407 protein-coding genes, 3 tRNA genes, 1 other RNA gene and 2 riboswitches (2 of these 413 only partly in view) are annotated in these 461,373 nt (G+C 61.7%); of the genes, 175 read left to right on the forward strand and 236 right to left on the reverse strand.

Annotated elements, in window-relative coordinates:
- Together FP2506_RS07065 and FP2506_RS07070 are read right to left on the reverse strand one after the other, a co-directional pair.
- Positions 1-414 carry the beginning of a molybdopterin oxidoreductase family protein gene (locus FP2506_RS07065; protein ID WP_040488998.1) on the reverse strand. Its footprint begins 1,698 nt before the window's first position, so 414 of the gene's 2,112 nt are visible here — the first part of the coding sequence; the start codon lies at positions 412-414; its stop codon lies beyond the left edge, outside the window.
- Between the two features lie 75 nt (positions 415-489).
- Entirely contained in the window at positions 490-1,602 is a 1,113-nt protein-coding gene (locus FP2506_RS07070) for an alkene reductase (RefSeq protein ID WP_007066738.1), read from the reverse strand.
- A 187-nt stretch (positions 1,603-1,789) separates the two neighbouring features.
- Here FP2506_RS07070 and FP2506_RS07075 point away from each other — a divergent pair, with 187 nt between their 5' ends.
- From FP2506_RS07075 to FP2506_RS07085, 3 genes are all read left to right on the forward strand, one after another.
- A complete protein-coding gene (locus FP2506_RS07075) occupies positions 1,790-2,623 on the forward strand; it encodes a 23S rRNA (adenine(2030)-N(6))-methyltransferase RlmJ (protein ID WP_040489512.1) in 834 nt (277 codons plus the stop codon).
- A gap of 66 nt (positions 2,624-2,689) precedes the next feature.
- Positions 2,690-3,244 (forward strand): hypothetical protein, encoded by a 555-nt coding sequence (locus tag FP2506_RS07080; RefSeq protein WP_007066740.1) that lies wholly within the window; start codon positions 2,690-2,692, stop codon positions 3,242-3,244.
- 121 nt (positions 3,245-3,365) lie between these two features.
- Positions 3,366-3,965 carry a glutathione S-transferase family protein gene (locus tag FP2506_RS07085; protein WP_040489000.1) on the forward strand — a complete coding sequence of 200 codons (600 nt, stop codon included), beginning with the start codon at positions 3,366-3,368 and terminating at the stop codon, positions 3,963-3,965.
- On the opposite strand, the gene lpxB is transcribed toward FP2506_RS07085, so the two are convergent.
- From lpxB to FP2506_RS07155, 14 genes are all read right to left on the reverse strand, one after another.
- Entirely contained in the window at positions 3,962-5,128 is a 1,167-nt protein-coding gene (gene lpxB / locus FP2506_RS07090; protein WP_007066742.1) for a lipid-A-disaccharide synthase, read from the reverse strand. The two genes, FP2506_RS07085 and lpxB, sit on opposite strands and share 4 nt — an antisense overlap.
- Complete coding sequence (locus FP2506_RS07095) at positions 5,125-5,988, reverse strand: LpxI family protein (RefSeq protein ID WP_007066743.1); 864 nt, start codon at positions 5,986-5,988, stop codon at positions 5,125-5,127. Before FP2506_RS07095 ends, lpxB begins: the two co-directional genes overlap by 4 nt.
- Before the next feature lie 7 nt (positions 5,989-5,995).
- Complete coding sequence (gene lpxA / locus FP2506_RS07100; RefSeq protein ID WP_007066744.1) at positions 5,996-6,820, reverse strand: acyl-ACP--UDP-N-acetylglucosamine O-acyltransferase; 825 nt, start codon at positions 6,818-6,820, stop codon at positions 5,996-5,998.
- Positions 6,817-7,287 (reverse strand): 3-hydroxyacyl-ACP dehydratase FabZ, encoded by a 471-nt coding sequence (gene fabZ / locus FP2506_RS07105; RefSeq protein ID WP_007066745.1) that lies wholly within the window; start codon positions 7,285-7,287, stop codon positions 6,817-6,819. The genes lpxA and fabZ overlap by 4 nt, the downstream gene beginning before the upstream one ends.
- Positions 7,280-8,341, reverse strand: a complete 1,062-nt coding sequence (gene lpxD, locus FP2506_RS07110; protein ID WP_007066746.1) for a UDP-3-O-(3-hydroxymyristoyl)glucosamine N-acyltransferase — start codon at positions 8,339-8,341, stop codon at positions 7,280-7,282. Before lpxD ends, fabZ begins: the two co-directional genes overlap by 8 nt.
- 95 nt (positions 8,342-8,436) lie before the next feature.
- The gene (bamA, locus tag FP2506_RS07115) at positions 8,437-10,923 is read right to left on the reverse strand and encodes an outer membrane protein assembly factor BamA (protein ID WP_007066747.1); all 2,487 of its coding nucleotides are present in this window, start codon (positions 10,921-10,923) and stop codon (positions 8,437-8,439) included.
- 193 nt (positions 10,924-11,116) lie between these two features.
- Complete coding sequence (gene rseP / locus FP2506_RS07120; RefSeq protein WP_007066748.1) at positions 11,117-12,256, reverse strand: RIP metalloprotease RseP; 1,140 nt, start codon at positions 12,254-12,256, stop codon at positions 11,117-11,119.
- Positions 12,257-12,505: 249 nt separating this feature from the next.
- Entirely contained in the window at positions 12,506-13,360 is an 855-nt protein-coding gene (locus FP2506_RS07125) for a phosphatidate cytidylyltransferase (protein ID WP_007066750.1), read from the reverse strand.
- Between the two features lie 10 nt (positions 13,361-13,370).
- Positions 13,371-14,138, reverse strand: coding sequence for an isoprenyl transferase (locus FP2506_RS07130; protein WP_050765016.1), 768 nt, complete (start codon positions 14,136-14,138; stop codon positions 13,371-13,373).
- A gap of 4 nt (positions 14,139-14,142) precedes the next feature.
- Complete coding sequence (frr, locus tag FP2506_RS07135; RefSeq protein WP_007066752.1) at positions 14,143-14,700, reverse strand: ribosome recycling factor; 558 nt, start codon at positions 14,698-14,700, stop codon at positions 14,143-14,145.
- 48 nt (positions 14,701-14,748) lie between these two features.
- Positions 14,749-15,468: a UMP kinase gene (pyrH, locus tag FP2506_RS07140; RefSeq protein WP_007066753.1), complete on the reverse strand. Its 720-nt coding sequence runs from the start codon at positions 15,466-15,468 to the stop codon at positions 14,749-14,751.
- A 201-nt stretch (positions 15,469-15,669) separates the two neighbouring features.
- Positions 15,670-16,593, reverse strand: coding sequence for a translation elongation factor Ts (tsf, locus tag FP2506_RS07145; protein ID WP_040489514.1), 924 nt, complete (start codon positions 16,591-16,593; stop codon positions 15,670-15,672).
- A 148-nt stretch (positions 16,594-16,741) separates the two neighbouring features.
- The gene (gene rpsB / locus FP2506_RS07150) at positions 16,742-17,596 is read right to left on the reverse strand and encodes a 30S ribosomal protein S2 (protein WP_007066755.1); all 855 of its coding nucleotides are present in this window, start codon (positions 17,594-17,596) and stop codon (positions 16,742-16,744) included.
- 192 nt (positions 17,597-17,788) lie between these two features.
- Positions 17,789-18,658 (reverse strand): EipB family protein, encoded by an 870-nt coding sequence (locus FP2506_RS07155; RefSeq protein WP_040489003.1) that lies wholly within the window; start codon positions 18,656-18,658, stop codon positions 17,789-17,791.
- Between the two features lie 118 nt (positions 18,659-18,776).
- On the opposite strand from FP2506_RS07155, the gene FP2506_RS07160 reads away from it, so the two are divergent.
- The 4 genes from FP2506_RS07160 to FP2506_RS07175 all read left to right on the forward strand — a co-directional run bounded on the left by FP2506_RS07160 (position 18,777) and on the right by FP2506_RS07175 (position 21,783).
- Positions 18,777-19,244: a RidA family protein gene (locus tag FP2506_RS07160; RefSeq protein ID WP_007066758.1), complete on the forward strand. Its 468-nt coding sequence runs from the start codon at positions 18,777-18,779 to the stop codon at positions 19,242-19,244.
- Entirely contained in the window at positions 19,241-19,990 is a 750-nt protein-coding gene (locus FP2506_RS07165) for a glycerophosphodiester phosphodiesterase family protein (protein ID WP_007066759.1), read from the forward strand. Before FP2506_RS07160 ends, FP2506_RS07165 begins: the two co-directional genes overlap by 4 nt.
- Positions 19,991-20,047: 57 nt before the next feature.
- Positions 20,048-21,250, forward strand: coding sequence for a GNAT family N-acetyltransferase (locus tag FP2506_RS07170; RefSeq protein WP_007066760.1), 1,203 nt, complete (start codon positions 20,048-20,050; stop codon positions 21,248-21,250).
- Positions 21,251-21,360: 110 nt separating this feature from the next.
- On the forward strand, positions 21,361-21,783 hold the full coding sequence (locus tag FP2506_RS07175) for an HIT domain-containing protein (protein WP_007066761.1): 423 nt from the start codon (positions 21,361-21,363) through the stop codon (positions 21,781-21,783).
- A 2-nt stretch (positions 21,784-21,785) separates the two neighbouring features.
- On the opposite strand, the gene FP2506_RS07180 is transcribed toward FP2506_RS07175, so the two are convergent.
- The 5 genes from FP2506_RS07180 to FP2506_RS07200 all read right to left on the reverse strand — a co-directional run bounded on the left by FP2506_RS07180 (position 21,786) and on the right by FP2506_RS07200 (position 26,674).
- A complete protein-coding gene (locus tag FP2506_RS07180) occupies positions 21,786-22,145 on the reverse strand; it encodes an AzlD domain-containing protein (protein ID WP_007066762.1) in 360 nt (119 codons plus the stop codon).
- Positions 22,142-22,915 carry an AzlC family ABC transporter permease gene (locus tag FP2506_RS07185; protein ID WP_007066763.1) on the reverse strand — a complete coding sequence of 258 codons (774 nt, stop codon included), beginning with the start codon at positions 22,913-22,915 and terminating at the stop codon, positions 22,142-22,144. Before FP2506_RS07185 ends, FP2506_RS07180 begins: the two co-directional genes overlap by 4 nt.
- 97 nt (positions 22,916-23,012) lie before the next feature.
- A complete protein-coding gene (gene clpA, locus FP2506_RS07190; RefSeq protein WP_007066764.1) occupies positions 23,013-25,511 on the reverse strand; it encodes an ATP-dependent Clp protease ATP-binding subunit ClpA in 2,499 nt (832 codons plus the stop codon).
- An 8-nt stretch (positions 25,512-25,519) separates the two neighbouring features.
- On the reverse strand, positions 25,520-25,846 hold the full coding sequence (gene clpS, locus FP2506_RS07195; protein WP_040489519.1) for an ATP-dependent Clp protease adapter ClpS: 327 nt from the start codon (positions 25,844-25,846) through the stop codon (positions 25,520-25,522).
- Between the two features lie 417 nt (positions 25,847-26,263).
- The gene (locus FP2506_RS07200) at positions 26,264-26,674 is read right to left on the reverse strand and encodes a phasin family protein (RefSeq protein WP_007066766.1); all 411 of its coding nucleotides are present in this window, start codon (positions 26,672-26,674) and stop codon (positions 26,264-26,266) included.
- 484 nt (positions 26,675-27,158) lie between these two features.
- Between FP2506_RS07200 and FP2506_RS07205 the strand changes: the two genes are divergently transcribed.
- Positions 27,159-28,607: a D-alanyl-D-alanine carboxypeptidase gene (locus FP2506_RS07205; protein WP_007066767.1), complete on the forward strand. Its 1,449-nt coding sequence runs from the start codon at positions 27,159-27,161 to the stop codon at positions 28,605-28,607.
- A 96-nt stretch (positions 28,608-28,703) separates the two neighbouring features.
- Positions 28,704-28,949: a hypothetical protein gene (locus tag FP2506_RS07210; RefSeq protein WP_148227499.1), complete on the forward strand. Its 246-nt coding sequence runs from the start codon at positions 28,704-28,706 to the stop codon at positions 28,947-28,949.
- A gap of 103 nt (positions 28,950-29,052) precedes the next feature.
- Here the strand turns inward: FP2506_RS07210 and FP2506_RS07215 are convergent, their stop codons facing one another.
- The gene (locus tag FP2506_RS07215) at positions 29,053-29,475 is read right to left on the reverse strand and encodes a DUF1489 family protein (RefSeq protein ID WP_007066769.1); all 423 of its coding nucleotides are present in this window, start codon (positions 29,473-29,475) and stop codon (positions 29,053-29,055) included.
- A 120-nt stretch (positions 29,476-29,595) separates the two neighbouring features.
- Positions 29,596-29,727: a hypothetical protein gene (locus FP2506_RS19345; RefSeq protein ID WP_007066770.1), complete on the reverse strand. Its 132-nt coding sequence runs from the start codon at positions 29,725-29,727 to the stop codon at positions 29,596-29,598.
- Positions 29,728-30,036: 309 nt separating this feature from the next.
- On the opposite strand from FP2506_RS19345, the gene FP2506_RS07220 reads away from it, so the two are divergent.
- Both FP2506_RS07220 and FP2506_RS07225 read left to right on the forward strand, forming a co-directional pair.
- Positions 30,037-30,744 carry a DUF599 domain-containing protein gene (locus tag FP2506_RS07220; RefSeq protein ID WP_007066771.1) on the forward strand — a complete coding sequence of 236 codons (708 nt, stop codon included), beginning with the start codon at positions 30,037-30,039 and terminating at the stop codon, positions 30,742-30,744.
- Positions 30,741-31,025, forward strand: a complete 285-nt coding sequence (locus tag FP2506_RS07225; protein WP_007066772.1) for a DUF3253 domain-containing protein — start codon at positions 30,741-30,743, stop codon at positions 31,023-31,025. Before FP2506_RS07220 ends, FP2506_RS07225 begins: the two co-directional genes overlap by 4 nt.
- Positions 31,026-31,033: 8 nt before the next feature.
- Here FP2506_RS07225 and FP2506_RS07230 read toward each other — a convergent pair whose 3' ends face one another.
- Genes FP2506_RS07230 through FP2506_RS07240 form a run of 3 tightly spaced genes read right to left on the reverse strand, consistent with a single transcriptional unit; the run spans position 31,034 to position 34,048 of the window.
- Positions 31,034-31,846 (reverse strand): YdcF family protein, encoded by an 813-nt coding sequence (locus tag FP2506_RS07230; protein ID WP_007066773.1) that lies wholly within the window; start codon positions 31,844-31,846, stop codon positions 31,034-31,036.
- A 7-nt stretch (positions 31,847-31,853) separates the two neighbouring features.
- Positions 31,854-33,218 (reverse strand): mechanosensitive ion channel family protein, encoded by a 1,365-nt coding sequence (locus FP2506_RS07235; protein WP_007066774.1) that lies wholly within the window; start codon positions 33,216-33,218, stop codon positions 31,854-31,856.
- Positions 33,218-34,048 (reverse strand): aldo/keto reductase, encoded by an 831-nt coding sequence (locus FP2506_RS07240; protein WP_007066775.1) that lies wholly within the window; start codon positions 34,046-34,048, stop codon positions 33,218-33,220. Before FP2506_RS07240 ends, FP2506_RS07235 begins: the two co-directional genes overlap by 1 nt.
- A 100-nt stretch (positions 34,049-34,148) precedes the next feature.
- Here FP2506_RS07240 and FP2506_RS07245 point away from each other — a divergent pair, with 100 nt between their 5' ends.
- Positions 34,149-35,165, forward strand: coding sequence for a heparan-alpha-glucosaminide N-acetyltransferase (locus FP2506_RS07245; protein ID WP_148227500.1), 1,017 nt, complete (start codon positions 34,149-34,151; stop codon positions 35,163-35,165).
- A 27-nt stretch (positions 35,166-35,192) separates the two neighbouring features.
- On the opposite strand, the gene FP2506_RS07250 is transcribed toward FP2506_RS07245, so the two are convergent.
- The 3 genes from FP2506_RS07250 to FP2506_RS07260 all read right to left on the reverse strand — a co-directional run bounded on the left by FP2506_RS07250 (position 35,193) and on the right by FP2506_RS07260 (position 37,497).
- Complete coding sequence (locus tag FP2506_RS07250) at positions 35,193-35,588, reverse strand: MerR family transcriptional regulator (RefSeq protein ID WP_007066777.1); 396 nt, start codon at positions 35,586-35,588, stop codon at positions 35,193-35,195.
- Between the two features lie 217 nt (positions 35,589-35,805).
- Complete coding sequence (mgtE, locus tag FP2506_RS07255; protein ID WP_007066778.1) at positions 35,806-37,218, reverse strand: magnesium transporter; 1,413 nt, start codon at positions 37,216-37,218, stop codon at positions 35,806-35,808.
- A 194-nt stretch (positions 37,219-37,412) separates the two neighbouring features.
- Positions 37,413-37,497, reverse strand: a tRNA-Leu gene (locus tag FP2506_RS07260).
- Positions 37,498-37,676: 179 nt separating this feature from the next.
- On the opposite strand from FP2506_RS07260, the gene lipB reads away from it, so the two are divergent.
- Positions 37,677-38,447 (forward strand): lipoyl(octanoyl) transferase LipB, encoded by a 771-nt coding sequence (gene lipB / locus FP2506_RS07265; protein ID WP_007066779.1) that lies wholly within the window; start codon positions 37,677-37,679, stop codon positions 38,445-38,447.
- 4 nt (positions 38,448-38,451) lie between these two features.
- Here the strand turns inward: lipB and FP2506_RS07270 are convergent, their stop codons facing one another.
- A complete protein-coding gene (locus tag FP2506_RS07270; protein ID WP_007066780.1) occupies positions 38,452-38,712 on the reverse strand; it encodes an acylphosphatase in 261 nt (86 codons plus the stop codon).
- A gap of 243 nt (positions 38,713-38,955) precedes the next feature.
- Between FP2506_RS07270 and FP2506_RS07275 the strand changes: the two genes are divergently transcribed.
- The gene (locus tag FP2506_RS07275) at positions 38,956-39,144 is read left to right on the forward strand and encodes a hypothetical protein (protein WP_007066781.1); all 189 of its coding nucleotides are present in this window, start codon (positions 38,956-38,958) and stop codon (positions 39,142-39,144) included.
- A gap of 182 nt (positions 39,145-39,326) precedes the next feature.
- Here the strand turns inward: FP2506_RS07275 and FP2506_RS17940 are convergent, their stop codons facing one another.
- A complete protein-coding gene (locus FP2506_RS17940; protein WP_007066782.1) occupies positions 39,327-41,405 on the reverse strand; it encodes a glycosyltransferase family 2 protein in 2,079 nt (692 codons plus the stop codon).
- 45 nt (positions 41,406-41,450) lie between these two features.
- Here FP2506_RS17940 and FP2506_RS07285 point away from each other — a divergent pair, with 45 nt between their 5' ends.
- Entirely contained in the window at positions 41,451-42,347 is an 897-nt protein-coding gene (locus FP2506_RS07285; RefSeq protein ID WP_007066783.1) for a transporter substrate-binding domain-containing protein, read from the forward strand.
- A gap of 26 nt (positions 42,348-42,373) precedes the next feature.
- On the opposite strand, the gene FP2506_RS07290 is transcribed toward FP2506_RS07285, so the two are convergent.
- Complete coding sequence (locus FP2506_RS07290; protein WP_007066784.1) at positions 42,374-42,787, reverse strand: tellurite resistance TerB family protein; 414 nt, start codon at positions 42,785-42,787, stop codon at positions 42,374-42,376.
- Between the two features lie 229 nt (positions 42,788-43,016).
- Here FP2506_RS07290 and FP2506_RS07295 point away from each other — a divergent pair, with 229 nt between their 5' ends.
- Positions 43,017-44,657, forward strand: a complete 1,641-nt coding sequence (locus tag FP2506_RS07295) for a lysine--tRNA ligase (RefSeq protein ID WP_007066786.1) — start codon at positions 43,017-43,019, stop codon at positions 44,655-44,657.
- A 12-nt stretch (positions 44,658-44,669) separates the two neighbouring features.
- Here FP2506_RS07295 and FP2506_RS17945 read toward each other — a convergent pair whose 3' ends face one another.
- Both FP2506_RS17945 and FP2506_RS07305 read right to left on the reverse strand, forming a co-directional pair.
- Positions 44,670-45,350, reverse strand: coding sequence for a thermonuclease family protein (locus FP2506_RS17945; protein WP_007066787.1), 681 nt, complete (start codon positions 45,348-45,350; stop codon positions 44,670-44,672).
- 12 nt (positions 45,351-45,362) lie between these two features.
- Positions 45,363-46,013 (reverse strand): LexA family transcriptional regulator, encoded by a 651-nt coding sequence (locus FP2506_RS07305; RefSeq protein WP_007066788.1) that lies wholly within the window; start codon positions 46,011-46,013, stop codon positions 45,363-45,365.
- A gap of 387 nt (positions 46,014-46,400) precedes the next feature.
- On the opposite strand from FP2506_RS07305, the gene FP2506_RS07310 reads away from it, so the two are divergent.
- Positions 46,401-47,444 carry a YihY/virulence factor BrkB family protein gene (locus FP2506_RS07310; protein ID WP_050765132.1) on the forward strand — a complete coding sequence of 348 codons (1,044 nt, stop codon included), beginning with the start codon at positions 46,401-46,403 and terminating at the stop codon, positions 47,442-47,444.
- Between the two features lie 105 nt (positions 47,445-47,549).
- Here the strand turns inward: FP2506_RS07310 and FP2506_RS07315 are convergent, their stop codons facing one another.
- Positions 47,550-48,632 (reverse strand): SH3 domain-containing protein, encoded by a 1,083-nt coding sequence (locus FP2506_RS07315; RefSeq protein ID WP_187289029.1) that lies wholly within the window; start codon positions 48,630-48,632, stop codon positions 47,550-47,552.
- Between the two features lie 891 nt (positions 48,633-49,523).
- Positions 49,524-49,997 (reverse strand): MerR family transcriptional regulator, encoded by a 474-nt coding sequence (locus FP2506_RS07320; protein ID WP_007066792.1) that lies wholly within the window; start codon positions 49,995-49,997, stop codon positions 49,524-49,526.
- Positions 49,998-50,311: 314 nt separating this feature from the next.
- On the opposite strand from FP2506_RS07320, the gene FP2506_RS07325 reads away from it, so the two are divergent.
- From FP2506_RS07325 to lepB, 5 genes are all read left to right on the forward strand, one after another.
- Positions 50,312-54,193: a peptidoglycan-binding protein gene (locus FP2506_RS07325; protein WP_007066793.1), complete on the forward strand. Its 3,882-nt coding sequence runs from the start codon at positions 50,312-50,314 to the stop codon at positions 54,191-54,193.
- 127 nt (positions 54,194-54,320) lie between these two features.
- The gene (locus FP2506_RS07330; protein WP_007066794.1) at positions 54,321-55,253 is read left to right on the forward strand and encodes a sulfite exporter TauE/SafE family protein; all 933 of its coding nucleotides are present in this window, start codon (positions 54,321-54,323) and stop codon (positions 55,251-55,253) included.
- Complete coding sequence (locus tag FP2506_RS07335) at positions 55,250-56,083, forward strand: TIGR02186 family protein (RefSeq protein WP_007066795.1); 834 nt, start codon at positions 55,250-55,252, stop codon at positions 56,081-56,083. Before FP2506_RS07330 ends, FP2506_RS07335 begins: the two co-directional genes overlap by 4 nt.
- A gap of 163 nt (positions 56,084-56,246) precedes the next feature.
- A complete protein-coding gene (cysE, locus tag FP2506_RS07340) occupies positions 56,247-57,065 on the forward strand; it encodes a serine O-acetyltransferase (RefSeq protein WP_007066796.1) in 819 nt (272 codons plus the stop codon).
- Positions 57,066-57,095: 30 nt separating this feature from the next.
- The gene (gene lepB / locus FP2506_RS07345; RefSeq protein ID WP_007066797.1) at positions 57,096-57,686 is read left to right on the forward strand and encodes a signal peptidase I; all 591 of its coding nucleotides are present in this window, start codon (positions 57,096-57,098) and stop codon (positions 57,684-57,686) included.
- A 51-nt stretch (positions 57,687-57,737) separates the two neighbouring features.
- Here the strand turns inward: lepB and murB are convergent, their stop codons facing one another.
- The 16 genes from murB to FP2506_RS07415 form a co-directional block, all read right to left on the reverse strand.
- On the reverse strand, positions 57,738-58,700 hold the full coding sequence (gene murB, locus FP2506_RS07350; RefSeq protein WP_007066798.1) for a UDP-N-acetylmuramate dehydrogenase: 963 nt from the start codon (positions 58,698-58,700) through the stop codon (positions 57,738-57,740).
- Between the two features lie 2 nt (positions 58,701-58,702).
- Positions 58,703-60,118 (reverse strand): UDP-N-acetylmuramate--L-alanine ligase, encoded by a 1,416-nt coding sequence (gene murC, locus FP2506_RS07355; RefSeq protein WP_007066799.1) that lies wholly within the window; start codon positions 60,116-60,118, stop codon positions 58,703-58,705.
- Positions 60,119-60,236: 118 nt separating this feature from the next.
- The gene (murG, locus tag FP2506_RS07360; protein ID WP_007066800.1) at positions 60,237-61,328 is read right to left on the reverse strand and encodes an undecaprenyldiphospho-muramoylpentapeptide beta-N-acetylglucosaminyltransferase; all 1,092 of its coding nucleotides are present in this window, start codon (positions 61,326-61,328) and stop codon (positions 60,237-60,239) included.
- A gap of 88 nt (positions 61,329-61,416) precedes the next feature.
- The gene (locus tag FP2506_RS18950; protein WP_007066801.1) at positions 61,417-61,563 is read right to left on the reverse strand and encodes a hypothetical protein; all 147 of its coding nucleotides are present in this window, start codon (positions 61,561-61,563) and stop codon (positions 61,417-61,419) included.
- Positions 61,564-61,834: 271 nt separating this feature from the next.
- Positions 61,835-62,992 (reverse strand): putative lipid II flippase FtsW, encoded by a 1,158-nt coding sequence (gene ftsW / locus FP2506_RS07365; protein ID WP_007066802.1) that lies wholly within the window; start codon positions 62,990-62,992, stop codon positions 61,835-61,837.
- Positions 62,989-64,380 carry a UDP-N-acetylmuramoyl-L-alanine--D-glutamate ligase gene (gene murD, locus FP2506_RS07370; protein WP_007066803.1) on the reverse strand — a complete coding sequence of 464 codons (1,392 nt, stop codon included), beginning with the start codon at positions 64,378-64,380 and terminating at the stop codon, positions 62,989-62,991. Before murD ends, ftsW begins: the two co-directional genes overlap by 4 nt.
- Before the next feature lie 4 nt (positions 64,381-64,384).
- Positions 64,385-65,467, reverse strand: coding sequence for a phospho-N-acetylmuramoyl-pentapeptide-transferase (gene mraY / locus FP2506_RS07375; protein ID WP_007066804.1), 1,083 nt, complete (start codon positions 65,465-65,467; stop codon positions 64,385-64,387).
- Positions 65,464-66,981 (reverse strand): UDP-N-acetylmuramoylalanyl-D-glutamyl-2,6-diaminopimelate--D-alanyl-D-alanine ligase, encoded by a 1,518-nt coding sequence (locus FP2506_RS07380; RefSeq protein WP_007066805.1) that lies wholly within the window; start codon positions 66,979-66,981, stop codon positions 65,464-65,466. The genes mraY and FP2506_RS07380 overlap by 4 nt, the downstream gene beginning before the upstream one ends.
- Entirely contained in the window at positions 66,978-68,429 is a 1,452-nt protein-coding gene (locus FP2506_RS07385) for a UDP-N-acetylmuramoyl-L-alanyl-D-glutamate--2,6-diaminopimelate ligase (protein WP_007066806.1), read from the reverse strand. The genes FP2506_RS07380 and FP2506_RS07385 overlap by 4 nt, the downstream gene beginning before the upstream one ends.
- A 147-nt stretch (positions 68,430-68,576) precedes the next feature.
- Entirely contained in the window at positions 68,577-70,304 is a 1,728-nt protein-coding gene (locus FP2506_RS07390; protein ID WP_007066807.1) for a peptidoglycan D,D-transpeptidase FtsI family protein, read from the reverse strand.
- Positions 70,304-70,660: a cell division protein FtsL gene (ftsL, locus tag FP2506_RS07395; protein ID WP_007066808.1), complete on the reverse strand. Its 357-nt coding sequence runs from the start codon at positions 70,658-70,660 to the stop codon at positions 70,304-70,306. Before ftsL ends, FP2506_RS07390 begins: the two co-directional genes overlap by 1 nt.
- Before the next feature lie 7 nt (positions 70,661-70,667).
- Complete coding sequence (gene rsmH, locus FP2506_RS07400) at positions 70,668-71,687, reverse strand: 16S rRNA (cytosine(1402)-N(4))-methyltransferase RsmH (RefSeq protein WP_007066809.1); 1,020 nt, start codon at positions 71,685-71,687, stop codon at positions 70,668-70,670.
- Entirely contained in the window at positions 71,684-72,148 is a 465-nt protein-coding gene (mraZ, locus tag FP2506_RS07405) for a division/cell wall cluster transcriptional repressor MraZ (RefSeq protein ID WP_007066810.1), read from the reverse strand. The genes rsmH and mraZ overlap by 4 nt, the downstream gene beginning before the upstream one ends.
- A 917-nt stretch (positions 72,149-73,065) precedes the next feature.
- An RNA gene (gene rnpB / locus FP2506_RS18200) (RNase P RNA component class A) lies at positions 73,066-73,515 on the reverse strand.
- A gap of 63 nt (positions 73,516-73,578) precedes the next feature.
- Positions 73,579-74,361 carry an N-acetylmuramoyl-L-alanine amidase gene (locus FP2506_RS07410; RefSeq protein ID WP_040489006.1) on the reverse strand — a complete coding sequence of 261 codons (783 nt, stop codon included), beginning with the start codon at positions 74,359-74,361 and terminating at the stop codon, positions 73,579-73,581.
- Complete coding sequence (locus FP2506_RS07415) at positions 74,358-75,071, reverse strand: J domain-containing protein (protein ID WP_007066813.1); 714 nt, start codon at positions 75,069-75,071, stop codon at positions 74,358-74,360. Before FP2506_RS07415 ends, FP2506_RS07410 begins: the two co-directional genes overlap by 4 nt.
- Positions 75,072-75,313: 242 nt before the next feature.
- Here FP2506_RS07415 and FP2506_RS07420 point away from each other — a divergent pair, with 242 nt between their 5' ends.
- Positions 75,314-76,150 carry a glycoside hydrolase family 25 protein gene (locus FP2506_RS07420; protein ID WP_244404142.1) on the forward strand — a complete coding sequence of 279 codons (837 nt, stop codon included), beginning with the start codon at positions 75,314-75,316 and terminating at the stop codon, positions 76,148-76,150.
- A gap of 95 nt (positions 76,151-76,245) precedes the next feature.
- Here FP2506_RS07420 and FP2506_RS07425 read toward each other — a convergent pair whose 3' ends face one another.
- Positions 76,246-77,649, reverse strand: a complete 1,404-nt coding sequence (locus FP2506_RS07425; protein ID WP_050765133.1) for a cation:proton antiporter — start codon at positions 77,647-77,649, stop codon at positions 76,246-76,248.
- Between the two features lie 220 nt (positions 77,650-77,869).
- On the opposite strand from FP2506_RS07425, the gene FP2506_RS07430 reads away from it, so the two are divergent.
- Positions 77,870-78,301: a DUF4112 domain-containing protein gene (locus tag FP2506_RS07430; RefSeq protein WP_007066816.1), complete on the forward strand. Its 432-nt coding sequence runs from the start codon at positions 77,870-77,872 to the stop codon at positions 78,299-78,301.
- A 117-nt stretch (positions 78,302-78,418) separates the two neighbouring features.
- Entirely contained in the window at positions 78,419-79,609 is a 1,191-nt protein-coding gene (chrA, locus tag FP2506_RS07435) for a chromate efflux transporter (RefSeq protein WP_007066817.1), read from the forward strand.
- Positions 79,610-79,615: 6 nt separating this feature from the next.
- Here chrA and FP2506_RS07440 read toward each other — a convergent pair whose 3' ends face one another.
- The gene (locus FP2506_RS07440) at positions 79,616-80,071 is read right to left on the reverse strand and encodes a methyltransferase family protein (RefSeq protein WP_007066818.1); all 456 of its coding nucleotides are present in this window, start codon (positions 80,069-80,071) and stop codon (positions 79,616-79,618) included.
- A 140-nt stretch (positions 80,072-80,211) separates the two neighbouring features.
- On the opposite strand from FP2506_RS07440, the gene FP2506_RS07445 reads away from it, so the two are divergent.
- On the forward strand, positions 80,212-82,290 hold the full coding sequence (locus FP2506_RS07445) for an NAD(+) synthase (protein WP_007066819.1): 2,079 nt from the start codon (positions 80,212-80,214) through the stop codon (positions 82,288-82,290).
- Positions 82,291-82,326: 36 nt separating this feature from the next.
- On the opposite strand, the gene FP2506_RS17950 is transcribed toward FP2506_RS07445, so the two are convergent.
- On the reverse strand, positions 82,327-84,312 hold the full coding sequence (locus tag FP2506_RS17950) for a hypothetical protein (RefSeq protein ID WP_007066820.1): 1,986 nt from the start codon (positions 84,310-84,312) through the stop codon (positions 82,327-82,329).
- Between the two features lie 50 nt (positions 84,313-84,362).
- The gene (locus FP2506_RS07455; protein WP_007066821.1) at positions 84,363-85,658 is read right to left on the reverse strand and encodes an adenylosuccinate synthase; all 1,296 of its coding nucleotides are present in this window, start codon (positions 85,656-85,658) and stop codon (positions 84,363-84,365) included.
- A 287-nt stretch (positions 85,659-85,945) separates the two neighbouring features.
- Here FP2506_RS07455 and FP2506_RS07460 point away from each other — a divergent pair, with 287 nt between their 5' ends.
- Positions 85,946-86,836, forward strand: coding sequence for a DMT family transporter (locus FP2506_RS07460; protein WP_007066822.1), 891 nt, complete (start codon positions 85,946-85,948; stop codon positions 86,834-86,836).
- Between the two features lie 234 nt (positions 86,837-87,070).
- Positions 87,071-88,174, forward strand: coding sequence for a GGDEF domain-containing protein (locus FP2506_RS07465; protein WP_007066823.1), 1,104 nt, complete (start codon positions 87,071-87,073; stop codon positions 88,172-88,174).
- Positions 88,175-88,992: 818 nt separating this feature from the next.
- On the opposite strand, the gene serA is transcribed toward FP2506_RS07465, so the two are convergent.
- The 3 genes from serA to FP2506_RS07480 form a co-directional block, all read right to left on the reverse strand.
- Entirely contained in the window at positions 88,993-90,591 is a 1,599-nt protein-coding gene (gene serA / locus FP2506_RS07470) for a phosphoglycerate dehydrogenase (RefSeq protein WP_007066824.1), read from the reverse strand.
- 207 nt (positions 90,592-90,798) lie between these two features.
- Entirely contained in the window at positions 90,799-91,974 is a 1,176-nt protein-coding gene (locus FP2506_RS07475) for a phosphoserine transaminase (RefSeq protein WP_007066826.1), read from the reverse strand.
- A gap of 110 nt (positions 91,975-92,084) precedes the next feature.
- Positions 92,085-92,987 carry an outer membrane beta-barrel protein gene (locus FP2506_RS07480; RefSeq protein ID WP_007066827.1) on the reverse strand — a complete coding sequence of 301 codons (903 nt, stop codon included), beginning with the start codon at positions 92,985-92,987 and terminating at the stop codon, positions 92,085-92,087.
- Positions 92,988-93,283: 296 nt separating this feature from the next.
- On the opposite strand from FP2506_RS07480, the gene metX reads away from it, so the two are divergent.
- The 10 genes from metX (at position 93,284) to FP2506_RS17955 (ending at position 102,630) form a co-directional block, all read left to right on the forward strand.
- Positions 93,284-94,471, forward strand: a complete 1,188-nt coding sequence (gene metX / locus FP2506_RS07485) for a homoserine O-acetyltransferase MetX (RefSeq protein ID WP_007066828.1) — start codon at positions 93,284-93,286, stop codon at positions 94,469-94,471.
- Positions 94,468-95,124, forward strand: a complete 657-nt coding sequence (gene metW, locus FP2506_RS07490; RefSeq protein ID WP_007066829.1) for a methionine biosynthesis protein MetW — start codon at positions 94,468-94,470, stop codon at positions 95,122-95,124. Before metX ends, metW begins: the two co-directional genes overlap by 4 nt.
- A gap of 465 nt (positions 95,125-95,589) precedes the next feature.
- Entirely contained in the window at positions 95,590-96,954 is a 1,365-nt protein-coding gene (locus FP2506_RS07500) for a sensor histidine kinase (protein ID WP_007066831.1), read from the forward strand.
- The gene (locus tag FP2506_RS07505; protein WP_007066832.1) at positions 96,951-97,592 is read left to right on the forward strand and encodes a response regulator transcription factor; all 642 of its coding nucleotides are present in this window, start codon (positions 96,951-96,953) and stop codon (positions 97,590-97,592) included. Before FP2506_RS07500 ends, FP2506_RS07505 begins: the two co-directional genes overlap by 4 nt.
- Positions 97,593-97,811: 219 nt before the next feature.
- On the forward strand, positions 97,812-98,084 hold the full coding sequence (locus FP2506_RS07510) for a PepSY domain-containing protein (protein ID WP_187289030.1): 273 nt from the start codon (positions 97,812-97,814) through the stop codon (positions 98,082-98,084).
- Between the two features lie 110 nt (positions 98,085-98,194).
- Positions 98,195-99,172 (forward strand): PQQ-dependent catabolism-associated beta-propeller protein, encoded by a 978-nt coding sequence (locus FP2506_RS07515; RefSeq protein WP_050765019.1) that lies wholly within the window; start codon positions 98,195-98,197, stop codon positions 99,170-99,172.
- A gap of 50 nt (positions 99,173-99,222) precedes the next feature.
- Entirely contained in the window at positions 99,223-99,921 is a 699-nt protein-coding gene (locus FP2506_RS07520) for a hypothetical protein (RefSeq protein ID WP_007066835.1), read from the forward strand.
- Between the two features lie 71 nt (positions 99,922-99,992).
- Positions 99,993-100,790: an ABC transporter ATP-binding protein gene (locus FP2506_RS07525; RefSeq protein WP_050765023.1), complete on the forward strand. Its 798-nt coding sequence runs from the start codon at positions 99,993-99,995 to the stop codon at positions 100,788-100,790.
- Entirely contained in the window at positions 100,787-101,656 is an 870-nt protein-coding gene (locus tag FP2506_RS07530; protein ID WP_007066837.1) for an ABC transporter permease, read from the forward strand. The genes FP2506_RS07525 and FP2506_RS07530 overlap by 4 nt, the downstream gene beginning before the upstream one ends.
- 65 nt (positions 101,657-101,721) lie before the next feature.
- Positions 101,722-102,630: a hypothetical protein gene (locus FP2506_RS17955; RefSeq protein ID WP_007066838.1), complete on the forward strand. Its 909-nt coding sequence runs from the start codon at positions 101,722-101,724 to the stop codon at positions 102,628-102,630.
- A gap of 27 nt (positions 102,631-102,657) precedes the next feature.
- Here the strand turns inward: FP2506_RS17955 and ruvA are convergent, their stop codons facing one another.
- From ruvA to FP2506_RS07585, 10 genes are all read right to left on the reverse strand, one after another.
- Positions 102,658-103,278 carry a Holliday junction branch migration protein RuvA gene (ruvA, locus tag FP2506_RS07540; protein WP_007066839.1) on the reverse strand — a complete coding sequence of 207 codons (621 nt, stop codon included), beginning with the start codon at positions 103,276-103,278 and terminating at the stop codon, positions 102,658-102,660.
- Positions 103,275-103,616 (reverse strand): type II toxin-antitoxin system VapC family toxin, encoded by a 342-nt coding sequence (locus FP2506_RS07545; protein ID WP_007066840.1) that lies wholly within the window; start codon positions 103,614-103,616, stop codon positions 103,275-103,277. Before FP2506_RS07545 ends, ruvA begins: the two co-directional genes overlap by 4 nt.
- A 51-nt stretch (positions 103,617-103,667) precedes the next feature.
- A complete protein-coding gene (locus tag FP2506_RS07550) occupies positions 103,668-103,907 on the reverse strand; it encodes an AbrB/MazE/SpoVT family DNA-binding domain-containing protein (RefSeq protein WP_244404143.1) in 240 nt (79 codons plus the stop codon).
- Positions 103,908-104,010: 103 nt separating this feature from the next.
- Positions 104,011-104,529: a crossover junction endodeoxyribonuclease RuvC gene (gene ruvC, locus FP2506_RS07555; protein ID WP_007066842.1), complete on the reverse strand. Its 519-nt coding sequence runs from the start codon at positions 104,527-104,529 to the stop codon at positions 104,011-104,013.
- 99 nt (positions 104,530-104,628) lie between these two features.
- Positions 104,629-106,050: an FAD-binding oxidoreductase gene (locus FP2506_RS07560; protein ID WP_007066843.1), complete on the reverse strand. Its 1,422-nt coding sequence runs from the start codon at positions 106,048-106,050 to the stop codon at positions 104,629-104,631.
- 92 nt (positions 106,051-106,142) lie between these two features.
- Positions 106,143-106,916, reverse strand: a complete 774-nt coding sequence (locus FP2506_RS07565; protein WP_040489009.1) for a VOC family protein — start codon at positions 106,914-106,916, stop codon at positions 106,143-106,145.
- Positions 106,917-106,958: 42 nt separating this feature from the next.
- Positions 106,959-107,669 carry a DUF1428 domain-containing protein gene (locus FP2506_RS07570; RefSeq protein WP_007066845.1) on the reverse strand — a complete coding sequence of 237 codons (711 nt, stop codon included), beginning with the start codon at positions 107,667-107,669 and terminating at the stop codon, positions 106,959-106,961.
- A 17-nt stretch (positions 107,670-107,686) separates the two neighbouring features.
- On the reverse strand, positions 107,687-108,292 hold the full coding sequence (locus FP2506_RS07575; RefSeq protein ID WP_007066846.1) for a dihydrofolate reductase family protein: 606 nt from the start codon (positions 108,290-108,292) through the stop codon (positions 107,687-107,689).
- A 310-nt stretch (positions 108,293-108,602) separates the two neighbouring features.
- Positions 108,603-108,986: a VOC family protein gene (locus FP2506_RS07580; RefSeq protein ID WP_007066847.1), complete on the reverse strand. Its 384-nt coding sequence runs from the start codon at positions 108,984-108,986 to the stop codon at positions 108,603-108,605.
- Positions 108,987-109,017: 31 nt separating this feature from the next.
- Complete coding sequence (locus FP2506_RS07585; RefSeq protein WP_040489011.1) at positions 109,018-109,494, reverse strand: VOC family protein; 477 nt, start codon at positions 109,492-109,494, stop codon at positions 109,018-109,020.
- A 53-nt stretch (positions 109,495-109,547) separates the two neighbouring features.
- Here FP2506_RS07585 and FP2506_RS07590 point away from each other — a divergent pair, with 53 nt between their 5' ends.
- Complete coding sequence (locus FP2506_RS07590; RefSeq protein ID WP_007066849.1) at positions 109,548-110,042, forward strand: MarR family winged helix-turn-helix transcriptional regulator; 495 nt, start codon at positions 109,548-109,550, stop codon at positions 110,040-110,042.
- Positions 110,043-110,054: 12 nt separating this feature from the next.
- Here the strand turns inward: FP2506_RS07590 and aroQ are convergent, their stop codons facing one another.
- The 5 genes from aroQ to FP2506_RS07615 all read right to left on the reverse strand — a co-directional run bounded on the left by aroQ (position 110,055) and on the right by FP2506_RS07615 (position 115,785).
- On the reverse strand, positions 110,055-110,492 hold the full coding sequence (gene aroQ, locus FP2506_RS07595; RefSeq protein WP_007066850.1) for a type II 3-dehydroquinate dehydratase: 438 nt from the start codon (positions 110,490-110,492) through the stop codon (positions 110,055-110,057).
- A 212-nt stretch (positions 110,493-110,704) separates the two neighbouring features.
- Positions 110,705-110,995, reverse strand: coding sequence for an HlyU family transcriptional regulator (locus FP2506_RS07600; RefSeq protein WP_007066852.1), 291 nt, complete (start codon positions 110,993-110,995; stop codon positions 110,705-110,707).
- A 110-nt stretch (positions 110,996-111,105) separates the two neighbouring features.
- Complete coding sequence (gene rpoD / locus FP2506_RS07605; protein ID WP_007066853.1) at positions 111,106-113,154, reverse strand: RNA polymerase sigma factor RpoD; 2,049 nt, start codon at positions 113,152-113,154, stop codon at positions 111,106-111,108.
- Positions 113,155-113,478: 324 nt separating this feature from the next.
- Positions 113,479-115,431: a DNA primase gene (gene dnaG, locus FP2506_RS07610; RefSeq protein WP_007066854.1), complete on the reverse strand. Its 1,953-nt coding sequence runs from the start codon at positions 115,429-115,431 to the stop codon at positions 113,479-113,481.
- Positions 115,432-115,506: 75 nt separating this feature from the next.
- Positions 115,507-115,785 (reverse strand): DUF1289 domain-containing protein, encoded by a 279-nt coding sequence (locus FP2506_RS07615; RefSeq protein WP_007066855.1) that lies wholly within the window; start codon positions 115,783-115,785, stop codon positions 115,507-115,509.
- Between the two features lie 234 nt (positions 115,786-116,019).
- Here FP2506_RS07615 and FP2506_RS18690 point away from each other — a divergent pair, with 234 nt between their 5' ends.
- The 3 genes from FP2506_RS18690 to FP2506_RS07630 all read left to right on the forward strand — a co-directional run bounded on the left by FP2506_RS18690 (position 116,020) and on the right by FP2506_RS07630 (position 117,708).
- Entirely contained in the window at positions 116,020-116,520 is a 501-nt protein-coding gene (locus tag FP2506_RS18690) for a hypothetical protein (protein ID WP_007066856.1), read from the forward strand.
- 104 nt (positions 116,521-116,624) lie between these two features.
- On the forward strand, positions 116,625-116,996 hold the full coding sequence (locus FP2506_RS07625; protein WP_007066857.1) for a CidA/LrgA family protein: 372 nt from the start codon (positions 116,625-116,627) through the stop codon (positions 116,994-116,996).
- Entirely contained in the window at positions 116,989-117,708 is a 720-nt protein-coding gene (locus FP2506_RS07630) for an LrgB family protein (protein WP_007066858.1), read from the forward strand. The genes FP2506_RS07625 and FP2506_RS07630 overlap by 8 nt, the downstream gene beginning before the upstream one ends.
- 27 nt (positions 117,709-117,735) lie before the next feature.
- On the opposite strand, the gene FP2506_RS07635 is transcribed toward FP2506_RS07630, so the two are convergent.
- Entirely contained in the window at positions 117,736-118,185 is a 450-nt protein-coding gene (locus FP2506_RS07635) for a GatB/YqeY domain-containing protein (RefSeq protein WP_007066859.1), read from the reverse strand.
- Positions 118,186-118,567: 382 nt separating this feature from the next.
- Between FP2506_RS07635 and carA the strand changes: the two genes are divergently transcribed.
- The 5 genes from carA (at position 118,568) to FP2506_RS07660 (ending at position 126,097) form a co-directional block, all read left to right on the forward strand.
- Complete coding sequence (gene carA, locus FP2506_RS07640; protein WP_007066860.1) at positions 118,568-119,755, forward strand: glutamine-hydrolyzing carbamoyl-phosphate synthase small subunit; 1,188 nt, start codon at positions 118,568-118,570, stop codon at positions 119,753-119,755.
- 471 nt (positions 119,756-120,226) lie between these two features.
- Positions 120,227-120,580: a helix-turn-helix domain-containing protein gene (locus tag FP2506_RS07645; RefSeq protein ID WP_007066862.1), complete on the forward strand. Its 354-nt coding sequence runs from the start codon at positions 120,227-120,229 to the stop codon at positions 120,578-120,580.
- Positions 120,581-120,786: 206 nt separating this feature from the next.
- Positions 120,787-124,221 carry a carbamoyl-phosphate synthase large subunit gene (carB, locus tag FP2506_RS07650; protein ID WP_007066863.1) on the forward strand — a complete coding sequence of 1,145 codons (3,435 nt, stop codon included), beginning with the start codon at positions 120,787-120,789 and terminating at the stop codon, positions 124,219-124,221.
- A 213-nt stretch (positions 124,222-124,434) separates the two neighbouring features.
- Positions 124,435-124,908, forward strand: a complete 474-nt coding sequence (gene greA / locus FP2506_RS07655; protein WP_007066864.1) for a transcription elongation factor GreA — start codon at positions 124,435-124,437, stop codon at positions 124,906-124,908.
- A gap of 91 nt (positions 124,909-124,999) precedes the next feature.
- Entirely contained in the window at positions 125,000-126,097 is a 1,098-nt protein-coding gene (locus FP2506_RS07660; protein ID WP_050765026.1) for a glycosyltransferase family 4 protein, read from the forward strand.
- Here the strand turns inward: FP2506_RS07660 and FP2506_RS07665 are convergent.
- From FP2506_RS07665 to FP2506_RS07675, 3 genes are all read right to left on the reverse strand, one after another.
- Positions 126,034-126,819 (reverse strand): glycosyltransferase family 25 protein, encoded by a 786-nt coding sequence (locus FP2506_RS07665; RefSeq protein WP_007066866.1) that lies wholly within the window; start codon positions 126,817-126,819, stop codon positions 126,034-126,036. The two genes, FP2506_RS07660 and FP2506_RS07665, sit on opposite strands and share 64 nt — an antisense overlap.
- Before the next feature lie 6 nt (positions 126,820-126,825).
- Complete coding sequence (locus tag FP2506_RS07670; RefSeq protein ID WP_040489545.1) at positions 126,826-128,211, reverse strand: TrkH family potassium uptake protein; 1,386 nt, start codon at positions 128,209-128,211, stop codon at positions 126,826-126,828.
- A 216-nt stretch (positions 128,212-128,427) separates the two neighbouring features.
- On the reverse strand, positions 128,428-129,813 hold the full coding sequence (locus FP2506_RS07675; protein WP_007066868.1) for a TrkH family potassium uptake protein: 1,386 nt from the start codon (positions 129,811-129,813) through the stop codon (positions 128,428-128,430).
- A gap of 268 nt (positions 129,814-130,081) precedes the next feature.
- Between FP2506_RS07675 and trxB the strand changes: the two genes are divergently transcribed.
- From trxB to FP2506_RS07690, 3 genes are all read left to right on the forward strand, one after another.
- Complete coding sequence (gene trxB / locus FP2506_RS07680; protein WP_007066869.1) at positions 130,082-131,053, forward strand: thioredoxin-disulfide reductase; 972 nt, start codon at positions 130,082-130,084, stop codon at positions 131,051-131,053.
- A gap of 79 nt (positions 131,054-131,132) precedes the next feature.
- Entirely contained in the window at positions 131,133-132,029 is an 897-nt protein-coding gene (locus FP2506_RS07685; RefSeq protein WP_007066870.1) for a LysR family transcriptional regulator, read from the forward strand.
- A 145-nt stretch (positions 132,030-132,174) separates the two neighbouring features.
- Positions 132,175-133,035, forward strand: coding sequence for a metallophosphoesterase (locus FP2506_RS07690; RefSeq protein WP_007066871.1), 861 nt, complete (start codon positions 132,175-132,177; stop codon positions 133,033-133,035).
- Positions 133,036-133,099: 64 nt separating this feature from the next.
- Here FP2506_RS07690 and FP2506_RS07695 read toward each other — a convergent pair whose 3' ends face one another.
- From FP2506_RS07695 to FP2506_RS07705, 3 genes are all read right to left on the reverse strand, one after another.
- Entirely contained in the window at positions 133,100-133,585 is a 486-nt protein-coding gene (locus FP2506_RS07695) for an SRPBCC family protein (RefSeq protein ID WP_040489017.1), read from the reverse strand.
- 211 nt (positions 133,586-133,796) lie between these two features.
- Positions 133,797-134,297: a hypothetical protein gene (locus tag FP2506_RS07700; protein WP_040489019.1), complete on the reverse strand. Its 501-nt coding sequence runs from the start codon at positions 134,295-134,297 to the stop codon at positions 133,797-133,799.
- 433 nt (positions 134,298-134,730) lie between these two features.
- Complete coding sequence (locus tag FP2506_RS07705) at positions 134,731-135,087, reverse strand: hypothetical protein (RefSeq protein ID WP_007066874.1); 357 nt, start codon at positions 135,085-135,087, stop codon at positions 134,731-134,733.
- A gap of 415 nt (positions 135,088-135,502) precedes the next feature.
- Here FP2506_RS07705 and FP2506_RS07710 point away from each other — a divergent pair, with 415 nt between their 5' ends.
- Complete coding sequence (locus FP2506_RS07710; protein ID WP_007066875.1) at positions 135,503-136,438, forward strand: DMT family transporter; 936 nt, start codon at positions 135,503-135,505, stop codon at positions 136,436-136,438.
- On the opposite strand, the gene FP2506_RS07715 is transcribed toward FP2506_RS07710, so the two are convergent.
- The 5 genes from FP2506_RS07715 to FP2506_RS18330 form a co-directional block, all read right to left on the reverse strand.
- The gene (locus FP2506_RS07715; RefSeq protein WP_148227504.1) at positions 136,435-136,767 is read right to left on the reverse strand and encodes a hypothetical protein; all 333 of its coding nucleotides are present in this window, start codon (positions 136,765-136,767) and stop codon (positions 136,435-136,437) included. The genes FP2506_RS07710 and FP2506_RS07715 overlap by 4 nt on opposite strands.
- A gap of 112 nt (positions 136,768-136,879) precedes the next feature.
- A complete protein-coding gene (locus FP2506_RS07720; protein ID WP_007066877.1) occupies positions 136,880-137,476 on the reverse strand; it encodes a hypothetical protein in 597 nt (198 codons plus the stop codon).
- A 287-nt stretch (positions 137,477-137,763) separates the two neighbouring features.
- On the reverse strand, positions 137,764-138,606 hold the full coding sequence (locus tag FP2506_RS07725; RefSeq protein ID WP_007066878.1) for a class I SAM-dependent methyltransferase: 843 nt from the start codon (positions 138,604-138,606) through the stop codon (positions 137,764-137,766).
- A 15-nt stretch (positions 138,607-138,621) separates the two neighbouring features.
- Positions 138,622-138,975 carry a hypothetical protein gene (locus FP2506_RS07730; protein WP_040489024.1) on the reverse strand — a complete coding sequence of 118 codons (354 nt, stop codon included), beginning with the start codon at positions 138,973-138,975 and terminating at the stop codon, positions 138,622-138,624.
- 102 nt (positions 138,976-139,077) lie between these two features.
- Positions 139,078-139,719 carry a pyroglutamyl-peptidase I gene (locus FP2506_RS18330; RefSeq protein ID WP_007066880.1) on the reverse strand — a complete coding sequence of 214 codons (642 nt, stop codon included), beginning with the start codon at positions 139,717-139,719 and terminating at the stop codon, positions 139,078-139,080.
- 276 nt (positions 139,720-139,995) lie between these two features.
- Between FP2506_RS18330 and FP2506_RS07745 the strand changes: the two genes are divergently transcribed.
- The 4 genes from FP2506_RS07745 to FP2506_RS07760 all read left to right on the forward strand — a co-directional run bounded on the left by FP2506_RS07745 (position 139,996) and on the right by FP2506_RS07760 (position 144,719).
- Positions 139,996-140,208: a cold-shock protein gene (locus FP2506_RS07745; RefSeq protein ID WP_007066881.1), complete on the forward strand. Its 213-nt coding sequence runs from the start codon at positions 139,996-139,998 to the stop codon at positions 140,206-140,208.
- A 321-nt stretch (positions 140,209-140,529) separates the two neighbouring features.
- The gene (locus FP2506_RS07750) at positions 140,530-142,035 is read left to right on the forward strand and encodes an AMP nucleosidase (protein ID WP_007066882.1); all 1,506 of its coding nucleotides are present in this window, start codon (positions 140,530-140,532) and stop codon (positions 142,033-142,035) included.
- A gap of 11 nt (positions 142,036-142,046) precedes the next feature.
- Positions 142,047-143,051: an endonuclease/exonuclease/phosphatase family protein gene (locus FP2506_RS07755; RefSeq protein ID WP_007066883.1), complete on the forward strand. Its 1,005-nt coding sequence runs from the start codon at positions 142,047-142,049 to the stop codon at positions 143,049-143,051.
- An 87-nt stretch (positions 143,052-143,138) separates the two neighbouring features.
- Complete coding sequence (locus FP2506_RS07760; RefSeq protein WP_007066884.1) at positions 143,139-144,719, forward strand: BCCT family transporter; 1,581 nt, start codon at positions 143,139-143,141, stop codon at positions 144,717-144,719.
- A 33-nt stretch (positions 144,720-144,752) separates the two neighbouring features.
- On the opposite strand, the gene FP2506_RS07765 is transcribed toward FP2506_RS07760, so the two are convergent.
- The 4 genes from FP2506_RS07765 to FP2506_RS07780 form a co-directional block, all read right to left on the reverse strand.
- Positions 144,753-145,088 carry a GlpM family protein gene (locus FP2506_RS07765; protein WP_007066885.1) on the reverse strand — a complete coding sequence of 112 codons (336 nt, stop codon included), beginning with the start codon at positions 145,086-145,088 and terminating at the stop codon, positions 144,753-144,755.
- 14 nt (positions 145,089-145,102) lie between these two features.
- The gene (locus FP2506_RS07770) at positions 145,103-146,731 is read right to left on the reverse strand and encodes an acyl-CoA synthetase (RefSeq protein WP_007066886.1); all 1,629 of its coding nucleotides are present in this window, start codon (positions 146,729-146,731) and stop codon (positions 145,103-145,105) included.
- Between the two features lie 44 nt (positions 146,732-146,775).
- Positions 146,776-148,386 (reverse strand): long-chain fatty acid--CoA ligase, encoded by a 1,611-nt coding sequence (locus tag FP2506_RS07775; protein WP_148227505.1) that lies wholly within the window; start codon positions 148,384-148,386, stop codon positions 146,776-146,778.
- Positions 148,387-148,510: 124 nt separating this feature from the next.
- Positions 148,511-150,172, reverse strand: a complete 1,662-nt coding sequence (locus FP2506_RS07780) for an electron transfer flavoprotein-ubiquinone oxidoreductase (RefSeq protein ID WP_007066888.1) — start codon at positions 150,170-150,172, stop codon at positions 148,511-148,513.
- Positions 150,173-150,347: 175 nt separating this feature from the next.
- On the opposite strand from FP2506_RS07780, the gene FP2506_RS07785 reads away from it, so the two are divergent.
- The 3 genes from FP2506_RS07785 (at position 150,348) to FP2506_RS07795 (ending at position 153,151) form a co-directional block, all read left to right on the forward strand.
- Positions 150,348-150,677 (forward strand): DMT family transporter, encoded by a 330-nt coding sequence (locus tag FP2506_RS07785; RefSeq protein ID WP_040489553.1) that lies wholly within the window; start codon positions 150,348-150,350, stop codon positions 150,675-150,677.
- Positions 150,678-150,727: 50 nt separating this feature from the next.
- On the forward strand, positions 150,728-151,654 hold the full coding sequence (locus FP2506_RS07790; RefSeq protein ID WP_007066890.1) for a uracil-DNA glycosylase: 927 nt from the start codon (positions 150,728-150,730) through the stop codon (positions 151,652-151,654).
- A 201-nt stretch (positions 151,655-151,855) separates the two neighbouring features.
- On the forward strand, positions 151,856-153,151 hold the full coding sequence (locus tag FP2506_RS07795; protein ID WP_007066891.1) for an MFS transporter: 1,296 nt from the start codon (positions 151,856-151,858) through the stop codon (positions 153,149-153,151).
- A gap of 27 nt (positions 153,152-153,178) precedes the next feature.
- Here FP2506_RS07795 and FP2506_RS07800 read toward each other — a convergent pair whose 3' ends face one another.
- Positions 153,179-154,564 carry a GntP family permease gene (locus FP2506_RS07800; protein WP_007066892.1) on the reverse strand — a complete coding sequence of 462 codons (1,386 nt, stop codon included), beginning with the start codon at positions 154,562-154,564 and terminating at the stop codon, positions 153,179-153,181.
- Positions 154,565-154,723: 159 nt separating this feature from the next.
- Between FP2506_RS07800 and FP2506_RS07805 the strand changes: the two genes are divergently transcribed.
- The 4 genes from FP2506_RS07805 to FP2506_RS07820 all read left to right on the forward strand — a co-directional run bounded on the left by FP2506_RS07805 (position 154,724) and on the right by FP2506_RS07820 (position 159,842).
- Entirely contained in the window at positions 154,724-155,866 is a 1,143-nt protein-coding gene (locus FP2506_RS07805) for an FAD-dependent oxidoreductase (protein WP_081448297.1), read from the forward strand.
- A gap of 81 nt (positions 155,867-155,947) precedes the next feature.
- Complete coding sequence (gene recG, locus FP2506_RS07810) at positions 155,948-158,050, forward strand: ATP-dependent DNA helicase RecG (protein WP_007066894.1); 2,103 nt, start codon at positions 155,948-155,950, stop codon at positions 158,048-158,050.
- A 106-nt stretch (positions 158,051-158,156) separates the two neighbouring features.
- Positions 158,157-158,711: a sugar O-acetyltransferase gene (locus FP2506_RS07815; RefSeq protein ID WP_007066895.1), complete on the forward strand. Its 555-nt coding sequence runs from the start codon at positions 158,157-158,159 to the stop codon at positions 158,709-158,711.
- A gap of 186 nt (positions 158,712-158,897) precedes the next feature.
- Positions 158,898-159,842 (forward strand): glutaminase, encoded by a 945-nt coding sequence (locus FP2506_RS07820; RefSeq protein WP_007066896.1) that lies wholly within the window; start codon positions 158,898-158,900, stop codon positions 159,840-159,842.
- A gap of 15 nt (positions 159,843-159,857) precedes the next feature.
- On the opposite strand, the gene FP2506_RS07825 is transcribed toward FP2506_RS07820, so the two are convergent.
- Both FP2506_RS07825 and cysK read right to left on the reverse strand, forming a co-directional pair.
- Positions 159,858-160,541, reverse strand: a complete 684-nt coding sequence (locus tag FP2506_RS07825; RefSeq protein WP_007066897.1) for a DUF502 domain-containing protein — start codon at positions 160,539-160,541, stop codon at positions 159,858-159,860.
- Between the two features lie 435 nt (positions 160,542-160,976).
- Entirely contained in the window at positions 160,977-162,005 is a 1,029-nt protein-coding gene (gene cysK, locus FP2506_RS07830) for a cysteine synthase A (RefSeq protein WP_007066898.1), read from the reverse strand.
- 293 nt (positions 162,006-162,298) lie between these two features.
- Between cysK and FP2506_RS07835 the strand changes: the two genes are divergently transcribed.
- Positions 162,299-163,102: a GGDEF domain-containing protein gene (locus FP2506_RS07835; RefSeq protein WP_081448298.1), complete on the forward strand. Its 804-nt coding sequence runs from the start codon at positions 162,299-162,301 to the stop codon at positions 163,100-163,102.
- 20 nt (positions 163,103-163,122) lie between these two features.
- On the opposite strand, the gene dut is transcribed toward FP2506_RS07835, so the two are convergent.
- The 4 genes from dut to ubiE form a co-directional block, all read right to left on the reverse strand.
- Positions 163,123-163,569 (reverse strand): dUTP diphosphatase, encoded by a 447-nt coding sequence (gene dut, locus FP2506_RS07840; RefSeq protein WP_007066900.1) that lies wholly within the window; start codon positions 163,567-163,569, stop codon positions 163,123-163,125.
- A 2-nt stretch (positions 163,570-163,571) separates the two neighbouring features.
- The gene (gene coaBC / locus FP2506_RS07845; protein WP_007066901.1) at positions 163,572-164,786 is read right to left on the reverse strand and encodes a bifunctional phosphopantothenoylcysteine decarboxylase/phosphopantothenate--cysteine ligase CoaBC; all 1,215 of its coding nucleotides are present in this window, start codon (positions 164,784-164,786) and stop codon (positions 163,572-163,574) included.
- 183 nt (positions 164,787-164,969) lie between these two features.
- Positions 164,970-166,559, reverse strand: coding sequence for a 2-polyprenylphenol 6-hydroxylase (gene ubiB / locus FP2506_RS07850; protein ID WP_007066903.1), 1,590 nt, complete (start codon positions 166,557-166,559; stop codon positions 164,970-164,972).
- A 44-nt stretch (positions 166,560-166,603) separates the two neighbouring features.
- Entirely contained in the window at positions 166,604-167,383 is a 780-nt protein-coding gene (gene ubiE / locus FP2506_RS07855) for a bifunctional demethylmenaquinone methyltransferase/2-methoxy-6-polyprenyl-1,4-benzoquinol methylase UbiE (RefSeq protein WP_007066904.1), read from the reverse strand.
- A gap of 154 nt (positions 167,384-167,537) precedes the next feature.
- Here ubiE and mutM point away from each other — a divergent pair, with 154 nt between their 5' ends.
- The 3 genes from mutM to FP2506_RS07870 all read left to right on the forward strand — a co-directional run bounded on the left by mutM (position 167,538) and on the right by FP2506_RS07870 (position 169,578).
- Positions 167,538-168,431 carry a bifunctional DNA-formamidopyrimidine glycosylase/DNA-(apurinic or apyrimidinic site) lyase gene (gene mutM, locus FP2506_RS07860; RefSeq protein ID WP_007066905.1) on the forward strand — a complete coding sequence of 298 codons (894 nt, stop codon included), beginning with the start codon at positions 167,538-167,540 and terminating at the stop codon, positions 168,429-168,431.
- A 130-nt stretch (positions 168,432-168,561) separates the two neighbouring features.
- On the forward strand, positions 168,562-169,335 hold the full coding sequence (locus FP2506_RS07865) for an enoyl-CoA hydratase (RefSeq protein WP_007066906.1): 774 nt from the start codon (positions 168,562-168,564) through the stop codon (positions 169,333-169,335).
- A 167-nt stretch (positions 169,336-169,502) separates the two neighbouring features.
- Positions 169,503-169,578, forward strand: a tRNA-Ala gene (locus FP2506_RS07870).
- A gap of 74 nt (positions 169,579-169,652) precedes the next feature.
- Here the strand turns inward: FP2506_RS07870 and FP2506_RS07875 are convergent.
- Positions 169,653-170,573, reverse strand: a complete 921-nt coding sequence (locus FP2506_RS07875) for a mechanosensitive ion channel family protein (RefSeq protein ID WP_007066908.1) — start codon at positions 170,571-170,573, stop codon at positions 169,653-169,655.
- Positions 170,574-170,720: 147 nt separating this feature from the next.
- On the reverse strand, positions 170,721-173,150 hold the full coding sequence (locus FP2506_RS07880; protein WP_007066909.1) for an EAL domain-containing protein: 2,430 nt from the start codon (positions 173,148-173,150) through the stop codon (positions 170,721-170,723).
- Between the two features lie 338 nt (positions 173,151-173,488).
- On the opposite strand from FP2506_RS07880, the gene FP2506_RS07885 reads away from it, so the two are divergent.
- The 6 genes from FP2506_RS07885 to FP2506_RS07910 all read left to right on the forward strand — a co-directional run bounded on the left by FP2506_RS07885 (position 173,489) and on the right by FP2506_RS07910 (position 179,663).
- Positions 173,489-175,324 (forward strand): ABC transporter ATP-binding protein, encoded by a 1,836-nt coding sequence (locus FP2506_RS07885; RefSeq protein ID WP_050765135.1) that lies wholly within the window; start codon positions 173,489-173,491, stop codon positions 175,322-175,324.
- Positions 175,325-175,364: 40 nt separating this feature from the next.
- Positions 175,365-176,180: a 4-hydroxy-tetrahydrodipicolinate reductase gene (gene dapB / locus FP2506_RS07890; RefSeq protein ID WP_007066911.1), complete on the forward strand. Its 816-nt coding sequence runs from the start codon at positions 175,365-175,367 to the stop codon at positions 176,178-176,180.
- Positions 176,181-176,223: 43 nt separating this feature from the next.
- On the forward strand, positions 176,224-176,844 hold the full coding sequence (locus tag FP2506_RS07895) for a 2,3-bisphosphoglycerate-dependent phosphoglycerate mutase (RefSeq protein ID WP_007066912.1): 621 nt from the start codon (positions 176,224-176,226) through the stop codon (positions 176,842-176,844).
- A 7-nt stretch (positions 176,845-176,851) separates the two neighbouring features.
- A complete protein-coding gene (locus FP2506_RS07900) occupies positions 176,852-177,355 on the forward strand; it encodes a GNAT family N-acetyltransferase (protein ID WP_007066913.1) in 504 nt (167 codons plus the stop codon).
- 162 nt (positions 177,356-177,517) lie between these two features.
- Positions 177,518-177,608: riboswitch (glycine riboswitch) on the forward strand.
- A gap of 153 nt (positions 177,609-177,761) precedes the next feature.
- Entirely contained in the window at positions 177,762-179,015 is a 1,254-nt protein-coding gene (locus FP2506_RS07905; RefSeq protein WP_040489560.1) for a D-amino acid dehydrogenase, read from the forward strand.
- A gap of 99 nt (positions 179,016-179,114) precedes the next feature.
- On the forward strand, positions 179,115-179,663 hold the full coding sequence (locus tag FP2506_RS07910) for a formaldehyde-activating enzyme (protein WP_007066915.1): 549 nt from the start codon (positions 179,115-179,117) through the stop codon (positions 179,661-179,663).
- Between the two features lie 84 nt (positions 179,664-179,747).
- Here FP2506_RS07910 and FP2506_RS07915 read toward each other — a convergent pair whose 3' ends face one another.
- The 3 genes from FP2506_RS07915 to FP2506_RS07925 form a co-directional block, all read right to left on the reverse strand.
- Entirely contained in the window at positions 179,748-180,713 is a 966-nt protein-coding gene (locus tag FP2506_RS07915; protein ID WP_007066916.1) for a YihY/virulence factor BrkB family protein, read from the reverse strand.
- Positions 180,714-181,048: 335 nt separating this feature from the next.
- Entirely contained in the window at positions 181,049-181,336 is a 288-nt protein-coding gene (locus FP2506_RS18695) for a hypothetical protein (RefSeq protein ID WP_148227506.1), read from the reverse strand.
- A gap of 11 nt (positions 181,337-181,347) precedes the next feature.
- Positions 181,348-182,130, reverse strand: coding sequence for an SIMPL domain-containing protein (locus tag FP2506_RS07925; RefSeq protein ID WP_187289031.1), 783 nt, complete (start codon positions 182,128-182,130; stop codon positions 181,348-181,350).
- A 208-nt stretch (positions 182,131-182,338) separates the two neighbouring features.
- Between FP2506_RS07925 and FP2506_RS07930 the strand changes: the two genes are divergently transcribed.
- The 4 genes from FP2506_RS07930 (at position 182,339) to FP2506_RS07945 (ending at position 186,115) form a co-directional block, all read left to right on the forward strand.
- The gene (locus FP2506_RS07930; protein ID WP_007066919.1) at positions 182,339-182,845 is read left to right on the forward strand and encodes a SixA phosphatase family protein; all 507 of its coding nucleotides are present in this window, start codon (positions 182,339-182,341) and stop codon (positions 182,843-182,845) included.
- A 94-nt stretch (positions 182,846-182,939) separates the two neighbouring features.
- A complete protein-coding gene (locus FP2506_RS07935; protein ID WP_007066920.1) occupies positions 182,940-184,397 on the forward strand; it encodes a YcjX family GTP-binding protein in 1,458 nt (485 codons plus the stop codon).
- A complete protein-coding gene (locus FP2506_RS07940) occupies positions 184,394-185,479 on the forward strand; it encodes a YcjF family protein (protein WP_007066921.1) in 1,086 nt (361 codons plus the stop codon). Before FP2506_RS07935 ends, FP2506_RS07940 begins: the two co-directional genes overlap by 4 nt.
- 102 nt (positions 185,480-185,581) lie before the next feature.
- Positions 185,582-186,115 carry a hypothetical protein gene (locus FP2506_RS07945; protein ID WP_007066922.1) on the forward strand — a complete coding sequence of 178 codons (534 nt, stop codon included), beginning with the start codon at positions 185,582-185,584 and terminating at the stop codon, positions 186,113-186,115.
- Positions 186,116-186,233: 118 nt separating this feature from the next.
- Here FP2506_RS07945 and mutS read toward each other — a convergent pair whose 3' ends face one another.
- Positions 186,234-188,924, reverse strand: coding sequence for a DNA mismatch repair protein MutS (gene mutS / locus FP2506_RS07950; RefSeq protein ID WP_007066923.1), 2,691 nt, complete (start codon positions 188,922-188,924; stop codon positions 186,234-186,236).
- Between the two features lie 297 nt (positions 188,925-189,221).
- On the opposite strand from mutS, the gene FP2506_RS07955 reads away from it, so the two are divergent.
- Positions 189,222-189,500, forward strand: a complete 279-nt coding sequence (locus tag FP2506_RS07955; protein ID WP_007066924.1) for a DUF1236 domain-containing protein — start codon at positions 189,222-189,224, stop codon at positions 189,498-189,500.
- 63 nt (positions 189,501-189,563) lie between these two features.
- Here FP2506_RS07955 and FP2506_RS07960 read toward each other — a convergent pair whose 3' ends face one another.
- Positions 189,564-190,088 carry a GNAT family N-acetyltransferase gene (locus FP2506_RS07960; protein WP_007066925.1) on the reverse strand — a complete coding sequence of 175 codons (525 nt, stop codon included), beginning with the start codon at positions 190,086-190,088 and terminating at the stop codon, positions 189,564-189,566.
- A 358-nt stretch (positions 190,089-190,446) separates the two neighbouring features.
- On the opposite strand from FP2506_RS07960, the gene FP2506_RS07965 reads away from it, so the two are divergent.
- Positions 190,447-191,448, forward strand: a complete 1,002-nt coding sequence (locus tag FP2506_RS07965; RefSeq protein ID WP_040489564.1) for a glutathione S-transferase family protein — start codon at positions 190,447-190,449, stop codon at positions 191,446-191,448.
- 18 nt (positions 191,449-191,466) lie between these two features.
- Here FP2506_RS07965 and FP2506_RS07970 read toward each other — a convergent pair whose 3' ends face one another.
- Positions 191,467-191,928 carry an NUDIX domain-containing protein gene (locus FP2506_RS07970; protein WP_007066927.1) on the reverse strand — a complete coding sequence of 154 codons (462 nt, stop codon included), beginning with the start codon at positions 191,926-191,928 and terminating at the stop codon, positions 191,467-191,469.
- A gap of 59 nt (positions 191,929-191,987) precedes the next feature.
- Here FP2506_RS07970 and FP2506_RS07975 point away from each other — a divergent pair, with 59 nt between their 5' ends.
- The gene (locus tag FP2506_RS07975; protein ID WP_007066928.1) at positions 191,988-192,923 is read left to right on the forward strand and encodes a metallophosphoesterase family protein; all 936 of its coding nucleotides are present in this window, start codon (positions 191,988-191,990) and stop codon (positions 192,921-192,923) included.
- 78 nt (positions 192,924-193,001) lie between these two features.
- Here FP2506_RS07975 and FP2506_RS17965 read toward each other — a convergent pair whose 3' ends face one another.
- The 6 genes from FP2506_RS17965 to FP2506_RS08005 form a co-directional block, all read right to left on the reverse strand.
- Positions 193,002-195,056, reverse strand: a complete 2,055-nt coding sequence (locus FP2506_RS17965; protein WP_007066929.1) for a putative bifunctional diguanylate cyclase/phosphodiesterase — start codon at positions 195,054-195,056, stop codon at positions 193,002-193,004.
- Positions 195,057-195,380: 324 nt separating this feature from the next.
- Entirely contained in the window at positions 195,381-196,013 is a 633-nt protein-coding gene (locus tag FP2506_RS07985; protein ID WP_040489569.1) for a hypothetical protein, read from the reverse strand.
- Positions 196,014-196,205: 192 nt separating this feature from the next.
- Complete coding sequence (gene leuA, locus FP2506_RS07990; protein WP_040489571.1) at positions 196,206-197,885, reverse strand: 2-isopropylmalate synthase; 1,680 nt, start codon at positions 197,883-197,885, stop codon at positions 196,206-196,208.
- Between the two features lie 527 nt (positions 197,886-198,412).
- Positions 198,413-199,129, reverse strand: a complete 717-nt coding sequence (locus tag FP2506_RS07995; protein WP_007066933.1) for a DUF1013 domain-containing protein — start codon at positions 199,127-199,129, stop codon at positions 198,413-198,415.
- 165 nt (positions 199,130-199,294) lie between these two features.
- A complete protein-coding gene (locus FP2506_RS08000; protein WP_007066934.1) occupies positions 199,295-200,326 on the reverse strand; it encodes a sodium:calcium antiporter in 1,032 nt (343 codons plus the stop codon).
- A gap of 112 nt (positions 200,327-200,438) precedes the next feature.
- Positions 200,439-201,458, reverse strand: a complete 1,020-nt coding sequence (locus FP2506_RS08005; protein ID WP_007066935.1) for an NAD(P)H-quinone oxidoreductase — start codon at positions 201,456-201,458, stop codon at positions 200,439-200,441.
- 407 nt (positions 201,459-201,865) lie between these two features.
- Between FP2506_RS08005 and rcdA the strand changes: the two genes are divergently transcribed.
- From rcdA to trxA, 4 genes are all read left to right on the forward strand, one after another.
- On the forward strand, positions 201,866-202,396 hold the full coding sequence (gene rcdA, locus FP2506_RS08010; protein ID WP_081448300.1) for a protease adaptor protein RcdA: 531 nt from the start codon (positions 201,866-201,868) through the stop codon (positions 202,394-202,396).
- A 79-nt stretch (positions 202,397-202,475) separates the two neighbouring features.
- Positions 202,476-205,625, forward strand: coding sequence for a double-strand break repair protein AddB (addB, locus tag FP2506_RS08015; protein WP_007066937.1), 3,150 nt, complete (start codon positions 202,476-202,478; stop codon positions 205,623-205,625).
- Positions 205,622-209,257, forward strand: coding sequence for a double-strand break repair helicase AddA (gene addA / locus FP2506_RS08020; protein ID WP_007066938.1), 3,636 nt, complete (start codon positions 205,622-205,624; stop codon positions 209,255-209,257). Before addB ends, addA begins: the two co-directional genes overlap by 4 nt.
- A gap of 56 nt (positions 209,258-209,313) precedes the next feature.
- Positions 209,314-209,631, forward strand: coding sequence for a thioredoxin (gene trxA, locus FP2506_RS08025; protein ID WP_007066939.1), 318 nt, complete (start codon positions 209,314-209,316; stop codon positions 209,629-209,631).
- Between the two features lie 252 nt (positions 209,632-209,883).
- Here the strand turns inward: trxA and FP2506_RS18960 are convergent, their stop codons facing one another.
- From FP2506_RS18960 to FP2506_RS08040, 4 genes are all read right to left on the reverse strand, one after another.
- The gene (locus FP2506_RS18960; RefSeq protein WP_007066940.1) at positions 209,884-210,021 is read right to left on the reverse strand and encodes a hypothetical protein; all 138 of its coding nucleotides are present in this window, start codon (positions 210,019-210,021) and stop codon (positions 209,884-209,886) included.
- 163 nt (positions 210,022-210,184) lie between these two features.
- Positions 210,185-210,856, reverse strand: a complete 672-nt coding sequence (gene gph / locus FP2506_RS08030) for a phosphoglycolate phosphatase (RefSeq protein WP_007066941.1) — start codon at positions 210,854-210,856, stop codon at positions 210,185-210,187.
- A complete protein-coding gene (locus FP2506_RS08035) occupies positions 210,853-211,410 on the reverse strand; it encodes a thioredoxin family protein (protein WP_007066942.1) in 558 nt (185 codons plus the stop codon). Before FP2506_RS08035 ends, gph begins: the two co-directional genes overlap by 4 nt.
- 69 nt (positions 211,411-211,479) lie before the next feature.
- The gene (locus FP2506_RS08040) at positions 211,480-211,995 is read right to left on the reverse strand and encodes a MaoC family dehydratase (protein ID WP_007066943.1); all 516 of its coding nucleotides are present in this window, start codon (positions 211,993-211,995) and stop codon (positions 211,480-211,482) included.
- A 186-nt stretch (positions 211,996-212,181) separates the two neighbouring features.
- On the opposite strand from FP2506_RS08040, the gene FP2506_RS08045 reads away from it, so the two are divergent.
- Complete coding sequence (locus FP2506_RS08045) at positions 212,182-213,222, forward strand: alcohol dehydrogenase catalytic domain-containing protein (protein WP_007066944.1); 1,041 nt, start codon at positions 212,182-212,184, stop codon at positions 213,220-213,222.
- A 75-nt stretch (positions 213,223-213,297) separates the two neighbouring features.
- On the opposite strand, the gene FP2506_RS08050 is transcribed toward FP2506_RS08045, so the two are convergent.
- Positions 213,298-213,783, reverse strand: coding sequence for an Lrp/AsnC family transcriptional regulator (locus tag FP2506_RS08050; RefSeq protein ID WP_007066945.1), 486 nt, complete (start codon positions 213,781-213,783; stop codon positions 213,298-213,300).
- A gap of 147 nt (positions 213,784-213,930) precedes the next feature.
- Positions 213,931-214,159: riboswitch (cobalamin riboswitch) on the forward strand.
- 35 nt (positions 214,160-214,194) lie between these two features.
- Here FP2506_RS08050 and FP2506_RS08055 point away from each other — a divergent pair.
- A complete protein-coding gene (locus FP2506_RS08055; protein WP_007066946.1) occupies positions 214,195-214,380 on the forward strand; it encodes a CbtB domain-containing protein in 186 nt (61 codons plus the stop codon).
- 13 nt (positions 214,381-214,393) lie between these two features.
- Complete coding sequence (locus FP2506_RS08060; RefSeq protein WP_007066947.1) at positions 214,394-215,095, forward strand: CbtA family protein; 702 nt, start codon at positions 214,394-214,396, stop codon at positions 215,093-215,095.
- On the opposite strand, the gene FP2506_RS19490 is transcribed toward FP2506_RS08060, so the two are convergent.
- From FP2506_RS19490 to ffh, 6 genes are all read right to left on the reverse strand, one after another.
- The gene (locus FP2506_RS19490) at positions 215,004-215,489 is read right to left on the reverse strand and encodes a DUF1636 family protein (RefSeq protein WP_148227508.1); all 486 of its coding nucleotides are present in this window, start codon (positions 215,487-215,489) and stop codon (positions 215,004-215,006) included. The two genes, FP2506_RS08060 and FP2506_RS19490, sit on opposite strands and share 92 nt — an antisense overlap.
- Positions 215,474-215,974 carry a 2-amino-4-hydroxy-6-hydroxymethyldihydropteridine diphosphokinase gene (gene folK / locus FP2506_RS08065; RefSeq protein WP_007066948.1) on the reverse strand — a complete coding sequence of 167 codons (501 nt, stop codon included), beginning with the start codon at positions 215,972-215,974 and terminating at the stop codon, positions 215,474-215,476. The genes FP2506_RS19490 and folK overlap by 16 nt, the downstream gene beginning before the upstream one ends.
- A 2-nt stretch (positions 215,975-215,976) precedes the next feature.
- Positions 215,977-216,837, reverse strand: a complete 861-nt coding sequence (gene folP, locus FP2506_RS08070; RefSeq protein ID WP_040489030.1) for a dihydropteroate synthase — start codon at positions 216,835-216,837, stop codon at positions 215,977-215,979.
- 201 nt (positions 216,838-217,038) lie between these two features.
- Positions 217,039-217,887, reverse strand: a complete 849-nt coding sequence (locus tag FP2506_RS08075) for a DUF1236 domain-containing protein (protein WP_007066950.1) — start codon at positions 217,885-217,887, stop codon at positions 217,039-217,041.
- A 182-nt stretch (positions 217,888-218,069) separates the two neighbouring features.
- Complete coding sequence (gene rpsP / locus FP2506_RS08080; RefSeq protein ID WP_007066951.1) at positions 218,070-218,507, reverse strand: 30S ribosomal protein S16; 438 nt, start codon at positions 218,505-218,507, stop codon at positions 218,070-218,072.
- 88 nt (positions 218,508-218,595) lie between these two features.
- Positions 218,596-220,179: a signal recognition particle protein gene (gene ffh / locus FP2506_RS08085; RefSeq protein ID WP_007066952.1), complete on the reverse strand. Its 1,584-nt coding sequence runs from the start codon at positions 220,177-220,179 to the stop codon at positions 218,596-218,598.
- Between the two features lie 381 nt (positions 220,180-220,560).
- Here ffh and FP2506_RS08090 point away from each other — a divergent pair, with 381 nt between their 5' ends.
- Together FP2506_RS08090 and FP2506_RS08095 are read left to right on the forward strand one after the other, a co-directional pair.
- A complete protein-coding gene (locus FP2506_RS08090; protein WP_040489573.1) occupies positions 220,561-221,649 on the forward strand; it encodes an endonuclease/exonuclease/phosphatase family protein in 1,089 nt (362 codons plus the stop codon).
- 94 nt (positions 221,650-221,743) lie between these two features.
- A complete protein-coding gene (locus tag FP2506_RS08095; RefSeq protein WP_007066954.1) occupies positions 221,744-222,076 on the forward strand; it encodes a TraR/DksA family transcriptional regulator in 333 nt (110 codons plus the stop codon).
- Positions 222,077-222,110: 34 nt separating this feature from the next.
- Here the strand turns inward: FP2506_RS08095 and FP2506_RS08100 are convergent, their stop codons facing one another.
- Positions 222,111-223,340, reverse strand: a complete 1,230-nt coding sequence (locus FP2506_RS08100) for an MFS transporter (protein ID WP_007066955.1) — start codon at positions 223,338-223,340, stop codon at positions 222,111-222,113.
- A gap of 245 nt (positions 223,341-223,585) precedes the next feature.
- Positions 223,586-224,599, reverse strand: a complete 1,014-nt coding sequence (locus FP2506_RS08105) for an LLM class flavin-dependent oxidoreductase (protein WP_040489031.1) — start codon at positions 224,597-224,599, stop codon at positions 223,586-223,588.
- A 151-nt stretch (positions 224,600-224,750) separates the two neighbouring features.
- Here FP2506_RS08105 and rph point away from each other — a divergent pair, with 151 nt between their 5' ends.
- The 6 genes from rph (at position 224,751) to FP2506_RS08135 (ending at position 229,169) form a co-directional block, all read left to right on the forward strand.
- Complete coding sequence (gene rph, locus FP2506_RS08110; protein WP_007066957.1) at positions 224,751-225,473, forward strand: ribonuclease PH; 723 nt, start codon at positions 224,751-224,753, stop codon at positions 225,471-225,473.
- Positions 225,470-226,120 (forward strand): RdgB/HAM1 family non-canonical purine NTP pyrophosphatase, encoded by a 651-nt coding sequence (rdgB, locus tag FP2506_RS08115; protein ID WP_007066958.1) that lies wholly within the window; start codon positions 225,470-225,472, stop codon positions 226,118-226,120. The genes rph and rdgB overlap by 4 nt, the downstream gene beginning before the upstream one ends.
- An 18-nt stretch (positions 226,121-226,138) precedes the next feature.
- A complete protein-coding gene (gene hemW / locus FP2506_RS08120; protein WP_007066959.1) occupies positions 226,139-227,341 on the forward strand; it encodes a radical SAM family heme chaperone HemW in 1,203 nt (400 codons plus the stop codon).
- Between the two features lie 170 nt (positions 227,342-227,511).
- Positions 227,512-227,790, forward strand: coding sequence for a DUF6894 family protein (locus tag FP2506_RS08125; protein ID WP_148227510.1), 279 nt, complete (start codon positions 227,512-227,514; stop codon positions 227,788-227,790).
- Between the two features lie 90 nt (positions 227,791-227,880).
- Positions 227,881-228,777 (forward strand): 16S rRNA (cytidine(1402)-2'-O)-methyltransferase, encoded by an 897-nt coding sequence (gene rsmI / locus FP2506_RS08130; RefSeq protein WP_007066961.1) that lies wholly within the window; start codon positions 227,881-227,883, stop codon positions 228,775-228,777.
- Entirely contained in the window at positions 228,774-229,169 is a 396-nt protein-coding gene (locus tag FP2506_RS08135) for a YraN family protein (RefSeq protein WP_007066962.1), read from the forward strand. Before rsmI ends, FP2506_RS08135 begins: the two co-directional genes overlap by 4 nt.
- A gap of 96 nt (positions 229,170-229,265) precedes the next feature.
- Here the strand turns inward: FP2506_RS08135 and FP2506_RS08140 are convergent, their stop codons facing one another.
- The 3 genes from FP2506_RS08140 to msrB all read right to left on the reverse strand — a co-directional run bounded on the left by FP2506_RS08140 (position 229,266) and on the right by msrB (position 230,684).
- Positions 229,266-229,520, reverse strand: coding sequence for a BQ00720 family protein (locus FP2506_RS08140; RefSeq protein WP_244404144.1), 255 nt, complete (start codon positions 229,518-229,520; stop codon positions 229,266-229,268).
- Positions 229,521-229,558: 38 nt separating this feature from the next.
- Positions 229,559-229,990 carry an Hsp20 family protein gene (locus tag FP2506_RS08145; RefSeq protein WP_007066964.1) on the reverse strand — a complete coding sequence of 144 codons (432 nt, stop codon included), beginning with the start codon at positions 229,988-229,990 and terminating at the stop codon, positions 229,559-229,561.
- A 190-nt stretch (positions 229,991-230,180) separates the two neighbouring features.
- Positions 230,181-230,684: a peptide-methionine (R)-S-oxide reductase MsrB gene (gene msrB / locus FP2506_RS08150; RefSeq protein WP_007066965.1), complete on the reverse strand. Its 504-nt coding sequence runs from the start codon at positions 230,682-230,684 to the stop codon at positions 230,181-230,183.
- Positions 230,685-230,692: 8 nt separating this feature from the next.
- On the opposite strand from msrB, the gene FP2506_RS18700 reads away from it, so the two are divergent.
- Positions 230,693-230,989 carry a hypothetical protein gene (locus FP2506_RS18700; protein WP_148227511.1) on the forward strand — a complete coding sequence of 99 codons (297 nt, stop codon included), beginning with the start codon at positions 230,693-230,695 and terminating at the stop codon, positions 230,987-230,989.
- On the opposite strand, the gene FP2506_RS19495 is transcribed toward FP2506_RS18700, so the two are convergent.
- From FP2506_RS19495 to FP2506_RS08170, 3 genes are all read right to left on the reverse strand, one after another.
- Positions 230,953-231,435 carry a fasciclin domain-containing protein gene (locus FP2506_RS19495; protein ID WP_202814186.1) on the reverse strand — a complete coding sequence of 161 codons (483 nt, stop codon included), beginning with the start codon at positions 231,433-231,435 and terminating at the stop codon, positions 230,953-230,955. The two genes, FP2506_RS18700 and FP2506_RS19495, sit on opposite strands and share 37 nt — an antisense overlap.
- Before the next feature lie 457 nt (positions 231,436-231,892).
- Positions 231,893-232,324 carry an alternative ribosome rescue aminoacyl-tRNA hydrolase ArfB gene (arfB, locus tag FP2506_RS08165; RefSeq protein ID WP_007066968.1) on the reverse strand — a complete coding sequence of 144 codons (432 nt, stop codon included), beginning with the start codon at positions 232,322-232,324 and terminating at the stop codon, positions 231,893-231,895.
- Positions 232,325-232,488: 164 nt separating this feature from the next.
- Positions 232,489-234,099: a phosphoenolpyruvate carboxykinase gene (locus FP2506_RS08170; RefSeq protein WP_007066969.1), complete on the reverse strand. Its 1,611-nt coding sequence runs from the start codon at positions 234,097-234,099 to the stop codon at positions 232,489-232,491.
- Between the two features lie 443 nt (positions 234,100-234,542).
- Between FP2506_RS08170 and FP2506_RS08175 the strand changes: the two genes are divergently transcribed.
- On the forward strand, positions 234,543-234,992 hold the full coding sequence (locus tag FP2506_RS08175) for a hypothetical protein (protein WP_007066970.1): 450 nt from the start codon (positions 234,543-234,545) through the stop codon (positions 234,990-234,992).
- Positions 234,993-235,001: 9 nt separating this feature from the next.
- Here FP2506_RS08175 and FP2506_RS08180 read toward each other — a convergent pair whose 3' ends face one another.
- The 4 genes from FP2506_RS08180 to FP2506_RS08195 form a co-directional block, all read right to left on the reverse strand.
- Positions 235,002-235,718 (reverse strand): GNAT family N-acetyltransferase, encoded by a 717-nt coding sequence (locus FP2506_RS08180; protein WP_007066971.1) that lies wholly within the window; start codon positions 235,716-235,718, stop codon positions 235,002-235,004.
- Positions 235,715-236,590 (reverse strand): alpha/beta hydrolase, encoded by an 876-nt coding sequence (locus FP2506_RS08185; protein WP_007066972.1) that lies wholly within the window; start codon positions 236,588-236,590, stop codon positions 235,715-235,717. The genes FP2506_RS08180 and FP2506_RS08185 overlap by 4 nt, the downstream gene beginning before the upstream one ends.
- A gap of 108 nt (positions 236,591-236,698) precedes the next feature.
- Complete coding sequence (locus FP2506_RS08190; RefSeq protein WP_007066973.1) at positions 236,699-237,052, reverse strand: cell division protein ZapA; 354 nt, start codon at positions 237,050-237,052, stop codon at positions 236,699-236,701.
- Positions 237,053-237,101: 49 nt separating this feature from the next.
- A complete protein-coding gene (locus FP2506_RS08195) occupies positions 237,102-237,383 on the reverse strand; it encodes a DUF4164 family protein (RefSeq protein WP_007066974.1) in 282 nt (93 codons plus the stop codon).
- Positions 237,384-237,591: 208 nt separating this feature from the next.
- Here FP2506_RS08195 and tkt point away from each other — a divergent pair, with 208 nt between their 5' ends.
- A complete protein-coding gene (gene tkt, locus FP2506_RS08200) occupies positions 237,592-239,610 on the forward strand; it encodes a transketolase (RefSeq protein ID WP_050765043.1) in 2,019 nt (672 codons plus the stop codon).
- A gap of 3 nt (positions 239,611-239,613) precedes the next feature.
- On the opposite strand, the gene FP2506_RS08205 is transcribed toward tkt, so the two are convergent.
- Complete coding sequence (locus FP2506_RS08205; RefSeq protein WP_007066976.1) at positions 239,614-240,474, reverse strand: YihY/virulence factor BrkB family protein; 861 nt, start codon at positions 240,472-240,474, stop codon at positions 239,614-239,616.
- A gap of 266 nt (positions 240,475-240,740) precedes the next feature.
- On the opposite strand from FP2506_RS08205, the gene gap reads away from it, so the two are divergent.
- The 6 genes from gap to FP2506_RS08235 all read left to right on the forward strand — a co-directional run bounded on the left by gap (position 240,741) and on the right by FP2506_RS08235 (position 247,534).
- Positions 240,741-241,748 (forward strand): type I glyceraldehyde-3-phosphate dehydrogenase, encoded by a 1,008-nt coding sequence (gap, locus tag FP2506_RS08210; RefSeq protein WP_007066977.1) that lies wholly within the window; start codon positions 240,741-240,743, stop codon positions 241,746-241,748.
- 208 nt (positions 241,749-241,956) lie between these two features.
- On the forward strand, positions 241,957-243,759 hold the full coding sequence (locus FP2506_RS08215; protein WP_007066978.1) for a potassium/proton antiporter: 1,803 nt from the start codon (positions 241,957-241,959) through the stop codon (positions 243,757-243,759).
- Between the two features lie 159 nt (positions 243,760-243,918).
- Positions 243,919-245,115: a phosphoglycerate kinase gene (locus tag FP2506_RS08220; protein WP_007066979.1), complete on the forward strand. Its 1,197-nt coding sequence runs from the start codon at positions 243,919-243,921 to the stop codon at positions 245,113-245,115.
- Complete coding sequence (locus FP2506_RS08225) at positions 245,112-245,903, forward strand: SGNH/GDSL hydrolase family protein (protein ID WP_007066980.1); 792 nt, start codon at positions 245,112-245,114, stop codon at positions 245,901-245,903. The genes FP2506_RS08220 and FP2506_RS08225 overlap by 4 nt, the downstream gene beginning before the upstream one ends.
- Before the next feature lie 288 nt (positions 245,904-246,191).
- Positions 246,192-247,037 (forward strand): DUF6030 family protein, encoded by an 846-nt coding sequence (locus FP2506_RS08230; protein ID WP_148227513.1) that lies wholly within the window; start codon positions 246,192-246,194, stop codon positions 247,035-247,037.
- A 230-nt stretch (positions 247,038-247,267) separates the two neighbouring features.
- On the forward strand, positions 247,268-247,534 hold the full coding sequence (locus tag FP2506_RS08235; protein ID WP_007066982.1) for a hypothetical protein: 267 nt from the start codon (positions 247,268-247,270) through the stop codon (positions 247,532-247,534).
- 27 nt (positions 247,535-247,561) lie between these two features.
- On the opposite strand, the gene FP2506_RS08240 is transcribed toward FP2506_RS08235, so the two are convergent.
- Positions 247,562-248,572 (reverse strand): ligase-associated DNA damage response exonuclease, encoded by a 1,011-nt coding sequence (locus tag FP2506_RS08240; RefSeq protein WP_007066983.1) that lies wholly within the window; start codon positions 248,570-248,572, stop codon positions 247,562-247,564.
- A gap of 171 nt (positions 248,573-248,743) precedes the next feature.
- Between FP2506_RS08240 and FP2506_RS08245 the strand changes: the two genes are divergently transcribed.
- Together FP2506_RS08245 and FP2506_RS08250 are read left to right on the forward strand one after the other, a co-directional pair.
- Positions 248,744-249,391: a YitT family protein gene (locus FP2506_RS08245; RefSeq protein ID WP_040489586.1), complete on the forward strand. Its 648-nt coding sequence runs from the start codon at positions 248,744-248,746 to the stop codon at positions 249,389-249,391.
- Between the two features lie 85 nt (positions 249,392-249,476).
- Positions 249,477-249,707, forward strand: coding sequence for a hypothetical protein (locus FP2506_RS08250; RefSeq protein WP_007066985.1), 231 nt, complete (start codon positions 249,477-249,479; stop codon positions 249,705-249,707).
- A gap of 115 nt (positions 249,708-249,822) precedes the next feature.
- Here the strand turns inward: FP2506_RS08250 and FP2506_RS08255 are convergent, their stop codons facing one another.
- Both FP2506_RS08255 and FP2506_RS08260 read right to left on the reverse strand, forming a co-directional pair.
- Positions 249,823-250,830 (reverse strand): zinc-dependent alcohol dehydrogenase family protein, encoded by a 1,008-nt coding sequence (locus tag FP2506_RS08255; RefSeq protein ID WP_040489588.1) that lies wholly within the window; start codon positions 250,828-250,830, stop codon positions 249,823-249,825.
- Between the two features lie 114 nt (positions 250,831-250,944).
- Positions 250,945-252,837: a mechanosensitive ion channel family protein gene (locus FP2506_RS08260; RefSeq protein ID WP_007066987.1), complete on the reverse strand. Its 1,893-nt coding sequence runs from the start codon at positions 252,835-252,837 to the stop codon at positions 250,945-250,947.
- Between the two features lie 11 nt (positions 252,838-252,848).
- Between FP2506_RS08260 and FP2506_RS08265 the strand changes: the two genes are divergently transcribed.
- The 6 genes from FP2506_RS08265 to FP2506_RS08295 all read left to right on the forward strand — a co-directional run bounded on the left by FP2506_RS08265 (position 252,849) and on the right by FP2506_RS08295 (position 261,326).
- Positions 252,849-255,407 (forward strand): ligase-associated DNA damage response DEXH box helicase, encoded by a 2,559-nt coding sequence (locus FP2506_RS08265; RefSeq protein ID WP_007066988.1) that lies wholly within the window; start codon positions 252,849-252,851, stop codon positions 255,405-255,407.
- Between the two features lie 70 nt (positions 255,408-255,477).
- Positions 255,478-256,551, forward strand: a complete 1,074-nt coding sequence (locus FP2506_RS18340; protein WP_040489032.1) for a ParA family protein — start codon at positions 255,478-255,480, stop codon at positions 256,549-256,551.
- 7 nt (positions 256,552-256,558) lie between these two features.
- The gene (locus FP2506_RS18705) at positions 256,559-257,164 is read left to right on the forward strand and encodes a HEPN domain-containing protein (RefSeq protein ID WP_148227514.1); all 606 of its coding nucleotides are present in this window, start codon (positions 256,559-256,561) and stop codon (positions 257,162-257,164) included.
- Between the two features lie 402 nt (positions 257,165-257,566).
- Positions 257,567-258,946, forward strand: a complete 1,380-nt coding sequence (locus tag FP2506_RS08280) for an acetamidase/formamidase family protein (protein ID WP_007066991.1) — start codon at positions 257,567-257,569, stop codon at positions 258,944-258,946.
- A gap of 158 nt (positions 258,947-259,104) precedes the next feature.
- On the forward strand, positions 259,105-259,392 hold the full coding sequence (locus FP2506_RS08285) for a GIY-YIG nuclease family protein (RefSeq protein ID WP_007066992.1): 288 nt from the start codon (positions 259,105-259,107) through the stop codon (positions 259,390-259,392).
- Positions 259,393-260,462: 1,070 nt separating this feature from the next.
- The gene (locus FP2506_RS08295) at positions 260,463-261,326 is read left to right on the forward strand and encodes a DUF1028 domain-containing protein (protein ID WP_007066994.1); all 864 of its coding nucleotides are present in this window, start codon (positions 260,463-260,465) and stop codon (positions 261,324-261,326) included.
- Between the two features lie 14 nt (positions 261,327-261,340).
- Here the strand turns inward: FP2506_RS08295 and FP2506_RS08300 are convergent, their stop codons facing one another.
- Positions 261,341-262,279, reverse strand: a complete 939-nt coding sequence (locus FP2506_RS08300; RefSeq protein ID WP_007066995.1) for a DMT family transporter — start codon at positions 262,277-262,279, stop codon at positions 261,341-261,343.
- A 133-nt stretch (positions 262,280-262,412) separates the two neighbouring features.
- On the opposite strand from FP2506_RS08300, the gene pepN reads away from it, so the two are divergent.
- The 4 genes from pepN to FP2506_RS08320 all read left to right on the forward strand — a co-directional run bounded on the left by pepN (position 262,413) and on the right by FP2506_RS08320 (position 269,837).
- Positions 262,413-265,061 carry an aminopeptidase N gene (pepN, locus tag FP2506_RS08305; RefSeq protein ID WP_007066996.1) on the forward strand — a complete coding sequence of 883 codons (2,649 nt, stop codon included), beginning with the start codon at positions 262,413-262,415 and terminating at the stop codon, positions 265,059-265,061.
- Positions 265,062-265,195: 134 nt separating this feature from the next.
- Positions 265,196-267,520: a PAS domain-containing sensor histidine kinase gene (locus FP2506_RS08310; RefSeq protein WP_007066997.1), complete on the forward strand. Its 2,325-nt coding sequence runs from the start codon at positions 265,196-265,198 to the stop codon at positions 267,518-267,520.
- Positions 267,521-267,663: 143 nt separating this feature from the next.
- Positions 267,664-269,211, forward strand: a complete 1,548-nt coding sequence (locus tag FP2506_RS08315) for an undecaprenyl-phosphate glucose phosphotransferase (protein ID WP_244404145.1) — start codon at positions 267,664-267,666, stop codon at positions 269,209-269,211.
- Positions 269,212-269,327: 116 nt separating this feature from the next.
- Entirely contained in the window at positions 269,328-269,837 is a 510-nt protein-coding gene (locus FP2506_RS08320) for a GNAT family N-acetyltransferase (RefSeq protein WP_007066999.1), read from the forward strand.
- A 107-nt stretch (positions 269,838-269,944) separates the two neighbouring features.
- On the opposite strand, the gene FP2506_RS08325 is transcribed toward FP2506_RS08320, so the two are convergent.
- A complete protein-coding gene (locus FP2506_RS08325) occupies positions 269,945-270,799 on the reverse strand; it encodes a DMT family transporter (RefSeq protein ID WP_007067000.1) in 855 nt (284 codons plus the stop codon).
- A gap of 131 nt (positions 270,800-270,930) precedes the next feature.
- Positions 270,931-271,941 carry an NADP-dependent oxidoreductase gene (locus tag FP2506_RS08330; protein WP_007067001.1) on the reverse strand — a complete coding sequence of 337 codons (1,011 nt, stop codon included), beginning with the start codon at positions 271,939-271,941 and terminating at the stop codon, positions 270,931-270,933.
- Between the two features lie 187 nt (positions 271,942-272,128).
- Between FP2506_RS08330 and FP2506_RS08335 the strand changes: the two genes are divergently transcribed.
- Positions 272,129-273,094: an AEC family transporter gene (locus tag FP2506_RS08335; protein WP_007067002.1), complete on the forward strand. Its 966-nt coding sequence runs from the start codon at positions 272,129-272,131 to the stop codon at positions 273,092-273,094.
- A 61-nt stretch (positions 273,095-273,155) separates the two neighbouring features.
- Here the strand turns inward: FP2506_RS08335 and FP2506_RS08340 are convergent, their stop codons facing one another.
- From FP2506_RS08340 to FP2506_RS08350, 3 genes are all read right to left on the reverse strand, one after another.
- Entirely contained in the window at positions 273,156-273,635 is a 480-nt protein-coding gene (locus FP2506_RS08340) for a hypothetical protein (protein WP_007067003.1), read from the reverse strand.
- Between the two features lie 162 nt (positions 273,636-273,797).
- On the reverse strand, positions 273,798-275,564 hold the full coding sequence (locus tag FP2506_RS08345; RefSeq protein WP_007067004.1) for a sodium:solute symporter family protein: 1,767 nt from the start codon (positions 275,562-275,564) through the stop codon (positions 273,798-273,800).
- A gap of 24 nt (positions 275,565-275,588) precedes the next feature.
- Positions 275,589-275,873: a DUF4212 domain-containing protein gene (locus tag FP2506_RS08350; RefSeq protein ID WP_050765049.1), complete on the reverse strand. Its 285-nt coding sequence runs from the start codon at positions 275,871-275,873 to the stop codon at positions 275,589-275,591.
- Positions 275,874-276,405: 532 nt separating this feature from the next.
- On the opposite strand from FP2506_RS08350, the gene FP2506_RS08355 reads away from it, so the two are divergent.
- Together FP2506_RS08355 and FP2506_RS08360 are read left to right on the forward strand one after the other, a co-directional pair.
- Positions 276,406-276,912, forward strand: coding sequence for a GNAT family N-acetyltransferase (locus FP2506_RS08355; RefSeq protein WP_007067006.1), 507 nt, complete (start codon positions 276,406-276,408; stop codon positions 276,910-276,912).
- A gap of 31 nt (positions 276,913-276,943) precedes the next feature.
- A complete protein-coding gene (locus tag FP2506_RS08360) occupies positions 276,944-277,876 on the forward strand; it encodes an alpha/beta fold hydrolase (protein ID WP_040489035.1) in 933 nt (310 codons plus the stop codon).
- 15 nt (positions 277,877-277,891) lie between these two features.
- Here FP2506_RS08360 and cobT read toward each other — a convergent pair whose 3' ends face one another.
- From cobT to choX, 10 genes are all read right to left on the reverse strand, one after another.
- A complete protein-coding gene (gene cobT / locus FP2506_RS08365; protein ID WP_007067008.1) occupies positions 277,892-278,911 on the reverse strand; it encodes a nicotinate-nucleotide--dimethylbenzimidazole phosphoribosyltransferase in 1,020 nt (339 codons plus the stop codon).
- 65 nt (positions 278,912-278,976) lie between these two features.
- Positions 278,977-280,035 carry a threonine-phosphate decarboxylase CobD gene (gene cobD, locus FP2506_RS08370; RefSeq protein WP_007067009.1) on the reverse strand — a complete coding sequence of 353 codons (1,059 nt, stop codon included), beginning with the start codon at positions 280,033-280,035 and terminating at the stop codon, positions 278,977-278,979.
- Positions 280,032-281,330 carry a cobyrinic acid a,c-diamide synthase CobB gene (locus tag FP2506_RS08375; protein WP_007067010.1) on the reverse strand — a complete coding sequence of 433 codons (1,299 nt, stop codon included), beginning with the start codon at positions 281,328-281,330 and terminating at the stop codon, positions 280,032-280,034. Before FP2506_RS08375 ends, cobD begins: the two co-directional genes overlap by 4 nt.
- Before the next feature lie 9 nt (positions 281,331-281,339).
- A complete protein-coding gene (gene cobM, locus FP2506_RS08380) occupies positions 281,340-282,116 on the reverse strand; it encodes a precorrin-4 C(11)-methyltransferase (RefSeq protein WP_007067011.1) in 777 nt (258 codons plus the stop codon).
- Entirely contained in the window at positions 282,113-283,966 is a 1,854-nt protein-coding gene (cobJ, locus tag FP2506_RS08385; RefSeq protein WP_007067012.1) for a precorrin-3B C(17)-methyltransferase, read from the reverse strand. The genes cobM and cobJ overlap by 4 nt, the downstream gene beginning before the upstream one ends.
- A complete protein-coding gene (gene cobI / locus FP2506_RS08390) occupies positions 283,963-284,739 on the reverse strand; it encodes a precorrin-2 C(20)-methyltransferase (RefSeq protein ID WP_007067013.1) in 777 nt (258 codons plus the stop codon). Before cobI ends, cobJ begins: the two co-directional genes overlap by 4 nt.
- A 12-nt stretch (positions 284,740-284,751) precedes the next feature.
- On the reverse strand, positions 284,752-285,900 hold the full coding sequence (locus FP2506_RS08395) for a sirohydrochlorin chelatase (RefSeq protein WP_007067014.1): 1,149 nt from the start codon (positions 285,898-285,900) through the stop codon (positions 284,752-284,754).
- 260 nt (positions 285,901-286,160) lie between these two features.
- Positions 286,161-287,210: a choline ABC transporter ATP-binding protein gene (gene choV / locus FP2506_RS08400; protein WP_007067015.1), complete on the reverse strand. Its 1,050-nt coding sequence runs from the start codon at positions 287,208-287,210 to the stop codon at positions 286,161-286,163.
- Positions 287,207-288,049 (reverse strand): choline ABC transporter permease subunit, encoded by an 843-nt coding sequence (choW, locus tag FP2506_RS08405; RefSeq protein ID WP_007067017.1) that lies wholly within the window; start codon positions 288,047-288,049, stop codon positions 287,207-287,209. The genes choV and choW overlap by 4 nt, the downstream gene beginning before the upstream one ends.
- 85 nt (positions 288,050-288,134) lie before the next feature.
- On the reverse strand, positions 288,135-289,073 hold the full coding sequence (gene choX / locus FP2506_RS08410; protein ID WP_007067018.1) for a choline ABC transporter substrate-binding protein: 939 nt from the start codon (positions 289,071-289,073) through the stop codon (positions 288,135-288,137).
- A 138-nt stretch (positions 289,074-289,211) separates the two neighbouring features.
- Between choX and betI the strand changes: the two genes are divergently transcribed.
- From betI to betA, 4 genes are all read left to right on the forward strand, one after another.
- A complete protein-coding gene (gene betI, locus FP2506_RS08415) occupies positions 289,212-289,802 on the forward strand; it encodes a transcriptional regulator BetI (RefSeq protein ID WP_007067019.1) in 591 nt (196 codons plus the stop codon).
- The gene (betC, locus tag FP2506_RS08420) at positions 289,799-291,316 is read left to right on the forward strand and encodes a choline-sulfatase (RefSeq protein WP_007067020.1); all 1,518 of its coding nucleotides are present in this window, start codon (positions 289,799-289,801) and stop codon (positions 291,314-291,316) included. The genes betI and betC overlap by 4 nt, the downstream gene beginning before the upstream one ends.
- A 156-nt stretch (positions 291,317-291,472) precedes the next feature.
- Positions 291,473-292,936: a betaine-aldehyde dehydrogenase gene (betB, locus tag FP2506_RS08425; RefSeq protein ID WP_007067021.1), complete on the forward strand. Its 1,464-nt coding sequence runs from the start codon at positions 291,473-291,475 to the stop codon at positions 292,934-292,936.
- A 3-nt stretch (positions 292,937-292,939) separates the two neighbouring features.
- Positions 292,940-294,622 carry a choline dehydrogenase gene (gene betA, locus FP2506_RS08430; RefSeq protein ID WP_007067022.1) on the forward strand — a complete coding sequence of 561 codons (1,683 nt, stop codon included), beginning with the start codon at positions 292,940-292,942 and terminating at the stop codon, positions 294,620-294,622.
- 21 nt (positions 294,623-294,643) lie between these two features.
- Here the strand turns inward: betA and FP2506_RS08435 are convergent, their stop codons facing one another.
- From FP2506_RS08435 to FP2506_RS08525, 19 genes are all read right to left on the reverse strand, one after another.
- On the reverse strand, positions 294,644-295,960 hold the full coding sequence (locus FP2506_RS08435; RefSeq protein WP_007067023.1) for a TRAP transporter large permease: 1,317 nt from the start codon (positions 295,958-295,960) through the stop codon (positions 294,644-294,646).
- Positions 295,953-296,555: a TRAP transporter small permease subunit gene (locus FP2506_RS08440; RefSeq protein WP_148227515.1), complete on the reverse strand. Its 603-nt coding sequence runs from the start codon at positions 296,553-296,555 to the stop codon at positions 295,953-295,955. Before FP2506_RS08440 ends, FP2506_RS08435 begins: the two co-directional genes overlap by 8 nt.
- Before the next feature lie 63 nt (positions 296,556-296,618).
- On the reverse strand, positions 296,619-297,632 hold the full coding sequence (locus FP2506_RS08445) for a TRAP transporter substrate-binding protein (protein WP_187289033.1): 1,014 nt from the start codon (positions 297,630-297,632) through the stop codon (positions 296,619-296,621).
- A gap of 145 nt (positions 297,633-297,777) precedes the next feature.
- Positions 297,778-299,292, reverse strand: coding sequence for an aldehyde dehydrogenase (NADP(+)) (locus tag FP2506_RS08450; protein WP_007067026.1), 1,515 nt, complete (start codon positions 299,290-299,292; stop codon positions 297,778-297,780).
- Positions 299,293-299,359: 67 nt separating this feature from the next.
- Positions 299,360-300,295: a dihydrodipicolinate synthase family protein gene (locus FP2506_RS08455; protein WP_007067027.1), complete on the reverse strand. Its 936-nt coding sequence runs from the start codon at positions 300,293-300,295 to the stop codon at positions 299,360-299,362.
- The gene (locus FP2506_RS08460) at positions 300,295-302,100 is read right to left on the reverse strand and encodes an IlvD/Edd family dehydratase (RefSeq protein ID WP_007067028.1); all 1,806 of its coding nucleotides are present in this window, start codon (positions 302,098-302,100) and stop codon (positions 300,295-300,297) included. The genes FP2506_RS08455 and FP2506_RS08460 overlap by 1 nt, the downstream gene beginning before the upstream one ends.
- Positions 302,101-302,187: 87 nt before the next feature.
- On the reverse strand, positions 302,188-303,123 hold the full coding sequence (locus FP2506_RS08465) for a Gfo/Idh/MocA family protein (protein WP_007067029.1): 936 nt from the start codon (positions 303,121-303,123) through the stop codon (positions 302,188-302,190).
- Entirely contained in the window at positions 303,120-304,331 is a 1,212-nt protein-coding gene (mmsB, locus tag FP2506_RS08470) for a multiple monosaccharide ABC transporter permease (protein ID WP_007067030.1), read from the reverse strand. The genes FP2506_RS08465 and mmsB overlap by 4 nt, the downstream gene beginning before the upstream one ends.
- A 50-nt stretch (positions 304,332-304,381) precedes the next feature.
- Positions 304,382-305,917: a multiple monosaccharide ABC transporter ATP-binding protein gene (mmsA, locus tag FP2506_RS08475; protein WP_007067031.1), complete on the reverse strand. Its 1,536-nt coding sequence runs from the start codon at positions 305,915-305,917 to the stop codon at positions 304,382-304,384.
- A 95-nt stretch (positions 305,918-306,012) separates the two neighbouring features.
- Complete coding sequence (gene chvE, locus FP2506_RS08480) at positions 306,013-307,089, reverse strand: multiple monosaccharide ABC transporter substrate-binding protein (protein WP_007067032.1); 1,077 nt, start codon at positions 307,087-307,089, stop codon at positions 306,013-306,015.
- 25 nt (positions 307,090-307,114) lie between these two features.
- Complete coding sequence (locus tag FP2506_RS08485; RefSeq protein ID WP_007067033.1) at positions 307,115-307,909, reverse strand: FadR/GntR family transcriptional regulator; 795 nt, start codon at positions 307,907-307,909, stop codon at positions 307,115-307,117.
- A 101-nt stretch (positions 307,910-308,010) separates the two neighbouring features.
- A complete protein-coding gene (locus FP2506_RS08490; RefSeq protein ID WP_007067034.1) occupies positions 308,011-308,616 on the reverse strand; it encodes a 2-dehydro-3-deoxy-6-phosphogalactonate aldolase in 606 nt (201 codons plus the stop codon).
- A gap of 11 nt (positions 308,617-308,627) precedes the next feature.
- On the reverse strand, positions 308,628-309,578 hold the full coding sequence (locus tag FP2506_RS08495; protein WP_050765136.1) for a 2-dehydro-3-deoxygalactonokinase: 951 nt from the start codon (positions 309,576-309,578) through the stop codon (positions 308,628-308,630).
- A gap of 112 nt (positions 309,579-309,690) precedes the next feature.
- On the reverse strand, positions 309,691-310,608 hold the full coding sequence (locus FP2506_RS08500; RefSeq protein WP_007067036.1) for a hydroxymethylglutaryl-CoA lyase: 918 nt from the start codon (positions 310,606-310,608) through the stop codon (positions 309,691-309,693).
- On the reverse strand, positions 310,605-312,560 hold the full coding sequence (locus FP2506_RS08505) for an aconitate hydratase (protein WP_187289034.1): 1,956 nt from the start codon (positions 312,558-312,560) through the stop codon (positions 310,605-310,607). Before FP2506_RS08505 ends, FP2506_RS08500 begins: the two co-directional genes overlap by 4 nt.
- Positions 312,553-313,062, reverse strand: a complete 510-nt coding sequence (locus FP2506_RS08510) for a TRAP transporter small permease (RefSeq protein ID WP_007067038.1) — start codon at positions 313,060-313,062, stop codon at positions 312,553-312,555. The genes FP2506_RS08505 and FP2506_RS08510 overlap by 8 nt, the downstream gene beginning before the upstream one ends.
- Positions 313,063-313,272: 210 nt before the next feature.
- A complete protein-coding gene (locus FP2506_RS08515; protein WP_007067039.1) occupies positions 313,273-314,310 on the reverse strand; it encodes a TRAP transporter substrate-binding protein in 1,038 nt (345 codons plus the stop codon).
- 21 nt (positions 314,311-314,331) lie between these two features.
- Complete coding sequence (locus tag FP2506_RS08520) at positions 314,332-315,630, reverse strand: TRAP transporter large permease (RefSeq protein ID WP_007067040.1); 1,299 nt, start codon at positions 315,628-315,630, stop codon at positions 314,332-314,334.
- A 51-nt stretch (positions 315,631-315,681) separates the two neighbouring features.
- Positions 315,682-316,887, reverse strand: coding sequence for a CaiB/BaiF CoA transferase family protein (locus tag FP2506_RS08525; RefSeq protein ID WP_007067041.1), 1,206 nt, complete (start codon positions 316,885-316,887; stop codon positions 315,682-315,684).
- A gap of 161 nt (positions 316,888-317,048) precedes the next feature.
- Between FP2506_RS08525 and FP2506_RS08530 the strand changes: the two genes are divergently transcribed.
- Positions 317,049-317,747, forward strand: coding sequence for a GntR family transcriptional regulator (locus FP2506_RS08530; protein WP_081448302.1), 699 nt, complete (start codon positions 317,049-317,051; stop codon positions 317,745-317,747).
- Between the two features lie 4 nt (positions 317,748-317,751).
- Here the strand turns inward: FP2506_RS08530 and FP2506_RS08535 are convergent, their stop codons facing one another.
- A complete protein-coding gene (locus FP2506_RS08535; RefSeq protein ID WP_007067043.1) occupies positions 317,752-319,809 on the reverse strand; it encodes a M3 family metallopeptidase in 2,058 nt (685 codons plus the stop codon).
- 165 nt (positions 319,810-319,974) lie between these two features.
- On the opposite strand from FP2506_RS08535, the gene FP2506_RS08540 reads away from it, so the two are divergent.
- From FP2506_RS08540 to FP2506_RS08550, 3 genes are all read left to right on the forward strand, one after another.
- Positions 319,975-320,463 (forward strand): MarR family winged helix-turn-helix transcriptional regulator, encoded by a 489-nt coding sequence (locus FP2506_RS08540; RefSeq protein ID WP_007067044.1) that lies wholly within the window; start codon positions 319,975-319,977, stop codon positions 320,461-320,463.
- Positions 320,464-321,544: 1,081 nt separating this feature from the next.
- The gene (locus FP2506_RS08545; protein ID WP_425277083.1) at positions 321,545-322,492 is read left to right on the forward strand and encodes a Ppx/GppA phosphatase family protein; all 948 of its coding nucleotides are present in this window, start codon (positions 321,545-321,547) and stop codon (positions 322,490-322,492) included.
- A complete protein-coding gene (locus tag FP2506_RS08550) occupies positions 322,492-323,226 on the forward strand; it encodes an RlmE family RNA methyltransferase (protein ID WP_007067046.1) in 735 nt (244 codons plus the stop codon). Before FP2506_RS08545 ends, FP2506_RS08550 begins: the two co-directional genes overlap by 1 nt.
- A gap of 12 nt (positions 323,227-323,238) precedes the next feature.
- On the opposite strand, the gene FP2506_RS08555 is transcribed toward FP2506_RS08550, so the two are convergent.
- On the reverse strand, positions 323,239-324,627 hold the full coding sequence (locus FP2506_RS08555; RefSeq protein ID WP_007067047.1) for an MFS transporter: 1,389 nt from the start codon (positions 324,625-324,627) through the stop codon (positions 323,239-323,241).
- Positions 324,628-324,884: 257 nt separating this feature from the next.
- On the opposite strand from FP2506_RS08555, the gene FP2506_RS08560 reads away from it, so the two are divergent.
- The 3 genes from FP2506_RS08560 to FP2506_RS08570 are packed head-to-tail and all read left to right on the forward strand — an operon-like array spanning position 324,885 to position 327,264.
- Positions 324,885-325,940: an MBL fold metallo-hydrolase gene (locus FP2506_RS08560; protein ID WP_007067048.1), complete on the forward strand. Its 1,056-nt coding sequence runs from the start codon at positions 324,885-324,887 to the stop codon at positions 325,938-325,940.
- Between the two features lie 38 nt (positions 325,941-325,978).
- Positions 325,979-326,461, forward strand: a complete 483-nt coding sequence (locus FP2506_RS08565) for a low molecular weight protein-tyrosine-phosphatase (RefSeq protein WP_007067049.1) — start codon at positions 325,979-325,981, stop codon at positions 326,459-326,461.
- On the forward strand, positions 326,458-327,264 hold the full coding sequence (locus tag FP2506_RS08570; RefSeq protein WP_007067050.1) for a fructosamine kinase family protein: 807 nt from the start codon (positions 326,458-326,460) through the stop codon (positions 327,262-327,264). Before FP2506_RS08565 ends, FP2506_RS08570 begins: the two co-directional genes overlap by 4 nt.
- Here the strand turns inward: FP2506_RS08570 and FP2506_RS08575 are convergent, their stop codons facing one another.
- The gene (locus FP2506_RS08575) at positions 327,265-327,858 is read right to left on the reverse strand and encodes a hypothetical protein (protein ID WP_007067051.1); all 594 of its coding nucleotides are present in this window, start codon (positions 327,856-327,858) and stop codon (positions 327,265-327,267) included.
- 450 nt (positions 327,859-328,308) lie between these two features.
- Between FP2506_RS08575 and FP2506_RS08585 the strand changes: the two genes are divergently transcribed.
- Entirely contained in the window at positions 328,309-329,190 is an 882-nt protein-coding gene (locus tag FP2506_RS08585; RefSeq protein WP_007067053.1) for a DMT family transporter, read from the forward strand.
- A gap of 21 nt (positions 329,191-329,211) precedes the next feature.
- Here the strand turns inward: FP2506_RS08585 and FP2506_RS08590 are convergent, their stop codons facing one another.
- Positions 329,212-330,777, reverse strand: a complete 1,566-nt coding sequence (locus tag FP2506_RS08590; protein ID WP_007067054.1) for a helicase HerA domain-containing protein — start codon at positions 330,775-330,777, stop codon at positions 329,212-329,214.
- Positions 330,778-331,317: 540 nt separating this feature from the next.
- Here FP2506_RS08590 and FP2506_RS08595 point away from each other — a divergent pair.
- From FP2506_RS08595 to FP2506_RS18710, 3 genes are read left to right on the forward strand one after another with little or no spacing between them, the layout of a single operon-like run.
- Complete coding sequence (locus FP2506_RS08595) at positions 331,318-332,751, forward strand: cytochrome ubiquinol oxidase subunit I (RefSeq protein WP_007067056.1); 1,434 nt, start codon at positions 331,318-331,320, stop codon at positions 332,749-332,751.
- 13 nt (positions 332,752-332,764) lie between these two features.
- Positions 332,765-333,772: a cytochrome d ubiquinol oxidase subunit II gene (cydB, locus tag FP2506_RS08600; protein ID WP_007067057.1), complete on the forward strand. Its 1,008-nt coding sequence runs from the start codon at positions 332,765-332,767 to the stop codon at positions 333,770-333,772.
- Positions 333,772-333,936 (forward strand): hypothetical protein, encoded by a 165-nt coding sequence (locus FP2506_RS18710; RefSeq protein WP_007067058.1) that lies wholly within the window; start codon positions 333,772-333,774, stop codon positions 333,934-333,936. Before cydB ends, FP2506_RS18710 begins: the two co-directional genes overlap by 1 nt.
- Before the next feature lie 4 nt (positions 333,937-333,940).
- On the opposite strand, the gene FP2506_RS08605 is transcribed toward FP2506_RS18710, so the two are convergent.
- The 3 genes from FP2506_RS08605 to FP2506_RS08615 form a co-directional block, all read right to left on the reverse strand.
- Positions 333,941-335,155: a bifunctional cobalt-precorrin-7 (C(5))-methyltransferase/cobalt-precorrin-6B (C(15))-methyltransferase gene (locus tag FP2506_RS08605; protein ID WP_007067059.1), complete on the reverse strand. Its 1,215-nt coding sequence runs from the start codon at positions 335,153-335,155 to the stop codon at positions 333,941-333,943.
- The gene (locus FP2506_RS18345) at positions 335,145-336,725 is read right to left on the reverse strand and encodes a precorrin-8X methylmutase (RefSeq protein WP_007067060.1); all 1,581 of its coding nucleotides are present in this window, start codon (positions 336,723-336,725) and stop codon (positions 335,145-335,147) included. Before FP2506_RS18345 ends, FP2506_RS08605 begins: the two co-directional genes overlap by 11 nt.
- A gap of 237 nt (positions 336,726-336,962) precedes the next feature.
- Positions 336,963-337,709 carry an SDR family NAD(P)-dependent oxidoreductase gene (locus tag FP2506_RS08615; protein ID WP_040489603.1) on the reverse strand — a complete coding sequence of 249 codons (747 nt, stop codon included), beginning with the start codon at positions 337,707-337,709 and terminating at the stop codon, positions 336,963-336,965.
- A gap of 267 nt (positions 337,710-337,976) precedes the next feature.
- Between FP2506_RS08615 and FP2506_RS08620 the strand changes: the two genes are divergently transcribed.
- The 4 genes from FP2506_RS08620 to FP2506_RS08635 all read left to right on the forward strand — a co-directional run bounded on the left by FP2506_RS08620 (position 337,977) and on the right by FP2506_RS08635 (position 343,248).
- Positions 337,977-339,191: an acyl-CoA dehydrogenase family protein gene (locus tag FP2506_RS08620; protein ID WP_040489039.1), complete on the forward strand. Its 1,215-nt coding sequence runs from the start codon at positions 337,977-337,979 to the stop codon at positions 339,189-339,191.
- The gene (locus FP2506_RS08625) at positions 339,184-340,794 is read left to right on the forward strand and encodes an AMP-binding protein (RefSeq protein ID WP_007067063.1); all 1,611 of its coding nucleotides are present in this window, start codon (positions 339,184-339,186) and stop codon (positions 340,792-340,794) included. Before FP2506_RS08620 ends, FP2506_RS08625 begins: the two co-directional genes overlap by 8 nt.
- Positions 340,791-341,819: a phosphotransferase family protein gene (locus FP2506_RS08630; protein ID WP_007067064.1), complete on the forward strand. Its 1,029-nt coding sequence runs from the start codon at positions 340,791-340,793 to the stop codon at positions 341,817-341,819. Before FP2506_RS08625 ends, FP2506_RS08630 begins: the two co-directional genes overlap by 4 nt.
- Positions 341,820-341,976: 157 nt before the next feature.
- Complete coding sequence (locus FP2506_RS08635) at positions 341,977-343,248, forward strand: ABC transporter substrate-binding protein (protein ID WP_148227666.1); 1,272 nt, start codon at positions 341,977-341,979, stop codon at positions 343,246-343,248.
- A gap of 13 nt (positions 343,249-343,261) precedes the next feature.
- Here FP2506_RS08635 and FP2506_RS08640 read toward each other — a convergent pair whose 3' ends face one another.
- The 4 genes from FP2506_RS08640 to FP2506_RS08655 form a co-directional block, all read right to left on the reverse strand.
- Positions 343,262-344,065 carry a Crp/Fnr family transcriptional regulator gene (locus FP2506_RS08640; RefSeq protein WP_007067066.1) on the reverse strand — a complete coding sequence of 268 codons (804 nt, stop codon included), beginning with the start codon at positions 344,063-344,065 and terminating at the stop codon, positions 343,262-343,264.
- Positions 344,066-344,315: 250 nt separating this feature from the next.
- A complete protein-coding gene (locus FP2506_RS08645) occupies positions 344,316-344,750 on the reverse strand; it encodes a BLUF domain-containing protein (protein ID WP_007067067.1) in 435 nt (144 codons plus the stop codon).
- Entirely contained in the window at positions 344,750-346,804 is a 2,055-nt protein-coding gene (locus FP2506_RS08650) for a putative bifunctional diguanylate cyclase/phosphodiesterase (RefSeq protein WP_007067068.1), read from the reverse strand. The genes FP2506_RS08645 and FP2506_RS08650 overlap by 1 nt, the downstream gene beginning before the upstream one ends.
- A 264-nt stretch (positions 346,805-347,068) precedes the next feature.
- Positions 347,069-347,683, reverse strand: coding sequence for a TetR family transcriptional regulator (locus FP2506_RS08655; protein WP_040489613.1), 615 nt, complete (start codon positions 347,681-347,683; stop codon positions 347,069-347,071).
- An 88-nt stretch (positions 347,684-347,771) separates the two neighbouring features.
- Between FP2506_RS08655 and FP2506_RS08660 the strand changes: the two genes are divergently transcribed.
- The 7 genes from FP2506_RS08660 (at position 347,772) to FP2506_RS08690 (ending at position 359,040) form a co-directional block, all read left to right on the forward strand.
- Positions 347,772-349,193, forward strand: a complete 1,422-nt coding sequence (locus FP2506_RS08660) for an efflux RND transporter periplasmic adaptor subunit (RefSeq protein WP_007067070.1) — start codon at positions 347,772-347,774, stop codon at positions 349,191-349,193.
- On the forward strand, positions 349,190-352,357 hold the full coding sequence (locus FP2506_RS08665) for an efflux RND transporter permease subunit (RefSeq protein WP_007067071.1): 3,168 nt from the start codon (positions 349,190-349,192) through the stop codon (positions 352,355-352,357). The genes FP2506_RS08660 and FP2506_RS08665 overlap by 4 nt, the downstream gene beginning before the upstream one ends.
- Positions 352,358-352,499: 142 nt before the next feature.
- Positions 352,500-353,276: an SDR family oxidoreductase gene (locus tag FP2506_RS08670; RefSeq protein WP_007067072.1), complete on the forward strand. Its 777-nt coding sequence runs from the start codon at positions 352,500-352,502 to the stop codon at positions 353,274-353,276.
- Between the two features lie 316 nt (positions 353,277-353,592).
- Positions 353,593-355,368, forward strand: coding sequence for an N-acetylglutaminylglutamine amidotransferase (locus tag FP2506_RS08675; protein WP_007067073.1), 1,776 nt, complete (start codon positions 353,593-353,595; stop codon positions 355,366-355,368).
- 15 nt (positions 355,369-355,383) lie between these two features.
- Positions 355,384-357,180, forward strand: a complete 1,797-nt coding sequence (ngg, locus tag FP2506_RS08680) for an N-acetylglutaminylglutamine synthetase (RefSeq protein WP_007067074.1) — start codon at positions 355,384-355,386, stop codon at positions 357,178-357,180.
- A 5-nt stretch (positions 357,181-357,185) separates the two neighbouring features.
- Entirely contained in the window at positions 357,186-358,340 is a 1,155-nt protein-coding gene (locus FP2506_RS08685) for an osmoprotectant NAGGN system M42 family peptidase (protein ID WP_007067075.1), read from the forward strand.
- A 121-nt stretch (positions 358,341-358,461) separates the two neighbouring features.
- Positions 358,462-359,040: a hypothetical protein gene (locus tag FP2506_RS08690; protein ID WP_007067076.1), complete on the forward strand. Its 579-nt coding sequence runs from the start codon at positions 358,462-358,464 to the stop codon at positions 359,038-359,040.
- Positions 359,041-359,084: 44 nt separating this feature from the next.
- On the opposite strand, the gene FP2506_RS08695 is transcribed toward FP2506_RS08690, so the two are convergent.
- From FP2506_RS08695 to FP2506_RS08745, 11 genes are all read right to left on the reverse strand, one after another.
- On the reverse strand, positions 359,085-360,401 hold the full coding sequence (locus tag FP2506_RS08695; protein WP_007067077.1) for a hemolysin family protein: 1,317 nt from the start codon (positions 360,399-360,401) through the stop codon (positions 359,085-359,087).
- On the reverse strand, positions 360,398-361,720 hold the full coding sequence (locus FP2506_RS08700; protein ID WP_007067078.1) for a hemolysin family protein: 1,323 nt from the start codon (positions 361,718-361,720) through the stop codon (positions 360,398-360,400). The genes FP2506_RS08695 and FP2506_RS08700 overlap by 4 nt, the downstream gene beginning before the upstream one ends.
- A 255-nt stretch (positions 361,721-361,975) precedes the next feature.
- Positions 361,976-362,224 (reverse strand): formate dehydrogenase subunit delta, encoded by a 249-nt coding sequence (locus tag FP2506_RS08705; protein WP_040489618.1) that lies wholly within the window; start codon positions 362,222-362,224, stop codon positions 361,976-361,978.
- A 26-nt stretch (positions 362,225-362,250) separates the two neighbouring features.
- Positions 362,251-363,096 (reverse strand): formate dehydrogenase accessory sulfurtransferase FdhD, encoded by an 846-nt coding sequence (fdhD, locus tag FP2506_RS08710; protein WP_007067080.1) that lies wholly within the window; start codon positions 363,094-363,096, stop codon positions 362,251-362,253.
- Positions 363,097-363,283: 187 nt separating this feature from the next.
- Positions 363,284-366,130 (reverse strand): formate dehydrogenase subunit alpha, encoded by a 2,847-nt coding sequence (gene fdhF / locus FP2506_RS08715; RefSeq protein ID WP_007067081.1) that lies wholly within the window; start codon positions 366,128-366,130, stop codon positions 363,284-363,286.
- Positions 366,131-366,358: 228 nt separating this feature from the next.
- The gene (locus FP2506_RS08720) at positions 366,359-367,912 is read right to left on the reverse strand and encodes a formate dehydrogenase beta subunit (protein WP_007067082.1); all 1,554 of its coding nucleotides are present in this window, start codon (positions 367,910-367,912) and stop codon (positions 366,359-366,361) included.
- Complete coding sequence (locus tag FP2506_RS08725; protein WP_007067083.1) at positions 367,909-368,382, reverse strand: formate dehydrogenase subunit gamma; 474 nt, start codon at positions 368,380-368,382, stop codon at positions 367,909-367,911. Before FP2506_RS08725 ends, FP2506_RS08720 begins: the two co-directional genes overlap by 4 nt.
- Positions 368,383-368,756: 374 nt before the next feature.
- Complete coding sequence (locus FP2506_RS08730) at positions 368,757-369,647, reverse strand: LysR family transcriptional regulator (protein WP_007067084.1); 891 nt, start codon at positions 369,645-369,647, stop codon at positions 368,757-368,759.
- Positions 369,648-369,741: 94 nt separating this feature from the next.
- Positions 369,742-370,248 carry a hypothetical protein gene (locus FP2506_RS08735; protein ID WP_007067085.1) on the reverse strand — a complete coding sequence of 169 codons (507 nt, stop codon included), beginning with the start codon at positions 370,246-370,248 and terminating at the stop codon, positions 369,742-369,744.
- 93 nt (positions 370,249-370,341) lie between these two features.
- Positions 370,342-371,715 (reverse strand): aspartate aminotransferase family protein, encoded by a 1,374-nt coding sequence (locus FP2506_RS08740; protein WP_007067086.1) that lies wholly within the window; start codon positions 371,713-371,715, stop codon positions 370,342-370,344.
- A gap of 193 nt (positions 371,716-371,908) precedes the next feature.
- Positions 371,909-373,114 carry a pyridoxal phosphate-dependent aminotransferase gene (locus FP2506_RS08745; RefSeq protein ID WP_007067087.1) on the reverse strand — a complete coding sequence of 402 codons (1,206 nt, stop codon included), beginning with the start codon at positions 373,112-373,114 and terminating at the stop codon, positions 371,909-371,911.
- Between the two features lie 580 nt (positions 373,115-373,694).
- On the opposite strand from FP2506_RS08745, the gene FP2506_RS08750 reads away from it, so the two are divergent.
- On the forward strand, positions 373,695-373,907 hold the full coding sequence (locus FP2506_RS08750; RefSeq protein ID WP_148227517.1) for a hypothetical protein: 213 nt from the start codon (positions 373,695-373,697) through the stop codon (positions 373,905-373,907).
- A gap of 74 nt (positions 373,908-373,981) precedes the next feature.
- On the opposite strand, the gene FP2506_RS08755 is transcribed toward FP2506_RS08750, so the two are convergent.
- Entirely contained in the window at positions 373,982-375,001 is a 1,020-nt protein-coding gene (locus FP2506_RS08755; protein ID WP_007067090.1) for a mechanosensitive ion channel family protein, read from the reverse strand.
- Between the two features lie 136 nt (positions 375,002-375,137).
- Positions 375,138-375,716, reverse strand: a complete 579-nt coding sequence (locus tag FP2506_RS08760) for a superoxide dismutase family protein (RefSeq protein ID WP_007067091.1) — start codon at positions 375,714-375,716, stop codon at positions 375,138-375,140.
- A 181-nt stretch (positions 375,717-375,897) separates the two neighbouring features.
- On the opposite strand from FP2506_RS08760, the gene FP2506_RS17980 reads away from it, so the two are divergent.
- Positions 375,898-376,425: a DUF1499 domain-containing protein gene (locus tag FP2506_RS17980; protein WP_007067092.1), complete on the forward strand. Its 528-nt coding sequence runs from the start codon at positions 375,898-375,900 to the stop codon at positions 376,423-376,425.
- On the opposite strand, the gene FP2506_RS08770 is transcribed toward FP2506_RS17980, so the two are convergent.
- The 3 genes from FP2506_RS08770 to FP2506_RS08780 all read right to left on the reverse strand — a co-directional run bounded on the left by FP2506_RS08770 (position 376,422) and on the right by FP2506_RS08780 (position 379,666).
- Entirely contained in the window at positions 376,422-377,306 is an 885-nt protein-coding gene (locus tag FP2506_RS08770) for an alpha/beta fold hydrolase (protein WP_007067093.1), read from the reverse strand. The genes FP2506_RS17980 and FP2506_RS08770 overlap by 4 nt on opposite strands.
- 91 nt (positions 377,307-377,397) lie before the next feature.
- Entirely contained in the window at positions 377,398-378,933 is a 1,536-nt protein-coding gene (locus FP2506_RS08775) for a cryptochrome/photolyase family protein (protein ID WP_007067094.1), read from the reverse strand.
- A gap of 4 nt (positions 378,934-378,937) precedes the next feature.
- Entirely contained in the window at positions 378,938-379,666 is a 729-nt protein-coding gene (locus FP2506_RS08780; RefSeq protein WP_007067095.1) for an SDR family NAD(P)-dependent oxidoreductase, read from the reverse strand.
- Between the two features lie 367 nt (positions 379,667-380,033).
- Between FP2506_RS08780 and FP2506_RS08785 the strand changes: the two genes are divergently transcribed.
- Together FP2506_RS08785 and FP2506_RS08790 are read left to right on the forward strand one after the other, a co-directional pair.
- Positions 380,034-381,146 (forward strand): GNAT family N-acetyltransferase, encoded by a 1,113-nt coding sequence (locus FP2506_RS08785; RefSeq protein ID WP_040489042.1) that lies wholly within the window; start codon positions 380,034-380,036, stop codon positions 381,144-381,146.
- Between the two features lie 46 nt (positions 381,147-381,192).
- Complete coding sequence (locus tag FP2506_RS08790; protein WP_007067097.1) at positions 381,193-382,089, forward strand: hypothetical protein; 897 nt, start codon at positions 381,193-381,195, stop codon at positions 382,087-382,089.
- Positions 382,090-382,186: 97 nt separating this feature from the next.
- On the opposite strand, the gene FP2506_RS08795 is transcribed toward FP2506_RS08790, so the two are convergent.
- The 7 genes from FP2506_RS08795 to rpsO all read right to left on the reverse strand — a co-directional run bounded on the left by FP2506_RS08795 (position 382,187) and on the right by rpsO (position 392,302).
- Entirely contained in the window at positions 382,187-384,277 is a 2,091-nt protein-coding gene (locus FP2506_RS08795; RefSeq protein WP_040489624.1) for a PhoX family protein, read from the reverse strand.
- Between the two features lie 461 nt (positions 384,278-384,738).
- The gene (locus tag FP2506_RS08800) at positions 384,739-385,026 is read right to left on the reverse strand and encodes a GIY-YIG nuclease family protein (RefSeq protein WP_007067099.1); all 288 of its coding nucleotides are present in this window, start codon (positions 385,024-385,026) and stop codon (positions 384,739-384,741) included.
- A 219-nt stretch (positions 385,027-385,245) separates the two neighbouring features.
- The gene (locus tag FP2506_RS08805; protein ID WP_148227518.1) at positions 385,246-385,785 is read right to left on the reverse strand and encodes a hypothetical protein; all 540 of its coding nucleotides are present in this window, start codon (positions 385,783-385,785) and stop codon (positions 385,246-385,248) included.
- A gap of 98 nt (positions 385,786-385,883) precedes the next feature.
- Positions 385,884-387,260: a hypothetical protein gene (locus FP2506_RS18715; protein ID WP_040489043.1), complete on the reverse strand. Its 1,377-nt coding sequence runs from the start codon at positions 387,258-387,260 to the stop codon at positions 385,884-385,886.
- A 1-nt stretch (position 387,261) separates the two neighbouring features.
- The gene (locus FP2506_RS08815; protein WP_007067102.1) at positions 387,262-389,181 is read right to left on the reverse strand and encodes a type IIL restriction-modification enzyme MmeI; all 1,920 of its coding nucleotides are present in this window, start codon (positions 389,179-389,181) and stop codon (positions 387,262-387,264) included.
- Between the two features lie 258 nt (positions 389,182-389,439).
- Positions 389,440-391,575 (reverse strand): polyribonucleotide nucleotidyltransferase, encoded by a 2,136-nt coding sequence (pnp, locus tag FP2506_RS08820; protein WP_007067103.1) that lies wholly within the window; start codon positions 391,573-391,575, stop codon positions 389,440-389,442.
- 457 nt (positions 391,576-392,032) lie between these two features.
- Positions 392,033-392,302 (reverse strand): 30S ribosomal protein S15, encoded by a 270-nt coding sequence (gene rpsO / locus FP2506_RS08825; RefSeq protein WP_007067104.1) that lies wholly within the window; start codon positions 392,300-392,302, stop codon positions 392,033-392,035.
- A 455-nt stretch (positions 392,303-392,757) separates the two neighbouring features.
- Between rpsO and FP2506_RS08830 the strand changes: the two genes are divergently transcribed.
- From FP2506_RS08830 to FP2506_RS08845, 4 genes are all read left to right on the forward strand, one after another.
- The gene (locus FP2506_RS08830; protein ID WP_007067105.1) at positions 392,758-394,146 is read left to right on the forward strand and encodes a serine/threonine protein kinase; all 1,389 of its coding nucleotides are present in this window, start codon (positions 392,758-392,760) and stop codon (positions 394,144-394,146) included.
- Positions 394,143-395,303 (forward strand): ATP-binding domain-containing protein, encoded by a 1,161-nt coding sequence (locus FP2506_RS08835; protein WP_007067106.1) that lies wholly within the window; start codon positions 394,143-394,145, stop codon positions 395,301-395,303. Before FP2506_RS08830 ends, FP2506_RS08835 begins: the two co-directional genes overlap by 4 nt.
- Positions 395,304-395,306: 3 nt before the next feature.
- Positions 395,307-396,674, forward strand: a complete 1,368-nt coding sequence (locus FP2506_RS08840) for a hypothetical protein (protein ID WP_007067107.1) — start codon at positions 395,307-395,309, stop codon at positions 396,672-396,674.
- A gap of 868 nt (positions 396,675-397,542) precedes the next feature.
- Positions 397,543-398,130 carry a hypothetical protein gene (locus FP2506_RS08845; protein ID WP_007067109.1) on the forward strand — a complete coding sequence of 196 codons (588 nt, stop codon included), beginning with the start codon at positions 397,543-397,545 and terminating at the stop codon, positions 398,128-398,130.
- Here the strand turns inward: FP2506_RS08845 and FP2506_RS08850 are convergent.
- Together FP2506_RS08850 and FP2506_RS08855 are read right to left on the reverse strand one after the other, a co-directional pair.
- Positions 398,096-399,406, reverse strand: a complete 1,311-nt coding sequence (locus FP2506_RS08850; RefSeq protein ID WP_007067110.1) for an O-antigen ligase family protein — start codon at positions 399,404-399,406, stop codon at positions 398,096-398,098. The two genes, FP2506_RS08845 and FP2506_RS08850, sit on opposite strands and share 35 nt — an antisense overlap.
- Positions 399,407-399,595: 189 nt before the next feature.
- Positions 399,596-400,027, reverse strand: a complete 432-nt coding sequence (locus FP2506_RS08855) for a L,D-transpeptidase (protein WP_007067111.1) — start codon at positions 400,025-400,027, stop codon at positions 399,596-399,598.
- Between the two features lie 324 nt (positions 400,028-400,351).
- Here FP2506_RS08855 and FP2506_RS08860 point away from each other — a divergent pair, with 324 nt between their 5' ends.
- A complete protein-coding gene (locus FP2506_RS08860; protein WP_244404147.1) occupies positions 400,352-402,343 on the forward strand; it encodes a putative bifunctional diguanylate cyclase/phosphodiesterase in 1,992 nt (663 codons plus the stop codon).
- Positions 402,344-402,397: 54 nt separating this feature from the next.
- Here FP2506_RS08860 and FP2506_RS08865 read toward each other — a convergent pair whose 3' ends face one another.
- Together FP2506_RS08865 and FP2506_RS08870 are read right to left on the reverse strand one after the other, a co-directional pair.
- The gene (locus FP2506_RS08865) at positions 402,398-403,903 is read right to left on the reverse strand and encodes a UdgX family uracil-DNA binding protein (RefSeq protein ID WP_007067113.1); all 1,506 of its coding nucleotides are present in this window, start codon (positions 403,901-403,903) and stop codon (positions 402,398-402,400) included.
- 77 nt (positions 403,904-403,980) lie between these two features.
- Positions 403,981-404,475 carry a nucleoside deaminase gene (locus tag FP2506_RS08870; protein WP_007067114.1) on the reverse strand — a complete coding sequence of 165 codons (495 nt, stop codon included), beginning with the start codon at positions 404,473-404,475 and terminating at the stop codon, positions 403,981-403,983.
- A gap of 459 nt (positions 404,476-404,934) precedes the next feature.
- Here FP2506_RS08870 and pabB point away from each other — a divergent pair, with 459 nt between their 5' ends.
- Genes pabB through FP2506_RS08885 form a run of 3 tightly spaced genes read left to right on the forward strand, consistent with a single transcriptional unit; the run spans position 404,935 to position 407,836 of the window.
- Positions 404,935-406,365 carry an aminodeoxychorismate synthase component I gene (pabB, locus tag FP2506_RS08875; protein ID WP_244404148.1) on the forward strand — a complete coding sequence of 477 codons (1,431 nt, stop codon included), beginning with the start codon at positions 404,935-404,937 and terminating at the stop codon, positions 406,363-406,365.
- Positions 406,362-406,955: an anthranilate synthase component II gene (locus FP2506_RS08880; protein ID WP_007067117.1), complete on the forward strand. Its 594-nt coding sequence runs from the start codon at positions 406,362-406,364 to the stop codon at positions 406,953-406,955. The genes pabB and FP2506_RS08880 overlap by 4 nt, the downstream gene beginning before the upstream one ends.
- Complete coding sequence (locus FP2506_RS08885) at positions 406,952-407,836, forward strand: aminotransferase class IV (protein WP_007067118.1); 885 nt, start codon at positions 406,952-406,954, stop codon at positions 407,834-407,836. Before FP2506_RS08880 ends, FP2506_RS08885 begins: the two co-directional genes overlap by 4 nt.
- Here FP2506_RS08885 and FP2506_RS08890 read toward each other — a convergent pair.
- On the reverse strand, positions 407,826-408,239 hold the full coding sequence (locus FP2506_RS08890) for a dihydrofolate reductase (protein ID WP_007067119.1): 414 nt from the start codon (positions 408,237-408,239) through the stop codon (positions 407,826-407,828). The genes FP2506_RS08885 and FP2506_RS08890 overlap by 11 nt on opposite strands.
- A gap of 124 nt (positions 408,240-408,363) precedes the next feature.
- Between FP2506_RS08890 and FP2506_RS08895 the strand changes: the two genes are divergently transcribed.
- The 6 genes from FP2506_RS08895 (at position 408,364) to FP2506_RS08920 (ending at position 414,348) form a co-directional block, all read left to right on the forward strand.
- Entirely contained in the window at positions 408,364-408,846 is a 483-nt protein-coding gene (locus FP2506_RS08895) for a MarR family winged helix-turn-helix transcriptional regulator (RefSeq protein WP_007067120.1), read from the forward strand.
- 112 nt (positions 408,847-408,958) lie between these two features.
- Complete coding sequence (locus FP2506_RS08900; protein ID WP_007067121.1) at positions 408,959-410,602, forward strand: OpgD/OpgG family glucan biosynthesis protein; 1,644 nt, start codon at positions 408,959-408,961, stop codon at positions 410,600-410,602.
- Complete coding sequence (locus FP2506_RS08905) at positions 410,599-410,925, forward strand: hypothetical protein (protein ID WP_148227519.1); 327 nt, start codon at positions 410,599-410,601, stop codon at positions 410,923-410,925. Before FP2506_RS08900 ends, FP2506_RS08905 begins: the two co-directional genes overlap by 4 nt.
- Positions 410,926-411,168: 243 nt before the next feature.
- Positions 411,169-413,001 (forward strand): glucans biosynthesis glucosyltransferase MdoH, encoded by a 1,833-nt coding sequence (mdoH, locus tag FP2506_RS08910; RefSeq protein WP_244404150.1) that lies wholly within the window; start codon positions 411,169-411,171, stop codon positions 412,999-413,001.
- Entirely contained in the window at positions 412,998-414,218 is a 1,221-nt protein-coding gene (locus FP2506_RS08915) for an OpgC family protein (RefSeq protein ID WP_007067124.1), read from the forward strand. Before mdoH ends, FP2506_RS08915 begins: the two co-directional genes overlap by 4 nt.
- A 53-nt stretch (positions 414,219-414,271) precedes the next feature.
- A tRNA-Ile gene (locus FP2506_RS08920) sits at positions 414,272-414,348 on the forward strand.
- A 33-nt stretch (positions 414,349-414,381) separates the two neighbouring features.
- Here the strand turns inward: FP2506_RS08920 and ribB are convergent.
- Complete coding sequence (gene ribB / locus FP2506_RS08925; RefSeq protein ID WP_007067125.1) at positions 414,382-415,509, reverse strand: 3,4-dihydroxy-2-butanone-4-phosphate synthase; 1,128 nt, start codon at positions 415,507-415,509, stop codon at positions 414,382-414,384.
- Positions 415,510-415,791: 282 nt separating this feature from the next.
- On the opposite strand from ribB, the gene FP2506_RS08930 reads away from it, so the two are divergent.
- Both FP2506_RS08930 and FP2506_RS08935 read left to right on the forward strand, forming a co-directional pair.
- Entirely contained in the window at positions 415,792-417,138 is a 1,347-nt protein-coding gene (locus FP2506_RS08930; protein WP_007067126.1) for an efflux RND transporter periplasmic adaptor subunit, read from the forward strand.
- A complete protein-coding gene (locus FP2506_RS08935; RefSeq protein ID WP_007067127.1) occupies positions 417,135-420,269 on the forward strand; it encodes an efflux RND transporter permease subunit in 3,135 nt (1,044 codons plus the stop codon). Before FP2506_RS08930 ends, FP2506_RS08935 begins: the two co-directional genes overlap by 4 nt.
- Before the next feature lie 457 nt (positions 420,270-420,726).
- Here the strand turns inward: FP2506_RS08935 and glgB are convergent, their stop codons facing one another.
- The 4 genes from glgB to FP2506_RS08955 form a co-directional block, all read right to left on the reverse strand.
- Complete coding sequence (glgB, locus tag FP2506_RS08940; RefSeq protein WP_007067129.1) at positions 420,727-422,946, reverse strand: 1,4-alpha-glucan branching protein GlgB; 2,220 nt, start codon at positions 422,944-422,946, stop codon at positions 420,727-420,729.
- A complete protein-coding gene (gene treS, locus FP2506_RS08945; RefSeq protein WP_007067130.1) occupies positions 422,943-426,272 on the reverse strand; it encodes a maltose alpha-D-glucosyltransferase in 3,330 nt (1,109 codons plus the stop codon). Before treS ends, glgB begins: the two co-directional genes overlap by 4 nt.
- A gap of 77 nt (positions 426,273-426,349) precedes the next feature.
- Positions 426,350-428,398, reverse strand: a complete 2,049-nt coding sequence (locus FP2506_RS08950) for an alpha-1,4-glucan--maltose-1-phosphate maltosyltransferase (protein WP_202814188.1) — start codon at positions 428,396-428,398, stop codon at positions 426,350-426,352.
- Between the two features lie 211 nt (positions 428,399-428,609).
- Entirely contained in the window at positions 428,610-429,461 is an 852-nt protein-coding gene (locus FP2506_RS08955; RefSeq protein WP_040489044.1) for a fumarylacetoacetate hydrolase family protein, read from the reverse strand.
- A gap of 270 nt (positions 429,462-429,731) precedes the next feature.
- Here FP2506_RS08955 and FP2506_RS08960 point away from each other — a divergent pair, with 270 nt between their 5' ends.
- A complete protein-coding gene (locus tag FP2506_RS08960) occupies positions 429,732-430,220 on the forward strand; it encodes a BA14K family protein (RefSeq protein ID WP_007067134.1) in 489 nt (162 codons plus the stop codon).
- 84 nt (positions 430,221-430,304) lie between these two features.
- Here FP2506_RS08960 and ligA read toward each other — a convergent pair whose 3' ends face one another.
- A complete protein-coding gene (gene ligA, locus FP2506_RS08965; protein WP_007067135.1) occupies positions 430,305-432,770 on the reverse strand; it encodes an NAD-dependent DNA ligase LigA in 2,466 nt (821 codons plus the stop codon).
- Between the two features lie 160 nt (positions 432,771-432,930).
- On the opposite strand from ligA, the gene FP2506_RS08970 reads away from it, so the two are divergent.
- Together FP2506_RS08970 and FP2506_RS08975 are read left to right on the forward strand one after the other, a co-directional pair.
- Positions 432,931-433,197, forward strand: coding sequence for a ribbon-helix-helix domain-containing protein (locus FP2506_RS08970; RefSeq protein WP_148227520.1), 267 nt, complete (start codon positions 432,931-432,933; stop codon positions 433,195-433,197).
- A gap of 3 nt (positions 433,198-433,200) precedes the next feature.
- Entirely contained in the window at positions 433,201-433,527 is a 327-nt protein-coding gene (locus FP2506_RS08975; RefSeq protein ID WP_007067137.1) for a type II toxin-antitoxin system RelE/ParE family toxin, read from the forward strand.
- Positions 433,528-433,537: 10 nt separating this feature from the next.
- Here the strand turns inward: FP2506_RS08975 and FP2506_RS08980 are convergent, their stop codons facing one another.
- From FP2506_RS08980 to FP2506_RS09050, 14 genes are all read right to left on the reverse strand, one after another.
- On the reverse strand, positions 433,538-434,644 hold the full coding sequence (locus FP2506_RS08980; RefSeq protein WP_007067138.1) for an FAD-dependent oxidoreductase: 1,107 nt from the start codon (positions 434,642-434,644) through the stop codon (positions 433,538-433,540).
- Positions 434,645-436,315, reverse strand: coding sequence for a DNA repair protein RecN (recN, locus tag FP2506_RS08985; protein WP_007067139.1), 1,671 nt, complete (start codon positions 436,313-436,315; stop codon positions 434,645-434,647).
- Positions 436,316-436,496: 181 nt separating this feature from the next.
- On the reverse strand, positions 436,497-437,294 hold the full coding sequence (locus FP2506_RS08990; protein WP_007067140.1) for an outer membrane protein assembly factor BamD: 798 nt from the start codon (positions 437,292-437,294) through the stop codon (positions 436,497-436,499).
- Positions 437,295-437,468: 174 nt separating this feature from the next.
- Positions 437,469-438,407 carry a UDP-3-O-acyl-N-acetylglucosamine deacetylase gene (gene lpxC, locus FP2506_RS08995; RefSeq protein ID WP_007067141.1) on the reverse strand — a complete coding sequence of 313 codons (939 nt, stop codon included), beginning with the start codon at positions 438,405-438,407 and terminating at the stop codon, positions 437,469-437,471.
- 306 nt (positions 438,408-438,713) lie between these two features.
- Complete coding sequence (gene ftsZ / locus FP2506_RS09000) at positions 438,714-440,267, reverse strand: cell division protein FtsZ (protein WP_007067142.1); 1,554 nt, start codon at positions 440,265-440,267, stop codon at positions 438,714-438,716.
- Between the two features lie 142 nt (positions 440,268-440,409).
- Entirely contained in the window at positions 440,410-441,735 is a 1,326-nt protein-coding gene (ftsA, locus tag FP2506_RS09005; protein ID WP_007067143.1) for a cell division protein FtsA, read from the reverse strand.
- Positions 441,736-441,740: 5 nt separating this feature from the next.
- Entirely contained in the window at positions 441,741-442,625 is an 885-nt protein-coding gene (locus FP2506_RS09010; protein WP_007067144.1) for a cell division protein FtsQ/DivIB, read from the reverse strand.
- Positions 442,613-443,536, reverse strand: coding sequence for a D-alanine--D-alanine ligase (locus tag FP2506_RS09015; protein ID WP_007067145.1), 924 nt, complete (start codon positions 443,534-443,536; stop codon positions 442,613-442,615). Before FP2506_RS09015 ends, FP2506_RS09010 begins: the two co-directional genes overlap by 13 nt.
- Positions 443,537-443,985: 449 nt before the next feature.
- Entirely contained in the window at positions 443,986-446,265 is a 2,280-nt protein-coding gene (gene glyS, locus FP2506_RS09020) for a glycine--tRNA ligase subunit beta (RefSeq protein WP_007067146.1), read from the reverse strand.
- Positions 446,266-446,403: 138 nt separating this feature from the next.
- Entirely contained in the window at positions 446,404-446,781 is a 378-nt protein-coding gene (locus FP2506_RS09025; protein ID WP_007067147.1) for an endonuclease domain-containing protein, read from the reverse strand.
- An 8-nt stretch (positions 446,782-446,789) separates the two neighbouring features.
- Complete coding sequence (gene ypfJ / locus FP2506_RS09030) at positions 446,790-447,695, reverse strand: KPN_02809 family neutral zinc metallopeptidase (RefSeq protein WP_007067148.1); 906 nt, start codon at positions 447,693-447,695, stop codon at positions 446,790-446,792.
- 142 nt (positions 447,696-447,837) lie between these two features.
- Complete coding sequence (locus FP2506_RS09035; RefSeq protein WP_007067149.1) at positions 447,838-448,821, reverse strand: glycine--tRNA ligase subunit alpha; 984 nt, start codon at positions 448,819-448,821, stop codon at positions 447,838-447,840.
- Between the two features lie 155 nt (positions 448,822-448,976).
- Positions 448,977-449,192 (reverse strand): hypothetical protein, encoded by a 216-nt coding sequence (locus tag FP2506_RS09045; RefSeq protein WP_244404151.1) that lies wholly within the window; start codon positions 449,190-449,192, stop codon positions 448,977-448,979.
- A gap of 95 nt (positions 449,193-449,287) precedes the next feature.
- The gene (locus tag FP2506_RS09050) at positions 449,288-450,184 is read right to left on the reverse strand and encodes a S49 family peptidase (protein ID WP_007067151.1); all 897 of its coding nucleotides are present in this window, start codon (positions 450,182-450,184) and stop codon (positions 449,288-449,290) included.
- Between the two features lie 628 nt (positions 450,185-450,812).
- On the opposite strand from FP2506_RS09050, the gene FP2506_RS09055 reads away from it, so the two are divergent.
- Both FP2506_RS09055 and FP2506_RS09060 read left to right on the forward strand, forming a co-directional pair.
- Positions 450,813-451,250, forward strand: a complete 438-nt coding sequence (locus FP2506_RS09055) for a universal stress protein (protein WP_040489052.1) — start codon at positions 450,813-450,815, stop codon at positions 451,248-451,250.
- Between the two features lie 12 nt (positions 451,251-451,262).
- Positions 451,263-452,852: an alanine/glycine:cation symporter family protein gene (locus FP2506_RS09060; protein ID WP_007067154.1), complete on the forward strand. Its 1,590-nt coding sequence runs from the start codon at positions 451,263-451,265 to the stop codon at positions 452,850-452,852.
- Between the two features lie 74 nt (positions 452,853-452,926).
- On the opposite strand, the gene FP2506_RS09065 is transcribed toward FP2506_RS09060, so the two are convergent.
- From FP2506_RS09065 to FP2506_RS09075, 3 genes are read right to left on the reverse strand one after another with little or no spacing between them, the layout of a single operon-like run.
- On the reverse strand, positions 452,927-453,235 hold the full coding sequence (locus FP2506_RS09065; protein ID WP_007067155.1) for a hypothetical protein: 309 nt from the start codon (positions 453,233-453,235) through the stop codon (positions 452,927-452,929).
- Complete coding sequence (locus tag FP2506_RS09070; protein WP_007067156.1) at positions 453,189-454,073, reverse strand: tRNA1(Val) (adenine(37)-N6)-methyltransferase; 885 nt, start codon at positions 454,071-454,073, stop codon at positions 453,189-453,191. The genes FP2506_RS09065 and FP2506_RS09070 overlap by 47 nt, the downstream gene beginning before the upstream one ends.
- The gene (locus FP2506_RS09075; protein ID WP_007067157.1) at positions 454,051-454,278 is read right to left on the reverse strand and encodes a putative signal transducing protein; all 228 of its coding nucleotides are present in this window, start codon (positions 454,276-454,278) and stop codon (positions 454,051-454,053) included. The genes FP2506_RS09070 and FP2506_RS09075 overlap by 23 nt, the downstream gene beginning before the upstream one ends.
- Positions 454,279-454,515: 237 nt before the next feature.
- On the opposite strand from FP2506_RS09075, the gene FP2506_RS09080 reads away from it, so the two are divergent.
- From FP2506_RS09080 to moaB, 4 genes are all read left to right on the forward strand, one after another.
- Positions 454,516-455,532: a polyprenyl synthetase family protein gene (locus tag FP2506_RS09080; protein WP_007067158.1), complete on the forward strand. Its 1,017-nt coding sequence runs from the start codon at positions 454,516-454,518 to the stop codon at positions 455,530-455,532.
- Positions 455,533-455,734: 202 nt separating this feature from the next.
- Positions 455,735-457,627 (forward strand): tetratricopeptide repeat protein, encoded by a 1,893-nt coding sequence (locus FP2506_RS09085; RefSeq protein WP_244404152.1) that lies wholly within the window; start codon positions 455,735-455,737, stop codon positions 457,625-457,627.
- 7 nt (positions 457,628-457,634) lie between these two features.
- The gene (locus FP2506_RS09090; protein WP_007067160.1) at positions 457,635-458,507 is read left to right on the forward strand and encodes a 4-(cytidine 5'-diphospho)-2-C-methyl-D-erythritol kinase; all 873 of its coding nucleotides are present in this window, start codon (positions 457,635-457,637) and stop codon (positions 458,505-458,507) included.
- A gap of 99 nt (positions 458,508-458,606) precedes the next feature.
- Entirely contained in the window at positions 458,607-459,173 is a 567-nt protein-coding gene (moaB, locus tag FP2506_RS09095) for a molybdenum cofactor biosynthesis protein B (RefSeq protein WP_007067161.1), read from the forward strand.
- Here the strand turns inward: moaB and FP2506_RS09100 are convergent.
- Positions 459,170-459,703, reverse strand: a complete 534-nt coding sequence (locus tag FP2506_RS09100) for a hypothetical protein (protein WP_007067162.1) — start codon at positions 459,701-459,703, stop codon at positions 459,170-459,172. The two genes, moaB and FP2506_RS09100, sit on opposite strands and share 4 nt — an antisense overlap.
- Positions 459,704-459,823: 120 nt before the next feature.
- Here FP2506_RS09100 and FP2506_RS09105 point away from each other — a divergent pair, with 120 nt between their 5' ends.
- On the forward strand, positions 459,824-460,981 hold the full coding sequence (locus FP2506_RS09105; protein WP_007067163.1) for a PA0069 family radical SAM protein: 1,158 nt from the start codon (positions 459,824-459,826) through the stop codon (positions 460,979-460,981).
- Between the two features lie 176 nt (positions 460,982-461,157).
- Positions 461,158-461,373: the 5' portion of a ribonuclease HII gene (locus tag FP2506_RS09110; RefSeq protein WP_007067164.1), read on the forward strand. 522 nt of this gene lie beyond the right edge of the window; only the first 216 of its 738 coding nucleotides appear in the window; the start codon lies at positions 461,158-461,160; its stop codon lies off the right edge, out of view.

The raw sequence follows: 461,373 nt of genomic DNA on the forward strand, positions 1-461,373 counted from the left end.
GTTGGAGTAGCGCTTGGCGTGCGTCAGCCGCTTGATGCCGTCGCGCTGGATGAGGCCCATGGTGCCTGCGTAGAAATACGGCCAGACCGTCTCCGACCCGTAGCGCTGCTCGGCGGCGACGAAACGCTCCGCAATCAGGTCGAGGGCCTGCGTCCAGTCGATCTCACGCCACCCTCCGCCACCCTTTTCGCCGACCCGCTGCAGAGGGTTCGTGAGACGCCCCGGATGGTAGAGCCGATCGGCATAGCGCGCGACCTTCGCGCAGATCACGCCGGCCGTATAGCTGTTCTCGCGCGCGCCGCGCACACGCCCGATCCGGCCGTCCGCACCGATCTCGACGTCGAGCGCACAGGTAGAAGGACAGTCATGCGGACAGGCGGAGTGACCGGTAGAAGCGAGGAGCGGCTTGTTCATGACCGCTTCTAGCATCCCATGAAGATGGCGGCCAATGCATCTCTGCAATGACCGCCATCGTCAATTTCAACCGGCTCAGGCCGCGTCCGCGAAGCGCGTTTTCTCCTCTTCGGAGAGGAAGGGATAGTCGATATACCCCTTCTCATCGCCCCCGTAGAAAGTGTCCTTATCGGGCTCGTTCAGCGGTGCGTCGAGCTTTAGCCGCTCCACGAGGTCGGGGTTGGCGATGAACGGCCGACCGAAGCAGGCAAGATCGACCTGTCCGATCTCCGCGCGTTCGATCGCGATCTCGCGGGTGTACTGATTATTACCCATGTACGTCCCACCAAAGGCATCTCGCAGCTTGTCGCTGGTCACATCCTCCTTGTCGCGATCCTGCCAGATAAGCCCCTCGATCACATGGAGATAGGCGAGCTTACGCTGGCCGAGTTCCTTGGCATAGGCGAGGAACAGCGCTTCGGGATCACTGTCGGCCATATCGTTGGCACCCGAGCCCGGCGAGACACGCACGCCAACCCGGTCGGCACCCCAGACCTTCACCACAGCGTCGATCACCTCCAGCGGAAAGCGCATGCGGTTCTCGATCGATCCGCCATAGGCGTCGGTCCGCTTGTTGGTGCTGTCCTGCAGGAACTGGTCGAGGAGATAGCCATTCGCCGAATGCACCTCGACGCCGTCGAACCCGGCGGCCTTGGCGTTTTCGGCTGCCTTTACGTAGTCCGCGATCACGCGCGGGAGTTCGTCCGTCTCCAGCGCGCGGGGCGTTGGGATTGGCTTGAAGCCGGTCTCGGTAAAGGCCTGCTGGTCGGGCTGTATCGCCGATGCCGAAACCGGTAGCCGGCCGCCATGCTGAAGGTCGGGATGCGAGATCCGCCCCACATGCCACAGCTGCATGAAGATCTTCCCGCCCTCGGCGTGGACGGCGTCCGTGACGCGCTTCCAGGCGGCGACCTGTTCATCGGAATAGATGCCGGGCGTCCAGGCGTAGCCCTTGCCTTCGTTGGAGATCTGCGTCGCCTCCGAGATGATCAGGCCGGCACTCGCACGCTGCCTGTAATGGACCACGTGCATATCCTTCGGCGTGTCGGTGTCGTCGGCGCGCGAGCGCGTGAGCGGCGCCATGACGATGCGGTTCGAGAGTGTATTCGGTCCGAGATTATACGGCTCGAAAAGCTTTTGAGTGGCCATTATAGCCTCCAGTGTATCAAGTTTTGTGCAGCGCAAAAGCGGCTCTGTCGGTGCGTCATGTGGGTTGATCGGAACAGTCGTGTAGTGTCTTGAACGCAGCGTATCCGTCGCGCAGATGAGGGAACCGATCGGCCCCTGTCGTTTCCCACTGCCGGTGGGCGCTCTCTTGGATGAGCCGGAGCCAGACTTGAACTACCGCCATGCCTTCCACGCCGGTAATTTCGCCGATGTCGTCAAGCACGCCCTGCTCACGCGTCTGATCGCCTATCTGAAGCGCAAGGAGAAACCGTTTCGGGTGTTCGACACCCATGCCGGCCGCGGCCGCTACGACCTCAACGCCAGCGAAGCGTCCCGCACTGGGGAGGCTCAGGCCGGGGTTCTGAAGATCGCACAAAGCACAACGCTGAGAGCCGAGCCGCTGCTCGCCGACTATTTCGCTGCGATCGATCCTGATCTTCGCGAGGGCTTTTATCCTGGCTCGCCACTGATCGCCCGCCGCTGCCTGCGCGAGACCGACCGACTTTCGGCTTACGAACTCCACCCGGAGGACGGCGGCGCACTCCGCGACCTCTTTGCCGGCGACGTCCAGGTCAAGGCGATCTCCCTCGACGGATGGCTCGCCCTCGGCGCTCATTTACCGCCGAAGGAAAAGCGCGGGCTTGTATTGATAGACTCGCCGTTCGAGAAACCCAGCGAAGTCGACGATATTCTCTCCGGCCTAGAGAAGGCACTCAGCCGTTGGCGCGGCGGTGTTTATGCCATCTGGTACCCGATCAAGCGAAGGGCGCTGGTCGAAAAGCTGCTGACGGCGATCGCCGGGATGGCAGCGGGCGAGGCCCTTGCCGTCGAGGTACGGATCGCTGCCGACGAAAGCGCGGAAGGGCTGTTTCTCGGGACTGGTTTTGCCGTGATAAATCCACCCTTCGTTTTTGCGGAAGAGGCAAAGGCGATCGTCGATCTCCTTCTACCAGCGCTCAAGCGCGACGGATCGGCAACAGCGCGAGTTTTTACGCTCACGTGAGCCCCCTTCATACCGCGTAATCGACTCTTCGCGTGCTATCGTCGTTCAACTATTGCGGACCAGCGAATGGACGAACCGATGCGTCAGATAACGACCGGATTTCTTGCAGCGGCTATAAGCCTGAGCGCGATTGCGGGCAGCGTAAATGCTGCCGATCTGCAAATGGCTCCAGCACCGCGCGTCGAGTCGCTTGTTCCCCATTGCGACAACCCGAAAGTGCTCGCAGAAATTGAGGATCAGTTTGAATACGGCGCACCACGAGTGCTGGAAGCTAACCTCGAAATCCTCGAATTCTCCAACATGCACGAAAAGGCTTATGCCCCGCAGGTGCTAGCAGACCAGATCCCCTCGCCGCAGCCGATCGAACGTCGCTGGTGCCAGGGTACGGCTCTGATCTCTGACCACCAGCCGCGCACGATCTATTACATCATCGAGCATCCGATGGGCTATGCCGCAGCTGGAGGCTGGCTCGGCATGTTCTCGCCAGTTAAATCCTGGCGCGCAGAAGGCTGCGTACTCGGCCTCGACGAGTGGCATGTCTACGGTGCGAACTGCCAGTCTTTACGTCGCTTCCCGCCCGAAGCACGCACCGGTTACGGTTTCGGTTACGTATCAAAATAGAGCAGAGCACCAGTTTTACCGATTGTAAGCGAAGCCTATCCTTCTGGACCTTGGGCGAAATGAACGATGGCCGGTCTGCCCGCCAAGCGTAAGCTGGCAGACGGCAGGAGGAAGATCACGCATGCAGCTCTTGGGGGGTACGGCTTCGCCATTCGTCGCGAAAGTCCGGATGGCGAGCGTCGTCTGCGGCATCGAACTCGACTTCGAGATCGTCGATTTCGTCGGAACCTCGGACACTCTCAACGCCGCAAACCCCATCGGCAAGGTACCGGTACTGATCCTTCCCAATGGCGAAGCCGTCTTCGACAGTTCGGTCATTTGCGAGGTCTTCGACCGAATGAGCGGCAATCAATTGATTCCGCAGACGCTCGATGGGTTCCGCAGAATCCGCACCTTCGACGCGGCGGTGACAGGCGTGACCGACGCTTTGGCACTTTGCATCTACGAAGTGCGCTACCGGCCAGACGACAAGCGGCATCCGGATTGGACCGACCGGCAGATGGGCAAGGCCGATCGGGGCCTTCGTTGGCTCGAGGAACACTTAGTTGACCTCGGCGAAAGTGTCGGCTTGGGCCACTGCGGGCTTGCCGCGCTTATCGGCTGGATGGATCTGCGCTTCGAAGGCAAGGCCGCGAAAGATGCACCTAAGCTCGTGGAATGGGCGGACGAATTCTTCTCTGACCATCCGAACATCGCGGCGATGAAGCCGTTTCTTCCTTAAGGATTTGGGATCGCCGCGCGCCGCCGCATCGTGTCCAGAACGATCTCCGCTGCAGCCTCGCCCGGCGCTCGGTCGATCGTCATCTTCTCCCGAATGTCCTTGAACCCCTCGATCTGGGCGCGGCGTTCGGGCGTGTCGGTGAGCAGGCGCTCAAGCCGTCTCGCCAGGTGTTCGGGCCGCACGATCTCGTGGAAGTGCTCGGGAACGAGCGGATGACCCGCGATAAAGTTCGGCAGCGCCGCCGTCCAGGCGGTGATCAGATGGCGGAATCGATAGCCGACGGGATCAAGCCGGTAGGCCAGCGCCATCGGCAGTCCCGCGAGCGCTAGCTCCAGCGAGACGGTGCCGGATGCCGCGAGCGCCGCATCGGCCGAGGCGAAGGCGGCCCAGCGTTCGTCATGTCCGGTCACGACGCGCGGCTGATGCCTCCACGTGAAAACCTCTGACTCAACCCGCGCGCGATGGCGCGGTAGGGTCGGAATGACGCCCTCGATGCCCGGCAGCGTCTCGTTCAGCCGCTCGAACGTCCTGCCGAAATCGGCGAGCAGCCGGTCGATCTCCCCGCGCCGCGACCCTGGCAGGATGACGAGCCGCGGCGGATTTGCAGGCGGCCGCTTTCCGAGCGGCGTTGCGAGAAGAGGTGCGAGATGCGGCTCCTTTAGGATCGGGTGGCCCACATAGGTCGCCGGCGGCCCGTTCAGCCGCTCGTAGAACTCCGGCTCGAACGGAAAGGTGCAGATCGCGTGGTCGATATAGGGGCGCATCTTTTCGGCGCGTTCCTCGCGCCAAGCCCAGACGGTTGGCGGGATATAGTTGATGATCGGGATGTGCGGCCTCGCCTTTCGTAGCCGCTTGGCGATCCGGTGCGAGAAGGTCGGGCTGTCGATGACGACGAGTGCGTCCGGCTCCGCTTCGATCACCGCCTTCGCCGTCTGCGAGACCCGGCGCATCAGTTGGGGCAGGCGCGAGACGATAGCTCCTATTCCGATGATCGAGAGCTCTTCGATGTCGAAGAGGCTGATTAGACCCTGCGCTTCCATCGCCTCGCCGCCGAGCCCAGACACCTCGAGGTCATCAGCGAGCTTTTTCCGAAGGTAAACGATCAGGTCTGCACCAATTCGGTCGCCGGAGGGCTCACCCACGATGAAGGCGATCTTCGTCACCGCGCCGTTCCCTGCTCACCGCCCAGCCCGCAAACCGCGAGCCCGGCCGTATTCGCGCGGTCGATGACGTCGTCGAAGCCCAGGATCAGGCTTTCGCCGGCCGAGACGCCGATCGCCGTAATGCCGGCCGCTTCCGCCTCGTCGATCGTCTGGACGCCGATGCTCGGCAGATCGAACCGACGATCTTGCCCGGGTTTCACCGCCTTTACGAGGGCAAGGCGCTCGCCGCGCCCGATCTTCCGCGCCGCGCGGTATTCGGCGACCCGCCGCATCATCGCTCGCGTGCCCTCGATCCCCTCCATGGCGATAATCCGCTCGTTCGACGCGATCACCGCCTGGCCTGCGTCGAGAACACCGAGGGCTGTGGCGGCGCGGTGGGCGAGATCGAGGGCTGCCGACTCTTCCGCGGTCGGGGTCCGGGCGGTTAATACGCCCTCCGGGGCAAGCAGCTCAGGCGCCACCGCCTGCACCGGCAGAAGGTCGAAGCCCTCGCTTTCCAGATAGCGTGAGAGGTTGCGCAACAGCCGGTCGTCCCCTCCCTTCACGATCCTAAGAGCACGCGGAAGGCGCTTCAGCGTCTTGAACGACGGCAGGATCGACCGGAAGTCGGGCCGGCTCGAGATCGTGCCACAAAAGACGAGTTTCTGAACGCCCTCGGCCTTCAGCCATTCGATAGCATCGCCCGTCCGTCCCCAGGCGAATGCGCGTGAGCGCCCAATGATCGAATCATTGGTCATTCCGTCCGAGAAGCGGGCGAAAACCGGCTCCATGCCCTTTTCGATCGCGGCGTTCGCGACAATCATCGGCAGACCGCCGCCGCCTGCGACGATCCCCAGGCGCTCGCGCCCGTCCTCCGCCATCGGCGCGTCAGGCGCCCGGCGCGTGGCGCGGGGTACAAAGCGAGCGGTCGCCGCCGGCCCGAATAAAGCCGACCAAGTCGTTGACCAGCGGGTCCTCCGGAAATTCCTGGGTCACCTCGTTCAGGTTCTCCTTGAAGGTCTGATCGAAGGAGAAGAGCATACGATAGGCACGGCGTACATTGCGAACCGCCTCCCGATTGAAACCGGCGCGCTTCATACCGATAACGTTTAGGCCGGAGAGATAGGCCCGGTTGCCGAGCACCATACCGAACGGGATGACGTCGCCCTCCACCGCTGCGAGACCGCCGATATAGGCGTGGTGGCCGACCCTGGTGAACTGATGGATGCCGGAACCGCCGGCGACGGTCGCAAAATCGCCCACGGTACAATGCCCAGCCAGCATGACATTGTTGATCAGCGTGACGTTATTGCCGACGACGCAGTCATGTGCGACGTGAGCCCCCGTAAAGAACGAGCAGTTCTCGCCGATCCGCGTTTCCGAATGGCCCTGAATCGTCCCCGGGTTCATGGTCACGTGTTCGCGGATCAGCGCGTTCTTGCCGATGACGAGCCGCGTGTCCTCGCCGCGATATTTAAGGTGTTGAGGCGCGTGGCCGATCGAGGCGAACGGCCAGATCTGCGCATTCTCGCCAATTTGAGTATTGCCCCAAAGGATCACGTGCGAGCGCAGTCGCGAACCTGCACCGAGCCGGACCTGCGGCCCGACATGACAGAAAGGGCCGATCTCGCAGCCGTCTCCGATTTCGGCACCCGCCTCGATGACTGCAGTCGGATGGATCGTCGTTTCGCCTGTCGCGGTCTGCTGGCTCATGCTGCCTCTTCCGGCGGCACCAGCATCGCGCTGACGGTCGCCTCGGCGACCTTCGCGCCGTCAACCTTCGCGACGCAGTCGAACTTCCAGATATTGCCGCGCTTCTTGGACTGCACGACGTGATATTCGAGCTTGTCGCCCGGCACGACCGGCTTGCGGAACTTGGCGTTGTCGATGGTCATGAAGTACACGATCGAAGGGCTGCGCTCTCCCTTGCTCATCGTGCAGATGGCGCCCGCCGTCTGCGCCATGCCCTCGATGATTAGGACGCCCGGCATCACCGGGTTGCCGGGAAAGTGCCCTAGGAAATGCGGCTCGTTCGCCGTTACGTTCTTGATGCCGACCGCTGAACGATCACCGTCGATCTCGACGATCCGGTCGACCATCAGGAATGGATAGCGGTGCGGCAGCACCTGCATGATTTTCAGAACATCGGCGCTTTCCAGCACCTTGGGCGCGTCATTCATCGCTGTTTCCTGCAGACCGTCTTTTCTTCGCCAGTTCCGAGAGTGTCATGATCTCGCGGAACCATTCCTTCACGGGCTTGGCCGGCGCGCCGCCCCACCGCACCCCGGGAGGCACGTCGTTCTGCACGGTGGATATGGCAGCGATCTGCGCGCCGTCCCCGACCTTCACGTGCCCATTGACACCGGACTGGCCACCGATCATCACGCCGTCGCCAAGCGTGCAACTGCCCGAAAGCCCCACTTGACCGACGATCACGCAATGCCGGCCGATGACCACGTTGTGGGCGACCTGGACCTGATTGTCGATTTTCGTGCCCTCGCCGATGACCGTGTCACGAATCGCGCCCCGGTCGATCGTCGTATTGGCTCCGATCTCGACATCGTCTTGAATAACGACTCGGCCGATCTGCACCGTCTTCATCAGACCCGATGGGCCAGCGACGTAGCCAAAACCGTCCTGCCCGGCCCGAACACCGGGATGGATGATGACCCTGTTCCCGATCAGCGTATGGGAAAGGGAGACATTCGCCCCGATCCGGCAATCGCGTCCGATCCGACACCCGCTAGCGACGGTCGCATTGGCGCCAATAATCGTGCCAGAACCGATTTCCACACCTGGACCGATCACCGCAAACGGTTCAACCGTCACGCCGGCCTCGAGCCGTGCAGAAGCATCTACGAAAGCCCGATCGGAAACGCCGGTCTCACCGGAGACGCACTGCGGCGCGAGCGCCATTGGGAAGAGCATGCGGCCGACGCTCGCAAAGGCTTGGTCGGCACGCTTCGTAACCAGCGCCGCCGTCCCTTCCGGCACGGGTCGCGAGCCGTAGCGCTCCGACAGAATCACGCAGCCGGCGCGAGTCGCCCCGAGGCTGTCGGCGTAGCGGACATTGTCGAAGAAGGCGACGTCGTTCGGGCGTGCCTCGTCCAGCGAAGCGACACCCGTCATTCGTCTGTCCCACTGGGGTGCGTTGCGAATCTCGGCGCCGATAAAGTCGGCAATCTCGGCGATCGTCTTGCCGTCGCTTCGAGGGAAGAATTCGGCTGCAGCCATGACGCCTTCCCAACCTCAATCGTAAATTTCACCAAACGAGAGCGGCCGCCTCGCAAAGCGAAGCGGCCGCGTTCGCATGCTGCGTCCTTAGCGCTTTAGAAGCGCGAGGAGAAGCCGAATGAGAATTCTTCAGTCTCGTCGAAGCTCTGCTTTTCAAGCGGCTCGGCGTAGTTCACCCGAAGCGGGCCGAAGGGCGAATCCCAGATCAGGCCGACACCGACAGAAGCGCGAAGCTCTGCATCAGTGCCGACGACACCTGCGCGATCCTCGAACTGGCTACCCCAGAGCGTACCGGCATCTGCGAAAAGTGCGCCGCGGAAGCCGAGGTCGCGCGACAGGAGCGGTAGCGGGAACGTCGCTTCGGCCTGTGCGCCAGCGAACTGCGTGCCGCCGATCGCGACGCCGTTCTGACGCGGGCCGATACCCTTGGACTCGAAGCCGCGGACGAGATCCTTGCCTTTGAAGAAGTTGTCGAAGACGCGCAGCTCGTCTCCGCTGATCTCCGTGACGTGGCCACCCGTTGCCGTCACCGAGCCGATCAGATCGTATTCTTCGCTGATCAGTGCGAAGGCGCTGGCCTTACCTGTGGTCTTCAAGAATTCCGCGTCGCCGCCGAGACCGGCATACTCCTGCCCCGCCTGGACAAAGAAGCCTTCGCGCGGCTGCGTCGCACTGTCGAGCGTGTTGTACACAAGCGAATAAGAAACGGACGAAGTCGTGTAAGGACTGTCGCAGATCGCTTCGTTGATGATCGGCGAATCGGTAAAAGCCGGCGCAGTCAAGCTGTTGAACCGTCGTGCCGCGTCAACGGGATCGCCGTCCCTATCAAACGCTCGGCTCGGGCCATTCGGCGAAGCGCAGGTGCTGCGCAGTTCGTCGCCATCGTCGTCGAAGAGGCGCCGGCCGTCGGTCGTGCGCAGATCGACGCCGATTTCGTCGCCGAACTCCTCTTCTTTGTAGTTATAGGCGACCTGAGCCGTGAAGTTTTCAGTGATAGGCGCCGCGACCCGGATGTCGCCACCGGTACGCACCGTGTCGTAGTCGCCGGCCGTCGATTCTGACCGATAGACGTCGAAACCGACAGCGAGGCGCTGACCGAGGAAGTAAGGCTCGGTGAACGAAAGATTGTAATTGCGGGAGTCGGTGCCGAAGCCAGCCGAGACCTTAATGAACTGGCCACGGCCGAGGAAGTTGCGCTCGGTAACCCCGATCTCGGCGACCGGACCCTCGCTGTCGCCACCGGTCGTATAGCCACCGCCGATCGAGAGTTCACCGGTCGCCTTCTCGACGACGTCGATGATGACGATAACGCGGTCTGGCTCGGCACCAGGCGCGGTGGAGACGTTCACAGTCTCGAAATAGCCAAGGTCTTCCAGGCGCTGTTTTGCACGCTGAATGAGGACCTGATTGAAGGCATCACCCTCGGAAACGTCGAACTCACGCCGGATCACGTAATCGCGTGTCTTGTCGTTGCCGCGAATCTCAATGCGCTCGACATAGGCGCGCGGGCCCTGGTCGATCACGTAATTGACGCCGATTGTGCGGCTCGCGAAATCACGGTCGCCACGTGGGGTTACCTGGGCGAACGCGAAGCCGGAGCCGGCAAGGCGATCCGTCAGGTTCACGATGGATTCTTCGACGTCCTCGGCGCTGTATATATCGCCGGGGGCCGTTTCGAGTTCACTGTAGAGTGCCTCGGAATCAACCTCGGCAATCGTTGAGTCGATCGTGACGTTGCCGAAGGTGTACCGCTCGCCCTCATCGACCGTGAAGGTGATGAAGTATGAGTTCTGCTCGGGGTCGAGCTGCGCATTGGAGGAAATGATGCGGAAGTCGGCGAAACCGCGATTGTAGTAGAAGCGGCGCAGCTTTTCTTCGTCGGAGCGCAGGCCCTCTTCAGAATAGATGTCGTTGCGCTGAAGCCAACTGAGAATGCCGGATTCGCGCAAGTCTATGACCTGCTTGAGGCGCGTATCTCCGTAGAAGTTGTTGCCGACGAAATTGATCTGAGCAACCTTCGTCCGATCACCTTCCTGCATCGTGTAGATGACGTTGACGCGACCCTGGCCGAGCCGCTGCACCTGCGCGCTCACAAGCGCGTCGCTCCGGCCGATGTTGGTGTATGCATCGCGGATGCGCTGCACGTCGGCATCGACCTGGCTTTGCGAAAAAGCGCCACTTGGATTGGTCTGAACAATGGCGTCGAGCTGCTCGTCCTTCAGCTTCGAGTTGCCTTGAAAGAGCACCTGGTTGACGACTGCGTTTTCGGAAACCTCGATGATGAGCGTTCCGCCGGACTGGCTGACGCGCACGTCGGAGAACATGCCGGTCGAGAACAGCCGCTGAAGGATCGCGTCCTGATCGGCCTCTGTCACATTCTGGCCGGGCTGCACCTGGCTGAAGCTGCGGATCGTCGAAGCCTCCACCCGCGAGTTGCCACGGACGTCGATTCGATTGACGACGGCCGCTTCGACGAGGCTGATAGACGCTGCCTGTAAACCACCGACTAAGGCCAGTGTGAGGGCTGCCGTCGAACACGCTGCCGAGAGCGAGGCTCGCAGTTTGGTTTCTCCAGCCTTCATAGACTCACACACCTTCCCGTCATCGACCATGGGTCATCACTCGCGGACGCTGCGCCTTTTGTATCCACTTCGTCATGCCACGCAAGCAAAGTCGCCGAAACGCATTGACGATTTGGAAATGGCGTTGCTCTCACAACACGCGTCGCCGGTTCATGGTGAACCACTCTTTAAGCGCTCCCCTTCGGGTCGTTTATCAGGTCAGTCCCGACAAATCGTTCCAGAATGCAAACACCATCAGCATCATGACAAGAGCGAGGCCGATCCTGAAACCGACCTCCTGTACGTTTTCGCTCAAAGGCTTACCTCGGATCGCCTCGAAGGCGTAGAAAAGGAGATGCCCCCCATCGAGCATGGGGATCGGCAGAAGATTGAGCAAACCGATCGAGACCGAGAGCAATGCGGCGAGATTGAGCAATGCACCGAGGCCCAGATTGGAAACCTCGCCTGAAACCTGCGCAATACGGATAGGCCCGCCGATCTGGTCGGCATTCTGCCGTCCCGTGATCACCTGGCCGATAAAGTCGACCGTCCGTGTTGTCACGAACCATGTCTGCTCGACGCCGTAGCCGAAGGCCTGAAGCGGTCCGAGTTCTTCGGTCCGGAAAGACGAGGCATCGCCGCTGGCGATGATACCAATCACGGGCACGTTGTAGGTCTTGCCGAAACCGTCGTCCCGTTCTTCGATTCGCGGAGTGACGTCGAGATCGAGCGTTCGCCCGCCCCGATCGACGGTCACCACGATCGGCTGTTCGCCGTGTCCGCTCACATAATTCTGCAAGTCCGAGAAATAGGTGATCGGATTGCCGTCTACCGCGTCGATTCGGTCACCCGCCTCGAAACCTGCAGCTTCTGCCGGCGAGCCGGCGACGACGTCGGCCACGATCGGATCTGCCACCGTCCGGCCGTTGACGAAGGCAACAGCCGCAAAGATCACGATAGCGAGAATGAAATTGGCGATCGGCCCCGCCGCCACTGTCGCCGCGCGCCGGCCGACGGAAGCGGTAGGAAAAGCCTCGCGGCGCTCGTCAGCGTTCATTGCGCTGACGGCTTCCCGGTCGGGCGTCGAAGCCGCCGACTCGTCGCCAAAGAACTTGACGTAGCCCCCAAGGGGAATCGCCGAGAGTTTCCAGCGCGTGCCGCGCTTGTCGGTTACGCCGAGGAGCTCTGGGCCAAAGCCGACCGAGAAGGCGAGCGAACGGATGCCACACCAGCGCCCGACGAGATAGTGACCGAGTTCGTGGAAGAAAACGATAACAGTCAGGACGAACAAAAACGGAATGATATACATGAGACCGCCATCCCAGAGCGTCCCCAACCCAATTCCGTTTTCCATCGCAACCTCCTTCTAATTTTCGTGAGCTGAAGAATTGGAGACCGATACGGCATCTCCTCCTCGCTTTTGTTCAATTCGCAGAACGAGCCTCGAAGATGAGTTTGCTCGCTCGGCCGCGCGTCGGCGTGAAAGCATGATCGCTCGCTGAGCGCACCATGCGCGTTCCGTCTACATTTACATCAAGATTGCGAAGATTTCGATTGCAGCAATCAGCCGCTTTCGATCGATACATGCAGCGCTCGGGTAGGCTTATTGGTCGAACAGGCCCACAGCCGGCTCGAAGAAGTCACCGTTGAGCGCACCGACCAAAAAGGCCGCCGCGGAGGCAACGATGAGCGCGTCCATTCTGTCCATTACCCCGCCATGGCCGGGGATGATGCGGCCTGCGTCCTTGACGCCGAACCGCCGTTTTATCCAGGACTCGAAGAGATCACCGCACTGCCCGAGGAACGAAAGGCCCGAGGCCAACGCGAGGAGCGCGAAACTCACCTCCGGCGCAAAGATCGCCAGATAGATCGCGGCGAAGAACACGCCCGCTGCAAGCCCACCGAGGGCCCCTGACACCGTCTTGTTCGGGGAGATCGAACGCATAAGCTTCGGCCCTCCGACGCTGCGCCCGGTGAAATAGGCGAAGATGTCGGTCGCCCAGACAATGACGGCGACGAAGCCGATCGCAACGAGCCCGGTAAGATCGTCCGATCTCAAAAGCCCGAGTGGGAGCGAAGCGAGCGAAGCGTAGACCAACCCGCCGAGCGTCCACATTGCGCGCCACTCGTACCGGTCCACAAAGGCGATGAAGGCTATGCCAGCGCCAAGAATCGCGAGTGCTATCCCATTCAGTCCGAACACGAAGAGGAGCAGTGTCAGGTAGAGACAGCGCTTGGCGAACGGATGGATCGGCCCGGCTCGCCGCGAAGATCCTATGATCCGTGACCACTCGTCGAAGATGATCACGCCGATAACAGCGCATAAGATCCGGAAGGGAAAGCCGCCGATCACCGTCAGGACGACAACCAAAACGATCAGTAGAATCGCCGACAGAACGCGAGATTTGAGATCGCCCCAGGTCTTTATCGCCTTGAGGCGGGTGATCAGCTCTGTCATTCGGGATCAACTAGGAGGCGATTTCGCGGGACAATCCCCCGTAACGCCTGTCGCGCGAGGCGTATTCGCCAATTGCTTCTTGCAAAGCGCCCTTGTCGAATTCCGGCCAGTTCATTGGCATGAAGACGAACTCCGAATAGGCGGCCTGCCACAGGAGGAAGTTCGACAGACGAATCTCACCGCTTGTACGGATGATGAGATCGGGGTCCGGAATGCCAGCCGTATCGAGGTGCGCGGTGACCGCCTCGTCATCGAGGGTAGCCACGTCGATCTCGCCGGCTGCCACCTTTCGAGCGATCGCTCTGACTGCGCGAGCAATCTCATCGCGGGCCCCATAATTGAAAGCGACCACAAGGGTTTGGCGTTCATTGTGCCGCGTAAGATTCTCGGCCTCTTCGAGCAGAGACAAGATGTCCGGCTGAAGGTTATCGCGCGCGCCGACAATACGCACCCTCACTCCCTCCTTGTGAAGGTCAGCGAGATCGCGCCGAATGAACATCTTGAGAAGTCCAAGAAGCTCATCGATCTCCTCCGAAGGACGGCTCCAATTCTCGGACGAGAAGGCGAACAGGGTCAGATACTCGATCCCAAGTTCGCCTGCGGCTCTCACCGTTGCGCGCACAGCCTCGACACCGCGGCGATGGCCGACGCTACGCGGCAGACCTCGAGCCCGCGCCCAGCGTCCATTGCCGTCCATAATGATGGCGATGTGTCGGGGATGTCGCACGCGGCTCGATCCTTCTCGGTTACGCTCAGGTCTCCTCTGGTCCCAACGGATCCGGTCAGACCTGCATGATCTCTTGTTCTTTCGTGGCGAGCGTCCTGTCGATCTCGCTCACCGCATCGTCGGTCATCTTCTGAACCCGCTCGGACATCTGCCGATTGTCGTCCTGCCCGATGTCGCCGTCCTTCTCCATCTTCTTCAAACTGTCCATGCCGTCGCGGCGCACGTGGCGCACCGCCACCTTCGCCTGTTCAGCATATTGCTGAGCAACCTTCACCAATTCCTTCCGGCGCTGTTCGTTCAGTTCGGGAAGGGGAATCCGAAGCGTGGTGCCGTCGGTCACCGGGTTAAGGCCAAGATTGCTTTCACGAATGGCGCGCTCGACCTTACCAACCATTTGCTTGTCCCAAACCGTCACGCTGACGAGGCGCGGTTCGGGCACGGAGATGTTTGCGACCTGGTTGACCGGCATCTGCGTGCCATAGGCGTCGACCATCACCGGGTCGAGGAGGTTCGGCGAGGCACGCCCGGTGCGCAGCCCGGCGAGATCGCCCTTGAAGGACTGGATCGCCCCGTCCATGCGTCGTTTCAGATCGTCGAAATCAAAATCGGCCATCGTGCCGCTCCCGTATCTGTTCTCTCTCGGAGATCGTCCGCCGCCATGTCAGTCGCTGACGATGGTGGAGCGTCCTCCCCCTGACAATATCCGCGCCAGTTCGCCCTTCTCGTGGATCGAAAAGACGACGATCGGTATCTTGTTTTCCCGCGTCAGCGCCACCGCTGCGACGTCCATGACCGCAAGCCCTTGATTGAGGACGTCGTCGTGGGTCAGATGATCGTAGCGTTCGGCATCCGGGTTTTTCTTCGGGTCGGCTGAGTAAATGCCGTCGACCTGCGTCGCCTTGAACAGCGCCGCCGCGCCCATCTCCGCTGCGCGGAGCGCCCCGGCGGAGTCGGTGGTGAAAAAGGGATTGCCGGTACCGCCGGCAAAGATCACGACGCGGCCCGCAGCCTGATGGGCGAGTGCCTTCAGTTGCGAGAAACTCTCGCAGATTTCCGGCATGGCGATCGCGGAGAGGACAACTGCGTCGACGCCCATCTTCACGAGCGACGTCCTCAGCGCCAGCGCATTGATGACGGTCGCCAGCATCCCCATGTGGTCGCCGGTGACCCGGTCGCCGCCCTTCGACGCCACCGCGACGCCTCGGAAGATGTTTCCGCCGCCGATGACGACCGAGATGTCGACGCCGAGTTCACGTGCTTCGCGTATGTCGGCAGCAATGCGGTCGGCGACGGAGACGTCGATCCCGAATCCCTGGTCACCCATCAAAGCTTCGCCGGATACCTTTACGAGGATCCGACGATATCTGATGCTTGAGGCCATGGTTCACTCACTCGACCTGGCCGCGCCCGTTCCGATCCGGCATGCCGCATCCGGGTCAAACGCCGCGCCCTGCAATGGAAGCCGCACTGATTTTTGCCGTTCCGCGCGGGCGCACCGCATGAAACGGCCTTTGCGATACAGGAAGGGCGCCCGCTTGTGAAGCGGACGCCCTCGTTGAATTCGTCGAATTCGGCGCCGTGATCAGCGGCCGGCGGCGGCAGCTACTTCGGCGGCGAAGTCGCTCTCTTCGCGCTCAATGCCTTCGCCAAGCGCGAAACGGACATAACCGGTGATCTTTGCCTTGCCGCCGGCGTCCTTCGCGGCTTCTTCTAGCGCCTTCTCGACGGTGGTGTCAGGATTGATCACGAAAGCCTGCTTCAGCAGCACGACCTCCTCGTAGAACTTGCGCATTCGGCCTTCGACCATCTTCTCGATGATGTTTTCGGGCTTGCCCGAAGCGCGAGCCTGGTCGGAGAAGATAGCCTTCTCGCGCTCGGCAACGTCCGCATCCACTTCATCGGGTGAAAGCGCGAGGGGGTTAGTCGCCGCGACATGCATCGCGACTTGGCGCCCGAAGGCGGCCATCTTTTCTTTGTCGCCATCGGTCTCGATCGCGACCAGAACGCCAAGCTTGCCGACACCATCGGCTACCTGATTGTGGATGTAGGTGGCGACCGCGCCCTCGGCGACGCTCAACTCGGCCGAACGGCGTAGCTGCATGTTCTCACCGATCGTACCGATCAGATCCTTGATGGTGTCGCCAACCGACTTGTCGGAACTCGGATAGCCCGCATTCGATACTGCCTCATTCGTCCCATCCGTCGTGAGTGCGACGGACGCGACGTCGCGCACGAGTGTCTGGAAGGCGTCGTTGCGCGCGACAAAATCCGTCTCGGAGTTCACCTCGACGACGACGGCCTTGCCGCCCTCGGAAGCAACACCGATCAGACCTTCGGCAGCCGTACGGGACGACTTCTTGTCGGCCTTGGCGATACCTTTCTTGCGCAGCCAGTCGATCGCGGCGTCCATGTCGCCGTTCGTCTCGTTCAGCGCGGTCTTGCAGTCCATCATGCCTGCGCCGGTCTTCTCGCGCAGCTCTTTCACCATGGAAGCGGTAATGGCCATCTCGTAGTCCTTCACGTCGATAAGAATGGCGCACCGCGTTTTGTCCAAACGGGTGCGCCGAAAGGGAAAGCCGGGGCAGGCCCGCTCGCTTTTCGACGCGAAACGGTCCGCCTCGGCTGAGAGCGAGCGCCTCAAAGGCGCCTGCAGGTTACGGCGTCGGGGTCGCCGCGGTCTGGGCGGCCTGACCGACCGGCTGCTCCTCGACCGGCGCTTCGCCCGGCTGGTCTCCCGGAACCTCGGCCTCGGTCTTGGCTTCCTCGATGACCTCTGCCGGAGCGTCTTCCATCTCGCCGATATCCATGCCCGAGTCGCCCTGTTGGCGGGCGATGCCATCGACGGCGGCGCGTGCGATCAGATCGCAGTAGAGCGCGATTGCGCGTGAGGCGTCGTCATTGCCCGGGATCGGATAGTCGACACGAGCCGGATCGCAGTTCGAATCGACGACTGCGACGACTGGAATGCCGAGGCGGCGCGCCTCGTCGATTGCGATCGACTCTTTATTGGTGTCGATGATGAACATCATGTCCGGCACACCGCCCATGTCACGGATGCCACCGAGTGCAGTCTCGAGCTTGTCGCGCTCGCGCGTCAGCGTCAGACGCTCCTTCTTCGTGAAGCCCTGAGCTTCGCCGGAAAGAAGCTCGTCGAGCTTGCGAAGGCGCTGGATCGAGTGGGAGATCGTCTTCCAGTTCGTCATCATGCCGCCGAGCCAGCGAGCATTGACATAGTACTGGGCCGAGCGCTGAGCTGCGTCCGCAATGATGTCGGAAGCTTGACGCTTGGTACCGACGAAGAGCACGCGTCCGCCGCGCGCAACCGTGTCGGACACGGCCTGCAGGGCGCGGTGCAGCAGCGGAACCGTCTGCGCCAGATCGAGAATGTGGATGTTGTTGCGCGCACCGAAGATGTACGGCGACATTTTCGGGTTCCAGCGATGCGTCTGGTGACCGAAGTGAACGCCCGCTTCAAGGAGCTGGCGCATGGAATAATCTGGAAGTGCCATTTCTCTGCCTTTTCCGGTTTGACCTGGCACGGGAGAAGCGAAAAAATCGCCACCGGTGGAGCTTTGCGGCCCTTCAGAAGAGCACGCGAAAATCCGTTCCCGTGTGTGGAATAAGCGCGCCGGTACCGCATCTTTGCCGATAAGGCAAGACGCCGATACGCTGCTGCGACCCCTAATATGACCCGTGGCCGCCTAGTTTTCAACCGACGTACCGGAACAGTCGACCGCTTGAAGGGGTGTGAACTCGCTGATTTGACCGCTCAGGCTGTAGCCCTCGAAGTTCATCGTCAGGGCGTCGGATACCCCGTTTTCATAGAGGGTATAGCTCGTCGAGAAATCCGGCTCGGCATCGGCTCCGCCCGTCGCATCGTAATAGGCCTCGCTGATCCGCCACCGCGTGAGCCCCGCCAGCACATCGGAGCCCGGCTTTTCCTCACTGCCGTCGCCTTCGGCTGCTGCTTCGCCGCTCATATCCGGCTCGTCGGGCGTATCGGCGATGATCGAGGTCGAGCGAGTCTGCTTTTCGGCCTCCGGATCGCCGTCGAAGATCTGAGCCTCGTAGACGAACTCCCCTCTCTTCGCCGCCTCGATCAGGTTGCGCGTGTGCGAGATCGGAAAAGAGGCCGCGGCGATCTCGACGATCTTGTCGGCGGGTTGATCGTAGCGGACCTCGGTCTTGCCGCCGCCCGTGGTCGCCTTGCCGATCGAGGCCTGGTCGCGCAGCCCGTCCACGGTCGACACGTTTGAGAACTCCAGCGTTTTGCCGTCGAGCGTCTCATCGAGTTCGATCTGCTGGTCGACCACGATCAGCTCCTGGTTGCCGACGAACCGGGCGACGAAGCGGTATTCCAGTTCGTAGGCGTCGCAGCTGTCGTGCTTCACCTCGACGACGATTCGCCCGTCGATCGAGTCGAACTCCGAGCTCGACTGGCCGCTCTGGACCAAGTCGTAGACCGCCCGATGGGGGAACAAGTCCATCGCGGACGCTCCGCCAGTGGCGGCAAGAATGCCGATCGAGATCAAGACGGCGAGCGAGGACGTGTTCGATCTCAGTCTTCTCATGCGTCTTGGCTCTTTCGCGTGATCGGCCGTTCGGATAGGCCTTTCGAGATATCGGCTTACCCCGGCGCCTTTCTTCTTATAGCGCGAGGCTTCCGGACAACAGATGGATGCTTGCGAAATGGCTCACAATATCGAAACGCGGCTGGAGGAAGCCGGGATTACACTGCCCGAGGCTGCAGCCCCCGCCGCGAACTATGTTTCATTCGTCACCTTCGGCTCGCTGCTTCAGACCTCTGGTCAGCTCCCGCTCGAGGGCGGCAAGCTGCCGATGCTCGGCAAGCTCGGCGCGCAGATTTCGCTCGAAGACGGCCAGAAGGCGGCAAAGCTCTGCGCGATCAACATTCTCGCCCAAGCCAAATCTGCCGTCGATGGCGAATGGGACCGGATCGGTCGGCTGCTCAAGCTTACAGTCTTCGTAGCCAGCGATCCGACCTTCATCGAACAGCACAAGGTTGCCAACGGGGCATCCGACTTCATGGTCCAAATACTTGGCGATATCGGTCGTCATTCGCGTTCGGCAGTGGGCGTACCGGCCCTGCCAATGGACGCGCCGGTTGAGATCGAAGCCCTGTTCGAACTGAAGTGAGCGGGACGGGTGACGGCGCGCCTCTTTGGCTAACGGCGCGTCCCTATGCCCATCGTGGCCTTCACGACGGCAACCACGCCGTACTGGAGAATTCGCGCGCTGCGGCGAAACTCGCGATCGACCACGACTTTGGTATCGAATGCGATCTTCAGCTATCACGTGACGGCGTGCCGGTCGTCTTCCACGACCATCATCTCGGGCGACTGACCGGTCGGGACATGGGGGTGGACGCGCTAGCCGCTGCCGAACTCTCGAGCCTCAATCTTTCCGGCACCGATGAGACGATCCCGACCCTTACCGAGCTTCTCGATCTTGTGGCCGGTCGCGTGCCGCTACTCGTCGAACTCAAGAGCCGGGCCGATGTCGATCCTGAGGTTCTTGCCGCATCGGTCGCTGCGCGTCTGTCGACCTACGACGGACCTCTGGCCCTCATGAGCTTCGACACCGAAGCGGTCGCGGCTTGTCGGCGGCATATCGCCTGTCGGCCCGTCGGCCTCACGGCCGAAGGCGTTCGTGCAGAATCACTTGCCACGCATGATGCGGTCGCGCGCACCGGCCTCGACTTTATTTCATACGATCACCGCCACCTACCCAACCGCCTCACCGAGGACCTGAGGAAACAGGGTATCCCGGTTCTTTGCTGGACGATCCGATCGGAAGTGGAGGCGCGAACCGCCCTCACCCACTGCGACCAGATTACCTTCGAGGGTTTTTTGCCGGGCCGCGACCTCTTCCCGGATAAGTGAGACCGAGGCCATTTGAAGCGGTTGTCGCATCAAAACCATCCGCATATCTCAGGCCTCATGACCGAAGCCGCACGTCAAGACGCCGTCTCCTTGAGCCTTCGGGTCGTAGACGACATTTATGCGATCGACTTGGACAGCTGGGACAGGCTGGCGGAGAACGACGCGAACCTCGCCGACGCGGTGCGCGGGCCCTCCAACCCGTTCCTTTCCCACGCTTTCCTGTCCTCCTTGGAAGACTCTGGCTGCGTCGGTGAACGGACTGGGTGGATCCCGCAGCATCTCATCCTTGAGGACAACCAAGGCGTGATCCGCGGCATCGCGCCGGCCTATGCCAAGACGCACAGCCAAGGCGAATACGTCTTCGACTACGGTTGGGCGGACGCATTCCAGCGCGCCGGTGGCCGGTACTATCCCAAGCTTCAGCTTTCCGTGCCCTTTACGCCTGCCGGCGGACCACGACTCCTCGTCGGCCACGGCGAAAACGCGAACATCTTTCGCGCAGGGCTGATCCAGGGCATCGAAGCCTATTGCGACCAGACCAACGTCTCCTCGGCCCATGCGACCTTCCTCCGTGAGGAGGACCGGACGGCTATGGAGAATGCCGACTGGCTGCATCGCACGGATCAGCAGTTCCATTTCTATAATCGCGGCTTCTCGACCTATCAGGACTTTCTCGACACCCTTGCCTCTCGCAAGCGCAAGGATTTGCGCAAGGAGCGCGCCAAGGCGGTGGAAAACGACATCGAGATTGTCTGGCTGACCGGCGCCGACCTGACCGAGGATGCCTGGGACGGCTTCTACCGGTTCTACATGGACACCGGTTCGCGCAAATGGGGACGGCCCTATCTGAACCGGCGCTTCTTCTCGCTGGTGACCGAGCGTATGGCGGATCGCACCCTGCTTGTCATGGCGAAACGCGAGGGCCGCTACATCGCCGGCGCGCTGAACTTCATCGGCGCCGACCGGCTCTACGGCCGAAACTGGGGTTGCATCGAGGACCACCCGTTCCTGCATTTCGAGGTCTGCTATCATCAGGCGATCGACTTTGCCATCGAACGCGGCCTGACCGTCGTCGAGGCTGGTGCGCAGGGCCAGCATAAGCTTGCCCGCGGCTACGAGCCCGTCACTACGCACTCGGCCCACTTCATCCGCCACTCCGGACTACGCGCCGCCATCGCTGACTATCTCGAAGCCGAACGTGACGAGGTCGAGCACATGAACGAACTCCTCGGCGGGCATACGCCGTTCAGGAAGGGCTGATGAAGCAGTTGGCTTAATCTCGTCCCGGAACGCCAATTTGCGCCAGGCTTCGTGGAAACCCGGACGCCTGCCGCTACACTCCTACCAGACCAACAGATCCGGGAGCTCCCATGACTGCCTATGACGACAGCAATATCTTCGCCCGGATGATGCGCGGCGAGATACCGGCGATCAAGGTTCACGAAGATGACGCCGCGATGGTCATCATGGACATCATGCCAGAATCGAAGGGTCATTGCCTGATCATTCCGAAAGCGCCGAGCCGCAACATCCTGGATGCGTCCGACGAGACGCTCGCCGTGACGATCCCGATTGTTGCGAAGATCGCGCGCGCGGCGAAGAAGGCGTTCAACGCCGATGGCGTGCAGGTGATTCAGTTCAATGAGGGAGCAGCCGGCCAGACCGTATATCACCTGCACTTCCACGTCATCCCGGTCTACGATGGCGTAGCTCGCAAGAAGCATGCAGCAGGCGAGGTCGACCAGGAAACGCTCAAATCCCACGCCGCAGCAATTAAGGGCGCGCTCGCGTAATCTCAGACCAGGGCGAACCAACCCAGGATCACCAGTTCCGCTGAGAGGATCGCCGCCCAAAGCCGGTATTGCGACACGAGATAGACGGCAAAGGCGGTCGCCAACGCACCAGCACGGATCGAAAAGGGGATCTCGGCAAGCGATCCCGACGGATAGAACACCAATTGTCCGATCACCGCGGAGACGAGCGCCGTCGCGACGGTCCGCGAGATCGATGCGACCGGCGAAGTCTCGTCGAGCTTGCCGGACGAGACGACGCCGAGAAAGCGCCAGACGTAGGTCGGCAGTGCGCCGGCGAGAAGAATGAATGCGAAGGGCCACCAGTCCGCGGCGATCCCGTAATAGCTCAAGTCGCCGCTCATCGAAGGCGCCTCCCCTCGATGAGGCGACCTGCGACATAGGCCGCCGCGCCTCCGCCAATCCCGGCAAAAAGAACCTCCAGGCCCGGCGCCAGAAGGTGCCCGAGCGGTAGCGCGGCCATTCCGGCAAAGAGCGCGATCCGTCCGGACAGCTCACGCGATGACCCGTAGAGCGAGCACAGGAAATAGGTCGGCGTCAGGAAGGCCAGCGCACCGGTCGCGAGCGCCGGCAGTTCGTCCATCAGGTTGAAGACGACCGCGACGAGAACGGTGTTGATCACGGTCAGCGGCACCGCGAATCCGGCGAAGAAGATGGTCCGGTATTCCCGCGGTACGTCCTTCAGCCGCTCCATGGCGAAGACCCAGCCGGTTACGGCGACGAAGTGCGACAGAAAGAGAAGCGATCCGGTGCCGGTCCTCGGACCTTTCATTTCCGGCGACCAGGCGACGATCATCGGCATCAGGCGCACCGAGGAAAGGGTAACGGCGAAGGCCGTCGCGACCAGCGAAGTCCCGGCCGTGCTAGCACCTAGAATGATGATCTGGGCCGGCAGCGCCCATATAGTCGCCGTCATGAAGGCGGACTCCAGCCAGGTCACGCCGGCCTCTCGGCACAACCCCGCAAAGCCGAGGAAGGCGCCGAACAGGATGAAAGCCGGTGGCGTCAGGTGCCTCAGACCCTGCCTGAACCAGTAGATCCGTCGACTTGCAGCGGTTTCGCCTCGCGCTTCAACCGTCATCTCGCGCTCGTTCGAGCCGTCGGCCTCAGTCACCCATTACCCCTCACTGCTCTTTCCGAGTGCGAGCATCCACGAAAAAGGGGCCGCCCTTCGGCAGCCCCTTTAGAAATTGCCTGAACGCGTACGAGGATCAGGAAGACTTCGGCGGAACCTTCGGTAGACCGCTGCGGCCTCCGCTGCGGCTTGCGGCCGAGGTTGAATCGCCCTCGGCTTCGCTGCTCACGGCAGTCTCGCCATCTTCCCCGTCTTCGTCCTCGTCTTCGTCGTCGAGATCGTCGACATCGGAACCATCGGCCGCAACGAGGTCACGTTTGCGTTTGGACTTCGGCTTGGGCGGCGTCTCGTCGGGGATCGATTCGAGTGCGATCGACTTCGCGCCGTTCTCGTCCTCTGTAATCGACACCTTCACCGTACCACCGCGCTTCAGCTTGCCGAACAGAACCTCGTCCGCGAGTGGCTTCTTTATGTGCTCCTGGATCACGCGGCCCAGCGGACGCGCACCCATCTGCTCGTCGTATCCCTTCTCGGCGAGCCAGGCGACTGCTTCAGGCGTAAGCTCGAAGATCACGTTGCGCTCGGAGAGTTGGGCTTCGAGCTGCATCACGAACTTTTCGACGACCTGATGGATAACCGGTGTTGGCAGCGAGCCGAACGGGATGATCGCGTCGAGCCGGTTGCGGAACTCGGGCGTGAACATCTTGTTGATCGCTTCCTCGTCGGCGCCTGTACGCTTGGAGGATCCGAACCCGATCGCGGCCTTCTGCATCTCCGAAGCGCCGGCATTCGTCGTCATGATTAGAATCACGTTCCGGAAGTCGATCTGCTTGCCGTTGTGATCCGTCAGCTTGCCGTGATCCATCACCTGCAGGAGGATGTTGAAGAGATCCGGATGGGCCTTCTCGATTTCGTCGAGCAGCAGAACGCAGTGTGGATGCTGATCGACGCCGTCGGTCAACAGGCCGCCTTGGTCGAAGCCGACATAGCCCGGAGGCGCACCGATGAGGCGCGAGACAGTGTGCCGCTCCATATATTCAGACATGTCGAAGCGCAGGATCTCGACGCCCAAGGTGGAGGCGAGCTGCTTGGCAACCTCTGTCTTGCCGACGCCGGTCGGACCGGAAAACAGGTAGGAGCCGATCGGCTTGTCGGGCTCGCGGAGGCCGGCCCGCGCGAGCTTGATCGCTGAGGCGAGCGCTTCGATCGCCTGATCCTGCCCGTAGACGACGCGCTTGAGTTGCGTGTCGAGATTGGCGAGCACCTCCTCGTCGTCCTTCGAGACGCTTTTCGGCGGAATGCGCGCCATCGTCGCGACAGTCGCCTCGATCTCCTTAACGCCGATCGACTTCTTCCGCTTGTTCTCGGCGAGCAGCATCTGGGACGCGCCCGTCTCGTCGATGACATCGATCGCTTTGTCGGGGAGCTTCCGGTCATTGATGTAGCGCGAGGAGAGTTCGACAGCCGACTTTATGGCGTCGTTGGTGAACTTCACCTTGTGGAAATCCTCGAAATACGGCTTCAGCCCCTTCAGGATCGAAATCGCATCCTCGACCGACGGTTCGTTGACGTCGATCTTCTGGAAGCGACGCACGAGTGCCCGGTCCTTTTCGAAGAACTGGCGGTACTCCTTGTAGGTGGTCGAGCCGATGCAACGGATCGCACCCGACGAGAGCGCCGGCTTCAGGAGGTTTGAGGCATCCATCGCCCCACCTGAAGTGGCGCCCGCGCCAATCACCGTGTGAATCTCATCGATGAAGAGAACCGCTCCCGGATACTCTTCCAACTCCTTGACGACCTGCTTCAGCCGCTCCTCGAAGTCGCCCCGATAACGGGTTCCGGCGAGCAGCGTACCCATGTCGAGCGAAAAGATCGTCGCGTCCTGCAGCACCTCCGGCACGTCGCCGTCGATGATGCGCTTGGCGAGCCCTTCTGCGATCGCCGTCTTGCCGACGCCGGGATCGCCAACATAAAGCGGGTTGTTCTTGGAGCGCCGGCAGAGCACCTGGATCGTGCGGTTGATCTCGTCGGCACGGCCGATGAGCGGATCGATCTTTCCGCCTCGCGCCTTCTCGTTGAGATTGATGCAATAGGCGCTCAGGGCATCCTGTCCCTTGCGCTTGCCGTCTTCCTCCTGGCCCACCGTCTGCTGATCCTCTTCGGCTCCGCGTACGGGCCGGCTCTCGGAACCGCCGGGCCGTTTCGCGATCCCGTGCGAGATGAAATTGACCGCGTCGTAGCGGGTCATCTCCTGCTCCTGCAGGAAATAGGCCGCATGACTTTCCCGTTCGGCGAAGATCGCAACGAGGACATTGGCGCCGGTCACCTCTTCGCGGCCCGAAGACTGCACATGAATGACCGCGCGCTGGATCACGCGATGGAACCCGGCCGTCGGCTTCGACTCCTCTCCGTGCCCCGTCACGAGGTTCGAGAGTTCATTGTCGATATAACTTATCAGATTGCTCTTCAGCGCTGTCAGGTCGACGTTACAGCCGCGCATGACGGCCGCTGCGTCGTTGTCCTCCACCAGCGCAAGCAGAAGATGTTCGAGAGTGGCAAATTCCTGATGGCGTTCGTTCGCAAGCGTCAACGCTTGGTGCAGCGACTTCTCAAGGCTTTCGGAAAATGTCGGCAAGCTTCACCTCAATTCTTTTCCATCACGCATTGCAGCGGATGTTGATGCTGACGAGCGAAATCCATCACCTGAGTAACCTTGGTCTCCGCGACCTCGTAGGTGAAAACACCGCATTCCCCGACACCGTGCCGATGCACGTGCAACATGATCTGCGTCGCAGCCTCGCGATCCTTCTGGAAGAACCTTTCCAAGACGTGGATCACGAACTCCATCGGAGTGTAATCGTCGTTCAGAAGCAGGACTCTGTAAAGGCTTGGCTTCTGTAATTTCGGTTTCGATCGCGTGATCACCGACGTTCCGGGGCCTCTCGTCTCCTCCTCGTCTTCGCCTTGCATGACAAGCGGAAAAGGAGGCGCCGATTTTGGAGCGAGCGCAGTGAGTTTGTGCGATTTCCTCATCAGCACGTATGTATGCATTGGAACGCTCGTTTGAAGTCTGACGCGGCGCTCGGCCTTTCGGCCTAAGCACGACATAATGGCTATTTGAACGCAAGTGCGGTGCGTGGCCATAAGTGCGCGAAAACTGCTGATTTTCCAGGCAGCCGACACGTCTCCGGGACCGTGCGCCCACGCTGGCAAGACTGCCTACGGGTTCCCAACGGCTCATAGCCGTTTCGGCGCGCGCTTTCGACGCGCAGGCTCAAGTGGCTCTGCGACAGCGACCTGAACGAAGAGTCACACAACAAAAAAGCCCGGCGCGGACGCCGGGCTTGTCTTACTATCGTTGGGCTGCGTTCGACGCAGCCAAAGCAATCAGTTGGTCTTTGCGGAGTTAGACGCCTTTTCCGCGGTCGCTTCGGCTTTCTTGACCGTCTTCTCTGCGACGTCCTTGCTGGTCGCAACTGCGCTGCTCGCTGTTGCCTCGAGCGGCTTGTATGCTTCCTTGGCCGTATCCGAATAGATCTCGCCCATCTTAGTCGCCTGTGCGACGAAATCCTGATACGCGGACTTGGCGTATTCCGTCTGAAGCTCGAGCGTCTTATCGAATGTCTTTGCCTGCATCAGGCTTTCAAAGAATGACGCCTGATGCTCGTAGGAGCGCTTGGTAAAATCCGTGGTTTCCGCGGCCATCTGCTGGAAACCCTTGGTGAGGGCAGCAAAAGACTTGAGCGAGTTGTCCATTGCTTCCTTGGTCATCTTGGTGGCGTCGTCATACATGTTCATAGCGAGGAGCCCTTTCTTGGTGATAACAATGGGTCAGGCCCATCAATTCAAATCGGCAGCTTAGGAAAGCTTACGCGGAAACTTGTCGCTTCCGCTGCCTGCTTGACCAACAAGCTATGCTGCACTGCACAAAAACGCAAGGGGCCTACCCAAATTTTTCTGCCTTTGCGTTAGACAACGATAGGCAGCCGCCCGCCGCACCCGCTTCCGTCCATGCTCACCATCGCCTTCACTCGGCCAGTCGGGTTTTCTCGGCGCGCTTGGCAAGCATTGTGCAGGAAATCTGCTTCCAGGGATACGCGCAATGGTCACGATGTCGGGAAGCTCTCAGCAACCATAAACGGATTGGTAAGCTCGAAATTCTAATCTCGCGCACAACAAGGGATCGTCCCGTCGTGCGGAATTGACAAATGTTTTCAACCCGCACGCCGAGGCCGTCCCGTCCATCGAGACCATGGGTTTCCGCGTGAGAGTAATTCCGAGTATGCGTCAGGTGTGGGGCCGGGCCCGAATCGTCGGCATCGTAGCGCTTGGTGCGGCCGCCGTTCTTGCTATGCCAATGCAGGCAAATGCCAACGCGAAATATGCAGGTTTCGTGATCGATGCCAATAACGGCAAGGTGCTCTATGAGGACCGAGCGGACGAATACCGTTATCCGGCGTCGCTCACGAAGATGATGACGCTCTATCTCACCTTCGACGCGCTTTCGAAGAAGCGGATATCTCTCACCGACAAGATGCCTGTCTCCCGCTATGCGGCTGGCCGACCGCCCACGAAGATCGGCGTTCCTGCTGGTAAGACGCTCCAGGTCGAGGAAGCGATCTATTCACTGGTCACGAAATCGGCCAACGATGCATCCGTGACACTCGCCGAATATCTCGCCGGGTCCGAAAGCTCCTTCGCAGAGATGATGACGCGGACGGCGCACAAGCTCGGCATGACCAAGACGACCTACAAGAACGCGAACGGCCTCCCGGACAGCGGACAGCGCACCACGGCTCGCGACCAGGCCAAGCTCGGAATCGCGCTTCGGGAGCACTTCCCGCAGTACTACAAGTACTTCTCTACCCGTTCGTACAGCTTTCGCGGCCGGCGGCTCGGCAATCACAATCGGGTGCTGGGCCGCATGACAGGCGTCGACGGCATCAAGACAGGCTACATCAATGCCTCCGGGTTCAACCTCGTCTCCTCAATCAAGCGCGACGGCAAGAGCCTTGTCGCCGTCGTCATGGGCGGTCGCTCCGGCCGTTCTCGTGACAACCACATGGTCGACCTCCTGCAGCGCACCCTGCCAAAAGCGAGCCGCAGTGACACAGGTGCGTTGATCGCTGCTCGTCCGAACACTGACGCCGGCCTCACGGTGGCATCCGTCGGCGTATTGCCGAAGACCGGCCCGATGCCGGATATGCGCCCGGCGCAGGTGCTTTCTGCCGATGAACGGATCGCTCTGGCCTACGAAACTTCGGCCGGCGAAGCAGGATCCCTGCCCCAACCTACCTCGCGACCGGTCCGCGGCCGCCAGGCACTCGCCAACGCTCTCGTCGGTGAGAATCGCTCCCAGAAGCTCCTGATCCCTGCCGCAAGTGCGGCGAACGCCCTCGCGGCGCCGGTTCCGAGCAACCGCGATATCGACCCGACCTATACCGGCTCGATTGGATCGCGCGCCGCGGCGCCGGCGTCACCGAATTCTGCTTGGGTCGTGCAGATCGCTGCCTCGCCGGACGTCGAGACCGCGACCGGGCTCTTGGCAGAGGCCAAGCGCAAGGTCGGATCCCCGCTGGCGTCGGCCCAGCCCTTCACCGAACCGGTCAGCAAAGGAACGCAGACGCTCCACCGCGCCCGCTTCGCCGGCTTCGAGACGAAGGATTCCGCTTGGGACGCCTGTGCAGCCCTGAAGCGCGCCGACTACGCCTGCTACGCGGTCGCCCGCTGACGGCAATCTGCGATTAGTCCCAAAGGCGTGAGACCGATGGTCCCGCGCTTTCTTTCCCAACCGCCCCGGTTCCTGCTTTCGGAAGGGATTTCATTCATGTCGCTCGAACAGATCAGCGCCCTCACCGGCCAGCCGCGCTCCAGCAATGTTCAGCCCTTTGGCGAACTCCGCGATATGCGGTCGCTTCGCTCGCGGCTCAATCCAAAGGAGCTGGTCGATCTTCTCCTGTCCCACGGCGCTCGGGCATGGCGAGCTTCCCAGCCGGTCTCGCGATCACGGCTCAAGGTGACCGGCATCGAAGGGCGGAGCGCAGTCCGCATCTCCTTCGGCCGCACGACTTGATAGGGTCGTCCACCTGACAAGATTCGGCTTCGACTTGAAGCAGAACGCGGGCGCTCCTCTGGGCGCCCGTTCTCTTTGGCGGGATGGTCGCGTTGGGAAGACCCTAAAAGATGCCGAGATCGTTGAGTTCGTCGCGCATCTCGGAAGGAAGCCCGTCGTCTTCCGAGCCGAAAGGGGCATCCGGCGGCGCTTCTTCCGACCGGAGGTAACGCCAGCCCTGGAACGGACGCTTCGGACGACGTTCGGTCCGCGCGAGCACCGGATCGAGCAGAAAGCGGCAACGCGAGATCCCGCTGTCGTCCGTGAAGGGAACGATATCGAGAAGCAGCTGCCGCGCCAGAATCTGGCCCTTGATCACCCAGTAGATCGAGCCCCCGTCGAGGAGCTCGTTTTGTCGTTTGGGAACCATGCGCGTCTGGTGCCAGGTATGATCCGTGCCGGCACTCTGCATGCGTCGTGCGACAAAGTCTTCGAGACTTTCGACCGACTCCGAACCAACGCTAAGCTTAAGGAGGTGAAGCGCCACTAAGGGACCCGCAGCCTTTTAGAGCGGGTTTCGAATGTCGAATGGTAGGAAGTCAAAACTCTTCGTTCGAAGCAGTCCGCGACTTGCCCAGTCGCGAAGCGTACGCTTCCAGTTCTTCGTTCAGCCAGCGGCGACAGCCACGGCGACAGGCTCACCACCCGCGAAGAGAAAACCGAGTGCGAGAAACGCTGCGAACACGGCAACCGTCCAAACGGTCACACCCCAGCGCGAGGTATTAACGCTATCGTCCATGAGTCCAGAAACCCCAGAAATTCTACCCCCAACCGGCGATCTACGTTTCCCCGCGCAGATCCGGCGAAGCCGTTAATTAGACGTTAATCCAGAGTGCTGCAAGAGCCTCAGGTTTGCGTGTCGCTAGAATCTAGGCGCAAGACCTTACCTCACTCTTGTGCGGCCGGCCTTCCCGGAATTAACCATGTTTGTCAATTGGTTGCAGCCAGAAGCCTTGCGCATACCCGCTATGCAAGTCGCAAGATCCGGCAGTGAAGCCTCGGCGTTTTCCGCCTAGCCGTCACCTTCCTGCATCGCTATTCAGGAACGATGTTTCCCGACTGGACCGACATCGCGGCGCTAGCCGTCTACCTCGCCATCTGGATCGGCTACAACTGGATCACCGACGCGATGGCGCGATCTGGAAGGAGCCTTTCCTCGCTGATGAACCGCGAGCGCGCCCGCTGGATCCGCACCGCCCTTTCCCGCGATCTGAGGATGATCGATACGGCCGTACTCTCCTCGCTTCAGCAGGGAACCGGTTTCTTCGCCTCCGCCTGCATCTTCGCAATCGGTGGCTGCTTTGCGCTGCTGGGATCTGCCGAGGTGATATCCGAGATCTCGGCCGACATCTCCATTGCGGGAACCGCAGACAGGGTGCTGGTCGAGATCAAGCTTCTCGGCCTCGTCGTGATCTTCGCCTACGGCTTCTTCAAGTTCGCCTGGTCCTATCGGCTGTTCAATTACTGCGCGATCCTGATCGGGGCGCTCCCCATGCGTTCCGACGCCGAGACCGAGCCCGAAGTCGCAAAGGACGCGCTCGACAGAGCCGTCGCCATGAACGTCGTCGCCGGTCACAATTTCAATGCCGGACTGCGGGCCATCTTCTTCGCACTGGCCTATCTCGGTTGGTTCCTCGGCCCCTACGTGCTTATCGCATCGACCGTGTTCGTCGTCGCCATTATCGCCAACCGGCAATTCCGGTCGCCTGCGGTCAAGGCGCTGCGCGATTTCAGTAGCCAGAAGCCGAACGAATGAGCGACGCGACACAGGCCGATATTACGCAGACGATCCTCGAACTTTGCGCCGAGCGCGGTACGAAGAAGACTGCTTGCCCAACCGAAGTCGCCCGCCTGCTGGCTGGTTCGAACGAGGCAGATTGGCGCAAGCTGATGCCCGCGATCCGGCAAGAGGCGATCAGGCTCGCCAAGGCAGACCGAATCGTCATCAAGCGGAAGGGCAAGCCGGTCGATCCGGACGACTTCAAGGGCATCTACCGCCTGGCGATTGCCCGAATGGAAGCGAAGGACGGCGGATAAAGGATCCGCTATCGCGGAACGCTGGGCTCAGGTCCCGGCACCAGACTGTCCGTCCGCCCCGCCGCCCAATATGCAGCTAGGCCGATATATTCGCGAATCGCGAAATGCACCTTTTCGAGATTGCGCGTCGTCGCCGTCGACGGTCGCCAGACGTCGGCGCCTTCGGGCGTCCGATAGTCCACCGGATACGGCACGACATCGAACCCTACGGTTCTGAAGCAGCCCATCGCGCGCGGCATGTGGTAGGCCGAGGTGACGAGCAGCCAGGTCTCGCCCGGCTGCGGGTCGGCCAGCGCCTTGGCGTAGACGGCGTTCTCAAACGTGTCGCGCGCCTTGCCGTCGAGTTTCAGCCGATTGGGATCGAGGCCAAGGCCCAGATAGAACTGTTCGGCCGATTGGGTCTCCGGAATATCTTCGCGAAAAGCCGCCGCGACACCGCCTGAAAACAGGACGTCTGCCCCCGGATAGGTCCGCGCCAGCGCCACCGACACGCTCGCACGATCCGCCGCCTCGTTGAGTTCGATGACCCCTCGCGTGCGGGCGACGCGCGTATCGAACGCACCGCCGAGGACGATGATGCCGTCCACCTCGGCCGGCATCGGCACCGGTCGTTCGAAGCGGTTCTCCAGATATGCCGTCATCGCGAGACCCAGCGGCGAGACGCTCACGATGGCGAGCGACAGCGCGGCGAGAACGAAGAAGCTCTTTCCGGTCCTGCGGAACCCGAACAGGAAGGCGATCCAACCCGCGAATGCGACGAGAATGATCGCGACCAGCGGCTGAAGGACGAACCAGCCGATCTTGGCAAGATAGAAGAACATGCCCTGGTTACTGGCCGCTCGACCCGTCCTCCGGCTCCCGACGCGATCGTCTGAGGAGTTCGAGATCGGCGTCGGAAACACCGAGGTCGACGGGCGTGCGCATGATGATCTCGCGGTGCGGGAATGGAATATTGATTCCGGCCTCTTTGAACGCGTCCCACAACGCGATCAAGACTTGTCCCTTCACGTTGACGATACCCGCCGGCGCATCCTTGATCCAGAAACGGATGATAAAATCGATCGATGAGGAGCCGAAGGCGGTCATCCAGCACACGACGCCGCGATGGGCGACGACCCGATCAACGGTGAGCGCGGCTTCTTTAGCGATCTCGATCACCTGATGCGGATCGGAATTGTAGGAAACGCCGAATTCCACGTCGACGCGGACGAGATCGTTCGAGAACGACCAGTTGATCACCTTGTTGGTGATGAAGTCCTCGTTCGGGATCAGGTATTCCTTCCCGTCGCGCGTGACGACGGAGACGAAGCGGGCTCGCAGTTCCCGGATCCAGCCGAAGGTGTTGTCGAGCGAGATCGTGTCGCCCGGTTTGATCGAGCGGTCGAGGAGAATGATGATGCCGGAGATGAAGTTCGAGACCACCTTCTGAAGACCGAAGCCCAGGCCGACGCCGATCGCACCGGATAAGACGGTCAGCGCGGTCAGGTCGACGCCGACGGCGGCGAGCGAGATCGCGAGCGAGAGGAGGATCAGCCCGATCTTCAGGAACTTGCCGATCAGCACCCTAAGTGTCGGCGTCAGTTCCTCCGATCTCTGCACCCGGCCGTCGAGATAGCGCCCCACGAGGCTCGCCACCCACAGCGTTATGGCAAGAACCAGAATCGTCTTGATGAAGACGAGCGCCGAGATTCGGTTCTCTCCGACGAAAATCGCCGCCGAATCGAGGACTCGGGTCAATGGCTGCAGAAGGCCGAGGATCGAAAGAGCGGCCGTGCCCCAGGCGATCCACGTGATCGACCGTGACAGGAGCCGGTTGCGCACCAGCCGCGAGGCGACCGAGATGACGAGTAGCGCCAGCGCGAGATTGAAGACGATCGTGACGATCTGGCTGCGTGGCCCGCCCGCGCTGACGTCGAGCAGCGTAGTCAGGAAAAGAAAGAGGACGAAGAAAACGAGGCGCATCCGCCGCCGAACGGCGACAACGATTCGCAGAACGCCAGGCGCCCCTTTGATCTTCCGTGCCTGGTCCTCAATCGGTTTGCGCGTCGCCCGGTCGGCGAGAAACGCAAGGATGTAGCAGACGATGACTGCCGCCACCTGTGCCAACTGGGACGGCTGGTAGAAGAAGGCGAGCGCGTTCTGACCTTCGTCGAGGACGTCCTGCCAGAGCCGCGCAAGCCGCTCCATCTCCATCAATCGCGATCCCAGACCGGCGCGAAGGAGGGATCGATCAGGCGCCCGTCCGGGCTCTGCAGAGCGGAGATCGCCTCGGTCTCCTCAGGCGTGAGCGCGATGTCGAAGACGTCGATGTTCTCACTAAGACGATTGGGATTCGAGGTGCGCGGGATCGCACCGACGCCGTCTTGGCTCATGTGCCAGGCGAGAACGATCTGCGCCGGCGATTTGCCATGCGCTTCAGCCGCCCGCAGGATCGGTTCCGCCTTCAGAAGGTCACCGCCCTTGCCGATCGGCGAATAGGCGATTATCGCCGCATCGTTAGCTCGGCATGCCTCGTGAACGCTGCGTTGGCTCAGGTGCGGGTGGTACTCGACTTGATTGCAGACAAGCGGCGCATTCGACATGGATGCCGCCTCACGAAACAGCGCACTCGGGAAATTCGCGACCCCGATGAACTTCGTGAGCCCTTCGGAGATCGTCTCGTTCAGGGCGTCGATGCTTTCCTCGAGCGCGATGTCCGGATTGGGCCAGTGGATAAGCATGAGATCGACGGCCCCGATGCCGAGATCGTCGATACTCCGGCGCGCAGAATCGAGCAACTTCTCGCGGGAAATATCGGTCCACCAGACCTTGGTCGTGACGAAGAGGTCGTTACGGGCGACTCCACTCTGGCGTATGCCCTCGCCGACCTCCCGTTCGTTGTCGTACATTTTAGCATCGTCGATGTGGCGATAGCCGACCTCGATCGCCTTTGCGACGATGTCGGTGCACGTTTGCCCCTTGAGCGTGTAGGTACCTAACCCGAGGGCGGGGATGGACGCGCCGTGCGCCTCGATCTTTTTCATGAAGTAGTCTCGTATCCGGTTGGTTTTCGCCGGGGCTTCCGGCTTCCTCGCAAAGAAGATAGGCAAAGGCCGGATCGGTCCAGAACGAGAACCAGGCGCTATGACGGACCTGAAGCGAAATTCTACGTCGAACGCCAGCAATATAGCCGCCGAATCGGCGCCAGCCGAACGCGGGCGTATCGACACAATCGACGTCGCGCGGGCGATCGCGCTCATCGCCATGGCGATCTACCACTTCGCCTGGGATCTCGACAATTTCGGCTACGTCACCCGAGGTATGGCGACCAGCGGTGGCTGGATGGTCTTCGCGCGCTGCATCGCCTCGAGCTTTCTCTTCCTCGTCGGCTTCAGCCTGATCCTCGCGCACGCCAAGGGCATCCGCTGGCGCCCGTTCGGCATACGCCTCGCACAGATTATCGCAAGCGCTCTCGCGATCACCGTCGTGACCATGGTCGTAACGCCGGACAGCTTCGTCTTCTTCGGCATTCTCCACCACATCGCTTTCGCATCTTTGGCCGGGCTTCTCTTCATCCGTATGCCGTGGCCGCTTACCCTGGCCCTCGGCATCGTCGTGATCGTGCTTCCGCTTTTCTTCCGGAGCGCGGCTCTCGATCCGGCCTATCTCGTCTGGATCGGGCTCAACGAGAAAGCACCCTTCTCGAACGACTTCGTGCCGGTCTTCCCGTTCTTCGGCGTGGCGCTTCTAGGGATTGCGGCGGGGCGGGCGACGGTCGACCATCAACTTCTGCGCTTTGTCCGGAGCACCGATACTTATCTCGGGCCGCTTCGCTGGACCGCAGTGCTCGGCCGTCATTCGCTCGCCTTCTACCTCCTCCACCAGCCGATCCTGTTTGGACTTGTGTTCCTGACGACGTTTGTCGCTCCGCCCGATCCTGAGGCGTCCTTCGCACGCGACTGTCGGCAGACCTGCCTTGCCACGCAGGACGAAGCGTTCTGCGCGCGCTACTGCGGCTGCGCGCGTGACGCTCTTGTCGCTGATGACTTACTCGCCGCATTGATGGCTGGAGGGCTCGACGAGACTCAGAGGCAAAGCGTCGGTCAGATCACCGAGCGCTGCTCGTTCGAATCGTTCATGGGCAGTCAGGAAGCTCAGTGAAGCTGGGACGCGTGAGTTCGACTGCGTTTACTGGCGCGTCGGCGGCTCCCCAATTTCGGAAAGGCGCTCCTGGCAAGCTTCCTCTGCGGCATCGAGATCGGTCAGCAGTTCGTCAATGTCGCGCCGTTTTAGTTCGAGTTCGGTCCGCCTCTCGCGCAGCTTGACGATGATCGAGTTCAGCTGACCCGCCTCACCGGGCGGCGCCTTGTACATGTCCACAATCTCTCGCAATTCAGCAATCGAGAAGCCGAGCCTTTTGCCCCTCAGAATGTTGCGAAGGAGAGTCCTGTCGGAGGCACGGAAGAGTCGCGTTCGCCCGCGCCGGACTGGATGGATCAACCCTTCGTCCTCGTAGAACCGAATAGTGCGCGTGGATATGTCGAATTCCCGCGTGAGCTCGGTAATTGAATAGAAATCGCTCATCGCCGCCACTCACGCTCCCGATCAAACCGCCGCATGATCGCAGGCTTACGTAAAAGTCAAACGCGCGGTTAAGTCAAATTCTGACTGCTTCGGCGAACGAATAGTTCAATTGCAAGAAGGACAATCTCGCGAATGAAGCGCTCGAATAAGCAGTGCATTTGACCGATCGAGCATTCGCCATACGAGCGGGAAGGGCTTTCCGAATATCGCCGGCGATCTATCCCAGCCCGAACCACCAGGCCGCTAGGCCGAGAAAGGCGAAGAAGCCCACGACGTCCGTAACTGTCGTCACGAAGGTGCCAGAAGCGAGCGCGGGATCGGCACCGAGATTGTCGAGCACCAGCGGGATGAGTATCCCGGCGAGCGCCGCAGCGATCATGTTGACGATCATTGCGATCGCGATCACTTGGCCGAGCCCCGGATTCTGAAACCAGACTGCCGCAACAATACCGATCACGATGGCAAACAGCACACCGTTGAGAAGGCCGATCAGGCTCTCGCGCCGGATGATCCGCCCCGCGTTTCGAAGGTCGATATCCCGCGAGGCGAGCGCCCGCACTGCCACGGTCATTGTCTGCGTCCCCGCATTACCGCCCATCGAAGCGACGATCGGCATCAGCACCGCGAGCGCCACCATCTGCTGGATCGTCGCGTCGAACAGCCCGATGACCAGCGAGGCAAGTATCGCCGTCGCGAGGTTCACCATCAGCCAGGTGAAGCGCGATCGAACCGCCGTCAGGACGGTATCGGAAATCTCTTCGTCGCCGACGCCGCCAAGACGCTTGATGTCCTCTTCGGCCTCGGCCTGAACGATGTCGATCACGTCGTCGATGGTCAGAACGCCGACGAGCCGCTCGCCCTGATCGACGACCGCCGCCGAGAGCAGGTCGTACTGTTCGATGATCTGAGCAGCCTCTTCCTGGTCCATCTCGGCCGGGATCGCGTGCCGCGTATCGTGCATGATGTCTTCGATCTTCTCGGGGCGTTTAGCCCGGAGAATGCGGTCGAGTTCCACAGCGCCGATCAGCTTCAGCATCGGATCGACAACAAAGATCTGCGCGAAGGAGGTCGGAAGGTCTTCGTCCTCGCGCATGTAGTCGATGGTCTGGCCCACCGACCAATAAGGCGGCACCGCGACGAACTCCGTCTGCATGCGCCGGCCTGCCGACTCTTCCGGATACTCGAGCGAACGCCGCAGCCGCATGCGCTCGCGGAAGGGGAGCGCCGCGAGAATCTCCTTGCGATCCTCCTCCTCGATGTCTTCCAGAATATAGACAGCATCGTCGGAATCGAGTTCGCCGAGAGCCGCCGCGATCTGCGGGTTGGGCATTGCCTCGACAATCGAGAGACGTATTGCCTCGTCGACCTCCGTCAGCGCCGCATAATCGAAATCCTCGCCGAGCAGACTCACCAACCCCTGGCGCGGCGTGGCATCGACAGTTTCGAGGATGTCGCCGAGTTCGGACTCGTGCAGCGGCTCGACGAGCGATTTTAGCGTCGCGGCGTCCTCGGCCTCGACCAGCGCCTCGATGCGCTTCAGAAAATCGCTATCGACGAAACCGTCCTCGTCGTAGATGCCGAGATCGCGTGCCTGATCGGACCTGCGCCGGGTCTCCAAAGTTTCAGCCATGGCACCCTCCCTGCCCGGCCGTGCGGCACTCGCCCGGCATTCGTAAAAGGCTCTAGAGGGATTCGCAGGTCAGGAAAAGGTTTGAGAAGGACGCGGCGCTACGCGGGACGGCTTTCTCACAAGGCCTCTCGAAGGCCTGCGCGAACCACGCTTTGCGCACGTGCGGACGTCTCTATTGATACTTCAAGGAATAATGGTGCGGTCGAGAAGACTCGAACTTCCACGGGTTGCCCCACAGCGACCTCAACGCTGCGCGTCTACCAATTCCGCCACGACCGCACGCCGTGTCCGAAGCGCTGGTTCGGCTTCGGTGAGCGGGCATGTAACAAGAGTTCTTGCCGCCCGCAAGTGCCATCGTCGCCGCTTTGCAATCGTTTCTCGGTCACCCTTGCGACCGCGTTTCGGCTAGGCCGCCGGTCCCCTGTCGGAGCCCGCGCAATCGGCCTATCTTGCGCCGCATGACCGTAACGACAGCCAACTTTGCGCCATCGCCCGCCCCGCGTCTCGCGACGTTGACAACGACGTTTTTCGCTGCAGAGGGCGCACCACCCGTCGGCTGGACAATTCTCGACGGTCTTACCGACTATGCCACAGCTCTGGCCTTGATGGACCGACGGGTCGCCGAGATCGACGCCGGAGCGGCCCCGGAGACTGTCTTCCTCGTCGAACATCCGCCGCTTTATACCGCCGGAACGAAGGCTAACGCCGCCGATCTGGTCGATGCGACACGCTTTCCCGTCTATGAAGCCGGGCGCGGCGGCGAATACACCTATCATGGGCCTGGCCAGCGGGTCGCCTATGTCTGTCTCGATCTGAAACGACGACGTCAGGATATCCGCGCCTTTGTCGCCGCTCTCGAAGCGTGGATCATTTCTACACTCAGGGAATTTCAGATCGTCGGAGAGCGCCGCGAGGATCGTGTCGGCGTCTGGGTTGAGCAGCCCGAACGGCCGCCGCTCATGGACGGATCGTCAGCCGAGGACAAGATCGCCGCCATCGGTATCCGGGTCCGCAAATGGGTGACCTTTCACGGCATCTCGCTCAACGTAGATCCGGACCTCACCCATTTTTCGGGTATCGTCCCCTGCGGCGTGCGTAATCACGGCGTCACGAGCCTCGCCGACCTCGGACATGTCGTCTCTATGCCGGAGGTCGACATCCTGCTGCGACGCCATTTCGAGACGATCTTCGGGGCAACGTCGAAACTTGGCCTACCCGACCCGGCATGACCGCTCAGGCGGTCGGCCGGATCTCGAAGGCGCCCGAATGCCGCTCTTCGGACTCGCTCGCCTCCACCCGTTCGACCTTGGCCATCGACGGGCCATTTTCGACTTCGTCCCGAAAGGCTTCGACGGCTTCGCGGTTTCCCGATACCGATATCTCGACCGTTTGATCGCGCCGGTTCCGGCACCAGCCTGACACCCCATGAGATTGGGCCATTCGCTGCGTCCAGTCGCGGAAGCCAACACCTTGGACCCGACCATGAACGATCATTCGGTAGCCAATGCTCGCCACTTTAATAGCCCCGCGCGCCTGTCGAACAGGTCTGGAAACATAGCGAGTCCAGCGGTGAAATCGATGGAAACGTCGATTGGCGAGGCGTGCGATAGCCCGAAGATGAACGATATTTATAGCACTGCAGCAAAGCTTTCGCTCGCGCGGACAGCGTTAATGTTGTAGGGTCGTTGGATCAGGCGACGAGGGGGACATCGTCGCCAGCGGCACGAGGCCTTCATCATGACGAATGAAGAAGTGACGACCTCCCGTGTGCAAGAGCCGGGTCTAGAATCTGTTGCGCTGGACCACGACGTCGCGACTATGATTTCGCGTCTGCGTGAAGACAACGAGGCGCTCCGAAAGCTGAACTCGGCCCTCCATCAGGATATGGCAAGGGCCGCCTGCCATTCCGTAGAGCATGCAGGCTGAAGTCGCCTCCATGGCATCACGGACTCGGGGCTTCCTTCGGTGCCCAACCTCGAGAGTTTCGCCGAAACCAGAGACTATTTACGGCGTCTGGCGATAACTCGCCGATCGCCTGACGCGTCATTTACGCGCTGGATTGGTCGATAAACTACAGCACACTTCACTGCTTGGCTTTCGCAGATGAACTAACGCTGCCCCGACCTAAGCTCACCCGGCACGGCGATGTCGAAGATCGGCTCCATTCGGTGCCGAGGGTCGAGTTTGTCGGCGCGCGATGCGAGACCATGCGCCGTCTTCTCCCAGGCATGCGGATTCTTGAACAGCTGGAATAGCCCGCGGTAGGCGGCGACTGACACACACAGCCAATAGATCGGAACGAACGGCAGCCACTTCACGCAAGGGCGTAGCTCGGAGGTGCCCATTCCCCGAAGTGTCAGCGCAAGAAAGCTGAGATACCCGCCGACGAAGATCGCAAGATCGAGAACGAGGAGCGCTGTTGCGGAGGTCCGCTCCCAACCTGTCGACCACTGCAGCCAGATCGTAAAACCGATCAGGCCGAACGCCAGCGGAAGCAGAAGCGCTGCAGTGATCATGCCATGGAAGAGCAACTGAAAAACGACGAAGCGTTTGACGCCGAGTTCCCGCATCAGAAGCATCGGATGGCGCATGTGTACGGCATAAGTCTGAACCCAGCCCTTGAGCCATCGTGTCCTTTGCGGCACCCAGACCGAAACGGTCTCGGGGGCGTCTTCGAGGGTTGGCGAGGAGATCGTCTCGATGTCGTAGCCCGCCCGTTTCAAGCGCATCCCGAGATCGGCGTCCTCGGTCACATTATGCGAGTCCCAACCGCCGACCTCGCGCAATACCGCGACCTTGAAATGATTGCTTGTGCCCCCGAGCGGGATGGGAAGACGGTGCCTGGCCAGCCAAGGCAGGAAAGCCCGAAACAGGCCTGCATATTCCATCGCGAAGATCGATGTCAGCCAGTTCCGGTCTCCGTTGCGAATGACAAGAGGCGCCTGAAGGCAGGCGAGCCTCGCGTCTGAGGCGCGATATCGGTCGTATGCTTCCTCCAACTGCCCGGGATGCGGCTCGTCTTCGGCATCATAGAGAACGAGAAAATCACCTGCCACGATGGGCAGAACATGATTGAGGGCTTTTGGCTTCGTTCTCGGATTGCCGGGCGGCACGAGGATCACCCGATACTGCAGCTTGCCCTCGGTATGCTTCCGGCAGAGTGCAACCGTCGCATGATCGTCCGCTTCGCAAACGAGGAAAACCTCGAGGCAGGATTTTGGCCATTTCAGATTGTCGAGTGCGGAAACCAGACGGGCTACAACCTCCGTTTCTTTGTGGAGCGCGACGACCACCGAGTAGATCGGCGCAGGTCGAGTTCCCCCACCTTTGTTCGGACCGCTTTTCAGCTCAGATGCGATCGTTCCATCCTGCCTTCCGAAGGCGGCAACGGAGCGTAGGCATATCCAGAGGATGAAGCAGAAGGCACTCAGCAGGTGAAAGGTCATCGCGACCTGCCAAAATGACGACATCACCCACCAGACAAGCACGAAGGCCATGGCACCCATTGCGAACCCCTGCCATCCAGTCAGGACTGCGCGGGCCGACTTTTCGGGGCTGGCAGCGGAGAGGCTCAACGTCGCTTTGGCGAAGCGGTCATCGTCACTCTTGGCCGCTTCAATATCGCGAATGGCAGAGAGTGTCGCAACGCGACAATTGCGAGCTAGCAACGGACGTTCTTGCAGCGCACGGACGATGGCCGACAGCTGTTCGATCTTCGGTCGAAGAAAGATCTTTGTCTCCAACCTCGAATCGCAGGTCCATAGTGCTCCGGTGAACGGCGGAGTGGCGTGTCCTGTTGCCGCGACGACTTCGTCGTTCTTCTGCGGAAGTTCGAAGCCGAGGCCCAGTTGCTCTGCAACACAATGGGCATAGTCACGTTCGGAAATGCGCCCGTTGAAAATCAGTTCACGGGCGATGTCCGTCCCGTTCCTACGCGCTACTGCCCATGCTTCCCGTGCCTCGTCATCCGAAAGGCCCAGACGCGAGATAAGCGCCTTGACGACCGGCTCGGAGAGCGGCTCGAAACTTTCAGCAACGGCGGGGCTGCCCGATATCTTCTGAAGATCAACGAGCCCGTCCGGACCGCGCCTTGGCCTCTCGCTTGAACCCGGTGAAATGATCTTGCGGCCTGTTGCAGCAAGAGACTCGACAACATCAACCGAATATACCACCGATGCCCCCACCATCGCGGTCTCATCGAAAAACGCCGAACAGACCGCTGAGGTTGAAGAATGCGCGGAATCAAAGAAAAGATGTACATCCAAATACGCGAGATTTGCGACCTTGCGTCGCGTATTCGCCTACTTTTCGTCTTATGTGTCGCAATTACGGCATCGGCCGGTCCGTCGAGAAGCCAGGACGTCAACCTCCCGAGCTTCATCGATCAGCGCCAGCGCCTCACTCAGCCCGAACTTCCGGATTTGTCACGCCTTCGGTTTCTCACGGCGACCGATTACCCGCCCTTCAATTTTCTCGATGCCCGTGGACGCCTCGTCGGTTTCAACATCGACCTCACCCGCGCAATATGCGTCGAGCTCGATGTCCTGCCGATCTGCCAAATCGAAGCTTTGCCCTTCGGCGAACTCCAGGAAGCGTTGCTCGAAAAACGCGGAGAGGCGATCATCGCCGGCATTGCCATTGACCCACAAAGCCGCAACCGGCTTTCATTTTCACAGTCCTATCTGCGCTTTCCGGCGCGCTTCGTCACGCGTAAGGAAGATCCGATCGCGGCCCCTATCGCAGCCAACCTTTCAGGTCGGGTGATCGGATTGGACGGTGGCAGCGCTCATGAAGCGATGTTTCGCGCCTTTTTTCCTGATGCCCAGGCCCGGGTCTTCGACGACCGCACGACCGCCCTCGATGCCGTAAAATCCGGCGAGGTGGACGCCTATTTCGGAGACGGGATCAGCCTCTCGTTCTGGCTCGAAAGCCCAAGAGCCGACGGTTGCTGCATGTTCTCCGACGGACCCTTCCTGTCGAACCAGTACCTCGGCGAAGGCCTCTCCGTAGCCGTGCGGGCAGAGGATTCCGAACTCGCCGAAGCCATCGACTACGCGCTCGTACAGATCGTCGAAAACGGTACGTTCTCCGAACTTCTCCTGCGCTATTTCCCGGTCAATCCCTGGTAGGCGGGTATGGCGACACTGTTCGAAACTCAGTTCAGCCGGCGATAGCGCACGCGAGCCGAATGCTCGATCGCCCCGGACGTCAGGCGGTCCATGTCGAAGGCATCGCGCAGAATTTCCAGTAGCCTCAATTCGGCCTGCGTAGCGTGGACATCCGCCGAGATCACTTCGACGGCGAGCGCATAGGCCGTTTCGTAGAGACGGGTCGGAACTTTCGCGATCAGGTTTTCGACAATCGCGTCGATGCCGTCGTCGGCAGAGAGCATCCTGGCGTTCTGATCGGCGATTTCGGGAAGCCGCTCGCGAGCGAAGCCCTCGAAGACCGGCAGGAAGGAGATCAGCTCATCGACTTCCCTCAACTCCTTGTCGCTGATTGCACCGTCTGCCGCCGCCGCAGCCAGCATCAGCTGGATCAGAGCATCCTGAGCATGTCCGTCGGACATCGGCTTCCCCTTCTTCCCGGCCGCCCTTGACGGCTCCAAGCTAGGGAACGAAGCTGAAGCGCACAAGGTCGCGTGCTGCCAGATCGCGCGGCAGCGGCTCTCCTGCCAGATTTGCTTCCCCGTTCGGTTTCTCATAAGCCCGTGCGCGAAGCACGGACCGGGCCGCCGTTTTCAACGGCTCTCTTCGGCGTTCGCGCTCTTCCAACGAAAACCGGACGAACAGACTGCCATGAATCCGCCCGTCACTTCGCACCTTGCCGAACTCGCGCTCCAGTCGAACGCCTGGCCCTTCGAAGAGGCCCGCAAGCTTCTGAAACGGTTCGAGGCGGAAGGAATGCCGGAAACGGTGCTGTTCGAAACTGGCTACGGCCCATCTGGCTTGCCGCATATAGGCACCTTCGGCGAGGTCGCCCGGACGACCATGGTGCGTCACGCGTTCTCCGTTTTGACCGAAGGCAAGGTCGCCACCAAACTCATTTGCTTTTCCGACGATATGGACGGTCTTCGCAAGGTGCCGGAGAACATTCCGAACCGGGAGATGATGCTCCAGCATCTCGGCAAGCCGCTGTCGCGCATTCCGGACCCGTTCTCGAACGAATACCCATCCTTCGCCGCGCATAACAATGCTCGGCTGCGCTCCTTCCTGGACACGTTCGGCTTCGAATACGAGTTCGCTTCCGCTACCGATTACTACGCCTCTGGCCGCCTCGATGATACTCTTCTCAAGATGCTTGCGGTCTACGACGACGTGATGGAGATCATCTTGCCGACGCTCGGCCCCGAGCGCCGGGAGACCTATTCACCCTTCCTGCCGGTCCATCCGGTCACCGGAGTGGTGCTTCAGGTACCGATGGTCGATCGGAACGTCGAGAAGGGCACAATCACATATCTGGATCCAGACACCCGCGAGCAGATGGAAACGCCTGTCACAGGCGGTGCGGTGAAGTGCCAGTGGAAGGCAGACTGGGCGCTGCGCTGGGCGGCCCTCGGGGTCGATTACGAGATGGCCGGCAAGGATCTCATCGACTCGGTGAACCTTTCCTCGAAGATCTGCCGCGCCCTCGGATGCCCGCCGCCGGAAGGCTTCAACTACGAGCTCTTCCTCGACGACGGCGGCCAGAAGATCTCCAAGTCGAAAGGCAACGGCCTGACAATCGACGAATGGCTCACCTACGCCTCGCCGAAGAGCCTGTCCTTCTACATGTTCAATAAGCCGAAGGCGGCCAAGAAGCTCTATTTCGACGTGATCCCGAAGGCGGTCGATGACTACTATCAGTTCGTCTCGGCCTATCAGCGGCAGGAGCCGAAGCAGCAGCTTCAAAACCCGGTCTGGCACATCCATTCGGGCAATCCGCCGACCGAGGGCATCAAGGTGCCCTTCGCGATGCTGCTCAATCTCGTCTCGGCTTCAAACGCCTCCAATGCGGAAACCCTGTGGGGCTTCATTTCGCGCTATTATCCGGGCGTGACGCCGGCGAGCGATCCCGAACTCGACCAAATCGTCAGTTATGCGATCCGCTACTACGACGACTTCGTCAAACCGACGAAGCGCTTCCGCGCGCCGGACGCCGTCGAGCGCGATGCCCTTCAAAAGTTCGACTCCAAGCTGGCCGACCTGCCGGCCGACGCCGATGCGGCGACGATCCAGAACGCCCTCCTCGACGTAGCTCGGCCGATCGAGCGCTATCAGGATGCAAAGAAAACGGGCCCCGACGGCGGACCGGGCGTTTCCGGCGAATGGTTTCAGGCGCTCTATCAGGTCCTACTCGGCCAGGAGAAGGGACCGCGGTTCGGCTCCTTCATCGCACTCTACGGGATTGCCGAGACCCGCAAGATGATCGCGGATGCCCTCGCCGGCAAATTTTCTTGACGCCGATCAAGACTAACGCCAGAGCCCCCGCTTCGCCTGACGCGCTTCGTTTTCGAGTTCGGCATAGGGTCCTTCCGCCATTGCGCGGGCCCAACCGTTTGCAACGATCCATCTGGCAACATCTTCGCCGGCAAGCGTACAGGTCGAGGTGACAGTCTCGTTGCGTTCACCGAAGTCGCTTGGCGTCATGCACTCCACAGAGCGGCCTCGCAAATAGGCGCGGAGGGCCGTCCGGGCCTGCGCGCCGCAAGGCCACGATCGGCCGCCGCTGTCGCAGCGCGCGTCGGCATCAGGTGCGTCTATGCCAGGCAGCACGACAGTTGCTTGTCCGATCTTCAAACGCCCCGCATCGACCGCGACCGGCCGCGGCAGAAGTCGACGCTTGATCGGATCGGGTTCGTTCTCTGGCGCCGCGAGATCTGAAAGCGGCTTGCGTGGCGCAACCCGGCGAAGCGGTTCCTCGTCTCTCTGTCGGCCATAGACGGTTCGTGCCTCCCTCACGGGCTGGGAAGTGCCGACTTCATTCCCGTCCTCCGTCGGGCTCGTCTCAATCTGTCCGTCTTTGGGATCGTCAGCACCTTGTTCGACGGTTTCCAGATGCACGGGCGGTGTGTCGGGAACGAGGAGCAAGAGCCCGGCGGCCAGAACGAGGAGGCCGATAGCGGTGATGAGGCTGGAGACGGCCTTTCGCATCGCGGCCGACGCTTATTGGGTAGCCCATACGATGCGCGCAAGCCAGTCGATCTCCTCGACGGCGAACTGGCGCAACGGGAAGTCAGGATTCAGCGAAGAGAGTTCGATCGTGCGCGCAGTCTGGCGCTGAAGAATTTTCGCCATCACCTCGCCCTCGCGCGTCTTCACGACAACCCGGTCGCCGCGCCGTACGGAAGCCGTCGGCGATACCACGATACGATCACCCTCCCGGTAGAGCGGCTCCATCGAACGGCCGGACACTTCGAGCGCATACATCGGTTCGTCCTTTCCATCGGGAAGCGTAATCTCGTCCCAGCCGTGACCGGCCGGAAATCCCGCATCGTCGAAGAACCCACCGCCTCCAGCTTCCGCCAAACCGAGCAGTGGAACCGAAACCGGTTTTGAGCGAACTTTCGAGTCCGATTCCGCATCGTCACCGGACACGAGCTGTGCGAAGTCGCCAAAGGACGAGTTCACCGCTTCGAAAATCTTGGAAAGCGATTCGGTGGAGGGCCAGCGGGGTCGCCCATCGGTGCTTTGCCGCTTGGACTTGTTGAACGTTGTCGGGTCGAGGCCAGCCTTTCTGGCGAGCCCGGATGGCGTAAGGCCGTTGCGCTTCGCCAAAGCGTCGATCGCCGACCAGATCTCGTCGTGTGAAAACATGGGCATCGTTGTCAGCGTCGCAAAAGGAAAATTATCCTTCTTTCATAGACTCTCGTACAGCTCTTGTCCACAAAATTAGCCTCAAAATGCCCTGTAGGCCGGCAAACCTAACTCGCCATCGTAAGGAAATTACATTCCGCAGTAGGAAACAGACCGAGGTTGCTCGTCGCAAACCAGACATCGCTCTGATCGTGCGAAAAGAACCAGCATCTCAAGAGAAGCCTCTATTACCGCGCGTCTTGTCTAAAGCCGTTTGTCGTCTGCGGCGTATCGGCTGTTCGAGACCTAGCAGGCACCTTTGCAGGGAACTTGCTTCCAAGGGAGGCATTCAAGGCGAAGACCCCGCCAGACATGAATTCGGCAGGAGAAGGGATATTCGGAAACGCGATGGTCGGACGGTTCAGCCCTTATACAAACGAAGAAACGCGAAGGCGTGCGAGTGAACCCGGCCGCGGCCGTGATGCGGAAGGACCACTCGATATTCCACTGAAAGGCTGGAAGGACATCGGCCTCAGACTCTACTCCTCCTTCTTCGAGGACCGGGTGATGCTGATCGCAGCTGGTGCGACTTTCTACCTGCTACTTGCTCTTTTTCCGGCCTTTGCCGTCTTCGTCTCGCTCTATGGCTTCGTCAGCGATCCCGCGACCATCTCCGATCATATCGCCTTCATCGGCCAATTCCTGCCACAGGCCGGAACAGAGCTTCTGGAAAGTCAACTCGACACACTTGCCCGCCAGGACCCAGCCTCTCTCTCCGTCGGTTTCCTGACCGGATTTCTCTTTGCGATGTGGAGCGCCAACAATGGCATCAAGACGCTGTTCGAGGCGATGAACGTCGCCTACGGCGAGACTGAGCAGCGCAGCTTCCTGAAGCTCAACGCCGTCGCATTCTGCTTTACCATCGGCATGATCATCGTGGGCATAGTGCTCATCACGGCGATCGGCGTCATTCCCGCGATCATGAAAATTCTCGGCCTGCAAACCTTCTCCGAGATCTTCATCGCTGCCCTGCGATGGCCGGTCGTCTTCCTCTTGATAGTGGCGGCGATTGCAGCGATCTATCGATACGGACCCAGCCGCAAGCGGGCTCGCTGGAAATGGGTGATCGGCGGTGCGTTCCTCACTGCCTTCGTCTGGCTCGTCGCTTCGATCAGCTTCTCTTGGTATCTCCAGAACTTCGCCAACTACAACGCGACATACGGCTCGCTCGGGGCGGTCATCGGCTTCATGATGTGGGTCTGGGTCTCTTCCGTCATCTTCATCATCGGCGCTGAAGTGAATGCCGAAATGGAGCATCAGACCGCCCACGATACGACTGCGTATCCACCCAGTCCTATCGGTGAGCGTGGCGCTCGCGTTGCCGACACACTAGGCCAAAGCGGGCGTAGGGTCGCCGAACCCACAGCCGAAAAGAAGGGTTTGTTCGGATAGACCGAGCGGCGCTGAGCACGCTTCCGGTCCCACACATTCAGCCTCGACCGGGAAGTCGAACACTCACGTAAATATAGGGGCGGCCGACATCAGGTTGCGGACCGTTCAGAGGGTGTCTGCGCCCACCTCTCCAGCCAAGGCATCCGCCGGTTCGCCGGTTCCGACATAGGTGCCATAGACATAACCTTCGCTTGCCTCGAACCGTACCTTGCACCACTCGCCACATTCCATGACCGTGAGCGGAGCGCCTTCGGACAGCACGGTCAGGATTCCAGCGTCCATCTCTGGCGCGTCGCGCATATTCACGTGCGTCTTCGCAAAGCCCGGCTGCCCGGCCTGAAATCTGCCGTCGGGAAGCTCGCCTATAGGCTTCGTACCGGCATCGGCAGTATCCGCATCTCGCGCAAGATCAGCTTTAAATGCCGGCACCGGAACCTGCATTCCGCGTTCGCGCATTGGGGGCGCGATCGCTGCGGTAATGCGCTCATCGAGGCGAAGTGCTTGGACCTCTTCCGCAAATCCAGCAAGAAGACCAGGCCAGACCGTTCCGGTTTTCGCTTCGATCGCCTTGGCGCGATCAAGCAACGAAAGGACACTCGTCTCGTCCGACGCTGGCTTTATGCCACCCGTCACGAGGTCACCGTCGACGCCCGGTTTGACGCTCGCCGACTTGTCCCCCGGCAGGGTGGTACTCAGTCGCTCGACCGCGATTTTCGTTTCCGGCCCTCCCGACCGACGTGTCACTGTGATTTCGGCCTGTGCGCTCTTCTGAACCTCGGCGACCCCGAGTTCCCTCTCCGCAGGGGGGTCGATCGGTGCTTCGTGCCGTGCTTCGACGGGTTTTGATTTAACTATATCTGCGTCATCGCGCGAAAGCCGCGCAATCAGCCCGGCCACATCCGCGCGCTCTTCGCCGGCCGCATGCTCGCTCGCCGCGATATCGACGACTGCGTGACCAGCTATCGACTGCCGTTCCAGACCGATAAGGCTCGCAATCTGCGACCAGTTCGTCGCCAGTACGGCGCCAACACCGATTATCGCAAACAGGCAGAACGCGCCGGCCATGAAACCGAAGATCGGATAGCGCTGCCAGATCGGTGCGGCCCGCGAAATATCTTCCGGCTCCTCGAAGAAGGATCGGCCCCACCGCTGATAGGACGGACCCGAGGTCCGTTGCAGTTCATACAAACTGCGACGGTTTCTCAGTCGATCCCGGATCATTTCCTCGTTCGGGCGGCTGTGCGCACCAGTCTTCGGCTCGTTCATCCTCTTCCCACCATGCCTACCCGGACACCCGCTTCTCGCATGCGCCTTCTCTGTCGGTCACAGCACTGACCGACCCAATCCGGCCTCACGGAAGTAAGGCACGTGAACTACTTACGGAAAACGCTACGATGCTACGGTTGCCTCAATATGGAACAGTCTTGATCTACCGTTGCCCCGAAGTTTGCCACGAGGCACAGCGAAAAAGCCACCCGTTTGAAGATGAACGGTTTAGCCTGAGGTCAGCTTGAGAGCCGTTCCGGCGGCTCCGACGCAGCTCCTCCCGCTGCCCGCATCACGCGGCGAGGCCTAGTGGACCGACCTTGCCTCATCCCTACCTGATGCCTGACGACGGAATAGCAGCGAAAACCGTTCCGCCCACCTTCGCGCAATCTTATAGATCGAGCGACCAAGCCTTGCAGTGGATCGGCGCGTGCGATCTGGTCGGAAGGTCTGAAAGGGTTCCCGCATGCGCCGGCCATCGCCTGTCGAACCGGCGGCGGGGCATACCATTCGCGCAGATCAAATTCCTACGGTTTTGTGAAGAATGGCCCTGCGATCCACCAAGCTGGCAGATTTAGCCACTGGGTGGCGGATGGGCGTTCCTTAGCCCTCGCCTCGATCTCGAACCAAGCCACAGGAAGCGGCCGCTGCCGGCTCCATGGATTTCGCCCTGAAGCTGCACAGCAAAAAAGCGGCCGCGCTTTACACGAGACCGCTGTATGTCATGATCAACTTCCGGTCGCTCTCTAAGGCTTAGGGACCGCCTGTCTGCGGGGGCCAGCTTGCACTTCGACCCCCCGCGCTTCCTCGGCATCAACTCTCCAGCTGGGAGAGTCGCTCGCGCGCCACCTTCATGGTCAGGTCCATGGCCGCGATCGATTCTTCGATTTCGCGCTTCTGCTCGTGGAGGATGATCTGCTGTTCCTCGAAACGTTCGAGTGCGAGCTCGAGCTGTTTCCGCTTGCCATCCGGCTGGTGATAGAGATCGATCAACTGCCGGGCTTCCGTCAGCGAAAACCCTAGCACTTTCGCAAGGAGAACGAGCCGAAGGCGGGCACGGTCCCTGCGGCTGTAGAGCCGGGTCGTACCCCTGCGTTCCGGACTCAGCAGACCCCGGTCTTCATAGAATCGCAACGTGCGTAACGTGACACCAAACTCCCGGGCCAAGTCACCAATCCGATAGACATCCCGCTCGGCGTCTTCGTGCTCTTCAATTCCAAGCAGGAAGTTTACGTCTGCGCCGGACTCGTCCTCGAGCGGCTGTTGAGTCTTTTGAGCTAGTGCCATTGTTAGGTCCGTCGGAAGTTATGGAGCCACGGCATACTTATGATTCACCCGTGATCTTTAGTCGCCCATATCGTTACGATACGTGCAAAAACAAGGCGGTAAAAAGTCGAAGCCTCGAGCTTTTTCAGATCAGGAAGAGTGGCCTGCTCCCATGAGAGGTCAAGGCTCACACCTGCCCGGCATCATAGGCATAAGGGAAGGCGCGACTGATTTAACGGTTCGTTAACCATGTTGACTGAAAGTCGGCCACACCCCCGAACGCTGCGATGCATGCGCTTTTCGTAACGTTCGAATAGACCGACCGGGATAGCGATATGGCTGAACTCATGGGACAGAAATCTGGCGGCCGGCAGCGCGGAAAGGGTCATGCGGCCCTGGCCGATCTAAGCCGCACGTTGGAGGCGCTAGAGGACCGGCTCGATCGCGTCGCCAGAGCGAGAGACGCTGGCGCCTCATCGAGCCCATCGCAGATCCAGGATCTTGTCGGACGTACGCAGCGGCGTATCGAAGACGGCCGCAGCATCGCTAGCCGACCCGAGCTTTCCGATGCAGTGTCTCAAATCGTCATGCGACAAAAAGTCCTCGACCAACAGGCCTTTGGCAATTCAGCTACACCTTCACGCTCACCGGATCGCGGGCCGATACAGCCCAGCCGAAGCAAGCCCGTCGGGTTCGCCGGCAACGAATCCCGCTTCGACCGTCGTGCTTCGAAGCACGACGGCGCTTCTGTAGGCGATCTGAAATCCGAATTGCAGCGACTGCGCGAGGAACTGACTCGCAACCTCTCGTCCGACGTCTCCCAACAGGTCGAGGAGATGCGCGACGCTCTCGCGGACCTTCAGAGTGCAATTACCCAGAACGCGCGTCCTTCGATCGTGCGCGAAGAGATAGCCCGCCTTCACCATCGTCTCGACCAGATGGGCCGAAGCGGCGTCGACCACAACATCGTTGCGGACATGCGGGCGCAACTCGACGACATCGACAGCTTCATGGAGCGCCGTCACCGCCAGCAGCGGTTTGAGCGCTTCGACGGCGCCATACCGGTCGCCAATGGGGATCCTCGCGAAGCCGACGAACGTGCCGAATTGAAAGCCGAAATCGAGCGCCTGCGCGAGTCGCTCTCGAAGCTTGCCAGCGAAGACCAGTTGAGAGCTGTCGAACAGCGTTGGGCGGACTTCGAGAAACGTTTCGTCGAGGAGGTCGGTGCCAAGGATCGTACTGCAGAGCTAACTGACCGAATGATGGCCGAGATGGAGAAGCTGCGCGAGCAGATGCGCAGCTTCGCGTCCGAGCATTCCGTCAATGCGGCCGAGTCGTTATGGAATGGTGTCGAGGCACGCTTCACGCCGCGCGAAGAGACGGAAGAGAATATCGCCAAAATCGGCGACCGGATCGCGCAACTCGAAGAGGCGCTGGCCGGCCTTCCCGACAAGCTACCCTTCGATGACCTCGACCGCCGCATCGAGTCGCTCTCTCAAGTCATTGGCTCGATTTCTGATCAGGTGGTTTCAAACAGCGGCGATAGCCAACGCTTCGCCAACATAGACACCCGACTCGATGAAATAAATCTGGCGATTGCCAATCTCGCCTCCAACCCGCCCAGCATCGATCTCGCGCCAATAGAGCGGATCGAAGCGCGGATGCACGCTCTCGCCGAACGCGTCGACGAGATCGCTTCGGACGGAACGGTTTCGATGCTCGCCGAGAAGCTTGCCGAGCTGACCGGACGCATCGATGCGATGGCCACCACTGAACCCGACGCTCAGTTCGTCGATCACATTGGCCGTCTGAATGAGCGGCTCGATGAACTCGCCGAGCAGAATCGCGTCTCACACAAGGACATGGCCGCCATCGAAGAGCGGCTGGCCGCACTCGCGGTCAGTATCGAGACACAGCTCTCCCAGCCCTATGAGGACGGCGAGGCGATTGCCAATCTGGAAAACCAGGTCGGCCGCCTCACCGATTTTCTCAACTCGGAGAGCTTCAACTCACCCGCTGAAATGGAACGGCGGCTCGATGAACTCGAACGGAAGGTCGACGAAAACGCCGAACAGATTTTCTTCGCCGCCAAAAGCGCGGCCGAGGAAGCCGTCCGACAAATGCTTGCACAGGGCGACTACAGCCAAAGCGAGCACGTTACGCGCCTTACCGAGGAGCTCGATCGGCTTCAGATTCTGTCAAACGACAACAATGTCCGTTCGACAGACTTCTATGAAGCTGTCAACGCCGCACTCAGCCGCCTCGTCGACCGGATCGACGCCATCGAGCGTGACTTCGAGAAACCGCAGACAAACGACGAACAGCACCCCGTTGATATGTCGGACACGGGCTACGCAGCCCGCGCAGTTTATGTGCAGCCCGAACCCGTGGACGTGGCAGACGACGCTGATGGCGATCAACCCGCAGGCGACCAGCACGAGTGCGACCAGCCGACCGGCGACCAGCCGGCAGGCGACCATAAGGAGCGCGAGGTAAGCGCTAGCCCCGGCGGGCTGCGGGCGCTTCTTTCTCGTAGATTTAAGAAGCGTGACGTTCAGAAGCCGGAGCAGCAAGCGACCAGTCCGAGCTGGTACGACGCCGAGGATAAACTCGACGACAGCGCGGCAAATCCCAATACAGACGATCTGCACGAGTCGCCGGCGCTTGATGCCGCCGATGCACTCGAAAGCGAGGAGGCGAACCGCCCGCTTGCAATCGGCTCCGGCGGACCGGACATCGCCGCGTTGCTCGAGCGCGTCCGCAACCAGAAGGCCGAGGCCAAGTCGAATGCGGCCGACGACAACACGAAGGCGGACTTTATCGCCGCTGCCCGGCGCGCTGCCTTGGCGGCCGCCGAGGAAGCCGAAGGCCTGAACGACGATCGCTCGGAAGACGGCCTCCTCGACGAGGCCTCCGAGGACACCTCACGCCGCCGCAGGCCGATCATGCTAGCCGCCAGCGCCGTTCTGTTGGCACTGCTCGCGCTTCCTGTCGGCAAGGTGATCGCCGAGAAGGCCAATTTCTTCTCCTCTCCTGAGCCCGTAACCGCTGAAGTTGCGCCCGCGAAAGTAAAATTGGCCGTCACCGAAAGTGCGGAGAAGCCCGACGTCGCTAAGACGAACGCAGAGCCGAAGGCTGCAGCGAAGGCGGAAGAGACGCCCGTCATTGGTGTTTCGAGCGCACCGAAACGGCAGATCGCCGACAGCAAGCCCGGTGTCGCCGCTCCCTCAACCGGGCAGGTTAAGGTCACTCCCGCGGTGAGTCCGGCCGCATTCAAGCCGAACACCGTTGCCCCTGACGCCAGCCCGACCACTGTAACGAGCAAAGACGTCGATCTCAGTGATCAGATCGCATCGTTGCCCGAAGGCATTGCGTCCGTTGCGCTTCTCGATGCCGCCAGGTCCGGTGATCCGAAAGCCCTTTTCGAACTTGGTCTTCGCCTCATGGAGGGCCGGATCGTCAGTTCCGACGCCGCGAAGGCAGCAGAATGGTTCGAGCGATCCGCCAAACTCGACTTCGCGCCGGCGCAGTACAGCCTCGGCACGCTCTACGAAAAGGGCAACGGCGTCGAGCGCGACACTGTCAAAGCGCGCGACTGGTATCTGAACGCCGCCAAAAACGGCAATGTCCGCGCCATGCATAATCTCGCCGTCCTCTTCGCCACCGGTGTCGATGGGAAGTCCGAGCCTGACCTTGCTGCCGATTGGTTCATCCAGGCCGCTAATCACGGCATGACGGACAGCCAGTACAATCTCGGCATCCTCTTCGCCCGCGGTGCTGGCGTCGAACAGAATTTGAGCGAGTCATACAAATGGTTCGCGATCGTCGGTCAAAGTGGCGACAACGATGCCCAGGAAAAACGCGACGAAGTCGCCGAGTCGCTCAGCCCGGAACAGCTTGAAGAGGCAAAAGCCTCGGTCGAGAGCTTCTCGGTCCTTGAACGCTCCGAGCAGGCGAACACGGTCGACATCCCGAAGGAGTGGGCGGCCGCCGCGCCGAAACCGACGACCACCGCATCGATCGACATGACGCGAGCGATCCGAAACATTCAGGCCATTCTCGGCAACCTCGGCTACGACGCCGGCCCACCCGACGGCGTCATTGGCGACCTGACACGTACCGCGATCAAGGATTTTCAGTCGGACGCAGGCCTCGCTTCGACAGGTGAGATCGACGAGGCGCTCATCCGAGCGCTTCTCGACCGCAAGGATAGCTGACGCCGACCGGTGTCAACCCTATCCGGAACCGACACGCGTAGAGATTTGACAATCTAGAGGGCTTCGCGCGAAGACGTGCGGAGCCCTTCGTTTGTCTGGCTTCGGCCTATAAGAGCCTGTACAGCCCGTGTTCCTGCACCTGCCGATCGCGGAGATCTCAGTCAACCTTTTCGTCATTGTCGGCATGGGAATGGCGGTCGGCTTTCTTTCGGGATTGTTTGGCGTCGGCGGCGGTTTCCTGATCACGCCGCTGCTCATTTTCTACAACATCCCGCCGGCCATCGCGGTCGCGACCGGCGCAAACCAGGTTGTCGCATCCTCATTCTCGGGTGCGCTTGCACACTATAAGCGCGGCACCGTCGACCTCAAACTCGGGAGCATGCTCCTTGCCGGCGGCGCTTTAGGATCTTTGGCCGGAGTTTGGCTGTTTGGTTTGCTCAGATCGATCGGACAGCTCGATCTCGCGGTCTCCCTCCTTTACGTCGTCTTTCTCGGAAGTATCGGCGGACTGATGCTTAACGAGAGCGTCCGGTCCATGCTGAGAAGTAGAAAGGGCACCACAGGTAGCGACCTGCGTAGGCCGGGCCAGCATAGCTGGGTTCTCGGCCTGCCGCTCAAGATGCGTTTTCCGAGATCTCGGCTCTATATCTCGATCATTCCGGTCATCACGCTCGGCTTCTTCATTGGCGTCCTCGCCGCGATCATGGGCGTCGGTGGCGGCTTCGTCATGGTGCCAGCCATGATCTACCTCCTGCGCGTCCCGACAAACGTCGTTATCGGTACTTCGCTCTACCAGATCATGTTCACCGCCGCCGTAACGACGGTACTGCAGGCGGCGACCAACCAGACGATCGATATCGTTCTTGCTTTCCTCCTCATGCTCGGCGGCGTCATCGGTGCCCAGTTCGGCGCAGAGGCCGGCCGCAAACTCCGCGGTGACCAACTTCGCGCCCTCCTTGCTCTCTTGGTCCTCGCGGTCGGCGTGCGGCTCGGCGTCGAGTTGGTACTGACGCCCGACTCGCTCTACTCACTCGCATCGCCGACGGGTAAGATCGAATGAGTTGTGCACGAACCATTGCCAAGAGCGCACTGGCGATCACCGTCCTCATCGGCGCGATGGCTTTTCAGCCAGAATGCTCCGGAGCTCAAGAGGTCATCGAGGACCCGCCGGAGAGTTTCGACATCGGCTTGTCCTCGTCGACGATCGGCATCACCTCCGAGTTCAACGGTGAGGATCTCACCATCTTCGGCGCGCTCGACAATGCAGACGCGCGGATTCAGCGACAGCAACGCTATGACATCGTCATTGCGCTTTTCGGTCCGCGCGAGCCCATAGTGGTGCGCGAAAAGGATCGCTTCTTCGGCATCTGGATCAATCGGGAATCTGCAACCATTCCGGCCGCTCCCGCCACATATTCCCTCGCCTCGACTCGGCCTCTACGTGACATCACCTCACGAGCGACACGTGAGCGGCTCAGCCTCGGCATCTCGACCCTGCGCCTCGACGGCACACTGCCACGGCTCGGCGAACCGCGGCCTCTTCTCCGGCCCAGACAGAAATTCGCGGAAGCCTTGCGTGAGATCAAGACGGGCCGAGGCCTCTATTCCGAGACGATCGGCGGCGTGCAGTTTCTCGGTCCCAGCCTGTTCCGGGCGGAACTGAGGCTCCCGGCAGATCTGCCGATCGGCCAACACATCGCCCGCGCCTACCTCTTTCGCGAAGGCAAGGTCATCCGCCACACATCGCGCACCCTGACCGTGGTCAAGGTCGGTTTTCAAGCTCAGATCGATGCCTTCGCAAGCAATTACGGCCTGATCTTTGGTTTCGTCGCGGTCCTCGTCGCAATCGTCACAGGCTGGCTCGGCCGCATCATCTTCAAGCGCGACTGACGGACTGGGCCCCGCAACGCGAGTGCTGCACCATCCCGTCTGCCCTGTTCCGATTTTTCCAGCGCGCCGTTGGACCGCGACGGCACTGTCACTATCTTGATTGACACGGTTATTATGGTCGGGTTCGCACGCCAGTTCAGAACTCCGAAGCGAGGCAAAACCCATGGTACAGCGTAACGCGTCAAAACTCACCGCAGTGCGCGATGTCGATCCGATCTGGAACAGCCTGCGCGAGGAGGCGGCGGCGATGGCAAAGGCCGAGCCTACGCTTGCCGGCTTCGTCTACGCCACGATCCTCAACCAGAACTCGTTCGAAGCGGCGCTCGCCCATCGTATCGCCCAGCGCATGGATCATGGCGACGTGCCGGCCTACATGATCACCCAGGCTTTCGAGCAGATGTTCGATGACGATCCGGAACTGTCGGAGATCATACGGACGGATATACAGGCTGTTCTCGACCGCGACGCCGCCTGCGACCGCTATATCGAGCCGCTTCTTTACTTCAAGGGGTTCCACGCCCTTCAGACGCATCGCCTCGCCCATTGGCTCTGGAAGCACGAGCGGCGCGACTTCGCGCTCTTCCTCCAGTCTAGGTCTTCCTCGGTCTTCCAGTGCGATATCAATCCCTGCGCCCGTTTCGGTCGCGGTATCTTCCTTGACCATTCGACCGGCATAGTCGTCGGGGAGACCGCCGTTGTTGCGGACGATGTTTCCATTCTTCAAGAGGTAACCCTCGGCGGTACGGGAAAGGAAGATGGCGACCGCCATCCGAAGGTCGGCAAGGGGGTTCTGATCGGGGCCGGCGCAAAAATCCTCGGCAATATCAAGATCGGTGACTGCTCGAAGGTCGCAGCGGGTTCAGTCGTGCTGAGAGACGTGCCGCAATATTCGACAGTCGCCGGCGTGCCGGCACGCGTCGTCGTCGTTCGCAAGGGCTGCGAGCCGCCGGCGCGGGTCATGGACCAGCGGATCGAACGCTAGCCGGCACCCGTTCGTGATCGAACGACATCCGTGAAGACCGCCATCCGTCTCGTCCTCGGCCTCGTCGTCATCGCCGTCGCCGGCACCGCGCTTGCCGCGACGATCCTCGGCCCCTACCGGATCGAGGCCAATTCCATGGCGCCCAACGTCGTCGACGGCACGGTCGTCTACACCGATCCGACCTTCGCGCGGCGGCCCTTCGGCGATCTCCTCGCGCGCCACGATCCCGAGCGCGGCGACATGATCATGTTCAAGCCCCGCGAGCCCGACGCGCCCTATATCAAGCGCGTGATCGGCCTACCGGGCGAGACGATCCAGCTGAAGGACGGAACCGTCCATATCGACGGCACCGCCGTCGCCCTCGAAGCCTCGAACGAGAGCGAAGCGCCCGAAGGCCTGGACGGCGAGCTGCTGACGGAGACCCTTCCGGAGGGCGTCAGTTACGACATTCTCGACACCATGCCCGGCACATCCGGCGACAATACTAGACCGTTCGACCTGCCCGAAGATCACTACTTCGTCCTTGGCGACAATCGCGACAACTCCGTCGACAGCCGGTCAGACAGCGTCGGTTTCGTGCCGCGCGACGCAATCATCGGTCGGGCCTGGAAGCTTTACTGACGGGTTTCTCGACTCACCTTGCCACTCGCCGAGCGTGTAAGTTCGCGCAGCTCAACGCCCGTCAAGGAACGGCTTGACCGTGCGGCCATCGATGAACTCGCCGATCCGCTTGATCTCCCATTCGAGCGTGATGCCGGAGGTTTTGCGCACGCGATCACGCACGGTCTCGCCAAGGGTTTCAAGATCGTATCCGGTCGCCTCCCCGGTATTGATCATGAAATTGCAGTGCATCTCCGACATCTGAGCTTCACCGACCTTCAGCCCTCGGCATCCGGCCTTGTCGACTTCCTTCCAGGCGGATGTGCCTTCCGGGTTCTTGAAGGTCGAGCCGCCGGTCTTTTCTTTCACCGGCTGAACGGTCTCGCGGTGGTGCTGAACCTCGTCCATCTTTCGCTGAATTTCGGCAGCGTCGCCGCGTGGTCCCTCGAAGAGCGCCCGCGTGAAGACAAGATCTTCGCTGGCCGATGAATGACGGTAGGCATAACCCATCTCGTCATTGGACAGCACATGCTTGCCGCCCCTCCTGTCGATGGCGTGAACCTCAACAACCCGCTCGCGGGTCTCGACGCCGTTCGCACCCGCGTTCATGCGCAGGGCACCGCCGATCGAGCCTGGAATGCCATGGTAAAAATGGAACCCGTCGAGACCAGCCTGTAGGGCCGTCGCAGCAACCCGCTTGTCGGGACAGGCCGTCCCAGCAATCAGCCGCGTCTCGGAGACCTGCTCGGCCATACCGAACCCTTTGGCCGAAAGGCGAATAACGACACCGGGGATGCCACCGTCACGCACAAGAAGATTGGAACCGATGCCGACGACGCGCACCGGAACCTCCGCCGGGATCGCGGCCATCAGCAACCCGAGGTCGTCCTCGTCGGCCGGCATCGCCAGCACTTCCGCCGGACCGCCGACCCGAAACCAGGTAACCTTGTCCATGCCGGCGTTCGCCGACAGCCGACCCCGGAAATTCTTCGCGCGACCACGCAGGTCTTCGAGCAGAGCTTCGCCGTCGATCATGGTCAGGCCGCCTGTCCGCGAACGTCTTCCAACTGTTTCGGCAGCGCATAGGCCCACTGGGTGATCGAGCCGGCGCCGAGCAGGATCACTATGTCTTCTGCCTCCGCGATCTGGTTTATGAGTGTCGGCAGTTCATCCGGCCCGTCGATCAGCCGCGCATCGCGATGTCCACCGAGCTTGATACGCTCGACCAACATTTCCGAATTGGCGAATTCGATGGGCTCTTCACCCGCGGCGTAGACCGGGGCGAGAATTACCGTATCGGCGTCGTTGAAGCAGGAAGCGAAATCGGGGAACAACGCTTGAAGCCGCGTGTAGCGATGGGGCTGGACCACCGCGATCACCCGGCCGTTTGCCGAAGCGCGCGCCGCTGCCAGGACCGAGCGAATTTCCACCGGGTGGTGGCCGTAGTCGTCATAGATCGCGATACCATCCACAACGCCCGTCAGAGTGAAGCGGCGCTTGACGCCCTCGAAGGTGGCGAGGCCCTTCTGGATTTGCTCCGGCGAAAGGCCCAGCCTGTCGGCGACGGCGATCGCGGCGGTCGCGTTGGAGACGTTGTGCTTGCCGGGCATCGGCAGCGTCAGTTCGCCGAGATTGGTTTCTGTACCCTTGACCCGGTCGCGCACCGTGACCGAAAAATGTGACTTGCCGGGCTCGAACGAAACGTTCTCGAACCGCACATCGGCCTGCGGATTCTCGCCATAGGTGATCACACGGCGATCTTCGATTTCCGAGACCACGCTCTGCACCACGGGATGGTCGATGCACATGACGGCAAAACCGTAGAACGGCACGTTCTCGACGAAGGAGCGGAAGGCCTCCTTCACCCTCTCGAAAGTGCCGTAATGATCGAGATGCTCTGGATCGATGTTGGTGACGACGGCGATGTCCGCCGGCAGTTTGAGGAACGTGCCGTCGGACTCGTCCGCCTCGACGACCATCCAGTCGCCCTCGCCCATGCGCGCATTCGTGCCATAGGCGTTGATGATACCGCCGTTGACCACCGTCGGATCGAGCCCGCCGGCATCGAGAAGAGTCGCGACCATCGAAGTCGTCGTCGTCTTGCCGTGGGTTCCACCGATTGCGATCGCCTGGCGGAAGCGCATCAGTTCCGCAAGCATCTCTGCGCGCCGGACGATCGGCAGCAGGCGTTCGCGCGCCGCCGCCAGTTCGGGGTTGGTCCGCTTGATCGCCGTCGATACGACGACCACCTCGGCATCGCCCAGATTGTCCGCCCGGTGGCCGATCGAGACCTTGACGCCCTTCTCGCGCAGCCGCGTGACGTTGGCGTTCTCGGCCTGGTCCGAGCCCTGCACCGTGTAGCCGAGATTGACCAGAACCTCGGCAATTCCGCTCATTCCGATGCCGCCGATCCCGATGAAATGGACCGGGCCGATATTGGGCGGCATCTTCATGATGGTGTCTCCTGTCCGGTTCTTTCCAGCCTGTCGGCGGGACCCGCAGACTTGGCCACTCGCAGCACGCCCTCAAGCGGCAGTCGGGCTCATCGCTGTGGTCTGATATGAGGCTTGTTCAAACGTCTCGCGGCATAGACTCAACGAGGTCCGCAAGCAAGCGAGCCGCATCGGCCACCCCGGTCCTCTTCGCCGCTGCCGCCATCGCCGCGGCGCGGTCGGGATTGTCTGCAAGATCGACAATAATGCCCGCAAGTTTATCCGGCGTCAGTTCCGCCTGCCTGATCACGATGGCGCCATCCTCTGCCTCAAGTCGCGCAGCATTCGCCGCTTGATCGTGATCGAGCGCATAGGGATAAGGAACAAGAATGGCCGGACGGCCGATCACCGAGATCTCCGAGACCGTCGACGCGCCCGAGCGGCTAATGACAAGATGCGCATCCCCGATACGCGCTGCCATGTCGTCGAAGAACATCGAAACTTCTGCCTCGATCCCCGCCGCTTGGTAGAAGGCCTCGACTGACCCCGCATCGTTCTCGCGCGCCTGCTGCGTGATCTTCAGACGATTCTTCAAAGCTTCGGGCAAGCGCTCGACCGTCTTGGGCAGGACTTCGGAGAAAAACTGAGCCCCCTGGCTTCCGCCGAAGACAACGAGCCGGAACGGTTCGTCGGTTCTCGGCGGTTCGTAGGGTTTCTCGGCGGCGGCCAGCACCGGCTTTCGCACCGGGTTGCCCGTTACGACGGTCTTCTTCGCGTGTCGTTCGTCGGCCTTCGTCTGTGGAATGCCCGCGGCGATCCGGTCCACCCGGTTCGCCAGGAACTTGTTCGCACGCCCCATCACCGCGTTCTGCTCGTGAATCGCCGTCGGGCGCCCGGCTCGGATCGCTGCCATAAGTGGTGGGACTGTTGGATAGCCGCCGAAACCGACCACCACGTCTGGCCGAATGCGCCGCACGAGAGCGCCCGCCTGCCGGAACCCTTGCCACAGCGTCCAAAGCGTCTTCGCCATTGCAAACGGGTTTTTCGAAGCGAAGGTCGCCGAGCGTATGGTATGGACGGCTTCGCCCGGAAATCTCTGCGTAAAGCGGCCGGCCCGATCATCCGTCGCAAGATGAACGCTATGCCCCCGTGCAATCAGTTCGTGGGCGAGTGCTTCGGCCGGAAAGAGATGGCCGCCGGTCCCCCCGGCGGAAAGAAGAATCGTGCTCATGCCGCTCCCGCTATCGCGCGATCATGTCGGCTTTGCGATGGGAACTGTCGTGTGGCAACGCAGGATGGGAACGGATTGTGGGGGCAGCTTACCGGCTCTTGCGGCGGCGTTCGCGGGCATCGCGGGCATTCGCTTGAGCCGTGATCTTCCTGGCGTCGTCAAAGACCCACCACGCGATGAGAAGCGCGGCAATCGGGGTCATCGACCCGAACAGAACGATTTCAAGCGTGCTCATCAGTCAAGTTCCCTCGAAGATCGCTTCGATAGGAAACGTAAGGCTGGACTTGCCAGAAAGCATAGGAGGGAAATGATCGCGGCTCAAAGCGTCGCCCGCTTTCGCTGAGCAGAATCGACGTCGGTATCGTCAGACCACCGACGATGAAGAGTCCGATAGCGATCGCGTTTCAATAAGCTGCCTGGAGCTTGATCACCTCGCGCTCGCTCTCCGTCTTCGCAGCGGGCTCCGTTCCGTTTTCCCCTCTCGGGTCCCTATCCCGTCGATCGGCTTAAACCCCGTGAACGAGCGCCGTCCTTTCCATCAGCCGATCCGTATAGCTGCGGTTCTCCGGCCGTCGTCGCGTCAACGCGAGCACGAAACCGGCGCTGATCGAGATCGCAATCATCGACGAGCCGCCATAGGAAATGAACGGCAGTGTCATGCCCTTGGCCGGCAGGAGCTGCAGGTTCACCGCCATGTTGATGATCGATTGGAGGCCGAACACGAAGACCAGCCCGGAGATCGAGAGCCGGACGAATGGGTCACGCTGCGCAAGCGCAACCGAGAGCCCGCGCATCACGATGAAGGCGAAGAGGAGCGCCAGAATCATGCAGGTGATGATGCCGAATTCCTCGGCGATGACTGCGAAGGCGAAGTCGGTGTGGCTGTCAGGGAGAAGCCGTTTTACCGTACCCTCGCCTGGTCCCTGGCCTAACCAGCCACCATTCAGAATTGCCTCGCGCGCCGTATCCGTCTGGTAGTTGTCGCCCTCTCCGGTGAAGAACCGGTCGATACGGCTCGCCACGTGGTCGAACACCTCGTAGGCAAAGAACGCGCCAACGAGACCGATGGCGGCGAGCACAGCGATCCAGAGCCAGGGCATGCCGGCCATGAAGAAAAGCCCGCCCCACGTCGCCGCGACAAGCATGGTCTGGCCGAGATCGGGCTGTGCGACCAGTAAAGCGACGGTGATCAGAAGCAGCACCAAAGCGCAGAGATTGCCTGGAATCTCAGTCCGCCGCGCATTCTCGGCGAAGAAGAAGGCGCAGACCACGACGAAGGCCGGCTTCATGAATTCGGACGGCTGAATGTTCATCAGGCCGAAATCCAGCCAGCGTCGTGCACCCTTGATTTCACTCCCAATGAAGAGAGTCAGGACCATCAACACCAACGAGGCCGCGAGGATGATGATCGCGGCCCGGCGGACGCCGCGCGGTGTCAAGAGCGATGTTGCGAAGAGAACCAAAGCCGACGGGATCAGAAAGAACAGGTGGCGCTCGACGAAATGGAATGGTTGGAGGCCTATGCGCTCGGCAACCGGCGGACTCGCGGCAAAGGAAAGCACCGCGCCACCGACGAGCAGCATGAGGAATGCCCCTACCAGCCAGTGATCGAGCCCGCGCCACCAGTCCGACACTTTGACGATCTTACTGCCCGACTCGCTCATCGACCCGCCTCGACCTCGATATCCTTCAGGGACCGAACCGAATCACGGAACGCGTCTCCTCGCACCTCAAAATTACGATACTGGTCGAAGCTGGCGCAGGCCGGGGACAACAGCACGGCCGCCGATTTTTCGTCTTCGGCGCTGTCGCGAGCAGCGCTTGCGACAGCATTGTCGAGCGTTGCGGAAATTTCGTAAGCCACATCCTCGCCAAGGGTCGCAGCGAACGCCGGCGCCGCCTCACCAATGAGATACGCTTTGACGATTTTCGGGAAGAAACGGGAGAGTTCGGCGATGCCGCCCTCTTTCGGCAACCCACCGGCGATCCAGTAGATCCGTTCGAAAGACGCGAGCGCCGTCGCAGCCGCATCTGCATTGGTTGCCTTGGAATCGTTGATAAAAAGCGTCTTACCGATCCGTCCGACTTCTTCCATTCTGTGAGCAAGGCCCGGGAAGCTCCTCAAACCTTTGAGGATTTGCGCTTCGCCAACATCACAAAGCGTTAGCGCCGCAACGGCCGCCGCCGCGTTCTGGCCGTTGTGCCGTCCCCTCAGCGAGCCTATGCCGGTGAGATCGAAGCTTGCCTCGCTGAAACCATCCAACGCCCGCACGACGATGCCGTCGGCATAGCCGACGCCGCCGGCCACTGCGCCCTGCCCACTGATACGAACGACTGGCCGCCCGGCAGCCTCGATCCGATCCGCGATCGCGCGGCACCAGATATCATCAGCACCAATTACAGCCCGGTCCGCACCTACCACGAGCCGCTCTTTCACCGAGGCGTAGTGCTCGATCGTGCCATGTCGATCGAGATGGTCTGCGGTGAGATTGAGAAGCAGGGCGACACTCGGCTTGAGCCCCGGCGCCAGATCGATCTGGTAGGACGAGCACTCGACGACGTAGTGCCGCTCCGGCGTCGGCTCCTGAAGCGTCAACACCGGCACGCCAATATTGCCGCCGAGTTGGGTGTCGCGCCCCGCTTCCTTCAGGCAATGTGCGATCAATGCTGTCGTCGTCGACTTGCCGTTGGTCCCGGTGATCGCGACGAAGCGAGCCTCCGGCGCTTTCGAAGCGCGCTCGCGCCCGAAGATCTCGACATCGCCGATGATCGGCACTCCGGCTGCATTGGCCAGATCGACCGACCAGTGCGGCCGCGGATGGGTCAGCGGCACGCCCGGCGAGAGCACGAATGCGGCAAGGCCGTTCCAGTCGATTTCGCGAAGGTTCTGCGTCGGGATGCCATGCGTTACAGCCTTCTCGACGCTCCCTGGGTTATCGTCGAACGCGATCAGGTTCGCTCCGCCCTCGATCAGCGCAGAAGCCGTCGCAAGCCCCGACCCTCCGAGGCCAAAAAGGGCGACACGAAGTCCGGCAAAAGTGTCGATCTTCATGGCGTCAGCGCAATTTCAGCGTGGAGAGCCCCACAAAGGCCAGCATGAAGGCAATGATCCAGAAACGGATCACGACCTGGCTCTCGGTCCATCCGAGTTTCTCGAAATGGTGATGGATCGGCGCCATCAGGAATACGCGTCTGCCGGTTATCTTGAACCAGCCGACCTGTATGATGACGGACAAGGCCTCGATCACGAAGAGACCGCCGATGATCGCGAGCACGATCTCGTGCTTGGTCGCGACGGCCACGGCACCCGTCATGCCGCCAAGCGCCAGCGAACCCGTATCGCCCATGAAGATCGCGGCAGGAGGCGCGTTGAACCACAGGAATCCGAGCCCGGCACCGATCACCGCCCCGCAGACGGGTGCCAATTCGCCGGTGCCCGCAACGTAGTGTATCTGCAAGTAGTTGGCGAAGTTCACATTGCCGGCGAGATAGGCGATCAGGCCGAGTGCGGCGACCGCGATCATGATCGGGACGATTGCCAGCCCGTCCAACCCGTCGGTGAGATTCACCGCATTGCCCGCTCCGACGATAACGAAAGCGGCAAATCCGACGTAAAACAGACCAAGATTGAACAGCAGCTCCTTCACGAAGGGGAACGCAAGCGAAGTCGCGAACGGCCCCTCTGTTCTCAACACGATGAGAAGCACTGCCATTGCCGCGATCAGAAACTCGAGCGCTAGGCGCGACTTGCCCGAAAATCCCTTGTCGCTCTGCTTCGTGACCTTGAGATAGTCGTCGTAGAAGCCGATCGCGCCGAAACCGACTGTGACCAGCAGCACGGTCCATACGTAGATATTGGTCAGATCCGCCCAGAACAGCGTCGATACCAGAACGCCGGAGAGGATCATCAGCCCGCCCATGGTCGGCGTTCCGGCCTTCTTGAAATGGGTCTGAGGGCCGTCGGCGCGGATCGGCTGACCTTTGCCCTGTCGTAGGCGTAGGGCTGAGATGATCGCTGGTCCGAATAGGAAGACGGTAATGAATCCAAAGATCATCGCCGCGCCGGTGCGAAAGGTGATGTACCGAAAGACGTTGAAGACCGCGATCTGGTCGGCAAACTGTCCGAGATAGGCGATCATTGGGATTGGGTCTCCGGTGCGAAATCGTGTGCCGACGTTTCTTCCGACGCGGCACGCGTTTCGCCCGCCATTCCGTTTGCGTCAAGTTGCGTAATGGGCGGATAACGGTCAACGAGGGCCGCCACGACCTTTTCCAGTCCGATGCTTCGGGACGCCTTTACCATGATCGCGTCGCCCGCCCGCATGTCGGAGAACAGCTGCTCTTCGGCCTCCGTTGGGGTCTTGTGCGTCGTGCATTCAATTTCCTCGTCGCCAAGCGCTTCCGCGAGCGGCTTGATCTCCTCGCCCACCAGAAGAACACGGGCGATACCGGCATCCTTCAGCGGCTCCGCAAGCTCCGCGTGGAGCGTCGGGCTGTGTCCGCCGAGCTCCTTCATGTCGCCGAGGACCGCGATCCGCCGGCCATTCTCGCTCAGTTTGGCATTGGCCAGCGTCTCGATTGCCGCTCGCATCGAGGCCGGGTTGGCGTTGTAGCTGTCGTCGAAGAGGATGATCTCGCCTCCGCCCGGCATCGGCAGTTGGAAGCGTTCGCCGCGGCCCTTCATCGCCCGCCATTCGGCGAGCGCTTCGGCAACCTTCGCGATATCGGCACCCGCGACATGCGCAGCCCCGAGAACGCAGAGCGTATTCTGCGCAAAATGTCTGCCCGGCATGGAAAGCCGAACATAGACTTCCTGACCTGCAATGTCGGCGATCAGCGCCGCACCTTCGGCGTCGGGATCGTATTCCGTCATCCGGAAGTCGGCACCCTCGGCTTCGCCGAAGGTAAGAACATTCGTTACGCCTGCGGCCTTTGCGGCGGCAGCAAGCCGCATGCACTTCGCATCGTCCGCGTTGATGATCGCCGAGCCACCGGGAACGATACCCTCGAAAATCTCGGCCTTGGCATCGGCGATCTCATCGAGATCACGGAAATGGCCGAGATGGGCCGCCGCGATCAGCGTGACGATTGCGGCGTGCGGGCGGACCAGTTTCACAAGCGGCCGGATCTCGCCAGGATGGTTCATGCCGATCTCGAAGATCGCGAAACGGCTGTCCGCGGGCAGTCGCGCGAGGCTGAGCGGCACGCCCCAGTGGTTGTTGAAGGAGGCGACACTCGCATGGACGGAGCCGCAGGCTGAGAGCCCCTGCCGCAGCGCCTCCTTCGTCGTCGTCTTGCCGACGCTTCCCGTCACCGCGATGATCTTCGCCTTCGAGCGGGCACGAGCCGCCTCGGCTAACCGGCCGAGTGCCGCCAGCACGTCGTCGACGACGAGCATCGGCGCCTGCATCCGTCCGAGCGCCGGCAGGCGCTTTTCCGAGACGACATGAAGCGCAGCGCCGGCCCGTCGCGCATTGGTGAGGAAATCATGGCCGTCGAACCGGTCGCCGGCGATCGCGAAGAAGGCATCGCCTTCCTTGAGCGATCGGCTATCGATGGAGATCCCCGTGATACCGCCCGGCAGATCCATTCCCACCGGTCGGGCGCGCATGGCCTCAATCAGTACACCGGTTTCCCAGAGAAAATCGGTCACGCCTTCGTCTCCGTGATGGCTCGTCGCACTTCTTCGTGGTCGCTGAAGGGATGGTTTATGCTGCCGACCATCTGGCCGGTCTCATGCCCCTTGCCGGCGACGATGACGGTATCGCCGGTCCGCGCCTCGCCGACAGCAGCGCGGATTGCCTCGCGTCGGTCGCCAATCTCGCGAGCTTCTCCTGCAGCTGCCATGATCTCGGACCGGATCACCGCCGGGTCCTCGCTTCGTGGATTGTCGTCGGTCACGATGACGACGTCCGCGAGCCTGTTCGCGATCTCGCCCATCATTGGGCGCTTTGTCTTGTCTCGGTCTCCGCCGCAGCCCATCACCAGGATAACCCTTCCGGTAGTGAACGGCCGGACCGCACGGAGCACGTGTTCGAGCGCTTCTGGCTTGTGTGCATAGTCGACGAAGACCGGAACGCCGCCCGCCGTCATACCCGCTTTCTCCAACCGCCCGGATGCGCCTTTCAGATTTTCCAAGGTTTCGAGCGCCGCCTTTACGGGTGTTCCCGTCACGATGGCGAGACCCGCAGCGACGAGCGCGTTCGACATCTGGAATTCACCTGCGAGCGGCAGCACGACGCGCTGGATTCCGTCCGGCGTCTTCACCTCGGCCACCTGCCGTTCGCGCTCGTGTTCAAGCCGTTTCAGCGCGAGAAGCGAACCGTTCCGCCCAACGGTCCGTACATCGCAACCGACACCGGTCGCGACCTCGATCGCCCGTCCCGACCACTGGTCATCCGTGTTGATCACCGCCGGTGCGCCCTTTGGCAGGAGGCGCGTAAAAAGACCCATCTTGGCCGTAAAATAGCTTTCGAGATCCGGATGATAGTCGAGATGGTCGTGTCCGAGGTTTGTGAAGCCGCCCGCCGCGAGCCGCACCCCGTCGAGGCGGAACTGGTCTATGCCGTGGCTGGAAGCTTCCATCGACGCATGGGTCACGCCCTCGCCCTCGAGGCTCGCCAGAAGCTCGGCGAGCGCCACCGGGTCCGGTGTCGTCAGCGTGCCGTAGTCGTTGCGGCTCGGTGAGACAACGCCCGTCGTCCCGATCGAAGCCGCTTTGAGGCCAGTCGCCGTCCAGATCTGGCGCAAGAAAGAAGCGATCGAGGTCTTGCCCGCAGTCCCGGTCACGGCGACCATCGTCTCCGGCTGTTTCTCGTAGAAACGCGCGGCCATCTTCGCGGCGGACAGTCTGGGGTTGTCAGCGCGTATGACCGGAAGATCGGTTTCCACGACGGCATCGCTACTGGTTAGGACGGCAACGGCGCCTTTCGCCTTCGCGTCCTCGATAAAGCGTGCGCCGTCGACCTTGGACCCTGAAACCGCGACGAAAAGGAAACCTTCGCCCACCGCGCGCGAATCGAGTGTCAGGCCCGAGATTTCAGTCTTGTCTAAATTGTCCGGCGCGTGGGCGATACCGTTGGCGAGGCGTGCGAGATTCATGCGTCTTCAAGTCCGGTTGCGAGCTGTCCGATCGGCGTCGTCTCTCACCGTCCGACCTCTTCATGCAACAAGGGTGTTGCGCAAACCGGGATTTCAAACTCGCGCGGCGGGAATAGGGCGAGATCGCCATCCTACCGCGCGCAATCCTCAGTAGGAGACGAGCAGCGTCTCTCCGGTCGGCCCGAGATCAGGCTTGACCTTCAGGAGCGCGGCGGCCCGGCGTATGACGTTGCCGACGGTAGGCGCGGCATTCATGCCGGCCGTTGCGTAGTATTTGCCGGGCTCCGGCTTCGGCTCGTCGATGAAGACGAGAACGACATAGCGCGGATCGTCCATGGGGAAGGCGGAAAGAAAAGCGTTGAACTTCTTGGTGTTGGAATAGCGCCCGTTTTCCACCTTGTTCGCGGTCCCGGTCTTGCCACCCACCCCGTAGCCGTCGATCTCGGCATAGTTGCCCGAGCCGCGTTGATCCTCAACGTTGAGCCGGAAAAGGTGCCGCATGTCGGCGCTCGTCTTCGGCGAGACCACCTGCTTTGCCAACACCATGGCATCGTCTTCGCCGCGCGGCATGAAAGTCGGCGGGATCCATACCCCTCCATTAACCAGCGCAGCGGCAGCAACCGCCGTTTGCAGCGGCGTCGTCGAAACGCCATGGCCGTAGGAGATCGTGATCGAATTGACCTGCTTCCACTCCTTCGGTTGGGTGGGCGTCGCCACCTCCGGCAACTCGGTCGGCAGCTTCGTGAGAAGCCCCATGCGGGTCAGGAAATCCTGGTGTCCCTGGATGCCGACGATCTCGGCCTCTTTGGCCGAACCAATATTCGAGGAGTAGATGAACACCTCTTCGAGTGTCAGCACCCGATGCTTCCCGTGGAAGTCCGAAATACGGTGTCCGCCGATATAGATCGGCTTCGACGCGTCGAAGCGTGATTGGAGGTTGGCTTCGCCCGAATCCAGCGCCATGGCGCTGGTAAAGGCCTTGAAGGTCGAACCCATCTCGAAAAGCCCGGCGGAGGTCCGGTTCATCCGGTCTTTCTCGAGCGCCTGCTTCGGATCGTTGGGATCGTAGTCCGGCAACGAGGTCATAGCGATGACTTCGCCCGTCTTCACGTCGAGAACCACACCGCCGGCCGCGATCGAGCGATAGCGAGTCATCGCGGCAGCGAGTTCGTCCCGCAGAATATGCTGGACGCGCAGATCGATCGAGAGCGCGACCGGCTCCATCTCGGCATCGATTGCGAGACCCGAATTCTGGAGTGCCAGATAACCCTGGTCGTCGAGATACTTCTCCATGCCGGCAATACCCTGATTGTCGACATTGACATGGCCGGTGACGAAGCCCGCGGTCGGGCCACCGGGATAGAAGCGCTTCTTCTCGGTTCGGAAGCCAATACCCGGTACGCCGAGATCGAGGATCGCCTGCTGCTGGCTTGGTGTCAGCTCACGCCGCAGCCAAAGGAAGCCCGCATCGCTCGACAGATTGTCGTAGAGCCATTTCGGTTCGAGATCAGGCAGGACCGAGAGCAGAAGCTCGCTCGCTTCGTTTGCGTCCACGATCTTCTTCGGCTCGGCGAAAAGCGACGCGACCTTGATATCTGTCGCTAGCACCTGACCATTCCGGTCGACGAGATCGGGGCGCGAGGCCATGATCTGATCGGCGGCGCGAAACGCTGTGATGCGCTCGTTCGGCACCGTTCCCCAAGTCACGAGCCTCGCCCCGATAACGGCATAGACGCCGATGAAGAGCATGATCGCGATGACGAAACGGCTCTTGTTCCCTGGCACAGCCGATAATCGGTCGAAACGCCTCGGCGTTGCGGGCGTCTGCTGCTTACGCGCTACGAGATCGGGCAGGAGAAAGCGCGGACGGGCCATTAGCGACCGACCACGTCGTTCGAGGCGACAAGCTCGGCGCCGATTTCATCGGTATCCGGTGCCTTCGGCTCCGGCGGTGCCGGCAGCTGGTGCTCGGCGACTATCTGATCGGGCCGAACGGTGACCAGCTTCAGCTCATCTGCATAGGTCTCGCTCAGCGACTGCAAACGACCGGGCTGATTCAGCAGCGTCCAGTCGGCTGAGAGGATGGCGATCGTCTCCTTCTCGGCCGCGATCTTGCGTTCCATCTTACGGATCTCGGTCTCGACGAGATCGGCATCGTGCTTGACGTGAAACGTCCAGGATGCGGCGCTGATGAGCGCGACGATCGAGAGGATGTCCAGGGTTCTCATCATGGTAGGGTCAAATCCTCGACAGGTCTGCAAGATCGGGCAATGAAGCAAAGGCGAGGTCGCCGCTCCGGGGCGCGGCCTCGAGCCTTGTACCGAAGCGGAGCTTGGCCGAGCGGGCACGCGGATTGTCCGCAGCCTCGCGCTCGCTGGCGGCAACCGCCTTGTTGCGGGCCGAGAACGTCGGCACTTCGGGCATGACGTCCGGCAGGTGGCGAGAGCCGCCCTGTGTGCCGGCGCGATCGAGGAAGAACCGCTTGACGATGCGGTCTTCCAACGAATGAAACGAGACGACGACGAGCCGGCCGCCCGGCTTCAGCAGCCCTTCGGCCGCGACCAATGCTCGGGCGAGTTCGCCTAGTTCGTCGTTGACGAAGATCCGCAGCGCCTGAAAACAGCGGGTCGCCGGATCGATCTTTTCGTGTTTGCCGCGGCCCACCGCCTTGCCGACCACACCGGCGAGATCGAGCGTGCGGACAAATGGCTTCGCCTCGCGCCGCGCAACGATCGCCCTCGCAGCCCGGCCGGCGTGACGCTCGTCGCCGAGAAAGTTGAAGATGCGTGCGAGATCGCCGACGGAGAGTGTGTTTACGACGTCGGCCGCCGTCGCCCCATGATTTCCCATGCGCATGTCGAGCGGACCGTCCTTCTGGAAGGAAAAGCCCCGCTCCGCCTTGTCGATCTGCATGGAGGAAACGCCGACATCGAGGACGATCCCGTCGATCGCGCCCTGCCGGTCGGAGAGGAGCGAGCCCATCGCGCCGAACCGGCCGGCGACCGGCGTCAGCCGCCCATTGCTCTCTCCTGCAAGCGCCCGCGCCGTCTCGATCGCCGTCGGATCGCGGTCGATCGCGATCACCTCGGCCCCTGCGCCGAGGATCGCCCGCGTGTACCCGCCGGCACCGAAGGTGCCGTCGACGATGGTTTCGCCCGCATTCGGCGCAAGCGCCTCGATAACTTCGGCGAGAAGGACGGGAACGTGAGGGGTCAGTCCGCCAATGGTCGAGCTTGTGGGCTCGCCATGACCCGTCATCGTTCCGCCGTTCCCGCCGACCTCGTACCGGCAGCCCTCGGCTGCGACTGCCGTTCGCGCAGCGCCGCGAGCTTTTCCTCGAAGTCCTCCGGCCGCCACAGCTGAAACATCTTGCCGACACCGACGAATGTCGCCTTGTCGGTGATCCCGGTGTGGTCGCGAATGAGATCGTTGATCACGATGCGCCCTTCCGAGTCTGTCTTGAGATAGGTTCCATCGCCATAGGCGAGGATCGCAAGCTCCTGATACTCCTGAGAAAACGGATCCAGCGTCTCCATTTTCGATTCGAAATGACTCATCAGTTCCGAGCCACCGATGTTCATCACCGGCAGGTAGAGATCCCGCATCGTGAAAAGGTCGCGAATGCCGCGAGACGCAAGCACCTGCCGATAGGCTGCTGGAACGGATATGCGCCCCTTGGTGTCGACGCCGTGAGTGAAGTGAGAGAGAAACCGGTCCATCAGACGAGGCTCGCCCCCTGGCCTGCGGCTCGGCGCTCATCGAAAGCTCCTCTGGTTTCGCACTGACGCAAGACACAGCCTCTCCAGCGATGCGCACGGAACCGCCGCACCGGATCGGACGCAGTCGAATTTCTGCGTCAGCGGGATGCTCGAAAATGGGCCGACTAGACCCTTCGGAAGATGGCTCAGGGGATATCATGGGCCCCCATGGGCGTCAATGGTGAGAGGCATGCCACACCCGCTTCGTGCAGGTGTTGTCGAAGATGCCGCCACAATGGTTAAAGTCCCGTTAACATTGACAAAATCATACCCGGACGAGAGATCTATGCAGCTGCTGGAGGTGTTGCGCTTTCGCAGCGGCAACCCCCGCGAAAGGTGTGGCGCAAGATGCTTCCACGCATCTCGGCAGCCGACTAATAACCTTTCGGGACTTTGTCATGGACCTAACATTCTGACCCGCTTCGACACGAATGGACGGACTCGGTCCGCAGACCGGCCGGTACCACCGAACCGAAATTAACCCTGAAAGTCAGTCATCCTGACGGGATTGAAACTTCGCCGCATTCGAGCCGTAGTGGTTTCATCGAAGTCGGAGGGACGAACCGACTGACGGGAAAGTCCATTATGCGTTTGCCGTTCAACGACAACCGTCCTCCATGGGACCGACCTTTCGATATGCGGCGGGTACTTGTCTGGTGGTCGATCACCGCTCTGCTTGCTTTATTCTGGTCCTTCACCGGAATGTGGCTTTACGACCTTCTCACCTGAAAGGGAGACCCGAGGGCTTTTCGCTTCGCGGTCATACGCGGATAGGCGCCGCGCCTCGGCTCAAACGTCTCCTCATTGCGCACGGCCCGCCACGACTCTCGCTGCTGTCCTTTACGATACCGGCGTCCGCAGGCTTCTCGCCGAAGGGGAGCGTCAGCCGGCCTGTAAGCCGGGTTCTGTACGCATGAACCCGTCAAGGCGCATGCGCGGCGACCATTCCTCTGGGACGTTCCTTGCGGAACGCCTCGAGCAACCCACCCGGACGGCTGTCCCGGAGCTGATGGAAGGCTTGCGCCATCCGCGCCGTCCCTATTCGGTCTTGCTCCCGGTGGGGCTTGCCGTGCCGCCTTCGTTACCGAAGACGCGGTGGGCTCTTACCCCACCGTTTCACCCTTACCCCGCCATCAGTGCGGCCGGCTATCGCCCATGCGTTCCCATGGCTCTCGGCCGAACTGAAGGCGGGGCGGTCTGTTTTCTGTGGCGCTTTCCCTGAGGTTTCCCTCGCCGGAGGTTATCCGGCACCGTTTCTCCGTGGAGCCCGGACTTTCCTCTCCCGCCGCCTTTCGGCTCATGACGGGAGCGGCCGCCCAGCCAGCTGACGCTTCCGCATCTGCCGTCTGTCGGGACGGATGTCAAACGGATGATTCAGCAAGTGTCGAAGCTTACACTGCAGCGACGGCTTCTCTTTCGAAAGGCGAGCGCTCCAGCGCCCCGATAAGCCGGTGAAGGGTCTCGATCGTCGACATGTCTGCAATGCCGTCGACCTTCTTCGGCCGGAAATGCCGTTGGAAGGCGATCGTCGCGAGCCGTGTCGCCTCGCAGAATGAACCACTGATCGGAACGCCATAGCCGTAGGCTGCCAGCATTGCCTGGAAGGCGGAGACAGGCTCGCCCTCGTCGCCAGGTCCGAAGAAACGCCCGCCCTTTATCGGGGCAGGCTCGACACGATGGCCGATACCTGCGGCGTGCAGCCGATCCCACGGGAAATGCTCTCCGGGGTCTTCCTTGCGGTCTGGAGCGATGTCCGAATGCGCCAGCACGAATTCCGGCTGGATGGCGTTCCGCCTTACAATATCGCGGCAGAGTTCGGCGACGATGTCGATCTGGCCTTCCGGGTAAGGCGGCAGGCCCCCCGAATGCCCCGCATTGACGATCTCGACGCCGATCGCAGAGGAATTGACGTCTCGTCGTCCACGCCAGCTTCCTTCTCCGGCGTGCCAGGCCCGGTTCACCTCCGCGACGAGTTGAACGATCCGACCATCTTCGTGAACCAGATAGTGGGCCGAAACTTCGCTGTCCGGGTTGCAGAGCCAGTCGAGAGCCTGATCGCCGGTCCCCATCCCCGTATAGTGGAGGAGCAGGATCGACGGCCTGCTCCCACCCTGCCGCCGGTTGTAGTTGGGCGAAGGTCTCACCTCTCCAACGAGATGGCTATCGGGTGTCACGCAGCGGTCTTTCCAGCAATCTGCTCATAGGCAGTGTTGATCGCCTTCATCCGTTCGGAGGCGATGAACAGAAATTCCTCAGGCACGCCCCTTGCCTGGAGCTGATCGGGATGGTTCTCCCGAACCAGGCTCAGATAGCGCTTGCGGGTTTCCTGCCGGCTGCTGCCCGGATCGATGCCGAGAACCGCGTAAGGATCGTTCGGCCCTTCGATATGGCGGAACTTCATCCGCTCGAAAGATCGCTCCGACAGTCCGAAGATCGCGGCGATCTCGGAGAGGAATTCCAGCTCGCGCTCGTGGATGAGCCCATCCGCCTTGGCGATGTGGAACAGTGCGTCGAGAACGTCCGTCATCAGCGGACATTCGTCCGATCCTCCGGAACAGAATTCACGCAGACGCCGGGCGTAATGCTCGTACCCGGCAGTATCCCGCTTTGCGATGTCGTAAAGCCGAAAAACGTGCTGGGTTTCCTCTGGCGGTATTTCGAGGATCTCTTGGAACGCCTCTACCTCCGCCATGGTCACGACCCCGTCGGCTTTCGCCATCTTCGCTGAGAGAGCGATAATGGCCACTGAGAATGCAACGCGCTGACGGGTCTCCGCATCACCCCCCCAGGCGGTGCGTATTGCCTCGACGATCGAGTCGATCGTCGCCCGCCCGGTCGTGCCGAGAACTTGAAAAAGCTCGCTCAGCCGATAAAAGATGCTCATAGCGCGATTGGCCCCTCGCGTCCGTTCGGTCGAGCCTTGGTCACCCGTTCCAGGCTTCCACCTTACAGGCTCAGACCTCAGCCCGAAACTCAATTCCTTCCGCGACAGGGTGTGGCCCGTATGTTCCACCCGCTCCGTTTCAAAAGGCTCGCGACAGCCAAGTATGCGAGCGGGGCTTCCCTGCAATAATTTCGCCTTTTTCTGGACGACGCTGAACGCAGGGGAAGATTTTGGGGGAATTCATGGCTGCATCGAAGGCAATGCCTGCGCGCGAGAAACCGGCTGAACGTCGTAAACTCGGAACTTTCGGAGCTGCGTTCCTTGGTTGCGCCCTTGCGCTGGGGCTCTCAGCCTGCAGTTCCTCGACGCCGCTCAGCAATCAGTCCCTTGGACTTGGCTATCCCGGCATTCAGCTCAGCGAGTTCAAGGGCGATAAGCCGTCGGACTATCCTGTGCACGGTATCGACGTGTCGAAATACCAAGGCGAGATCGACTGGAACGCCGTGCGCAACGGCGGCATCGAATTCGCCTATCTCAAATCCACGGAAGGCGGCGACATCCTCGATAGCCGCTTCCTGGAAAATTGGCGCGAGGCCAAGCGCGCCGGAGTCCCGCGCGGGGCCTATCATTTCTGGTACCATTGCCGACCGGGGGTCGAACAAGCAGCCTGGTTCATCCGCAACGTGCCGAAGGATCCCTCCGCGCTGCCACCGGTCATCGACGTCGAATGGACGCCCTTCTCGCCGACCTGCACCAAGCGCCCGCCCCGTGAGGAACTGATCCGTGAGGTAATGGCGATGGCGAACAAGCTTGAAGCCCATTACGGCCAGCGGCCCGTTCTCTACATTCCGATCGACGTGCACCGCGACCGCTGGGTCGACGCGACCAACTCCCACGAGATTTGGGCACGCGCGGTCGCCGATCATCCGGACAATGTCTACGAGCGCCGCAAATTCCGTTTCTGGCAATACACCGAGCGCGGTTCGGTTCCTGGCATCCGCGGCGGCGTCGACAAGAACGTCTTCGCCGGCACGCGCGCGGATTGGGAACGCTGGAAGCGCCACCACACCGGCGCCTGAGGCTGCCGGATCAGCAGACCGGATAAAGGCGACACGAGAGAGGCGTGGGGTACTCCCAACCCCCGCGCCTTTCTCAGTTTCCGGCAATGAAATGTCTATTCCGCCGGCAGCCCGGTTTCGGCCTTTTGCTCGCCGCCTGCGTTCCCTGCATTCCCCGCGCGCTTCGCGTCGACTTTCGCCTGTCGACGCCGATTGAATGCTCGCCTCAACGCTCTGCGGCGCACGCGGATCGCCTGGCCTGCGTCCTCCACGTTCTCCACCTGATCCTCATAGAGCTCGGCCAGAGCCTGCCGGAACTCGGCATAGCCGAACCGCGCCTCGCCTTCGATCACCCGCGTCATAGCCATCCAGGCAGGTGAGACGAGCAACGAGACCGCCGTCACGGCAAGCGCCAGACGGTAGACATCCGCACCGATCGCCTGCGACGCGAACGCCGCTGCAGCGAGCACGAAAGAAAATTCGCCGATCTGCGCCATGGAGAGGCCGGCCTCCATGGCCGTCTTGTGCGGCAGGCCGGCGAGCCGGATCAGCGTGACGTTCCAAACTGTCTTGGCGATGATCACGAAGATGCTCGCCACGAGAACCAGTACCCATTCGCGCAGGATATACTGGATGTCGATCAGAAGACCGATCGACAGGAAGAACACCACCAGAAGGATCGCCTGGATCGGCTCGACCACGTGAATGATCGGCGAACGCAGGGTCGAAGCGCCGACCACGAGACCCGCGATGAAGGCGCCATAAGCCGGAGACAGGCCGGCAAAGCCCGAAATCGCCGCCGCGCCGAAACAGAAGGCTAGCGCACCGAGCGCCAGCATCTCGACGTTCTTTTCCATCGCATTTGCGAAACCGGGCTTCAGTTTCGGCCGGCTGCCGAGATACCAGAGCAGCCAGACGAGAACCGCAACGGATATCGAAATCTTGATGGTGAGGCCGACCCAGCCTGCCCCGTCCATCCCCTCCCCGCCGAGCGACGTCGCAATGATCAACATCGGAACGACCGCGAGATCCTGAGCGATGAGCACCGCAACGGCGATCCGCCCCGGCTCCGAACGCAGTTCGCCGATATCCTCAAGCATCTTCATGGCCACGACGGTCGAGGACAGCGCGATGATGAAACCGAGGATGATTGCCTCGGGAAGCGTCGCCTCCGAAATCGCCATGAGCCCAAAGGAGATCGCCATCGCCGCGAGCAACTGACCGCCAGCTATCAAGACCGCGGGCTTGAGCGATGCGACGAATGCCTTGAGCGACAGCTCCATGCCGATGAAGAACAGAAGCATCAGGACGCCCATCTCGGCCAGCATCGTGATGTTCTCGTTCGAGGTCGAGATGAAGCCGAGGCCGGATGGTCCGAGCAGCGCACCCGCCAGAATGAAGCCGACGAGTGGCGGCTGCTTCAGCCGCATCAAGATCATTCCGATCGACACCGCCATCACGATGACGAAGGCGATCTCAGTCAGTCCCGTCGCGTGCGCTGTGTCTGCCGCATGTTCCATTCCGCCGCCCGTCTCCTTCCATAACGATTCGCCCAGCATTGCTGCTTCGGCCGGCCAAAGAAAGACGGGAGGCGGATTTCCGCGACGCCGAACACCGCTCCTTCACCTCAATCAGCCCGAGGGAGGCCACGGCAACCGCTGCAAACGTCAACGCTTGGAGAACTATCGCAGCGTTCCCATATCGATGCCCGATCACAGTTCTGCGAGGTTCGCCCCCGACATGGCTCAGGCCGACGATATCTACGACCCCGATCGAATTCGCCGATTGAAGCGGCTGGGCAAGGTTGCGCGCCTGATGGATACGGCGATCCGTATTCCGGGCACCGGCATCCGCTTTGGTGGCGACTCCATTGTCGGCCTGCTGCCCGGGGTCGGCGATGCGGGCGGCGCACTCATCTCGCTCTGGATGGTCAACGAGGCGCGCCGGCTCGGCATGCCGGGTTCCAAGATCGCGCGCATGCTCGCGAATGTCGGCATCGACGCAGGGCTCGGCACGATTCCCGTTGTCGGCGACGTGTTCGACGTCTTCTTCAAGGCTAACAAAAGGAACTTCGACATGATCGCCGATCATTTCGGGGAGCACCATTTCGCCGAGGACGTCGACATGGGTCGACCGATCAAGGACGTGACTCCGCCCCGCGGCCGCCGCTGAGCGCTCTGGACGTGCTGTCGTGCGCCCGTCATCTTCGGCTGACAGACATCGAACCCGAATGCGCGGCGACTGACGATCGATACCTTTCGTCGCGCGATTTCGCAGTACGGAGCGTGCGTGACCGACCTGGCCGATCCGAGAAGCGACGAACCGCATCGCCATCGTGAAATTTTATCGGCCTTTCTGAAGCTCGGCTTTACCGCCTTCGGCGGCCCGATCGCTCATATCGGTTATTTCCGCGAGGAATTCGTTAATCGACGCAGGTGGCTGACCGATACCGCCTATGCCGATCTTCTCGCGCTCTGCCAGTTCCTGCCCGGACCCGCTTCCAGCCAGGTGGGCTTCGCGATTGGCCTCCTGCGGGGCGGCTTCCTCGGCGCGCTCCTCGCCTGGACGGCCTTCACCCTTCCCTCCGCCATCGCGCTGATGCTTTTTGCGCTCGGCGCAGGAATGGTGACGGAGGGGATCGGTGCGGAGATCATCGGTGGGCTCAAGATCGCGGCGGTCGCCGTCGTCGCACACGCGCTCTTCGGTATGGCAAAAACGCTGACCCCCGAACCAAGGCGCGCATCGATCGCCGTTCTCGCTATCGCGGTCCTCGCGCTTTTGCCCGGTGCGGCGGGCCAGATCGCGGCGATCGTCGCCGGCGGCGTCGCCGGAATCCTCGCCCTCTCGAACGACAAGCATAACGAGGCCGGCCTTCCGCCAATCCGCATTCCTGAGCCGATCGCCCTCGCCTCCCTCGGCCTCTTCGCCGTACTCCTACTCATGGCTCCGTTCCTTGAGAGCTTCGGGCCGCTCACCGATTTTCTCGCCGGAATTTATCGGGCGGGCGCGCTCGTCTTCGGTGGTGGCCATGTTGTGCTGCCACTCCTCAGTGCAGAGACCGTCGCACCAGGTTTCGTCACGAGAGACACTTTCCTCGCCGGATACGGCGCAGCCCAGGCCGTTCCCGGCCCGCTCTTCACCTTCGCTGCGTACCTCGGCACGCAGGCTGGCGGGCCGATTTGGGGCGGCCTTGCTCTCGTCGTGCTCTTCATGCCGGGCGTACTGCTGCTGATCGGTATCCTCCCCTTCTGGGACTCGGTCTCATCGTCGTCGCGCATGCGCTCGGCCCTTGCCGGCGCGAACGCTGCCGTCGTCGGCATTCTCGCCGCCGCGCTTTACGATCCGGTCTTCACCAGCGCGATACTTGGCCTGCCGAGCTTCGCTCTCGCTGCCTGCCTGTTCGTCTTCCTTAACGTATGGAATGCGCCACCCATATTGGTCGTCGCACTCGCCGCGGTCGGCGGACCCTTCGTACTCTGACGCTCTTCACCAGCGCCGCGACTTCGCAAAATAGCGCTCGGCCTCCGCGCCGAACGCCTTGCGCAGTCTCGCCTCTTCGTCCCGAACGAAGCGGGTGGTGATGACGGATGGAAAACTGAGCGCGATCAGAAGCGAACTCAGCCCCCCGAGCCACAATGCAACACCGATGAGGACCAGCGCCATCCCGGTATAGATTGGGTTGCGATTGATCCGGAAAGGTCCCTCGACAATGAGCGCCGTCGGCGTTTCGCCAGGCTCTATCGCGGTCTTTTTGCGGCCGAACCAGATCGCAGCCCAGATAGCGATGGCAAAGCCCGCAAAGGCGAAGATCGCGCCGAGCGCCGCCGTCAGAGGAGCCCCGAAGGTCACGATCGGCAGAACGCTCGCCGCGACCCATTCGGCGACGAAGAAGCCGGCCGCCCAGATCGGCGGGAGATCTGGAAACTTGTCGCGCATCGCCATGTCGAAATCCTTCCCGGCACTGTACCCGTTAAGGCTGGCACAGTTTCGCATGAAGGCAATTCCCCATTCCCTTCGCAGAATCCGGTCGGCACTGCTATATCCTGACCGGTGGACCAAAACGCGGGACTCGGCCGAGCGGCATGACCGAAACGCAATATGGCGCCGTTCCCGGCGCATTCTTCGATATCCACACCCACGGCTTCGTGCGTGTGGCGGTCGCAACCCCCACGGTTCGCAACGCCGATCCCGCCTTCAATGCAACGGCCATACAGGCCCAGGCCCGCGAAGCATCCGAAGCCGGCGCCGATCTTGTCGTCTATCCCGAACTCTGCCTCTCCGGCTACGCCAACGACGACCTGCATCTTCAAGCGGCACTGGTCGCACGGACGGCTCAGGAGATTGCATCGCTAGCCGAAGCGACCCGCGAGCTCGGGCCTCTTCTGCTTGTGGGTGCGATCGTCGAGCGATCTGGCAGTCTTTACAATACCGCCGTCGCGATCCACCGCGGCACGATCCTCGGCGTCGTCCCGAAGACCTATCTGCCGAACTATCGCGAATATTACGAAAAGCGCTGGTTTGCTTCCGGCGCCGGCACCGAAGGGCAGACCATCGCGCTTGCCGGAACGTCCGTCCCATTCGGCCCCGATCTCCTCTTCGCCGCCGAAAACATGCCTAGCTTCACAGTGCACGTCGAGATCTGCGAGGACTATTGGAGCCCCTCCCCGCCTTCGATCGACGGAGCGCTCGCCGGCGGCACGATCCTCTGCAATCTCTCGGCCTCCAACATCACCATCGGGAAGAGCCGGGAGCGCCATCTCCTCTCGGCGTCCCAATCGATGCGCTGCCTCGCGGCCTACATCTATTCCGCGGCCGGCCACGGGGAGAGCACGACCGACCTCGCCTGGGACGGTCAGGGCGGCATCTACGAGCTCGGCGATCTGATGGCCGAATCCGCGCGCTTCTCGCACGAGAACGCCCTCGTCTATTCGGATATCGACACTGGCCGCATCCGCCAGGAACGCCTGCGCATGCCGACCTTCCACGATGCCGCCGTCCAGCGCGGCAAGCCGGAAAGCCGCTTCCGCAGGATCGCGTTCGAGCACCGCCCGGGCGTCGCCGTCACCGATCTCAAGCGCCCCGTCCGCCGCTTCCCCTTCGTACCGAACGATGCCGAAAAGCTCGATCAGGATTGCTACGAGGCGTTCAATATCCAGGTCGAGGGTTTGATCACCCGCTACAAGGCGACGCCGGGCGAAATGATGGTGATCGGCATCTCGGGCGGGCTCGATTCCACCCATGCCCTCATCGTCGCAGCCAAGGCCTGCGACCGCATGGGCGTATCGCGCGAAAAGATCCTCGCCTTCACCATGCCGGGTTTCGCGACGGGCGACTCCACGAAGTCCAACGCTTGGGCGCTGATGCGCGCCATCGGGGTCACGGCCGAAGAAATCGACATCCGTCCCGCCGCCCGCCAGCTTTTCGCCGACATGGGGCACCCGTTTTCGGACGGCGAGCCGGTCTACGACATCACCTTCGAGAACGTGCAGGCCGGCCTGCGGACCGACTATCTCTTCCGTCTCGCCAATCAGCGCGGTGGCTTCGTCATCGGCACGGGCGACCTCTCCGAGCTCGCCCTCGGCTGGTGCACCTATGGCGTCGGCGACCAGATGAGTCACTACGCCGTGAACACTGGCGTACCGAAGACCTTGATCCAGTATCTCATTCGCTGGTGCGTCAGTTCCGGCCAGTTCGATCCCGAGACTGACACCGTGCTCAACGCCATCCTCGACACGGAAATCTCGCCCGAACTCGTGCCACCGGATGCAGCAGGCGGTCTCCAAAGCACGGAAGAGAAGATCGGCCCCTACGAGCTCAACGATTTCTTCCTCTTCCACACGCTTCGCTACGGCCTGCCGCCGTCGAAGGTTGCCTTCCTCGCCTATCACGCCTGGCGCTCGACGTCCGAGGGCCGCTGGCCGATCGGCTTTCCGGAGGCGAAGAAAAACGCGTACGATCTGGAGACGATCGCGGACTGGCTGGAGAAATTCCTGTTCCGCTTCTTCCAGACCTCGCAGTTCAAGCGCTCGGCTTTGCCGAACGGCCCGAAGGTCTCGGCCGGTGGCAGCCTGTCCCCCCGCGGCGACTGGCGCGCACCGTCCGATGGACGCGCCGACCTCTGGCTCTCCGAACTGCGCGAGGCGCTGGGCCGCAAGAATTAACGCCCGTCCGAACGATCGCGGACGAGCGGTGTTGCCTCAGGTCCGGCTATCCCAGGCAGCGATCGCCTCCTTGAAGGCCCGGTCTCCCGGCACGCCCTTCTCGATCGAGACCAGTGCCCGGCGTCCCGACGCGTAGGCGATCGGGATGTCGATCCACTGCTGGCCTTCGAGCAGAGCGAGGTTGTTCTCCACCGCCTGATCGAGATTGTTCAGCGCGATGATGAAAAAACCGTCCGAAATCTTTCCCGCGACGCCGATCAGCGGTTCACCGCGCGCCTGCTCCGTCCGCTTGAGAGCCAGCCGCTGCACGGTCGCGACGTTGCCCCCGGCGAAGCTGTCCGGCGTATCGAACATCAGTTCGATCACGTGGCTGGCCGGGAGCGTCGGGTCCGCATTGCGCCGGATCGTCATCGTCATGGTGACGTCTTCTTCCGGAATTTCCGCGACAGCGCGAATTGCCGGTTCGGGCGGCTGCCCCTCGATCGGAGGTTCCTCGACGACCGACCAGACCACGTTGCCGGTTTCCTGCGTGCCCGGCTGGTCGGAGGTACGCTCCTGATAGAAGACGGTTCGCTGAGCCACCGGAACATTGCCGTTTTCGCCGGGATCGACGGCGGCGACATCGGTGTTCTCGCCGTCCGCATCCGCCTCAGGCGTGCCCTCGGCCGTCTCCCCACCGACGATCTCCGGATCACGGCCGATCTCGCTCGAAAGCGTCGGCGAAGTCCCTTCGCTCACCGGATCTTCCGCAGTCGTTGCAGCCGCGACGTCCGTGCCCTCGCCGAATTGGTTCGGCTGACGCTCGGCCGGGCCTTCGTCGACTTCCGTCCCGTCCGGCAGGAGACGCTGCGTGTAGTCCCGTGTCGTTCCTTCCGTCTCGCCCGCCGCGCCGTCACCCGCCGCCGCGGTTTCGGTCCCCGCGCCCGCATCGTCGCCTGCCGACGGCTCGGGCGTGTCGCCATCCTCGGGCGAAAGCGTCGCGACAGCCGGTTGTTCGTCACCGAGAATGGCGGTTGATATGTCGTCGCCGTAGAAATAGGCAGCGGCACCGAGGCCGCCAAAGATCACGAGAAGCGACAGGATCCCGAGGATTGCCCCACTGCGTTGGCCGTGCCGCTCCTGCGATTTTGGCACATAGGCCGGGGCCGAAACGTCGGCCTCTGGTATCGAGACCGATCCACCGTCGGCGTCGCCGGCCGAGCCTTGACGGTCGAGAGAGAAATCGTCGCCGTCCGTTCCGCGCTCATCCTCGTGCATATCGTCACGGGAATAGTCGGGCTGCGCCATACCTGCGCCGGCCACGGGCGCTGAGCCGGAACCGACGAACGGTCCGTCGGAAGCCGGCTCGTCGTAACGCTGATCCGCTTCGCTGCCCCAGTTCGAATTGGCAGGCGCCGGCGTACCACCGCGATCCGCGGCGGCATCCTCTGCATGAGGCCGCTCATCGTCCGCTTCACTTTCACTCCCCGGAGCAGCGCCCCAGGACGAGTGCACGGCCTCGTGTGTCGCGTTGTCCGGGTCGTCGTAGCGTTCACCCTCGTCGTGCTCCATCTCCGCCCGCTGCGAAGAAGTGGTCGCGTCACTCGGTTCCAGCGAAGCATCCTCGAGACGATCCTGAACGACCTCGGCCTGGTAGTCCTCCTCGGTCGCCGTCAGATCGTGCTCGTCACTCTCGCCGTCCGCAGCGTTCGTATCTTCGGCCGGCGTGGTCTCCTGAGGCGGCTCGTCCGGCACGCTTTCCGGCTCGCGTTGGAATGTTTGCGCCGCTGCGGGTTCGTTCGCGGTCTCAAGCGACGCACCGCCGTTTTCGATGTTGAGATAATGCTGTTCGGTGCGCTCGATGGCCTCTTCCAGCGCATTCAGCCGCGCCGCCGCAACGTCATCACCTAGCGGCGGGTTCGCGACCTGAATCTGGCGCTGAATCGCGGCGCGAGCCTTGTCATAGACGCGGGACCGCATGTCCGGCGTCGATCGCGGAAGTCCGTCGATCGTCTTGCGAAGTACGCCGCTCAAGTCAGCCATGAAACGCTAATACCCAGTTTTCTCAAAGCCAGCATTGATCCATCGCAAGTCTAGTCCTGAAACGGATCGCGAACAAGTATCGTGTCGTCCCGTTCGGGCGACGTCGAAAGAAGAGCGACAGGTGCCGAGACCAGTTCCTCGATATGGCGGACATATTTCACTGCCTGTGCTGGTAGATCGCTCCAGCGGCGCGCGCCGGCCGTGGTTTCGCTCCATCCTGGCAAGGTCTCGTAGATCGGTTCCAGCGCTTCCTGGTCGGCTAGACTTGCCGGCAGATAGTCGATCACCTCGCCGTTCAGCCGATAACCCGTCACGACTTTGATCTCTTCAAGGCCATCCAGCACGTCGAGCTTGGTCAGCGCCAGCCCCGACAAGCCGTTGATCGCGACTGCCTGGCGAACCAGCACGGCGTCGAACCAGCCGCAACGCCGCTGCCTGCCGGTCACTGTACCGAATTCGCGGCCCCGTTCCCCCAGGAACTTGCCGATCTCGTTCTTCTGTTCGCTGGGGAACGGTCCCTCGCCCACCCGCGTCGTATAGGCCTTGGTGATGCCAAGCACATAGCCCACCTGCCCCGGCCCGGTACCGGAACCGGCCGCCGCCTGCCCTGCGACGGTGTTCGAGGAGGTGACGAACGGATAGGTGCCATGATCGATGTCCAGCAAGGAGCCTTGCGCGCCCTCGAACAGGATACGCTCACCCGCCCGCCGCCGGTCGTCGAGCAACCGCCAAACGCGGTCGATGAACGGCGTGATCTCGGCTGCGACGCATGTCAGTTCTTCAAGAATGGTCTGATGATCAATCTCGGGCTCACCCAGCCCCCGCCGGAGCGCGTTGTGGTGCGCGAGCAGCCGCTCGATCCGGCCCGGCAGAGTCTCGATATTGGCGAGGTCCATCACCCTTATCGCCCGGCGCCCGACCTTGTCCTCATAGGCTGGACCGATCCCCCTGCCCGTCGTGCCGATCTTCATGCCCTTCGCCGCTGCCTGCTCTCGCGCGGCGTCGAGCTCGCGATGCAACGACAGAATCAGCGCCGCGTTGTCGGCGATTCTCAACTTGTCAGGCGTGATCGTTACGCCCTGTTCTTCCAGCCGGCGCTTCTCGGCGACGAAGGCGTGCGGATCGAAAACCACGCCGTTGCCTATCACCGAGAGCTTGCCCTCGCGCACGATTCCCGAAGGCAGGAGCGACAGCTTGTACGAGACCCCGTCGATTACCAGCGTGTGGCCGGCATTGTGGCCACCCTGAAAGCGCACGACGACGTCCGCCCGTTCGGACAGCCAATCGACGATCTTGCCCTTTCCTTCGTCGCCCCACTGGGATCCGACGACGACGACATTGGCCATGGAATTCTCCTGCTGATCCTCGCTCGCCTTCGCCGCCTCTCAGAGGTCAAACAAGGCGAGCCCATTGTGCTCGGAAAAGCCACGTCTGAAGGCCTTTCGCCACCACGCCCTATAGAGGACCGTCATTGCAGATGCGAATGGGATAAACGTAATTCTTCGACTGTTTCACCCCCTTATCTGCTCCTCAAGCCTTGTCTCCCCCTTGTGAAGCGGCATGTTCCGCCTCCCCGCCTCATCCCAAGCGACGCGAGCGTCTGTTCGCGGTTACGATACCTCCATACGTTCCCATGATTCGCGTCCTCGCCAGTTCCTATGTCCTGCTCGCCCTCACCATGCTGTTCTGGGGTGGCAACGCGGTCGCGGGAAAGCTCGCGGCCGGGCACGTCTCGCCTATGCTCCTCACTCTTATCAGATGGACACTCGCCACCCTCTTCATGGCGCCGTTTGCGATGAAACACCTGAGGGCGGACTGGCCCGCCATCCGCCCGCGCATGATGACACTTTTCCTCCTCGGAGCTTGCGGCTTCACCTTGTTCAACGCATCGCTCTATGCCGCACTGAACTTTACGACCGCGATCAATGTCACCATCGAGCAGTCCTCGATGCCGCTGGTCGTCTTCGTTCTCAACTTCCTGATCTTCCGCTCCGGCGTCACTGGCTTCCAGGTAGCGGGCTTCCTCTTGACCTTCACTGGTGTTCTCTTGACCGCCACGCATGGCGATCCGGCCCGCCTTTTCACGCTTTCGCTCAATATTGGCGATGCGCTAATGCTTGTCGGCGTCTTCATCTACGGCGCCTATACGGTGGCGTTGAAGGTCAAGCCTCAGTTGTCGTGGCAGTCGATGATCTTCTGCCTCTCACTGGCCGCCTTCCTCGCTGCGATCCCTTTGGCGATCGGCGAATTCGCCCTCGGCCACACCATCTGGCCGGACGCGCAGGGCGCGACCGCTGCCCTCTACACGGCTATATTCCCGGCCCTGATCGCCCAGTCCCTTTATATCCGCGGTGTCGAAGCGATCGGCCCCAACCGTGCCAACCTGTTCGTCAATTTTGTCCCCATCTTCGGGGCCATCCTCGCGGTGCTGATCCTCGGCGAGGCGCTCTACGCGTATCATGTCGCGGCGCTGGCGTTCGTGATCGGGGGAATATTGCTGGCAGAGCGGGGCGAAAAGATATGATCGAACTGAATGGTTGAGATCAAGGCGCTACCGAAGCGCGCATCATCGAGTGCTAAAGTCAAAGACAAGTAGAAGTACCGTTAGGTCAAAAAGACGAGACTTCTGCCATTCGTTTTGTTCGTAATATTATTCGCAAACCAAACCAATTCGATAAGAAAACTCTTTCGTTTGCAGATGGGTAACTTCGCCTGAGCTAAGGAGGATAGCACGGCGCCAATGCCGAGGAGGTGAAGAATGCCCAGCCCTGAATTCCTGCTTGGCATAGTGAATGCACTGGGCGTTTTCGCCCTTATAACGCTGGGCTATTCGTATCTCCTTCGCTATACGCAGCCTGGCGTCGTCCGGAGCGTCGCGATCGGGCTGATGTTCGGTGTTGGAGCATGTCTCGCCATCGCCAATACCACGGAGTTCATTCCCGGCCTCTTCATTGATCCGCGCGCTGTCATGCTGGTCCTTGCCGCACCTTTCGGCGGCCTGTTGTCGGCTGTGATCGCTGCGGCCATCGCCTGCGCCGCACGTCTTCATGAAGGCGGCGTCGGCGGCCCGGCGGGCGCCGGCAATATCGTCGCGACGGCTCTCATCGGGGTCTTGTTCGCGAGATATGTGATCGGCGACGCACGTTCGATCTCGATCGGCAAGTTGTTCGCGATGGGCCTGGCAAGCAACATTCCGCTTCTCTTCATCCTCACTGTTCCCGTCCCGAACGCCGCTGAACATTTTATGCGTGCAGTCGGCCCGTTGACCGTCGCCGACACGCTCGGTGTCCTTGTTCTCGGCCGTGTCCTCAGCGATGCCTGGCGGGCACATCAGTCTGCCGAGCGCCTGTCTGTGGAAGCGACCACAGATCCCCTCACCGGGCTTTCCAACCGTCGGCATTTCGAGCGTCGAGTCGGGCCTCTGCTGCAGCAGGCCAATCATCAAGGCACGCCTGTCTCGCTGCTCGTCATCGATGTCGATCATTTCAAGCGTATCAACGACAGTTTCGGCCACGAGGCGGGCGATACCGTCCTCGTTTGGATCGCTGAGATCGTCCGCAGCCAAGTCCGCGGCTGCGATATCATTGCGCGATACGGCGGCGAGGAACTCGTCGTCGCCATGCCGGGCGCCGATTCGAGGCGCGCCATGACCGTCGCCGAACGCATTCGCGCTGTCATCGAGGCGAAGGGTCGGATCGAACCCGGCGACGGTCACCGCATCACCGTCAGCATCGGCGTCTCAACGCGTCTCGCGCGCTACGCAGACCTCTTCAGCGCCGCCGACGAAGCTCTCTACGCTGCCAAACGCCAGGGTAGAAACCGCGTCGTCACCGAACCAGTCGCAGTCGCCCAGGCGGCGTGAGGGGGCTACAACTCCCTGACGCACTAAGAGATCCGGCTTCCCTCCCGCCTCGTCGTCCCGGCCTACGAACTGGGATCCATGCCTGAGGCCCGTCCTCCCTGATGCGGGTCGCGATGAAACCCCCATTCTCTCCTCGTCATCCCGGGCTTGACCCGGGGTCCATGCCTGAGACCTCTCATCCTTGACGAGGGCGGCGGTGGCACCACCGAACGTGCCGAAAGCCAAGAGGAATGGGCGCCATGCGCGATCAAGTCCGTGGTGACAATCCTCTCTAAGTCCTCAGCAAAATTCTTATCCCCGCCCCAACCCACACCCCCATAATGCCCTCGCCACGCATCTTGAGGGCACGGGTGATCGCCGGGATCGCTTCGGGATGCATGGCCTGCGGGTCTGCGGCGCGGCTTCTTCCGGAGAGGTCACGTCCCGGACGCCTCGCGGCTCCGTTGGTCCCTCGCGTACTATGGCGCGGGTGCGGATCGGTCCGCTTGAACGGGAGGCCGGCAAGGCATCCCGTGAAGCACCAACAGCCGCCGATGGTTTGGGCCGAGCCCAATGCCAAGCCTAATGCACGGCACCCCCCGCCTCTTGCAAACGAGGCCGGCGTGCCAGCGGGGCGAGGCATCGGGCAAGGCGGGAATTCTCGGCGAAGCGAGTGCGAAAATCCCGCGCGGAGCGCCGGAGGTGAGCCGCATACAAACTGAGTTCGGAGGGCTCGCCTCCGGCGCTTCGCCGCCCTTCTTCACGCGGCGCGACGACGAAAGCTTCTATGAAAACCCCGGCCGCGGAACGCGGCGCGGGAACGCATCAGTGCGTTCTGTTCACGAGATTCCATCAAAGCGTAGAGCGACGGCGCGATGGATCTCTTTGTGATCGCGCACCTGATCGAGGACGCCTTCGGGGACGGCCGAATCGACGTAAAGCAGCGCGATCGCATCGCCGCCAGGCCGGTTTCGGCCGAGCTGGAAGTTCGCGATGTTGACACCTGCCTTGCCGAACACCGTACCGAGCAGGCCAATGATGCCCGGGGCGTCATTGTTGGTCGTGTAGACCATATGCTCGCCGATCTCGGCATCGATGTTGATGCCCTTGATCTGGATGAAGCGCGGCTTGCCATCGGAGAAGACGGTGCCGGCGACCGATCGAGTGAACTTCTCTGTGACGATGGTCAGCTTGATGTAGCTGTCGAAGACGCCCGACTTGTCGCGGGTCGATTCGGTGATCTGGATGCCCCGCTCGCGCGCCATGATCGGCGCCGAGACCATGTTGACCTCGGCGACCTGGCTCTTCATCAACCCGGAGAGCGTGGCCGACGTGAGCGCCTTAGTGTTCATCTCAGCGACGAGGCCGTCATAGACGATCTCGACTGACCGGATCGGTTCTTCGGTGACCTGACCGACGAAGGCACCGAGACATTCGGCAAGTCGCACGAAAGGCGTCAGGATCGGCGCTTCCTCGGCGGTGATTGAGGGCATGTTGATCGCGTTCGTAACCGCGCCACGCGTCAGATAGTCCGACATCTGCTCGGCCACCTGTAGCGCGACATTTTCCTGCGCTTCGGTGGTCGAAGCTCCGAGATGCGGCGTACAGACAACGTTATCGAGCCCGAAAAGTGGGGAGTCTTTTGCCGGCTCGGTCTCGAACACGTCGATGCCGGCGCCCGCCACCTTGCCGGACTTGATCGCGTCCGCAAGATCGGCTTCGACGATCAACCCGCCGCGTGCACAGTTCACGATGCGCACGCCGTCGCGCATCTTGGCGAGCGATTGGGCGTTGATCATGCCGCGGGTCTTGTCGGTCATCGGCGTGTGTAGAGTGATGAAATCGGCCCGTTTGTAGAGATCGTCCAGTTCGACCTTTTCGATCCCCAGCTGGCTCGCCCGCTCGTGCGAGAGATAGGGATCGAAGGCAATGACTCGCATTCTCAGGCCGACACCCCGGGTCGCGACGATAGCGCCGATATTGCCGCAGCCGATGACGCCCAGCGTCTTGCCGGTGAGCTCGACGCCCATGAAACGGCTCTTTTCCCACTTGCCGGCCTGCGTCGAAGCGTCGGCCGCCGGCAGCTGGCGCGCAACGGCGAACATCATCGCAATGGCGTGCTCGGCGGTCGTGATCGAATTGCCGAAGGGCGTGTTCATCACGATGATGCCCTTCTTGGAAGCCGCCGGGATGTCGACATTGTCGACGCCGATGCCCGCCCTGCCGACGACCTTCAGGTTCGTGGCAGCATCGATGATTTTCTCGGTGACCTTGGTCGCGGAACGGATCGCAAGACCGTCATACTGGCCGATGACCTCGAGGAGCTTCTCTCTGTCCTTGCCGAGGTTCGGTTGGAAATCGACCTCAACCCCGCGGTCGCGAAAGATCTGGACGGCGGTTTCCGAGAGTTTGTCGGATACGAGTACGCGTGGTGCCATGGGAGGTGTCCTTTAGATGAGGCGCTGCCGCGGTGGCGCGCTCTATAATGTATCGAGCTTGGAGCGCCATCCCGTCCGGCCGTCATCCCGGGACTTCGTCCCGAGGATCCAGTGCGAATTGTCGGCACGGGTGAGGTAAGACCGGCAGAGATGGCGTGAATTCTGGATCCCCGGGACGGAGTCCGAGGATGGCGAATCGCGCAGCGCTCAGGCTGCCTTTTTCATCGAGGCCTTCTGCGCTTCGAAGGCCCAGCCGATCCACGGCATCAGGGCTTCGACATCGGCAGTCTCGACCGTCGCGCCGCACCAGATGCGGAGGCCGGGAGGGGCATCGCGATAGGCACCGACATCAAGGGCGACGCCCTCGTCTTCGAGCAGTTTCACGACGCCCTTGGCAAAGGCGGCCTGCTCGTCGTCCGATAGTGCCGTCACGTCGGGATCGGTGAAGGAGAGGCAGACGGACGTGTTCGACCGGATCGCCTTGTCTGTGGCCAGAAAGCCTAGGAAGCCATTCGCCTCGACATAGGCTTCGACGGCCTTCAGATTCGCGTCCGCTCGGGCCTTGAGCGCGTCGAGCCCACCGAGAGATTTCCCCCAGGCGAGCGCGTCGAGGTAGTCTTCGACGCAGAGCATCGAGGGTGTGTTGATCGTCTCGCCCTTGAAGATGCCTTCGATCAGCTTGCCGCCCTTGGTCATGCGGAAAATTTTCGGCAGCGGCCAGGGTGGCGTATAGGTCTCGAGGCGCTCGACGGCGCGTGGCGAAAGGATGAGTATACCATGAGCCGCCTCGCCTCCCATCACCTTCTGCCAGGAGAAGGTGACGACATCGAGCTTGTCCCAGGGAAGGTCCTGCGCAAAGGCAGCCGAGGTCGCGTCGCAGATGGTGAGTCCAGAACGGTCTGCAGGGATAGCCGAGCCGTCCGGCATCTTCACACCCGACGTCGTTCCGTTCCATGTGAAGACGACGTCGCGATCGAAATCGATCTTCCGGAAGTCGACGATCTCGCCGTATGGCGCTTCGAACTTGCGGACGTCTTCCAACTTGAGCTGCTTGACGGCGTCGGTCACCCAGCCGGAACCGAAGCTCTCCCAGGCGACGACGTCGGTGCCGCGGGCACCGAGTAGCGACCACATGGCCATCTCGACCGCCCCGGTGTCGGAGGCCGGCACGATGCCGATGCGGTAATCGTCTGGAACGCGGAGAATTTCGCGGGTCTCGTCGATGGCCCTTGCCAGCTTGGCCTTACCGATTTCTGCGCGGTGAGAGCGGCCAAGAGCGGCATCATGGAGCGCATCGAGGCTCCAACCGGGGCGTTTGGCGCAGGGGCCGGACGAGAAACGTGGATTGGCCGGGCGGGTGCCCGGCTTGGCATTCATGGTCATATCTTGACTACCCTTTCAGATAGGCGCGCCTCGTTGGGGAGGCGTGTCCCACTGACCGCGATATGACCTTCACGCCATCCGGTCAAGCCGGGACGGACGAGGATTCCAATCTACCAGAGCGAGTAGCGGACGCCGGCCCTTATCGTGTGGCGTTCAAACCCGTCATCTTCGGCACTGAAGCCGAACTTCTGAGCGTCCACGACGTCGTTGTCGAAGCTGTACATGTCCCCGCCATCGATGTTGAGATAACGGTAGCCGAGATCGAGCTTCAGGCTTTGCGACAAGTCGTAGGAAACGCCGCCCATCAGGGCGTAGGCGAAGCGCCAGGAACTTTCGCCTTTATATGACCCTGTGAAATCGGCAAAAGATGGGTCGCAGTCACTGCCGTCGTAGCTGCAGGACGCGCCGCCATCGACATCTTCGTAGTTGACCTGCGCCGCGCCGACACCGGCACCGACATACGGAGTGAAGCCGACATAGGTGCCGAGATCGGCATAAGCGTTCGCCATCAGGTCATAGGTCTGTACCGATCCGGAAAGGGAAGCGCGACAGTCGAGTTCGTCCGAGTCGAATGGGGGGTCGAAGGTGTTTCTGCCCATTTCGTAGCAGCTGTCCAACCTGCGGCTGCCCCCATCGAAGTCCGTTTTGGCATAGCCGAACGTCACGTCTGTGCGCAGGAAGTCGGTCAGGCGATATCCGATACCAACCGAGAATTCAGCGGTCCCATCGAGGTCGAACGACGAATCGCCTCCACCAAAGTCCTCGTACTGATGGCGCGAGTAGCCGACGCCTGCCCGGTACTGATATTCATTGAAGTCCGGACGGTATTCTCGGTGGCTGGCATCGACATCCGACGAGAACGCGTAGCCAACATCGCCGCGCAGGTACCAGCCGTTGCCGATCTCGACCGGCTGCAGCTCGGGAGCCGCCTCGTAGATGGGCGTCGCATAGATCGGAGGCAGGTCTGCGGCGTTGGCCGTAGACAATGCGAGCACCGATACGCCCGCGGCCACGGCCGCTCCCCATTTTTTAGTCATAGCGGCTACCCCTGCTCGAAGGTGTTGCGTCGATCTCAAGATCGATCATTCGAGTGGACGATGCCGTAAAAGCGTTAAGAGCCGCTTAACCCTGTTTTTTAACCACGATTTCCGAGATCGACGCTGTGCGTTCGCGAAGGGTCCCTGTGGCCTCGAAATGCCGCAACTACGCGCAGCCGCGAGTGAGCTTCGACAGAACTTCCGATGTTTCCCCGAACGATGCGATACATTAGAGACGGGGCACAATGGATGAGTTCGAACCCGGCAGGACCATGAGTGCAATCGCCGTCGACGAGGAACTGACCCGCGCCGCGGGCAGCCGCGAGGCCTACGAGCCGTCGAGCCCCGTCGCCGAATTCGGCGCGAGCGAACCGCTGCGCCTCGACGCAGGGATCGATCTTGCTCCGTTCCGAATAGCCTACAACACCTATGGCGAGCTCAATGCAGACAAGTCGAACGCCATCTTGATCTGCCATGCGTTGACCATGGATCATTATCCCGCGAGCCCATCGCCCACGACGGGCAAGCCGGGTTGGTGGTCGCCGCTGATCGGCGAAGGCAAACCGATCGACACCACGAAATTTTTCGTCATCTGTTCGAACGTCATCGGCGGATGCGGCGGCTCGACCGGACCGGCTTCGCTCGACGCGGCGTCCGGCGATCCGTTCGGCCTGAACCTGCCAGTCATCACCGTGCGCGACATGGTGCGGGCACAGAAGATGCTGGTCGAGCGATTCGGTATCGACACCCTGTTCGCCGTCGTAGGCGGATCCATGGGCGGGATGCAGGTGCTGGAATGGACCGTGAGTTATCCGGATAAGGTCTTCGCGGCCGTTCCTATCGCTACCGGCGCCCGTCATTCGGCCCAGAACATCGCCTTCCACGAGATCGGCCGCCAAGCGGTAATGGCTGACCCGGAATGGCATGGCGGACGCTATTTCCAGAAGGGAAAGCGTCCCACGAAGGGCCTCGCTGTCGCGCGGATGACAGCGCACGTCACATACCTCTCCGAGATGGCGCTCCACCGCAAGTTCGGTCGCAATCTTCAGGACCGAGACACGTTCGGCTACGGTTTCGACGCGGATTTCCAGATCGAGAGCTATCTCAGACATCAGGGCTCGACCTTCGTCGACCGGTTCGACGCGAACTCGTACCTCTACCTGACGCGCGCGATGGACTATTTCGATATCGCCGCCGACTTCCAGGGCCTTCTCGCCAATGCCTTCCAAGGGTCGAAGACGCGGTTCTGCCTGATCTCGTTCTCCTCAGACTGGCTGTTTCCGACTGCCGAGAGCCGCGAGATCGTGCACGCCCTGAACGCAGCAGCAGCCTCGGTCTCTTTCGTCGAAGTCGAGACCGATAAGGGCCATGACGCCTTCCTGCTCGACGAGCCGGATTTCTACCGGGCAATGGATGGGTTCCTGTCCTCGGCGGCGCGCGCGCGAGGGCTTTGCGAGTGAGCACGATCGATCTTTCCGGCACCGCGACATCGGCGACGGTCACCGCGCCGCCCAGCGCACGCGTCGACCTCGACATCATCGCCGAACTGGTGATCCCCGGCAGCCGCGTCCTCGACGTCGGCTGCGGCGACGGCTCGCTGCTGCAGCTCCTGGAAGCGCGCCGCCAGGTGGACGGGCGTGGGGTCGAACTCTCACAGGCCGGCGTGAACGATTGCGTGGCCCGCGGGCTTTCGGTCATCCAGGGCGATGCGGACCGGGACCTCGTCTACTATTCCGACCAGTCTTTCGACTACGTGATCCTGTCGCAGACCATCCAGGCGACGCGAAACCCGAGGGGAGTGCTCACCCAGATGCTGCGGATCGGCAAACGCGCGATTGTCTCGTTTCCGAATTTCGGCCACATCGCCGTGCGCGCGGCGCTGATGTTCCGGGGCCGCATGCCGCAGACGAAGAACCTTCCGCAACCCTGGTACGACAGCCCGAACATCCATTATTGCACGATCCGCGACTTCGTCGCGCTTGCCCAGGAGATCGGCGCCGAAGTCGAGACGGCGCAGGCAATCAACGCGACCGGCCAGAAGATGGCGATGGCGATGCCCTGGTCGTTCTGGAACCTGTTCGGCCAGCAGGCGGTCTTCGTCCTCAGGAAGTAGGTGATACCCGCCCGCCTTCCGCGCCGGCGGCGCCTTGGAATAGTCGCCTCAGGTTTACCTATCGCAGAGAATGTGGCGCGGCACAGCTCTTCGACCTTTTCGATACCGAGTTTGATACACGGGGCGAGATCGGCCTGCAGCCACTAACGTCACATAGATAGACCCTGGTCGTCACCCACGATTGCGGCGCGACGCACTGCTGTACCTCCATCGTGCTCTTCCGGAAATGGGATGGCGGCCAGTGGGCTGCGGTCTTCGAGAGTCTCTGCTCCGGCGAGGGCATGTCCTGGTTCGGATGGTTTGTGTTCGAACGAAGCGGCGATACGCTTCGGCGGACCGACTGGTTGAGCGATCCGGCCCAGGCGCTGTCATCGCCTCGTTTCTCTGAATTCAAGCGCTGCTCGGGCGAGCCCTCGAACCGTTAGCGTGTTGCCTCTGCAGCGATAACGGGGCAACACGTCTCTCGTGTCACTCAAAGCCCGCCTCGCCCTGACGCTCGCCATTGCCTTCGTCGCCATCATCGCGATCGGCGGCCTGCTGACCTATGAGCAGTCCCGCGATTCGATTGCCGCGGAATTGAGGGCGGCCGAGACAAGTGCCGCCAACCGGGTCGCGCAGCTGATCGCAGAATTGCCAGCAACGCGCGATATTCCAGGAAAGTTGCAGGGCTTCATCCGCTCGCACAACGGCGATCGCGATGTACGCATGATGCTGATCGATTCGCGCGGCGAGATTCGCGCTTCGTCCCAGCCGGCAGAAGTCTATCGCGGCCTCCCGCAATGGTTCGTCACCCTGCTCTCGCCTCCGCAGCCGACCCGGATAATTCCGCTGAGCGGGCTCGCAGCTCCGGTGGTCGCAGTCGTCGTCTCGATCGATCCGCGCAACGAAATCGCCGAGACCTGGAGCGATGCGATCAACGTCGTCGCCATCCTCGTCGCCTTCATTCTCGTGACCTTCGCCGCGATCTGGCTCGTGGTCGATCATTCGCTGAAGCCGCTTCATTCGATCCGCATGGCGCATGAGCGCATCGGTGCCGGCGAGACCGCGGTTCAAATCGAGCCGAAGGGACCGCCTGAACTTCGCGACCTCGCAAGAGGCCTGAACCAGATGGCCGACCGGCTCGGCGAGGCCTCGCTTGCAAACCGGAGGCTTTCCGAACAGCTGCAACGGTTGCAGGACGAGGAGCGCGCGGCGCTTGCGCGCGACCTTCACGACGACGTCGGTCCGCTCCTGTTCGCCATCGATGTCGAGGCCGGCGCAATCGCTCGAAAGCTCCTGAAAGACGAAGAGAGCGGTGCCGCCGAGCGTGCAAACGTCATCAAGCAGAATGCGGCGCAGGCGCGAAAGGCGGTTCGGCGCATCCTGACCGAATTGAGACCGGGCGTCATGCCCGGTCTTGGTCTGAAGGCAGCGCTCGAAGAACATCTCGCAACGCTCGGCCAGCGCCACCCGAACGTCACTTTCAAGATCGAGGCAGAAGACGCGACCTACCCGGCGCCGGTGGAAACCACTATGTTCAGGGCAATTCGCGAGGCCGTTAACAACGCCTTGAAGCACGGGCTACCGACAAGGATCTCCGTCAAGGTCGCGGAACGGGACGGCAACCTGACCTTCAATGTACGCGACGACGGCGGAGGTTTTGCCGACGGCAAGCAGAAAAGCGGCTTCGGCATCATCGGTATGCGGGAGCGCCTGGAGTCGGCCGGTGGGGCCTTGAAGATCGACGAAGTGCTTCTTCCCGCTGGCGTTCGTGTAGAAGGTCGCATACCTCTCTCGCGCAGAGCCGAACTGGCGACAGCGGATGGGAATGCGATGGAGCGTGAGACGTGAAGATCCTGATCGTCGACGATCACACGGTGGTGCGAGACGGCGTCAAGCGCCTCGTCGATACGCTGGGCGTTTCGGAATTCGGCGAGGCGGAGACGCCGTCGGAGGCGTTGAACGAGTTCCGTCGGCTGCGGCCCGACATCACCGTTCTCGACATCAACCTGAAGAACGGCAGCGGACTGGAGGTGCTGAGGCGGCTGAAGGCGGATACGCCTGCAGCAAAGATCGTCGTCTTTTCGATGTATTCCGACATTGCGTACGCGGCCTCTGCTCGGCGCGAGGGGGCGCTCGGCTATGTTGCGAAGAGCGCGCCGTCCGATGAGCTTCTCGTTGCGATCGAGAAGGCCTTGGAGGGAAAGACCTACACCGACACGGAGACGGCGGCGCTGATGAGCGAGCAACCGCAGAATGCGGGGCTTGATCTGCTATCACGGCGCGAGCTGCAGATTCTGCAGATGCTCGGCGAAGGCAATAGCCTGTCGGAGATCGCCGACGGGCTCGGCATTGCCTATAAGACAGCCGCCAACACCGCGACGAAGCTGAAGGAAAAGCTCGGCCTTGATCGGACCGCAGATCTCGTGCGTTTCGCCCTCGAAACTCGGGGCGGACGGATGCTCGCGGAGCGAACCGCGGAAGAATAACGGAGAATTCGGGTTCTTTCTTCACGTGGAGGCGTGAAGCCGGGAAGTAGTCCCGTTGCCGCAAAACCGGCTGCGACACATCCTACCCCCGGCCGCTGCCGATCCTTGCGTCTCCCAAAGGTGCGAAGGACGGTGGCGGCCGGTCCTTCGGGAATGCGCTGTGCAATCGCGAAGGTTTCCGTTTCACCCAAGATCTCATTGTTGGAGGACAGACAGATCATGATGAAACGCCTTCTTCTTGCTTCCCTTTTCGCAGCCGGCTCAACGATGGCTTTCGCCCAGGACGGTGATGATACCGTCGAGGAAATGGCCTCCGAGGAAGAAACACAAATGGTGCAGGAGACCCTGTCGAAGATTGGGTGTGAAGCGTCGAGCGTCGAAAAGGAGAGCGACAATCTCTTCGAGGTGGACGACGCGACCTGCGAAATCGGTCAGTACGATATCAAGCTCGATGGTGAATACCGGATCACGGTGATGTCCATCGACGAGTGAGCCGAGCTTGCGGAACGAGCGCGGCCCGTTTCTTCACGGGTCGCGCCGATTTCCGGACTTTGAATTTATTTCTCGGAACGCAAGCGCGTGCCGATCCCAAGGGAGGACCGATGAAGAACCTTTTGGTTTCCAGTGCAATCGCCGGCGCGTTGATGCTCGCTGGAACGCCCGCCTTCGCCTACAAGATTTTCGTCTCGAACGAACGGGGCAACGACATCACGGTTCTCGACTCGGAGAACTTTGAGGTGATCGACACCTTCGACGTTGGCCAACGTCCCCGTGGCATTGCGGTGAGCCCGGACGGCAAGAGCCTTTACGTCTGCACCTCCGACGACGACATCATCAAGGAATTCTCGACCGAGACTTACGAGTTCATCCGGACACTGCCTTCGGGACCAGACCCCGAACTCCTGGTCGTGTCTCCCGACGGGACGCGTCTTTACGCGGCGAACGAGGACGACAATCTCGTCACGATCATCAATCTGGAGACCGGTGCGCGTGTCGTCGAGGTTCCGGTGGGCGTCGAACCGGAGGGCATGGGCATCTCGCCGGACGGTCAGACGGTCGTGAACACGTCGGAAACGACGAACATGGCCCACTTCATCGACAAGGACTCCCAGCAGATCACGGCGAACGTGCTCGTCGATTCCCGGCCGCGCTTTGCGCAGTACAAGGCAGACGGCTCGGAAATCTGGGTCTCTGCCGAGATCGGCGGCACGGTATCGGTGATCGATGCCGAGTCGAAGCAGATCAAGGAAAAGATCACCTTCGAGATCCAGGGCATCCGCTCCGAGGCGATCCAGCCGGTCGGCGTGCGCATCACGCCGGATGACGCCAAGGCCTATGTCGCGCTCGGGCCCGCCAACCGCGTCGCCGTCGTGGACGCCAACACCTACGAGGTGCTGGACTATCTGCTCGTTGGCCAGCGCGTCTGGCAGCTCGCCTTCTCGCCCGATGCCGAGCACCTCTTCACCACCAACGGCATCTCGAACGACATCTCGATCGTCGACGTGTCCGAGGACGAGGTGATCAAATCGGTGCAGGTCGGGCAACAGCCCTGGGGTGTCGCCGTCGCGGACGTCGACTGACACCGGCCCTTCTCCCCACGATAATCGCAAAGCAGCAGACTGGAGGAATTATGCTGAACACCAAACTCTGGCTCGCCCTCATGGCATCGAGCCTCATCCTGGCGCCTGCGGCCCATGCCCAGGATGACGGCTCCGGCTCGGCCGAAAGCACGATGGAAGCGGGTGCCACGGACGACGCGGCCGCACCGGCGGACGACGCCGATGACGACGACGCAATGTCCGGCGAAGCCGCCGGCATGGACGATGACGACGATGATGATGACGACGATGACGATGACGTCGCATCCGGCGAGATGGTGCCGCCGGCGAGCGAACTAAACATCGCGCCGGGCTCGGAGGCCATGCCGGCCGCCGCCCTCAACGGCGACCAGATCGGTTTGCCGCCAGTCTCGCTCTCCTCGCAGATCATCACACCGCTCGTCATCGGCCAGGGCGGCGAGCCCTATGCGGTCAGTGCCAAGGACTTCGTGCTGCGCGCGGGCCAGCCTTATCGCTGGGACATCGTGTCCGAGGGCGGCGTCGAGTATAAGTGGCATGCGCCGGACTTCTTTCGGAACACCTGGATGAACCAGATCGTCGTCGAGGATCGCGAGATCCACATGGACGGCTCGCCGGCATGGCTCGAGTTCGATACCCAGGGGCCGATCACGGTTCAGTTCCAGACCATTCGCCCCGGGCGCTACGAATGGTATGTCGACGGCCTCGCCGAGGAACAGGACATGAAAGGCACGATTACCGTCGTCCCGTAAGCCCTCGCTGACACAACGCTTTTAGAAACGGCGCGCGATCCGCGCCGTTTCCGCATTGGGAGGCATATCGCTTGGCCCCATCGGCTGACGTTTCGAAGAGGTCTGCGCCGTTCGCTCTCGACGTGGACGGCGTCAGCCATTCTTACGGCGCGCGCAAGGCGCTGGACGATGTTTCGTTCACCGTGCCGCAGGGCTCGTTCACCGCTTTGCTCGGTCCGAACGGAGCCGGAAAGTCGACGCTCTTCTCGCTGATCACGCGCCTTTTCAATACGCGCTCTGGCGAGATCCGCATTCTCGGCTTCCCGTTGCGCCAAAAGCCCACGGAGGCGCTCCGGCGTCTTGGGGTCGTCTTCCAGGCGCGCACGCTCGATCTCGACCTTTCGATCAGGCAGAACCTTACCTATCACGCCGCGCTTCACGGGATCGGCCGCAAGGCCGCCGAACAGCGCATCGGCGAGATTCTGAAGAATTCCGAACTCTCCGAACGCCTCAGCGAGAAAGCGCGTAATCTTTCCGGTGGCCAGCTGCGCCGCATCGAGATCGTCCGCGCCTTCATGCACCGCCCGCGCCTCATCCTGCTCGATGAACCGACGACGGGCCTTGACATCAAGTCGCGCGCCGAAATCGTTTCCGAAGTTCGCCGGTTGGTCGAAGAGGAGAACGTGTCGGTGCTCTGGGCAACCCATCTGATTGACGAAATCGACGCGTCGGACCGGGTCGTCGTCCTGCATCGCGGCACCGTACTGGCGGAAGGCTCCGTCGAGGACGTGACCGAAGCCGAGAATGCCGAGTCGATTCATGAAGCCTTCACCCGCCTGACCGGGCTTGCTCGGCCGGATCAACCCAAGCAGGTGGAAACGCTAGCATGAGCGAGGCGGTATCAACCGAGCGCAGCGCGACGAACAAAGCACTCGATAATGAGCCGTCGGGATTTTCCGGGAAAGCATATGCCATCTGCGCCGGTGGTATTATCTGGCGCGAGGCGTTGCGCTTCCTGCACCAGCGCGAGCGTTTCGTCTCGGCCCTGGTGCGGCCGCTTCTCTGGCTTTTCATTTTCGCCGCAGGCTTTCGCCAGGTGCTCGGCGTCTCGATCGTGCCGCCCTACCAGACCTACATCCTGTACGAAGTCTACATCACGCCTGGCCTCATCGGCATGATCCTCCTCTTCAACGGGATGCAGTCCTCACTCTCCATGGTCTACGACCGGGAAACCGGCACGATGAAGACCCTGCTGGTGTCGCCCCTCCCCCGCTGGTATCTGCTGGTTTCAAAGCTCGCGGCGGGCGTCGCGGTGGGCATTCTTCAGGTCTACGTCTTTCTCGCCATCGCCTGGTTCTGGGACGTTCAACCGAACTGGATCGGCTATCTCTACGTCTTGCCGGCCCTTATTCTGACCGGCCTGATGCTCGGCTCACTTGGTATGCTGCTCTCCTCGCTCGTCCAGCAGTTGGAGAACTTCGCAGGGATCATGAACTTCGTCATCTTCCCGATGTATTTCGCTTCCTCTGCGCTCTACCCACTCTGGCGTGTGCAGGAGTCCAGTCCGCTCCTCCACACGATCTGCCTGTTCAACCCGTTTACCCATGCGGTGGAACTCGTGCGCTTCGCGCTTTATCAACAGTTCAATCTGGAAGCGTTTCTCATCGTGATCGGCTGCACCGTATTCTTTCTGGGCGCAGCAATCATCGCCTACGACCCAGCGCGCGGCACCATCGCCCGGAAGAAGCAAGGCTGATCGAACATACGGCTCGACAGAGCCCGCACACGAGACGAAACGCGACGAAAAGGGAGGCTTTTTCGATGACGACCCCAAAGATTTCTTTCCGCCCGGTCCGCTGCTGGGCCTGGATCGCCGCTGCGCTCTGCATCGCTCTCGCGCAACCGGCCTTCGCCCAGCGCGACGAGAGCCAGCCGCGCGACATTCCGGAAGGATTCGTGCTGCCGGGGCCGGCACCGACCAACGCGCCAAATATCAATCCCGACGGCACGGTACCGGATCAGGAAAGCCCGAACCCGGCGAACCAGCCCGAGACTCAGGCCGAACCCGATACCGAGAGCGCCGAGACCAGTGCGCCGACCTCACAGGGCGGGTCGCTCGCGCCGACAACAAGCACCGTCGTCGGCGAGGGCCAGCGTGCAGCCAATCCGATGGCTTTTGCGACTGCTCCTGAAACCGGCACGACGGACTGGCCCTGTGTCCAACGCGAAGTCGAGACGATCCAGGCCGCGCAGATGTGGGCCGGCCCGGATCTCTCGCTTGGGAATGAGGTCGAGCGCACGCCGGAAATGCGAGCCATCGTCGACCGCGCCATCGCGCGCCGAATCTCCGGCAACGAGGCCCAAACCCTGGTGCGCGAATACATCGACGCGGTTCCGGAGGGCGATCGCGAAGCGGTGGCGGCCGCGCTCTTCGGTGATATCCTCGATCGCCTCAACGCAGAACGCGGCCAGGTTATGAACGGCATCTTGCGCTACGGTTCACGGCAGAAGCAACTCGCCGACGCCCTGCGTTCGAAGGCGGCTCGCATGGCAGAACTCCGCCGCGAGGGCGATGCGACCGCCTTTGCCGATATCCGCGAAGAAATCGCCTGGGACACTCGCGTCTTTGATGATCGGCGGCAGTCGCTGACCTATGTTTGCGAAGTGCCGATCCTGATTGAGCAACGCGCCTTTGCTCTTGGAAGAGAGCTCAGCCGGGGTCTCGGCTGAGGCAGCGCAACGGCGCGTCGCTTTCCCCTATCGGCTCAACGCCTTGAGGCCGAGCCGGATCAGCTTGGCGCTGTCGGCATCCTCGCCCGCATCCCTGACCGCCGTCGCGACGGCGGTCGCCGCCTGATCACGCGGATAGCCGAGATTGGTGAGCGCCGAGACCGCGTCGGCAACCGGCGCTGATGCTGTTCCGCCGCCGATATCGCGCTTGAGGCCGAAGCTCTCTTCGGAGCCTGCGCCCGAGAAGGCCGGCGCGCGATCCTTGAGTTCGGCGACGATGCGCTGGGCGACCTTCGGCCCGACCCCCGGCGTACGCGCGACCATTGCCTTGTCCTGCAGGGCGACTGCATTTGCGAGATCGCCCGAGGAAAGGGTGCCGATCACCGCGAGCGCGACCTTCGAGCCGACCCCCTGCACCGTCTGGAGCAGGCGGAACCAATCCCGCTCAGCGGCCGTCGCGAAGCCGTAGAGCCGGATCATGTCCTCGCGAACGATCGTCTCGATGAAAAGGACGATGGCCTCGCCGACGCCCGACAGGCCGGCTAGCGTCCGTGCCCCGCAAAAGGCGACATATCCCACGCCATGGACGTCGACGACTACATGATCCTCGCCAATTTCCTCGACCGTCCCTTTCAGCTTGCCAATCATGCGGTGCCTTCTGACGTGACGATCTTGAGACCGGGGAAATAGTTGCGATAGCGCGCCGGATCGCGCTTCAGCAGACAATGCCCGCCGACGAGGGCGTGCGCCCCGATCAGGAAATCCGGCAGCATTCGCTCGCGTCTGCCGCCACGCTGGCGGTAAAAGCAATAGGCTTCGCCAGCGGGATAGGCGGCAGGGAATGGAAAGGCCTCGCGGCGAATAGCGACAAATCCGTAGACCTGCTCCAGATCATTTTCCGTCTCGCTTCCCGCGCCGAGTTCGGCCCACACCACGTCACTCATGATGGCCGGCCCGAATTCGGTCGCATCGGCGATCTCCGCCATTGCGGTTTTTGCGTGCGCTCCGCTTTCGGAAGGTCGATCCAGATAGTGGTGTCAATTAGGATCAACATTGTCTTTCGGCCCCCTCAACCAATCGACGAAAGTCTTCCCGTCCATTCCGTTGAAATTGAGAGTCCCGCGCAGCCGCTCGAAATGCTCCCTCATAGCGGCAATCCGCTCTTCCCGTGATTGATCGACGTGAACAAGGCTCGCACCATCGGCGTTCACAACGAAATTCACCTCACTGCCCTGCCCGATCCCGAGCTTGTCCCGGATGGGTTTGGGGATTGTCACCTGTCCTTTTTCCATTACGCACATGGGTTTGCCTTCCGGTAATACCGCATCAGTAATACCCAAGCCCGCAAGAAGAACAAGTCAAGAACGCAGCGAGCGAAGCTCATCGTCCCGCCATCGCCAGTCGGGACTGCGCCGACTGGCGATGATGAGTGTGGCATATCGCGATGGCGATGGCGTCCGCCGCGTCGTCCGTATCAAAGGTCGCCTTCGGCATCAGTACGTTGACCATCATGTGAATCTGCTTCTTGTCGCCGTGGCCAACGCCGATCACGGCCTTCTTCACTGCATTCGGCGCATATTCCGCGACCGGAATCCCGGCGAGCGACGGCACCAGCAGCGCGATTCCCCGCGCCTGCCCGAGCTTGAGCGTCGCCACGGCGTCCTTGTTGACGAAAGTCTGCTCGACCGCAGCCTCGTCCGGCCGGTGGGAATGGATAATCTCGCTCAATCCGTCGTGTAGTTGCCGAAGGCGGGAGGCAAGATCGCATTTCGGATCGGAGGTCACCGTACCGCTCGAAACGAAGCGCAGAGAATTGCCCTGCGTCTCCACGATTCCCCAGCCGGTGCGCCGCAGCCCTGGATCAATGCCGATGATGCGAATGGGTGTCTCCTGCAACATGGTCGATGCGCTCCCCTTGGTGACCCTGGGAGAGGGATCGCATCCGAACCGTGAACAAAACTAAAACAATCCGCGATTTTCCGAAAGCTGGCCGCCCGCTTAGGCGGTGTCCAGCGTGAAGATCTTGCCGGGGTTCATGATGTTCAATGGATCGAGTGCAGTCTTGATCGCGCGCATCACGTTGACGGCTTCGCCGAGTTCGGCCCCAAGATAGCCGCGCTTGCCTTGGCCGATGCCGTGTTCGCCGGTGCAGGTACCATCCATGTCGAGCGCACGCTCTGCAAGACGCTTCATGAAGCGTTCCGCGGACGCGATCTCGGCAGCCTCATCGGTATCGATCAGCAGCGTAACATGAAAATTGCCGTCGCCCACATGGCCGACGATCGGGGCAATCAGCCCTGCGGCTTCCGCATCGGCGCGGGTCTCGTCGATGCAGTCGGCGAGACGGGAGACCGGCACGCAAACGTCGGTCGCGATCCCCTTCGCGCCGGGCCTCAAACCGAGCGAGGCCCAGTAGAAGTCATGCCGCGCCTTCCACAGCCGAGAACGCTCCTCCGCACGGCTCGCCGATTTGAGTTCGCCGCCGCCACTGTCCTCGACGATCGCCGCGAAGGTCTCCGCCTGTTCGGCGACCGAAGCGGGGCTTCCGTGAAATTCTACGAAGAGATGTGGCGTCTCCGGCAGGTCCATCTTCGAATAGCCGTTGGTCGCTCTGATCGAAAGCGCGTCGAGAAGTTCTATGCGGGCAACGGGGAGGCCCATCTGGATAGTTTGGATCACGGCGTTCACCGCGTTCGTCACATCTTCGAACGGACAGACCCCAGAGAGGATCTGCTCGGGTATGCCGTAAAGCTTGAGATTGAGCCGGGTTATGACGCCGAGAGTGCCCTCCGAGCCGACGAGAAGCCGGGTGAGGTCGTAGCCGGCAGAAGTCTTCTTCGCCCGCCGTGCCGTCCGAATAAGCGAACCATCCGCCATCACCGCGTTGACCGCGACGACATTGTCGCGCATCGTGCCGTAGCGCACGGCGTTCGTGCCGGATGCGCGTGTCGCTGCCATGCCGCCGAGCGAGGCGTTGGCGCCGGGATCGATCGGAAAGAAGAGGCCGGTGTCGCGCAGATGCTCGTTCAGCGCCTCGCGGGTTACGCCCGGTTCGACCGTGCAGTCGAGGTCTTCGGCGTTGACGGAAAGCACGCGGTCCATCTCAGAAAGATCGAGCGAGACCCCGCCAAAGGGTGCATTGACATGGCCTTCCAGCGAGGAGCCGGTGCCGAATGGCACGATTGGCATGCCGTGCTTCGCGGCGATCTTTACCAGCGTCTGCACCTCGGGCTCGCTGCGGGCAAAGAGCACGGCGTCAGGAAGCTGGTTAGGGATATAGGTGGTCGTATGGCTATGGGCGCGGCGCACGTCCTCGCCGGCGACGAGCCGGTCGCCGAAGGTCTCGGCCAGCTCGGCAAGCGCGGTTTCGGTCCCTGGCCGTTTGGGTCTGTCCTCGGCCAGAATGTCAGCCAGCGCCATGATCGACCTTCCTCTTGTCGTTCGCCGCTGGAGTTTGGACGCTCCGGCGACGAAGGACAATGCGGGAAAGCAGATTTCAACGACGACGAAGCCTAATGACGCGGCCCCGAATACATCAGCTTGGCACCCTGCGGATCGTTCGACTGGATGAGCCAGCCGCTGTCCTCGGGAAGCTCGACCGGACCGTGCGTGATCGTGCCTCCGCCGGCCTCGACTGCGTCCTTCGCCTTGTCGATGTCGTCCACAGTGAAGGCGAAGTTCCAGAACGGCCTTGCGGCGGGATCGCGTGCGGTCATCATCGCACCGATCCGCGTACCGGCGGCACCGATGAAGGTGTAGTCGCCCATCTCGCCCATCGGCATGACGCCGAGCTTTTCCCAGCCGAAAAGCTTGTTGTAGAAATCGAGCGCGGCGGTCTGATCGCTGGTGACCAGTTCGTTCCATGAGCAATGGCCGCTCGATTGAGGTTCGAAAGCCTGGCTCGCCTCGTCCGAAAAGCCGCGCATGACGTAGAAAACCGCGCCCTGCGGATCGGCGAGGAAGGCGAAACGCCCAACATTCGGGATATCCATCGGCGGCATGTGGACCGACGCGCCGAGGCTCTGCGCTTTTGCGGTCGTGCGATCGACATCGTCAACGCCAAAATAGACAGCCCATGCCGGCGGCATCGGCGCCTCGTCGGGCAGTTTCATTATGCCGGCGATCATGCTGTCGCCCACGGCACAGATGCGGTAGTCGACGCCAGGCGGCCCCATGTCCGGCTTCGAGATCGTCCAACCGAGTATCGGTGCATAGTACGTCTGCGCAGCGTTCTGATCGCTGGTCAACAGTTCATACCAGATCGGCATTCCGTGAGGATTGGGCATTGCTTCGCTCCCTGTTGGCGCTGATCGATCGTCAGGGTCCGCTCAGCTGGTCGCGAGCATCTCAAACCCGCCGAAGATCATGCGTTTGCCGTCGAACGGCATGTCCGAGGGCATCGCCTTCATCCGCTCGTCTTCCATCGCTGTCTTCATGCCGGCATCGCGGGTCGACTTGTCCGGCCATTCGAAGAAGGAGAAGACGACGTTCTCGGCCTCTTCCGCGATGACAGCCTTGCGCATGTCGGTCACCTTGCCATTCGGCAGATCGACACCCCACGCTTCGAGGTGGCGCAGGACGCCATGGTCGCGGAAGATCGGCCAAGCCGCAAGCGACATTTCTTTATAAGCCTCGCGCTTGGACTCTGGCACCGCTAGTAGGAACCCGTCGACATAGGCGCCCGGCGCCCTGCCCTCGTCCATCAGCGTCTCGAAGCCGCCGAAGATCATTCGCTTGCCGTCGAACGGCATCTCGCCGATCTCCTTCATGCGCGGGTCGGACATCATCTTTTTGAAACAGGTGTCGGACGCATCCTTGTCCGGAAACTCCATCCAGCCGAATGAGACGGTCTCGTCGGTCGTCGCCTTTACGGATGTCTTGAAGTCGTTGACCTTGCCGTCCGGGACGTCGTCGCCCCAAGTGTCGACGATGCGGCTCGCGCCGAATTCCCGAATGATGGCGGAAGCCTTCGTGGAATGCTCGATGAAGGCTTCCTTGTTGGCCGTCGGGACGGCAGTCACGAAACCCTGGATGTACATCTGTTCTCTCCTTTCCTTCAGGATGGGGAAGGCACATCGAGCCTCGGCAGTTCGCCTGCCAATTCGTAGACACCGATCATCACTCCCGAACCCGAGACGCGGTGTTCGACGAGGCGCAAGCCTTTCGGCGCTGCTCCGTCGAAGGCGCGTTTGCCGGAGCCCATGACAATGGGGAAAGTGATCAGGAACAATCGGTCGATCAGGTCTCGTTCGACGAGGCCCGGATACAGTGTGCTCGATCCCTGGATCAGAAGATCGGGCCCATCCGATTTCTTGACCTCCGGTATCTGGTCGAGCCCGCTGAGGTGCCGCGTGTTCTGCCAGTCGAAGGGACCGCTTTGGTGCGTGACGACAAACTTCGTCGCCGCGTTGATCGCATCCGCCATCGGATCGTCCTTCACCCTCGGCCAGTGGGCAGCGAAGATGTCATAGGTTCGCCTGCCGAGAAGCAAATCGAAGGGCTGCGAGAAAACCTCGTGCATGAAGCCACCGACGGTCTCGTCGAAATGCGGCATCACCCAGCCGCCGTTGTCGAAGCCGCCGCTCGTGTCCTCATTCGCGCTACCCGGGGCCTGGACGACACCGTCGATGGACTGGAACAGGCCGGCTATGATCTTGCGCAAGGGAATCCTCCAATTCGGTACGCGTCCATGACAACGCCAGGTTATAAACAACTTGAATGGTCTTTATCGGGGTCGCGGTGTTCGCGGTCGCCCTCGAAGGGTTGCCGGGCAAGGTTCGCCGCATTTGTTTGGCTCCCTTGCGGCACGAGTTCGACCGTGTAGCTCAAAACCTGCCTCCTCCAGCGCCCAGCGCAATCGCAAGTCGCGGACCTGGCCCTGGGCGAATTCGGGGACCCAGTCGTAGGCGGTGATGGATATCGGGCCTTTCTCAAGAGACGCAGGCGTTATGCTTGACCTCCCGTCTGCTCTCTCAGCTTTTCGGCATCTGGTTGACGTGGAGGATGTTGCCGTCCGGATCCTTGAACCAGACCATCTTGAAATCGCCCGCATGATGAATGCCGTCTCTAAACTCGACCCCATCCATCTCGTAGTGTTCGAAGGCAACGTTCTTCGAGGCAAGGTCGGCCACGATCGAATCGATGTCACCCGCGGCGTCCCACACGACTGCGTTGGCTCGGTTCGTTCCGGCCTGGTCAGATCGGTAAACGACCAGGTGGGTCGTCCCTGTCTCGAACACCATCACCGAGTCGCCATCCTCGACGCATTTCAATCCGAGCGTCGTCTCGTAGAACCGCCTGGCGCGGTCGATGTCCGAAACGGCGACGATCGCGGAGGACGTCTTTTCATTCAGCATGGAACACCCGCCTCCCTTTGCGGTCATCGGTTCAGCCGGCTGCCGCCTTTTCGAGCGCGGCAACATCGAGTTTCTTCATCTCCATCATCGCTTGCATGACGCGTTTCGCCTTGGCGCGGTCGGAATCGGCGAGAAGCTTCGGAAGGATCTCCGGAACGATCTGCCAGAACAGGCCGAAGCGATCTTTCACCCAGCCGCATTGTTCGGCATCCGGATGGGCCGAGAGTGCCGTCCAGTAGCGGTCGACTTCATCCTGTTGCTCGCAGGAGATCGAGAGGGAGACCGCTTGGTTGAACTGCGCGAACGGACCGCCGTTGAGCGCTTGGAACGACCGTCCGAACATCGTGAAGTCGATGATCAGCACGTCACCTTCGCTTCCGGCAGGCCAGTCACATGGCCCATAGGTCACGCGATCAATCCTCGAATTGGGGAAGAGATCGACGTAAAAATTCGCACCGTCTTCGCCGTTGCGGTCGAACCATAGGCAGGTGGTCAATTTGTCCCACACAGCAAAACATCCTCACCCTTGACCAAAAGAGTTGATATCAACATAAATACTGTATGTCAAAGGCGAGACCGAATCAACAAAACGAGATCGCACCTGAAGTGCCGTTCCGCACGACGCGTCAGGTGCGCGACCACTGCCTCTGCCTTCACACGCAGCGTGCCGCGCGGGCGATCTCGCGACAGTTCGATGACGCATTTCAGCATCTCTATCTGAAAAGCGGCCAGTTCTCGCTGCTGATGTCACTCAATCGGCCCGAGCCGCCGACGCTCGGTGCCATCTCTTCACTGCTCGGCATGGATCGCACAACGCTGACAGCGAACCTCAAACCGCTGGAGCGGCGGGGACTGGTGGAGGTGAAGCCGGACGAGAAGGATCGGCGGGCCCGCCGGCTGATCCTGACAGCGGATGGGCTTTCGCTTCTCGCCGAGGCGGCGCCGATCTGGGAGCGGACCCATGGTGAGATCGAAAGCTGGCTTTCGGAGCCCGGCGCTGAAGTTCTGCGTGCAGGACTCAACGCCATCCGCGACGGCGCGGCAGCGGCGGAATAGACAGCGCGCCCATCAGTTTGCGAGCAGGGAGCACACCCGGCGTACGGCCGCCTCATAGCCTTCAACCCCGAGACCGGCGATCACGCCGTCCGCCCGGCCCGACACGTAGGAATGATGGCGGAAGCTTTCGCGCCTGTGAACGTTCGAGATATGCACCTCGAAGACCAGCCCCTCGAACGCGTTCAGCGCATCGAGGATCGCGACCGAGGTGTGGGTGAAAGCAGCCGGGTTAATGACGATGGCAGCGCATGTCTCGCGCGCCTCGTGGATCCAGTCGATGATCTGGTATTCCCGGTTCGACTGGTGAAAGCGAACGGCGTGCCCAGACTCCCCGGCCAGCGTCGCGCAGACACTCTCTACGTCCGATAGTGTCTCAGATCCGTAGATCTCCGGCTGACGTTTGCCGAGCAGGTTCAGGTTCGGGCCGTTAAGAATCATGATCTCGGCCATTGCGCAGTCTCCTGTGATGCCGGAGTACCGCCGTTATCAGCCCCAACCTTTCGGCACAACGGCGTCGATTATTTCCTCGCAGGGGATCATGCAGTCAGACGGAGGCGTGTTCGAACTGAACGTTGTCGCGTAATGCTAAAAGAAGCTCCCCGGCGGGTTCGCTACGACTGGCCGAGAATTACGGTTCGGGACTTCCGTTTGGAACTGAGCCGCTATTCGAACAATTCTTCACCCTGCTCGTCCACCACCCGTCGCGCCTTCAGGAGAGCGGCATGCTCCGCATCCTTCCGGGATGGAAACAGATCGGCTCGGATGAGGCGGTGGAATTTCGTCTCGCCGCCGACCTCCTTCTCGATGGTCGCAGAAAGGCGGAACTGGCCGCCTTCCGGCATCGGCGCGGGGGTGATGGTGAAGCCCGCATAAACTTCTGGGTCACCGCGCAATTCTGTTGATGAGGGCGACTTCGAGCCGCCACCGAACAGGCGTTTGAATAATGACGTCATACGATCGGAGATAGGACTCGCTCGCGACCGGGCAAAGCGTTCAAACGAATGGCCAGCGACGGGTATCGCTGGCCTTGCTTGTTTTACATGTTCGCCATTCTCGGAAGCGCTCAGCTGTCGAGGAAGCTTCGCAGCTTGCGCGAGCGACTCGGGTGCTTGAGTTTGCGGAGCGCCTTGGCTTCGATCTGGCGGATTCGTTCGCGGGTGACCGAGAACTGCTGGCCGACCTCTTCGAGCGTGTGGTCGGTGTTCATGCCGATGCCGAAGCGCATTCTGAGGACACGTTCCTCGCGCGGCGTCAGCGAAGCCAGGACGCGGGTCGTGGTTTCGCGCAGATTGCCCTGGATGGCCGCATCGATCGGCAGAACGGCGTTCTTGTCCTCGATGAAATCGCCGAGATGTGAGTCTTCCTCGTCCCCGACGGGCGTTTCGAGGGAGATCGGCTCCTTGGCGATCTTCAGGACCTTACGGACCTTTTCGAGCGGCATGGCCAGTTTTTCGGCCAGTTCCTCCGGGGTCGGCTCTCGGCCGATCTCGTGCAGCATCTGGCGAGAGGTGCGGACGATCTTGTTGATCGTTTCGATCATGTGCACCGGAATGCGGATGGTACGGGCCTGGTCTGCGATCGAACGGGTGATCGCCTGGCGGATCCACCAAGTGGCGTAGGTGGAGAACTTGTAGCCGCGGCGATACTCGAACTTATCGACCGCCTTCATGAGGCCGATATTGCCTTCCTGGATCAGATCCAGGAACTGCAGACCGCGATTCGTGTACTTCTTGGCAATCGAGATCACGAGACGCAGGTTCGCCTCGACCATCTCCTTCTTCGCCTGACGGGCCTCGCGCTCGCCTTTCTGCACCATGTGAACGATGCGGCGGAACTCGGTGATCTCAAGGCCCGTCTCGGTCGCAAGATTCTGAATTTCTCCGCGCAGACGCTGGATCTTCACCTTGTCCTTCTGGACGAAATCGAGCCAACCCTTGCCGGATAGATTGGCAACACGACGGGTCCAGTTGGGATCGAGTTCAGATCCCTGGTACTCATTGAGGAACTCGTCGCGGCGGACGCCGTGAGACTCGCCGAGACGCAGCAGCTTGCCTTCGTTACCAACGAGGCGCTTGTTGATGTCGTAGAGCTGTTCGACCAGCGCGTCGATGCGGTTCTGGTTAAGCGACAGACCTTTCACCGCCGCGATCAGATCTTCTTTTAACTTCCGATAGGATTTCTCCTGGCTCGGCGACAGCGCGCCCGTCGCCTGGAGCCGGTTCTCGACCTGTTGATCCTGAAGCTTGCGCAACCGAAGATAGGTGTCGGCGATGAGATCGAAGGTCTCCATCACCTGAGGCAGAATCTCCGCCTCCATGGCAGCGAGGGAGAGATTGTTCTCGTCGTCCTCGTCTTCATCCTCTTCTTCGGTGCCGATGGGTCGAGCTTCGCCGGGCCGGGTCTGCTCGGCCGTAGCGCCGTTCGCGCTGCTGGTCCGGCCATTCGCATCAGAGCCGGCTTCGGAACCGTTTGCTTCTGACGGAGCAGCGACCGCCGCCGGCGCCTTGGCCTCAGGTCCGGCATAAGTCGCTTCCAGATCGACGATGTCCCGCAGGAGGATGTTGCCTTCGTTCAGTTCGTCGCGCCAGATAATGATCGCCTGAAACGTGAGCGGGCTCTCGCAGAGCCCGGCAATCATCGTCTCGCGGCCGGCCTCGATCCGCTTGGCAATGGCGATCTCGCCCTCTCTGGAAAGAAGTTCGACCGAACCCATTTCACGCAGATACATCCGCACCGGATCATCCGTGCGGTCGCCCGAAGACTTCTTTTCGGTGGTGGCGATCTGGGTTTTGCCGGTCTCGGCGACATCGGTCGAGTTCGACGAATTGTCGTCGTTGTCGTTGTCGTTGTCCGCCTCACCCTCTTCGTCGTCCTCGACGACGTTAATGCCCATGTCGTTGAGCATGGCCATCAGGTCTTCGACCTGGTCGGACGTCACGCCATCGGAGGACAGCATCGAATTGAGCTTGTCCATCGTTACGAAACCGCGCTTCTTGGCGGCCTTGATCATCTTCTTGACGGCGTCGTCTGACAGGTCCAGCAAAGGCCCATCGGTCGCCGCTTCGGCGCGCTCGTCCGCAGGCGCTTCTTTCTCTTTGACCTTGGTCGCCATACGATTCATTCTCCGATATCGGGCATCGCCACCCGGATTCTGCTGTCGGCCGTCTGTTGAGCGCCATCTCGCTCTGCTCGACACCGCCTGTCAGACCGCTTTGACAATTTTGAGGCCCCTCGGGCTCACTCACCGCCGTTCGCAGTCGTGCCGAAAACTAGCAATCACATGAACGTTATTCGGCGTTCAGCGGCGGTATATGTGTGCCCGACCACCAAATGGCAATCCTTAAACGCTCCAGCTTACCGCAAGCGTGCGTTGCAACGCGCGTAAGGCGCGACGCCGTAGCCACCTGTGGCCGAAAGGAAACGGAATTTTCAAGCTTTACATGGTCTTAATCGCGCGCCCCGACAAGATGCCGAAGCCGTCGATCAGCGCTTCCACCGTCTCCAGCCGCTCGATCTCCGCCTTCACCGCACGCATGTGCTCGTAAGCCTCTTCCGTCGGCTCCTCGCCGAGCAGGCGTTCGGCCTGCCGCAGTTCCCTCGTCAAGGCCTTAAACCGGTGCTGCAGGTTAAGTGCTTGCCGCAACGCTTCGCGTGCATCGTCCGCCGCGGCATCGGCGAGAACCGGCCATAGCCGCACCTCTCGCGCCTTTTTCTCGTAAGTCTCGAAGATTGTGTCAGTGCCGGCCCGTTCAAGACCTGCGACAATGACCTCGCGACTGTCGGGGGCGCTTTCGGCATAGATGTCGAGAACCGAAGCGCGAAGGCGCGCGAGATCGGGCGCCTCGATTTCCAGATCGGCAAAATAGTCGAACGCCTCGTGCATCAGAATCGGATGGTTCACGAAGCCGACGACGATTGCGATCTCCCGCAGCGAGGGCGCCTGGCCGCCGCTCGCCCGCAGCAGACTAGAGCGCGCAAGCCGGTCCGAGATCGCGGGGCGGAGACCGGGTGCCTGCCCTTGACGCGAGCCGGTGTTCCGCCTTCCCTGCTGGTCGCCGTAACGACCCCGTTCACCCCGCCCACCGTAACGAGGCTGCGATGAAGCGTTGCCGAAAAACGCCGAGAGTCGCTGGCGCATGTCGTTCTGATAGTGTCGTCGAACACTTTCGTCGCCGATCTGCCGCGTCAACTGATTCAGGCGCGCCTCGAGATCAGCCCGAGCTTCCGGCGTATCGAATGTCGACCCGGCGGTCTCGCGCGACCAGACCATGTCAGAGAGGGGCCGCGCCTGGGCGAGAACCTCATGGAAAGCGTCCGGGCCTCTGCCTTTAACGAGGTCGTCGGGATCCTTGCCGTCCGGAAGCAGAGCGAAACGCAGGGAGCGGCCAGGTTTCAGCATCGGCAGCGCTAGCTCGGCCGCCCGGTGCGCCGCCTTGAGGCCGGCGCCGTCACCGTCGAAACAGAGCACGGGTTCGCCGGCATTGCGCCAGAGGAGTTCGATCTGGCTTTCCGTCAGCGCGGTGCCGAGGGGGGCAACGGCATTATCGAAACCCGCCTGGGCCAGCGCGATCACGTCCATGTAGCCCTCGACAACGATGAAGGTGCCGGTACTCTTCGCCGCCCGACGTGCGGCGGCGAGATTGTAGAGCATGGTGCCTTTGTGGAAGACGTCGGTTTCCGGCGAATTCAGGTATTTCGCGCGCGCCTCCGGCGACATCGCCCGTCCCCCGAAGGCGACGCAGCGCTCCGACGGATCGAGGATCGGAAACATGATCCGATCGCGGAACCGGTCGAAGGAAACGGGGATGTCGTCGCCCCAAACGACCAGTCCCGCCGCCTCGATCTCGGCCTTACCGACGCCTTTACCCGCCAGATGCTCTTTCAGGCGGTTGCGGCCTTCGGGCGCAAAACCGAGGCCGAAGCGTTTCTGCGTAGCGGGAGTCAAACCGCGATCGCGTAGATAACCCCGCGCTTTCGCACCCTCGTTATCCTGCAGTCGCTCGCGAAAAAACTCCGAGGCGAGCCGTAGCGCGTCGAGGATGGTTCCGCGTTTCTCCTCGCGGCGCTCTGCCTCGGGATCACGCGCAGGCATCTGAAGCCCCGCTAAGCCAGCCAGCCGCTCTACCGCATCGGGAAAGCTCATTCCGTCGAGTTCTGTGAGAAAGCGGAAATGATCGCCCGAGACGCCGCAACCGAAGCAGTGGTAGCGGCCCTTATCGTCTTCGCAGTGAAAGCTTGGCGATTTCTCGCCATGGAAAGGGCAACAGGCCCAGTGATCGCCCTTTGCGGGCCGCGACTTCCGCCGGTCCCAGGTGACGCGCTGGCCGATCACGTCCGAAATCGGCACGCGGGCGCGTATGTCATCGAGAAAGGATGGCGGAAAACGCATAATTCCGCTCTAAGCCATAGCGGGCGAACACGGAAGCAGGTATCTCGAACAGCGCGAAGCAGCGCACAAAAAGGGTCAGGCTGCCCTCGTGTGCGGCAGCTTGTCGAGCGGACAGGGCCGATTTTTCTTGGCGCAGCGACGCCGATAAAGAAACTCCCAGCGCTCGCGGCGCCCGGTCTGTTCGAGCCGGGCGAGCAGAAGGCGGAACAGCGCTTTCCGGTCGCCCTTCTTGCGGCTGCGTTTGAAGGTCTTCTTTTCGTCCTTCGTCAGGCCGCAGCCGACGCAGGGACCCTTGCCAGGACGCTTGCAGATATCGATGCAGGGCGACGGTGCCTTGCGCCACAAACCAGCCATTCAGTACTTCCCACTGCTCCTGCACGACATCGCTACCGGCCGTGCCTATATCATGAAACGACCGCTTACAGATCGCCGTCACTGAGCCACTCTAGCTGCGAGACCGGCCAGAAGTACCGCCCCGCGACGATCTGGCGTTCGTTGCGCCGCGTTACTAGCTCTGCTAGACAGAAATCAACAAATTCAGCGGTTTAGAGACGTTCTAAACTGGCGTATACACAGTCGGTCCTTGCCATGACAGCTACCGCCCGCAAGTTCGCGTTTTCCCTCGATCTGGCATCTCAGGATAACGTCGTGATCCCATTTGGCTCACGCAGTTGTCCGACGGTAGAGGCGCGACCAAGCGAGCTTGCTGAAGGCGACCGCGACCTTCTCAATAGATTGCGGTGGCTAGCCCTGAAAAGCCGCCTGCAGCCGAACCCTGAGATCGAGCGGGCCTGCATGATGCTCGCCGGCAAGGGACCGAGGGCAGTCGAAACGGTCGCCAATGCCTTCTTCCGCGGCCTTGCAAAACACGGCACAAGCACCTTGGATCTCTACAGGCCGGGCACGCGCTGGCCGTCGAGCGACGAAATCTGGTTGCTGCGGCTTCTGGCAGCATTCCGCCAAGGTCGCGAAAAGGAGGGGGCTGCGCTCGTCACTTGGCGTATTGAGCCGAAGGGTCGACGCTGGCTGCGTTTTCTCGCCGCATCCCTCGCCGAACTCGTTACGCCCGAACACACGAGCAGCAGGTAGCGCCGGGCCGCTCTCATCCACTGCGATAAGTGAACTTTTCGGACCGGTCAGAGCGACTATTATTTCGCATATGACCTTGCATTCCCCCTCCGAAGGCGGCGCCCATGCTTAGGGCGCTTACCAGCGTTCTCCTTTGCCAGCTCGTCGGTGAGGCGCTCGTTGCGGCGACCAATATGCCGCTCCCCGGTCCTGTTGTCGGAATGGCGCTTCTGTTTGCGTTTTTCGTCGTAAAGGGTGGCATTCCCTCTTCGATCGCGACCGTCGGAGACGGCCTCCTGAACAATCTCGCCGTTCTTTTCGTACCCGCCGGTGTCGGGATCATGCAGCATGCCAGCCGGATCGGTTCGGAAGGCTTCCAGCTGGGCGGAACGCTGGTCGCCTCGACGCTGATCACAATCGGCGTCACCGGTTACTTGATGCGGTTCTTCATGAAACGCGGGCAGCCGGCCTCGGGGGAGAACAGCGGCGATGGCTGACGAAATCACGGACATCTGGGTCTATCTCGCGACAAGCCCCCTGCTCGCCCTGACGCTGACGCTTGTCGCCTATCAGATCGTTCACGAAATCTGGTCACGGATCGAACGCCCGGCCTTGCTCAATCCCGTGCTGATCTCGGTCCTGATCATCGTCAGCGTGCTTGTCGCCACTGAAACATCCTACGACACCTACTTTGAGGGCGCGCAGTTCATTCATTTCCTACTCGGTCCGGCAACTGTCGCACTGGCGATACCGCTCTATCGCCAGTTCGACCGTATCAAGGCGAACAAGGTTGCGATCGCAGCGAGCCTCGCAGCCGGATCGATTACCGGGATCGGGAGCGGTCTGCTATGTGCGGCCGTCTTCGGCATCGATCGGATCGGCTTCGTCTCGATCGCCCCGAAGTCAGTAACTGCACCGGTCGCGATGGGCATCGTGGAGCGGATCGGAGGCCTGCCCTCGCTGACGGCCGTTCTCGTCATCGTTACGGGTATCATCGGTGCGGCTCTCGGACCGGCGCTTCTCAACCTGATCGGCGTTAAAGACGCGCCAGCGCGCGGCATGGCACTCGGTGTCGGCTCTCACGGCATCGGCACGGCGCGGGCGCTGCAGGAGAGCGAGGCGGCTGGTGCATTTTCGGGTCTCGCCATGGGGCTCAACGCGCTCGCAACCGCGATTCTGGTGCCTGTCGTCTTCTGGATGTTCTTTTGAGAGACGGCTCTCGCGGAATGCTATCGCCTAGCGCAGCAATCCCTTTACGACGGTCGAAGCCTTGGTGAAGTCCATTTGGCCCGGATAGCGCTGCTTGAGCTTGCTCATGCACCGACCAACATCGCGAAGGCCTTTGGCATCGCTGTCCTCGACCGCGTTGCGACAGGCCTGTTGCATCGCGCTTTCGTCGAGCTGGGCGGGCAGAAACTCCTCGATGACTTCGATCTCTTGGCGCTCCTGCTCGGCGAGCTCCAGTCGACCATTCTCCTCGTAGCCAATCGCGGACTCGGCGCGCTGGCGGCGCATCGTCAGGAGGATGTTGAGAATATCCTCGTCTCCGACCGGATCACGCCCCGCTTCTCGGTTTGCGGCGTCCCGATCCTTCACCGCGGCCTTGATGAGTCGAAGGATGGAAATTCGTGTCTTGTCGCCCTCGTCCTGCGCTTTGGTCAAAGCATCGGAGATCATTTCGCGCATCGCGCCGGTCACTTTCGAATATGGATACCGTGGCAGCCCTTGTTAGCGGGCACGCTCGCGGAGGGTGTCAGGATGTTACGCCATGTGACGATCCATGCAACGGGCAATGTCATCGTCCCGTCACATGACGGTCGATCTGTTGCGCTCGCGCATGGCTCACCAGGCGCCTTCAGCGAAGTGCGCCTCGCTGTCCGGTGAATTTGGACGCTTGACCGCGACTGGGTGCTTGCAGTTCCCGGCGACGGCCATATAGAGAAGCGTCGAATGCGACGCAACCGCCTGGGCCTCGAAAGCGTCCCTCGGGGCCAGCCCGCGGTGTTCTTCCTATATGGCGGGGCGCTCAGCATTTTTCTAGATCGAGACCTGACCAGGAGATCCGGACATGAGCCAGGGATGGACGAAACGCGCGACGACCGGACTGCTGGTTCTAGCGGACGGAACAGTGATCGAGGGCTTCGGCCTCGGCGCGGAAGGCGCGGTGGAAGGTGAGGTCTGCTTCAACACAGCTCTTACCGGTTATCAGGAGATCCTGACCGATCCCTCTTACGCCCAGCAGATCGTCACCTTCACTTTCCCGCATATCGGCAATGTCGGTGCAAATGCGGAAGACCACGAGGACTTCTCACCACTCGGCAATGCCGGGGCGGTCGGCGCGATTCTCCGAGCCGAGGTGAGCGAGCCCTCGAACTATCGGTCCGCCGGCCACCTCGATGCCTGGTTGAAGGAGCGCGGTATCGTGGCACTTTCGGGGATCGACACGCGGGCCCTGACCGCACTTGTTCGGGAAAAGGGCATGCCGAACGCGGTAATCGCCCATGATCCAAATGGTAGTTTCGATATCGAGAAACTGAAATCACGCGCACGCGAATGGCCGGGCATCGACGGCGTCGACATCGCAAAGCTTGTCGCGACAACGGACCGCTCGGTCTGGACGGAGAGGCCATGGGTCTGGGGCGGTGAAACGGCTGCCGAAACACCGGTTCGCTATAAGATCGTGGCGGTGGATTATGGCGCCAAGCGCAACATCTTCCGCCTCCTAGCCAGCCACGGCGGGGAAGTTACGGTCGTCCCGCCGACGACCAGCGCCGAAGATATCCTCGCCATGGAACCCGATGGCGTCTTCCTTTCGAACGGGCCTGGCGATCCAGCGGCGACGGGGATCTATGCCGTGAAGGAGATCGGCAAGCTGGTGGCGTCGGGCGTCCCACTCTTCGGCATCTGCCTTGGCCATCAGTTGCTTGCTCTGGCGCTGGGTGCGCGGACCAAGAAGATGCATCAGGGCCATCATGGTGCCAACCATCCGGTGATGGACTACACCACCGGGAAGGTCGAGATCGTCTCGATGAACCACGGCTTCGCGGTCGCCGCCGACACCCTGCCGAGCGGCGTCACCGAGACCCATCGCTCTCTCTTCGACGGCTCCAATTGCGGCCTGCAGCTGACGGAAAAGCCGGTCTTCTCGGTGCAGCACCATCCCGAAGCCTCTCCGGGCCCGCAGGACTCTCACTACCTCTTCAAGCGCTTCTTCGACATGATCGACGGATACCGCGGCGCGCGCAGCGCAGCCTGATCCGTCCGAGCTACCCCTTAAGACACAAACAGGCACCGGTTCCTAGCCGGTACCTGTTTGTGTTTGCGCATCTGTGTTCGTTGTTTCGCCGCGTTCCCGCTTCAGGCGGCCGGCATCTTGAAAAGGCCGAGGCGCGCGAGAAGCCGCTTGATCGATCGGCGGAAACCGAAATGAACCATGGCGTGCTGGTGCATGTCGTGTCGTCCGCGTTCCCCGCCACATGATGAGCGGCCTACGATGATATCTGCAAGCATGTTCGTATCTCCCGTTTATCGTATTGTTTTATATTAGCCTTCACAGCTTAACCGGACGTTTCGTAATGTGCGCGTTGGTCACTGTCTTCATCTGGCAAGCCGCTAGGGGAGACCACAGATTAGGCGCACGCGGTGCGTTTTTTCAAGGGGATAAACGCGCACGTGGTGCATTTTTCGCATGACTGATAGTCCTGCCATGCCTAACCGCTGACGGCAGATGAAGGAGACGACCAGCTGTTATTCCTGTTTGAAGCGTTCGGTTGACAATGGAGCGACATCTGAAGAATGGCTTGGACATCGACGAGCAACGGAGTTGCCGATGACGCCTGTAGCGTTCAAAGCCTGGCGAAAGGGGCTGGGTCTGAAACAGAAGGACGCGGCCGAAAAGCTCGGCCTCAAGAAGCGTGTCATCCAATACTATGAAAAAGGTGCCCGCGGTGGGAAAGACGTCGACATTCCGAAGACTGTCGAGCTCGCCTGCTTTGCACTATCCATGGGCGTGGAGGGGTATGACGGAAAGGTCTTGCCGGGGGTCGCGGAGGTTGCGAAGCCAAGAGAACCTTTCGAATGACGGTGCCGGAAGGCGGCGCGCTCTTGAGCGCTGTAGGCTTTCGGTGCATTGCAGCAAAACGAGCTTTCCTCCCCTTCCCCCATCTGCGACTCTTCCCTATAAGGCGGCCTTAGCCTGAAGAACGAAGACTCGACACACTGCCCCGAAGCGCTTGAAGAAGCCCTCGGCGCGGTGCTTTGCGCGAGCCGATGAAGCGGATCAATCCCATGCCCAGACGTACAGACATCAAATCGATCCTCATCATCGGCGCCGGCCCCATCATCATCGGACAAGCGTGTGAGTTCGACTATTCCGGAACACAGGCCTGCAAGGCGCTGAAGGCTGAGGGTTACCGGATCATCCTCGTCAACTCGAACCCGGCGACGATCATGACCGATCCCGATCTCGCCGACGCGACTTATATCGAGCCGATCACGCCGGAGGTCGTCGCCAAGATCATCGAGAAGGAGCGACCGGACGCCCTCTTGCCGACAATGGGCGGACAGACGGCCCTGAACACAGCCCTCTCTCTGCAGCGCATGGGTACGCTGGAGCGCTACAAAGTTGAGATGATCGGCGCGAACGCCGCGGCTATCGATAAAGCGGAGGATCGCGCGCTCTTCCGCGAGGCAATGGCCAAGATCGGTCTCGAGACCCCGCGCTCCGTACTCGCCAACGCGGCCGGCCCGAAAGCGCAGGACCGTAAGATCCACGAGGACCAACGGGCTGTCATCCGCGCCGAACATGCCGACGACGAGGATGCGCGCAACGCTGCGCTCGACAAGCTGGAGGCGGAATGGAATCTCGGCGAGAGCGACCGCAAACAGCGTTACATGAACCATGCGCTTGCCGCCGCGGCGCAGGCGCTCGACGAGGTGGGCGTGCCGGCGATCATCCGCCCCTCCTTCACGCTCGGGGGCACCGGCGGCGGCATTGCCTATAATCGACAGGAGTTCTTCGAGATCGTCGAGAACGGACTCGACGCCTCTCCCACGACGGAGGTCTTGATCGAAGAGTCAGTCCTCGGCTGGAAGGAGTACGAGATGGAGGTAGTCCGCGACAGGGCGGACAACTGCATCATCGTCTGCTCGATCGAGAACGTCGATCCGATGGGCGTCCACACGGGCGATTCCATCACCGTCGCGCCGGCCCTGACGCTGACGGATAAGGAATACCAGATCATGCGCAACGCCTCGATCGCGGTGCTTCGCGAGATCGGGGTCGAAACCGGCGGCTCGAACGTTCAGTTCGCTGTAAACCCGGAAACCGGGCGACTCGTTGTCATCGAGATGAACCCGCGCGTGTCGCGCTCGTCTGCGCTCGCATCCAAGGCAACCGGCTTTCCGATCGCCAAGATCGCGGCGAAGCTTGCTGTCGGCTACACTTTGGACGAGCTCGAGAATGACATCACGGGCGGCGCGACACCTGCGAGTTTCGAGCCGTCGATCGACTATGTCGTTACCAAGATCCCGCGTTTCGCCTTCGAGAAGTTCCCTGGTGCGGTCCCCATCCTGACAACGGCCATGAAGTCGGTCGGCGAGGTGATGGCGATCGGCCGGACCTTTGCCGAGTCTCTGCAGAAGGCTCTGCGCGGGCTCGAAACCGGGCTGACCGGTCTCGACGAGATCGCCATACCAGACACAGGACAGGGCGACGATCTTAATGCGCTGCGCGCCGCGCTGGGCACACCGACGCCGGACCGGCTCTTGATGGTCGCCCAGGCGATGCGGATGGGCATGAGCAACGATGCGATCCACGCCGCCTGCAAGATCGACCCCTGGTTCCTTGCCCGCATCCGCGCGATCGTCGATCTGGAAGGAAGGGTCAGAGATCATGGTCTGCCGCAGGACGAGGACAATCTGCGCTTCCTCAAATCCTGCGGATTCTCGGATGCACGCCTCGCAACCCTAGCCGGCGTCGACGAGGTCGCTGTCGCTGACAAGCGCCGAGAGCTGAACGTCCATCCGGTCTTCAAACGGATCGATACCTGCGCTGCCGAATTCGCTTCACCGACCCCTTACATGTACTCGACGTATGAGCGCCCCTTCGCCGGCAGTCCGCGGTCCGAGGCGGAGGTCACGGACGCGAGGAAGGTGATCATTCTCGGCGGCGGTCCGAACCGTATCGGCCAAGGCATCGAGTTCGACTACTGCTGCTGCCACGCGGCCTTTGCACTTGACGATGCCGGCTATGAGTCGATCATGATCAACTGCAATCCTGAGACGGTCTCGACGGATTACGACACGTCGGACAGGCTCTATTTCGAGCCGCTGACGGCCGAGGATGTGTTGGAAATCATCTACGCGGAGCAGGAAAGGGGGACGCTGCACGGTGTCATCGTCCAGTTCGGCGGCCAGACGCCGCTGAAGCTTGCCGAGGCGCTTGAGGCCGCCGGCATCCCAATCCTCGGCACCTCGCCGGACGCGATTGATCTTGCCGAAGACCGCGACCGGTTTCAGCAGCTTCTGAACGAGCTTAACCTCAAGCAGCCGAACAACGGTATCGCACGCTCCTTCGAGGAAGCCCACGCGATCGTCGACCGGATCGGCTATCCGGTGGTGATCCGCCCGTCCTATGTGCTGGGCGGCCGCGCGATGGAGATCGTGCGCTCCGAACAGGGCTTCGAGCGCTATATGCGGGAGGCCGTCGTGGTCTCCGGCAAGTCGCCGGTGCTCATCGACGGCTATCTGAAGGATGCGATCGAAGTCGACGTCGACTGTCTCTGTGACGGCGAGAACAGCTTCGTCGCCGGGATCATGGAGCATATCGAAGAGGCGGGCATCCATTCCGGCGACTCGGCCTGCTCACTGCCGATACATTCGCTTTCGAAGTCCATCACCGACGAACTCGAACGCCAGACGCGAGAAATGGCAATCGCCCTGAAGGTGGGCGGCCTGATGAACGTCCAGTTCGCGATCCAGGGCGAGGATATCTACGTGCTGGAGGTCAATCCGCGCGCCTCGCGCACGGTGCCCTTCGTCGCCAAGACGATTGGCCGGCCGATCGCAAAGATCGCAGCGAGGATCATGGCGGGTGAGGACCTGGAAACCGCATTCGCGGCGTACGGAGGCAAGCCCGACGTGAAGTCCCTGAGACATATCGCGGTGAAAGAGGCGGTCTTCCCCTTCTCGCGCTTCCAAGGCGTCGACACGCTGCTCGGCCCCGAAATGCGCTCGACTGGCGAGGTCATGGGCCTTGCCAACGACTACGCTTTGGCCTTCGCTAAAAGTCAGCTCGGGGCCGGCGTTGACCTGCCGCGCGAGGGCACGGTCTTCGTCTCGGTCAAGGACGCCGACAAGGAGCGCATCTTACCGACGATCCAGCGCCTGAGCGAAATCGGGTTTTCGGTGATGGCGACCGGCGGTACTCAGCGCTTCCTGACCGAGAATGGCATTGAGGCCGTGCGCGTAAACAAGGTTCTGGAAGGACGTCCGCATATTGAGGACGCCATGCGGAACAGGCAGGTCCAGTTGGTCTTCAATACGACGGAAGGGGCCAAAGCGCTGTCCGACTCGCTCTCGCTGAGACGTGCTGCGCTGCTCCACAAATTGCCCTACTACACAACCCTTGCGGGCATGGAGGCGGCCGCCGAGGCAGTCGGTGCCCTTAAGAAAGGGAATCTTGAAGTCAGACCGCTTCAGTCGTACTTTACAGCTGCCTGATTTATTAAATGGCTTGTCGGCCCTGACCGGACCAGGGCCCGGCGACACTTCCAAGTCCGTTCAACCGGTCGGAACTGGGCGATTGTCTGTCGCCTGGCCTGGCCAGTCTTTGTATTCCCGGTAGAGCCGCGTTGACATCGGCCATGCCGGCACGAACGATAAGAATACGCGCCGGCGTTCATAAGCCGGTCGTGTCGAAAGGTGGAGGCCGAGATGCAGAAGGTCCCGATGACGACCCGTGGATTCGAGACGCTCAAGGAGGAACTGCGTCGTCGCCAGCAGGAAGAACGCCCTCGAATCATCCAGGCGATCTCCGAAGCGCGCGCCCATGGCGACCTCTCCGAAAACGCCGAATATCACGCGGCAAAAGAGGCTCAGAGCTTGAACGAGGGTCGGATCTCCGAGTTGGAAGATGTGACAGCGCGCGCGGAAGTCATCGACGTGTCGAAGATGTCCGGCGACAAGGTGATGTTCGGCGCCACCGTCAAACTCGTCGACGAGGAGACCGAAGAAGAACGTCTCTTCCAAATCGTCGGCGATCAGGAAGCCGACGTGAAGTCCGGCCGTATATCGATCTCCTCCCCGATCGCCCGTGCGCTGATCGGAAAGGAAGAAGGCGACACCGTCGAAGTTGCGGCACCGGGGGGCGCGCGGTCCTACGAGGTGCTGGAGGTCCTTTGGCAGTAGTTGCCGGCCATCTCACGGCGGTACGATGAGCTTGGGCGTGATCAGGAATTAGTCAGATGACGTATTCTCAATTCCTGCCCGAGTTTCTGGTATCAGGTTGAAAAGTCAGGCCAGTGCGAGCGCGACCCATGTGATCGCGCCCAATTTCAAGCGGCGTCTCTCCGGCGTGACGTCGACTATCGTTCAACTCTTGCCGCTACAGGTAAAACGCATCGCGATTGCCTCCATGGGGCCTGACGTCCTGCCCGAGGCCGTGCCGCGGCTTGCGTGGTTGTCCCTCCCCACGCTCTGGAGAAAACCGCGAGAAAAGCCGTTCCGCATCTGGCACGCGCGTCGGAATACCGAGATGTTGCCCGGTATTATCATGCGCGATGTCTTGCGCATGCCGCTTAGGCTCGTCTTCACGTCGGCCGCTCAGAGAGAGCATTCTGCCTACACACGCTTTCTGATAAATCGGATGGACCGCGTCATCGCGACTTCTACGAGGAGTGGCTCCTTCCTCAAGGTTCCGCATCGGGTCATCATGCATGGCATCGATTGCGACCGCTTCTCGCCGGACGGGCCGATGCCGGCTCTTGAGCCGAATCTTGCGGGCAGGAAGATCGTCGGCTGCTCCGGTCGGATCCGGCATCAGAAGGGCACGGACATCTTCGTCGATGCAATGATCGCGGTGTTGAAGGACAGGCCAGACTGGGTAGCCGTGATGACGGGGCGCACAACGAGCGAGCACGCAGATTTCGCGCGCCGATTGCGTGACCGGATCGACAAGGCAGGAATGACCGACCGCATTCTTCTCGTCGGCGAGGTCGAGGACATAGCGCCATGGTTTCGGCGCTTCGATCTCTATGTCGCTCCACCCCGCAACGAGGGCTTCGGACTGACGCCGCTAGAAGCGATGGCGAGCGGAACGCCCGTCGTTGCGACCGATGCCGGCGCGTTCCGCGAGTTGATCGTCGAAGGGAAAACCGGGACGGTGGTCGACAGTTTTTCGAGCGAAGCGATTGCCGCAGCGGTTGCTTTGTACATGGACGACGACTCAAAGCGTCGAGCCGCCTCAAAAGCCGCCCTCGCCCACGTTCGCACGTATTTTCCGCTGGAACGGGAAGCGGGCGAAATCGAAACGGTCTATGAAGAACTCTGGTCCGGCGCGAATTCCGACAGGTCGACGCGCGGCTCGCGGAATTCGTAGAACGTACCGCGGCCCACATGCAGCGGTACCAGCCTGAGCTGGGTCAGTGTCCGGCGCCAGCCATAGACCCAGTTGTCCGACGTCGGCGCGAGCCGGCCGCGGGGTTCATGGATCTGCGTCACTGTTGCAACGCCCGGATCGATCCCTTTCGCCGATAGAACCTCAGCCTGCACGGCGAGCGCCGGCTCTACCTGTGTCATCTCCAAACGGCCGCTGGCGTAGAGAAAGGCATCTGCCGGGGCGGCATGGTTTTCGATCGCAGCCAGCGCCTTACGGGCACCGTCCGGTGACAAAAGATAGGCTGCAGCACCCGCCTTGTCGCGCGCGATGTCCGACATCCTCCCATCGCTGGCGTAGCGCCGGAAGAACTTCCGACGCGCGAAATATTCCAGATTGATCAGGTCGTAGGCGGGCAATGGCTCTCGCAGAAATTCGGGTAGACGGGGCGAAAGCACCGCATCATCCTCGAAGATAGCGAGCGGTGCATCGTCGTCGGCGACTTTCTGCCAAAGGCTTGCATGCGAGAGCAGTACTGCGACCTCGACGCGCGTCATCGGGCGCTCCCAGAGCCCTGCCAACGCAGTAAAACGGGTCTCGTCCACATCCTCGGCGCTCAATGCGGAAAAACGCGAGAGCCTCAGTCCCAGCCGCTCGGCCTGCCGCTCCATGAAATCGCGGCGCTCCCGCGCCCGATCGAGATTGATGTAATAGGCCGGTACCACCTCGCCTCAATCCTTCCAGGTGGCAGGGAAAAGCAGGATCAGAACGGTTACGAGTTCCAGGCGCCCCAAAAGCATCGTCGCAGAGAGAACCCAGAGCGCACCATCCGGCAGGGAAGAGAAGTTACCGGCCGGGCCGATGATCTGGCCGAAACCCGGACCGACATTGGCAAGCGCAGTCAGTGTGCCGGAAAATGCGGTGATCAGATCGAGCCCGTACATCGAGAGGATTACGGTGCCGAGCAATAGCGTGCCGAAGAACAGGAAAAAGTAGATGGTTACCGTCTGTATGCCGTCCGGTGCGATCTCGTTGTTTCCATAGCGCATGCGTATGACCGCATGAGGCCGCACAAGCCGGCGAAAATTCGCCTCGACGACTTGGTAGAGGATGTAAAGACGGTTCGCCTTGATGCCGCCCGTTGTCGAACCCGCACAACCGCCGAGGAAAGTGGCGAGGAAGAACACGCCGATCGCCGCGTTCGACCAGAGCGTATAGTCCTCCGAGGCATAGCCCGTCGTCGTAACGATCGAGACCAGGTTGAAGGCAGAGGAAACAAGCGCCTCCTCGAATGGCGTGCCGTTGATCATTCGCCGCGAGATCGCGATCGTCAGACTGAGAACAAGGCAGAGTGACAGGAACACCTTGATCTGCGGATCGCGCCAGAGCTGGAACCGGCGCGGCAGGAAGGCCCGGATGTAGATGATGAACGGCATCGCGCCGAGGATCATGAAAATGGTGGAGGCGGCGAGAATCCGATTGTCCTCGAAAAAACCCATCGAGGCGTCGTGTGTAGAAAAGCCGGCCGTCGCAAGCGTCGTCATGGCGTGGTTGACGGCATCGAAGAAAGTCATGCCAAGGCCGGTATAGACCACAGTGCAGAGGACGGTCAGAACCACATAGGCGGCAACAAGACCGCCGGAGAGCTGGTTGATCCGGGGTAGGACTTTGTCCGACTTGTCCGAGCTTTCCATATGGAAGAGGGCCATGCCGCCCGTCCTGAGCGCCGGTAGGATCAGCAGTGCCATGCCGATGATGCCGATGCCACCAATCCACTGAAGCAGCGAACGCCACATCAGGATGCCGCGCGGCAGCGCGTCCAGACCGGATATTACGGTCGATCCGGTCGCCGTAATTCCCGACATCGACTCAAAGAACGCCCCCGCCAGCGTCAGCTCGAACGAGGCGACGTAAAGCGGTACGGTGCCGACGACTGCACCAAATATCCAGACTGATGTCACGATGAGAAAGCCAAGGCGCTGGGTAAAGCGTGGCCGGTCGCCACGGGTCGCGACGAAAATGAGCGCGCAGATCATGCCGATCAAAGCGCTCGAACCGACGAAGACCTTCCAGTCCTGATTGCCGTCCGCGATGTCGACGAGCGCGGGTATGAGCATAGCGCCCGCAAGAGCCAGCCCGAAACTCGACGTCACATTGGCGATCGTCCTGAAAATGGCCGGCTCCCCCAAGAACCACCCGCCAATATTCGTCATTGGGCCGGGACAGGATCGGAGCCCTTCGGATACAGACTGCAGCGGACACCGGCAACGGCGCACGATCTTGCGAGGCACTGCATGTTGCCGGGCTGCATCCCTCGTTATCCATAGACTGTTTCAGTCGGTCCAAGTCGGGGGATAGAAAAGGATCAGCACGGTGACGAGTTCGAGCCGGCCGAGAAGCATCGTCGCGGAGAGAATCCAGAGAGCTCCATCCGGGAGGGATGAGAAGTTGCCGGCGGGGCCGATTGTCTGACCGAAGCCGGGCCCGACATTGGCGAGCGCCGTGAGTGTTCCGGAAAATGCGGTCTCGAAGTCGAGGCCGAACAGGCTCAGCGCCACTGTTCCCAGAAGCAGCGTACCGAAGAATAGGAAGAAGAAAATGGTGACGGTCTGCACGCCCTCCGGTGGGATCGGATTCTGTCCGTACTTGAACTGGATCACAGCATGCGGCCGCACCAAACGCCGAAAGTTCGCGCCCACAAGCTTGTAAAGGATGTAGAGACGGTTCGCCTTAATGCCGCCAGACGTCGAGCCTGCGCAACCACCTAGGAAGGTTGCGAAGATGAAGATGCCAAGCGCGGCGTTCGACCAGAGCGTATAGTCGTCCGAGGCGTAGCCGGTCGTCGTGATGATCGAGACGAGGTTGAAGGCCGAGGAGACGAACGCCTCCTCGATCGAACTGGCATTATAGACGCGGCGCGTGATGGCGATCGCCAAGGTCAGTGTCACGCAGATCGCGAAGAAGACGCCGATCTGCGGATCGCTCCATAGCTGGAACCGGCGCGGCAGGAAGGCTCGAATATAAAGAACGAAAGGGAGCGCCCCCAGCACCATGAAGATCGTAGCGACGATCAGAATTCGGTCGTCCTCGAAATACCCCATAGAGGCGTCGTGCGTGGAATAACCGCCCGTCGAGAGGGTGGTCATGGCGTGGTTGATTGCATCGAAGAAGCTCATGCCGAGACCGGTATAGGCGATCGAGCACAGGAGCGTCAGGACAACATACGCCGCGACCAGTCCACCGGAGAGCTGACCGACTCGGGGTAACACCTTGTCCGACTTATCGGAACTTTCCATGTGAAAAAGCGCCATGCCGCCTGTTCGCAGCGCCGGCAGCACAAGCAATGCCATGCCAATGATGCCTATGCCGCCGAGCCACTGCAGCAGCGAACGCCACATCAGCACTCCCCGCGGCATCGCATCGAGGCCGGACAGGACCGTGGAACCCGTCGTCGTCAGGCCCGACATCGACTCGAAGAAGGCTCCGGCGTAAGTCACGCTGACGGACGAGACATAAAGCGGCACAGCGCCGATGATCGCGCCCACGATCCAGACCGACGTCACGATGAGAAAGCCCAGGCGCTGGGTGAAGCGCGGTCGGTCGCCACGCGTTGCCGCCGAAACGAGAGCACAAAGGACCCCGATGAGGGCGCCTGAGCCGACGAAGACTTTCCAGTCCTGATTATGATCGGAAATGTCGACAAGGGCGGGAATCAGCATAGCGCCGGCAAGCGCGAGGCCGAAATTCGACGTAACGTGCGCAATCGTTCTGAAAATGTGAGATGTCCCTAGATATCGTGGTCCGCCCCGTGACCCCGATTGTGCGGTGCGCTCAGACATTTACAGCGCCGAGGATCGTCCCGCAACGCTACATCTCTGCGAGTGTGAGACGGTGTGTGTTGCGAGGTCCGAACGGCTCACTTATTGAACAGCGAGCGGCCGTCGACCATCTCCCGGCGGCAGACGACAGTGATCGAAAGAGCGTGTCATGACCGAACGGCATACGGAAGTTCTCATCCTGGGATCAGGCCCGGCCGGCTACACGGCGGCTATCTACGCCGCGCGAGCGATGCTGAAACCGGTGATCATTTCCGGCTTGCAGGAAGGCGGCCAGCTGACCATCACGTCGGATGTCGAGAATTATCCCGGCTATGCCGACCCCGTGCAGGGCCCGTGGATGATGGAGCAGATGAAAGCGCAGGCGGTGAATGTCGGTTCGGAGATCGTCAACGATCTCATCGTCGAAGCCGACCTTGATAGTCGTCCATTCCGGCTGACCGCTGACTCTGGAACTGTCTATACCTGTGACGCGCTGATCATTGCGACGGGCGCCCAGGCCAAATGGCTCGGCCTCGAAAGCGAGGCAAAGTTCCAGGGGTATGGTGTATCGGCCTGCGCAACCTGCGACGGCTTCTTCTACCGCGGCAAGGACGTCGTCGTGGTCGGCGGCGGCAACACGGCCGTCGAGGAGGCACTGTACCTGTCGAACATCGCGAAAACCGTGACCCTAGTCCATCGCCGCGACGAGTTGCGTGCCGAGCGGATCCTTCAGGAGCGGCTCTTCGCGCGCGAGAACGTCAAGCTGCGCTGGAACGGTGAGATCGACGAAATCCTCGGTCAGGACAAGCCGATGCCGTCGGTGACCGGTGTGCGTATCAGGGATACGCGGACCGACGAGACCGAAGAGCTTGCGGCAGACGGCGTTTTCATCGCCATCGGTCATGCGCCGGCGGTCGAACTCTTCGAGGGCAAGTTGAAGCAGAAGGCGTCCGGCTATCTCTGGGTCGAGCCGGGCACGGTGCGCACATCCATCGAGGGAGTATACGCGGCGGGCGACGTCGCCGATGATGTCTGGAGGCAAGCTGTTACAGCCGCTGGCATGGGCTGCATGGCGGCCCTGGACGCAGAAAAGTGGCTGCAGACACGAGCGATCGAAGAACAGCGAGCAGCGGCCGAATAAAATTCGTGAAATGTTTGCGGACCTGCACTATGTTGCAGTGCAGCAATAATGACGCTTGGCGATAGAACGGACCGTATTCATGGCCCTCGACTGGGATAAGCTGCGCATATTTCACGCGGCAGCCGAGGCCGGATCCTTTACGCGCGCCTCTGAAAACCTTGGCTTGAGCCAATCGGCGATCAGCAGACAGGTTGCCGCGCTCGAGAGTGAAGTCGGGGTGCCGCTTTTTCACAGGCACGCCAGGGGGCTGATCCTCTCTGAACAGGGCGAGATGCTGTTCCAGACGGCAAACGACGTGCTGCAGCGGCTCGAAGCCGTGCGCATGCAGCTGACCGAAACGAAAGAGAGGCCGAGCGGAAAGCTGCGTGTGACGACCACCGTTGGCCTCGGCTCTGGCTGGCTGACGGAACGTTCCAAAGAATTTCTCGAACTCTATCCGGACATCGAGCTTCAGCTGATGTTTGACAATGAAGAGATCGACCTGACGATGCGGCGTGCCGATGCCGCGATCCGCCTCCGCCAGCCGCAGCAGCCGGACCTTATCCAGCGACGACTGTTCACGGTGCATCTCCACGTCTACGCCGCGCCGGGCTACATCACGCGCTTCGGCACGCCCGAGACGATCGACGATCTGGATCATCACCGCATCATCACCTTCGGCGAACCGGCGCCGCCCTATCTCCGGAACCTCAATACGCTGGAGACGGTCGGCATCGATAACGGCCATCCGCGTTCGCCGATCCTCCAGATCAACAACCTCATCGCCATCCGCTCGGCAATCGAGAGTGGGATCGGGCTTGGTCTCCTGCCGGACTACATGATCGACCAGCGTACCAAGCTCGTGCAGATCCTGCCGGAAATCGAGATGCCGACCTTCGACACATATCTCTGCTATCCCGAGGAACTGAGGAATTCGGCGAAGCTGCGGGTCTTCCGGGATTTCCTGATCTCGAAGGCTCGGACCTGGACGTTCTGACACCCGCCCTAAGAGAAGTCGAAGCGGCGGTTAGAAAAAGGACGTCTGCCACCCAGCGTGCGCGTGTCGGATATGGCGTGAGGCGTTTAAACTCCGTTGCTGAAGGTTGTCGGAACCTGTTTGAGCAATTGTGCGTCACTCACCGATGATATCCAACGATGTTTTCCCGACGATCCGGACCGGCTCGTGCGCCCTTGACGACGTGGGTCTTCCCAAGCGGATTATCGCCATCTCAGACATCCACGGAATGTCGGGCCATTTTGACCGTCTCGTCTCAAGCCTGGACGAGATCGAAGAGTTGGAGGATGCAGCCTTCTACATACTCGGCGACATGGTCGACCGAGGCCCCGACAGCCGCGGCGTGGTCAATCGGGTCATCGCGCTGATGGACCGGCGCAAGGGATCGCTGACCTTCATCGGCAATCACGATATGTGGTTCCTGCGGTTCCTCCGCGACGAGTTGGATCCTTATGAAATCGACATGTGGCTGACACAGGGCGGCAAGGAGACGCTCGAGAGTTACGGCGCTTCATTGGCTGAAACGCTGGCGAGCGCGCGTCGCCTCGTCATCGAGGCTGCACCCGGTCACTGCGCCATGCTTGAGGCTGCCGAGAGTATCGCACTCATCGGCGATTTCGCCTTCGTTCACGCCGGTGTCGATCCGTTGCGGCCGCTCGATCGCCAGTCACGCGAAGATTGCGCATGGATCCGTAGCCCGTTCATGCGTCACGAGGGTCGGTTGAGTCATGTCGTCGTGCACGGCCATACGCCTCAGAAGGGCAAGCGTCCGACAATCACGGAAAATCGGATTTCGATCGATACAGGAGCGGTCTATGGCGGGCTCCTGACCGCAGCCATTATCGATCGCGAACATCGGAGACTTGATTTCGTGGCGACGGATGGGGGCTCCATCGCACGAAGCGATCCACATCGGCTCGATCGCGGCTTCGGCACGGCCTTGGAAGATTTTACCGTGAACCAGTTCGTGGGCAAGCGCTTCGCCTGAGACGACGAAGGCCCGCATTCGTCACAATGCAGGCCTTGTCGTTCTTCCGAGATTCAGAACGCAGTCACATCGCGGCGGCTTTCTCCGCGATCGAAGCGAGACCGGCGTCGTAAATGCCGCCGATCGCGCCGGTCGCGTCCTCGTCGGTCGCCCCTTCGGCTGCATCGAAGGTTCCGGACCAGGACAGGGTCGACATCTCGCCCTCTCCCAAGACGGAAATCGTAGACTCATAGTTCGCGACCGGCAGAGGGCTCTCGAGGATCCGGTAGGTGTATGACATCGCCTCGTCATCGCGCGCGATCAGTTCCTCAAGGATCGAACCGCCGCCTTCCAGGGACAGTGTGCGTTGCGTCGCACCGTCGGCATCGCTTTCTTCGCATGAGGCGACCGCGGGGTGCCAATCGGCGATGGCGCAGAAATCGCCGACGGTCGACCAGACCTTGTCGGGCGTGGCGTTCACTTCGGTTTCCTTCGCAACGTCAAGCGCAAAGGCCGGCGTCGCCATAAGGACTATGGTGGCTAGAGGTGCGGCAATCTTCAGGGCTGTCATACTTCATTTCCTCCAAAACAAGCGGACGCCCCGCCGGACTAGATATCTGACGAGACCGCTCCGCGAAGGCAGGGTGGAACAGTTGAGGTCGACGGCAATAGGTCGGTGGTCCAAGTGACGTCGATGACCGAGCGTGGTCGACACAAAAAAGGCCCCGGCACTATGCCGGGGCCTTTCGATACGCTGATTAGCACGTATCACCGTCAGGTCGTTACTGGACAGACGTCTCAGCTTCGGGTGCCAGCGTACCGCCGGAGCCGGGCACGAGCGCGTTGTCGCCCTCACCCGAAATAATGCCCTTGTTGCCTGCGGCGATCGACTGACGGACTTCCGCTTCGTTCTGATCCATCTGGGCCTCGCTACCCGGGACGATGGTTTCCGAAGTTACGTCAGCGGCCGGATTTGCCGATCTGCTCAGATCGATGTCGCTTTCAGCGGCAACGTTCTGACGTTCGAGGGCCTGGTTCTGATCCAGCTGTGCCTCGCTGCCCGGCACAATTGTCTCGCCGGCTGGATTCGCGGCGGGGTTCGTTGGCTGGGCGAGGTCGATATCGCTCTGCTGCACCACGTTTTCGCGGGCTGCTTCCTGACTTTCTTCAACCGACGCCTGGCTACCCGGGACGATCGGCTCGTCTGCCGTCTGCGCGAGGGCGGGAATTGCAAATGCCGAAACGCCTGTGAGAATCGTGGCGATACGAAGTGTCTTCAACATTGTGAAACCTTTCCAGACGCACTTCTGTGCGCCGTAATCTTGATGTCTCGTCGATTTCAAAGCGATGGTCCTTCTCAGGGACCGTTCACGGGAAAGACGCACCAGAAAGAAATTCGTTGCGCCAACTCCCAAGGACAGCCCGTCTACAAATCACGAACAATGTCCCGTTATTCGAAATCAATCATTGCCCTTTTGTAATAATCGTTCCGTCTTAAATGAACAGAGCGCCGTTCATGCGATGACCTTGCAGTGAATTTCTGACTCCACCGCCTCGCTCACCTCGATAAGTAACAGAGCTTAAGGCCGAGCAAAAAAATAGCCCCCGCGACTTGCGAGGGCCATTCTTGGAGAAGCGATATGATATTTAGCGGTCACGCAGTGGGACGACAATGAATTCGGTCACCCTATGTCAAAACGCTTGTCTCGGACACGATTACTCGACGCCCGGCACGAGCGAGTTCTCACCATCATCGTCGACCGCATCAGTCTCGCCGACCGTCGTCGCATCGGAACCAGCCGGATCCTCTGCCGTCATCTCGCGCTCTTCTTCATCGGCTGCGTCCTCAGCGGGCTCAGTCGCGGGAAGCTCGGCTTCAGCATCCGACTCGATGGCCGGCGCGTCCGTTGCAGCGCCCTCCGAAGCAGAGACTGCATCACGCTCCGCTTCCTCCTGAGCTTCTACGCTCGACTCGGAACCAGGAATTACCGGCTCCTCGGTTTGGGCGAACGCAGGAATAGCAAACGCCGAAACGCCGGCCATGAACGTTGCGATGCGAAGGGTTTTCAACATTGTCGTCCCTCAATCTTTTGTATCCGGCTCTAGCCGGAACTTGTGCCGCCTCCGCGCTTCGGAGGAAACTCAGCTGAACAATTGCATTTCGCTGGAATTGGTTGCCAAAGACGACATAACGCTTGCGTGAGAAAATACTCTCTGGGCATCTCTGTGCAGTATACAGATTTTTTTGCTGCGGATGGAATCTCTCTATTTCGCTGCCTTTCGTATAAGGCTTTCTATTTCTTCAGAAGACTTCCGGCACGCATTGGGTTGGGACCATCGAAAGGACGGACAGAGCCTTACGATGATGTGATCGATTGCATCTGGCTTTCCGGGTTGGAGGACGGCAAGGCGGAGTCGAAAGCCGTTCCCAGGCAGCCGCTTTGATCATCGGAGCCGGGGAAAGATACGATCATATCGGAGGACCACCATGGTCGGATTGGTCAGCAACGCCAATGAGGATCGGGCAGCGCTTGCCATTGGAATGATGCTTCTCGCCTATCTTGGCTTTTCCGGCATCGACACCAGCGCGAAGTGGCTCGGCCTTGTTGGTCTTCCTGCTCTCCAGATCGCTTTCATGCGCTATTTCACCCACTTCGTTATCTCGACCGCATTGATCGCGAAGGATGGTATCGGGATGGATCGGTTCCGATCCGAGCGGACAGGACTGGTGCTTATCCGAGCTGGTTTCCTCGCTGGATCGACCTGCGCGAATTTCGTAGCGGTGCGCTATCTGCCGCTGACACTGACCGCCACGATCATGTTCTCGTCACCCATCATCATTTGCGCTCTGTCGGGGCCGATCTTGGGCGAGCGGGTGGGACCTTGGCGCTGGGCTGCGATCATCGTTGGATTCTTAGGCGTGTTGATTGCGATCCGTCCGTTCGACGCCGAGTTTCACTGGGCGGTCTTCCTTTCGCTAGCCGGAGCCTTTTGCGTCGCGCTCTATACGCTCCTGACACGCAAGCTCGCCGGCAGCGTTCATCACGAAACCATGCAGTTCTATAGTGGTGTGGTCGGCACGGTCTGCCTCGCGCCATTCGCTTTCTTATTCTGGGAAATGCCGCAGACCTGGCTTGCGACCGTTCTTCTCGTCGCGATCGGCGGGTTTGGATGGTTCGGGCACGAGATGCTGACGCGGGCGCACAACTATGCCGATGCCTCGGCCCTGACACCGTTCACGTATGTTTTCATCGTCTACCTCACGATCGCAAGCATCCTCGTATTCGACGAGTGGCCCGGAGCCTGGACGTTAGTCGGCGCCGCGATTGTTGCTGGCGCCGGCTTGGTCATCTGGTTCCGCGAGAGACGGCTGGAGCGGATACGGCGCAGGAACAGTGCACCCGCTACATGCGGGGTCGGCTAGCGAGGGGTCTGGCCGGGTACGCGGCCGCCGGAGGGAGTCGAAGCCTGCGCGGAAGGCGTAACACCGTTGACTGTCGGTATGCCGGACGGTGTGCCGCGGGCATCGCCGAAACCGAAGAGGAACGGAATGCCCTGACTGACCGGCCGAAGGACCACTCGACCATCGGGAAGGCGAACCGGCCGACTATCGCGTCGCTCTCGCTCCGACAGTTTCACTCCGACGATGTCATAGCCGTCACGGTCGACGGCACGTTGCGCCTCGGCCTCATTGATCGAGAACGTAGGAACGACAAAAGCGACCGAAATGGCCATCAATCCGAGAGTTCTCATAGAGGCCTCCATCTCAAACTAAAACGTATAGAATGGAGACGGCCTTCGCCATAATTTGGTTCCGATACACCCTACTCTGCTCGCCGACTGGCGGAACGATCGCGATTTCCGATCAGAAATGGGTCGGTATGTCGTCGCGGACCGGCTCCCCCGGGTGGAGCGCGCCAAGAAGGCGATGAATGGGCGCTCGAACCTCGGAGATACGACGACTTTCGATCGCACAGAACATCGTGAAAAGCCGACCTTCCGATGTCCAGAACCAGATAGGAACGGTGAGGCTGCCTCGCTTGGAGTGTGGCGTATAAACTCGACGTGCGAACCCTTCTCCATCGATATCGAATATTATCGGTGTATCGCGCGTCGCCCATTCGCTCACCGGCAGAGACGGGTCTTCGATCGTATTGTCGGCAACCTCGTTCAGCTTGGTCCCAAGCCACGTTTCTACAGAACGCCACGGCCAGACCTTGCTATTGGTCACGTCGTTTGTCTTTAGCCAACGCGCTCCAGCCGGTCGTGGAGGAGCGGCGGCATAAAGACAGGTTAAGCCGCCATCGCAATCTGCGTCATCGCACTCAAAACGTTGCCCGACCGCCATTGTCGCATCTTGAGCCGGCCCTGCGGACCATCCCACGATGGCCTGCGCCTCGGCGCTGGAAAAAGCGGCCAGTGCGAAAAGGCTGGCGAGCAGGAAGCTCATAGTTTTCTTCATCGCGCAAATTCTCTGAAACCAGTAATCCGAGAAGATCAGACTCTAGCGTTCAAGACTTGCCGATAACTGTTTCGCGCCGCGCTTTCATCGATAGCGCGGCAAAGACCGCTTATCGAGGCACTTGGCCAGGGACAATGCCTTCTGAAGGTGTCTCCTGAGACGCCATTTCGCGTGCAGCCATTCCATCGTCAGCGGTGGTGCAGGCGCCGACCAGCAACAGTGCGGCGATAATGGTCGTAAGAATAGACGGTTTCATCGATATCTTACTCTGTTTGTGTCGTCGGATGTTATCGGTCGGGTGCGTCGCTCGCATGACGGGTCATGTTTCGTGCAACAACGAGGTGGCCAGGGGCCGGCGCGGCGTCTTGAAGGCGGACGGTAATTGCCTCGAAATATTCGAGCGAAAAACCGTGTCTGGGCAAGAGTTCGCGCAAATAGGCTTCGCCGTGATGGAAACGCTGTGCCGTGCCGACCGCGAAGGGCCTACCGGCGAGTTCTGTCTCGGTCATCGTCTCTGTTGAGAAAGCAAAGCTTCCACCGGGTTCGAGTCGTCTCGAAGCGGCGCTGAACAGAGGATTCAAATCCCCGATATAGGGCAAAATGTCGGTTGCCATTATCAAGTCGTAAGCGGCTTCAGCATGCTCGCTTTTGAGAAAATCGATGGCTTCGGCGACGTAGAGCCTATCGTAGATCCCTTTCTCACCGCAGATCCTGATCATCTCTTCGGAGAGATCGACGCCGGTGGTCGTCCCGCCACGGCCCGACAGCGCTTCGATGGCAAGGCCCGTACCGCAGCCCAGATCGAGTACGGTTTCGAAGTGCCGACCGGAATCCCGTAATACGTACGCGACAAGTTCCGGGACCCGGTAGCGCAATTGCCGGACGAGAATGTCTTCGAAGTCTTCCGCATGTTGATCGAAGAGGGTCGCAACGTAAGCTTTCCCCGCATTCGGAGGCGCGTCGCGAAAACCCAAACCTGCGAGGCGTATCTCGGCACCGACATGATCTGATGGATCGATCGTGAGGCATCGCGAATAGGCGTCTGCTGCTGCATCGCGATCACCACGCTTTTCTGCAGCGAGGCCCTTATTGTAAGCCTCGCCGAGCGCCTCCTCGTCAAAATCAATCAACGTCGAACCTGTTGCTTACCGCGAAATCGGCAGTCCGCCGCCTCTCGTGGCCCTGTCGTCTTGCAATGGCTGCGGGTTCGAGCTCGAAGTGGAGGGTAGCGCCATGCCGATCGCGCCGACATTGTTTTCCAGCCCCCCGGGACCACGTCGGCGCGGTTCACCGATACCGTCGTTGAGATCGACGCCCGGCAGCCCGGAATACTGACCGCGCTGACCGGTAGGATAGCCCGCGCCGTACTCCACCACGGTCCCGCCGCTCGTCATCGGCGCATTGTTCAACGATTGCGCCGACACCTGAGGAATTGCAGCGGCCATGCCAAGTACGGCCGAAAGGGTCGATGCGGTGAGGATGGACATTTTGAAGGGCATTGAAGTTCTCCGGGACATCTTCCAGCTTAAACATGACATAGACTGAACCGTTCCGCTCAAGATATTATTCACAAGAAGCGAAAAGCTTTCCGACGGAAGGCCTCAGGAAGCTTTGCTAGAGACAGAGCCCAACAGCGAGGCGAGTCCGACGGCGAAGCTTCGGAGTTTCTCGGCCGATATCGAATTGAAGACCTGAGGCGACGCCTCGCCGCTCGCCAGAAAGTCTGCAACGCGTTCGTCGCTCATCGGCACATGGACGAAGCCGTATGCTGCTATTCCGAGAGCGCCGGCGTTGTGGGCAAGCTTATACAGCGTGTCGTTACAGAGGTAGGCGCCCGCGTCGTTAGACCATTCGAATTCGATGCCCTCTCGTCGCAGGATACCGGCTACTTCCACCCATGGTAGCCGGCAGGGATAGGATGATGGGCCTTCCAGAATACTGGGCCCTGCGGGAAAACCACCGAATGCGTCCTTTTGCCCGAGCTCACGCCGGTTTCGTGCGACGAGCTCCAATCTCAAACGCTCGGTTCTCATATGAAGACCGAAGAGAACGACGTTTACAGGCCGTGTTCGTTCAATCGCTTCATGCAGTACTGTCCAACTGTTCTCCCAGTCGACCGGAAGAAGCAGCGGGTAAACTTCCGTAGCAGCACCCCCGTGCTGCTTGAGGGCCTCAATAAGATCAGCCGTTGGGTTGAATGGAGCCCCCGGAAATGACGAAAAGCCGGCAAAGAGCGACTTCATCGACGAAAATGCAATGATTGCTGGAAGGGAGACAGGCCGGGCGCAATATAGAGAGCGGTGGGCATAAGAAAAGTTTTACTTGCCAATAGCTCGTTAGGCATGCATCCTCGCTTTGTTCGGGCAATTTCGCGAACGCTAGGTATGGACGATCTGCGCATCGGAAGCGCTTCTTCCGAGCGGCGAAAGCCGCGGTGAGTTGGTTCCTTCCTTAAGTACAAGACTTGCCTGCCGCTGCCTACGGGCGACAATGAATGCTAAGGATCAAGGGTTCCTACAATGGCGCAGACCGGTACGGTCAAATTCTTCAACACCGAAAAGGGCTTTGGCTTCATCAAGCCTGACAACGGTGGTGCTGACATCTTCGTCCACATCTCAGCAGTTCAGGCGTCGGGCCTCGCCGGGCTCGAAGAGAATCAGAAAGTATCCTTCGAAACGGAGCCGGACAAGCGCGGGAAGGGCCCGAAAGCGGTCAACCTGGAACCGGCATAATACGGCCGGCTGAAGGTCCCGAACACATCAGCTGAAGCGAAGCGGCGAGGCGGCATGGTGCCTTGCCGCGCTTTTCGCGTTTTAAGAAACGCCAAAGCGGCGTCCTGCGCGAACCGGTCGAGCGGTCGATCGAGCGTTACCAGGCGTCGCCTTCGTCACTTTTCGCGCCAAAGCTTCGCCATTGAGCGAGCCTTACGAAAAGCAGGTCTATATCCTTCGACGACAATCATTCCGCTAACGACGCATGGGAAGCGTCGCCTTCCCTTTGGGCGAAGCGCGACACCTCTTCCTCTCCGGAGACCCGTCCACTAGCTTGGGCGCATGCAACAGAGACCGAACCACTTTAACGATCTCGATTCAGCGCAGACACCGGTACCGGCCCCCGGACAGAGCTTCGAGGATGCAGGAGCTGCTGTCGACGAGCTTTGTCGCCTCTATGAGCGGGCGATCAATTTCTTGTCCGATCGCTTCGAGGCGATCATCGCCAGCGGCATGGCTTCGGAGAGGGTTCGGGCATTCTATCCGCAGGTCTCGATCACCACGACGAGCTATGCGAAGATCGATTCGCGGCTCTCGTTCGGCCATGTCAGCTATCCGGGCCACTACACGACGACGATCACTCGGCCGGACCTTTTCCGAAACTACCTCATCGAGCAGATCGGACTCCTGATACAGAACCACGGCGTCCCGGTCGTGATCGGCGACTCGCGCACCCCCATTCCGTTGCATTTCGCCGTACCAGACGGTTCTTACGTGGAAGCGGAAAAGGTCGCGCGGCTCGGTGGACCCTTGCGCGACATCTTCGACGTTCCGGATCTTGCCGCTACCGACGACCGCATCGTCAACGGCAACTATTCACCACCCTTTGGCGAAGGCCGTCCACTCGCGCCCTTTACCGGTCAGCGCATCGATTATTCGTTGCATCGCCTTCAGCACTACACGGCGACGAACCCGGAGCATTTCCAGAACTTCGTGCTCTTCACCAACTACCAGTTCTATATCGACGAATTCTGTATCATCGCGCGACAGACAATGGCCGAGGGCGGTCGAGGCTATCAGTCCTTCGTCGAACCAGGCAACGTCGTGACCCATGCGGGTCAGATCGAACCAACAAGTGGCGAGGCGCCGGCACGCTTGCCGCAGATGCCGGCCTATCACCTGATCCGTGAGGATGGCAGTGGCGTCACGATGATCAATATCGGCGTCGGCCCCTCCAACGCCAAGACGATTACAGACCATGTCGCCGTACTGAGACCCCATGCCTGGCTGATGCTCGGCCACTGCGCCGGCCTGAGGATGAGTCAGGAACTCGGCGACTACGTGCTCGCGCATGCCTATGTTCGTGAAGATCACGTACTCGACGCCGACCTGCCGGTCTGGGTACCAATCCCCGCGCTTGCCGAGGTGCAGGTTGCTCTCGAGGAAGCGGTCGGAGAGACGACGGGGCTTTCCGGCTACGAACTGAAGCGGGTCATGCGAACGGGCACCGTCGCGACCATCGACAATCGGAACTGGGAACTGCGGGACCACCGCGAGCCGATCGAGCGGCTTTCTCAGTCGCGTGCCATCGCGCTCGACATGGAGTCCGCGACGATCGCCGCGAACGGATTTCGGTTCCGCGTGCCATACGGGACATTGCTTTGCGTCTCCGACAAGCCGCTGCACGGCGAACTGAAACTGCCCGGAATGGCAACGGATTTCTACCGCCGTCAGGTTTCCCAGCATCTGAAGATCGGTATGCGCGCGCTGCAGCTGATGAGTGAATTGCCGCCGGAACGCATTCACTCCCGTAAGCTGCGGTCCTTTACTGAGACGGCATTCCAGTAGGTCGATCGAACATGGAAACGCATGGCGGCCGGCGTATCTCGTTCGGTCTGAACCGTCTCTCGCGCGCCCTGCCGGCCGTCGCGGGGCTCTGCGCGGCCGCGGCGATCGCCGGCGGTTTCTTCGGCACGGCGATCCGGCCGCTCGACTCCTTCGCGCATTTTCGCGAGCATCTCGCCTTCGTGGCGGTGTTTCTCGCCGTCGTGTCTATGGCCGTTTCGGGATCGTGGACGAAATTTGCGGGTCTTGTTGTGGGAGGCTCCGCCGTACTCGCACTCCTTTCGACGACGCCTTTCACGGTTGCAGACACAAGCCGGACGCAAACGGCTGGGAATGGCGACAGGCTCTACTCGCACCTTCAGATGAACCTGCTGTTCGATGCCGACACTGCGCCTGCTGTCGCGCTCATTCGAGAGTTGGAAGCCGATTTCGTCACGCTTCAGGAAGCTCCGCCGCGCTGGATAAAAGCGCTGCAGGCAGTCACTGACATTTATCCTCATCGTTTCGCATGCGGCGCTTCCGTTCCCGTAGGCGGTCCCGTAATCCTGTCGCGCTGGCCGATCGAGGCCGGCTCAGAGGAATGCAAAGCCAATCTCGGCTTCGCCTCAGCTCGCGTCGCGCTCGGTAAGGACGGGAAGCTGACCCTCGTCTCGCAACATCTTCATTGGCCCTGGCCCTTCCAACAATGGCCTCAGATCGATGCTCTCTCCGGCGCATTGCGTGGGCTCCCAAGGCCCCTCCTGATCGGCGGGGATTTCAATGCAACACCGTGGAGCGCGGCGATCGCCAGCTTCGCGGAGGCAAGTGAGACAATTCCGATCGAGGGGATCGGTCCGACCTTCGCCCCGAGCGATCTTCCTGCCTCCTGGAAACGATCGATCGGACTCGCCATCGACAATGTGCTGGCCTCTCGAGAGATAGACATTTTGTCGACGAGGACACTGAAGCCGACGGCATCCGATCATCTGCCGGTCCTGACACGGTTCAGCATCGTTCGGAGGACAGGAATTCCTTATTAATCAAAAAGTTAGATATCAACGACGCGACTACTTGTTGGGCATCCGACGAACGCGACCTAATGTACTGAAGCAGAAGAGGATTTCTCGATGCTTCAGACTCTCCGCCAACCGGTTTTTCTCGCCTCGACCATCATAATCGTGGCTCTTGTCCTAGTCGGTGCCAGCTTCCCTGATCTCTTCAAATCGAATGCCCAGAGCGCACTCGACTGGACGGTGCAGAGTTTCGGTTGGTTCTACCTGATCTCGGTCTTCGGCTTCGTTCTGATCCTGTTCTATCTCGCGCTGTCGAAATACGGCTCCATCAAACTCGGGCCGCCAGACAGCCAGCCGGAGTTCTCTTTCTTTTCCTGGGTCGCGATGCTGCTCGCGGCGGGTTTCGGCGTCGGCCTCGTCTTCTACGGCATGGCCGAACCGATGAAGCACTTCGTGACTCCACCCTATGGTCTCGCCGAGGCGCGCTCCAGCGATGCGGCCGCCCTCGCCATTCAGTACAGCTTCTTCGACTGGGGCGTTCACCAGTGGTCGACCTTCGCCATCGTTGGCCTGATCATCGGCTATCACCAGTTCCGCCGAAACGAGCCCGGCCTCGTCTCGACCGTCCTCAAGGAGCCGGTTTCGAAGCTGCCCGGTGCCAAACGCGTCGGCAACGCGGTCGACGTCTTCGCGGTAGTCGCTACCGTGATGGGTGTTGCGACCTCGGTTGGCCTCGGCGTCCTGCAGATGAACGGTGGCCTCGAAATCCTCTACGGCATTCCCAAGAACACCTTCGTCGAGTTCTCGATCCTCGCCGTTCTCGCCGCCTGCTATCTGCTCTCGGTCTCGTCAGGCCTCGACAAGGGCATCAAGATCCTCTCGAACATCAATCTCGCACTCGCCGGCCTGTTGATGCTCTTCGTCTTCCTCGTCGGCCCCACCCGCGTGATCGCGGAGACCATCGTCTCCGGCTTCGGCGACTATCTCCAGAACTTCTTCGTCATGAGCCTGAAGGCGACGCCCTTCGACGGATCGACCTGGGCGAACGACTGGACAATTTTTTACTGGGCCTGGGTGATCGCCTGGTCGCCATTCGTCGGCACCTTCGTCGCCCGCATCTCCTACGGCCGGACGATCCGCGAATATGTACTCGGCGTCCTCATCATGCCGCCGCTTCTCGCCATCCTGTGGATCGGTGTCTTTGGAGGCGCGGCGCTGCACCTCGAACTTGCTCAGAACGCAGGGCTTGCGGACGCAGTCGACGACAACATCACCTCGGCCCTGTTCGAGCTTTTCAAGCTGCTGCCGCTGACGCAGATCTTTTCGCTGCTCAGCATCCTGCTGATCTTGATCTTCCTAATCACATCAGCGGATTCAGCCTCCTACATCCTTGCGCAGATGACGCACAACGGCGAGGCGGACACGCCGCTGTTCAAGCGCCTGACCTGGGGCATCCTGCTCGCCGCCATCACGCTGACGCTGATCGCGAGCGGCGGCCTCGAGGGGCTGCAGGCAGCTGCGATCCTTGCTGCTCTGCCCTTCACCTTCATCATCTACGCGATGGTCGCCGTGCTGTTCCGGGAGCTCGAACGGGACCGGCTCAAGATCCTGCGCGAGCTTCAGGACATTCACGGAGCGCCGGTCGCGGCCGACCAGCACGAGGCGCGCAAGATGTCGAGTGCGCCTGGCGAATAGGATTAGCCAATACCGGTTCCGCCCGCCGAGGTCTTACGTGTTCCGCATGATCCAGAAGACGGCTCCAACGGTCAAGAACCAGGCGGCCACGCCGCCGAGGATCGCGAGCTTGTAGTCGACCTTGAGGGCGAGTCCGTAGGCGACGGCGAGGAAGACGAAATAGGCGGGAATCGTCTTCATTCCGGCGAGCGCCGTGGTGCGGAAGCCGGCTGGATCGCCTTTCGCTCCGACTGCAATGAGCGCGATGATGGCGAAGGTCGGCGCGAGCGGCAGGATACCCGGCAATACATCCCCCTTCTTCGAGGCGATGACGATCAGCGCGGTCAGGATACCGCCGACGATTCCCTTCCAGACGAATTCGTACACCATCGCGGCATCCGCTATCAGAGCGCCTCGGCCTTTTTCCGCAGCACGAATTTCTGGATCTTGCCGGTGGAGGTCTTCGGGAGCTCGTCGAAGATCACAGTTTTCGGTGCCTTGAAGCGGGCCATGTTTTCCTTGCAGTACTCGATGACCTCCTCTTCAGTCATCGTTTCGCCTTGCCGTAAGACGACGAAGGCACAAGGCGTCTCGCCCCACTTCTCGTCCGGCCGTGCGACGACGGCGGCTTCTGCAATCTTGTCGTGCTTGTAGAGAACGCCCTCGATCTCGATCGAGGAGATATTCTCGCCGCCCGAAATGATGATGTCCTTCGAGCGATCCTTGATCTCGATGTAGTTGTCCTCGTGCATGACGGCCAAGTCGCCCGAAGCGAACCAGCCGTTACGCAGGGATTTCTTGTTGGCCTCCGGGTTCTTTAGATAGCCCTTCATCACGTTGTTACCGGAAAAGAAGATCTCGCCGATCGTCTCGCCGTCCTTCGGCACCGGCTTCATCGTGTCGGGATCGGCGACCATGATGTCGTCGAGCACGGTATAGCGAACGCCCTGCCGCGCCTTCATGGCGGCGCGCTCGTCGTCCGGCAGACTGTCCCATTCGGACTTCCAGGCGCAGACGACAGCGGGCCCGTAGGTCTCCGTCAGGCCGTAGGCGTGGGTGACGGAAATCCCCATCGCCTCCACCCGCTTGATGACGGCGGCCGGCGGCGGCGCGGCAGCGGTCATGGCGTAGATCGGCGACGGTAAATCCTTCTTCAGTTCGTCCGGTGCGCTCGCCAGCGTGTTGAGAACGATCGGCGCGCCGCAGAAATGCGTTACCTTCTCCTGCCGGATGAGATCGAGGATTGGCTTCTCGCGAACGGCCCGAAGGCAAACGGCGGTGCCGGCGAGCGCAGCCAGCGTCCAGCAATAGCACCAGCCATTGCAGTGGAACATCGGCAGCGTCCAAAGGTAGACCGGATGCGGCTTGATCCCCCAGTCATGGGCATTGGAAAGCGCGTTGAGATAGGCGCCGCGATGGTGGTAGACGACGCCCTTCGGATCGCCGGTGGTGCCGGACGTATAGTTGAGGCTGATCGCCGACCACTCGTCGTCGGGCTTCCAGTATTCGGCGTCCGCATCTCCCTCGGCGAGGAGGTCGTCGTAGGTCATCGCGCCGATCGGGCCGTTGTCGCCCTCGTACATCTCGTCCGGAACGTCCACCACAAGCAGTTCGCGGCCCGCCTTCTCGACCGCGCCCTTGGCGACGTCGGCAAATTCTGGGTCGACCATGAAGATGTCGGCCTCGGCGTGGTTGAGGATGAAGCCAACGGTCGCCGCGTCGAGCCGCGTGTTGATCGTGTTGAGCACACCGCCGGTCATCGGAACTGCGAAGTGGAGTTCGAACATTTCCGGCGTGTTGGCGAGGATCACCGAAACCGTCTTGCCGGGACCGATCCCACGCTTCTTCAGCGCGTTCGCCATCTTCTTCACGCGGTTGAACGTTTCGCCCCATGTCCGGCGAATCTTGCCGTGCACGACCGCGGTGTAGTTCGGATAGACTGATGCCGCGCGCTCGATGAAGGCAATCGGTGACAGCTGAACGTAATTAGCGCCGGTCTTCGGAAGATCGGTCTCGTAGATATTGGCGGTCATGCGGCTTCAGTTTCCTCCGAGTTGTCTTGGTCGCGAGCGCTTCTTCAAAGCATATCTCGAATATCGGTCTTGCGCAGCTTGCCCGTTGCGGTGTGGGGCAGGTCGTTCACGATGCGCACGTCCTCGGGGATGCACCATTTTGCGACTTTGCCCTCGTAGAAAGTCTGCATGTCGGAGCTTGAGGGCGCGTCGGCGCCGTCCTTGATCACCAGGAACAGCACCGGCCGCTCGCCCCACTTTTCGTCAGTCTTCGCGACGACGGCAGCCTCCTTCACGGCCGGATGGCCGGTGGCGACGTTTTCAAGTTCGATGGAGGATATCCACTCGCCGCCGGACTTGATGACATCCTTGGTGCGATCGACGATCTTCACGTAGCCGTCCGCATCCATGGTGACGACGTCGCCGGTCTCGAACCAGCCGTCGTCACGGAAGGCAGGGCTGTCGCTGTCGCGACCAAAATAGCGCTCCGCGACCCACGGCCCGCGCACAAGGAGCGCGCCATACTCCTTGCCGTCGCGTTCGACTTCCACGCCATCCGCGTTCTCGACGCGGAACTCCATGCCGAACATCGGCCGCCCCTGCTTGGCATTGATCTCGAGGCGTTCTTGGTCGGACAGCCCGCGATGCTTCGGCTTCAGTGCGCTCGCAAGGCCGACCGGGCTTGTCTCGGTCATACCCCACGCGTGGCGAACCGAGACGCCCAGCTTGTTCATCCGCTCGATCAGCGGCGCGGGCATCGCCGAGCCGCCCACGGCGACCCGATCGAGCGTTTTAAAGGTCGCGCCCTGCTCTTCCATATGCGCCGTCAGGCCCATCCAGACCGTCGGCACGCCGGCCGACATCGTGACGCCCTCTTCGTCGAACAGCTTCTGAAGGCTCGCACCGTCGAGGTTTGCGCCGGGCATCACCATCTTCGCGCCCATCATCGGGCAGGCGTATGGAAGCCCCCAGGCATTCACGTGGAACATCGGCACGACGAGGAGGGCGCAGTCGGTGCCTGCGATGCCGATACTGTCGATCCAGCTGATCGCCATGGCGTGGAGCACGGACGAGCGGTGCGAGTAGAGAACGCCCTTCGGATTGCCCGTCGTGCCAGACGTATAGCAGAGGCTGCAGGCGGTGTTCTCGTCGAGCTGAGGCCAGTCATAGCTCTCCGGCTTTCCGGCGATCAGGTCCTCGTAGGCGACGAGATCGGAAAGGACGTCTGAGTTCGGCACTTCGCCCGTTTCGCCGAGAACGACGATCTTCGCTCCCGACGGGATCTTGTCGGCAAGCTTTTCGAGAAGCGGTACGAATATCGGCTCGACGAAGATCATCCGATCCTCAGCATGGTTCAGGATGAACGCCACCTGATCGGGGAAGAGCCTCGGATTGATCGTATGGCAGATCTTTCCGGAGCCGCCGACGGCAAAATAGAGCTCCAGATGACGGTTGGAGTTCCAGGCAAGCGTCGCGATCCGGTCGCCCTCGCCCATTCCGAGCTCGTCAAGCGCATGAGCAAGCTGCGCCGACCGCTTCGCCACCTCGCCGTAGGTCTTGCGGGTGATGGCGCCGCCCGGCCCTGCGGAAACGACTTCGGTATCGGTATGGTACTTTGCTGCATGTTCGAGAATGCTCGAAACCAACAGCGGCACGTCCATCATCAAGGCCTGCACGCGTGTCTCCTCCCAAAGACGTTTGCGAGCCAAGCTAACACGGATTTTTCACAATTCGCTCCGGTCTTGACCGGTCCTCCATCTGCGTCGCCCGATCTGCTTACGTCCATGGTCCAAAGCGAGTTCACATCTCCTGATACACAGGCCCCTCACCCCCCTGAGGCGGGACCCAATTGATGTTCTGGTTCGGGTCCTTGATGTCACAGGTCTTGCAGTGAACGCAGTTCTGGCCGTTGATGACGAAAGTCTCCTCACCGCCCTCAGTCTTCCATTCGTATACGCCGGCCGGGCAGTAGCGCTGGGACGGGCCGGCATAGACGTGAAGTTCCGATGAGTGCTGGAGCGCCGGATCCTTCACCTGAAGATGGACCGGCTGATCCTCTTCGTGATTGGTGTTCGAGAGATAGACTGACGACGCCTTGTCGAAGGTCAGTTTACCGTCCGGTTTAGGATAGGTGATCGATTTGTGCTTCTCGGCGGGCTCCAGGCATTCGTGATCGGGTTTGCCGTGGGCCTTCGTGCCGAACAGCGAAAAGCCGAACAGCGAGTTCGTCCACATGTCGATGCCGCCAAGAACGATGCCGAGAGCTGTCCCATACTGCGACCAGAGCGGTTTGACGTTGCGCACGGGCTCGAGATCCTTGCCGATCGCTGAAGACCGCCATGACGCATCATAGTCTTCGAGCCGGTCGTTCGCACGTCCCTTCGCGATCGCGTCAGCCGCCTTCTCTGCCGCCAGCATGCCCGACCACATGGCGTTGTGCGCACCCTTGATGCGCGGCACGTTCACGAAGCCTGCCGAACAACCGATCAGCGCCCCTCCCGGAAAATCGAGCCGGGGCACGGATTGCCATCCGCCCTCGGTGATCGCTCGCGCGCCATAGGCGATGCGCGTGCCGCCCTCCAGCAGTTCGGCGATGTTCGGATGGGTCTTGAACCGCTGGAACTCCTCGAACGGCGAGAGGTAGGGGTTCTTGTAGTTGAGATGGGTGACGAAGCCGACATAGACCCGGTTTCCACCGAGATGGTAGACGAAGGAGCCGCCGCCGGTGCCGCCCTCAAGCGGCCAGCCGAAGGAGTGCTGGACTCGGCCAGGCTTCGACTTTTCCGGCGAAATCTCCCACATCTCCTTGATTCCGAGGCCGAACTTTTGCGGCTCACGGTCCGTGTCGAGGCCGTAATATGAAATCGCCTGCTTCGCCAGCGAACCGCGAACGCCTTCGCCGAGGAACACATATTTGCCCATCAGCGCCATGCCGCGCTGGTATTGTGGGCCCTCCCCTCCCTCGCGGGTAACACCCATATCGCCTGTGGCGACGCCAATGACGCGGTTCTCCTCGTCCCGCAACAGTTCGGCAGCAGCAAAACCCGGATAAATCTCGACACCGAGGGCTTCGGCCTTTTCAGCCATCCACTGGCAGACGAGACCGAGCGAGACGACGTAATTGCCGTGATTGTTCATCAGCTTCGGCATAAGAGCGTTCGGCAGGCGGACTGAACCTTGCGGGCCGTAATAGTAGAAGCGATCCTCGGTAACCTTGACGGTGATCGGCGTTTCTTCCTCGCGCCATTCAGGCAGGAGCTTATCGAGCGCAGACGGATCGAGAACATTGCCCGAAAGAATATGCGAGCCGACCTCGGCTGCCTTTTCGAGCACCACGACCGAGAGGTTCTCATCGAGTTGCTTCAGCCGGATGGCAGCCGCGAGTCCGGCCGGTCCGGCGCCGACGATCACGACGTCGAATTCCATCGATTCGCGCGGTTCGGTTTCGGATGTCGAGGCCATGGCTGAGGATCGCTTTCGAAGTCGCAGCCAGCGGCGCTGGCAATTCATTATGTTGGTTTCGTTCTAATGGCTTCGTTCGAAGCGTCAAACGCGCTTTGACGTCTGCGCCTTGCTTCCGCGGGGTCGCGGGTCCAGAAGGCGGGATCGGAAGCCTGCGCTGAAGCGATCCTCGTTCGTGACCTACATTTACCTTCTCATTGCCATCCTATGCGAGATTGTCGGCACGACGGCGCTCAAAACGACCGACGGTTTCACGCGGCTTGCGCCATCGCTCGTTACGATCATCGCTTATGCCCTTGCCTTCTATTTTCTCTCCCTCCCGCTCCGCTCGCTACCCGTTGGCATCGTCTATGCGATCTGGTCGGGCACCGGGATCGTACTTCTCGCCCTCATAGACCTCTTCTGGTTTCGCTCATCGATCGATTTTGCGGGCTTTGCAGGCCTTTCACTGATTCTCGCCGGCGTTCTCGTGATCAATCTCTTTTCGCAGACGGTCGGCCACTGAAGGGCGAAAATCGCCTATCGTGCTCGCGCCTTCTTGGCTAGAACGCTGGAATGGCCGACGAACATCGCGCAATCGAGCTGAAAAACCAGGCGATCGCCCTTCTGAATTTCTATTCGGAGGCCGGGATCGACACGTTCTGGGGCGATCATCCGCGCGATCGTTTCGCCGAGACGCGTGCGGAAATCGAGCGCCGTTCGGGTGGCCGAGGCTCACCGGCCACGACGACGCAACCGACGCGGCGGAACGAAGAGGCGAGCCCCCAAGCTTCGCCCGCAGCCGCGAGCGCTCCGGTTCGCGACGCGCGCCTCGACGAGGCGCAAGCGGGCTTTCCCGCGCCGTCCCTCCCGATCTCGGGCGATGCGGCGATTGCCGACGCGCGGGAACGCGCCCGATCCGCCGCGAGCCTCGCCGAACTCGAAGATGCGCTGCGCTCCTTCGAAGGTTGCGCGTTGCGCGTCACGGCAAAATCCTGCGTCTTTGGAAACGGACGGGAGGACGCCGACCTCATGCTGGTCGGCGAGGCTCCCGGCCGCGACGAGGACCTTGAAGGCGAGCCATTCGTCGGAAAATCCGGCCAGCTCCTCGATCGGATGCTTCTGTCGATCGGCCTTGAGCGCGAGGCGGTACGGGTCACCAACACCGTCCCCTGGCGTCCGCCCGGCAATCGCCAGCCCACGCCCGTCGAGACCGCCATGTGCCTCCCGTTTCTGCAGCGGCATATAGAGCTGGTGCGACCGAAGATCCTCGTCGCACTCGGCAATCCCGCCTCGATCGCATTGCTCGATGCGAAAGAAGGAATTCTTCGTCTGCGCGGCAAGTGGAAGAGCTACACGATGGGCCTCGGCGAGAACGACCAGATCCCCGCCATGGCGATGCTGCATCCAGCCTATCTTCTCAGGAATCCTGCACAAAAGCGCTTGGCATGGCGAGATCTTCTGATGCTGAAGGCGAAGCTCGAAGACCTCACTACGAAGTGATTGTCCCGCCTTTTTGCCGATTTTGGGCCGGAAATCCGTGCGGCGGCAACGTATTGCTCGCGGATTGCTCCAAAACGCGAATTTGGGTGCCAGTTGAGTGCCGGCCTGTCGCCCATTTGCCTCTCGTCAGCGCCATCTTTCACGGTTAATGCCCCCGCCGCCGGACATGGGTCTGCATGTCCGGTCAAATGCGAGGACGTCATGCAGTTCACCCGACAGATTATCCCGATCACCGCTCTTCTCGTTTCCACCTTCTTCCTCATGGCGGGTGCGGGTCTTCAAGGCATTTTGTTGCCCGTCCGCGGCGCAATCGAAGGCTGGTCGAGTTACGAGATCGGACTATTGGGTACGAGTTATGCAATCGCGTTCACCGGCGCTTGCGTTGTCATGCCGATCATCGTCCGCAGTGCAGGCCACGTGCGTACGTTCTCCTCGCTATCGGCGCTCCTCGCCATCTCCGTCCTGTTATCGGCGATACTGGTCGACTCGATCGCCTGGATCATTTTCCGGGCCATGGCGGGCCTGGCGCTGGCTGGCTGCTACATGATCGTCGAGAGCTGGCTGAACGAACGCGTCACGAACGAGACGCGCGGCGCGATCTTCTCAATCTACATGGTTGTGACCATGTCCGCGATGATGGCTGGTCAGTATATCCTGCCGCTGACCGATCCGGCCCTTGCGACATCCTTCATGGTTTGCGCGATCCTTTTCTGTCTCGGCGTGATGCCGACCGCTCTGTCGCGCGCGCCAGCGCCTGCGCCGCTTTCCAGCGTCACCATCGACATCAAGCTCCTGTTCCGGAACTCCCCAGTGGGAGCAGTCGGCGTTCTCCTCGCGGGAGTCATGTCAGGCGCATGGAATAATATGGCGCCCGTCTTCGGCCAGCAGATCGGGCTATCGACCACCGAGATTGCCTCACTCACCGTGGTCGCGATGGCCGGAGGCATCGTTTTCCAGATTCCGCTCGGCCGGATATCTGACAAGACCGACCGGCGCTACGTCATGCTGGCGGTCGGCGGCATCGGTATCTTTATTGCAGCGGCCGGCGCACAGCTCGGCGCGTCAGGCGCCTCGCTGCTTCTTGCGGGTGCCTTCGTCATCGGCGGGGTGGTCTATCCGTCCTATTCGCTGGCGGTCGCTCATTCGAACGACCATGCCGACCCGAACGACTTCATCAAGATATCGAGTGGCCTGCTTATTCTATACGGTATCGGTACGATGATTGGCCCGCTCTACACTGCCTACCTGATGGAACTGTTCGGCCCGGTCGGCATCTTCCAGGCGATCGGCGCCGCGGCCGCCCTCTATGCAGCCTACGCCTTCTACCGCACGTTCCGCCGAGGCGCGCGTCCGGTCGACGAGCGCAGTGACTTCCAGACGATCCCCCTACCCCGAACCCAAACTCCACTCACCATCGCCCTCGACCCCCGTTTCGACACGGGCAGCGAGGACGAGGACCAGACACCCAAAGAGACCGTGGCAGCCGCTATCAAATAGGCGGAGGTTGGCCGCCGGGCTCCATCGTCAGATGACCCCGATCGTGCCGAGGACGATCGCGACGATGGTCGCGGCGACCGGAATGCAAACCGCGACGACGAAGATGTCCGCATAGGACTGGCGGTGCGTCAGGCCGCAGATGCCAAGGAGCGTGATCACGGCGCCGTTGTGCGGCAGGGCGTCGAAGCCGCCGGAAGACAGCGTCGTGATCCTGTGCATCAGCTGTTCCGAAATACCCGCCGTCTCGGCAAGCTCCGCGAACCGGTCGCCGAGCGCCTCCAGGGCAATCGACATCCCGCCGGATGCAGAGCCCGTGATGCCGGCGAGGACGTTCGTCGCGACCGCGACGTTGATTAGCGGATTGTCGGTCAGGCCGAGCACCGCGTCTCGTACGACGAAAAAGGCAGGCAGAGACGCGATGATCGCGCCGTAGCCGACCTCGGACGCGGTGTTGAAAACCGGCAGGAGCGAGCCGAAGGTGCCCTTGTTCACTGAGGTCTTGAGATCGGTCAGGCGCTTGTAGTTCAAGCCGACCAGCAGGAGGATCGAGAGGACGAGGGCCGCGATGATCGCCCAGATGCCGCGCACGTCGCCGATCTCGATCTCGCCGAACTCCTCCGTGCTGAGATAGCTCGTATCCATCGCCGGAATGAAGACATAGGTGAAGAGCGCGTTGAGCACGATCACGGCGATCGCTGGGGCCATCGCCACCCAGAAGGACGGCGCGTCGCCCTCGATCTCGGCCGACTCGCCGATCGCAGACTCCTCGTGCTCGCCATAGCCCTCGTTGCGGCCGGCCGCCCGTTTCGCGCGGAAGTTCAGCCAGGCGATACCGCCGATCATCATGATGAGCCCCGCGACGACGCCGATGATGGGCGCGGCGAAAGGCGTCGTGCCGAAAAAGGGCATCGGGATCGCGTTCTGGATCGCCGGCGTTCCCGGAAAGGCCGTCATCGTGAACGTGAAGGAGCCGAGCGCGATCGCCGCCGGAATCAGGCGCTTCGGCAGATCGCCGCGTTTGAACATCGCGGCGGCGATCGGATAGACCGCGAAGGCGACAACGAAGAGCGAGACACCGCCATAGGTGAGGATACCGCAGGACAGGACGATCGCCGCGATGGCGTTGCTCGGTCCGAGCCTTCCCACGATCGTCTCGGCAATGGCGCGAGCCGAACCGGAATCGGCCATCAGCTTGCCGAAGATCGCTCCCAGCAGGAAAAGGGGGAAATACTGAATGACGTAGTCGCCGAGCGCCGTCATGAAAATCTGCGTATAGGTGCCGAGCAGCGTGAATTCGCCGTTGAGGACGAGCGCCAGAAGCGCCAGAAGCGGCGCGAGGATCAGCACCGTGATCCCTCGATAGGCGAGATACATCAGAAGGCCGAGGGAGAGGACGATGCCGATGAGACCCATGCGGTCAGGCTCCAGGTTCGGTGGACGGATTTGCGATGCGGCAACCGTTTTGTTCGGTAGCGAACTAGAGCTGCCGTCGGTTCGGAGAACGGGCGCGGCGCGAAACTGGTGTGTCGTCGCGCCGAGCTCCCTCGCCGCCGACTTGCGACAAAAATCTGCATGACGCACAGAGGCAGGAACGGACTGAAGACCCGTATTCTTCTAGTGGGAGCAGGCCATGCGAACGTCCATGTGCTCGAGGCCTTCGGCAAGCGCCCGGAAACCTCGGTCGAGCTAACGCTGGTCACGCCGCAACGCCGTACGCCTTATTCCGGATCTCTGCCTGGCTATCTGGCGGGGTTCTATACGGTGGAGGAGATGACGATCGACGCAGCGGGGCTCGCCGGTTTCGCAGGCGCCGATCTCCACCTCGACCGCGTAGTTGCGATCGACCCGGATGCACGGATTGCGACGCTTGGAAACGGTTCCTCACTCGAATATGACCTTCTCTCGCTCGACATCGGCTCCCAGCCCGGGACGGGCAAGGCCGAGGCAGGCGTGCCGGTCAAGCCGATCGATCGCTTCAAACAGACCGTCGCCGATATTCTTGCCAAGGCGAAATGCGGCACTGAGCCGTTCCGGCTTGCCGTGGTCGGAACGGGTGCGGCAGGCGTAGAGCTGGTCTTTGCCTTCGCCGCACGCCTTCCTGCAGAGATCGGTGCGCGACCATTCGAACTGACACTTGTCGGCGATCAGGAAGAAATCCTTACCGACCGTTCGCCGCGAACCCGTGCGCGCATGACGAAAGCTTTGCGGAAGAAAGGCATCCGCACGGTTCTCGGCTCGCCGGTAGCGCGAAGCCGCGAGGATCGCATCATCCTCAAAAACGGCTTCGAAATCGAAGCCGACGCCATCGTTTGGGCGACGACGAGCACGGCGCAGGATTGGTTGACGGAAACCGGCCTAGCTCTTGATGCGCAGGGCTTCGTCAGTGTGGACGAGAGCCTGCGAAGTTGCTCGCATCCTAACGTCTTCGCCGCTGGCGACATCGCCGCCCTGCCTGATCCGCGCCCCAAGGCCGGCGTCTTCGCGGTCCGCGAAGGCCCAGTCCTAGCCGATAATCTTCGCCGTGCAGCGCACGGCATGCCCCTGCGCCCATACCGTCCGCAGAAGGATTGGCTCAGCCTTCTCTCAACCGCCGACGGCCGTGCGGTGGCAGATAAGTGGGGCTATTCCTTCGAAGGACGTTGGGTCTGGTGGTGGAAGGATTGGAACGACAGCCGCTTCGTGAAACGCTTCAATCGGCTCGCTCAAAAGCGGTAGGGAGTGCCGCGTTGCAGCACGCACGGTACCCGGCCGGCCGAAGGCTTGCCAAACCGCCCTACAGTCAGCAAACCAACGGCCATGCGACCCGCAATTCTCGACCCTCTCTTCGCTGCCGTGACGACACTCGATGGGGTCGGTCCAAAGGTCGCCGGGCTGCTGCAGACCCTGCTCGTCCGGCCCGGACAAACGCTGCGCGTGCGCGACCTCCTCTTCCATCTGCCGAGCGGTCTGATCGATCGGCGGCGACGCGAGGAAATTCTCTCCGCCGGCCAGGGCGCGATCGTGACGCTGACCGTCAGGATTGATCGACATCAACCGCCGGGACGGGCCCAGTCGAACGCGCCTTACCGCGTCTTCGCTCAGGATGAGACCGGCGAGATCGCCCTCACCTATTTCCGCGCGAAAGCCGCTTGGCTCGAAAACCTGCTCCCGGTCGGTGAGAAAATGCTCGTCTCCGGCAAGGTCGAATGGTTTAACGGTCGCGCACAGATGGTGCATCCTGATTTCGTCGCCCCGCTCGCCGAGGCCGAAAACCACTCGCTGGTCGAGCCGATCTATCCGCTGACGGCCGGTCTATCAGGCAAGGTGTTGAGGCGGGCTATCGCACAGGCACTTGAGAAGACACCGGATATGCCGGAATGGATCGAGCCGGGCGTCCTCAAGCGTCAGACCTTTCCAGGCCTCAAAGACGGGCTTGCGCGGCTACACGACCCATCCGACGCGATCGATCTCGATCCGGCCTCCCCCGCCTTCCGCCGGCTCGCCTACGACGAGTTCCTGGCCAACCAGCTTGCCCTCACGCTCTCGCGCCAGAAGATGCGCGGCAAATCCGGTCGGTCGCTCGAGGGCGACGGCTCGCTTCTCGCCAGACTGAAACATGCCCTGCCCTTCGAGCTGACGGAAGCGCAGGTCAGCGCCGTCGGCGACATTCTCGCCGACATGAAGAGCCCGGAGCGCATGCTGCGACTCCTTCAGGGCGATGTGGGGGCCGGAAAGACCGTCGTCGCACTCATGGCGATGGCCCGGGCAGCGGAGGCTGGCGTTCAGTCCGTCCTTCTCGCGCCGACGGAAATTCTCGCCCGCCAGCATGCGAGCGGGCTTTCCAAGCTCTGCGATGCCGCCGGCATCACCCTCGAAATTCTCACCGGCCGCGACACCGGAAAGGCACGCGATGCCAAGCTCGGCCGCATCGAGAGCGGCGACACCCAGATCGTCGTCGGCACCCACGCGCTTTTTCAGGAGGGCGTCGACTATCACGATCTCGGTCTCGTCGTCGTCGATGAGCAGCACCGCTTCGGCGTGCACCAGCGGCTGCAACTCTCCGCAAAGGGCAAGCGGCCCGACCTGTTGGTGATGACCGCGACGCCCATTCCGCGCACGCTGGTTCTCGCCGCATTCGGCGACATGGACGTCTCTCGTCTTGTCGGCAAACCCGCAGGCCGCAAGCCGATTGCCACGGTCGCCCTTCCGGAGGAACGCCTGCTCGACATCGTCAAGCGCATCGGCTCAGCGGTCGAGGGCGGCGACCGGGTTTACTGGGTCTGTCCGCTGGTGGAGGAAAGCGAGAAGAGCGACCTTACCGCCGCCGAAGAGCGCGCCGAGGTGCTGCGGAAATTCTTCGGAGACCAGGTCGGCCTCGTCCACGGTCGCATGAAGGGCGAGGAGAAAGATGCCGCGATGGCCGCCTTCCAGGCGGGCACTACGCGGATCATCGTCGCGACAACTGTGATCGAGGTGGGCGTCGACGTGCCGGATGCTTCGATCATCGTCATCGAGCACGCCGAGCGTTTCGGCCTCTCTCAACTCCACCAGTTGCGCGGCCGGGTTGGCCGCGGCAACAAGGCCTCCTCCTGCGTGCTCCTCTACCGGCCGCCGCTGGGCGAGACCGCGTCGGCCCGGCTCAATATCATGCGCGAGACCGAAGACGGCTTCCGCATCGCCGAGGAAGACCTGAAACTTCGCGGCGAAGGCGATCTCCTCGGCACCCAGCAATCCGGAATGCCCTTCTTCCGCCTCGCCCGGTTGGAGCACCACGCCGACCTGATGGAAGTCGCCCGCGACGACGCGAGGCTGATACTCGCAACGGACCCGGAGCTTAAATCAGCGCGCGGCGAGGCATTGCGGACGCTGCTCTATCTGTTCGGAAAGGACGAGGCGGTGCGGTTGTTGCGGTCGGGATAAGGACATGGTGCCTAAGACGTCCGTTGCCGATCCAGTATTGTCATTCATGTTCTGTCACGACACATCGATGATTAGACGTCACACACCCTAAAGGGGCAAGGGATCGATGGTCACACAAAAACAGAAGATGCTTGCCGGCGAGCCTTATATGGCGAACGATCCTGAACTCGAGGCCGATTACGCACGCGCTCAATCCCTCCTGACAGCCTTCAACGCCACACAGGCCGACGACGCGAACGGTCTCGTCCGTATACTTAAAAACCTCCTCGGCCATCTCGGGGCCGACACGATCGTCAAGCCGACCTTCCGGTGTGACTACGGCTCCAACATTCGCATCGGCGCGAGAAGCTTCGTGAACTACGACTGCGTACTTCTCGATTGCAACATGATCACGATCGGCGAAGAGGTACAGATCGCACCTGGCGTCCACATCTACACCGCGACCCATCCGCTGGATGCTGCAACTCGCCGCATTGGCCTTGAAAGCGCGCATCCGGTGGTGGTCGGCGACGGCGTGTGGTTGGGCGGACGGGTAGTGGTATGCCCGGGTGTGACAATCGGCGAGAACACGGTCGTCGGTACGGGCAGCGTAGTCACGAAGAATTTGCCGCCGAACGTCCTGGCCGTGGGAAACCCGTGCCGAGTCGTTCGCTCGCTCTGAAAGCGATTTTTTGGCGAGGCGGCGGAACGAATTCGACAGTCAGTTTCGCACCCAAACCCGATTTCACCCGCAATACCCGCTCTTGCCGAATAGACCCTCAGCGTTCCTGGCTTGCCGATCCCGCCCAACCATCGCATAGCCGGGACGTGCCGCCGTCGAGGCGGCGCGTTCGAGCGAGATCATGCCATGCCTCACGAAACCCTAGACACCGTCGTCTCCGAAATCGCGGAGGAGATGCGCGCACGGCCAGATCGCGGGAAAGTGGCGAGTTACATCCCGGAGCTTGGCCGAGTCGATCCGAACCAATTTGCAATCACGGTCGTGACCCAAGACGGGCACGTAGCCAGCGGCGGCCAATGCGACATCCCATTCTCGATCCAGAGCGTCTCGAAAGTGTTCACTCTCACCCTGGCGCTCGGACTGGCAGGGAACCGGCTGTGGAACCGGGTAGGACGCGAGCCCTCAGGCTCTCCGTTCAACTCCATCGTACAGCTGGAGCACGAGCGTGGAATTCCCCGCAATCCGTTCATCAATGCCGGCGCGATCGTAGTGACCGACCACGTTCTCGCAGGCCACCAGCCGCGCGAGGCGATCGGCGAGATCCTGCGCTTCATGCAGTTCCTCGCCGACGACGAGTCGATCTACATCGATCACGACGTCGCAGCTTCCGAAGAGGCGCATGGCTTCAACAACCGCGCGCTCGCCAACTTCATGAAGGGGTTCGGCGCTCTCGACAATCCGGTGGAGTACACCCTCGGTGTCTACTTTCACCACTGTGCCATCGCCATGACATGCCGGCAACTCGCCACCGCCGGGCGTTTTCTTGCGAATAACGGCATCCGGCCGGAGACCGGCTATTCCGTCGTAACGCCCGAGCGGGCGCGTCGCATCAACGCGATCATGCTGACCTGCGGCCATTACGACGGCTCGGGGGAGTTCGCCTACCGGGTCGGCCTGCCGGGCAAGAGTGGCGTCGGCGGCGCGATCCTTGCAATCGTACCGGGACGAGCCTCGATCTGCGTTTGGTCACCAGGCCTCGACACCACCGGAAACTCCCATCTGGGCCGCATCGCACTCGAAATGCTCACGACACGGCTCGGCTGGACCGTGTTCGGGCCGGGTGCGGTCTGAGCTAGCCCGGTTCGACTATTCCGCCGCTTCCCGGCGCTCATGCTCCTCGATCACTCGCTCCGCCTCGGCCTGGGTCATCGGAGCAGTCTTCTCGTCGCCGGTCACGAGACCGGAGGAGACGACGAGCTTGAGCGCCTGTTCGATGCTCATCTTCAGGATGCGCACGTCTTCCTTGGGTACGAACATCAGAAAGCCGGAGGTCGGGTTCGGCGTCGGCGGCATGAAGACGGCGAGCATTTCCTCGCCCTGGTCCGACAGCACCTTGGCAACCTCGCCTTTTGCCGTTGTCGCAATAAGGACGATCGCCCAAACACCCTTGCGGGGGTACTCCATGAGACCCGCGGTCTTGAAGGAAGAAGAACGGTCAGCAAGCACCGTCTCGAAAATCTGCTTCAACGCAGTATAGACCGTGCGGACCAACGGCATGCGTCCAAGAACGGTCTCCCCCCATTTGACGATCGTCCGCCCGATGAAGTTCGCTGTCAAAAAGCCGATCATCGTGATGATCATCAAGGCAACGATCAGCCCGAAGCCGGGAATAGCGAACGGCAGATAGGAATCGGGGAGAAATTGCGTCGGGATGTAGGGCTTCACCCAGGAATCGGTCCATTGCATGAAGGACCATGTGATCCAGGCCGTAATCGCCAGCGGCGCGCAGACGATGAACCCCGTCAGAAAATAGTTGCGCAGACGCGCCATGTATCGATGCCCCGTTGCTGCCGGCTGGCAGGCTGCAAGTCAATGGTATCGCGTCCGGTGTGCAGCGCCATAACCATCGTGTCCGTCTGAGGAATTTGCAAGAGTTTCAATTCATCGCAACGCACGAAAGGCAGGCAAGTCGCTCGGACTCGATAAGCTGAAAACTCTACTGGACGGCAATGGCTCCAATGTCGACTTGAGAACCGCGAAACCAAAAGCGAATGGCGCGAGGCGATCGGCATAATCGGAACGAACGGCCATGGCGCCGCGAGAAACATGCGATCGAGAATGTCGCCGACGTTCGGACGCCCGAATTTCAATCATCTTCACAAGGCACCGTGGGCCCGGCGGCCGCCCTATACGAAGCCTCGACAGAAAAAAGCCGCCGCCAGAATGACTGGGCGACGGCCTTTGCGTTCGAATGGTCGAACGTGCTCAGATCGATGGCGCACCTCTACGCGGCTCTTTCGGTTCGTCCTCGTCCGTCAGCCCTTCGAAGAGTGGCGTCGAGAGATAGCGCTCGGCGAAGGATGGAATGATCACGACGATGTTCTTGTCGGCCATCTCCTCTCGCTGGCCGACTTTGATGGCGGCAGCGAGGGCCGATCCTGACGAAATCCCGACCGGCACGCCTTCAAGCCGAGCGACAAGGCGCGCCAACTCGAAGGACTCTTCATTCGAGACCGTCAGGACCTCGTCGTAGACACCTTGATCAAGGATCTGCGGCGCAAAGCCCGCTCCGATCCCTTGAAGTTTGTGCGGGCCCGGTTGACCGCCCGAAAGCACGGGAGAGGCTTCAGGTTCGACGGCGACGACATGAACATCGGGCTTTCGGCTCTTCAGAATCTGTCCTGCGCCGGTAATCGTACCACCGGTACCGATGCCGGCGACGAGCACATCGACATTACCGCCAGTGTCGTTCCATATCTCCTCGGCGGTCGTCACCCGGTGAATTTCCGGGTTTGCCGGATTTTCGAACTGTTGAGGAATGACTGCGTTCGGAATTTCTTCGACGAGTTCGCCAGCCCGGGCGATCGCACCCTTCATGCCCTTGGCACCTTCCGTGAGCACCAGTTGCGCGCCGAGAAGGCGCAGCATCTTGCGCCGCTCGATCGACATGGTCTCCGGCATCGTGAGGATCAGGTTGTAGCCTTTGGCGGCGGCCGCGAAAGCGAGCGCGATTCCGGTATTACCGGATGTCGGCTCGACCAGCGTCGTCTTGCCGGGCTCGATCCTCCCGTCTGCTTCCAGCTTCTCCAGCATGGCGACGCCGATGCGGTCTTTCACGCTGGCGATAGGGTTGAAGAATTCGAGCTTCGCCAAGAGATTTGCCTTCACACCTTTTTCGGCGGCGAGCTTCTTCAATCTCACAAGCGGGGTGTCGCCGATCGTATCGACGATTGAATCGTAGATTTTGCCGCGTCCGTGTGTGCGTGCGCTGCGATTCTGACTGATGTCGTCCATATCCGTTTCTCCCGTGCTTGTTTCGTGTCTTCGAACAGCAGAATGAGGACCCCGCATCGGGTCGCCCGTGCAAGCTAATCTAATCAGACATGGGAAGGGTCCCAATTCAACGTGAGGACGAACAATCCATCCTTGTCCGCTCTTTTGGAAAACTTGTCTGGCGCGGGGCGACTTATGCTCACACTTTCGTGACGCAAAAGGCGGCGATCGCTTCAATTCGACATAAGTCTTTCACCAAGACTTAGGTGCCGTGGGGGCACCTTCGAGGCATCGTCCATTACGAGGTCCGGAAGATGCCGGCTCAGTCATCAATTCTGCGATTGATTCTCTCCGAGTGCATGGTCCTCATCTGCGCGACCGCGTTCTTTTCGGGGCTCGGAGCGGCCGTTTTCTTTGCCGACTTCCCTTCGGCCGCCTTTTCGCGCGTTCTCGTCTTTGCTGTGCTTTTGTCCTTGGTCGTCGGTGCACTTCATATCGGTCATATTCTGATCAGGACGACCATTCTCGATACGCAGCGCCGCGGCTGGAAGAACCGCGCTATGCGAGACCGGCTTACAGGGCTTCTCAATCGCCAGGGTTTCAGGGACGCCTGGAACACAAAGACGATGGCGATGCGCGAGGATGGGCGCACGGGTTCCATGCTTCTCATCATCGACGCGGATCATTTTAAGCGCATAAACGACCGTTTCGGCCATCCGATCGGCGATCAGGCGTTGAAGGCGATCGCCCGGACGACCGCCGGTTCCCTGCGCGGCGACGATATCTGCGGCCGGCTCGGCGGCGAAGAATTCATCGTCGCAGTCCACGGATTGACGCAAAACCAGGGCTACGTGATAGCCGAGCGTATCAGGAGCGCCGTTTCGCGCCTCACGGTCGGCGCCAATGGGCACGAAGCGCGGCTGACGGTGAGCATCGGAGGCGCGTTCTCGGGCGGAGGCGCCGGCTTCGATGCGCTCTACAAGGCGGCGGATGAGAACTGCTATCGGTCGAAGCGCGGTGGACGGAACCGCGTAACACTTTCGCCTCTCGCTGCTATCCAGAGATCGAGATACTTGCGAGAGCCAGAAGCCGAGCCCCACCTGCCCGCGACCGTGTAGATGTACTACCGGCTTGTCGATCAGACACCGGTCGAACCGAAACCGCCTTCACCCCGCACTGTCGCTTCAAGATCCGCGACCTCGACATAACTCGCTCGGGTAACCGGCGCGACGACGGCCTGTGCGATCCGGTCTCCGCGCTGAAGCCGAAAAGCTTCTGCGCCGAGATTAATCAAGATGATTTTCACCTCGCCGCGGTAATCGCTGTCGACCGTGCCCGGCGTGTTGAGGACCGTCACTCCATGGAGCGCTGCGAGGCCTGAGCGGGGGCGGATCTGCATTTCGTAATCCTGCGGCACGGCGAACGAAAAGCCGCTGGGCACCAGCGCGCGTTCGCCAGGCTGAAGCACGAGTTCCTCGTCAATTGCAGCGCGAATGTCTGCTCCGGCGGCCCCTTTGCTCTCATAGCGCGGCGGTTCGATGCCAGTTCCATGCGGCAGGCGTTTGAACGCGAGTTCGATCATCATAATCAGCCGCCGTCGCCGAGCTTCACTGCGATCCAATCCGCGAGGCGTTCGGCAACCTCGTCCTTTGTCATCCTAGGCCAATCTTCCACCCCGGCCTTTGTGATCAGGTGGACTGTATTGTCGAGACCGCCCATGACGCCGCCGACCGCCGAAACGTCGTTGGCGACGATGGCGTCCGCCCGCTTCCTCTCCAGCTTCGCCTGGGCGTTCCGCAGGAGGTTGTCGGTTTCAGCGGCAAAACCGACGACGAGCCTCGGTCGACGGTCCGAATGTCCGATCGTCGCAAGGATATCCGGGTTTTCCTCGAAGGTGATTGTAGGCGCTCCGCTTCCCTCCTTCTTAATCTTCGAAGCATAGGGCGAGGCCGCGCGCCAATCCGCCACGGCCGCAACGAAGATCGCCGCGTCGCAGGGTAATCCGGCTTCGACCGCCTGAAGCATCTCGCGCGCGGTCTCGACCCTGACGACGTTCACGCGCGCCGGATCGGGCAGGTTCACCGGGCCCGACACCAGCGTTACCTCCGCCCCAAGCTGTGCAAGCGCGCCTGCGATGGCGTGGCCCTGCCGCCCCGAAGAGCGGTTCGCAATGTACCGGACCGGATCGATCGGCTCGTAGGTAGGACCGGACGTGACAAGCACGCGTCTCCCTCGAAGCGGCTGCGGCGCTTGTGAGAAAGCATTCTCGACCGCAGCGACGATCTCCAGCGGCTCGGCCATGCGTCCAAGGCCGGCCTCTCCGGTCTCGGCCATCTCACCGGAATTCGGGCCGACGAATCGGACGCCGTCGCCGCGCAAAGTCTCATAATTTCGGCGCGTCGCGGCGTTCTCCCACATCGCGGGGTTCATGGCCGGCGCCATCAGGATCGGCGCGCGCGCTGCAAGAAGGACCGCCGTCGCCAGATCGTCGGCATGGCCGTTGGCGCATTTCGCTAAGATGTTCGCGGTGGCCGGCGCGACGAGGATCAGATCGTGATCGCGCGCCAGTCGGATATGGCCGACATCGTGCTCGTCGTCGCGGTCGAAGAGATCCCCATAGACTTTGGACGCCGACAGAGCGCCGACCGAAAGCGGTGTCACGAACTCGCCGGCTGCCTCGGTCATGACCGGCGTCACATCTGCACCGCGTTCGCGCAGGCGGCGGATGAGGTCGAGCGCTTTATAGGCGGCGATGCCACCACCGAGAATGAGAAGGATACGTTTGGCTTCGAGGCTTTTCATCACTTGACCGGATCGACATTCACGCTGGCCGCAACCAGAAAATTCTCCTTCGCAATATCAGAAATATGCATGCACGGGGCCCGGATCGTCCGAAAGACGATGATTGATCGATCTTTTGGTTCAGGGAATGCACTGAACGCTGGCTTGCAGGAGACACTGAACCGAGTGATCCAGCGTATCGCGTCACCCACCGAACACGAACGACAGCGCGATTGTCGCCAGCGAAATCGCGATGATCCATTGGGCGAGGCGGCCGGAGAGGATGGAGGCGCGTTTTTCGGTCGCGAGATCCTTCAAGGTGTCGTCGTTCAGGCGGATCCCGTTCTCGATGAGGTCCGGCAATTCTTTCGAGAGCACCGTGAGGCCTCCGGCGAGATCGGGCGCCCTGCGCAGGATCTGTAGGATCGCCTCAACACCATCCCGCGCTTCCCGCAGCTTCGCGGCGGGCCCGAGTTCGTGAAGAATGTAGTCCGAAACCACCGGCTCTGCTGCAACCCACATGTTGAACTTGGGGTCGAACGTCCGTGCTACGCCCTCGACCACGACCATCGTTTTCTGGAGGAGGACGAGTTCCGGCCGCGTCTTCATCTCGAAGAGCTCGGTCACCTCGAAGAGCAGCGACAGAAGATGGCCCATGGAGATCGTCTCGGCCGGCTGGCCATAGATCGGCTCGCCGATCGCCCGCAGCGCCTGGGCGAAGCTCGCGACGTCCTGGGTGCGCGGAACGTAACCCGCCTCAAAGTGCAGTTCAGCGACACGCCGATAGTCGCGCTTGATGAAGCCATAGAGGATCTCGGCGAGGAAGCGCTTCGATTCGTCAGACAATCGACCGACGATACCGAGGTCGACAGCGACGATGCCCCCATCCGGCGCGACGAACAGGTTGCCCTGATGCATGTCGGCATGGAAGAAGCCGTCGCGCATGGCATGGCGCAGGAAGGACTGGACGACGTTGACGGCAAGCCGTTGAGCATCGTGCCCGGCCGCGATGATCGCCGACACGTTGCTCATCTTGATGCCGTCGATCCATTCCATCGTGACGACGTCGCGGCCCGTGCGCTCCCAGTCGATGGACGGAACACGAAATCCGGGATCGCCCGCCGTGTTTTCCGCCATCTCGGACGCCGCGGCGGCTTCCAGACGCAGGTCCATCTCGATCCGTGTCGTCTGGGTCAACGTCTCGACGACGGCCACCGGTCGCAACCGACGGGCCGCCGGGAAAAACCGCTCCAGGAACCGCGCGATGAAGGCGAAGGCATCGAGTTCTCGCCGAAACTGGGCGCGCACATGCGGGCGGATCACTTTCACTGCTGCGAAGCGCTCGATCCCGTCGTTTCCGATAATTCGTGCCTTATAGACTTGCGCGATCGATGCAGCACCGACGACGTCTCCAAGATCGACAAAAAGCTCATCGACAGGCCGGCCGAGCGTGACCTCGATTTCCTGTCTTGCTTCTTCAGTCGGAAACGGCGGGACCTTGTCCTGCAGTTCACCGAGTTCGCCAGCAATGTCGGCGCCGACGATGTCCGGCCGCGTCGCCAGAAACTGCCCGAGCTTCACATAGGATGGCCCTAGACGGTTGAGTGCTCGCGAAAGCCGGTCTGAGCGCTCGCGGCCCGCCGCGCTGCGGCGCTCGAACAGGCGCGCGACCTTATAGCCGAACAGCGCCGCCGGCGGCATGCCCTCGGCCGGGAAAGTGCCGATGACCCCCTCTCGGGCCATCACGAAGGCGGCGCGGGCGAGTGCGAACGTGCCTCGAATGGGATTGGCCACGGATGCTTAGCCTTGCTTCGCGATTCGGTCGGGCGTTGAGCGTCTCAAATCTTCCAGCCCGAATGGAGCGCGGCGATCCCGCCCGTGAGATTGCGATAGGTCACGCGCTCGAAGCCGGCCTTGCGGATCAACCCGGCGAAGTTCTCCTGATTGGGGAAGCGGCGGATCGATTCGACAAGATACTCGTAGGACTCGCGATCGTTCGCCACCCGCTGGCCAATCGCCGGGATCCCCTTGAACGACCAGGTCTCGTAGAGCGCATCGAGGCCCGGCACGTCGACTTCGGAAAATTCGAGACAAAGAAACCGGCCGCCCGGCTTCAGCACGCGGTAAGCCTCGGCAAGCGCCCTGTCGATACGGGGCACGTTCCGGATGCCGAAGGCGATCGTATAGGCGTCGAACTGGCTATCCGGCAGACCAAGATCTTCCGCATTCGCCTCGACGAAACGCAGGTTGTCGGAAATTCCTTTCCGCGCAGCCCTTTCGGCGCCGACACCCAGCATCGAGGCGTTAATGTCGAGCACGGTGCCTTCGACGCGCCGTCCGGTCCGCTCAACGATCCGGAACGCAACATCGCCCGTACCACCTGCAACATCGAGGAAGCGCCAGCCCTTCCGATGCGGCGGCGCGAGCCAGGACACCATCGTATCCTTCCAGGCACGATGAAGGCCACCCGACATCAGATCGTTCATCAGGTCATAACGCTTGGCGACCCGGTGGAAGACATCGTTGACGCGCGACTGCTTCTCCTCGCGGCCCGAAACGGTGGAGTAGCCGTAGCTCGTCTCCATCCCGTCGGCATCTGTCGCTCGGCTGTTGGACATTGCATCAACCCTGAACATTTGATCGCATCGCCCCGAATGGCGATATCCGCAAGACAAGTCAAAGAGGGCCGATCGCCGCAACGCGGCCTTCCCCCATCCTGAATTTCAACAGCGCGGTTCGAACCGCGCTTCACTTTGTGGGACTTATACGTCGATGCCCGAATTGCCAGAGGTGGAGACTGTCCGCCGTGGCCTGCAACCGGTCATGGAGGGCGCTACCGTGACCAAACTCCATCTCGCGAGGCCAGACCTCCGCTTTCCCCTGCCCTACCGGTTCGCTGAGCGGATCGAAGGCGCCGTGATCGCCAGCCTATCGCGGCGAGCGAAATATCTCATCGCCGAAACGACGGAGGGCCTGACCCTCGCCATGCATCTCGGCATGTCGGGCTCGTTTCGCATCGAGACGAAGGGCGAGGCAATTGTCCCCGGCACGTTCGTCCATCCGCGCTCGGAAGACCGGCTGCACGACCATGTTCGCTTCGATCTGAAGCGAGACGACGGCTCAACGCCTTCCGTCGTCTTCAACGATCCGCGCCGCTTCGGCTACATGACCCTGATCGAACCGGGCCAGATGCATGCCCATCCGCATTTACGGAGTCTCGGTCTCGAACCGACCGGCAACGGCCTCACTGGCGAAGCGCTCGCGCCCCTCTTCGCGGACCGGTCGACACCGCTCAAAGCCGCCCTCCTCGACCAGAAGGCAATTGCCGGCCTTGGCAATATCTATGTCTGCGAAGCGCTTTGGCGCGCACGCCTCAGTCCGCGGCGCCTCGCCGGATCCATCGTCCGCAAGGATGGGCGCCCGACCGCTCGCCTCGACGACCTCGCCGACCGCATCCGCGACACCATAGCCGACGCCATCGAGGCCGGCGGTTCGACGCTTCGCGACTATCGCAAGGCGGACGGGGAGCTCGGCTATTTTCAGCATTCGTTCCGGGTTTATGGGCGCGAGCACGAGCCCTGTCTGCGCGAGGCCTGCCGAGGCACGATCAAGCGGATCGTTCAATCGGGCCGGTCTACCTTCTTCTGCCCAGAGTGCCAGCGATAACAGGGATGGACAGCGTAACGCAGGTCTGTCCCCAGCATTCGGCGTCGCGGCCTGTTGCATCGTAAGCGGCTTGCTCTCTTAATGCGGCCCGGACCGGAGCGACGTGCTTCGAGGAGGGGCAATCATTCGAATGGCTTATGAAACCATCAAATCCGAAACCCGCGGCCGTGTGGGGTTGATCACGCTCAATCGGCCGAAGGCGATGAATGCGCTTAGCCAGCAGATGATGCGCGAGATCTGCCAGTCGGCCGAGGAGTTCGACGTAGACGGCAAGATCGGCGCAATCGTGCTGACCGGCACGGAGAAGGCGTTCGCGGCAGGTGCCGACGTGAAGGAGATGGAGACCTACGAATATTCCGAGGCCTACATTCATGACCTTTGGTCCGGCTGGGACCGGATGGGCCGTATCCGCAAGCCTCTTATCGCGGCTGTCGGCGGTTACGCCCTCGGCGGCGGCTGCGAAGTCGTCGCGATGTGCGATATCGTGGTCGCGGCGGAGAACGCAAAATTTGGCCAACCCGAAATCACTCTGGGCATCCTGCCTGGCATGGGCGGCACCCAGCGCCTTGCCCGCTCGATCGGCAAGGCGAAGACAATGGATCTCGTTCTCACCGGCCGAATGATGGACGCGAAGGAGGCCGAAGCCTGTGGCCTCGTCTCGCGCATCGTCCAGACGACGAACCTTTTGGAAGACGCCCTGAAGATCGCGGAAAAGATTGCTGACTATTCCCTCCCGGCGGTCCTCGCCGCCAAGGAAGCCGTGGTCGAAGCCTTCGAGACACCGCTGCAGTCTGGCCTCAAACACGAGCGACGGCTCTTCCACGCTTCCTTCGCGACCGAAGATCAGAAGGAAGGCATGTCGGCGTTCGTTCAGAAGCGAAGCGCGCAGTTCAAGAACCGGTAATCGCGTCCTGTGGGCCGTTCATGCCGGCGCTTCGGACGGCCCACTTGCGCCTCAGAACTGTCGGCCGGCTTCTGCGCGGAGCATACTGAAGTGCACCCCGCGGCGTCCGTGAACAAAACGTTGACAGATCGGCCTTTCAGGACGTAAATCGCGCTCGCAAAGTGGATGGGGCTGTAGCTCAGTTGGGAGAGCGCGTCGTTCGCAATGACGAGGTCAGCGGTTCGATCCCGCTCAGCTCCACCAGTTTTTCCGTGCCCTCAAATATCAAGCGCTCGCCGCTGACACTGTATCCCGTGGAGATGATCCATGGTCGCTGATCAGGCTGCTTCGCGCCGCTTGCCGACCGCAGCCTGCTTGAGACGCCCCGTGATGTCCGCCCAGGCTCGATCGTCGGCCTCCCCGTTTGCCTGCGACCCTGACAACGAAGCAGTCCGCAATGCGTCCATCACCTCTACGGTGATCTCATTCTGAATTTGCGCCGCATCCCTGACGAGGCAGTAGAGCGTTATCTGGAACTGCATCTTGCCGATTTCGCTCGTCCCGACGGAGACTGTGGTCTCCGGTCCTGAGATCTCGGCCCCCGCCTTGCGCGCAGCGAACTGATGGAACCGTGCGGCGAGTTCGCGGTCCGCCTCCAGTACCCGCCGCGCTATTTCGGAGACGAGTCGCGCCGTCTCAGCCGCGGGAACTGGTTTTTCCATCGTCAGGAGAAAGCGATGGGGTGCATAATGCCGTGGCTGAGCCTCAACTTTGACCGGACCGGAGAGAAGCACGGAATTGGGCAGCATGACAGTACGACCTGTTCCGGAAAAGCCATGCTGCTGTGGCGGAAGCTCCATGATTGTCGTCGAGAAGAGACCGTGATCGACCACCTCTCCGTGTATGCCGTTGATCTCGATGCGGTCGCCGACTTTGAAGAGATGGCCGCCGAAGCGCAGCACCGAGCCCGCGACGCACATGATGAGCTCCTTGGTCGCCACGACCAACGCGACGAGGACGGCCGTCAGCGACAGGAGCGCATTCTGGATCTCCGCGAGCCAGATACCAAGCAGCGCAAATGCGATTATCGCGTTCGTCAGCGCGCGGACCGTGAAACGCCGCCGGCGCGCGACGAACGGATCGTCGCTAGCAGCTGCCAGCCGCTCGATCAGGAAGCGTACCGCCATGCATGCGCCGAGAACGCAAATGCTCCAAGCGATATTGTCCGCCACGCTGGACGGAATGAAAAGACCGGTCATGACGGTCAGTTGTCCCCTCTAGAAGGCGCGTTTTCCCGATTGGACGCGAGGCGCTATGCCTACGGAACCGCACGGTGAATATCGAGTAAGAGATTAGGCTTTGCGGATCGTTAATGCGGGTACGAAATCGCGAAACCGTGACCGAGATCAGGCGGCGACCTTTGCCCCCGTGGCTGCTGCGAGGTCCGTGTTCCAGCGCTGCGTGATCTCAGTGATTACCAGCGGCATCTCACTTGCCGGAACCGGACGCGAGAAGAAGAAGCCCTGCATCTCGCGACATCCCTCCGCATAGAGGATTTCCATCTGCTCGCGTGACTCGATGCCCTCCGCTAGCACCTTCATGTCGAGCGCGCGCGAAAGCCCGATCACCGACCGGACTATGGCGATGTTTTCAGGTCGAGAGAGGTCGCGAACGAAGGACTGATCGATCTTTATCTTGTCGAACGGGAAGCGTGATAGATAACCGAGCGAAGAATAGCCTGTACCGAAATCGTCCATCGAGATCGTTAAACCGCGATCGCGGAACGTCTTGAGGGTGGAAAGAATGTTCTCACTCTCGTCGATGAACAGAGACTCTGTCACTTCAATCTGTACGCGACGTGGGTCGAGCCCGCTCGCTCTAAGCGCAGCGTCGACGTCCTCGACCAGCTTCGCGCTCTTGAATTGAACTGGCGAGAAGTTGACGGAAATGGTCATGTCGGTATTCCAGCTCGCAGCTTCGCGGAACGCCGTTTGCATGCACCATACGCCGATTTCCTCGATCAGTCCGGTCTCTTCGGCGAGGGGGATGAAGACTCCCGGTGAGATCAGCCCTTTTTCCGGATGGCGCCATCTGAGCAGAGCCTCGAACCCGCTGACGGCTTTTCGTCCGCTGTCGACGAAAGGCTGGTAGAAGACTTCGAACTCCTCATTTCGGAGGGCCATTCGGAGGTCGTCTTCCATCTCCCGCCTGTCATGTTGACGGTCGCGCATCTCCTGATCGAAGACCCGGTAGCCGGGTCGGCCGGCTGATTTCGCTGCGTTAAGAGCGAGATCGCAGTTTTGGAGTAGGAGATCGGCGCTGGCGCCGGCTTCACGCTCCGTCTTTGTGATAGCAGCGCAGCCGATGCTCAACCCCGTGGGGATCCGGCGACCCTCCACTTCAAAGGGTTCATCGAAGGCTGAAACGATGCTTTCGGCGAAGGTCTCGAGCCATTCGGCGTCCTTCGTCGCGGTTACGAGTATGCCGAACTCGTCGCCGCCAAGACGGGCAACGATCGCGCGCGGACCGCAGGCGGCGACAAGCCGGTCTCCGACCAGCGACAGGACTGCGTCGCCGATCGGATGACCATAGGTGTCGTTGATCGCTTTGAAATTCCGTAAATCCAGGACGAGCAGTGCGCAATTCTCGCGCCGTTTGCCAAGCACGGCTTCGATCTCCTCACCGAAGCGGCGGCGGTTCGGCAAATCGGTCAGAGCGTCGTGAGCTGCCAGATGCTCCAGCTGCTCGGCGATGCGCTGGCGGTCAGTGACGTCCTCAAAGGTGATGAGAAGGCCGCGACCTGCTAGTCCGCGGCGCTTCACTTCCATGATTTCGCCCCGCTCCGTTTCCGTCATCAACACGGAGGTCTCGTTGCGCGGAAGCGGCTGCGACAGGCGCGGATCCTTCAGAAATCGATGCGAAGGCGTTCCGACCGTATGTTCGCCGAAATAGTAGGTGAAGACCTCATTCCAAACGAGAAGCTTCTTCTTGCCGTCCAGCATGCAGAGCGCCTGCGTCATGTTGTTGAGCGCAGCGGCCATCTGGTCCTGTTTGGCCTCGAGCTCGCTGGCGAGATTGTCGGTCTTGCTCGACATTGCCTCCGTCATCGACTCGCAGCGATACTGAATGTCCGAAAGTCCGCGAAGCACATCCTTCACTTCGCTCGGACCGTTGAGGCTGACGGGCTCGCTCCACGAACCGGTCGCGATCCGCGTGGCAACGTTCGACGCACGTCTGATGGCCGTGCCGATCGAACGTGAGGTGAAGACGACATAGCCGACGAGCGCCAGGAGGATCGTCAGGAGCGCGATCAGGGTAAGCCAGAAACCGGTTTCCACTTTGCGGTCGGCCTGGTTGCGATACGCCGCGAGGTCACTGCGCTCGCTCTGAAGCGCCGTGCCGATGGCGTGGGAGATGTTTCCAAGTTCCGAGCGAGCCGCCCGCTGCGATATTTCGCCCCCGCTGGCCGACAGAACGCTGAGTGGGTAGCGTATCTCAGTAATCGCCCGGATAGTCTCCTTGGAGAGCGGCGCTGCAAGCGCGGCGCTCAGTTCAGTCTTGATCCTTTCGATCGCATTGCGGAATTCGAGCTTCTCGACCTCCGTCATGGCCGGATCCTTGCTCCGCGAATCGAAGAGGCCGCTCAGCCGCGCATTGAGCGCCTCAACTCTGCTCTGCGCCCTGTGGAGACGGTCCAGCGAAACGACGGCGTTGTCGTGCAACTTGACTGCAATTCCCAGCGCCGAGGACTGCGTGTGAAGGGAAAAGAGTGCGAAGGCACAGATCAGGATCGCGAATGTCAGGCCACCCAGAAGGAGCCGCACCGCTATCGACATTGCCCCTCCTTCACGCGCACGCTTGCCTGTTCGTCGTCACCTCGCCAGTCGCGCGGCCGTGTCCGAAAGCTTTAAAGAAGTGGGGTTACCGATCCGTTAGACCGGCCAATCGACGCAATGAATGGCCGCTCAAAACCGGCGATCAAAGCACTGTCGATGCCCATCAGCCGGCTCCGATTCGAATGTCGGCGTTTTGCGCTGCGTGAGTCCGAATGGCACTGTGACGCGATGCAGGAATATTGCGGTGAGGACGAGAAGCGACACCGGTGCACATTCGCCGGTCGACAGCTGGTTTTGCCATGGGCACGAAGCGGATCGACCGCTATAGCTGCCCCGACATGACCGATACCAAAACGCAAAATCTGCGCCTCAGGCGGCCCAAGCTCCGCCTGAAGGAGGCCGAGGATCGTGGCGTGATGCTGCGACTGCTCAAGCGCATGTTCGCTGAGAACGGCCATCTCTTCGTGCGGCAGTATTCGATCGCCATCGCCTGTCTCGTGTTGGTCGCGGCGACGACCGCCTTTCTGGCCTGGGTGATGCGCGATGTGATCGACCAGATCTTCGTCCTCGGAAACCGGGCGGCGATCGTGACATTGCCGATCGTCGTTTTCCTGACGTTCGTTGTGCGCGGTCTTGCGACCTATGGACAAGGAGTGATCCTCGCCCGGATCGGCAACAACATCGTCGCACGATACCAGCGACGGCTGTTCGAAAAGTTGACGGAACTGTCGGTCGACTTCTTTACCGACAACCGGTCCGCGCAGCTTGCCGCTCGGATCAACCAGAACGTCTCCGGCATCCGCGAGACCTTGAACCTCACCATAACCTCGCTTGCGCGCGACCTGCTGAGCCTGATCTTCCTCGTTGGCGTTATGCTCTATCAGGACCCGCTTCTCTCAGGTATCGCCCTGCTCGCGGCGCCGCCGATCGCCTTCATGATCGCAAGCCTTGCCCGCAAGTTGCGCGTGGCAACCCGCGAGGTGATCGAGGTCAATTCCCGCGTTCTCGGCTCCATGCAAGAGGCCGCACAGGGCATCACAGTGCTCAAGGCGTTCACCATGGAAGAGCCGCTCAAGCAGCGGCTTGAAACCTTGGTGACGACAGCCGAGCAGCGCTCCAATCGCATCGCTTCGATCACGGAGCGCACGACCCCGGTCACAGAGATCGTCGCAGGTCTCGCGATCGCCGGCGTGATCGCCTATTCTGGCTATCGCGCCATTGTCTACGGTTATTCGCCGGGTGCGATGTTCGCCTTCATCACCGCGCTCCTCCTCGCCTACGATCCGGCCCGGCGCCTCGCCCGGCTGCAAGTCCAACTCGAACGGGCGATGGTGAATGCCTCGATGATCTACGAGATCCTCGATATCGAGCCGCGGCAGGCCGACGCCCCCCATGCGCGCCCGCTCAAGATCGAGGCCGGCGAGATCGCGTTCAGGAATGTCACCTTCGGTTATCACACCGGGGAGCCTGTGCTGAAGGACATCAGCTTCGTCGCCCCGGCGGCTCGCACCACCGCGCTCATCGGGGCTTCAGGCGGGGGCAAATCGACGATCATCAGCCTGATCCAGCGGTTCTATGACGTCGGATCGGGCGAGATCACCGTGGACGGAACCGATATTCGAATGGTCACGAAGAAGTCGCTGCGTGGGCAGATCGCCTATGTCCCGCAGGCGCCGTATCTGTTCGACGGCACGATCCGCGACAATATCCGCCTTGGTCGACCGGATGCGAGCGATGCAGATATCGAGAGCGCCGCGCGCGAGGCCCAGGCCGAGGAATTCATCCTGCGCCAGCCGCTGGGTTACGACACGCCGCTCGGCGAGAACGGCGTGACCCTTTCCGGCGGCCAGCGCCAGCGCCTTTCGATCGCGCGAGCACTGGTGCGCAACGCGCCAATCCTGCTCCTCGATGAAGCGACAAGTGCGCTCGACACGCGCTCGGAAACACTCGTACAGGAGGCGCTGGAAAACGCCATGAAGAACCGAACAACGATTGTCGTCGCACACCGGCTCTCCACCATCGTCAATGCCGATCAGATCCTCGTCGTCGACGGCGGCGAGATCGTCGAAGGCGGCACCCATGACGAACTTGTCGACAAGCCGAAAGGCCTCTATGCCAGATTCTACGCGCTCCAGACGCGGCGGCACGGCGACGAGGTGCTTTCCCTCGCCTGACGCATGGGGTTTGACGAGGAAACGGCCTGGAGATTGAGGCATGGACGAGACGCGCATCGCGGTCTTCGGAGCGGCCGGACGGATGGGCCGCACCATCATCAGGATCGTATCCGAAGCGGACGGTGCCGTCCTTGTTTCAGCGCTGGAATCGGCGAGTTCGCTCTCGCTCGGCGAGGATGCGGGAAGCCACGCCGGCCTCAAGCGAGCGGGTGTCACGATCGGCTCGGATATAGCGAGTGCTCTCTCTCGCGCCGATGCGGTAATCGACTTCTCCGCACCGACGGCATCCGCCATGCTTTCGGAAGCGGCCGCGAAGGCGGGCTGTGCTCATGTGATCGGCACCACCGGCTTTACGGCGGATCATGAGGACCGGATCGCAAAATCCGCTACTGAAACGGCGATCGTGAAGTCCGGCAATATGAGCCTCGGTGTGAATCTTCTCGCCGGTCTCGTCGAGCAGGCGGCACGCGCGCTCCCCGCAAACCTCTTCGACATCGAAGTGCTCGAAATGCACCATAAGCACAAAGTCGACGCGCCTTCCGGCACTGCCCTTCTCCTCGGTGAGGCTGCCGCCAAAGGCCGCGAGATCGAACTTGCGGGCAACAGCGTCCGCGTTCGCGACGGTCAGACCGGGCCTCGTGAGACGGGCACGATCGGCTTCGCTACCCTGCGCGGCGGATCGGTGGTCGGCGAGCATTCAGTCATCTTCGCCGGCGAGGGCGAGCGCATCGAGCTCTCGCATCAGGCTGGAGACCGCGAGATCTTCGCACGTGGCGCAGTCGCAGCCGCCATCTGGACGAAGGGCCGCGCGCCGGGTCTTTATTCCATGCGCGACGTTCTCGGGCTCGCCAGCTGACCTCCTGAAACGCATCGATCTTCGAAGAAGGATATTTCAGACTATGTCGGGCACCCTGGTCCTCGTCCGCCACGGACAGAGCGAATGGAACAAACAGAACCTCTTCACCGGCTGGAAGGACCCGGACCTGACCGAGCTTGGCGTGGAAGAAGCGAAGGCCGGCGGCCGGCGCCTGAAGGCGGCGGGCTATACCTTCGATCTCGGCTTCACCTCAAAGCTCAGCCGCGCCCAGCGGACTATGAAACTTATCCTGGAAGAGATCGGGCAGACGGATCTGGACGTCACCGAGAATCTCGCACTCAACGAACGCGACTACGGCGATCTCGCCGGCCTCAACAAGGACGACGCCCGTGAGAAGTGGGGCAAAGAGCAGGTTCACCAGTGGCGCCGGTCCTACGACGTGCCACCGCCGAACGGCGAGAGCCTGAAGGACACCGGGGCGCGGGTCTGGCCTTATTATCTGCACGATATCCAGCCCTCGGTCCTGCGAGGCAACACCGTTATTGTATCGGCCCACGGAAACAGCCTGCGCGCCCTTGTCATGGCGATCGAAGGCATGACACCGGAAGAGATTCTGAAATACGAGATCGCGACGGGCGTGCCGATCGTCTACAAGCTCAACGCCGATTCTACCGTTGCCGAAAAGACCGTCCTACAGGCCTGATACTGCGATGTCTGGCGCGCATGAGGCCCCCAGGATCCGTTCCGTTCGAGAGGGCGACGCCGATGCGATCTGGCGCATCGTCGCGCCGATTATCCGAGACGGGGAGACCTACGCACTCGAACGTGACATGAGCCGGGCAGAGGCCCTCGCCTACTGGTGCGGTGATGACCGTAGGACCTTTGTCGCCGAGAGCGAGGGCGCGATCCTCGGAACCTACTATCTGAAGCAAAACCAGCCGGGGGGTGGCTCGCACGTCGCCAATTGCGGGTACGCCGTCGCCGCGGAGGCCCGCGGTCGCGGCATCGCGCGCGTAATGGCGGAGCATTCCCTTAACGAAGCGCGAGACTGCGGCTTCAAGGCGATGCAATTCAATTTCGTGGTCGCGACGAATACTGGCGCTATAGGGCTTTGGCATTCGCTCGGCTTCACAACCGTCGGCAAACTCAACGGCGCCTTCGCCCATCCGCGCGAGGGCTTCGTTGATGCTCTCGTCATGTGGCGCAATCTCTGACGATCGCATGCGCCGCAAGATCCTGTTTTCGACGGCTCAATCGGGCGAAAAGAGATTCCGCAAAGCCTGCTGACAGAAGCGGGTAACATCCCTCTCATCGTTCCCACGACGCGTCCAAAATCGCTTGATCGAACCTCTCTATCGGCCTATGGTTTATGGGTATCGTCACCGCCGGGAGAGTTCGGCCGCAAGGCCGGCGCCGAAGGAGCAACCGCCCCGGAATCTCTCAGGCTTAAGGGACCGGTGGTGGCGCAAAACGTCCGAAGAGCGACCGTTCGCCGTTGACGGTCCGCCGAAGGAGAAAGCTGTCGATCCGCGGTGGGCGCGGTCACAGCGAAACTCTCAGGCTCGTAACGGACGGGGCGTAGGGATGGGCGGGATCGACCTCCGCGCCCTGTATCTCGCTATGCAGACAATCGCAGTCATCGGTGCCGGCATCACCGGCATTACCACTGCCTACAAACTGATCCGCCGCGGCTTCGATGTAACGGTCTACGACCGCCATCCATACGCCGCCATGGAAACCTCCTTCGCCAATGGCGGACAGCTTTCGGCCTCGAATGCCGAGGTCTGGAACAAGCCGTCGACCTTCCTGAAGGGCCTGAAATGGATGCTGCGCAAGGATGCGCCGCTTCTCATCCACCCAGCGCCGAGCTGGCACAAACTGTCCTGGCTCGCCGAGTTCATGCTCGCCGCCCGGAACTACAAGGACAACACGATCGCGACGACACGCCTCGCGATCGAGGCCCGGCATCATCTCCTGGATATGGCGTCCGACGAGGGCTTTTCGTTCGACGCCGAGACCCGCGGCATCCTCCACATCTACGAGAACCCCTCGGAATTTAACGAAGCTAGGCGCGTCAACGAGCTCCTGAAGCGCGGCGGGCTGGAACGGCGTGCAGTCTCGCCCTCAGAGGTCGCCGCGATCGAGCCGACGATCCACGGCCATTTCGTCGGCGGCTTCTACACCGAAAGCGATTTCACAGGCGACATCCACCTTTACACCCGCAACCTCTCGGACGCCTGTGCCAAGCGCGGCGCTCGTATGGCCTACGAGCATGCGGTCGAAAGCCTGGAAGCGTTGCCAGCAGGCGGTGTCTCCGTGATCGCAACAGGACCCGACGGCGAAAGCCGGCGCCGGTCGTTCGACGGTGTCGTCGTCTGCTCGGGTGTCGCAAGCCGGCGCTTCGCAGCCCAGCTCGGCGACCGCGTGAACGTCTACCCGGTGAAGGGCTATTCGATCACCGTTCACCTCAACGACGCGGAAAGCCGAGAGAGCGCCCCCTATGTCAGTCTCCTCGACGACCACGCCAAGATCGTCACCAGCCGCCTCGGCGCGAACCGCTTCCGGCTCGCCGGAACGGCGGAATTCGCCGGCCTCAACAAGGACATCAAGGAGGCCCGCATCCGACCGCTCGTCGATTGGTGCCGCAAGCGCTTCCCCGGCGTCTCTACCGAGGAGGTCACGCCGTGGGCGGGCCTTCGCCCAATGATGCCAAACATGATGCCCCGCGTCGGCGCGGGCCGCCGACCTGGCGTCTTCTACAACACCGGTCACGGGCATCTCGGCTGGACGCTGTCTGCGATCACGGCGGAGATGGTCTCCGGTGAGATCGAGACTGTGGCCCGCTCGCGGAAAGCGTTTCCGGTCGCGGCCTGAGCCAGGTGCCTTTCCGCAGAAAAACCCGCCGCACGATTGCCGTGCGGCGGTGCGATCTGGTACCCGCCCCTCGGCACCCAGACATAAAGCGGAGTATCCATGTCCGATCGTATCATCATGCGCACTGGTGAAGCCCTCGTCGCCGGAGGGCCTCCGGGGACGGCGGCCGAGCCCGAGGTCGTCATCGGCGAACTCGACGGCCCGGTCGGCACGGCGCTCGCCACACTCACCGGCGACCAGGTCGCCGGCCACAGCCGCGTGTTTGCGCTACTCAACACCGACATCATGGTGCGTCCGGTCACGCTCTGCACCTCGAAGGTGACCGTCGACAATCTGAAATACACCAACATCCTGATGGGCACGGTGCAGTTCGCCATCGCCAACGGCGTGCTCGACGCCGTTCGCGAGGGCCTCCTACCGAAGGACCGGGTGAACGATCTCGGCATCATCTGCTCGGTCTGGCTGGCGCCAACGATCGTCGACGTCGACGACCTAGACCACAAGGTTCTCTTCGACATCCACCGCAAGGGCATGACGAATGCCATCCGCAAGGCGATGTCGAACGAGCCCTCCATCGACTGGCTTCTCGAAAACCAGGACAAGATCACCCACAAATACTACCAGCAGGGCCTCGACGGGAAAATCTGATCTTCGTTCCCTGATCCGAACACGAGAACGCCGCCCGAAGCCAAGCTCCGGGCGGCGTCTTCGTTTCCGCCAGGGGAAAGCCGATCAGTCCCTGTTGCGGAGCGCGGCGATCTGGTCGGCGAGTTCGGCCTTCCGGTCTCCGGGCTCGCGTTCCTCGCCGACGGTCGTGTCCTCGGCGGTCTGGTGTTCGAGCTGTGCGTTGAGCTCGGCGCCCGCGAGGAGGATGATCATCATGATCCACGTCCACATCAGGAAGACGATGATTGAGGCCATCGAGCCGTAGGTGGCGTCGAAGTTCTTCACGTTGGACGCATAGAAGCTGAAGGCGATCGAGGCGATCACCCAGCCGAGGATCGTCAGCACCGCGCCCGGCGTCAGCCATTTGAAGGTCGGTGAGCGCCGGTGCGGACCGAAGCGGAAGAGGCCGGCGATCCAGGCCATCGCCAGGAGCGCCAGAACCAGAGGTGGTACGACTAAGACGAGGATCGTGACGCCTGCCGGAAGCGGCAGAAGAGACAGGACCGAGGGAATCACGACGAGCGTGACGATGGCCAGGATCACGAGAACGATACTTGCGACTACAAAGGCCATAGAGATGAGGTTCTGCTTGATGAAACCGCGCTCGTCCTTCTCTTGGTAGGCGATATTCATCGCCTTGAAGAGCGCCTTCACGCCCTTGGTCGAAGAATAGATCGACAGGAGGATCGAAACCGCGAAGGCGATCGATAGGGAGGATTCGGTTTGGCTCGTCAGCCGTTCGAGCTGTGAATGGATGATGCCGAGCGCACCGGCAGGCACGATGCCCTCGAGGTTCGACAGCTGCGCCTGGATCGTCTGGGGATCGGCGACAAGACCGTAGATCGCCACCAGGGCAGTGATTGCCGGAAAGAGCGCGAGCAGGATGTAGAAGGTTATCCCGGCCGCAACGAGCGTCACACTGTGCTCGTCGAAGCGATCCTTCACGCGCATTAGTACGTCTTTCCAACCCGCGGCCGGCATCTCGGCGGGTGACGCGGCGTGGCGGCCTGCGCTCGTCTGCGTACTGCTCATTATTCGATCCCGTATCCTCTCGCGTCCCAAATTTCGCTTTCGCCGCTGCGCGACCTCAAAATATCCCTGCGAAACCAAGTCGAAGGTGGCGCGGCGGTTCCCGCACCAAGATCGGGTTGGGACCGGATTTCATACAGCCGGCAAATGGAGGCGCAAGGCGACCAAACCGGTCTGGACGCTGAATGATCGATGAATGAGCGTTTCCAAAAGGGTTCACATCATCCGTGCGATCTTCGAACCATTGAAACGCGGACCAGAGGACGACACCCATGCTAGCCAGCTTCATCCGCAATGCTTGCCTCGCCGCAGCCGTTTCCCTTGGCGCCATCGGCGCGTCAGCCGCACCCGCGGCCGCCAATGGCATCGGCTTCGGTATCACCATCGGAAGCGGGCACGTGCCATCGCACTATCGAAACGGGCGCGGCTATCGTGCCCACCATTCGCGCGGCCATCGGGCTTACGGCTGCAGCCCCCATCGAGCCGTCCGAAAGGCGAACCGCATCGGCGTTCACCGCGCCCGAGTAATCCGCGCGGGCCATCGCGGTATCGCTGTCGCCGGTCGCTTGCGAGGCGACCGTGTGATCGTACGGTTCGGCAATCGGCCTAATTGTCCGGTCCGTCACATCCGTGGCCTCTAATCCGAATTGCGAATGGAAAAGACGATTTCGATCGATGCGGAGCGGATAATCTCGCCAGCTTCGATCGGTACCCCGCCCCCGCCGCTGTCAGCTGCCATGCGCATCTGCATCATTTCTGGCTGGGGCCCGCGATAGGCCGAGGGCTCAGCGATCGAGACGATCCGGTCGATCGAGACATTGGCAGCCTGGGCATAGAGCTCGGCCTTTTCACGCGCATCCTCGACGGCGCTTCGCCGCGCCTCTGACAAGAGCTCCTCATCGTCGGCGATCGTGAAGTTGACGTCCCCGCCCTGATTGACGCCGAGTTCGATCGCACGATCGAGATACGCGCCCACATTCGCGATCTCGCGCACCGTCACCGAAAGCGTGTTGCGCGCTTCGTAACCGACGATCTCATTAGACCGCCCGCGACCCGGCTGCGTCTCGTCGGCTTCGCCATATTGCGGGAAGATCTGGATGGTCGCCGTCTGGAGATCGCGATCCTCGGCGCCGAGTTCGCGCATTCCGCCGATGACCTCCCGCATCGCTTCGCTCGTCGCGTCGACCGCCGCCTTCGCGCTCTCGCCCTGGCGGAGCACCGTGAAACCGAGAATGGCTTCGTCGGGCCTGGCGCTCACCTCGCCGTAGCCGGTAACCGAAATCGTGCCGCGCGCAGGATTCTCGGTGATATTCGCCTGAGCCGTCGCCGGCTGCACGCCACCGATGGCCGGCAGGGCTAGAACGCAGGCCACCGCCATCAAGCCGAGCCGGCTTTGCATGACACCGTTGAGTTTCGTCATTTCCATTCTCCTCGAACCGCAGTTTACCCGGATGTTCCGGAGAGGTTCATCGACGGCAGAAGCTGCTTTGGAACCAAGACGTTTTCGCGGCACCGAAAAACGTCACCCACCAGCATGGTGAACGGGTCTCGCCGCGAAGACCCGAAGACGGATTGCCGTCGCGCACGGTTCGGCCTATTCCAGTCTCATGGTATCAGTGCCGCTTCGATTGTTCGTTCTGAGACACGCCCATTCCTCTTGGGCTCTGCCTGGTCAGCGGGATCACCAGCGTGCCCTCGACGATCGGGGGCGTCAGGACGCAAAGCGGCTCGCGGAGGCGATCGAAGCTGAAGGCCTTTCCATAGACCGCACCCACTGCTCGTCGGCGACCCGCGCGAAGGAAACCCTCGAGATCATCGAACCGGCATTTAAGTCGATCGGCGAGACCGTAATGTCGGACGATCTCTACGCCCTCGGGCCGGAGGCCTACGTGTCGGCGATGTGCGCCAACCCGGACGCAAGCACCGTTCTCATCATCGGCCATAACCCGATGATCGAAGACTTCTGTCTCTCTCTCGTCGCGGAAGACAGCAAGGCCTGGTTCAAGCTGCGCGAGGGGCTGCCCACCTGCGGCTTTGTCGAATTCGCGGTGACGGAAGGCGATGACGGGTTCGAGACGCTGAAGAACGGCGGCGGCACCATGCAGCGTATCCTTCTTCCGCGCGAGATGGCCTGACGCCGAAGTGCTGATCGCTGGCTCGTCGCAGCCAGCGAGGGCTTCACCTATATGCAGCCCCGAACAAAGGCTCCAGCCAGCAGGCCCCCACTTCATGGCATCATTCGCCGACGAGGCACGGATCGCGTTCGACAACCTCGCCGACAGAACATCCGATTTCTTCCATCCGACAGTCAGGCTCGGTGTGACGGGACTATCTCGGGCCGGCAAAACCGTCTTCATCTCCGCGCTCGTGCACAATCTCCTGCACGGCGGGCGGTTGCCGCTATTCTCGGTCCATGCGGAGAACCGCATCGGGCGAGCCTATCTGGAAGAACAGCCGGACGACGCTGTGCCGCGCTTCCAGTACGAGGATCACATTCGGCGCCTTCTCGATGAGCGGGACTGGCCAAACTCGACGCGTGCGATCTCCGAACTGCGGCTCACTGTCGAGTTTCAATCCGCGTCCGGCTGGTCGCGCATGTTCTCGAGCGGTAAGCTTTCGATTGATATCGTCGACTATCCCGGTGAGTGGTTGCTCGACTTGCCGCTGATCGACAAGAGCTTCGCCGATTTTTCTCGCGAGTCGATCGCGCGCGCGCGCCTGCCGGGTCGCCGGGACATTGCCGGCGCATTCCTCGAAATGATCGACGCCGTCGATCCGAAGTCGCCAATGGACGATCCCACGGCCCAGCGCCTCAGCCGCGCCTTTTCGGCGTATCTGACGGCGGCCCGCGCCGACAATACGGCGTTGTCCACACTACCCCCCGGCCGTTTCCTGATGCCGGGCGATCTCGAAGGCTCACCTGCCCTTACCTTCGCACCGCTTTCGGCAGCGAAAGGCGAGCCATTCCCCAAAGGTTCTCTCGGCGCGATCCTCGAAAAGCGTTACGAGGCGTACAAATCGATCGTGGTAAAACCGTTCTTCCGCGAACACTTCGCCCGGCTCGATCGACAGATCTTGCTGGTCGACGCGCTGCAGGCGATCAATGCCGGCCCCGAGGCGGTTCGAGATCTCGAGATCGCGCTTTCCGATATCCTCCGATGCTTCCGGCCGGGCCGATCGAGCTGGCTCGGCTCGCTGCTCAGCCGCCGGATCGACCGCATTCTTGTCGCAGCGACCAAGGCAGACCATCTTCATCGCGAGAGCCACAGGCGACTGGAGGCGATCGTGCGCCGGCTAGTCGAAGGCGCGGTAAAGCGCGCCGACTTTTCAGGCGCCGACACGCAGGTCATCGCAATGGCTGCTATCCGTGCGACCCGCGAGGCCCGAATCGAGGACAATGGTGACGACCTGCCCGTCATCGTCGGCGTGCCCCAAGCGGGGGAGACGATCGGCCGCGAGACCTTCGACGGCAAGACGGAGACCGCCGTCTTCCCCGGCGACCTGCCGAAGGACCCGACCCCGCTCTTCATGGATGCCGACGGCCATGCCAAGCGAGCAGACCCGATCCGCTTCGTCCGCTTCCGGCCTCCCAAGCTCGAGCGCACCGAAGAAGGCCTGACGCTGTCTCTGCCGCATATTCGGCTCGACCGGGCTCTCGAATTCCTGCTCGGAGATCGCCTACGATGAGCCGAACCGATCCACCGGGCCGCCGCCCGCAGGCCTTCCGCGCTCCGGGGGACGGCGACGAACCGCAGATGCGTACGAAGGAACAGGAACGGTCGGGCCGCATCCCCCGTGCGATCAACCGGATCGAGACGCTGGAATACGAGCCAGACGAGGCCATCGATGACGATCTGCGGGAGACCTTGCCGCCGGTCGCCACACGGTCGCGCAGGAGTTTCTCCTTCGGCAAGATCGCGCTCTTCGCTTTCGGTGCACTGATCTCCCTCTCTATTGGTTTGTGGATTGATTCTCTCGTCAGCGATCTCTTCGCCCGCTACGACTGGCTCGGCTGGACCGCATTGGCAGCGGCCGCGATCCTCCTTCTTGCAGTCCTCGGCATCGTCGTTCGCGAAATCCTCGGCCTCATGCGTCTGTCGGCAGTCGAGAAGGATCGCCGCGAATCTGAGGCCGCGTTTCACGCCAATTCGCGAGATGCTGCAGAGCAGGCGGTTGCGCGGTTGTCCTCGATTGTAGCGGCCCGACCGGAAACGCTCTCCGGGCGTACCAAGCTAGCTGATTTGAAAGACGAGGTCGTCGACGGCGCCGATCTCATTCGGATCGCCGAGCGGGATATTCTCGGGCCACTCGATGCGCAGGCGATCGCGCTGGTTCTCGCGACCTCGAAGCGCACATCGGTCGTCACGGCCGTCAGCCCGAAGGCGCTGGTCGATATCGCCTATGTCCTTTTCGAAAGCGTAAAGCTGATCCGCCGCATGTCGGAGCTATACGGTGCGCGTCCCGGCACGATCGGCCTGATCCGTCTCACACGGAATGTCGTCACCCATCTCGCGGTCACCGGAACGATCGCGATAGGCGACGATATCGTTGGCCAGATGCTGGGCCATGGCATCGCCGCCAAGCTTTCGGCGCGGCTCGGAGAAGGCATCGTCAACGGCCTTTTGACTGCCCGGATCGGCCTTGCGGCAATGGACCTTTGCCGGCCGTTTCCCTTCATGACGACCGAGCGTCCGAAGCTTCGGGATGTGCTTGGAGAACTGACCAGCTTTGCCTCCCGGCAACAGTCGAATCGAAACAGAGAGCACTGAAACACTTTTGGAATTGTCGCTCCGGCAAGGCTCGGTTAACCATTCAAGCTGATAGTTGGCGCATCGTATTGAAGCGTTCCAAGCAGCCCGGAAGGTTAGTCTATGTCGCGCCTGAAGACCCTCGGCCTCGCCACCCTCATCGCCTTCGGAACGCTTGCAACCGGTCCTGCTGCTGCGAGTGGAGACAAGCAGTTCTTCCGTCAGGTCGTCGGCAAGTGGACGGGTCCGGGTGAGATCGTCGCCGGCAAGTACAAGGGTACGAAATTCAACTGCACATTCGACGGCCTCGAGCACACCCAACGCGTTGGCATGGTGCTCGACGGCTCCTGCCGCGTCGGCCTCTTCGCCCAGCCAATGCGGGCGGAAGTGGTTCAGTCGGGTCGCAGCTATCGCGGCGCCTTCCAGGATGGCGCAAAGGGCAAAGGCCTCGATATCGTCTCCGGCGAAGTGCAGGGCAACAAGATGGTGGTCGGGCTAGACCGCGCCCAGCTGAAAGGCGCGATGGTCGCCCGTCTCGCCAGCCAGGACCAGATGGCGATCACAGTTTCGGTACGCGTCGCCAACCAGCTGGTGCCGGTCATCGGCATGAACCTCAAACGCTCCGGCGACGTCCGTCAGTCACAGCTCGGACGCTAGTCTTCGACTGACGCTGAACTTACTAATCCGTTCACAGTATCGAAGTTTCGAGATCACTCGGGCGCTCATCGCGGCGCCTTTGCTGTTTCGGCGTCGGGATGACTGCAACACGAGGGTTTCATTCTTTCGCCGCGATAGCCTTCAGCCGGTATAGAGCTTCCAGTGCCTCGCGCGGTGACAGGACGTCCGGGTCGATCGCCTTGAGGGCATCGGCGACCGGATCGACCGCCGCAGCGGCCTCTTCGTCCGCCGCGCGCTTCACCGCAGCCGAGAACAGCGGCAGATCGTCGAGGAACGTGCCGCGCTTTTCGCCCTGATCGGTGCGTTCGAGTTCGGCGAGCACGGCTTTTGCCCGTGAGACGACGGATTTCGGCAGACCGGCGAGCTTTGCGACCTGGATGCCGTAGGAACGGTCCGCCGAGCCTGGCCCGACCTCGTGCAGGAAGACGACGTCGCTCTTCCACTCCTTGACCCGCATGGTGACGTTGGATAGCCGCGAAAGGCGCTCCGACAGCGCGGTCATCTCGTGAAAGTGGGTGGCGAAGAGCGCCCGGCAACGGTTGACCTCGTGCAGGTGCTCGACCGCCGCGAACGCGATCGAGAGGCCGTCATAAGTGGCGGTCCCCCGGCCGATCTCGTCGAGGATGACAAGCGCCCGCTCGCCGGATTGGTTCAGGATCGCGGCCGTCTCGACCATCTCGACCATGAAAGTCGAGCGGCCTTCCGCGAGTTCGTCCGACGCGCCGACGCGGGAAAAGAGCCGGTCGACAATGCCGATATGCGCCGCACCTGCAGGAACGTAAGAGCCGATTTGGGCAAGGATCGCGATCAGCGCGTTCTGGCGCAGGAAGGTGGACTTGCCGCCCATGTTTGGGCCGGTCACAAGCCAGATGGCGCCAGCTTCGGAAGCGGCACCTGGTGGAGAGAGATCGCAGTCGTTGGCAACGAAACTCGAGCCCTGTGCCGCGGCGAGAGCAGCTTCCACCACAGGATGACGCCCGCCTTCCACTTTGAAGGCGAGGCTGTCGTCCACCTTCGGACGTACCCAGTCCTCAGAAACTGCGAAATCGGCGAGGCTCGCGGCGACGTCGATCGCACCGAGCGCGGCAGAGGCGCGCTGCAGCCGGTCGGCTTCGGACACCACCGCGTCCCGCAGCCGGTCAAAGGTCTCGAGTTCGATCCGGAGCGCGTCCGCCCCCGCGTTGACGATGCGCTCCTGCAGTTCGGCGAGTTCGCCAGTGGTAAAGCGCATTGCCGACGCCAGCGTCTGCCGATGGATGAACCGATCCGCGTTTTCGCCCGCCATCAGCGTCTTGCCGTTCGCCTCGTTCACCTCGATGAAGAAGCCAAGCACATTGTTGTGCTTGATCTTCAGGCTGCGAATGCGGGTCTCTTCGGCAAGCCGGCCCTGGAGCTCTGCCACGAAGCGCCGGGCGTCTTCCCGCAGCGTGCGGGCTTCGTCGAGTTCAGGCAGTGCACCAGCGCGCACGAAGCCACCGTCGCGCTTCAGGAGCGGCGCCTCGTCGTCGAGAAGCTCCTCCAGCACGGTGCTGAGATCGGCTGGCAGGGCAGCGAGTTCGGCACGGCAGTCGGCGAGTTCGGGGGGCAACTCGCCTTGAAGCGCGTCCGCAATTGCCGCCGCACCACGAAGGCCAGCTCGGATGCCGAGAAGATCCCGCGGGCCACCGCGATCGAGCGCGAGCCGCGAGAGGGCACGTTCCATATCCGGCAAACGGGCGAGATGGGCACGGGCTTCCGAGCGGAGGCTGACATCTTCGATGAAATGGCCGATCGAAGCCTGGCGCTTGGCGATACCGTCAGCATCTGTCAGCGGGCTCGAAAGACGGCTGGCGAGAAGCCGTCCGCCGACACCGCTTTTCGTGCGGTCGATGACGCCGAGAAGACTGCCTTGTCGCTTGCCCTGTGCCGATCGGGTGAGTTCGAGTGATGCACGCGTCGCGGGATCGATCTCCATCGCCGCACCGGCCAGCTGACGCTGCGGGCGTCTCAACGCCGGGCGCGCATCCAATTGCGTCTTGCCGAGATAAGCAATCAGCCCGGACGCCGCCGAAAGCTCGGCCCGCGAAAAATCGCCAAACCCGTCAAGGGTCGAGACGCCGAAGAACTTCGCGATCCGGTCTGGCGCAGTCGCGACATCGAAATAAGCTCGCGGCTCGGGCCGCGCCCGCTTGCCGAAGCGGCGGACAAGGCCGGCAAGGCGCTCATCACCATATAGATCGTCGGAGACCACGAGTTCGGACGGCTCGATGGCCGAAATGTCGGCCTCCAGCCGGCCCTCGTCCGTCACGCCAAGACGGAAATCGCCGGTCGAAAGATCGGTCCAGGCAAGAGCATACTCGGCGCCCTTAGCCTTGCCGCCGAGCCGGGCGACAGTCATCAGATGGTTGCCCTGCCCCGGCTCGAGCAGCGTTTCCTCCGTGATCGTCCCCGGAGTGACGAGCCGCACGACGTCGCGCTTCACCACAGATTTCGAGCCGCGCTTCTTCGCCTCCGCCGGATCTTCCAGCTGTTCGCAGATCGCGACGCGATGGCCGAGCGAAATCAGCTTCTGAAGGTAGTCGTCGGCTGCATGGATCGGAACACCGCACATCGGGATGTCGTCGCCGAGATGCTTGCCGCGCTTCGTCAGCGTAATACCAAGCGCGCGAGAAGCATCCTCCGCATCATCGAAGAACAGCTCGTAAAAGTCGCCCATTCGGTAGAACAGCAGACAATCCGGGTTAGCGGCCTTTATCTCGATGTACTGCGCCATCATCGGCGTCGGGGCGGTCTCGGGCGCAGCTGACATGTTCGCTCGGTCGGACAGCGGTTACGGGTGCGAGGGGGATGGTTCGCGCGTTTGGTGCATCTTTTAGACATGCCGCCCAATGGGCGAAAGGTGCAGCGGAGATTGGCTGCGACCCTTTCAACGATTTTGCGCGTCGGGTCGAACGAATTGTGCGAGATCCATTGCGACTTGTTTGCAACGGTGCGCGAACAACCCGTTTGGTGCCGCCCGCCGCTCAACTTATCTACACAATGAGGGCGCAAAATCATCTATCATGACCGCATGCGCCAAGAGCGCACATACACGCAGGAGCCTGCAATGTCCCGGTTCGGTATCACATGGGCTGCCGCTCTCGCCGCAAGCCTCGGCTTCGTGACCGTGAGCGCGCAAGCAAAAGTCAACGTCGTTCAGTTCGCCGCCAGCAATCCGGTAGCGAACGCGTCGCTGCAGAACCCGCCGTCACTCGGCGCATCAGTTCCTTCTTCGGTCAATCTGCAGTCCATCGATGGTGCATCGAATTTCGGCTACTTCTACTACAATGGACAGCCGGTCATCGTCGATATGAGGACGCGCGCCATCGTCAAGATCGGCGCCTGACGCGCGAGCTTTTCACTCTCAGTCAAAACGCGCCTTGGCGCTACGCCCGAACCATTCGTGGGTCTAAAGCTGAAGAAACAGCGTTCTAGCGGGATCGACCGGCCGCGGAAGAACGATCCGCTTCGGCTCGATAGCGCGGTAGCCTAGGGGTGCGTAGTAGGGCGTGTCGCCGACAAGGTATATCGCGGCGAACCCCTCCATCTTTGCCCGAGCAGCCGTGTGCCGCATCAACGCCTTGCCGATCCCTCTCCCTTTGAGGTGCGGTCGCACCGCGAGCGGTCCCAGCATCAGCGCCTTTTCTGGAGCGGAGGGAAGCTGCGTCACACGAACGGAACCGGCGATGAATTCGCCGTCGCAGGCGACGAAACATAGGTTCGGAACGACCGAAAAAAGCTCCCTCACGCGCTCGGCGGCCCGAGCGTAGCGACCCGGCCCGAAAGCATCGTCAGCGATTGTTTCCACGACCTGAGCATCCTCGGGAGTCTCAGGTCGATAGATGATCTTCGAAAGATCCAGCGCCGGCAGGGGGCCGGTGGTCGCGGCTACGGATACCGCCGCGGCGGCGGGTCTGGCTTGTGATGACATCATGGAACGATCGGCGATACGAGCGGTTCGACAGCGGGAACGGCGCTTCGCCCGTTCTGTCGAACGCCGCAAAGCGCGATGGACGGCGCTATGTGCGCCACATCTCGCTTCGTCGCTGCCGTCTGTCGATCATGTCCGTTCCTGATCACGTCTGCGAGGCCCGGTGCCCTGCGGCACCCCGAGTTTCGCCGCTTTTAGCAACCCAAAGCGGGTTCGTCCACAAGCCGAGTCACCTCCGAAATACACAGCGTTCAGCGAAGGCGTGATCGGTGCGTTCGCAGGAACAGTGCACGTGGCCTGAGTGTTGCCTCGCTTGAGTCCGCGCAAAGTGGACTCGATGAAGAAACGATAGGAGATGACGATGGGCCTTCTCGTCGACGGCCAGTGGCAGGATAAATGGTACGACACGGATTCGACGGGCGGCAAGTTCGAACGTCCGACGACCGACTTCAGGGGGTGGATCACGCCTGACGGCTCGCCGGGACCGGATGGTCAGGAAGCTCAGGAAGCGGAAGCCGACCGCTACCACCTCTACGTCTCGCTCGCCTGTCCTTGGGCTCACCGCGTCCTCATTACCCGCAAGCTCAAAGGCCTGGAAGACGTCATCTCTCTCTCCGTCGTCGGCTACCATATGGGCGAGAGGGGCTGGGAGTTCTCCGAGCGCGATGGTGCTATCCCTGACACCGTCAACGGCAAGGACAAGCTCTACGAGGTCTATCTCGAGGCCGATCCGAACTACACCGGAAGAGTGACCGTGCCGGTTCTTTGGGACAAGAAACGCGCGACGATCGTCAACAACGAGTCGGCCGAACTGATCCGCATTCTCAACACCGGCTTTTCCGAGTTCGCAGACAACACGGTCGACCTGACCCCGCCGTCGCTGCTGCCCGCAATCGACGAGATCAACGCCACCGTCTACGACAACGTCAACAACGGCGTCTACAAGACAGGGTTCGCGACCTCACAGGAGGCCTATGAGGAAGCCTTCGACGAGCTCTTCGAGACGCTGGAGATGCTGGAAAGCCGGCTGTCGAGCCAGCGATATCTCGCAGGCTCCTACCTACCGACCGAAGCGGACTGGCGACTTTTCACGACGTTGATCCGTTTCGACGCGGTCTATCACGGGCACTTCAAATGCAATGCCAAACAGATCGCCGACTACCCGAACCTTTTCGGCTATATGCTCGAACTCTTCCAATGGCCAGGGATCGCCGAAACGGTGAATTTCGACCACATCAAGGGTCATTACTATACGAGCCACAGCACCATCAATCCAACCCGTATCGTTCCGAAGGGACCCCGGCAGGATCTGACCGTGCCGCACAATCGAGACAGGCTTGTTCCGGCGGAAGAGGCCGCCTGACCTGAAGGCGGCTCAAGCTCACCAGTGCGGATCGGGCGGCTCCCCATGACAGAGTTCGCCGATCCGCCGCCGGGTCGCATCAGTGACTTCTCGCGGAAGCTTCTCGATCGCAAAGAACTTCGCCTCGGCGATCTCACGGTCCGGCGTTTTCGGCTCGCTTTGGAAAACACCATCGGCGTGGAACATGAGAACGTGGTCGCGCCGCGAGTCGAGATTGTTGAAGTGCACCGAAACTAACCGCATTTCCTGCGGAACGTCGATATTCCCTTCCTCAAGAAGCTCGCGCCGCGCCGCATTCTCGGCGGTCTCGCCCGGATCGACGCCGCCGCCCGGCAAATACCAGCCCGGCACATAGGTGTGGCGAACGAGAAAGATCCGGCCCTCCAGATCGAAGGCCGCCACGCGCACGCCGAGGGTCATCGGACGGGTCACGAGAAAGCCCAGATGCAGGAGGCGCGGAACGATTTTCTCAAAGGCCATCGGTTTCTCTTGGCAAGCACGGCTATAGCTAGTGCCATCAGACCCGATCAGGATAGCCAATGTTCAGACTCGCCCATCTTTCGGATATCCACCTCGGCCCCCTTCCCGAGCTTTCCTTGCGCGAGCTCGCGTCCAAGCGGGTGACGGGTTACGTGAACTGGCATCGCAACCGGCGACGCTCGATGTTCGGCGATACCTTGACCGATCTCGTGCTCGACATGAAACATCAACGACCCGACCACATCGCGGTGACCGGCGACCTCGTCAATCTGGCGACGAAAAAAGAGACAGTCGCCGCCAGGATCTGGCTGGAGCAGCTTGGCGTCCCGCACGACGTCTCTTTGGTTCCCGGCAACCACGACGCCTATGTGCCCGGCGCACTCAAACGGTCCTTCCACGAGTGGCATGACTACCTAATCGGCGACAATCCGCTGGCGGCGATCGGCAATTCGTTTCCCTATCTGAGAGTACGCGGCAAGATCGCGATCTTCGGCGTCTCAACAGCCGAGGCGAGCGCCCCCTTCTTTGCGACGGGCTCGTTTCGCCGCGGCCAGGCACTAGCGCTCGCGAAGCTCCTCGAAAGCTGTCGCAGCACCGGCCATTTCCGCGTCGTCCTGATACACCACCCTCCGATCTCAGGTGCCGCTTCCTGGCACAAGCGGCTCATCGGCAAGCAGTTCTTCTCGAAGGTGATCCGAGACGTTGGTGCTGAACTTGTGCTACATGGGCACACTCATCTCGACACGCTCTATTGGCTGGAGGGTCCGGGCCATCGCAAGGTTCCGGTCGTTGGCGTGCCTTCGGCGAGCCAATCTCCCGGCTCTGAAAAGCCTGCGGCGCGCTACAATCTGTTCGAGATCGACGGGGAGCCCGGAAACTGGTCGCTCACCCAACGCGAGCGCGGCATGCGCGAGGGTCACGAAGGGGTCGACTGGCTGCGTGAGCGCCGGCTTGTCGACGATGGCCGCGCGGTGAAGGCGAAAGCCGTCGCTTAGGAAGCTGAAAGAAACTGTCGATCATTGTTTTCCGGTCGCGGTGACCGCAAAGCATTCGTCACAAGCTACATAAGAGCCTCACGCCGCACGTTCGAGAAGACGTAGCCTCACAGATTCCCAGCGCTTTTCCGACGTTTCCTGCTCCTCGCGAATGAGTTTTTCGACGTCATCAGCCGAAAGTGGGGTGTCGTAGAGCAGGCCCTGGCCGATATCACAGCCCTGCTCCCGCATCCGCTCAGCTTGGCTCAGCGTTTCGATCCCCTCTGCGCCAGCCTTTATCCCGTACGACTTTGCAAACTTGCAGATCAACGAGACGATATCCGCCGCCCTTTCGTTCGTCTCGCTTGCCGCGACGAGTGAACGATCGATCTTGATCTTATCGAACGGGAAGTGATGGATCGATGCGAGCGAGGAGTGACCCGCCCCGAACTTAGCAAGTGCGGCAGAGAAACCGCTCTCCCGCAGCGTCTGGATGGCGTTCAGAAGCTCTTCCTCATCTCCGGAGAAGAGCGGCTCGGCAATCTCGAACTCGATGCGCTGTGGCTGAATGTTGTGGCGCACCACAATCTCCGAAACCCGCTGCAGAAAGGACGGGTCGACGAGTTCTCTGGGCGAAACATTGATAGCCGCGAAATAGGTTTCCGGCCACTTGGCAGCGTTCCGACAGGTCTCCTCCAGCACGAGAAGGCCTAGATCGAATATCGCGCCGTTGTTTTCAGCGAGCGGCATTATTTCGGGGGTGGCAATCTCCCCGAGGCCGAGATGACGCCAGCGAGAGAGACTTTCAAAGCCGAGCGTTCGCCCTGTCTTGAGGCAGGTGATTGGCTGAAACTCGACATGTATCTCGCCGCTTCGGATCGCGCCGTCGATATCATAGTGGATGGGCTCGGCCCGCGCGGGCTCCGAGGCGAGTTCTTCGCTGTAGACACGATAGCGTCCACGGCCTGCGTTCTTCGCCGCGTAGAGCGCCGCGTCTGCCTGACGCGTCAGGCTCTCGATGCTGATGCCGGCCGGAGACGGCAGTTTGCTGATACCGACGCTCGCTGAGATATCGAGCCTTTGTTTACCAATGATGATCGGCACTGCGATTGCCTGCAGGATGTGCCTGCAGGCCACCTCGCCGCGGGCGACTGCCGTTTTCCCGGAAAGTACGACGGCGAACTCATCCCCGCCGATCCGGCAGACGAATTCGTCATCGTGGCAAATCTCCCGAACCCGGCTTGCTACCGTCCGAAGGAGTTCGTCCCCGATGTGATGGCCGAGACCGTCATTGATTGATTTGAAGTTATCGAGATCGAAAAGGATAATGGCGCAATCGGCATCCTTCGGCAGTCCCGCCACGTGCCGGTCGAAACCGACGCGATTGCCGATGCCCGTGAGCCCATCGAGGCCGACCGCGCGCGCAAGGCGTCGGTTCTGGACGACGATGCGCCAGACGAGCAGCACGCACAGTCCGATAGCGATCCCGACGATCGCACCGATCGCCAGAAAAGAGGCCTGTAGCCTTGCCTGCTCGGCAGCGACTGCATCCTGAGCCTCTTCGTTGTAAAGCGCGTTGAACTGAAGCGCGTCTGCCGCAACCCGGTAGACGTTCTCATAGACTTCGATGGAATTCGGCTCGGTCAGCCTCAGGTCGATCAGAGGTTCGAGCGCGCGAATGCCCGACTGCACGTGATTGAAATAGTTGGACAGACCTTTTGAGGCTGCCTTCATCTTGATCTGAGAAATGCGTGTGCGCAGCCGGTCGTAAAGCCCGGTGGCGTCACTCAAAGCTTCGGTAGGGTTCAAGACATCATGTTGGACGGCGAGCGTCAGCCGGAAGGCGTCGTTGATGAGACGCTCGCTTGCCGACGGGTCGAATTTGTCTGACGCGCTCTGGAGGCGGGCCTGGTTGTCCATGACGATACCCGCAGTCAGCGCTGCGAGACAGACGATGGCAACCGTGACCAAGCGGAGCAGGCGGTCGCCGCGCAGGAGTATCTTGAGCCAGCTGACACTGGGGATAGACACACGGAAGCGTTTCCGAGAACCGAGCAGCGGTCGGTCACGGCGGTCTTCGGCCTTATCGGTCGCATCCCTTCCGGACCTACCGGCGATCTTCTGCCCTGCCGGTCCGCCGCCGAGATCTCTCATCGTCACCTTCGCCCCATTCGTTGGCGCAAGCTTGATGAAATTGTATTAATTTTCCCACCCATAGGCCCCAGCCATTTCAAAGGGTTGGACAAGAGACCTGTGGACGAGTTTTTAAATTGCGCAATTGTGAGTGCGTCGGAACAAACCGTCATCTCCAGCCTGTTCGTCTCGACTGGCATTGGAGGCATCACGACAAGCGCACGTCCGAATCCGTGCGAGGCGCGACCAAGGCAACATTTGCTCGAATTGTCTCAGCACACGATACTCTGGGGCGCAGCGAAACATGTCCGAACACTGACGATCCCAGGACGAGGCGACCGAAGCCTAGAGCAGGTAAAGATACGATAGCAGCAGCGGGATACCGGCACCGACGACGGTGCCGAGCAGGAACCACACGAGTCCGACGATGAAACGGCTTCCGCCACGGTCAGGCCCGTCTTGCGAAGCCGTCGTATTTTCGCTTGCAGCCATCGGCTCGACGCCACGTTCGGGCTGGGTACGCGTGCGTGCAGGATCGCTTGCTTTTTCACCGATGCCATCGTTGACGGCGAAGGCCTTGTCCCGTTCAACGATCCGTTCTGCGACGTAAGTCGTGACGTAGTCAGCGATTTTGCGCGGTTCGGTGGACTCTGCGAGGGTGACGCGCCCGAGACGCGTCTCGCGCACGAACCGATAGGTCCGTCGGTCCCGCGCCATCGTCACATGAGCGGTGCCGTCGACCCAATATCGTGACGTCGCGCCACCCGAGAGAACGAAATCGAACAGATCGTCCGCATCGAGCTCGTCGGCGATCGGCTTCATTTCCTCCGCTAGAATCTCCAGCCGGGCACGATCAGCCTCGCGGATATCGACAACGACATCGGATCTCTGGGCTGCAGCGATCTTCGCGGCCCTTACGGCATCGGCGAGGCGCCTCGTCCCTGTAAGGGGCGTGACTTTCTCTGTGCTCTCCGCCATCGACGTCTGCCTCATCCGCAAAACCGAATTCCCTTTAATCTATCGGCGATGTGCGGCGGTTCCAAGATAATTGCGAGGCGAGGGTTCAGTTCTGAGATAGCAGGAGAGCGACTGTACCGCCTTACGTTTCGAAACGAACCAGTCGCTCCATTCTGGGACATCGTACTGGTTCAGTTTCGACACCCTGCTTTCTTATTGCGCGGCGGAAGACGCGAGAATTCTGTTCGCGGCCGACAGAATCGCAACCAGCGAGGCAGTCACGATATTCTTGTTGATCGCAACGCCAAACAACCGACCGCCAGCATGGGCAATCTCCATGTAGCAGATCGCCCTCGCATCTGAGCCTGTGCCGAGGGAATGCTCGGAATAATCGTGGACGGCGATGTCGACGCCGATATGCCGCGACAGTCCATCGATAAAGCCGTCGATCGGCCCGGTACCCCTGCCAGTGATGACGATCTCCTCGCCGCCGTCGACAATCGTTGCTTCGACAATGCGTCCCTCGGCGACGTTGGAGTCGGGCTTGGTGACGTGATTGACGAAGCGAAGCCGGCCTTCCGGCTGGGTCACATAACGTTCGATGAACCGTTCGTAGATGCGGTTCGCCTGAAGCTCTCTCCCCTCCTCATCAGTTATCCGCTGTACGTCCTCGCGGAACTCGACCTGCAGATTACGCGGGAGGTTGAGACCGTAATCCTCCTGCAGAATATAGGCGATACCACCCTTGCCCGATTGGGAGTTGATGCGGATGATCGCCTCGTAAGAGCGGCCTACGTCTTTCGGGTCGATTGGCAGATAGGGCACTTCCCAGAGCGGCTTGTTCTGCTGCCGCACAGCCTTCATGCCCTTGTTGATCGCGTCCTGATGGGAGCCGGAAAACGCCGTGTAGACCAGTTCGCCCACATAAGGGTGCCGCTCTCCAACGGCCAGTTGGTTGCAATACTCGTAGACGTCCTTGATCCGGTTGATATCGGAGACGTCGATCAGCGGGTCGATGCCCTGCGTGTACATGTTCAGCGCCAGGGTGACGATATCGACGTTCCCGGTCCGCTCACCGTTGCCGAACAAGGTGCCCTCTACCCGGTCACCGCCCGCCATCAAAGCAAGTTCGGTCGCCGCCACTGCCGTACCGCGATCGTTGTGCGGATGGATCGAGACCAAGAGGTTCTCGCGGTTGTCGAGGTTACGGCACATCCACTCGATCTGGTCGGCATGGATGTTCGGCGTCGACATCTCCACCGTCGCCGGCAGGTTGACGATCAGCTTGTTCTCAGGCGTTGGCTGAATGATCTCGGCGACCGCGTTGCAAACCTCGGCCGCGAACTCCAGCTCGGTGCCGGTGAAGCTCTCCGGCGAATACTGGAAGCGGTATCCGCCGCCGGCCTTTGCCGCCATGTCCGCGATCATCTTCGCGGCATCGGTCGCAATCTGCTTGATCCCGGCGCGATCCTTGTCGAAGACGATCCTGCGCTGCAATTCGCTTGTCGAATTATAGAAGTGGACGATCGGCTTCACCGATCCTTCCAGCGACTCGAACGTGCGCGAAATCAGTTCCGGTCGGCACTGCACCAGCACTTGCAGCGAGACGTCGTCAGGCGTCCCGCCCTCCTCGATACACCAGCGCACGAAGTCGAAATCGGTCTGGGATGCCGAAGGAAACCCGATCTCGATTTCCTTGAAGTTCATCGCGAGCAGCAGCGCGAAGAACCGGGCCTTGCGCTCGTGGCCCATCGGATCGACCAGTGCCTGGTTACCGTCGCGCAGGTCGACAGAACACCAGATCGGCGGTGCGTCGATGGTTTTCGTGGGCCAGGTACGGTCCGGCAGATCGATCTGACCATACGGCCGATACTTCTCCGCCGCGTTGGTCATCGTCTTGCCGCGACCTTCGGGAAACGGCTTTCTCGCCTCGATCGTCGTATCGCTCGCAGGCATCGGAACATTATGGATCGCAGACATCGTCGGTCCTTCAATCGCCTTCTCGATCGGTAGGCTACACGGAGATCACGCCGTGCGTCATTCGCGATCGGATCGAACTTTTCAAGCCGCGCATGAATACGCGGCGCATCGGTCTTGAGATTTGAAGGAGCGAAGTCTGCGTGGCGAGAGAGCCTCTGTCAGACCTGAGACGACCGCCTGACGCCCCTTGCTTAACGGGCCAGACGGTCGCGTCTAAGCAGAAGAAGGAGGCCATTCAAACGCAAGCGGACCGCTATAGTGGCGGCCTCTTCCGTTGCACTGATGGTCCTCGGGCTGATCATGGCAAAAAGATGCTTCAGGCTCGGCAGGAAGACAAGCCCTAATTTGCTGCACAAGCCGAAGGCCGACCCGGCAGTCCAGGCCGCCCTTGGTATTTTAGTTCATGACGAGGTCGACAAAACCTGCCGACTCTCTTCAGCTTAGCGATCGTCCCCGTCTTCGTCCTCGCTCTTGCCCTTCATGGACGAAAGCTTTGCGAACACCGCGGCTTCGTCGAGCTCGCCATCCTCTCGATCGGAACTGCGCGAGCCAGCACCGGCCGAGACCCAGTTCTCCGTTTGGGAAGCCGAGAGGAGGCGTTCTTCCTCAGCGAGCTCTTCAGGCTTCGGCGGCAAACCGCGTGTCGCCTTCTCGACTTCCAGATCGAGATCGATCTGCGTGCAGAGGCCCAGGGTCACGGGATCCATGGGAACGAGATTTGCAGAGTTCCAATGGGTGCGCTCGCGAATGGCCTCGATCGTGTTTTTGGTCGTACCGACGAGGCGGGAGATCGCCGCATTCTCGAGCTCAGGATGATTGCGCAAAAGCCAGAGAATCGCGTTCGGCCGATCCTGGCGCTTGGAAACCGGCGTGTAGCGCGGAGCCTTGCGCTTCGCTTCAGGAACACGAACCTTCGGCGGCGCGAGCTTCAGCTTCAGCTTGCCGTTCTTTTCCGCCTGCTCGATATCGTCGCGCGTCAGCTGGCCATTCAGGATCGGGTCGAGACCCTTGATTCCCTGCGCAGACTCGCCATCGGCAATGGCCTTGATCTCGAGAGGATGCATCGAACAGAAATCGGCGATCTGGTCGAAGGACAGGGACGTGTTATCGACGAGCCAGACGGCGGTCGCTTTTGGCATCAAGAGTTGCTGGGCCACGAATACAATCCTTCTCTTGCCCCGCTCCGGAGAGGCGGGCTGTGGATATCACCACGATGTCCGGGAAATCGGTCTGTGTTATAGGACTTTGCGAGTCACGCCGCAACAATCCGGACATGTCAAATTTGAAACGTATGCGCGTGGTCGGGCCATGTCCGCTTCGGTTCAGATCAAGAGCACCACCACGGAGAGACCGTAGAGCAGAAAGACGCCCGTCGATTCGAAGCCGATATTGAGGAAACCTTTCTTTTCGCGCTTCATCATACCGAGCAGTATCAGCGTCACCATCAGCATGGCGAAAAGAGCTGTTGCCTGGTCGTCATCCGTCGCTGACTTGTAGATCGATTCGCCTGAAACAAAATCGGCCGCCGACAGGAACAGGACCTCGAACGCGTTTCCGCCGATGATGTCGCCGACTGCAAGACCGACTGCGCCGATCCTTACGGCCGCGATCGCTGTTACCAGTTCCGGCAGAGAATTCGCGATGGCTGTAAAGGTCGTTCCGAAAAGGGTCTGGGAAATACCCGTCAGCTCGACGAGCGCAATCGACGCCTCGCCGATGGTGTAGCCGGCGATGGCCGTGATGCCGGCAAAGAGCAGAAAGAGCAGCCAGAGCGTTCGATCAGGACGGTCGTCATCGCTTTCGGAGGCGTCGGATTCCTCCTCTCGCGTCTCATCCGTCTGCTTGGCGAACCACATGTCCTCGGTCCGGATCTGCCGTAGCAAAAGAAGGCCGGCGATATAGGTGATCGGCAGAATAATCGAGATGGGATGGGTGCCGAAAACGCTGAGGCCCGTCGTGACCGAACCGATCAGCGCCATGCAGAGCAGGGCGTTCAGCAGGATGCCCTGCGCGAGTGCCACCGGCGTCGCAGCAGCGTGTTCGAGATTTGCGCGACGATAGAAGAGATCGGCTACCGCAATGAAGAGCGTCTGTGCGGTCAAACCGCCGAGCGCGTTTCCGATCGCGAGCTCCGGAAAGCCCTGATAGGCCGTTGAGACGGACGTAATCGCGCCCGGCAGCGAGGTCGATACACCCACGAACAGGGCGCCGGCGACGACTTCACCCATGCCGGTGCGATCAGCGAGTTCGTCAGCGATCACCGAAAGCTTGACCCCGGCGAATGCGATTGCCGCGGCCGACACGAGGAAAAGGATGACGTTCCCTGTGAATCCGAGACCCGAAAAGTCCATCATGAAAAAGGTATTACCAATGGATGTCGCTGCATCGCGCCGTGACGCTTGAAGGCGTAACCGTGGACCGGCCCCGCTTTCGATCGAGTAGATGCAAACCTGCTGATGAGAAACGTCACTCCATGCGGCCGGTGGTCAGAACGATCTTCCCGATATGATCCTGATCGAGATGGCGGTGCGCCTCGGCCGCCTGTTCCAGCGGATAACTCTTCTCCATCACCGGACGGACCTTGCCGTTTGCCAATAGCGGGATGACGAGGCGCTCGATATCGCGGGCGATATCGGCCTTGAATTCGACGGAACGCGCCCGCAGCGTCGATCCCGTGAAGACGAGCCGCTTCAACATGATGCGGCTGAGATCGATCTCAGCCTTCGGGCCGTTCAGGAAGGCGATCTGGACGATACGTCCTTCCACTGCCGCGCATTTGAGGTTTCGGTCGGCGTAGTCGCCGCCAACCATGTCCAGTATCACGTCTGCGCCGCGGCCACCGGTCGCTTCTTTGACACCTTCGGCAAAGTCGGCCTGCCTGTAATTGAAGCATATTTCTGCGCCGAGCTTCTCGGCCGCTGCACATTTTTCCGCGCTTCCCGCCGTCGCGAAGACGCGAGCGCCGAACTGTCGGGCGAGTTGGATTGCTGTCGTGCCGATGCCGCTGGTCCCACCATGGACGAGGAACACCTCGCCCTTTTTCAGTCCGGCACGCATGAAAACATTGCTCCAGACCGTGAAGAAGGTCTCCGGAATAGCAGCCGCTTCATCTAAGCGCATACCGTCCGGCACCTGGATCGCGTTCGTCTCGTGAACCGTCACCGCCTCGGCATAACCGCCCCCCGGCACGAGGGCCATCACCCGATCGCCAATCTCGAAGCGAGAAGCGCCCTCGCCCAGCCTATCGACGAAGCCCGCGACTTCCAGACCGGGCCAATCCGGTGCGCCCGGAGGCGGCGGATAAACACCCATCCGCTGCATGACGTCCGGACGGTTGACGCCGGCGGCTGCGATGGCGATGCGAATCTCGCCTTTCCCGGGCTCCGGCGTCGGCCGCATCTCGGGCACGAGCACCTCCGGCCCGCCCGGTCCGTTGAGCCCGATGATGCGCATATTGTTCGCCTGAGCCACGTCCCGTTCCTTCATAAATTGCCGCTGGGCGCGGCACTTAGTGAAGAAATCGATGATGGGGAGGTTGTGCGTTAATGCTTGGTCAAGGTTTACGTTGTTTTATGTTCTTAGTTCGAAACCGGATCACCTGATCCAAAGACGAATAGGCCGGGCTCTCCGCGAGAGCCTTGCTTGACGCCTCCCTGTTGAAACTCCTGAGAGCCGTTTTCGACGGCTCTTTTTTTCGTGCGAAGCCGCTTCGGCTCGATGACGGCGCTGTTGTTCGTCGCAACCTCATGCTACTCATCCACAGGCGCTTTTCGGCGTTAACCGTTCTTAACTGCGGTTTCTTGCGTTCGCGTCGTTAACCCGGCATCTTCGCGCCGGTGATGAGGCCGGCTTGCGATTGACGATGCCAGGCGAGTGGAGCACCTTTCGAGTTCATGAGCCACAGCACGAACGACAGCCCTAACGCCACAGCGCCGGTGCGCCTCGCCGAACACAAAGCCCACAGCCGCGCCTTCCAGCCTATCTTCGACGAGGGCATGACGCTCGTCGACGAGACGGCGAACTATCTCGACGGCGAAGGCCGTACAGCCTCCAAAGCGCTGCCGAAGTCGGTCTCGACGCTCTATGCCGCCGAATCGATGCGCCTCACCACGCGCCTCATGCAGATGGCCTCCTGGCTGCTCCTTCAGCGCGCCCTCAACGAGGGCGACATGACGCGCGCGCAGGTCGAGTCTGAAAAGAAGAAGGTTCGCCTCAACAGCGAGGTCGAGACGTCATCGGACGCGAATTACGTCCATCTCCCGGACGAGTTTCGTGATCTCGTCATGCGCGCGACCCTTCTCGAACGTCGCATCGCGATCCTCGATCGCGAGCTCTATGGTGTATCGCGGAACATCGATGAACGGCCGATCGGAAACCCCGTCGGCGAGCAGATTAATCTACTGAAGACAGTATTCCACAGGTAGCAACACGCTCCTCGAAATTGGCCTGAATAAAACAGGAACATCCCTTTCCAAAAGAACCGCGACGCCGTACCCTTCGGCCATGCGCGCCAACATTTTCTCGATTCCGCTCCGCTGCCCCTTCCTGCCGACGCTCGCAGCCAGCCTCCTCGACGGCCATCTCGACGTCGGCTACCGCTACGACGGCGATCCGCTCTCCCTCGCCGATACCTTGATCTATGTGCCAACCCGGCGCGCCGCTCGCTCGCTCGCCTTCGCATTCCAGGCGCGCCTGGGCGATGGAGCCGCTATCCTGCCGCAGATCCGACCGATCGGCGAAGGCGACGAAGCCGAACTCCTGCACGGTGTCGATTCGCCAATGGCGTTCGAGCCTGTGATAGGCGAACTCGAACGCCGCCTCGAACTCGCCCGCCTCGTACGTCGCTGGCGGTCGATGACGCGACAGGCCGAATTGAAGGCGCTTTTCGGATCGGACGACGCGGTCCTGCCGGCTTCGGCCGCCGACGCGCTCTACCTCGCCGCCGATCTCGGGACGTTGCTCGACGAGATCGAGACCGAAGGAGTGCCGTTCTCCCAGCTTGGCCAACTTGCGCCGGAGGAGCTCGCCGAGTGGTGGCGGCTCACCCTCACTTTCCTCACCATCGTCACACAGCACTGGCCGGAGCAGTTGAAGGCCGATGGCCGGATCAGCGAGGCCCGCGCAAAGAACGACTGGCTGAAGAACGAAGCGGATCGGCTGCGCGACCACCCGCCCACAGGCCCCGTGATCCTCGCCGGCTCGACGGCGACCGCCCCGCAGACGATCGCGCTGATGCGTGTCGTCGCAAACATGGAGAAAGGCGCAGTCGTTCTGCCCGGCCTCGATTTGCTTCTCGATCAGGCCGCATTCTCGATGATCGATCGCACCCTCGCCATCGCATCGCCCGGCCATCCGCAATACGGCCTCAAACGCATTCTGGACGGCATACTGATCGACCGGGACAGCGTGGGCGTACTCGAGTCCGACAAGCACCTGATCGCCCGCGAACGGTTCCTCTCCGAAGCGCTCCGCCCGGCAGAGACGACTGAGCATTGGAGCAAAAGCGGCAGCGCCAACGGCGAAGACGCCCTCGACGGCCTGACCCTGATCGAGGCGACCGAGCCCCGCGAGGAAGCGCTCGCCATCGCCTGCGCGATGCGCGACGCCCTCTCCGATTCGAAGGCGACCTGTGCACTGATCACGCCGGACCGCAATCTCGCTCGCCGCGTGGTCATCGAGCTTGAACGTTTCGGCATCCGCGCGAACGACTCTGCCGGCCGCCCGTTGAAGTCAACGGCACCCGGTACCTTGGTCCTGACGCTCCTTTCCGTCGCCTTCACACCGGGCGATCCCATTCCCCTTCTGGCGCTTCTCAAGCACCCGCTCGTACGGCTTGGCATGACTTCCGCTGAAGCGCGTCGCGCAGCCCGCGCGATCGAGCTCATCGCCCTGCGCGGCTCCGTCGAGATCGCGGATGCGGCGAAACTCTCCGAAATCGTCGACCGGCGCCTTCTCGGCTCCGCGCGACCCGTCGACGATGAAGCGGCTGCTGAAGTTACGAAACAGGATCGCATCCGCCTGTCGCGTCCAGCGCAGCTTGTCTCGAAGGAAGATCGCGAACTCGCCAGGCGTTTTGCGCAGGCTTTCGAAGCCTCGATCTCCCCCTTGATTGCGTTGCGCGGAGAGGCGACCCGGGAGCTCGCCGACTATACGGCCGTGCTCACGGAAGTGCTCGAAACGCTCTGCCGCGACGAGAATGGGTACCCGCGCGAACTCTACGCCGAGGAACCCGGTCACGCCTTGAAGGATTTTCTTTCTAGCCTCGTCGCCTCGCCGCGCACAGGCTTCGACTTCCCTGCAACCGAGCTCGAAGACGTCGTCGACGCTCTTATGGCCAGCGTGACCGTGCGCCCGCGGGGCGGGCTCTCGGCTCGCGCATTCGTCTGGGGCACGCTCGAAGCCCGCCTCCAGAGCGTCGATACGGCGATCCTCGGTGGCCTCAACGAGGGCACCTGGCCGGCAGGCGCGAAGAATGGCGCCTTCCTGTCACGCATGATGCGCCGAGACATTGCGCTCGACCCGCCGGAGCGGCGCATCGGTCTCGCCGCCCATGACTTCTGGATGGCGATGGGGGCGCGGCGGGTCATCCTCACCCGTTCAACAAAGCAGGACGGCGCGCCCACAATTGCCTCACGTTGGCTCCAGCGCATTGCCGCCCTCGCCGGCCCCGAACGCACCGGCGACCTGAAGCGACGTGGCATCGTCTATCTCCACGCAGCGCGCCGCCTTGAAGAATCCTCGCGCACGGCAATCGCCGCTCGTCCCGAGCCGAAGCCGCCGGTCGAGAAGCGCCCCAGGCGCTATTCCGTTACCGAGGTCGAGACGCTGATCCGCGATCCTTATGCGATCCACGCCACGAAGATCCTTCAGCTGGAACCGCTCGATCCGCTGATGCGCTCGCCCGCAGCCGCCGAACGCGGCTCGCTCTACCACGCGATCCTGTCGGATTTCGTTCAGAACGGTCTCGACCCGATGGCCGACGCTGCGCTCGACCAACTGCTTGAAATCGCCCGTGACCGGTTCGACAAAGAGCAGCTCCCGGCCGAAATCGAGGCCTTCTGGTGGCCGCGCATGGAGGCGATCGCAAGCGGATATCTCGACTGGGAGCGCGGGCGCAACGCAGACGTCGCCGTCCGCCATGCCGAGATTAAGGGCAGCATCACGGTCACCGGCATCGACGTCGAACTTGTCGGAAAGGCCGACCGGATCGACGTCATGCGCGACGGATCCATCGAGATCATCGACTTCAAGACCGGAACGGCGCCCTCTGTCGCCCAGGCCCGTAGCCTCCTTGCGCCGCAGATGCCACTTGAGGGCGGCATGGCTTTACGTGGCGGCTTCGAGGACGTGAAGGATGCGGATCGCATCCACGATCTCACCTATGTCCGGCTGCGCGAGCACGAGGTCTATCCCGAAGGGCTCGCAAAACCCGCGACAAAAACCGCCGAAGCCGTCGATCCGATGGACCTCTCGGTCAAGGCCATCACGAAGTTTGAGAGCCTCGCCGCGAAATTCCAGAAACGCGAGACGCCTTTCACCTCGCGCTTCCGGCCCGCCTATGCGGGCGATTTCTCGGGAACATACGATCATCTTGCGCGCGCTCGCGAATGGGCCGTTGCAGGCGGCGCGACCGAGGGAGCCTCAGACGAATGAGCAGCTTCGCCGTCAGCGCCTACACCGCCGAGCAGCAGCGCATCGCCGCCGATCCTAACCTCTCGGTCTTCGTTTCGGCCAATGCCGGCGCCGGCAAAACGCATGTCCTCACCGAGCGCGTCATCCGGCTTCTGCTCGCCGGCTTCGATCCCTCGAAAATCCTCTGCCTCACCTTCACCAAGGCCGCCGCTGCGGAGATGTCGAACCGCGTCTTCGCCCGCCTCGGCGCCTGGGCGGTGATGGATGGCGAAAAGCTCGCCGACGAGATCGCAAAGCTCGAAGGCCATACCCCAAAACCTGAGCGCATCGATCAGGCCCGCCAGCTCTTCGCCCGCGCGCTGGAAACGCCGGGCGGGCTGAAAATTCAAACGATCCACGCCTTCTGTGAGGCGATCCTCCACCAGTTCCCGCTTGAAGCCAATGTTGCCGGCCATTTCGAGGTTCTGGACGATGGCGAAAGCCGCCTCATGCTGGGCGAGGTCCGACGCCGGCTCGTCACTGGCGCGGCGGCACTCGCGGCCGGTCGAGAAGCAGCCGACGAACTGCGCGAAGCTTTCGCCGAAGCCCTCGCCATCGGCGGGGAATTCGGGTTTGATGGGCTCCTCACCGAGATCGTCCAGAAACGCGACGATATCCGCCGCCATATCGAAGGCTGTGGCGGGCTCGAAGGCGCAATCGCTTTTCTGGCCGATGCGCTTGGCATTGATCCGAACACGGACGAGGCAGCGATCATCTCCGTCCTGGGTCCCATCCCCGGCTTGGACCCGAGCACTTGCGAGATCGTCCGGCACCTCGCCGAGCGCAGCGACAAGAAGACCGATCAGCGCCTCGCCGAATCGCTGCCGGACCTCGCCGCCGCGGCCGATCCGCTTGAACGCCTCGCCCTTCTCAAGCAGATCGTCATGACGCAGGCCGGCGGCCGCCGCGCCTCTGTCGCGACCAAGGTGGTGACCGGCGAACTGCCCGATCTCGACGAGCGGGTCGCGGAGGCGCAGGAATATGTGGAAACCGCGGAGGACCGCCTCGCAGCCTTGAAACTTTTCCGCGCCTCGCGCGCCGCGCTCGTCATCGCCGATGCGCTGGAGCGCGACTACGCCCTCTTGAAACGACGCCGAGGCCGGCTCGACTTCACCGATCTCATCGCCCGCACCGCCGACCTCCTCACGCGGTCGGAAGCCGCTTCCTGGGTCCACTACAAGCTCGATCAAGGCATAGACCACATCCTCATCGACGAGGCACAGGATACCAGCCCGCGCCAGTGGCAGGTGATGCGCCAGCTCGTCGACGAGTTCTTCGTCGGCCGCTCAACCCACAACCGGACCCGTACGGTCTTCGCGGTTGGCGACGAGAAACAGTCGATCTACTCCTTCCAGGGCGCCTCGCCGCACATGTTCGATCTCGAACGGCGCGTCGTGAAAGCGAAAGCCGACGAGGCCGGACTAAAATTCACGCCGGTCTCGCTCAACCAGTCATTCCGCACCCTGGAAACCGTTCTCGGCGCGGTTGATCAGGTCTTCGAGGCGCCCGAGAATCGCAGGGGTTTGTCGACGGGCGGTGAGCGGCCAACCCACACCTCGGCGCGTCAGGACGGCGAAGGCCTCGTCGAGATTTGGCCGACCATCCGGGCCGAAAGCACGGTCGAACCCGATAACTGGCTCGATCCAATGGACGAGGAACCGAAATCCTCCCCCGCCTATCGCCTTGCCCAGCGCATCGCCGACCAGATCGCGGAATGGCTCGGCGATCCTATCGTCGAGAAAGGCCGCATCCGTCCGCTCGATCCTGGCGACGTCATGATCCTCGTGCGCAAGCGCACCAACTTCATTCCGGCCATGGCCGCAGCTCTGCGCGAGCGTGGAATCTCCGTCGCCGGCGCCGACCGGCTGACCATCACCGAACACATCGCCGTCCAGGACCTCATCGCGCTCGGCCGGGTCGCGGCGAATTTCGAGGACGACCTTTCGCTCGCCGCCCTTCTGAAGAGCCCGCTTTTCGAGTTCACCGACGACGAACTGATGGCCCTCGCTCTCTCACGGGGTCCTCTTGAACATCTATCCGCTGGCCTCCGCAAGCTCGGCGGCGAAGAAGGTCCGGGACGTGTTCCAGACTGGTTTCCGGACGGCGAGCCCGCCGCACGCCTGCTCGAAAAGGCGCATCACGCGATCGAACGCCTCGACGAGCTTCGAAACCGCACCGGCTTCGAGTCCGTCTTTACCTTCTACGCACGCATTCTTGGCCCGGAGGGTGGCCGGTCGAAGCTGATGGCACGGCTCGGACGTGACACGGCCGACGTCATCGATGCCTTCCTCGATCTTGCACTTTCGGAAGACACGGCCGGTGTCTCCGGTCTCGACGCGTTCCTGAGCGATCTCGAAGCCGCGCCGCCCGAGATCAAACGTGAGATGGAAGGCGGTCGAGGCGAGGTACGGATCATGACGACCCACGCATCAAAGGGCCTGGAGGCACCCGTCGTCTTCCTCGTCGATCCGGGTTCCGCCCCGTTCCATGGCTCGCATGGCTCACGCCTGATGCGCTGGGAGGAGATGCCCCGCCTCCTCGCCGATCAGGCCCCGGGCTTCCTCTGGCGCGCCGCGAAGGAGGTTGAGAATTCGGCTATCGCGGCCTTGCGCGAAATCGAAAAGCAACGTGCGGAAGAGGAATATCGCCGCCTCCTCTATGTCGGCATGACGCGCGCCGCCGAACGGCTCGTCATCTGCGGCATGGCAGGCACCCGTGGCCCCAGCGAAGAGGCCTGGCGCGAAAAGGTCGAGTCGGCCCTGAAACCGCATGCCGAGGAAATCACCGATATGGCCGGCGACCCGGTGTGCTGGCGGATCGGAAGCCGTCGAATGGGAAAGCCGGAAACAGAGCGGCCGGATGCGGCTAACCTCGCCGTTCGCGCACTCGACCTGTCGAGACTCGAAGAAGAGGTCGCTCCGCCGCGGCCGCTGACACCCTCTTCCGCCGGCGCCGCTTTCGAGGCGGACGAACTGGAATCCAGCGTGCTCGAAGAGCAGAACACAGCTGAAACGGCTTATGCCTCTCCGGTCCTCGGCACCGCCGCGACGCCCTCGCTCGGCATCCAGCGCGGTCTCGTTGTCCACCGGCTTCTGCAGCATTTGCCGACGCTCGCGTCCGAAGAGCGCGAGCGAGCGGCTGAAGCCTATGTGCGGCGCGCCCTCCCCCAGGTCGGCGACACGCATCGCAAACAGCTTCTCGCTTCAGTTCAACGCCTGATGGACGATCCGGCCTACGCTGCGATTTTTGCCGAAGGCAGCCGCGCGGAGGTCGCGATCGCCGGGACGGTCCGCATCGGCCGGACGAACTACGCCGTCAACGGCACGATCGACAGGCTGGTGGTTACCGATAGGGATGTCCTCATCGTCGATTACAAGACGAACCGTCCGCCCCCCCAGACGCTGGCCGAAGTGCCGAAGGATTATGTCCGCCAGCTTGCCATCTATCGTGCACTCGTCATGCAGCTCTATCCCCATCGCCCGGTGCGGACCGCCCTTCTCTTTACCGAAGGTCCGCATTTCATCGCGCTCGACGAAGCCATGATGGAGGGCGCACTCGGCAATATGGAAAACGGTTCTCCACCGCAGCTGAAACAGGGCATGTCGTCCGCTTGAATCCATCTTCCCCAGCGTCTACCTGTCAGCCGACAGCGAACTGATTGGAGCCCCCCATGGCCACGAAGACCGTTACCAAAGATACCTTCCAGAACGACGTCCTCGGCGCGTCGAAGCCCGTCGTCGTCGATTTCTGGGCAGAGTGGTGCGGCCCTTGCAAGATGATCGCGCCAAGCCTCGAAGAGATTTCGGAAGAAAACAGCAATGTCGAGATCGCCAAGGTTAACATCGACGAAAACCAGGAACTCGCCGTACAGTTCGGCATCCGATCGATCCCGACGCTGATGATGTTCAAGGACGGGCAGCACGTCGATACGCTGATGGGCGCGCAGTCGAAGTCGAAATTGGCCTCTTGGATCGATAGCGCGAAGTAAGCCTTCCGGCGACACGAAGCTGCACATTCTGAGCCCGGTGGCCCTGCCTGCCGGGCTTTTTCATGTCGCGATCAAGAGGAAGTCGATGCAGCGATATGCGAGTCTGAAGGCACTGCGGGCCTGATAAGTTCTAGATCTCGAAAAGGCCGGTCGCTTGCTCTCGGCCCGTAATCACCATCGAGGGTATGGCCTCGGCCTTGTTCGGGTCATCGGCCGTTCCGGCTAGAGTTCCGTGGCCGGTTGCGGCACTGATCAGCCCGATATCAGAGCTACGGAGACGACCGCAGCCCACGAAATGAGCGCGGCGGCGAGAATGGCGTTCTCGGCGAAACGATAGTTCATCAACATGGCGTCCTTTCCCGCACCGTCCTCATCGGTGCCGTGCCGCATCACGTTTAAGAGATATCCTACGACCTCGGCTTCGCAACAGTTTGTTCGCCGCAGGCTTACTGATCGGCTGACGGAAAAGTCGAAAATTCTTTCAAAAGCAGGGCTTTCGCGCGCCCTCCGCCAATCTGGGCGAAAAATGGACAACATATCACATTCGCGTGATTTATCTGAAGAGCGTGGAAAGTTGGCTCAGGAGATCAAGGCGATGGGTCGGATCGAGCGACTCGATCGAAAGTGTCGTGTAGCCGCCCCTCAATGCCGCGACCGCCATGCCGGCCGCCTTGGCCGCTGTCACGTCGTTCTCGCTGTCGCCGACGAAGAGGCAATTGGCAATTTCGACCTCCAGCTCTCGGGCCGCGTGAAGCAGGAGATCAGGCGCAGGTTTCTTCGCCGGCCCCGCGTCGCCGCCGACAACGAGATTGAAATGCCGCGCAATCGCGAAGTGCTCGAGAATCGAAAGCGCTGGCGCTTTCGGCTTGTTCGTCACCAGCGCCGTCTTCGCGCCATGGGCGCGGCTGGCTTGCAGCGCCTCCGCAGCCCCGGGGAGCAGCGTCGTCAGCCGGGTCGCACGCGGCTCGTAGAGTGCCACGAAGCGTTCGACGAGGGCCGCCCGTTCGCGTTCGGCCAGCACATGCTCGCGGCGCGCCAGTGCCCGCTCGACGAGCAGCGCGACGCCACCACCGACCATAGTGCGGACCTCACTGAGCTCGAACGGCGCGACAGATCGCTCCGCCATAGCCTCGTTCAGCGCCTCGCGGATGTCCGGCGCTGAGTCGACCAACGTCCCGTCGAGGTCGAAAAGAACAGCCTTCGGCCAGCCGTCCGCCTGCGTCACGCAGCTTGCTTCCACTTGATTGAGCAGCCCATCGACGGCACCTGCTCCCGCGGCGCCTCTCCGGTCGACGCGACCTGCTTCATCGCTTCAAAGAGCTCGCGCCGCTCGTCGCCGGTCGGCTTCTTCGCACCCGCCGCGTCCATCCGGCCACGATATTGCAGTTCGAGATCGCCATTGAAGCCGAAGAAGTCCGGCGTACAGACCGCGCCGTATGTCTTCGCGACGCGCTGATCGGCATCGTGCAAGTAATGGAACGGGAAATCGTTCTCCTCCGCGAACCGGATCATGTTCTCGAAGGAATCGGCAGGATAGGCCTCGGCATCGTTCGAGCAGATGGCGACCGTCTCGACGCCGAGCGCCTTTAGATCATGCGCATCGCGCACCAGCCGTTCGGTGATCGCCTTCACATACGGGCAATGGTTGCAGATGAAGACGACGACGAGCCCGTTTTCGCCCTTCAGTTCGAACAGCCGATGGCTCGCACCGCCTACACCCGGCAGATCGGCATCGACGGCCTTCCAGCCAAAATCGCAGACGGGCGGTTGAGCAACCATCAAGTCTCTCCAACATCTATTAATGTGCGCCCGCGAGATATGAGCCCGGCGCGCAAAAGAAAAGCCGCCTCAGCCTTCGACCGGTCCGTCGAACATTGCGAGCGTGATCCATTCGGCAGCCAGCGCCGGCTTCACGGAACCCTCGATGGCGATTTCGGCGTTCCACGCGGTCTGAAGGCTGACCGCGCGCTCTTTGAGCCCGGTCATCCTGAAGATGCCGCGCACCCGGGCGCCGGTCTTCACCGGGCTTAGGAAGCGGACTTTGTCGAAGCCGAAATTGACGCCCATTTTGGCGCCGGTCACGCCCGGCAGCGCATCGTAGGCGAGCGTCGAAAGCAGTGACAGCGTCAGGAACCCGTGGGCGATCGTGCCGCCGAACGGGCTCTCGGCTTTCGCGCGCTCGGGGTCCACATGGATGAACTGGTAGTCATGCGTCGCGCCGGCGAAGGAATCGATCATCCTCTGGTCGACGGTCAGCCAGTCGGATGTGAAGGCGTCGCCGCCGATATAGCTGCGATAGGTATCGAGCGGCACCAGCCGTTCCTTGAGGCGCCGTTCCGTCTCTTCGACCGATGTCAGGGGCATGGCATTCCGTTTGTTCGGGCGTCGTCTCGCAGGGGCGGGAGGCGCTCCCTGCACCGGGCCGTTATATCGCGGCGCGGGAAGATTTCGACCCGCATCTCCAGTCTGCCGCGGTTTCGGGCAACGAAATCGACCGCCGCGCCATTCCCCGTCGAACGACGACACAGATACCAAGCATCGGAGCCCCCCATGACCGATCTGCCCGCCACCATGAAAGCCCTCGTCCTCGAGCATGACGGCTATGCCGATACCATGGAGGGACCGACGCTCGACGACCTCTCCAAATGGGTCAGCCTGAAGAAGATTGACGTCCCGAAGCCGGGCCCGCGTGGCGTCGTCGTCAAGATGGCCCTCGCCAACGTCAACCCGTCCGACATCCACTACATCAAGGGCGAATACGGCAAGCCGCGCGAAAAGGGCATGCCGGCGGGCTTCGAAGGCTGCGGCACGGTTGTCGCGGCGGGCGAGAGGGCGCAAGAACTGGTCGGCAAGCGTGTCGCGGTCTCAGCCAGCCAGGGCGGTTCGGGCACCTGGGCCGAATATGCCATGACCGACATGGCAGCCGCCGTCCCCGTCTCCGACCAGCTGCGTGACGAGGATGCAAGCGCGCTCTTCGTCAACCCGCTGACGGCCTGGGCGATGGTCGATCTCGTCAAGCAGGCGGGCGCGAAGAGCTTCGTCATGACCGCGGGGTCCAGCCAGCTCGGCAAACTGATGGCCTCACTCGCGAAGGAACGCGGGCTCCACTCGATCGCCACCGTCCGCCGCGAGGAGCACCGCTCGCCGCTCGAAGGCCTCGGCGTCGGCACCGTCCTCAACACGGCGCGCGACGACTTCCCGACCATGCTGAAAGAGGCGATGAAGCAGCACGGCCCGAAGATCATGCTCGACGCCGTCGGCGACAAGGCTTCGGCCGCGATCTTCGCCGCGATGCCGGCAGGCGCCCGCTGGATCCTCTACGGCAAGATGAGCCCGGACGTGCCTGACCTACCCAATCTCGGCCAGCTCGTCTTCATGAAGAAGAAGATCGAGGGCTTCTGGCTTTCGGAATGGATGGGCGAGGCCTCGCCCGAAGAGCGGCAGACCGCCTTTGAGGCCGTCCAGCAGCGCTTCATCGAAGGGAGCTGGAAGACCGACGTGGCCGAAACCCTAGCCCTCGACGAAGCCCCGAAGAGACTTGCAAAGGCAATGGAAGGTATGAACCGTGGTAAGATCCTGCTGAAGCCATAGTGTTTCGAGCATTCCAACCGACCATCGGCGCAAGGGTTTCGCCATTCCCGCCAAGATTGGTCGTCTCAAACGACATCAAACCTCACGCGTTTCCTTGTCAAAGATCATGTAGTCCAGCGGCAGTTCCGTTGTCGATTTGATGCGCTCCATGGCGAACGCAGAGGAAACGTCGCGGATCTCTATCTTCTCGATAAGCCGTTTGTAGAACGCGTCGTAGGCCGAAATATCGGGTACGACGACGCGCAGCAGATAGTCCACATCGCCGCTCATGCGGTAAAATTCGATGACCTCCGGAAAAGTCGAGATCACTTCCGAGAAACGTCGCAGCCATTCGGTCGAGTGCGAATTGGTGCGGATCGAGACAAAGACGGTGACCCGGGTATTCAACTTCTCCGGATCGAGAATCGCGACCCGCCTTTGGATCACACCTTCTTCTTCCAGTTTCTGGATCCGCCGCCAGCAGGGCGTGGTCGACAACCCGACGCGCTTGGCGACATCGGCGACCGCCAGCGTCGAATCTGCCTGCAGCAACCTCAGGATCTTTTTGTCGAGCCGGTCCATGCGTGCCTCGTCCCCGATTCAGTCAAGCTGAGCCTAACCCGTTCAATCCCCTTACCGAAGCCTGCCCTGCCGCGATAGGGACCACTGACACGTCTCTTTCTTGAGTAGGCACGCGGTAAGAACGGTAGCCTCGGGCATCTTACTCCACTATGGTTTCCGGTGTTCGGTCCATTTCGCCCCAAACGGAGCGAAAGGATAATAGGGAACACGGAAGGAACGGACGCAGACCGCGCGTTCCCCACCGTGGCCGCCCCCGCGACTGTCAGCGGTGAGCGCCCGTCCAAGAACCACTGATTCGCTCATCTTGCGGATCGGGAAGGTGGACGATGCGCATCGACCCGCAAGCCAGGAGACCTGCCGAACGCGAACGACCCATCAACCGCCGTCGGGTGGACGGCTTCGGAGAAAGACATGAAAGCCAATTTCCTGAAGAATCACTCCAGCGCGACAGGCGCTAGGACCAGCGATCTCGTCTCGATCGTGGCAGCGGCCCTCATCGGGGTCGGCATCATCTGGACGGTCGGTATGGCGCAGGCGGCAACGCTGCATGACGCGGCACATGACGTGCGCCACACCACCGGTTTTCCCTGCCACTGATCGGGAGTCTTCCATGATTAAGCGTATTCTTGCCGGCGCGGTTCTCGCCGGTGCAGGAGCGGGATTTGTCGCGAGCGTCCTTCAAATCGGCTTCGTGCAGCCTGTCCTACTCCATGCCGAACTCTACGAGACAGGCGAACTCGTCCATTTCGGCTCCTCGTCCTCCGTGCCGGCCGAGCAAGCTGTCGCCCTGTTCGACCTGTCGCGTGACGCGCTTTCGTTCGCCTTCAACCTTCTGGTCTACACCGGCTACGGTTTGATCCTGGCGGCGGCAATGGCGCTCGCGGAATTGCGAGGCGCAACGATCACAGCCCGGCAGGGCCTCGTCTGGGGCACTTGCGGTTTTCTGGCCGTTCAATTCGCCCCGGGCTTCTCGCTTGCTCCGGAAGTTCCGGGCGTCGCCGTGATCGATGTTCAAACGCGACAGCTGTGGTGGACGTTGACAGTGGCGAGCGCCGGCATCGGCATCTGGCTGATCGCCTTCGCGAGAAGCTGGGCCGGATGGGGTGTCGCGATCATACTGCTGCTCGCGCCGCACATTGTGGGCGCACCGGAGCCGGAATATTTCGCTGGTCCCGCCCCGACCGAACTTGGCGCGCTCTTCGTCGCACGCGCTTACGGGGTCAGCCTCGTTGCATGGTCCACACTTGGGCTTCTCGCGGCATATTTCCTTGCCGAGCAGAGGATCGAGGTGCGGAGAGAATTGCCGGTCTAAGGCTAACGCTCAAACAAACGGGATGCGGGGCGGTCAGGCAGAAGCGCAACCGCCCGCATGCACTTGCATCTTCGATAAAACCACGATCCGCATCGAGCCAAGCTTTGACCGTCGACACCACATCCGCGACATCGTTCGTCGGTTCGAGGTGATTGAAAACATAAGACGCCTGCCCCTCACCTGTTAGGGCCAGCGAGACCGGTTCCCCGCACGCATTCAGACAGTCCACGGCGACCACGCGGACGCTCTCGCCCAGACACTGTCGGGCGATCTCGCGCTGGAGGGATTCGGCAAGTACTGCGCCCCTTTCGCCCTGCTCAGACCGGCATGTTGTGCAAACGATAACCGCCGGAAGACCGACATCGACCGGTCGGGCGCTCACCTCCTCCACCACTCACCGTCCTCGCTGATCGCCCGAATGCCTTCGTCGGCGAGCGCGGCGAGGCGCTCAGTCGCCGTTTCGCCGCCGAGATCGAACTCCGGATCGAGATCAGCAAGCGGGCGCAGCACGAAGGCCCGGTCCTTCGCACGCGGATGGGGCAGTTCCAGCCTGTCCTTGGCGATCGTCCGGCGGCCGTAGTCGATGACATCGAGGTCGAGCGTGCGTGGCCCCCAGCGCTCGCCGCGTTCGCGCCCGTAAACGCGCTCGGTCTGAAGGCAGAGATCGAGGAGGGCAATTGGTTCGAGCGCGGTCTCGACCAGCGCGCAGGCATTGATGAAGTCAGGCTGGTCTGTCTTGCCCCAAGGCGGGGTCGAATACAGCCTGGAAACGGAGAGAACGTCTAAGTCTTCGCGCGCGTCGAACGTCTTCAAGGCCGAAGCCATAGCGGCCGGTACATCGCCCACATTGCCGCCGAGCGCGATGATCGCGGTGGCCATTCTCACCAGCGCTCACCCTTCATCGCGCGACGCATGGCATCGGCAATGAAGAGCGCATCCCGATTGATTTCGACATCGTGGACGCGAAAGATATCTGCACCACGCTCGCGCAAGAGCGCCGTGGTCGCTGCGGTCGCGTAGTCGGGATTGGGCAGTCGGCCTTCAGGATCGGTTCTGACGAAACGCTTGCGGCTTGTGCCGACAAGAACCGGATAGCCGAGCGGCAGCACTTCATCGAAGCGTGCCATCAGCACCATGTTTTCGGAGCCGTCCTTCTCGAACCCGAAGCCCGGGTCGAGCACGATGGCCTCTCGCGGCACGCCCGCCTCTACGGCGATTTCGAGGGAGCGTTTCAGGAAGACGAACTGATCCTCGATCACGTCCTCCAACCTGTCGCGTTCGCGCCCGTTGTGCATAAGGCAGAGCCCGGAGCCGGTTTCGGCCGCGACCTTCGCGATTTCCGGGTCCTTCTGCGCGCCCCAGATGTCGTTGACGATATGCGCACCGGCCTTCACCGCCAGCCGCGCGGTTTCGGAGCGGTAGGTGTCGACGGAGATGATGCAGTCGGAGCGGCGCGCCAGTTCCTCGATCACGGGCATGATGCGGCGCTGTTCTTCGCTCGCATCCACGGGCGTTGCGCCCGGCCGGGTCGACTCGCCGCCGATATCGACGATGGTCGCGCCTTCTTTCACCATGCGCAGCGATTCCGCCACCGCAGCTTCGACGCTTGCGTAGCGCCCACCATCGGAGAAACTGTCAGGTGTCGCGTTGAGAACGCCCATGATGCAGGCACGCTCTCCAAGATCGACATGCCGACCATGGCCCACCTGCCAGCGTCCGCCCCGCGGTTCGATCACTTGCATGTCTCTCGCTCGCCTCTCGATGGTCGCCTTCGTCTGAAAACGACTTAGACCCTCGGAGGCAGTGGAGCAATCGGCGGTCCTCGACCGTCGATTCCGATCACGATCAAGCGCATTTGAGAGCATTCTCGCGTTGCTACTTGATGTGCTTGGTGCACAAAGATCGAAAGTCGGGGAGTTCTTAAAACTCCCCGACGAAGATACTCATGCTTGGATGACGTAAACGATCTCCAACACCTGCGGACGAACGATGATTATCGTACCGTCTTCGAGGATGAAGTACTGATATCCCTCGTATTGCGGCACGATCTCGATGATACGCGTAGGCAACGGGTGCAGCACTACAGTCTCTGGAACACTTGTCCCGACCGACACTTCGAAGTCTATGTCGACGGCCGGTTCGACGTTCTGCTCGACGATCGTCTGCTGAATGGTCGTGCGCTGTTCGTTGTTAATTTCTACGGAAGTTGATGCAGAAGCTTCCGCGCTCGCGCTTTCGTCAGTCGAAGCTTCAGTTTCGGCTTCGGAAGAGGTTTCGACCTCGCTTTCGGTCGAAACTTCGCTCGAAGTAGACGCATCGGTTTCCGATGATGCAGCAGAGCCCTCTGCTGCAGCTCCGCTGTCTTCGGCAGAAGTCGCTGTGCTCGAGCCACTCTGCTCCGCCCCGGCAGCGGTGGTGCCTTCGGTATCCGACTCCGGAGCATCGGCGCCAGCCGACGTTTCCGCCTCGGGCGTCGCTGTTACGTCTGCGTCATCACTCGACGCTGCGGAAGCGGGGTCGCTTGCAGTCGCATCGGTCTCCGTCGCAGCTGGAGCGGCGGAAGCGTCCGGCGTGCTCGAAGAACCCGCCTCCGCACCAGGCGTCGTTGCCGAAGCACCGGCGTTCGCAGGTGTCTCGCTCTTTCCCCCGGCAGGCGGAGTGGTTGCTTCGGATGTCGACCCTGCGGCACCCTCTTGTGGCAGCACAGTCTGGCCGTCCTGAGCGTAGGCGGCAGTTCCGCCGGCACTCAAGATGAGAGCGAGAGCGGAAGCGGATAGAAGTTTGGCGATCATGAGAAACCTGTGTTCGTTGTAAACCCTTCGGCCACAAATGTTTTTTGCGACAGCTCGGTTCCCGGCGAACGTTTTGGCTTCTTCCGAAGACGATCGAATTACGCGGTTCGATAGGCGCTCGAAACAAAAAAAGCGGCACCCTGAGGGCGCCGCTCGATTGGGTCGCGAAAAACGACGACCGCTTACTCGGCCTTCGCTTCTTCTTCGGCAGGTGCGGCGTCTTCGGCCGGCGCGTTCTTGGCTTCCTCGGCCTCGGCCTTTGCCTTTTCCTCGGCTTCCTTGGCGTCCGCCTCCCGCTGTTTGCGCTCGGCCTCGCGCTCCTGCGCCTTTTTGCCCGGCTGGGCCTTCTTCGGATTGTTGCGCTCGGGGCGGCTGGCGATGCCGGCCTGGTCGAGGAAGCGCAGCACGCGGTCGGTCGGCTGGGCGCCTTCCGAAAGCCAATACTTGATGCGCTCTTCGTTAAGCGTCACGCGCTGGCCGTCCTTCGGCAGCATCGGGTTCCACGCACCGAGCTGCTCGATGAAGCGCCCGTCGCGCGGCGTGCGGGTGTCGGCGGCGACGATATGGTAATAGGGACGCTTCTTCGAGCCCGCACGGGCGAGACGAATTTTAACTGGCATTCTACTTTCCTTCTTTCATCGGGCGGAACGCTTCGAGCGGCCGCCGTTCTTTTGGTTCTGTCGTCAATATGAACCGGCGTGAGGCCGGCTATTTCTTCTTCCCCGGCAGACCCGGCAGACCCGGAACGCCGCCCCCGGACCCGGGCAAACCGGGCAGGCCGCCCGGTCCGCCGATCCCAGGCGGCATGTTCGGCATCCCCGGTGCTCCGCCGCCCTGCTGCATCGCCTTCGCCATCGCCTCGATCTGCTTGGGATCCATCTTGGAGAGATCGGGCATGCCGCCCATGCCCCCCGGCATGCCACCGCCTAGGCCGCCCATGCCCATCTTGCCGGCAAGGCCGCCCATCATCTGCTTCATCATCCCGCCTTTGCCCTTCTTCCCCATGGTTTTCATGAGGTCGGCCATCTGGCGGTGCATCTTCAGAAGCTTGTTGATCTCCGCGGAATTGGTGCCGGAACCGGCCGCGATGCGCTTCTTGCGGCTGTGCTTGAGAATGTCGGGCTGGGAGCGCTCCTTCGGCGTCATCGAGCCGATGATGGCAAGCTGGCGTTTGAGCATCTTGTCATCGAGACCAGCCGAAGCCATCTGGTCCTTCATTTTGCCCATGCCGGGCATCAGGCCCATCATGCCGCCCATTCCGCCCATCGTCTGCATCTGGCGGATCTGATCGGCAAGATCGTTCAAATCGAACTTGCCGGCCTGCATCTTCTTGGCCATCGCCGCGGCCTTTTCCGCGTCGATGTTCTCGGCGGCCTTTTCGACCAGCGAGACGATATCGCCCATGCCGAGAATGCGGTCGGCGATGCGCGAGGGGTGGAAATCCTCCAGCGCATCCATCTTCTCGCCGACGCCGATCAGCTTGATCGGCTTGCCGGTGACCGCACGCATGGAGAGCGCGGCACCGCCGCGCCCGTCGCCGTCGACGCGGGTGAGAACGATGCCGGTAACGCCGACGCGCTCGTCGAAGGAGCGGGCGAGATTGACCGCGTCCTGACCGGTCAGACTATCGGCGACGAGCAGGATTTCGTGCGGCTTGGTCCGGACCTTGATGTTGGCCATCTCGACCATCAGAGGCTCGTCGATGTGGGTGCGGCCCGCCGTATCGAGGATGACGACGTCGTAGCCGCCAAGGCGCGCGGCCTGTTCGGCGCGCACCGCGATCTCGACCGGGCCCTGCCCCGCGATGATCGGCAGCGTGTCGACTTGCGTCTGCTCGCCGAGAACCTTCAGCTGCTCCTGCGCGGCCGGGCGGCGCGTATCTAGCGAGGCCATCAGCACCTTCTTGCGCTGCTTGTCCTTCAGCCGCTTGGCGATCTTGCCGGTGGTGGTCGTCTTACCGGAGCCCTGGAGGCCCACCATCATCAGCGTGACGGGGGCCGGCGCGTTGAGGTCGATCGAGACCCCTTCGGAGCCCAGCGTCTCGATCAGCTCGTCATGGACGATCTTGACGACCATCTGGCCGGGCTTGATCGATTTCAGGACTTCCGCACCGACGGCCTTGGCCCGAACCCGCTCGGTGAACTCGCGCACCACTTCCAGCGCGACGTCGGCCTCCAACAGAGCACGGCGGACCTCGCGCAGGGCTGCGCTCACATCCTTCTCGGAGAGCGCGCCGCGGCCGGTCAGGCCGTTCAGAATGGACCCGAGGCGGTCCTGGAGACTATCGAACATGGTTCACCTTTTCCCTGGTCGAGAGACACGTCTTCCGACAAGGTGGCGCGTCCGCCTCCGTCTCGCAAACCCGAATGCGATGGGACATGCCCATAGCAAAACGCCATCCGCGGGCGAAACTCGCTGGCGGATGGTGACCTCCGGGCGGCTTTTCGACGAAAGGGGCCCGGTCGGCGGATCTGAAAACGACGATGAACGCGTGAGATCGGAGACGGCTAAAGCACGAGCCAGCTCCGGAAGTCAACCGGAACCCCAAAAGGAACGGGCCGCAAAAAGCGATGAGCGGACTCCCTGCGGACTTCACGTTTACGTCCAGCCTTCGCGTTCTAGCTGTCCAATGACGAAGGACCGAAGACGTTCGACGACAAGCGAGACGTGATCTTGATAGCTTTGACCATTCTGACCGTCCTGGCCGTCATTCTCGGCTTGGCGGCGCTCGTTCCGTTCACACGCATCTCCCACGGCGTGGTGCGAATGTGCGAGTTTCCGCGGCTGCAGATGGCGGCCATAGCCTTCGTCTGCCTTCTCGCGACACCGGTGCTCGTAACCGATCCGGTCTGGCTCTATCCGCCGCTCTTCACCTTCATCGTGGTGCTCGCGATCCATGCCTACGCGATCGGCCAGTTCACACCGATCCGCAAGCCGCAGAGCCATGTCTACGACGGCGACGTCGATGGCGATAACGTCGTTTCGGTCCTGTCTTGCAACGTGAAGATGTCGAACCGTGATTACGAACGCTGTCTTGCCATGGCGCGCCGGGCCGACGCTGACCTCGCCCTTTTCATGGAGACGGACGAGGGCTGGGCGGAGGGGCTTTCGCCCCTTAAGCAGACCTATCCGCACGTGATCTCGCGGCCCTACGATAATTCCTACGGCATGATCCTCTATTCGCGGCTCGAACTCGAGAATGTCGAGGTGAAATTCCTCGCCATGGACAAGGTGCCATGTTTCATCTGCGACGTTCGGCTGAAGAACGGCAGGAGTTTCCGCATCTACTGCGTCCATCCCGAACCGCCGGTGCCGAATGCGGACTCTTCCGGCCGCGACGCCGAGTTGATCCGTGTCGCCAAGCTCGCGCGCGAGGACAGCAAACCCTCGATCGTCTGCGGCGATCTCAACGACGTCGCCTGGTCACACACGACGCGACTATTCCAGCGCCTTTCGCAACTGCTCGATCCTCGAGTCGGGCGCGGTTTCTACAATACATTCGACGCACGCTATCCGGTGCTCCGCTGGCCGCTCGACCACCTGTTCCACGACGAGCACTTCTCGCTCGTCACAATCCGGCGCTGCGAGCATATCAAATCCGACCATTTCCCCATCTTCTTCAAGCTTGCTCTTACTTCTTCGCCGACGGTGATTGACGATGTCGAAGCTCCGAATGGCGAGGACCATGCGGAAGCGGAAGATATCAAGAAGCAGGCTGACGAACTCGACCGCAAGGCGGTTGGTACGGATTGGGAGAAGTGATGCGAAGGGCATGTCGAGCAGATCGAACCGCTTCTTTGCAGCAGCCGCGTGACTCATCACTCTTGCTGGCAGGCGGTCTATGACGCCTTCTCCCATGGATGAGATCGACACCAGCAAGTTCCGCGAACGGCTGGAGACAGAGCTCGAAGAACTGACCACACTCTCAGAAGATGCGAGCGAGAACCGCGCTCCGGTGGAGCTTGATCAGCAAAGCGTCGGCCGGCTTTCGCGCATGGACGCCATGCAGGTGCAGCAGATGGCGCAGGCCGTAGAGCGGCGCCGGCGCGACCGCATTCAGAAGATCCGCCGGGCGCTGGCCCGTATCGACGACGGCGATTACGGCTATTGCCACGATTGCGACGAACCGATCGCGCCCGGCCGACTTGAGATCGACCCCGCGGCGCATCTCTGCGTGAACTGCGCCTGAGGCTTCAGATTCCCGGCCTCGAACGTTTCGGCGCTCAGTGCGCGTGGGCCACCTGCTGCGACACGATGCGTCGCGAAAGTCCGAGCATCACAACGGCCGCGATAAGGCTGTAGACGCCCATGGCGGCTAGCTGGGACTCATACGGCACGTCGTGGTCGATCAGATAGCCGGTGATGCCGGGACCGACTGCCGTCGCCAGCACTGCGGATGAGATCACGATCGAGCGGATGGCGCCAAGATGGGCCGCGCCGTAAAGCTCTGGCCAGAGCGAGCCAACGAGGGTCGACGACAGCCCCATCGACAGGCCGAGCAGCGCCATGAAAACGAAGATCGCCCAGACGCCCGTGCCCCAGGCTGCGATAAAACAGGCAATTCCGAGTGGCACGAGAAAGCTCGGCAGGAGCCGCACGGAAGTGTAGCGGTCGACCAGCGAACCGGCGACAAGCGTCGAGGCGACGGTCGCGAGACTCATCACCGTGAAGCCGAGGGCGAAGACCTCGAGCGGCCAGCCCTTCAGCTCGGTTAGATAGACCTGATGGAAGAAGATCGTCGTGCCGATGAAGGGCGGGGCGAGGACGCCGATCAGCGCGGCGTAGAATTTCGGATCGAGAAGAACCTCGCGCCGCGACCAGTCGCGGACTGGCGCCTTGTTCGGGCTGAGCGGCTCTGCCGTCAGCGGATCGCGCTCACGCCGTACGAGCCCGCCAATCAGCGGGAGGGCGAGCGCCAGCATCACGGCCGCACCGGCCATCCAGGCGCCGCGCCAGCCGAACACGGCCGAGGCGGCGACGAAGAGAAAGGGAAAGATCGCCGTGCCCACATGCTGGCCGAGGGTTGAAATGGAGATCGCCCGCCCTCGGCTCGCCACGAACCACTTGCCGATCGCCGTATGGGCGATTTCCGTCATCATGCCCTGGCCGAACAGGCGCAGGAGATAGAGCGAGAGAACCAGGAAAACGATCGAGCCGGCGAGCGGCAAAGCGAGACAGGCAAGAGCGAGCATCACCATGACGCCGATCGCGACTTTGACGATGGAATGGCGGTCCAGCAGGCCGCCGAGAAATGGCAGCGTCGCCGCGCTGCCAAGGGTCGCGACCATGTAGAGTACGCCGAAATCGCCGTGGCTGAGATCGAACGCCGCGCGAATTTCGGCATTCGACAATGCGATGAAGAAGGTCTGCCCGAACGAGGAGAAGAAGCACAGGAGAAAGCCGCCGGCGATCCAGCGGCCGTCGCGGGTGAGAAAACGGGAAAGTTCGGTCATGGATGGCAATCGGTGGTCGAGAAAGGCGTGGGATTGCGACGCCGATGCTGGAGACGGCGGGCTGCGCTGGCACGCTTATCAGAATTGTGCGCCTGCGAAGAGCCCTCGCACGGCAAAGTGAGAAGCAAAAAGGGGCGGGCGGCACACGCTGAAGCGCCGGCCTGCTCGTCAGGCAGATCGAACCTGCGATGCAATCTGCGACACAGCGATATTTGCCACCAGATCCTCGGGTGAGATTCTGCCCCTCAAGCCGCCTGCCGAACGCCCTCGATCACCTGCATTGCCTCCGCCGCGATCCGGTGGCTCTCCTTCCGCTTCGCGTGATCGTGGATCTGGCTCGCAAAGATGATCTCATCGGGATGATATCGTTCGATCCAGCCCTCTATCGCAGCCCGCACGCTTCTCGGCGAGCCGACCGCCGAGATCCGCAATGCCTCTGCGACCCCGGCCTTGATCGCCGGGTGGGCGGTCTCTTCGAAATCCTCGATTGGGCGCGGCAGCTTGCCCGGATTGCCGGTGCGCAAATTCGCGAACGCCTGCTGCATGGAGCTTTTGAGGAACCGCCCCTCCTCGTCCGTTTCCGCGCCAAACACGTTCGCGGCGAGGATGAAATGGGGTTCGGGATGGCGCTCCGACGGGCGATAGCTGTCGCGATAGGTCTGAACGGCCTGCTCCAATGCGCCCGGCGCGAAGTGGGAGGCAAACGCGTAAGGCAGGCCGAGATAGGCGGCGAGTTGCGCCCCGTAGAGGCTCGAACCCAAGATATAGATTGGCACTTCGGTGCCGACGCCCGGCACCGCGCGCACCTTGCCGGGAGTGTCGTCGTCTTTCGCAAAATAGCCAATCAGCTCGACCACGTCCTGTGGGAAGCTGTCCGTGCCATTCATCGTGCGACGCAGGGCCAACGCGGTCTTCTGGTCCGTGCCCGGCGCGCGGCCTAGGCCGAGATCCACTCGGCCCGGATAGAGCGTCGCCAGCGTCCCAAAGGCTTCGGCCACCATCAGCGGCGAGTGGTTCGGCAGCATGATGCCGCCCGAGCCGATCCGGATCGTCTTCGTGTTCGCGCCCACATGTCCCAGCGCGACTGCAGTCGCGGCGCTCGCGATCCCCACCATGTTGTGGTGCTCGGCCATCCAGAACCGGGTATAGGACAGTGCCTCGGCATGGGCCGCGAGATCGGCGGAATTGGCGAGCGCGTCGCGCGCCTCGAACCCGTCGGGAATCGGCGAAAGATCGAGAACGGAATAGGGGATCGTCATCGGGCGTGCCTCAACTGGCTCATCTGTCATTTCGTGACAGCGATATGGTCGCGCCCGGCGCGAAGCGAAAGATCGTGCCGCCTTCCCTCCGCCGTCCATCCCCGTTAGAAGCCCGCAACGATCCGTTAACCATTCATACTCGGGACCCATCATGCGCCCATCGAAACGCCCAGCTGACTCCATGCGCGAGGTTTCGCTGACCACAGGGGTCAACCGCCACGCGGAAGGCTCATGCCTCGTCAAGTTCGGCGAAACGCAGGTGCTCTGCACTGCCAGCCTCGAAGAGCGTATCCCACCTTGGCTGAAGAATTCGGGCAAGGGCTGGGTCACCGCTGAGTACGGGATGTTGCCCCGCGCCACTGGCGACCGCATGCGCCGCGAGGCCTCGGCCGGCAAACAGGGCGGGCGCACAGTCGAGATTCAGCGCCTTATCGGCCGCTCGCTCCGCGCCGTCGTCGACATGGGCGCGCTCGGCGAACGCCAGATCACGGTAGACTGCGACGTCATTCAGGCAGACGGCGGCACCCGGACCGCCTCCATCACCGGCGGCTACGTCGCGCTTGCCGAATGCCTGAAATGGATGGAGGCGCGGAGCATGTGCCAGCGCAAGAATGTGCTGAAGGGGCACGTCGCTGCTGTCTCCTGTGGCATCTACAAGAATGAACCGGTCCTCGATCTCGACTATGCGGAGGATTCGGTTGCCGAGACGGACGCGAATTTCGTGATGACCGGCGCAGGCGGAATCGTGGAAATTCAAGGCACCGCTGAAGGCACGCCATTTTCGGAAGAGGAATTCACGAAACTGATGGCGCTCGCCAAGAAGGGTATTGGCGAACTAGTCGAGGCTCAGACCGCAGCACTCGGGGACTCATGAACGTGCCTCTCCTGAAGCCACAAGACGGACCCCTTCTTGTTGCCAGCCACAATCGCGGAAAAATCTGGGAAATCCGCGAGCTGATGGAGCCATTCGGCTTCGAGGTCACCTCCGCCAAGGAGAAGAACCTCGAGGATCCGGAGGAGACCGGTACCACCTACGAGGCGAATGCCGAGATCAAGGCGCTCGCTTCCCACAACGCGACCGGCCTTGCTTGCCTGTCCGACGACTCCGGGCTCTCGATCGAGGCCCTGAGCGGCGATCCAGGTATCTATTCGGCCCGTTGGGCGGGCCCGGACCGCGATTTTTCTATGGCGATGCGGAACGTCGAGGAGAAGCTGCAGGCCGTCGGCGCGACGACGCCCGAGAAACGCCGCGCGACTTTCGTCGCGGTCCTTTGCCTCGCAATGCCGTCCGGCGAGACCCATCTCTACCGCGGCGAAGTGCATGGACAGGTCGTCTGGCCTCCGCGCGGCGATCTGGGTTTTGGGTACGACCCGATCTTCCTGCCGGATGGCCTCGACAGGACCTTCGGGGAGATGATGTCGCTCGAGAAGCACGCCTGGAAGCCCGGTCAGCCCGATGCACTCTCACACCGGGCCCGTGCATTCCAGAAATTCGCCCGCGAAGCCCTCGGGACAGATTAAGCAGATAGTTTGAGGCCGATGAGCACGAGCCTTCTCGAAGCGCCAAGGACAAACGTTCTTCCATTCAAGCCGGTCCCCACCGATCCGGGCTTCGGCGTCTATGTTCATTGGCCGTTCTGCGCTGCCAAGTGCCCCTATTGCGACTTCAACAGCCACGTGCGGATGAAGCCCGTCGATCAGGCGCGCTATGCGGCCGCCTTCGAACGGGAACTGGCGGAAATGGGCCGACGCTCGAAGGGAGAGCGTGTCACATCGATCTTTCTCGGCGGCGGCACGCCCTCGCTGATGGAGCCGGCGACGGTCGGCATCATTCTCAACGCAATTTCCAACATCTGGACCGTCGCGCCGGACGCGGAGATCACGCTCGAAGCTAATCCGTCGAGCGTCGAGGCGAACCGGTTCCGGGGCTATCGCTCGGCCGGCGTCAACCGAGTCTCACTCGGGGTCCAGGCGCTGAACGACCGAGACCTGAGGCGGCTTGGCCGGCTGCACGATGTCGAAGAGGCCCTGCGCGCCATCGGCCTTGCCCGCGAAATCTTCCCGCGCCTCTCCTTCGATCTCATCTACGCGCGCCCGGACCAAACGGTTGCCGGTTGGGAGGCAGAGCTCGCCCGCGCCATCGATCTCGCGGCCGATCATCTCTCGCTCTATCAGCTGACGATAGAGGAAGGCACCGCGTTTCACGCGCTCCACAAGGCCGGCAAGCTGATCGTTCCGGACGGTGATCTCTCTGCCGATCTCTACGAGGCGACACAGGCGCTCACGGCCGCGAAGGGCCTGCCGGCCTACGAGATATCGAACCACGCGGTGCCGGGTGCGGAAAGCCGGCACAACCTGACCTACTGGCGCTACGGCCACTATGCCGGCGTCGGCCCCGGCGCCCACGGCCGTCTCTCCTGGGACGGATACCGCTACGCCACCGCCAACGAGGCTCTGCCCGAGACCTGGCTCCAGATGGTCGAGGACTGGGACCACGGCATGGTGGTGGAGGAAGCCCTCAGCATCGCTGAACAGGCGGACGAACTCCTCCTGATGGGCCTGCGCCTCGCCGAAGGCGTCGACCTCAAGCGCTGGCGCGAGCTCTCCGGCCGCGTCATCGATCCCCGGTCCGAACGCGATCTCGTCGAGAACGGCATGGTCGAACGGCTCGGTCCGGAACGCCTCCGCTGCACGCCGGCCGGCATGATGGTGCTCGACGCGGTCGTCGCCGATCTTGCTTGAGACGACCACCGCGTTCGCTCTCGCGATCGTTCTTGCAAGCATCCAACTGATCGTCCTCTGCCAGCTTTATTCCCTAGCGGAAGTTCGGCGATATGCTCGGCGATCAACGCCCGGCTAACAAGATAAATTCGAAGCTTTCGGAAATCTCTGCGATCCAAGTTGTTGATGAGATGATGGATAATATCGCGCACAATTCTGCTTCGGACCGTCGGATGCCGACCTACTATTTTGATATCGAGGACGATAGCAGGCTCCAGCGAGACGATACTGGCGTTGTTTGCGAAAACGAGGAAGCCGTTCGGCGGACGGCCGTCGAGGCGCTTCCCGACATCGCCTCCGACGGATTCTCGGATGCCGGCGGGCACACCATCGCGATACTCGTGCGCAATGAAGAGGGACATTATGTCTTCAGGGCCGCGATGACACTGACTGCGGACTGGTTGCGGTAGCAATACCCCTCTATCCTGGCATCGCCGCGCGTTCGAACCACGCAGCTCTGTATACTGGTCCTTGTCGATCGGGGCATATAATCCTCCGGCATGACTGACCCCATTTCCAACCGAACCTACGCGATTCGCGGCACCGCCCATCAGGCACATCGGCCCGAGCCAGGTCTCTATCTCGTAGCGACGCCGATCGGACATCTCGACGATTTGAGCCTGCGCGCGCTCGATATCATCGCAGGCGCCGACATCCTGGCCTGCGAGGATACCCGGGTCACAGGCAAACTTCTCAAGCGCTATGGTATAGAGCGGCGAATGGCCGCCTATCATGAGCATTCCGGCGAGAAGGCCGGCGCTGCGCTGGTCGAGACCATCCGAGGCGGCGGATCGGTCGCCCTTGTCTCGGATGCCGGCACGCCCTTGGTCTCCGACCCCGGCTACGAACTGGTCAGGGCGGCGATCGAAGCGGAAGTTTCCGTCGTAGCGATACCCGGAGCTTCGGCCGTCCTGACGGCACTGGCCGTCTCCGGTCTGCCGTCGGACGCGTTCTTCTTCGCCGGCTTCCTTCCAGCAAAGGAGAAGGCCCGCGCCGATCGGCTGGAGCAGCTGCTCCATATCCCGAGTACGCTCATTTTCTACGAAGCGCCGCATCGCATCGCGGCGAGCCTTGCCGCGATGTTGGAAGCGTTAGGCGATCGCCCCGCCGCCGTCTGCCGCGAACTCACGAAGATGCATGAAACGATCTACCGTGGCTCGCTTCGCGAACTTGCGGAAGAATTTGCGGCCTTGGAAACGGTGAAGGGCGAGATCGTCGTCTGCATCGCCCCGCCAGCCGAAGACGCGCCGCCCAACGAGGCCGATATCGATGGTATCCTCGAAGGCCTACTCGCAGAGATGAAACCGGCCAAGGCCGCGCAGGAAGCGGCACGCCTCACCGGCCTTCCCCGTCGCGAACTCTATCAGCGCGCGCTCACGCTGAAGGACGACGGATGAGCGGACAGAAGCGCCGCGACAGAGTCCAGCAAAAAGCCGAGCGCCGCTCGCGTTTCAGGCGCGGTCACGTCGCAGAGTTTCGCGCGGCGTTCGCGCTTCTCCTGAAGGGATTTCGCATCTCTGCCCGCCGCTACAAGGTGAAAGGCGGCGAGATCGACCTCATCGCGCGGAAAGGGGATCTCGTCGCTTTTGTCGAGGTCAAGGCACGCCGCAGCGTCGAGGCGGCGATGGAGGCCGTCGGTCCCCAAACTCAGCGGCGCATCGAGAATGCCGCCGACCACTGGCTCCGTCGCCAACCGGACCACGCCCGCCTCACATCGCGCTTCGATATCGTCGCCGTTCTGCCGCGGCGTTGGCCGGTCCATATTCCGAATGCATGGGCGGCACGTTGAGGCACGTGTATCATGTCGATCGCCCACGAAAAAGCGCCTCCGAACCAACGGAAGCGCGACGCTCAATCTGTAAAATAACCCGGCTCGCTGAAGCCGTCAGTGAATGCTGACGGTTTCAAGCTCGTTCTGGCTGGCGCTCTGCAGGATCGAACCGGGATCGTCCGAAACGGCAAGCGGCGTGCCATCGGCACTGAACAGCGCCCAGAGATCGAGGCCCGGTTGGATCTGGTTGGCAACCGGAAAGCGCTTGATCATCTCGTCGGAAGACATCCGCCGCATATAGGCGATGTTCCCCTCGCCGAGCGCTGCGAGATCGTTTTCTGTCACGTCGTTGATGTTCATGTCAGTCATGTTCGTCTCCTCGTAAGGCAAACGCTCGAGATCGAAGATCATTCCTCGACCGCGATTTCTATTCGTCTGACGATCCGCTCCGGTTCTGGCTTCGCCAGATCGATCGACAACAGGCCATTCTTCAGTTGTGCACCGATGATTTCCATTCCATCGGCTAGCAGAAAGCCCTTCTGGAACTGCCGCGCTGCGATCCCGCGATGAAGATAGACCCGCTCGCCTTCCTCGGCCTGACGGCCGCGAATGATCAGCTGGTTTTCCTCCGTCACCACTTCGAGGTCCTCGGGCCGGAAACCGGCGACCGCGAGTGTAATACGGATCATCTGAACGTATCCTGAAGCCGCCTCGGCCTCGACACGCTCGATATTGTAGGGCGGGTAACCGTCGCCCCCTTTGGCGAACCGCTCCAAGGTCCGCTCGATGCCGTCAAATCCGAGAAGCAACGGGCTGGAAAATAGGGTGGTTCGACTCATGGCGCTCGGGTTCAGATCCTTCGTGAAGCGACCTTTGCGGAAGCGGCCCAACTAGGCACCGTCACCGACCCTTCGAATATGGTGTCCCGCCCCTTCACCTTCAATCAGCGCGATAGCGGCAATCCCCAATAAAAACGCCGCGTCCGGGGGAAACGCGGCGCTTCCTTCTCCAGTCACCGCGAGTTCGCCGTCACCCGATCGTCGTCTCGCCCGGCTTGAAGTTCAGCGCAACGCCGTTGAGGCAATGCCGCTTGCCCGTCGGCTTGGGCCCGTCGTTGAAGATGTGGCCGAGATGGCCCCCGCAGCGTGCACAATGAACCTCGGTGCGTGGATAGATCAGCTTGTAGTCCGTCTTCGTGCCGATTTGCTTTTCGCTGAGCGGGGCCCAAAAGCTCGGCCAACCCGTTCCGGATTCGAACTTGGTTTCCGACGAGTAGACCGGGTTGTCGCAGCCCGCGCATGCGTAAATACCGTCTTCCTCGTTCTTGTTGAGCGGGCTGGAGAACGGCGGCTCGGTCGCCTCTTCGCGCAGTACGGCGAACTGGCTTTGCGTCAGCCGCTCACGCCACTCCTTCGCCGTCAGCGAGACTGGGAACTTCTCGTCTGCAGCGTTCGCACCCCCACGCAGAAACAGGCCGGCAGCAGCCGCGCCGGCGAGTGCGGTCGCAGATGCTAGAAAAGTGCGTCGTGGCATAGGCATTATTGAACTCCCTCGATTTTCGCTGCGCCCTCCTTGCGGATGCAGCGAATCTCTTTGTTGTCTTGCAGGTAGGTTCGGAAGCAGTTTCTGAAAAGTTTCATGACGCCGAGGCCTTTCGCCACGGCGTCATGGCGTTCTCCGTTGATGCGTCTACCAGCGACACAGTCCAAGAATTCCGCGACGACGAGTTCGTAGCGACTTGGTTTCACTTCGCTCCTGCGCCACGGATTTCGGATAACAAAACCGAAATCGAAGCAGCCGCTTATTCGCTCGGCATCACCACCGTATCGACCACATGAACGACGCCGTTCGACTGCATGACATCGGCTTGAGTGACCCGCGCCGCGTTGCCTTGTGGATCGGTGGCGACGATGGTGTCTCCGTCCATCGAAAGGATCAGTTCGCTGCCCTCCAGCGTCGTCACCGGGTGCTCGCCCCCATCCTCCTCAATCAGCTTCGTTAGTGCCTCTGACGTCGCCTCCTCGGGAATCACGTGATAGACGAGGACATTGGTGAGCCGCTCCTTGTTCTCCGGCTTCAGGAGCTCGTCCACCGTTCCCTCGGGCAGTTTTTCGAAAGCGTCGTTGCTCGGCGCAAGCACGGTGAAGGGACCGGCGCCAGAGAGTGTCTCCACGAGATCGGCTGCCTTCAGCGCCGCAACCAGGGTCGTGAGATTGGCAGCCTCCGACGCGTTTTCCGCGATTGGTTTCGTGGGATCCATCGGTGCGCCGCCGACCACAGGCATTTCACCGGTCCTGGAGCCAGTTCCGGCCGCCTCAGCCTCGCCCTCGGAGGCTTCCGGCGTTGGCTCTGCAGCTGCGTTCGGATCGCCTTCGGTCGAGTCTGCTTCACTCTCCACAGTATTGCTTTCGACTTCGGGCGCCGCAGTCTCGCTTTCCGTCGCACCGGACTCGCTCGGCATTTCAGGAGGATTATCGGTCTGCGCATAGACCGCGCCCGCCGCGATCAGCGAAGCGATCGCGGTGGTGCGTATAAGGATCTTGAACATTGAGAGCTCCTCGGTTTGAACGCGATGCCAGATCAAGTACCCGCGTTCGTTTTTTGACAGCGGTCAGGGTATGCCGTTGCTACGTTTGGCCGACGCCGCAGGTTGCCGAAAGCAGGTTCACAATGTCGTTTCAAACACATGGCGGACGCGTCCGTTTGACGGTGCCGACCGCGAGGGTGTTAGCGCCTCCCGTCTAGCTTTCGTTGACCTTGCCACGCATCGCCTTGATATGCCCGCGACCCTTCTTTGCCTTCAGGCGACGTTCCACGGCGCCCCTTGAAGGCTTTGTCTTCTTACGCGGCGGGGGTGGCGGCTTCAGTGCTTCCAGCACCAATTGACGCAGCCTTTCGCGGGCATCGTCGCGGTTGCGCTCCTGGGTGCGGTGACGCGAGGCTTCGATCAGCACCTCGCCTTCTTTTGTCGCGCGCCGTCCGGCAAGCCGCATCAGCCGCCGCTTGGCATCCGATGAGATTGCCCCCGACTGCGCCGCATAGAATCGCAATTGTACCGCACTCGACACCTTGTTCACGTTTTGCCCGCCTGGCCCCCCTGCTGTCACGAACTGCTCGAAGAGTTCATATTCGGGAATGGTGATGCGGCTGGTAATTTCGAGCGGTTCGGGCATTCAAAGGGTCCGGGTCGGCGAGAAACAGGTACGGATCATTATGGACTTCTGCTCTTTCTCTTGAAGCCCGCAGCCTCGCTGGCTCTATCCCGCGAACGAAAACGGCCCGCGCATTTAGCGCGGGCCGATTGAAGTGATGGACGTGGATGCGTGAGTTGGCGGCCTTACTCAGCCGCCATTTTGAAATTTGGCGCCGCTTCCAGGACCGAACCGTCGACCGTTTCCTCGAAGCGGTGGAAGTTTTCTTGAAACATCCCGACGAGACGTTCCGCCTGGGCATCGTAGGCGGACGGATCGGCCCAAGTCGATCGCGGATCGAGGATGCGGTCCTCGACACCATCGACCGAAACCGGAACCGCAAAGCCGAAATAGGGGTCGGTGCGGAACTGCGCTCCCTTCAGCGAGCCGTCGAGCGCGGCGGCGAGGAGGCAGCGCGTCGCCTTGATAGGCATGCGCTCGCCCGTCCCGTACGCTCCGCCCGTCCAGCCGGTGTTGACGAGCCAGCAGTCCACATCGTGCTTGGCGATCAGATCGCGCAGGAGATTGCCATATTCCGATGGATGGCGCGGCATGAAGGGGGCGCCGAAACACGTCGAGAAGGTCGCTTCGGGTTCGGTCACGCCTTTTTCCGTGCCTGCAACTTTGGCCGTATAGCCCGAAAGGAAGTGGTACATTGCTTCGGAGGGCGTCAGCCGAGCGATTGGCGGAAGCACGCCGAAAGCATCGGCAGTCAGCATCACGATCGTCGATGGCTGGCCGTCACGGCCGGTCTTCGAGGCGTTCGGGATGTAGTGCAGTGGATAGGCTGCGCGCGTGTTCTCGGTGAGTGTGCCGTCGTTGAAGTCTGGCACGCGATCCTGGTCTAGCACGACGTTCTCGAGAACGGTCCCGAACTTGCGGGTCGTGCCGAAAATTTCCGGCTCGCTCTCTTCCGACAGCCGGATCGTCTTTGCGTAGCAGCCGCCCTCGAAGTTGAAGATGCCGTTTTCTCCCCAACCGTGCTCGTCGTCGCCGATGAGCGTGCGCTCCGGATCGGCCGATAGCGTCGTCTTGCCGGTACCGGAGAGGCCGAAGAACACCGCCGATTGGCCGTTGCCTCCGACATTGGCCGAGCAGTGCATTGGCATGACGCCGGTCTTCGGCAAACGGTAGTTGAGCGCCGTGAAGACGCTCTTCTTCATCTCTCCACCGTAGGACGTGCCACCAATAAGAACGACAAGCTTTTCCAGATCGCAACCGATCACCGTTTCCGAACGACATTCGTGCCGCGCTGGATCGGCCGAGAAGGACGGCAGATCGATGATCGTCATCTCCGGCACGAAATCTTGGAGCTCCTCCACGCTCGGTCGGATCAGCAGATTGCGGATGAAGAGGGCATGCCACGCAAACTCGGTGACCACGCGAACCTTGATGGCAATCGCCGGATCTGCGCCGCCGATCAGATCCTGAACGAAGATGTCCTTACCCTCGGCATGGGCCCTGAAATCGTCGTAGAGACGGCTGAAGGCGTCCGGCGACATGGGCTTGTTGTTGTCCCACCAGATCGCGTTTTCAGTCGCTTCATCGCGGACAACGAACTTGTCCTTGGCTGAGCGGCCGGTGTGCTTGCCCGTCGTGACGTTGAGTGCGCCGTGAGCCGTCAGTTGACCTTCGCCGCGACGCACGGCGACCTCGACCAGTTCAGCTTCCGAGAAATTCCAGCGGATCGAGGAGAGATTCGAAAGTCCCGTCGTCTCGATGCCCGCCTGCGGGTTCCGCGTCCCGATCTCATTCATGGTGCCCATCCCATCGCAAAAAGTTTACGGCCCGCAGAAACGCGGACCGTGTTCTTGCAAGAGCTAGCGCAATGCAATTGATGTGACAACAGTATAACAGCAGAGATGGTAAGCAAAGCCAGGTCTCTAATCGATTTTATTGTCTTCCTTTTCAATTCAAACGGTTTGACTATGTATTAAATCGGTTCAAGATGTATGTCCGAATGAGTATGCGACTGTTTTATTGCACTGCACTCTTCGATGTGCCCGGCATCCGCTCGCAAGTCTAAACAAAGGTGAATTATTCCGCGCAGAGACTTTCGCTTCCGCCACGCGATCGATGGCCCCGTGCGCCTTCGCGGACCATCGGTTTCCTAAGAGCGCCTTTCAATCCTCAACCTTCGCTTAAGGATTAGGGGGAGATAATGGGCCCGACCACATGAAGCGTTTTTCGAGGGCCACATATGATGAACTTCGTCGCAACCGCCGCAATTGCGGGCATTGCCGCCGTTGTTCTCGTCGCCAATCTTCAGGGCGCGCCTTTGCCGTCCGAGACGACGCGGGCGGGTGCGACGCTTATCGATCCGAAGACAACAGCTTCGATAAAGGTTCAGCCAACGCAACAGCCCTCTCCGGCCATGCGGATGATCGATCTCAGGAGCGGCGCGACCTGCCGGATCGTCAAGCCCGATGATCTCACCGAGGAATTCATCGCTGCACCCATTGGCCCCGACTGTCAGAGGTCGCCGGCACTCGAACGGGTCGCCAAATGGCGTCAGACCCCCGATGGAGCGCTGGAGATGGCAGATGACAGCGAACAGACGGTGCTGCGTTTCATGCCGGGCGACGGCGTTCTCTACGAGAGCATCTATCCGTCCGAAGAATTCGTGACCATCGTCTCCGCCAACGGATAACGCCGAAGCCTAACGGATTGCCGCCAGCGCTTCGGCCGTCAGGTCGCCGAGCGGGCGCCGCTGCCGCCCTGCGCTATCGAAGCTTGCCGGGTCGAGCCAGCGCTCAAAGGCCGGCTCCAAGGCAGGCCATTCCCGGTCGAGTATCGAATACCAGGCAGTATTCCGGTTTCGACCTTTCACGACCATATGCTGGCGGAATAATCCCTCGTAACGAAAACCAAGCCGTTCGGCTGCTCGCTTCGAGGGCTCGTTTTCATTATCGCATTTCCATTCCAGCCTGCGATAGCCGAGGGCGCCGAGGGCGTACCTGGCGATCAGGAAGAGCCCCTCCGTCGCCGCGGGCGTCCGCTGAAGGCTTGGACCGAAGCAGATATGGCCGACTTCGATGACCCCGTTCGGGCGATCCGCCCGGAACAAGGCTGCAACGCCTGCGGATTGGCCTGTGGCTTTCGGAATGAAATGGTAGAACCGATGAGCGTCCCGGAAGTAGACTTCGCTTGCATAGGTGAGGAAGTCGGCTTCGCTTGAAAACGGGCCGGCGGAGAGCCAGCGCCAGATCGTGCCCGCTTCGTCCGCCCGGAATGCGCCAAAGAGTTCGCCGAACCGGCGGTCGTCGAAGATCGGCTCCACCGTAACGAGCCGACCTTCGAGCGGCTCGGCGCCCGGGAGATCGCGCGGCTCGAAAGCCGCGAGACCGCTCTCTGCCTCCGACGCTGGCGCGCTCATCGCGACCGCTGCCTCACGAACTCGATCACGTCGGCGCGGATCGATCGGTCGCCAAGTTCGAGTGCCGTCGCAAATGCCTTGATCGAGCCGGTGTGGTCGACGCCCGGCACTATGTGGTCCGAGATCGGAATGCCCGCCGCCCGCGCCTTCGCCGCAAGCGAGCGCGTGTTCTTCGGATCGACCACGGTATCGGCGCCGCCATGGATCAGGAGCATTGGAGGCTCATCGCCGTCGATGTAGTTCACCGGCTGGCTCGCCGCGCGGGTCGCTTCCGGGAAGACGCGCTTGTAGCGCTCTTCGGTCAGCGGCAAGAAGTCGAAGGGACCGGAAAGACCGACGAAACCGTCGAGCGCGCCGATCGAGCCGCCGGCATCAGTAAGATAGCGCCCGTCGGTCGCCAGCAGCCCGGCAATCTCGGCCCCCGCGGAATGGCCCATCAGGAAGAACGGATGGCGGCCGGCCGGAAGCCCGTTCTCGCCTCGCTGTGCCCAGGACGAGACCGCGACTGTCGCGCGCGCTGCATCCTCGACGAAGCCTGGAAATTGAACCGCGGGATAAAGCCGATAGTTTGGGATCGCGACGATGATCCCTTCGCTCGCGAGAGACTGGCCGACGAAGAGATACATGTCCTTGCTGCCAGTATCCCAGCTACCGCCGTGAACGAATACGACGACCGGCGTGTCCGGTTGTGCTCCGTCGGGAATGTAAAGGTCGAGCGTCCCGCGGGCGCCCGGCATGTAGCGAACATCCTCGACCACGCTGTAGCCGGCGCTGCTCGTCACTGCGTTGAGCGCGCCGGCGCAGCCGGCAAGCCAAAGCGCCCATAGCGAGCAGAGGATTGGGGTCAGACCCCTGAAGGCTTTGTCTTGCAATAGAATGTCTATCCGCTTCGCTGCACGCCATCGACGCTGCCGAACAATAGTACCGCGCCGCACGTGTGCAACGAACACGGCCGGCCGTCGAGTTACGATGTCGCGTCTTCAGGAGATGCGGCTCGCCAGTTTTTCCAGCAGTTCGGAAGTCCGGTCCATGGCGCGGGCGCAGCGGCCGCGCAGGTCGGCGATCCGTTCGTTGAGAGCCGATACTTTGCTCTTCAGCGTCCGGTTCTCGTCCTCGAGCGTGTTGATACGGGTGTGAGCATCGGAAAGTTCGTCGGCTGTCATAATCGCCGCCATGATCGTCAGGCGCTGGTCTCCGATCTGGCCGACCCCGTCCTTCAGCCCTTGTATCTTCTCCTCGATCCCCGAGGCGAGATCCTGCAGATGCTCCTCCTCGCCCGGCCCACAGGCCATGCGGTAGGTCTTACCGTCGATTGTTACGACTACCTGCGGCATCCCCGTCCAACTCTTCCCTCTTCACGATCCCCCGATGCCGGCGCGGGTCTCACGATTCGCTCGGCGAGATCACGTCGCGCACCCGCTCCATGGCGTCGACGAGCCGGTGCGAGACCTCGCGGTTCACACGTTCCAGCCGTTCGGCCCTTGCGAGCGCATTATCGAGTTCGCGTGCAAGCCTTCCGCGATCGGCGGTCATACGCTGCATCACGGCCTCGGTGTCGACGAGCACCGACTCGCGGGCGACCCGTGTTTCGATCGCCGTCGAGAGGGCGTTTACGGCAGCCTGCAACCGTGCTTCGCTGCGCTCGAATTCGTCATCGGCCACCATGCCGCCCGGTCCGCTCCTTGCTTCGGATACCCGTCTGGTCTGCCTACCCTGCGAAACCAGAGAGAAAAAGGAAAGAGGCGCGCACGAACGGCGGTGAGTTTCTCACTGCATTGACAGCCTTCGCGCCCTGTGATGTCTCCGCGCGAACTTTGAAGTGACGACCCGAAGGGCCTCTTCCGCAGATTTCGCCAGCTGCTAGAGCACATCCATGACAACTCCTGAAACCGCGCGCGATATGGCGAATGCCATCCGCTTCCTCAGTGCCGACGCCGTCGAGAACGCCGGCTCCGGCCACCCAGGCCTGCCGCTGGGCGCTGCGGACATCGCGACCGTCCTCTTCACCCGATTCATGCGCTTCGACCCGACGATGCCGGAATGGCCGAACCGCGATAGGTTCGTCTTCTCCGCCGGCCATGGCTCGATGCTGCTCTACAGCTTGCTCCATCTGCTCGGCTACAAGGATATCGGCATCGAAGAGATCCGTAGCTTTCGGCAGCTCGGCTCGAAGGCTGCAGGCCATCCCGAATACGGCCACGCGGCCGGGATCGAGACGACGACGGGCCCTCTCGGTCAAGGGATCGCCAATGCCGTGGGCATGGCCATTGCAGAGCGCCACCTTGCCGCGCGTTTCGGCGACGAGCTCGTCGACCATCGCACCTATGTCTTCGTCGGCGACGGCTGCCTTATGGAGGGCATCTCGCAGGAGGCGATCTCGCTCGCCGGCCAGTTGAAGCTCTCCAAGCTCACGATGCTCTGGGACGATAACGGCATCACGATCGACGGCGCGGTCTCCCTCGCTGATGCAACGGATCAGCTCGCCCGGTTCCAGGCAAGCGGCTGGGACACCTTTTCCTGCGACGGTCACGACCAGGACGAGATCGCGGCGGCGCTGGAAGCCGCCAACGCCTCCGACAAGCCCAGCCTCGTCGACTGCCGCACGACGATCGGTTTCGGCGCGAGCGGCAAGGCCGGAACAGCGAAGGCCCACGGCTCGCCGCTCGGCGAGGACGAGATCAAGCAGATGCGCGAAACGCTCGACTGGCCGCACGAGCCGTTCGAAGTGCCCGCCAACATCACAGATCAGTGGCGCATAGCCGGCTTGAGATCAGCCGCGGCCCGCCGCAAGTGGGAGGAGCGGCACGCCGCTCTCGACGCCGAACAGCGCGGCGAGTTCGACCGGCTCCATCGCGGCGACCTCCCAAGCGGTCTCCAGCAGCGCATCGAGCGGGCCAAGCGAAACGCCAACGAGATGCGCCCCGCGGTCGCGACCCGCAAGGCTTCCGAAATGGCCTTGGAGGTCATCAACGAGATCGTACCCGAAACCCTCGGCGGCTCCGCGGATCTGACCGGTTCGAACAACACGCTCACCGAAGGCCTTGGGGTTCTCTCCGCCGAGAACCACGACGGTCGCTACATCCATTACGGCATTCGCGAACACGCCATGGCCGGAATCATGAACGGTCTCGCACTGCACGGAGGCGTCATACCCTATGGCGGCACCTTCCTCGCCTTCTCGGACTATGCCCGTGGCGCAATTCGTCTCTCAGCCCTGATGGGCCTGCGTGTCGTCTACGTGCTGACGCATGATTCGATCGGCCTCGGCGAGGACGGCCCGACCCACCAGCCAGTCGAACATCTCGCGGCCCTTCGCGCGATTCCCAACCTTGCCGTCATGCGGCCCGCCGACATCGTCGAGACCTTGGAATGCTGGCATCTGGCACTCGAATCCGAGGACCGGCCCACTGTACTTGCCCTGTCACGCCAGGCAGTTCCTGCGCTGAGGACCGACGAGCACGACGAGAACAAGTCTTCGCGGGGCGCCTACGAACTCGTGTCGGCCCATGGCGAGGCGAAGGTCACGCTCTTCGCCACCGGCACCGAGGTCGAGATCGCCGTCGCGGCCCAGAAATCGCTCGAACAGGACGGCTACCCGACGCGTGTCGTTTCCGTTCCCTGTTTCGAGCTTTTCGAGGCCCAAACTGAGACCTATCGCGCCGCCTTCCTCGACGATCCATCCCTGAAGGTTGCGATCGAGGCCGGCGTCCGGCAGGGCTGGGACGCGCTCATTGGCCGGCACGGCATCTTCGTCGGCATGAACGGTTTTGGGGCCAGCGGCAAAGCGGGGGAACTCTACACCCATTTCGGCATCACAGCCGACGAGGTGGTGCGGCAGGTCCGCGAGCGTATGGATCCCAACCCGAAGGACAGCGAGGAGACGGAGGAATAGCCTTCAAATACGCTGGAGCCGCTGTTCGCCCTCGGACGTTCCCCGCTCGACCGAATAAGCCCAGGTGAATTCGGCGCCAAACAGGAAGATCTGGCAGGTGTAGAAAATCCAGAGCAAGATCGTCACGAGCGAGGCCGCCGAACCATAGGTCGACGTGATGCCGCTCTGGCCGATGTAGAGGCCGATCGCGAACTTTCCGATCTCCAGGAGCGCGGCCGTCAGCGCCGCGCCGACGATCACCGTCAGCCATTCCAGCCGCTTGTCCGGCAGGAGCCTGAAGATCAGCGCGAAGAGTGTCGTCCCCGCAGCCCAGCTAAACAGGATGTTGAGCCCTAGGATAAGAACTGTGAGATCCTCGAACCGATCAAGAATATAGTTTGACAGCGCCGTTAAGCCGGCATCGATCACCAGCGATATCAAAAGGAGGAAGCCGAGTGTCAGCACCAGAGCGAGGCTGATGAGTCGGCCGCGCACGATCGTCCAGAAGTCCCCGTATTTCGGTTCAGACCGGAATATGATGTTGAGGTCGTCTTGAAGTTCGACGATCGCGCCGGTTGCCAGCACGAAGAACATCCCGATACCGAACAGCACCGAAAACCAACCTGTGCCGAATTGCGTTGCCGCGCTCAGCATGGAGTCGAGCGCGCCCGCCGCATCGGCCCCGATCAGCGCGCCCGCTTCGTCGACGACCGCAAGCCGGGTCGCGTCCTGCCCGAAGAAGAGCCCGGCGATCGTCACACTCGCCAGAAGCACCGGTCCCAGCGAGAACAGCGCATAAAAAGAGATCGCCGCACCAAGGCTCAAAGCCCGGTCGTTCCACCAGCCTAGAATTGCTGCCTTGAAGAGGCGGGCGATCTTGGGCATGCGGGATCCCTTGCTTCCTCTGCTATGCGTTCGTCCCTCTATGCCATGCATAGGGCATTCGCCTCGCCCGCCTCACCTACGCTGTCGGCACGCTTCGGTCGTAGACCCTGCTTCCTCGTCGATCAGCGCAATGCGTTCATACCATCACCAAAGCTCATGGTATTTGCGATTGATCGCGGGAAGGCTTGGCATTACGTGGATGGCCAACGCCCGGTCGCAAGTCCGGCAGTGTTCGAGACCCTTGAAGTTCCGGGAGACCCCTATCCATGGCAGTCCGCGTCGCAATCAACGGCTTCGGCCGCATCGGCCGTAACATCCTCCGATCGATCGTCGAGTCGGGCCGCACCGATATCGAGGTTGTCGGCATCAATGATCTCGGACCCGTCGAAACCAACGCGCACCTCATCCGCTTCGACTCGGTGCACGGCCGCTTCCCGGGTGAGGTGAAGGTCGACGGCGAGACCATCGATGTCGGTCGTGGTCCCATTCGCGTCACTGCCGAGCGCGATCCGAAGAACCTTCCCTGGGGCGATCTCGACGTCGACGTAGCGCTCGAATGCACCGGCCTCTTCACCGCTCGCGATAAGGCTGCCGCCCATCTCGACGCCGGCGCAAAGAAGGTGCTCATCTCGGCACCCGGAACCGATGCAGATCTCACCGTCGTCTACGGCGTCAACCACGACAAGCTGACGGCCGAACACAAGGTCGTCTCGAATGCATCCTGCACCACGAACTGCCTGTCGCCTGTCGCCAAGGTGCTTCACGAAGCCATCGGCATCGAGAAAGGCATGATGACGACGATCCATTCCTATACGGGCGACCAGCCGACGCTCGACACGATGCACAAGGATCTCTACCGGGGTCGCGCCGCCGCTCTCTCGATGATTCCGACCTCTACCGGCGCAGCCAAGGCCGTCGGCCTCGTCCTGCCGGAGCTCGACGGCAAGCTCGACGGCTTCGCCATGCGCGTACCGACACCGAACGTCTCGGTCGTCGACCTTAAATTCGTTGCCAAGCGCTCTACCAGCGTCGATGAGATCAAGAACGCCATCAAGGCGGCGGCAGACGGTCCGCTCAAAGGCATCCTCGCCTACACCAACGAGAAGAACGTCTCGATCGACTTCAATCACGACCCCCATTCCTCGATCTTCCATATGGACCAGACCAAGGTCATGGACGGCACGCTCGTCTCCGTCTTGTCTTGGTACGACAATGAATGGGGTTTCTCGAACCGCATGTCAGACATGGCGATTGCCCTGCACAACGCCGGCTGAAAACGCGGGAACAGCACAGGTTTCATCGGACGGGTCGCTGCATGCGGCCCGTTTTCGATTCTACCGTCGCTTCGGACGGGTAGCCGGGCGCGCCACGCGGCGCATATCCCCCTTTCGCACGCTTCTCCATCCAAGCGCATGGTTCGGACGGTCGCGCGGCCTTTTCTTGTGAAGGCCATCGACCAAAGGGCCGCCCGGCAGGATTCCGATGCTCGAAGACCTCTACCTCGTCATCCTCGTCGGCACCGTCCTCGTCCTTCTGGCGGCCTTCTCCAGCCTGCTCGCTTCCCGCTTCGGCACGCCGCTGCTGCTGCTCTTCCTCTCCGTCGGGCTGATTGCCGGCACGGACGGTCTTGGCCTTGAATTCGACAATGCCGGTCTCGCCTATTTTATCGGAACGCTGGCGCTCGCAGTCATCCTCTTCGACTCCGGTTTCCAGACCCCGATTTCGACGTTCCGCCAGGCGGCCGCGCCCGCGCTGACACTCGCCACCATTGGCGTCCTCGGCACTTCGATCCTGTTCGGCATCGCCGCTGACTGGCTGCTCGGCATTGGGCTTTTCGAGGGCATGCTGCTCGGCGCAATCGTCGGCTCGACGGACGCTGCCGCCGTCTTCTTCCTTTTGAAGACCAGCGGCATCGTCCTTCGCGATCGCATCCGCTCTCTGCTTGAGATCGAATCCGGCACCAACGATCCGATGGCAATCTTCCTCACCATCGCTCTCGTCGAACTGTTGAGCACTGGCGGTGGTTTCGAACAGCTTGGCCTCAGCGTCCTTCTCGGCTTCGTCCAGCAGATGGGGCTCGGCCTCGTCGCCGGCCTTCTCGGGGGACGGGGAATCGCCTTTTTCATCGCGAAGCTCTCCGTCGACCGCGGCCTCCTGCCGATCCTGATCCTCGCACTTTCGATCGCAGTCTTCGCACTGACGGGCGCCCTCGGCGGTTCGGGCTTTCTTGCCGTCTACGTTGCCGGTCTCTACGCGGGCAATGCGGGGCTGAAGCGAGCTCCATCGATCCGGCGATTTCAGGAAGGCATGACCTGGCTCGCTCAGATCATCATGTTCCTCATCCTCGGCCTCCTCGCGACGCCACGAAATTTCGACGCGATCCTGATTCCGGGCATCATACTAGCCCTCTTCCTTATCTTCATCGCACGCCCCGTCGCGGTCTCGATGTGCCTCTGGCCGTTCGGCTTCCGGCGAAGGGAGACCCTGTTCGTATCCTGGGTGGGCCTGCGCGGAGCGGTATCAATTCTCCTCGCCATTCTGCCGATCCTTGGCGAGATCGAAGGTTCCTACGCATTCTTCAACATCGCTTTCGTCATCGTCCTCACCTCTCTGCTTCTGCAGGGCTGGACGCTGGCGAGCGTCGCGCGCTGGTTGCGGCTTACCGTGCCCCCACGCATCGGCCCGGTCGAGAAATTCGAACTCGAACTTCCGGGCGCGGCCGATCATGAACTCCTGTCCTACCGCGTCGTCGAGGGAAGTCCGGTCGCCACAGGTTCACGCGTTCCGCGCTGGGCGAGGCCTTCGCTCGTCATCCGCAATGGCCGTTCGATGCGCTACCAGTATGCCGGACGCCTCCAGCCTGGCGACCACGTCTATCTCTTCATATCGCCGCGCTTTCCACCGCTCCTCGACCGGCTCTTCGCCAGCCGCACCCCCGTCGCGGAGGACGACGAGGAATTCTTCGGAGAATTCACCGTCAATCCGGACTCCCAGGCCTCTTCTCTGGCAGAGGCCTATGGCTTCGAACTCGACGATACGGAAAACGAGATGACTATCGCCGAGGTCATGTCGCGACGGCTCGGAGGCTACCCCTCCTATGGCGATCGCGCTCCGATCGGGCCGGTCGAACTCATCGTGCGCGAGACCGACGCCGACGGCGTGATCGTCAGCGCCGGCCTCTCGCTCTCGCCCCCGGACGACACCCTGCTCACCTTCCTCAGAACGACCGGAAGCGGCCGTTCGGCGCTTGGCCGGCTGTTCAAAGGCACGAGGTCGAAGGATTAGGCGAGCCGGACGAATGCTCGAACCTCGGCATTCGGCATGTCTCGAAGCAATTTCTTCGCTTGCCGCGAGCATGGCTGAAACCGTACAAAGACGCCGCATGCCGGAGCGGACCTTCTGGCGAAAGTCTGGGTAAACGAAAGAGTTGGACTCGATCTCAATATGACCTTCCAGTTCAGAACGATCGACGATGCGGACGTCACAGGAAAACGAGTCCTCGTTCGCGTCGATTTCAATCTGCCGATGAAAGACGGAAAGGTCACCGACGCCACACGCATCGATCGCGCGCTGCCGACCATCGCCGAACTCGCTGACAAAGGTGCCCGGGTCATCCTGCTCGCCCATTTCGGCCGCCCGAAAGGTAAGCCGAACCCGGAAATGTCACTGAAGCCCATCGCCCCTGTCCTGTCCGACCGTCTCGGCAAACCTGTCGGCTTCGCCGACGACTGCATAGGCCCGGTCGCCGCCGGCATCATTGAAATGCTGAAGGACGGCGACGTCGTTCTCCTCGAGAACACTCGCTTCCACGCCGGCGAGGAAGCGAACGAAGCGGAATTCGCCGAAAGTCTCGCTTCTCTCGGCGATATCTACGTCAACGATGCGTTCTCGGCGGCCCATCGCGCCCATGGCTCGACGGAAGGGATCGCGCACCATCTCCCCTCCTATGCCGGCCGGACCATGCAGGCCGAGATCGAGGCGCTGCAGGCCGGCCTCGAAGCCCCCGAGAAGCCCGTCGTTGCTATCGTCGGAGGCTCGAAGGTCTCGACCAAGATCGACGTTCTCACCAATCTCCTCGACCGGGTCGATTACCTCGTCATCGGCGGTGGCATGGCCAATACTTTCCTCGCCGCGAAGGGTGTCGACATCGGCAAATCGCTTTGTGAACACGACCTCGCTGACACGGCCCGCTCCGTCATGAGCCGCGCCGAGGAGAAAGGATGCGAGATCCTTCTGCCGACCGACGCCGTCGTCGCCCGCCATCTGCGTTCCGGCGCCCCGACCGAAACCGTCCCGGTCGAAGAGACACCCGAGGACATGATGATCCTCGACGCGGGCCCTCTCTCACTGAAGGCCGTCGTCGCCCGGCTCGACCTGGCGAAGACCCTTGTTTGGAATGGCCCGCTTGGCGCTTTCGAGGTCGAACCCTTCGACGAAGCGACCGTCGGCGCGGCGCGACATGCGGCGGAGTTGACCCGCGCCGGAAAGCTGGTTTCCATCGCGGGCGGCGGAGATACGGTCGCAGCTCTCAACCAGGCCGGGGTGAGCGACGATTTCAGCTACATATCGACGGCGGGCGGAGCCTTCCTCGAATGGATGGAAGGTAAGGCCTTGCCTGGAGTGGAGGTCCTGAAGGAATGAGCCAACTGAGCTTCGAGGAGGTCGTCCCTCCGTTCGACGGGTTCGCCGCAGGCGGCATCGCGGCCTCCGGCAAGACCGCGCTCATTTCCTGGCTGATGCTACCGGTCTATGTCTGGCAGGGGATACGGGCTCGCAGGCGCATTGTCCGGATGGGCCCACCGCTCGGCCAGCTTACCGGCTTCGTCGGCACCTCCTCGATCAAGGACGCCGCCGTTCGCCTTCTCGTGATCGGCGATTCCAGCGCGGCCGGCGTCGGCGTCGATCGCATCGAAGATTCCCTTGGGCCGAAGCTCGCCGAACGCATCTTCGCCATCACCGGCCGCTCCGTCTTCTGGCGCACGGCCGGGGCGAATTCCGCCGTCTCCACCGATGTCCGCGACCACGTGGTTCCCAATCTTGCCCGTGAGGCCTTCACCCACATCGTCCTGATGATCGGCACCAACGACGCCAAGAATTTTCATGGCGCGAAACGCTTCAAGAAAGGCTTCGGAACGCTTCTCTACGCATTGCGCGCGAAATGGCCCGAAGCACGGCTCGTCTGGTCGCCGCCGGTCGACATGAAGCGTGTTCCCGCCCTGCCCCGCGCGCTCGCGCACGTCCTCGAACTGAGAGCCCGGATCATCCGGCGCATGGGAACCGCGCTGTGCTTCGAGCGCGGCGCCGTCGTTGCGACCACCCTGCCGCGCGTCGAACCGCTGGGCTTCTCGCGCGACGGCTTCCACGCATCGGCCGATGGCTACGTCTACTACGCCAACCATCTTCTCGACTACGTGATCGAGCGCCGCTGAGCCTCGCCGGCTCGCTCGATCTTTAGCTCTGTCTCGCCCTGCCGAAACCGTTGTGAAACTTGCGTTCGCGCCGCTCCGCGATCCGCCGCCGCCAGTATCGCCCTCTTCTGAACGAATTCGTTGCGTAAGCATCACACGATGGGGGATGAATCAGCGCAAGCCGTCGTAAACGGTCGCGATGATTCCACTCTCCGCGTCATCGCTTCTCCAACCATGCGCAAGACCCGTCTTCGCGTAGCTCTCTAGGGGAAGCGGATTGCCGGATTGTTCGCACGGAGGATCTCGACCGTGATTCGATGGAATGGAGCCGAGCGCTTCCTCGCCTTCAAACGCCTTGTTGGCGAACATCAGACCCCCAGCGAAATCGCAGTTCGCTTTCTCGGCACCACGACTTTCCGCTTCATGCTTCTTGCGGTTGCCATATCCGGGGTCGCCTTCGCAGTGCGCAGCAGCGATGCGTTCCAGACCGTCCAGTTCGCCGCGATCAACGCCGAAACGAAACGCCAAGTCGCCGGTGCGGCGCAACTCGTCAATGCAGACCGCTCTGCCGCCACACAAATCGCCGCCGCCGAGCCGCGGCTCCTCAAGACCGTCGCCCTGGAACGGGTCGCCCCTGAACCCAAAGTAGCGGAACCGGTGAAGCCAGCCGAGCCGGAAAAGGTGGAAGAGACCGGCATCGTGTCCGCTTCACCTGATACCCTCTGCGAGACCCTTGGTAACGGTGCGGGCGGAGGCAAGGCCGCTGTCTGGGAAGAAAGCCCACTCTTTGCCGGCGAAAACGAATGCTATGCCAGCCAGAACGGCGAGGGCTTCTCGATCGCGCAGATCGCTCGCGGACCGGCAGGCGCTGCAGTCGACACCATTCGTATCAAGCTCGACCTCGAAGACGAGAAGGCCGCCGACGATGCGAGCGAGGTCCTGACAAAGGAACTTGACGAAGCGCTCTCGGTCGGCAAGGTCACCGCGCCCTCCGGTTTCGTTGAAAGCGTCGCAAGACTTGAGGACGCCAAGGCGACTGCAGGAGCGCTCGCTTTCAACTTCGAACGCGAAGTCGGCGCCGCGAACCGGTTCAATCTGGTCATCCAGAAGACGTCCGATGACAAGAACCGGCGTCTCGTCCAGCAGCGTCCTTGACGAAACGGCATCGGGTTCTCTCGGCGAATTTGATCACGATTCGAGAACCTTGTCGCTTTACCGCAGCGCGGTAAATGGCTTCAGACCTTGGATCTGTGGCGTTTTGCCTCCCCTGTAGAAGTCAAAATGGATTGATTTCGCTCTTGCGAAACAATGCTGCCATTCCCTCGTTGCGTTCTTCCAAGCGTGTCCATCGACGGACCGCTACTAATCTCGGAAAACATTAGGTAATGGTGAAAAAACTGAACGAAACCGACGCCAAGCAGGGCCGCACGGGTCGACCGATCCTCATCGTCCTCATCGCCGGCGTCGCCCTGATCGTCCTCGGATACATGATCGTCGGCAGCATTGGCGTTGCCACGTCGCCCGACGGTTCTCTCGAACAGACCGACACGATCGAAGCACCGGCATCCGATACGGGTGCCAGCGGCAGCGAGGTCGTAACGCCGGAAGAGTCCGATCCGCAGCAGAACGAAGGCGTTACCGTTCCTGAATAGGCAGAAGACCGCTCGAGGCGGAGAGGGTCACTCCGCCTCGTCCTCGTAGCCGACCAGATGAAGCGGGCGCGCCGCAACGCCCTGGAGTTCGCACCAGCGCACCAGGGCTTCTTCTCGCCCGTGCGTGACCCACACTTCTTCCGCCTCCACATCTTTGATTGTCTGTGTCAGCTCGTCCCAGTCGGAATGATCCGACAGGATGAGCGGCAGTTCGACGCCGCGCTGTCGCGCCCGCTGACGCACCCGCATCCAGCCTGAGGCGAAGCTTGCCACCGGATCTGGAAACCGCCGGGCCCATTTGTCGGCGAAGGCCGAGGGCGTGCCAACGATCAACGCGCCGGCGAAATCGCCCTTCTTGCCGGTCTCGATCGTCGCCGGGCGCAACTCGCCGAGTTCGATACCCTCATGCTGGTAGAAGTCGCAGAGCTTCTTCAGCGCCCCGTGAATGTAGATCGGCTTGTCGTAGCCCGCTTCTCGCACATGCCGGATCACCCGCTGGGCCTTGCCGAGCGCATACGCCCCGACGATATGTGCCCGTTCCGGAAACCGTCGCATTGAGACGAGCAGCTTCTCCACCTCCGCCGCCGTATCAGGATGTCGAAATACCGGAAGCGCGAACGTCGCCTCGGTAATGAAGACATCGCACTTGACCGGCTCGAAGGCTGCGCAGGTCGGATCGCGCCGCCGTTTGTAGTCGCCGGATGCGACGATCCGCATTCCCTTCCATTCCACCGCGATTTGCGCCGAGCCGTACACATGGCCGGCCGGGTGGAAGCTCACCGTCACATCGCCGATCGTCGTCGTCTTGCCAAGTTCTGCGACCTGCCGCGTCTCGCAGAAATCCTCGCCGTAGCGGATCGCCATGATGTCAAGCGTCTCCCGCGTCGCCATCACGGCGCGGTTGCCGGGCCGCGCGTGGTCGGCATGGCCGTGGGTCACAAGAGCGCGGTCCACCTTGCCCACGGGATCGATGTAGAAATCGCCCGGCGGGCAGTATAGTCCTTTGCGCGTCGGGTGGAGGAGATCGTCGGCTTTCATTCGTTCAAAGATAGGCGCGATCGCCGCCCACGATAGAGGTGCTTCGCCGCTGGCAATCCGTTTCCGCCGCACTTAGTCTCGCTTATCGCAGTGCAGCACGAGTCCGCCTTGATGACCGACGAAAACGGCTCCCGGACGCCCCACCATCCCGATCCGAAGACGGCCGAGGGAATGTCCGAAGCGCTCCATCCCATCCGCTGGCGGTTCGGCGACTGGCACGCGACGCCGACACATCACACACCGCTGGAGGACGCACAGGCGATCGTCACCGGCGTCGTCCTCGCAACTCTTGGCATCGCGATCCTCGCCCATCTCGGCCTGTTGACGAGCGGTGTCGCAGGCCTTGCCCTTATTGCCTCCTATGCGACCGGCCTCAATGTCGGTCTCGCCTTCTTCCTCATCAATCTGCCGTTCTACGTCCTCGCCGCCATGCGTATGGGCAAAGCCTTCACGATCAAGACCTTCACCGCCATCGCGCTCCTCTCTGCCGCAACGGCCATCCAGCCTGATTATTTCACCTTCGGCGAGGTCCACCGGGCCGTCGGCGCTGTCACCGCCGGCCTTCTCATCGGCTTCGCGTTGCTCGCCCTCTTCCGCCATCGCGCAAGTCTTGGCGGTGCAGGCATCCTTGCGATTTATCTTCAGGACAAGCTCGGCTGGCGCGCCGGCCTCACCCAGCTTGCCATCGACCTCGTCATCCTCGGCCTCGCCTTCGCGGTCGTCGACTGGGTCTCTGTCCTCTACTCCATCCTTGGCGCCGTCTGCCTCAACGGCTTCCTTGCCATCAATCACCGGACTGACAGGTACCTCGCGAAGTGAGGCGCCCTGTCGCAGGACGCTTGCCTGGACGGCACGAAATCGCTGCTCCCGTGTTGGCCGAAGGACCACCATCAAGGAGACGAGCATGGCAAACGAGAATGCGGTGATGGCGCGCCAGCGCGAGATAGCGAGCGAGCATATCCTCTTCAAACTTATCGAGTACGTGGAGAATCAACATCCGGGCCTTCTGTCCTTCATCGAGGACAGCCTCGACTATCTCGGCGATCCCGCCAATGACGATACCAAGGACGACGAGGCTGTCCGCCATATCGCCCGCAAGATGATCGCAGGCGCACGTCGGGAAGGTATGAACTGAGAACCGCCTGCAAAGCCGAACGAGAAACGCCGCCCGGTCGGGCGGCGTTCTTTAAGAGTTGCCTGGCATGGCCGCGGCGCTCTTAACCGAAGATCTAGCAGACCTGGCTGCATGCTCAGATCGACAGACAAATCTTGCCGAAATGCTTGCCCGCTTCCTCGTGCCGGAAGGCATCCGCGATCTGATCCAGCGGAAACGTGGTGTCGATGACCGGGCGGATCCCTGTCACCTCCAGCGCACGCACCATGTCGCGCTGGTGCTGACGGCTTCCCACGATGAGGCCCTTGAGGACCTGCTGGCGAGCCATCATTGCCGCCGTTGGAATTTCACCGGCCCGGCCGGTCAGGACGCCGATCAATGCCATGTGACCGCCGATACGGCAGGCCTTGATCGACTGCGGCAGGGTGGCAGGTCCACCAACCTCGACCACATGATCGACGCCCCGCCCGTTGGTCATTTCCGCGACCGTCGAGCCCCAGTCGGGGTTGGACTCGTAGTTGATGGTTTCGGACGCGCCCATCTCCTTCAGCCGCTTCAGTTTTTCGTCTGACGACGACGTTGCGATGACGCTCGCCCCGAACGCCTTGGCCATCTGGAGAGCGAAGATCGAGACCCCGCCCGTTCCAAGGATGAGTACCGTATCGCCAGCCTTGATCCCGCCGTCGACGACGAGTGCCCGCCAGGCGGTCAAACCGGCGGTCGTCAAAGTTGCGGCCTCTTCGTGGCTGTAGCCGTGCGGCGCCTTGGTGAAGGCACGCGCTGGATAGGTCACGCGTTCGCGAGCATAGCCGTCGATCCCGTCACCGGGCGTGGTTGAGAAATCGGCAATCCGTGGCGGACCCTCTTCCCATAATGGAAAGAAGCATGAGACCACGTGATCGCCGACTGCGAAATCCGTCACGTCGGATCCGACTTCCTCCACGACGCCCGCACCATCCGACATCGGGATACGCCCGTCTTCGGTCGGCGACTTGCCTGAAACGATGCCGTAGTCATGAAAATTCAAAGAGGATGCGTGGATGCGCACCGTGATCTCGTCTGGCCACGGTGTCCTCGGATCGTCGATCTCCGCGACCTGCAACCGGTCGAGCCCGCCGGGCTTCTCGAGTTTGATACATTTCACCATGTCTTCCGCTCCCTTGTTTTTCCCGTCCATCCAACGGCCGGCGGGAAGACGCGTTTCGGGCGCATGGGTGAACGGTCAGTTCCGGACCGCCCGCCGCGTCGACATCCTCGATCAGACATTCTCCCGATCCACCTGATCGAATTCCCCGACTAGAACCTCCCGTTCTCGCGGGAAGTACGCCGCCTGGCCAGCCGGCTCCTTGCCGACCTTGTCTTCCAGGCCCGCGGCCTCTCGAAGCAGACGTTCGCGCATCCGGCACTGCATGTTCCAGCCCCTCGCGGGATCGGGCGCTGGAGCGAGGAAGCGTACGAGCATACCGGTATGGTCGTGACCGACCACCTGAACCTTCGCTTCCGACTTCTCGAGGATGTCCTCCTCGCCTTCGACGAAGTCCGAGAACACCCGGCGCAGTTCATCCACGTCCGCGCGGTGATCGAGCCGCAGTTCCACCAGCTTTACGATCTTCGGGTCCTGCTTCGACCAGTTCTCGAACGTGTTCGACACCAGCTCCGACACGGGAATGATCAGTCGACGATGGTCCCAGGAGCGCACCTGGACATGGGTGAACTTGATCTTTTCCACGTAACACCAGTTGTCCTGCCAGTAGATCGCATCGCCGATGCGAGCGGTCTTGGCGATCGCGATCTGCAGGCTGGCCATGATGTCCGACAACATCGTCCGGGCCGCGAAGGCGAGGATCAGTCCGATCGCGCCGGCCGAGGCCAGCAGGGAAAAGCCGAGTGTATCCGACGCGTTGGTCTCGATCAGGATGATCGCTGCTCCCACGAGGATCGCCACCACCACCGCGACCCGGCGCACCGCCGAGATGTTGGTGTAGAGATCACGCGTATCGGCGTCTTGGTTTGCGGTGATGTCGTCCATATTGTCGGTGACGAGACGCTCCAGCACCGCATCGACGATCCGGACCGCGATCAGCGCAAGCGCAATCACGAAGAGCAGCGATTGAAGCGGTCCGACGAAACGGCTCACCGGCCCTGAAAACGTGAACAGGAACTCTTTCACCAGAGCGAAGATGCCGACGAAGGCGAACAGGGCCACCGGTATCTGCACCGACTCCAGGATCTCTCGCACCATTGGCCGGGGCTTGCGCCGACGCGCACGACCGATTGCACGGTACGCCCAAGCAGCGACGAGAATACCGACGAGACAGACGAGCGGCAGCGCCACCACTTCCCACCATTTCAGCGTCCAGAACGCGTTCTGGCGTAACATCGCCGGCATTGCCAGCTCCAGCTCAGAGGGTCCGTAGACCTCGTAGAGCTGATTGATGTTGACCACCGTCTCGTCGGAAAACACCCAGACCGGATCGCCGTCCGGCGTCTTCACGCGCTCGATGCGGATCGAGGCCGGTCGGTCCGGCAGGTCCAGCGTCGTAATGCGGATCGAGCGGCGCGGCTCGCCGGCCATCGGGTTCTCGGTCGTGGTGTTCGCGTTCAGCGCGTCCGGTCGGTCCGAGAACGTGTTCCAGTCGAGCACGTAGCCGCGCTGCAGGATGTCGAACAGCCGCTCGGCGAGCATTGGCGCGACGTCGGCGCGGATCTCCTGCGCGACTTCGTTGAGGTTGAGCGTGTGCATCGCCCGATCCCAGTCCTCGGCCTCGCCGGCGAACCAGAACGTCTCCATCATGCCCCGCGGCGTGTCCCGGTCGACGAAGGCGGGCATCTCCGGCAGTCCCGCGTTCAGGCTGTCCACCGTGAACCACCTCGTTGCCGGGCCCGACGAACCCGAGGGGTCCGAAGACCCGAAGCCCGAGCTTGAACCCGACGATTGAGCGTAGGCGCCGAGCGTCGCGAAGACGAGGCAAAGGCACGCAGTGAGAACGGTGATCGGCCGCATTATCTCTCCCGGATGATCGGCGAAGACTGCCGTCGCTGCGCCCCGCGCGGCTGACAACCGCTGGCGTGACGCGAAAAATCCCTTCGCCGACACAGATTGTCCCTTGGGCAGTGCTGTCCACATCCGTTCGCCGACGAAGGAAAGCATCGAGCCGAGCCTTGAACGACCACCCTGCCCCGATCCTCGACACAGGAACCACCTCCCCGGCGACCCTTCCCGAGCCGTTTCTGAAGTGGTTCGCTACGAATGGCTGGGCGCCGCGGCCCCACCAGCTCGATCTCTTGTCGCGCGCGCAAGCTGGCCGCTCCGTCCTTCTCATCGCGCCCACCGGGGCCGGGAAGACGCTCGCCGGCTTCCTGCCCTCCCTCACCGATCTCGCCGACCGCCCCCGTCCGAAGCCCGGCACGCGCCCGCGCGGCATCCACACGCTCTACATCTCGCCGCTGAAGGCGCTCGCCACCGATATCCGCCGCAATCTGGAGCGCCCCGTCGCCGAGATGGGCCTTCCCGTCACGCTCGAGACCCGCACCGGCGACACCTCACAGGTCAAGCGCCAGCGCCAGAAGCTGAAGCCGCCCGACATCATGCTGACGACGCCCGAGCAGCTCTCGCTTCTCATCGCCCAGAAGGGCGCGCGCGACTTCTTCGCCGACCTCCAATACGTGATCTTCGACGAGCTCCACGCCCTCGTCACCTCCAAGCGCGGCCATCTCCTCGCCCTCGGTCTCTCGCGCCTCAGAACCCTTGCGCCGAACCTCAAGACCGTCGGCCTCTCCGCCACCGTCTCCGAGCCGGAAGAGCTCTGCCGCTGGCTCGTCCCCCAGTCCCCCGACGCCGACAACAGGGCCGACCTCATTCAAGTCACCGGCGGTGCGAAGCCCGAGATCACCATCCTCAAATCCGTCGAGCGCGTGCCCTGGCAGGGCCACACCTGCCTTTATGCCATGGGCGAGATCTACGAGACGATCAAAGCCCACCGCACCACGCTCCTCTTCGTCAACACGCGCTTCCAGGCCGAGCTTCTCTTTTCCGAGCTCTGGAAGATCAACGACGAGACCCTCCCCATCGCGCTCCATCACGGCTCGCTGGACGTTCAGCAGCGCCGGCGCGTCGAGGCCGCCATGAGCCGCAACGAGCTCAGAGCCGTCGTCGCCACCTCCACCCTCGATCTCGGCATCGACTGGGGCGATGTCGATCTCGTCGTCCATGTGGGCGCACCGAAGGGGGCCTCGCGGCTCGCCCAGCGCATCGGCCGCTCCAACCACCGCATGGACGAGCCCTCGCGCGCCATCCTCGTCCCCTCCAACCGGTTCGAGGTGATGGAGTGCCAGGCCGCCCTCAACGCCAACTATCTCGGAGACCAGGACACCCCGCCCCTCCGCGACGGCGCGCTCGACGTGCTCGCCCAGCACGTCCTCGGCATGGCCGTCGCCGAGCCCTTCCACGCCGATGCCCTTTACGACGAGATCACCAGCGCCGCCCCCTATGCCGCCCTCACCTGGGAGACGTACGAGCAAATAATCGATTTCGTCGCGACCGGCGGCTACGCGCTCCGCGTCTACGAGCGCTACGCCAAGATCCGCCGCACGGAGGATGGCACCTGGCGCATCACCCACCCGTCGATCGCGCAAGCCTACCGCATGAACGCCGGCACCATCATCGAGGCGCAGACGCTGGATGTCCGCGTCGTCCGCAAGAAGACGAAGACCTCCGTCCAGCGCGGCGGCTTCATCCTCGGCAAGATCGAGGAGGCCTTCCTCGAAACCCTCGAACAGGGCGACACCTTCCTCTTCGGCGGCGAGGTCCTGCGCTTCGAGGGCATCTTCGAGACCTCCTGCCTCGTCACCCGCGCGCCCGGTGCCGAGCCGAAAGTGCCCTATTGGGGCGGGTCGAAGTTTCCTCTCACCACCTATCTCGCGGCCGAGGTCCGCGCCATGCTCGCCGACCCCGCACGCTGGTCGGAGCTGCCCGATCAGGTCGGCGACTGGCTCGGCCTCCAGGCGGAAAAGTCGCTCATCCCCGGCCCGGACGATCTCCTGGTCGAGACCTTTCCGCGCGGCAACCGCTTCTACCTCGTCCTCTATCCCTTCGAGGGCCGCCTCGCCCACCAGACCCTCGGCATGCTTCTCACCCGACGGCTGGAGCGCGCTCGCGCCAAGCCGCTGGGCTTCGTCGCCACCGACTACGCCATCTCCGTCTGGTGCCGGGCAGATCTCACCGCCATGATCGCGGACGGCCGCCTCTCCCTCGACGATCTCTTCGACGAGGACATGCTCGGTGACGATCTGGAAGCCTGGATGGGCGATTCATGGCTGTTGAAGCGCACCTTCCGCCAGTGCGCCGTCATCTCCCAGCTCGTCCAGCGCAACCAGCCGGGCACGGAAAAGACCGGCCGTCAGGTCACGGTGTCGACCGATCTCGTCTACGATGTGCTCCGCGCGCACGAGCCGGACCATATCCTCCTCAAGGCCACCTGGGCCGACGCCGCCACCGGCCTCCTCGACGTCGCCCGCGTCTCCCAGCTTCTCGCCCGCATCAAGCGCCACATCGTTCACAAGCCGCTGGACCGGATTTCACCGCTCGCCGTCCCGGTGATGCTGGAGATCGGCCGCGAGCGCGTCGAGGGCGAAGCGCAAGACGAGGTGTTCGAGGCCGCGATGATTGCGGAGGCGTTGGGAGGGAGAGTGATCGATAAAGTAGACGTATCAGAAAATTAGTTTTGCAACCACTGCGATAAATTGGTAGTGCAGCGATGCAGTTCAAAACCGAGGCTATCAGGGTTAGAAAGTGACAAACAAGGCGCCTATCCAAATTGCATTTTTTAACCATAAAGGTGGTGTCGCGAAAACAACGTCGGCGTTCCACATCGGTTGGAAATTAGCGGAACTCGGCAAAAAAGTCTTGATGGTTGATTGCGACCCTCAATGCAATTTGACCGGCCTCGTGCTCACATATTCCGGACAAGACGAATATCGATACGCTTCAGAGGATGGATCACCAAGAAATATACTTGAAGGTTTGACACCTGTTTTTGACGGTCGCCCCGTCAAAATGAGCGCAGTACGCGCTGAACCTGTACCCGATCGAGAAAACTTATACATCCTACCAGGCCACGTAGGTTTCGCCGAACTCGAAAGCCAGTTGGCCATATCACATGAGTTATCGAGCTCACTGTCGATTATGCGAAATCTGCCAGGTTCTATAAGTTGGCTTTTTTCACTATCCGCCAGAGAAATCGATGCGGATTATATAATTGTGGACATGAGTCCAAGTCTTGGTGCAATAAACCAAAATTTACTTATGACAAGCGACGCTTTTATTATCCCCGTCGCGCCTGATTTTTTTTCTGCAATGGCGCTACGCTCACTTTCACGAGTACTGCCTCGGTGGACCGCATGGTCTAAACAAGCAAGCACAATGCCGGTACTTTCGGAAGCATCGTACCCATGGCCGAGTAAAACTCCACGTTATTTAGGGGCGATAGTGCAGAACTACCGAGTTCGCTCGCGTGAGGGAAAGCCGGCGGCCCCGACGAGAGCGTACGACAAATGGTTCGACGAATTGAAACAGACAAAGGCAGAAACCCTGCTGCCAAAGCTATCAGAAATTGGGCTTCTACTTGGCGAAGATGACTACATAAGTTCGGGAGCATCAACAAGTCAATTCTTACTGGAAGTACCGGACTTCAATAGCTTGATCGCAACGGCACAGGATCATTCAAAACCAGTTTTTACTTTGTCAAAAGGAGAGCTTGAGAGCTCGGGCGTCGTTTTAGAAACGCAGATGAAGAACGTAAAGAAATTCAATAAAACATATCAGTTGGGCGCTGAAAAAATTTCTAAGCTCTGCGGAATGCTCTAAACTCCTCATGACCGACCATGTAGAAATTAGCTTCAAAAAATTTGATGACTGCTCAACCCGTGCGAAGTCGCTTTGCGGTCTCCACCAATATCTGAACTCTAGCCATCAAACAAAACTCATTGATTACGATGATTTACTGCGATCTTCAATAATATTGGTTGTGAGTGCATTTGATTATTTAGTTCATGAAATTTTCCATCGTGAGTGCTTGCACCGCATAGAAGGCGGGAAAATTGAACCCTCCTTCCATGTTCCCCTAAGCCTCGGCCCTGATCTCCTGAATAGAAAAAAAGAGCTTTCTAACTTTATTGTCGCAACTAACAGCTACAAATCTTTTGTCGCACCCGACAAGTTTGCTGCCATCGTCCGTGTATTGGTGGATAAGCCTTGGGAAAAGATGGCCACGGAACTGAAGGTATCGGAACAGGAAGCAAAATCCAGGCTTCGAGACATAGTAGACTGGCGAAATAGACTAGCACATCAAGCAGATATAAACCCCAACTACGGTGGGTCCGAGTTATATCCGATTTGTCGATTGGATACGGAAGAAGCAATCTCTGACATGATTGAATACGGTAAAGCGCTTTGCACGGTAATTCGTACGTCACGTTAACAAGGTTATATTACTTCGATAATAGAATTCAATTCAACCTACGCTCACATGAGCCCTATGACGGCTGTCCCGCATCTGTAAGTGACTTATTCCGTTGAGGACATACTGACGCCGTAAGATTTGCTTGTGCCTCAATGCAGAGAGGCAACGCTTGGGATGCCTTGATAAGGCGATCCTTTCAAAGATGATTAGCTCCTTTCCGCGTCATTCCGGATCAAGTCCGGGATGACGAAGCTTATTGCGACGTCGAGGCTCTCGGGTCTTGGGAAGCTCAATGGATACGCGCCGCCCACGAAGACTGCTAAATATTGTTGGCAGCGCGAAGCCCACCGTCCGAACCCACCACCCGCATGGCACATCCCTTGCTCCGTCCTGTTCGACCTGAAACCGAAAGGACCGCGCATGACCCGCATCACCTTTATTCTCTCAGCTCTCGCCGCCGGAACGGCACTGACCATCTGTGCGGCAGCCGCGCAGAATGCCCAATCGGACGCCATGTCCGAGGCGACCACCGAGCGCCCGCCGGTCGCCGAGCCCATCCGCGTCGACAGCTTCGAGGGACAGAACGCCGCAGTCCAGCCGCTCGATGCCGCAACCGGCCCGGCGCCGGCCGAGGCCGGCCTTCCGGGCGAATACTACGTCCCGTCGACGACGGAGAACGTCACCTGGGGCCGGCTGCCGAACCGCGCCTCCCAGCCGATCCTCACCGTGCCCTCCGGCGCGACCGTCACCGTCGACACCATTTCCCACGAGGGCATTCTCGAAGATCAGGGCCGCGACCCGGTCGCCTGGTTCGGCCAGTTCGGCGTGTCGGAGGATCAGGTCATCACCGATGCGGTGGCGCTGACCGCCTCCGAGTTGGAGCATGATTTCGCGGGCGACGGCCCGCATGTCGTCACCGGCCCGATCGCCATCGAGGGCGCGGAAGCCGGCGACATCCTGATGATCGAGACGCTCACCATCGAGCCGCGCGTGCCCTATGGCGTCATCTCCAACCGCCACGGCAAGGGCGCGCTGCCGGGCGAATATCCGCTGGGCCCGAAGCCGGAGGAGAACGCCTCGGCCGAGAACCCCGAAGCCTACAACAATGTCTCGATCTTCACGCCGATCCGCCAGTTCCGCGGCGAAATCTACGGCGTCCTCAACGGCGGCGACCGCGGCGAGATCAGCTTCCGCGCGATTCCCTTCATGGGGCTGATGGGCGTTGCCACCGATACCGAGGAGGCGCTCAACTCCGTGCCGCCGGGCGAATGGGGCGGCAATATCGATATCAACGAGATCGGCGCCGGCTCGACGCTCTATCTGCCGATCGAGGTGGATGGCGGGCTTTTCTATACGGGCGATCCCCATGCCAGCCAGGGCGACGGCGAGGTGGCGCTGACGGCGCTCGAACTCTCCGCCCGCACCACCTTCCGCCTCACGGTGCTGAAGGAGGGCGACGAGCGTCTGCCCGTGCCGGGCCTCGACCGGCCCTTCGCCGAAACGCCGGACTACTGGATCCCGATCGGTCTCAACGAGGATCTCGACGAGGCGATGAAGGAAGCGGTGCGCTCGTCGATCGGCTTTCTCACCGACCGCCTCGGCATCGACCCCCAGACCGCCCTCGCCTATCTGAGCGCCGCGACGGACTACGAAGTGAGCCAGGTCGTCGACAAGACCAAGGGCGTCCACGCGCTGATCGCAAAGAGCGATTTTGCCGGCTTCACGACGACGGCCCTACCCGAAACCGCCTCAGCCGAAGAAGCGTCGTCCGCGCAGGGTGAGGCTTCGTCGGCGCAGTAAGGGCGTCCGGCGTACATCGTGTAGAGGGGCGAACACCCTCTCCTCCTCGTCATCCCGGATTAAATCCGGGATGACGAAGCTCTCGAACATCGAAAAGAATACGCCTCGAACACCAAACTCCAATTGCTGCCAGTGCGCGCATCGCGCAATCTCTAGCCATGACCGGATTCGTCTACATCATGGCCAGCAGAAGGGGCGGCACGCTCTACACTGGCGTGACGTCGGATCTCTCGCACCGTGTATTCGAGCACAAGAACGCCCTGACACCCGGCTTCACCAGCCGTTACGGCTGCAAGCGTCTTGTCTGGTACGAAGAACATTTCGACGTCCGTGACGCGATCGCGCGCGAAAAGACGATCAAGCGCTGGCCTCGCCAATGGAAGATCGACCTCATCGAGGCGACCAATCCGGACTGGACGGAGCTTTATCGAGGGGTAGGCTGGTAGGACGTCGAGGTTCAAAACAGCCAACCAGCGTTCAATTCGGTGCCCGACAATACGCACCTCCCCCTCCTCTTCGTCATCCCGGCCCCCGAGCCGGGATCCATTCCTGAGGCCCGTCCTTCCTGACGAAGATAGCGACGTCGAACCTCCTCCGTCCTCCTTGATGTGGGTCGCGACGAAACCCCCATTCTCTCCTCGTCATCCCGGGCTTGACCCGGGATCCATTCCTGAGACCTCTCATCCTCGACGAAAATAGCGACGTCGCACCTCCTCCCGCCTCCTCGTCATCCCGGGCTTGATCCGGGATCCATACCTGAGGCCCATCCTCCCTGACGCAGGTGGCGATGGCACCACCGAATATGTCGAAATCGAAGAGGAATGGATCCCGGATCAAGTCCGGGATGACGAAGCTCTCTAAGTCCCGTTGGGATGACGAAGCTCTTTCAAATCGCGACATCCGCAAAAAACCTTATCCCCACCCCAAACGGCACCCCCATAATCCGCCTTGCCACGCATCTGGAGGGCACGGGTGATCGCCGGGATCGCTTCGGGATGCATGGCTTGCGGGTCTGCGGCGCGGCTTCTTCCGGAGGGGTCACGTCCCGGACGCCTCGCGGCTCCGTTGGTCCCTCGCGTACTATGGCGCGGGTGCGGATCGGTCCGCTTGAACGGGAGGCCGACAAGGCATTCCGTGAAGCACCAACAGCCGCCGATGGTTTGGGCCGAGCCCAATGCCAAGCCTCATGCGCGGCATCCCCGCCTCTTCCAAACGAGGCCGGCGTGCCGGCGGGGCGGGGCATCGGGCAAGGCGGGAACCGTCGGCGAAGCGAGTGCGAAAATCCCGCGCGGAGCGCCGGAGGTGAGCCGCATACAAACTGAGTTCGGAGGGCTCGCCTCCGGCGCTTCGCCGCCCTCGTCACGCGGCGCGACGACGAAAGCTTCTCTGAAAACCCCGGCCGCGGATCGCGGCGCGGGAACGCATTCGCATGTTCGGAACAGGCTCCGACGCTGGCCACCGCCCGCCCCCGCGCCAGATGCCCCCGGCAGCAAGGCGACGGCGGACGAGAGGGCCCATGACCTATTCCATCATCGGACATGATCCCGAGACCGAGGCCATCGGCGGGGCCGTGCAATCGAAGTTCCCCGGCGTCGCCTCGATCGTTCTCCACGGCGATGCGACCGCCGGCATGATCCACACCCAGGCCTTCTCCAACCCCGATCACGGCCGCGACGGCCTCGACCTCCTCCGCCTCGGCGCGACACCCAAGGACGTGATTTCGATCCTGACCCGCGGCGATCGATCGGAGGGCCAGCGCCAGATCGCGGTGATGGACCTCGCCGGGACGAGCGCCCACCACACCGGCGCGGAGATCGGCACATGGCAGGGCGAAAGCGGCGGGCTTCAGGGCGCGCATTCGATCGCGATCGGCAATTCTCTGTCGAACGACGGCGTGCTCGCCGCGATGGTCGAAACCTTCGAGCGGGCGACCGGCGACCTCGCGACCCGGCTGATCGCAGCGCTGGCCGCTGGCCGCGATGCGGGCGGGGAATTCCGGGGCGTTCAGGCGGCGGGCGTCCTCGTCGTAAAGGCCGGCGGCGGCTATGGCGGTCGCTCGGGCCGGATGGTCGACATCCAGGTCTACGACCACGAAAGCCCCATCGAGGAACTGGTGCGCTGCTACCAGCTGCATCGCCTCAGCTATTTCCCCTCGAACGATGCCGACCTCGTGCCCATCGACGCCGAGACCGCCGGCTATCTGCGTGAGCTGCTCACCCGCCTCGACCTCTTGCGCACGCCCTCGGACGACCTCTGGGGCGAGGCCGAGATCGCCGCCATGGCCCGCTTCATGGGTCAGGAGAACTACGACAACCGCATCCGCGACGACGCCCTGATCGACACGGAAGTTTTGAAAGACATCCGCGCCAGGCACGGATGAGATAAACTCGAGGCTTAGTAGGTCCGGACCCGCCGCGCCCTCCGCCGTTCGAGGCCGAGCCGGCTCTCGCGCCAGATGATGAAGATGCCCGCCGCGATCACGATCGCACCGCCGACGAGGGTCGAGACGTTGATCGCCTCTCCGAAGACGAGCGCGCCGATCGCGATGGCGAGGATCAGCGATGAATATTCGAACGGCGCGACGGTCGAGGTGTCGGCATATCGATAGGCCGCCGTCAGCAGGAGCTGGCCGACGCCGCCGAGAATACCGGCGAGGACGAGGAAGACCGCCTGCTCGAAGCTCGGCACGATCCAGCCGAAGGGGGCAGAAAAGGCCGAGATGATCGTCGCGGCCAGCATGAAGTAAAGGACGATCGTGGCGGTCTTCTCGGTCTGCGCGAGCCTCCTCACCTGGATCATCGCCACCGCCGCGAAGACCGAACCGACAAGACATGCGATGATGCCGGCGACATGCGATCCGGACAGCGCCTCGGCCCCGACGGTGAGGCTCGGCACGGTCACCACCGCGACGCCGCAAAGGCCGATCACGACCGCCGTCCAGCGATAGGCCCTGACACGCTCTCCGAGGAAGAGCGCCGCGAAGATTACCGTGATCAGCGGCGTCGCATAGTTGATCGTGATCCATTCGGGATAGGGCAGCCGCGTGATGGAAAAGAAGCCGAGCCCCATGGCGGACACCCCGATCAGCCCGCGGATCGCATGGCCTTTCAGATCGTCCGTCGAAAACGCCGTCCTCAGATCGCCGAGCCAGGCGAGATAGATTGCGACCGGCACCAGGGCGAAGAAGCAGCGGAAGAACACGACCTCGCCCGCGGGAACGGTCTCGCCCGCCGCCTTAATCGCGGTCTGCATCGCGACAAAGGAGAGGATCGAGAGGAGCTTGAGCGAAACGCCGAAGATCGGGCTCTCGGTTTCGGCGGAGCCTTGCAGCATGTTGTGGCTTTCGGACGCGGATTGTGGAAGGGCGCAGATGTCGCGCCCTTGCGCTCGATAGCGAAAGCTTTCCCGAAATTGCAAATCGCGATGCCGTGTCTACCTACGGTGCAATCGACAAAAGGACCTCCAGATGCTGCGCACCGAGACTGGCCAGACCGTCAAACTCGCCGACTATTCCGAGACCGACTTCGTCTTCAAGGACGTCTTCCTCACGATCCGGCTGTTCGAGGGGTCCGCCGAGATCGACAGTGAGATCCGGATCGAGCGCCGAGCCGGAACGGCACCAGATGCCCCTCTCGTTCTTGACGGCGACGAGCTGACCCTCACCCATCTGAAGCTGAACGGCAGGGCTGTGGCCGAGGCGGATTACGATGCGAGCGCCGACCGGCTGAAGGTCCGCAATCTACCGGCAGACGATGAATTTGTGCTGCACGTCGGCACGCGGATCGTACCGGAGAGAAACACCAAGCTTATGGGCCTCTACCGGTCTAACGGCATCTGGTGCACTCAGTGCGAAGCTGAGGGGTTCCGCCGGATCACTTACTTCTACGACCGGCCGGACGTTCTGATCCCCTACAAGGTCCGGATCGAGGCTCCGAAGGATGCAGCGCCGGTTCTGCTTTCGAACGGCAATCCCGGCGAGAGCGGCGATCTTGGCGACGGTCGGCACTATGCGGTCTGGGACGACCCGTTCAAAAAACCTTCCTATCTCTTTGCCATTGTCGCCGGCGATCTCGAGCGGATCGGCGACAGCTTCACCACGGCGAGCGGAACGGAGGTGACCCTTGGCATCTATACCGACAAGGGTAAGTCCCATCAGGCGGAATACGCCATGGACGCACTCAAGCGCTCAATGGCCTGGGACGAACGCCGCTTCGGGCGCGAATACGACCTCGACGTCTTCAACATCGTCGCCATCGCCGATTTCAACATGGGCGCGATGGAGAACAAGGGTCTCAACGTCTTCAATCACAAATATGTCCTGCTCGACCCGGACACCGCGACCGACCAGGACTATGCCGGCGTCGAGACCGTCATCGCGCACGAATACTTCCATAACTGGACCGGCAATCGCATCACCTGTCGCGACTGGTTCCAGCTCTGCCTGAAGGAGGGGCTAACGGTCTTCCGAGACCAGGAATTCACGGCCGACGAGCGTGACCGCACGGTCCAACGGATCGGCTCGGTGCGGCGACTAAAATCGATGCAGTTTCCCGAGGATCAGGGTCCGCTCCAACATCCTGTACGGCCCGGCGAATATCGTGAGATCAACAACTTCTATACGGCGACCGTCTACGACAAGGGCGCCGAGCTTGTACGGATGATAGCGACCCTTCTCGGCCCCGAGGACTTTCGAAAGGGCATGGACCTCTATTTCCAGCGCCACGACGGCGATGCCGCGACGATAGAAGAATTCGTCAAGGTCTTCGAGGATGCCGCCAGTACTGACCTTTCTCGCTTCGCGCTCTGGTACCATCAGGCTGGGACGCCAACGCTCACGATCACCGAAGACTACGACGCGAGCGACGACCGCTACACCCTCACCCTCGCACAGTCTTTAAATCAGGGTGCGGCAAAGACAGGCACCGAACCGATGCTGCTGCCGGTGAAGTTCGGGCTGGTCGGGCCGAACGGAGAAGATCGGGCGGTGAGCGCGAGCCGCGGCGGCGACATTCGCGACGACGTCATCCAGCTTTCCGAGGCTGAAGAAAGCTTTGTCTTCGAGAATGTCGGTGGAAAGCCATTCCTTTCGGTGCTGCGCGACTTTTCGGCACCGGTTAATCTCGTACACGCGCAGTCCGAAGCTGATCGACTCGCGCTGGCGCGGCTCGATCCAAATCCGTTCAATCGCTGGCGCACTTTGAACGACCTCGTAGGAGAACGGCTTGCGAAGGCGGGAAGCCAAACGGGCGACCAGCCAACCGACCCGCTCGGTAACGAACTGGTCGGCTCGATTGTCGAAACAGCCGGCGACGACGGCCTCGATCCGGCTTTCCGAGCGCAGGTCCTCAATCTTCCTGCTGATATGGAAATTGCCCGTCTCATTGGCGCAAACGTCGATCCCGACCGAATCCACGCCGCAGCGACGTCGGCGCGCGAGGCGATTGCAGCCAAAGGACGGTCCGTGTTCGAGCGCCTCCTCAATGCAACTCCGGCGGACGCTCGTTTCTCGCCTGATGCGGCAAGCGCAGGAAAGCGAGCCCTCGCCAATGCGGCGCTCGGATATGCGGCCGTCGGCGAGGGCAGACCCGACCGCGCCTTCGAGCGTATCGGCAATGCCTCGAACATGACCGATCGTCAGGCGGCGCTTGCCATTCTCGTCTTCCGCTTCCCCGACCACGAGATGACGCAGCGTGCGCTCGATATCTTCTACGAACGCTACGAGAGCGAGGCGCTCGTTCTCGATAAATGGTTCGCCCTTCAGGGCGCCGCCCCCGGCACGGCGACGCTCGACAGGATCGAGGTGCTCTATCGGCATCCGCGCTTCACGCTGAAGAACCCGAACCGGGCCCGGTCTCTCATCGGTTCCTTCGCCGGTATGAACCCGACCGCGTTCAATCGGGCCGATGGCCGCGGTTATGCCTGGTTCCGGGATCGTCTTCTGGAACTCGATGCGATCAATCCGCAAATCGCGGCTCGAATGGCGACCGCGTTCCGTACCTGGCGCATGCTAGAAGAAGAACGTCAGAGAAAGATCCATGACGTACTATCAGGACTTGCAAACATGCCACAGCTTTCGAAGGACCTGAGAGATATCGTGGACAGAACCCTGGCCTGACGGTGTCAAGCTGAATTATTAAAAATTTACCTATTGGAAAGGTGTGGACAACCCGATTCTCGTCTGTTGATATCTTGGTGATTCGGTTGTGCGGCGTTTCCGAATCGCAAGGTGCGGCAACGAGGAATCCAGACATGCGGGCAGACGCGTTATTCGCGTCGGCGGGGGACCTTTATACCAAATTAAAGGGGTTCCTCGACGACAAGCCGGAATTGGGCGCCTCTTCAGCCCCTTTTTCCCGTTTCAATGCCGGTCAGATCGCATCGACTGAACGCTTTCTCCGGCGGGTCATCCCGGCTCTGCTGATCATTTTCCTGATCCTAGTCGCGCTGGTCCGTTTTGGATCTCTCATCGAATATCGCGGCGCGATTGAATCCGATGTGGAACAGGATCTGCACGTCGCTTCACGTTTCCTTGCGGCGGAGAGCCAACTCCTTACTGAAAGTCAAGCCGAAGTTGATCCGCTCAACGCCCTTTTGACGAGCAGATTGCCAAAAGGCCTTCTGCAACCCGGGCGATTTATTCTCGTGAGCGGCACCGATGGCATCATCACCGCGGCGAGCCCCGGATCTGAATATCTGATCGGCACGGATCTGGTCACCGAGCTGGCACTTTCGCCGACGGCTATCCAGTTGGGACGCGGAGAGACGACCGTACCCGGGACCCTCAATGAAGAGGCGATCGAGACATCGAGCATGATGCTCGCCGACGGCCTCGGGCTCGGGACGATTGTCCAGATCGAGCGTCCAGCTCTGTCGGCCTGGCGGGAAGCTTTGGCGGTCAATGTCACGCTTTTCTCGCTGACGAGTTTCGTGGTCCTTGCCATTGTTCTCGCCTATTTCCGACAAGCATCTCGCGCCAACGAAGCACAGACCGCTTATCTCGAAACGCACGAGCTCGTCGACACGGCTTTAAGCCTTGGTCGTTCAGGTCTCTGGGACTGGAACGTCACACGCGGCGAAGTACAGTTGTCGCGATCTCTCTACGAACTTCTGGGCTTCAGCCCGAAAACTGCCTCTATCGGCTTCGCTGAACTCGAACACCGGCTTCACCCAGCAGATATCGGGGTTAAGCACAGACTTTGTCGCGTCGTCGTCGGCAACGTAGACCGGTTCGACAAGACCTTCCGCTTGCGCCATCGCGATGGACATTTCGTGTGGCTTCGCGCTCATGCTGAAGCAACAAGGACATCCTCGGGCGAACGTCACCTCGTCGGCATAGCCATGGACGTCAGCGAACAGCAGGCGTTTGCTGAGCGGACGAAAGAAGCCCACCATCAGCTTCACAGCGCGATTGAGAACATTCCGGAGACCTTCGTTCTCTGTGACAATGAAGACGATATTATTCTGGCGAACTCGCGATATCGCACGGTCTTCGGGCTGAGCGAAGAGGACACGAAGCCGGGAACCAATCTCGCCCAAGTCATGAGAAAGTCGCGGAAGCCGATCGAAAGCGCACAGGTCAGCGGCAGTTCGTCGAAGCGCGACGACAGTTCCTCGGAAATAAAAATGCCAGACGGACGCTGGCTGCTACTTTCGGAGCGCCGGACCGCTGAAGGGTTCATCGCCATCGGCGCCGACATCACGCAGCTAAAGATGCATCAGACCCGCTTGCACGAATCCGAGCGCCGTCTCACCGACATCATTCACGCCTTGAGCGAGACACGTAGCGATGCAGAGCGCAAAGCCGCTCAGCTCGAGGAATTGAACCACAGCTTCCGCATCGAGAAGAACAAGGCCGAAGCGGCATCACGGGCGAAGACGACCTTCTTGGCCAATATGAGCCATGAGCTGCGCACGCCGCTGAATGCAATTCTCGGCTTCTCCGACATTATGCGCCAACAGATGCTGGGCCCTATTGGCTCAGAAAAATACACCGGATATGCGCATGACATCCACGAGAGCGGAGAATTTCTGCTTCAATTGATCGACGATATTCTCGACATGCAGAAGATCGAAACTGGGCGAACGACGATGTTGCGTCGCATCTTCGATCTGACCGAAGCGGTGGCGGAATCTGCTCGCATGATCGAAGCGTCCGTCGCCAGACGCCAGATCGACCTTGTCGTCGAACAGCCAGAGAAGCTCAACATCTACGCCGATCGTCGTGCTGTCACTCAGATTCTTATGAATCTCATGTCAAATGCCGTGAAATTCAGTGATGCCGGGGGCGAAGTCAGGGTTTCCGTAAAGGAGCGTAGCGGCGCAGTGCTACTAAGCATCACAGATCGCGGCGAGGGTATCTCTCAATGCAATCTGGCGAAGATTGGAAGACCATTCGAACAGACCGAAAGCGAATGGACGCGGACGAAGAAGGGTACAGGCCTCGGACTTGCCATCGCGCGCTCCCTGACGGAACTGCATGGCGGCCGCTTCCGTATCGCGTCGACCCTCGGCGAGGGCACGATCGTCGCTATCCGGCTGCCAAATACCATCGAGGAGCATGCAGAGGCGGCCTGACCAGACCCTTGGCCGCTCTATCCGATCATATTGATCAATTATTAGGTCACTCGCTCTTACAATAGGACGAACAGAGCCGATCCGCCCCGACGCCGGTTCCCGAAGCACCTTACGCTCGGGTCTGTTGCGCCCTGGAGGACGAGTTGAGTCAGAGCGAGCACATCACAGATCTTCGAAGCCTCGCGGCGGTGAAGCCCGTACCAGTAGAAGTGCGCAGCGACCACGACCATGCCGAGCTCAACGCGCTGGCAGCTCGGATCGCCGATCACTATCGCACCGACTTCATGACGCCCAGGCTCTTGACGGGCTATCTTCGCCTCGTCGAATTCGCGGTTCTCGCGGCGATCGGGTCGCTTTTCCTTGTCTTTTACGTCGAAACCGACACGCGTCTGCTGTGGTCATATGTTGCTATCATCCTGGCAGGCTCGACGCTCGGCGTCCTCTCGATCAATGTCGTCGGTGGCTACCGGCTGAGTTTTCTCAGGCGCTCGATGCTGGCCCACTGGCGGGTCGCGGCTGCATGGATCGCCGTGATCGCAGGCGTGACTGCAGCTCTGTTTTTCATCTATGGAAGCGCCGACCATTCCCGTGTCTTCCTAGCGGGATGGTTCGTCTGCGGGATTATCGCTCTAAGTCTGATCCGCGTTACGCTATGCTCGTTCATCCATAAATGGGCGAGGGACGGCCGCATGGAACGGCGCGCCGTCATCGTAGGCGGTGGTCGCAATGCCGCGCAATTGATCCGGGGTCTGGAAGCTCAAGCTGACTCGGATATCCGGATCTGCGGCATCTTCGACGACCGCAACGACCGCCGTTCGCCGCCGCTCGTTGCCGGCTATCCGAAACTCGGAACGATCGCGGAACTCGTCGCCTTCTCGCGTCGAACTCGCATCGACATGTTGATCGTAACCCTGCCGCTTTCAGCCGAGAAGCGACTCCTGAGCCTGTTGCGCAAGCTCTGGGTGCTGCCTGTGGACATCCGTCTGTCGGCCCACGAAAACGCATTGCAGTTCCGGCCGCGCAGCTATTCCTTCATCGGCGACATTCCGATGATCGACGTCCTCGATCGCCCACTTGCCGATTGGGACTGGATCGCAAAACGGGCATTCGATTTCGTCTTCGCATTCCTCGCGATAGCCATCATGTCGCCGATCCTCCTCCTGACGGCGCTCGCGGTGAAGCTCGACTCTCCTGGGCCCGTTATCTTCCGACAGAAGCGTCATGGCTTCAACAATCAGACCATCGAGATATTCAAGTTCCGCTCGCTGCGCGATGAGTTTTCCGATCCTGAAGCCAAGCAAATCGTAACAAAGAACGACAGGCGCATCACCCGTGTCGGTTCGTTTATTCGCAAAACGTCGATCGACGAACTGCCTCAACTCTTCAACGTATTGAGAGGCGATCTCTCGCTCGTTGGGCCGCGGCCACATGCGCTTCATGCACAATCCAGCCGGAACGAGACCTTCACAGCGATCGTCGACGGCTATTTCGGCCGGCACAAGGTGAAGCCCGGCATTACAGGCTGGGCTCAGATCAAGGGGTGGCGCGGCGAAATCGATCAGCCGGAAAAGCTCCAGCGGAGGTTCGAGCACGATCTCCACTACATCGAAAACTGGTCGCTACGCTTCGATCTTTACATTCTCCTGATGACGCCGATCAGCATGTTGAGCAAGACCGACGGCGCCTATTGACGGGCTCGTTGATTTAAACACCGCGCAAGCGTCGACGCATCGCGTCAGAGCTTGTCATCAACCGCGAGTCCATGTCCTTTCGTATTACCGGACCAAAGACGAGAGCGGTGAGAGGCATGGAAATTACGATACGCAAAGAACGGGCCGCAGATCACGAGACCATCCGGCGGCTTACCGAAGCGGCTTTCGAAGCAGTCGAAGAGAGCGACGGTTCTGAGGCGGACATTCTCGACGCTTTACGTGCGGATGAAGCGTTGGAGCTCTCCCTCGTCGCGGTCGACGAAACCGACCAGATCTTTGGCCATATCGCCTTTTCGCGCATCACGATCGAGAGTGGAGAGCCTCAATGGTTCGGTCTCGGCCCGATCTCGGTGTGGCCGAAGTATCAGCGCGGCGGGATCGGCTCGCGGCTGGTCCAGGCGGGACTCTTGGAAATCCGAAAGCTGGGGGCGAACGGCTGCGTCCTCGTCGGTGATCCGAACTTCTACTCTCGCTTTTCGTTCGAGAGCGACGATGCCCTTACCTATTCCAGCCTGCCGCGGCAGTATATTCAAAGGATTGTTTTCCATGGGCCCGCGCCGCGTGGCGAAATCAGCTATCATCCGGCGTTCGGAACAGAGAGCTAGAGAGACGGGCGAAAGGGCGATCTCCGGTGTTCGACCACGCCGGGGCGGAGCATGTTCACAATGAGGTCCCGGCGATCAAACGCTGAGGCCAGATGCAAAGAGCAAGCTCAGGCAGTCGGCGGTACCTGGCGCCGCTTCCACTGGCGCGTTGCGACGGCCACTCCTGCGGCGGCGACGATGAGACCTGCCGCCTGGATCGGCGTTAATTGGTCGCCGAAAAGCAGATAGGCCATCACGGCGGTGACGCCGGGTGTCAGGTACATGAGAGAGGCGACGGACGAAACCGCGCCCTCGCGGATCAGGACCATCATCAGGAAGATCGCGCCAATAGAGAGCACCAGCGTCAGCCAGGCCAGCGCGAAGACGAACTCTCCGGTCCAGCGTATCGAATATGACTCGAAGAACGCGGCCAGGACGACCATTGGAACGAGGGCACCGAGATACTGGAACGCGGTACCGGTTCGAAGATCGACGCCCGCAGCAAAACGCTTCTGCCAGATGGTGCCGAGCGAGATAGCGAAGGCCGAAAGAAAGACGGGAAGCAGCGTTTGAGAGTTCATCACGCCGCCCGAGCCGAGCTTTGGCGAAATGACCATCGCGATGCCCGTCAACCCAAGCGCGAGACCAGCTAGATGCCGCGGCCTCACCCGGTCGCCGAGAACGACACCAGCGAGCAATGTCGTGAGAATCGGTTGAAGACCGACGATCAGCGCGGCGATGCCCGCGTTGAGGCCATGACGAACGGCGTAGAAGACGCCGCCGAGATAAGCCCCGTGAATGAGACCTCCCGCGATCATTGAATGGAGCGCCTGGTCCCCATCCGGCTTCCTCGCGCTTGTCGCGACAGCAAATGCTGCGAGGATCACAAGGGCAAGGGCAAAGCGGATCGCAAGAAAGGTGAACGGTTCGGCATAGGGCATTGCCATGCTCGCGCCGATGAAGCCGGTCGACCAAAGCAGCACGAACAGCGGCGGAAAGAGCCAGAGGAAGCGGGCGATGGGACGGTCCTGTCGGAAGAAGCTTGGATGCGGGCGGGGACAGCGCTAGCATGACAAGAGCAGTCCTGCCAGACGAGTGACAGAGCGCCCATTGCTTAGGGTTCGGACATCTGCACCACGACCTTACCTTTGGCGTGCCCGGCTTCGAGATAGGCGAACGCCTCGCCGATTTCCGCGAACCGGAAGACACGGTCCACGACGGGCTCGATAACTCCGTCCTTTATCAACCGGGCGAGTTCGGCAAGTTCCGCGCCGCTCGGATGCATGAAGAGAAAGCGATAATGCGCATCGTGTTTCCGCGCCAGCCGGCGCAGACGGAAGCTCGCGAGCCAGAAGAGAGCGGCAAGGCCATAGCCGCGGCCGAGATCCTTGAGAGCCGTCTGCGGCTCGGGCATTTCCGCGATCGAGACGACCTTGCGGCCGGGCTTCACGACACCGAAGGCGCGAACCAGCGTCTCCCCGCCAACGAGATCGAAAACGCCATCCATGTCGCCTATCCGCTCCTCGAAGCGCTCGATGGTATAATCGATGACGCAGTCGGCGCCGAGGCGTTCAACCAATGCCCTGCCCCGTGGCGATGCGGTGGTTGTCACCTGCGCGCCGAGCCACTTTGCGATCGGAATGGCGAAGGTTCCGACGCCGCCAGCGCCGCCAGGAATGAAGACCCGGCTGCCCGGTTTCAATTTTAGTTCGTCGCGGAGCGCCTGAAGGGCCGTCAGTCCCGCCAGAGGCACGCCGGCGGCGGCAGTAAAGTCCAGGTCATCGGGCATCTCCGCAACGAAGGCCTCATCGACCGCCGCAAAGTCTGCGAAGGCGCCGAGCCGCTCCTTCGCCACCCTTGCGAAGACGCGATCGCCCGGCACGAAGCGTTTCACGCGATCCCCGCAGGCCTCGACGACACCGGCCAGTTCGTTTCCCATGACGATCGGCAGACGGTAGCGCTGGACGAGACGAAGTTTGCCCTCGCGCGTCTTGAAGTCGACCGGGTTGAGACCGGCAGCCCTGACGCGGATTAAAATCTCGCCCGGGCCGGGCGTTGGCCTGTCCACGTCCTGCAGGCCCATGACATCCGGCCCGCCATAGGCGGATTGCACAAGTGCTTTCATGGCAATGCCCCTTCTGTCCTATTCGGTACAGCCTGAAATTAGCGCTCGTCGAAGGGCGCACGTTGAAGATTATTGGGCGCAAAGAATGAACTTCGGCGCGCATCGCTCCAACACCCCCATCCGATTTGCGTCATGCCGGGTGAAGGTCTAACCGAAGGCACGCCGCTTCCCCCGCGCTCCGGACACCATGCAGACCATCCTCGACATCATCGTACCTGTCTTCGGTCTCATCGCAGTTGGTTATCTCGTCGCGCGGCTGAAGCTGTTGTCGGAGGATGTTGGGCAAGGACTGGCGAAGTTCGTCTTTATAGTTGCGGTGCCCGTTCTGCTATTTCGGTCGCTGGCGGAAGCCTCTTTCGGCGATGCCAATCCCGGCTTTCTCTGGCTCGCCTATTTCGGGAGCGTCGTGGTGGCCTGGACCGCCGGCACCGTTCTCATCCGATGGATCGTGAAGGCCGATCATCGAACAGGCGTGATCGCCGGTGTTTCTGCGAGCTTCGCGAACACGGTCTTCGTCGCACTCCCGACCTTGCAGCGCGCCTACGGTGACCGCGGGATCGAGCCGCTCCTTCTGATCATAGCGATCCATTTGCCGGTGATGATGGTGGCCTCGACGCTGCTGGTGGAACGAGCGGTTCAGCTCGATGCGAAGGAAACTGTGGGCGGATCGGAGCGTGTAGGCCTGATCGCCATCCTGAAGCGAACCGGTCGCAATCTCACAACGAACTCGATCATCATCGGGATTGCTTGTGGTCTCGTCTGGCGGGTCACCGGCCTGCCGCTGACCGGACATTTCGACGAAATAACCCAGCTCATCGGAACGACAGCCGGCCCAGTGGCGCTCTTCGCGCTCGGCATGTCGCTGACTCGGTATGGACTGAGGGGGGATATCCTGTCTGCCTCCGTGATCGCCTTCATTTCGCTCATCGTTCAACCCGGACTGGTCTGGTTGATCGGGACGGAGCTCGGCCTGACCGATCTATGGCTGAAAGGCGCCGTGTTGACTGCCGCGGCGCCCGCCGGGGTCAACGCCTATCTCTTTGCCGCCTATTTCGGCACCGGTGAAAAGCTGGCCGCGACCACGATCCTGTTGTCGACGATTCTCGCAGTCTTCACGCTGAGCGGCTGGCTGACCGTGCTGTCGGCGGCGTAGTAGCAGAACCTGTTGGCCGGTGACCACCTCGCCTCCCCCGATCGGGATCTCCGGCTCGGCTTTAGGTATCTTCGGAGACCGACGCGCAGACCAGTTCGCGCAAGCGGCCGGTCTGGTTCGCTTCTGTGGGAGCTGCGGTTTCGAAGCCGCAGTCGACGACTATCGATTGGCGCTCGGCGGGAATGCGACGTTCCATGTAATAGAGTTCGACAAGAACCTTATTGGGGTCATTCGAATTGCGTTGCGCTCCGCCGAGATCGACAGCGACGAAACGTTCCGTAACGGGAAAGAGGAAGCTCCAAGGCCGCCAGATATTCGACTGTCCTACCTCGTCGATAACAACGAAGCGATCGGGCAGTGCCGAGGCTGTCCGAGAGGCCCAACTGTAGTCGCCCCAAATCGCGAAGCTGACGAGTGAGAGTGCCGCGACGACGGGAATCGTCGTCTTGGGCAGCCGGCCGCCAGAGATCTTGCGCAGAACGTAGACGATACCGCCGACGCTCAGAGCGAGCGCGATAGCGGCGAAGAGTTCCAGGGCCATGGCTTCGCTGACGCTTTTTCTTGCCGCACGAACGGCGCGGACCAGCGCGAAGGGTTCGAGCCGGCCCGCCGCTTGAAGCGCGTCTGAGCGAAGCGGTCAACACGAAAACGGCCCGCTCCATGGAGCGGGCCATTCATTTTGTCGAGCTTGCCGCCCGAACGGTTAGTGTGCGCTTGCGCCAGTCGCGCCACGGGGAACGCGAAGCGACTCGACCATCTCCTGAATCCGCTGCGGCGGACTTGCCGTCGCCCGAGACACAAGGATCGCGGTGACGAAGTTGAAGATCGCACCGATTGCACCGAAGGAAGTCGACTTCACCGACAGGAACAGCGGATCAGCATCCGTGAAGGTGTTCGTGTCGGGAATGAAGAACCAACCCTTGTGCAGGAAGATGTAAACGAGGGTCACGACGAGACCGACGAGCATGCCGGCGACTGCGCCCCGATTGTTTATGGTCTTGGAGAAGACGCCCATCATCAGCACCGGGAAGATCGAGGCTGCCGCGATGCCGAAGGCGAGAGCCACCGTCTGCGCTGCAAAACCCGGAGGATTGAGGCCGAGATAAGTCGCAACCGCAATGGCCGCGGCCATGGCGATACGAGCCGCCATCAGCTCCCCCTTCTCCGAGATGTTCGGGTTGATCGCCCCCTTGACCAGATCGTGCGATACCGCGCCAGAGATTGCCAGGAGGAGACCTGCGGCGGTGGAAAGCGCCGCCGCAAGGCCACCGGCGGCGACCAGTGCGATCACCCAGCCAGGCAGGCCCGCGATCTCTGGATTGGCTAGAACCAGAATGTCGTTGTTGACTTCAAGCTCGTTGCCGTTCCAGCCCAGCTCCTGCGCCCGGCTTTCGAAGTCCGGGTTTGCATCATTGTAGATCTGGATGTTGCCATCGCCGTTCTTGTCCTCGAACTGGATAAGGTTGGTCAGCTCCCAGTTCCTGATCCACTCCGGCCGTTCGTCGTAGGCAAGTGCCTGCTCTCCGACCCCATTCGGATAGACCGTGTCGATGATGTTGAGGCGCGCCATTGCGCCCACGGCCGGAGCCGTGAGGTAGAGAAGCGCGATGAACACCAGAGCCCAACCCGCCGAATAACGCGCGTCCGACACTTTTGGCACGGTGAAGAAGCGGATGATGACGTGCGGCAGGCCAGCCGTACCGATCATCAGGGTCAGGGTGAACAGGAACAGATTGAGATCCGTATCCTGCTGGCCGGTGTAACTGGCGAAGCCGAGGTCACCCAAAACCGTGTTCAACGTCGCGAGGATCGGCTGCCCCGTGTCCCGGAACTCGGAGAAAAGACCGAGTGGCGGAAGGAAGGTACCAGTGAGCTGAAGCGAGATGAAGATCGCCGGTATCGTGAAGGCCGAGATCAGAACGATGTACTGAGCAACCTGCGTGTACGTGACGCCCTTCATGCCGCCAAGAACGGCGTAGAAGAAGACGACTGCAGCGCCGATGAGGAGGCCGGTCGTATTCGACACTTCCAAAAAGCGCGAGAACGCGACGCCGACGCCGGTCATCTGTCCGATCACGTAGGTCACCGAGGCGACGATCAAGCAGAGGACGCCGATCAGGCGGGCCGTCTTCGAATAGAAACGGTCGCCGATGAATTCCGGCACCGTGAACGAGCCGAATTTTCGCAAGTATGGCGCCAGCAACAGTGCAAGGAGCACGTAGCCACCGGTCCAGCCCATCAGGTAGGCCGAAGCGTCATAGCCGTTGAAGGCGATGAGACCCGCCATCGAGATGAACGATGCGGCCGACATCCAGTCTGCACCGGTCGCCATACCGTTTGTGATGGGATGAATGCCGCGATTGGCGGCGTAGAATTCGGTTGTCGAGCCGGCACGGGCCCAGAACGCGATGCCGATGTACAACGCGAACGTTGCACCGACAACGAGTAGATTGAGGTAATACTGATCCATCAGGTGTTGTCCTCCCCGTCCCGATTACTTTTCGTCGACGTCAAACTTGCGGTCGAGAGATTTCATCCTCCACGCATAGAAGAAAATCAGAACGATAAAGACGAGAATCGATCCCTGCTGGGCGAACCAAAAACCGAGATCGGTCCCGCCGACCGCTATACCGCTGATCAGCGGCCTGAACAGAATCGCGAATCCGAACGACACCAACGCCCAAACGATCAGGCATCCGACCATGAGACGAACGTTGGCTTTCCAGTATGCGTCGGAAGTGCGGCCATCCGTACCGCCCGACAAATTCGAGTTACTCATGCAAACTCCTCCCATGCACAGGCGCTTTTGTTTAGCATGAGGATGCCCCATTCGGTAAAGATGGCTTTAGTCTTATTATTTTATCGCTCCATTCCACATGGTCGCCTGACGGAAAGTCTCATCGGTTCAATAGCTTGCATGCAGTTTCTAGAGTTGTCGTCGACGCTGACCAAAGAAGCTGGGCCGAGACCCGTTGGCAAAGGCAGGGGTTCCGGAGCGTAGTTGGGCCGCCCAATGCTCGCTGAACCGTCGCTTCTTTGCCCTATGACGACTGATAGAAGGCAGCGATTCGCCAAAACCCTCGACCGTGCATGCTGAGTTGAAGGCAATGCAACGGGTCGCTGAAAACAGGCAAGCAATGGGTGGGAGGCGGATCGTAGAACAAGCCGAACCATTTCCGTCGGGGCCGGCCATCTCCGGGTCCAACTTTTCGTCTGGCAAACATATGGTTAATATCATGTGACGCACTACGTCCTTGGTCGTACCCGCGGGCGTATCGCAGCAGGCCTTGGCAATTGGCGCGAGAGCGACGATGACGACGACGATCACCGATATTCGCTATGCCGAGGAAGTCGACGCTTCGTGCCTCGATCGCGTCCACAGCGCATCCTGGCGCCATGCCTATACTGGAATAATACCGTACCGCAGCCTGAACGCTATGATCGCACGGCGCGATTCGGCCTGGTGGGCACGCACCATCAATGCCGGCGCTCGGGTACTCGTCTGCCGGTTCGGCGGCAGTATCGTCGGCTACGCTACGCTTGGGCGGAACCGTACGCGAGCTCTGCCGGTCGATGGCGAAGTCTACGAACTTTATTTGGAGCCTGCTTTTCAGGGCGTGGGCCTCGGGCGGAGACTATTTACAGCGGCACGTGAGCGACTCGCGCGGGATGGCGCAAAAGGCCTCGTCGTATGGACGCTGGCCGAAAACGATCGCGCCCTAGCATTCTACCGCTCGCTTGGCGGCTCGGACGTGGCTCAGGGCGCCGAGGTATTCGGCGAGAAGACCACAGGGAAGATTGCGTTTCTTTGGAAGTGACCTTGCCCGAGGCCTTCGTCCGGGTGACGCAATGAACAGGTTCACTAGCCTGACCCTCGATAGTCCGACGGGCGCGGCGTTGCGGGTGTATCGATCGACGCTTACAGAGCCCCGCGCGGTCGTCCTGGTCTTTCATGGACTTGCCGAACATGCAGGACGCTATGGAAGCTTCGCAGACGCGCTTGCCTATGCGGATATCGCAGTTTTTGCACACGATCATCGCGGCCACGGGTCGACGGTGGCGCGGGATGCACCGTTCCGGCGATTTGCGCGCCGCAACGGTCCGAACGTGGTGCTGCGCGACTGTCGCGCGGTCTTCGATCTTGCACGCGAAACATACCCAGAATTGCCAATCGTCATCTTTGGGCATTCCATGGGCGGCCTCGTGGCGCTCAATTTTGCTCAACTGTACGGCCGGGACCTTGCCGCAGTGGCGGTTTGGAACTCCGACTTTCGGGCAGGCTGGGAGGTTCGAGCCGGACTCATCGGCCTGCGGATCGAGAAGTTCTTCAAGGGCTCGGACGTCGCGAGCATGCTGTCGCGCCGGGTCGTCTTCGCGCCCTGGGAGAGGTCGATCGAGAACCGGCGGACCGATCAGGATTGGCTGTCGCATGATCCGGGCGCCGTCGATGCATTCATCGAGGACCCCCTCTGCGGGTTCATACCCACCGTCTCGATGATGGAGGACGTGATCGCGCTGATCCGTGCGGGCCGTAGCGACGAAGCGATAGCCCGACTGCCGAAGCATCTGCCAATGCACCTCCTTGGCGGGACCGAGGATCCGGCGACGGACGGTGGCAAGGCGCTGAAATGGCTCGAAGCCCGGCTGAAGAAGCAGGGCCTTCTCGATATCACGCTGACGATCGTCGAAGGCGCGCGGCACGAAACGCTCAACGAGGTTTCGGCGATCAGGGAGCCGGTGGTCCGCGATTTTATCCACTGGCTGAACGCCCGGCTCGGCTGAGCGCGCCATGATCCGTTACGTACCTGCCTTGTTCGAAACGGCCGCCTGATCGAAGGTCGCCATGCCTGTGTGGCATTGGCAGGCGGCCTTCACGATGCCGGCGGCGAGCGCCGCCCCGGTTCCCTCCCCAAGACGCATACCAAGGGCGAAAAGCGGCACCTTGTCCATAACGCTCAGCGCCTTGATGTGACCCGGCTCGGCTGAAACATGCGCAAAGAGACAATGGTCCAGCGCCGACGGCTCCATCTTGTGGAGAATGGCGGCGGCAGCCGTCGCGACGAAACCGTCGATGACGAGCGGGACACGCTGGGTGCGCGCCGCGAGGATGGCGCCGACCATCGCCGCGAATTCCCGGCCACCGACCCTGCGAAGTATCTCCAGCGGATCTTTGAGATGGCCTTTGTGAGTTTCCATGGCTCGCGCGACGACCTCGGCCTTATGTTTCAGACCGGCATCGTCGAGTCCGGTTCCGGGGCCAACCCAGTCGGCCGGATCACCACCGAACAGGGCGCAGTAGATCGCCGCGGCGACTGTCGTGTTACCGATGCCCATCTCGCCGAGACAGATGAGATCGGGCTCGCCCGCAAGCGCCTCCATACCGTAGGCGATGGTCGCGGCGCAGGTCTTTTCGTCCATCGCCGGCTCCACGCTGATGTCGCCGGTGGGATAGTCGAGGGCGAGATCGAACACCTTCAGTCCGAGATCGTAGGCCGCGCAGATCTGGTTGATCGCCGCGCCCCCCGAGGCGAAGTTGGTCACCATCTGCTGTGTTACTTCGGAGGGATATGGCGAGACTCCCTGCTTCGTGACGCCATGGGTGCCAGCGAAGACGGTGACCACGGGACGCAGGATAGTGGCCGAACCGCGCCATCCGGCGACCCATTCCGAGAGATCCTCCAGACGACCAAGGGAACCAGGTGGCTTGGTAAGCTGTGCCTCACGCTCACGCTTGGCGCGGATCGCCGCGCGATCGGCTGAGGGAAGATTGGCGATCAGATCGCGGATGTCGTCGAAGGGAAGGCCGGAAGCGGACATGGAACTCCTGAATGCGGGTCGGGGAAAAGCTGTCGCCGCTCGTTCTGGCGATGGATAAGCGGGTTCTATCCCGGCGCGGGCGGCGCGTCACCCGTTGCAGCCTCGATCGCGGCAAGGCTGGCTTGAAGCGCTTTTTCGAGCCGCGCTCCATCCGCGTCGTCCTTCGGGTTGCCGAAGCGCAGCCAGGTCGGCGCATCGCGGAATGCGCGCGTCAGGATGTGCCGTTCGCAAAGCGCACGGTGAAGATCGCGCGCACGGGGATGATGGACGGTCTTGAAGAGAGCGGTCTCACCGACGATCGAAACGTGCATGCGGCCGAGGATCGCGGTGATCCGTGCCGATTGGGCAGCGATGTTCTTTTTCAGCGTCTTTATCACGACATAGTCTTGCATGATGGCGCTGCCGACCTCGATGGCGGGCGTCGAAACCGCCCAGGGCCCGAGGCGCGCGGTGAGCTGTTTCGCAAGATCGCGCGTCGTCAGGGCAAAGCCGAGGCGCAGGCCTGCCAGCCCCGTGAATTTTCCGAAGGAGCGATAGATCAGAAGACCGTCGCGCCCGGCATATTGCGTCAGGGACAGCGTCGGTTCGGTATCGGCGAAGGCTTCGTCGACGATGAGCCAGCTGCCCTGCTCCGCGAGCCGGTCCGCGAGAGAAAGCAGCGAACGGGGCGCGAACCGGCGGCCGTCGGGGTTGTTCGGATTGACCACGACGACTGCGCGCGCCTCTGCGGGGATGTCGACCGGATCGTGAAAGCGTTTCACCTGATGTCCGGCAGCCTCAAAGGCGCGGGCGTGTTCGGAATAGGTGGGTTCCAGCACAGCCACCACGCCCGTCGGCAGGACAAACGGCAGAAGCGAGATCAGCGCCTGAGAGCCGGGCGCGATGACGATGCCGGCATCGTCCGGTGCGCCGTAAAATTTCCGGGCAGCATCGGTCAGACGGCGTTCGGCATCGGCTTCGGGAAGGCGCGACCAGGCAGCAGCGCTCAAGGTCGGGATCGGCGGCGGCGCGGGGTTGATGCCGGTCGACAAGTCTAGCCAGCCCTGCCGGGTTCCGCCGAAGCGGGCGATCGCTGCGTCGAGGGCGCCGCCATGGGCCATGGGCTGGGACTGGTGGTCGTTCATGACAAAGCGAGATCGACGAGGTGGAGGAACGAGCCGCAGACATTGCCGAGGATCTGCCCGCACGTGCCGAGATCCGTCGACCGCGCGTCCTCCGCCGCAAACAGCGCTGGGCCGTCGCCCTGTTCGAGGATAGTCGCGTAGTGGAATTCGTGAGCGGTCATCGGCGCCTTGAACGGGGCGCCCGGCCTGGGTGTCGCTCGGCGATAACCGAGATGCAGCTTGCGTGTCTCGAAACTGGTGACCAGCGGCAGGAGACCGAGCATTTCATGTCGGGTGCCGACGGCATCCACGATTCCCCTTCCGAGCGTCATGTAGCCCCCGCATTCGCCGTAGATGAGCGCCCCCCGGCTGCCGACAGCGACCATACCGGATTTGAAGCGAGCGGCCTCCGCCAATCGATGGCCATGGAGTTCCGGGTAACCGCCAGGGAGGTAGATGGCGTCGGCCGTCTGGTCCGGCCCCTCGTCGGCGAGTGGTGAGAAGAAGGAAAGTTCGGCTCCGGCCGCCCGCCAACCATCGATGAGATGCGGATAGAGAAAGGCGAATGCTTCGTCCCGTGCGATGGCGATCCGCTGACCGAACGGCGGCAATCGGGCGGGTATCGCCGAGTCGGCCCCGGACGTCGGGCGAGCAAGATCGATGACGGCATCGAGGTCGGCATAATCGGTGAAGATCGTCGACGCACGTTCGAGGAAGTGCGCGAGGTCGGCATGTTCGCTCGCCTGCACGAGACCCAGATGGCGCTCCGGCAGGGCGAGCTCCGGCCGGCGTGGTATCGTGGCAAGGACTGGAATGCAGAGCGGTTTGAGCGCCTCGCGCAGCAGCGCCTCGTGCCGCGCGGAGCCGATCCGGTTGAGGATGAGCCCCGCGATGCGCGTCGAGGATCGAAAGCTTGCGAAACCCGATACGAGCGCCGCCACGGAATGGCTCTGCTTGGCGCAGTCGATTACGAGGACGGTGTTCAGACCGCGCAGTTCGGCGAGATCGGCCGCCGAGCCCGTGCCGTCCGCCGCGCCGTCGAAGAGGCCCATCATGGCTTCGACGACGAAAGCGTCTGCGCCTTCTGAAGCGTCCGCTGCCAGGTGTCGCAGAAGCTCAGGGCGCATCGCCCATGGGTCGAGATTGACGCTCGGCCGGCCGGCGGCTGCGGCGTGGAAGGCAGGGTCGATATAATCCGGTCCGGCCTTGGCGGGGGCGAGCTTCAGACCGCGCCGCTTGAGCGCGGCGAGCAAAGCCAGCGTGATAGTGGTCTTGCCGGCGCCCGAGCAAGGGGCGGCGATGAGGAGGCCGCTCATGGGTTCGCTTCAGGCCACCGACTTGCGCTTCGGGCGCAGGAGATGGACCTGCGTCCCGTCGTAGAGCTTGGAGTCGATGAAGTCCTTGGCACCCAGAGCGCGCCCAACGAAGATCAGCGCCGTGCGCGTGAGCTTGGCCTCGCGCGCCTTGCGGTGAAGTTCGCCGAGCGGGGCGCGAATGAAGGTCTCGTCCGGCCAGCCGACACGGTAGGCGATGATCGCCGGGCAATCCTCGCCGTAAGCGGCGAGCGGGGTCAGCTCGCGCTGGATGTGCGGGATGTTTCGGATCGAGAGATGGATCGCCAGCGTCGCACCGCTTTTCGCCAGCGTCGAAAGCTCCTCGCCGTCGGGCATGGAGGAGGATTTCATCGCCGTGCGGGTGAGGATAACCGTCTGGCAGACCTCCGGGATCGTCAGTTCGGTCTTCAGCGCCGCCGCAGCCGCCGAGAAGGCCGGCACTCCGGGCGTCACGTCGTAGGGGATACCCGCGGCGTCGAGCCGGCGCATCTGCTCGGCCGTGGCGCCGTAGAGCGAGGGATCTCCGGAATGGACCCGAGCGACGTCAAGTCCGGCATCATGGGCAGATTGAATCTCCGCAATGATCTCGTCGAGCGTCATCGGCGCAGTATCCAGCACGCGCGCATCCTTCGGCGCGGCCTCGACGACCTCCCTCGGCACCAGCGAGCCGGCATAGAGGCAGACCGGACAGGCTTCGATCAGGCGCAAGCCGCGAACCGTGATGAGGTCCGGCGCGCCCGGCCCGGCCCCGATGAAGTGGACTGTCATGGTTCGATCCTCATTCGGCCCCCAAACCCGATCTTGCTTCCGTCCTTTCGGGCATAGCCACGCGGTGTGTAGACCCACGTTTTTTCGTTTCCGGTGCTAATGCCCCTCGAATTCGACGAGCCGACGAGGACGACAGTCAGCATGTCGACGTCGTCGACCTCAAGTTCGGCTAGGGAAACGATGCGGATCGTTTCCTGGGGGCGGCCGAGATTAGTGCCGAGGATGACCGGCGTTTCGACCGGGCGGTGTTTCAGGAGTTCGTCGCGGGCATAGGCGAGCTGGGTGCGGCGCTTCTTCGAGACGGGGTTGTAGAAGGCGACGACGAAATCGCCTTCGGCTGCGGCCTTCACCCGGCGCTGGATGTCCTCCCAGGGCGTCAACAGGTCGGACAGGGAGATGGTGCAGAAGTCGTGGCCGAGCGGCGCCCCGGCCCTCGCGGCCGCGGCTTGCAGCGCGGAGATACCAGGCGAGCATTCGATCGCGATACGCTTCGCGCCATCCGAGAGATCGCCCTTGTCCAGGAGTTCGAAGACGAGGGTCGCCATGGCGTAGATGCCGGCATCGCCAGAGCAAACGAGGGAGACCGTCCTACCCTCGCCGGCCAATTCCATCGCGTGGCGCACCCGCTTTTCTTCCGCCCCAAGATCGAAATCGTGCCGTGCCTTTCCGGCGGCGAGCGGGCCGAGGATGTCGAGATAGAGCGAATAGCCGACGAGATCGGTGGAGGCGCCGATCATGCGGCTTACCTCCGGCGAGCGCCAGTCCGGCTGGCCGGGACCGATGCCGACCACGAAAAGGGCGCCGCGGGCTCGACCGATTGTACTCGGGTCGACTGGGTTCGGAGCCTTCGCCAACGCCGCCGTGACCCGCCTCGATTTCTGCTTGGGATGAACGAGGGTCCCCTCCCCGCCCACACTTGCGAGCGCTGCGCCTTCCGCAACGCCGTGGCAGCCAATCTCGGCGAAGACGATGTCGGACGGGTTTGCGAGCCGGTCGCGCTCAGCTTCGAGCCGGTCGGCAGTGAAGAAGCGGGCTGGAACGCCGAAATGCTCGGCGACGGCATGGATCGCGGGTTCGTCCGCCTTGAGGTCGACACTGGCGACTGCTGCGAGTGAGAGCGGACTGACGCCGGCCTGTTCGAGGACGTTTTCCGCAAGTGCGATCGCCTCCTCGATGGGAGCGCCGCGTTCCGATCCCATGCCGAGGACGAGCGTCTTCGGGCGGTAGAGGAGTTCGTCTTCGCGCGGGCCTCTTCGCTCGGTCGAAACCGTCAGGCTCAAAGTGGCATCGCTTGAGGTCAGGATGCCAGCCTCCGAGAGCCACGGCGAATCGCCGATGATCCTCGCACTTTCGCCCGCCAGAAGCCGGACCATGATAGGCTTGGCGTCCTGCGGGTTATCCAGCGCATAGCCGGGCGGCGGCGCGTCGAGCGCGATGCCGAAAGCGAGATCGCCAGCCGTGGTGATAGCGGCATGGCCGCCGATCGCCGCTGCTATCTTCCTAGCAAGATCGTTCGCGCCGTGATGACCGCCGAGGAGTGGCACGACGCTGGAGCCGTCTTCGGCAATGGCGACGACCGGGGGCTCCGTCTGCTTGTCGGCGATGACCGGCGCGAGCAGCCGGATCACCGCACCAGATGCCATCAGCGCGAGGATCGGCGTTCCGGCGTTAAACAGTGTACAGAGATGTTCGCCTGCGTTTTCGAAGGAGACCGTCGTATCGCTCGTGCGGCGCGTCGCACCGTGAATGTCACCATCGACGGTGCGGGCGATCGTCTCGGCGATATCTCGGGCAGACTCCGAGAGGATCACTACGGCGGGACGAGCGTTCTGAGAGACAAGCTTCGTCATTGTCCGACGCTCTCCTCGTCGCGGCGGGCGAAGTTCGGAAGCGACGCATTCACGATCGCCGGCTCCGAGCCGCGATAGCCGAGGATCATCGAGAAATAGGGCGCGGTTTCCGGCGCATAGGCGAGCGGCAGGACGATCTCCTCCGGCATTGAAAGCCGCTCGCAATAGCGGCATCGCTCGGTGAGGCCCATCCGATCGATCACGTGCCGGATGCGGGCAAAGTGGCGGCCGAGCTTCATGATGGCGAAAGCCTCGGCGCTTTCGATGCGCGCGATCAGCTCTTCATCGGGCAGCGGGCCGGGGATGACGGTCAGCCGGTCGTTCCGCGCTGCGAGCGGGCGTGCCGATGCGGCGCTCGCTGCCATGATCGACGAGACGCCGGGCACCACGATCGTCTTGAACCGGCCCGCGAGGCGCTCGAAGAGATACATGAACGAGCCGTAGAAGAAGGGATCGCCTTCGCAGAGGACGGCGACGTCCTCGCCCCCGTTCAGGGCGGCGGCAATTTCGTCCGCGGCGCGGTCGTAGATCTCCGCCGCAGGAAAACGCTCTACGCGCATCGGAACCTCGATGGCGATCTCACGCTGGTCGGGCTTCAGATAGCTGGCGACGATCGAACGGGCGAAGCTTTGGCCGGTATCGGGTTTGGGATAGGCGACGACGGGAGACGCGGTCAGGACGCGGTGGGCCTTCAGCGTCAGGAGCTCGGGGTCGCCGGGGCCGACGCCGAGGCCGTAGAGGGTGCCGGTCTTCGGCTGCTTGTCGTCTTTCATAGAAGCGCCGCGTCAGCGCATCGAGTTCGGGCCGAGGGGATGGTCGGCGTGGGGATAGGGGTGGTGATGATGGTCGTGCCCGTGGGCATGGCTATGGCCATGCGCATGTGAGTGGCCATGATCGTGTCCGTGCTCGCCTGCGCCGTGCTCATTGCCGTGGCTGCGCGAATGGGTGTGTTCCCCCGCATGACCATGCACGTGAGTATCCTTCGCTCCCGGCACAGGACCCGGCTCTGGCACGGTGCGGCAGGCGCCGGTGCAAATGTCGTCGCACAGCTGGCAATCGGCCGACGAGCCGACGCCCTCGACATGATGGTGGTGGCTTTCCTGCGCCAGGCCCACTTCCGCCTCGAAGCCGAGCACCTGTTCGCGGTACTTGCACATCTGGCAGTTCATGTTGTTGACGCCGTCGAGCACCTCGTGGAGCCGCTCGACAAAGGTCTCGACCACTAGATCATGCGCGCCGAGATAAGGCGCCTTCAGAAAAGAAATCTCCGGATGCGCCGCCGCGACCTTGTCCGTCTGGTCGTAGATCCTACGCACGAGAACGCCGGTGAAGAGAAAATACGGGAAGACGATGATCCGCTTGTAGCCAAGGCGCGCGGCGTGGCTGAGCCCCGGCTCTACCAGCGGGAAGGTGACGCCCGAATAGCAGGTCTCGCCCCAGCCGAAGCCCATGCCCTCCCAGAGCATGCGCATGACCTTGGAAACGTTGGAATTGGCGTCGGGATCGGACGCGCCGCGGCCGACGACGACGAGCATCGTATCATGGAGGGGATCGCCCTCCGTCCAGCCGTCCGCGCGTAGGCATTCCTTGATGCGCTCGGCGGCGGCGCGGATCATCTTGAGGTCGATGCCCAGTTCGCGGCCATAGCGAATGTTGACGCCATTGGCGGCGGCATAGGTGTTGAGAACGGAAGGGATGTCGTTCTTGGCATGGCCGGCGGCAAAGAGCATTCCCGGCAACGCAACGATGTCGCCGGCGCCAGATTCCTTCAGCTTGTTAAGCCCATCGCGGATCACGGGTTTGGCGAATTCGAGGTAGCCGTGTTCGGTGGTCCAGTCGGGAAGCTTCTCGCGCAGCTTTTCGGCGAGACCGCCGAATTCTTCCATGGCGCCCTTGTCGCGGCTGCCATGGCCGCACAGCATCAAGGCTTTCATTCTCATCCTCCTGGCACGGCGTTTCGGGCCGCGATCGATGCCGGAGGATCGGAGGCGCGCTCATCCGCGCGGCCATAAGATGCAGTCCGACAGCTCCGTCTTGGCCCCCTGCTTGGGTCGGCCGCACCGGAATGCGTTTCAGCCCGGTCCGGCCGGGCACCATCGTTCGATTGGCAGCGTGGTTATCGACAAAGACCGCCCCAGTCAAACGCAGCCCGGTCCTTGCCGCCTGCGAGGTTGTTACCCGTAGGCTGAGAGCCTCAGGCCGCCTTGGGTGGGTTCTCGCCCTTTGGCGAAACGGCCGCCACGACGTCGTTCGGGCGGATCAGTCCGACGGGCTTGCCGTTGTCTTCCACTCTGATGGTCGCGCCTTTTCCGAGCCGGTCGAGGAAGTCTCGGATCGGAGTGTCGACATCGACGGACCCGCCCTCGGAGGCAGGCGTGCCGTCGTCTTCGCTCATGACGTCGCGGGCACGCAAAATCTCGAGGAGGTTCGTCTGAGCCACGAAATCGGCGACATACTGGTCCGCCGGGTTCTGGATGATGTCCGACGGTGTGCCGCACTGGACGATCCGGCCGCCCTCCATGATCGCGATCCTGTCGCCGAGTTTGAACGCTTCGTCGAGATCGTGGCTGACGAAGAGGATCGTGCGTTTGAGGTTCTTCTGTAGGTCGAGGAGCTCATCCTGAAGGCGGTTGCGGATCAGCGGATCGAGCGCGGAGAACGGCTCGTCCATGAGAAGGATCGGTGCGTCGGTGGCAAAAGCGCGGGCTAGGCCAACGCGCTGCTGCATGCCGCCGGAGAGCTCGCCCACCTTGCGCTCGGCCCAGTCGCTGAGACCAACGAGTTCGAGCTGTTTGCGAACTTTCTCTTCGCGCTCGGCCTTCGACATGCCGGACAGCTCGAGCCCTAGCGCGACATTGTCGATGACGTTGCGCCAGGGAAGAAGCCCGAACTGCTGGAACACCATCGAAACGCGCGAAAGGCGCATGTCGCGGAGCTTCTTGGTCGACGCGTTGGTGACGTCCGCCATCTCCGTGCCGTCGTTGACGAGGACGCGGCCGCGGCAGACGGGGTTGAGCCCGTTGACCGCGCGCAAGAGCGTCGACTTGCCGGAGCCGGAAAGACCCATCAGGACGAGAATCTCGGCCTCTTTCACCTCCAGCGAGCATGCGTGGACGCCCAGAACCTGCCCGGTCTCCGCCTGGACCTCGGCGCGGGTCTTGCCGGCATCCATCAGGGGCAGCGCGCTTTCCGGATTGTCACCGAATACGATGTTCACGTCGTCGAACAGGATTGCCTGGCTCATGCCTTCTTCCTTTGACCGACACGCAGCACGCGATCGAGAATGATCGCGACGACGACGATAATGAAGCCCGACTCGAAGCCGAGCGCGGTGTTGACCTGGTTCAGCGCGCGAACGACCGGAACGCCGAGACCGTCCGCTCCAACGAGGGCGGCGATCACGACCATCGAAAGCGAGAGCATGATAGTCTGGTTGAGGCCGGCCATGATCTGCGGCAGTGCATAGGGAAGCTCGACCTTCCAGAGCTTCTGCGAGCCCGTCGCGCCGAAGGCGTCCGCCGCTTCGAGCAGAGATTTTGGTGTCGAGGAGACGCCGAGGTAGGTCAGGCGGATCGGCGCCGGCAGGACGAAGATCACCGTCGCGAGCAGGCCCGGCACCATGCCAATTCCGAAGAAAACGATTGCCGGAATGAGATAGACGAAGGTCGGCAGGGTCTGCATCAGGTCGAGAACCGGCTGCAGGAAGGCGTAGACTTTCGGGCGGTGGGCCGCCGCGATACCGATCGGAACGCCGATCGCCATGCACACGATACAGGCCGAGAGAACCAATGTGAGGCTCTCGGTCATCTCCTCCCAGTAGCCCTGGTTGATGATGAAGAGGAAGCCGAGGACGACGAACAGGGTCAGCTTCCAGCTGCGCTGCAGCCAGAAACTGAGAAGGCCGAAGAGAGCGACGATGATGAGGGGGTTGGGCGTCTGGAGAAGCCAGAGCAGCGAGTCGATCAGCCAGCCTCCGAAATCGGCCATCCCGTCGAAGAACCAGCCGCCGTTCGATTGAAGCCAGTCGAATACGTCCTCGGCGATATTGCCGATCGGAATCTTGTAGTCAGTCAGCCAGTTCACGACGCCAAGCCCTCACCCCTTGCTCGTTCAAGAAAAGCCCCCGCCGGAATGACGGGGGCTCGAATGTCCGGTTCGGTAACCGAGACTACATGCCGAGTGATTCCTTGACGGCGGCGAGTCCCGGTTCGCCGTCGACGGTGGTCACGCCTTCGAGCCAGCCTTCCCACTCGCCGGGATTCGCCTTGAGCCACGCTTCGGTCGCGACACCAGCTTCTTCCCCATCGTCGAGGATCTGGCCCATGATCTGGTTTTCCATGTCCAGTGAGAATTTCTGGTTCTTCAGGAAGGTCGTGACGTTCGGGCATTCTTCCATGTAGCCCTGTCGTGCGACCGTATGCACCGTGCCTTCACCGCCGAAGAAGTCTTCGCCACCGGTGAGATACTTGAGGTCGTAGTTGGCGTTCATCGGGTGGGGCTCCCAGCCGAGGAAAACGATCGGATCCTCCTTGGAATAAGCCCGGCCGACCATAGCCAGCATGCCCTGTTCGGAGCTCTCGACGACCTCGAAACCGGAAAGATCGTGCGTGTTCTCTTCGGTCAGCGAGACGAGATAGGCGTTGCCTTCGTTGCCCGGCTCGATCCCGTAGATCTTCTCGTCGAGCTGATCACGGAACTTCGCGATATCGGCATAGGTCTGAAGACCCTCTTCGTAGAGATAGGTCGGAACAGCGAGCGTGTATTTCGTGCCTTCGAGATTGGTCGAGACATTCTCGATCTCGCCCGACTCGAGATACGGGCCGATCGCCGCATTCTGTGCGGGCAGCCAGTTCCCGAGGAAAACGTCAACGTCGTCGCTCTCAAGCGATGCGAAGGTCACGGGCACTGAGAGTACCTTGACGTCTACCGTATAGCCGAGACCTTCGAGAATATGCTTCGTGGTGGCGGTCGTCGTTGTAATGTCGGTCCATCCGACATCGGACATCGTCACCGTTTGGCAGGCCTCGGAAACCTGCGCGTTGGCAGCGCCTGCAAGCGCGGTGGTGCCGAGAAACGCAACTGCGATCGTTCCGAGTGCTTTGCGCATGAATACTCCCTCTTTAATACCGACTCCCTTGCGCCGGTTGTTTTTGATTGATCAGTCAATTAAAACCGATCGCGGGACTGATGTAAACAGCGCCACCGCGAATGGTGTGCTCAGATTAGTATCACTGGCGGAGCGAGGATGCCAAAGATCGGAATGGAGGCGGTGCGGCGCGAGGCCCTGATCTCGGCCACGATTGCCGAAATCGGCGCTTCAGGCTCGCTCGACGTGACCGTCGGGCGGATAGCGAACCGCGCCGGTGTCTCCTCCGCCCTCGCCCACCACTACTTCGGATCGAAAGAACGAATCTTCTTTGCCGCCATGCGACGGATCCTCGACGATTTCGGCAAGTCGGTGCTGGCGCGCTTTCGCACAGCGAACGGCCCACGCGCCCGGGTCGAGGCGATCATCGGCGCCTCCTTCGATCCCGATCAGTTTGACCCTGCGATCGTCTCGGCCTGGCTCGCCTTCTACGTGGAAGCGAACCGTTCGCAGAACGCCCAGCGGCTGCTCCGGGTCTATGCGCGCCGGCTCGATTCGAACCTCGTCCACTCGCTGCGCGACCTGATGACCGAGGACGCCGCACGCCGCACGGCGCAGGGCCTCGCCTCGCTGATCGACGGCCTCTACATCCGCGCCGCCCTGCAGGAGCGCGCACCCAAACGCCATGACGCCGCGGCGCTGGTCATGGACTATCTCGATAAAGCCTTGAAGACGGAGAAGGCCGCATGAAGAAGAAGCCGAACATCCTGATCTTGATGGTGGATCAGCTCAACGGCACGCTGTTCCCCGACGGTCCGGCTGACTTCCTTCATACGCCCAATCTAAAGAAGCTGGCGGCACGCTCGACGCGATTCCGCAATAGCTACACGGCTTCCCCACTCTGTGCGCCGGGCCGGGCGAGCTTCATGTCGGGCCAGCTGCCTGTACGCACGCGGGTCTACGACAACGCGGCCGAATTCGCCTCCGATATTCCGACCTACGCCCATCACCTGCGTCGCGCGGGCTACCAGACGACGCTGTCGGGCAAGATGCACTTCGTCGGACCGGACCAGCTGCATGGCTTTGAGGAACGCCTGACCACCGACGTCTATCCGGCCGATTTCGGCTGGACGCCGGACTATCGCAAACCCGGCGAGCGGATCGACTGGTGGTACCACAATATGGGCTCGGTGAAGGGCGCGGGGATCGGAGAGATCTCCAACCAGCTCGAATATGACGACGAGGTCGCCTACGAGGCGAAGCGCAAGATCTACGATCTCGGCCGACGGGGCGACGATCGGCCCTGGATGCTGACGGTCTCCTTCACCCACCCGCACGACCCTTACGTGGCGCGGAAGAAATACTGGGACCTCTACGAGGATTGCGAACACCTGCTGCCTGAGGTTTCGGCGATTCCCTATGAGGAGCAGGACCGCCATTCCCAGCGCATTCTCGATGCGAACGACCGGTCGAACTTCGAGATCAGCGAAGACGACATCCGCCGCTCGCGGCGGGCCTATTTCGCCAACATCTCCTATCTCGACGACAAGATCGGCGAGATCTTCGAGGCGCTGGACGGCACCGACCAGACCGAGGAGACGATCGTCCTCTTCCTCTCTGATCATGGCGACATGCTCGGAGAGCGCGGCCTCTGGTTCAAGATGAGCTTCTACGACGGCTCGTCCCGCGTTCCGTTGATGATATCAGCTCCGCAGATGCCGGCAGGTCGGATCGACACGCCGGTTTCGACGATTGACGTGACGCCGACGCTCGCCGATCTCGCTGGCATCGATCTCTCCGGGATCATGGACTGGACTGACGGCGAGACCCTCGTTCCGGTCGCGAACGGCAAGGACCGAACGAACCCGGTGCGGATGGAATATGCCGCCGAGGGCTCGCAGGCCCCGCTTGTCTCGCTGCGCGAGGGTCGGTGGAAGTACAATCACTGCGAGATCGATCCGCCCCAGCTCTTCGACATGGAGGCCGATCCGCACGAGCTGACGAACCTTGCCTCAACCACTGATTATGCCGAGACCGTGCAGCGTTTCGCGAAAGAAGTCGGCCAGCGCTGGGACATGGCGCGCTACGACGCGGAGGTGCGCGAGAGTCAGGCGCGGCGCTGGATCGTCTATCCGGCGCTGCGCAACGGCGACTACTATCCGTGGGACTTCCAGCCGCTGAAACGGGCGTCCGAGCGATACATGCGCAATCACATGGACCTCAACGTGCTCGAAGCCTCCCAGCGTTATCCGAGGGGGGATTGAGCCGGTGATCACGTTTCACGGGGCCCGCTGGTTCGACGCTGGCCGGATGACAATGCGGGCGAAGCAAGAATTCCGTTCGAACGGTTCGGGACGGGACGGGCTTCCGGCATTCCCACAACAGCCGATTTTGTATGTCAAAGGCTTGGAGGCAAAGCCATGAGAGCCCAGCCCAAAGCCAGCCATTTCATCGATGGCGCATATGTCGAGGACAAGAACAGCGAAGCGTTCGATTGCGTCTATTCGGCGACCGGCGAGACGATCGCGACGCTGCACGCCGCAACGCCCGCGATCATTGAAAAGGCGATGACCTCGGCCGCGAAGGCGCAGGGGGAATGGGCGGAGTGGACGCCGGTCCAGCGCTCGCGCGTCCTGCGCCGGGCAGCCGACATCATCCGCGAGCGCAACCAGGCGCTGTCGGAGCTCGAGACGCTTGACACCGGCAAGCCGATCCAGGAGACGATCGTCGCCGACGCCACCTCCGGCGCCGATGCGCTTGAATGGTTCGCCTCGATCGCCGCGACGCTGTCAGGTGAAAGCGTGCCGCTCGGCGCCGATTTCGCCTATACGATCCGCGAGCCACTCGGCGTCTGCGTCGGCATCGGCGCGTGGAACTATCCGACCCAGATCGCCTGTTGGAAGGCCGCGCCGGCTCTCGCATGCGGCAACGCCATGGTCTTCAAACCATCGGAACTGACGCCACTCTGCGCCCTGAAGGTTGCCGAGATCATGCACGAGGCCGGCGCGCCGGCAGGGCTCCTCAACGTCGTTCAGGGCTTCGGCAAGGTCGGAGCGGCGCTGACCGGCCACGAGCTCTGCGCCAAGGTCTCGCTGACCGGTTCGGTCGAGACGGGACCGAAGGTTTACGCGGCGGCCGCCGAAGGCATGCGGCACGTGACGATGGAGCTCGGCGGCAAGTCGCCGATCCTCGTCTTCGACGATGCGAGCCTTGAAAACGCGATCTCCGGCGCGATGCTCGGCAACTTCTATTCCACCGGCCAGATCTGCTCGAACGGCACGCGCGTTTTCGTCCAGCGCGGCATCTACGAAAAATTCCTCGATCGGCTCGCCGAGCGCACCAGGACGATCAAGCTGGGAGATCCGCTCGATCCGGACACGCAGCTCGGCCCGATGGTTTCGTTCGCACAGCTTCAAAAGGTGCAGGGCTACCTGAAGAAAGCTGGCGAAGAAGGCGCGCGGCTCGTCATTGGCGGAGGCGTGCCGGAGGGCCCTGCGTTCGCCGAGGGTGCCTATATCGAGCCCACAGTCTATGCCGACGTCACGGACGAGATGACCATCGCGAAAGAGGAAATCTTCGGGCCGGTCATGTCGGTCTTCCCGTTCGAGACCGAAGAGGAGGCACTCTCACGCGCCAACCAGACGCCCTTCGGCCTCGCCGCCGGTGTCTTCACCAGCGACCTGACGCGCGGCCACCGCGTGGCGAAGAAGCTTCAGGCCGGCATCTGCTGGATCAACGCCTACAACCTCACGCCGGTCGAAGTTCCCTTCGGCGGGGTCAAGAAATCGGGTCTCGGCCGCGAGAACGGCAAGGCCGCCGTCGAGTTCTACTCGCAACTGAAGACCGTCCATGTGGGCATGGGCCCTGTCGAGAGCCCGTACTGAGCGATGAGCACAAGTCTAAACATTTTAGCCGAGGCCGATTACGTCGTCGTCGGTTCGGGTTCGGCGGGTTCAGCGCTCGCCTACCGTCTGTCGGAGAACGGCAAACATTCGGTGATCGTCCTTGAATTCGGCGGTACCGACATGGGGCCGTTCATCCAGATGCCCGCTGCCCTCTCCTATCCGATGAACATGAAGCGCTACGATTGGGGCTTCGTCTCGGAGCCCGAACCGCATCTCGGCGGACGCCGTCTGGCAACGCCGCGCGGGAAGGTGATTGGCGGTTCGTCCTCGATCAATGGCATGGTCTATGTGCGCGGGCACGCGAGGGATTTCGACCATTGGGAGGAGAGTGGTGCGAAGGGCTGGGGCTTCGCGGACGTGCTTCCTTTCTACAAGCGGATGGAGCATTGGCACGAAGGCGGCCATGGCGGTGATCCGAAGTGGCGCGGCAAGGACGGCCCGCTCCATGTCAGCCGCGGCCCGCGCGTCAATCCTCTGTTCCACGCCTTCGTCGAGGCTGGAACCCAGGCCGGGTTCGAGGCGACGGCTGACTACAACGGTGAAAAGCAGGAGGGCTTCGGCCCGATGGAGCAGACGGTGTGGCGGGGTCGGCGCTGGTCGACCGCCAATGCCTATCTCCGCCCTGCCCTGAAACGCAGCAATGTGCGTCTCATCCACGCCTTCGCCAACCGGATCGCCATCGAGAACGGTCGGGCAACGGGCGTCGAGGTCACGAAGGGGCGAAATGCTCATCTCGTGAAGGCGAACCGCGAGGTGATCATCGCGGCCTCATCGATCAACTCGCCCAAGTTGCTCATGCTCTCCGGTATCGGACCGGCGGCGCATCTTGCCGAACACGGGATCGAGGTCGTTGCGGACCGGCCCGGTGTCGGCGGCAATCTACAGGACCATCTGGAGGTCTATATTCAGCAGGCCTGCACCCAGCCGATCACGCTCTACAAGCACTGGAACCTCTTTGGAAAAGGCTTTTCGGGCGCGCGATGGCTACTCACGAAGACCGGGCTCGGCGCTTCGAACCAGTTCGAGAGTGCAGCGTTCCTCCGCAGCCAGGCGGGTGTCGAATATCCCGACATCCAGTACCACTTCCTGCCGATCGCCGTTCGCTACGATGGCAAGGCGGCGGCCGAGGGGCATGGCTTCCAGGCCCATGTCGGGCCGATGCGTTCCCCTTCGAGGGGCAGCATTTCGTTGCGCTCGTCGGATCCGATGGAGCCCCCGAAGATCGTCTTCAATTACATGTCGACCGAAGAGGACTGGATCGACTTCCGCCGCTGCGTGCGCCTGACGCGGGAGATCTTCGCTCAGAAGGCCTTCGACGCCTATCGCGGCAAAGAGATCCAGCCTGGCGATGCCGCACAATCGGACGAGGCGATCGACGATTTCATTCGTGAGGAGGCCGAGAGCGCCTATCACCCCTGCGGCACCTGCCGGATGGGCGATGCGGAGGACCGGAACGCGGTGGTCGATCCCGAGTGCCGGGTGATCGGCGTCGACGGGCTCAGGGTCGCCGATTCCTCGATTTTCCCGCGGATCACCAACGGCAATCTCAACGCGCCGTCGATCATGGTCGGAGAGAAGGCCTCCGACCACATTCTCGGCAAGACGCTTCCGCGCGACGAGGCCGAACCCTGGATCAATCCGCGATGGAAGACCTCCGATCGCTGATCGGAGGTCAAAGCTTTTCGCTTACCGATACCAGAGCGCGATGCTCGGGAACGCGATGACGAGGCCGAGCGCCAGCGCCTGAAGCCCGATGAACGGAAGCAGAGAGCGGAAGATCGTACCGAGGGAAATGTCCGGCGGCGCGACGCTCTTCAGATAGAAGGCGGCCGGGCCGAAGGGCGGCGAGAGGAACGAGATCTGCATGTTGAGCGAGAAGAGGACGCCGAACCAGATCAGGTCGTAGCCGAGCGAGTCGACGATCGGCGCGAAGATGGGAATGGCAAGAAGCGCGATGCCCACCCAGTCCAGGAACATGCCGAGAATGGCGAGGATCACCATCATGACGAGGAGGACGACGATCGGCTCTTCGGAAACCCCGGTGAGGAGGCCTTCGATGAACTCGATACCGCCCATCAGATTGTAAACGCCGATGAGTGCGGTGGCGCCGACACCGATCCAGACGATCATTCCGCAGGTCCGGAGCGTCTGAAGCGCACTGTCGACCAGCAGCTTCATCGTGAACTCGCCGCGCAGGATCGTCGACAGCACGACGCCAAAGACGCCGATCGCCGAAGCCTCAGTGACCGAAGCGATGCCCGCGTAGATCGAACCGAGCACGAACACGACGACGATAAGCGGAAGAATCAGCCCCTTGAGGAGTGCGAGCTTCTCCGAGAGCGGGACCTTTTCCTCCTGAGGCGGGACCGGAGCAATGCTCGGGTTCAGATAACCCCGGATGAGAACATAGACGGCATACATCGCAGCCAGCATCGCGCCAGGAACGAAGGACGCGGTGAAAAGCTCGCCGATCGAAACGTTTGCCGAAAGGCCGTAAATGATGAGCACGATCGAAGGCGGTATCATCGTGCCCAGCGCACCGCCGGCGCAGACGATCCCGATCGCGAGGTGCTTATCGTAACCGAGACGCAGCATCTGCGGGAGCGCGAGAAGGCCGAGAAGCACGATCTCGCCGCCGATGATACCCGACATCGCCGCAAGGATCACCGAGACCACGAGCGTCTGAACGCCGACACCGCCGCGAACCCGTCCGGCGATCAGCTTCATGGCGTCGAAGAGGTCTTTCGCGATCCCGGATCGGTCGAGAACCGACGCCATGAGGACGAACATCGGTACCGAGAGAAAAACGTACTGCGTGATGAACGAGTAAATGCGTGTGGTGACAATCGGCACCGCCATCGGCCCGAACCAGCCGAGGGCGAAGATCAGCGCGACAAGTATCGTGACGAAGGCAAGGGGCATGCCTGTGACGAGGAGCGCCAGCAGCATGGCAAACATTGCGATGCTGCCGCCGCCGATCCCCAGAGCTGAGAGATCAAACATCAAGGGCTCCGTGCTCGGAGCCACCGTGATGTATCTGTTCAGAAGGCTTGCGCCTGAAATGGCGGATCGCCTGAAGAGCGAACTGCACTGTCATGAGGCAGAGGGTGATGAACAGGAATGCCTTGACGATTGCTGGCGTCGGTGGGTTCCAGGCACTTCCGCTGGTTTCGATCCGGAAGCCGCCGCTGGGCGTGAAGAACGCCTTCTGAGCCAGACTGTAGGCTGCCCAGGCCATCAGCGCGCATGCGGCCATTCCAACAACCGATATACATATGTCGAGGATGCGCCTGTAGGCCGGACTGACCGCCTCGTAGATCAGGACGACACGAATGTGCCGGTCCGTTCCGAGACAGTAGGCCCCGCCGAATGCAAAGCAGAGCGCGGTCATTGCGGTGGTCGTTTCATGAACCCAAAAGGTCGGCGCGTTGAAAGCGTACCGCATCACGACCTCGTAGAGCGTAAAAGCCGTCACGAAAAGGAAGAGTATCGCGAAGAACCAGCCGATCGGCGTCAATACAGCCGAAAGCGCATCCTGCGGAATGTCTTTCTGCTCTTGGCGAACGCCGTCTTCGGGTTGAGTGGAATTTTCGGCCATCACTTGTCCTCCCGAGTGACCACCGTCCGGGCGAGAGGCCCGGACGGCAGCGAAGATCAGGCTTTAGAGTTTGCCTTCACTCTTGAGGAACTCGGTCATCGTGTCGAAGACTTTCTGAGCGCCTTCGGACCGACCAGCGTATTCCGCCCACTGGTCTTGAGCAATCTGACGGAACTTCTTCTTCTCTTCTTCAGACCAGCTGTGGACCGTGACGCCTTCGGTCTGAGAAAGCTTGTCGGCAACCTCCTGGTCACGCGCCTTGATACGCTCAGCGAGTTCGTCCGCATACCAGGTGACGGAGTCTGTCAAGATCTTCCGATCCTCTTCAGACATCGAGTCCCAAGTGCTCTTGTTGATCGAGACCTCGTTCAGCGGCAGCGAGTGGAACCCGGGCCAGATCGGGTTTTTCGCGACGTCGTGCAGGCCCATCGAGTCATTCGTCGCGAGCGTCGTCGCATCGGCGGCACTGATGACGCCCTTGTCGAGGGCCGTGAACACTTCCGACTGAGGCAGGTTCACCGGCGAAGCGCCTGCGGCAGCAAATGCGGACTGAACCATGCCCTCGGGAGCACGCATCTTCACGCCCTTGAGATCCTCGACGCTTGTGATCGCGATCTTCGAGGGAATAGCCTCAGCTGTCTGGGCTGCTGCTCCGACAAAATGGACGCCATAGGGCTCGAGAATCTCGTTATAGAGCTCGGCTCCACCGCCACGATCAAAGAATGCTCGCAGTTCTTCCGGGGAAGAGTAGGCACCGACCGGGTTCCCGATTAGCGCAAAGGCCGGATCCTTGCCGGTGAAGTATGAGGAGTCCGTGATATGACCGCTGAGGATTCCTGCACCGACCGCGTCGAGCGTCTCGTTATATTCGACGATCGAACCGGCCGGCAGCATCTCGACGTTGATGCGGCCATCGGACATTTCCCGAAGGTGATCGGTCCAGGCGCTCTGAACCTCAAAGGCAGCCGTGCCGGAATTGTCGCTCGACTGGAACTTTAGATCGTAGCTTTCCTGAGCATAGGATGCAGCCGTAAGTGAACTCACGGTTGCAATAGCAATTGCGAAACGTTTCAGCATCAGGTTTCCTCCTTCTTGGATTGCTTGGCGCTCCGTGTCGTTCGACGCGGAACGCCTTGGATTCATGTCGCTATCTCGGCGTCTCTTCCCCGGGTTTAAACGAATGTAGGACCCGCGACAGTTTGTCAAAGACGCTTCGATTCGACTACTGCAAGTCTGGATTGAGAACAGAATCAGGCATGTTCTGGTAGCAGACCGGGCGCAGGAAGCGCCGGATAGCGAGCGTGCCAACCGATGTCGCGCCGAAATTCGTGGAGGCCGGATAGGGTCCGCCGTGGACCATGGCATCGGCCACCTCGACGCCTGTCGGGAAACCGTTTGCAAGAAGACGGCCGGCCTTGCGCTCGAGGATCGGCACGAGCTTTCCGACAGCCGGGGCATCGCCGTCGTCCATCTGCAGTGTCACAGTGAGTTGCCCGTGCAGCTTGCGCGCAATCCGCTCCATTTCGGTATCGTCCTCGACCCGAACGACAATGCCGAGCGGGCCGAAGACTTCTTCCGCCAAGGCCTCATTCGCTTCGAACACCTTGCCCGTGGTCTCGAGGATGTATGGCGACGCGTGACGGCTGGCATTGGCTTCACCAACCAGCGCCTTCACCCCCTCGGTCTGAGAGACCTTCTCGGCTCCAGAGCGATAGGCGGCCGCGATGCCGTCGGTGAGCATGACCTGCTCGTCGCCACCCTTCGCCGCGTCGACCGCCGCAGACACGAAATTATCGGCCTCCGGACCGTCCTTGACGAAGACGAGGCCGGGATTGGTGCAGAACTGCCCTGCCCCCATGGTGAGCGAGCCGACCCAGGCCGTGCCGATCGCTTCGCCGCGCGCCTTCAGTGCCTCGGGCATCGCGAAGACCGGGTTGACCGAACCGAGTTCGCCGAAGAACGGAATCGGTTCGGGCCGCTGGGCGCAAAGATCGTAGAGCGCGCGGCCCGCGCCGAGGGAACCGGTAAAGCCGACCGCCTTGATCAGCGGATGGGTCACGAGACGCTCGCCGACCGCGCGGCTGCCGCCCTGCACCAGCGAGAAAACGCCCGGATGGATGCCGCAGGCCTCGATTGCGGCATGGATCGCCTGGGCGACGATCTCTCCCGTTCCCGGATGGGCCTCATGGCCCTTGACGACGACCGGGCAACCGGCAGCGAGGGCGGCCGCCGTATCGCCGCCAGCAGTGGAGAAGGCGAGCGGGAAGTTCGAGGCGCCGAAGACGGCGACGGGGCCAATCGGGCGCTGGATCATCTTCAGTTCGGGACGCGGCCCGGCCGGACGGTCGGGCATTGCCGGGTCGGTGCGCCGATCGAGATAGGCGCCTTCGCGGATATGCTTGGCGAAGAGCTTCAGCTGGCCGGTGGTGCGACCGCGCTCGCCCTGGAGGCGACCGGCGGGCAGGCCTGATTCTTCGGTGCCAATCTCGGTGATCGCATCGCCGCGCTTTTCGATCTCCTCGGCGATTGCCTCGAGGAAAGCCGCTCGGGTCTCGCGCGAGGAATAGGCATAGGTCCAGAAGGCGTCCTCGGCCGCTTCTGCCGCCCGATCCACGAGGTCGGGCGTCCCGGCAGAGAATGTCCGCGGCTCGGCCGAGAGGGGCTGGGACTTGAAGGTCTGATCGGCGCCGACCCATTCGCCGGCGATGAGATGCTTGCCTGTCAGGTCGAGGGTCATGGATATGTCCAGTTCTGTCTCGTGTCTGCGGGCGTTCGCCCGCCTTCGTGCAACGCTCGTCGAGCCGTCACCGGCCCCAGCGAAGCACCATGGGGTCGAGGCTCCGTGCCAGTTCGATAAGACCGGCGCGCGTTTCAGGATGGGCCGGCATGATCGGTCGGCGCACCGCGTCGCTCGCGATGACGCCGCCCTCTTTCATGAGGATCTTGGCGGTTGCGAAGCTCGTTTGGCGATTCTCGTAATTGATCAGCGGTAACCAGCGCGCATAGGCGTCCATCGCCTGTTTGCGATTGCCGTCGAAGAAAGGATCTAGGATCTGGCGAATTCCGTCGGGATATCCGGCGCCGGTCATTGCGCCCGTCGCGCCGGCATCGAGATCGGGCATCAGGGTGATCGCTTCCTCCCCGTCCCAAGGGCCTTCGATCGCTTCGCCGCCGAGCGAGATCAGTTCGCGCAGCTTCGAAGCTGCGCCCGCCGTCTCGATCTTGAAATAGGCGACGTTCTCGATCTCGTTCGCCATGCGCGCCAACAGCGGTGGCGGCAAGGGCGTGCCCGAGATCGGCGCGTCCTGGATCATGATCGGGATCGAGATCGCGTCCGACAGCGCCCGGAAGAAGGCGAGGATCTGGCCTTCCCCGACACGCATGGTCGCCCCGTGATAGGGCGGCATGACCATGACCATCGCCGCACCCGCTGCCTCCGCGGCCTTCGCTCGGGCGATGGTGACGTCGGTCGAGAAATGGCTGACCGTGACGATGACCGGCACACGGCCGGCGACGTGCTCCATCGAAAGCACCACCTGCTCGTCGCGCTCGGCGTCGGACAGGAGGAACTGTTCGGAGAAGTTCGCGAGGATGCAGATGCCGGTCGAGCCGGCATCGATCATGAAGTCGAGCGCACGCTTCTGACCCTCCGGATCGGGGGTGCCGTTTTCGTGGAAGATTGTCGGCGCGACCGGATAGACGCCGCGAAACGGGCGGACGGCGGAAATCGAGAATGTCATCAATGATTGTCCCGGGGGAGCCCCTTGCTCTGGGCGACCGCCCGATAGCTGGTCGCCATTTCAAGGCACATCCCGCTCTCCATCTGACCGACGAGGCCACGCTGGATTTCCTGCCAGGGCGTCTGATGATCCGGATAGGGATAACCGCCCGCTGCCTCCAGCGCGGCGTGGCGTTCGTCGAGCTCCTCCTTCGAAATCAGGATATCGGCGGTACCCTTGCCGAGATCGATCCGCACCTTGTCGCCGGTCTTCAGGACGGCGAGCCCGCCGCCGGCGGCCGCCTCTGGCGAAGCGTTGAGTATGGAGGGCGAGCCGGAGGTGCCGGACTGGCGGCCGTCCCCGACGCAGGCAAGTGACTTCACGCCCTTCTTGATGAGGTAGTCCGGTGCTCGCATGTTCACGACTTCCGCCGCGCCGGGATAGCCGATTGGCCCGGCGCCGCGCATGAAGAGAATGGAGTTCTCGTCGATCGCGAGAGATGGGTCATCGATGCGGTGGTGGTAGTCCTCCGGTCCATCGAAGACGACCGCCTTGCCTTCGAAGGCCATCGGGTCGTCCGGGTTTTGGAGATAGCGCATCCGGAACTCGTCCGAGATCACCGAGAGCTTCATGATCGCCGAGGAGAAGAGGTTGCCTTTCAGCACCCGGAACCCGGCGCGCGGGCGCATCGGATTGTCGAAGGTCTTGATGACCTTGTCGTCCTCGATCTCGGCATTCCCGCAGTTCTCGCCGATCGTCTTGCCGTTGGCGGTGACAGCGTCCTCGTGGATGAGACCCTGGCCCATCAGCTGGTTGACGACGGCGGGAACGCCGCCGGCATGATAGTAGTCCTCGCCGAGATATTCTCCAGCAGGTTGTAGGTTCACCAGCAGCGGGATGTCCTCGCCCAGTTCCTGCCAGTCGTCGATCGAGAGCTCTACGCCGAGATGGCGGGCAATAGCGTTGAGGTGGATCGGCGCATTGGTGGAGCCGCCGATCGCGGAATTGACGCGGATGGCGTTCTCGAACGCCTTGCGCGTCATGATGTCGGTCGGCTTCAGATCCTCGTGGACCATGTCGACGATGCGCAGACCGGTGCGCCAGGCGACCTCCTGCCGGTCGCGATAGGGCGCGGGAATCGCCGCCGAGCCGGGCAACTGCATGCCGAGGGCTTCGGCTAGCGAGTTCATGGTCGTCGCCGTGCCCATGGTATTGCAATAGCCGGTCGAGGGTGCCGAGGAAGCGACGAGCTTGATGAAGCCGGCATAATCGATCTCGCCGGCGGCCATCATCTCACGCGCCTTCCAGACGATGGTGCCGGACCCGGTGCGCTCGCCCCGGAACCAGCCGTTCAACATCGGACCGACCGAGAGCGCGATCGCGGGGATGTTCACGGTGGCAGCTGCCATCAGGCAGGCGGGCGTGGTCTTGTCGCAGCCGATCGTGAGGACGACGCCGTCGAGCGGATAGCCGTAGAGGAGTTCGACGAGGCCGAGATAGGCAAGATTGCGGTCGAGCGACGCCGTCGGGCGCTTGCCGGTCTCCTGGATCGGATGGACGGGGAATTCCAGCGGAATGCCGCCGGCTTCACGGACGCCGTCGCGGACGCGCTTGGCAAGCTCCATATGGTGCCGGTTGCAGGGCGAGAGGTCGGAGCCGGTCTGCGCGATGCCGATGATCGGCTTGCCGGACTGCAGTTCGTCCTGGCTGATCCCGTAGTTCAGATAGCGCTCGAGATAGAGCGCCGTCATGTCCGGATTGTCGGGATTGTCGAACCAGGCGCGCGAGCGCAGCTTTTTGTCGGAAGAGTTCGGACGGTCGGACATGGAGGTCCCTTCTCGATGTTGGCCGGAGGCGGCCGGTTCTGGCGGCGTGCCCTCCGATAAATGCGTGGCTCGGCAGACGCACCGGGCCTAGATGGGTTCTTCGTGGAACGCGTCCACGGTTTCGCGACGCCCTAGCATGAAGGCGTCCGCCACATGACGCAGCGGCGCGATATCGACATCGCTGGTGCCTGAGCCGACAAGATCGACGAAATGCCGGTAGATGCCACGATATTCGGCATCCGGTTCGTCAATGACGGGCTTGCCGTCGAGCGTGAGCTTCTTGCCGCCTTCGGAGAGTTCCAGAGAGCCACCGTCCTCCGTCTCGACGACAATGTCCCAGGTCTGCGGACCCTCCTGCCGCCAGTCGAAATCGGCGGTGAGGTCGAGGCCGTTCGCATCGGTGAAGGCGAGCTTCGCCGCGATCGGGGCCTGCCGGTTCTCTGGGAAAGAGAGCGTCGAGCCGGTGAGAAAGAATGTCGTCGGCAAGATGTGCGTCGCGATCGAGAGCGCGTTGATGCCTGGGTCAAAGACGCCGAGCCCGCCCGGCTCCCAGATCCATTCCTGCCCGGGATGCCAGCGGCGGACGTCCTCCTTCCAGGTGATGACCGCGCGGCGGACGGAGCGCTTCGCAAGCCAATCCCATGCAGGCTCGACAGCCGGCGCGAAGCGGGAATGCCAGGTGGCGAAAAGCGTGACACCTTTCTCGCGCGCGACTTCCACAAGGTCTTCGACCTCGCTCAGCGTCGCGCCGGGCGGCTTTTCGAGGAGGACGTGCCTGCCGGCCTTCAGAGCTTCGAGCGCCAGCGCATAGCGAACCTGCGGCGGCGTGCAGAGTCCGACGGCGTCGATCTCCGTGCCGCTCAGCATCTCTGTCAGGGATGTAAAGTTGGCGATGCCATCCACCGAAGCCGAACGACTGGCGGCGGCGGCGAGCGCGATCCCGTCGGTCGCCTCGATCGACGGGAAATGCTGGTCCCGCGCGATCTTGCCAACGCCGACGAGGCCGAGACGAATGCCGCTCATGATGCGCGCGAGCGGTTCACGACGTCGAAGATCACGGCGAGCAGAAGGACGAGGCCCTTGATCACCTGCTGATAGTCGATGCCGATGCCGAGGATCGACATGCCGTTGTTCATCACGCCCATGATGAACGCCCCGATGACCGCACCGACAATGGTGCCGACACCGCCCGCCATGGACGCGCCGCCGATGAAGACGGCCGCGATGACGTCGAGCTCGAAGGCAAGCCCCGCCTTCGGGGTCGCGGTATTGAGGCGTGCTGCAAAGACGAGGCCGGCGAGCGCCGCCAGCATGCCCATATTGGCAAAGGTAAGGAAGGTCAGGCGCTCGGTGTTGATGCCGGAGAGCTTCGCCGCCTTCTCGTTGCCGCCGATCGCATAGATGCGGCGGCCGATGGTCGTGCGCGAGGTGACGAAGGAATAGGCCGCAATCAGCACCGCCATCACAATGAGGACGTTCGGGAACCCGCGGAAGCTCGAGAGCAACCAGGTGAGATAGAGAATTGCGACGGCGATCAGCACGTTCTTCGCCATGAAGAAGCTAAAGGGCTCGTCGCTATGGCCGCTGCCGCGCGTCGAGAAGCGATGCTTGAGGGCGAGCCCCAGGATGAAGGCGGCGACCCCCGCCCCGAGGACGAATGAAACCAGGTGGAAGCCGCGCACATCGATGACGTCCGGCAGGAAGCCCGAGGCAAGAAGCTGGAAACCGCCAGGGAACGGACCGACCGACTGGCCGGCCAGCAGCCAGAGGGTCAGCCCCTTGAAGACGAGCATGCCTGCGAGCGTAACGATGAAGCTTGGGATCTTCCAATAGGCCACCCAATAGCCCTGCGCCGCGCCGATGAGACCGCCGACGGCCAGGCAGATGATGCTCGCGACGAGGAAGTTCATGTCCCACTGCACGATCATCACCGCGGCGAGCGCGCCGACGAAGCCAAGCACCGAACCCACCGAGAGATCGATATGGCCCGACACGATGACCAGCAGCATGCCGAGCGCCATAATGACGATGTAGCTGTTCTGGAGCACCAGATTGGTCAGGTTGATCGGCTTCATCAGAATGCCGTCGGTGGCGATCTGGAAGAAGGCCATAATGACGACGAGCGCGATGAGAATGCCGTATTCGCGCATGTGCCTGCGCAGGAAGGACCAGTGGCTGGCGCTTTCCGTCTCTGAGCCAACGGCGGTGTCGGTCGTTGCTTGCTGCGACATGGTTCCTCCCTTGGGATGCCAGCCGGCATAGGCAGTTCCTGCCCTGCCCCCTACGCCTTGCCCGACGACCGGATGATGGCCGCCATGATCTTTTCCTGAGATGCTTCCGCAGTCGGCATCTCGCCGACGAAGCGTCCTTCGTTCATCACGTAGATGCGGTCGGATATGCCGAGGAGTTCGGGCATTTCCGACGAGATGACGATCACCGCCTTGCCCTGAGCGGCGAGCTCTCCGATGATCGAATAGATTTCGTATTTCGCCCCGACGTCGATGCCGCGTGTCGGCTCGTCGAGGATCAGCACCTCCGGCCCGGCGAAGAGCCATTTCGCCAGCACGACCTTCTGCTGGTTGCCGCCGGAGAGGTTCACCGCCTCCTGGGCGATCGAGGACGACTTGATGCGCAGCCGGTCGCGATAGTCGTTGGCGACCTTCGCCTCCTTGCGGTCGCTGACGACGATGCCGCCGTTCGCGATGCCCGGCAGATTGGCGAGCGGCACGTTCCGCCGGATGGTCTCGTCGAGGACGAGGCCGTAAAGCTTGCGGTCCTCGGTGACGTAGCAGATGCCGGCATCGATCGCCCGACCGACGGTGGAGGTGTCGACCGGCTTGCCGTGAAGCAGCACTTCACCGGAGACGTAATGGCCGTAAGAGCGACCGAAGAGACTCATGGCGAGCTCGGTACGACCTGCCCCCATAAGCCCGGCAATGCCGACAACCTCGCCGGCCCGGGCCTTGAAGGAAACGTCCTTCACCACGGTGCGGCTGGAATGCTGCGGGTGCGTGGCCGTCCAGTTCTTCACCTCGAAGATCGTCTCGCCGATCTTCGGCTCGCGCGGCGGATAGCGGTCTTCGAGGGAGCGCCCCACCATGTCGCGGATGATGTCGTCTTCCGAAACGTTGCCGCCCGAGCAATCGAGCGTCGAGACCGCCGCGCCGTCGCGGAGGACCGTGATCGAGTCGGCGATCTTCGCGATCTCGTTGAGCTTGTGCGAGATCATGATCGAGGCGATGCCGCGCTGCTTGAATTCGAGCAGCAGGTCGAGCAGCGCCTGGGAGTCTTTCTCGTTGAGCGAGGAGGTCGGCTCGTCGAGGATAAGAAGTTTCACCTCCTTCGACAGCGCCTTGGCGATCTCGACCAGCTGCTGCTTGCCGAGGCCCAGATTCGTGACGAGTTCCTGCGGACTTTCCTTCAGGCCGACGCGTTTCAGGAGTTCGCCGGTGCGCTCAAAGGTCTGCTTCCAATCGATGATGCCCTTGGAAGCGCGCTCGTTGCCGAGAAAGATGTTCTCGGCGATCGACAGGAGCGGTATCAACGCGAGCTCCTGGTGGATGATGATGATGCCGAGGTTTTCCGAGTCGCGGATGCCGGAAAACTTGCATTCTTCTCCGCGAAAGCTGATCGCGCCCTCGTAGGAGCCATGCGGATAAATGCCTGACAGCACCTTCATCAGGGTCGATTTTCCGGCGCCGTTCTCACCGCAAAGCGCGTGGATCTCGCCCTCGGCGACGCGCAGATTCACGTCGTCGAGCGCCTTCACGCCGGGAAAGGTCTTGGTGATGCCCCGCATTTCGAGAATGGGCTGCATGGGTCGTCTGGCTCGCCGCTGATACGAGAAAAATCGATTATCCGATCATCTGCGAAGGGGCGGCGCCGCAAGGCACCGCCCACGACACGGCATGATCAGTTCAGTTGGTCCGCGGTATAATATCCCGACTCGATGAGGGTCGACTCGATGTTCTCTTCGGTCACGAGCTCGGGTTTCAGGAGGTAGGACGGGACCACCTTGACGCCGTTGTCGTAGGTCTCGGTGTCATTGATCTCCGGCTCGCCCTCGTTGAGCACGGCCTCGACCATGGAGACGGTGACTTCCGCGAGTTTGCGGGTGTCTTTGAAGATCGTCGAATACTGGTCGCCGCGCTGGATCGCCTTGACCGAGGGCACTTCGGCGTCCTGGCCGGTGATGATCGGCATGGTGAGATCGTCCGAGCCGTAGCCGACGCCCTTCACCGAGGAGATGATGCCGATCGACAGGCCGTCATAGGGCGAGAGAACGCCGTGGACCTGATTGTCGCCGGTGTAGTTCGCCGATAGGAGATTATCCATGCGGGCCTGAGCAACCGAGCCATCCCAGCGCAGGGTGCCGACCGTGTCCATGCCCATCTGGCCGGACGGGATGGTGATCTTGCCCTCGTCTATCATCGGCTGGAGCACGCTCATCGCACCGTCGTAGAAGAAATAGGCGTTGTTGTCGTCCGGCGAACCGCCGAACAGCTCCACGTTCCAAGTCTCCGCATCCGGGAAGCGCTCTTCGAGACCCGATACGAGCGACTCGCCCTGAAGGACGCCGACCTGGAAGTTGTCGAAGGTGGCGTAGTAGTCGACATCGCCGGAATCGCGGATCAGGCGGTCATAGGCGATGACCGGGATGCCAGACGCGGCGGCGTTGGCCAGCGCATTGGACAGGGTCGTTCCGTCGATCGCCGCGATCACCAGCGCACCGACGCCCTTGGTGATCATGTTCTCGACCTGCGAGAGCTGGTTCGGAATGTCGTCCTCGGCATACTGCAGATCGGTGCCGTAGCCGGCTTCCTCGAACTGCTTGACCATGTTGTTGCCGTCGTCGATCCAACGAGCCGAGGACTTCGTCGGCATGGCGATGCCGACCGTGCCCTTGTCCTGCGCGAAGGTCGTTGCCGGCTGCGCCGCAAGCATGCCGACCGCGGCTGCGGCGACTGCAAGTGTCTTCAAAAGCTTCATCGAATTACCTCCCTTTGATGAACAGTCATGTACCCGCCACCGGGGCGGATACGGGTTTCCCACCGGCTCGCTTACGGTCCGGCTTCGTTTCGTGCCTACCCTTACGGTTCTGGTCTTCCGCGTAGAGCGCGGTGGTCACGTCGTCGAAGGCGCTTTCGATGAGGCGGCGCATGAACAGCTCGGCCGCCTCGCCGTCGCCGGCGATGATTGCATCGGAGACGCGTTTGTGTTGCTGAAGCGTCTCCTCCTGCGGGTTCTGCCGCCAGGAAAGCGAGAACGAGATCGACAGGCTCTTCTCGATCATCGCGCCGAGAGATCTGAGGATCGGGTTGCCGGTCGCTTCGAGAATGATCCGATGAAAGGCAAGATCTGCGGCGATCAGCTCGTCCGAGCCGCGCGGGTGGCGACCCATCGCCTCGAGGGCTTCGCTCAAACGTTTCTTGTCCGTCGCGCCGATCCGGGCAGCCGCCATGCGGGCCGCAACCGGCTCGTTGATCAGCCGCATCTCGTAGAGCGCATCGACGAAGGTGCGCCGCTCGTCAGCCAGCAGATGCCAGGCCATGACATCAGGATCGAGCATATTCCATTCGTCGAAAGAAAGAACGCGGGTCCCAACCTTTGGACCGACGCGGAGCAGGCCCTTGGCCGCCAGAAGCCGCATGGCCTCACGGACGACGGTACGCGACACACCCCATTCTGCCGCGAGCTGGGCCTCCACCGGCAGGTTGTCACCCGGCTTGAGAATGCCCGATGTAATTCGCCTGCCATATTCGCTGGCGAGATCAGCCGTCCTGCTTGTCTTGCGAGCCGGGCTCGACATCGAAACGAGCCTCCCACTCGACTTCAATAATCATACCATTGCAGAATTCGGCGGACAGCTCAAGAGGTTTGAACAATATAGTACGCTTATTGATGTGATGATTAGGAGAACGCCGAATCATAGGCGGCGACAATCTCCTTCGCTCGCGAGGCGACGTCCGACGGGCTCATGCCGGGTTTGTAAATGCCTGTTCCCATTCCGAAACCCGTGATCCCGACATCGCACCAAGCTTTGAAATCTGCGGGTCCGACGCCGCCAACGGCATAGGCCTTCGTACCCTTCGGGAGGACAGCCGACAGCGCCGCGAAGCCGTCCGTGCCGAGCTTGAACGCCGGAAAGAATTTCAGCCCATCCGCCCCCGCTCGGAGAGCCGCTAACGATTCGCTCGCGGTGAAGACGCCCGGATAGGACAGCATGCCGGCGGCCTTCGCCGCGCGGATTACGTCCGGACAGACATCCGGCGAGACTACCATCTTGGCGCCGATCGCCGAGAGTTCGGCCACCGCCTCGACATCGAGAACGGTGCCGGCACCGACGATCGCATCCTCACTGACCTTCCGGACCATCTTCGCGATGCTCTCGAAGGGTTTCGGCGAATTCAATGGCACCTCGATCCTGGAGATGCCGGCTTCGATGAGAACGTCGAACACGGCTTCGGCCTCGTCCGGCCCTATGCCGCGCAGGATGGCGATGATTTCCCTGTTCATCCGTCGAGCCTTCAGCGTTTCAGGTTTCGATAGGCGGCGGTAAGGCCGGCTAGAGTGAGTTCGTCGCCGGGCACGGTGCGGACGGCGGCTCCGGCGATGGTCAAAGCTTCTCGATAGGCCTTGGCCAAAGCGCTTTCGCCGATGATGACCGTCTCACTCTCCTGCCAGAACGAATGCGCCGCGACGAGTTCTGCGCCGATGAGAAGGCCGGAGAGCCGGGCTCTTCCCGCCCCCGCCGCGTGGTCGTTGAGAAGGGTCGCGGCACGGATCGCAAAGAACTCGCCGGTGACGGCCGCAGGATCTTCGAGCGCATCCGTCACGGCTTGCGCGAACGCGGCTTCGTCGAAGCCGTCGCCGCCGAGAGAGTGGCGCAGGATGGACTGGTTCGAGAGGAGCGCGAAGAGCTCACCAGTCATGAAGGTACGGAAAGTTTCGATCCGGCCGTTCGCGATCTTCGCCCACTTGGAATGGGTGCCGGGCAGGCAGACGGCGCCCTCGAAACCCGGTGCCTCGGCCAGAAGGCCTGCGATCTGGGTCTCCTCGCCGCGCATTACGTCCGGCGGAGCGATCTGCTTGACGCCTGGCAGGATATGAATCGCAAGGCGCCCTTCGGCAGCCTCGAATGTCACGGCCTGATCCGTCGCGGACGGCTCGCAGGGACAGGCGGCATAGGGCGCTTCGACCCAACCCTGCCGCGCGCCGACCATGCCACAGCAGATAACCGGCAGCTTGTCGGCCTTGGGAAGAATATCGCCGAGAAGGTCTATGAGAACGGGCTCGAATTCGTTCGGCTTCAGCGAACCCATACCGCGATCGGAGGTGCGGTGGTCAACGACTTGATCGTCGCTCTCCATCATCCAGAGGCGAAGATTCGTTGTTCCCCAGTCGACTGCGATCCATACGGGTCGCGCGGTGGGTGCACTGTCAGGCGATACCCCTGTTGTCGATTGTCCGTCCGCCATGCCCACCATTCAGAGGTATCCGAAAATCCGTCGTCCGCTCATTAGGAGCGAACCGGATTCGAGGCATAGACGATCGGTTCCGCACTTGCACGCCGCAGTGCGTCTTCGAAGCTCAGGCGGCGCGTTCGCGAGGCACGATGCGCAGGTGGCTGGCCGTTTTGCCGCCCGGCAGCCCGGCGATGCGGTCGGCGGCCTTCAGAAGCTTTTCGCGGTCGATGCCGGTGGCGATGCCGCCCTGTTCGAAGGCGAAGTGGAGATCCTCGGTCGCCGTATTACCGGTCGCGCCGGGCGCGAACGGACAGCCGCCGAGGCCCGCCGCCGCGCCCTCGATGATCGTGACGCCGGCGTTATAAGCGTAGAGCGCGTTGGCGACGCCCATGCCGAAGGTGTCGTGGCCGTGAAACGCCCAGACTGTGTCGTCGGGAGCCTCAGCCATCACCGTCTGGAAGCGTTTGGCGACCGTAATCGGATCGGCCCGGCCCGTCGTGTCGCAGAGCGCGAATTCGGCCCCTGGGGCGATGGAGAACGCCTCGGCAAAGACGCGGCGCACGTCGTCGAGCGGCACCGTGCCGTCGAACGGGCAGTCGAAGGAAGTAGCGAGATCGACGCGCAGGCCCGCGCCCTCTTCGCCTGCTTCGAAAACGATGGCACGGAGCTGATCGAGCGACTGCGCCACCGTCTGGCGGACATTGTTCATGTTGTGCGCTGCGGAGACCGAGACCACGAAGACGAGGTCCGGATAGCCAGCTTCCAGGGCGAGGCTCGCGCCTTTGGCGTTCGGCACGAGCACCGACATGCGGCAGCCGCTTCGGCCTTTGAAATGGGCGGCGATCTCCCTCATGTCACCCATCTGCGGGATCGCCTTCGGGCTAACGAAGGAGCCGAGCTCCATACGCGTCACGCCCGCCGCGACCAGATCCTCGATGATCAAAATCTTCTCCCCCGTCGGCAACGGGTCGGAGATCGACTGGAAACCGTCGCGGGGGGCGACTTCGAGGAGGGTGACGGTGCCGGATTGGGCTTCGCTCATGCCGCGCCCTTTTCGATCGAGTTGTCGCGGCGCCTGGCGATCCAGTTGATGACGCCACCCAATTCCATGATCTCGACCTGTCTCGGCGTGAGATCGTGGCGGAGGTTCAGCTCTTCGCTCGACCCGTCCTCACGCCGGACGGTCGCCTTCACTTGTGGCCCGGCCTCGATCTGGTCGCGGACATCGTCGATGGAGATCACGTCGCCGGTCTTCAGCACCGGCGCCTCGCCGTCGAAGACGAGTGGCAGGACGCCGAAGCTCGACAGGTTCTGCCAGTGGATGCGCGCGAAACTCTCGGCGATTACCACGCGCAGCCCCATGATGCGTGGCACCAGTGCGGCGTTCTCGCGGCTGGAGCCCTGGCCGTAGTTCTTGCGCGCGACGATGGCGTGGCCGGCTTCAGCTGCCTTTGCGCGCTCCGCATAGGTGTCGTCCACTTGCTCGAAGGCGTGGTCGGCCGTCGCGAAGACGTTTGACCAGATCGGCAGAATCTGCCCAGCGGGGATGATATCGTCGGTCGAAACGTCGTCGCCGAGCGAGAGAAGCACCGGTACCTCGATGCGATCGGGAAAGGCGTCGAAATCAGGCAAAGAGGGCGTGTGCTTCGTGCGGTAAAGTTCGGGCCGTTGGCTGCGGTCGGGGAAGACGAAGCCGGCGATGTTCATCGGCATTTCTTCGGGCTCGGAGACCTGCGGATAGGCCATGTCGAGGGTTCGCGGATCGGTGATGACACCGGCCAGCGCCGAGGCCGCGCAGGTCTCGGGGCTCGCGAGAAAAACAGAATCTTCGCGCGTACCGGACCGGCCGGGGAAATTGCGCGGCACGGTGCGGATGGAATTGCGGCCGGTCGCCGGCGCCTGCCCCATGCCGATGCAGCCATTGCAGCCCGCCTGATGCAGCCGCGCGCCCGAAGCGATCAGCGAGCCAAGCTTGCCCTCCGAGACGAGGGTCTGAAGCGCCTGCCGAGAGGACGGGTTAATGTCGAGGGACACACCTTCTGCCGCCCGCTGCCCCGCGACGATTTCGGCGACCATCGCGAAGTCGCGATAGCCCGGATTGGCCGAGGACCCGATATAGGACTGGTAGACGGGCTCGCCCGCGATCTCGGAAACCGGCACCACATTGCCGGGGCTCTGGGGCTTTGCGATCAGCGGCACAAGGCTCGACAGGTCGATCCTGTCCTCCCGATCGTAGGTGCAGCCCTCGTCCCGCGCGAACGGCTTGTAGTCGTCCCCGCGACCACGCGCTTTCAGGAAGCGCTCGACGGCCTCGTCGCTCGGGAAGACGCTCGTCGTCGCGCCAAGCTCGGCGCCCATGTTCGCGATGACGTGGCGATCCATGGCGGAGAGATGCTTCAGCCCGTCGCCGTAATATTCGATGATGCAGTTCGTGCCGCCCGAAGTGCCGTGCCGACGCAGCATCTCGAGGACGACGTCCTTGGCGGAGACCCAGTCCGGCAGCTTGCCGGTCAGCTCGACGCCGAAGACCTTAGGGCAGGAAATGTAGAAAGGCTCGCCGGCCATCGCGAGCGCCACCTCGACGCCCCCTGCCCCGATCGCCAGCATGCCGAGCGAACCGGCCGCGACGGTATGGCTGTCCGAGCCGATGAGCGAGGCGCCGGGCACGCCGAAGCGCTCCATGTGGACGGGGTGGCTGATGCCGTTGCCGGGGCCGGAATAGATCACGCCGAAGCGCTCGCAGGCGCTCTTCAGGAAGAGGTGGGAGTCTGCTGCAATTTCGTCGGACTGGACGAGACCGTGGTCGATGTACTGGACGGACGGATTGGTGACGACGCGCTCGACGCCCATGGCCTCGAGCTCCAGCATCACCAGCGTGCCGAGCACGTCCTGCAGGAGTGCCTGCTCCATATTGAGCGCGATCTCGGTGCCGGGTTTCAGTTCGCCCGAGACGAGATGACGTTTCAGAAGCTTCGTTGCGAGATTATCAGACAACGGCCGGGGCTCCATCCTGGTTGTCTCGCTGCGGCCTGAAGAGGTTCAGGAAGAATTGGAGGCCGAGCATGGTGAACCCGATCGGCAGCATGGCGTAGGGAATCCAGTTCGGCGTGCCGAAGGCGGAGGAGACGCGCTCGTTGTAGATCCAGGCATCGTGCGTCATCAGCCAGCCGCGCCAGGTGAGTATTGCGCAAAGTGAGATCCCGACAATGCTTACGATGAACGTCAAGACACGCTTGCCGCGCGGGCTCATATTGTCGCGTAGGAGAGTGATGCCGATATGCTCGCCGCGGCGCTCGACGTCAGCAGCCGTCATCAGCGCGAGGTATACGACGAGGAAGGAGTTGATCTCCAGGCTCCACGACGTTGGCGCAGCGATGATGTAGCGCATCAGAGCGTCATAGCTGACCGTCAGCGCCATAAAGGCGAGCGCGATGACGCCGCCCACCTGAAGCACCCAGGAGATCGCATCGATCGGTTTGAAAAAGGCCGATTTCATGGGTTTGGCGTCCTGCGAATTAAGTTTCTCTTATGAGCCGCCAAATCCCTCGGCTTCGTCATTCTCGGGCTCCGCCACGAGTGTTCCGAAGCGTCACGCGCCGAAGTGAGCCGAGAGATCGACTGGATCCTCGGCCCGGAGGCCGAGGATGACGTTCGTGGATAGGAAGCGGGCGAAAACGACAGTTGCGCGCCCGCGTCCGGTAGAGTGTTAAGCCTCTTCGCCCATGGCGAGTGCGATGGCTTTGTTGCCGACCTCTTCGCCCACTTCTTGCGTCCAGGCTTCACGCACGTCGACGCTCACCTCGGCGAAGCGATCCAGTGCCGCCTGATCCGGCTCGACAACCTCGAGCCCGCCTTCCTTGAAGGCCGGCCAGTACTGCTTCTCGTAATATTCGACATTGGCCTCTTCGGCACTGTGCTCGTCGAACCATTCGACGCCGGCCATCATCGCGTCCTTGATGCCCTGATCCATCGCCTCCCAGCGATCGGTCTGGACGAAGATGCCGATGCCGTAGGCGGTGACCGGAACCCGGTAGACCTGCGCCACCTGCTCCTGAATGGAGCGTCCATTGATCGTCGAGATGTTCGCGACCGCCGCGTCCACCGTGCCGCGCTGCAGGGCAAGGTAAAGTTCGGAGGACGGGATGCGCACCGCTGCCCCGCCGAAATCCTCGATTGCCTTCGTCGCCTCGAAGGAAACGACGCGGATCTTCTTGCCGTCGATGGCTTCGAGATCGCGGATGCCGGGGTCACCGGCAGACCAGATATATTCCGGCTCCATGATGCCGCCGCCAAGGCTGAGGCAGGTCAGTCCCTGCTTCTGAAGCTCGGTGTTGATGAGTTCGAACAGCGGCGAGCCGCGCTTCAGCCTGTCCGGGTTCTCATAGAGCGGACCAACGACGCCCGGCAGGCCGGTGATCCCGAGGATCGGAAGCGAGCGGGTGATGTAGCTCGTCGTGTGGAACATGAAGTCGATATTGCCGGAGCGTAGCGCCGGAAGCTGTTCGTCCGCCGACAGGAGACGACCGGAATCGTAAAAGTCGATCGCGACGGCCTCACCATGGTTCTCGTTGACGAAATCGACGAAGCCCTGCGAGCCGTAGGCGAGGTCCGCGTAGGACGGCGGCAGATAGGTCACGCCGGTCAGCGTCGTCTGGGCGCGAGCCGGAATGCTCGAAAGGCCGAAGGCGGCACCAGCCGAAAGGGCTGCGGTGCCCGCGAGAACGGAACGTCTGTTGATGTTCATTTTGTCTTTCCTCCCATTGGATTAACGCATGAGATTGGGCAGCCAGAGACTGATGGAAGGCGCAAGTACGAAGAGTGCCAGCATCAGGAACTGGATGACCACGAAGGGTAGTACCGAGCGGACGATCTCCTCGATCTTCAGCATCGGCGCCACGGCCTTGAGGGTGTAGAGGTTGAGCCCGACCGGCGGCGTGATGACCGCGATCTCGAGGTTCATCACGAGGATGATTCCGAACCACAATGGATCGTATCCGAGCGTCGTGATGAGGGGCAACAGGATCGGCGTCGTGACCACGATGAGTGAAACGGCGTCGACCAGCATGCCGAGTCCGACGAGGATCAGCATGATGAGCATGAGAATAACCTCCGGCGGCAGATCGGTGCCGATGAGGAGGCTGGTGATCGCGTCGGGCACTCGCACGAGGTTGAGATAGTCGCCGAATATACGCGCACATCCCATGATGATTAGGATTGCGCCGGAGATCCGTGCGCTCTGACCGAGAACGCCAATCACACCCTTGAAGTCGAGGCACCGGAAAATGCCGACCGCGACGAGGAATGCGCCGACAGCGCCAAATGCTGCAGCCTCGCTGGGCGTCGCGATGCCGGAATAGATGGCGCCGAGAACGAGGACAATGAGAAGAACGGCGTGCCAGATACCGCCGAGCGCCCTCAGTCGATCACCCCAGGAATAGTCTACCCGCTCGGCCTGCGGCGCTTCTGCCGGATTGAACAAAGCGCGAAAGTAAATGTAAATCGCCAAGGCCACAGCCAACGCAATGCCGGGCACGATGCCGCCGATGAAGAGATCGGCGACCGAAACCGAGGATACCGCACCGTAGATGATGAGGGGTACGGACGGCGGTATCAGCATGGCGAGCGCGCCGGAGGCAACGACGCTGCCGGCAGCGAGTTGGCGCGAATAGCCGCGCTCCAGCATCTGCGGCACGGCAATCGAGCCAACCGCCGCGACGCCTGCGATCGAGACGCCGCTCACCGCGCCGAAGACGGCCGAGGCTCCAACCGTAGAGATTGCAAGACCGCCACGGAGCCACTGCAGCCAGATGACGGCCGCCCTGAAGAGGTTAGCGCCGACCGGCGTAGCCGCTAGGAATGCCCCCATCAGTACGAAGAGCGGCAGGGCCAGGAGTTCGAACGAGTTCAGCTGACCAAACAGTGAGGTCGGCCCGAAGAAGAAGGCCATCGACCCGCGTGCCATGTAGAGGCCTGTCAGACCAGCCGCGCCGAGCGCAAGGAAGATCGGCGCACCAAGCGCGATCAGGCCAAGCAGAATGAGTACGACGATGATAGGCTCGATCATCGATCGCTCTCCTTCGGGTCGGGATTAGAGTTTCGCATACGAAGCAAACCTTCAGACGACATTCGCCGACCTCAAACGTTCGATGGCGGTATCGTCGTAGCCAAGCCAGTCCTTGAGGATGGCATCGGTGTGCTCGCCGAGCTTCGGACCGGTATGGGCAATGCCACCGGGCGATTCGGAAAGTTTCGGAAAGACGTTCTGCATGGCTGTGGAGCCGAGCTCAGGATCTTCGACACGCGTGATCGACTCGCGGGCCTGATAGTGCGGATCGTCGAGCATATCGGACGCGCGGTAGGTCAGACCGGCCGGCACACCGGCGTCGGAAAGCATGTCGACGATCTCGGCAGCCTTATGTTGCGAAGACCATTCGCCAATAATGCCGTCAATCTCCGACTGATTGCGGCCTCGGGCGCGATGCGTCGCATAGCGCTCGTCCGCCGCGAGCTCGGGTCGACCCATCACCTTGCAGAGGCGCTGGAACAAACTGTCCTGGTTCGCACCGATGATCACCGATTGGTCGTCAGCGGTCGGATAGGCGTTGGAAGGGGCGATACCCGGCAGAAAGCTGCCGGAGCGCTCGCGGATATGGCCGCCCTTGTCGTATTCGGTGACGACCGCTTCCATGACCGAAAGCACCGCCTCGTAGATCGACGCATCGACCATTTGGCCCTGACCGGTGGCATTGCGATGCTGGAGCGCCAGAAGCGCACCCTGGAAACCGCTCTGACCCGCAAGCGTATCGCCGATCGAGATGCCGGCGCGGACGGGGGGACGGTCGGGATACCCGGCGATATAGCGCATGCCACCCATCGCTTCGCAGACCGAGGCGAAGCCTGCGCGCTCGCGGTAGGGTCCGGTTTGCCCAAAACCTGTGACGCGGACCATGATGAGGCGTGGATTGATTGCCTTCAACGCGTCGTAGCCGAGACCCCACTCCTCCATACGCCCGACGCGGAAGTTCTCGACCAGAATATCGGCCTCACGGGCAAGATCGCGCACGACCTCCTGTGCCGCCTTCTCACGGAGATTGAGCGTAAGTGACTTCTTCCCTCGCGCGATGACGGGCCACCAGAGTGGACGGCCCTCTTCGTCTGCCCGGCCCCACTGGCGCATGGCATCGCCGGTTTTCGGCGGCTCAACCTTTACGACCTCTGCACCGAAGTCGGCCAGGAGTTGGCCGCAGAACGGGCCAGCGATCAGCTGACCCATCTCCAGCACCTTGATACCTTCGAGCGGCTTTCGCGCGCCTGCGCTCATTCATGTTCCTCCCTGGCCGGAACGCTACCGTCGCCCCGTCCGCCGTTGCATCGGCGGCATTTGCCTCTTTGCCGGGAGTGAAACCTATTGTATCCAATTCGTCAAGCAATCTTCGGTTTCTAAGCGCAATTGCCCAAAATTGTATCCAATGAGGTCTCGAAATGTCGGCCAGAGGAGAAAAAGGAAAGCCCCGTTTGCGGGCAGCGGACCGGGTCTACGAGGACATACGGCGGTGCATTCTCACCGGCAAACTCTGTCCTGGCGAAAGGCTGACGGAGGAGCTTTTAGCCGAACGCTTCGGCGCGAGTCGCACGCCGGTGAGATCTGCAATCGTCAGATTGGCGGGCGACGGGTTCGTCGAGATGACGCCTCGTTCAGGCACGATCGTCAAGCGCCGTTCGGCAGGCGAAATCGCCGACATCTACGACGTCAGAGCGCTTCTCGAGAGTGCGGCCGCCGGCCTTGCTGCGCGATCGCGCACCGACGCCGATCTCGATGAGCTGAAGCGGCTACAGGACGAGATGGAGGCGGACTTCGAAGCGGCGGATATCGGAGAGACTGAGAACGTCGAAACTCTTTCGCTTCTCAACAAGGCGTTTCACCAGCGTATTCTGGATTCCTCCGGCAATGCGACGCTGGCCGAGTCCGCAAGCCGGCTGATGGATATTGGTTTTCTGATCAACACCTACACAAGCTTTTCTCGCGAGGAGATCGCCCGCAGTGTTGACGAGCACCGGAAGCTCATCGACGCAATCCGCTCGCGTGACGTCTATTGGGCCGAAGCGGTGATGCGCGCCCATATTCTAGGCGCGCGAAACTCGCTGGCGAGCGTGGTCGAAGCAGAGAAATGTCGCCGGTGACGGCTTAGGCCGCCCTATGGGAAAAGCCACGCTTGCGCATCAGCGCTGCAGGATCCGGCTCGCGGCCCCGAAAGCTGCGATAGAGAGCGTCGGCATCCTCGCTGTCTCCCGCCGAATAGACATGGCGTAGCAACCGTTCGGCAGTCTCGACATGGAAGGGGTCGCCGGCCTCGCCGAACGCTTCGAAGGCATCGGAATCGAGGACTTCGGACCAAAGATAGCTGTAGTAACCCGCCGAATAGCCTTCACCTGAGAAGACGTGTGCGAAATGCGGCGTCCGGTGGCGCATCACGATCGCCTCCGGCATGCCGAGATTGCGCAAGCTCTCGCGCTCGATCTCGAGCGGGTTCGGGTTGTCGCCGGCGTTCTCGTGCAAATCGAGATCGACGATCGCAGAGGCGGTGTATTCGACCGTATCGAAGCCGGCATCAAGGGTGCGCGCCGCGAGCAGCTTGGCAACGAGTTCGCGCGGCATCGGCTCGCCGGTCTCGATATGTGTGGCGTGACGATCGAGGATTTCCGGTACGGTCAGCCAGTGCTCGAACAGCTGCGAGGGCAGTTCCACGAAATCGCGCGACACGGACGTGCCCGACAGACTCGGAAAATCGACATCGGAGAGTAGACCGTGCAGCGCATGGCCGAATTCGTGGAACAACGTCGTTGCGTCAGTCAGCGACAGAAGAGCCGGTTCGCCGGCATGCGGCTTGGAGAAGTTGCAGACATTGTAGACGACCGGCGTTTGGCCTTCGCCCATCTTGTGCTGTGGACGCAGAACGCTCATCCAGGCTCCCGAACGCTTGCCGGAACGCGCAAAATAGTCCCCGAGAAAAAAGCCCTGGAGCGTTCCATCGGCGCGGAGCACCCTCCATGCTCGGACATCATCATTCCAGATCGGCAGGTTCGAGACCGGCTCGAATGTCAGTCCGAACAGCCTGTTCGCGACGTCGAAAGCGGCTGCGATCATGCGGTCCAGCGAAAAATAAGGCTTCAGCGCAGTTTCGTCGAAATCGAGTTCGGCCCGGCGGCGTTTCTCGGCGTAATAACGCCAGTCGGCGGGAGCGAGGGGCCGGTTGACTCCCTCATTCTCAGCGATCGATTGCAGGATTGCCGCATCGGCCGCGGCACGCGCCCGCGCCGGCTTCCAAACGCGCATCAGCAGGTCACGGACCTGATCCGGCGACTTTGCCATCTGGTCTTCAAGCTTGAACGCGGCATAGGTCTCGAAACCGAGAAGCCGTGCCTTCAAGGTGCGTAGCTTCAGGATCTCGGCCATGATCGGCCGGTTGTCCGATGGTCCAACGTTTTCGCCGCGCCGGGTCCAGGCCTCGAAGGCTACCGAGCGCAGATCAGCTCGCTCGCTCATCTGCAGGAAAGGCACGATCAGCGAACGGGACAAGGTCAGGACCGCGCCGGCCTTATCGCGTTCTGCGCCGGCGTTCTGCAGGGACGAGACAAGCCACGCCGGCAGCCCTGCCAAGTCGTCGTCCCCGAGTTCGAGGAACCAGGCATTCTCGTCGGCAAGAATGTTCTGCGCGAAGGCTGTGAAGAGTTCAGACAGCCGCGCTTCGATGTCGGCGAGCCGATCGCGATCGGCTTTATCGAGCATGGCGCCAGCACGCATCATGCGCTTATACATTCGGGCAGTCAGTCGCCGTGCTTGCGGCGAAGCTTCCGCCATCTCGTTTACATTCTTCGCAACGGCTTCGACACGGCCAAAGAGCTTCGGATCGAGCGAGATAGCGGAAAAATGGCGAGACAGAACCGGGTAGATCTTTCGCTCGAGCGCTTGGAGCTCCGGTGTCGTCGAAGTGCCGGCCAGAACTGCGAAGGCACGAGAGACTTCCGAGAGCGAGGCACCGGACGCCTCCAACGCTCTGATCGTGTTCGTAAAACTGGGAGCTTCTCTTGCTTCGGAGATCGCTGCGATTTCGCGAGCATGGTCTTCGATCGCGCGAAAGAACGCCTGCTCGAAATTTCCTGCACTCTTCTTCGCGGACATCGACAAGAGACGTCTGAATTCTTCGGTGTTCCGGTCGTGAATTTCGTAAGTGAAGGCAGACATATTATTCTCAATCTCTGTTTGGTCGCTATACGTGCATATTCACTTAGCCAAGCCGCGTTTTCTAACCTTAACGTAGGAAACAGGCTTCACATCAGAAAAGTCAGTTGATATTGCATTTGTTACGAGTTTTCTTGGCTTTGCGCCGAATCATCGACTGAGTATTCAATGTCCGATCCCGATGCCGGTAATTCTCTTGGTTTTCTCCTAACTGATGTTGCAAGGCTCTTCAGGCAACAGCTGGAAAAAGCGGTCATCGACGCCGGGATTGACCTCACACCCGGCGAGATCCGGGCGCTGTCGCACGTGGCCCGCCACGAAGGCAGTCGTCAAGCAGTGTTGGCCGAGCGGATGGGCGTCGAGCCGATGACACTTTCAGCCTATCTCGACCGCCTCGAGACGAGGGGCCTCGTCAAACGCTCGCCGGACCCGAACGACAGGCGTGCGAAGGTGATCAACACGACCGACAAGGCCGACAACGTCTTCGCTAATGCCCGGCCGATCACGCTCGAAGTTTACGATCGTATCACGCGCGGCCTTTCCGATGGCGAACGCGATGAAATTGAACGCCTGCTCAGCCATGTCCGCGAGAACATGACTAGCGAGCCGATCATCGTCTCGGACGATGTTCAACGGAAGCCTGTTCCAATAGCCTGAGTCTTCGACCCACCCGCGTTTTCCGGATGTCGGTGCGCCTTCCGGTTCCTTTATCCCTGTGAAAGATGCGAAGTCGTGTCGACCGAAACGTGACATGAGCGTGACAGCACAAGTGGCAGATCCATTTTCTAAAGCTCCAGCTATAACTCTCTGATCTGGCGTTGTTTACGCTCGTTCGATAGCTCTTCCTTCCGGGAAATCCGCCACCCTTGTTTCGCCGTCACGGCTTGGTACACTCCTACCCGACACAGGAACGGTTGAGGTGCACTCCGTGGTCAACGGAGCAGTGCGCCGGAGAAAATAGTTGGAAAGCGGGAAGGAAGGGAACCGCCAAAGTCGATCGTCTGATTTGAAATCGAAACGGGAAGCGAAGCCTTCCTTCGCCCCGTATACGAAGCAAAGCGGAGTGGCGGCGCGCGATCATTCGCGACCACCTCCCCGACTGGACGATTCCGACCGGCGGCGTGGCACGACGCCAGACGGTTCGCCGGCTGATGTTCAACAACGCCCGAACGTGACAATTGCGACTAGCGTCGCCCGAACAGACGACCCCTCGGACCGGGATCATCGGCGCAGCAATGGGTCGCAGGGCCGCAGATACGAGCCGGACGGTCAAAGCTCTGCAGTGCATGACGGGGCGACCGGCGAAGCTTCGCCTACCGATCCGACACGGCTTTCCAAACGTCAGAAGCGCCGTCGTCGCAAGCACGCAGCGAGCAAGAACCGCGAGAATGACGGGTCCCTTTCGAAAAGGTCGTCCGAAACAGACGTGACGGGAGATGGCTCCGCAAAGCGCGCTACCCAGCAGGCAAAAAAGCAAGATTCGAACCAGCGCGGCATGCGGAAAATCCGTCGCCGCAAGCCACGGGCGTCGGGTCGACAGACAGCTCCGGGCGAGCAGACGCAGGAGCGTCAGGCGCCACCGCAAGGTCCCGCGCCAGCCAAATTCACCAGGACGAGGAATGGCGACGGCCGAAGACTGGCCGCCAACGATACGAACGGATCTGCGCAGCGAGCACAGTCGAGTCCTCCGCCAGTTTATGCGGCTCTCGATCTCGGTACCAACAATTGCCGTCTGCTGATGGCTATCCCGACCCGTCCCGGCCAGTTCCGCGTCGTCGACGCCTTCTCCCGAATCGTACGTCTCGGAGAAGGGCTCGGCCGGACCGGATCGTTGTCGCGCGACGCGATGGACCGCGCCATCGCAGCGCTCGGCGTTTGCGCACAGAAGATTGCGGCGCGCAACGTCACACACATGCGTCTCATCGCGACGGAGGCCTGCCGCGCGGCTGCGAACGGTGAGGAGTTTCTCGAGCGTGTCGAGCGCGATACCGGGCTGAAGCTCGAGATCGTCAGCCAAGAGGCCGAAGCCCGGCTTGCCGTCTCGGGTTGCGGCTCGTTAGTCGACCCGGACACACGCGGCGCAGTGCTCTTCGATATTGGCGGAGGATCATCCGAGATCGCCCTCCTCGATCTTCGCGATGGGCCGACCCGCAAGCTGGCGAGCCGCATCGTCGCATGGACGTCCCTTCCCGTGGGCGTCGTCTCGATGGCCGAGCGGCACGGCGGACGGCACGTGACACCCGAAGTTTTCGAGAAGATGATCGTCGAGACGACGGAGATGATCTCCGATTTCCCCGGCCGCGACCGCCTCGACAAACTGATCGATACGCCGAAGTTCCATCTTCTCGGTACCTCTGGGACCGTGACGACGCTTGCTGGCATTCACCTCAACCTTGAACGATACGACCGAAGGCAGGTGGACGGGCTCTGGCTTACGCGACAGGAAGCCGACGATCTCGTGCAGCGCATCCTCGGCTGGAGCTTCGAGGAACGCGTGGCGAATCCGTGCATCGGCAGCGACCGAGCCGATCTGGTGCTCGCCGGCTGCGCGATCCTGGAAGGCATTCGCCGGGTCTGGCCCGCGAAGGCTCTGCGGGTCGCCGATCGCGGCCTTCGGGAAGGCCTTTTGATCGAAATGATGATTGCCGACCGCGTCTGGGACCGGCAGGGCAGACGGAGCGCCTGATGGCCAGAACGAACAATCCCCGCGGCCTTCATGTGAAGGTGAAGAAGAAGCGCGGGCTCAAGGCCTCGTCCCGCCGCTGGATCGAGCGGCAGCTGAACGATCCTTACGTCCGGCAGGCAAAGGCCGACGGTTATCGCTCGCGCGCCGCCTACAAGCTGATCGAGATGGACGACCGCTACAAGCTCCTGAAGCCCGGCCAGCGCGTGGTCGATCTCGGCGCGGCGCCCGGCGGCTGGTGCCAGGTTTCGGTCGAGAGGGTGGGCTCGGAAAACGACGATATCCGCGTCGTCGGCATCGACTTTTTGGAGGTCGACCCCGTCTCCGGCGCCGAAATCCTGCTCATGGATTTTCTTGACGACGAAGCGCCGGATCGGCTGATGGAAGCGCTCGGCGGATCGCCGGACATTGTCCTCTCGGACATGGCGGCCCCGACGATCGGGCATCGCCAGACGGACCATCTCCGCACCATGCACCTTTGCGAAGTCGCAGCGGATTTCGCCGTGCGGACGCTGAAGCCTGGCGGGCATTTCCTGTGCAAGACATTCCAGGGCGGCACCGAGCGCGACCTGCTCGAACTCCTCAAACGCAACTTCAAGGCAGTCCACCACGTCAAACCGCCCGCAAGCCGTGACGGCTCGGTCGAACTGTACATCCTCGCCAAGGACTTCAAGGGCCGCCGCGAGAGCGAAGCTGTTGATGCGATGGAAGACACGGAAGCCGGCCCGCTCGGGTAAGACTGGCGCCTCCTACTCCGCCGGCACCGAACGCCCCGCCACCTCGTCACCGGCCTCGGGCGCAAGCGAGAGGAACGGTAAAGCCGCCGTCATCATCAATACGCCTGCGACTACGAAGGCCATCGCAAAATCACCGATCTGGGGCGTCGTCGTTCCCATGAAAGCCATACTGGCCTCCAACACGATGCCAGCGATCGCGACTCCCATGGCGATCGAGACCTGCTGTGTCGCCGCCATCATCGCAGTGGCATCACCGGTCTGCTTCGTGGAGAGATCGGCAAAGCCGAGCGTGTTGATGCCGGTGAAAAAGAGCGATCGGAAGAAGCCGCCGACGAGCAGCAGCGCAGCGAGGGCGAGGATCGACCCAGATAAGGTTTCAAGCCCGATGGCCACGATAAGGGCGCCGCCAACCAGCGTCGAGCAGACCAGCGTAGAGCGAAAGCCGAAGCGCCTGAGGATCGGCTTGGCGAGCACCTTCATGACGATCGCGCCGCCCATTGAGGCGCTTGCAACAAGGCCCGATTGGAGGGCGGTGTAGCCGTAACCGATCTGCAGCATCAGCGGCAGAAGGAAGGGCACGGCCCCCGTGCCGACGCGAAACAGCGTGCCAGCGACGACGCTCACCCGCAGCGTGGCGATCTTGAGAAGTTCGAGCCGCACGATCGGCGTCGCGGCACGCCGCGCATGGCGGACGTAAAACGCGGCCGAGACGGCGCCGGTCGCCACCAGGAAGACGCCGAAGGCAGGCGGCAGCGCCGGCAGCGAGATGATCGAGAATCCGAAGACGAGGCCCGCGCAGGCAAAGCCGGACAGAAGAAAGCCGGGCGCATCGAAGGAGACGCCGCGCACCCTTTCGACGAACGGCAGGTAGCGCGTCGCGAGAAGGATGCCGATCGCGCCGATGGGCAAGTTGATGAGGAAGATCCAGCGCCAGTCGGAATAGGTGGCGATCGCGCCGCCGAGCGGCGGACCGATGAGCGGGCCGATCAGCGCCGGAATCGTGAACCAGGCCATCGCGTTGACAAGGTCAGACTTCGGCACCGCGCGGACGAGAAGCAGCCGGCCGACCGGCGTCATCATCGCCCCGCCCATTCCTTGCAGGAAGCGCGCGGCGACGAAGCTCTCGAGGGAGGACGCGGCGGCGCAGGCGAGAGAACCGGCCATGAAGACGGCGATCGCCAGACGGAAGATGTTCTTGGCGCCGAAGCGGTCCGAAAGGCGGCCGGAGACCGGAATGAAGATCGCCAGGGAGACGTAATAGCTCGTCAGGGCGAGCTTCAGCGCGATTGGGCTCGTATCGAGGTCCGCCGCGATGACCGGCAGGGAGGTCGCGATGACGGTGGCGTCCATCGTCTCCATGAAGAGCGCGACGGCAAGCACGATCGGAACGATCCGGTTCAATCCTTATCTCCTGGCGGTCGGAAGGCTGTCTGCGATCGCGGCGCATGAAAACGGCCACAAAACCCGAGCGGGAGCCGGAACATAGGTTTTCATCCACCGCGTCGTAGGGGCGACCCAGCGTTGAACGGCCGGAGACGGCCCGGCGCGGGCATTGATGTCGACGCCGATCACGTTCCGCCCATCTCATCTTGCCGATGGTCGATTCCGACCAAATTCCGTTCGCAATAGCTTTCGAGGACAGCCCGGAGTGAACAGCGATGACCGACAGACAGAGCGAACGCATGACGCGCCGGCAGGCACTTGCGGCGGGCTCGGCCCTGGGCCTCGCCGCCACCGGAATGGTCGGCGGCGCCCGCGCCCAGGACGGGAACCCGGCGGAAAACACGGAAGTGGAGGCTGATATCTCCAGAGCCCAGACGATGAAGCCCGGATGGACCCGGTTCGACCTCGGCTATGCGCGGATCACCACGGTCCTCGACGGCGAGCGGCCCGGCGAAGGCCCGTTCCCGACCTTTGGCATGGAACAGAGCCAGGAGGCGATGGCCGAACTGATGCGGGCGAATTTCCTGCCGGAGGAGCGCATCATCTCCTATTTCACGCCGGTCCTCGTGGAACTCGACGACAATCTCGTCCTCTTCGATACCGGCTTCGGCGAAGGCGGGCGGGAAAACGGGTTCGGCAAGCTCGTCGAGCGCATGGAAGCGGCCGGCTACGGGACCGATTCGGTGACGATCGTCGTGCTGACGCATTTCCACGGCGACCACATCCAGGGCCTCGTTACCGCCGATGGCAGCCCCGTCTTCCCCAATGCCCGCTATGTAGCGGGCCGGGCCGAGTGGGACTACTGGACCTCCGACGAGGCCAAGTCCGGACCGCGAGCTGACAATGCCGAGCTTGTCGCCAAGCTCCTCGTGCCGTTGGAAGACCAATTCACTTTCGTCAATGACGGCGAGGAGGTGGTCACTGGCATCACCGCAATCGCAGCCTTCGGCCACACGCCCGGCCACATGATCTTCGAGATCGAATCGGAGGGCCAGCGGCTCATGCTGACGGCCGATACCGCGAACCACTTCGTCGCTTCGCTGCAGAAGCCCGAATGGCACGTGAAATTCGATCTCGACAAGGAACAGGCCGTCGAGACCCGCAAGCGCGTCTTCGACCGGATCGCCGAGGAGCGCCTGCCTTTCATCGGCTACCACATGCCGTTCCCGGCGGTGGGTTACGCCGAGAAGATGGAAGACGGCGGCTACCGCTTTGTACCCGCGAGCTATCAGTTCGAAGTGGCGGCCGAGACCGAGGAAGGCGCACAGTAGCCGCACGACCCCATTCGATATCCGAGAGGAGATCCGCGATGGCGGAAAGACCGGCCGTGCTCTTCGTATGCCTCGGCAATATCTGCCGCTCGCCGCTGGCCGAAGCTGCCTTCACGCGCGAGGCGGGAGAGCTGGGGCTCGACGTCGCGGTGGATTCGGCCGGCACCGGCGACTGGCATGTCGGCAACCCGCCGGACGAGCGCGCCCAGGCTTTGGCAGAGCGCCACGGCGTCGACATTTCCGGCTATGCGGCGCGTCAGGTCGAGCCTGAAGATTTTCACCGGTTCAGCCATATCGTCGCGCTTGACCGTGAGAACCTTGCCAATCTCAAGCGTCTGCGACCCGCCGGATCGACCGCCACCCTCAGCCTGCTGCTTGACCACGTCGACGGGCGGGAGGGCGAGCCAGTCGCCGATCCCTATTACGGCGGCGCGGACGGCTTCGAGACGACCTGGGCGGACGTATCCTCCGGCGCGAAGGCACTCGCCGCATCGCTTGCAGGGCAGCGCCGAATCTCATGAATGCACTTGCGGAGGAAGGCGCGCGGCTGCTCGGTGGCTCGCTGTCCAGTTCGCGGTCGTTCGCCGGCGGCAGCCTATCCCACCTCGTTTCGATCGAACTCACCGACGGACGCTCGGCGATCGTGAAGGGCGGCCCTACGCCAAGAGCAGAAGCGCGGATGCTGGAAGCAATCCGCGGCAGCGGCGCCCCAGCCCCCGAAGTGTTTGCTGCCGATGACACAGTCTTCGTGATGGAGATCGTCGAGGGCGATGGAAGCCTCTCGCGCGCTTGGGCAAGCATCGGCGCGGCAGTGCGAACTCTCCATGCAGCGACCGGCGAGAGTTACGGCTGGGATTGCGACTTCGCCTTCGGCGCGGTCGAGATCCCGAACGGCTGGTCGAACGACTGGCCGCGCTTCTGGGCCGAGAACCGCCTCCTTAATAATGGACCGCACATTCCCGGCAATCTAGCCTCACGGATCGAGAAGCTCGCGAAAGGTCTCGCCGACCGCCTGCCGGCAGCGCCGGGCGCTTCCTTGCTGCATGGCGATCTCTGGTCCGGCAATGTGATGGCCTCCGGCGATCGGATCACCGGCTTGATCGACCCCGCATGCTACTACGGCCATGGCGAGGTCGACCTCGCAATGCTGCACCTTTTCGGTTCGCCGGGTGCGGCCTTCTATGCAGCCTATGGCGAACTGGACCCCGGCTACGAGGATCGCCGCGCGATCTACACGCTCTGGCCGGCGCTGGTTCACCTGCGTCTGTTCGGCAGCGGCTATCGCGGGCTGGTCGAGCGGCTTCTGGATCAGTTGGGCGTTTGATCAGGTCCCGGTTGCGCGGCGCAGAATAGCGCCTCTGCCCTGCACGAACCGCATCGTGGCTGCCTCGCCAAGCGCCCCATCGAGATCGAGCACCTCGTCGAACAGCTTCAGGACGAGCGGATGCGGATCGGGTGGCTGGGAGCAGAGCGGTGCGAGCGCCTGAGCGGCCTCGACGGGCGGCAAGCGATCCGCCAGCAGGCCAAGCGCGACGGCAGCTGACCGGCGGACGCCGAGCAGACCGTGGACAAGAAGCTTGCCGTCCTCTGGAACGGCCCGTGCGAATTCGAGGATGCGTTTCACCATCGCCGTATCGGGCGCGTTCGGCGCGGTCTCGTCTTCCACGTCGTCGAAGCTGACGAATAACTGCCGGTCGGCAGGAATGCCGCGCGGACCAAGATAGGAATGACCGGGCAGCGTAATCGAGATGACATGGCTCGGCGCGATCTCCTCGATCTTTCGCCGGGCCTCGGACTGCCCCCGGACGAAAAGGGCGGCGGCGAACCGCGAACGCGTCTTGCCGGTTGCTTCGGGTCCGTTAGCTTCGATAACCGTCATGGCCGCCTTTTCGAGGCGGGATGCCTTCAATGCAGACATGCGCGCTTTCCTGACGTGTTGCCTTCATTTCGATTACCAGAAAAGCCGCATCTTCAATACCGTCGAGGCAGCGACGGTTCGTACGATTTCGCCTGTCGAAAATACGTGCTCCCGAAGCGAGCACCAGCCGGTCATTCTGGAGGCTTTCGAAAAAAATCGAACAGACACGTTTTTTTCCGAAGCGGACGGAACCAAAGCTTAAGCACTATGTTTCCATGATACCCCAAGCGATCATCCCCCCTCGATCGCAAATACCCCGCATATGAAAAAGGACGGCTCCCCTCGCCGTCCTTTTTCGTGTCTGGCATCCTCTGGCGGGCGTACGCTCCGACGGCATCCCCACAAGAACTCTCGATCAAGCCTTCGTGTAGTTTCGTTGGCGTGCTGTCTCCCCGCTTCGAAAACCGATATTCAGCCGCCGACTCACCATTCCGGCGGCTTCGTCATTCCATGCAAATCGGCATTCTTATCGCCTTCGCGGGCTATTTCGCGTTCGCCTGCGGAGATGCGACCCTCAAGGCGCTGGGCGACGACCTGCCGATCTACGAGATCGGGTTCTTCACCTCTCTCTTCGCCATCCTGCCGGCTCTCTTTACCAAGCGTCCAGAGGACAACTGGCGCAACGTCTTCGTACCGAACCGGCCATTTCTTCTCAGTCTGCGCGTACTTTTCGGCGTCGTCGGCATGTTGAGCGCCGTTCTCGCCTTCACGACCTTGCCGCTTGCAGAGGCCTATGCGCTGATCTTTTTGCTTCCAATCTTCGTCACCGTTTTCGCGGCGATTTTTCTGAAGGAAACAATCGGCTGGCGGCGATGGAGCGCCGTCGTCACCGGGCTCGCCGGCGTGATCCTTGTCGTACGTCCCGGCTTTCAGGAGCTTGTGCCGGGGCATTTCGCGGCGATCTCTGCTGCCATATGTGGCGCCGGAACGGTGTTGGTGCTGCGCATGATCGGACCGAGCGAACGGCGTGTGACCCTGATCGGAAGCGTTCTTCTGGGCGCCGTGATCTTCAACGGCATTCTGATGGTGCCGACATTCGCCGATCCGATGCCATTCATGGGGCTGCTTGTTTTCGGGGGCCTCTGCATTGGGCTCGGACAAACGGGACTGGTCTTCGCCACACGCTTTGCGCCCGCGTCCTATGTCGCACCGGTCCAGTACAGCCAGATCGTCTGGGCGGCGGTGCTCGGCGCTCTTTTCTTCGGCGAGTTTCCGGATGCGACCGCCTACGCGGGCATGGCTCTGATCGGGGCGTCCGGCCTGTTTACGTTTATCCGAGAGAGAAAGATGACCCGCTGGTGGCAGAGAACGCCGCTGATCCGAAACCGCTGAAGAGGCTCGCCTATGGGCCGATCAGGCTTTGCGCGCCATTCGGGCCGCTCGGCGGGCGCGGGCTTCGTCGATGCTGTCGAGGGTGACCTCGGGCAGTTTCGTGCGCCAACCGGTGGCTGCGATCATGACGACCCGGTTGCCGCGAAAATCCTTCTCGACACCGATCAGGCCCCGATCCTCCATGAAGGACAGGAGAAACCGACCACGGGACGGGGAGTGGCTGCCATAGGCTTTCGCCAGCATCACGTCGGACGGAGATTCGGCTTCGTCGCGGGCAGCGCGCGCGAGCATCATGAACACGCCCTGCATCTCTTCGGGAAGTTCGGCCGAGACGGCGACGACATCGGCCCATTCGTCATCGGTTTCATCACCGGCGATGCCCGCGCGCGCAAGCGACAGCCGGCGGCGAAAGGCACCCATGTCGGTTTCGGCGCCGCGCAGCCGCTTCAGCCGGCAATGGGTCAGAAATTCCTGGTAGAGCACCGGTACGGGCCGGAAGGCAGCGTCGGGATCGTCGAGCATTTCTGCGAAGATCCTATCGACAGCCTCGGCCCGTTCTTCCGGGGTGCGCGGATCCTCGTCGACAGGCGAGCCGGGATCGTTCGCCGGACCGGAGGAGATCACCTGCGAGAGGAGTTCGGAGGTTTCGACGCGTGGCGGCTCGCAGGCCGAAACGGATTGCCAAGGCGGCATCTCGCTATGGCGGACGGACCCTCTCTCGGGACTGCGTTCGGGCTCGGGCGCCGTCAGCACCAGATCGGCGAGAGCGTCCGGCGAAACGTCGGGAAGCGGCATCAGCGTCGGGCGACCGGAGCGGGCGGCGGTCTCGACGGCGCCGATGCGGATCGGGATCGGGCGGCGGAAGAGCGCGGGACCGAGGGCGATGAAGTTGCCGGTCTCCAAGTCGCGAAAGCGCTCGGCCCCGCGTCGGTCGATGCCGATGAGATCCGCAGCGCGCTGCATATCGATGTCGAGAAAGGTTCGTCCCATCAGGAAGTTAGAGGCTTCCGCCGCGACGTTCTTGGCGAGCTTGGCGAGGCGCTGGGTGGCGATGACGCCGGCAAGCCCGCGCTTGCGGCCGCGGCACATGAGGTTCGTCATCGCGCCGAGCGAGGCACGTCGGGCCTCTTCGGAATGCTCGCCGGCCATGGCGGGCGCGAAGAGGTGCGCCTCGTCGACGGCGATCAGCATCGGAAACCAGTGGGAGCGGTCGGCCTCGAAGAGTCCGTTCAGGAAGGCCGCCGCGCACTGCATCTGGACGTCGGCGTCCAGCCCTTCAAGCGTCAAGACGACCGAAGCCCGATGCTGGCGGATGCGATTTGCGATCCGCGCGAGATCGTTCGGCGTGCGATTGGCGTCGACAACGACATGCCCGTAGCGATCGGCCAGCGTGACGAAATCGCCTTCCGGATCGATGATCGCCTGCTGCACCCAGCCCGCGCTTTTCTCCAGAAGCCGGCGTAGGAGGTGAGACTTGCCGGAACCCGAGTTGCCCTGAACCAGAAGCCGGGTCGAAAGCAGTTCCTCGAGGTCGAGTTCCGCCGGTTCGCCGGTATGGGTGGTTCCTAAATCGACCGCGACTGTCACTGTAATCAGGGCTCCTTGGTCAGAGCAAGCGGACGGTGACGGTATGGTCGAAAGCTCTCGCGCCTGCCTGGCGACCACCTAACATGGGACGGCGCAACATTCTGGATCGTATCTGCGGCCATCCACAGCTGAATCCGGCCAGGCGGATATCGCATACGGAACGACCCCTCGGAGAGACTTTCATCTCTCGGAAGGGCCGCTCGAATGATGTCGATTTATGCGTCGTTCCGCATGTCGGTAAATGACGATGCGGGGTCCACCAACCACGCCGGCGACGCGAGCCTTTTAACACCCGTTTCACTGTTTGGACCGCACCGTGGACGCTTTCCACAGACAAGTCCTGTGGACAATTGAAGGTTTCGCAAAGAGACTTCGACGGGTCGTTCCGCCATCTAACGAAACGTCAAGTTGTGGACTATGGCCTTGTTCAAAATCGTCGCAATCTGCTGTTCGGGCAACACAACGCGCTTATGTACAACCCGGTAAGACACCGCGTAAGTGTTTCGCCGGTCCTGAAGCTCCGGATAAAATAGCCTCGACATGCTCGAAAGTTTCGATCCCGTCCTCCTCGCCCGCATCCAGTTCGCCTTCACGGTGTCGTTCCACATCATTTTTCCAGCGTTCTCGATCGGGCTGGCCTCCTATCTCGCCGTCGTGCTCAGCCTTCATACGATCACCGGTCGGGAAGTGTTTATGGACATTTTCCGCTACTGGGTGAAGATCTTCGCGATCGCCTTCGGTATGGGCGTCGTCTCCGGCATCACCATGAGCTACCAGTTCGGCACGAACTGGTCTGTGTTCTCCGACAAGACGGGGCCGATCCTGGGTCCCTTGATGGCCTATGAGGTGCTGTCCGCCTTCTTCCTCGAAGCCGGCTTCCTCGGCATCATGCTGTTCGGCCGGAAGAAGGTTGGCCCCACTCTGCACCTGATCGCCACATGGGTGGTCGCCATCGGCACGGTCGGCTCGGCCTTCTGGATACTCTCGGTGAACTCATGGATGCACACGCCGGCGGGCTTTGAGATCAACGATGCCGGCCAGTTCGTGGCGACCGACTGGTGGGCCGCCGTCTTCAACCCCTCCTTCCCCTACCGCCTCGTCCACATGGTGCTCGCCGCCTACCTGACGACGGCTTTCATCGTGGGCGGTGTCGGGGCCTTCCATCTTCTCAGAAACCGGAGCAATGCGGGCGCTCGCATGATGTTCTCCATGGCGATGTGGATGGCCGCGATCGTCACGCCGATCCAGATCATGGCAGGCGATCTTCACGGGGTGAACACGCTCGAGCATCAGCCTGCGAAGATCGCGGCGATGGAGGGTCATTTCGAAACGAATTCGGACGGCGCGATGCCGCTTTATCTTTTCGGCATTCCGGACATGGAAGCCGGCGAGATGAAGTATGGCGTCTCGATCCCCTATCTCGGCTCGATCATTCTCGATCACTCGCTCGATGGGGAGATACAGGGCCTTTCCGAATTCCCACGTGAGGACTGGCCGAATGTCGGCATCGTCTTCTGGTCGTTCCGGGTGATGGTCGGGCTGGGTTTTGCCATGCTCGGCATCGGGCTCTGGGCGCTCTGGGCGCGCTACCGGGGCACGCTCTACGAAAGCACCTGGCTGCACCGCGCGAGCGTCGCGATGGGGCCGATGGGCTTTGTCGCCGTGCTTGCCGGATGGATCACCACCGAGGTCGGTCGCCAGCCCTTCACGGTCTACGGCCTGTTGCGGACCAGCGACAGCGTCTCGCCAGTCGCGGTCGAGGCGGTGGGGACATCGCTCGTCGCCTTCATCGTCGTCTATTTCATCCTCTTCGGCGCCGGGACCTTCTACATCGTCAGGCTGATGGGCAAGGAGCCGTCGCCGTGGGATCTCGACGAACCGGCGCATCAGCCGATCCGCTCGGCCGGCGTGACGCCGGTGCAGGCGCTGGAAGGCCAGCGCGGCCCGGACCCGGCCGGCACACCGGCGGAGTGAGGGAAGCCCAAGGATGTATTCAGTCGATCTCACCGTCATCTGGGCCTTCCTCATCGCCTTCGCGGTCATCACCTATGTGATCCTCGACGGTTTCGATCTCGGCACGGGCATCCTCTTCCCGTTCCTTGGCAACGGCACCAATCGCGACATCGCGATGAACTCCGTCGCGCCGATCTGGGACGGCAACGAGACATGGCTGATCCTCGGCGGTGGAGGGCTCTTCGCAGTCTTTCCGCTGGCCTATGCGATCATCATGCCGGCGATCTACGCGCCGATCATCGTCATGCTTCTCGCTCTCATTTTCCGCGGCGTCGCCTTCGAATACCGCTTCAAGACCGAGCGCGGACGCTGGTTGTGGGACGTCTCCTTCTTCATCGGCTCGCTGTTCGCGGCGTTCTCCCAAGGCATCGCCCTCGGCACGCTCGTCCAGGGCATCGAGGTCGAGGGACGGGCCTATGCAGGCGGCTGGTGGGACTGGCTGACGCCTTTCTCGATCGCGACGGGCCTCGCCGTCGTCTTCGGTTACGCGCTTCTCGGCGCCACATGGCTGGTGATGAAGACGGAAGGCGAGATCGCTGGCATTGCGCGGCGGTACGCATTGCTTCTCGGCGTCATTACGCTCTGCGCGATCGGCGGCGTCTCGCTCTGGATGCCGTTTCTGGAGGACGAGTTCTTCGCGCGCTGGTTCGCTCTGCCGGAGTTTTTCTATGTCATGCCGGTACCGATCTTTACGGCTTTCGCTGCCTTCAGCCTTTTCCATTCGCTCCTGACGGGCGGCGAAATCCGACCGTTCATCTCGGCGCTCTCTCTGTTCGTTCTCGGCTATGTCGGTATCGGCATCTGCTTCTGGCCGTTCATCATCCCGCCGACTGTCACGATCTACGAGGCGGCAGCGCCTGAGAATTCACAGATCTTCTTGCTGGTCGGGGCGAGTGTTCTGATCCCGCTCATCTTGATCTACACCGCCTATGCCTACTGGGTTTTCCGCGGGAAAGTTTCGGCGGACACCGGATATCACTGATGCCGCGCTTCGAAGGTACAACAGAAGGGTGCGGAAAGGGTGTCCGCAAACCGGAGACGCCGGAAACGCTTCCGAAACGGCTCGGCTGGTTCGTGCTTTTCTGGATCGGCGGCGTGGGAGCGGTCTCGGCGCTTGCCTATGCCATCAGATGGATGATCCTCTGAAGCGTCAGGCCGTCTTCGTCTGATGCCAGTGGACGACGGTCATCGAAGGCTTGAATCCGCGATAAGGTCCGACCTTCTCGGCGATTTCGACCCCGATGCGTGAGAGCTCGCCGCCGAGGCGAGCGTGAAGATCGATCAGGATCACTTCCGACTCCAGCGTCACTGCATGGGCAACAAGACGCCCGCCCGGCTTGAGATTCTCCCAGCAGGCATCGAAGATTCCGTCGGTAAGTCCGCCGCCGATAAAGATCGCATCCGGTGCAAGAAGGCCCGCAAAGGCGACCGGTGCCTCTCCTGCGACGATCTGGAGATCGGGCGTTCCAAGGGCGGTCGCATTCTCGCGAATCATCGCGCAACGGTCCTCGCGCGGCTCGATGGCGATCGCAGAGAGCCGCGCATCGACGCGCAGCCACTCGACGCCGATGGAACCGCAGCCCGCCCCCACATCCCAGAGGAGATCCCCCGGCATCGGCGCGAGGGCCGCAAGGGCGAGCGCCCGCATGACGCGCTTGGTCATCTTTCCGTCGTGGACGAAGGCGTCGTCGGGCAGGCCTGGCAAACGCGGACGCGGCGTCGCGGCTGGGCCCGCGCGGCATTCGATGGCGACGGTGTTCAACGGCATGATATCTGTGAGATGAAAACCGGCGGCGCCGGTTTCACGCACGCGTTCGTCGTAGCCGCCGAGATTTTCGCAGACATAAAGTCGGCTCTGGCCGTATCCACGAGCCGTCAGAACCCTTGCAATCTCGCGAGGCCCCTCACTGCCGCCGGTCAGGACGATCAGCCGGGCGCCGGGCGCTGTGTGGCGAACGAGGTTCTCCACCGGCCGGCCATGAGCCGTCAGGCAGACACAGTCCTGAAGCGGCCACACGAGACGCGCGGCGGCGAGCTGGAAGGCGGAAAGAGAGGGTATGACGCGAATGGCATCGGAGCCGAACCGCTTCGCCAACGTCGCGCCGACGCCGTACCAGAGCGGATCGCCTGTCGCGAGAACGACGACATTCTCTCCGGCAAGATTCTCGATCGCATCGAGATTGGCCTCGAAGGGCGAGGTCCAGGCGGTCTGTTCGGCCCGGGTGGCGCCGAGCATTTCGAGATGACGCTCGCCGCCGAAGATCGCGTCTGCTTCGGCGAGAACGATATGGGCCTCGTCGGACAGCGCCGAAAGCCCGTCCTCGCCGATCCCGACGACCGTCAGCCAGGCCGCGTCAGCCGCCATCGCCTTCTCCCAGACCGAGCCCCTTCGAAAGTGCGTTGACCGCCGCCGCCGCCATGGCGCTGCCGCCAAGGCGGCCATCGAGGGTGATGAAGGGCACGCCGCGCGGATTGGACTTCAGTTCGGCCTTCGCTTCTGCGGCTCCTACGAACCCGACCGGCAGGCCGATGATCAGCGCCGGCTTCGGCCCGCCCTCGTCGAGCTTTTCGAGCAGACGGAAGAGCGCCGTCGGTGCGTTGCCGATCGCGACGACAGAGCCCTCGATGACGTCGTTCCATAGGTCGATCTGTGCGGCGGACCGAGTGGTTTCGTCGCGTCGCGCGATCTCGCGGACCTTGGGAAGGTTGAGGCGGCAGACTACCTTGTTTTCCGCCGGAAGCGCCGAGCGGATGACACCGTGGGCTACCATCTCCGAATCGACGATGACGCTCGCGCTCCCCTCAAGCGCGGCACGCCCGCTGGCGACGGCGTCCTCGGAGATCGTCAGGCTCTCCGCAACCTCCGGAATACCGCAGGCGTGGACGATCCGGATGACCAGATCATGCGCCTCCTCGTCGAAGCGTGAGAGATCGATGGCCTCTCGGATCTGCCGGAAACTCTCCGCATAGATCTGTTCGGGCGAGCGCAGATAGTCGAGGCGTCGTTTGCCGCCGTTTCCGTTCTCCGAAGACGCTCCGGTGCCGGCCGCCTGCTGCCAGCCGAGCCCGACGATCCAGCCTTCTTCGGCAACAACGGTCTCGACATCTTCCTGAGAAAGATCGGCAGGAACGGAGAGATAGGACTTGAAGCGATTCTCGATGTCACGCTTGGCAAAGATTTCCGCCAAGGTTTCCACCTGATCGGCGTCGAGGGGTCGCCCGCTCTGCCGCTGGATATCGAAAAGGCTCGGATAGATTTCGGCGAGGACGATCGGCGCGTCCATCACTTCTGTAAAGCGTGTCTCAAACGGCCAGACTGCGATCTTCTCGGCGAATTCCTCGTCCCCTCGCAGCCTTTCGAGCTGGGCGATACCGGTCATCGCTTGGCTGCCGACGCTTCCGGTATAATGCATCTTCCAAACCGGCTGAGCGCGGTCCGTACGGCCCTCGGCGATGCGCTTTTCGGCCAGGGCGTCCGGATATGGCTCGGGCTTCTTCGGTGAAAGACCGGGAATGTCTTGGAATTCCGGCCGTCCCCAGAACATCGGGGCATGGGCGAGCTTGTCGCGGTTCAGTCGCCCAGCGATCTCGAACCGATTGTTGAGGTTCGAGTCCAGATCCTGAATGTTGCCGGCGAAATAGCTCCAGAGTGACTGCCAGGAGGCCTCTCCGGAAATCGCCTCGGCACCACCGCGCGGATAGCCGAAGGGAAAATCGAAGCCGGCGAAGACGCGCTGGTTTGCGTCGAGTCGCTCGCGGAAGAACTGGCGGAGCTTGGCCATCGCGCCTGCGCGTGTCGACACGTTGACCGTTTCGATCGGCCGAACCTCGTTTTCCTCGCGTTCGGCAAAGCTCATCCAGATCGAATTCGCGCCGACGGCCGGCACATTGGCGGCGGACCAGTCGACGACGACATAAGCATCAAAAAGCGGCAAACGATGTGACTTTCAAGTTATCGAAGACCCCAAGCGACTTCGTTTGAGTGTACGCCGTCCATCCCCGACGGCAGCCCCCGGCCGCGTCATGTGTTCGAACCAAGCATCACGGAAAAGAGGCGAAAGTCCAGTGGAGACGCCGTTTTTGGGCCGCCCCGAGACTCGCCGGACGCCAAGCGAAAGCATCGCGCAAGGTTCAGCGACCGGTAGCTGCATCAAGAAGTCGGCAGGGTCTGATCAGAGCGAGGACACGAGGTGCCCGCCGTCCACCACCAGTTCCGACCCGGTCATGTAGGCGCCGGCATCGGAGCTCAGAAGCAGGAGGGCCCCGTCGAGATCCGCGTTCTGGCCGAGACGCCGCTGCGGGATGCGCTTGATCAGCGCCTTGCCGGCTTCGGAGGCGAAGAAATCGGCGTTCAGCGGTGTTTCGATATAGCCGGGGCAGAGCGCGTTGACGCGGATGCCGTAGCGCGCCCACTCGAGCGCCATCGCCTTCGTCATCTGGATCAGCCCGGCCTTGGAGACCGAATAGGGCATCACGCCACCGGCGACACGCAGGCCGAGGATCGAGGCAATGTTGACGATGGAGCCGCCCCTTTCCGCTTCCTTCATCGCTTTCGCCGCCGCTTGAGCGACGAGGAAGGCGCCCTTGAGATTGGTGTCGACGACCTTGTCCCACTCCGCTTCTTCCACCTTGATCGCCGGATGGGTCAGGGTGACGCCGGCATTGTTGACGACGATGTCGAAGGGGCCGTTGGCGAAGATTTTTGCGACACTCGCCTCGTCAGTCACATCGAGTTCGACGGCCTTCGCCTTGCCGCCCTCACCAGCGATCGCGTCGACATTCTCCTTCAGCGCATCGAGCCGACGGGCGGCCAACGTCACCTCGGCACCGGCCTTGGCCAGCACTCTCGCGAAATGCTCGCCCAGTCCGCTCGACGCCCCTGTGACAAGGGCGGTTCTTCCGCTGAGATCGAAATGCATTGGCTTGTCCTCCCGCATGACGTCAGTCGCATGCGCTCGCGAGGATCGCGCGGCATGCGTCTCGAAGCCGAGTTAGGACAGGGCATGAACCGCGACAGGGGCCGAACCGGCCCGGCGAGATGCACGGGGTTGCTCGATCGATCGCGACCGGTCCGCACTGGCAAGGAGAGGCCGACCGCCTATTGTGCAGTGAAGGCCAAGTGATACGGCCCGCATTCGCAGCGCTTGACAACGGCGCGCGAGGAGAAGGCGTTGGGAGGCGCTTTGATGGATTTCAGGATTTCGCCGGAACTCGAGAAGCTGCGAACGCAGATCGCGGATTTCGTTGCAAACGAGATCATGCCGCTCGAAGAACGGCCCGACGCCTATGATGGCCACGGCAATATCGACGAGGCGCTCCTATCCGACCTCCGCGCGAAGGCGAGAAGCGCCGGCCTCTGGTGCCCGCAGCTGAAGCACGAAAACGGCGGTCTTGGCCTTTCGAAGACCGGGATGTCGGTTCTCTACGAGACGATGAATCGCTCGATCTTCGGCCCGGTCGTCTTCAATTCTGCGGCGCCCGACGACGGCAACATGATGGTGCTGGAAGCGCTCGGCACGGATGAACAGAAGGAGCGCTGGCTCAAACCCATCGTCGAAGGCAAAGTCCGCTCGGCCTTCGCCATGACCGAGCCCGAACCGGGCGGCGGCTCGGACCCCTCCATGATGCTGACCAGGGCCGTGCGCGATGGCGACGACTGGGTCGTCAACGGGCGCAAGTGGTTCATCACGGGGGCGGAAGCGGCCGATCATTTCATGCTGATCGCGAAAACCGCCGACGACAAGCGGCGCGGCCATACCTGCTTTCTCTTCCACAAGAGCCAGCCGAACTGGAAGATCGTTCGCCGTATACCGATCATGGGCCCTGAAGAACACGGCGGCCATTGCGAGTTGGAATTCACGGACTTCCGCATTCCGCATTCCGATATCCTCGGCGAGGAAGGCCGCGGCCTGAAGGTCGTCCAGACCCGCCTTGGCCCCGCCCGCCTCACCCACTGCATGCGTTGGCTGGGCCTTGCAAAGCGTTGCGTGGAAATCGCGACGGACTACGCGGAGCGTCGCGAGGGCTTCGGCGTGAAACTGATCGATCGCGAGAGCGTGCAGGTGATGCTCGGCGATCTCGCGATGCAGATCGAGGTCGGGCGCCTTCTGGTGATGAAGGCGGCGTGGGAGATCGATCAGGGCCGCTACGGCCAGAAGGAAATCTCCATGGCGAAGATCCACGTCGCCAATCTCCTCCACACGGCGGCGGACCGCGCGATCCAGATCAACGGCGCGCGGGGCTATTCGAAGGACACCGTGCTCGAATGGATCTATCGCTACGCGCGGCAGGCGCGGCTGGTCGACGGGGCGGACGAGGTCCACAAGATGGTGCTGAACCGCCATCTCGGCGATCTCGGCACCGACTTCTGGCACTGGGACGTGGAGGGTGAGGATGCGTGACGAAGAGCACCTCAGGCCCCGCCCAGCGAACTTCAACCCGCTGACTCCACTGGATTTTCTCGACCATGCGGTGAATTCGCTCCCGACGAAGACGGCCGTCGTCTGGCGGGATCGAAGCTGGACCTGGAGCGAATTTCACCAGATCGTCCTGCGCCTCGCGAAGGCCCTGAAGGATCGCGGCATCCAGAAGGGCGACGTCGTGTCGATCATGTGCCCAAACCGACCGGAGATGTTGGCGGCGCACTACGCAATCCCAGCGCTCGGCGCGGTGCTGAATTCGGTGAACACGAGGATCGAGGCGAAGGACGTCGCCTTCATCCTGAAGCATGCCGAAAGCCGCCTGATCCTGGCTGACCCGACATGCGCCGATGATGCGCGCAAGGCCGCACAAGAAACCGGTGTTCCGATCGAGGTTTTCGCCGAAGATGGCGAGAGCGGCGACGGACTCAAGCTGCTCTCCGGCGAGAGGCCGCCCGAGATCGACCTCATCGCCGAGATCACCGACGAATGGCAGCCGATCGCACTCAACTATACGTCAGGGACGACAGGCAATCCGAAGGGCGTGGTGCTGCACCATCGAGGGGCCTGGCTCAACGCTGTCGGCAACATCACAGCACTGCAGTTCAACGACAAGACGGCTTATCTTTGGACGCTGCCGATGTTTCACTGCAACGGCTGGTGTCACACCTGGTCGATCACGGCAGCGGGCGGCACGCATGTCTGCCTCGACAAGGTTGTCCCAGAGGCCGTCTTCGAGGCGATGGACAGAATTGGCGTCACCCATCTCTCCTGCGCGCCGGTCGTTCTATACATGCTGATCAACTCCGACGCGAAGGAGAAGCGCGATGCGAGCCGCCGCATCACGGTCGCGACGGGCGGCGCGGCGCCGACGGCCTCTCTTATCAAGCAGATGGACGCGCTCGGCTTCGACTTCATCCATCTCTACGGTCTCACCGAGTGCTACGGTCCGACCTCGATCCGCGAACTGAACGAGCACGAGGCCGGTCTCGACGTCGAGGAACGGGCGAATCTCCTTGCGCGCCAGGGCGTCAGGCATCTGTCGGCGAACCGCATTCGCGTCGTGAACGACGAGGGCGCCGAGGTGCCAGCGGATGGCACGACCGTCGGCGAGATCGTTCTCACCGGGAATACGCTGCTGGCAGGCTATTACCGGAATCCCGACGAAACCGAGAAGGCATTTGCCGGCGGCGGCTTTCATACGGGCGATCTCGCCGTGAGGCATCCAGACGGGCATATCGAGATCAAGGATCGGGCAAAGGACGTCATCATCACCGGCGGGGAGAACGTGTCCTCCTTGGAGGTGGAGGACGTCCTGTCGAAACATCCGGACGTCGCGATCGCGGCCGTGGTCGCCAAGCCAGATGAAAAATGGGGCGAGATACCGATGGCCTTCATCGAGGCGAAGTCCGGGACTTCGCCTCAGCCGGAAACGCTCGAAACCTTTTGTCGGGAACACCTGCCGGGCTTCAAGATCCCCCGTGCCTGGGCGTTCTGCGAACTGCCGAAGACCGCGACCGGCAAGATCCAGAAATACGTGCTGCGCGAACAGGCGGCCGAAAAGGCGGCGGGGGCAAACGGTTGAGCGAGAACAGCCAGGAAAAACTCGGCATCGATCCGGATGTGCTGAAGCGGTTTCTCGATGAAAGGCTCGGGGCAACCGACGACTTTACCATCAAGCGGATCAGTGGCGGGCAGTCGAACCCCACCTTCCGGCTCGGCCACGGCGGCCGCCGCATGGTGCTGCGCAAGCAGCCGCCGGGCGAACTCGCCAAGGGAGCCCACCGGATCGACCGCGAATACCGGGTGATGGAGGGGCTTTCGAAAACCGACGTCCCGGTGCCGGCGATGATCCTCTACCACGAAGATGCCAAGCTTCTCGGAACCCCGTTTTATCTTATGGAGGAGGTCGATGGCCGCGTCTTTCACGAGGCGGCGATGGACGGCGCTTCGCCGGAAGAGCGCGGCGCGATGTACATGGCGCTCGCCGATACGCTCGGAAAGCTTCATGCCGCCGACTACGAGGCCGTCGGCCTCGGCACCTTCGGGCGGCCGAACGACTATTTCGCGCGGCAGATCGCGCTCTGGAGCGGCCAGTTGGAGAAGTCGACCGGCGAGCCCATACCGGAACTCGAAAAGCTGTCGGGCTGGATGAAGGCGAATCAGCCCGAGGACGACGGCCTTTCGGCGATATCCCATGGCGATTTCCGCGTCGGCAACATGATGTATGCGCCGGACGGCACCGATATCGTTGCCGTCCTCGACTGGGAACTCTCGACCATCGGTCATCCGCTGGCCGACCTCGCCTTCTGCTGCCTGCCCTGGCACACCTCGTCGAACGAATATGGCGGGATCCTCGATCTCGATATCGCGTCGCTCGGCATCCCGGCGGAGAACGACTTCGTTGCCCGGTACCGCAAGACCATGCCGCAGGTTCCGGCGCCGGGCGCATTCCATGTCGCCTTCGCGCTCTTCCGATTCGCCGTCATCTTCGTCGGCATTGCGGATCGCGCCCGGCGGGGCAATGCTGCCGATCCGGAGGCGGAACGCTATGGCCCGCTAGCTCAACGCTTTGCGATCCGGGCCTTCGAGGTGATCGAGGGAAAATAGGACGCAAAGCCTTTTCAGGCGGCGCAACCTCGTTCACCATACTCAACGGCCGGCATCGACGAAGGACGATGCCGCATGTGAAACAGAAAACCGAGGCTCGGGCGACACAAGGATCGGCGAGCCGCAATCTCTGGGAGGAGAACCCCATATGAAACTGATGAAGACCATGCTTCTGGCCGGTGCGGCAACGTTCGTCGCAGCGGGTGCCCATGCGCAGGACGGCGGCGAGATCAGCGACAACGCCATCAAAATCGGCATCATCGCAGACATGTCCGGTCCCTATTCGGCTCTCGATGGGTCCGGTTCGGAAGCTGCTGTGCAGATGGCGATCGAGGAGATGGGCGGCGAGATCAACGGCGCGCCGGTTCAGCTTCGCACCGCCGATCACCAGAGTAAGGCCGATATTGCCTCGAACATCGCCCGCCAGTGGTCGGACGAAGACAACATCGACATGATCCTCGGTGGCGCCAATTCAGGCGTCGGCATCGCTCTGCAGGAGATCACCAGCGAGAAGGGCGTCGCCTATATCAACAACGGCGCCGCCACGAACGCCCTCACCAACGAGAACTGCGCGCCCGAGACGGGTCTTCACTGGACCTACGACACGGATGCTCTCGCCAACGGCACGGCCGTCGCGATGGTGAAGGAAGGCAACACGTCCTGGTTCTTCATCACGGCGGACTACACCTTCGGCCATAATCTTCAGCAGACAGCGGCCGATGCGGTTACTGCAAATGGTGGCGAAGTCGTCGGCGAAGTCGCGGCCCCTTTCCCGACCCAGGACTTCTCGTCCTTCCTCCTGCAGGCGCAGGGCTCGGGCGCCCAGGTGGTGGGTCTTGCCAATGCCGGCACGGACACCCAGAACTCGGTCAAGCAGGCTCAGGAATTCGGTCTCGTTCAGGCCGGGCAGAAGCTCGCTTCCCTGCTGCTCTTCATCACCGATGTGGACGCGCTCGGCCTCGAAGCCGCACAGGGCCTCACGCTGACGACTGGCTTCTACTGGGATCAGGACGATCAGGCACGCGAGTGGAGCGCCAAGTTCGAGGAGAAGACCGGCGCCAAGCCATCCATGGTTCAGGCTGGCATGTATTCGTCCGCGCTGAACTACCTGAAAGCGGTCGAGGCGGCCGGCACGGATGACAGCAAGCAGGTGGTCGCGCAGCTGAAAACCATGCCGATCGAGGACGCATTCGCCCGCAATGGCAAGGTCCGAGCCGACGGCCTGATGGAACACGACATGTTCCTCGCCCAGGTGAAGACGCCGGACGAGAGCGAAGGGAAGTGGGACTACTACAACATTATCCGCACGATCCCGGGCAACGAGGCGTTCCAGTCGCTGGAAGACGGCAGCTGTGAGGCCGCCAAGGAAATGGCCGCGTCTGGTGGGTCCTCGGAAGAGGCCGGCGCGAGCGAAAGCACAGCGCAGTAAGCCGACAGGTCCCTTACTGAACCGAGACGCGCGGCGGGACCACTTCCCCGCCGCGTTTTTCGTGTGACCTCAACGGTCCGATGATGCGCTCGTATTCGCGCTCGGTCACACCGTATGATGCGCCGGCGAGTTCTTCGAGCGCCGCGCGATCGCGGATTGTAATTACGCCGCGCTCGGCCTTGATGATGCCTGCGCCTTCGATGGCATGGGTCGTCAGCGTGACCGTCGAACGGCGTACGGCTAGCATGAGCCCCATGAATTCGTGCGTGAGTTTGATCCTGTTGCCGCCGATTCGGTCCTGGCACATCAATAGCCAGCGTGCGAGTCGCGCCTCCACGTTGAACGCGCTGTTCGAAACGACGGTCTGCCCGGTCTGAATATTGAGAACGTGCACCCAGCGCATCAGGTGCCGGCGCAGCGCCGGACGCTCCTCGGAAAGCCTGTAGAGCGTCTTCGCCTCGATCTGCAGCCCGTTCCCAGCCATCTGGACAAAGATCTCGTGTGGAACGCGATCGATGCCGGCAAGCACCGAGCCGTCAGTCATCCCTTCGCGGCCGATGATGCCGATCTCGACATGCTCGTTGTCTTCGACTGCAGTGATGATCGAAACGATTCCGGAAGTTGGAAACACGATGCTTTCGATCGGCTCGTTCGGATAGATCAGCGTGTCGCCCCGGCGCAATTCGACCGGCTCGAAGTGATCTGAAAGCGCATCGAGATCGTCCGGCCGAAGGCTCGCGAGCAGCAGGTTTTCGTGAAGATTTCCAGACACGTCGGGGGACATCGGCATACCCATGATGATCAGGGCGTAAGCCAAGTGCACTCACAGCCGCACGCGCCCGGTCAGTCCAGCATGCGATTTCCGGAATGTAAGCCGAACTGCGTCATTTTGCACCCGGGATCAGCCCTGCGGGTCCTTGTCGGCTTGATCAACGCCCGCGCCTCACCGACCCTCGGCAAGCTCGACGCGGCGATCGCTCGTAGGCGAACAAGCCGATCAGCGGAGACTGCCGAGATCGGCTCTGCTCGCTCATGCAATCGAAACGGATGGTGACGCTGAACCGATACTAATTGATCAGGCCGCGTATCTGGCGAAGCGCCTTCTCTGGGTCGCTCTCGACAATCGTATAGACCTCCTGCAGGTCGCGATTGGTTCGCAGATGACTGGGGTCCACGTCGAACCCGACGAATGCCATCGACCATTCGTCGAAGATACGAGTTTCGACAGGCGTCATGTCGACAAGCTTCAGGTTGCCATGGCGCATGTCGCAGCAGATCGCCTCGAAAGCCGTCTCGATTTCCGAGAGCGGCCCTTCCAGCACCTGGATGAAGGTATCGTTGATGAAGAGAAGCACACCGGTCAGATCGCGGTGACGATTCTTTTCAAATGATTTTGCGACGATCCCTTTGATCTCGACAGGAACGTGAGCTTCGCTGCAGGAAAAGCGCGACTTGCTGGTGTAAAGAAGCCGGTGAAGGCTGTTATAATGACTTTCCGGCATCAGGCGGCCCTTTCGGCGCTGTCTTTGGTATCGAACAGCGCGCCGATCTCGCTCCCTGGGATCGGCTTGCTGAAAAGATAGCCTTGCAGGTGGTCGCAGCCCTCGGTCTTCGAGAACGACCACTGTTCCTCATTTTCGATTCCCTCAGCAGTGATCTTCATGCCGAGGCTACCGCCGAGTTTGGCGATCGCCTGGACGATCGCTGCGCTGTCGACGTCCGTTGGTATGCGATCGATGAAGGATCGGTCGATCTTGATTCGATTGATCGGAAACCGGTGCAGATAACTGAGCGAAGAGTAACCCGTGCCGAAATCGTCGAGCGAGATGGCGATACCCATAGCGCGAAGTTCGTTGAGGACCGCCAACGCCTGCACGTCGTTCCCGATAAGCGAGGTTTCGGTGATCTCTAGTTCCAGCCGTGCCGGATCGAGACCGGTTTCGTTCAGGATCGACTTCACAGACTTCGGAAGCCGGCGATCCATCATCTGGGCCGGCGAGAGATTGACCGCCACCGAAAGATGGCTCGGCCAGGTCACCGCATCTCGGCAGGCTTGGCGTAGCACCCAGTTCCCGATCGGGCCGATCAATCCGAGTTCTTCTGCAAGCGGAATGAAGACGACGGGAGAAAGCATGCCGCGTTGGGGGTGTCGCCAGCGGATCAGTGCTTCGGCTCCGGAATAGTCGCCCGACTTGGCGTCGACCTGCGGCTGGTAATAAACTTCGAATTCCTCACGATTGAGGGCGCGTCGCAGATCGATTTCGAGCGACCGGCGAAGCTGAACCTCGTCCGCCATAGCTGTCTCGAAAAGCTTGTAGGTCGAACGACCGGCATCCTTCGCCGCATAGAGCGCAATGTCGGCGCTCTGGGTCAGATCGTCGGCCGTGGTGCCATGTGCCGGCGCGATCGCAACGCCGAGGCTGGCCCCCAATTCGATGACGTGACCGTTGATGATGAAAGGCCGCGACAAGACGTCGATGATACGATCGCAGAGGCGCAAGACGTTGCTTCTGTCGCCGGTCGATCCGAGAGCGATGATCGCGAACTCGTCGCCGCCGAGCCGCGCAAGAAAATCACTTGCGCGGATCACGTGCTCCAGGCGATTGGCAACCCGCTTCAGAACCGCGTCTCCGGTCGTGTGGCCGAGCGTGTCGTTGACCGGCTTGAAGCGGTCGAGATCGATCATGATCAGCGAAAATTCCGCTCCGGTATCTCTTGTCTTCGCACAGCGGTCCGCGAGGATTTCCGAGAACTTCCGGCGGTTGGGGACGCCCGTCAGCTCGTCGTGGGTCGCGATGTAGTTGAGGTCGATCTCGGAACGCGTCTTGTTGCGGAACTCGATGACCTCACTTGAGAAACCAGTGAAGACGATGAGCAAGGCGACAAGTGCGACGCTCATGGCCATTGCCGAGAAGGCTCCACTATCTGCCCCCGAAGACAGGCCTGCTATCGGCGCGACGCTGAATGCATCCATCGCCGTGAAATGGAGAAGAACGATTGCTAGGATCAGCGAAATCACCGCGGCATTCGTCCTGCTGAGGAAGGCCGGAGCTCGACCACCCGTCATGTAGAAAGTCGCGAGCACCGAGAAGCCGATCGATGCGACGATCGACAGAACGATATAGGTCTGGTCCCAACTGACGATCCCATCGACGCGATAGGCGAACATGCCGACGAAATGCATCGCTGCGATCGATAGCCCGAGCGTCGCGCCGCCGACGAGACGCGCGATCAGCCGGTTGCTCGACGTCGTCAGGGCAATGCCAAGGGACGTGCCGAGGATTGCGATGACAATGGAAATGACTGTTAGCTTGGGATCGAATGTCGCCGGCACAGGCGTCTGGTAGCCCAGCATCGCGATGAAATGGGTCGCCCAGATTGACGAGCCTCCCGTCACGCCGGTGAGGAAGCACCAATGGAAACGGTCTCTCTGACGCGCAGCGACCGCATTCCGCCAAAGTCGGGTCGTCGCAAATGAGCCGATTGCGCACATGACCGCAGCGAGCAGGACAAGCAGAAGATCGTGTTCGGTAAGAATACAGCTGATGACAGGCACTGAGACCTCAGATGGAAAAGGCAATCGATAACGTCGTTGCGCAAAGATCGAACTTTCGTATTAAGAAATGATATTCTTAGACGGCGGAAGATTACGACGCCTGGCAACATACACGCATCATGGGATGCGAATAGTATGCAGAGACATTACTGATAATAAGTACGTATTACTATTACTGGAACCGGGTATGTGATCGCCGGCAAGTAGGCGACGTGAGGTAGATGACCTTGATCTCCGAGGCGGCAGCTCTCGTCGGGCAGGCACTTAAGCGCCTTCGAGGTGATCCGCGGCAAGTGTCTCGATCAGCTGGCTTCCGACGTTTACAAGGTCGAACGCGTGGTCGGACTTCAGCCATTCGGTGATGAGCCCGCTCACCGCACAGAAATAACCGGACGCGATCGCCCGGGCATCGCATTGCTTCGGACCCGTGGCGCGGTTCGATAGAGCGTGATCGAAGATCCGCGCTATCTCCACGCGCATGTGTTCGTCGGCGCTCTCTCGCCGTGCCATCGCGGGCTGCATCTCTCCGACATATTCGCAACGAAACATCAGGATGGTCATGACGCGTTGTGTTCGTTCGTCGGACGCAAGAAAGGCAAGCGCTTCGATGGTTTTCTCACAGAGTTCGCGGACCGACGCAGGTTCATGGCGGCTGTCGTGGAAGAAGGCTTCCTGCGGCAGGCGCGCACGGTCCACCATGTCTTTGAAGAGGTCGACCTTGTTCTCGAAATGCCAGTAGATCGCGCCGCGTGTCATTCCGGCAGCTGCCGCAATCTGAGACAGTGACGTCGCTGCAACGCCGTTCTCGAAAAACAGCGTTTCCGCAGCGTCCAGGATCGCTTCACGCGTTTGTGCAGCTTCGCACTTGGTCCGCCGCATGCCGGCCTCCTTGCCCACCAACATTCATCACTGTATGTATCTTGCAATGCAACAAAATTGCGGCATCCCGCCTCGGAAAAGAGTGTCCATGCACGTTTTCGGAAAATCGATCGGCCTTGCAGCACTCGCCCTCCCCCTCATCCTTCTTGGATACGGCGCGCACGCACAGGGCGGCGGAGAGCAGCCTCCTCCGGGCGTGACGGTCGAAACCGTCGCCACCCAGACGCTGCCGGTGACCTACGAATATGCCGGCCGGGTCGCTGCCTCTCGCGAAGTGCAGGTCCGAGCGCGTGTCGGCGGGATCTTGCTCGAACGCGATTTCGAAGAGGGCTCCCGGGTTGCCGAGGGCGATCTCCTTTTCCGGATCGATCCTGCAACATACGAGGCCGAAGTCGCACTTGCGCGGGCACAGGTCGTGGAGGCCGAGGCGAATCTCGTTCAGGCACAGCGCAGCGAGGAACGCGCCCGCACACTCGCTCAGCGAGGCGCCTCCTCCCAGGCCAATCTCGACGACGCCGTCTCGGGCCGGCAGCTCGCCGAAGCGCGGGTCGAGGCAGCGCAAGCTCAACTTCGCAGTGCCAGCCTGCAGCTCGACTACGCAACGGTGGAAGCCCCGGTCGGCGGCATCACGAGCCTCGAACAGGTACCCGAGGGGAGCCTTCTGCAGAGCGGCGATCTTCTCACCCGGATCGACCAGCTCGACCCGATCAACGTCAACTTTTCCGCTGCCGATACCGAAGCCCAGTCCATCCGCGAGTTGATCGAGAGCGGAACGCTTCGCGGCGCAAGTGCGCCGAGCGATCTCAAGGTCTCAATTCTCTTCGGCGATGGAACGACCTACGGTCAGGACGGCACGATCGACTTCACTTCGACAACGATCGACACGCAGACCGGCACGATCCTGTCACGTGCGGTGCTGCCAAATCCGGATCAGCGGCTTCTGCCAGGCCAGTTCGTCCGGCTGATGGTCGAGGGCCTGCAGGTCGAAGACGCCATTACGCTTCCCACCGAAGCGCTGATGCAGGGCCCCCAGGGCACGTTCGTCTACGTGCTCAACGAGGGCGACGTTGCCGAGGTCCGGCCGATCACGGTCGGACGCGAGCTCGACGGGGCCATTCTGATTTCAGACGGTCTCGCGGAAGGCGACCGTGTCGTCGTACGGGGGGTCGTCAAGGTTCGGCCCGGTTCACCGGTCGATCCGCAGTCCGCTGATCCCCAGGCCGATGAAGGCGAGACTGCCAACGATGACGCGGCATCCAGCGACGCCGCGCCTGCGCCTGAAACTGAGGCCGGGGCCGGCGACAAAGCCGAGGGCGGCGAAGGCGACACTCCGCAGGATCGCGAACCGTCGAGCTCTGCCTCTGAAACAAGCGTCGAGGAGCCCACTCGCCTTGCCGGCCCGCCGGTCCCGAAGACGGCGCTGCCGGACGGTGCAGCGGCGCGCAGGGCCCAGGAAAATCCCCTGCCGAACCGGCCGGTCGGCCGCGAACGCGCGGAGCTCGTCGAATGAATTCCCGCTTCTTCGTCGACCGCCCGATCTTTGCGGCGGTCATATCCATTCTCATCGTTCTCGGAGGCCTTGCCTCCCTCACCTCGCTGCCGATCGAGCAGTATCCGCAGCTGGTTCCGCCGCAGGTGCAGGTGCGCGCGACTTATCCCGGCGCCTCCGCGGAAACCATCGCCCAGACCGTCTCGGCGCCCATCGAGCAGCAGATCAACGGCGTCGAGGACATGCTCTATATGCAGTCCACGAATTCCTCGACGGGGACCGCGACGATCACGGTCACCTTCGCAGCGGGGACCGATCCCGACCAGGCGACGATCAACGTCAACAACCGCGTTCAGCAGGCGAGCGCTTCCCTCCCGGAGCAGGTGCAGCGGCTCGGCGTCACGGTGTCGAAGCAAAACTCGTCGATCCTCGCTGTTCTGACGATGTCGTCGAATGATCCGCGTTACGACGCGACCTATGTCTCGAACTACACGCTCTTAAACGTTCTCGACGAATTGAAACGCCTGCCGGGGATCGGCCAGGCCCAGCTCTTCGGCGCGCGCGATTATTCGATGCGCATCTGGCTGCGGCCGGACGCGCTCGCCCAGTACGGCCTGACGCCCGGCGACGTCGCGAGTGCCATACGCGACCAGAACGCCCAGTTCGCGGCCGGCCAGTTCGGAGGCGAGCCGAACGGTTCCGATCTCGCCTTTACCTATTCCGTTACGACCGCCGGGCGCCTGCCCGATGCGAAGGCCTTCGAGAACATCATCCTGCGCTCCGACGAGAACGGCTCCTCGCTGCTCCTGAAGGACGTGGCGCGCGTCGAACTGGGGGCTCAGGATTACGGCTTTAACGCCACCTATAACGGGACGCCGACGGTGCCGATCGGCATTTATCTCCAGCCGGGTGCCAACGCGCTCGACACGCTGGCGGTGACGCGCGAGCGCATGGACGAGCTATCGCAGTCGTTTCCGGACGGGATCGACTACGCGATCCCCTACGACACGACGAAGTTCATCGAAGCCTCGATCGAAGAGGTGATCCTGACCTTCATCGAGGCGATGATCCTCGTCTTCCTCGTCGTCTACCTCTTCCTGCAATCCTTCCGCGCGACGCTCATTCCGATGCTCGCCGTGCCGGTCTCGATCATCGGCACATTCGGCGTGCTGCTGGCATTTGGCTTCTCAATCAACCTTCTCACCCTTTTCGGTCTGGTGCTCGCCATCGGCATCGTCGTCGACGACGCGATCGTGGTTCTCGAAAACGTCGAGCGCATCATGACCACCGAAGGCCTCAGTCCGAAGGAGGCGACGGCCAAGGCAATGAGCGAGGTCGCGGGCCCTGTCATCGCGATCGTGCTCGTCCTCTGCGCCGTCTTTATTCCTGTCGCTTTCCTCGGCGGGCTCGCGGGCACGATGTACCGCCAGTTCGCGATCACGATCGCGGTCTCCGTGTCGATCTCCGGTATCGTCGCCCTGTCGCTCACGCCGGCGCTTTGCAGCGTCCTCCTGAAGAACAAGCATTCGAAGCCGTTCCTTCCGTTCCGCTGGTTCAACGCCGCCTTCGACAGGCTCACGCGGGGCTACGGCGCGGGCGTCGCCTTCGTCATGCGACGCGCGGCGATGGCCCTTCTCCTCTTCTGCGGTCTGATCGGCGGATCCTACTATTTCTTCCAGACGCTTCCCGGCTCGCTGGTTCCGGAGGAGGATCAGGGCGTCAATTTCGTCATCGCGATCCTTCCTCCGGCTGCCTCGCTGTCGCGCACGACCGAGGTCATGGATCAGGTCTACCAGAATCTCTCCCAGCACCCGGCGGTCGACGACGTGACGGCGTTCGCCGGCTTCGACCTTCTCTCCGGCTCCCAGAAATCCTCGGCGGGCGTCGCCTTCGTATCGCTGAAGGACTGGGAGGAGCGGACCGATCCGTCGCTCGACGCGCGTAATCTCGTGGGTCCGTTCATCGGCATGAATTCGGGCATTCAGGACGGCATGATCCTCGCCTTCAACCCGCCGCCCATCCAGGGCCTTTCGACGACGGGCGGCTTCGACCTCTTCGTGCAGGACCGGCGGGGTGCCGGAACGCAGGCTCTTCTCGAAACGACGAACGCGCTCGTCGCTGCCGCATCCGAACGGCCCGAATTAGCAGGCGTGCGGACGACCTTCTCCGCTAGCGTGCCGCAATACGAAGTGGAGGTTGACCGTCAGAAAGCGAAGGCTCTCGACGTCCCGATCTCTTCGATCTTCGAGACCATGCAGTCGACCTTCGGCTCGCTCTACGTCAACGACTTCACCCTGCTCGGCCGAAATTTCCGCGTCTCGCTGCAGTCGGAGGCCGATTTCCGCGAAACGCCGGACGATCTCAGATTCGTCTACGTCAAGGCGACCAACGGCGCTATGATCCCGCTCGATACGCTCCTTAACGTCGAGCGCGTCATCGGACCGGATCTTCTGGAGCGCTACAACGCGTTCACCTCGGCGAAGATCTCCGGCAATCCCGCGCCGGGCTTCTCCTCCGGTCAGGCGCTGGCCGCGATGCAGGCCGTTGCGGCGGAGACCCTGCCGACGGGCTACGACATTGCCTGGACCGGTTCGGCCTATCAGGAGATATCGTCGGGCGGGACGGGTCTTTTCGCCATCGGCTTCGGCATCCTGATGGTGTTCCTCATCCTCGCGGCCCAGTACGAGCGCTGGTCGCTGCCGATCGCCGTGCTGCTTGCCGTACCCTTCGCCATGTTCGGCGCGCTACTCGCGATCTTCCTGCGCGGCATCGACAACGACGTCTATTTCCAGATCGGCCTCGTGACGCTGGTGGGGCTCGCGGCGAAGAACGCGATCCTCATCGTCGAATTCGCCGTCTTGAAGCGAGAGGAAGGGCTCAGCGCCTTCGATGCGGCGCTCGAAGGCGCAAAACTCCGCTTCCGGCCGATCGTGATGACTTCGCTCGCCTTCATCTTGGGCGTGGTACCGCTGGCGATCTCCACCGGCGCGGGCTCGGCCTCGCGACATTCGATCGGTACCGGCGTCATTGGCGGCATGCTGTTCGCGACATTCGTCGCGATCTTCTTCATCCCGCTCTTCTACAAGCTGCTTTCGCCAAGCGACAAGGCGATGGCGAAGAAGCGGGACGCCAAGGACCGCGGCGGCGAGAGCGGCAGCCAGGAGGCTCTGAGCCCGGCCGAATGAAGATTGTCGCCGTCGCGGCGACATGCCATCACGCATAGGACGGGCCATGCCGGGTTTTAGGCCGGCCCGTTCGGACAAAGCGGCCGGCGATGCGTAGAACGTCGGCCAGATACTCTATCGAACTTCGAGGAACGACGAGGCGATGCCAGCAAAAGCCAATCCGCTGTTCGATCTCACCGGCCGGACCGCTCTCGTCACCGGCTCCTCGCGCGGGCTTGGACGGGCGATCGCCGAAGGTCTGGGCGATGCCGGCGCGAAGCTGATCGTCAACGGGCGCGATGCCGGCAAGCTGAAACCCGTCGCCGAAGAGATTCGCGGAAGCGGCCACGACGTGATCGAGGCCCCCTTCGACGTCACCGACGAGGCCGGCGTCGAAGCCGCCTTCGAGCGCTTCGACAGCGAAGGGATAGCCGTAGACATCATTGTCAACAATGCCGGCATCCAGCACCGCGAGCCGATGGTGGAGCTCAAGCTTTCCGACTGGCAGCGGGTGATGGACACCAATCTCACCGCCGCCTTCCTCGTCGGACGGGTGGCGGCCCGGCGCATGATCCCGCGCGGCGAAGGCAAGATCGTCAATATCGGTTCGCTGATGAGCGAGATCGGTCGGGCGACGGTGGTGCCCTATGCGGTCGCCAAGGGCGGCATCAAGCTCCTCACCAAGGGGATGGCCGCCGAATGGGCCAGGCATGGCATTCAGGCGAACGGCATCGGCCCCGGCTACATGCTGACCGAGATGAACGAGGCGCTGGTCTCAGATCCGAAGTTCGACGCCTGGGTGAAGGGCCGCGCGCCGGCCGGTCGTTGGGGCGAACCGAAGGAACTCGTCGGCGCCGCCGTCTTCCTCGCCTCTCCCGCCTCCGCCTACGTGAACGGCCAGATGATCTATGTCGATGGTGGGATGCTGTCGGTCCTGTAACCGCCCTCTGGTCGGCGCCAAGGCCGCTCCGCACGCAGTTCCAACCCCGCCCCACTCCTCCGGCCGCTGGATGATCGTCGCCGGACTGTTCCCGGTGCGCTACCGCGCAAACCTGAAGTGCTGAGGATGCTGTCGCTGCAAGTCGGAGGGGCGAAAATCTCATCTCAACTTCAATCCAAATGAAGATCAATTTGTAAGTTGCGGCAGCAATAACTCTCCCGCACTGCAAAAAATTTGAGCCTTTTCCCGGTTTCTCATACCGTACGGTCGTCTATATGTGCCCGGAAGATCGATCGAAACGACAGACGGGGTCCCCATGTGTGGCATTTGCGGTGAAATCCGCTTCGACGGTGAGAACGCTTCGCCGGAACGGGTTCAGCGCATGGGCGACTGCCTGGCCCGGCGCGGGCCCGATGGCTCGGGCCAAGTAATGCGCGGCCGGGTTGGCCTCGCTCATCGCCGCCTCAAGATCATCGACCTGTCCGAGAAGGCCGAGCAGCCGATGGTCGATCCGGTTCTCGGGCTGACGATCGCCTTCAACGGCTGCATCTACAACTATCCCGAACTCAAGAAGGAACTGGAAGCCAAGGGCTACACCTTCTTCTCGACCGGCGACACCGAGGTCATCGTCAAGGCCTACCACGCCTGGGGCCGGGACTGCGTGAAGCGCTTTCATGGCATGTTCGCCTTCGCAATCCACGAGCGGGAGACCGGGCGGGTGATGCTCGCCCGCGACCGCTTCGGCATCAAGCCGCTCTATCTCTCGCAGAACGACAAGCGCCTCTTTATCGGCTCATCGCTGCAATCGATCCTGAAGTCGGGCGACGTGGACACCGGCATCGATAAGGTCGCGCTTCACCATTACATGACCTTCCACGCCGTGGTGCCGCCGCCGCATACGATCCTCAAGGGGGTGCGCAAGTTGCCGCCCGCGACGACGCGGATGATCGAGGCCGACGGCACCTATGACGACGAAGTCTTCTGGTGGCCGGAGTTCGCACCGAAATCCGGCGACGAGAAGCTGACCTCCGACGACTGGCGCGACATGGTGATGGAGGCGATGAAGCTTGCGGTCGACCGCCGCATGGTTGCCGATGTGCCGGTCGGGGTGCTCTTGTCGGGCGGCGTCGATTCCTCGCTCATCGTCGGCCTCCTCGCCGAGAAGGGTCAGAAGGACCTCAATACCTTCTCCATCGGCTTCGAAGATGCCAATGGCGAGGTCGGCAACGAGTTCGAATATTCCGATCTCATCGCCAATCACTACGGAACCGAGCATCACAAGCTCTTCGTGCCGGGCGACGAGCTGATCCAGGAGCTTCCGAAGGCGATCGAAGTCATGTCGGAGCCGATGGTCTCCTACGATAATATCGGCTTCTTCCTGCTTTCGCGTGAGGTCGCCAAGCACATCAAGGTGGTACAGTCCGGCCAAGGCGCAGACGAGGTCTTCGCGGGCTATCACTGGTATCCGAAGGTCGCCGGCGCGAACGATCCGCTCGCCGCCTACCAACGCGCTTTCTTCGACCGCGATCATGAGACCCTCGGCACCCATCTCAATCCCGAATGGATGCCCGAGACCGACGTCTCGAAGGAGTTCGTCGCGAACCACTTTGCCATGGAAGGCGCAACCGAGGCCGTCGACAAGGCGCTGCGGATCGACGCGCATGTCATGCTAGTCGACGACCCGGTCAAGCGCGTCGACAACATGACGATGGCCTGGGGGCTCGAAGCCCGCGTGCCGTTCCTCGACCATGAACTGGTCGAGCTCGCCGCGCGCGTACCCGCCGACGAGAAACTGAAGCAGGACGGCAAGGGCGTTCTAAAGGAAGTCGCCCGGCAGGTGATCCCGTCCGAGGTGATTGACCGTAAGAAGGGCTATTTCCCGGTCCCGCAGCTGAAATATCTCTCCGGCCCGACGCTCGATTTCGTCAAGGACGCGCTCCATTCGGACGCCGCGAAGTCTCGAGGGCTTTTCCGCAAAGAATACACCGACGCGCTGTTTGCAAACCCGTCCGAGCACATCACGCCGCTGCGCGGCTCCGAGCTCTGGCAGGTAGCCCTTCTGGAGATGTGGCTGCAGGCGCAGGGGGTTTGATTGGTTTCACCGGAAATGCAGCCAAGACCGAAATCCAACGCTGAACTCCGCCTCCGACGCAAACGATCGGCCAGTCTGACTGCGCCTACCTCGCAGATCGGCCGGCACCTCAAGGACGTGAAGCAGGACGCGTTTCTCGACTGCGGATGGGGCCGGCTCGTCTTCGCGCACACATTCCAGGACACCGGCAATCTCGTCGCGAATCTACGCGAGGAAGGCCCGGACCGGCGCGACATCGCTTTCTATGTCGCCGATCCGCATGTGCTTCTCGCATACGCGCCGCAGGAGCTGTTTCTCGATCCGTCTCACACCTACCGGCTCGATCTCTCCACCTACCGGCCGAGTTCCCGCCGCCCGCGCGGCTATTTCATCCGCCGCATGTCGAGCGAGCAGGACGGGACCGAGATCAACCGCATCTACCAGACGCGAAACATGGTACAGGTGCATCCGGCCTTCCTGACCGCCAATCACGACAACCGCGCCCTCACCTACTTCGTCGCAGAGGACGAGACGACCGGCGCCATCGTCGGCACCGTCACCGGCGTCCACCACCGCCGCGCTTTCGACGATCCGCAGAACGGTTCCTCGCTCTGGTGCCTCGCGGTAGACCCGCAGGCTGTCCATCCCGGCATCGGCGAAAGCCTCGTGCGGCGTCTCTCCGAGCATTTCCAGGCGCGCGGCTGCTCGTTCATGGACCTTTCGGTCATGCACGACAACGACAAGGCAATCGCGCTCTACGACAAGCTGGGCTTCCACCGCGTTCCCTTCTTCGCGGTCAAGCGCAAGAACCAGATCAACGAGAAGCTCTTCACCGGCCCCGACGAGGGCTTCGAGGAGTTGAACCCCTATGCCCGCATCATCGTCGATGAGGCGCGCCGACGCGGCATCCATGCCGAGGTCACCGATGGCCAGGGCGGCTTCTTCCGCCTGACCCAGGGCGGCCGCACGATCCACTGCCGCGAGAGTCTGTCGGAGCTCACCACCGCCGTCGCCATGTCGATCTGCGACGACAAGACGGTGACGCGCCGAATGGTCGAGCCAGCCGGCGTGAAGGTCCCCGATCAGATCGACGGCGACAAGGCAGACGACGCCGAGATTGCGGCCTTCATCGAGGAACACGGCTCTATCGTCGTCAAGCCGGCGCGCGGCGAACAGGGCCGCGGCATCGCCGTCGGCATCGACAATCTCGAGGACGCCAAAGCCGCCATCAAGACCGCGTCCGAAGTCTCCGAACGCGTGCTTCTCGAAGCGTGCTTCGAGGGTGACGACCTCCGCCTCATCGTCATCGACTATCGCGTCGTCGCGGCCGCCTTGCGCAAGCCCGCTCAGATAACGGGAGACGGTCGAACGAGCATCCGGGAGCTCATCGAAGCAATGTCGCGACGCCGCTCCGCCGCCACCAGCGGCGAAAGCCGTATTCCCTTGGATGGCGAGACGACGCGTTGCGTGAAGCATGCCGGCTACGCCATGGAGGACATTCTACCCGAGAGCGAGACGATCGCCGTGCGCAAGGCCGCCAATCTCCACACCGGCGGCACGATCCACGACGTGACGGGCGAGCTGCATCGGGACTTGGTCGAAGCTGCGGTGAATGCGGCACGTGCGATCGAAATCCCCGTCACGGGGATTGACCTCATGATCAAGAAACCGCACCAACCCGACTACGTCTTCATCGAGGCGAACGAGCGGCCAGGCCTCGCCAACCATGAGCCACAGCCGACGGCCGAGCGGTTCATAGACCTTCTCTTTCCGCTCTCGATCCCGTATGCAACGCGCAGCGCCCGCAACAAGAAACGGAAACACAAGGAATAATATCAGTGCCACGCCTCGTCATCGACACGCATTACCTGACGGAGCAACTCAAGGCACTTCTCGAAATTCCCAGCCCCACCGGTTACACGGACACCGTCGTCCGCCACGTCGCCAAGGAGCTCGAACGGCTCGGTCTCAAGATCGAACTCACTCGCCGCGGCGCAATCACCGCGCTTCGTCAGGGCTCGCGCCGTGCTTCGGCCCGCGCCATCGTCAGCCACGTCGATACGCTGGGCGCGCAGGTCAAATACCTGAAATCGAACGGTCGGCTGGAGCTCGTACCCGTCGGCCATTGGTCGGCCCGGTTCGCAGAGGGCGCGCGGGCGCAGATCTTTTCAGACAGCGGTATCTACCGCGGCACCATTCTGCCACTCAAGGCATCCGGCCACACCTACAATGACGAGATCGACACAGCGCCCATCGGCTGGAACAACGTCGAACTGCGCGTCGACGCCCTGTCGCGCGATCTGGATGAACTTGAAAAGCTCGGCATTCACATCGGCGACATGGTCGCCATCGATCCGCAGCCTGAATTCCTCGAAAACGGCTACATCGTCTCCCGTCATCTGGACAACAAGGCGGGTGTCGCGGTCATGCTCGCCGCCCTCCACGCGATGGAGCGAGAGGGCGTATCGACGCCGGTCGATATCCACTGGCTCTTCACGATCGCCGAAGAGGTGGGCGTCGGTGCCTCATCGATCCTCACGCCCGACATCGCCTCGATGATTGCCATCGACAACGGCACTTCCGCACCGGGGCAAAACTCCTCCGAGTTCGGCGTTACCATCGCGATGGCCGATCAGACCGGGCCTTTCGATTATCATCTGACGAAAAAACTGATCCGCCTCTGCGAGGAGGAAGAGATCAAACACCAGCGCGACATCTTCCGCTACTACCGCTCCGACTCGGCCTCTGCCATCGAGGCGGGCCATGACGTGCGCACCGGGCTGATCACCTTCGGTGTCGACGCCTCCCACGGCTACGAGCGCATCCATGTCCACGCACTGCGTTCCCTCGCCGAGCTCGTGACCGCCTATGTCACGTCCCCGGTCGAGATCGAACGCGACCGCAATCTGCATGCCGGTCTGAAGGGCTTCACGCGCCAACCGAACGACGAAGCGCGTCAGGAACTCGCCGAGGACTCAAATCCGGCTGAATAAGCTGGCTCCCCGCTCTCGGAGCGATGCGGGCATCATTGCGCCTTCGCCTGGGGAGGGTTGCTCCTACGGTTGCGAGATGCCTCGTCCTTGAAATAGGCTTCTCCCGGTACAGGGAGCGGCATTGCCCGCAACCGATGTTGCGGGATGGCTGCACGGAAAGAAGATGGACGACTTCATCGCTCAGTTCGGCGACGGCGTAGCCGATGCCTGGAACGAATTGGGGACGATCTCCGAGACGGTAAGGGACTGGCTGAACGGGCCAGGGTTAGAGCTTTTCGAACAATGGCTCGCGATCCTGACGCAGCGCGCGGAGAGCCATCCTATGGTGGCCATGATCGGTCTTGGCGCGCTTCTCGTTACCCTAATTGTAACGCGCAATCCGCTTGCGCTCGCCGCCGCCGCCTTCCTTGCGATTGCCGCACTCGTTGGTACGGAGCCGGTCACTGATCCGTCGGCTCGCCGCGTCTTCGCAATTGGGTGCTTCGCCGCGCTCGGCAGTTTCCTCGTAGCCATTGCCTTCCAGCGTCGCCGGGCCCGAACTCTTGGGGGACAACTAGACGTGTCCGAGGCGCGGTTGACCGAGCTTCAGGAGAAGTACGACGGCGAAGTGCGCTGGCGAATGGCAGAGCGGCGCCCGCCGCCGGTCGAAGATGAAGCGAATGAACCCGGAACTGAATCTGACGCTCACTTTCGGAGCTGATGCACCGAATAACGCCGGATCGACCTCGCCCGGCTCTCTTCAAATCACGCGTCGAGATTCGCTGCGTCGCCACCGGTTTCGAGCTTCTCGGCCCTGACCCTGGAAATCGAAAGTCCTTCGACCGCTTCCACTTCGAACCGCAGTCCGTCAGTTTCGACGACGTCTCCTTGTTCGGGCACCTTGCGCAGATGCTCAAGGAGGAGCCCTGCGATCGTACTGGAGGCCTGGGTTTCCAACGTCCACCCATATTGCTCGCGCAGGCGCGACAGCGGCGTCGTGCCGGGAATTTTCCACCGCCGCCCCCCATGATCCTCCGTGTCGGGCACATCGATCTCGAAACCGCTGTGGACCTCTCCCACAACTTCTTCGATCGCGTCCTCGAAGGCGACGGCGCCGAGAACGCTGCCATGCTCGTCGGCTACGAGTGCCATGTGGGTTCCGTGCTTGCGCATGTTGTCGAGAAGGGTCGCGGTGTCGACGCTCGCCAGCGTCTTCGGTAATGGATGCAGCATTCGGATGAGCGCGCCTGCATCGAGCGGTGTTTGCTCTTCCGTCTTGTGCCGGATGACGTCCTTGACGTGGACGACGCCAATCGCGCTGTCGAGACCGCCGCGCGTCACCGGAATGCGGCTCGGTCCTGCGTTGAGGATCGTCGCGGCATAATCGGCTTCGGTCTTATGGTCGAGATCGAGCGTGATGACATGCCGGCGCGGCGTCATCAGTTCCTCCGCCCGTCGGCCCTGCAGGCGCACGATGTTCTGAATGAACTCGGCCTGCTCGCGGGCGATGGAGCCGCCCTCCCCAGAGTCCTCTGCAATCGCCGCCAGTTCCCGAGGCGTGTAGTAGCGAGCCTCGCTTCGGTTCAGTCCGAACAGCGAAAGAAGCGACTGGCTGATGACGTTGAGAGCCCAGACGAACGGGCGGAAGACGAGCTCGAAGAAGCGGATCAGCGGCCACATGGCGATCAGCAGCCTGTCCGCACCCTTGAGAGCCAGGGCCTTCGGGATCATCTCTCCGAACACCACGTGAAAATAGGTAAGAATGACGACGGCAAGGATCAGCGCGGCGAGATGAACGGCTGCGCCGTCGATCCCGAGAGCCGCCATCGGCTCCTCCAGCCATATGGCGATCTGGTGCTCGCCATACATTCCGAGGCCGATCGAGGCGAGCGTAATACCGAGCTGGGCGACCGCAACATATCGATCCTGTGCCTCAGCGCCTTCCAGCCTCTCGGCGATCGTCTTGCCGCCGCTCGACAACGCTTCGAGCCGCGACAGACGGCTGCCAACGATGACGAATTCCATCGCGACGAAGATTCCGTTGACTGCGATGAGAAGGATGATGATGCCGAGCCCGATCATCGTGCCGCCTGCGGCCGTATCGCCGATTTCGAAAAGGCAATTAAACGCGGCAGGCCGTTTTCCACCGCCTCGACGGTGAAAGTCACGCCGTCGACCTCGGCCTTCGATCCGCGCTTTCCGTCTTCGACGCCGAGTTTCAGCCCGATGAGACCGGAGATGCTGTCGGCTTGGTCTTCCGGCAAATTGAACCCGAACTCGCGATTGACCTCGCTGATTAGGACGTCGCCACGCACGACGATGCGGTCGCCCTTCTTCTGAATTCGCGCCTCCTCCTCGTCGAACTCGTCGACGACTTCGCCGATGATCTCCTCGACGAGGTCTTCCACCGTCACGAGGCCGGAAACGATGCCATACTCGTTGAACACCACCGCGATCGTGTCACGCTTGCTTTCGAGTTTGTTCCAGGCCTCCGCCAGAGTGAGACTATCCGGAAGTATCTGGACCGGACGAATGATCCGGTCGATCGACGCTTCGGGATCTTCGCTGGCGAGATCGTAGAGGTCTCGGATGTGAACGTAGCCTTCGGGCTTCTTCGTTTCCGAACCATCGATCACGGGAAATCGCGTGAACGGCGTTTCCAGCATCATCTCCAACGCGGCTTTTGCTTTGGGCTCCCGATTCATGAATTTCATCCGCGCGCGAGGCTCCATCACTTCACCGACCGTCCGGTCCTGGAAGGCGAGCACCTGATGCAGCATCTCATGTGCGTCGCGCTCGATGACGCCGCCTTTCAGGCTGTCCTCGATGAGCTGGCGCAATTCTTCGTGGCTGTGCTCGTCACCAGCCTCCTTCGGCTTGTCGAGGCCGCACCAGCGCATGATGATCATCGCCGAACCGTTGAGCAGCGTGATGAACGGACCGAGCAGCAATAAAGACCAGCGCATCGGACGCGCGGTCTTCATCGCGGTTGATTCCGGCGCGCGAACGGCGATCGACTTGGGGAACAACTCGCCGAAGATGACCTGCAGCGCTGTCAGTACGATCAGCACCAGCGGTGCACCTACCACGGCACTCGTCCAGCCAGATGGTAGCACGGCGTCGAGCTGCGGGCCGACATAGGGCAGGAGCGCGCGCTGGCCGTAGACCCCGATGACGAGACTTGTCAGCGTGATGCCCACCTGCGCGCAAGCGATGTATCGATCCATCCGCTCTTCGTCGGTGATCGTCCTCTCGAGGTAGGCCGCGCTGGCGTTGCCGTCCTCGGCTTTCGCTTCGAGTTTGGGTTTACTGGAGGAAACAGCCGCGAATTCGGCGGCCACGTAGAACGCGTTGCCGAGCAGCATGAGGCAGATGACGAGAACGACGATGGCGAGGCCCATACCGGCACTAACTCCAAGAGACCAAATTCATGGGTCTCGCCCACGCCTTGAGGCACAGAGCTAGAGCCGGTAGCAGCAGCTTCAAACGGAACTCCTATGAAGCGCACCACCTTCGGGCGCGATCAAGTCGCCGGTCCGCACGCCCTCATTGTCGGTTTTGAAGAGTCGGATTTGACGAGGATGCCGATGGCGTGCCGCTGCGTCAGATCGGTCGCCCGTGAGCAAACTTGCTCAATACGAGCGATGACCCTGCGATTACTGGTGGTCCGCGCGTTCTTCGAGCGGCTTTTCCGGCCGGCGGATGCGCGGGAGTGCTTCGAGGAGAAGCGGATGAAACTCACTCGTCTCGCCAGCCTCGACCTTCTGGAAGAGCTGGGTGCGCATCCGTGGCTCCCAGAACTTGTTGATGTGATCGGCCACCCCTTGCGAGCGCGCCCCCTCGGGCGTCGACTGGAAGAACTTGGCGATCTGGTTTCCCATATAGACGAGCTTGTCGCGCTCCATGGAGATTCCTCCCATGTGTCCCGGCACTATGCCAGCAGTGTTTCGTCCGCGTCGAGGGGCTCCTGAGCGCCCTCGATCCGGTCCGGTGAGGTGAAAATTTCGAATTCCTCGCCGCGGAGAACGGCGACCAACGTCACCTTTGCGGCCTCGGCTTCGGCAATGGCGAGTTCGGTCGGCGCAGAGATCGCCGCGATCAACCCGCAGCCCATTACGGCCGCCTTTTGTATCAATTCCACGGAGACGCGGCTGGTGATCGTGATGAAGCCGGAGGCCGGATCGACGCCGTTGCGCGCCAGATGTCCCGCCACCTTGTCGAGTGCGTTGTGCCGACCGACATCCTCTCGCAGGACGACCATCGAGCCTTCGCGCTTGTGAAAGGCAGCGGCGTGCACAGCCCGCGTCAGTCGGGAGAGCTTCTGCTCTGCCGACATCTCGTCCATGGCACGCACGAGCCGTTCCGGGGAGACCCGCTCGCCGGCCGTCACCTCCGGCAACACGCGGCCCGCAAGTTCGAGAGATTCGACGCCGCACAACCCGCAGCCCACCGGGCCGGTCATCTGCCGCCGGCGCGCGACATAAGTCTCGGCCCGCTCAGGAACGAGACGAACCTGGCAGTCTGTGCCAGCTTCCGTCTCCACGATCTCAATGGCGTCGATCTCCTCGAACCGGTCTACGATCCGCTCGTTGAGAACAAGCCCGACCCCCAGATCTTCGATATCGGCCGGCGAAGCCATCATCACCGCATGCGTGGATCCGCCGACTGAAATCGCTACCGCTCGCTCCGCCGGCACACTCCGCGTTTCACGCCGAAACGCGCCCCCTCGGAAAGCGATCGAGGAAAGGGAACGGGCCGGCTTCATTTCTTGATCCATGAAAGGAGAGGACCCTTCGAAACTCTCGTCATCCTCGGGCTCCGTCCCAAAGATGACGTTCCGTGGGGTTGGGCCTTCGTCGCTGACACCAGTCGTGAAGGTAACCGCTTATCGGCGGCAGTCCAAAACCCCGGCCAACATGATCAGAAGCCGGCCGGGTATCGCACCCGACCGAAATCCGATTCTCTTACTCCGCCGCCTCGAGCGAGCGTACCCGACGGCTCGTCTCGGTGAGTTCGCGGTAGTCTTCCTGCCATTCGGTCGGGCCGTTGGTCGGAGACACTTGAACCGCAGTGACCTTGTATTCCGGACAGTTCGTTGCCCAGTCGGAGAAGTCCGTCGTGATGACGTTGATCTGCGTCGACGGATGATGGAACGTCGTGTGAACCACGCCCACGGCCATCTTCTCCGTTATGTGGACCTTCAGCGAGGTCTCGCCGACGCGGCTCTGCAGCTTCACGAAATCGCCTTCGCGGATGCCCCGCTCCTCTGCATCGTGGGGATGCATCTCCAGAAGATCCTCTGGATGCCAAACGGTGTTCAACGTCCGGCGGGTCTGCGCGCCCACATTGTATTGGCTGAGGATGCGACCGGTCGTGAGAAGCAGCGGGAAGCGCGGGCCGACCTTTTCGTCGGTCGCGACATACTCGGTCCGTACGAACTTGCCCTTGCCGCGCATGAACGCGCCCACATGCATGACCGGCGAGCCCACCGGATGCTCCTCGTTGCAAGGCCACTGCACCGAGCCTTCCTTGTCGAGGAGTTCGTAAGTGACGCCCGCGAAGGACGGCGTGGTCGCAGCGATCTCGGCCATGATCTCCGAGGGATGGGCGTAGTTCATGTCCATGCCGATCGCTCTAGCGAGCAACTGGGTCACCTCCCAGTCGGCATAGCCGTTCTTCGGCTCCATGACCTTGCGGACGCGATTGATGCGCCGCTCGGCATTGGTGAACGTGCCGTCCTTTTCGAGGAAGGTCGAACCCGGCAGGAAGACGTTGGCGTAGTTCGCGGTCTCGTTCAGGAAGAGATCCTGCACGATCAGAAGGTCGAGGGCACCGAGACCGGCTGACACATGCTTGGTGTCCGGATCGGACTGGAGAATGTCCTCGCCCTGGCAGTAGAGGCCGCGGAACGTTCCCTCGATCGCCGCGTCGAACATGTTCGGAATGCGCAGGCCCGGCTCGCGATCGATTTTAACCTTCCAGAGGTCCTCGTAGATCTTGCGCGTCTCGTCGTGCGAGATGTGGCGATAGCCCGGCATTTCGTGCGGGAAAGAACCCATGTCGCAGGAGCCCTGGACATTGTTCTGGCCGCGCAGCGGGTTCACGCCAACGCCCTTGCGGCCGATATTACCGGTCGCCATGGCAAGGTTTGCGATCGCGATGACCGAGGTCGAGCCCTGGCTGTGCTCTGTAACGCCCAGCCCGTAATAGATCGCTCCGTTTCCGCCTGTGGCGTAAAGCCGAGCCGCACGCCTCACGAGATCGGCCGGAACGCCGGTCACGATCTCCATGGCTTCCGGTGACCGGTTCTCAGCCGAGACGAATTCCTTCCAGTCCTCGAACTCGTCGACCTCGCAGCGTTCCTTGACGAACTCTTCGTCGACGAGGCCTTCTGTCACGATCACATGGGCAAGCGCCGTCAGGATCGCGACATTCGTGCCCGGACGGGTCGGCAGATGCACGTCGGCCTCGACATGCGGGGTCTTCACGAGATCGATACGGCGCGGATCGATGACGATCACCTTCGCGCCTTCGCGGATGCGCTTCTTCATACGCGACGCGAAGACCGGATGAGCGTCCGTCGGGTTAGCGCCGATCACCACCATGACATCGGTGTGCTCGATCGAATCGAAGTCCTGAGTACCGGCGGAGGTGCCGTAGGTGGTCGCAAGACCGTAGCCCGTCGGCGAGTGGCAGACGCGGGCGCAGGTGTCGATATTGTTGTTACCGAAGCCGGCGCGGACCATCTTCTGGACGACGTAGACTTCCTCGTTCGTGCAGCGCGAGGACGAGATGCCGCCGACGGCCCCGCGACCGTATTTCGCCTGAATATCCTTGATCTTGTTCGCCGCGAACGAGATCGCCTCGTCCCAGGAGACGACCTGCCACGGGTCCTTGTAGGTCTCGCGGATCATCGGCTCGAGGACTCGCTCCTCGTGCTTGGCGTATTCGGTGGCGAAACGGCCCTTAACGCAGGAATGGCCGCGATTGGCCTTGCCATCCTTGTAGGGGATCATGCGGATGACTTCCTCGCCCTGCATTTCCGCCTTGAAGGAGCAGCCGACGCCGCAATAGGCGCAGGTGGTGATCTTGGAGGAGGTCGGCAGACCCTTCTCCTTCACTGTCTTTTCCTGCAGCGCCTCGGTCGGGCAAGCCTGCACACACGCTCCGCAGGAAACGCATTCCGAAGTGAGGAATTCGTCGACCGGCGTACCGGCTGAGATCCGGCTGTCGAAACCGCGACCCTCGACCGTCAGCGCGAAGGTGCCCTGAACTTCGTTGCAGGCCCGGACGCAGCGCGAGCAGACGATACATTTCGAGGAGTCGAAGGTGAAATAAGGGTTCGATTCGTCGAGTTCCGCATCGAAGTGATTGCGCTCTGACGAATCATAGCGAACGTCGGACAGCCCGACGCGTTCGGCGACCTCGCGAACCTCGCAGTCGCCGCCGCCCTTCCGCTCGTCCCATTGCCCCGGATGGTCGGAGACGTAGAGCTCCATCACGCCCTTGCGGATGCGGCTCAGCCTGTCGCTCTCGGTCTTCACGAACATGCCTTCGCCGACCGGCGTCGTGCAGGAGGCGGGCGTCGTATTCTTGCCTTCGATTTCGACGACGCAAACCCGGCATGACCCGAAGGCATCGAGCATGTCGCTGGCGCAGAGCTTCGGCACCAAAATCTCGGCCTCGGCAGCCGCCCGCATGATCGACGTGCCTTCCGGAACGGTAACCGATTGTCCGTCGATCGTCAGCGTGACCAACTTCTCGGCTTTGGAAGCCGGCGTCCCGTAGTCTTTTTCTTCGATAAGGCTCATGCGATTCCTCCCTGGGGGAAGTGTGAGGTCGGCGGTTTCGGCCTAGCCTGAAGCCCGACCAGTATAGCAAATTCGTTTCTCGTTGCCGAGATCGTCGGAGATCGATGAAAGCGTACGTGACCGGTCATAAGGCTCAGTACTATCACTTGTTCGTCGATCTCGTGGAGTGCCCTGCTACGGTCGTAAGGCTTGCAAACTCTGAACGACCGTATTGGTGGCGGAATGGCCCTATTCCGCCGCCTCCCGCATCGGCGTTCCGTTGAAATCCTCTGGGAAATGCCGGATCGCGCTCATAACTGGATATGGGGTAAAACCGCCAAGAGCGCAAAGGGAGCCGAATTCCATCGTGTTGCAGAGGTCCTCGACGAGTTCGAGGCTCTCGGCCGCGTTGTCGCCGGCGATGATCTTTTCCATCGTTTCCAGTCCGCGCACTGCGCCGATCCGGCAGGGTGTGCACTTGCCACAGGATTCGACGGCGCAGAACTCGAACGCAAAACGGGCCTGCTTCATCATGTCGACCGTGTCGTCGAAAATGACGATGCCGGCGTGGCCGATGAGGCCTTTCTTTTCGGCGAAGGCCTCGTAGTCGAATGGCGTGTCGAAGAGCGAGCGCGGAAAATAGGCTCCGAGTGGGCCACCGACCTGAACGGCGCGCACCGGCTTGCCGGAATTTGTGCCGCCGGCGATCCCCTCAACGATCTCGCCAAGGGTCAGGCCGAACGGCACTTCGTAGAGCCCGCCATGCTTGACGTTGCCCGCGATCTGCAAAGGAATTGTGCCGCGCGAACGCCCTATGCCGAAATCCTTGTAGACCTTCGCGCCCTTCGCCAGAATCTCCGGTGTCGAGGCCAGCGAGATCACATTATTGATCACGGTCGGTCGACCGAACAGGCCCTTGATCGCCGGCAGCGGCGGCTTGAACCGAACCTGGCCGCGCTTGCCCTCCAAGCTGTCGAGCAGAGAGGTTTCCTCGCCACAGACATAGGCTCCCGCTCCGACCCTGACCTCCAGATCGAAAGCGTGCGCCGAACCGAGCACCGAGATGCCAAGCCAGCCAAAGTCCTCAGCCCGCTTGATGGCCTCGCGCATCACGCGGATCGCCACCGGATATTCCGAGCGAAGATAGATGTAGCCCTTGGTCGCGCCGGTCGCGACCGCGGCGATCGTCATACCTTCGATCAGGCAGAACGGGTCGCCTTCCATGATCATACGGTCGGCGAAGGTGCCGGAGTCGCCTTCGTCGGCATTCGCGACGATGTATTTCTTCGGGCCCTCGGTCTTCATGACCGTTTCCCACTTGATGCCGGTTGGGAAACCGGCGCCGCCGCGCCCTCGCAGCCCGGATTCCTTCACCTCCTCGACGATCGCCTCCGAGCCCATTTCGATCGCGCGGCGAAGGCCGAGAAGGCCGCCATGGGCTTCGTAATCTTCGAGGGACAGCGGGTCGGTCACCCCGCAACGCTTGAAGGTGAGCCGCGTCTGGCCCTTCAAGAAGGGATGTTCGAAAACGTCGCCGATCCGCTTGGCATGGTCGCCACCGGTCAGAAAGCCAGCGTCGAGCAGCGCCTCGATTTCACCGGGCTCGATCGGACCGTATCCCACGCGGCCATTGCCCGTCTCGACCTCGAGAAGCGGCTCCAGCCATGCCATGCCGTGCGAGCCGTTGCGCACGATCTCGATACCGAGGCCGCGATCGTCGCTGAGCTTGCGAAGCTCCTCTGCGATCTCGTCGGCACCGTTGGCGACGGCGAAGGAATCGAGCGGGATGTAAACCTTGGTCATAGCAGCGCCTCCGCCGCGAGTTTTTTGGCACGAGGTTGGTTCAGCCGGCCGATGATCCGGTCGTCGAGCATGGCAGAAGGCGCCGTCGCACATAGGCCCAGGCAGTAGACAGCTTCCAGCGTCACCGCGCCGTCGGCCGAAGTCTCGCCGAACTTAATCCCGAGCGCCTTCTCCAGCGAATCCGCGATCGCATCGCCGCCGGCCGCCTGACAGGCCTCGGCTCGGCAGACCTTAAGAACGTGCCGTCCGTGGGGCTCACGCTTGAAGTCGTGATAGAACGAGACGACGCCGTAGACCTCGGCGCGTGTGAGGTTCAATTCACCCGCGATCAGCCTGACGGCCTCGTCTCCGATGTAGCCATAACGATGACTGAAGGCATGGAGGATCGGCAAAAGCGGCCCTTCCAGATGCTTGTACTCCTCGACGAGCGCAATTGCGTCGTCCTCGTCGAATTCAACGTGATGAGCCACGCCGGCTCCTCCCGGGTGTGTATGGGACTTCAATTGAGGGAAACACGGACGCAAACCCATGATCAAGCGCCGCTTTCCATGTTTCGATAGGTTTCTTCTATTGATTCAACACGGCCTTCGAAATCTGGCGCACCATGTCAGGGATCAGGATCTAACGACACTCTTACGGTTCAAGGCAAAAATCGAAACTTCGCTCGGAAATTCCCCAGTTTGGAACGGTTCCATCGATAGCTGTTTCTTTCCCAACCGCACCTCGGTGCGAAATTTGTCGTCGGCGGCGGGTGCTCCGATACGAAATGCGACAAATCTTCCGCCCTTGATGCATCGCCTGAGTTGGAAGAAAAGCTGAAGGGAGAGACGGGAAGGTCACACAGTCAGACAGCTTCGTCCGATCGTATCGTCGCCTCGTTCCAGAACGCCGCAACGATCGGCGGTCTCAAGTCGCGCCGCGCAGTTACGAGACCGATCGGATAGCTGACAGTCGGCTCGACCAGCGGGATCGAAACCATCGGGGGCGCCAGTCCCAGCATCACGGTCGCATGATGCGGCATTATCGTCGCGAGCCCTGCCATCCGCACCTGAGAAAGGATCGCAAGCATCGAATTCGATTCCATCACAGTCTCGAAATGCCGGTCCTTCTCGCCAAGATGCCGGTTCAGGATCTGCCGGTTCTGCATGGTCGGGCTCAAGAGGCAAAGCGGCACACGACTCGCCTCGTCCCAAGTCACCTCCTCGCGTTCCGATAGTGGGCTGCCGACGGTGGTGACGAGGCTGTAGCGCTCCTCGTAGAGCGCCTTGTAGTCGACCCGCCGCACGCGGTCGTCTTCGAGGTAGGTGAGCCCGACATCCACTTCGAAGTCTTCGACAGCCGATAGAAGGTCGACGGAAGACATTGACGCGACGTCGAAAGTGACATCCGGATGACGTTCGCGGAACGGCGTCGTCAGGCGCGCCACCAGGGAAAGTGCAGTCGGCACCGCGCCGATCCTCAAATGCCCGGTGAGACCGCGCCGCACGCTGCGTACCTCCTCGCGCATCGTCCTGACGTCGTCCGTGATCTTGCGCGCCCAGGCGAGCACCCGCTCGCCCTCGCTCGTCATCCCCTTGTAGCGAGAGCCGCGATTGACGAGGGTAACACCGAGGCGTTCCTCCAGATGCCGAATGCCGGCCGAGAGTGTGGGCTGTGTGATCCCCAGCTTCTCCGCTGCCCGCCCGAAGTGGCGCTCATGCGAGAGCATGATGAGATATTCGAGCTTGTCGATCACGTCGGCGGGCCTCCCGTCCCGGCGGGACTATAGCCCATCCATGCCCGAGTCGGTCCACCCCGCCCTGGACGAGCTTTGAAAACCCCAACCGGCGCTAATGCCAGGCGTTCAATGCCCCGGGCGCAGCGCCGCTGATGGGATCCCTCTCTGGCAGCGCAAGTTTCGCGATCTCGCGTTTCGAAGCCTCGACATCCACCGTGCCGGCTCGCGTGATTGTGCCAGACTGGCCGGGTGGATAGCCGCCTACGACCTTAAATTCAGACGAGCCCGACAGCCGCTTGTGTCCGACCCCGGCCGGCACGATCACCGTATCGCCCGGCAACATCGGCAGGGTGATCCCGCCATTTGCTTCTTCGCCCCCAAAACCGACCACCGCCTCGCCTGAAACGCATGTCAGGACTTCGTGGCCATCCAGATGGAAGTGCCAGTAGTCGAAGACCGTATAGACCCAGGTGCCCTGCCAGCCATGACGACGGAATCGCTGCTGTACGTCATTTGCAGTCAACTGGTCGGCTTCAATCTCGCCGGTGATCACGATCAGTGGCAGGTTGCTGTTTGGAATATCTTCCGCGGTCGGGAAGAAATGGGTTTCCACGGTCATCTCGTCCCCGAATAAAAGTCCATAGTTCGCGCGTGAAAGCCTCGATCAATACGTACATCGGCTTCGATGGTTCAGCATCCGGCGCACCGGCGGCTACATCCCCATCTCCGCCGCCAGCGCGTCCAGCCCCTCTCGCGTGGTCGCGAGGATCGTGTCGATATGCTCGTCCTCTATGATCAGCGGCGGGCAGAAGGCGAGCGTGTCGCCGATCGCGCGGGAGATGACGCCGCGCTCCTGGATCAGGCCGAAGGCTTTCGCCGCGAGGGCGCCCGGCGGCTGGACGGCGACCTTCTTTTCCTTGTCTGTCACAAGTTCGACGCCGGCGATCAGCCCGACGCCGCGCACCTCGCCCACCAACGGATGGTCGGCGAGCCTGCGGAGCCCGTCCTGCAGCCGTGGCCCGCGCGCGCGCGCATTGCCGACGAGATCGCGCTCCTCGATGATTTTCAAATTCTCCAGTGCAACCGCGGCCGCCACTGGGTGGCCGGTCGTCGTGAAGCCGTGGCCGAAGGTGCCGATCCGCGCCGTCTCGTCGGCGATCGGCTGGTAGACACGATCGTTCATGATCACTGCCGAGATCGGGAGATATGAAGAAGACAACCCCTTCGAGACCGTTATGATGTCCGGCTTCAGATCGTAGGTCACCGAGCCGAACATTTCGCCTGTCCGGCCGAAACCGCATATCACCTCGTCGGCGACGAAGACGATCTCGGGATATCGAGAAAGGACCGCCTGGATCTTCTCCCAGTAGGTCACTGGGGGGATCACCACACCCCCTGCGCCCATCACGGGCTCGGCGATGAAGGCGGCGATCGTCTCCGGCCCCTCGGCCTCGATCATCGCCTCGAGTTCAGCCGCGCAACGCGTTGCAAACGCTTCCTCGCTTTCACCCTCCCGGCCCTCGCGCCAGTAATGGGGACAGATGGTATGAAGAATGCCCTCGATTGGCAGATCGAAGGAGGCGTGGTTGTTTGGCAGGCCCGTCAGGCTCGCCGCCGCGAGTGTGATGCCGTGATAGCCGCGCAGCCGCGAGATAATCTTCTTGCGCCGCGGCTCGCCCATCCCATTCGCGCGGTAGCGCAAAAGCTTGACGATGAGATCGTTCGCCTCCGATCCCGAATTGGTGAAATGCACCTTCGCCATCGGCACAGGTGCGATGTTTATCAGCTTTTCGGCGAGATCGACCACCGGCGCGTGGGATTTGTGGGTGAAGGAGTGGTAATAGGGCAGCTCGGCCATCTGCTTTACCGCCGCATCGACGAGCCGCTTCTCGGAAAAGCCGACAGCGACGGACCACAGCCCGCTCATCGCCTCGATATAACGCTTGCCGTCGATGTCCTCGACGAAGACGCCATCGCCCTTCGCCATGACGATCGGCCCGATCTCCTCGTGGCGGCGCGCATTCGTAAAGGGATGAAAGTGGTGCGCGATATCGCGCGCTTCGATGGAATTGGGTAGCGGCGCCATGGTGCGGCTCTCGATGTTCAGCTGGACCTAGATCAAGAGAAAACCGAAACCCAGCCTCCGGCGCAAGCCGGCGAGGCGCGGCGCGGTCGCCGCACACCACCCGACTTCTCGCTAAGCTGTAAAAGCCAGCGGGGGTTGGCGAACCCGATCGAGCTGAAATAGCACGCCTTCCAGCTTCGTTGACCCTGACGGCTCAGTCCTTCAGCGAACCGCAGAAGCGCTGGATGCGCGAGCAAGCTTCCTCCAGCAGTGCCTCGGACGTCGCGTAGGAAATACGGAAGTTCGGGCCAAGGCCGAATGCCGAGCCTTGCACCACCGCAACGCCTTCCGTCTCGAGAAGGCTCGTCACGAAGTCCTCGTCGGTCTTCAGAACCTTGCCGTCCGGCGTAGTCTTGCCCATCAGACCGGCGCAGGACGGATAGACGTAGAAGGCACCCTCCGGCACCGGGCATTTGAGGCCGGTCGCCTGGTTCAGCATCGAGACGACGAGATCGCGCCTGCCCTGGAAAATCTCACGGTTCTTCGGGATGAAGTCCTGCGTGCCGTTCAGCGCCTCGACCGCCGCCCATTGCGAGATTGACGCCGCACCGGACGTCTGCTGGCCCTGGATCATGTCCATCGCCTTGATCAGTTGAATGGGTCCGGCACCGTAACCGATCCGCCAGCCGGTCATCGAATAGGCCTTCGAGACGCCGTTCATCGTCAGTGTGCGGTCGTATAGACCCGGCTCCACCTCCGCCGGCGTGTGGAAGGTGAAGTCGCCGTAGACCAGATGCTCGTAAATATCGTCGGTCAGCACCCAGACATGCCCATGCCGCATGAGGACATCCGTCAGTGCCTTGATCTCGTCTTTCGTATAGGCAGCGCCAGAGGGGTTCGATGGCGAGTTGAACAGGAACCACTTGGTCCTCGGCGTGATCACAGCCTCGAGTTTTTCAGGTGTCAGCTTGAAGTTCGTCTCGATCCCGGCTTCGACGAATACCGGCGTGCCGCCGCAGATCGCCACCATTTCCGGATAGCTCACCCAGTAGGGCGCGGGGATAATGACCTCGTCGCCCTTGTTGAGCGTCGCCATGAAGGCGTTGAAGAGGATCTGCTTGCCGCCGGTTCCGACGATCGTCTGCTCGGGCTTGTAGTCGAGCCCGTTCTCGCGCTTGAACTTCGCCGCGATCGCCTCGCGCAGCTGCGGAATACCGGAAACCGGGGTGTACTTCGTCTCGCCCCGCGCGATCGCTGCGATGGCCGCTTCCTTGATTGTGTCCGGCGTATCGAAGTCGGGCTCGCCGGCGCCGAGCCCGATCACGTCCATGCCTTTTGCCTTCAGTTCGCGCGCCTTCTGGGTCACGGCGATGGTGGCGGACGGTTTTACGCGATCGAGAGCGTCGGCAAGGAATGCCATGGGAGAAACTCCGTCTGGATGATGTTCGGCGGGCATCGCGCAGCGATGTTGCAGGTGCGAAAGGCGGGCGGACCCTAGTCCCCTCGCTCTTCGCACGCAAGCATACCCGAATGCTCGGAGCGTTGAAAAATCGCTGGCCGGCTCGGAGAGAACTGAGATCGGATTCACGGCTGCGTCATCGCAGATGCAAAGACGCCTGATCTACCGGGGATCAAGCAAATTGATGATGGCCGGGCATGGACTTCGCGCTTTCAGTTCATCCCATCGTCATCTAGATTCTCTAATCATGTCGGACAGAAACTTGGACGTCTGGCCACCCCGTCGACAACCCTTAAGCGCTTGAAGCAATATGGGTTTCAGCCGAGGTTCATCTTAAATCCGTCAACTTCGGGCAAGCTGCCGGGGTTAGGACGGTTTGTTAGACCGCCGATACCAAACGCGACGCCTCCGCAAAGGGCTTGAGACCTTTCAAGCTCCATGCGGAACCAGTCGAAGCACGAAACGAGAAAGCGGGCCTTCATGGAGGAGGCTGCGGGCGAAGGGACTCAACCCTCGCTTTATGGAGAGGATGGTTGGCAGGATGAGCTTTCATCTACGCGAACGGGTCAGACGCGAAGTCGAACAGCGTCGCTCGAAGAATGCAGTGATCGACGTCGGCGATCTCGCCTTGCGGATGTCCGAAGAGATCGACGGCGAAAGCACGACCGCGACGATCATGCTCCAGCGACTCATCATCGACGAATGCTCCCACGCCGGGATCGCGATGCGCGTCGGCGGCTCGCCGAACATTTAAAATAGATCGCCGATCGAACGATCACATCGCAAGGCGCGGTTGGCTCGACCAACCGCGCCTTTCTGCATCGATCGTCAGGACTTTCCGTTCACCTCCGCGGATTGCTTCTCCAGCCGCGCCGGTTCGGGAGTCCTGCCGTCAGGCTGCAGCGGCCAACCCTCGCGCTGCTTTCCACGCCTGCCATCCAGCGTCTCTGTCTGGTCGTGCAGGAGCGTAACCCGTGTCTCGAACGGCATATCGATCCCCGCCCCATCGAGTGCTCGCTTGATTTCCTGCAATGCCGCGGCCTGAGCATGGACGACGTCAGTGCGAACCGAATTCGTCCACCACCGCACGCGGAGTGTCACCCAGCTCGCAGCAAGATCCCAGACCAGCACTTCCGGCTTCGGCTCTGTCTCGACGCCTTCGGCACGGCCGAGCGCGTCCAGGATCACCGCCCGCGCGGTTTCGATGTCGTCGCCGTAACCGATCCCGACATCGTATTGCGACCGCCGTTTCTGGTGTGCCGTGTTTACCGTCACTGCGTTGGAATAGACGTCCGCATTGGGAATGATGACGCGACGCCGGTCATAGGTCGTGATGATCGTCGCCCGCGTCTCGATCCAGTCCACCGTCCCCTCGTATCCGTTGACCACGATCTGGTCGCCGACCTGAAACGGCTGCCGGATGAGAAGGAGCAGACCGGCGAGCCAGTTCTGCAGAATATCCTTGAAGGCAAAACCGATTGCCACCGAGCCGATGCCAAGCCCCGCCAGCAGGTCTGCCGGATTGAGCGAAGGAATGATGATCGTCAGGCCGAGCAGGATGCCGAAGAGGATGATGATCCACTTGATGAAAGCGCCCAACACTTCGCCGAGATTGTCCCGGCTCTTGCGCCGAGCCCAGCGGTTGAACAGCCGATCGAACAGCCAACCGGCGAGGAAGAAGATCGAGACGACGACCAGCGCCACCACGATGTTCGGCAAGAGCTGCTGTACGCCGACCACCCAGGCCTCGACCTTTCCGAGGGCGATGGATGGATCGAAATCGACAGCCTGGTCGACGGTCGTGGGGTTCGCCGAACCCTCAGGCGCTTCCTGCGCGAATGCCTGCATCACTCGATCCCCTGTCTCTCAACCTTTCGAGGTACTCACAAAGAAAGCGCCGGACCGTCGCCCGACGCTTCCCGAGTTTCGAAATTTACGCGACGACCGACCGACAGACAGCCTGACGCGACATCATCGCCCGAACTTATTCGGCGCCGCCGATCACGCCGCAGGCGACCCGGTCGCCAGCGTCGCCCGCCGGTTGCGACTCATAGTCGTCCGCACCACCGTGAACCATGATCGCTGAACCGTCATCGTCCATCACCGGCGCATCGCCATCCGAGACTGTCAGGTTCGGATTGAACACGGCGAAGGTCGCACTGCCATCCTCGCCGGCCGTGAAGTTCGGCATGTCGCCGGCATGCGGCCCGCCTTCGGTCATGTAACCATGTTCCATGTCCGTCGGATTGTAGTGTCCACCGGCAGCCGAGAAATCTTCGCCGCACTGTCCGGTCTCGTGGATATGGAATCCATGTTCACCCGGCTCCAGGCCCGTCAGTTCCGCTTCCAGGAGAAGCCCATTCGGCGTCGGCGTCACCGTCACGGTACCGCGATCCGATCCGTCCGGCGCGTTCATCGTGACCTCCATCGGCTGCATGTCACCTCCAGCCGTATCTTCGCTCGCTGCTGCCGTCGTTTCGGCTGACGTTTGATCGTCCTGTGCGAGGGCGGGCGCTGCGAGAAGGGCGACCGATGCAAGGGCGGAGAGAGTGAGTTTTTTCATGGAAATCCTCCCGGCTGAAACGGGTTCGTTTTGATCGTGCCCGGACCTTTCCCCTTGAGGATGGCGTGAGGCACCTAGCTTCAGGGGGTGAACGGGGTGCTGTTGGCGATTGTTCCGCCTTCCACTGCATACCCGCCGGTGTAAACGAATGCCCGGCTCAAACCGGTAAGGATCTGCGATCGTGGGCAAACGGTTCAAAATATTCGCGGCCGGTCTTGGCCTGTTCGGCCTGGCTGCCGCCGGCACGTTTTATCTGCTCGGCCCTGAGCGCGTTTGGCGACTTGCAGGCGACCCGGATCAGGGATCGGTTGACTGGGATGCGATCGAGCGAAGCCCGAACCCCAACGACGCCCTTGCCTGTTCGGTCGCCGCCTGCGCCACGCCCGCCGAGATCACTCTTCCGCTTTATGATGCCACACCCGAGGAATTGCTGAAGGAGGCCGACGAGATCATCCGCGGCGGCACGCTGTCAGGCAACGTTCAACGCGTCGACGACGGCCAGGATCCCAACGCCAAGCGCTATGTGGTCCGCACGCCGCTGATGGGCTATCCCGATACTCTGAATCTCGGTGTGCGAGCGGTCGAGGGCAGAGCCGGCCTTCTTCTCTACTCGCGTTCGCTTCTCGGCCGGTCCGATCTCGGCGCAAATCGCCGCCGCATCCAGAAGATTATCGACGCCTTGCGCCCGAAATCGCTCCCCGAGGCCTAGCTGCGCAGAAAGTGCGAAAGCGCCGCAAGGGTCACTTCAGGGGCTTCTTCGACGATGAAATGTCCGGCGTCGATTGGCTGGCCGGTCACGTTCTCACACCATCCGCGCCAGATCTCGACAATATCCGCGCCGGTCGCCGGAATGCCGGCCGCACCCCAGAGCGCCAGCGTCGGGCAGCCGATTTTTCGGCCTGCCTCCCGATCTTCCCGGTCGAGCCGCCAGTCGATCGTCGCCCCCGCGCGATAATCGTTGCAGGAGGCTTCGACGTAAGCCGGGCGCCGGAAGCTCTCGCGATACTCCGCCATCGCCGCTTCTCCAAACGCCGAAAGATCCTTCGCCTTGGTCCAGCTCGCAATCGTATGATCGAGGAAATAGACCGGGTCGGCGCCGATCAGCGTCTCCGGCATCGGATGGGGCTGGGCGAAGAACGGCCAATGGTACGTCTTCAGCGCCGCCGCGGCGTCCATCCTCTCCCAGACCTCGGCCACCGGCACGATGTCGAGAACGGCGAGTTTCGTGACGACATCCGGATTATCGAGCGCCATCCGGTAGGCGACACGCCCGCCGCGATCGTGCCCGGCCACCATGAACCGCTCATGCCCGAGCGCCCGCATCAGCGCAAGCATGTCGCGCCCCATCACCCGTTTGGAATAGGCTAGGTTCTCCTCATCGTTCGCCGGGGCGGACGATCGCCCGTATCCGCGAAGATCGGGCACGACGACCGAATAGTCCTCAGCAAGCTTCGGCGCCAGCTCGTGCCACATCGCCCCGGTCTGCGGATAGCCATGCAGCAAGAGCAGCGGAGGCCCATCGCCGGCCGTCCGCACGAAGATCTCCGCACTCTCGCCCTTGAGAATACGAGTCTGAAAGTTCTCGAACATCGCGGCGTCTCCCGGTTCGGCCTCTTCGCGAAGACCTAGGAGATACGCCTTGACAATACAGGAACGCGAGTAGCCATACGCTGCTCGGTCCTCAATAATCCCCCGTCGCGACCAGCCCGTCGAGAAACTCCTGCGCTTCTTTCCGCGACTGCTTCAGCTTCTCTTCGTTCATCCGGTCGAGGGTCGCATAGGTGCGATTAAGGCGCGGATTGCCCTTCAGGCGATCTTTGTTGCGGGCGATGAAGTCCCAGTAGAGCACGTTGAAGGGGCACGCCCCCTCGCCGACCTTCGTGTTCGGTGAATAGGTGCAGTTGCCGCAATAGTCGCTCATCTTGTCGATGTAGTTCGACGAGGCGGCATAAGGCTTCGAGGCGAACAGCCCACCATCGGCATAGAGGATCATGCCGACGACGTTCGGCATCTCCACCCATTCGTAGGCGTCGTGATAGACGACAAGATACCACTCCTGCACCTCGCGCGGATCGAAGCCGCAGAGCAGGCAGAAATTGCCGATCACCATCAGTCGCTGGATATGATGGTTGTAGGCGCTCTCCCGCACTTCCTTGAACGACTGTTTCAGACAGTTGAGATCGGTCTCGCCGGTCCAGAAAAAATCCGGCAGCTTGCGCTGGGCGTTCAGCTTGTTGGAAGAGGCATAGTCCGGCATTTCTCTCCAATAAACGCCGCGGATAAACTCGCGCCAGCCGATGATCTGGCGAATGAAGCCCTCCACCGCGTTGATCGGCGCCTTCCCCTCCCGATAGGCATCCTCCGCCCGCTCGCAGACCTCGCGCGGGTCGAGCAGCCCGCAATTGATCAATGCCGAGAGATGGGAATGGAAGAGCAGCGGCGCCCCTTCGCGCATCGCGTCCTGATAGGTGCCGAAATCCGGAAGCGCCTCGTCCAGGAACCAGCGCAGATAATGCAGCGCCTGCCTCCGCGTGACCGGATAGTCGAAGTTTTCAAGCGATCCGAAATGATTGCCGAACCGCTTGCCGACGAGATCGAGCACAGCCTCCGTCGTCTCGTCCACGGTGTAGTTTGGCCGCTCCGGCGCGGTGATGCGCTTCTTCAGGGGCTCCCTGTTGTCGTGGTCGAAGTTCCACTTGCCTTCGGCGGGCTTGTTCCCGTCCATCAGGTAGGACGTATATTTCCGCATCTCACGGTAAAAGTATTCCTGCCGAAGTTCCTTATTGCCCTCAGCCCATTTGTCGAAGGTCTCGTGATCGCAGATGAAGCGGTCGTCGTTTCGGATCTCGACCGGGCAATCCAGCGTCTCGCGCCAATCCCTCATCATTTCGAGAACGCGCCACTCGCCAGGTTCTGTCACGACGACGCTGTCCGGTTGATGGCGCTTCACCGCCCGCTTCAGCTCTTCGGTGAACGAGCCGGTGTTCTCGGCGTCGTCGAGCGTGACGTAGTCCACCGTCACGTCGCGCTCGCGAATGTCGTCCGCGAAGTGCCGCATGGCCGAGAACAGGAAGGCGATCTTGCGCTGGTGGTGGCGCACGTAATTCGCTTCATCCGCCACCTCACACATCAAGACGACGTCGCCATCCTCGATGTCTTTCAGGGACGAGAGATCACGGCTCAGCTGATCGCCGAGAACGAAACGCAAGACCGCCATTCTATCAGCTCCGCATCACGCGGATTGCCGAACGCCCTCCGTCGACGCCGATCACCTGGCCGGTAATCCACGATCCGGAGTCGGTCAGCAGGAGCTCACCCATCGCAGCGATGTCATCCGGTTTTCCAAGGCGTGGGATCGCATGCATTTTCGCGACTGCGTCCGCCATCTTGTCGTTGCCAGCCACCGTCTGACCGAGTGGTGAGTCCACGAGCGACGGCGCGATAGCATTCACACGAATCTTCGGCGCATATTCCGTTGCGAGCGTGCGAACGAGACCGACGACCGCCCCCTTCGCCATTGCAATCGAGACATGGGCCGCAAAGCCTTGATCGACAGCCACCGTCGAGAAGAAGAGCGCGCTAGCCCCGTTCTCCGCATTCGTCAGCGCCGTTGCGGATGCCTGGAAGGCCTGGGCCGCGCCCAGGGCGTTCAGCCGGAAGTCGGTCAGAATGTCGTCTTTGGCCACTTTCGCAAAGGGCTTGAGGTTGATCGAGCCGACCGCATAGCAAAGTCCGTCCAGCTGGTTACCGGCCTCCTGCGCGCAGGCGTCGATCGAACCCTCCTCCATCACGTCGCATTGAATCGTCTTCGCCGACAGTGCCTCGCCGAGCGTCTTCAGTTCGTCCGTATTGCGGCCAGCAAGAACCAGGTCGTGTCCGGCCTTGGAAAGCCGGTGCGCGATGGCGGATCCGATACCGCCGTTGCCCCCGTAGATCAGATAACGTCCCATGAAGCCTGTCTTTCATCTTTTTTTGTCGGAGCGATGAGGATCGCGATTTCATTCCAGACAAACTGGGACGGAGCGGCGGCTGCGACAGCCCAGAGGGACAGCTTGAGGTGCGACCATTCGATACGCCGGGCGCCTGCGGTCGAGGTTCTTGACCTTTTAACCCTGCCGCAAGCCAACGCTCTTCCGCTAGACTTCGAAGACTTTCATTTACGCTTCGACAAGCATCTTGCGTTCAAGGTGGACGCTGATTGTCCTTGTTCTCGGCGTGCGCGCGGATCGCCGGAGCGCTGGCGCGGCCTTCGGATCCAGCCGGAGCCTACTCCATTCGACCAGGTCCGCCGGCAGAACCAGCGAGAGATGCCGTTCGATGAGCGTCCTGACTTCAATGCAGACCGACGCCGGATACGATCCAGATCGGATCGGCGTCCGTCTCGAACCTGATTTCGACTTCTCGTCGTCGGACTATGCCGCCCTCTTCTCGGCCTCGAACGCCACCGCCTTCCAGCACCCGCTCTGGTTGACTGAATTCTACGGCAAACTTGCGCCCGCGCGCGATGCGTCTCCGGTCGTCGTCACAGGGCGCGATGAGAGTGGTCGCCTCGTGTTTCTGATCCCGATGATCCTCAGGCGCATTCGCGGCTTCCGGCTTCTCGAGGCCCACGATCTCGGCGTCAGCGACTATTGCGCCCCCGTGATCCGGGCCGATGCGCGCCTGGCGCTCGCGGCGCAGCCCCACCTCACGCGGAACGTCGCCCACGCCCTTCCCGCTCACGACCTCCTGCGCATCCGCAACTGCCGCGCCGAGACCGTCGAGGACTGGCGGCTCTTCTTCACCGATCCTTTCCACGATCACGACTTTGCCGCCCACGCGGCCGAGCTTGGCACCGACTACGACAGCTGGCGCGCCGCCGCGCTGCCGGATACCTTCCGCAAGCAGCTCGACCGAAAGAAGCGCCGCTTCTTCAAGGCGGGCAAGGTGACGATCGAACGGCTCGCCGAGCCCGCCGCAATCCGTCAGGCCATCGCCGCCATTGCATCGTTGCGCGCCGGTCGCTTCGAAGGCGACATGATCCAGTGGCCGGCCGTCGCCGAATTCTACGCGGCCGTCGCGGTCGCCGGCAGCACCGACGGCGTTGCCCGCACGTATCGCATGAGCCTCGACGGCGAACCCGTCGCCTATGTCTTCGGGCTCTGCCACGCGGGTCGTTTCAACTATCTCCTGATCGGCGGCGACTACGAACGCTTCGGGCGCCATTCGCCCGGTCTCGTCTTCTACGACGAGCTGATCCGCGAATGGATCGCAGAGGGCGGCGCCGTCTTCGACTTCACCATCGGTGACGAGGCCTTCAAGGCCGATTTCGGAACGACACCCACACGCATGATGACGCTGGAGACACCGCGCAGCGGCCTCGGCCGCCTGGCGCTCGCAGCGCGCGGTGCCCGTCGACGCTTCAACGCATGGAAGACGACAACGAGCTGAACCCATAGCGGAGCGCCGCAACCAAAAGGCAGGAGACGACAGTGCCATGACGGAAAGGCCGGCATTCCTCGAAAACTCGGTGATCATCGGGGCTCATCCCGACGACGAGATGCTGTGGTTCGGATCGATCGTGAAGGACGTCGACGCGATCATCCTCGTCTATCGCGACTTCTGGGCCGATCCCGCCCGCGGCCCCGCCCGCGCCGAGGCGCTCGCCAACCATCCCCATAAGAACCTGATCAGCCTCGACCTTGCCGAAGCCGGCACCTACGGCTGCGCCGACTGGTCGAACCCGGCACTCAGCGAAAGGGGCATCGGATTTTCCGTCGTCGCCGATCTTCGGGAGGTCAAGCGTCAGGTCAAGCAGACCATCGACCGTCTTGCCCCTCTCGATCTCGTCTATGCGAGGTCGAGCATCCGCAATGCCTATGCGGAGAATTACGACAGCATTTACGCCGCCCTCAAGCAACGCCTCTCGTCGGAGATGAACGTCTTCACCCACAATCCGTGGGGCGAATACGGCCACGAGGATCACGTCCAGCTCTTCCGCGTCTTGGAAGCGCTCGAGGAGGAGATCGGCTTCACGCTCTGGATCTCGAACTACTGCACGGATCGCTCGCTGCCGCTGGCCATGCGCTATTTCGGCGCCGATCACGGCGGCTTTGTCCGCCTGCCCGTCGACAAGGCCCATTGCGATCTCATCGCCGATGTCTATCGCGAAGCCGGATGCTGGACCTGGTCGGAGGACTGGCGCTGGTTCGACGAGGAATGCTTCATCCGCGCTCCGAAACAGATGAGCGCACGGAGGACCTACGAGCATCTGATGCCGATGAACATCTTCTCGATCGAGGACCCCCGCAGCCGCTGGTCCTGGGGCAAGCTCGCCGCGACCGTCCCGCCGACCCTTCTCGGCGTCGGCTATGTCGTCGGCGAGTTCCTCTGACTTCCGCTCGCGCCTCAGACGCGACAGGTTCGCCGAAAGCAGCCGAAAGCGCGCCCCGTGTCCGGAGCGCGCTTTATTCCCGTGAATGCCGGTTCCGTCAGGACGTCGCGATCTTGCCGCCGCCCTGCTTCGTGATCGCCACCACCGAGGGACGCACCGGCATCTGATCGTCGAAGTCCGGCCAGCGGGTCGACGGGTCTTCGTAATAGGACGGACGGGCGAAGCCTTCCCACTCCTCGCCGCCATCGCCCGGATGCTGGACCGCGACGAAGAAGGTCGCAAGATCGGGCGTCGGATGCGGCCCGCACATCTCGGCGCCCACCGGCACGCGGTAGAAGAGCTTGGACGTGCCGCGGGCCTCGCCCTCGGTGTCCATCGCCCAAAGCCCGTCCGTGCGGCCGGTGGCGTCCATCGAATTGCCGTCGGTCGAGACCCAGAGGCGGCCGTCGGCGTCGACGGCGCAGTTGTCGGGCATGCCGAACCAGCCGTTCTCGGTCGTCGCCGTCGAGAAGGTCGCGCCCACATCGGCGATCGAGGGATCGCCGCACTGGACGAGGATTTCCCAAGTGCCGGTGGTCGCCGCGAAGTCGCCTTCGGCCTCCGAGATCTCGACGATATGCCCGAACGCGTTGTCGACGCGCGGATTGGCGGCATTCGCCTCTTCGCGCTTGGTATTGTTCGTCAGCATCACGTAGACCCGGCCATTGATCTCGTTCGGCTGGATGTCCTCCGGCCGGTCCATCGGCGTGGCGCCGAGGAGATCGGCGGCCTTGCGCGTCTCGATCAGGACGTCCGCCTGGCTCTCGAACCCGTTTTCGGCCGTCAGCGGGCCCTCGCCATGGGTCAGCGGCATCCACTCCACTTGGCCGCCCTCGTCGAACTTCGCGACGTAGAGCGTGCCCTCGTCGAGAAGATCCCTGTTCGCGGTCCGGTCGTCGGCGTTGTAGGTGCCGGCCGTCACGAACTTGTAGACGTAGTCGAAGCGCTCGTCGTCCCCGAGATAGAAGACCACGCGGCCGTCAGGTGCGACGATCGATTCGGCGCCCTCGTGCTTGAATCGGCCGAGCGCCGTGCGCTTCTTTGGCACCGAGTTCGGATCGTCGACGTCGACTTCCACGATCCAGCCGAAGCGGTTCGGCTCGTTCGGCTCTTTGGAGAGGTCGAAGCGGTCGTGGAAATTGCCCCACTCGTAGGAGCCGTCCGGCACGCCGTAGCGCTCGTAGTTCTCGGCCTCGCGATGGCCCTCTGGAAGCGCGCCGATGAAATAGCCGTGAAAGTTTTCCTCGGCCATGATGTAGGTACCCCAGGGCGTCACGCCCCCGGCACAGTTGTTCAGCGTGCCGAACACTTTCGTGCCCGACGCATCGTCACTCGTCTTCAGCCGCTCGCTGCCGGCGGCCGGGCCGGTCAGTTCCATCTCGGTCGTCGCAGTGATGCGGCGGTTCTTGGCGCCGTCGCGCACCACCTGCCACTTTCCGCCCTCTTTCCGGATCTCGACGACCGTGCCGCCATGGGCCGCCATTTCGATGTCGACGCGTTTCTGGTCGGCCGGCGCGACGACGAGTTCGGCCGGCTCCGGCGGCGTCAGGGCGGCCTCCGTCGAGGTCTGCTCGCTCGCCTCAGCGGTCTCGTCGTCCGTGGCGACCTCGGCCGCACCCGCCTGCGCGCCGCCTTCGACCGTCACGATACCCGGGAACATCAAATGCTCGTTGGTGTATTCGTGGTTGACGACGAGCAGACCGTGCTCGGACGAGCCGTCGATCGGAATGTAGCCCACGAAATCGTTGTTGTAGCCGAACTGCCTTTCCTGGGCCTCCGGCGTCTGGTTCGTCGGGTCGAAGTCCGGCGAATCGGCGAACAGCGGATCGCCCCAGCGCAGAAGAACGTCGGCATCGTAACCTTCGGCCACATGGTGGTCGGCGTCGACGCCGGCCATCACCTCCTTGAAGTCGAAGGCCGTCGCTCCGCCCCCCGCCTGGGCCTCGTCGGCCGCCATCAGCGCGATCGGAGAAACGGTCGCGGCAATCGCCGTCGCCGCCATCGAACCCCGCAGAAAGGACCTGCGGGAGAACCGCCGGGCGATAATCTCGCCCATGGTCGGGTTGGACGTTGGGTTGAGGCCCGGCCCATCGGCCTCCTCCAGCTGGCTCGTCTTGAAGACTGCCTTGGGCGTCACATGCTCGTTCATCGGGGCAATTCCCTGCTGGTCCAAGAAAATGTCGGCACGGCGCGACCTGCCTGTGTCGGCGCATGCGGATCGTCTCGCATGGCGGATCGGCGGCCCGGCCTGGTTGGAACCGTTATAAACTTCCCATGACAGGTGCATGACGCCTCTTGCAGTCATTCATCACGCACTTATGGACTGCGCCGACATCGTTCCGGCGACCCTCCGCTCCTTCGTCGCCTCGGCCTCCGCACTTCTCTATCGTCACCCCGGCCTCGCCGCTTGTTCCTCGTCACCCCGGCCTCCGAGCCGGGGTCCATTCCTCTGCACGCTCGGCATGTTCGGTGGTCCCAGCGCAACCTTATCGAGGAGGATGGGCCACAGGAATGGATTCCGGCTCGGAGGCCGGAATGACGAGAATTTGGGAAGGTGCCGGAATGACGAGAATCTAGAGCAAGTCGCGATCAGGAGTTCGGCATCACCCCCTACCACCCCATCCCGCGATAGAGTTCGTACCATTCCGGATTGATCGACTCGATCAGATCGATCTTCCACTGCCGCCGCCAGTTCTTGATCGCCTTCTCCCGGCAGATCGCGTCGTGAATATCGAAGTGCTCCTCGTACCACACGAGGCGGGTGCACCCATACCGGCTGGTGAACCCCAGCGTCAGGCCTTCCTTGTGCTTATAGACCCGGTTCGCGAGATCAGAGGTCACGCCGGTATAGAGCGTTCCACCCTTCTTGTTCGTTGTGATGTAGACATACCCGGTCATGCGCCATGGTTGTGCGATGCACTAAGAAAGAGCAAGACAAGAGTCTCCCCTCCACTCGCCACCTTCTTCATCTACCGCCGCCCCTCCTCCTTCGTCACCCCGGCCTCCGAGCCGGGGTCCATTCCTCTCCCCTTTCGTCACATTCGGTGGTGCCACCGCCACCCTCATCAGGGATGAACGGCCTCGGGAATGCGCGCCATCACGAGAGGCCGCCGCGCCTCACCGCACCACGAAATACTTCCCGTCCCCCTCCCGCGCCGCGCCCAGAGACGCAAGCAGCGACAGCACCCTCGCCACCCGCGCCTTCCGGTTCGCCGTGTTCCGCCCGTCGAAGGCGGACGCGACGTCCTCGGGCGCGGCCGGCGCCGGGGCCTTGCCCAGCATGTCGCGGATGAGGCGGATCTGGTCGTCGCCGGTGGTGGGCCATTTCGGGCGGCCGGCGCTGGCGGCGATGGGAACGGCGATGTCGAGATCGGCCTGTTCGTCCTCGGCAGGTTTCGGGGCTTTCGCGCCGAGCTTGGGGATCTGGTAGTCCGGCCGCAGCCAGCGCACATGGCCCTTGGCTTCCTCGGCCTGCCGCTCGACATTAAGCGCGACGAGGCGGGCGAGGAGTTCCTCCTCGGCGGCCTCCTGATCCTCCGATTTGAGGGAAGACGGCAGGGTCGCGCCGGGCCGCCCGACGATGCGTGTTCCCAGATCCTCCCAGCCATAGGCTTCGAAGGCGAGACGGTCGATCTCGTCGTGCATGTCCTTCAACACGGAGACGAGCCCCGCCTCGTGGATGTCGCGCTCCTTTTCTTTAATCGCTGATAAATCTTTTACTATGGCTGAGCTGTGGAGCTTCGATCCTCGTAATCTCAGCGGTCACGATTGATGGGGCGGCCGTAATCTGTCGACTTATTCTCTAAATAGTCCGGCGTCACAGAAGGCTCCGACCATCGGTTATCTTTGTGTTTTAAGATTGATTTTGTTGCCTTCTCGAATAAGGTACCGAGGCGCTCGGTGTTTATCATATCCGTTGCCATCGATCTATACATTCGGCCGAAATGTCTGTTTCTATAGTTGGCAAACAGCGACCCAAGACTTTTATTGAAACTGACGGTTGGCCCTGCAAAGCCAACGGCCAGACCCATGCCTGCGCTGCTTTTATCCACGGAATTTGTTTTCTCTAGCAAAGCTTTCAAAGCTTCATTCAAACCTTTGTATATCGAATTGATTTCTGTATATTTTTCTAGACCCTCGAGATGCTGAAGGTTGCTGAGAATGTTCCTACAATTGACAAATTCCGAGCGTTCTCGTTGCTCATATGCTGCATCGATAGCTTCAGCAGGACTTTCACATATTGAGAGAAAGTACGAGGTCATGAAAGGCAATCGTAGAGCGAATTGCGACATCCCTGACGGTTTAAGAATGCTTGACACGCAGTCGCTGGCGCTATCATTGAGATTACTAATCAAGCCTCGTATATCGGCGCCATCTCCGGCCAGCATAACGCCTTCGCAAAACGTATCACGCAATGGCGATAGGCGTGCGATACCACCTAGATGTCGAGCGCATTCGTTGTAGAAAAAAGAGCGCTCTGCGCACCAGCCAAATCCAAATATTACTTTTTCTAGAGTGTCTCTGTGGCCCATACCTTTGAAATTTGGATTATTTTTTGATATTTCGTGTATCAAACTCTTCACGTCGCCAACTTCTGAGCCGTCGAGAAGAATTTTTGGCGCGGTGATCGCCCTGCCAGATCGATCTGCATCCGCGTTTTCATTGCCGAAAGATGCAGATACGCCGCTTTCGTAGTTAATATTATTGCGATCTCTCACTAAGTAGCTCAGAGTGAGATACTCACTAGAGGTAAATACATCCCATCGAACCTGGGGATGGACTTTGAGTGCCTCAAAGAAATATACGGCATCCCCAACTGGCTTAGCGTCTTTAATATCAAATATTAAGCTTTCAGCGTACTTACTAGCCTCTTTTGATATATCATCGTAGGGAACGTCATATTTAGAAATCATATTGATATAAGGAAAAGATTTATGTCTTGAATCTCGGTGATAGCCTATGTAATCATCAATTGCGTGGATCTTCTCGCTAAAGACAATAGAATTCAACAGTCTTTCAAGGCAGCAAATATCGTTTTCAGCATTTGCTGTATTTAGAGTTTTAGAATGTCCTAATAATCGCTGCACGCCGCTCAATGTAGCGTTATCAATAATTACATCACTTCTGTCCATGTTATTGATTCCTGTCAAAAATTGAATAGTGCATCTGATCAGTGATTTTTCCTAGCCGCGCTTTCCAGACGGCTTCGGCATAACCGTCGCCGAGTTCGGCCCTTAAATCCTTGCCGCCGATGAAGGGCGGATTGCCGACGACGAACTCCGCCTCCGGCCATTCGGCGGGTTTCGGGTTTATGTAGGTCAACACCTCCACCACCGCCTCGCCGCCCGGCACCTCCTCGCCGGTGACCGGATGGCGCTTCATGGTGACGCCGTCCCAGCGGGTGAGCGGCTTGCCGCTGGCGTCGCGGGCGATCTCCGTGCCGTCATAGGCGAGGATCGCATCCTGCTGGCGGATCGTGCCATAGGCGTGCAGCACCGGCTCGGTGATCGCCGACAGCCCGTTCGTCTTCAGCTGCCATTTGATGAAGCCGATCCACAGGACGAGATCGGCGATGGCGACGGCGCGGGGGTTGATTTCGGGGCCGTAGAACTGACGCGGGCCCACCGTCTCGCCTTCCATGGCAAAGCGCGGGGCGTCCTCGCCCAGCTCGTCCAGCGCCTCCAGCACCTCGCCTTCCAGCCGCTTCATCAGCTCCAGCGCCACATAGAGGAAGTTGCCGGTACCGCAGGCGGGATCGAGCACGCGGGTGGTGCAGAGGGTGTGGTGGAACGCCTTCACCTTGGCGATCGCGGCCGCGTCCTTGTTCTGGTCGTGGAGGTCCTTCACCTCCGCCTTCACCTGGTCCCAGTCGTCGCGCAGGGGCTCGATGATGGTGGGGACGACGAGCCGCTCCACATAGGCGCGGGGCGTATAATGCGCGCCGAGCTTGGAACGTTCGCGCGAATTGAGCGCGCGTTCCAGCAGCGTGCCGAAGATGTCGGGCTCCACCTCGCGCCAGTCGCGATTGGCCGCGATGAAAAGCTCCGTGATGCCGTCGCCATCGAGCGGCAGGGCCTTGGCGGACTTGAAGAGCGAGCCGTTGAAGCGCTTCAGGCTCGCCATCATGCGCGGCTCGTAGCCGCCGGAATCCATCACGGTCCAGAGATGTTCGAGCGCGGGCACGAATTGCCGGGGTTTCTCGCGCAGCTCTTCGAGCAGGGTTTCGAAGGCGTGCTTGGGGATCAGCTCCACATCCTCGGCGAACATGGTGAAGAGGCAGCGCATGAGAAATTCGGCGACGTCCTTCGGATCGTGCTTGCCTTCGAGGCGCTTGGCGATGCGGGCGAGCCGCTCGGCGATGTCGCGGGTGACCTCGGCGCTCTTCTTCGCCGGATCGAGCGAGTGCGGATCGAGCCAGATGGCCGCGAGGCGCTGCTGAATGGCCTCGTCTCGCAGGTCGTCCATGGTGATGCGGTAGGAGCGGCGATCGGGGAAGTGGGCGTAGTTCTTGCCCTGGCCGGAGAAGTCCGCGAAGACCTCGATGACGTTGCCGACGTCGACCACGAGGATGAAGGGCGGGTAGCCGTGGGAGACCGGCAGGGAGCGGGCGTAGTTCTCCGCCTGCCGCCGGGCCTCCACCATCACCTCGTCCCAGCGCCGCCCGCCGCGCCTGGCATGCCCCGGTTTCATCTGCCCGGCGTCCTCTCCGAGGAGCGCGAGCTGTTCGGCGCTTTTCTTCCGGCTCTGGCGGTTGGCGCTCTGCTTGGCCTCGAGAATGGAAGAGCCGCGCCTGTAGCAATCGATCCGGCCGGGCGTCGACGAACCGTCCGGATGCTTGAAGTCCACCCGCCGCTCGAAGGCATAGTCGTTTCGCGCGTTCTCCTCCGTCGCGAAATCGGGCTGCGGCAGGCCGAGCGCATCGGTGAGGCGCATGACGAAAGGCTGCGCATTCGCCATCTCCGCCCCGCCCGATCGCGTGACCTCCGCGATGAGGCGATCGAGCTTTTCGGGATCGGCGGCGGGCAGAGACGTCATGCGGCGTGAATCAACCATGCGATGCGTTTTGATCGTTCTGCCATGGATATCGATGCTTGAGTAGGGTTGGGAGACGACAGACGACGACGCACCTCTGACGTCATTACGGTCTCGCCTGCGCCCGCATTACCAAGATGCTCCGCCCAAACCGTCCTCCGTCATTCTCGGGCTCCGTCCCGAGAATCCAGGCGAACTCGCGGCAAGCCCTCAAACGAAAAGAACGCGCCGGGGTCATCCCCGACGCGTTCGAAATCGTCAGCGAAGGAACGCCGCAGCTCAGGCCGCGTCGTCTTCCTTGCTCTTTTTGATCTCTTCGCCCGAATCCTGGTCGACGACCTTCATCGACAGGCGCACCTTGCCGCGCTCGTCGAAGCCCATGAGCTTGACCCAGACCTTGTCGCCTTCCTTGACGACGTCCGTCGTCTTGGCGACGCGGCCCTCGCCGAGCTGGGAGATGTGGACGAGGCCGTCGCGCGAGCCGAAGAAGTTGACGAACGCGCCGAACTCCACCGTCTTCACCACCGTGCCCTCGTAGACCTCGCCGACTTCAGGCTCGGCGACGATCGAGTGGATCCACTTCTTGGCGGCCTCGATCTCCTTGCCCGAGGAGGACGCGATCTTGATCACGCCGTCGTCGTCGATGTTGATCTTGGCGCCGGTCTTTTCCACGATCTCGCGGATCACCTTGCCGCCCGAGCCGATCACGTCGCGGATCTTGTCGGTCGGGATCTGCATCACCTCGATGCGCGGCGCGAACTCGCCGAGCTCGGAGCGGGCTTCGCCCAGCGCCTTGTTCATCTCGCCGAGGATGTGGACGCGGCCGCCCTTCGCCTGGTCGAGCGCCACCTTCATGATCTCTTCGGTGATGCCCTGGATCTTGATGTCCATCTGGAGCGAGGTGATGCCCTCCTCCGTGCCGGCCACCTTGAAGTCCATGTCGCCGAGATGGTCCTCGTCGCCGAGGATATCCGACAGCACCGCGAAGCGCTCGCCTTCCTTGATGAGGCCCATGGCGATGCCCGCCACCGGACGCTTCAGCGGAACGCCGGCATCCATGAAGGCCAGCGACGTGCCGCAGACCGTCGCCATTGACGACGAACCGTTCGACTCGGTGATCTCCGACACCGCGCGCAGCGTATACGGGAACTGCTCGGCCGCCGGCAGCATCGGACGGATCGCGCGCCAGGCGAGCTTGCCGTGGCCGATCTCGCGGCGTCCGGGCGAACCCATGCGGCCTGTCTCGCCCACCGAATAGGGCGGGAAGTTGTAATGGAGCAGGAAGCGCTCCTTGTACGTCCCCGTCAGCGCGTCGACGAACTGCTCGTCTTCACCTGTACCAAGAGTCGCCACCACCAGCGCCTGGGTCTCGCCTCTGGTGAACAGCGCCGAGCCGTGGGTGCGCGGCAGGATGCCGACCTCCGAGACGATCTTGCGCACCGTATCCAGCGAACGCCCATCAATACGGCTTTGCGTGTCGAGGATGTTCCAGCGCACGATCTTCGCCTGCAGGCTCTTGAAGACCGCGTTCACCTCTTCCTTGGTGAACTTCGGCTCGTCCTCGCCCTCGGGAAGGAAGTGCGCGACCACCTTCTCCTTGGCGGTGGCGACCGCGTTGGTGCGCTCCTGCTTGTCGGTGATCTTGTAGGCCGCGCGCAGGTCGTCCTCGGCGAGCTTCAGCATCTCACCTTCGAGCGCGGAATGGTCCGGCGCATTGTGCTCGCGCGGTTCCTTGGCGGCGACTTCCGCCAGCTTGATGATCGCGTCGATCACCGGCTGGAACGAGCGATGGCCTTCCATCACTGCGCCCAGCATCACGTCTTCGGAAAGCTCGTGCGCTTCCGATTCCACCATCAGGACGGCGTCCTTGGTGCCCGCGACCACCAGATCAAGAGCCGATTCCGGCATCTCGTCCACATTGGGGTTCACCTTGTACTCGCCGTTGATGTAGCCGACGCGCGCGCCGCCGATCGGGCCCATGAAGGGAACGCCCGAAAGCGTCAGCGCAGCCGAAGCCGCGACCATCGCGACGACGTCCGGATCGTTTTCCAGGTCATGCTGCAGAACCGTGAGCACAACCTGCGTGTCGTTCTTGTAGCCTTCGGCGAAGAGCGGGCGGATCGGCCGGTCGATGAGGCGCGAGGTCAGCGTCTCCTTCTCGCTCGGGCGTCCCTCGCGCTTGAAGAACCCGCCGGGGATCTTGCCCGCCGCGAAGGTCTTTTCCTGGTAGTTGACGGTCAGCGGAAAGAAGTCGAAGCCCGCCTTGGGCTGCTTTTCGGAGACGACCGTCGCCATCACCACGGTCTCGCCATAGGTCGCGAGCACCGCGCCGTCGGCCTGCCGGGCGATCTTGCCGGTTTCGAGGGTCAGCCGGCGGCCGGCCCAGTCGATCTCCACCTTGTGGGAATTGAACATGTCATTGCCTTTGTTCTGTCAGGCGATCCGGGGGAGGTTTTCTCCCCTTCACCTTCGGCGCCGCCTGGTTCTCTCACCAGGTTCCAATTCGGCGCTTCACATCGGAACGGATCGCACATCGGGTGCGAACCTTGATCCACGGGCAAGACGATGAAGAGTTTCTGTCTCGGCGATGGTGCCGTATGGCCGGCCGCGTTCTTAGCAAAAGTTGCTCGACTTTTGCGCTCGCAAAAACTCGCCCACCTGGAAACTCTTGATGATCCTGCCCCATGACATCAAAATTCAGCGGTTGGTCCGCCGAGCGACGCTATACATCATCTCCCGGCGAATGTGAAACCGGCGGGCGCGACGTGAGGGACGGCCCGCCGGAAAATTTCGTGTGGCCCTCGCAGGATCAAGGGAAAGTGCTGAGCGGTTTCCCGCCCGCATCCTGCGAGCACCAAAAAAGCGTCAGCCTTTAGCGGCGGATGCCGAGCCGCTCGATCAGCGACTGGTAGCGCTGCTGATCCTTGCCCTTCACGTAGTCGAGAAGGCGGCGGCGCTGGGAGACCATCTTCAAGAGACCACGACGGGAATGATTGTCCTTGTGGTGACCCTTGAAGTGTTCGGTCAGATTGGTGATCCGCTCGGTGAGGAGGGCAACCTGAACTTCCGGCGAGCCGGTGTCGTTCTCCTTGGTGCCATACTCCTTCAGGAGCTCAGCCTTGCGTTCGGCCGTGATCGACATCGGGTATGCCTTTCTGTTCTTGGTTCCGGAGCCCTGACCGCGCCCGCCTTCAAGAGGCAGAACGCCAAGCCGAAGGGGCCCGGTGGTGATGGGGTCTCAACGATCGTTCATGAGTGAGGATCTTGAGCTCGGGACGCCGGTCGCCGGGATGTCGTCCAGCGACGGCCGCGTAGTCGACGAGCGACGGCTACGCCGGGCTCGTACGCGAGGGCATATAAGCGAAGTGTGGCGGGAATGATAGGGGCGTAGCGAAGCGAAGTTTGGGCCGATAGCCGACCGTCCGGCATCGGTTAATAGGCTGAAAAGCTGCCGTTCAGTTTTAGCCCCTTTCAATTCATGCATAGCCAGTGCTTCCTGAACAGTTTCGGGCTCGAACGCTCGTCGCACGTCACAATCGGAAATTGACATTTATCCGACAAGACTGACTATCAGGGAGGATAAAACCAGGTTGTGGCATGGATTCGGCAAGAGCGAAGATTCTCGAGGAGCAGATCCTTGGAACGTCAGTCGGGGAATGGACGATCGAATCGCTGATCGACCACGGAAAGTCAGCGGCTGTCTTCAAGGCTAAGAATGAAAACACCCTCGCGGCCGTGAAGATTTTCGACAGGGAGCTGATCGAGCGTTTCGGGGATGGAACGCAGCTCGCTCGCATCAACAGGGAGCTTTCCCTCAAAGGCCGCGGCCACTCGAACATGGTCGAGATCCTGGACGGCGGCTTTGATCCGGCCGCCAAACATCATTTTCTCGTCATGGCCTACCTCGAGGGCGCGAACCTCAAGAGACGCCTACCTGAAATCCCAGTCGAGGCGATCGGCGGCTACATCAGCGATCTGGCGGACTGTGCAGAGTACCTCGAGTCCCTCGATCTCGTGCACCGAGACATCAAGCCAGAGAACATATTGGTGAGCGACGATCTTAAGAAGGTCACGCTGCTCGACTTCGGGGTGATCAAGCCATTCAACGAACCGGGCGTCACGGATGTGGAGGGCCTCCAACCCTTCATCGGAACGCTTCAATACAGCTCGCCGGAGTTCCTCCTCCGGCAGGAGGACGGCACCACGGAAGGCTGGAGGGCGCTGACGTTCTACCAACTCGGCGGCGTGTTGCACGATCTCATCATGCGGAAAGCGTTGTTCAGTGAGTATTCCGATCCATTTGCAAAGCTGGTGAACGCCGTTCAGGATGTTGTGCCCACTATACAGAGTAACTCCGTGCCGACTTATCTCGTCGACTTGGCGAGGATGTGCCTGCTGAAGAAGCCAGAGGACAGGCTGAAGCTACTGACGTGGGATTCGTTCAGGCCACCGAAGTCAGCGGCAAACGGGCTGGCTGGCATCAAGGAGCGGGTCACCAAGCGCGCTTTGGCACAACAGGCAGCCGCACCGTCCGGCGCCGGGCCAAAGCCAGACTTTGTCGAGCCCCTCGTGGCCGAGATCGTTGCCTTCATCAAGGCGGCCGTTCGGAGAATATCCGCGGAGAACGCACAGTTTCCGCCTATCAATACGGTGGTCCGGCATCCGCGGGACGCACCGTCGGTTAAGGTGACGTTCAAGCAGTCCAGTACGCACCTGATCCCTGATGCACTGTCCGTCTACTTCAGCATTGGGGTCATAGACGCCGAGGCGAGAGCCATCACGGTGGACGTGTGCGGGCACATGTCAGGCTCCGCCCCCCTTCCTCTCGAGAACCGAATGCCCTTCTATTCCGGGATCTACGACCAGTCTCGCTTCCACGCTTCGCTCGAGAACGTGCTCTACACGGTTGTAGACCACATACAGGCGAAGGAACCAAAGCGTTCGTCATGGCTCGCCCTTGAGTCGTCCGTGGAGCAAGAACAATGAGCACGTGGTGGAAAAGCATTGCCGACCTTGACGACGATCAAAAGAAGGTCATCGCGCTTCCCAAGAACGGCGACCACCTCATCCTTGGGCCCGCCGGCTGCGGCAAAACGAACCTTCTACTTCTGAGAGCCACCTTTCTCGTTAAAGCCGGCGTGACGGACGTTACGGTTTTAACGTTCGGTAGGGTGCTCAAGGAATTCCTTGCTGCCGGCACGACGAACTATGACATCACCAATGATAGGATACAGACATACATCCAGTGGGGAACACAACTCCTCGGAGCAAACGGCATCTCGTTCCAGGACGGCGGGGACTTTCGCGAGGTCCGCGCGCGTCTTCTTGAACAGTTGCAGGAACTCTCCGCCCTCGGCAAACCGATCAACATCTCCGACTGCATCCTGCTCGATGAAGCGCAGGATTACTCCGGTGACGAGATCTCGGTCATCTGCTCTTTTGCCAGACAGGTCTACGCGGTGGGAGACGAGAGGCAACGGGTGACCGAAGTCACGGGAGGCTTGGAAGCACTCGAACTTAGATGTGGCAAGCCCGTCGAGTTGCGTCACCACTACCGCAACGGGCTGAAGATCTGTCGCGTCGCGGACGGCATACGCAACGAGATTGACTCGGAGGACGGGATGGAAGCGTCGTCCCGCTACAACGAGCACGATTTCGAGTCGTCCGTCCGAGAGCATAGCGGACTTTCGCTTGCGGATCAGTGCGCTGTCGCGATCGAGGAGATCGACACCCAATTGTTCGCCTACCCGGACGAAGCCATCGGCGTACTCTGCCCGAAGCTGGAGAACGCGCACGTCGTCGCCGCGGCACTCAAGGCGTCCAAGATCGGCCACCGCGTGCAAACCCAGATCTCAACCGAAGGCTACCATGCGTTCGATCCCGATCGGCCCGTTGTCGTGAGCACGATAGTCGGAGCCAAAGGACTGGAATTTAGGGCGGCACACCTTTTGGGAATGGAGAGTCTATACAAATTCGGAAGCAGACAGAAAAACCTCGCGTTCACGGGCGTGACCCGCGCGAAGACGTCGCTTCGAATATACTATGATAAATCGATCCCAGGCTACCTTGCCCGAGGAGTCGCCGCCGCGGACGACGTGGTCGCTGCCGATCCGCTTCTCGACGACCTGTTCTTGAAGGCCTGAAAAATGTTGAACGCGGTTGTTCTGAATGCGGATGAATTTCTGACATGGATCGGAAAGGGTAAAGCGGCAAAGCCTCGCCGCCTGTCGGCACACGCCACTCGGGACGCCGTCGCCGACAGCTTTTGCACGTTGCTGCTACCCAGTCGTCCGGCCTCGGCCGGCGCGGCCGCGACAATCGTGCTCGTCGACCAAGCCAAGATAAGAGAGTTCTACGCCTTCGTCTCCACTTACGTCGTGGAATACGTCCCCTTCTCCGCATTCTTCCGCGTTATCCGGAGTGACCAGATCGACATCCTCGAAAGCGACGAGGCAGTCGTAGAGGGTCCTCGCGCCGAACGTCTCGCGAGCACGCTCGTTGGCGTGGCCGTTGCGGAGGCTGCTCTGTACCTTCGATCCCGGGAAGCCGGCGTCGACGGGAAGTTTCCCACGCTCGCGGCAGTGAACGCGACCTATTCGGCAGCCGTTTTGCAGGGGCTCATGCGGAGCAAATCGGCCGACACTGCCGCGATCGGCAATTGCTGGGCTGAGCTGCGCTCGCTTATGGGTAGCGAACCGCTCCCCTTGTCGCACTACGAGCTCGCTCGCTTCTGGGAGGTCGTCAGCGCTGCTTTCTCGGAAGGCTCGCTTTTGGTTTATGATGACGATGTTATCGTTGGAACGCTTCGACAAAGCATCGGAGCGGGATCTGTTCATGAGGACATGCTTGCCAACCTGTTCGCAGGGATCCCGGAGTTGCGGGATAAGCGACTGCGTTTCGGCGGCACTCGAGAGGACCGAGCGCGATCCGTTCAAGAAGCCATTGCCGTTCTCGAGGGTTCCCCTCGCTCGCTAGGCAGTCTCGAAGCCTGTGCGGCCGGCTGCCTCCTCAGCTTACTTGGCGACGGATCGTTCAAGTTCCTTCCATCGGCTTTGTCGCTGTCGTCGCGGCTTCCCACCGCTCCGCTGTGGTTCGGGCTCTGGGCGGGTCTCCAGGAATCGAATGATGCCCTTACTCGGTTCAACTGCCTTGGCAGAAGGTTGGTCCGTGACCTTTATGCGCATTCGGGGATCTACGCTGAACCGATGGACGACGTGTCCATCGACGAGTTGCGCACCGGCGTCCTGGACCTAGGGACGATACATCGCGGCCAGTCGAGCGCGCTCTCCGTCGAGATCTATCCCAACGTCTCGTCCCGACAGCGCCTCGGCCTCAACAGGCTTCCGCCCGCGGAGGCAGACCCCCGCTTTCGCGAAGAACTCAGGGAGCTGAGGCAACTTCTCAATCGATCGTCGACAGTACTGAAGAGTTTGGAGAACGCAGTCTCGACCGAACCGGATCGCCGAACACATAACGGGTCGGCAAAGCTTCGCGGGAAAGGCCTGAACAAGTAATGTGGAGCTGCGCCGGCACTACTTGATCACCACCCGTCGGCGTCTAGTCACAGGAGAAACCGCGACCAAGCTGGGATCGAAATGCGCCGGATCTTATCCCGCTGTCGCAGTGACCGCCATGAAATGGCCGTGCCCCATTAGAGCACGGCGCGACGAGGCTGAGAGCGGCCGCTGATGTTCGGATGAGAATGGCCGCATCCGGGCGAACCAAAACTGGTTTTGAAAGACCGCGATGGGCGCTAACCCGCCAATAATCTTTTCCCCGCCCTCACACCCTCCCCTATCATCCCCTCACCGCGCCTCCGAATGGCAAGGACGATCGCCGGGATCGTTCGGGGGTGCGGGCGGTGTCTGCGGCGGGGGGCTTGTTCCGGAAGCCCTCGCGCTCCGGACGTCCCGCGGCTCCGCCGGCCCCTCGTGTACTATGACACGGGTGCGGATCGGTCCGCTTGAACGCCTGGCCGACAAGGCCGAGCGTGAAGCGCCGGCAGCCACTAAAGGTTCGGGCTTCGCCCCGACCGCTGACGCCCGCGCGCGTCTTTAAGCCCGATCCCTCGGGCGAGAAGGCGCGGACGGTGGGGCCGGCGGAACGGGCGCGGCAGGAACCCTTGGTGAAGCGGTGTGCGACAAATCCCGCGCGGTGCGCCGGAGGCGAACCGGACAGAATCAAAATTCGGAGGGTTTGCCTCCGGCGCTCCGCTGCCGCCCTCGCGGCAGCGATCCGCGATCGTCCCGGTGGCCTGCCACTTAAGAGGACGATCCAAGCAGAACACCATGCGAAAACCCCGGCCCATCCGAGCGCGGGAATGCGAACCCGTGTCCGGTGGCAAGGTCCCGCGCCGGGCTCGAGACGAGAAGGAGACGGACCATGGCGAAGCATCCGGCCCCCATCGTAGACCTCGTGGACGACCTGCCGCCGACGCCAGCGGAACTTACCGAGGGCCGCCGCATCGCCTACCGGCACTTCAGCCACATCCTCGCCTTGCTGAAAGAGGCCGGCCGCCTCTCCCGTCCGCCGAAGCGGCGGCGGCATGGCGACAGGATCCGCGCCGGCGACGACGCCCGCCGCGCGCTGCCGCTCGATCCGGACAGTCTCGACCAGCATCTTTCGGAAATGGCGCAGACGCTCTTTCACCACTGCAGGCGGCCCGAATGCCGCCGCGCCTTCCAGTGCCGGTTCGGCGCCCGCGCGAGCGAGCCAGGCAATTCCGGCGACACCTGGGGGCGCACCGGCCTCCCCTGCCTGCAGCAGCTTCCCGCCGACGTCGCCAACGCCCTCCACCTCATGCTCGTGCGCCAGAACGCACCGCAGGTCTTTCGCGAGCGGAACAACTTTCAGGCACTGGAGCGGCAGGTGCTGGCCCGCGCGGCGAAGCGCTTCGGGCCGGGGAAAACCTTTGGCGAAACCCCGGCGGACGACGTCAGCCGGACGCCTTCATCGGATGGCGCGCGGTAAGCCTCAAGCCCACCACCGCGATCCAGGTCAGCATCCAGCCGGGATGGCCGCGGGCGAAGAAGAAGGATTCGAGGAACGCGTTCATCAGCATGAAGGTGAGGATCATCAGGAAGAGATCGGCGGCGAGCGCGTTCTCGCGGGTGTCGCGGCACTTCACGTAATCGGCGAGCGGCAGGACGAAGAGGACGAGGAGCGCGAATGCGAGGCCGGGCCAGCCGAGGGTGATCGCAATGTCGAGATAGCCGTTATGGGCGTTCACGATGCCGCGCGGGTCCCAGCCGAGTTCGAAGGGCGCCTCGGCCGCCATCACGATCGGCGTCGGCCAGAAGCTGTCGATGCCGTAGCCGATCCACTGCTGCGGGCGCATCAGGTCGAGGGTGAAGCGCCAGAGGTCGGTCCGGCCGGTGAAGGTCGTGCCCGGCATCACGCTCTGCAGGATCGAGTCGAGCGTGTCGCTGAGGACGGTGCCGAGGGTCATCATGCCGATTGCCGTCACCGAAACGAGGACGAGAATGACCGGCAGGATGCGTCCGCCGAGAATGCGGCCGGACAGGACGAGGAGCGTCACGGCCGGGATCAGCGCCAGCGTCGTCTTCGAGCCGCTGTGATAGGCGAAGACGAAGCTGAGGACGGCGATCAGGATGCCGGTCTTGCACTGGCCGGCGCGCCAGAGATAGATCCCGATGAAGAACAGCGGGGCGATCACCTGGCCGGTCACGTTCTTGTGGCTGTAGACGCCGCGCCAGAGTCCGGCATGCTGGCTCTCCAGCTCGAAGGCCTGGTGGATCGCCATCTCCGGCAGGAAGAGGACGCCGAAATAGGAGAGCCCGAGCACCGCGAGCGCCATCACCGTCAGGCACAGCCGGAACGCCGCAGCGCTCGCCGGCAGGGACAGCGCTCCGGTCGCCGCGATCATCGCCGCGATCGTGAACAGCGCCGCGCGGAAGGCGAGCTCCGGCATCACCGAGTTGACGGAGGCAAAGACGAGCCAGGCCGCGAGGATCAGCCAGGCGGGTCTTAGAAGCGTCGCCGCGACGCGCCTGTCGGCGAAGAGGAGATGGCCGAGGAGCGCGATCAACGCCAGCGCGCTGTAGCCGTATTTGTTGACCGGATTGCCGTCGGCCTGCTCGAACCCGTCATAGGCGCCCGGAAACGGCATCAGCGTCATCACGAGCGCCGTCATCAGGACGATCGCGATGAGGGCCCGGCCCGCCGAAAGCACGCGCTCCTCCGGCGAGATCCCGATCGGCCGCGAGGTTATGATCGTCTGCTGCATGGCCCGCCGTCGCTGATTGCGCAGCAAAGGTATCGGAACATGCCTAACGGCGGATTAATGTGCCGACCTTCGTGGTTCATGACCGAAGGCCGGATGGCTTGTCGCTGCGTCGTACGCGACAGCATAGAGCCGCCGGATCCGGAAACCCGACGGCTTTGATGGCTTAGGGATTATGTCGGACGTCGCCGCTCAGCGCTGGACGACGACCCGCGTGTTCCCCATGCCGTGACGGCGCACGAGGTTGTAGAAGGCCTTGGCATTGGCCGGATGCAGGCGCACGCACCCGTGCGAGGCCGGACGGCCTAGACGAGAGATCGCGCCGGTCCCGTGAATGGCGTAGCCGCCATGGTAGAAGACCGAATAGGGCATCGGGCTCATATCATACTTGCGCGAGTACCACATGCGGTGGAGGCGTTTGGGACGCCACGTTCCTGTGGGCGTGCGGTATCCCTTCCGCGCGGTCGAGACAGGCCAGTTGTAGAGCACCTTGCCGTTGTTGATGACGGTCATGCGCTGGGAGGAAATATCGATCTTCGCTATAAGGCGGGCTTCCGCTCCGTCAGTCAGCCCGAATACCAGAATTCCGAGCGCGAGCGCAAAAAAAGCAGGCAGTTTCTTCATAAGAGGCCTCCAACCACTGGTCTGTCACCGACTTTTTGCCGCTTTTATGACTTATAATGGCCGAATTTCCGCCAAAGTCTAGCCGAATTCGATGCCCGTTGGCTCTTTTGTCTTCGAAGTCTTAAGTAGCACGCCGCAGGGGTATCAACGTCAAGCCGACATCCAACGCACTCATCGCAAGTAGCATTCGAACCGCTACCGCGCGTTTCAAAGCGTTCGCGAGCAAACCAAACGCAGTGAGGACGTCTTTTTTCAGTTCATCTTCGATTTGTTTACCTCTTGCCGTTAGTTCTCGACGCTCAACGAGAACCGAACGAGCAAGACGTGCTGTACACGCTTCGACAACATGTTGCCGTCATCGCCGGAGGGCTGGCGATCGCATGCTTCGTTATCGTGAGCGTTCTCTTCGTTGGCTCGGCGGCGGTCGGCAATATCGTCGAGACCGAGGTCTCCGGCCGAACGGACAACTTCGCCGACCTCCTCTTGACCGAACCGGGCGCTCTCGACGCCTTCATGACCGGTATCAGCCGTGCACCCGACACCGAGGCGATGATCCGAAAGGTCTCGAACCTATCTGGTATCGAGCGGTTTTCTTTGTTCGACAGAAACGGAAACGAAGTCTACCAGTCCAGGTCCGAGCGCTATGGCTGGCTGATGCGCGACAGGCCAGGCGGTATGTCGAACGGTGACGCGCTCTCGGCATCCATCGTTGCGCGAGAAGGCCAATGGAAGGTCTTCCTCAAGAACGGCAACGAGCCGCCAGCCGTCATCAGGCCACTAGTCCGAGACGGAGAGCGCATCGGTTTCCTGTCAGTGCAGCCGGACGTCACGGCCGATCGGAGCCTCTATTCGGGAACGCTCTTCAGGGCATTCTCGCTTACCGGTCTCGTCCTGCTGATCGCCACTGGTGTTCCGTTTGTCGCCTACCTGTTCCGTCGCCGGAAGATCGCTGAGGCCGATGCCCATATCGAGTTTCTCGCCAACCACGACAGTCTGACTCAGCTGCTCAATCGCCGGCGCATGCAGGAAGAGACCGACCGGGTGATGGTGACCGCGCGCGCAACTCGCGAACGGATGGCATACGTCTATATCGACCTTGATGAACTTGGTGAAATCAATGCCCGCCTAGGACAGGCGAATGGAGATGAAATCCTCAAGGTCATAGCCCGACGCATCCGCTCCGTTTGTCATAAGGACGACCTCGTAGCCCGGATCGGTCCGGATGACTTCGCAATCCTGCGCCGGCGTGTTTCGAGCAGCAACGACGTCAGGGCTTTCGCTCGACGGCTCTCCAACGCTATCGGGGAACCGATAGAACAGTGCGGCGAGAGGATCGAGCCGTCGATCTCGATCGGTTGCGCGATGGTGCCGACCGACGGGCGTGGTCATACCGAACTGGTCAAGCATGCCGAGCTCGCACACTGTCGGCACAAGGCTTCCAAGGCCGATGATCTCGTCTTTTTCGAAGCCTGGATGGACGAAGACAATCATCATCGTCGGTTGGTTGAAGCTCAAGTGCGCCATGCCGTCGAGAACGACGGGTTTGTGCTGCATTATCAGCCGCTGGTCTGCGGGACGACCCACCGAGTTCTCGGTTTTGAAGCACTTGTCCGTCTGCGCGACTGCGATGGGAACCTGATCTCGCCGTCAGAGTTCGTACCGATCGCTGAAGCCCGCGGTTACATCAAGCGCATTGGAACCTGGGTCATCCAGGAAGCCGCGCGACAGGCTGCGCAATGGCCGGATGACTGTTTCGTTTCGGTCAACCTCTCGACCGTCCAGTTCGTCGACGGCGACCTGGTATCGGTCGTGACCGATGCGATTGCGAAAGCCAGAATAGAAGGAAACAAGCTGGAGCTGGAAGTGGTGGAGTCTCTCGTACTCGACCGATCGGACGACGTTCTGGAACAGCTGAAAGGTCTTCGCGCGCTCGGCATCCGTGTTGCCATGGACGATTTCGGGACCGGTTATTCTTCGCTCAGCTATGTCTGGCGCTTCCCCTTCGACAAGCTGAAGATCGACCAGAGCTTCATGTTCGCGATGGCGCGTGGCGAGGAGAAGGTCGATCAGCTCGTCCGTACGATTGTCGCCATGGGTCATCACATGGGGATGAAGGTGGTCACTGAAGGCGTCGAATATGCCGAGCAGGTCGAGATGTTGCGCGACTGCGGCTGCGATCAGATACAAGGCTACTATTTCGGTAAGCCCGTCCCCGCCTCAGAAATCGCCTTCGAGGCCCTCGATCATTTCCGACGCAACCGGATCCAACCGCGGCTGGAGAATGATGGCGGCCAGCACAGCAGAGCTTCCGCCTAAGCGGGTTTTCTTTTAAACTGGCCTGTCCCTAAACTGGGCCTTCCTTGGGGAACCTTAATTGGTCAAAGCCAGTTCCGGCACCGTCTTGAGAACCAGTCCCATATCGGCGCGAAATGCCTGACGCTCGCGTTCCTGTGCAGCCGCGTCAGGCAAACGCAGGATATAGGACGGATGGACAGTTACGAGGAAACGTATCTCATCCGTCAAATTGATGAGTTTGGACCGACTATCCCGGATCGTGACGGTCTTGCCTAACACCGCCTGAGCCGCAGTCGCGCCGAGTGCCACGATCAGCTTCGGCTTAACGAGCTCGCGTTCTAGGTCCAGCCACCAGCGGCAGGTCTTGATCTCGCCCATGTTAGGCTTGGCGTGTATACGGCGCTTGCCGCGCGGCGTGAATTTGAAATGCTTTACTGCATTCGTAACGTAAGCTTGCTTGCGATCGACTCCGGCTGAAAGAAGCGCCTCGTCGAAGACCTTGCCCGCCGGGCCCACGAACGGCTCGCCAGCAATGTCCTCCTGATCGCCCGGCTGCTCGCCAACGAATATGACCGGCGCGTCTTCCGGTCCTTTGCCGAACACGGTCTGTGTCGCCGGTTCCCAGAGCGGGCAGGCCTGACAGCTGGCCGCAGCGCGGCGCGCATCCTCGATCGTTTTTGGCAGGTTCGAGCCCGTATTGGCCTCATCCCCGTCAAGGCCAAGCATCGGTTCGTCCGCGCTGTCCAGTCCCATTACAGCCTCCCGGCGTTCCGTCATCTTTTCATGGCGCAAACTCGGGAGACTCGGTGCGGTTTCGATCATGCGGCGCTGCGCCGCTTCGGCGCCGGCAACGAGCGGTTTCACAAGCGCCGTTTCGGGCATGTTGGCCCAGTACTTCTTCGGCATCTCGGCCTGCATCGCCTTTACCTTGAGGCGCGCCGGATTGAAGATCGACGCGTAATAGGTGAGCCAAAGGTCCTCCATATCGTCGCCCGAAGGAGCCATGTCGCGGCTCGCGCCCGGCAGGAAGGAAAGGTCGGCGCCATCCCAGGAGGCTGTCCGCCTGGGTGTCAGGATGGTCCAGTTCATTCCGGTGAAGCGTCGAACAAAAAAGGGCGCAGTTGCTTCCACGATGTGATGGAAGGGCTCGAACCAGGCCACGTAATGCTTGTCGCCAGCTTCGCTCTCGATCTCGCGAAAACGGACGAACGCCTTCATCTTGTGGGAATCACGCCGAACCGCCTTTTCCATCTCTCCAGCGCGGATCACGTCGGCATCCGATGCGATATCTAGGAGCCGCTTTTCTGTTTGGAGCCGCCAGAGCAGGCGGTACGCGAAGACGAAGCGATCTTCGTCGGCATGGCAGACAAGCTTGCGTGCGAGGTCGACGAAGCGCCTGGGAACGGTCGGCTGGGGACCGTCCGGGTCACGGTGGGTGAGCGGTTCACTGAATAGGTTCACGCCTTCGCCGGAGACCGTAAAAGCGATTTGTTCTGGAGGGATCGAGTTGGAAAAAGCCGCTCTCGCTGCGTCCCGCCACCCGTCGAAGTCAGCGGGAAATACAAGTTCGGCAGTGTACATGCTTTGAACTTCCGTCACCAAACAAAGGCGCGGCTCCAATCGCCGCTCTGGAACGTCTACTCGTTAGAATGTGCCATCTAACGTCGATGCACCCGTTCGTGCAGCATGCGTATCTCATCGGCAAAGGTCATATCCGGCCCGGAAACCTGATGGTTCGGAAGAACCTCACGCACCGGGATCGGCTTGAATGGAAAGCTGTCGACACCGAGTTCGTCGAGCCAAGCGAGAAGCTGTTCGGTAGAACTGCCATAGACGATCCGACCGAGGCCAACGATGCCATGGGCGGTCGCACACATCGGGCAATGTTCACCGGATGTGTAGACGGTTGCTTCGGCCCGCTCCGACGGCTCCATGTTGAGACCCGCCCATCGAGCGAGAGCAAACTCCGGATGTGCTGTCGGGTCGCCATCGCCGGTTCTGTTGTAATCTTCTTTGAGCACAGTGCCATTGCCGGCGACGAGGCGCGATCCGAACGGCTTGTGTCCTTCTTCTACTGCCTGGCGGGCGAGTTCTACACAGCGGGCCAGGTGCACACGGTCGATGTCGTCAATCTCAGCGGATGCGTGATACATATCCGTCACTCTCAGCCCCCACTCATGCACCGCTCATAAGCACGAGCGCCGTCGCGGCGTGCACTCTGTCTCGTCAGAGCGCGGGCGCCGAAGCTGTCGTTTCGGTCAACACGTGCGTCGTAAGCATTCCCAGCCGTCTGACGAGCGTATTGTCTACAATAAGCAACTGTTCCCGGCTGATAGGGGTTGGCTGAAACCCTGGCGCCAGGAAAAGGACTTCCAAGAGGATAAGGCGTCGCCGTATTGCAGCCGGCGAGAAGAAGAAAGCAGAGAGGCATGGCGAAAAATCGTGCTCGGCTTCTCTTTGATGCAGGGACGGACATTGGGCGAACCTCGTGTTGCGGTGTCGATCGGACTGCAAACAAACCGGCCAACTTAGTTGCTAAACGCCCTGTCGAAAGAATGTGATCCATCAGGTCACCGAGAGACGAAACGGCGACGACAGCGACGGGAAGATGTTTGACGAAAGTCATCCGAGGGGGCATCTGCGATCGTATGGAGATGACTACGCCAACCGTGACCGAGATCGCCTGGCAGGATCCGTTCGACGCTGCGCGGCGGCTCTACCGGTTCGGCGGTCTCTCCTTTCTAGATAGCGCGATGGCACACGAAGTGTTGGGGCGTTACTCGTTCGTCGCAGCACGGCCATTCGCAGTCTTCACGGTCGACGCGATAGGGCCGGCTCTCTCCGGCGAGCGGATCGACGCAGCCCCGCTCCAGGCGCTGAAAGGCGTGCTGGCGCGCCTCGCAATGCCGACAGTCGAAGGCGGCCCGCCATTTCAGGGCGGCGCAATGGGTTACATCGCCTATGAATTTGCGCATCATCTTGAAAATCTTGACCAACCGCCGGACTTTGATCCCGTCAAGCCAAGCATGGTCTTCCCGCTCTACGACGTGGTCCTCGCCTTCGATCATGCGACCAAAAAAGCGACCTGCTTTTCGAGCGGCCAGCCGGCGAAGGGCTCGGAACGGCAGCGGCAGGCCGAACTGCGGGCAGCCGATATTCTGGCAGCGCTTGAAACGCCCCTCGAAGAGCTGCCCCCGATCCCGAAAGGCTTCGACTGGCGCTCAAATTTCTTTGCGAAAGACTACGAGAAAGCAATCGAGGCGACACGAGAATACGTTCTTGCCGGCGACATCTTTCAGGCGAACATCGCCCAGACCTTTACGAGCCATTTGCCGCAGGGATTCGATCCGCTAGCACTTTATTCCCGGCTTCGTCGGACGAATGCGGCGCCGTTCGGCGCCTTTCTCGATTGCGGGGAGACGGTCGTCGCGAGTTCTTCGCCGGAGCGCTTTCTCAGCCTGACGCCTTCCGGCCATGTGGAGACGCGGCCGATCAAGGGTACCGCGAAACGCGCGGACGATCCGGCGGAGGACGCGGCGCTCTCTGCCGAACTCGAAGCCTCGGAGAAGGACCGGGCCGAGAACGTGATGATCGTCGACCTGATGCGCAACGATCTCGCGCGCGTGTGCGAAGTCGACTCTATAGAGGTTCCGGTCTTGTGCGGACTCGAGACCTATGCGGCCGTTCATCACCTCGTCTCCGTGGTGACGGGCCAGTTGCAGGCCGATCTCGGGCTGGCTGAGTTGATTGGGGCGACCTTTCCCGGCGGTTCGATCACGGGAGCCCCGAAGATCAGGGCAATGGACATCATCAGCGAGATCGAGAAGGCGCGGCGTGGGCCCTATTGCGGGTCGATCGGCTATATCGGCTTCAACGGTGCGATGGACCTCAACATCGCGATCCGGACGGTGACCTTCGAGGACGGGGTCGCACGTCTTGCAGCAGGCGGCGGCATCACCGTCCTCTCAGATCCGAAGGCGGAATACGAGGAGACCTTCACCAAGGCCCAGCGTGTGTTCGCTGCCTTCGAGGACGAGCGATGAGGGTCCTCGTTCTCGACAATTACGACAGCTTCGTCTTCAACGTCGGGCGCTATCTGGAGCGGCTCGGCGCCGAGACGCTGGTGCACCGGAACGATCAAGTGACTGTCGCGGAGGTAGAAGCTCTCGATCCCGAGGCGATCGTCGTCTCGCCGGGGCCGTGCTCGCCGAAGGAGGCGGGGGTCTCCTGCGATCTGGTCCGCGCACTTTCGGGGAGGGTTCCGATCCTCGGCGTGTGCCTCGGCCATCAGGTGATCGGGGACGTTTTCGAAGGTCACGTGACGCGGGCGCTGCGGCCGATGCATGGGCGGGCGTCTGCGATGCTTCACCAGGGCGCGAACCTTTTCGCAGGACTTCCGCCGGAGACCAGGGCGGGCCGTTATCACTCTCTGATCGTGGAGGAGACGCCGGCGATGCTTCGGCACCTGACGATCGACGCCCGCTCGCCGGACGGCGAGATCATGGCGCTGAGCCATCGCACGCATCCGACTTACGGGGTGCAGTTCCATCCCGAATCGGTTCTGACCGAGGAAGGACCGGCGATTTTTTCGAATTTTCTCGACCGGGCGCGCGCCTTCAGGGAGGCGGCGTGACGGGCGCGCGGGTGTGGCTCGGCGATCGGTTGGTCGCGGCCGAGGATGCATCGATCGATCCGCGCGATCGCGGCTTCACGCTCGGCGACGGCTGTTTCGACACGGCGCTCGCGATCGGGGGCCGTGTGTTTCGCGCCGACGATCATCTCGACCGCTTGGCCTCGACTTGCGCAGCCTTGTCGTTGCCGGTGACGCGGGAACGGTTGGCAGTGGCGCAGGAGTCCCTCTCCGCGGAGATCGGAAACGGGTCAATCCGGCTGACCGTTACCCGGGGGAGCGGGGCGCGAGGGCTGGCGCTTCCGGACGATCCGCGACCGACCCTGTTCGGTGCCGCCTCGCCGCTCGCGCCGCAGATGATGTTCAAGCCGCTGACGCTGGCTCTGGCGCAGACCCGGCGCAACGAGACCTCGCTTTCGTCGCGGCTGAAGACCCTGTCCTATTTCGATGCGATCGTCGAAACGGATCGGGCAAAGCGCGACGGTGCAGACGAGCCGCTCTTCCTGAACACGAATGACCAGATTGCCTGCACGGCGTTGGCGAATGTTTTCCGGATCGGCAAACACGATATCGTGACGCCGCCACTCGAATGCGGGGCGCTTGATGGCGTGATGCGCCGTTTTGTCATCGAGACAGCGGAACGGTATTCGGTGGACGTTCGAGTGGCACCACTAGTCCTGGACAGTGAACATGACGGCTGGTTTCTGCTCACCAATTCTTTGCGATTGATAGCACCGGCAGGCCTTGCCGGAGCACCTCCCCTCAGTCCCTCGCAGGCGCGTACGGTTCGCTGGCTGATGGAGGAAAGCTGTCATGCAATCGCGCGGGATTGCGGGACCGATCCGCGTGAATTTGGGGCAGAAATTCCCGATCTCAGCGTCTGATCGTATGGCGGCCGCCGGCGAGAAGCCAGGCCGGATCGAACCAGGTATCTGCTTCGCCGTCGTAGGGTAACCTGTTGATATCCCAGTGCCTTACATACTTCGCATAGACATCCCAGACCGCCGGCCCGCCTCCCACGAAGACAACCCGCTCGGCGAAACGCGACAGTACGTCTTCTGGATCGTCCGACGAACGTATCGTGACGATCGTGCGGTCATTGTGGGCGAAGTCTGGAAATGAAGCGACCGTTTTCGGACCGCAGATGAGCACATGGCCGCGGGTGATCTCGAAGAAACGTTCGACGTCTTCGACATAGACGCGGTCTTCGCTTCCCTCCCACGGCATTCCGCCGTCGAGACCGAGTTGTCCGCTCTGTCCGATCGCACAGATCACGCGGATATCCATTCCAACATCCCCCAATTTCGACACGTTTCGCGCGCCAGACTTATACTGCTCCAAAGGAAAATATCGTTTGGAGAATATAACTTAGTTTAATGCGTACCCGGCAAAACTGCGCGATTAAGAGAGTATGGATCTAAATATCGACCCCCTCATCGCGAGTTCTAACGAGTGCCCCTCCGATACCGAGACGGTCACGTCCCTGCTCGCAATCGCAAAATCGACACGTGCGTTCATCGCACTTCTCTTATCTGACATTGACCTGCATCCCGGTCAGGATCAATTGCTTGTCCGTTTGCTGCCGAGCGAACCCGTCAGCGTTTCCGTTTTGGCCGATGATTTGAGTGTGCGGCCCTCGACAATCTCGAAGATGCTCGATCGACTGATCGAGAAAGGTCTCGTGGAGCGTGGCGCTCACAAAATCGATCTTCGACGGACAATGGTTCAGCTTACGCCGAAGGGCGAGAGCGCCCGGGAAAAAGTGTTCGAAGTCTGGCGGAAGCTCGATGTCGACCTTATCGGCACGCTCAACGACGAAGAGCGCGTCGTCCTGGGCGAGTCTTTGCACAAAATCGAGGCACTGCTCGCTCAGCGTCTGCGGCGCCTGCGCTGATCGACAGCCGGCCACGTACTCTTCTCAGCTCTGCAAAATCATTGAGCAAGGATTGCAAATTATGCGATCCATTTGTGCCGCGCTCCACTTTCCGTGGCATCGGCCGGTCATTATGTTGGCTGCAACTCTTCAGAACAGGAACCCGCAGGCCAACGTGCTCCGACCACTTCTCATCACACGCCGACGAGCGCTAGCCGGCGGTTTCGCCGCGATATTGTTTCCCTTCTCGTCTTCTTTCGCTGCCGACGGCGGCGAAAAGCCGGTCAGTTCTGGCGATAGTGCTAATGCGCCCGAACCTTTGACGTTTGACCGGCTCAGTCAGAAGATGGCGGAAAAGGCTCAGCAGCCCTACGCCGAGCCGGAAAGCGCTTTGCCGGAAATCGTTCGCGATCTCACTTACGACGCCCACCGGGCCATCGCCTTCAGGCCGGACCATGCTCTTTGGCGGGCCGAGCCGGTAGATTTCCATCTACAGGCATTCTATCCGGGTTGGGTGTTCGACGACACAGCGACAGTGTCAATCGGCCGCGATGGTCAGTATGAGCCGCATATCTTCCAGGCAGACGATTTCGAGTATCGCCCGCCGCTCAATCCTGCGGAATTCGATGACATCAGTTTCCCAGGCGTGGCGGGCTTCCGGATCCATGCGCCGCTGGAGCGACCCGACTACTTCGATGAGCTGGTCACCTTTCTAGGGGCCAGTTATTTCCGTGCACTCGGCATGGGCACTCGTTACGGTCTATCGGCGCGCGGCCTTGCCATTAATACGGCAACCGATGAAACCGAGGAGTTTCCTCGTTTTACGGCTTTCTACATCGATGCACCCAAGCCTGGGGAAAGCTCGATCCGCTTGATGGCTGAACTCGAGAGTCCGAGCGTCGCTGGAGCTTACGAATTTGTCATCGAGCCCGGTCCCGAGACCGTCATGACATGTCGCCAGCGGCTCTATTTTCGCGAGACGGTTTCGCGGCTGGGCATTGCCCCCCTCACCTCAATGTTCACCTTCGGCGAGAACGACGGTCCAGATCATGACGACTTCCGGCCGGAGGTGCACGACAGCGACGGGCTGTTCATTGAGCGAGCCAACGGCGAGCAGTTTTGGCGGCCGTTACAAAATCCACAACAGCTTGCACTCTCGTTTATCGGTGAAACCAATCCAAAAAGCTTCGGCCTCTTACAGCGCGACCGGTCTTTCGAGAGCTATCAAGATACCGAATCGCGATACGAACTCCGCCCATCGCTTTTGATCGAGCCGATCGGAGAATGGGGCGCGGGAACGGTGGAACTGGTCGAAATTCCGACGGCGACCGAGACGAACGATAATATCGTCGCTTTCTGGATACCCGAGCAGAGGGCCGAAGCCGGATCCTCTATGGAATTCTCTTACCGTATGCGTTGGGGCCTCGACGTCGAGCCAGCGCAGGACCGAGCCCGTGTCTCTTCGACACTGACCGGTATCGGTGGCAACGCGGCAGATACCGACGAAGAGCAAACGACCCGGCGCATGGTCGTGAACTTTACCGGCGGTCCCGCCGCCGATCTACCGGACGATGCCGAGATCGAGCCAGAAATCGAGGTCACTTCGGCCGGGCGGTTGCTCAACAGCGCAGTTGCCCGTCTTCCCGGCGGCGGGTGGCGAGTCTCACTTGAACTTGAACGAATTGAGGAACGGCCGGTCGAAATGCGCGTTAAACTCACCATGTTGCGGCGCAGTATAAGCGAGACATGGATGTACCAATGGACGACAGAAGCGTGAGCGTACTCTCTTGGAATGACGACGAAAGTCCGCTTTCGATCGTTGATCTCGTATTGGGATCCTATTCGCACGACACTATCGAAATGCACCGCGCTATCGGTCGGCGTCTCGCAGATGCCGACATGAATCAGCCGGTCGATAAGGTCATCGCAGATGCGCGGGAGGGGCAAGAATGGGCGCTTGAGCTTATTCAGACGGTCGCCTTGCCTGCGCCGATCGACCGTCTGGCTATGCCGGAACAGGATTTTGGCACTGGCCGTTTTCGCACCTGGTTCACCGGTTTGTTCTCCCGCGTGACTGCCAGCAGTAGTAGTCACGCCTAACAGGTGGGTCGCGGACGGGCTGTCTGTGTCTCCTGCGTGCGAGCGTAATTATCGTGTCGTTTCGCGCGATGCCGGCTTCCAGTCGGAGAATGCCGCAGGGCCAAAATATTGTGGTCTCAGCTGAAGCACTGCATCCGCTTACGGAGGCGGACTTAGAGTTGACCGGCCGAACGCTTTGAAGGGACAGTTCAAGGCGAGATAGTCTAAAAATCGCCGCAACCGCATCCGGGAGTGAATGATCACTTGATCGCAATTCTCCGCACCGCGTTCTGTGTCAGCGCGGCTCTTCTGTCGTTCGTGGCTGCGTTCCTTTTTTTCACAGTCATCACAGCTAACGGCACGACGAGCTTTCACATCGTTCAGACCGGTCTTCTGCTGATCTGCTGTGGATGGCTCGCGTGGGGTTTCATGACCGCCTGCTTCGGGATGGCCTCAGCCCTGAGCAGCCCTTCCCGCAATCTACGTAGCCATCATCAGCCGGCCTCGACCACCGCGATCCTTATTCCAGTTTATAACGAGGACGCTCCGTCCGTATGTGCCCGGGTCGCCGCGATGACCGAGGGCCTGCGCAAAGCCGGTCGTCTCGAGTCGTTTCATTTCTACATTCTCAGCGATTCTACAAAGCCCGAAGCCGTCGAAGCCGAAGAGCGAGCCTATACGCTCGTCTTGCGCAAGCTAAAGCTTGCAGGGCGCCTCTTTTATCGACATCGGACCAAAAACATCGGGCGCAAGGCCGGAAACATCGCCGATTTCGTGACCACCCATGGGGGAGCTTACCCCTATATGCTCGTGCTCGACGCCGATAGCCTGATGGTCCCCGAGACCATCCTCGAAATGGTCGCGCGCATGGACGATCAGCCAGATCTGGCGCTGTTGCAGTCGCAACCGCTCATCATCAATCGCCGCACCGTCTTCGGCCGAGCCTTGCAATTTTCCGCCGCGATCTTCTCCCCCATCTTTTCCCGCGGACTTGCTTCGCTGCAAGGGCGCGAAGGACCGTTCTGGGGCCACAACGCGATGATACGTACGCGTGTGTTCGCGGCCCATTGTGGTCTTCCGAGTCTGCCGGGCAAGCCCCCTCTGGGTGGTCAGATCCTGAGCCACGACTACGTCGAGGCCGCGCTTCTCGCGAGAGCGGGCTATGTCGTTCGTGTCGATCCGGACCTGCCAGGATCTTTCGAGGAAGCGCCTGCCAACGTCATCGAGTACGCCAAGCGCGATCGGCGCTGGTGCCAGGGCAATCTTCAACATGGGTGGCTGCTCGCGGCGCGCGGGTTCAAGACGTGGAATCGGATCCAACTCGCCGCAGGGATCATGGCCTATCTCGCCTCCCCGATCTGGCTAATGTTCCTAGTGGTCAGTCTGGTCGACCCGATCATCGCGCCGGAACCCAACTATTTCCCGGCTGACTCGCTGTTCCCAGTGTTCCCTAAACCCGAGACACAGAAGGCACTGCTGCTACTCTTCGGTATATTCGTGCTGCTGCTTCTGCCGAAGACCCTCATTACGTTTGCATCGGCCTTCTCACATCGGCGCAGAGCATTCGGGGGTACTGTTCGGGTCGTTGCAGGCGCTACGTTCGAGCTCGTGCTGACATCGCTTCTTGCACCAGTCACGATGATGATGCAGTCGAAGGCGATAGCCGAAATTCTGGTCGGTGCCGATTCCGGCTGGCCTGCCACCGATCGCGAGGACCAAGGCGTCTCGCTCGGAACAGCATTTTTGGCAAGTTGGTGGATGGTGTTCGCTGGCGGCGCCGTACTCTACGCGGCCTACCATTACGCGCCGGAGATTCTGCTTTGGACGCTGCCGATCGCCGTGCCGCTGGTAATTGCCCCGCTGCTCATTTCGGTCACGGCTAGCCCGCGTTTGGGGGATGCGGTCAACCGGATCGGCCTGTTCCGGACCCCGTTCGAGTTGGATCCCCATCCCGTCATCCTGTCGGCCGATCGCTGGCGCGAGGAATTATCGGCCGGACCGGAATGGGATGCTCAAAAAAAAGCCGCGATCAAAGCGGCTAGCGAAGGCGGCGTCACTGCTATCCCCTCCCCGCCTGCCGCATCGAAGAACTCATGACGATAGTCGCCCCAAAACCTGTCACTGCTCGAGACAACCGGATCGATTTCTGGCGTGGCGTCGCTCTCATCATGATCTTCGTGAATCATGTGCCGGGCACTTTCTGGGAAAGCTACACCTCGCGCAACTTCGGCTTCTCGGATGCTGCGGAGCTTTTCGTCTTCCTCGCAGGATTTGCCGCCGCTTTCGCTTACGGCCGCCCCTTTCTCGCCGGACAGAGGCTGTTTGCAACGGTCAAAGCGTTTCGACGCGCCGGGACACTGTTCCTTGTCCAGATGACTTTGACAGTGCTCACGATCGGTCTCTTTGCCTGGGCCACGCTCGCCTTCGGTGAAGGCGAGATGATGCACCGGATGAACCTCGCTGCACTTCTGGATGAACCGCTCGAAGCCTATTTCGGATTGGCAAGCTTCGGGCATCAGTTCGGCTATGTGAATATCTTGCCGCTTTATATCGTGCTTCTGCTGATGGTGCCGCTCCATCTCTGGCTCGCTTCGATCAGTCGCGAACTCATGCTGGGTTCGGCGATTGCGCTATGGGCGTCGTCCTGGCTCTTTTATCTCAACATCCCGGCCTTTCCGAACCCAGGCGGCTGGTTCTTCAATCCGATCGCATGGCAATTGATATTCGCAGCAGGCCTCTACGGTGGGCTGCGAAAGGCCGATGGCAAACCATCCGTTCCCTACAGACCGTGGCTTCTCGGGCTCGCGCTCGCCTATCTGCTGTTTGCCTTCGTCACCACGCGTTACGGCCTTTGGTTCCTGATCTACGGCCTCGACCCGCTGCCGCCGGCGATCGCCAGCCTCGACAAGACTTTCGCGGCCGTGCCACGCGTCCTGCACGTTCTGGCCCTCGCCTACGTCTTCGCAAATGCCGTTAGCCATTCGCCCTTCGCGAAGATCAGCCGTGAGAACATCGTCGCGGCCATGGGCCGACACTCGCTACCCATCTTCGCCTTCGGCACGATGCTGTCACTCGTCTGTCAGGTCATCAAGTTCGGGCGTGAACAGGACTTCGTCTTCGACACTGGCCTTCTCCTGGTCGGACTTGCGCTGCAGTTCGCACTGGTTCAGTGGCTGGAATGGTGGGGTACCTATCAGAAGACAATGGCAAAGAGTCGCGAGGCGAAGGTCGCGCCGAGTATTGCGAGCCGGACCGATGGTCTGCAGCCCCAAACCGTACAGGCGTCCTATCCGAAGAAGGTCGCGACGCGATGATGATTTTGATGCTTGTCGCCCGCCAGCGTTTGGTTTAGGCGGTGGGGCTGGCCGGGCCTGTAGCTCAACTGGTTAGAGCCGGCGGCTCATAACCGCTTGGTTGGGGGTTCGAGTCCCTCCGGGCCCACCAGAATGGCGTCCCTTGTGAATCCAGCGAACGCACTCAGCCCCTCACCAGGATCGTTCCTGTGACCTCGATCCCAAAGCCGGTCAGACCGACATAGGCACGTTCGTGACTAGCGATTTCGCGGATCGATCGGATCTGGAGATCGCGCAGGATTTGCGCCCCAAGGCCGACCTCACGCCAGCGTTTCCGCCGCGAGATCGCCGACTGGTGTTTCTCGCCGTCGGCATGGTCGATAACAGTGTCGCCGAGATCGAATTCATCGACCTCCGGTGTCCGCAAAAGCATCAGCACGCCGTGTCCGAGCTTGCCGATCTCGTCGACTGCGATCTCTACCCAGGTTTTCGTGTCGCGCGTGCGGCCGAAAAGGTCCGTCACCGGCTGTTCCCGATGGATGCGGACCGGAACGCCCTCCCCTTCCCTTACGTCGCCGAAGACCGCAACCACATGCTGCAGATCGTCGAACGGGGTCTCATAAATCCGGATCTGCCCGGTCAGCCCACCGATTGTCATCGTCTCTTCGCGCACCGCCTTCACGAAGGATTCGCGACGCACGCGCCAGGCGATCATGTCCTCGATGGATACGATCTTCAGCCCATGCGCTCGGGCGAACGGCACAAGTTCCGGCAGGCGCATGACCGTCCCGTCGTCGTTGACGACCTCGGCCAGTACGCCGACTTCGGGGAGGCCGGCCAGCCGTGCAAGATCGGTTCCAGCCTCAGTGTGCCCGGAGCGTATGAGAACGCCTCCGTCGCGGGCAATGAGCGGGAACATGTGCCCCGGCCGCAGGAAATCGGAGCCTGCTGCATTGTCGTTCGCGAGTGCGCGCGCGGTGTTGCAACGCTCGTCAGCCGAGATGCCGGTGGTCATACCATGCTTGTAGTCGACCGAGACCGTAAATGCGGTACGCATTGGATCGAGATTGTTGGCGACCATCGGCGGCAGATTAAGCTTTTCGGAGCGCTCGCCTGTCATCGGCACGCAGATGATGCCGCTCGTATAGCGGATCATGAAAGCCATGTTCTCCGGCGTCGCCTTGGACGCCGCCATGATGAGATCACCCTCGTTCTCCCTGTCGGCGTCGTCCACCACGACGACGAGTTCGCCGTTGCGGATCGCTGCAATCGCATCCTCGACCTTGTCGAGTGTCAGATCGGTCTCGCTCATCGTCCAGCCAACCTCATACTTTGCCGATCAAAACGCCGGCCCTTAGGTGAATCGCATCAGACGGCCGGTTTAGTCGGTTTCGCCATGGATTTGAATGGTCCGATCACCGGACTGATGTTCGTGGCGCTCGCGAAGCCCTCGCGCGTAAGTGACCGCAACAGGACGCATGCTTACAAATCGTTACGCCGCTACAACGCTTCTGCCGTATAACCGGTGGGTGTATCGTGTCCGTCTGCGGCGGGCCGAAGCTTCTAATCACCAAAATTCGCCATACGGACCTCAATGCTTTCGTTTCTCAAACAGATCGTGGTTACGGCCTTAATACTTACCCTCGGGCTTGCCGGACTGATCTGGGTGAAGCCGGAAATAGGTCGAACGATCCTAGCATGGGATATCCCCTACAAGGACACGCTTCGCCAAGGCGTCGCGATGATCGCACCGGAGGCTGCTCAACCGGCTCCCGAACAGGCGCAAGGTCCCGGGCGCGGCTCCTTCGGCGGCGGCGGCACCACTCCCGCGATCGCATCACCGGTGACGCTGGAAGCGAGCCGCACCGATCTGAAGACCCTCGCGAGCGCCGAGGCGATCCGCTCCGTGACCGTCGTCCCGGACAATACATCTGGCGTCATCGAGGAAGTTCTGGTGTCGTCGGGGCAACAGGTGAGCGCCGGGCAGTCCTTGGTGCGGCTCGAGAGTTCGACCGAGGCCGTAGCAGTCGATCGCGCTTCACTCACGGTCCAGGCCGCCGAGGACAAACTCTCGCGCTTCCAGCAGCTGCGCCAGCGCAACGCCTCGACGAATGTCGAGGTGAGCGATGCCGCACGGGAACTGGATTCAGCCCGGCTTGACCTGCGCGAGGCGCGAATCGCTCTTTCAAAACGGGAAATCCGCGCGCCGATCGACGGGCGCATCGGCATCGTCCAGGTGGAGCGCGGCAGCCTCGTTGAAGAGTCCACAGAAATCGCGACCATCGATGCACGCGATCAGCTGAAGCTCGTCTTCTTCACCCCGGAACGCTACCTAACCGATATCGATATCGGTACCGATCTCACTGCCGTGCCGGTCGCTCGGCCCGATCAGACCTACGAAGGCGAAATCGCGGCGATCGATAGCCGGGTTGCCGAAGACAGTCGCACGGTTCGCACCGAAGGCGTCATCGTTAATCGCGATGACCGGTTAAGGCCGGGTATGTCCTTCACCGTCACAGTTGCTCTCGACGGCGAGACCTATCTCGCGACCGATCCGCTCGCTGTCGTCTGGGAGCGTAGCGGCCCCTTCGTCTGGGTGGTTCGTGACGACAGGGCCGGGAAGGCGCCGGTCAGGATCGTGCAGCGCGATATCGACCGGGTTCTTGTCGTCTCGAATGCTCTCGAAGACGGTGACCTCGTAGTCGTCGAAGGCATTCAATCGATGCGAGAGGGGCTCGATCTGGATGTCGAGGTTCGCGATGTCGCTCCCAGTGCGGAGATGAGCCAAGCCGACCGACCGATTGTCGCGGCCGAAGCGAACCCGACCGAGGATGTCGGTGCGGCATCGTCAGACGGTGAGGACCAGTCGCGGAGCGTTGAGAGCGGACGCGAGCGCAGCGGCGTACCGGTCCCCGAAACCGCTGATCGGAGCGGATCGTGAGCGAGACGAAAGACAAACCGAGCGCGCTCGGCAGCTTCGCCGCGCTCGTCGTCACCCGGCCGGTGCTGACGATCGTATTGAACCTTCTCATCGTGGTCGCGGGCCTAGCGGCCTTCAACGCGGTCGAGGTACGCGAGCTTCCCAACGTCGACCGGCCGGTGGTCACCGTGGAGGTCGAATTCGAAGGCGCCTCGCCCGAAACGGTCGACCGCCAGCTCACCAGCCAGCTCGAAAGCGCGGTCTCGCGGGTTTCCGGCATCTCGTCGATTTCCTCCCAATCGGAATTCGGCGAGTCTCAGGTCACGATCGAGTTCAACGATACGGTCGATCTCAACGTCGCCGCCAGCGACGTGCGTGACGCGGTCGGCCGCATAGCCGACAACCTGCCTGAGAACGCGGAAAACCCGGAAATCGTCAAGGCTGATGCCGATGCGCAGGCGATCATGCGCCTCGCAGTCACCGCACCAGGCATGAACATCGAGGACCTGACGACACTGGTCGACGACCGCATCGAGGATCAGCTGTCGGCGGTGGAAGGCGTTGCCGCCCTGCGGGTCTACGGCGAGCGCGAACGCCAGATCTTCGTCGACGTCCAGCCCGACCGGCTAGCGACCCGCGGCCTGACCGTCGGCGACATCGCGACCTCCCTCGCCAACGCCAATCTCGACGTTCCTGCCGGCCAGTTGGAATCGACCTCCCAGTCGCTGATCGTCCGTGCAGACGCCAATATCTCCACTCCCGAGGAATTCGAGGCGATCTATCTCAACGGCCTTACCCGGCTCGGCGACGTCGCGAGCGTGCGCTTCGGACCGGACGACGCGGCGACCGCGCTACGCGTGACCGGAACGACCGGAATCGGCCTCGCGATCATCCGCCAGGCCGGCTATTCGACCCTGGAGATTTCCGATGCCGTGCGGGCTGAGGTCGACCGCCTCAACGCCTCGCTGCCCGACAGCGTTTCCATGCAAGTCACCAGCGACGACGCGATCTTCATCAACGGCGCGATCTCGGAGGTTCAGTTCACACTGATCCTCGCCGTAATGATCGTGACCGGTGTCATCTTCCTATTCCTGCTCAATATCCGAGCGACACTGATTCCGGCAGTCACCATGCCGATTGCACTGATCGGCGTTGTCGCCTTCATTTACATGGCAGGCTTCTCGATCAACATCCTCAGCCTGCTCGCCCTCGTCTTGGCAACTGGCATGGTCGTCGACGACGCGATCATCGTTCTGGAAAACATCGTGCGCCGACGCGACATGGGTCTTGCGCCACGGGCGGCGGCAGTTGTCGGCGCGCGCGAAATGTTCTTCGCTGTCGTCTCAACCACCGCGACGCTCGCCGCGGTCTTCGTGCCGATTTCGTTTCTGCCCGGTCAGGCCGGCGGTCTCTTCCGTGAATTCGGCTACGTGCTGGCGGCGGCGGTGACGATCTCGTCCTTCATCGCGCTCACGCTCTGCCCGATGATGGCGGCGTTCCTGCTTAAGGACCTCTCGCGGCGGCGGCGGCCCAACATCTTCACGCACTCCGTCCAAGGCATCGGCGGATGGCTTGCGAGCCTTTACCGGATCAGCCTGCGGCGCGCCCTGATTTATCCGCTTGCGACCGTCGGCAGCGCCGTTCTGTTCTCGGCCGCAGCCTATCTCAGCTTCCTTCAGCTGCCACAGGAACTGACGCCGCCAGAAGACCGCGCCGTCGTCCTCCTGCGTATGTCTGCGCCCCAGGGCGCGAGCCTCGACTACACCAATGCCCAGATGCGCAAAGTGGAGTCGATCCTGACACCCTATGTCGACAGCGGCGAAGCCGACAATGTCTTCGCGATTTCCGGTTTCGGCGGCTCTAATTCAGGCTTTATGGTGCTCTCCCTCGTCGGCTGGGACGAGCGGGTGCGTGGCCAGGGCGAAATCGTCTCAGAGATCAATGGCAATCTGCGATCGATCCCCGGCGTGCGGGCTTTCGCGATCCAGCCCAATTCGCTCGGCATTCGCGGCGGCGGCGAAGGCCTTCGCTTCGCAGTCGCCGGCCAGGAGTTCGCCGCCCTTGCCGACACCGCCGACGCTATCGTGACCGCGATGGAGGAAGATGGCCGTTTCGGCCGGGTGCGGCTCGGCTCGGAAGCCACCCAGCCGCAGCTTTCCGTCTCCATCGATCGCGAGCGCGCGTCCGATCTCGGCATCGAGATCGACGGCCTTGCGACCGCGATCCAGGCGCTGCTTGACGGGCGCCGGATCGGCCAAACCTATGTTGCCGACAAGGAAGTGCCAATCCGACTTATCGCCTCGACCGATCCGATTAACGATCCGGGCGATCTGGAAAACGTCTTCGTCAAGGCGGGTGATGGGCGAATCGTGCCGATCTCGACCATCGCCAGTATCTCGGAAGAAGCGGTCGCGCCCGAGCTCACTCGCGAGAACCGCGCCCGCGCTGTTTCGATCTCGGCCGACCTTCCGCAAGGCATGGCAATGCAGGACGCATGGGTCGACGTACAGGCCGTCATCTCAGACTATCTTGAACCGAACCAGCGCCTTGTTCCGCTTGGCGAACTTGCAACTATCGGCGAAACGAATAGCGGTCTTGCCCTGGTGTTCGCCTTCGCCATCGTGGTTATTCTGCTCGTTCTGGCGGCGCAGTTCGAGAGTTTCATTTCTGCGTTGATCATCATCGCGACCGTGCCGCTTGGAGTTGCCTGCGCGGTCTTCGCACTCGAATTTTTCGGCACGACACTCAATCTCTACAGCCAGATCGGGCTTGTGCTTCTCGTCGGCATCATGGCGAAGAACGGCATTCTCGTAGTCGAATTCGCCAACCAACTGCGCGAGGAAGGAAAGAGCGTGCGTGAAGCCGCCGAGCAGGCCGCAACCATCCGTCTGCGCCCCGTCATGATGACCATGATTGCAACCGTCGTCGGAGGCCTACCGCTGGTACTTTCCTCCGGTGCCGGCGCCGAGGCCCGCCAAGCACTTGGGGTCGTCATCGTCGGCGGCCTCGGCCTCGCAACTATCTCGACGCTTTACCTGACGCCGGTTGCCTACCTTCTCCTCGGTCGCTTCTCGGCACCCAATGCGGAGCGCGCCGCGAGGCTGGAGAACGACCTTCGCGCGGCGGAAACCCAGATGGTGCCGGGGGAGTAGGCGACGGGATGGGTGCGGTGACTAGATGCGAGACGGCCATAAACTCCGCACTTCGTCATCCTCGGCCACCGTGCCGAGGATCCAGGCCGGACTCTCCGCTCGGCTTCCAGACTATGACCACGTCAAATCCGCGCCGCAGGGCCTGCGCTGGACTCTCGGGACGGAGCCCGAGAGTGACGGAGCATGGAATGGAAACGGGAAGTCGACGTCGATCCACCGTGAATCGCTAATGGAAGCACCAGCATATCGGTGCCGTTTCGCTCGAAAATTCTGCGCTCATCGTACGAAGTGAGAGGGCATCGAGTGGTAGCTTCTCTTCGGTGCAGAGTTCTTCGAGGAAGCGGGACGCCTCATGCTCCTCCTCGACAGGAAAGTCCACCAGAACGTCGGAAAAAGGGAAACGGCACCGGCAATAACCGCCGATGCTACTCAATTCATGTCGAACGGATGCCGCCGATCAGTCCTCGTGGACCATCACGATCGTGCCCAGCGGGGGCAAGCTTAGTGAGATCGAATAGGGACGGCCGTGCACCGAGTGCTCTTCGGCTTCCTTGCCGCCCATATTGCCGACATTGGAGCCCCCATAAACCTCCGCATCCGTATTGAGGCGCTCGGTCCAAGTGCCGGCCTTCGATACGCCGACGCGATAGTCGTGGCGCGGTACCGGCGTGAAGTTGCAGACGATCAGCACCGTGCGCCCAGCTCTGTCCTTGCGGGCATAGGCAAGGATGCTTTGTTCGACGTTGGCTGTGTCGACCCATTCGAAACCGGCTGGCTCGCAGTCCAGCTCGTGCAAGGCAGGGATTTCCCGATACATTCGGTTGAGATCGCGCACGAGCGTTTGCAAACCCTTATGCCGGCTGCCCTCCTCTTCGACCAGATGCCAGTCGAGAGACTGATCGTGGTTCCATTCGCGCCACTGGCCAAATTCCTGACCCATGAAGAGCAGCTTCTTACCGGGATGGGTCCACATAAACCCGTAATAGGCGCGCAGGTTCGCAAACTTCTGCCACTCGTCGCCCGGCATCTTCTCGATCATCGATCCCTTGCCGTAGACGACCTCATCGTGGCTGATCGGCAGGACGAAGTTTTCAGAATAGGCGTAGACCATGCCGAAGGTCATGTGGTGGTGGTGGTAGCGCCGGTTGATCGGATCTTCCTGCATGTAATGCAGGGTGTCGTGCATCCAGCCCATGTTCCACTTGAAGTGGAAACCAAGACCGCCGGCATAGGTCGGGCGCGAGACGTCCGGGAAAGCTGTCGATTCCTCGGCGTGGGTCGACGCCTTGGGAAAATACTCACCGACGCGTTCGTTGGTATCCTTCAGGAACGCCATGGCCTCCAGATTTTCGCGCCCTCCATGGATATTCGGCTCCCACTCGCCATCATTGCGCGAATAGTCGAGGTAAAGCATCGAAGCGACAGCATCGATCCGCAAACCGTCGATATGAAACTGATCCAGCCAGTAGAGGCCATTTGCGACGAGGTAGTTTTTTACCTCGGGCCGGCCGTAGTCGTAGATCAGTGTGTTCCAGTCCTTGTGAAAGCCGCGGTTCGGGTTCGGGTGCTCGTAGATCGGTCGCCCGTCGAAGAGGCCCGGTCCATGTGAATCGGTCGGGAAGTGGCCCGGCACCCAATCGACCAGAACGCCGATGCCCTTCTGGTGCATCGTGTCGACGAGACGAGCAAATCCTTCCGGCGAGCCGTAGCGGGAAGACGGCGAGAACATGCCGATCGGCTGATAACCCCAAGAGCCGTAAAACGGATGTTCGGAGACCGGCATCAGCTCGACATGGGTGAAGCCCATCTCTTCGACATATGTCGCCAACTTCTCGGCGATCTCGTCATAGTCGAGGAAGCGATTTTCCGATCCGCGCTGCCAGGAACCAAGATGGACTTCGTAGATCGCGATCGGCTTCTCACGGTTCTGCCAGCCGGCCGAATGGGACTGGAACGCCTGGTCTTTCCATTCGTGCTGGACCAGCCCCTGCACCACAGAGGCGGTGGAGGGTGCGAGTTCCTGCCGGAAGCCGACAGGATCGGCCTTCAATGGCTGCATCGCGCCGTCTGGGCCGATCACCTCGTACTTGTAGATCTCGCCCTTACCGATATGGGGGATGAAGAGTTCCCACACCCCGCATTCGTGACGCTTACGCATGACCGAACGCCGGCCATCCCAGGAGTTAAAGTTGCCGACGACGGAAACGCGCCGGGCATTCGGTGCCCAAACCGCAAAGGCAGTGCCCTTCACGCCGCCATTGTCCATCGGATGGGCGCCGAGCTTCTCGTACATCCTGTAGTGATTGCCTTCGGCGAGGAGATAGACGTCCTGTTCACCGAGGATCGGCCCGAAGCGGTAAGGATCTTCCTCTTCCCACGCTTCATCCTTGTGGGTGTAGCGCATGTGGTAGGGCGTCTGGGCGGTCAATCCCGGCACGAAACCCGAATAGAACTCCTCAGGCCCAAACTGTTCCAGCTGCCCGAGTTCCCTACCGGCAGCGTCGACCACGGTGGCGCTATGCGCCCCCGGCCGATAGACACGGACGATCGAGCCACCTTCGACCTCGAACCGGCCGAGGATGGCAAATGGGTCGCCGTGAACGCCGCGCCCGATTTCCCAGGCTTGGCTTTCATCGGGCCGATGGTCGATCCCGGGAGCGTTTGTGGTCGAGCTCATTTCAAAACCTGTCTTTTCTCGAGAAGCGCGATGATGCCGCGGAGCGGAATCGACAGCCATGCCGGACGCATGGCGGCCTCATAGCGCAGTTCGTAGAATGCCTTTTGGAGGACGAAGAGGTCGAGCAGCTGCCCCATCGCATCGTCGTCAAGCGAAATGCCGGAAGCTGTGCTCCAATGCTGGAGGAAATCCTCGGTGACCTCGTCACGCCACGCCAGCGACATCTCGCGCAGGCGTTCCGCCGTCTGTTCGTCCACCGGGCCGGCGCGGTCTCGTGCGGCGAAGGCGGCGTAGTCGAACGAACGAATCATACCGGCGACGTCGCGCAGCGGCGAAAACTTCTCGCGCCGCTCGTCCAGCGTACGGCCCGGCTCGCCTTCGAAATCGAGGATGACGACGTCGTTCTTCGCGACCAGCACCTGGCCGAGATGATAGTCGCCATGGATGCGGATCTTGTGGGCACGCACTTTCAGCCCGCCGAACCGATCGAACCAGGTGAGGATGTCCTTCTCTGCCGAGACCAGACGATCGACCGCCTCGATCTCGTCGGACGGCAGATGCGGCTTTGCCTCTCGCAGGATGTCGAGCGCTTCCTTCGCCTCAGCCTTGGCTTCACCGACGAGCTTCATGTAGCGCTCGTCATCGAAGGGTTCCGGGTCGAAAGCTTCGTCACCCGTTACTGTTGAAAGGGCGGCATGCATCTCACCGGTCCGCCGACCGAGCACTTCGCCCGGATCGATCTGGATCATAAGTTGCTGCTCGGCTGCCGCTTCTTCGCCCTGAACGCCAGTGCCCTCGCCCTGATGGATGTAGGCGTGGTCGCGCAGATAACGGGATAGCGCATCGACGATCACCGTCCAGGCATCGCCCTGGTTCTGTATCTGCTCGAAAAGAGCGGCAATCGCGGTTCGGGTACCATCCTCACGGACGAGTTCGATCGAACCGTAAAGAGCGGGTGCAGCATCGAAATCCGTCTTCTCTGTGAGGAAGCGGGTGACCTCCAGTTCCGGCTGGATACCGTCGCGCAGCCGGCGGTAATATTTGAGGATCGCCTGAGCACCGATCATGACCGAGGTGTTCGACTGCTCGCCGGTAAGAACCCGGATCGCATCCGTATCGACGAGAAGCGATTGAGAAAGCCCCTCCTTCTCGGTCTTGGAGGCCTCGACAACGAGCTCGCCGCCGACGAGATCGATATTGGTGTCGGCCGCGATCAGCGAAACGACGATCTTGGCGAATTCTCCGCTGCGCGTGCCGTCGACCAGCGCCCCGATCTTCGGGCCCTGCCGGACCTTCGCCACCGTATAGGGCAAATTCGGTTCCTGGGTGCTTAGATTGTGCTCGCCCCAATTGACGGAGAGCGGCATGAGGTAACGCTGCTCGCCATCTTTCGCGGGCACGACCACCTCGGTGAAGAGGTGGCGCTTCGCATCGGGCGTCGGCGGGCCGAGAACCTTCATGTCGACGCGTCGCGGATGCTCCGACTTCGCTGCGAACCAGCGCTGATTGCCGACGAATTCGGGCAGTACAGTCTTCAGTTCGGTGAGATTGCGGCCACCGATCGTCGACTGGAGATCGCCGGGCGCAACCAGCGTCGAGAAGGCCGGTAGAGGCGTCGGAGCGTCGATCCGATTGGTGGACGGCGCTGCAGAGAGGTCGAACCAGAAGAAGCCATAGGCCGGCAGCGTGAGCATGTAGGGGAGCTCACCGATTTGCGGGAAGGCCGAAAGACCGAGCATCTCGACCGGGGTCGAGCCCGCGTGCCTGGACAGATCCAGTTCGACGGCCTGCGCCGACGAGGACAGATTGGCGACGATCAGCACCTTCTCGTCGCCGAACTCGCGCAGGTAAGCGAGGATCTTGCGGTTCGACGGCAAGAGAAAATCGATCGTGCCGCGCCCGAACGCCTCCTTCGTGCGACGCACCTGGATCAGCCGGCGCACCCAGTTGAGCTGCGAAGCCGGATTCTTCGACTGCGCCTCGACGTTGAGCGCCTGATAGCCGTAGATCGCGTCCTGAATGACCGGCAGATAAAGCCGCTGCGGATCGGCGCGGGAAAAGCCCCCGTTACGGTCGGCGGACCACTGCATCGGAGTACGAACACCGTCGCGATCGCCGAGATAATAGTTGTCGCCCATGCCGATCTCGTCGCCGTAATAGACGACAGGCGTTCCGGGCATCGACATCAAAAGCGCGTTGAGAAGCTCAACCTTGCGTCGGTCGTTGCCCATGAGAGGCGCAAGCCGGCGTCGGATCCCGAGATTGATACGAGCGCGGGAGTCGGCGGCATAGGTCGACCAGAGATAGTCGCGTTCCTCCTCGGTGACCATTTCGAGCGTCAGCTCGTCATGGTTCCGAAGGAAGATCGCCCACTGGCAGTTCTCCGGAATCTCCGGCGTCTGCCGCATGATATCGGTGATCGGGTGCCGATCTTCCTGAGCGACCGCCATGTACATGCGCGGCATCAGCGGAAAGTGAAACGCCATATGGCATTCGTCGCCCTCGCCAAAATAGGGACGCGTGTCCTCCGGCCACTGGTTCGCCTCGGCGAGAAGCATGCGATCGGGATAGTGCTCGTCGAGATCGGCGCGGATCGCCTTCAGCACGTCATGAGTTTCGGGCAGATTCTCGTTGTTCGTCCCCTCCCGCTCGACGAGGTAGGGGATCGCGTCGAGCCGCAGGCCGTCGACGCCTTTGTCGAGCCAGAAGTGCATTACCGAGAGCACCTCTTCCATCACCTTCGGATTGTCGAAGTTGAGGTCGGGCTGGTGCGAGAAGAAGCGGTGCCAGAAATATTGCTGGGCGACCGGGTCCCAGGTCCAGTTCGACGTTTCGGTGTCGGTGAATATGATGCGGGTGAGATCGTAGCCCTTATCGTCGTCCGCCCAGACGTAGAAGTCGCGTTCGGGTGAGCCCTTCGGCGCATGCCGGGCTGCCTGGAACCAGGGATGCTGGTCCGATGTATGATTAATCACCAGCTCGGTGATCACCTTCATGCCGCGCTTGTGTGCTTCCTCGATCAGCCGCTCGACATCCTCGATAGTGCCGTAGGATGGATTGACCGATCGATAGTCGGAGATGTCGTAACCGTCGTCGCGCAGAGGAGAGGGATAGAACGGCAGCAGCCAGATCGCCGTAACCCCCAGTTCCTGGATGTAGTCGAGCTTCGAAAGAAGGCCGGGAAAATCGCCGACACCGTCGCCGTTCGTGTCGGCGAACGTCTTGACGTGCAGTTGGTAGATGATCGCATCCTTGTACCAGTCCGGGGCGTCTGGATCGATTCCGCCCGAAGGGTCGAGCGCTGCGGCGGTGACGATTTCATTCATCGAGCAAGAGGTCTTTCGAGCGTTCTTGAGGATCGTTGCGCGAAGGGTCGGATACCGGACGGACCGGCGTCGAGGCGTCAGGCCGAACTCAGCTTGAAGACGGCGTAAGGGCATTCGGATGGGTCCAGCCACCAGTGCTGAACCTTGCCGTGCCAAGCGACAACCTGCCCGCTGGCCAAATTCTCCGCCTGGATCAGACCGTCGTCGCCCATGCCGAACTCCCAGAGCGGAACCTCGAAATGGCCACCCTGTGGGTGGTGCGGGTCGAGGTTGACCATAATGAGGAGATAGGACGAGCGGTCTGCTGTGCGCTTGCCGTAATAGAGCACCTGATCGTTCCAGAAATTGAAGAACGCGAGTGACCGAAAGTCCTGCATCGCGGGCTCGTTGTTCCGAAGCCGGTTGAAGAAGGCGATGTCGTCGCGGATGTTCCCTTCAGCCTTCCAGTCAAAGGCACGGATCTCGTACTTTTCGGAATTGAGATATTCCTCCTTGCCCGGTACGGGCAGGAATTCGCAAAGCTCGAAACCCGAGTAGACGCCGTAGTTGCCGCCGAGCGACGCGGCGAGCGCCAGCCGCGTGCGAAACCCCGGCCGACCGGACGTCTGGAGATAGATCGGGTTGATGTCCGGCGTGTTCACGAAGAAGTTCGGCCGCATGTATTCGGCGCATTCCTCGGTGGTAAGCTCCGTCAGATATTCCTGCAGCTCCCACTTCTTGTTCCGCCAGGTGAAGTAGGAATAGGACTGGTTGTAGCCCACCTTCGCGAGGCGCTTCATCACCTTCGGCCGCGTGAAGGCTTCGGCGAGAAAGATCACGCCCGGATCGACCTTACGGATTTCCGCAATGACCCATTCCCAGAACGGGAACGCTTTCGTGTGTGGGTTATCGACCCGGAAGATGCGCACGCCCTTTTCCAGCCAGAACAGGAAACTGTCGCGCAGCTCGTACCAGAGCGTTGGGAGAGCCCCGCGATAGAAGTGTACGTTGACGATGTCCTCGTATTTCTTCGGCGGGTTCTCGGCGAACTTGATCGTCCCGTCAGGCCTCCAGTCGAACCATTCTGGATGCTCCTTGATCCACGGATGATCTGGCGAGCACTGGATGGCGTAGTCGATAGCAATCTCAAGGCCATGCTCCTTCGCCTTCGCAATCAGGCGTGCAAGGTCCTCGAAACTACCGAGTTCGGGATGGAGCGCATTGTGCCCGCCCTCGGGCGAGCCAATCGCATAAGGGCTGCCCGGATCGCCTTCGTCAGGCGTCAGAGTATTGTTCTTGCCCTTCCGGTTCGTCTTGCCGATCGGGTGGATCGGCGGGAAATAAAGGACGTCGAAACCCATTTCCTGGATGTCCGGCAAGCGCTTCTCGACATCGGCGAAGGTGCCGTGCCGCCCCGGATCGCCGGATTGGGATCGTGGGAAGAGTTCGTACCAAGCGGAGAAGGCGGCCACCGTCCGGTCGACCCAGACCGGAATATCGCCGGGAAAGCGCGAAAGGTTCGTCCTGTTGCCAGCCCGTTCAAGGAGCGCGATCGTTTCTGCGTTCATCATCAGCGAATATTGAGCTGTGGAATCGCCGTGCCCCGCCGCCTTTTCTAGCCGCTCGTGCAGTGTGACGAGCGCTTTCTGGTCCGCCTTGCTCCCGCGACCGGAGTTTTGTGCCGCTTTGACGAGCTCGCGCGCTTCAGTGAGTTCGAGATCAGTCAGCTTGCCGGCATCAAGCTTCTTCTTCGCCTCGTCCCGCCACGTCGCGTAAAGATCGCGCCAAGCGATGATCGAATAGCGATATGGGCCGGGCTGCTCGAACCGGATTACCGCTTCCCAGCGATCGTTGACTAGAAAGGTAAGCGGCGTCTCGGTCCAATTGCTCGCACCAGCCCCGCCATAGACGACGGCGGCCGCGATCTTGTCGTGACCGTCGGAGAAGACGTCGGCCGAAATTGTCAGGTCCTCGTTCTCGACCCGCTTCACCGCAAAACGCCCGCCGTCGATCATCGGCGTGACCCCTTCGATTGCGAGCCGGTTTTCGGCCAGCTGCATAAGGTCGGCTTCGAACGGGCTCTTCATGGGCACTTCGGCCTTCTTCGCCTTCCTTTTTTTGGGTTCGGACGTTTTCGCTTCAACCATGGGCGATGCCTTCCGATTGCCGTTTCGAGGGAACGAGACCTACGCCGGCCTACGAAAGCCGGACATCGAAGATTGTTGAGAAGGGATAGGCGCGCGCCGCCCCATGTCCAGCGGTTGCGGCCGCTTTAATCCTCGCGACAGCCACGACAGGACGAACGCCGTTCGACCGAACCGGGTTCTGCCGGGTTCCAAGTCGCAAGACGAGGCGCGTTCAGCTTGCAGCCGATCTAACGACGACCTGGCGCTGCTCGCCAAGGCCGCCGATGCCGAGCGTGAGAATATCGCCCTCCCTCAGAAACTGCGGCGGCGTCATACCGGCGCCTACCCCCGACGGAGTTCCTGTGGTGATCACATCGCCGGGCTCGAGGATCATGAATTTGGAGAGGTAGGAGACGATGAATGCCGCCGAAAAGAGCATGTCACGTGTCGTCCCGCGCTGCCGGATCTCGCCGTTAACGCTCAGCCACAGGTCGAGCTGTTGTGGGTCGCCCAACCGGTCGGGCGTGACGAGCCAGGGCCCGAGCGCGCCGGTTCGCGGCGAACTCTTGCCCTTGATGAACTGGCCACCGCGCTCTTTCTGGAAGGCGCGTTCGGAGACATCGTTACACAGGCAGAAGCCGGCAACATGGTTCATCGCCTCCGTTTCATTGATGTTATAGGCCCGCTCGCCGATGACCACCGCGAGTTCGACCTCCCAGTCGAGCTTCGTCGATCCCGGCGGTATCGGTAGTTCGTCGTGCGGACCGCATATCGAGGAGGGCGCCTTCGAAAAGACCAGCGGCTCGACCGGCAGATCAGCACCGGTTTCCGCAGCATGATCCGCATAGTTGAGCCCAATCGCGATAAAGTGACCGACGCGGGCGATTGGCGCACCGAGCCGATGGGAGGGGTCGATCTTCGGTAAGCTCTTCGGATCGATCGCCGCGAGCCGCTTGAGGCTGTGACGTGACAGGTTGTTGCCGGATAGGTCTTCGATTTCCATCGAAAGGTCTCGAATGACCTGCTCGTCGTCGATGAGCCCGGGCTTCTCGGCGCCCATCTCCCCATATCGCAGCAAGCGCATGAAATTCTCCCCGCCTGAACTCTCGTCGGTTTTTCCAGTCCCGCACGAGACACATTGCACGGCGACGGCTTCAGTCCAGCGCTTTTCGAACAAAAAGAACCGCTTAGAGCTAGCCCACACATGCGCGTTGGCGGAGAAACCGAGCGCTACGCGCTTGACCAAAGCGCAAAAATGGCGGCTAGATTTTCAACAATGTTCAAAGGAGGCCGTTCACCTGCTGTTCAGGTCTTGGAGCGCTTTGTCGAGCTCTCCCTTGGATGAGGAAATCCGATGTCTTTCTTGAAAGCCTTCAGCGTCAAGATCCTGGCGCTGACCCTCGCCTTTTCGCTCGCTCCCGCGACGATCCCCGCTGGCGTCTCTCTCCCGGGTATCAGCGTAACTGCGGCTAAGGCCGACCCCTATTATCGTCATTACCGCGGCGGACACTACTATCGCGGCGATCGCTACTATCGCGGCCCACGGCACTATCGCGGCCACCGCCGCTATGGTCATCGCCGCCATCGTGGCGGCAATGCAGCGGCCGCGGCAGTCATCGGCGGAATCGTCGGCCTCGGACTTGGCGCCGCGCTCGCCAGCCAGCCGCGCTATTACGAACCGCGCCCCGTTTACCGTACCCGCCCTGTGGCTCGCAGCTATGGCGGTGCACCACGTCCGTGGACTGGAGCCTGGTATCGTTACTGCGCAGCCCGATATCGCTCGTTCGACGCCCGCTCGGGCACGTTCCAGCCCTATCACGGCCCGCGTCAGCTCTGCCGGTAAGCGGTGGACCGAGTGCCCGAGACACAAAGCGCCGCCGACCCGAAAAGGTCGGCGGCGTTTTCGCTTCACGTCGATAGAGAGCACCTACCCTGCCGGGTCACGCCCGATGCGTTTGAACCAGGCATCCTCGTCGATTACTTCGATACCCAATTCAGAAGCCTTGCTCAGCTTCGAGCCGGCTCCAGGCCCAGCCACGACCAGATCGGTCTTATTCGAGACAGAACCCGAAACTTTCGCACCAAGCCCTTCCGCCATCTCCTTTGCCGCCTCCCGCGTCATCTTCTCGAGCGAACCGGTGAAGACGATTGTGAGCCCGGAGACGGGCGAGTCGTTTGAGGCGACCGCCGTCATCCGCTCGTTCGTTGTCGAAACGCCTGCCTTCAGCAGGGCATCGACGGCCTGTCGATTGTGATCCTCGGCAAAGAAATTGATCAGCGACTGGGTTGCCACCGTACCGATGTCGCTATCCGTCGTGAGGTTTAGATAGGCCTGAGTGGGCGCCGTTTGCTTCGCCTCCAGTATCGCCGCGCGGATACGCGAGGCATCGCCATAGCGCTCCTTCAGGCTCTTGCGCCGCGTGACGTTCAGACCTGCCGCAGGATCGCGCGTAGGGTCGTATGTCTCTTCATTCAGCTTCGATTGATCGAGGTCGAGAATCTGCTCGAAGCTCTTTTCGCCGATACCTTTTAGCGCCGAGAGTTCGATCCATGCCGAGCCGGGCTTGCCTTTCTCAGCTGCATCCACCCCTCCGATCAAGGCCGCGACATCGGAGAAGTGGCGGGCAAGCGCCTTCGCCGTCGTTTCGCCGACATTGGGTATTCCAAGACCGAAGATGAAACGCTCAAGCGGAAGAGTTCGGCGCGCGTCTATCCCGTCGAAGATGTTCTGAGTGCTCTTGGTGTAGTCGTAGGCCCGATCGTCCCCGCGCACCTTCGGTTCGCGCCCCTCAGCCCGCGCCGCCTCGTCCTCGGCCGCCTCCCTCTCGCGGCGGGCAGCCAGGGCCCGCTCTTCGAGAAGCGCCTTCATCTTCTCAAAATCGAGGGTGAAGATATCGGCTGGCTGGCGCACGAGGCCTTCATCGAACAACGCCTCGACCAGCGTTTCGCCGAGCCCCTCGATATCGAATGCGGAGCGCGACACGAGATGCTTCAGCCCTTCGCGTCCCTGGGCCGGGCAGGTAAGGCCCGCTGTGCAATGGCGCTTGGAATCGGGACGCCCAGTGCGCGGGTTCATCTCGCGTACGGCGTTCGAGCCGCAGACTGCGCAGTGAGTCGGGAAGACAAACGGCTTCGCACCCGCCGGTCGCTTCTCAGCGACGACATCGATGATCTGCGGAATGACATCGCCGGCCCGCTGAATGACGACCGTGTCGCCGATGCGAATGTCGAGCCCGCTCGGCCGAATGGTCTCGCCATCGGCGTCTATCCCGGCGATATAATCTTCATTGTGAAGCGTCGCGTTGGAGACGACGACCCCGCCGACAGTCACCGGCTCCAGCCGTGCGATCGGGTTGAGCGCACCGGTGCGCCCTGTGGTGACATCGATGCCCTTGAGGACAGTCGTTGCCTTCTCCGCCGCGAACTTGTGGGCGATCGCCCACCGCGGAAAGCGCGAGACGAAGCCGAGATCCTTCTGCAATCTCAGATCGTCGACTTTATAGACAACGCCGTCGATATCGTAACCTAAACTCGCCCGGTTCTCCTCGATCCGGCGATAATGCTCGATCAGCGCGTCGATGGTCTCGAAGCGCTGCATGAGTTCGTTGACTGGAAACCCAAACTTGCCGATCGCTGCGACGACCTCGCTCTGCGTCTCGCCCGGCACCTCGCTCGCCTCGCCCCAGGCGTAAGCGAAAAAGCGCAAGGGCCGTGACCGCGTGACCTCCGCATCCTTCTGGCGCAGCGAGCCGGCGGCCGCATTGCGCGGATTGGCAAAGCGCGGTTTGCCGGCCGCTTCCTGGCGCTCGTTGAGCGCGGCAAAATCCGCATGAGCCATGTAAACCTCGCCACGGACCTCGAAGACTTTCGGCGCGCGGTCGATCCGCACCGGGATGTCATCGACCGTTCGTGCGTTTGGGGTTACATCCTCCCCGACCGTCCCATCTCCTCGCGTCGCGGCGGTTTCCAGTTCTCCGTTCACATAGCGAAGCGACAGAGAGAGACCGTCGATCTTCGGCTCAGCCGTGATGCCCAGTCCGTCGGTGTCCTGGAGCTTCGCGATACGCCGAACGCGCTTGGCGAAGTCAGCGACGTCTTCTTCGGTGAAGGCGTTGTCGAGGGAAAGCATCGGCACGGCATGGCGTACCTTGGCGAACGTCGTCGAGGGCGCGGCGCCGACGCGCTTCGACGGCGAATCGGCGCGGATCAGCGCAGGAAACCGCGCCTCGATGGCGGTATTCCGACGCCGCAGAGCGTCATAGTCTGCATCGGAAAGCGTCGGCGCGTCGTCGCCGTAATAGGCCCGGTCGTGCTCGGCGATCTCCCGGGCGAGTCGCTCCAGCTCTGACGCAGCTTCCGTTTCGTCCAGGTTCTCGACCGGTGTTTCGGCCATTCTCCGCGCTGCTCCTGCTCGATCTCGATGGGAACCCTCCCATATCGCACTCGAAAGGAAAGGCGAATGGCTTGGCGTCTCACGCCTGCATCCTTCCTTGCCGCGGCGCGGTCCCCATTTTAAGCTGATCGACGAACGACCGAGAGGACGACCGCGGACGATGCCTAGAGAATTGAGCGTGACGCTGCCCTCGAAGATGGTCAGCTTCCTCGAAGACGAGGTTCGGTCCGGCGCATACGGCACAACGAGCGACGCCGTCGCCGAAGCGCTGGCGGAATGGATCGCCGCACGCGATGCGGCGGCTCGCAAAAAGCGGCTCGAAGAGATCCGCGACAAGGTGGCCGCCTCCCTGGCCGATCCGCGTCCCTCAGTGCCGATCGAGGAGGCTTTCGTGCGCGTCCGGCAGAATATCACATCGTCCCGCTGATCGATGCGAACACTCGCGGTCCGGCTCTCGGAACAGGCTATCCGGGACCTGACTGAGATCGGTCGATTCATCGCGGACCTCTCCGGATCGACCGATGTCGCTTTGGGCTTTACGGATCGGATCAAGGCTCGCTGCATGAAGATCGGCAACGCCCCTCGCGGCGGAGTCGCGCGATCCGATCTCGGTGAGGGCATCCGCCTCGTTCCGTTCGAGCGCTCGACGGTCATCCTCTATCGGATTTTCGACGCGGAGATCGTCGTGGTGAACGTCTTCTACGGCGGCAAGGACTACGCCTCGATCATGGGTGGCGCGCAGGACGACGACCTCTAGTCGCCGAAGCTCAAAGCCACACGGGTTGCGGCAAATCGAGCGCAAGTAGACGGTTCGCGATCCGCCTGCGGACCAGTGGCAGTTTCAAAGCCGCGGGAAGTGCGAAGCGAAGGACAGCGCCGGTCCACCTTGGAGGAGCAGTGACGGTGTCTGTCATTGAGCGGGTCTGTTCGAGCACTTTCTTCACGCTCGGCATACGACGCATCTCGTACTCGCTGGCACGCTTCTCGCTGAGAAGATAAGCCAGCCAGGCTGCATCCCAGATCCCGAGATTCATGCCGCGCCCACCGACCGGGGAATGCTCGTGCGCGGCATCACCGGCCAGAAAGACCATGCCGCGCGACATCCGCTCGGCGCGGTGGAAGGCTACCTCGAAGCTCGATGTCCAACCGACCGATGCGATATCGTTGCGCTCGTCAACGAGCGTCTGAGGATCGTCCACCACGCCGATCAGCCGGCCGAAATCAGGGCAGAACGGCAGAAAAGCGCGCGTACCGTTTGGGCCGCCCAGCGAAAGCTGGACACAATCAGCTTCGATCGGCGTCCTGAGACGGATATCAGCTAGAGCGAACTTCGTCGGATAACGGTCGCCAACCCAAGGCAAATCGAGATGTGCGCGCACGGCAGAATGAATACCGTCGCAGCCCGCGAGAGCGTAGGCCGCGAGCCGCTCGCCCGTCGACAGGATCGCGGTCGGAGAGCGAGTATCTTCCAAGCCCGTCAGTTCGACACCCCATTCGACTTCGACCCCGCGCCCGGAGAGCCAGTCGATCATCGCGCGTTCGGTGCGCCCCTGCGGCAGAGAAAGGATGAACGGTGTCGGGGTGCTGGCCGCCTCGAGCGAGAATTCGGCCGCCGGCCGGCCGGCCCACGCGATCTTCACACGGCGGATGGGTTGGCCTTCCGCCAGAAGCCGTTCGGAGACACCGGACGCGCGCAGCACGGCGAGGGTCGTCGGTAAGATTCCCAGCGCGCGGGATTCTTCTGGCGCGGTCGGTCCCTCGTCCCGGTCGACAATCCGCACGTCAAGGCCACGCCGCACCGCCTCGACGGCAAGCGCCAAGCCGACCGGGCCTGCCCCTGCGATGACGAGCGGTTTGTCGGCGGGCACTATCATTCAGGCCCTCATTCCGATCAACTGGTCGGCGGCGGCTCGGGCCTCGTCGGTCACGGTCTCGCCCGCCAGCATGCGCGCGATCTCCTCGCGCCGGGTGTCGCTCTTTATCTCAGAAACGCGGGTCGCTACCCTATCGGCCTCAGCCGTATCGGCCTTGGAAATCAGGAGATGCGTCGCCGCCCGCGCAGCGACCTGCGGCGCGTGGGTGACGGCAAGCACCTGAACGGTCTGGGAAAGCCGTGCTAGCCGCCGCCCGATCGCATCGGCAACAGCACCGCCCACGCCAGTGTCGATCTCATCGAAGACGAGCGTCGGTGCGGAGCCGCGATCGGCGAGCGCAACCTTTAAGGCCAGCAGAAAACGCGAGAGTTCGCCGCCGGAAGCAACCTTCATCATCGGGCCTGCCCGCGTTCCGGGATTGGTACGCACGTGGAACTCGATATCGTCGATCCCGCTCGCGCTGCCTCTATCCTCAGTCCGAACGATATTGACGATGAACGCGGCGCGTTCGAGCTTCAGATCGGGTAGTTCCCCCATGACCGCCTCGGTCAGCGTTTCAGCCGTCTCGTACCGGCGTTCCGAGAGCCGCGATGCAAGGCCATCATAGGTCTTCCGACGCTCGGCAACCTCGGCTTCCAGCGTATGGACACGCTCCTCGCCGGCATCGAGTTCGGCGAGATCGCCGACCATCTTCGCCGTCAGATCAGGCAATTCGTCGACAGGCACGGAAAACTTGCGGCTCGCAGCACGCAGGGCAAAGAGGCGCTCCTCGGCCTCCTCCAAAGCGCGCGGGTCGAATTCGAGCGAACGCATGGCCGTTTCCAGCGCCATTTGAGCGTCCGAGAGTGCGTCGACGCCCGTACCAAGCCGCTCGATCACCTCGTCGAGGAGGCCCGGAACCTCGTCGCGTTTTCGGTCGAGCCGCTTCAGCAGATTGACGAGAGATGGCATTGGCGAGGTTGGGCCTGAGAGCTCGTCGTTCGCGTCGTTGACGTCGGTCGCGATCTTTTCCGACTTCATCATGATCGCGCGACGCTCGGCGAGTTCCTCCTCTTCGCCGGCGACCGGTGCAAGTTCGGAGAGTTCGTCGACACTCGCGCGCAGATAATCGGCCTCGCGGGCCGCCGCCTCAACTTTCTTCAGGTACTGATCGAGTTCAGCGCGCGCCCGGCGCCAAGCGCTAAAAGCAGTGCTGACCTCGGCCACCAATGGCTGGAGACCGCCGAAGGCGTCGAGAAGATCGCGGTGGGCGCCGGCATCGACGAGCGCGCGGTCGGCATGCTGACCGTGGATTTCAACCAAGGCTTCACCGAGTTCGCGCATCAGGCCGACGCTGGCTGGACGGTCATTGACAAAGACCCGCGTACGACCGTCAGCGTTCTGAACTCGCCTGAGAATGACGTCGCTGTCATTGTCATAGCCGTTCTCGCTGAGCACCTCCCGCACCCGGTGGGTGCCTGGCACATCGAAGACCGCCGTCACCTCGCCGCGTTCGGCGCCATGGCGCACCAGCGAGCCGTCACCACGCCCACCGAGGGCTAGAGACAACGCGTCGAGCATGATGGACTTGCCTGCACCCGTCTCGCCGGTCAGAACGGCGAGACCCTCGCTCAGCGACAGGTCGAGCCGTTCGATGAGGACGATATCGCGAATTGCGAGGTGAACGAGCATGTGCGGGCTTGGATCGGCGCAAAAAAATGGCGAGTAGCCCCATGCGGAGGACGGTCCGCTTGAAGCCCGCCCGTAGATAGGCGAAACCGGCTCACTTGCCTATCCTCCGAATGCAAACGGCCCGCAATGGGCGGGCCGGTCGATGCTCGCAACTCCTCGACGGAACGTCAAAAAGCTGATGTTAGCCGCGTCCCAGAAGGAGCGCGTAAGAATCCTGATACCACTGCGAGTCCGGATAGTTCTGGCCGAGCACGGAAGCAGAGGCCTGGGCTTCTCGGACGAGCCCCATCGCAAGATAGGTTTCCGTCAGGCGAGCCAGCGCCTCCTCGACCTGCCGGGTTTCCGGATAGACGTCAACGACATTCTTGAAGCGATTGATTGCCGCTACGTATTCGTTGCGCTCCTGATAGTAGCGTCCGACCTGCAGTTCCTTGCCGGCCAACTGGTCACGAGCAATTCGAAGCTTCGTTTGAGCGTCCGGTACGTATTCGGAGTCGGGATAGTTGTCGATCACGCCCCGCATCGCCTGGGCCGTTCGACCAGCGGCCGTCTGGTCACGGGTGATGTCGGGAATCTGACGCCAGTAGGAAAGGCCCATGATGTATTGGGCGTAGGCCGCGTCCTCGGTGCCCGGATAGAGCGAAAGGTAGCGCTTCGAGGAGTTGATGGCCTCCTCGTAGGCGCCCGAACGATAGCTGGTAAAGGCGCCCATCACGAGGGCCTTGCGTGCCCAGTCCGTGTAGGGATGCTGCCGGTCGATCGCCTTGAACTTGGCTGACGCCTCCCCGAGGTTTCCGCCCTCCAGATTGGCAAGACCCTGATTGTAGAGGACCTCCGGTCGCTCGGTCTGGGCGGCGAGAGCGAGTACGTCCACATCCGAGCCGCCGTCCGACATGCAACCGGAAGCAAGCCCGGCGGTCGCAGCGACGAGAACGGTCAACGAGGCCTTGCGCATGAATGCGCCGAACGTCGTCATCATTGCCTGATCATCCCCCTGTCGGTTTCCCCTGCCCGAACGCGGTCACATCCTCTTGGGAAAAACTCAATACCCCGACCCGTCTCAGATCGGTGCGAGAAGGCGTTTTTATGGCGGTGTGACGTTGCGTGGACATGGATGACGGCAGGAGCGTTGCGCCGAAGGCGCAGTCCGCCGTCAAAGCATCTGCGGGCCGTAAGCGGGCGCTGCGACCGCGACCAGCGGCGCGTGCCGGACCGGATCAACACGACGGACCGGAAGCTCGACGATCTCGTAGGCAGTTGGGTCGGCGAGAAGCGCTCGAAGCGCCATTGCGTTCAGGCGGTGACCACCCCGATAGGACGAATAGCAGCCAAGGATACGGGCGCCGGCAAGCGCCTGATCGCCTACGGCATCCAAGGCTTTGTGCCGCACGAACTCGTCCTCGTAGCGGAGGCCATCAGGATTGACGATGCCGCCGTCCACATCGATGACGACGGAATTCTCCAGCGAAGATCCGAGCGCGTAGCCGGCGGCCCACAGCCGCTCCACATCCTTCATGAAACCGAACGTGCGTGCCCTGGCGAGATCGCGCTTGAATCGATCCGGCGTGAGGTCAGCAGCGTAAGACTGGCGGCCGATGGCATCGCAATCGTATTCGATTTCGACCTCGAAGCGCGTCGTGTTATACGGACGATATTCTGCGCGGGCACCGTTGTGCTCAACCGTGACCCTCTTCAGAATCTTGATATACCGGCGCTTGACTGGCTGGCTGACGAGACCCGTCTCATCGATCGCGGAAGTGAAAATTGCAGAGCAACCGTCCATGATCGGCGTCTCACCGGCGTTGATCTCGACGACAGCGTTGTCGACGCCAGCTGCATAGAGAGCCGCCATGAGGTGCTCGATGGTGGCGATCATGACGCCGTCGTTATCGCCGATCATCGTGGACAGGTCGCCGAGCGGCGCATTGGTTGCGATCGCCTGAATATCGCGGACCGCACCGTCGTCGAGGCGACGTCGGAAAACGATACCGGTATCTGCGTCTGCGGGAATGAGATTGAGTGAGACCGGCATGCCGCTGTGGACACCAACGCCGTCGAACGTAATCTTTGCGGCGATCGTCTGCTGGTACATCAACACTTGGCGCAACCTTTCCCACCATGCTTATGAAGCAGCGAGGCGCTTCATGGAGCGATCGGTGGATTTCCCCTCAGATCCCGGAGCTGTTTTGGCTTGGCACCCCCATGCTTCGCCGATTCCGGTGTCGTGTCTGATTACCTAAATTGCGGCATGCAAATAACCAAATCACGCTTCTTTACTCCGTGTTACCGGGAAAGCTTGGCTCAAGAATAGAAAACCTTGATTTACAAGTGCTTACGACAAAGCAGGCCCGCCGGAACGTCCGACGGGCCTGTGTCCGATCTGCAATAGATATTGGATTTAGTTTGCCTGACGTCTGAGGAAGGCAGGAATCTCGAGATGGTCCTCTTCGGCCAGTGCCCGCGGTTGCGGCGCCGGCCGGGCAGAGGACTCGGCGGCTTGGCGACGGGGTGCCGGCTGCGCTGCCGTCTGTTTCGACGCTTCGGCCTTGCGCGCTTCCGGCGCTGCGGACTCCTCGGTCTCCTCGCGGCGAGACAGGCCCGTCGTCAGGCGACGCAGGAGGCCCATCGGTCCCTTGTCGTCATGCGCATACTCGGCTTGGGCGGCACGGTTCTCGATCTCGGTCTTCACCACAGGCGGGAAGTCCTCGATCTTGGGCATGCGGACCTGACCAGGCTGGCTTCCCGCTTCCGGCTTCACTTGTGCGATCTCGGCAGCAAGGGCGGCCGTGAAATCGTCGTCCATGTCGAGGTCGTCGTTCGTAGCGCGCGGCTGTGGCGCCGGCATAGCGGGCTTGGCAGCAGTAGCCTCGACCCGCTTCTTCTCGGCGACCGGCGCTGCGGCGGGAACGGGTTTGGCAGGAACCGAAGGCGTCGAGGCGGCAGGACGCTGTGCCGGCTCGGAGCGGGGCATCGGCTTGTCTTCGACGATCTTGTCGATGCCAGTCGCAACCACCGAGACGCGGATGACGCCTTCGAGATTCTCGTCGAAGGTCGCGCCGAGGATGATGTTGGCGTCTGCGTCCACCTCTTCGCGGATGCGCGTCGCCGCCTCGTCGACCTCGAAGAGGGTCAGGTCGCGGCCGCCGGTGATCGAAATCAGGAGACCCTTGGCACCCTTCATCGAGGTCTCGTCGAGCAGCGGGTTCGCGATCGCAGCTTCCGCGGCGGCGAGCGCACGGCCCTCACCCGAAGCTTCACCTGTACCCATCATGGCCTTGCCCATCTCGCGCATCACGGAGCGGACGTCCGCAAAATCGAGGTTGATGAGGCCTTCCTTCACCATCAGATCGGTGATGCAGGCGACGCCCGAATAGAGCACCTGGTCGGCCATGCCGAAGGCGTCGGCGAAAGTGGTCTTGTCGTTGGCAATCCGGAACAGATTCTGGTTCGGGATGACGATGAGGGTGTCGACGTTCTTCTGCAGGTCCTCAATGCCCTGATCGGCGATCCGGAGACGGCGCTGGCCTTCGAAGTGGAACGGCTTGGTGACGACGCCGACGGTGAGAATGCCTTTCTCACGGGCCGCCTTGGCGACGACCGGCGCTGCGCCGGTGCCGGTGCCGCCACCCATGCCGGCGGTGACGAAGCACATGTGCGAGCCGAGCAGGTGGTCGCAGATCTCGTCGATCGATTCCTCGGCGGCCGCCCGGCCGACCTCGGGCTGCGAACCCGCGCCGAGACCTTCGGTGACGGCGACGCCCATCTGGACGACGCGTTCGGCCTTGGACGAGCGAAGTGCCTGCGCATCGGTATTGGCGATGACGAATTCGACGCCTTCAAGCCCGGCGGTGATCATGTTGTTGACGGCGTTGCAGCCACCGCCGCCGACACCGAAGACGGTGATGCGTGGCTTCAGCTCGGTGATGTCGGGCTTGTTGAGTGTGATGCTCATTGCCTTGATCCTCTCTCCAGGTTTCAAAGGCCGTTCTTGCCGCGCGGCCGAATGATAAAATTCTAGTCTCGGGCGACGCGCGGCACGCGCCGTTTCTTTTGTCAGGTGCCGGTCCGCCGCTCCGGGGTCGAACCAGCGGTGTTCAGATGCTTCGTCTCAGCCAGGTTCCGAATCGGCCCGCCTTTGTCGACTGGTCGAACATGCGGGCCGCGATCGATGTCGTCGCGACGGTCTCGCGATGTACCACCTGCGGATAGATCAGCAGGCCGACGGCCGCCGAAAACGCAGGCGATTTGTGCGCGGTCGTCAGTCCAGCGACGCCGACCGGGCGGCCGAGGCGGACATTGCGCTGAAGAATGGCCCGGGCGGTGTCGGGCAGGCCCGACAGCTGGCTCGCACCGCCCGTAAGGACGACGCGTTTGCCGATCACGTGACCGAGATTGGAGGCGTTCAGGCGATCGCGGACGAGTTCGAGGATTTCCTCGACACGAGGCCGTACGATCTTGGCGATCGTCGCCCTCGAGACGGTCACCGTCTCGTCGTTGCCCGCTTCCCCGAGCGAAGGAATGGTGATGACATCGTCCTCGTCGGCGATCTGCGGCAGGATCGAGGCGTTCACCACTTTCAGCCGCTCGGCATCCGCCGGATGGATCGACAGCCCACGAGCGAGATCCATTGTTATATGGCTTCCGCCGATCGCCACCTGGTCGGCATAGACGAAACGGCCGTTATGAAAGATCGCGATCGTCGTCGTGCCCGAACCCATGTCGATCGCAGCCGAGCCCATTGCGGCCTCGTCTTCGACGAGCGTCGCAAGCGCGCTGGCATAAGGCGTCGCGACGAAGGCCTCGACCTCAATATGCGCCTCGTTGAGAGCCGCTTCGAGGTTGCGCAGCGGCGCTTCCTCGGCAGTCAGGACATGCATGTCGGCGCTCAGCGTTCCCGCCGTCATGCCGACCGGGTTCTCGACGCCGCCCTCGCCGTCGATCGCAAGATCGAAGGGCACGGAATGGAGAGCGAGACGGTTCGGTTCGAACTGGATGCGCGCCGCCTGGGACTCCACGAAGTCGACGTCCGACTGGGTAATGGCTGCGAGTGGTTCGAGCGAGGCGCTGCCGCGATAGCTTTTGAGCCGCCCGGCCGTGAGCGAGACGATGAGCGAACCGACCGAGAGGCCTGCTGCGGCTTCGGCCGCATCGACGGTAGCGCGGATTGCCTTGGCGGCTGCCTCGATGTCGATGACGTTGCCGGACTTGACGCCGCGCGATCGCTGATGTCCGACGCCGAGCACCTCGATCGTATGCGTGCGGTCGCGCAGCACCTCGCCCTCAGGACGCGGACGCAGCCGGCCGATCATGCAGGACATCTTCTCCGAGCCGATGTCGAGGACGGAGACGATCTGCGTACGGCGGGAAGACAGGGGCTTCATGCGCGGCACGTCGGAGGGTCTGCGGAAGAGGAAACTCATGACCCTTAACCCTTCGACTGCTGCTTGAGGATCTTCTTGCGCTCCTTCAGCGCAGCGTCCCGGCGTTCCAGCGCCCCCGGCGTCAGCTTGACGACCACACGATCGGCAACCCGCATGTCGACCGACAGAATGTCTCGGCCCAGCAAGCTCTGCTCTCGATCCATGCGCGCGACCTCCGCCAGTGCCGCGATCGGCTCTCTCTCCGGAAGACGGATCGTGACGCCGTTTTCGAGCGCGAGATCCCATCGCCGGTCCCCGACCCGAACGTAGGCTTTCACGCTTGCGCGAAGCTCGGGAAACTCTTCCATTTCATCGAGAATTCGAGCCGCGGCGGTCGGCGCGCCCTCGCCGACAACAACCGGCAAGACGTCGAAACGGCCAGGCGTGAAAGGCACAATTGAGGTCCCTTCCCGATCGACGATCGTGAAATTCTCGCTGCTCTGCCAGACTGCGTAAGGGCGATGCTCGATGAGATCGATTCCGATGCGGTTCGGATAGTATTTCGAAACCGAGGCGCGCTCGATCCATGGCATCGCCTCGATAGTCTCTTGGGCGATCGCCGGATCGAGACTGATGAGCGTCTGCGCCCCAGTGCCCCAAAGCGCCTGCAGGATGTCGATCTCGGAGGTCTCCGAATTGCCGGAAACCTCGATCGTCTCGATCGAGAAGCCGAGCGGTATAGCGATACTGTCGATGACGGCCGTCGTGTGCCCGCCAAGGACGACGCCATAGGTAATGGAACCGGCGACCAATCCCCCTGCGACGAGGCCGAAGCGCGGCAGCCGAAGTTCGGCAAGCCGGCCCGCGAACTGTTCGATTCCGGCGGCCGAACGGCGCGCCATCGCCAGCAGCGATCCGATCGGGTTGAGAGCGCGCCTCACCTCTCGCATGATGCATCCTCCACCATCCAGCGAACAAGATCGGCGAAGCTGTGTCCGGACTTGGCAGCGATATCAGGCACGAGCGAGACCGGCGTCATGCCCGGCTGGGTGTTGACCTCGAGCCACGCGACCTCGCCACCGGACCCGAAGCGATCATCGTAGCGGAAGTCGGAACGCGTAACGCCCCGGCAGCCGATCGCCCGGTGGGCAAGCAGCGACCATTCCTGGATCTTACGCGCGACATCGCCCGGAATCTCGGCCGGAACGATGTGGACCGAGCCGCCGTCGGAATACTTGGAGTCGTAGTCGTAGAAGGCGTGGCCCTCCGTCGTGATCTCGCAAACGTCGAGCGCGACATCGCCCATCACCGCGCAAGTGAGTTCGCGCCCGTGCACGAACTGCTCGACCAGCAGATCCTCGCCGAAGGTCCATTCGGGCGACGAGAGCGACTGCGGCGGGTGGGGCTGGTCCTCGCGCACGATGATGACGCCGAAACTCGAGCCTTCCGCGATCGGCTTGATCACGTAAGGCGGCGAAAACGGGTGCGTATCGGCTATCTCCTGCCGCTTCATCACGTGGCCTTTGGCGACCGGAACCCCGGCCGAGATGACGACGGTCTTTGCCAGAAGCTTGTTCATCGCAAGAGCCGAAGCCGTCACACCGGAATGGGTGTAGGGAATTTGCAGATATTCGAGGATCCCCTGGATGCGGCCGTCCTCGCCGTAGGGTCCGTGCAGAGCGTTGAAGGCGACGTCCGGCTTCAAGGTCGCAAGCGTCTCGGCGACCTTTCGGTCGACGTCGACTCGGGAGACCTGAAAGCCCTCGCCTTCAAGCGCGGCCGCGCACGCCTCCCCCGAGCGCAGGCTCACCGGCCGCTCGGAGGATAAACCGCCCATCAGTACCGCGACGTGCTTGGCCATCGGTTACCAAAACCTCTGCATTCAAGTTCCGGCCGACCATCGCAGGGATTTGGTTAAACGGTGGTTAACGCGCGCAATTTGTAGAAAGGTCTAGGAAACGATCCTCAACGAAATCTTATGACGCCGCTTTCCTGTGGCGGTTGCGCCGCACTGTGGCGGATGGGCCATAGGGGGGTTGGTGGCATTTGGGGGAGCTCGCGAACGCCTTGCGCGGAAGGCGGGATGCAATGGGCCAATGTCCCTCGACACGCCAAATAAGCACGGCACGCCAGATTCCGACGGCACGCTGATGCCCCCGCGGCTCGTCGTCCTCGGGCGCCGTCCCGAGGACCCAGCGCGATGCCGGCACATGGGGCGGATGGTCAAGGGAGATCAGGCGCCCAGCGGCAAGACCGCCTGGATGCTCGGCACGTGGGCCGAGCATGACGACGCTTGGGGTGTTAAGGCCCCTACCCCGAAATCTTCGAGAAATCCGCCACCTTCTCGCAGGCCGCGCGAATACGGGCGAGAAGTGCGAGGCGGTTGGCGCGGACGGTCTCGTCCTCGGCGTTGACGAGCACCTTGTCGAAAAAGGAGTCCACCGGCGCCCGCAGCTTCGAGAGGCCGGCCATGGCCTGCCCATAGTCGCGGGTTTCAAGCGCCTCGGCGACCTCGATCTCGGCGCGATCGATCGCCCCGGCGAGCACCTTCTCCTCGTGCTCGCCCTTTGCGGCGATCCAGTCGGCATCGACGGACGCGGCGATCGTGGTCCCCTTCTTCTCTTCGGCGGCAAGGATGTTCGCCGCGCGGCGATAGCCCGCGAGAAGGTTCTGCCCGTCCTCGGCGCCGAGGAACTGTCCCAGCGCCTCGACGCGGCGGGTGATGTCGAGGAGGTCGTCGTTCGACTGTTCGCCAGAGCCAGAGAGGACGGCATCGACGAGATCGTGCCGAGCACCGGAATCGCGAAGCTGAACCATCAGGCGGTCATGGAAGAAGGCGAGGAGATCGCTGGAAACATCGAAATTCCCGAATTTCAGCACCAAACGGTTATCGACCAAAATACGGATCACCCCCAAAGCCGCACGTCTCAACGCATACGGATCCTTGCTCCCCGTCGGCTTCTCGTCGATTGCCCAGAAGCCGACCAGCATGTCCAGCTTGTCGGCCAGTGCGACGCAGATGGCGACCGGATCGCGCGGCACCTGATCGCCGGGGCCGAGGGGCTTGTAGTGTTCCTCGATCGCCGCCTGAACCGACGGATGCTCGCCCTGAAGCTTCGCGTAATAGCGGCCCATCAGGCCTTGAAGCTCGGGAAACTCGCCGACCGCTTCCGTCGGCAGATCGGCCTTCGACAGCACCGCCGCACGGCGAACCGTGCTTCTCAATTCGCCCGCCGCGAACGCATCCTCGCTGGTCGCCACGCCATTGCCGGTGACCTGTGCCGCGATCTCCCCGGCGATCGCTTCCGCCAGCGCCGCGATGCGCTGGACGCGCTCGCCCTGCGTGCCTAGCTTGGCGTGGAAGGTGACGCCCTGCGCATCGAGCTTTGCCATCCGCTGGTCGAGAGGTTTCGTCAGGTCGAGCCCGAACTTTTCAGCCGACGGTTCGAGGCTCTTCAGATCGGGAAGATCGGCCTGATCGGTCTTCCAGAAATAGAGCGCGTCCGACAGCCGGGCCCGGACCACCTTGCCATTGCCCCGCGCGATTTCCTCGCCGCCATCGCTCGCCTCGATGTTCGAGATGAGTACGAAGTGGTTGGAGAGTCGGTTGTTTTCGCTCACGCCAGTCTGCTGCGCAGACGGCTCCGCGGGGGCGCCCTGACCGGGCGACGGCCGTTCGGCCTTGCGAGCCTGCGGCTCGGACCCGACGGGCCGCGTGACGAAGCACTTCTGGTTCACCTTGATGGTGAGCTGGATCACTTCGGGCGGGATTGCGAGGAACGCCTCGTCGAAACTGCCCATCAGCACCACCGGCCATTCGACCAGCCCGGACACCTCTTCCAGCAGCCCCTCGTCCGGCACGACTTCCAGCCCCAGCGCGAAGGCGCGGTTTTCCGCATCGGTGCGGATCATCTCCTTGCGCCGCTCGGCATCGAGAATGACGTGGGCCTTTTCCAGCTTGTCGACATAGTCGTCGAAGCGGCGCACCATGAAACTCTCGGGCGCATGGAAACGATGGCCGACCGTCGTGTTGCCCGAGCGGATGCCGGACACCTCGAAATCGACCACCACAGGCTCCTCGGTCTCCGGCCCGAAGGTGCAGAGGATCGACTGAAGCGGTCGCACCCAACGCATCGAGCCCGGCTCGCGCGAGGCCGGGCCCCAGCGCATCGATTTCGGCCACGGGAAATTGCGGATGATGCCGGGCATCACTTCCGCGATGATCTGCTCGGCCGGCCGGCCGGGTTTACGGATCACCGCGACATAAAAATCGCCCTTCTTCGGGTCCGAGCGCGTCTCGGCTTCCTCGATCGAGGAAAGCCCCGCCCCGCGCAAAAAGCCCTGTATCGCCTTCTCCGGCGCATCCGTGCGCGGGCCCTTGCGCTCCTCGTTCACGTTCTTGGAGGAGGCATCGACACCGCGCACATCGAGCGTCAGCCGGCGCGGCGTCCAGTATTCCCGCGCCCCCTCATAGGTGAGCCCCGCCTCCACCAGCGCATCGGTGACGAGCTTTTTGAGGTCCCCCGCCGCCTTGCGCTGCATGCGGGCAGGAATTTCCTCGGAGCGGAGTTCGAGAAGAAGGTCGGGCATGGGCTCGGCAGATTTCCACCCTCCCCTTGATGGGGAGGGTCGCGATCGGAACGATCGCGGGGTGGGGTGATGTGACGTCGTCTCCCCCCACCCGCACCTTCGGTGCGACCTCCCCACGAGGGGGAGGTGGGCAGAGCTTCAACGATCGCCCTTGAATAGCCGACGCTCTTCGACCACCGCATAGATCGTGTCAAGAACCGCGTTGATTTGGTGTTTTACGTCGTCGTTGGTAAAGCGCACGACCCGATATCCTTGCGACGACAGCCATCGATCACGCTCTGCGTCCCGCTGCAAGTTTGCGTCCTGATTATGCTGGGCACCATCAATCTCGATAACGAGTTTGAGCGTATGGCATGCGAAGTCTACGATGTATTTTCCAATCGGCGCTTGACGACGGAAATGCCCGTGTTTGAGCGGAATTCTCCAAAGATGCGCCCAGAGCTTGCGCTCCCAATCCGTCGAATCTGAACGGAGCCTTCGACTTGCATTCCGCCTGAAACGATCGAGCGATGCCATCGGACCAGCTATAGCCTTCCCTCCAGCGTATCGCACGCCCCGAAATCGCCTGTCTCGTAACCGCGCCGGAACCACTCCTGCCGCTGCTCGGACGTGCCGTGTGTGAAGCTGTCCGGGACCACCGTGCCCTGGCTGCGCCGTTGCAGAGTATCGTCACCGATCTGGAAGGCGGCGTTCAGCGCCTCGTCGATATCGCCCGGTTCGATATAGCCGGCGGACCGCGTCTCGTGCGCCCAGATGCCGGCATAGCAGTCGGCCTGGAGCTCGACCCGCACTGAGAGGGCGTTTGCCTCGTCCTGCGGCAGCGTTCGGCGGGCTTCGTTCAGCCGGCCGAGAACGCCGGTGAGGTTCTGGATGTGATGGCCCACCTCATGCGCCACGACATAGGCCTGCGCAAAGTCGCCCGGCGCGTTGAGTTGTTGCTGGAGCTGCTCGAAAAACGTCAGGTCGATGTAGAGTTGCTGGTCTCCCGGACAGTAGAACGGCCCGGTCGCGGAACCGGCGATGCCACAGGCCGACTGGACACGGTCGTTGAACAGGACCAGCGTCGGCTCTGGATAGATCTCGCCGGCTTCCTCGAAGCGACGACCCCAGACATCTTCGGTGTCGGCGAGAACCGTCGCGACGAAATCGTCCGTTTCGCCCGGCGTCGATTGAACACCGCCTCCCGCGCCGGTCTGGCTCGTCTGATAACTGCCCTGCCCGCCGATGTCGCCGCCAAAAAGCGCAATCGGGTTGATCCCGAAAACGAACCAGGCAATGGCGCCGACGATCAGGAGAGTGACGAGCCCGCCGCCGGACTTGACCGGTAGCCGCAAGCCGCCGCCCGGTCGCAATCCGCCGCGGGAAAACCCGCCGCTACGGCCCCGCCGATCCTCGATATTGCTCGATTGCCTGCGTCCGCGCCAGCGCATCGTCTCATCTTTCCCGTTGTTCGGAGAGAACTTTGCGTAAGAGGAGATAAGTCAATATTTAGATCGCACGCTTTCGGGTTCACCCGCCCGGAGTTCGCTCGACAACGAACGAACTTTTCTCATTACGCGATCTAGATGGACGTCAGGCCGCGGCTTCGCCCGTCTTCGCATTCGCACCCCCAGCATCCGTCATTAGGAATGCTTCACCGCACTGGCGAGCGAGGTTGCGGACACGCAGGATGTAGCTCTGGCGTTCGGTTACCGATGTGACGCCTCGGGCATCGAGCAGATTGAAGGCATGGGACGCCTTGATGCACTGGTCATAGGCCGGCAGCACACATTTGTGCAGCGAGGCCGCCGTGCCGGGAGCGTTGTCGTTGCCGGCCTTAGCCGGCGTGCCGGCTGTCAGGATTGCCGCGCATTGGCGCTCTGCCTCGTCGAAATGCCGATGGAGGATCTCGGTATCGGCCATCTCGAAGTTATAGCGGGAATACTCCTGCTCGGCCTGCAGGAAGACATCGCCATAGGTGACTTTCTCATCACCCTCTCGGCCGTTGAAGTTGAGATCGTAGACGTTGTCGACGTTCTGGACATACATGGCTAGGCGTTCCAGCCCATAGGTCAATTCACCCGACACCGGCGCGCATTCGATGCCGCAGACCTGCTGGAAGTAGGTGAATTGCGAGACCTCCATGCCGTCGCACCAGCACTCCCAGCCGAGGCCCCAGGCACCCAGCGTCGGGCTTTCCCAATCGTCTTCAACGAAACGAATATCGTGTAGCAGCGGATCGATGCCGATCGCCTTAAGGGAGCCGAGGTAGAGCTCCTGCAGGTTCGAAGGATTCGGCTTCAGAATCACCTGGTATTGGTAATAATGCTGGAGCCGGTTTGGGTTTTCACCGTAGCGCCCGTCCTTCGGTCGCCGGGATGGCTGGACATATGCCGCATTCCAGGCCTTTGGCCCGAGCGCACGCAGGGTCGTCGCCGGATGGAAGGTGCCAGCCCCAACTTCCATGTCGTAAGGCTGCAGCACCACGCAGCCGTAATCGGCCCAATAGCGGTGAAGTGTCAGGATCAGCGCCTGGAAGGAACGGCGCGGGTCCATGTGAGGGGTCATGTCGGGCATGAAGAGGAACTTTCGTCGAGCATCATGCGCAACGAGATCGAACGCCGCGCGGTCGATCAGCGAGTTGCCACGGCGCAGCGCCGAGGGTCAAGCGCGGTGCGCGACCATGCTGGGCGGGCGGACAGAAGCGGATCGATGACCTCCGCTCGGCGCGCTCAGTCCTTCTTCACGCGGTAGACACCGTCCTGTCCACGCACCAAGGTGCCCTGCGCGCCGGTGCGCGTTTCGGCTTCCGCGCGACGGTTTCGTTCAGCCAACTGTTCAGCATCACGCTTCATCTGCTTATAGCCGTAAAGCGCGGCGGCCCCGACGAGGCCGAGAAGGAGAAACTGGGGCATCAGATCGATCACGTGACGGGTTCCGAACGTCATGTAGTATGCGCGCTCGCCGTACCGCGGACAAGCGTTCATTTATTGATATGGGCACGCCGAACGTCGCTGGTGATCAAGGCGGGCTGAACTCTTCGTCATAGGCCGTAACGCCCCCAAAGCGCACGCTCCTCTGCCAGCGCGTGAATGCGGTCTACGACGCCTGCGCCGATCGCCTCGCCCATCCCGGCCTGCGATCCGAGCTCGATGCCGACGCCGACGCCGACGCCGGGCTTGGTTCGTCCCAGAAAACCGGTCTTCGGCGTGTATAGTTTCGGCTCGGCCTTTTCGCCGTACAGCTCGCGGACGACGCTATGAAGATCGCCTAGTCGATCGATCAGCCCGAGATCGAGGGCCTGCCTGCCTGACCAGAAAAGGCCGGTGAAAAGGTCGTCGTTCTCAGCCAACTTGTTCTTGCGGGAGGCCTTTACGAGATCGATGAAAGTGTCGTGAACATCGAGCTGAAGAGCTTTCAACCGCTCCACGTCTTCGGGCTTTTCGGGCTGAAAAGGATCCAACGTCACCTTGTTCTTGCCCGCTGTGTGGACCCGCCGCTCGATGCCGAGCTTCGAGATCGCCTCGACGAAACCGAACGAGCCCGAGACGACGCCGATCGATCCGACAATGGAGGACGGATCGGCGATGATCTCGTCGCCGGCGCAGGCGATCATGTAGCCGCCGGACGCCGCGACGTCCTCCACGAAGACCAACACCCTCTTCTTCTTGTCTTCGGCCAGATCGCGAATGCGCTTGTAGATCAGCCGCGACTGGACCGGCGAACCTCCCGGCGAATTGACGATGACCGCCACCGCTGGCGAGCCTTTCTGCGAGAACGCTTTCTCCAACATCGGGGCGACCCCCGCCATCGAAAGCACCTGGCGCTCGATCCCCCCGCCGGTTGCCATGATCGCACCCGAAAGCCGCACGGTCGGGATTTCAATCTTATCCTTGCGCAGGCGTTTCGGCACGTATCTCGTCAATGGGCTTGTCACCATCGGTCACTCTTCTGGTGCGGATTGCATCGCAACGGATGTATGATGGGCCCTCGCGTTCGCAAAGGGACAGCAGCGTTCACGAGACCTTCATCGGTAGGTTTCGTCGCACATGCCGATCTATCGTCGACATTCCGACGTTTATCCGCGCATTTTGAATGGATCGCCCGCGTACGGCGGTGCTTCGAAGCGGACGGTCGCGAGCCGATACCATGCCTTCGTTTCGGCCGCCCACTCCGCTCTCGCTGATGGCACGTCGACGATCCATCATTCAAATCGATGAAATCATCAAAAAAGTGGATGTAAGTCCGAAAAAATTCCGTAGCCGGCTTGACCGGCACGGATTTTGAGCATCCAATTCAAGTGACGAAAATTTGTCCTCGTAGTGCTTTATCGTTTTTCGATGTCGATCGAACGGTGGCTTATGACCGCGCGAAGTCATGACAAGCATTTGACGTCAATTCGAAAGTCGGAATCGGCCTCCAAAGGTCGTGCGCCTTTCAGAACGCTCGGGGTTAAACTTTAAACTGCTGCGAACCAAGGGGTCGCGATCTCTTTGACGCTGAACAAGGCGATACAATTACCGCCTGTTCCGCGCAAGAGTGCTCGAATACTGTCGGAAGGAGCCTGCGTGACAACGACATTGGTAATTGGGATCGATGGGAGTCCCGCGAGCAAGAGGGCGCTCGCTCATGGTCAGAGGCTGTCCAAGCTGATTGGCGATTGTACGCTCATGCTGGTCTACGTCATCGAATGGTCGCCCTACACCTTCCAGAGCGCCGAGGAGAACGAGCAGCGCCACAATCGTCGCGAGGAGGAAATTCACGTCGCGAAATCACGTGTTCTGGACCCGATGATCAAGGAACTGGCGGCTGATGGTTTCAAGGCGGAATGCAAGGTCCGGCACGGGAACGCTGCCGAGATCCTGAATGCAGTGGCCGTCGAGAATCACGCCGAGCAGATCATCATCGCACGGGGCTCGGAGGGCGGTATCGCATCGCGCTTCTTCGGCACCGTATCCGTCAAGCTTGCGACATCCGCCAGCGTGCCCGTGACAATCGTTTCCTGAGGATAGCACCCAATGACACGACGGCTCCTGATACCTGTCGCACTTGTCCACCTGTTCGCATTCAGCGTCACCGCCCTTGCCCAGGAGGGTGCGGAAGCCGGCGGCATCGACGCCGCAGTCAACGACGTCTTCAGCGTCGCGACCGGCTGGTTTGTCAGTTTTATCTTCTCGAATCTGCCCGGAACCTCCTTCCCTTGGATCGTGCTCTGGCTTGTCGTCGGGGCGACGATCTTCACCGTCTACTTCGGCTTCATTCAGTTCCGCGCCTTCAAGCATGCCATCCAACTGGTGAAGGGCGATTATTCCGATCCGAACGACGCCGGTGAGGTCAGCCACTTCCAGGCACTTGCAACGGCGTTGTCGGGTACCGTCGGCCTCGGCAACATCGCTGGCGTGGCCGTCGCGATCGGTATCGGCGGCCCCGGCGCGACTTTCTGGATGATCCTCGCCGGCCTGATGGGCATGGCCTCAAAGTTCACCGAATGCACGCTCGGCGTAAAATATCGGAATGAATTCCCGAACGGCACCGTCTCCGGCGGCCCAATGTATTACATGGAGAAAGGCTTCAAGGAACGGGGGATGCCCGGGGGCAGGTTTCTTGCGGTCCTCTTCGCGATCTTCTGCATTCTCGGCTCGCTTGGTGGTGGCAATATGTTCCAAGCCAACCAAGCTCACGCCCAGCTCGCCAACATCTTCGGAGACTTTCCGGGCTGGATTACCGGCATCGTCTTCGCTGCGGTCGTCTTTGCCGTCATCGTCGGTGGCATCAAGTCGATCGCGCGGGTCACGGAGAAAGTGGTTCCTTTCATGGGCGTTCTTTACGTGGTGGCCGCGCTCATCATCATTCTCGCCAATATTGACCAGATCGGCGTCGCCTTCGGGCGGATTTTCGAAGGAGCCTTTACCGGTCTCGGCGTCGCCGGCGGCCTCGTCGGGGCGCTGATCCAAGGTTTCCGACGCGCTGCCTTCTCCAACGAAGCCGGCGTCGGCTCGGCAGCCATTGCTCACTCGGCGGTCAAGACCAAGGAGCCGATCACCGAGGGCTTCGTTTCGCTGCTGGAGCCGTTCATCGACACGGTCGTCATCTGCACGATGACCGCCCTCGTCATCATCATTTCGGATCAGCTGATCACAGATGCCAACGGCATGTTCATCCTCAACGACGACGGCACGACCATCCAGACAGTTGGCGATACGTCTGGCGTCGCGCTGACATCGGCGGCCTTCGCGACGGCGTTCTCGTGGTTCCCGATCGTGCTCGCGATTGCGGTGATCCTCTTCGCCTTCTCGACCATGCTCTCCTGGTCCTATTACGGCTTGAAGGCCTGGACCTACCTCTTCGGCGAGGGCAAGACGAAAGAGATTGTCTTCAAGGTCACCTTCTGCATCTTCGTCGTCATCGGCGCAGCGGCGAGCCTCGGGCCCGTCATCGACTTCTCCGATGCGGCTATCTTCGCCATGGCCGTCGTCAACATCGCGGCGCTTTACGTCCTGATGCCGATCGTGAAGAGAGAGCTCAACTCCTACTGGTCGCGGCTAAAATCAGGCGAGATCAAAAGGTATGCCGGCTCGAGCACCAAGCGTACGCAGCCGGCGGAATAAACGGTCTAAACCAAGCGGACAAACGGCGGGCGCGATAGAAGGCCCGCCGTTCCCATCTATCCGCGTATCTGATTTTAGGCCCGTCGGCGTTGAGCTGAGACTAATATCCGCCACGTATCTTCGAACAGCGAACATGCGATCAGGTCGCTTGAAAACGCACATGCCCCGCATTCCCGCTTTGGAACCGACGGTATCCTTTCCCAAAATTCCTTATCCGCGACGTGGCCATCGTGAGATGCGGCCCGGATTTCGCCGTCGCGGAAGAACTTCATTACCCTCAGGACCTGACCGGCTTGCGTCATCTCGATCCACTGCTCGGCCAATTCCTGGTCGAACTCATGGGCGTATGTGATCTTCAAGCACAGCGGGATCGACTCGCTCATCGGGGCCTTCCTGACGCTCGTTAGTTCGAGGCCAGCCGAAATGGACCTGACCGCGGGACAGACGGCCCGTAAAGTCGCTCGGCGCCCGCCCGGAATCAAATAGGTAACGTAAAGGAAGAAAAGACAAGCTCTCGCGAGAGGATTTGCGGCCAGTCAGGATGAGACGGATTGCTGGTTCGCCGCGATGGCCGTGAATCGGTGTTACCGCCGGCCCCCCGATGCGCCCTGACAGTGCGGGAAGACAGATCGCGAGCGCCGCGGGCGATAGGATTGCGGCGAAGCGGCCACCGTCCTTCAGGAAAGCCAGAGACGTTTGGACCCATCGCCGAAGAAAGTCGGCATCCGGCGCGACCATTGCGGCTGCACGGACCGGATCGGACGATGGCCGCTGACCCGGCAGGTAAAACGGCGGGTTCGTCACAACGAAATCGAAGAGCTGATCGCGCATGGGGTGGCCGGCTTTCGCCCGCCGGATCGTAAAGAGATCCGCCTCGATCACCGAAGCACGGTCCGCAAAAGCGGCGTTGCCAGTGTCCGCGAGACCTTTCCGCGCACATTCGGCCATCAGGACGTCGTTTTCGAGAAGGGCAACGCGCAGCCCCGGCGCCCGGACCGCTGCCGCAAAGCCGACTGCACCCGCACCCGCGCCGATGTCCAAAAGGTTCCCGCTCGCGTTCTCACCCACCGTAGCGGCAAGAAGCAGCGCATCGAGCCCTGAGCGATAGCCCACACGCTTCGGCTGCACCAGATGAAACCGCCCGTCGTAGAACGCGTCCGTGCGGGTCTCCAGCGATCCAATCGGGACCGCGCCCGTCTCAACTGCCGGTCGAGAGCTCATGGCCGAGATCGGAATCGCGCATCAGGCGCCGGGCCTTCTCGATTTCGTCGGACTCGACCATGATCCGGCGCGGCAGGGCGCCGATGGAGCCGTCGAGAATGCTCATATGCTGGTCGGCCACGAAGTGGGGAATCTGTGCTTCCTTCAAAAGCGCGTCCACGAACGAGATCAGGACCGCGTCGTTCGAGCGCATCAATTCCTTCATACCCTTGCGTTCCAGTCTTGCTGTCCATCGATCGTCGAGGGCGCGTCCGGCAGGTTTGTTGTTTTTCACGCCGTCCCCATGTTGACGGGCAAGGCCAGCGAAATGCAAGTGCGACCTGAGGCCGGTGGAACCGACCGTCGGGCTGGCTTAAAGGCGGTTTCGCCCTAGGATGGAACCAGAGCGTCTGAGGTCGCCGGTCGATGCGCCTCGAACCCTCGGATCAATTGGAGTGAGAGAGTGGTTGCTGCGAACCGCGTCGAGCAAACGCAAGCCCGCGCGACGATCGATACGATCGTAACGCTGACCCAGCGCGACATGGGGCGCGTCAACGACCTGATACTCTCCATGGCGGGCTCGCGGGTCGAGCTCATCCCGGAAATCGCGAACCATCTTATTTCCTCCGGGGGCAAGCGACTGCGCCCGATGCTGACCATCGCCTCTGCGCTTGCCCACGGCTACGAGGAGGGCGATGCCCATGTGAAGCTCGCCGCCAGCGTCGAGTTCATGCACACCGCGACGCTTCTCCACGACGACGTGGTCGACGAGAGCGATCTTCGGCGCGGCAGGCGCACGGCACGAACGATCTGGGGCAACCAGGCGAGCGTCCTCGTGGGCGATTATCTGCTCGGCCAGGCCTTCAAGATGATGGTCGATGTCGGTTCCATGGCCGCTCTGGCGATCCTTTCCGACGCCTCGGCCGTAATCGCCGAAGGCGAGGTCTGGCAACTCGCGGCCGCCAAGCGGATGACCACGAGCGAGGCCGATTATCTTTCCGTAGTCGACGCCAAGACCGCCGCACTTTTCGCCGCTGCCGCAGAAGTCGGCCCGGTGATCGCGGGCAAGTCGATGCGCGAGCGCGAGGCAATGCGCCGCTACGGACGCAGCCTCGGAATCTCATTCCAGCTGATCGACGACGTCCTCGACTATGGCGGCGTTGCGACCGATCTCGGTAAGAACACCGGGGATGATTTTCGAGAGGGCAAGATCACCCTGCCCGTCATTCTGGCCTACGAAGCCGGCAGCGATGAAGAAAAGGCGTTCTGGCGCTCGGCTATGGAGGAGGGACGCAATGACGATCTCGCCCTTGCGAAGGCCGTCGACCTGATTGATCGCCATGGAACGCTAAAGGCGACCATAGACCGGGCGCGCGCATATGGCGCGGAAGCTTACGAAGCAGCTGCAAGCCTGCCGCCCTCGCTCGCCCGCGAAGCCCTGCTCGACGTCGTCGAATTCTGCGTCGCCCGGATCCGGTGAATGAGATCACCAAATCCTGCTGCTCTAGGCGGCAGATGACGCTTTCGTCCTAATAAGGTCACTGTCGCAGTGCATGTGCACCATAGCGAAATGAACTTGCATTTTCACCTTGCTTGTCGTCCTGTCGCCGCCTGAAACCGCTCGTTCCGGACAATCTTCGGAAGTCGACCATCAGACGCCGGAAGAAAAGGGCTTTCCCTCCGTGTTCTTGAGACGCCTTTCCACCCTGTCCACCGCCTCGGTTATCGCGCTCGCCCTCTTGGCTCCGCCCGCCACAGCGCAAGAAGAGCAGTCCGCGACCGACCGGGCTGGCATCATTCCGCTCGCGGCCCAGTCGCTGTCCGGCGCCTATCTTGCCGCTAAACAGGCCCAGCAAGAGGGCGAGCTGGAAGAAGCGACGATCTTCTTCGATCAGGCACTGCGACTCGACCGCCAGTCGGAGCTGTTGCGACAGGACGCCATGCTCGCCTACCTTGCGGGCGGCCGGTTCGACGACGCGATCGATCTCGCGACCGATCTGCGCGACAGTCCGACGAGCGGCAAGATCGCCCGCATCGCGCTCGGCATCGATGCCCTGCGCAAGGGCCAGTTCGATCGCGCGATCGCCGAATTCGACATCGTAGATCCTTCGGATCTTGACCTTCTCCTCCTCGGCCAGCTTACCGCGTGGGCGGAGATCGGCGCCGGCCGCGTTGACGAGGCACTTCTCCGCATCGATGATCTCGAAGAAGCACCCTGGTACGAGACCTTCAATTTCTATCAGAAGGGCCTGATGGCCGAGGTCGCGGGGCGCGACAGGGTAGCCCGCAGTACTTATTCGCAGCTTGTTGACCAGCCCGCGCTGGCCCGCTCCTCCCCGGACGCCTACCTCTCGGCGTCCGAAAGCCTTGCCCGCATCGAAGCGCGCGCCGGCAACAAAGAAGCGGCCCTCTCTGCTCTGGAGAAGGGTCTTGATCTTGCACCGAGTTACGATCCCCTCCGCGGCCTGGAGGATCGCATCGAACGCGAAGAAACTATCGAGCCATCCGTTGCGAACGTGCAGGAAGGTAGTGCTGAGGCTCTTCGCACTCTTGGACAGACCATCAATCGCGGCGACGGCCAGGATGTTGCCCTCCTCTACTTCCAGCTTGCGCGTGTCCTTGCACCGCGCAATGCGGGCATTCTGACGGCACTCGCTGGCATTGCAGAAGCGGGCGAGCAGTTCGACCGCGCGATTGCCTACTATCAGCAAATTCCGGAAAGTTCGGCCTATCGCCGCACCGCCGACCTGCAGATCGGGCTCGACTACTGGTATGCCGAACGCAAGAGCGAGGCGATCGACCACCTGCGCCGTGCAACCGAGACCTATCCGGAAGACATCCAGGCCTATACGGCGCTCGCCGACGTTCTGGCGGCCGACAAGAAGTATGAAGAAGTCACCGCTGCGCTTGACACGGCGATCGAGTTTGCGCAGCCAATCACCGATCGCGACTGGAACCTCTTCTATCAACGCGGCATCTCCTTCGAGCGTCGCGGCATCTGGGAAAAGGCCGAAGCCGACTTCAAGCAAGCGCTCGATCTCTCACCGGATCAGCCTCAGGTGCTGAACTATCTCGGCTATTCCTGGGTCGACCAGAACGTACACCTCGAAGAAGGGCTCGACATGATCCGTAAGGCTGTCGAGTTGCGCCCGAACGACGGATACATTATCGATTCGCTCGGCTGGGCCTATTATAGACTTGGCCGCTACGACGAGGCGGTTGAGGAGCTGGAACGGGCAGTCCTGCTGACGCCGACGGACCCGACGATCAACGATCATCTTGGCGATGCCTACTGGCATGTGGGCCGAGAGCGCGAGGCGCGTTACCAATGGGAGCGCGCCCTCAACGGTGATCCAAAACCAGAGCCGGACGCGATCGAACGGATCGAGGCCAAGCTCGAAGGCGGCCTAGACGCCGTCAACGACGAAGGCGGCACCTCGGGAGAGGATCAGCCGCAGCAGACCGGAGCAATCGAGGCTGACACCGAGGCGGAAAAGGCTGCCTTTGAAACGACCGATGACAGCGCGCCTACACCCGCACAGCCAGCTTCATCTTCGAGCGAGCGGACCAACTGACCGGGCCTTGAACGCCAACCTGTTCGAGGACTGTATCGCCGCTCCGGCCAAAATCAATCTCGCATTGCACGTCGTAGGGCGGCAGCAGGACGGCTACCACCTTCTCGAGAGTGTCGCGGTCTTCACCGAACGGGTGGCCGACTGGTTGAGCGTTCAACCTGCGGTCGAGGACAGGCTGATCGTCGAAGGGCCGTTTGCAGCCGGTGTACCAACAGATCACCGCAACATAGTCCTGCGCGCTCTCGTCTTCACCAGAGGGCACGCGCGAAAGGCCGGAGTCGACGTACCGCCCCTTCTCATTCGCCTTACCAAGATGTTGCCGCATGGCGCCGGCATCGGCGGCGGCTCGGCCGATGCCGCCGCGCTTCTCCGCCATCTCGGCACCCTCTCACCCACTCTTCCCGAAACTCTCGCGGAGAGTGCCGCGGAACTCGGCGCAGACGTGCCGATGTGCCTCCACAGCCGGCCCCTTGTTGCACGCGGGATCGGGGAGGCGCTGGAAGAAATATCGATAAAGCAAATGCCGGCGATGCTCCTCGTCAATCCGGGCCGCCCGGTTGCAACGCCCTCGGTCTTCGGGGCGTTGCAAAACCGCGAAAATGCGCCCCTCCCCACCATTCCGGACAACGGCTTTTCTTCCGCGAGCGATCTCCTCGGCTGGCTGCGCAACACCCGTAACGATCTCGAGGAAACCGCGAAGGCTATCGAGCCATCAATCGGCGAAGCTCTCGCAGGTTTGCAACGCACCGGCGCCGCCTTCGCCCGCATGTCGGGATCAGGCTCGACCGTGTTCGGCCTCTACGACAACGCGCATGAGGCGCAAGACGCCGCCGCGGCCATCGTGCGGGATCAGCCGAATTGGTGGGTTGCCGTTGCCTGACCGAAGAGATCGAGTGAATGGAACTCGTGGAACGTGCCTTTTCACCGACAGTTGGGATAGCACTAGGCGATCATGCAGTCCTCTGGAGAGAACCGAGCCATGCCGGCGACCATCGATCAATCGGATTTCGAGCGCCCCTTCGTTCCCCTTGCCATCGCCGTTCTCACCGTCTCCGACACGCGCAAGGAGGGAGAGGACAAATCGGGCGACCGCCTTGCGGCGCGGATCGAGGAGGCCGGCCACAAGCTCGCCGACCGCAGGATCGTCCGCGACGAGAAGGACGTGATCGCCGAAACCGTGAAAGAATGGGCGGCGGACGAGGCGGTCGACGTGGTGATCACGACAGGGGGCACCGGCTTCACAGGCCGCGACGTGACCCCGGACGCCTTGGAGCCGCTGTTTGACAAGCGCATGGAAGGCTTTTCCAGCGTCTTCCACCGCATCTCTTTCGACAAGATCGGCGTCTCGACCATCCAGTCTCGCGCGACCGCGGGCCTCATCGGCAAGACCTTCGTCTTCGTCCTTCCCGGTTCGCCGGGCGCCTGCGCCGATGCCTGGGACCATATCCTCGGACGCCAGCTCGACTATCGCCACAAGCCCTGCAACTTCGTGGAGATCATGCCGCGCCTCGACGAGCACATGCGCAGAGGCGGCCGTTCGGTTTAACCCGCGGCGCTGGCGGGTCTCAGCTCGACGTTGAGGCGTTTCGCAGCAAGCCCCTTGGCGAGTTCCGCGAGTGGCTGCTTGCCCCGCTGCCGGATCAGGCCGATCGCCTGCGCTTTCTTGAGCAGCAGTCCATCCGTAAGCGCGCTGCGGCGCCGCATCAGACTCGAGAGAAAACCCGAACGATCGCGCTTCGAAGGGCGGAACCGGGCGGCTTGCGGACCGCCAGAAGGTCCGTTCCCATTGCCGATGTGATCGATGATTTCGCTCGTCCAGCCTGCAGTTGGGCGACTGCCCTCCTCCAGCCAAAGCAGCCACTCCGCCCGGTCCGCTACGATCGTCACTTCCAGTTCGTGAGGCGAGATCACCCGACACCCACACTGATCTGCGATCGACCGCGTGTCGTCGGTCATGCCGCGATCGATCAGCACGACGCTCTTGACGAGCCCCTCCACAGAGCCGGTGATCAGTTCAGACAGCGTAAGGGCCAAATGGCGGTCGTTCGCGCCGCCGTCGATGTAGACGCTGAGCATGCCCGGAGATGTAGGCGCTCGAACGTCTGGTCGGCAAGCCCTCCCAAATGTTCTTGTCTTGTTCTCATTCATACTGTAAAGATTTTGTTCACGTGTTCATGCATTGTTCGAGGACCTGACATGTTGGATATCGCAGCGGCCGACCGCGCAGCCTTCGACGCTTCGCTCGGCATCGACATCGCGAATCGGATCATCGACGAGGGTGGTCGGCGTATCGGTCCGGCCCGGCGTCGCGGCCGTGGCGCCGGCATCAACCCGAGCGGCCGTTTCGAACCGTTCGCTCGCGACAGCTTCGACGACGGGTGGGATTCGCTCGAAAATCTTCCTGCCTTCAAGACCGACGTCCAGGTGGAAAAGCCGCGCACAATAATCACCCGCAACACCTCGCCGGACATTTCCTTCGACCGCTCGGTCAATCCCTATCGAGGCTGTGAACATGGCTGCGTTTATTGCTTTGCACGACCAAGCCACGCCTATATCGGCCTTTCTGCCGGCATCGACTTCGAAACGAAGCTTTTCGCCAAGCCGAACGCAGCCCAGCTTCTGGAGCGTGAACTCTCGCGACCGGGCTACGAGGTGCGCTCGATCGCGATCGGCACGAACACCGATCCCTACCAGCCGATCGAGAAGCGCTACGGCCTCATGCGCGAAATCCTGGAGGTTCTGGAAGCAGCGAACCATCCGGTTGGTATCGTCACCAAGTCGGCGCTCGTCCTGCGCGACGTCGACATACTGTCGCGCATGGCGGACAAGGGCCTTGCCCGCGTCGCCCTGTCGGTAACGACGATGGACCGCAAGCTCGCCCGCACCATGGAGCCGCGTGCTTCGACGCCGCAGAAGCGGCTCGACGCCATCCGGACCCTGAACGAGGCCGGCGTCCCGACCATGGTGATGACCGCGCCGATCATTCCTGGTCTCAACGATTCGGAGATCGAGCGTCTACTGGAAGCTGCTGCGACTGCCGGCGCCAAGGAGGCCGGTTACGTCCTGCTGCGCCTCCCTTTGGAGGTCTCGCAGATCTTCAAGGATTGGCTGTTGCGACACTATCCCGATCGCTACCGCCATGTCCTTTCGTTGTTGCGCTCGATGCGAGAAGGCAAGGACTACGACGCCGAATGGGGCAAGCGCATGCGCGGAACGGGCCCTTACGCCCACCAGATCAAGCGTCGTTTCGATCTCGCCGCGAAACGTCTCGGTCTCAATCAGGACCGGCAGTCGCTAAGGACCGATCTATTCGTCCCCCCGCGAGGAAACGGCGTCCAGCTCTCGCTAATTTAGGGAACAAAACGGGATCACCCCGCCCGTCATTTATCAACAGGGTTGTGCGTAGCCCCGTATGAACAACGCGCGACCTTGAGGAGAATCGGAGTTTGCGCGAGTTTGGCCGCACCATGGCTCGCCTCACTTCCGATTCTCCACCCCCGCACTCTGCATCGGCCTGCCTGCCCGACCCGGTGCAGCGCAAGATTGCCGGTCCGGCAGGCTCAGCCGCACCCCCAAGACCCACTCCGGATTTCTCCAGGGAGCACGCGCTTCTCGAAGCCGGTGCCGAATGGATCGCTGGGGTTGACGAGGTCGGACGAGGTCCGCTGGCGGGGCCGGTCGTCGCAGCCGCAGTGATCTTCGAGAACCCGCGTCGAATTCCGGTCGGGATCAATGATTCCAAGCAG

Source organism: Fulvimarina pelagi HTCC2506 (assembly GCF_000153705.1).
In the GTDB taxonomy this organism is placed as follows: domain Bacteria; phylum Pseudomonadota; class Alphaproteobacteria; order Rhizobiales; family Rhizobiaceae; genus Fulvimarina; species Fulvimarina pelagi.

Coding starts and splice junctions, on each gene's coding strand:
- FP2506_RS07070 (WP_007066738.1), bottom strand. CDS start 1,602: ATGGCCACTCAAAAGCTTTTCGAGCCGTATAATCTCGGACCGAATACA.
- FP2506_RS07080 (WP_007066740.1), top strand. CDS start 2,690: ATGGACGAACCGATGCGTCAGATAACGACCGGATTTCTTGCAGCGGCT.
- FP2506_RS07085 (WP_040489000.1), top strand. CDS start 3,366: ATGCAGCTCTTGGGGGGTACGGCTTCGCCATTCGTCGCGAAAGTCCGG.
- FP2506_RS07095 (WP_007066743.1), bottom strand. CDS start 5,988: ATGGCGGAGGACGGGCGCGAGCGCCTGGGGATCGTCGCAGGCGGCGGC.
- lpxA (WP_007066744.1), bottom strand. CDS start 6,820: ATGAGCCAGCAGACCGCGACAGGCGAAACGACGATCCATCCGACTGCA.
- fabZ (WP_007066745.1), bottom strand. CDS start 7,287: ATGAATGACGCGCCCAAGGTGCTGGAAAGCGCCGATGTTCTGAAAATC.
- lpxD (WP_007066746.1), bottom strand. CDS start 8,341: ATGGCTGCAGCCGAATTCTTCCCTCGAAGCGACGGCAAGACGATCGCC.
- bamA (WP_007066747.1), bottom strand. CDS start 10,923: ATGAAGGCTGGAGAAACCAAACTGCGAGCCTCGCTCTCGGCAGCGTGT.
- rseP (WP_007066748.1), bottom strand. CDS start 12,256: ATGGAAAACGGAATTGGGTTGGGGACGCTCTGGGATGGCGGTCTCATG.
- FP2506_RS07125 (WP_007066750.1), bottom strand. CDS start 13,360: ATGACAGAGCTGATCACCCGCCTCAAGGCGATAAAGACCTGGGGCGAT.
- frr (WP_007066752.1), bottom strand. CDS start 14,700: ATGGCCGATTTTGATTTCGACGATCTGAAACGACGCATGGACGGGGCG.
- pyrH (WP_007066753.1), bottom strand. CDS start 15,468: ATGGCCTCAAGCATCAGATATCGTCGGATCCTCGTAAAGGTATCCGGC.
- tsf (WP_040489514.1), bottom strand. CDS start 16,593: ATGGCCATTACCGCTTCCATGGTGAAAGAGCTGCGCGAGAAGACCGGC.
- rpsB (WP_007066755.1), bottom strand. CDS start 17,596: ATGGCACTTCCAGATTATTCCATGCGCCAGCTCCTTGAAGCGGGCGTT.
- FP2506_RS07155 (WP_040489003.1), bottom strand. CDS start 18,658: ATGAGAAGACTGAGATCGAACACGTCCTCGCTCGCCGTCTTGATCTCG.
- FP2506_RS07160 (WP_007066758.1), top strand. CDS start 18,777: ATGGCTCACAATATCGAAACGCGGCTGGAGGAAGCCGGGATTACACTG.
- FP2506_RS07170 (WP_007066760.1), top strand. CDS start 20,048: ATGACCGAAGCCGCACGTCAAGACGCCGTCTCCTTGAGCCTTCGGGTC.
- FP2506_RS07175 (WP_007066761.1), top strand. CDS start 21,361: ATGACTGCCTATGACGACAGCAATATCTTCGCCCGGATGATGCGCGGC.
- FP2506_RS07180 (WP_007066762.1), bottom strand. CDS start 22,145: ATGAGCGGCGACTTGAGCTATTACGGGATCGCCGCGGACTGGTGGCCC.
- clpS (WP_040489519.1), bottom strand. CDS start 25,846: ATGCAAGGCGAAGACGAGGAGGAGACGAGAGGCCCCGGAACGTCGGTG.
- FP2506_RS07200 (WP_007066766.1), bottom strand. CDS start 26,674: ATGAACATGTATGACGACGCCACCAAGATGACCAAGGAAGCAATGGAC.
- FP2506_RS07205 (WP_007066767.1), top strand. CDS start 27,159: ATGCGTCAGGTGTGGGGCCGGGCCCGAATCGTCGGCATCGTAGCGCTT.
- FP2506_RS07210 (WP_148227499.1), top strand. CDS start 28,704: ATGTCGCTCGAACAGATCAGCGCCCTCACCGGCCAGCCGCGCTCCAGC.
- FP2506_RS19345 (WP_007066770.1), bottom strand. CDS start 29,727: ATGGACGATAGCGTTAATACCTCGCGCTGGGGTGTGACCGTTTGGACG.
- FP2506_RS07220 (WP_007066771.1), top strand. CDS start 30,037: ATGTTTCCCGACTGGACCGACATCGCGGCGCTAGCCGTCTACCTCGCC.
- FP2506_RS07225 (WP_007066772.1), top strand. CDS start 30,741: ATGAGCGACGCGACACAGGCCGATATTACGCAGACGATCCTCGAACTT.
- FP2506_RS07230 (WP_007066773.1), bottom strand. CDS start 31,846: ATGTTCTTCTATCTTGCCAAGATCGGCTGGTTCGTCCTTCAGCCGCTG.
- FP2506_RS07235 (WP_007066774.1), bottom strand. CDS start 33,218: ATGGAGATGGAGCGGCTTGCGCGGCTCTGGCAGGACGTCCTCGACGAA.
- FP2506_RS07240 (WP_007066775.1), bottom strand. CDS start 34,048: ATGAAAAAGATCGAGGCGCACGGCGCGTCCATCCCCGCCCTCGGGTTA.
- FP2506_RS07245 (WP_148227500.1), top strand. CDS start 34,149: ATGACGGACCTGAAGCGAAATTCTACGTCGAACGCCAGCAATATAGCC.
- FP2506_RS07250 (WP_007066777.1), bottom strand. CDS start 35,588: ATGAGCGATTTCTATTCAATTACCGAGCTCACGCGGGAATTCGACATA.
- mgtE (WP_007066778.1), bottom strand. CDS start 37,218: ATGGCTGAAACTTTGGAGACCCGGCGCAGGTCCGATCAGGCACGCGAT.
- lipB (WP_007066779.1), top strand. CDS start 37,677: ATGACCGTAACGACAGCCAACTTTGCGCCATCGCCCGCCCCGCGTCTC.
- FP2506_RS07270 (WP_007066780.1), bottom strand. CDS start 38,712: ATGATCGTTCATGGTCGGGTCCAAGGTGTTGGCTTCCGCGACTGGACG.
- FP2506_RS07275 (WP_007066781.1), top strand. CDS start 38,956: ATGACGAATGAAGAAGTGACGACCTCCCGTGTGCAAGAGCCGGGTCTA.
- FP2506_RS17940 (WP_007066782.1), bottom strand. CDS start 41,405: ATGGTGGGGGCATCGGTGGTATATTCGGTTGATGTTGTCGAGTCTCTT.
- FP2506_RS07285 (WP_007066783.1), top strand. CDS start 41,451: ATGCGCGGAATCAAAGAAAAGATGTACATCCAAATACGCGAGATTTGC.
- FP2506_RS07290 (WP_007066784.1), bottom strand. CDS start 42,787: ATGTCCGACGGACATGCTCAGGATGCTCTGATCCAGCTGATGCTGGCT.
- FP2506_RS07295 (WP_007066786.1), top strand. CDS start 43,017: ATGAATCCGCCCGTCACTTCGCACCTTGCCGAACTCGCGCTCCAGTCG.
- FP2506_RS17945 (WP_007066787.1), bottom strand. CDS start 45,350: ATGCGAAAGGCCGTCTCCAGCCTCATCACCGCTATCGGCCTCCTCGTT.
- FP2506_RS07305 (WP_007066788.1), bottom strand. CDS start 46,013: ATGTTTTCACACGACGAGATCTGGTCGGCGATCGACGCTTTGGCGAAG.
- FP2506_RS07310 (WP_050765132.1), top strand. CDS start 46,401: ATGGTCGGACGGTTCAGCCCTTATACAAACGAAGAAACGCGAAGGCGT.
- FP2506_RS07320 (WP_007066792.1), bottom strand. CDS start 49,997: ATGGCACTAGCTCAAAAGACTCAACAGCCGCTCGAGGACGAGTCCGGC.
- FP2506_RS07325 (WP_007066793.1), top strand. CDS start 50,312: ATGGCTGAACTCATGGGACAGAAATCTGGCGGCCGGCAGCGCGGAAAG.
- FP2506_RS07335 (WP_007066795.1), top strand. CDS start 55,250: ATGAGTTGTGCACGAACCATTGCCAAGAGCGCACTGGCGATCACCGTC.
- cysE (WP_007066796.1), top strand. CDS start 56,247: ATGGTACAGCGTAACGCGTCAAAACTCACCGCAGTGCGCGATGTCGAT.
- murB (WP_007066798.1), bottom strand. CDS start 58,700: ATGATCGACGGCGAAGCTCTGCTCGAAGACCTGCGTGGTCGCGCGAAG.
- murC (WP_007066799.1), bottom strand. CDS start 60,118: ATGAAGATGCCGCCCAATATCGGCCCGGTCCATTTCATCGGGATCGGC.
- murG (WP_007066800.1), bottom strand. CDS start 61,328: ATGAGCACGATTCTTCTTTCCGCCGGGGGGACCGGCGGCCATCTCTTT.
- FP2506_RS18950 (WP_007066801.1), bottom strand. CDS start 61,563: ATGAGCACGCTTGAAATCGTTCTGTTCGGGTCGATGACCCCGATTGCC.
- ftsW (WP_007066802.1), bottom strand. CDS start 62,992: ATGAGCGAGTCGGGCAGTAAGATCGTCAAAGTGTCGGACTGGTGGCGC.
- murD (WP_007066803.1), bottom strand. CDS start 64,380: ATGAAGATCGACACTTTTGCCGGACTTCGTGTCGCCCTTTTTGGCCTC.
- mraY (WP_007066804.1), bottom strand. CDS start 65,467: ATGATCGCCTATCTCGGACAGTTTGCCGACCAGATCGCGGTCTTCAAC.
- FP2506_RS07385 (WP_007066806.1), bottom strand. CDS start 68,429: ATGAATCTCGCACGCCTCGCCAACGGTATCGCCCACGCGCCGGACAAT.
- FP2506_RS07390 (WP_007066807.1), bottom strand. CDS start 70,304: ATGGCCCGTCCGCGCTTTCTCCTGCCCGATCTCGTAGCGCGTAAGCAG.
- ftsL (WP_007066808.1), bottom strand. CDS start 70,660: ATGATGAGAACCCTGGACATCCTCTCGATCGTCGCGCTCATCAGCGCC.
- rsmH (WP_007066809.1), bottom strand. CDS start 71,687: ATGACGGGTCATGGCGAGCCCACAAGCTCGACCATTGGCGGACTGACC.
- mraZ (WP_007066810.1), bottom strand. CDS start 72,148: ATGGACCGGTTTCTCTCTCACTTCACTCACGGCGTCGACACCAAGGGG.
- FP2506_RS07415 (WP_007066813.1), bottom strand. CDS start 75,071: ATGAGCATCTTTTATCGGCTGAGCGAGCTTTTTCAAGTTCTCGGCACG.
- FP2506_RS07420 (WP_244404142.1), top strand. CDS start 75,314: ATGGCTGCATCGAAGGCAATGCCTGCGCGCGAGAAACCGGCTGAACGT.
- FP2506_RS07425 (WP_050765133.1), bottom strand. CDS start 77,649: ATGGAACATGCGGCAGACACAGCGCACGCGACGGGACTGACTGAGATC.
- FP2506_RS07430 (WP_007066816.1), top strand. CDS start 77,870: ATGGCTCAGGCCGACGATATCTACGACCCCGATCGAATTCGCCGATTG.
- FP2506_RS07440 (WP_007066818.1), bottom strand. CDS start 80,071: ATGGCGATGCGCGACAAGTTTCCAGATCTCCCGCCGATCTGGGCGGCC.
- FP2506_RS07445 (WP_007066819.1), top strand. CDS start 80,212: ATGACCGAAACGCAATATGGCGCCGTTCCCGGCGCATTCTTCGATATC.
- FP2506_RS17950 (WP_007066820.1), bottom strand. CDS start 84,312: ATGGCTGACTTGAGCGGCGTACTTCGCAAGACGATCGACGGACTTCCG.
- FP2506_RS07455 (WP_007066821.1), bottom strand. CDS start 85,658: ATGGCCAATGTCGTCGTCGTCGGATCCCAGTGGGGCGACGAAGGAAAG.
- FP2506_RS07460 (WP_007066822.1), top strand. CDS start 85,946: ATGATTCGCGTCCTCGCCAGTTCCTATGTCCTGCTCGCCCTCACCATG.
- FP2506_RS07465 (WP_007066823.1), top strand. CDS start 87,071: ATGCCCAGCCCTGAATTCCTGCTTGGCATAGTGAATGCACTGGGCGTT.
- serA (WP_007066824.1), bottom strand. CDS start 90,591: ATGGCACCACGCGTACTCGTATCCGACAAACTCTCGGAAACCGCCGTC.
- FP2506_RS07475 (WP_007066826.1), bottom strand. CDS start 91,974: ATGACCATGAATGCCAAGCCGGGCACCCGCCCGGCCAATCCACGTTTC.
- metX (WP_007066828.1), top strand. CDS start 93,284: ATGAGTGCAATCGCCGTCGACGAGGAACTGACCCGCGCCGCGGGCAGC.
- FP2506_RS07510 (WP_187289030.1), top strand. CDS start 97,812: ATGATGAAACGCCTTCTTCTTGCTTCCCTTTTCGCAGCCGGCTCAACG.
- FP2506_RS07515 (WP_050765019.1), top strand. CDS start 98,195: ATGAAGAACCTTTTGGTTTCCAGTGCAATCGCCGGCGCGTTGATGCTC.
- FP2506_RS07520 (WP_007066835.1), top strand. CDS start 99,223: ATGCTGAACACCAAACTCTGGCTCGCCCTCATGGCATCGAGCCTCATC.
- FP2506_RS07530 (WP_007066837.1), top strand. CDS start 100,787: ATGAGCGAGGCGGTATCAACCGAGCGCAGCGCGACGAACAAAGCACTC.
- FP2506_RS17955 (WP_007066838.1), top strand. CDS start 101,722: ATGACGACCCCAAAGATTTCTTTCCGCCCGGTCCGCTGCTGGGCCTGG.
- ruvA (WP_007066839.1), bottom strand. CDS start 103,278: ATGATTGGCAAGCTGAAAGGGACGGTCGAGGAAATTGGCGAGGATCAT.
- FP2506_RS07545 (WP_007066840.1), bottom strand. CDS start 103,616: ATGGCGGAGATCGCCGATGCGACCGAATTCGGGCCGGCCATCATGAGT.
- ruvC (WP_007066842.1), bottom strand. CDS start 104,529: ATGTTGCAGGAGACACCCATTCGCATCATCGGCATTGATCCAGGGCTG.
- FP2506_RS07560 (WP_007066843.1), bottom strand. CDS start 106,050: ATGGCGCTGGCTGACATTCTGGCCGAGGACAGACCCAAACGGCCAGGG.
- FP2506_RS07565 (WP_040489009.1), bottom strand. CDS start 106,916: ATGCCCAATCCTCACGGAATGCCGATCTGGTATGAACTGTTGACCAGC.
- FP2506_RS07570 (WP_007066845.1), bottom strand. CDS start 107,669: ATGTACATCCAGGGTTTCGTGACTGCCGTCCCGACGGCCAACAAGGAA.
- FP2506_RS07580 (WP_007066847.1), bottom strand. CDS start 108,986: ATGCTGAATGAAAAGACGTCCTCCGCGATCGTCGCCGTTTCGGACATC.
- FP2506_RS07590 (WP_007066849.1), top strand. CDS start 109,548: ATGTCAAAGGCGAGACCGAATCAACAAAACGAGATCGCACCTGAAGTG.
- aroQ (WP_007066850.1), bottom strand. CDS start 110,492: ATGGCCGAGATCATGATTCTTAACGGCCCGAACCTGAACCTGCTCGGC.
- FP2506_RS07600 (WP_007066852.1), bottom strand. CDS start 110,995: ATGACGTCATTATTCAAACGCCTGTTCGGTGGCGGCTCGAAGTCGCCC.
- rpoD (WP_007066853.1), bottom strand. CDS start 113,154: ATGGCGACCAAGGTCAAAGAGAAAGAAGCGCCTGCGGACGAGCGCGCC.
- dnaG (WP_007066854.1), bottom strand. CDS start 115,431: ATGCGTTTTCCGCCATCCTTTCTCGATGACATACGCGCCCGCGTGCCG.
- FP2506_RS07615 (WP_007066855.1), bottom strand. CDS start 115,785: ATGGCTGGTTTGTGGCGCAAGGCACCGTCGCCCTGCATCGATATCTGC.
- FP2506_RS18690 (WP_007066856.1), top strand. CDS start 116,020: ATGACAGCTACCGCCCGCAAGTTCGCGTTTTCCCTCGATCTGGCATCT.
- FP2506_RS07625 (WP_007066857.1), top strand. CDS start 116,625: ATGCTTAGGGCGCTTACCAGCGTTCTCCTTTGCCAGCTCGTCGGTGAG.
- FP2506_RS07630 (WP_007066858.1), top strand. CDS start 116,989: ATGGCTGACGAAATCACGGACATCTGGGTCTATCTCGCGACAAGCCCC.
- FP2506_RS07635 (WP_007066859.1), bottom strand. CDS start 118,185: ATGCGCGAAATGATCTCCGATGCTTTGACCAAAGCGCAGGACGAGGGC.
- carA (WP_007066860.1), top strand. CDS start 118,568: ATGAGCCAGGGATGGACGAAACGCGCGACGACCGGACTGCTGGTTCTA.
- FP2506_RS07645 (WP_007066862.1), top strand. CDS start 120,227: ATGAAGGAGACGACCAGCTGTTATTCCTGTTTGAAGCGTTCGGTTGAC.
- carB (WP_007066863.1), top strand. CDS start 120,787: ATGCCCAGACGTACAGACATCAAATCGATCCTCATCATCGGCGCCGGC.
- greA (WP_007066864.1), top strand. CDS start 124,435: ATGCAGAAGGTCCCGATGACGACCCGTGGATTCGAGACGCTCAAGGAG.
- FP2506_RS07670 (WP_040489545.1), bottom strand. CDS start 128,211: ATGCTCATACCCGCGCTCGTCGACATCGCGGACGGCAATCAGGACTGG.
- FP2506_RS07675 (WP_007066868.1), bottom strand. CDS start 129,813: ATGCTGATTCCCGCCCTTGTCGACATTTCCGATCATAATCAGGACTGG.
- trxB (WP_007066869.1), top strand. CDS start 130,082: ATGACCGAACGGCATACGGAAGTTCTCATCCTGGGATCAGGCCCGGCC.
- FP2506_RS07685 (WP_007066870.1), top strand. CDS start 131,133: ATGGCCCTCGACTGGGATAAGCTGCGCATATTTCACGCGGCAGCCGAG.
- FP2506_RS07690 (WP_007066871.1), top strand. CDS start 132,175: ATGATATCCAACGATGTTTTCCCGACGATCCGGACCGGCTCGTGCGCC.
- FP2506_RS07695 (WP_040489017.1), bottom strand. CDS start 133,585: ATGACAGCCCTGAAGATTGCCGCACCTCTAGCCACCATAGTCCTTATG.
- FP2506_RS07700 (WP_040489019.1), bottom strand. CDS start 134,297: ATGTTGAAGACACTTCGTATCGCCACGATTCTCACAGGCGTTTCGGCA.
- FP2506_RS07705 (WP_007066874.1), bottom strand. CDS start 135,087: ATGTTGAAAACCCTTCGCATCGCAACGTTCATGGCCGGCGTTTCGGCG.
- FP2506_RS07710 (WP_007066875.1), top strand. CDS start 135,503: ATGGTCGGATTGGTCAGCAACGCCAATGAGGATCGGGCAGCGCTTGCC.
- FP2506_RS07715 (WP_148227504.1), bottom strand. CDS start 136,767: ATGAGAACTCTCGGATTGATGGCCATTTCGGTCGCTTTTGTCGTTCCT.
- FP2506_RS07720 (WP_007066877.1), bottom strand. CDS start 137,476: ATGAAGAAAACTATGAGCTTCCTGCTCGCCAGCCTTTTCGCACTGGCC.
- FP2506_RS07730 (WP_040489024.1), bottom strand. CDS start 138,975: ATGCCCTTCAAAATGTCCATCCTCACCGCATCGACCCTTTCGGCCGTA.
- FP2506_RS18330 (WP_007066880.1), bottom strand. CDS start 139,719: ATGAAGTCGCTCTTTGCCGGCTTTTCGTCATTTCCGGGGGCTCCATTC.
- FP2506_RS07745 (WP_007066881.1), top strand. CDS start 139,996: ATGGCGCAGACCGGTACGGTCAAATTCTTCAACACCGAAAAGGGCTTT.
- FP2506_RS07750 (WP_007066882.1), top strand. CDS start 140,530: ATGCAACAGAGACCGAACCACTTTAACGATCTCGATTCAGCGCAGACA.
- FP2506_RS07755 (WP_007066883.1), top strand. CDS start 142,047: ATGGAAACGCATGGCGGCCGGCGTATCTCGTTCGGTCTGAACCGTCTC.
- FP2506_RS07760 (WP_007066884.1), top strand. CDS start 143,139: ATGCTTCAGACTCTCCGCCAACCGGTTTTTCTCGCCTCGACCATCATA.
- FP2506_RS07765 (WP_007066885.1), bottom strand. CDS start 145,088: ATGGTGTACGAATTCGTCTGGAAGGGAATCGTCGGCGGTATCCTGACC.
- FP2506_RS07770 (WP_007066886.1), bottom strand. CDS start 146,731: ATGACCGCCAATATCTACGAGACCGATCTTCCGAAGACCGGCGCTAAT.
- FP2506_RS07780 (WP_007066888.1), bottom strand. CDS start 150,172: ATGGCCTCGACATCCGAAACCGAACCGCGCGAATCGATGGAATTCGAC.
- FP2506_RS07790 (WP_007066890.1), top strand. CDS start 150,728: ATGGCCGACGAACATCGCGCAATCGAGCTGAAAAACCAGGCGATCGCC.
- FP2506_RS07795 (WP_007066891.1), top strand. CDS start 151,856: ATGCAGTTCACCCGACAGATTATCCCGATCACCGCTCTTCTCGTTTCC.
- FP2506_RS07800 (WP_007066892.1), bottom strand. CDS start 154,564: ATGGGTCTCATCGGCATCGTCCTCTCCCTCGGCCTTCTGATGTATCTC.
- FP2506_RS07805 (WP_081448297.1), top strand. CDS start 154,724: ATGACGCACAGAGGCAGGAACGGACTGAAGACCCGTATTCTTCTAGTG.
- recG (WP_007066894.1), top strand. CDS start 155,948: ATGCGACCCGCAATTCTCGACCCTCTCTTCGCTGCCGTGACGACACTC.
- FP2506_RS07815 (WP_007066895.1), top strand. CDS start 158,157: ATGGTCACACAAAAACAGAAGATGCTTGCCGGCGAGCCTTATATGGCG.
- FP2506_RS07820 (WP_007066896.1), top strand. CDS start 158,898: ATGCCTCACGAAACCCTAGACACCGTCGTCTCCGAAATCGCGGAGGAG.
- FP2506_RS07825 (WP_007066897.1), bottom strand. CDS start 160,541: ATGGCGCGTCTGCGCAACTATTTTCTGACGGGGTTCATCGTCTGCGCG.
- cysK (WP_007066898.1), bottom strand. CDS start 162,005: ATGGACGACATCAGTCAGAATCGCAGCGCACGCACACACGGACGCGGC.
- FP2506_RS07835 (WP_081448298.1), top strand. CDS start 162,299: ATGCCGGCTCAGTCATCAATTCTGCGATTGATTCTCTCCGAGTGCATG.
- dut (WP_007066900.1), bottom strand. CDS start 163,569: ATGATGATCGAACTCGCGTTCAAACGCCTGCCGCATGGAACTGGCATC.
- coaBC (WP_007066901.1), bottom strand. CDS start 164,786: ATGAAAAGCCTCGAAGCCAAACGTATCCTTCTCATTCTCGGTGGTGGC.
- ubiE (WP_007066904.1), bottom strand. CDS start 167,383: ATGTCCAACAGCCGAGCGACAGATGCCGACGGGATGGAGACGAGCTAC.
- mutM (WP_007066905.1), top strand. CDS start 167,538: ATGCCCGAATTGCCAGAGGTGGAGACTGTCCGCCGTGGCCTGCAACCG.
- FP2506_RS07865 (WP_007066906.1), top strand. CDS start 168,562: ATGGCTTATGAAACCATCAAATCCGAAACCCGCGGCCGTGTGGGGTTG.
- FP2506_RS07875 (WP_007066908.1), bottom strand. CDS start 170,573: ATGACCGGTCTTTTCATTCCGTCCAGCGTGGCGGACAATATCGCTTGG.
- FP2506_RS07880 (WP_007066909.1), bottom strand. CDS start 173,150: ATGTCGATAGCGGTGCGGCTCCTTCTGGGTGGCCTGACATTCGCGATC.
- FP2506_RS07885 (WP_050765135.1), top strand. CDS start 173,489: ATGACCGATACCAAAACGCAAAATCTGCGCCTCAGGCGGCCCAAGCTC.
- dapB (WP_007066911.1), top strand. CDS start 175,365: ATGGACGAGACGCGCATCGCGGTCTTCGGAGCGGCCGGACGGATGGGC.
- FP2506_RS07895 (WP_007066912.1), top strand. CDS start 176,224: ATGTCGGGCACCCTGGTCCTCGTCCGCCACGGACAGAGCGAATGGAAC.
- FP2506_RS07900 (WP_007066913.1), top strand. CDS start 176,852: ATGTCTGGCGCGCATGAGGCCCCCAGGATCCGTTCCGTTCGAGAGGGC.
- FP2506_RS07905 (WP_040489560.1), top strand. CDS start 177,762: ATGCAGACAATCGCAGTCATCGGTGCCGGCATCACCGGCATTACCACT.
- FP2506_RS07910 (WP_007066915.1), top strand. CDS start 179,115: ATGTCCGATCGTATCATCATGCGCACTGGTGAAGCCCTCGTCGCCGGA.
- FP2506_RS07915 (WP_007066916.1), bottom strand. CDS start 180,713: ATGAGCAGTACGCAGACGAGCGCAGGCCGCCACGCCGCGTCACCCGCC.
- FP2506_RS07925 (WP_187289031.1), bottom strand. CDS start 182,130: ATGACGAAACTCAACGGTGTCATGCAAAGCCGGCTCGGCTTGATGGCG.
- FP2506_RS07935 (WP_007066920.1), top strand. CDS start 182,940: ATGGCATCATTCGCCGACGAGGCACGGATCGCGTTCGACAACCTCGCC.
- FP2506_RS07940 (WP_007066921.1), top strand. CDS start 184,394: ATGAGCCGAACCGATCCACCGGGCCGCCGCCCGCAGGCCTTCCGCGCT.
- FP2506_RS07945 (WP_007066922.1), top strand. CDS start 185,582: ATGTCGCGCCTGAAGACCCTCGGCCTCGCCACCCTCATCGCCTTCGGA.
- mutS (WP_007066923.1), bottom strand. CDS start 188,924: ATGTCAGCTGCGCCCGAGACCGCCCCGACGCCGATGATGGCGCAGTAC.
- FP2506_RS07955 (WP_007066924.1), top strand. CDS start 189,222: ATGTCCCGGTTCGGTATCACATGGGCTGCCGCTCTCGCCGCAAGCCTC.
- FP2506_RS07960 (WP_007066925.1), bottom strand. CDS start 190,088: ATGATGTCATCACAAGCCAGACCCGCCGCCGCGGCGGTATCCGTAGCC.
- FP2506_RS07965 (WP_040489564.1), top strand. CDS start 190,447: ATGGGCCTTCTCGTCGACGGCCAGTGGCAGGATAAATGGTACGACACG.
- FP2506_RS07970 (WP_007066927.1), bottom strand. CDS start 191,928: ATGGCCTTTGAGAAAATCGTTCCGCGCCTCCTGCATCTGGGCTTTCTC.
- FP2506_RS07975 (WP_007066928.1), top strand. CDS start 191,988: ATGTTCAGACTCGCCCATCTTTCGGATATCCACCTCGGCCCCCTTCCC.
- FP2506_RS17965 (WP_007066929.1), bottom strand. CDS start 195,056: ATGAGAGATCTCGGCGGCGGACCGGCAGGGCAGAAGATCGCCGGTAGG.
- FP2506_RS07985 (WP_040489569.1), bottom strand. CDS start 196,013: ATGGCGGAGAGCACAGAGAAAGTCACGCCCCTTACAGGGACGAGGCGC.
- leuA (WP_040489571.1), bottom strand. CDS start 197,885: ATGACCAACGCGGCGGAGAAGTATCGGCCGTATGGTCAGATCGATCTG.
- FP2506_RS08000 (WP_007066934.1), bottom strand. CDS start 200,326: ATGATGGACTTTTCGGGTCTCGGATTCACAGGGAACGTCATCCTTTTC.
- FP2506_RS08005 (WP_007066935.1), bottom strand. CDS start 201,458: ATGAAGGAACGGGACGTGGCTCAGGCGAACAATATGCGCATCATCGGG.
- rcdA (WP_081448300.1), top strand. CDS start 201,866: ATGAGCCACAGCACGAACGACAGCCCTAACGCCACAGCGCCGGTGCGC.
- addB (WP_007066937.1), top strand. CDS start 202,476: ATGCGCGCCAACATTTTCTCGATTCCGCTCCGCTGCCCCTTCCTGCCG.
- addA (WP_007066938.1), top strand. CDS start 205,622: ATGAGCAGCTTCGCCGTCAGCGCCTACACCGCCGAGCAGCAGCGCATC.
- trxA (WP_007066939.1), top strand. CDS start 209,314: ATGGCCACGAAGACCGTTACCAAAGATACCTTCCAGAACGACGTCCTC.
- FP2506_RS18960 (WP_007066940.1), bottom strand. CDS start 210,021: ATGCGGCACGGCACCGATGAGGACGGTGCGGGAAAGGACGCCATGTTG.
- FP2506_RS08035 (WP_007066942.1), bottom strand. CDS start 211,410: ATGGTTGCTCAACCGCCCGTCTGCGATTTTGGCTGGAAGGCCGTCGAT.
- FP2506_RS08040 (WP_007066943.1), bottom strand. CDS start 211,995: ATGCCCCTGACATCGGTCGAAGAGACGGAACGGCGCCTCAAGGAACGG.
- FP2506_RS08045 (WP_007066944.1), top strand. CDS start 212,182: ATGACCGATCTGCCCGCCACCATGAAAGCCCTCGTCCTCGAGCATGAC.
- FP2506_RS08050 (WP_007066945.1), bottom strand. CDS start 213,783: ATGGACCGGCTCGACAAAAAGATCCTGAGGTTGCTGCAGGCAGATTCG.
- FP2506_RS08055 (WP_007066946.1), top strand. CDS start 214,195: ATGAAAGCCAATTTCCTGAAGAATCACTCCAGCGCGACAGGCGCTAGG.
- FP2506_RS08060 (WP_007066947.1), top strand. CDS start 214,394: ATGATTAAGCGTATTCTTGCCGGCGCGGTTCTCGCCGGTGCAGGAGCG.
- folK (WP_007066948.1), bottom strand. CDS start 215,974: ATGGCCACCGCGATCATCGCGCTCGGCGGCAATGTGGGCGATGTACCG.
- folP (WP_040489030.1), bottom strand. CDS start 216,837: ATGCAAGTGATCGAACCGCGGGGCGGACGCTGGCAGGTGGGCCATGGT.
- FP2506_RS08075 (WP_007066950.1), bottom strand. CDS start 217,887: ATGATCGCCAAACTTCTATCCGCTTCCGCTCTCGCTCTCATCTTGAGT.
- rpsP (WP_007066951.1), bottom strand. CDS start 218,507: ATGCCAGTTAAAATTCGTCTCGCCCGTGCGGGCTCGAAGAAGCGTCCC.
- ffh (WP_007066952.1), bottom strand. CDS start 220,179: ATGTTCGATAGTCTCCAGGACCGCCTCGGGTCCATTCTGAACGGCCTG.
- FP2506_RS08095 (WP_007066954.1), top strand. CDS start 221,744: ATGGATGAGATCGACACCAGCAAGTTCCGCGAACGGCTGGAGACAGAG.
- FP2506_RS08100 (WP_007066955.1), bottom strand. CDS start 223,340: ATGACCGAACTTTCCCGTTTTCTCACCCGCGACGGCCGCTGGATCGCC.
- FP2506_RS08105 (WP_040489031.1), bottom strand. CDS start 224,599: ATGACGATCCCCTATTCCGTTCTCGATCTTTCGCCGATTCCCGACGGG.
- rph (WP_007066957.1), top strand. CDS start 224,751: ATGCGCCCATCGAAACGCCCAGCTGACTCCATGCGCGAGGTTTCGCTG.
- rdgB (WP_007066958.1), top strand. CDS start 225,470: ATGAACGTGCCTCTCCTGAAGCCACAAGACGGACCCCTTCTTGTTGCC.
- hemW (WP_007066959.1), top strand. CDS start 226,139: ATGAGCACGAGCCTTCTCGAAGCGCCAAGGACAAACGTTCTTCCATTC.
- FP2506_RS08125 (WP_148227510.1), top strand. CDS start 227,512: ATGATGGATAATATCGCGCACAATTCTGCTTCGGACCGTCGGATGCCG.
- rsmI (WP_007066961.1), top strand. CDS start 227,881: ATGACTGACCCCATTTCCAACCGAACCTACGCGATTCGCGGCACCGCC.
- FP2506_RS08135 (WP_007066962.1), top strand. CDS start 228,774: ATGAGCGGACAGAAGCGCCGCGACAGAGTCCAGCAAAAAGCCGAGCGC.
- FP2506_RS08140 (WP_244404144.1), bottom strand. CDS start 229,520: ATGACTGACATGAACATCAACGACGTGACAGAAAACGATCTCGCAGCG.
- FP2506_RS08145 (WP_007066964.1), bottom strand. CDS start 229,990: ATGAGTCGAACCACCCTATTTTCCAGCCCGTTGCTTCTCGGATTTGAC.
- msrB (WP_007066965.1), bottom strand. CDS start 230,684: ATGCCACGACGCACTTTTCTAGCATCTGCGACCGCACTCGCCGGCGCG.
- FP2506_RS19495 (WP_202814186.1), bottom strand. CDS start 231,435: ATGCCTGTGGTCGGCGGCGCACCGATGGATCCCACGAAACCAATCGCG.
- arfB (WP_007066968.1), bottom strand. CDS start 232,324: ATGCCCGAACCGCTCGAAATTACCAGCCGCATCACCATTCCCGAATAT.
- FP2506_RS08170 (WP_007066969.1), bottom strand. CDS start 234,099: ATGAATGAGATCGGGACGCGGAACCCGCAGGCGGGCATCGAGACGACG.
- FP2506_RS08175 (WP_007066970.1), top strand. CDS start 234,543: ATGATGAACTTCGTCGCAACCGCCGCAATTGCGGGCATTGCCGCCGTT.
- FP2506_RS08180 (WP_007066971.1), bottom strand. CDS start 235,718: ATGAGCGCGCCAGCGTCGGAGGCAGAGAGCGGTCTCGCGGCTTTCGAG.
- FP2506_RS08190 (WP_007066973.1), bottom strand. CDS start 237,052: ATGCCGCAGGTAGTCGTAACAATCGACGGTAAGACCTACCGCATGGCC.
- FP2506_RS08195 (WP_007066974.1), bottom strand. CDS start 237,383: ATGGTGGCCGATGACGAATTCGAGCGCAGCGAAGCACGGTTGCAGGCT.
- tkt (WP_050765043.1), top strand. CDS start 237,592: ATGACAACTCCTGAAACCGCGCGCGATATGGCGAATGCCATCCGCTTC.
- FP2506_RS08205 (WP_007066976.1), bottom strand. CDS start 240,474: ATGCCCAAGATCGCCCGCCTCTTCAAGGCAGCAATTCTAGGCTGGTGG.
- gap (WP_007066977.1), top strand. CDS start 240,741: ATGGCAGTCCGCGTCGCAATCAACGGCTTCGGCCGCATCGGCCGTAAC.
- FP2506_RS08215 (WP_007066978.1), top strand. CDS start 241,957: ATGCTCGAAGACCTCTACCTCGTCATCCTCGTCGGCACCGTCCTCGTC.
- FP2506_RS08220 (WP_007066979.1), top strand. CDS start 243,919: ATGACCTTCCAGTTCAGAACGATCGACGATGCGGACGTCACAGGAAAA.
- FP2506_RS08225 (WP_007066980.1), top strand. CDS start 245,112: ATGAGCCAACTGAGCTTCGAGGAGGTCGTCCCTCCGTTCGACGGGTTC.
- FP2506_RS08235 (WP_007066982.1), top strand. CDS start 247,268: ATGGTGAAAAAACTGAACGAAACCGACGCCAAGCAGGGCCGCACGGGT.
- FP2506_RS08240 (WP_007066983.1), bottom strand. CDS start 248,572: ATGAAAGCCGACGATCTCCTCCACCCGACGCGCAAAGGACTATACTGC.
- FP2506_RS08245 (WP_040489586.1), top strand. CDS start 248,744: ATGTCCGAAGCGCTCCATCCCATCCGCTGGCGGTTCGGCGACTGGCAC.
- FP2506_RS08250 (WP_007066985.1), top strand. CDS start 249,477: ATGGCAAACGAGAATGCGGTGATGGCGCGCCAGCGCGAGATAGCGAGC.
- FP2506_RS08260 (WP_007066987.1), bottom strand. CDS start 252,837: ATGCTTTCCTTCGTCGGCGAACGGATGTGGACAGCACTGCCCAAGGGA.
- FP2506_RS18705 (WP_148227514.1), top strand. CDS start 256,559: ATGACCGACCATGTAGAAATTAGCTTCAAAAAATTTGATGACTGCTCA.
- FP2506_RS08280 (WP_007066991.1), top strand. CDS start 257,567: ATGACCCGCATCACCTTTATTCTCTCAGCTCTCGCCGCCGGAACGGCA.
- FP2506_RS08285 (WP_007066992.1), top strand. CDS start 259,105: ATGACCGGATTCGTCTACATCATGGCCAGCAGAAGGGGCGGCACGCTC.
- FP2506_RS08295 (WP_007066994.1), top strand. CDS start 260,463: ATGACCTATTCCATCATCGGACATGATCCCGAGACCGAGGCCATCGGC.
- FP2506_RS08300 (WP_007066995.1), bottom strand. CDS start 262,279: ATGCTGCAAGGCTCCGCCGAAACCGAGAGCCCGATCTTCGGCGTTTCG.
- pepN (WP_007066996.1), top strand. CDS start 262,413: ATGCTGCGCACCGAGACTGGCCAGACCGTCAAACTCGCCGACTATTCC.
- FP2506_RS08310 (WP_007066997.1), top strand. CDS start 265,196: ATGCGGGCAGACGCGTTATTCGCGTCGGCGGGGGACCTTTATACCAAA.
- FP2506_RS08320 (WP_007066999.1), top strand. CDS start 269,328: ATGGAAATTACGATACGCAAAGAACGGGCCGCAGATCACGAGACCATC.
- FP2506_RS08330 (WP_007067001.1), bottom strand. CDS start 271,941: ATGAAAGCACTTGTGCAATCCGCCTATGGCGGGCCGGATGTCATGGGC.
- FP2506_RS08335 (WP_007067002.1), top strand. CDS start 272,129: ATGCAGACCATCCTCGACATCATCGTACCTGTCTTCGGTCTCATCGCA.
- FP2506_RS08340 (WP_007067003.1), bottom strand. CDS start 273,635: ATGGCCCTGGAACTCTTCGCCGCTATCGCGCTCGCTCTGAGCGTCGGC.
- FP2506_RS08345 (WP_007067004.1), bottom strand. CDS start 275,564: ATGGATCAGTATTACCTCAATCTACTCGTTGTCGGTGCAACGTTCGCG.
- FP2506_RS08350 (WP_050765049.1), bottom strand. CDS start 275,873: ATGAGTAACTCGAATTTGTCGGGCGGTACGGATGGCCGCACTTCCGAC.
- FP2506_RS08355 (WP_007067006.1), top strand. CDS start 276,406: ATGACGACGACGATCACCGATATTCGCTATGCCGAGGAAGTCGACGCT.
- FP2506_RS08360 (WP_040489035.1), top strand. CDS start 276,944: ATGAACAGGTTCACTAGCCTGACCCTCGATAGTCCGACGGGCGCGGCG.
- cobT (WP_007067008.1), bottom strand. CDS start 278,911: ATGTCCGCTTCCGGCCTTCCCTTCGACGACATCCGCGATCTGATCGCC.
- cobD (WP_007067009.1), bottom strand. CDS start 280,035: ATGAACGACCACCAGTCCCAGCCCATGGCCCATGGCGGCGCCCTCGAC.
- FP2506_RS08375 (WP_007067010.1), bottom strand. CDS start 281,330: ATGAGCGGCCTCCTCATCGCCGCCCCTTGCTCGGGCGCCGGCAAGACC.
- cobM (WP_007067011.1), bottom strand. CDS start 282,116: ATGACAGTCCACTTCATCGGGGCCGGGCCGGGCGCGCCGGACCTCATC.
- cobJ (WP_007067012.1), bottom strand. CDS start 283,966: ATGACGAAGCTTGTCTCTCAGAACGCTCGTCCCGCCGTAGTGATCCTC.
- cobI (WP_007067013.1), bottom strand. CDS start 284,739: ATGAAAGACGACAAGCAGCCGAAGACCGGCACCCTCTACGGCCTCGGC.
- FP2506_RS08395 (WP_007067014.1), bottom strand. CDS start 285,900: ATGAAAGCCTTGATGCTGTGCGGCCATGGCAGCCGCGACAAGGGCGCC.
- choV (WP_007067015.1), bottom strand. CDS start 287,210: ATGAGCCAGGCAATCCTGTTCGACGACGTGAACATCGTATTCGGTGAC.
- choX (WP_007067018.1), bottom strand. CDS start 289,073: ATGCGCAAAGCACTCGGAACGATCGCAGTTGCGTTTCTCGGCACCACC.
- betI (WP_007067019.1), top strand. CDS start 289,212: ATGCCAAAGATCGGAATGGAGGCGGTGCGGCGCGAGGCCCTGATCTCG.
- betC (WP_007067020.1), top strand. CDS start 289,799: ATGAAGAAGAAGCCGAACATCCTGATCTTGATGGTGGATCAGCTCAAC.
- betB (WP_007067021.1), top strand. CDS start 291,473: ATGAGAGCCCAGCCCAAAGCCAGCCATTTCATCGATGGCGCATATGTC.
- betA (WP_007067022.1), top strand. CDS start 292,940: ATGAGCACAAGTCTAAACATTTTAGCCGAGGCCGATTACGTCGTCGTC.
- FP2506_RS08435 (WP_007067023.1), bottom strand. CDS start 295,960: ATGTTTGATCTCTCAGCTCTGGGGATCGGCGGCGGCAGCATCGCAATG.
- FP2506_RS08440 (WP_148227515.1), bottom strand. CDS start 296,555: ATGGCCGAAAATTCCACTCAACCCGAAGACGGCGTTCGCCAAGAGCAG.
- FP2506_RS08445 (WP_187289033.1), bottom strand. CDS start 297,632: ATGCTGAAACGTTTCGCAATTGCTATTGCAACCGTGAGTTCACTTACG.
- FP2506_RS08450 (WP_007067026.1), bottom strand. CDS start 299,292: ATGACCCTCGACCTGACAGGCAAGCATCTCATCGCCGGCGAATGGGTC.
- FP2506_RS08455 (WP_007067027.1), bottom strand. CDS start 300,295: ATGACATTCTCGATTTCCGCCGTCCGCCCGTTTCGCGGCGTCTATCCG.
- FP2506_RS08460 (WP_007067028.1), bottom strand. CDS start 302,100: ATGTCCGACCGTCCGAACTCTTCCGACAAAAAGCTGCGCTCGCGCGCC.
- FP2506_RS08465 (WP_007067029.1), bottom strand. CDS start 303,123: ATGAGCGGCATTCGTCTCGGCCTCGTCGGCGTTGGCAAGATCGCGCGG.
- mmsB (WP_007067030.1), bottom strand. CDS start 304,331: ATGTCGCAGCAAGCAACGACCGACACCGCCGTTGGCTCAGAGACGGAA.
- mmsA (WP_007067031.1), bottom strand. CDS start 305,917: ATGCAGCCCATTCTCGAAATGCGGGGCATCACCAAGACCTTTCCCGGC.
- chvE (WP_007067032.1), bottom strand. CDS start 307,089: ATGAAGCTTTTGAAGACACTTGCAGTCGCCGCAGCCGCGGTCGGCATG.
- FP2506_RS08485 (WP_007067033.1), bottom strand. CDS start 307,909: ATGTCGAGCCCGGCTCGCAAGACAAGCAGGACGGCTGATCTCGCCAGC.
- FP2506_RS08490 (WP_007067034.1), bottom strand. CDS start 308,616: ATGAACAGGGAAATCATCGCCATCCTGCGCGGCATAGGGCCGGACGAG.
- FP2506_RS08495 (WP_050765136.1), bottom strand. CDS start 309,578: ATGGCGGACGGACAATCGACAACAGGGGTATCGCCTGACAGTGCACCC.
- FP2506_RS08500 (WP_007067036.1), bottom strand. CDS start 310,608: ATGAGCGAAGCCCAATCCGGCACCGTCACCCTCCTCGAAGTCGCCCCC.
- FP2506_RS08510 (WP_007067038.1), bottom strand. CDS start 313,062: ATGAAATCGGCCTTTTTCAAACCGATCGATGCGATCTCCTGGGTGCTT.
- FP2506_RS08515 (WP_007067039.1), bottom strand. CDS start 314,310: ATGAACATCAACAGACGTTCCGTTCTCGCGGGCACCGCAGCCCTTTCG.
- FP2506_RS08520 (WP_007067040.1), bottom strand. CDS start 315,630: ATGATCGAGCCTATCATCGTCGTACTCATTCTGCTTGGCCTGATCGCG.
- FP2506_RS08525 (WP_007067041.1), bottom strand. CDS start 316,887: ATGAGCGCAGGCGCGCGAAAGCCGCTCGAAGGTATCAAGGTGCTGGAG.
- FP2506_RS08530 (WP_081448302.1), top strand. CDS start 317,049: ATGTCGGCCAGAGGAGAAAAAGGAAAGCCCCGTTTGCGGGCAGCGGAC.
- FP2506_RS08535 (WP_007067043.1), bottom strand. CDS start 319,809: ATGTCTGCCTTCACTTACGAAATTCACGACCGGAACACCGAAGAATTC.
- FP2506_RS08540 (WP_007067044.1), top strand. CDS start 319,975: ATGTCCGATCCCGATGCCGGTAATTCTCTTGGTTTTCTCCTAACTGAT.
- FP2506_RS08545 (WP_425277083.1), top strand. CDS start 321,545: ATGGCTATCCCGACCCGTCCCGGCCAGTTCCGCGTCGTCGACGCCTTC.
- FP2506_RS08550 (WP_007067046.1), top strand. CDS start 322,492: ATGGCCAGAACGAACAATCCCCGCGGCCTTCATGTGAAGGTGAAGAAG.
- FP2506_RS08560 (WP_007067048.1), top strand. CDS start 324,885: ATGACCGACAGACAGAGCGAACGCATGACGCGCCGGCAGGCACTTGCG.
- FP2506_RS08565 (WP_007067049.1), top strand. CDS start 325,979: ATGGCGGAAAGACCGGCCGTGCTCTTCGTATGCCTCGGCAATATCTGC.
- FP2506_RS08570 (WP_007067050.1), top strand. CDS start 326,458: ATGAATGCACTTGCGGAGGAAGGCGCGCGGCTGCTCGGTGGCTCGCTG.
- FP2506_RS08575 (WP_007067051.1), bottom strand. CDS start 327,858: ATGTCTGCATTGAAGGCATCCCGCCTCGAAAAGGCGGCCATGACGGTT.
- FP2506_RS08585 (WP_007067053.1), top strand. CDS start 328,309: ATGCAAATCGGCATTCTTATCGCCTTCGCGGGCTATTTCGCGTTCGCC.
- FP2506_RS08595 (WP_007067056.1), top strand. CDS start 331,318: ATGCTCGAAAGTTTCGATCCCGTCCTCCTCGCCCGCATCCAGTTCGCC.
- cydB (WP_007067057.1), top strand. CDS start 332,765: ATGTATTCAGTCGATCTCACCGTCATCTGGGCCTTCCTCATCGCCTTC.
- FP2506_RS18710 (WP_007067058.1), top strand. CDS start 333,772: ATGCCGCGCTTCGAAGGTACAACAGAAGGGTGCGGAAAGGGTGTCCGC.
- FP2506_RS08605 (WP_007067059.1), bottom strand. CDS start 335,155: ATGGCGGCTGACGCGGCCTGGCTGACGGTCGTCGGGATCGGCGAGGAC.
- FP2506_RS08615 (WP_040489603.1), bottom strand. CDS start 337,709: ATGCATTTCGATCTCAGCGGAAGAACCGCCCTTGTCACAGGGGCGTCG.
- FP2506_RS08620 (WP_040489039.1), top strand. CDS start 337,977: ATGGATTTCAGGATTTCGCCGGAACTCGAGAAGCTGCGAACGCAGATC.
- FP2506_RS08625 (WP_007067063.1), top strand. CDS start 339,184: ATGCGTGACGAAGAGCACCTCAGGCCCCGCCCAGCGAACTTCAACCCG.
- FP2506_RS08635 (WP_148227666.1), top strand. CDS start 341,977: ATGAAGACCATGCTTCTGGCCGGTGCGGCAACGTTCGTCGCAGCGGGT.
- FP2506_RS08645 (WP_007067067.1), bottom strand. CDS start 344,750: ATGCCGGAAAGTCATTATAACAGCCTTCACCGGCTTCTTTACACCAGC.
- FP2506_RS08655 (WP_040489613.1), bottom strand. CDS start 347,683: ATGCGGCGGACCAAGTGCGAAGCTGCACAAACGCGTGAAGCGATCCTG.
- FP2506_RS08660 (WP_007067070.1), top strand. CDS start 347,772: ATGCACGTTTTCGGAAAATCGATCGGCCTTGCAGCACTCGCCCTCCCC.
- FP2506_RS08665 (WP_007067071.1), top strand. CDS start 349,190: ATGAATTCCCGCTTCTTCGTCGACCGCCCGATCTTTGCGGCGGTCATA.
- FP2506_RS08670 (WP_007067072.1), top strand. CDS start 352,500: ATGCCAGCAAAAGCCAATCCGCTGTTCGATCTCACCGGCCGGACCGCT.
- FP2506_RS08675 (WP_007067073.1), top strand. CDS start 353,593: ATGTGTGGCATTTGCGGTGAAATCCGCTTCGACGGTGAGAACGCTTCG.
- ngg (WP_007067074.1), top strand. CDS start 355,384: ATGCAGCCAAGACCGAAATCCAACGCTGAACTCCGCCTCCGACGCAAA.
- FP2506_RS08695 (WP_007067077.1), bottom strand. CDS start 360,401: ATGATCGGGCTCGGCATCATCATCCTTCTCATCGCAGTCAACGGAATC.
- FP2506_RS08700 (WP_007067078.1), bottom strand. CDS start 361,720: ATGGGCCTCGCCATCGTCGTTCTCGTCATCTGCCTCATGCTGCTCGGC.
- FP2506_RS08705 (WP_040489618.1), bottom strand. CDS start 362,224: ATGGAGCGCGACAAGCTCGTCTATATGGGAAACCAGATCGCCAAGTTC.
- fdhD (WP_007067080.1), bottom strand. CDS start 363,096: ATGGATCAAGAAATGAAGCCGGCCCGTTCCCTTTCCTCGATCGCTTTC.
- fdhF (WP_007067081.1), bottom strand. CDS start 366,130: ATGAGCCTTATCGAAGAAAAAGACTACGGGACGCCGGCTTCCAAAGCC.
- FP2506_RS08720 (WP_007067082.1), bottom strand. CDS start 367,912: ATGACCAAGGTTTACATCCCGCTCGATTCCTTCGCCGTCGCCAACGGT.
- FP2506_RS08735 (WP_007067085.1), bottom strand. CDS start 370,248: ATGACCGTGGAAACCCATTTCTTCCCGACCGCGGAAGATATTCCAAAC.
- FP2506_RS08740 (WP_007067086.1), bottom strand. CDS start 371,715: ATGGCGCCGCTACCCAATTCCATCGAAGCGCGCGATATCGCGCACCAC.
- FP2506_RS08745 (WP_007067087.1), bottom strand. CDS start 373,114: ATGGCATTCCTTGCCGACGCTCTCGATCGCGTAAAACCGTCCGCCACC.
- FP2506_RS08750 (WP_148227517.1), top strand. CDS start 373,695: ATGAGCTTTCATCTACGCGAACGGGTCAGACGCGAAGTCGAACAGCGT.
- FP2506_RS08755 (WP_007067090.1), bottom strand. CDS start 375,001: ATGCAGGCATTCGCGCAGGAAGCGCCTGAGGGTTCGGCGAACCCCACG.
- FP2506_RS08760 (WP_007067091.1), bottom strand. CDS start 375,716: ATGAAAAAACTCACTCTCTCCGCCCTTGCATCGGTCGCCCTTCTCGCA.
- FP2506_RS08770 (WP_007067093.1), bottom strand. CDS start 377,306: ATGTTCGAGAACTTTCAGACTCGTATTCTCAAGGGCGAGAGTGCGGAG.
- FP2506_RS08775 (WP_007067094.1), bottom strand. CDS start 378,933: ATGGCGGTCTTGCGTTTCGTTCTCGGCGATCAGCTGAGCCGTGATCTC.
- FP2506_RS08780 (WP_007067095.1), bottom strand. CDS start 379,666: ATGGGACGTTATCTGATCTACGGGGGCAACGGCGGTATCGGATCCGCC.
- FP2506_RS08785 (WP_040489042.1), top strand. CDS start 380,034: ATGAGCGTCCTGACTTCAATGCAGACCGACGCCGGATACGATCCAGAT.
- FP2506_RS08790 (WP_007067097.1), top strand. CDS start 381,193: ATGACGGAAAGGCCGGCATTCCTCGAAAACTCGGTGATCATCGGGGCT.
- FP2506_RS08795 (WP_040489624.1), bottom strand. CDS start 384,277: ATGAACGAGCATGTGACGCCCAAGGCAGTCTTCAAGACGAGCCAGCTG.
- FP2506_RS08800 (WP_007067099.1), bottom strand. CDS start 385,026: ATGACCGGGTATGTCTACATCACAACGAACAAGAAGGGTGGAACGCTC.
- FP2506_RS18715 (WP_040489043.1), bottom strand. CDS start 387,260: ATGGACAGAAGTGATGTAATTATTGATAACGCTACATTGAGCGGCGTG.
- FP2506_RS08815 (WP_007067102.1), bottom strand. CDS start 389,181: ATGGTTGATTCACGCCGCATGACGTCTCTGCCCGCCGCCGATCCCGAA.
- pnp (WP_007067103.1), bottom strand. CDS start 391,575: ATGTTCAATTCCCACAAGGTGGAGATCGACTGGGCCGGCCGCCGGCTG.
- rpsO (WP_007067104.1), bottom strand. CDS start 392,302: ATGTCGATCACGGCCGAACGCAAGGCTGAGCTCCTGAAGGAGTATGGC.
- FP2506_RS08830 (WP_007067105.1), top strand. CDS start 392,758: ATGGATTCGGCAAGAGCGAAGATTCTCGAGGAGCAGATCCTTGGAACG.
- FP2506_RS08835 (WP_007067106.1), top strand. CDS start 394,143: ATGAGCACGTGGTGGAAAAGCATTGCCGACCTTGACGACGATCAAAAG.
- FP2506_RS08840 (WP_007067107.1), top strand. CDS start 395,307: ATGTTGAACGCGGTTGTTCTGAATGCGGATGAATTTCTGACATGGATC.
- FP2506_RS08845 (WP_007067109.1), top strand. CDS start 397,543: ATGGCGAAGCATCCGGCCCCCATCGTAGACCTCGTGGACGACCTGCCG.
- FP2506_RS08850 (WP_007067110.1), bottom strand. CDS start 399,406: ATGCAGCAGACGATCATAACCTCGCGGCCGATCGGGATCTCGCCGGAG.
- FP2506_RS08855 (WP_007067111.1), bottom strand. CDS start 400,027: ATGAAGAAACTGCCTGCTTTTTTTGCGCTCGCGCTCGGAATTCTGGTA.
- FP2506_RS08865 (WP_007067113.1), bottom strand. CDS start 403,903: ATGTACACTGCCGAACTTGTATTTCCCGCTGACTTCGACGGGTGGCGG.
- FP2506_RS08870 (WP_007067114.1), bottom strand. CDS start 404,475: ATGTATCACGCATCCGCTGAGATTGACGACATCGACCGTGTGCACCTG.
- FP2506_RS08880 (WP_007067117.1), top strand. CDS start 406,362: ATGAGGGTCCTCGTTCTCGACAATTACGACAGCTTCGTCTTCAACGTC.
- FP2506_RS08890 (WP_007067119.1), bottom strand. CDS start 408,239: ATGGATATCCGCGTGATCTGTGCGATCGGACAGAGCGGACAACTCGGT.
- FP2506_RS08895 (WP_007067120.1), top strand. CDS start 408,364: ATGGATCTAAATATCGACCCCCTCATCGCGAGTTCTAACGAGTGCCCC.
- FP2506_RS08900 (WP_007067121.1), top strand. CDS start 408,959: ATGTTGGCTGCAACTCTTCAGAACAGGAACCCGCAGGCCAACGTGCTC.
- FP2506_RS08915 (WP_007067124.1), top strand. CDS start 412,998: ATGACGATAGTCGCCCCAAAACCTGTCACTGCTCGAGACAACCGGATC.
- ribB (WP_007067125.1), bottom strand. CDS start 415,509: ATGAGCGAGACCGATCTGACACTCGACAAGGTCGAGGATGCGATTGCA.
- FP2506_RS08930 (WP_007067126.1), top strand. CDS start 415,792: ATGCTTTCGTTTCTCAAACAGATCGTGGTTACGGCCTTAATACTTACC.
- glgB (WP_007067129.1), bottom strand. CDS start 422,946: ATGAGCTCGACCACAAACGCTCCCGGGATCGACCATCGGCCCGATGAA.
- treS (WP_007067130.1), bottom strand. CDS start 426,272: ATGAATGAAATCGTCACCGCCGCAGCGCTCGACCCTTCGGGCGGAATC.
- FP2506_RS08950 (WP_202814188.1), bottom strand. CDS start 428,398: ATGGTTGAAGCGAAAACGTCCGAACCCAAAAAAAGGAAGGCGAAGAAG.
- FP2506_RS08955 (WP_040489044.1), bottom strand. CDS start 429,461: ATGCGCTTGCTGCGATATGGGGAGATGGGCGCCGAGAAGCCCGGGCTC.
- FP2506_RS08960 (WP_007067134.1), top strand. CDS start 429,732: ATGTCTTTCTTGAAAGCCTTCAGCGTCAAGATCCTGGCGCTGACCCTC.
- ligA (WP_007067135.1), bottom strand. CDS start 432,770: ATGGCCGAAACACCGGTCGAGAACCTGGACGAAACGGAAGCTGCGTCA.
- FP2506_RS08970 (WP_148227520.1), top strand. CDS start 432,931: ATGCCTAGAGAATTGAGCGTGACGCTGCCCTCGAAGATGGTCAGCTTC.
- FP2506_RS08975 (WP_007067137.1), top strand. CDS start 433,201: ATGCGAACACTCGCGGTCCGGCTCTCGGAACAGGCTATCCGGGACCTG.
- FP2506_RS08980 (WP_007067138.1), bottom strand. CDS start 434,644: ATGATAGTGCCCGCCGACAAACCGCTCGTCATCGCAGGGGCAGGCCCG.
- recN (WP_007067139.1), bottom strand. CDS start 436,315: ATGCTCGTTCACCTCGCAATTCGCGATATCGTCCTCATCGAACGGCTC.
- FP2506_RS08990 (WP_007067140.1), bottom strand. CDS start 437,294: ATGATGACGACGTTCGGCGCATTCATGCGCAAGGCCTCGTTGACCGTT.
- lpxC (WP_007067141.1), bottom strand. CDS start 438,407: ATGTACCAGCAGACGATCGCCGCAAAGATTACGTTCGACGGCGTTGGT.
- ftsZ (WP_007067142.1), bottom strand. CDS start 440,267: ATGAGCATCACACTCAACAAGCCCGACATCACCGAGCTGAAGCCACGC.
- ftsA (WP_007067143.1), bottom strand. CDS start 441,735: ATGAGTTTCCTCTTCCGCAGACCCTCCGACGTGCCGCGCATGAAGCCC.
- FP2506_RS09010 (WP_007067144.1), bottom strand. CDS start 442,625: ATGCGAGAGGTGAGGCGCGCTCTCAACCCGATCGGATCGCTGCTGGCG.
- FP2506_RS09015 (WP_007067145.1), bottom strand. CDS start 443,536: ATGGCCAAGCACGTCGCGGTACTGATGGGCGGTTTATCCTCCGAGCGG.
- glyS (WP_007067146.1), bottom strand. CDS start 446,265: ATGCCCGACCTTCTTCTCGAACTCCGCTCCGAGGAAATTCCTGCCCGC.
- FP2506_RS09025 (WP_007067147.1), bottom strand. CDS start 446,781: ATGGCATCGCTCGATCGTTTCAGGCGGAATGCAAGTCGAAGGCTCCGT.
- ypfJ (WP_007067148.1), bottom strand. CDS start 447,695: ATGCGCTGGCGCGGACGCAGGCAATCGAGCAATATCGAGGATCGGCGG.
- FP2506_RS09035 (WP_007067149.1), bottom strand. CDS start 448,821: ATGCCCGACATGACCCCTCACATGGACCCGCGCCGTTCCTTCCAGGCG.
- FP2506_RS09045 (WP_244404151.1), bottom strand. CDS start 449,192: ATGACGTTCGGAACCCGTCACGTGATCGATCTGATGCCCCAGTTTCTC.
- FP2506_RS09050 (WP_007067151.1), bottom strand. CDS start 450,184: ATGGTGACAAGCCCATTGACGAGATACGTGCCGAAACGCCTGCGCAAG.
- FP2506_RS09060 (WP_007067154.1), top strand. CDS start 451,263: ATGACACGACGGCTCCTGATACCTGTCGCACTTGTCCACCTGTTCGCA.
- FP2506_RS09065 (WP_007067155.1), bottom strand. CDS start 453,235: ATGAGCGAGTCGATCCCGCTGTGCTTGAAGATCACATACGCCCATGAG.
- FP2506_RS09070 (WP_007067156.1), bottom strand. CDS start 454,073: ATGAGCTCTCGACCGGCAGTTGAGACGGGCGCGGTCCCGATTGGATCG.
- FP2506_RS09075 (WP_007067157.1), bottom strand. CDS start 454,278: ATGAAGGAATTGATGCGCTCGAACGACGCGGTCCTGATCTCGTTCGTG.
- moaB (WP_007067161.1), top strand. CDS start 458,607: ATGCCGGCGACCATCGATCAATCGGATTTCGAGCGCCCCTTCGTTCCC.
- FP2506_RS09100 (WP_007067162.1), bottom strand. CDS start 459,703: ATGCTCAGCGTCTACATCGACGGCGGCGCGAACGACCGCCATTTGGCC.
- FP2506_RS09105 (WP_007067163.1), top strand. CDS start 459,824: ATGTTGGATATCGCAGCGGCCGACCGCGCAGCCTTCGACGCTTCGCTC.